Below are 372,783 nucleotides of genomic sequence, written 5' to 3'. Positions count from 1 at the left end.
CGCAGCGCCGCCAGCGCCTGTGGGACAACCAGCGTTATTTCGTCGAGCGCATGGCGCCACTGGGCTACCAGATCCTGTCCACGGCCACCCCCATCGTGCCGGTGCTGATCGGCGACGCGGCCCAGTGCCAGCGCCATGCCCAGGCATTGCGTAAGGAGGGTATCCACGTCGATGCGATCCAGTTCCCGGCCGCGCCGCTGGGCCAGGCCCGCTTGCGCTTCATGATGAATGCCGGCCATACCCGGGAGCAGATCGACCACGCGGTGGCCGTGATGGCGCGCCTGGCCGGACGGGTCTGACACGGCCGTCAGAGCTTAAGTCCATGACATTATTTTTTGAATAAAATACATGACAAAAATCAATGTATTATGGTAATCTTCGTCACGGTGACTTAAGTGCAACTTAAGTTCCATATTATTAATACGGTGGGCGGAGCAGACGCGCCTCACTTTTGAACAGTAGGGAATACATGAAAAAGCAAATTCGCGCTCTGGCGATGACCATGGCCACTGTGGCCGCCGTGACCCTGGCGCCCGTGGCCCAGGCCGCTGTCATTGATATCAGCTCCGCACCGAGCGCCATCGCGCTGGCGCCGAATGGCAGCGCCCACTTCGGTGACAAGTTCAAGAACAACCTGAAGGACGATACCTTCGGCGACAAGTTCACTTTCTCCACCACGGGCAGCACCAAGCTGGACCTGATCCTGACCTCGACCAGCACCAGCGCCCTGAACGGCTTGAATATCACCGGTTTCAGCCTGTACAAGGCCAACGGCACCCTGGCCGCGGCTGGCTCCATGGTGCAGACCGGCGCCACCGACAAGTGGACGCTGAGCGATGCCAACCTGGCCGCCGGTTCCTACTTCGTCAAAGTGAGCGGCAACGTGGTCTCCAACGCCGGTGGCGCGTTCGCCGCCAACGGCACCATCAGCGCCGTACCGGAACCGGAAGGCTACGCCATGCTGTTCGTTGGCCTGGGCCTGATCGGCCTGGTCAAACAGCGCCGTAAATCCGCGACCTTCGCCTGATATCGCCGCACCGCCCGCGTGCCCGCGTCCCCGCGGCGCGGGTGGACAGCATCCGTATTCCACCTCAACTTCTGGTGACATTTATGAAAAACATCACTCAACGCTTGCTGGCGACCGTCGTCCTGGCCACTTCCTGCATCGCCGCGCACGCCGCCACCGACCTGAGCCAGGTACCCGTCGACATCACGCAAGACCTGGTCGATTACTCCAGCTCCGATTTCGGCCACACCTTCGCGCTGGGCCTGGGCCAGCAAGCCGGTTCGCTCAACAACTTCTTCGCCGACAAATACACGTTCGCCATCTCGGGCGTCAACGACGTGGTGGGCCTGATCACGTCGCTCAAAGCGTCGGCCAACGATGGCCTGACCATCACCGGCTTCGACCTGCGCAACAGCGGCGGCATCGTGTTCCACGGCACCCAGGACGTGACCAACTACCTGCCTGGCGACCAGGCATGGAGCTTCGCCTCGGGCCTGCACCCGCTGGCGGCCGGTAACTACACGCTGGAAGTGGACGGCTACGTGGCCTCGGCCAATGGCGGCAGCTACAGCGGCAACATCGCCGTGGCGGCAGCCGTGCCGGAACCAGAAACCTACGGCATGCTGCTGGCCGGCCTGGGCCTGCTGGGTGTGCTCGCGCGCCGCCGTAAGCAAGCGCAGTAATCCACCGCTTTTCCTCATGCCGCCGCGCGCTCCCGTGCGCGGCGCATCCCGTCCGCCCGCGCGCCGTGTCCCGGCCCGCGGGCGGCGGTGTTTTGACGCCCGCCGTGACTTGCCGTTTGCTCAAGAAATTGTAGGGGAATTGCCGAATTGTGCGCGAAAACAGTGTAGACTGCGCGCCATACCGGCCACGGCCACGACCAACGATGGCGTGCGCACGGTGACAAAACAACGTACATCGATAAGTGGAGATATGACTTGAGCCTTTTCCGAACCAAGAATCTGGATCACATGGTGGCGCAAGGACGCGCCGAAGGCGGTCTGAAGAAAGTACTGGGCCCGATCGATCTGGTCCTGATGGGGATCGGTGCCATCGTCGGCACCGGCATTTTTGTGTTGACGGGCACCGGCGCGCTGACGGCCGGTCCGGCGTTGACGCTGTCGTTCGTCATCGCGGCGCTGGCCTGCGGCTTCGCGGCCTTGTGCTACGCAGAATTCGCCTCCACCGTGCCGGTGGCTGGCTCGATCTACACCTACAGCTACGCCACCATGGGCGAGCTGGTGGCGTGGATGATAGGCTGGGATTTGATGCTGGAATACGGTTTGGCCACGTCGGCCGTGTCGGTGGGCTGGTCCGGCTACTTCCAGTCGCTGATCGGCGGCTTCGGCCTGCATCTGCCCGCTGAGCTGACGGCGGCCCCCGGCGCCGTGCCCGGCGTGCACACTGTCATCAACCTGCCCGCGTTCCTGATCATGATGTTCCTGACGGCCATGCTGTCGTGGGGCGCGCGTGAATCGGCGCGCATGAACAGCATCATGGTGGCCATCAAGATCGCCGTGGTGCTGCTGTTCATTGCCGTGGGTGCGCGCCATGTGGAGCCGGCCAACTGGCATCCGTTCATGCCGTTCGGCATGAGTGGCACCATGAGCGCGGCGGCGCTGGTGTTCTTCGCCTTCATCGGCTTTGACGCCGTGACGTCTGCGGCCGAGGAAGTCAAGCGTCCCGAGCGCGATCTGCCGATCGGCATCATCGGTTCGCTGGCCGTGTGCACCGTGCTGTATGTGGTGGTGTCGGCCATCATGACGGGCATCGTGCCGTTCCAGAAGTTCGCCGGCATCGACCATCCCGTGTCGCTGGCGCTGCAGTACGCCAATGAGAACTGGGTGGCCGGTTTCGTCGACCTGGGCGCCATTTTGGGCATGACCACCGTGATCCTGGTGATGAGCTACGGCCAGACCCGGGTGGTGTTCGCCATGTCGCGCGACGGCCTGCTGCCGGCCCGCCTGTCGAAGGTGCATCCGAAATTCGGCACGCCGTTCTTCGCCACCTGGATGGTGGGCATCGTCTTCGGCCTGATCGCCGCCGTGGTGCCGCTGGACGTGCTGGCCGAGCTGATCAACATCGGTACGCTGGCCGCGTTCTGCCTGGTGTCGGTGGCGGTGGTGGTGCTGCGCAAGAAGCGTCCTGACCTGCACCGCGCGTTCCGCTGCCCGGGCGTGCCCGTGGTACCGGCGCTGGCCGTGCTGTTCTGCGTGGCCCTGATGACGTTCCTGAGCCGTACCACGTGGATCGCCTTCACCATCTGGCTGCTGATCGGCCTGGTGGTGTACTTCGGTTATTCGCGCCGCAACGCGGTGCTGCATCCCAAGCAGACGTAAATAACAGCCGGGGCGCTTGCGCAACGGGGTCAGTTCCTGCGCAACGGGGTCAGTTCCGGCATCGCGCCATTTGGCACGATGCCGGAACTGACCCCGCTTTTTTGACGGGTTACGCTTTACTTTACCGCAGGTCTTCGCTGATCTGCGCCAGCACTTGCTTGAGCTTGCTTTCCTGCTCCGGCGCCAGCTTGGTGAACATGCAGCCCAGATGGACTTGTTCTCCCAGCAGGAAGGACCGGAACGGGCGCGTGTAGCGCACTTCCAGTTCCGCCACCTCGACCGTCTCATCGCCAAGTTCCAGCACCACGTCGTGCACCTTGCGGCCCTTGATCAAGCCCTTGGCGTTGAGCTTGCTGCAATGCAGGCTGATGCCGCCCAGCGACAGGTCGAAAATGGGCAACTCGTAGTTGTGGGTGTTGTTGAGCAGGGTGATCACGAACGAGGCCATGCAGGTGGCGCCCAGCGGCACTTCCACGCGCTCCGTGGCGCGCCGGTTCAACACCGCGCAGGTTTCCGGAAACACCATCGGAATGTGCTGCGGCTGGCCAGGCAGCGCCTTCCAGTCCTTGCTGGACAGGCGGAACTGCAGCTTGGCCGAACGCAGGCAAGTGACGAACGTCACCTTGCCCGGCTCCAGGGTCATCCCTTCGTTCAATTCCATCACGAAGTGCGGCTGTTCCGGATCGACGGACAGGATGCGCCCTAGCACCGCTTCGCGCCTGCCGGGCACGTAGATGGTGATCGCGTCGCCACTTTCGGCCAGCTGGGTCAGCGTATCGCCGATCTCGTCCTCGGTCGTCAGTTCGTACGCGTTGGCATTGGCCGGGATCTGGCTGATCGCGTCTTGAGGCCGGGGCGGTCCTTTGCGTATCGGGGCCGGGTGGAGTTCAGTAAGTGACATAATGTGATGAGTGAAATGTTAGACATGGTTTGAGTCTGTACATGAGTTCATCATAGTCCGCATTTTTCTACACGGCAATATATTTCGGATTATGGGAAGAGAATGCTAGTCACTCCTTGATCGAGAGCAATGGTGTGACGATCTGTTCCAGCCGCTGCCTGGTCCAGGCTGGTGCACTGTCCTGCCAGCCATTGTCGGCCAAGCGCCCGTCGCGTCCAATGACGAAGCTGACCGGCACGCGCCAGATGCGGCCATAGTCGCCGGCCCAGGCGCTGCCCAGCAGTCCGACGGGAAAACTGAGCTTGGCCGCCATGGCCCGCACCTCGGCCAGCGCATCGGGACCATCCAGGCTGAAGGCCAGCACCTTCAGGCCTTGCCGCGCATGGGCCGCGGCATATTCCGACAGCAGGGGAAGCTCATCGTGGCAGGGGCCACACCAGGTGGCCCAGAACGTGACGATGACGACGCTGCCCGCCAGCTCGCCGGTGGCGATCTGGCCGCCATCGAGCGTGTGCAGCGTAATCGGTGGCGCCGGCTTGCCCAGCGCCAGGTTGGCCGCGCTGGCTGGCGCGGGCAGGTGGGCGGCCGCCAACGCGGCCAGCAACAGCAGGATGGCGCGTCGCCGTGCCGTCTTCGGCGCGCGGTGGCTAGAAGGCATAGCTGGCCCCGACGGAGGCGGTCCAGCGCGGGAACAACTGATAGCCTGCCAGCTTGCTATACACGGGCAGTTGCACGAAACCGTACAGTTGCATATTCTTCAGCACGCTCATGGTCAGGCCTGGACTCAGGTAGACGGCCGTGCCCGCCGTGTTGCCAGTATCGGCGAGCGCGCCCTGATCGCGGTTCCTGCGGCTCAGGTTCAGTTGCAGTTGGGGCGTGATGTCTGGCCGCGCCTGGTAGCGCAGGCCGACACTGACGGTGGCTTGATTGCCGGGGCGGAAGTCTTCGCCAGGCTGGTTCAGCTTCTGCTGTGCGGCCGCCTGGAATTGGCCATTGACGAAGGCGTCGAAATTCTGGCTGACGGCCTGGTAATAATAGGCCCCGACGATCAGGTCGGTGCTGCCCGTGCCAGCCTGCAAGCTGGTGTCGAGCAGGTTGTCGGGCGAGGCATTGTTCGACAAGGGGCCGCTGGAAAACGCAGCCGGATGGCGGCCAACGATGCCGCTGCCGTCGGCGCTGGCGCCGCCGTAATGTCCGGTGGGCAGCTTGATACCGGCCTGTAAGCCCAGGTTATGGGTGGGCAGCAGGCCCTGGTAGTTGAGCAGCAGCTTGACGTCGCCGATGCCGTGGACCGTCGCCCCGCTGATCTGATCCGGCGTGACGGGATTGGTGGCCGAGGCATAGGTGGTGTGGCCGCGGTCAACGTAGGGCAGCGTCAGCCTGAAGCTCCAGACGGCGTTCGGGGCGTAGGTCAGTCCCAGCGTGGTGATGCGATTGATGGTGCCGCGCTCCACTTCCTGGTCGCCGCCCGCGTCGTTGATCGCCGCCACTTGTGCCGTGGGCACCGAGTGCGTGCCGGTGCGCAGCTGGTTCTGGTGCAGGAAGCTGTAGTCGAGCGAGGCATACCAACCCGCATTGGCCGTATAGCCGGTGGCGGCGTCCGTCGACAAGGTGCAGCCGCAGGTGGCGCAGGCCAGCGCGGACGCGGACGGCAAGGCGATCAGGGTGGCGATGATGAGGCGTTTCATGTTCCATCCAATTCTTTGATATTTTGAAAATGCGCGCCAGCTTGATGTCAGGTGGCATGGGGTCGCTCAAACACCGCCATGGTCGCGCATTTGCCAAGCATCATTCATTGATATAGATCAAATTGAACGGATTCATCAATGCTGGTGGTGGCCGCCTTTCTTCACCTCCAGCGGGGGCGTTTCCGGCGTGGTGGCCATGTGCCCGGTGCCGGGCGCTTGCGGCGCGGTGGGCAGCGTGCCGGCATCGCCCTGGTACTCGTAGGCCAGGGTGCCGGCCGGATGGCGATACCAGCCCGGGTCGCGGTAGTCATGCCGCGCCAGCCCCTTGCGCACCTTGACGGTGGTGAACATGCCGCCCATGCCGATGGCGCCGAACGGGCCGTCGCCCGTCATCATGGGCAGCGTATTCTCGGGCAGGGGCATGGGCATGGCGGCCATGTCGGCCATGCCCTTGTCGCCCATGGCCATGTAGTCCGGCACCAGCCGGTTGATCTTCGCCAGCACCTCGCCCTGGTCCACGCCCGTCATGGTGGGCACGTCGTGGCCCATGGCGTTCATGGTGTGGTGCGATTTGTGGCAGTGGAAGGCCCAGTCGCCGGGATCGGTGGCGTCGAATTCGATGGCGCGCATCTGGCCCACGGCGATATCGGTAGTCACTTCCGGCCAGCGCGCCGTGGGCGGCACCCAGCCGCCGTCGGTGCCGGTGACAGTGAATTCGTGGCCGTGCATGTGGATCGGGTGGTTGGTCATGGTCAGGTTGCCGACCCGGATCCGGACCCGGTCGCCCTGCGCCACCACCATCGGGTCCACGCCCGGGAAGGCGCGGCTGTTGACGGTCCACAGGTTGAAGTCGAGCATGGTATTGACCTTGGGCGTGGCGCTGCCCGGTTCGATGTCGTAGGCGTTGAGCAGCATGCAGAAGTCACGCTCCACGGCCATGAAGCGCGGGTCTTTGGGGTGGGTGATCCACAGGCCCATCATGCCCATCGCCATCTGCATCATTTCGTCCGCGTGGGGGTGGTACATGAAGGTGCCGGCGCGGCGCGCGACGAATTCATACACATAGGTCTTGCCGGGCGGGATGCCGGGCTGGGTCAGGCCCGTCACGCCATCCATGCCGTTGGGCAGGCGCTGGCCGTGCCAGTGCATGCTGGTGTGCTCGGGCAGCTTGTTGGTGACGAAGATGCGCACCCGGTCGCCTTCCACCACTTCGATGGTGGGGCCCGGCGACTGGCCGTTGTAGCCCCACAGGCGGGCCTTCATGCCGGGCGCGATCTCGCGCACCACCGGTTCGGCCACCAGGTGGAATTCCTTGACGCCGGCCTTCATCCGCCATGGCAAGGTCCAGCCGTTGAGGGTGACCACCGGGTTGTAGGGACGGCCGTTGGGCGGTGCCAGTGGCGCCTGGGTGGCGGCGCTGTCCATGCTGGCCGCTTCCGGCAAGGCGGCCGCGCCCACCCGGCTCACCATGGCCGTGCTGACGGCGGCGGCGCCCGCGCCGCGGAAGAAATCTCTGCGTGTAACCATTGCTATTGTCCTTGTTCAGTGTTGTCGTTGGCGCTCAGCGGCTGGCGCGCGGGCTGTCGCCGTCCGCGGCGCCCGTCATGGCCGCCTGCAGGGCCGCATCGGCCAGCCAGAAATTGCGCTGCGCTTCGATCGCCGCATTCACGCTCAGCACCTGCTCGCGCGCGTCGGCCAGCAGTTCGAACACGCTGGTGAGCATGCCGTTGTAGCGCAACAGCTGTTCGTCGGCGATGCGCTTGCGCAGCGGGACGATCTGGTCGCGATAATGGCGGGCCAGCGTGTAGGCGTTGCGATAGGCCGCATGGCTTTCGCGCACTTGCGAGCGGGCCTCGATGGCGCCTTGCGCGGCGCGGTGCAGCGCCTGCGTGTAGACCGCCTCCGCGCGGGCCACGCGCGCGCCGCCCCAGTCGAACAGGGGCAACTGCCATTCGATTTCCACGCCCCGCGTATGGCCGCCGTCGGCGCCTGTGTTGCGCTGGTAGCCCACGTCGAGCACGTTGATGAAGCGGGTGGTGCGGGTCAGGCCCAGCGAGGCGGCCAGGCCGGCCAGCTCTTTTTGCGCCATCAGGATATCGACCCGGTTGGCCAGCGCCCGGGCTTCCGCGTCGCCCAGTTCGCGTGGCGCGGCGGGCAGCTCGGGCAGGCGTTCGGGCAGCTCGAACGTGGCATCCTGGCCGGACAGGCCCAGCAGCCGCACCAGTTGCTCGCGCGCCGCCACTTCCGCCTGGCGCGCCGCCGTCAGCTGGGCCACGGCGTCGGCCAGGAACAGCTGCTCGCGGGCTTGCCGCAACTGGCTCCAGTTGCCGGCCGCCGCCATCCGTTGCGCCAGCTCCGCGCCCGCTTCGGCGGCGCCGTTGACCTGTTCCAGATAGCTGACCGATTGGCGCGCGGCGACGGCGCCGTAGAAGGCGCGCCGGGTCTGGTCGGCGATGCGCAGCACGTCGCCGGCCACCGCCAGTTGGGTTTGTTCGAAGCGGCGCCGTTCGATACCGCTGGCGGTGGGCATGGTGAGCATGCCCATCACCGGCAGCATCAGCTTGCGTTCAAGGTCCAGGCCCCGGCCATCGGTCAGGCGGGAGAAGGTGAGGGTGGGATTGGGCAGGCGGCCAGCCTGCACCAGGTCCGCTTCGGCGATGCCCAGTTCCGCGTAGCTGGCCTGCAGCTTGCGGTTGTTGAGCAGGGCGATGGCGACGGCGTTGTCGGCGCTCAAAGGCGTGGCGAGCAGGGCGGCGACGCGCTGCGCGGCGGCGCCATCCTGGGCGGCGCCCATGCGCGTCAGCGCCTGGCCCGTGGCCGCTTGGGTGATGGCTTGGACGGCATCGAGCCCGCCGTCAGGCGAGAAGGCGGCGCAGCCGGTCAACGCCAGCGCCAGCGCGGCGCACGCGCCGGCGCGCAGGGTGGTGGAACGATACATGGTGACTCCAGATACGTGTGCGCGGACCACCATCGGGTCCGCGTGGCGTGGATGCAGCGGGCATGGCGCAACGTCAGCTGGTGTGCTGGCCGCCGCCCGCCGCGCGCGGATTCAGGCGAGGCGGGTGTGAGGCGGCCGTTCGAGTCCGCCGGGGATATGCGCGGTCACGTGCCGCACGCGATAAGCGATGGCTTCGGAGCCGACCGGCCACACGTCCGCCAGCGCGAGGGCTGGGAGCGCGATGGCGGCGCCCACGCAGCACGCCGCGCAGTTGCCGCACTTGGCCTGGTGCGCACCGGCGCCGCAATGGGCATGGTGCGTCTGCGTCTGCGTCTGCATGGCGCAATGGCCAGGGGGCGTGAGTTGTTGCGATGCGGCGGCGTGATGACAGGGCGCAGCCATCCGGGCTGGCGCCTTCTCGTCTTGCATGGTGTTGGCCATGAACGTGGACGCGGCCGCGTATCCCTGCAACGGGAGCGCGGCCAGCAACAGCCAAAGCAGCAGTGACTTAACGAGGTTCATGGTGCGGCGAGTGTAGCACAGGCGCGCGGCGTGCGTGTGCCACCCCGGCGGCGCCATGCCGCGCGCATTGTGGCGCCAGGCATGGCGACGCGCATGAAAAAACGGCACCGCCATGCTTGCGCACGGGGTGCCGCTTTCCTTTGCCTCAGACGAGCTTTAGAACTTGACCCACAGGCGGCCGAAGTAGGACGCGCCGTTCAGGCCGAACTGCACGCTGTCGTACTTGAAGCCGTTGTCGGTTTCGTTCGGATCCTGGGCGGTTGGTTTGACGTTGAAGATGTTGGTGCCGCCGAAGGTGAACTTGGTGTTCTTGTTGATGGTGTAGGTGAACGCCAGGTCGGCCGAGGTCTTGGCTTCGTAATGCGCATTCGGCACACCGGCGGCGGTGCCGTCGAAGGTACCCAGCGTCTGCGGGCCGAAGTGGATCACTTTCAGGTCCGTCTCCAGCGCGCCGGCCACGTAGTCGAAGCCCAGCGTGAACTTGGAACGGGGACCGCCCTGCTCGATGAACAGGCGCTCGCGCTCGGACAGCAGCACGTCCTCATAGCCTTTGAGCGAGGCGGGGGCGTGGATGCCCGTCACTTCGGTCTTGCTGAAGTTGGCCGCCAGGTAGGTGGTCATCTTGTTGGGGCCGAAGCTGGTCTTGTGGGAAGCCGTCAGATCCAGGCCGCTGGTCTTGGTGTCGACCGAGTTGACGAAGAACTGGGCCTGGCCCACGCCCAGCGTGGACAGCTTGGCTGCCAGCTCAGGGTAGTTGTCAGCGTCGAAGCGGCCCGACAGCACGATGCGGTCCTTGATCTTGATCTGGTACAGGTCGGCCGTCACGGAAGCGTTGTGGCTAGGCGTCCAGGTGGTGCCCAGCGTGAAGCTGGTGGACTTCTCTTCCTTCAGCTTGGGGATGCCGGCCAGGTTGGCCACCGGGCCGCCGTTGGGCGCCAACACCACGTCGGTCGGCACGCCGGCCACGAAGTCGGTGAAGGTGGACGAGAAGTACTTCTGCTGCAGCGATGGGGCGCGGAAGCCGGTCGAGGCCGAACCGCGCAGCAGCACGTTGTCGGCGGCGCGCACGCTGCCGGCCAGCTTGCCGGTGACGGTGGAGCCGAAGTCGCTGTAGTTTTCGTAACGGACGGCGGCCTGGGTCTTGACGATCGGATTCAGGTCCAGTTCGATGTCCACATAACCGGCCGAGCTGTGGCGCTTGGCGTTGGTGCGGTCACCCTGTTGGAAGCCGGGGAAGCCCTGGCTGCCGGCGTTGCCGCCGAAGCCCACGCCGTCGGCGTCGATGTAGGAACCGGGTTCGCCGGCGAAGATTTTATAGGTCTCGCTGCGGTACTCGGCGCCGAAGGCCACGTTCAGGCCGCTCATCACGGTGTCGTAGAAACGGGTGAAGTCGACGTTGCTGGTCAGTTGCTGGAACGAGAAGCCGCCGGCCTGGAAGTTGTCCGGGCTGATGCCTTTGCCGCCGGCCAGCAGATCCTTGTTGGCGATGGATGCGTTCAGCGTGTGGCTGATATCGTACATCATCTTGTTGTAGCCGTAGGTCTGCGAGAAGTCGGCGTTCCATTCGCCGATCTGGCCGCGGTGGCCGATGATGGCGTACTGGTCGTCGATCTTGCCGTTGATGAAGGGCACGAAGCCGTTCGGGTACATGGCCGCCGAGTTGCGCGATGGGATATCGTCCGTGCCCACGCCGCCACGGGCCCAGGCGGCGCTGGAAGCGTCACGGGTCTGGGCGCCGGCCGTGAAGTACAGCTTGCCGGCCGGGGTGGCCAGGTCGCCATTCACGTACAGGGTCTGGTTCTGGGCCTTGGTGTCGCCGATGATGCGCGGATTACCCGGCTCGGCGCGGTTGGAGCGGCCACGGTCCAGGAATTCGCCTGTGATGCCGATTGCGCCTTTTTCGCCCAGGGCCACGCCGCAGTAAGCGGAAGCCAGGTAGTTCTTGCCGTCGCCTACCGAGTACTGGCTGTAGCCGGCCACCGCTTCGCAGCCGAGGCTCTTTTTCAGGCCGATGTCCATCACGCCGGCGATAGCGTCCGAGCCGTACTGGGCGGCGGCGCCGTCGCGCAGCACCTGCACGTCCTTGATGGCCAGCATGGGGATGGAATTCATGTCGGTGCCCGTGTTGCCGCGGTTGCGCGCGCCGAACAGGTTGACCAGGGCCGTCGTGTGGCGGCGCTTGCCATTCACCAGCACCAGGGTCTGGTCCGAACCGAGGCCGCGCAGGGCGGCCGAGTCCACCAGGTCGGCGCCGTCGGCGCCGGTCTGGCGGGTCGAGTTGAACGAGGGGGAGATATTGGTCAGGGTCTGGGCCAGGTCGAACTGGCCGCCCGATTCAGCCGCCTTGTTCATGGGGATCACGTCGACCGGCACGGCGGTGTCGGTGGCGGAACTGGCGGCGCGGCGCGAGCCGACCACGTTCACGGTCTGGATGGCGTCGTCCTTGCTGGCGGCGGGGGCGGTCTGGGCCTGGGCGGCCGGACTGAGGCCGGCCAGGGCCGCACCGCCGTACAGACTGAACAGGACCGCGCGGCGCAAGAGGGTGGGGGTAAGCATGGTGTCTCCGTATTGTTGTCTGCATGAGCCGTGGCATGCGAATCTTGTCGTGTCGGCTGGGCCGGCATCGTTGCGGTGGCGAATTTGCCACGGTTTCCGGTGCTTCGGTCAGTTGATTATTCGGCAGCTATTGCAGGGTATCAATGGAAATGTTTTCTTTCGCGTATTCCGGTTTGGAATGGCGGGGGGCGGCGTACGGGCGAGCGCGGCCCGCCCGCGTTGGCGGACTCACTTGTAGGAAAGTAGCAACACCGCTGGGGGCGGAGGGCGTCAGTCGACGGCGCTGGCCCGTTCGCGCTAGTGCTGGTCCAGCAACCAGCGCTTGAAGGTGATCACGCCGGGCAGGCCGGCCTTGCGCTTGGGGTAGATCAGGTAGTAGGCGCTGTCGGACTGCTGCTCGGGCGGGAACAGTTCGACCAGCGCCTGGCGCTTGATCTCGTCGGCCACGAACATGGCCGGCAGCAGGCCGATCCCCAGGCCCGCCTTGGCCGCTTCCACCGCCATCGAGAACAGTTCGAAGTGCAGGCCCTGTTCCTTGGGCGGCGCGGCGATGCCGTGCGCGTCGAACCAGTTAGGCCAGCTATCCGAGCGCGATGTCTGGTGCAGCAGGGTGTAGGCCGTGAGGCCGGCCATGTCAGCCGGGCGGCCGTGGCGTTCGATGAAGCCGGGGCTGCACACGGGCACCAGGGTTTCACTTGACAACCGGTGGTGCTCGCATTGCGGCCAGCCGGGGCGGCCGAAGACGATGCCGGCGTCGATGCCGGTACCGCCGAAATCGACCCGGCTCAGCTGGATCTTCAGGTTCAGCGTGAGGCCGGGGTGGGCTTCGTACAGCAGGGGAAGGCGCGGCACCAGCCACTTGGTGGCGAAGGTGGGGAACACGGCCAGGTTGAGCACGCCGCCGCCGTCGCGCGAGGCCAGCACTTCCTGCATCACGCCTTCCAGCTCGTCCAGGCACGGTGGCAGCCGGGCCCACAGCAGCTCGGCGGCGGCCGTGGGCACCAGTCCGCTGGCCTGGCGCTCGAACAGCGGCTGCTCGAAATACGCTTCCAGCGCCAGGATCTTCTTGCTCACGGCGCTCTGGGTCAGGGCCAGCGCGTTGGCGGCTGCGCTGATGTTTTGCAGCTTGTACACCATCTCGAAGGCGTGCAGGGCGGACAGGGAGGGCAGGTTGAGGCGCATGATGGTGGGCGTATTCTTGTGGTGAAACAGTCTCTGCCGCCATTGTCCCGCATCCGGGCCGAAAAAGGTATTCTCAAATGGAATGGGCGGTCGAAATCATTTCGCTTGTCGGCTTTCCGGGCCGTACAGAATAATCGGCCCAACTTCACCCTTTGCGGCAGTGCTGCTTTTCACCATGACCACTCTCGACTACCTCCTGACCTCCTGCATCGGCGCCGCCGCCACCGCCCGCATGACCCGTTTGATGCACGTCCCGGCCGAATTCAGCGACGCATCCGGCAACGGCGACGCCACCGTGGCCGTGACCCGCGCCGAAATCGCCTACGCCATGAACGTGCTGCTGTTCCGCGACCTGCTGGAGCGCGTCCCCGAAGGCAAGGCCTACACGGAAGACGCCGTGGCCAGCGGCCGCCGCGTATTCTTCGACCATGGCGCCGTGCGCTCGGTGAAGATCGCCGCCAATGGCCAACTGCCGTGCGGCGAGGCGGCCATCACCCGCTTCCTGGCCCCGCTGGGCTATCGCCTGAACGAGAACTACCCGCTGCCGCGCCTGAAGATGATGGGCCGCGCCTACGTGCACGCCGACTTGCCGGAAGATATACCCCAGTTCTTCGTGAGCGAACTGGAAGTGGACCGCTTCTCGCCCGAATTCCAGGCCGCCGTGGGCCGCGTGGTGGCCAGCTCGGTCGACCCGCTGGACGCGCGCGACCTGGAGCTGCTGAAGGAACTGGAAGCCCAGCGCAGCCTGCCGCTGGCCGACGCCGTCGCGCTGCTGCAATCGCTGGTGCGCTGCTTCGCGCGCCAGCACGAGGTGCCGGCGCTGGACGACTATGAACTGCTGCTCAAGGAATCGCAGGAAATGGCGTGGATCGCCACCGAGGGCAACGCCTTCAACCACGTGACGGACCGCGTGCCCGATTTGTACGCGCTGTCGGCCGAACAACAGCAACTGGGCCGTTCGATCAAGCCCGCCATCGAGGAAGCGGCGCGCGGCACCATGCGCCAGACGGCCTACCGTGCGGCCCAGGTGGAGCGCGTGTTCCGCACCGCGAACGGCTGCGTGGTGCGCCGCGTGCCTGGCTCGTTCTACGAATTCATCTCGCGCGACCGCGTGCGCAACGCCGACGGCGAGGAAGTGCTGGACCTGGGCTTTGACAGCAGCAACGCCACCGCCATCTTCAAGATGACCTCGGCCGACGGCGCCGCGCCAACCATGGCCAAGGCGGCATGAGCGGCCCGCTGCTCGAACAGCTGGACGGCTTGCTGGGACCAACCGGCATGCTGACGGCCAGCGCCGACTGCGCACCCTATGTGCAGGGCGCCCGCTACGGCCAGGGCGTGGCCGTGGCCGTGCTGCGGCCGGCCACGCCGGAGCAGGCCCAGGCCGCGCTGTCGCTGCTGCACGCGCACGGCGCGCCGTTCGTGCTGCAAGGCGCGAACACGGGCCTGGTGGCGGCGGCCACGCCGGACGCCAGCGGGCGGCAATTTGTGTTCAGCCTGGACCGGCTCAAGGACAGCGTCGTCATCGACGCCGACGAACGCACCGCCACCGTGGGTGCCGGCGTGCGCCTGTCGGAGCTGAACGAGGCTGCGGCCGCCATGGGCCTGTGCTTCCCCATCGATCTGTCGGCCGACCCCACCATTGGCGGCATGATCGCCTCCAACACGGGCGGCGCGCGGTTGATCAAGTACGGCGACGTGCGCGCCAATTTGTGTGCGGTGGACGCCTGGCTGCCGGAGCGGGACGGCATACTGCGTTTTGGCAGCGCGCTGCGCAAGAATAATACCGGGGTCGATTTCAAGCAGCTGTTGTGCGGCACGGGCGGCGCGTTCGGCGTGATCCTGGGCGCCACCGTGCGTCTGCATCCGCTGCCGGCGCAGCGCGCCACGGCGCTGGTGGTGCCGTCGTCCAGCGCGGCCGTGATGCCGCTGCTGGCGGCGCTGGAGCGCGATCTGCCGGAATTCATCGCTTCCGTCGAAGGCATGTCGCAGGAGGCCATGCAGGCCGTGTTCCGCAATGTGCCCTCGGTGCGCAATCCCTTCCCGGGCGGGCAGGTGCCGCCGTATGCGCTGCTGGTGGAACTGAGCACGTCGCTGCCGGCCCGCACGCTGGCGCTGGACACGGTGCTGCAGGATGCGCTGGGCGCGTTGATGGAACAGGAACTGCTGGCCGACGCCCTGTTCGGCGACCAGGACATGCTGTGGGCCCTGCGGCACGGCATCAGCGACGCGCTGCGCCATGAAGGCCGCGTGATCGCGTTCGATATCGCGCTGCCGCGCAAGCATTGGGCGCCATTCCGTGCCTGGGGCCAGCAGTGGTTAACCGCGACTTATCCCGGCGTGCGCATCTGCGACTTCGGCCACGTGGCCGACGGCGGCTTGCACTACAACCTGGTGGCGCCGAAGACGGGACCGCAGGCGCTGGGCGACGAGGCCATCGCCGCTTTGCGCACCACGCTGCTGGACGCGGTGGTGCAACGCTATGAAGGCAGCTTCAGCGCCGAACATGGCATCGGCCCGTACAACCGGGCCTACTACCAGCGCTACACACCGGCGCCGGTGCGCCGCCTGGCCGGTGAACTGCAGGCGGCCATGATGCCGGCGCTGCCATGGCGTAACGTGCATTTCGACTGACACGGCAAGTCAGGGCAGCAAGCGCGTGGCCGCCCGGCCGCGCGCGACTACGAGACAGGACGATGGATCATGCAAGCGTTTGCCCGACAACTGTGCCGCACCAAGCCCGTCGCCCCTGAATCCGGCGCCGGCCCTGAACGCTCCGCCCATGGCCTGGGCCGCACGCTGGGCCTGTTCCCGCTGACCATGATCGGCGTGGGCGCCACCATCGGCACCGGCATCTTCTTCACGCTGGTGGAAGCGGTGCCCAAGGCGGGACCGTCCGTGATCCTGGCCTTCCTGCTGGCGGCGTTGACGGCCGGGCTGACGGCCCTGTGCTACGCGGAGCTGTCGTTCCGCATTCCCGCCGCCGGTTCGTCGTATTCGTTCGCCTATGCCACCGTGGGAGAATTCGCCGCCTTCATCATGGCCGCCTGCCTGCTGCTCGAGTACGGGCTGGCCGCCAGCGCCACGGCCATCGGCTGGTCGGACTACCTGAATAACTTCCTCGTCAACGCCGGCGGCTGGCATATCCCGGCTGCGCTGCGCTCGCCCATGTTCGCCTCCGGGCCGCACGGCACGGAATTCCACCCGGGCGCCATCAACCTGCCGCCCATGATCCTGGTGGCCATGTGCGGCTACCTGCTGTTGCGCGGCACGAAGGAATCAGCCAACGCCAACGCCGTGCTGGTGCTGGTCAAGCTGGCCATCATCATCTTCTTCGTGGTGATCGCGTTCTCCGGCTTCGACGCGGCCAATTTCCAGCCCTTCTTCAATAGCGACAACAGCAAGGGTTACGCGGGCATTGCCGGCGTGACGGCCGCCGCCGGCACCGTGTTCTTCTCCTTCATCGGTATCGACACCATCGCCACGGCGGGCGAGGAGGTCAAAAATCCCAAGCGCAACGTCCCGGTCGGCATCCTGGCGGCGCTGGCCATTGTCACCGTGTTCTACCTGCTGGTGGCGGTGGCCGCCGTGGGCGCGCAGCCGGCCCGCATGTTTGACGGCCAGGAGGCGGGGCTGGCCGTGATCGTGCAGAACGTGACGGGCAAGGCGTGGCCGGCGCTGGTGCTGTCGGCCGGCGCCGTGGTGTCCGTGTTTTCCGTCACGCTGGTGACGATCTACGGCCAGACCCGCATTCTGTTCGCCATCTCCTGCGACGGCTTGATCCCGAAGACCTTCCAGCGCGTGCACCCGCGCACGCTGGCGCCGGTCAACAACACGCTGATCGTGTGCACCGTGGTGGGGCTGACTGCCGGGCTGGTGGACGCCACCTTCCTGTGGGACATGGTGAGCATGGGGACGTTGACGGCCTTCATCGTGGTGGCCATCGCCGTGCCCGTGATGCGGCGCAAGGGCATCGGCGCCGACGTCGATGGCTTCCGGGTGCCGTTCGGCCCTTATCTGGTGCCGGCGCTGAGCATCGTGGCCTGTCTGTTCATCATGAAAGACTTGTCGGCCGCTACCTTCCATGTGTTCTTCGTGTGGATGGGCGTGGCGGTGGCCGCCTACTTCGCCTACGGTTTGCGCAACTCGCGCCTGAATTCGCCGCTGGGCTCGGCCGCCTGAGCAGGGGGGAAGGGCGCTAGTCGCGGCTGGTGGCCCGGCGCCGCCATGCCGGTTCGCACAGCACGCGCGCGATCACGGCATCCGGCACGCCCAGCGCCGCCATGAATTTGGCTGCCGCCTGCGTGCCCGACACTTCCTTGAGCGCGATGCCGGCATCGACCACCTTGTCGATGTTGGTCTTGGGAATTTGAGGTTCTTCAGTGGACATGGCCGTCCTCCGCCAAAATCCATTGTAGTGGAACTGAATTTTCTTTGAGTTCGCGCAATCCAAGCGTGCGTGACGTATCTTCTATTGCGATCGCGGCTTGAGAAACGTCAGGTTGTTTCTATCGGCGTCAAAAAATAGCTCTCCGCCGATATATAAATGGCCGCCAGGGCCCAGTGGATCCTTCCTCCAGAAAGACATGGTTTTCGGAATTTTTTGGCTCGCAATTAACTTTCGTGCAGCGTCTTCGTTTGCGGCGGCAATTCGAATTTCCGCTCGAATCTCATAGATCCCGTCATTCATTGTATTTCCCCAGATAAGTGGCAGCGGTGGCGATTAGCGCTTGGAAGTGAGTTACATCAGGCTTGAGACTAAAAGTCGAAATTGCCAATGGGCAGTTGGTTATAAATTTATCACGCCAAGGTCGAACTCCGTAGACTTTTATCAGTTGCGCGCCGCAGCGTAATTGCCTCTGTCGTTAAATAGTCACAAATTCCCACAAAAAATTCTTACAGGAAAATTAACCGATTGCGGCTGTAGATTCGTTGCCTTTGATAAATATCAAAGGTTAGTTCTACTTGCGAATTACTATTTCCTTACAACAATGATCTTGCGCAAATACATTAATTGGGAGACTTGAAATGTATAAGCTCTATCTGTCCATTAACGAAAAAAAGCTTCCATGGTCAATAGAAAGGTGCTGCGACCAAGAAATCGCTGCTGCAGCCTTTTCTGATCTCGTGAATTGCAGGGATCTTGAATGCGCCGACTTTGTGGCTGTCTTGGAGGACAGCCATGGAACGCTGGCGCAGCACCGATTCACTGATGCGATTGGCAGCCCTGACTTTTGGCGCGGAAGGATACAGGACATCCCCTGGAAAAACGCGCAACGCAGGTTGCGGGAAGGTCGGCGCCAATGAAATCGGCCGACAAATTGGATCGTTTCGATCAGCCTGGTCCAGCGAAATTGGACGGCGAAAACTATCACCCGGAACTGCTGCTGGATAGGCTGCTGTCCATCTTGAACATCACGAGCGATGTGGAGCTCTCCCGACAGTTAGGCGTCAGTGCTCAGGCCATCAGCAAAATGCGAACAAGGAGGCGTGGGGTCTCTCGTATGGTGCTGGTTCGCATGCATGATATTTCCGGCCTCAGCATCGACACGCTGCGCATCCTTCTGGGGGAGCCTTCATGCGCCGGGAATGAGAAAACTGTCTGCATGGGAACGCCGATTTGATCGGCGATGCTGGCAACACCGCACTGACAGGTTCACCGGTATGGCCTTTGCAACAGTGCTCAGGCGCGAGGCGAAAACGAAAAAAGCACCGCTTCCGGTGCTTTTGCTAAGCTAATTCTGGTGCCTCGGGCCGGACTCGAACCGGCATGCCTTGCGACGGAAGATTTTAAGTCTTCTGTGTATACCATTTCACCACCGAGGCAGGTGTTCTTACATCATCTTTGACATCAAACAGGACACGCGTGTCACTGCGCTCCCTGCCCAAGCTTTGCCAATTTTCGCACACCAATGCCACTGATTAAAAATAGACATTAATTTAAAATCAATGATTTAAAAGTTTTTCAGCGCCAGGCGCCGGCTCTCTCAGGGCTCCTGCGTCTGGCAGTTTCACCATCCGGGCAGCGAGGCGAGATTCTAGCACAGGCGTAGTCAAAATCTCTAGTTTTCCTGGCCAGGCCAGCGGCGCGCGCCGCGGCCGCCGCCACACGCACGCACCATTCGGCGAGTAGATAGCAAAACAACATCGTTGTTGCAGTTCTTTACTTTTTATTGTTCTTATGGTAATCTGCAAAGATAGCATTAAGAGTTCATAAACTGCGCGGCGCGCCGGCGACCCCGGAGGACTGCGGTGCGGATCATTAGTAGTCAATTACAACGGAAATATTCATGACTGTTTCGATGAAAAAAATCTTGGGCCTGACCGCGCTGCTCGCCGGCGCCACACTCGCAGGTAGTGCCAGCGCCAATCCCCACTCCACCCCTGTCTGGACGGTGGAGACGCCAGCCGTGACGATCAATGCCGGCCTGGGCAGCATTAGCCTGGGTGGCCACACCTACACCTTCACCGACAGCTTGTCGGCACCGGTGCAACTGGCGTACTACAACAGCAATCCTGGCGCAAACAGCCAGGCCGCCATCGCTTCCTTCATCAAGGATAGCGATAAGTTGGGCCTGACCAACAGCACCGTGCTGACGTTTGGCGTGTCCAAGGACAGCATTAGCGGTTCGACCACCATCGGTGCGCAGGCAAAACCTTACGACTATCTGGCTGTGCACGTGGGCGGCGGCGAGCTGCTGTTCCATTGGACCGCGAAAGTGACCGCGCCGTTCACCATCTCCGGCAGCGGCCTGAGCAACTACCGTGCCTACATCTCGCCGGTACCGGAACCAGAAACCTATGCCATGCTGCTGGCTGGCTTCGGTGTGCTCGGTTTCATGGCCCGTCGCCGCAAACAGAAATAATCCAGGCCGGGGTGGCGTCACCACCCGCGCCGGACCCAACGCCCCATGTGCTCGCATGGGGCGTTTTGCATTGGGCCTTCGCCATTCAAACAAAGCCCAGATTGCGGGTCGATGGCAGGTAGTTCTTCAGGTTGGGCAGCACGGTGAGCAAATCACTGGCGGCCACGCCCAGCCAACTGCCCAGCGTGGCCGCGTACTGGTCCACCGATGTGGTGGGCAGCAAGCGGCCCTGGCCTACGTCGTCCGGGCCATCGCTGGCCACGGCCGGCGGCACCCCGTAGTAGCGCTGGCCGTTGACGGCGCCGCCCAGGACAAAGTGCATGCTGCCCCAGCCGTGGTCGGAACCGTCATTGTTGACCGTCAGCGTGCGGCCGAAGTCGGAGGCCGTGAACGCCGTCACGTTGTTGCTCACACCCAGTTCCACCGTGGCGGCATGGAACGCGGCCATGGCCTCGGCCACGTTGGTCAGCAGGCCGGGGTGGACCGTGTTCAGGCCGTCGTGGTTGTCGAAGCCGCCCAGCGACACGAAGAACACCTGGCGCCGTGCACCGATGGCGCCGGCGCTGGCGATCATCCTGGCCACCATGTGCAACTGGCTGGCCAGGTCATTGTTGGCGGGGAAGGGCGTGCTGATGGCGGGGCCGCTGGCCAGCGCGGCGCTGAGGATGCCATTGGCCTCCAGCGCGCGCCGGGTCACGCGCGTGTATTCCTGCTCGAACAGATGGACGCCAGGCTGGGTCACCAGCGCTTGCAAGGCGCTGCTGGCGGCCGCTGAACCATACAGGGGCTTTTGCAGGGCGCTCAAGGGCACCGGACCGTCCGCCGTGATCTGGTACTGGACCGCCGTATTGCCCGACATGAAGACGGCGTTGCCGGACACGTTGACGCAAGTGAACGTGGCGTTGCCATTGCCGGAGACGAACAAGTCCCCCATCCGCCCACCCCAGCCCGACATGGCCCCTTCCGGCGCCGACGCCTGCCAGAACGATTGCTGGTCGTTGTGCGAGAACAGCTTGGGCGGCAGCGGCGCGGATTTGTTGGTGTACTGGAGTTTGGTGGTCGGTTGCACCAGCGTGCCCACGTTAAGCAGCACGCCCAGTTTGCCGGCATTGAACAGCGGCAGCAGCGGCGCCAGCTCCGGCGCCAGCGCGTACTGGCGCTGGAAGCCGCCCGCGTCGACGGGCGCCGTCACAGGCGCCAGCACGGTGCCGCCCAGGTTGCTGCGATTGTAGGCCAGGCCGGGGCGCAGGTTGTAATAGGCGTTGTAGTTGCCGCTGTCGTAGGGCACCAGCGTGTTGCCATAATCGTTGCCGCCATACAGGAAGACGCAGACGATGGCCTTGTAATCGCTGGCCGTGGCGGCGGCGGCCTCGGCCATGGCGGCCAGGTTGAGCAGCCACGGGGTGGCGGCGCCGGCCACGGACAGGGCCGAAGCCCGCTGCAGGAAGGCGCGCCGGGAGGCGTTGAGCGTGTGATCGCGGGTCATGACGGCCTCCTATTTCAGCACCAGGAATTCGGGCGCGGCCAGCACCAGCAGCAGCGCCACCCGCACGCGGTTCAGGCGCCGCGCGTCGCTGCCCGACGGCATGGCGTTGAGCGCACCCAGCATCAATGATTGCGTGGCGCCGCCGATCTGGCCGGCAGCCAGCACCGTGTTCAGTTCGGCCAGCAGGGCGGTGGCGTTGTCGGCCAGCGGCAGCCAGGCGCTGTAGTCGGGCAGCACGTCGGCCACACCGACGGCGACCACGCGCTGCATGAAGTTGAGGTAGCCGATCACGGACGATTCATTGGCGATCTGGAATTCCGGCGCCACCAGGCCGGCGGCGGCGATGCCGCTGTTGGGCGGCACGTAGCCGGGCCGGAAGAAATTGAACACGGAGGGCGAGCGCAGCGGGCTTTGCCCCAACCGGGTGGCCGGGTTGCTGGTGTTGCCGATAGCCCAGCTGTCGGTGGCGGAGCTGGCCTTGGCGGCGCGCGCCCAGCCTGTAAAACGCAGCATCGGTTCGCGCAGCTTGCCCTCGCCGGTGGTGGCGGCGGAGACGCCGGCCCGCGCTTCGGGATCGAGCAGCACGGCCTTGAGCACGGCCCGCAGATTGCCTCTGACGTGCTGGCCATCGTCGTTGAACACGGCGGCCACCCGCGCTACATAAGCCGGGCTGGGATTGCTGGTGACGAGGCGCTGGATCAACTGGCGGCTGATGAAAGGCGCCACGTTCGGATGGGCGTAAATGATGTCGAGCGCGGCCTGCAGCGCGTCGGCGCCGCTCAGGCCGGACGGCACCGTGTGGCCAAGGAAGCTGGAGGGGCCCGTTTCGTGCCGCGCCGGGTATTGGCGCATGGGGCGGCGGATGAAGTCCGGCGTGGCGGTGCTGGTGCCGGTCAGGTCCACATCCCAGCCCGTGAAGATGCGGGCCAGTCCGCTCACGTCATCGGGCCCGTAGGTGGCGACGGGCGTGCCGGCTGCCAGCTTGGGCGTGCCGTCGCCGTTCAGTTGCACCAGGCCGATGGTGAACAACTGCATCAGCTCGCGCGCGTAGTTTTCATCGGGATGGGAGCCGGTGGCGGGATTGGCCTTGCTGTTGCCACGAAAAGTGAGGAACTGGCCCATGGCCACGCTGGTGGACACGGCGCCCAGCAGCGCGCGATAGTTGCCGAACGCATGCGCTTCCAGCAGGTCGAGCCAGGCGGCGGCCGAGAACGCGCGCCAGCCCAGGCCCACCAGGCCATCGATGGCGACCACGATGATTTCGGACAGCGCCAGCGTGACGCGCTGGCGCAGCGTGTCGGGTGCGGTGATCAGCTTGCGCCAGGCGGCGGCGTCGAAACCGGCTTCCGAATTCTTGTTGGTACTGGCGTTGTAGCCTTTGGCCACCAGCCAGTCCCAGCGCGTGCCCGACGGGGGCAGGGCGAACTGGGCATCCAGCCAGCCCGCGTAGCCGAGCTGCTGGACGGCGGCAATCTGCTGGCGCTCGCTGGCCATGGCGGCCTGGGCCAGGAAGCGGGCCGCCTCGGCGTCACTGATGGCGTCGGCCCGGACCACAGTGCCCAGCACGCTGGCGCCGGGGCTGGCGGCGGGGCCGGCACCGGGGCTGGCCCCGCCGCAGGCCGCCAACAGGGCGGCCGCCGTCAGGGCGGTGGCGGCGGTGGCGCCGGACGTGTCCGCAGCCGGCGGCGCGGGAGTGGCAGACGTAGTTGCTTGCATGGCTGGTCCTCTTCAATTGGAAAGCGGGACGGGGCGGCAGCGATCAGGCGGGAATGACGGAAAATTGGGAAAATGCTAGAGAAAAATATATACCAGTTCGGCGCGCTTGCTCAGCGGTTTTACACGCCTGTTACATATGGAAGGCGCGGCGCGGGCGGGGTGCAATTCGACTGTATCTCTCAAGCAACGCCGGAGCGGGGTCGGTAGGCAAGCCGAGCTATACAGAAGTGTCGGCTGGCGTTAATCTGTTTGAAACATTCGACGCCTGACAATCATGGCGAGTGACGCACGGTGAGGGAGACGAGCGGTATGGCATTACACTTGAGCGCGATCGGCTGGCTGCATACGCTGGCTTCCCTGTACGCGCTGGGCGCGGGCGCGCTGGTGCTGTCCCAGCCCAAGGGCGACCGGGAGCACAAGCGGGCCGGGCGCCAGTATCTGGTGGCCGCGGTGGTGGCCAATCTGAGCGCCCTGGGCATTTACAAGCTGGGCGCGTTTCACCTGTTCCACGTATTCGCACTGGTTTCGCTGGGGTGTCTGGCGCTGGCTTTCTTTTGCGCTTATCGGCAGGCGCCGCGCCGTAACTGGCTGCGCATCCACTTGAGCGCCATGTTGTTCAGCTATTACCAGCTGGTGGCGGCGTTGATCCACGAAGTGTTCACGCGCACGCACGTGCTGGAGGCGCGCCATTTTCCGCTGGTCTATACGCAGGGACTGGCCTTGCTGGTGTTCTTGATGACGGTGGCGTATTTCTGGGGCCGCACGGCGCCAAGCGCGCCATCGTCGCGGATCTACGACCAGCAGCCGACGACGGGGCAGTGATGCCGATGTAGTTTAGTTCGCGCGGCTGGCGCTGCGGCGCTGGGCCGGCATGCCCAGCACGCGCTTGACGACGGACAGGGGCACCTGTGCCGTTTCCATGAAGACCCAGGCGTTGGCCGCGCCCATGCGCGCGTCGAGCGCGATGGCCTGGTCCACGATGCTGGCCATTTCAGTGTTGCGGCGGGGTGGGTGTGCGGTGTCCATGATGGCCTCGGTGGCGGATGTGCGGTACGCAAGGCTGTCATTTTACTACTTTATGATTCAATAAGATTCAATAAATCAACGTCCCCTCGGAATTCCTGTCATATTTGCATCAAAAAAGCGACAGTTACTTGCGAAATGCAATGTTCAGGGCTGGGGCTGGCCATGCGGGGCGTGCTCGTGCGGCCGGGCCGGCGTGCCGCACAACTGGCAAAAGTTGAGGAAGGCATTCTTGCGCACCTTGCAGCGGCCGCAATGGTCGAACAGGCCGATGCCGCAGTGGGGGCAATAGTCCAGCGTCGACTCCTTCAAATCCACGCTGCGCTCGCAGCCGGGGCACAGGCTATTGCCGAGCCGCTTGAGGGCCAGCTCGTAATTGAGCGTGGCACGCCGTTCAAGCTCCGGCAACGCTTCCTGCTGTTGTTGGCGGGCCAGGTAGCGTTGCAGCCCGACAATGGCCTGGCGCCCGATCACCACCGTCAGCACTATCCCCACCAGGTAGCGCACATAGCCGCCGTAGCTGGGCAGGTATGGCACCAGCTCGACGAAGAAGGCGAAGCCGGCGAAGAAAATGAAACCCCAGACGAAAGGCCAGTAGGCGCTCTTGCGCTGTTTCGCATACAGCCAGCCGGCCACGGCCAGCAGCGGTGCGGTCAGCATCAGGCGGTACAGGAAGATGTGCAGTTCGCGCCGTTGCATGGCCCGCTCCAGCGCCTCGTGCGCCGGCTTTTCCAGTTCCTGGCGCCGGAGATCGGCGTGCTGGCGTTCCTGTTGCGCGTCCAGCAGCACCTGCTGTTGCCGCTGCACGGCGGACAAGGCTAGCCGTTCCGCCGTCTTGAGCGCATCGAGTTCGCGGGTGCGGGCGATCAGGTCCGGGTCCTGGTCCGGGCGGGCCGTGGCGTGGCGCGTGGCCAGCCAGTTCTGGAACGTCTCGGCCGCCGCATGGGTGTTGGCCTGCGCCACCTGGTGTTGCTGGCGGGCCTGGGCCAGCGCGTCGTTGGCCGCCGCGATCACCTTGTCGGCCCGCTCTTGCGCGGTGCGCACCTGGGCCGCCTGGCCGGCGTCGATGAACTGTTCCAGCGACGGCAGGGGCTCGGCGCTGCCGAGGTTGTCGACCAGCTTGCCACCGAGGCCGATCAGGAACCAGGCGAACGCGAACGCGACCAGCCACAAGGCGCGCTGGAACCAGGACTGTGAACGGCGCAAGGTCTTGCTCATGGGGACTCCGTGGCGGCATGGTGATAAGGCCAATAGTAGCATTTGAGAAACGCGGGCGTGGCGATTTGTGGACGGCCTCCCGGGTCGCTTGCCGCCGCCGGCGCCCGATGGCATGATGAGCCGACGGCGCCGGCGGAATGGCTGTGGCGCCGGGAGGAGGGCGGATGCGGTGGTGGATGGCGATGGTGGCTGGCGCGGTGGCGCTGGCAGGCGTGGGCGTGGCGCCGGCCCAGGCCGGCTCGCCGCTGCGCATTGCGTCGGACGACTGGTGCCCCTACATTTGCGTGGGCGCCGATGGCCGCAGCATCACCTCCGGCTTCATGGTGGATGCCACCGCCCGGGCGCTGGAGCTGGCCGGCCTGTCCGTGGAGCCGCAGCTCATGCCGCTCAACCGCGCGCTGGCCTTCACGCTGGGTGGGCAGATCGCGGGGCTGTACGCGCCCGCCATCGACCGCCGCCTGGTCATGAGCGCGCCGCTGATCCGTTCGCGCGCCTGTTTCTATACCCGTAGTGTCAGCACATGGCGTTACCAGGGCCTGGCCTCGCTGGCCCAGCGGCAACTGGGCGTGATCGCCGACTATGGCTACGACGACGGCCCCATGGATGCCTATCTGGCCCGGGAGCAACGCAACCATAAGCTGGTGGAGTTCAATCACGGTGAAGATGCCGGCATGAAGAATATCCGCAAGCTGCTGTACGGCCGTTACGATGTCGTGCTGGAGCATGAAACCGTGATGCACCGCTTGCTGATACAACTGGGCGAGAAGAATTTCGTGCGCCAGAGCGGTTGCCTGGAGCACTACCTGCCGCTGGTGGTGGGTTTTTCCGCCAAGCTGCCCGAAGCCCGCGAGCTGGTGCGCAAGCTTGACGCGGGCGTGGTGCAGATGAAAGCGTCGGGCGAATACGCTCGCCTGTTGCTGCGCTACGAGATCAGCGATCCCGACCCGGCGCCGGTCGCCGCGCGGCACGCTCCCTCGATGCATTAATGACCATAAAGTGCGCAGCATCAAGGCGCGGCCAGTCTGCTCGCCACGGCGCGCCCGGCGCGCCTAGAATGCTGGCTTTTTTCCGTTTTTGAAAGCCATTATGCTTCGCGCTCCAGAACTCCTCCTGCCCGCCGGTTCGCTGGCCAAGATGCACGCCGCCTTCGATTTCGGCGCCGATGCCGTGTACGCGGGCCAGCCGCGCTATAGCCTGCGGGTGCGCAACAATGAATTCTCGCGCCCGGAAGCGCTGGCATCGGGCATCGAACAGGCCCACGCGCGCGGCAAGCAGTTCTTCGTCGCCAGCAATATCTTCGCCCACAATTCCAAGCTCAAGACCTACCTGCAAGACATGGCGCCGGTGATCGCCATGAAGCCGGACGCGCTGATCATGGCCGATCCGGGCCTGATCATGATGGTGCGCGACCAGTGGCCCGACATGCCGATCCACCTGTCGGTACAGGCCAACGCCGTCAACTGGGCGGACGTGAAGTTCTGGCACCGCATGGGGCTGACGCGGGTGATCCTGTCGCGCGAACTGTCGCTGGACGAGATCGAGGAAATCCGCCAGCGCTGCCCGGAAATGGAGCTGGAAGTGTTCGTGCACGGCGCGCTGTGCATCGCCTATTCGGGCCGCTGCCTGCTGTCGGGTTATTTCAACCACCGCGATCCCAACCAGGGCACGTGCACCAATTCCTGCCGCTGGGATTACAAGGTGATGAACGCGAGCGAAGACGCCAGCGGCGACCTGGCCCGCATTCCCGTCGAAAGCATCAGCCTCAATTACCGCCAGGCGCTCGATGAGGCCAACGCGTCGTTCTCGTCCATGGGCGACATGGAACGCCACCCGCTGGCCGACCGTCCCTACATGATCGAGGAAGCGGAACGTCCGGGCCAGCTGATGCCGATCCTGGAAGATGAACACGGCACCTACATCATGAATTCCAAGGATTTGCGCGCCGTGGAGCACGTGGAACGGCTGGTCAAGATCGGCGTCGATTCGCTCAAGATCGAAGGCCGCACCAAATCGCTGTACTACGCGGCCCGCACGGCCCAGGTCTACCGCACCGCCATCGACGACGCCGTGGCCGGCCGCCCGTTCAATATGGACTTGCTGGGCCAGTTGCAAGGCCTGGCCAACCGCGGCTACACGGACGGCTTCTACCAGCGCCACCACACCCAGGACCACCAGAACTACATGGCCGGCGCCTCCGAGCTGCACCGCAGCCAGTACGTGGGCGACGTGCAGGGCGTGCGCGACGGCTGGGCCGAGGTGGATGTCAAGAACCGCTTCGTTGTGGGCGACCAGCTGGAAGTGCTGCATCCAGGTGGCAATACGCTGGTGCGGGTGGCGCAGATCCAGTCGCTGGACGGCGCGGCCATGGACGCGGCGCCCGGCAGCGGCCACCGGGTGCGCATCGCGCTCGACCAGCGCTACGACAAGGCGCTGCTGGCGCGCATGCTGTAATAGCTTGCTTTTTCCTTGAATTCCGCCGGTCCGCCATCCATATGGACGACCGGCGCCGCTTTGGCAGCCGCCACCCGGATGGTGTAGCATGCTGGACGGCCATGCGGCCGGCGCAGCAGGCGCCGCCGTGCCGGTAATTCAAGGACAGAGTATGCAAATCAAAATCAACGATGTACTGCGCGCTTACATCGACCCGCTGACCGAGGCGGAATACTCGGCGCTGGAACGCAGCATCCTGGTCGAAGGCTGCCGCGACGCGCTGGTGTTGTGGGGCGACGTGCTGGTGGACGGCCATAACCGTTATCAAATCTGCCAGCAACATGGCGTGCCGTTCAAGGTCACGGAAAATACCAGCTTCAAGAGCCTGGACGACGTCAAGCTGTGGATGATCGACAACCACCTGGGCCGGCGCAGCGTGTCGGACTTCCAGCGCGGCGTGCTGGCGCTGCGCAAGAAGGAAATCGTGGCCGCGCGCGCGGCCGAACTGGCGGCGCTGGCCGCCGCCGAGGATGCGGCCATCGCGCCGCCGGACGCGGACGCGGAACAAGCGCCGGCCCGTCCGGCCGCCATGCCGCTGACTTCGCGCGAGGACATCGCCCGCGCCGCGCGCCTGAGCAGCAACACCATCAGCCAGATCGAGAAGATCCAGAAGACGGCCACGCCGGAACTGGTGGAGGCGGTCCGTTCCGGCACCATCTCCATCAACGCCGCCGCCACCGTGGCTTCGCTGCCGGAAGCGGCGCAGGTCGCGGCCGTGGCCGGCGGCAAGAAGCAGTTGCAGCAAGCGGCCAAGGAAGTGCGCGAGCTGCGCGCCGCCATGCGCCCGCCCAAGGAAGCGAAGGAGGGCGAGGAGCCGCTGTCGGAAGTGGATCAACTGCGCGCTGAAATCGCCACCCTCAAGCAACGCAACGCGGCCCTGAAGGCCGAGAACGCGGCGCTGCAGGAACGCATCTCGGCACTGGTCGACGCTTCCTGAGTCTATCCCACCCCCCATCCGCCTGGAGCCTGCCCATGCTGAAGCGTCCTGCCTTGTTCGCCTTGATGTGTGCCATGCCCATGGGCGCCGCGCTGGCCGCGCCACCGGCTGCCAACGCCGCCGCCAACGCCACCGTGTCGGCCGCGGATACGGCGCGCTGGCAGGGCACGGCGCAGCGGGTCGATATCCTGCGCGACAAATGGGGCATCCCGCACGTGTATGGCAAGACGGACGCAGACGCCGTGTTCGGCATGATGTACGCCCAGGCCGAGGATGACTTCAAGCGGGTGGAACTGAACTTCATCAACGCCATGGGACGGCTGGCGGAAGTGCGGGGCGAGGCGGAGCTGTACCGCGACCTGCGCATGAAGCTGTTCATCAACCCCAGGCAGTTGCAGACACAGTACGCGGCCAGTCCCGCGTGGCTGAAGAAGCTGATGAATGCCTGGGCCGATGGCTTGAACTACTACCTGTACACCCATCCCCAGGTGAAGCCGCAATTGCTGACCCGTTTCGAGCCGTGGATGGCGCTCAGCTTCAGCGAAGGCAGCATCGGTGGCGATATCGAGGATGTGGACCTGGCGCAGCTGGAACGCTTCTACGGCAAGCGCGCTGACGTGCCGGTGGCGCTGGCGGGCAGCGACCTCGACGAGGAGCCCAGCGGTTCGAACGGCTTCGCCATCGCGCCGCGCCTGACGCGCGACGGCCACGCGCTGTTGCTGATCAATCCCCACACGTCGTTCTACTTCCGGCCCGAAGTGCATGTGAACAGCGGCGAAGGTTTGAACGCCTATGGCGCCGTGACCTGGGGCCAGTTCTTCATCTACCAGGGCTTCAACGAGCGCCTGGGCTGGATGCATACCTCCGGCGGCGGCGACGTGATCGATGAATACCTGGAGTCGGTGACGGAGCAGAACGGCCATTATTTCTACCAGTACGGCAAGGAGCGGCGCCCACTGAAGGCGGTTGACATCACGCTGCCGTACAAGACTGCCGACGGCATGGCGCACAAGGTCATCACCGTCTACTACAGTCACCACGGCCCCATCGTGCGCGAAGCCAATGGCAAGTGGGTGGCCGTGCGGCTGATGAACGATCCGATGCGCGCGCTGACCCAATCGTTCAGCCGCACCAAGGCCCGCGACTACGCCGCGTTCTACAAGGTGATGGAACTGCGCACCAATTCGTCCAACAACACCGTGTATGCGGACGCGGACGGCAATATCGCCTACTTCCACGGCAATTTCATCCCCGTGCGCGATACCCGTTTCGACTTCACGCATCCAGTGGACGGCAGCGATCCGGCCACCGACTGGAAGGGGCTGCACCAGGTGAAGGACACCATCACCCTGTTCAATCCGAAGAATGGCTGGATCCAGAACACCAACAACTGGCCGTTCACGGCGGCCGGCCCATACAGCCCGCGCCAGCAGGATTATCCGGCCTATATGTCGGTCAATCCCGAAAATCCACGCGGCGTCCATGCGGTGCGGGTGCTCAAGGATGCCAGGGATTTCACCATCGACAGCCTGATCGCCACCGCCTACGACAGCCAGCTGACGGCCTTCGAGCCACTGCTGCCCAAGCTGTTCCAGGACTATGACAGCCTGTCCGGCGACGAACCGCTGAAGGCCATGCTGGCGCCGCAAATCGAAGCGCTGCGCGGCTGGGATATGCGCTCCGGCCTGGATTCCGTTCCCACCTCGCTGGCGATTTATTGGGCGCAGAACCTGGCCGATACTTTCGGCCCGGCCGCGCGCGCCAGGGAAGTGCTGGTGCTCGACTATATCGCCAAGGCCATCACGCCGATGGACCGGCTGGTGGCGCTGGCCCATGCCTCGGATAAGCTGGCCGCCGACTTTGGCCGCTGGCAGACGCCGTGGGGCGAGATCAACCGCTTCCAGCGCCTGACGGGCGATATCGTGCAGCCTTTCGACGACAGCAAACCCAGTCTGCCGGTGGGCTTCGCGTCGGCCAACTGGGGTGCGCTGGCTTCGTTCGGCATGACCTCCAAGGCCAACACCAAGCGCATCTACGGCGAGCGGGGCAACAGCTTCGTGGCGGCGGTGGAGTTCGGCCCCCGTATCAAGGCGCGCAGCATCCTGGCCGGTGGCGAGAGCGGCGACCCGGCCTCGCCGCACTTCAACGACCAGGCGGCCATGTACGCGCGCGGCGAGTTCAAGGACGTGCTGTTCTACAAGGAAGACGTGGAAAAGAACCTGGAACGGCGCTATCATCCGGGCCAATAGTGAGCAATTGATAAGGTAAACCTTATGAGTTTGGAATCCGTACGTGCATTCTTCGCAGCGCGCCAGCTGGACCTGCCCATCATCGAACTGGAAGTGAACACGGCCACCGTGGCGCTGGCCGCCGAGGCCCACGGCGTGGAGCCGGGCCGCATCGCCAAGACGCTGGCATTCCGGCTCGGCGACGGCCGCGCCATCGTGCTGGTGGCGGCTGGCGACGCCCGCATCGACAACAAGAAGTTCAAGGACGCGCTGGGCAAGGGCAAGATGCTGCCGGCCGAGGAGGTGATGGAACTGACCGGCCATCCCGTCGGCGGCGTGTGCCCGTTCGGGCTGGCGCAGCCGCTGCCGGTCTACCTCGATACCTCGCTGCGCGAATACGATGAAGTGATGCCGGCCGCCGGCGGCGTGCACACGGCCGTGCGCATCGCCCCCCAGCACATGGCCGAGATCACGGCCGGCGCGTGGGTCGACGTGTGCCAGGCCAGGTAAAACAATTCGGGACGTAACGCAATTCTTGAAATGGTGTTACGTCCCGAATTAACTCGCATTAACTAATCGACAGGCGCTAGATCGCGTCCAGCGCGGTGCGCAGGTCGCGCCGCAAGTCGTCCACGTCCTCGATGCCCACCGATAGCCGGATCAGGCTGTCGCTGATGCCCAGCGCCGTGCGCTGTGCCAGCGGGATGGTGGCGTGCGTCATCAACGCGGGGTGTTCGATCAGGCTTTCCACCCCGCCCAGGCTTTCGGCCAGCGCAAACAGCTGGCAGCATTCCAGGAAGCGGCGCGCGCCCGCCAGGTCCGTTTTCAGGTCGATCGAAATGATGCCGCCAAAGCCCGCCATCTGGCGCCGCGCCAGTTCGTGCTGGGGATGCGACGCCAGCCCAGGGTAGTACACGCGCCGTACTTCCGGCTGCGCTTCCAGCCAGCGGGCCAGTTCCAGTGCGCTGGCGCAGTGGCGTTCCATGCGCAGCGCCAGCGTCTTCACGCCGCGCAGCGCCAGGAAGCTGTCGAATGGTCCGGCGATGGCGCCCACCGCGTTCTGTAAGAAGGTCAGCTGTTCGCGCCACGCATGCTGGTGCGCTTCGCCCGCCACCACGGCCATGCCGCCGATGATGTCGGAGTGGCCGTTCAGGTACTTGGTGGTGGAATGGACCACGATGTCAAAGCCGAATTCCAGCGGCCGCTGCACCATGGGGCTGGCGAAGGTGTTGTCGGCCACGGCGATGATGCCGCGCACGCGGCAGATTTCCGCCACCGTCTGCAAGTCGGCCAGCTTGAGCATGGGATTGGTGGGCGTTTCCACCCACACCATGCGCGTTTCCGGACGCAGCGCGGCCAGCAGGCTTTCGGGCCGGGTCAGGTCCACGTAGCTGAAACTGTGGCCGGCGCTGCGCCGGCGTACCTTTTCGAACAGGCGGTAGGTGCCGCCGTACATGTCGTCGCCGGCCACGATGTGGGCGCCGGCGTCGGCCAGTTCCAGCACCGTGGAGATGGCGGCCAGGCCAGAGGCGAAGGCGTAGCCCTGCACGCCGCCTTCCAGGTCGGCCACGCAGCGCTCCAGCGCCCAGCGCGTGGGATTGTGCGAGCGGCCGTAGTCCAGCCCCTTGTGCACGCCGGGGCTGTCCTGCACATAGGTGGCGGTGGCGTAAATGGGCGGCATGATGGCGCCGGTCGATGGGTCGGGCGCCTGGCCGGCGTGGATCACGCGGGTGGCCAGTGCCGCTTTCGGATGAGAGGAGTCGGGTTGGCTCACGATAGCTTCCTGCGCAAGTGGTTGAGGAGGTCGAAGCGGGTGATCAGGCCGTAGAAGATGTCGCCGTCGGCCACCACCGCCGTCAGCCCGCGGTCCAGCGTGGCGCGCACGGCGTGCAGGCCGGCCGTGGGCGACAGCGTTTCCACCCGCGCGCTCATGCTGGCGCTGACGGGCGCGGCGAAGTGGGTGGGGTCGTCGTCCACCTTCATCAGCAAGTCCGATTCGTCGATGATGCCGACCAGCCGGCCGTGATCGATGACGGGCAGTTGCGCCAGGTCGGCGCTGCGCATGCGGTTGAAGGCCACCAGCAAGGTGTCGGTGGGCGCCACGCTGACCACTTCATCCTCGTCGTAGGGGCGTCCGATCAGGTCGCGCAGGTCGTGGCTGGGCACGCGCGGCAGCAAGCCCTGGTCGTGCATCCAGCCATCGTTGTACAGCTTGGACAGGTAGCGTGTGCCTGTGTCGCACACGAAGCTGACCACCCGTTTGGGCTGCGTTTGCGCGCGGCAGTAGCGCAGCGCGGCGGCCAGCAGAGTGCCGGTGGAGGAGCCGCCCAATATGCCTTCGGCCCGCAGCAGGGCGCGCGCGCTGGCGAAGCTTTCCTGGTCCTCGATGGTGTAGGCCTGGCGCACGGCGCTCATGTCGGCGATGGCGGGCACGAAGTCCTCGCCGATGCCTTCCACCGCCCACGATCCGCTGGTGTCGCTGGCGTGGCCGGTGCGCACGTACTCGGCCAGGATGGAACCCTTGGGATCGGCCAGCACGAATTCCACTTGCGGCTGGACGCGCCGGAAGTAGCGGGTAAGCCCCGTCAGCGTGCCAGAAGAACCGACGCCGACGACGATGGCGTCCACTGTATGCGCCATCTGCTCCCAGATCTCGGGGCCGGTGGTGGTTTCGTGCGCCAGCGGGTTGGCGGGGTTGTTGAACTGGTCGGCGTACCAGGCGCCGGGCAGTTCGCGCGCCAGCCGGGCCGCGTAGTCCTGGTAGTAGTCGGGGTGGCCCTTGGCCACGTCGGAGCGGGTGGTGCGCACTTCGGCGCCCAGCGCCTTCAGGTGCAGCACTTTTTCCGGCGACATCTTGTCGGGTACCACCAGCAGCACGCGGTAGCCCTTGAGCCGGCCCACCAGCGCCAGGCCCAGGCCAGTGTTGCCGGCGGTGGCTTCGATGATGGTGCCGCCGGGGCGCAGCCGGCCGTCCGTCTCGGCCGCCTGTATCATGGCCAGGCCGATGCGGTCCTTGATGGAGCCGCCGGGGTTTTGCGATTCCAGCTTGAGGAACAGCTGGCATGGGCCGGTGTCAAGCCGGGTGACCCGGACCAGCGGGGTGTTGCCGATCAGTTGGAACAGGGCGGGTGCCTGGGGTGTTTGGGTTCTCTGGGGTGTTAGAGCTGTTAGCATAGGGCCTCCTGGCTGCGCAACAGGCGGGGCCGCTGGTGGCGGTCCGTGCTGTACGTGACAAGGAAGTGAGCGTAGGTCAACCCCGCCACGCTGGGAAGGAATGATTCCGTGTTTGCTTATGCAATCTTGCAACGGCTGACGCAGTGCCTGTGCGACAAGTATGCGCTTATTTGGCGGACGGCGGTTTATAATCCGCCAGCCGGCCAGGCATCGTATTCAAGCACATCAGGGACAGAAGGCAGCGGTGGCAAAACTTTATTTTCGGTATTCCGCGATGAACGCGGGCAAATCCACGGCGATGTTGCAGGTGGCGCATAACTACGAGGAACAGGGCCAGCAGGTGCGGCTCTACACGGCCGCCATCGACGACCGCTACGGCGTGGGCCGGGTGACGTCGCGCCTGGGGCCGCAGCGCGAGGTGGAGGTGTTCCGCGACGACACGAATTTCCTGGCTGAGATCCCCAAGGTGGCCTGCGTGCTGATCGACGAATCGCAATTCCTGTCGCCGCGCCAGGTCCAGCAACTGCACCAGCTGGCCCAGACCCGCGGCGTGCCCGTGATCTGCTATGGCTTGCGCACGGATTTCCGGGGCGAACCGTTCCCCGGTTCGGCCTATTTGCTGGCTTTGGCCGACGATATTGAAGAACTGAAAAACATCTGTACTTGCGGCAAGAAAGCGACCATGAATATACGCGTCGACGCGCACGGCAACCGGATCAAGGACGGCGAACAGATCAGCATCGGCGGCAATGAAAGTTACCGCCAGGCTTGCGGCCGCTGCTTCTACGCCGAATAAGCGATGACATCCATCCGAGGCCGCCATGGCTAGCCTGCTCAGCTGCGCGGCGCTGGCGCCGGCCTGGCTGTGCCGGCATGGCGACATGTTGCTGTATCTGGCGCCGTCGGTGCTGCTGGCGCTGCTGATCCGCTCGCTGTCGGCCCGCCATCCCTTCTTTTTCCTGTTCACGGCGGCCGGCACGGCCTGCCACGAACTGGCCCATTTCAGTGTCGGCCTGCTGACGGGCGCCCGTCCCGGCTCGTTCACCATCATCCCGCGCCGCGTGGGGCAGGGCTGGGAACTCGGTTCCGTGCTGCTCACCCGGGTGCGCTGGTATAACGCCGCCCCGGCCGCGCTGGCGCCGTTCCTGGTGGTATTGCTGCCCGTGCTGGTGGCGGCCTGGCGTACCCACCCCGGCTGGCATTTCCAGTGGCTGGACCTGGCGCTGGCGTTCGCCGTGGCGCCCCAGTTCCTGGCTTGCTGGCCGTCCAAGGTGGACTGGAAGATCGCCGTGCGCTCCTGGCCTTACCTGCTGATCACGGCCGGCTTGTGGCTGGCCTGGCGCCAGTGGGGCCAATGAGGGCGGCGGTGGGGCGCCGTCTTCAGGCCCGCTTAAGCATAGACGGGGAAACTGTGCTGCCACGAGTCGTGCGGCAGATGCTATCCTGTAGAATTGAAGCGCTCTAAACGCAGTCTCGGCCGTAGTGTCGTCCGCAGTCTGGTTGGCAGTTTCGTCGTCCCATGCGCGGTTTGCGCCGCGCGTAGTTTCATGCACACATCAAAGTTCGGAGTAAGCCGATGAAGAAGCACATGTTGTTGGTCGCGCTGGCCATGTCTGTATCGCTGAGCGCCATGTCGGCGCAAACGGAAAAACTGGGCGATACCCAGCTGAAACCCCTGCCGCAGCAGACCCAGGCGGCCCTGTGGGCTTCGCGCGTGCTGTCGCGCTACCACTACAAGGCGATGCCGCTGGACGACGCCATGTCGGAAAAAATCTTCGACCGCTATTTCAAGTCGCTGGACGGGGAAAAACTGTTCTTCGTGCAGGCTGACCTGGACCAGTTCGCCAGCGCGCGCAGCCGGCTCGACGACGCCATCAACGGCGAGAACCTGAGCGTACCGTTCGCCATCTACAACCTGTACCAGCAACGCTTCAACGAGCGCATCGGCTACGCCCGTGAATTGCTCAAGACTAAATTCGACTTCGCCGTGGATGAAAGTTACCAGTACGACCGCGAAAAGGCGGACTGGGTCAAGTCCGACGCCGAGATCAGGGAACTGTGGCGCAAGCGCGTCAAGAACGACTGGCTGCGCCTGAAACTGGCCGGCAAGGACGACAAGGCCATCCGCGACACGCTCGACAAGCGCTATGAGAACTACCTGAGCCGCTCGCGCAAGCTCAACAATGAAGATGTGTTCCAGATCTTCATGAACGCCTACGCCATGTCGATCGAGCCGCACACCAACTATCTGGGGCCGCGCGCGTCGGAGAACTTCGACATCGCCATGCGCCTGTCGCTGGAAGGCATCGGTTGCGTGCTGCAGACCCGTGACGAATACACGGTGGTGCGCGAAGTGGTGCCGGGCAGCCCGGCCGGCCTGTCGGGCAAGATCAAGGTGGGCGACCGTATCCTGGCCGTGGCCAAGGATGACAACTCGCCCATGACGGACGTGCTGGGCTGGCGTATCGACGATGTGGTGGCCCTGATCCGCGGCCCCAAGGATTCCACCGTGCGGCTGGACGTATTGCCGGCCGATGCAGGGCCGGACGGCAAGCATATGACGCTGTCGCTGGTGCGCAAGAAGATCAGCATGGAGGAGCAATCGGCCAAGAAATCCATCCTGGAAGTGCGTGACGGCACGGCCAAGCGCCGCGTGGGCGTGATTTCGCTGCCCACCTTCTACCAGGACTTCGAAGCGCGCCGCAAGGGCGACCCCAACTTCAAGAGCGCCACCCGCGACGTGGCCCGCCTGCTGGGCGAGCTGAAGAAGGAAAAAGTGGACAACGTGCTCATCGACCTGCGCGGCAACGGCGGCGGCTCGCTGAACGAGGCGGTGGAACTGACCGGCCTGTTCATCGACAAGGGCCCGGTGGTGCAGCAGCGTAACGCCGAAGGCCGCATCGAAGTGGAAAGCGATAACAATCCCGGCCTGGCCTGGGACGGCCCGGTGGGCGTGCTGATCAACCGTGGCTCGGCCTCGGCGTCCGAGATCTTCGCGGCCGCGATCCAGGATTACGGCCGGGGCCTCATCATCGGCGAACCGAGCTTCGGCAAGGGGACGGTGCAGCAGCTGATCAACCTGGACCGCTTCGCCCAAGGCGACAAGGCCCGGCTGGGCGAACTGAAGATGACGGTGGCGCAATTTTTCCGCATCAACGGCGGCACCACCCAGTTGCGCGGCGTCACGCCCGACATCAAGCTGCCCGTGATGGCCGATTCCGACAGTTTCGGCGAATCGAGCTACGACAATGCCTTGCCGTGGACGTCGATCCGTCCGGCCGCCTACATTCCGGCCGGTGAGCTGAAGGAGATCGTGCCCCTGCTGGACAAGAAACATGAGGCGCGGGTGGCCAAGGACAAGGACTTCCAGTACTTGCTGGAAGATATCAACCTGGTCAAGAAGCAGCGCAAGGACAACCTGATTTCGCTCAACGAAGCGTCGCGCCGCAAGGAACGCGACGCCCAGGAAGCCCGCGCCAAGCTGCGCGAGTCGCGCCTGGCCGTGGCGGCCGTGCCCGGCGGCGACGATCCGGTGCTGGTGCCCGATCCCAAGGAATTGCTCAAACAGCAAGCGCTGCTCAAGCAGGCCGGCGCCAAGGCCGGTGCCAAGGTGGCGGGCGTGAAGGGCGCGCTGCGCACCGATGACGGCCTGCAGGCGGATGAACGGGCCTTGTCGGCCGAGCTGGACGCGGAAAAAGCCGCCAAATCGGCCAAGGACGTGCTGCTGAACGAAGCGGTGCACATCCTGGCCGACGAGGTGGGATTGCTCAAAACGGATACCCGTATGGCATCGCGCGTGCTGCCTTACGCGGTGGATGCCAGCAAGTAATCGATAACTTAGCTGCTCCGGCCGCCGGAGCCAGCCCATCGGCCTGGATGCGTCACCGCATCCAGGCCGATTTCTTTATTGATCCCGGGACTTTGCCGTACGGCATGAGTTATGCGTTTGGGAAATTTCTCTCATCACAAACTGAAATTGGCTTAAATTAGTGCAATGCGGCATCATTCACCTGTCTCCTCTATTCTCCTCCAAGGAAATAGATTCAGCCCGCTCTTGAAGCGGGCTTTTTTTTGTCCGTGGTGGACATCGCAAACAAGCGGCGCGCAAAGATTGTTCGCGGACCAAGCTTCGGGTAAGCTGCATTCCCTTGCTTGTAATGAAAGGTTGCTGCACGTGTCTCCCAATCAAATCAAACTGGCCCTGGTTGGCGTGGCCGTGTCCGGCGCGCTCGTCGGCGGCGTGGCCGCATACCTTGCGGTCCAGCATGGCCGTCCGGGCGCGGTGGCGGTGGAGCAGCCCGTGGCCACCTTGCCCAACTGGGCGGCGCGGGTCAGTACGCTGGCCGGCGATGGCCTGCCGGGCGCGGCCGACGGCCCCGGGAAAGGCACCCGCTTCGCCGATCCGTTCGGCGTGGCGCGCGACCGGGCCGGCAACCTGTATCTGGCCGATGGCGGCGCCAACAACAGCATCCGCAAGATCGCGCCCGACGGCCGCAGCACCACATTGGCCGGCTCCGTGGAAGGCTATGCCGAAGGCAGCGGCACGGCCGCCGCGTTCAACACGCCATCCGGCGTCGCGCTCGACGCCGGGGGCAATCTGTACGTGGCCGACACGGGCAATAACGCGATCCGCAAGGTGACGCCGCAGGGCCTGGTATCCACGCTGGCCGGTGACGGCATGGCCGGCTACCGCGACGGCAAGGGCGCCGGCGCCCAGTTCAACGGCCCGCTGGCCGTGGCCGTGGCGGCCGATGGCGCCGTCTACGTGGCCGACACCTATAACGACCGCATCCGCCGCATCGCGCCCGACGGCACTGTGACCACCGTGGCCGGCACCGGCGTGCCCGGCCTGGTGGATGGGCCGGCGGCCGCCGCCCGCTTCGATACGCCCGCCGGGCTGGCCTTTACGTCCAGCGGCGAACTGTTGATCGCCGACATGGTGAACAACGCCATCCGGAAGCTGGGCAAGGATGGCCAGGTGACGACCGTCGCGGCCGCGCCCGAAGACGACCGGGACGCGCCGCTGCGCAGGCCGCTGGCGTTGGCCGCCACGGCGGACGGCTACATCTACGTGGCCAGCGCCCGCCACGGCCGGGTGGCCCAGATCACGCCCGCCGGCGCGGTGGCGGCCCTGGTCGATGTCGACCATCCACCCCAGCCCGGTTACGGCGCCGACGGCAGTGTGCGCCTGTACGCGCCGCGCGGGATGGCGCTGGCGCCCGACGGTTCGCTGTTCGTGACGGATGCCGCCACGTTCCGCCTGCACCACATCGCGCCCCCGAAGGCGGGGCAGCCGGCACCATCGGCTACGGGACTGAGCCCGATACCGTCCCATGGCGCCACCATGTTGTGGCCCGTGAAGCCGCAGGAGCAGCCGCACGAGGTGGTGGGGCTGATGGGCGAGGTGCGCGGCAACCGCGACGGCGAAAGCCGCGACCATTTCCACGCCGGGCTGGATGTGCAGGCCGCGCCCGGCACTCCGGTGCTGGCGGTGGCGGCGGCCAAGGTCAGCGATCCCTTGCCCAACTGGGGCTACGGCGAATTGTCGGAAGGTTTCGGCCTGGCCGAGCTGGCCTACATCCACATGCGGGTGGGGCGGGGCGCGAAGGATGGCGTGCTCGATGGCCGCTTTCAGCTGATCAACGATGACAAGGGCAAGCCGCAGCGCATCCGCATCAAGCGCGGCACCCGCTTCGACGCCGGTGAAACGCTGGGCACGGTCAACCCCATGGCCCACGTGCACCTCGATTATGCCCCCAATGGCGGCGCGCTCAACCCGCTGAGCCTGCCGTTCCTGGGCTTGCGCGATACGGTGCCGCCCCAGATCGTCAGCATAGATGTGCTCGATGGTGGCGGCCATCCGCTCAAACAAAAGCAGGGCGGGCGCTTGCTGCTGCCGCGTACGCTGGGGGAGGTGGGCGTCGCCGTCGACGCCTTCGACCAGATGGATGGCAACCAGGCCCGGCGCCGGCTCGGCATCTACAAGCTCGGCTACCAGTTGCTGCATGTGGATGGCACGCCCGTGGCCGGGTATGAGCAGCCCGTTATCACGCAACTGTACGACCGCTTGCCGCGCAACCGGGAAGCCGTCAAGCTGGCTTACGCGGAGGCCAGCGGCATTACTGTCTACGGCAGCGCCAGCACGCGGTTCGTGTATGCGCTGAACAACAAGCTCATCAACGGCAATGCGATGCCGGGCACCTGGCGCGTGGCCGACCTGGCGCCCGGCGACTACACGCTGCGCATCCTGGCGGCCGACTACGCGGGCAATGTGGCCACCAAGGGACGCGACCTGGCGCTGACCGTGCAGTGACGGCCATGCCGCGCCTCAACCCAGGACGATGAGGCCGGCCGCGTTCATTGCGCTGGCCGTGGCGTCCGCGTAGCCCAGCAGGACGATGGCCGCCGTGCCATGGCTGGCATCGGCGTCGGCCCAGGCCAGCAGCGTATCGGCGCCGTTGGCCGCGGCGATGAATTGCGATGTGCTGGCCACGTAGTCACCCCGCACCATCTCGGCCGATGCCGTGCCCTCCGCCACCGCGTGGGTGAACGCGCCGCCCAGGTCATTGGACAGGGCACCGCTGGCCTGGCCCAGCTGGATATGGTCGCCGCCGTGCAGGCCGGTGATGAAATCGACGGCACCCAAATAGCCACTGGCCGTGATGGCCCCCCCTGTGTCGTTATCGCCGCTGAGGCTCGCATACACGAGGCCGTCGACGACGCCGGTCCCGTGCAAGCCGAAGCGGACGACGTCGCCGCCACCGCCACCGGTGACCAGGTTGCTGCCCGTGCCGGTAAAGATGTGATCGGATCCGCCACCGCCCAGGATGACATTGTCGCCATTGCCGACGATGACGCTGGCGCTGTCCGTGCCGCGCATATCGATGGTGTTGCGACCATTGCCCACCTTCGCGTTGTCGCTGCCGCCGCCGCCGATGATGGTGTTGTCGCCATCGAAGGCCAGGAACGAGTCCGCCGCCGCGCCGCCGCGCAGCGTGTTGGCGCCGTTGCCGCCGACCAGGTAATTTCCCTGGGTGGCACTGCCCGTCAGGTGGTTGACGCCGTTGGCGGCGCCGACAATGTGGAGGTAGCTGCCCGTCGCGCCACTGGCGTCGATGGTCACCGCGCCGGAGCACGGGTAGGCGTTGATCTCGGTGGTGCCGGACAGCGCCAGCGCGCCGGTGGTCAGCTTGAGGTCGCCGGTGACGGACGCGTTGATGGTGCCCAGAGCCGTGGCGCCCGCGAACGCGCGCAATTCGACCCCGCCGCTGCCCGTGATGATGACGGTGTGCGCGGCGGCCGCATGCAAGCTGTCCAGCACATTGGCCGTGCCGCCATCGGCCACGAGCCGCACGGTGGCGGCGCCATCGTCGGTATAGTTGCCGCCGGCCACGCCGTTCAGCGTCAGCGCCGTCACATGGCCAGCCTTGCTGTTGACGATGGTGACATCGTCGTTCATGCCGGTCGCGGACACCGACGTGATGGCCTGGCCCGTGAGCGTGACGGCGCCCGCGTTGTTCAGGGTGACTGAGGTCAAGGTGTTGTGCTGGGCCGAGCCGTCCGTGATGGCGTTGCCGCTGGAACCGTAGTTGCCATTGACGGTCGCGCTGGTCAGCGCCGTGTTGCTGGTGGCCGTGACCACCACGTGGGCGGCCGATGCCGCCGCGTCCGCGTCCGCCAGCACGGTGGCGTTGGCGGCACTGAGCGCGGCCGTGGCGGCGGCCAGCGCGGTCGTGTCGCCGCTGGCCTGGGCCGTCGCCACGGCCGCGCTGGCGCTCGCTTGCGCGGCCAGGTGGGCGTGGCGCTCGGCCAGCGCCACGGCCGTGTAGGCGCTGGCGATGAAGCTGGTGGTGCCGGTGATGTTGATCGCGCCATCCTGCGCCACCAGCGTCGCGAAGCCGGCGGCGTTCACGTTGATGGCGCCGCCGGCGGCGCTATTGGAGACGACCACATCGCCGCTGGCGGCCTGGCCGGCACCGATCGTGATGTCGCCGTGCGCGGTGCGGGCCAGCACATGATGGCCGCCGCTGAGCGTGACGGCGCCCTGGCCGGCCGCAAGCGATATATCCGTCGTGGACGCGGCCAGAACGCCGCTGACGGCGCCGGCGGCCGTGATGTTGAGCGTGTCCAGGCCCGTCCAGCCGGACAGGTCGGCCGCCGTGATGGCATGCTCGCTACTCAGGTTGACGGTTTCAACATTCCTGACCGTGGCGCCGCGGGTGACCACCCCTTGTGTGGACAGCAGCATGGTGTCGCGCCCACCCGCGCCGTCGATGCTGTCGCCGGCCTCCAGGGAGTCTCCGCCCTGCGCGTCGCTGGGCGCGTTGATGGTGTCGTTGCCGGGGCCGCCGGCGACGTGGTCGGGGCCGTGCGCCAGCACCACCAGCACGCCCATCGGAATCGGATTGTGGCGGGAGGCGAGGAAGTCGTCGATCACGGCGCGCAGGGTGCTGGCGTCGCCCGTGCCGGCATATACGCGGATCAGGTCGCGCACTTGCTGGGCCGCCTGCGGGCCGACGTAATAGGCGACATCCTGCTGCGTGACCAGTTCGTTCGTAAACAAGTTCGCCATGGCCATGCGGCCGGCGACGGTGGCGGCGTCGGCCGCGTTGGCGCCCGGCTTGACGGCCGCCGCCATGATTTGCACGGCCGCTTCCGCGCGTGTCATGTCATGGTTGCGCAAGGCCCCGGTCCAGAACGCTAGGCCGTTCAACAGCGGCGCGCGGTCCAGCACATTGTTGTAGATGGAGATGATGAACTGGGTGTCATCGCCCGTGTAGAGCGCGCTCGATTCGGGGCTGTTGGCGAAGCTGTCCAGCAAGGTCTTGACGACGCCGCCGGCCGCGTACGCCTGCTTGAAGTCGGCGATGTGGGTGGGCGCGCCACCGGCGAGCAGGTTGGCCGTCATGTTGGCCAGGCCGATCGGGTCGGCCGGACGGCCAAAATAGGCCAGATACAGTTGCTGGGTCACTTCAGTGTAATCGCTTGCCGTGGCCATGGGCGCTCCAGGTAAAGATGATGCGCCCGTACGATGCGGGTACGCAAAATTATCAGTTTAGCATGTTTACTTATTTTCTATTGAGACTTACCTTCCCGCGCATGTGGCGCGAAAAGTGAAAAAAAATGCGGTGGACAGGCAGGCCATCTGCGGTACAATTATTTGAACGGTCGTGCTTTTTTTATCGTTACAACGACGCTACAGGGTTTTTTGAAACGGCCTCTTTAGGAGACAGCATGGATTTGAACTATACCGCCGAGGATCTGGCGTTCCGCGACACGGTGCGCGCCTTCCTCGCCGCGAACTTGCCCAGCGACCTGCAGCAGAAAGTGCGCCAGCACCTGCGCCTGCAAAAGGACGATTATGTGCGCTGGCACCGCATCGCCGCCAAACAAGGCTGGGCCGCGCCGGCCTGGCCGGTGGAATTCGGTGGCGCCGGCTGGAACGCCACCCAGCGCCACATCTGGGAAGAAGAGTGCGCACGGGCCGGCACGCCGCCCATCCTGCCGTTCGGCATCAACATGGTGGCGCCCGTGATCATGGCGTTCGGTAACGCGGAGCAGAAAGCCTACTACCTGCCGCGCATCCTGTCGTGCGAGGATTGGTGGTGCCAGGGCTATTCCGAACCCGGCTCCGGCTCCGACCTGGCGTCGCTGAAGACCACGGCCGAACGGGCGGGCGATCATTACATCGTCAACGGCCAGAAGACCTGGACCACGCTGGGCCAGCACGCCGACATGATCTTTTGCCTGGTGCGCACCGACGCCAACGTACGCAAGCAGGAAGGCATCTCCTTCCTGCTGATCGACATGAAAACGCCGGGCATCACGGTACGTCCCATCATCATGTTGGACGAAGACCATGAAGTGAACGAAGTGTTCTTCGATAACGTCAAGGTGCCGGTGGCCAACCTGATTGGCAAGGAGAACAAAGGCTGGACCTACGCCAAGTACTTGCTGGGCCACGAACGCACCGGTATCGCGGCTGTGGGCCGCTCCAAGCGCGAGCTGCTGTTCCTGAAGAAGGTGGCGACCGAGCACCTCAAGCACGGCAAGCCGCTGCTGCAGGACCCCCTGTTCGCGGCCAAGGTGGCCAACCTGGAGATCGAGCTGATGGCGCTGGAAACGACGGTGCTGCGTGTGATCTCGCAGGAAGCCCATGCGCCGGGGCCGGAGGCGTCCATGCTCAAGGTGCGTGGTTCGGAAATCCAGCAGCTGCTGACGGAACTGATGGTCGAGGCGCTGGGCCCGGACGCGCTGCCGTTCGATACGGACTACCTGGAGGGCAAGGCCGAACACTGCCTCACGGGCGACGACGCGGCCGCGCCACTGGCCGGCTACTACTTCAATTTCCGCAAGACGTCGATCTACGGCGGCTCGAACGAAATTCAGAAAAACATCATCACCCAGATGATCCTGGGACTGTGAGGGGATGGCGATGGACTTTACTTTCAAAGAAGAGCAGCAGCAGTTCGCCGACGCCTTGCGCCGCTGGGTGGACAAGGACTACGGTTTCGACGTGCGCCATCAGATCATTCATTCCCCGGCCGGCGTGTCCGGCGCGGCCTGGGCCACGCTGACGGAACTGGGCATGCTGGCCTTGCCCGTGCCGGAGGCGCAGGGTGGTTTCGACGGCAGCGCCGTCGACCTGCTGGTGGTGATGCAGGAACTGGGCCGCGGCCTGGTGGTGGAACCGTATTTCGCCACCGTGCTGGGCGCCCAGTTCCTCAAGCTGGCCGGCGGCCATGAGGCGTTGCTGGAACAGGTGGCCGGCGGTGAACTGAAACTGGCGTGCGCGCTGGGCGAGCAGGGCGCGCGCCATGATTTGCACGACATCGCCACCACCGCCCGCGCCGCCGGCGACGGCTATGTGATCGACGGCAGCAAGACGGTGGTGATCCACGGCGGCCAGGCTGGCGCCTTCATCGTCTCGGCCCGCAGCGCCGGCGCGCAACGTGATACAGACGGCATCTCGCTGTTCGTGGTGGCGGCCGGCACGCCGGGTGTGAGCGTGCGCGACTACCGCACCATCGACGGCCAGCGCGCCGCTACTGTCACCTTGCGCGACGTGGCCGTGGACGGCGCCGCATTGCTGGGCCAGGCGGGCGGCGGCTGGGACATCCTGGACGCGGCGGCCGACTATGGCGCCACGCTGCTGTGCGCCGAAGCGGTGGGGGCGATGGACGCCATCTTCGCCGCCACGCTGGATTACCTGAAGACCCGTTCCCAGTTCGGCGCGCCGATCGGCAAATTCCAGGCGCTGCAGCACCGCATGGCCGACATGTTCATCCACGTCGAGCAAGCCCGTTCCATGGCCATGTTGGCGGCGGCCAAGGTGGGTTCGGACGATGTAGAGGAGCGGCGCCGGGTGGTGTCGGCCGCCAAGGCCCGCATAGGCCAGGCGGCCAAGTTCGTCGGCCAGCAGGCGGTGCAACTGCACGGCGGCATGGGCGTGACGGATGAGCTGCCGGCGGCCCACCACTTCAAGCGCTTGACCATGATCGATGTGACGCTGGGTGACGCCGACCATCACCTGGAACGCTTCATCGCCCAGCCGGGTTTCCGGCAGCACGCCTGAGCGGCACGGCGGCCGCCACACGGGGCTGAACGCCGGCCCCGGCTCAGGCGATATTGCGGCTCGCCGGCTCGCCGGCGCTGGCCACGCAGTAGCGGTTGCGGCCGTGCTGCTTGGCGCGGTACAGCTGTTCGTCGGCGCCGCGCACCAGCAAGCTGGCGTCGCCCGTCTCGCCTGGCTGGACGGTGGCCACGCCCATGCTGACCGACACCACGGAGCTGGTGGGCGAGGCCATATGGGGCAGGGCCAGCGCGTCCACCTCGTCCAGGATGCGGCGCGCCACGGCGCTGGCGCCGCTCAATCCCTCCTGCGGCAGCAGCAGGATGAATTCTTCGCCGCCGTAGCGCGCCAGCAGATCCTGCGGGCGCGCGGCGCATTTCTTCATGGCCGCCGCCACCTTCTGCAGGCACAAGTCACCGGCCTGGTGGCCGTATTCGTCGTTGTAGTGCTTGAAGTGGTCGATGTCGATCATGATGGCCGACAGCGGCATGCCGCTGCGCGCGCAGCGGCGCCATTCCAGTTCCAGCGTCTCGTTGAAGTGGCGCCGGTTGGCCACCGCCGTCAGGGCGTCGGTGAGCGTCAGTTCGCGCATGGCGTCGGCCTGGCGCTTGACGGTGAGCTGGGTGCGCACCCGGGCCCGCACCACGGCCACGTTGAACGGCTTGCTGATGAAGTCCACGGCACCGGCTTCCAGCGCCCGCGTCTCGTCCTCCGGCTGGCTCAGGGCCGTGACGAAGATGATGGGGATGTCCTGTACTTCCGGGCTGGCGCGCAGCGCCGCGCAGACGGCGTAGCCATCCATGCCGGGCATGACGGCGTCGAGCAGGATCAGGTCCGGCATCTGCTGGCGCGCGATCTCGATCGCGGTCGGGCCATCGAGCGCGAACAGCACCTCCTGCTCGTCGCGCAGGGCCTGGTACAACACCTGCACGTTCTCCATGGCGTCATCCACGATCAGGATGCGGCCATTGGTGGCGAGGTCGGTCCAGCTCATGCGAATTCCTTATGTTGCAACAATTTGTGGACCAATTGTCCGGCGGCCTTGAATTGCAGCGTTTCCACGGCCTCGGCCAGGGCCGCTGCGGCCGTACCGTCCACCGCTTCCAGCCGCGGGCGCAGGGACTGGAACAAGGCCAGTGCTTTCAAGTTGTTATTTTGTAGTAAATCTTGTAGTTGCACCAGAGTCGCAATCAAAGTTGTGGCGCTGTTGTCGTCCAGGTCCGGCGCGGCGCTGCCTTCCCCGGCGGCCGGCAGTCGGCTGGCGCTGGCCGCCACCGTGTCCAACGCCGCCTGCAGGGCCGCCAGCAAGCGCTCCAGTTGTTCCGGATGGCCCTCCAGCAGCGCCGCTTCCGCCTGGGACGTGCGTTGGGCCACTTCGCTGGCGCCCAGGTTGGCGGCCACGCCGCGCAGCCGGTGCAGCGTCTGGCCCGCCTGCTGGCGCTGGCCGGCGGCCAGCAATTGCCGCACTTCCGACACCGACTCGCCTTGCGACTGGACGAAACGGCGCAGCAGCTTGGCCAGCGCGTCGAAATTGCCTCCCATGCGCGGCAGGGCCGTGGCCAGGTCGATGCCGGGCAGCTCGCTTGGGTGGGGCGGGGCGCTGGCCGTGCCGGCCACACTGTCCTGGTTGGCCAGCGCGAGCCCGCCGGCGGCGTGGTTGTGGCGCTGGATCGCGTGCGGCGCCAGCCGGATCAGGGTGCCCAGCAACTGCTCGATGTCGATCGGTTTGGCCACATGGGCGTCCATGCCGGCGTCGGCGGCGCGCCGCAAGTCCTCCTCCATCACGTTGGCCGTCATGGCGATGATGGGCAGACGCAGGCCCAGGCCGCGCGCGGCGGCGCTGGCTTCGTAGCCGTTCATGACGGGCATCTGGATATCCATCAGCACCGCGTCGTAACGTTCGGGCGCCTGTTGCAGCAGTTCCAGCGCCTGTTCGCCATTGCAGGCCAGGGTCACCTGTGCGCCCGCGTGGGTGAGCAGGTATTGAGCCACTTCCTGGTTGATCGGATTGTCTTCCACCAGCAGCAGGCGCATGCCCGCCAGCCGGTCGCGCAGGGCGTGCGACGGGGGGGGCGCCGCCGGCGCGCTGGGCTGGCGCACGGCGCGCACGGCCGCCAGCAGGCGGGCCGGCGTGGCCGGCTTGGCCAGCACGCCGGCTGCGCCCAGCGTCGCGCATTCGTGGGCCAGGCTGGCACTGTCGTGCTCGGGCGCCATCAGCAGCACGGGCGGCAAGGCGATGCCGGTGGCGCCGTCCGCGTGGCGCAGCACGCCGTCGTCGCCCGCGCCCAGTGTATCGTAGTCCAGCAGCAGCAGGTCGAAGCGGGCGTCGGGCCCGTCCGCCGCTGCGCCATCGCCGCCCAGGGCGGCCAGGGTGGCCGCCGCGCTGTCCACGCACACGGCGTCCCAGCCGAAGCTGGCGCAGGCTTGCCGCAGCGCGTCACGTACGCTGGCGTTGTCGTCGGCCACCAGCAGCCGCAGGCCGCGCAGCGCGTCATGGTCGGGCAGCCAGCCCTGGTCTTGCGGGTCGGCGCGCTTGAACGCACAGATGGCGCGGAAGGTGGCGCCCTGGCCCGGGGTGCTGTCCACGGTCAGGGTGCCGCCCTTGAGCTGGACGATGCGGCGGCAAATGGCCAGGCCCAGGCCGGCGCCGCCGTATTTGCGGCTGGTGCTGCTGTCGCCTTGCGAGAAGGCGTCGAAAATGTGTTCCTGCTGTTCCGGTGAGATGCCGATGCCCGTGTCGCGTACTTCGATCGCCAGCGTCACTTCGGCCGCCGTGCTGGCCGCCAGCGCCACCGACAGCCGCACTTCGCCGCGCGGGGTGAACTTGATGGCGTTGCTGATCAGGTTGAGCAGCAATTGCTGCAGGCGCATGGCGTCGCCCAGCAGTTCGCGCGGCACCCGCGCATCGATGTCGAACACCAGTTCCACCTGCTTGTCCCAGGCGCTGGCGGCCACCATCACGCTCACGCTGTTGAGCACATGCTCGAACTGGAAGCGCACGTGTTCCAGCACCAGCTGGCCCGATTCAATGCGCGAGATGTCGAGTACGTCGTTCACCAGCGACAGCAGCGACTGGGTGGCCAGCTGGATCTTGTCCAGGTAGCTGCGCTCGCGCTGGGCCAGCGGCGCGTCCTGCAGCAGGCGCGCCAGGCCGATGATGGCGTTCATGGGCGTGCGGATCTCGTGGCTCATGTTGGCCACGAATTCGCTCTTGGCCCGGCTGGCCGCTTCGGCCTTGTCGCGCGCCTGGCGCAATTCATCGTTCAGGCGCTGCAGGTGCAGTTCCGTTTCCTTCAGTTCCGTCACATCCGATTCCAGCACGAAGAAACCGCGCACGCCATGCTGCTCGTCGAGGTCGGGAATGAAGTTGACCCAGGTGTAGCTGGTGGCGCCCGACGGCCACGCCAGCCGGCTTTCGAAGCCTTGGGCCGCACCGGCCAGCGCGCCGGCCACATGCGGCGCGCACAGCGCGTAGCGGGCACTGTCGAGCACTTCGGTCATGCGTGCGCCGATGATCTGGCCGGCCTGGCGGCTATGCCATTCGAGGAAGTAGCGGTTGGCGAAACGGCATTGCAGGTTGGCGTCCCAGTAGGCCACCATGCCGGGCAGGTTGTCGGTCACGGCGCGCAGGAACTGCTCGCTCTGGGCCAGCCGTTCGGCGGTGGAGTGGAGCACGCTCTCGGCCTGGCGGCGCTCCGTGACGTCGAGCGCGATGCCCAGCAGGTGGGTGACGTGGCCGCTCTCGTCGCGCAGCGCCACCTTGCGCGTGGTCAGGTAGTGGGGCGCGCCGCCGGCGGCCGTCACCAGCTCCTGCTCCACTTCGCTCACCTGGCCCGAGGCCAGCACCCGGCGGTCGTCGGCGCCGAAGGCCTCGGCCTGGGCGGCGGGCATGATGTCGTAGTCGGTCTTGCCCAGCACGTCCGCCCGTTGCAATCCCAGCAGGGCTTCGCCGTAGCGGTTGAACATCTCGTAGCGCAGGTCGGCGGCGCGTTTGAGGAAGATGGTGGCTGGCATGTGTTCCAGCACCGACTGGAACAACTGGCGCGACTGGCGCAGCGCGGCCTCGGTGCGTTTCTGTTCGCTGATGTCGAGCAGCAGGCTGGTGATGCCGGCGATGGCGCCGTCGGCGTCGAACTGCGGGTAGTAGCTGACGATCCAGTAGCTGGTGCGGCCCGGCGCGGCGGCGCTCGGCCCGGTGCGCTCGATGCCCACCAGCGGCTTGCCGGTCTGGAGCACGGTGCCGTAGTCGTGCAGCACGCTGCGCCGCACTTCGGGATCGGTGATCATGGCGATGATGGGCTGGCCCAGGTGGGCCGCCACCGGCCGCGCGTTGTAGGCGGCCAGGTAGTCATTGATGCGCAGCACCCGCAATTCCGGGTCCACGTAACTGAGGCCCACGGGGGCGGTGGCGTACAGGGTTTCGAGCTGGGCCCGCTCGCGTTCGAGCTGCGCCGTGCGCTCGGCCACCAGCGCGGCCAGTTCCGTGCGGTGGCGTTGCAGATCGCCTTCCAGCGAACGCAGCGCATTGCCCACGGCCTGCGCCTCGCTGAAGGTCATGGCCGCCAGCGTGAACGGGGCGCCGCTGGCCAGCGCCTGGGCCGGCGCCAGCAAGGCCCGCACGGAACGGCTGATGCGCCCGCCCACCACCCACGCCAGCGTGAAGCCGAGCATCAGCAGCAGCGCCAGCGCCAGCGACACGGTGCTGACCGTTTGCAGCAGGCGGTCGTCGGCCAGCGCCCGGGGCGCGGCCACGGCCACGGCCAGCCCGCTGGCCGGCGCCCGGTTCAGGCCCAGGTAGATGGGGGTGCCGTCGGCCGCCTTGGTGTCGACCAGCGATTCATGGCCCAGTCCCAGTTGCACCCGCAGCTCGGGCGGCGCCACCTGGCCCACCACGTTGCCGCCGCTGCCGTAATGGGCCACCAGCACTCCGTCGCGGTTGTACAGGGCCACGCTGTGGCGGCTCGTCACATGTTCGTCGAGCAGGGTCCGGGCCAGCCGGTCCGGCTTGAGCAGCACCGTCAGCGCGTAGCGGGTCTTGCCGTTGTAGCGGACCGGCACGTCCACGGCCAGCAAGGCCTGGTCATGGTCGTACACGACGGACACGGTCGGTTGCGGCGGCGCGCTGTCGTTGGCGGGTTCGGCCAGCAGGGCGCGCAGGCGCGCTTCATTGCGGCGCGCGCCGAACGCGCTGGCCACCGTCTCGTCCGGCGCCGGCAGCAGCGCGCCGCCGCTGTCGCTGAGCAGGAAGCGGAAACCGGGAAACTGGGGCACCAGCAAGCTGGCGGCCTGGCCCCGAAAACTGGCCAGGTCGCCGCTTTGCAGGCTGGGCGAGGTGGCCAGGGCCTGTGCCGCGCTGGCGCTCTGGGCCAGGTCGCGGTCGATGGCGGCCGCCACCGTGCGCGCCAGCTGCAGGGTGTCCTCGCGCAGCGCCGCGTGCTCGCGGCCATAGAGCTCGTTCACCAGGCCGGCAAAACCGATCACGGTCGGCAGCGCGCAGGCCAGTACCAGCAGCGCGATCTGCGAGCGTATCGACGGCAGGGATGAGCTGGACTGTTCTGGCAATGCGTGGACCCCAAGTGAGCCGCGCCGGACGGCCCGGGGCGGACGGCGCTAGCGCTGGCAGCACGATAGTAGCCCAGCCGGGCGATTTGAGAAAGCGGCAATTGCAACAGCGCGGGAATGGCGCGAAACAATGGCGCCAGCCCGCCGCGTCAGACGTGCTTGCGGCCGCTGGCGTAATCCCAGGCCAGTTCGGCCATGGGGCGCGCCATCTTGCCCGACTCCAGCGCCTGGGCGCTGGCGGCCGTGCCTTCCACGTGGCGCTTCATGATGCCTTGCATGATGCTCGCCAGCCGGAACATATTGAACGCCAGGTAGAAATTGAAGTCTGCCAGGCGGATGGTCTTGCCGGTGCGCTCGGCGTAGCGGGCGATGTATTGCTGTTGCGAGGGGATGCCCAGCGCCGCCAGGTCCAGGCCGGCGATGCCGCGGAACTGGCCCGGCGCGATGTGCCAGCTCATGCAATGGTAGGAAAAGTCCGCGAATGGGTGGCCCAGGGTCGACAGTTCCCAGTCCAGCACGGCCAGGATGCGCGGCTCCGTGGGGTGGAACAGCAGGTTGTCGAGGCGGAAGTCGCCGTGCACGATGGCCGTGTCCTCGCCCGGCGGGATGTGGTGCGGCAGCCACGCGATCAGCTGGTCCATGGCTTCGATCGGCTCGGTCTGCGAGGCCACATACTGCTTGCTCCAGCGTTCGATCTGGCGCGCGAAGTAGTTGCCCGGCTTGCCGTAGTCGGCCAGGCCGATGGCCGCGTAGTCGATGCTATGCAATTGCGCCATCACGCGGTTCATCTCGTCGTAGATGGCGGCCCGCTCGGCCGGTGTCATGCCTGGCAGGGCCTGGTCCCACAGCACCCGGCCTGCGACGAATTCCATCAGGTAGAAGGCGCGTCCGATCACGTTCTCGTCGGTGCACAGCAGGTACTGGCGGGCGGCCGGGAAACCGGCCTTTTGCAGCGCGTCCATCACCCGGTATTCGCGTTCGATGGCATGCGCCGATGGCAGCAGCTTGGCGGCCGGGGCCGGCTTGGTGCGCAGCACAAAATGCTGGCCGCCGATGCTCAGCTTGAAAGTGGGATTGGACTGGCCGCCCTTGAACTGCTCGACCGTGAGGGTGCCGGCCGGGTAGCCGGCCACGCGCTGGCGCAGATAGGCGTCCAGTGCTGCCACGTCGAACTGGTGGCGCGCCGACACGGCCTTGGTGCCGATGAATTCCTCGAACATGCTGTCTCCCGCTGTAGTAGGTGGACCTATTCTAGCGGAGAAAAGTACGTGCGTGCTTTTGCCTGCGGCTTAGAAGAACAGGGCCGTGCGGGTGACGATGGTGCCGTTGTTGGTGTAGTTGCCGGTGGCGCGCACGGAACCGGTGTTGAACTTGCCGTCGTCGAGCTTGCTGTCTATCTGTTCGGCGAACGAGTCGGGCAGGTTGTCGAAACGGATCCCGTTGCCGCCGCGGCCGGCCACGATGTCGTTGTAGATGTAGACGGCGCCGCCCTGGGCGCTGGTCATGAAGTCGGTGCTGCCGTTGTAGGAACCGGTGATGAAGCCGGCCAGCGCCAAGTGCTGGGGCGCCAGCTGGTACTCGGCGATCTGGCCATCGCCGTTGCCGTTGCCGGTGGCGCCGGGGGCATGGATGGTCGCCTGCACGTCGTCGCCGGGCAGGGCGCGGAACTTGTCCTGGTAGGCGTTGACGGCGGCCGACAGGGAATTCGATTGCTGGATGATGTTCTTGACCTTGGCGCTGTCGATCAGCCCCTGTCCTTTCAGCACGCCGCCTAGCAGCAAGCCAATGATGACCAGGACGATGGCGATTTCAACCAGGGTGAAGCCGCGTTGGGCCGGGCCGCGCAGAGGTGGACGTTGCATGGGATGTTCCTTTCGAGGCATAAGGCTATATTACAATTGCTGGGGGAATTGCGCATCATAAAGAATGCCGCGCCGCAGCGAAAGGGGCGCACGATTCATTGTGTCCGCGGCCTTGGCCCGGGCTGGGCCTCAGTCGGCGGCCCGGCCTTGAGCGCATCGAGCCGGCGCGCCAGGAAACGCAGCTCGTTGGGATCGGTGATGCTGCCGTCCTGCAGCAGGCCGCCGATCAGCGCCCGGGCGCTGGCCAGTTCATTCATGTCCTCCAGCACGAACGCTTCCAGCTCGCGCGCCCACGGCGGCACGCCCGGTCCCGTCGCTTGCAGCCGGATAGCCTGGGCGTAGCGGCGCGCCAGCGGCAAGTCGTGCAGCCGGTGGCGGGCGATGATGGCGGCCTGGGCCAGCCATGGCCAGCGCCGGTTGGGGTCTTCGCCAAAGCGCAGGTAGACGAAGGCCAGCATCTGGCGCACCCGGGCCGGGTCGTCCACGGCCGTGTACAGCGTGCTGGCGGCCAGCAGCGGGTACTGGCTGCGCGGATCGAGGTCGAGCGCACGGCCCAGCCATTGCGCCAGGCGGCCGTAATCGAGGCTGCGCCAGGGCACACTGACGCCGGGCTGGTCGTCCCAGCCCTGCACGTACAGCATCGTCACGCGCGACATGGCGGCCTGCTCGCCCAGGCTGGCCAGCCGCAGCGTGGCCAACGGGGGCGCCGGCGGCAGCGGCTGGGCGCCGGGCGGCGGCGGCCGGTGGCCGGCCTGCCACCCCAGTTGCGCGGCCAGCGCCAGCGCCAGCAGGGCCAGCACGGGACGGGGCACGCGGCGCAGGGGGCGCTGGTCCATCAGAAGTTCTTGCGGTACAGGTCGAACAGGGCCGCTGCCGTCAGCAGCGCCAGGTAGATGGCGCTCTGGATGGCGATGCCCGCCAGTTCGGCCGCCGTGCCGCCGTGGTACAGCAGCCAGTCCGTCCTGGCGTAGGCGTCCAGGTTGGGCAGCAGCAGGGCCAGCCCGTCGACGGCGCGCGTGAGCAGGCCAGCGGGCTGGCCGGGGCCATGGGCCAGCCATTGCAGCGTGGCCGCCGTGCGGGCCAGCAGGTAGAACGCGCAGGCGGCGGCCAGCGCCGGCAGCACCTGGTTCAGGGTCAGCATGCACAGCAGGCTGAAGGCGGCCACGATCCACAGTTCGGCCAGCAGCGACACGCTCCACAACGCGGCCTGGCCAGGCGGCGCCACGCACAGGGCCAACGCGCCGAACAGCGCGGCCGGCAGCACGGCCAGCGCGGCGAAGCCGGCCAGCTTGCCCAGTAAATAGGCGGCGCGCGGCAGCGGCAGCGCCAGCAGCAGTTCCTGGCTCTTGTCGTTCGCTTCGCGCACCATGCTGGTGACGACGAAGGTGGCCACCAGGAACACGGCGGCCAGCCGCAACCCGGCCGCCAGCAGGGCCGTCTGCAACTGGCGGCCCTCCGTCAAGGCCACCTCGTGCAGCAGGCCGCTGGCGCCGATGGCGCCGCAGGCGGCCAGCAGCAGCAGCCACAGCAGCCGGTTGCGCAGCGCCTCGCGCAGCGTGTGGCGGGCGATGGTGAGGATGGGCGCCAGCATGCTCACGGCAGGCGCTGGGCCGCCACCATGCGGTTGAACAGGATGTAGGGCGAAACCCAGGTCACCAGGTCGTCGTATTCGCCGCCCGGCGCGGCCGGGTTGCTGCTGGCGTCGCGCGTGACGAAGGCGGTGGCCGAGCTGGCGTTGAGTTTCTCGTCCTGGTTGCTGGCCGAGGTGTCGGCCACCAGCGTACCCTGGTCGGTGCTGGCGCCAAAGCCGTTCTTGCCGTGCGACAGGATCACGGCCGGTATGTCGTTGGCCAGCGTGGCCGGCACCAGGTTGCCGGCGCCGTCGCGGGTTGCGATGCTGATGTCGCGCGCCGTCTGCAGGTTGAAGCGTACGGCGCTGTCACTGAAGCCGGGCGCGACGCTGTAGCGGAACAGACGGTTCCAGCTGTCGAGCTTGCTCAAGCCCAAGGTGGCCCACGGCAGGTAGCCGACCCGGCGCTCGCCGCGGCAGCGGTTCTCGGCCCGGTCCTCCAGGCCGTTGCTGGCCGACACGGCCGGGCAGGGCAGGTAGCCGTTGCGCAGCGCGAAGCCGATCAGCGCCTCGCGTGCGTCGTCCAGCCCCTTTTGCGTGTCGCCCACGCGGCGCTGCTCCAGCTGTGCGCTCAGCGGCGTGACCAGGCCACCGATCATGAGCCCGACGATGACCAGCACGATGGCGATCTCGACCAGGGTAAAACCATGTTGTGTGCGCTTCATATCGTTATGGCAGCTTGTGCGCCGCCCCCATCTGTTTATACAAGAAACCCAGCGGCACGAAGCTCACCAGATCGTCGAACACGCCACCGGGCACGCTGGCGTCGGTGGTGGCGGCCCGGCTCACGAAATGGGCGCTGCCCTGGTCGTTGAGCTGCTCGTCTACATTGCCGCTGGCCGTGTTGGGTTGCTCGATGCCGAGTACGCTACTGCCGAAATTCTCGCGCCCCTGCGACAGCACCACCAGCGGCGCGCACTGGGCGCCCAGCTCGCAGTTCTCCTGGCCCTGCAGGTAGGCCAGGGCGCCGCTGCCGTAGCGGGTCTGGACGGTCTTGGTGGCGACCGTCGAGATGCGCTGCACGGGGGCCACCGTGTAGGCTGGCGTGACGCTGTAGCGCAGCCGTTTGCCCCAGGCGTCGGCCCCTTCGATGCCCAGCGTGACCCAGGGCAGGAAGCCGGTGCAGCTTTGCTCGGACGGGCACGGGTCCGGCCGTTCCAGTCCATTCGTGGCCGAGATGGCCGGGCGCGGCAGGCGGCCCTGGACGGTGGCGTAACCCACCAGGGCGTCGGTGGCGGCGGCCAGCCGTTCCAGCGTCTGGCGGTTGTGGCCTGCCTCGCGGTCGCCGCGGCTGAAGGCGGTGATCAGCAGGCTGGCCGCGCCCACTCCCATCAGCGCCAACAGCAGCAACAGGGCCGCGCCGCGCTGGCGCGCCGCCCTAGCGCCCGGCCGCTTCTTGTACCGTGCCATCGGCGGGGTTGAAGCGTTGGCCGGGCTTGAGCACCAGCGCGCGCCCGGACGACAGGCGCAGCTTGACGGACTGGTCGGAGCGCAACTGGGCGCCGCTGTCCGCATACGGCACGCCGTTGATCCACACGGTCGATTTGCCGCTGCTGCGGCGCACCACGCCGTTCAGCAATGCCGGTTCCGGCGGCGGGGCGGGCGCGGCCGCCTCCGGCGCCGGGCCGGCGGCCGTTTGCGGCATGGCGCTCGGCAGGCTGGGCGCGGGGGCGCTGCTGCGGCGTATTTCCAGCGCCATGCGCTCGTCGGGTGTGGTGAACAAGCGGCCCAGCCCCAGCGATTGGGCCGCCGCCGGCCCCGCCGCACCGCCCAGCATCGCCAGCGCCAACAGCAGGTGGCGCGGACGGGCGGCGTGGGCCAGCAAGTTGAGTGTGCGTAGCCGTGTGCGTATCATGGCTTGCCCCGGGCCGGCGCGGGCGCCGCAGTCGTGGTGGCCGCCGTCAGCGTGATCCAGTTCAGCGTACAGTCGGCCGACAGCGCCGGCGCGTCCGGCGGGCCGCCCGCGCCCAGCCGCTTGATGGCGCAATCCTGCACCGCGAAATAGCCGCGCGCTCGCAAGTCTTCCAGGAAATTGAACAGTTCCAGTTCGTCGAGCATGTCCATGTGCAGCGTCATGCGGCTGGCATGCAACTGATAGTCGCCGGTGGCCACGCGCGGGTCCGGTGCCACCGTTTGCTGCGGCGTCACTTCGTAGCTGATGGGGAGCAAACGCCGGTCTTCCTGGATGCGGCGGATGGCATCGAGCCAGGCCAGCCGGTTCTCCTCGCCCACCAGGCCCCGTTCGCGCATGGCGAGGAAGGGCGGCTGGAACGCGCGGATCTCGCGCTTTTCATTGTCCGCGTAGGCATAGCGGGCGTAGGCCGCGTCGCGCACCTGTTGCACGTGGGCGCGGGTGGCGCTGGCGTCGCGCAACTGGGCGTTGCTGTACAAGACCGCCGCCACGCCGACGGCCACGCCGCCCGCCAGCGCGGCCACGCCCCAGCGGATCAGCGCGAATTCACGCACCCAGTAGGGCACGGCGATGGCGATGGCCGGCCGTTTCTTCTTGCCGGGGATGGTGGCGGCAGCGTTCATGAGGGATTCCAGACCAGGTTCAGGGCGAATTTCGGCGTCTCCGAGACGGCGCCGCCGGCCACCATGCCGGCCTTGCCGCTCAGTTTGACGTTGGGCCGGGTATCGAGCGGCTGCGATTCGATCTCCACCGTCATGTGGGGCAGGGCCGCCAGGCGCTGGGCAAACTGGCGCATCGCTTCCAGCGCGGCGCGGTAATCATCCTGCGGACCGCCGATTTCCGCTTCCAGGTGCAAGGCTTGGGGCGGCGCCGTCGGCAAGCCCAGCAGCTGGGACGGGATGGGCGTGCTGGCGGCGCTGTCGGCCGGCGCCCCCATGGCCGATGGCGCTGGCGCGGCGCCCGGCAGGTTGACGCGCCAGTCGATCCGGTTCAGCTTGATGAGCGGCGCTTGTTCCAGCGCCTGGCTCAGCATGCGTACCATGGGCAGCGGCACCGGACCCTGCTCGGCCAACATGCGTTCGATCGCCACCGCCGCCTTCATGTTGGCCGTCTTGGCCACGGCTGGCGGCATGTCCGACATCACGGCCTGGTACTGGCTGTCGTAGCGCGCCGTCTCGGCCCGCATGCGCATGGCCGCGTTGTCGGCCTCGCTGGTGCGCCACAGGCTGACGGCGGCCCACATCAGGGTGCAGGTGAGAATGGCGGCGCTGGCGCCGTACATGGCTACCCGCGCCCACCACAGCTGGTAATAGCGGCGCGCCTCGCCCAAGGTGTAGTGGCTGCGCGGCAGCTCGCCGCCCAGCAGCTTGAGCAGCAAGGGGTCGGCCAGCCGCGGCGCGTAAGGCAAGCCGACTTTGGCGGCGGCCGTCTCGATGGCGATGAAGCGGTAGGCCGTCTCCGGCCCGTTGCGGCACAGCGCCGACAGCCGTTCGATCTGGTCGGCCGGGGTGACGATGGCCGTGTGCAGCACATCGCCCCGTTCCATCAGGTGCACGCTGGTGAGAAACTGCAGCGTCTTGCCTGTCTCGGCGGCCACGTTGACGGGCACGCCGTCGCGGTCGATGGCCAGTGTCAGGCGCGAGAACTTGAGCTGGCCGTCGCGGAAATAGGTCTGGCGCAGGCCGCCGGACTGTTCCGTCACCAGCAGCAAGTGTTCCTGGCGCAGGCCCAGCTTGCGGCGCAGGACGTCGCTCATCAGGGTGGTGGTGTACAGGCCCGCCAGCGGCGCCTTCAGTGCTTCCAGCGCCGCGATCCATGGCTGCACGATGGACGGGTTGGTCAGGCCGCTGAGCAGGGCGATGTCGTCGCGCCGGCCTTCCGGCTCGCGGCCCTGGATGCTCACGTGGCGGAACGGCGTTTCCCGGTATTGTTGCGTGAGGCGGCGCTGCAGCATCTGGCGTCCGGCCTTGCCGCTCACGTGGGGCAGGGTGACGCGCTGGTAATCCTCTTCGATCAAATCGGTGAGCAGCCAGCACGGACCCACGGGCGCGTCATCGATGTAGTCCATGAAGGCGTCGATGCCGTCCTCGTCCGGCGCGAAGCAGGGCCCGGCCGTCAGCTTGCCCATGCGCCAGTGGTAGACGCACAGTTGTTCGCTGGTGAGGTAGAGTAAGTGGTTGCGCAGCACGGCGGCCTCAGGTCTTGATCTTGCTGATCGTGTCGTAAATCGGGCCCAGCACCGACAGCATGATCCAGCCCAGCAGCAGGCCCAGGACCACGGTGATGGCCGGTTCTATCATCGCCTGCACCTTCTCGATCATTTCCTTGACTTCACGGTTGTAGAAATAGGCCACGTTGCGCAGCGCGCCATCGAGCGCGCCGGTGGCTTCGCCCACCTTGAGCATGCGGATCACCAGTGGCGGGAAGATGCCCGTGTTCTGGAACGCGGCCGTCACGCCCTGGCCTTCGGAAATCAGGCGCGCCGCCTGGCGCAGCCCGGCTGCCACCACGCGGTTGCCGACGATGCCTTCGGACAGGCGGATGCATTCGAGGATGGTGATGCCGGAAGCATACATGAGCGCGAAGAAGGTGGCAAAGCGGGCCAGGATCACCTTGTGCAGCACCGGCCCCACCATCCAGATCCGCAATTGCAGCGCGTCGAACCGGTAGCGTGCCGTTTCGCTGCGGGCCAGCCAGGTCTTGACGCCGAACCACGCCGCCACGGGCAGGGCCAGCAGCACATACCAGTAGTGGATGAAGATGTTGGACACGAAAATCAGGGCCCGCGTGTGCAGCGGCAGCGTGTTGCCCATGTTTTTGATGAAGGCCGTCAGTTGCGGCACCAGATAAATCATCAGGAAGAAGGTCACACCCGTCACCACCACGCCCACCACGGCCGGGTACATGATCATTTTCTTGGTCTGGGCTGCCAGTTCGTCCTGCCATTTCAAGCTTTCCGACAGGTTCTTGAACACTTCGGCCAGCTTGCCGCTGTGCTCGCCGGCCGAGATCAGGCTGGTGAAGGTGACGTCGAACACGTCCGGGTAGGCGGCCAGCGCGGTCGACAGTTGCAAGCCCCCTTCGATGCTTTCGATCAGGTCGGTGATCACTTCGCGGAAGCGGGGGTGGTCCATGCTTTCGCGCAAATCGTCCAGGCCTTCCAGGATGGGCACGCCGGCCGCCGTCAACTGCTCCATGTGGAAGCAGAAGTTGATCAAGTCCTTGCGCGTGATGACGCGCTTGATGGTCACCACTTTCTGGCGCGTGGCCTTGCAATCGACCAGGTCCAGGCCCATGCGGCTCAAACGCAGTTCCAGGTCCGGCTCGTTGGCGGCGTCCATATTGCCGGGCAACAGCTGGCCGGCGGCATCCATGGCGCGGTAGATGTATTGGGGCATCAGCTCAGCCTGTCAGTCAGGTCCACCACGCGCGCCACTTCCTCCAGCGTGGTCACGCCTTCCAGCACGCGCCGCACGCCGTCGTCCACCAGCGAGTGGAAGCCGCCGGCCGTGGCCGCCGTCTTCAGTTCGCGCGAGGAGGCGCGGCGGGCGATCAGTTCATCGAGCTCGCCCGTCATCTTGAGCAGTTCCATGATGGCGATGCGGCCCTTGTAGCCCTGGTGCGCGCAACGCTCGCAGCCGACGGCGCGGTAGATGGTCTGCGGCGCCAGCGGCGCCTGCTCGCCATCGTCGGCCGCTGGCGTGGGCAGGCCCAGCAGGCGGCGTTCCAGCGGGTCGGCCTCGAACGGTTCGCGGCAATGGGTGCACAGCTTGCGCACCAGGCGCTGGGCCACGATGCCGATGATGTTGCCGGCCATGATGTCGGGCAGGATGCCGATGTCGAGCAGGCGGGTGACGGAACCGATGGCTGAATTGGTGTGCAGCGTGGAATAGACCTGGTGGCCCGTCATGGCGGCGGCGAACGCCATCTCGGCCGTTTCCTGGTCGCGGATCTCGCCCACCAGGATGATGTCGGGGTCTTGCCGCATCATGGAACGGATCCCGTCCGCGAAGCCCATCTTGGCCGATTCGTTGACCGAGGTCTGGCGGATCATGTTCATCGGGTATTCCACCGGGTCTTCCAGCGTCATGATGTTGACGCTTTCCGTGTTGATGTGGTTGAGGATGGAATACAGGGTGGTGGTCTTGCCCGAGCCGGTCGGGCCCGTCACGAGGATCACGCCGTCGGGGCGCGCGATCATCAGCTTGAGCAGGTTCAGTTCCGTCTCGCCCAGGCCCAGGCCGTCCAGCGGCACGATGCCTTTCTGGCGGTCCAGCACGCGCAGCACCACGTTCTCGCCGTGGGTGGTGGGCTGGGCCGAGGCGCGGAAGTCGATCTGGCGGCCCGAGAACTTGATCGAGATGCGGCCGTCCTGGGGGGCGCGCGTCTCGGCGATGTTCATGTTCGAGATCACCTTCAGGCGCACCGCCATGGCCGGCCAGTACGATTTGTGCAGGCTGCGGATCTGGCGCAGGATGCCGTCGATGCGGTAGCGGATGCGCAGGAACGATTGCTCGGGCTCGAAGTGGATGTCGGAGGCGCCGTTCTGCACGGCGTCGGCCAGCAGCGCGTCGATCAGGCGCACCATGGGCTGGCTGTACTCGTCCGAGGTATTGCCGCCCATGCTGGCGTAATTGACTTCGCCCGTCTCGATTTCATGCAGGATGCCGTCGATCGACAGTTCGAAGCCGTAGTACTGGTCGATGGCGCGCTGGATGTCCGATTCGCCCGCCAGCAGGGGCGTGATGGTGATGCCCTTGACCAGCATGGCGCTGATCTGGTCCAGCGCCACGATGTTGCTGGTGTCGGACATGGCCAGGATCAGGTTGTCGCTGTGGCGCTCGTAGACGATGGGGAACACCCGGTAGCGCTTGGCCACGTCCTTGGGGATCAGCTTGAGGGCGATGGCGTCCACCACCAGGCTGTTCAGGTCGGCGCTCTGCTGGTTCAGGTTCTTCGACAGCGCCTCGCGCACCGTGGCCTCGGTGACGAAACCGAGCGTGATGAGCAGCTTGCCCAGCGGCTCCTGGCTGCGCTTTTGCTCGATCAGGGCGATGCGCAGCTGGTCCTCGCTGATCACGCCTTTCTGGATCAGCAGCTTGCCGAGCGGGATTTTAGGTTGTTCTGCCATGGTGTTCCGTGTGTGCCGGCGCCGGTGGGCGCCGCGTGCTGATTGCTGGCCTATTGCTCACTCATTGCTGGCCGGGGTGGGTCAGCTGCTGGATGCGCAGGCGCAGGGCCGCGCGGTCGACGCTGGCCGGCGTATCCTGGGCCAGCGCCAGCGCCTTCTGGTAATAGGTGAGCGCCAGCTTGCCCTGGTTCAGGCGGTCCAGCCCGATGGCCAGGTTGTAGGCGTAGTCGGCGTTGCCGGGCGCGGCCGACCAAGCCCGGAAGTAGGCTTGCTGCGCCTCCGGCCAGCGGCCCTGGCGCGCGTACAGGTTGCCCAGCGCGAACTGGACTGGCGCCGCGTCCGGCGTGCGGCTGAGCACGTTCTTCAGGCGCAGCTCGGACTGGGCCGCATCGCCCTGGCGCAAGCCCATCAGGCCGGCCAGCGCGTCGCCATCGTTCGGATCCAGGTCCAGCAGGCGGCTGTAGATGGCGGCGGCGCGCTGGTCCTGGCGCTGGCGCAGCGCCACGGCGGCCGTGCCCAGCAGCGCGTCGCGGTTGTTGGGGTCGGTGCGCAGGGCCAGCTCGTATTGCTGCTGGGCGCGCGCCAGGTCGCCGCTGTTGAACGCCTGGTAGCCGTTTTGCAGGGCCGGATCGGCCTGCTGCGGCACGTTGCTGCGGGCCACCCTGATGTCGGCGCTGTCGGGTGCGGCCAGGGGCGCCAGGGTGTCCGGGCCGGACGTGCCTGGTGCCGGCATGCCCGGGGCGGGCGTGGCAGGGGGGGCGAAACCGGGGCTGGCACCGGGGCCGGCCTGCGGCAAGGCGCCGCCCCGTTCCTGCAGGGACAGCATCATTTCACGTTGCTGCATGCGGCGCTCGTTTTCCTCACGGGCGGCCAGGGCCGCCGCCGCGCTGGCGCTCAGCGGTTTCGCCGGAACGGCTGGCGCGGCGACAGGCGGCGCTGGCGCGGCCCCCGGCATGGCGGCTGGCGTGACCGCCGCCATGCCGGGGGCGGCGGCCGCGTCCGGCGCACTGGCCGCCGGGGGAGGCGATGCCACCACGAGCTGGGCCGGGGTGGTGCCGGTGGCGCCGGGCGGGGGCATGGGCACCATGGGCAGGCGCGCGCCGGGGCCGGGCGCCGTCGTCGCTTGCCAGTAGATGTAGCCGAATACGGCGGCGATCAGTACGGCGATACCGCTCAGCACGGCCAGCCGGATCTTGGCCGGGTCCAGGCCGGCCGGCTCCTTGCTCATGGCCGCGGCGGCGGCCGCGCGCGCACGCGCCGCGCCGCGGGGGGCATCCGGCTTGGCGGCGCCGGCGCGGCTGTCGCTGGCGCCGTTCTGGCTGGCCTGGGCCGCCTGCGCGGCCGCCTGGGCGGTGGCGGGCGGCGTTGGCCGCGCCTGCTCCTGGTGGCGGGCCTGGGGCGGAACGGGATCGTGGATCGCTTCGTCGGCCACGGACAGCACGGGGATGGGCGGTTGCACATCGAACGACAACGGTTCCAGCGACGCCTCCAGCGCGGCCGGCGGCGCGGCGCTGGCGGCGGGCGCGCGGGCGGGCGCCGAGGCGGTGGCGGGGCCGTCCAGCGGTTCCAGGTCGAGCATGAATTCGTTGTCGCTGGCGGCGGCCGGGGGCGTGGCTTCCTGCGGCGTCAGCGCCAGCAGGTCGTCGAACGCCTCGGACGGTTTTTCCAGTTCCGTCTCCGGAATGCTGTTCTGTTTGGCGCGCTCGGCTTTTTTCAGCGCTTGCATCAGCAGGCTCATGTTCCCTCCGCCTTCAATGGTGCGACCGGGCCGCCGGGCGTGGCCGCCGGCATGGGCGCGGGCGCGGGCGTGTCCTGGTTGGGCAACAGGTAGCGGTAATCCCGGAAGTCGCCGTTGATGCTGGCGTCCTTGACCACTACCGGCCGCATGAAGATCACCAGCTCCGTCTTGACATTGCTCTCGTTACGGTAGGAGAACAGGTTGCCCACCACGGGCAGCGCGCTCAGGCCCGGCACGCCATCCTTGGTGTTGTCGACCGAATCCTGCATCAGGCCGCCCATCACGGCCACCTGGCCGCTGGACACCTTCATGATCGATTCCAGCTCACGGGCCTGGATCACGGGCACCTTGCTCACCACCTGGCCGGCCGCCAGCGCCGGGTTGGGGTCTTGCACGTAGCCGACCACGCGGGTGATGGTGGGGCGTACGTTGAGGGTGACTTCGTCGCTGTCGGAAATCTGGGGCGTGACGCTCATCACGAAACCGACCGGCACCGTCTCCAGCCGCGATTCATAGGTGGCGGGGGTGCTGATGGCGCCGTTGGTGCCCAGCACGGCCGGCGTCACCTTGATGGTGAAGAACACGTTGTTGTCCACCACCTTGAGCAGCGCGGTCTGGTTGTTGAGCACGCTGATCTTGGGGCTCGACAGCACTTTGACCTTGCCGAACGTTTCCAGCAATTGAATGGTGGTGGCGATGTTGCCCAGGCGCGAAGTGGGGTTGGCGTAATTGAGCACGAACACGCCGGGCGAGGTGCCGGGGGTGACGTCGGACGGCAGGGTGGCGTTGCCCACCTGGCCCTGGATGAGCTTGAGGCCGCCTTTGCCCATGCTGCTCCAGTTAATGCCTTGCTGGTACTGGTCGCTCAGCCGCACTTCGATGATGGTGGCCTCGATCAGCACCTGGCGCTTGGCCGCGCCCAGCACGATGTCGAGGAATTCCTGGATCTTCTCGTGCTGGCGGCTGGTGGCGCGCACGGCGATCAGCCCGCCTTCGATATTGGTGATGACGGAGGCCTGGTTCTTGATGGCGGCCTGCTTTTCCTGCATCTGCAACTGTTGCTGCTGCTGGGCGGCCGGATTGGCGTTGAACGCGGCCGCGCCTTGCGGGTTGAAGATGGCCGGCGTCATCTGGTTGCCCTGGTTGTTTTGCTGCTGTTGCTGCTGCATGGCCATGGCCTGGCTTTGCGCGGAGGCGTTGGCGGGCTGCTCGTGGAACGCGGCCAGCGGGTCGATCGGCGTGTCGTACAGGTTGGACGGGCGCAGCATGTCGCGGATGTTCTTTTCCAGGCTGTACCAGAAATTATTGTCCGAACGGTTGTTGACGGAGGTGGTCGAATTGTTGTTGCCCGAGCCGCCACTGCCGGTGCTGTTGAGGGCGCTGGGGCTGTTGGTGGAGCCGGTGTTGACGTTGCTGGACGAACCGCCGCCCGTGGTCGAGATCTGGGTGGCGATGTTGACGCTGCTGCTGGTGCTGCGCGCGATGTTGACGTAATCGATCTTGTAGTTGCGCCACACGGGCGAGTCCGGCTGCACCACCAGGTTGTTGCCGTCGATCTCATACCGCATGTCGACCTGCTTGGCGATGCGGTTCAGCAGCTGGGGCATGGTCTGGTCCAGCGCGTTGAGCGTGACGGTGCCTTCGATACCGGGGTGGATGTCCACGTTCAGGCCGGCGTCGCGCGCCAGCGCGAACAGCAACGACTGCACCGGCACCTTGTGCACGGTGACGCTGTAGGTCTCGACCTTGGCGGCCGCCTTGGGCGGGGGCAGCGCCACGCTTTCCTGCACCGGCTCGGGGATGGCGCCGGCCGCACGGGGCGCTTCCGTGATATGGCTGCGCGCGTCGGGCACGGGCGCACTGGCGCAGCCGGCCAGCAGCACGCCGCACAGGGCCGGGATCAAGGGAGCAACGTGATTTTTCATTGTTCTGTCCGCCCCTTGCGCTGAATGTTGTGCTTTTGGAATTCTAGTCGACATGATCTTACAATTTAACTGGTCCAGCAACTATTACGTTTCATTGCGGCAAATATTTGCCGGACGCGGGCGCCCCCGCGGGCGCCGGCACGGCCTGGCTTACGGCGGGCGCCAGCGCGGCTTGGCTTGCGGCGGCGGGCCGGACCGGGGCCGGCACGGGCGGGCGCCACAGCAGCCAGGCGATGCCGGCCAACAACAGCACGATGATCAGCGACATGGCCGTCGTGGCATGCGAAATGATACTGTTTTTTGATTTGAATGGTGAATCTTGTATCGCATTATTGACGTGGCCGACCTCCACCAAGTCCGCATCGGCCGCGTAGGCCGCCAGCAAAGCCTTGTCGGCCAGGATATTAATGCGCCGTACGATGCCGCCTGAAGCGCGCGCGATGCGCAATGCTGCCTTCTGGCTGAACAGGGCCGGGCCCGTGTGGCCGGCCGCGCGCAACCGGAAGTCGAGGAATTCGGGCACCAGTTCCGGCGCCATGGCCGGCACTTCGAAGCTGTGGGTGATGCGTTCCTTCAACTGGCGCATGCTGGCCAGGTCCAGGTGTTCGTCCAGTTCCGGCTGGCCGAACAGCACGATCTGCAGCAGCTTGTTGCGGGCCGTCTCGAGGTTGGTCAGCAGCCGGATTTCCTCCAGCGTGGCCAACGGCATCGCTTGTGCTTCCTCCACCAGCAGCACGACCTGCTTGCCGGCGCTGTGCTTGGCGATCAGGTCGGCATGCAGTTCGCGCAGCACTTCGTCGCCCCGTTTGCCGGCCGGCTGCAAGCCCAGTTCGCTGGCGATGGCGAACAGCGCTTCCAGCGGCGACAGGCTGGGGTTGACCAGGTAGATCACTTCTATATGGGGCGGCAACTGGCTTTCCAGCATGCGGCACAGCATGGTCTTGCCGCTGCCCACCTCGCCCGTGACCTTGATGATGCCTTCGCCATGGCTGACCACGTACAGCAGCGCCTGCAGGATTTCGCCGCGCGTGTTGCCGGCGTAGAAGAAGGCGGGGTTGGGCGTGATGCCGAATGGCGATTCGTGCAGGCCGAAATGGGAACGGTACATGGTGGCGGCCTCAGGCGATGCAGCGCAGGAAAGCCTGCTCCAGGCTGTCGGCCTGGTAGCGGGCACGGCAGTCGGCCGGGGTGCCGGCGTAGCGGATCTGGCCGTCGTGCAGGATGGCCATGCGGTCGCACAGCTCGTCCACGTCAGCCAGCAGGTGGGAGGTGAGGAACAGGGCGCTGCCGGCCGCGCGCCTGGCCAGCAGCTGGGCCTTGAGCAGGGCGCGGGCTTTCGGGTCCAGGCCGCTGGTCGGTTCGTCCAGCACGTACAGGGCCTTGGGCGCCAGCAAACATGCAGCCAGGCCCAGCTTTTGGGTCATGCCTTTGGAGTAGCTGCGCACGGTGCGTTTCAAGGCCGATACCTCCAGGTCCAGCGCCTGCACCATGCCGTCGATGGCGGCCGGTTCGGCCGCGTGGCCCTGCAAGGTCAGGATGTACTGTATGAATTCCGCCCCCGTCAGGTAGTAGGGCGGGGTGAAGCGTTCCGGCAGAAACCCGAGCGGCGCGCGCGCGGCCGGCTGGCGGTGGTCGCGGCCGAATATTTCTATGGTGCCGCCATCGACCGCGCAAAAATCGAGCAGGCATTTCATCAGGCTGGTCTTGCCGGCGCCGTTCACGCCCACCAGCGCCACACATTCGCCGGCCGCCACCTCCAGATCCACGCCGCGCAGCACGCTGGTGTCGCCATAACGCTTGGCAAGCTGGTGGAATCGCAGTGCGGGGTCGGTCATGAGTAGCGGTCTGAGCGCGCGAGTGGTGAGCGACCCACACTGTAGCGCATTCCCCGGGGATTTTGCTAGTGAAAACGCGAAATTCCCCTATGAAGCGGTTTAATGGCGACGTTCATGATTTTCCGTGGAATAGATTGCTGGCAAGGACAATTTTCTGGACTAGAATGGCCGCAACACGCACTGGGGTGTGATCGATCTGAAGGAGAGTACATGGCAAGGCCGGAAAAAGTCCGTCTGGGAGAAATCCTGGTGCAGCAAAAGCTGCTGTCCGAGGAACAGTTGGGGCTGGCCCTGGCGGAACAGAAACGCAGCGGGCGCAAGCTGGGCCGGCTGTTCATCGAGAGCGGCTATGTGACCGAGGAGCAGATCGCCGGTGCGCTGGCCCGTCAGCTCGACATTCCCTATTTGAACCTGAAGTTCTACAACATCAATCCCGACGTGGTGCGGCTGCTGCCGGAAACCCAGGCCCGCCGCTTCCGCGCGCTGGCGCTGGAGGATCGCGGCACGGCGCTGCTGGTGGGCATGTCGGACCCGACCGACCTGTTCGCCTACGACGAGATTTCCCGCATCCTCAAGAAGACGGTGCAACTGGCCGTGGTCAACGAGACGGAAGTGCTGGGCGCGATCGACCGCATTTACCGCCGGACGGACGACATCACCGACCTGGCGCGCGAGCTGGAACAGGATCTGGGCGACGTGTCGGTCGACTTCGGCGCGCTGGCCGTCAACCCGAACCTGGAAGAAGCGCCCATCGTCAAGCTGCTGCAATCGGTGTTCGACGATGCGGCCCAGGTGGGCGCATCCGACATCCACATCGAACCGCAGGAGGGGCGGCTGCAGATCCGCTTCCGCATCGACGGCGTGCTGCATTTGCAGACGGAAGCCGACATCAAGATCGCCGCCTCGCTGGCGCTGCGGTTGAAACTGATGTCCGACCTGGACATTTCCGAGAAGCGGCTGCCGCAGGATGGCCGTTTCGCCGTGCGCGTCAAGCAGCAGCGCATCGACGTGCGTATCTCCACCATGCCCACCCAGTATGGCGAATCGGTGGTGATGCGTCTGCTGAACCAGGGCAGCACCACCTTGCGGCTGGACGCGATCGGCATGCCCAAGCCCATCCTGGACAAATTCCGCGCCATCATCCAGCGTCCCAACGGGCTGGTGCTGGTGACGGGCCCGACCGGTAGCGGCAAGACCACCACCTTGTACTGCGCGCTGGCCGAGCTCAATTCCGTGGAAAAGAAGCTGATCACGGTGGAAGACCCGATCGAATACCGGCTGCGCGGCATCAACCAGGTGCAGGTCAACGACAAGATCGACCTCGACTTCGCGCGCGTGCTGCGCTCGGCCCTGCGCCAGGACCCGGACATTGTGCTGGTGGGCGAGATGCGCGACCAGGAAACGGCCCAGATCGGCCTGCGGGCCGCCATGACGGGCCACCTGGTGCTGTCCACGCTGCACACCAATGATGCGCTGGGCACGCCGCTGCGCCTGATGGACATGGGTGTGCCGCGCTACATGGTCGGCAGTTCGCTGCAGGCCGTGCTGGCCCAGCGTCTGGTGCGGGTGATCTGCGAAAGCTGCACCACGCCGTATCAGCCCAGCCCCACGGAAACGGAATGGCTGCGGCTGGAGCTGGGCGACCAGACCGGCGCCGGCCACTATTTCCACGGCAAGGGTTGCTCGCACTGCAACGGCATGGGCTACCGGGGGCGGACCGGCGTCTACGAGTTGCTGGAAATGACCAGCGCCGTGGTGGATGCGGCCAATCATCACGACGCCAACGCTTTCATGAAGGCCGCCGCCGCCCAGATGGCCGGCAACACCCTGCGCCGCCATGCCGTGCAGCTGGTGGTGCAGGGCCGCACGACGGTGGCCGAAGCCATGCGTATCAGCAACCAGTTCGAGGATTGACGTGCCGCTCTACGCTTATAAGGGCCGCAACGCGCGCGGCGAGCTGATGCAGGGCGTGCTGGAAGGGGCCGACAGCGGCGCCGTCGCCGACCAGCTCTTCAATACGGGCGTGACGCCGATCGACATCAGCGTCACCAAGCGCGCCGCCACGGCCGCCGGCAACGGCGACGCGTGGTGGGTCAAGCTGCTGGAGAAGAAGGTGACGTCGATGGACGTGCAGTTGTTCAGCCGCCAGTTGTATACCTTGCTCAAGGCCGGCGTGCCCATCATGCGCGGGCTGGCCGGCTTGCAGGAATCGGCCGTCAGCAAGGCGTTCGGGCGGGTGATCAAGGATATGCGCGAATCGCTCGATTCGGGCCGCGAGCTGTCGGCCGCCATGCGCCGCCATCCCACCGTGTTCACGCCGTTTTACCTGTCCATGGTGCGGGTAGGGGAGATGACGGGCCGGCTGGAGGAAGTGTTCCTGCGCTTGTTCGACCACATGGAATTCGACCGCGACATGCGCGAGCGGGTCAAGACGGCCATGCGCTATCCCACCTTTGTGGTGGTGGCCATGGTGGCGGCCATGGTGATCGTGAACATCTTCGTCATCCCCGCCTTCACCAAGGTGTTCGAGTCGTTCCACGCCGAATTGCCGCTGATGACGCGCATTTTGATCGCCAGTTCCAACTTCACCGTCCATTTCTGGCCGCTGCTGGTGGCGCTGGTGGTGGCCGCCGTTTTGGGTTTCCGGGCCTGGATTGCCACGGCCAAGGGGCGCTACCGCTGGGATAAGATCAAGCTGAAGGTGCCGGTGGCGGGCAAGATCATCCTCAAGGGCACCATGGCCCGCTTCGCCCGCAGTTTCGCGCTGTCGGCCCGCAGCGGCGTGCCCATCGTGCAGGGCTTGACGGTGGTCGCGCAGACGGTGGACAACGCTTACCTGGCCGCGCGCGTGGAGCAGATGCGCGACGGCGTGGAGCGGGGCGACAGCATCCTGCGCACGGCGGCGGCGGCCGGTGTGTTCACGCCGGTGGTGCTGCAGATGATCGCGGTGGGCGAGGAAACGGGATCGCTGGACGATCTCATGGACGAGATCGCCCAGATGTACGAGCGCGAAGTCGATTATGAATTGAAGACGCTGTCGGCCCAGATCGAGCCGATACTGATCACCTTCCTGGGCGCGTTGGTGCTGGTGCTGGCACTGGGCATCTTCTTGCCGATCTGGGATCTGGGCAAAGTGGCCTTGCATAAATGAAGACGCGGCCGCCTGTGGGGCGCTGGCAACGGTGGCGGCAGCGCGGCGTCAGCCGTTTCGAGTTCGCCGTGGCGGCGGCTATTTTGGCGATTCTGGCCGGCGTGCTGCTGGAGCGGGTGGCGTTTTATCAGGAACAGGCGGAACTGGTGGCCGTGCAGCAGGTGGCGGCCAATATCCGCACGGCGCTCGATGTGAAGGTGACGCAGGCGCAGTTGCCGGGCCGCAGTGTTGATTTGGCGTTGCTGTCGGAGCAGAATCCGATAGCGTTGTTGGACCGCAAGCCGGCCAATTATCTGGGCGAGTATTACTCTCCTGATAACGCCGAATTGCCGGTTGGCAACTGGTACTTCGACCGGTATGACAAGACCTTGATCTATTTGTTAAATAAGCGCGAAACTTTTGGAAATGCTTCCGCGAAACTGTTGAAATTCAAGGTAAAATTATTTCGCTTGCCCATAAGTGTCGCCAAGCCGCCAGGAACATCTGAAACCGCAGGTGTGACCTTTGAGCAAGTGAATGACTAACGCCGCCCAACCCTTTGCCGCGAACTGTCCCTTGTGAAATTCTGATTTGTAAGGCGATTTGGAGAATTCAATGAACAAGCAAGCAATGCACACCGTCCGTTCGTCCGCGCAGGCCGGTTTCACCCTGATCGAGTTGATCGTCGTGATTGTGATTCTGGGTATTTTGGCGGCGACGGCCTTGCCTAAGTTTGCCAACCTGGGCAGCGATGCCCGTAAGGCGGCGCTGGCTGCGGCCCAAGGTGCGCTGGCGACGGAAGTGGCGATGGTGCATGGCCAGTCCTTGCTCCACCCGTCTAATGGGACGATTACTAACGAAAATATTACGATGAATATCGTCTTCAACTATCCAGAGGGCAAGAACGCGACCACGGCCGCCGCCGCTGGCCTGACGAGCGCCGATTACTTGATGCAGGACAACACCACCGCGAGCGACGTTCCCGCCGCCGGCTTTTTGCCACTTATTCCGGCTAACGGCTTTGTTGTTATTCCTAAGGGTGTTTCCGGTACGACGGCGGCGGTGACTTGCTATGTTTCGTATAGGCAGGCGACGAATGCGACCACACCAGCCGCAATAGTTAAGGACGACTCCGGTTGCCAATAATATCCAGCCAGCATCCTGCTGTTAACTGTGTTGTCCGCTCCCATCCGGTTCTGGACTGGCGCCAGCGCCGGACGGCGCCGGGCTGCGGCCGGGTTCACGATTGTTGAACTGATCACCGTGCTGGTGGTGATGGGCGTGTTGGGCGCCGTCGCCATTACCCGTTTTTTCGATAACGGCCCCATTCAGGCGCGCGAGTATGCGGATCAGACCAAAGCTATCATCCGCTATGGCCAAAAACTGGCCATAGCGCAGAACCGTCCCGTGTATGTCAGCGCCACCGGCAACCTCTTCGCGCTGTGTGTGCAATCGGCTTGCGCGGCCAGCGATGCAGTCACGGCACCAGCGGGTAACAACAGCGGCTCGTCCTACACCAAGGCCCAGTGCCAGATCGGGGGCAGCTACGTGTCCACCTGGATGTGCGAAGGCAAACCGGACAGCCTCACCGTCACCGCCAGCCGCGTCACCGAAGTGGGTGCGGGCGGCATGTTCTTCTTCGACGCCATGGGCCGTCCCTACAACGCGGCCGATATTGCCAATCCGTTGGGCTCCGCTTCCACCTTCACCACGCCGCTGACCATTACCGTCACCGGCAATGGCACCGCCGTCGTCGTCACCGTGGAAGCGGAAACGGGCTATGTTCACTAGCCCGCAAAGACGCCAGCGCGGCCTGAGTCTGATCGAACTGGTGATGTTCATGGTCATCATGGGCGTGGCCGCCGTGACCGTGCTGCAATTACTGAACATCTCCACCAAGGCGAGCGCTGAACCGGTCCGGCGCAAGCAGGCGCTGCTGCTGGCCGAGGCGTTGATGGAGGAAGTGCAGCAAGCCCGGTTCACGTTCTGCGATCCGTCTGATATCAACGCCGCCACCGCCACCAGCGCCGCCACAGGCGCGTCCGGTGACACCACCAAGTGCGATGCCACCGTGGAGAACTTCGGCCCGGAGAATGGCGAGAAGCGCCCCTACAATAACGTGAATGATTACGTGACCACGTACGGCATGGCCCAAGAATCGTTCCTCAACGCCGCCGGCAACCAACTGGTAGACGCGGCTGACCAGCCCATGGGCGGCCAGCCACCGTTGACCGGTTTCACGGCGACGGTGAGCATGGAACCGGCCACGCTGGGCCCGGCTGGCATGACGGTGACGGGCGGTACGACCCCGGTCAACATGGAGGCGCTGCGCATCACCATCAAGGTCGATTACGGCAACGGTAACGACGTCACGCTCGATGGCTACCGTACGCGCTATGCACCCAGGACGGCGGACTGACGATGGCCACCCGCATCCATTCATCGTCCGCGCGCGGCTTCACGCTGATCGAAATGATCGTCGTGATGGTTATCACGAGCATCCTGGCCGGCATCATGGTGCTGTTCATCCGGCGTCCCGTGCAGAATTATGTGGACGCGGCGGGCCGGGCGGAAATGAGCGACGTGGCTGACCTGGCCCTGCGCCGCATCACGCGCGAACTGCACAGCGCCTTGCCCAACAGCGTGCGCGTGCTGATTTCGGGGAGCGTAGTGCTGTTGGAATTCATTCCGACCAAGGCTGCGGGCACTTATCTTTCCGCGGATGATAACGCGGGCGTGCCGGTGCTGGATTTCCAGAATTCGACCAACAAGACATTTACCGTGGTTGGCGAGATGCCTGCCTTCCCGTACAACATCGTGAGCGGCGACTATATCGTGGTCTACAACCTGGGTCCGGACTACATCACGGCCGATGCTTACGCGGGCGGCAACCGGGCAAAGGTGGCGTCCGCGCCGCTGGGGAATGTGGTGACGCTGGAGACTAATCCATTCGCCGTGCCAGTCAACGGCATTCCGAACACCTCGCCCACCCAGCGCTTCAGCGTGGCCATGCAACCGGTCACGTTCCGCTGCGCGCCGGCGGCCACTGGTCGCATGGAACTGACGCGCTACTGGAATTACCAATTTAACGCCAGCCAGACCGACCCTGCGGCGATGGCCAACCCGCCGGGGCAAACCATCCAGCACGCGATCCTGGCCAGCAATGTAGCGGGTTGCAATTTTTCGTACACCGAGTTGCAGAACGTGCACAGCGGCCTGGTGGGTATCACCTTGATCGTAGGCAACGCCAACAACACGGAAACGGTCACGCTGGCGCACCAGGCCGCCGTGGAGAACACGCCATGACTCATCTGCATTTTCAACGTATCCGGGCCATGCGGCGGGCGGCCGGTATCGGCATCGTCACCGCCATTTTCCTGTTGGTGGCGCTGGCCGGGCTGGGAGTGGCCATCGTATCCGTGGTGACCTCGCAGCAAGCCAGCGCGACGCAGGACCAGCAGGGCGCGCGCGCCTACCAGGCGGCGCGGACCGGGCTGGAGTGGGCGCTGTGGCGGGCCTTGCGCAGTGGCGCGGGCGCGGGGCCTTCGGCCAGCCTCGGCTGCCCCAAGGCGGCCGGGTCCGGCCAAACATTCCTCTTGCCCGCCAACACCACCTTGTCGGCCTTCAGCGTCACGATTACCTGCGGCGCGAATGCGGGCCTGGCGGGAGGCACGGAGCACTTCTGGATCCGGGCCACGGCCTGCAACCAGCCGGGCCCCAGCGGTTGCCCCAACGCGAGCAAGGGGCCTGAGTACGCACAACGCGTGGTGGAGGCGCAGCTTTAATGAGCAGGTATATGAAAAAGCTGATGTTTTTGGGGGTGGAATGCAACATTCCCTCATTTTTTGCATGTGACTTGAATATAATCAAACGCAGCGCGGCCTATTGCGGCTTGCCAAACAAATAGATTGCCGGCATGGGTTTCTTTTCTAAAGCAAAAAAAAATGATGGCTGGCTGACGCTCTCTTTCCTCAGCGATGGCATCTGCGCGGGCAGCGTCCAGCGGGCGCGCGAGGGCAAGCCGATGGTGGACATGGCGGCCTTCTTTCCCGTCCAGCCGAGCCGCTCGGCCGAAGCGCTGGAACGGGTGGGCAAGGAATTGCAGGCCGGCCGCAAGCATTGCGGCACCTTGCTGGCCGGTGGCGAATACCAGTTGCTGACGGTGGAGGCGCCCAACGTGCCGCCCGAGGAACTGAAGACAGCCGTGCGCTGGCGCCTCAAGGATATGCTGGACTTCCACATCGACGACGCCACCATCGACGTGCTCGACATTCCCGTCGATAGCGCGGGCGGTTCGCGCAGCCATTCCATGTTCGCCGTGGCCGCGCGCAACAGCCTGATCCAGTCGTGCCAGGAACTGTTCAGCGAAGCGAAGATTCCGCTGACCGTGATCGATATCCCCGAAATGGCGCAGCGGAATATCTCCGCCTTGCTGGAACCGCCGGGCCGGGGCCTGGCCATGCTGTCGTTCCACGAGGACGGCGGCTTGCTGACCATTACTTTCAAGGGTGAACTGTACCTGGCGCGCCGGATCGAGGTGACCTTGCCGCAGTTGCTGGAACCGGATACAGACAAGCAGCACGCCTGTTTCGACAAGATCACGCTGGAATTGCAACGCTCGCTCGATCACTTCGACCGGCAGTTCAACTACGTCAGCGTCTCGAAACTGTTGCTGGCGCCCACCGGCGTGGAAGGGCTGCACGAACATCTGGCCGGCAATATGTACATGCCGGTCGAGGCCATGGAACTCGGCGATGTATTCGACCTGGGCAAGACGCCGGAATTGCAGGACGTGGCGCACCAGCAGCGTTTTTTCCTCACGCTGGGCGCGGCGTTGCGGGTTGAGGAGGTGGCGCTGTGAGCCAGCAGATCAACCTGTTCAATCCTATTTTCCTGAAACAGAAGAAGGTGTTCGGCGCCGTGCCCATGCTCGAATCGCTGGCCCTGATCCTGGTGGGGACGGTCGCACTGACGTGGTACGCCTCCTACAAGGTCGGCCAGTTGGAGCGCAACGCCGGTGCTGGCAAGGTGGCGCTGGCAGGGCGGGAGACGATGCTGACCAAGGCAGTGGCCCAGTTCGCGCCCCGTCCCAAGAGTCCGGTGATCGCCGCCGATATCGCGGAGGCGGAAGCACGTCTCGCATCGCTACATGAGGTGGAAAGCGTGCTGCGCAGCGGCGCGGTGGGCGATCGCACCGGCTACGCTGAGTATTTCCGCGCGTTCGCACGCCAGAACGTCAGCGGTTTATGGCTGACGGGGTTGACCATTGAAGGGGCAGGTAATGGTATCGGCCTGCAAGGCAAGGCCATGCAGCCGACGCTGATCCCCAATTACATCGCCCGTTTGACGAGCGAGAAGGTAATGCATGGCCGAACCTTCGCCAGCCTGCAGATCGCCCGTCCAGCTGACGTGCCGGTGACGGGCGCCGGGCCGCAAGCGGCGCCGGCCGGTGGCGCGGGCACTGCAGCAGGCGCCGCAGCGGGAACCGGCGCCGGAGCAGGATCGGGCTCAGGGATAGGAGCCGGCCCGGCCTTGTCGCCGTACGTGGAATTCAGCCTGCAGTCGGCCATGCCGGAGGCTGCCAAATGAAAGCCCAGTGGATCAAGTTGTGCACCCGGCTCGACGCCATGTCCTTGCGCGAGCGCATGATGGTGTTTGGCGCCATCGCGGCCAGTATCGTGTTCCTGGCCTACACCATGGTGCTGGAACCGCTGCTGGCCAAGCAGAAGGTGTTGCTGGCGCAGATCAACCAGCAGCAGAACCAGATCGGCGGCATCGACCGGGAGATCGCGCAGATGGCGGCCGCCTTCGTGGTCGATCCCGATGCGGAGGGCCGGGCGCGCTTGCAATCGCTGCAAAAGCAGATCGCCGAGGGCAGCGCCGCGCTGCTGAACATGCAAAAGGGACTGGTGGCGCCGGAGAAGGTGGCGCCGCTGCTGGAGCATATCCTGCGCGGTAACGGCAAGCTGCGCCTGATTTCCATGAAGACCTTGCCCGTCAGCGGCTTGAGCGATTCGAAGCTGGAAGTGGCTGGCGCAGTCGCTGCCATGCCGCAAAAGGTCGCCGTGGCCGGCCCGGCCGGCACCGGTGCCACGCCCGGCGCCGCGGCGGGGCAGCCGGCAAACATCGCCACTGGCGCCTTGGCGGCGCAGCCAGCGAACACTGCCGCAGCCACCCCGGCGGCGCCGAAGCCGAGGGAATTGCTGTATCGCCATGGCGTGGAAATTGTGCTGCAAGGGAACTACCTGGACATGATCCAATACATGGATACGCTGCAAGGGCTGCCCAATCAACTGTTCTGGGGCAAGGCGAAGCTGGACGCTGGCCAGTATCCGGCATCGCGCCTGACGTTGACCCTGTACACCTTGAGCCTGGATACGAAATGGATGAAACTGTGAGCCGCCCATCGCACGTGCGCTACCGCTTGCGGACGCTGTCGCCATGGCTGCTGCCGGCGCTGTTTGCGGCATCGTCCGCCTGCGCGCAAGGCTTGGCCGATCCCACCATGCCGCCACCGGAGGCGCGCCAGGTGACGGGCATGGCGGCACCGCCCGTGAGCAAGGGGCCGGAGCTGCAATCAGTGCTGGTGGGCAGCAACGGCCGGCAAGTGGCCGTGATTGACGGCCAGACCGTGCGGCAAGGCGAAAAGTTCAACGGCGCCTTGCTGGTCAAGGTGGACAAGAACCATGCGGTGCTGCGCCGTGGCAGCCAGACCCAGGTGCTGACGCTGTACCAGGATAGCGCCGAAAGCAACGCCAGGGCCGCCAAGCCGCAAGTAACGAAACTGCCCGCGAACCAGCCAACGAACCAAGCAGCGAACCAGCCAGCGAACCAGCCAGCGAAACAGCCCGCGAATGAAGACTGAGATTGACTATGCATAAATTACTGATCGTGCCGACCATGGCGTTGGCCCTGGCCGGCTGCGCCACCCAGTCCACCCGCGACACTTACGACAAGATCGGCGCCGAACTGGCGTCGGCCGCCGCCAAACCTGCTGCGCCGGCGCAGAACGATGCTGTGGCCAGCGCCTTGTTGCCGCCCGCCGCGCAACTGGCGGAGCAGCTGCCCAAGTCGCGCACGGTGCTGGAGGAACGTTTCAACGTCGCCTTCAACAACGTACCGGTGCAGCAGTTCTTCAATTCGCTGGTGGCTGGCACCCGCTACAACATGCTGATCGATCCCAACGTCAGCGGCACCGTCACGGCCAACCTGAAGGACGTGACGTTGTTCGAAGCGCTGGACGCCGTGCGTGAACTGTACGGCTACGATTACCGGGTCGATGGCAGCCGCATCTACATCCGTCCGCTGACCATGCAGACCCGCATGTTCCGCGTCCAGTACCTGAACGCGACGCGCAAGGGCAGTTCCAGCTTGCGCGTGACGTCCACCTCGGTGGCCAACGCGGGCACCAGCAATAGCGGTGGGCAGAATAACCAGAATAACCAGAATAACCAGAACGACAACAATAATTCCAACGATCCGTCCAATCCATCCGGCGGCAACCAGCGCCAGCGCGATGCGAGTAACGTCAGCACCGCGTCCAACAGCGATTTCTGGGGCGAGCTGAAGGCGGCGCTGGAAGCGATCGTCCCGGTCGGCAAGGATGGGCGCAATGTCGTCATCAGCCCGCAATCGGGCGTGCTGCTGATCCGCGCCATGCCGGAGGAGTTGCGCAATGTGGACCTGTACCTGAAGGCCACCCAGCTCTCCGTCGACCGCCAGGTGATCCTGGAGGCTAAGATCCTGGAAGTGGAGCTGAACAGCGGTTACCAGACCGGCATCAACTGGGCCGGCTTCGCCAACTTCCGCGACGGCCATGGCAACAACAAGCTGTCGGGCGGTTTTCTCACGCCGGGCACCTCGCTCAACCCGCTCAACACGCCGCAGACGGCCATCGCCAGCGTAGGCAAGGGGGGCATCACGGCCACCACGGGCGTGTCGCTGGGCAGCGCGGCCGACGCGGCCGGTTCCCTGTTCGGCTTGGCGTTCCAGACCAGTAATTTCGCGGCCCTGATTTCCTTCCTGGAATCGCAGGGCACGGTGCATGTGCTGTCCAGCCCGCGCATCGCCACACTGAACAACCAGAAGGCCGTGCTGAAGATCGGCACCGATGAATTCTTTGTCACCGGCGTGAGCACGACCACCACCACCAGCGGCTCCGGCAGCGGCGTGGTGTCGCCCAGTGTAACGCTGCAACCGTTCTTCTCCGGCGTGGTGCTGGATGTGACGCCGCAGATCGACGACCACGGCAACGTGACGCTGCATGTGCACCCGTCCGTAAGCCAGGTGTCGACCGTCAACAAGGGCATCAACTTGGGCACGGCGGGCAATTTGAGCCTGCCGCTGGCCGCGTCGTCCACGTCGGAAATGGATAGTATGGTGCGCGGCCAGGATGGCCGCGTGGTGGCGATCGGCGGCCTGATGCGTCAGGCCACCACGACCGACCGTTCGCAAGTGCCGGGTGTGGGCAACGTGCCGGTGGTGGGCGCGCTGTTCCGCAACACCAGCGATGTGATGCAGAAGCGCGAACTGGTGGTGCTGATCAAACCCACCATCGTGGCCGAGGGCAGCGACTGGAACGAGGACTTGCTGGAGACGGGCCGCCGGGTCAAGGAGCTCGATCCGCGCATGCTGAAGGAGCGCAACTGATGATCTACTTGCAGCACTTCGGCTTGCAGGAAGCGCCGTTCGGCATCACGCCCGACACCAGCTTCTTCTTCACCAGCCCCCATTCGCAGGAAGCGCTCAACACCTTGCTGGTGGCGGCCAAGGGCGGGGAAGGCTTCATCAAGATCACGGGCGAGGTGGGCACCGGCAAGACACTGTTGTGCCGCAAGTTCATCCGGATGCTGGGCGACGATTTCGTCACGGCCTACATTCCCAATCCCTACCTGGAACCGCGCACGTTGATGCTGGCGCTGGCCGACGAATTGTCGCTCACGCTGGCGCGCGACGTGGACCAGCATCAATTGCTCAAGGCGATCACGATGCGCCTGATGGAACTGGCGGCGCAGGACAAGCGCGTACTGCTGTGCCTGGACGAGGCGCAGGCGATCCCGCTGGAAAGCCTGGAAGCGTTGCGCCTGCTGACCAACCTGGAAACGGAAAAACGCAAGCTGCTGCAGATCGTGCTGTTCGGCCAGCCCGAGCTGAACCAGCACCTGGAGCGCGATTCGATCCGCCAACTGGCGCAGCGCATCACCTTCCACTACCACCTGGGGCCGCTCACCCGCGATGACATGGAATATTACCTGGCGCATCGCTTGCGGGTGGCCGGTTACACGGGCAGCCGTTTGTTCAGCCGTGGGGCCATCCGGGTGCTGTACCGCGCCAGTGGCGGCATTCCCCGCTTGATCAACATCATGGCGCATAAATCGCTGATGCTGGCGTATGGCCAGGGCAAGCAGCAGGTGGCGCGCCGTCATGTGAAACTGGCCGCCGGCGATACCATCGGCGTGCGCCGTTCACGCTGGCCATGGCTGGCCATGCTGGGCGCTTCGGCGCTGGCGGCTGGCTGCGGCTTGGCATGGGCGCTGACCAAATGAGCCTGATTAACAAGATGCTGCAAGACCTGGACGCGCGCGGCGGCAAGCCCGGCGTGGCGCTTGGCCAGCAGGAATTGCGTCCGGTGGCGATGCCGCGCAAGAAGCTGCTTCCCGCATTGCTCGGTGCTGGCGCCGTCGGCGTGGTGGCGCTGGCGGCCGGAAGTTGGTATGGCTGGCACTATTTCACCAAAAATACGGTGAAGCCGCGTCCGGCGCCGGTGATGGTGGTGGTGCCGCAGGCGCAGGTGCAGACGCAGGTGGTGCAGGTCGCGTCCGTAGCGGCGGCGTCCGCGCCGGCATCGGCTCCCACGGCTGGCGATGGCGCAGCGACCGGCGATGGCGCAGCAGCGGCCACGGTGCCTGCGCCAGTGCCAGTGCCGGTGCCGGCGGCCGCATCCGGCGCCATGCCCGCCAACGCAACGCCGCCGGCCCCTGTCATCGCGGCCGCCGCCCCCACCAAAGCGGTGTTGAGCGACGACCCCGGCAGCGATGCGGCGCGACGCACGCGCAAGCACAAGCGCAAGCAGACAAGCGAAGCGATGGCGAGTGCCAAATCAGAGCGTAGCGAGGAAGCCAAGCGCATCCAAACCGCGCTTGCCGATAATACGGCCACTGAGCGTCGCGCCGATAGGGCCAAGGCGCGTGCGAAGCCGACGGCCAAGGAGGAGGGCGCTCAAGCGGCCGGTGGCGTCAGCCGGGACCTTGGTCCGGCCCAGCTGGCGGAAAACCGCTACCGCCGCGCGCTGCAGGATTTGCAGGAAGGGCGCACTTCGGAAGCGTTGGTGGAATTACGGCGCGCCGTGGAGCTCGCACCCCGTCATGACGCCGCGCGCCAGACGCTGGTCACGCTGCTGATCGAAAACCACCGTACGGACGAAGCCGCCCAGCAGTTGCAACAGGCGTTGGCGCTGGATGACCATCAGCCGGACATGGCCATGTTGCTGGCCCGTTTGCAACTGGAGAGTGGTGGTCCGGCACTGGATACCTTGCTGCGCACGCTGCCCTACGCGGGCGACAATGCGGAATACCAGGGTTTCGTGGCCGGCGTGCTGCAACGGGCGCAGCGGCATGGCGAGGCCGTGGAGCACTACCAGGCCGCGTTGAAACTGGCGCCGCAAAAAGGCGTGTGGTGGATGGGGCTGGGCATCTCATTGCAGGCCGGGAAGCGCCTGCCCGAAGCGCGCATCGCCTACACCCGCGCCAGGGCCGCCAGCGGCATGACGCCGGAATTGCTCGCCTTCGTGGACCGCAAGCTGGAAGCGTTGGGACGTTGAAGAGTTGAAGAAGGGACGGGGCGCGATCGCGCCCCGCCGCACAGCCCCATGCGCTACAAGCTCGCTTGCGCTCCCCAGATCTGCTTCATGCTGAAACGCACTTCGGCTTCGTCCTCGCTGAGCACGGCTGCGATGCCGCACTCGGCGTCCTGGGTGCTGCGGGGCGCCGCTGGCGTGAGCACGATGCCGGCTCCGTCGCGCAGGCTGGAAATACCCAGCACGCCATTGCCGTCGCGCTGCCGTACCACGCCGATTTCGCCGTTTTGCAGCCGTACCAGGCAGCCGGGCGGATAGCTGCCCAGTTCTCGCGCGAAATGTGCGGCCAGTTCCGCGTCGACGGGAATGGCAGGGTCGTCCAGCACGCCGCGCAAGGCTTGGTCGGGCAGGATGGAGCAGCGGTAATTGCGGGCCGATACCTGGGCGCAATAGCGGTCGGCCAGGCTGATCAGCTTGGCGTTCTGCGTCACGCCGGGGCGGGCCACACCGGACGGATAGCCGCTGCCATCGTCGTTCTCATGGTGCAGCAGCACGCAGGAGATCCATTCCTCGTCCTTCACTCCGGCGCATTTGAGCAGGTCGGCGCTGTCCTCCGGGTGGCGGTGGACGATGGCCAGTTCCTCGCGCGTGAGCGGCACGCGCTTGTTCTGGAAGGTGTCGTGGTGGCGCAGCATGCCCACGTTCATGGTGAGGGCCGCGGCCGCCACGGTCAGGATCTCGGCCGGCGGTTTGCCCATGGCGCGCGCCACCACCACCACCACCACCGCTGTTTCGATGCAGTGGCGCACGGCGTAGGTGCCGGCGATCTGGGCCAGGAAGATGCAGGCCAGGGCGATGTCGGCGTTCAGTTCCACGGCGGCGATCACTTCGCGCGCGATGTCGCGCAGTTCCGCTTCCGCGTTGTGTTCGTTGCGCAGGTCGCGCAACATGCGCTCCAGCCGGCGGTTGCACTGGTTGAGCTGGTGCAGCACCGAGGGCGGCGGTTCCTCCTCGGCGAACAGGCCGGCGTCGATCAGCGTATGGAGCTGTCTGTCATCGGCGGCGATCTGGCCTTTGTGCAGCAGCGGGCGGCCGCCCGAGTCGGCACCGAACAGATCCCACCGCAGCGGTTCGCCCAGCACCAGATCCTTGAGGGTAATGCGTCGTTGCACCATGATCGTTTCCGTCCTGCTTGCTTGCCTGAGCCCATCGCGGGGCCGGCAGGCTGTTTCTTATAGGCTGGTCAAGCGCTGCAAGGCGAGTGCCAGCGTCTCCTCTTTCTTCGCGAAGCAGAAGCGGACGATGCCCGACTCCTGGCTGCGCTGGTAAAACGCCGAAACCGGTATGGCCGCCACTTTGATTTCACTGGTCAGCCATTCCGCGAACTGCGCCTCGGGCAGCGACGAGATGCGCGCGTAACGCACGCATTGGAAATAGGTGCCGTCGGCCGGCAGCAGCTCGAACCGGCTGCCCCGCAAACCATCGCGGAACAGGTCGCGCTTGCGCTGGTAGAACGCTGGCAATTGTTCGTAGGGCGCGGGGTCGGCCATGTAGCCGGCCAGGCCGTGCTGCATGGGAGTGTTAACGCTGAACACATTGTATTGGTGCACCTTGCGGAATTCCGCGCTCAACGCGGCCGGCGCGGCCACGTAGCCCACCTTCCAGCCCGTGACGTGGTAAGTCTTGCCGAAGCTGGAGACGACGAAGCTGCGCGCCGCCAGTTCCGGGTAGCGGCACATGGATTCGTGGCGCTGGCCATCGTAGACCATGTGTTCGTACACTTCATCCGACAGGATCAGCACGTCCGTGCCGCGCACGATGTCGGCCAGCGCCTGCAGGTCGGCCGCGCGCAACACGCTGCCGGTGGGATTGTGCGGGGTGTTGACGATGATGAGCCGGGTGCGCGGCGTGACGGCGGCGGCCAGCTTGTCCCAGGGCACGCGGTAGCCGTCCGCATCGACCGTCATCTGCACCAGCACGGGCACGCCGCCGGCCAGTTCGATGGCGGGCAGGTAGCTGTCGTAGGCCGGTTCGATGATGATCACTTCGTCGCCCGGATGGACGCAGCACAGGATGGCCGTGGTCAGCGCCTCGGTGGCGCCGGCCGTGACGGTGATTTCCGTGTTGGCGTCGTAGCGGTGGCCATAGATGGCGGCGATCTTGGCGACGATGGCGGCGCGCAGCGCGGGCACACCCGTCATCATGGGGTATTGATTATGGCCGCCACGCATGGCTTCCGTGACCATGTCCACGAGGCCGGGCTCGCAGGCGAAGTCGGGGAAGCCCTGGCCCAGGTTGACCGCGCCGGACTCCGCCGCCAGTTGCGACATGCGGGTGAACACCGTCGTGCCCACATGGGGCAAACGGCTGGTCAGGACGGGCGTGACGGGCGGATGTTGCGGCTGGTTCATGGTGACGTGCAAGTGATGGTCCAGTGTTTATTCTAGCGCACGGCACCGGCTTGCGTGTTGCCAAAAGGTCGTGCCAGACGACCGGGATCAGCCTTCCAGCGCCCATGCCTCCGGCACCATCACGCGGAACATCCCGGCCTTGGCCAGGCGGCGCGCCAGCTTGAGCAGGGCCTTGTCCTTGGTGATGAGAATGTCGGCCTGGGCGTCGCGCGCCAGCTCCAGGAACTTCTGGTCGTCACGGTCGCTGCACACGGGCAGGCGCACGCCGGACACGGGCGGCGCCACCACCTTGATCAGGGCGTCGAAGCGGGCCTCGCTCAAGGGACGGCTGGCTTCGTCCAGCGGCAGGTGAGGGTAGTGCAGCACGACGCGGTATTCGGCGCGGCAATCCTCGCGCGTGATCGCTTCCACGGCGCCGCTCTCGATGGCGGCCAGCAGCGCGGACCAGCGCGGGTCGTTGAACACGAACAGGTCGAGGCAGACATTGGTGTCTAGCACGATGCGTTTCGGTGGAACAGGTATCATGTCGGCAATTCTGTAAAATAGGTTGTTCTGTATTCTTATGTTGATCGTGCTTTCGCCCGCCAAGAGTCTCGACCTGGAGACGCCCCCCACCACCCAGTCGCACACCACGCCCGACTTTCTCGACCACTCAGCCCAGCTGATCGACCGCCTGCGCGAATTCTCGCCGGCCGAAGTGGGCAGCCTGATGGATATCTCCGACGCGCTGTCGCACCTGAACGTGGGCCGCTACGCTTCCTGGACCGCGGACCCGGCAGAAGGGCGGCAAGCCGTGATGGCCTTCAACGGCGACGTCTACGCCGGCCTGCAGGCACGCACGCTGAGCCCGGGCCAGCTCGACTACGCACAGTCGCACATCCGCATCCTGTCCGGGCTGTACGGCATGCTGCGGCCGCTGGACATGATCCAGCCGCACCGGCTGGAAATGGGCACGCGCCTGGTCAATGCGCGCGGCAAGGACTTGTACGCGTTCTGGGGCGACACCATCACCCTGGCCCTGAACCGTACTGCCGAGGAGAAGGGCGCCAGGGCGCTGGTCAACCTGGCGTCGGAAGAATATTTCAAGTCCGTCAAGCCGCGCCAGTTGGCGATGCCGGTCGTCACGCCCCAGTTCGAGGACTGGAAGAACGGCAAATACAAGATCATCTCGTTCTACGCCAAGCGGGCGCGCGGGCTGATGGCCCGTTACGCGGCCGTCAACGGCATCACCGATCCGGAGCGGCTCAAGGACTTCACGGTGGATGGCTACGCCTTCAACGCGCAAGACTCGAACGCGAAAACCTGGATCTTCCGCCGCCGCGTGGCCGACTAAAACAATTGGGGACGTAACACATTTGATGGTGTGTTACGTCCCCAATTCATGGGTGTTACCAGATCTTCCACCAGTGGCGCTCGGCCGCCACGCCTTCGTCCAGGAAGGCGGTCTTGGGGTAGTTGAGCTTGAGCACGCGCAGGGTGTCGTCGCGCAGCACGGTCATGCCCATCTTGTCGTAGCCACGGTACATGATGTACAGCGCTTCCTCGATGGCGGGCGAGTCGCGGTAGTCGTTGACGGCGCCCATGGCGCGGTTGACGGCCGCCAGGTAGGCGCCACGACGGTAGTAGTAACGCGCCACATGCACTTCATACGAGGCCATGGCGTTGATCAAATACTTCATGCGCTCGATGGCGTCGGGCGTGTACTTGCTGTTCGGGAACTTGTCGACCAGCGACTTGAAGGCGGTGAACGCTTCGCGCGTCGCCTTCGGGTCGCGCTCGGTCGGGTCCTGTTCGTAGATGAAGTTCAGGAAGCCGATCTGGTCGTTGAAGTTGATCAGGCCGCGCAGGTAGTACATATAGTCGACGTTGGCGTGATTCGGGTGCAGCTTGATGAAGCGCTCCACGGCCGCCAGTGCCTGGGCCTGGTCCTGCGACTTGTAGTAGGCGTAGGCGATTTCCATCTGCGCTTGTTGCGCATAAGTACCGAATGGGTAGCTCGATTCCAGCTTCTCGAACAATTGCACCGCACGTTCGTAATGTTGACCCTCGAGTTCTTCCATCGCCTCCGAGTATAATTTCGTAGCACTCCAGCCTTTCGTCTCATCGACTTTCTCAGGCAGGAGCCCGCAACCGGACAAACCAAGCAGAACGACAGTTGCTGCGACTACCGATAATTTTTTTTGCATAAAATTGTGCAAGAAGCTGTTTAACCAAAGTTTTACGAAGGCTGATTATAGCCGATGGGAATGCTGTGATATTAACTCCAAAGCCGAATCCGGCCGATTCTACCTCCGATACGGAATTTGACCATGATTTCGACGGCGAACTGCTGGCCGATGACGGCGACGACGGCCTGGCGCCGATCGAACTGCAACTGACGCCGGACGTATGCGGCCAGCGTCTCGACAAGGTTATTTCCCACCTGGTGCCGCAATTTTCGCGCGGCCGTCTGCAACTGTGGATCACGGACGGTTTCGTCAGCGTGGACGGCAAGCCGGCCCGCAGCACCAAGGATACCGTGTACGGCGACGAGCATATCGTCATCTTGCCGCAACCGGCGCCGGAAGACGTGGCGTTCAAGCCGGAGCCGGTGCCGCTCAACATCGTGTACGAGGACGAACACCTGATCGTCGTCAACAAGCCGGCCGGGCTGGTGGTCCATCCGGGAGCCGGCAACTGGTCGGGCACCTTGCTCAATGGCTTGCTGCACCACTGCCCGCAACTGGCGGGTGTGCCGCGCGCCGGTATCGTGCACCGGCTGGACAAGGATACCAGTGGCCTGATGGTGGTCGGCAAGACCCTGCCGGCCCAGACCGACCTGGTGCGCCAACTGGCCGCCCGCACCGTCAAGCGCGAGTATTACGCGCTGGTGTGGGGCACGCCGCGCCAGAGCGGCACCATCGACGCCGCCATGGGCCGCCATCCCAAGGACCGCATCAAGATGGCTGTTTCCACCAGCATGGGTTCCAAGCCCGCCATCACCCACTATGAGGTGCTGGCGTCGGGGGAACTGGACCGCCGCCCCGTGAGCCTGGTGCAGTGCCGCCTGGAAACGGGCCGCACCCACCAGATCCGCGTGCACATGATGTCGATCGGCTTCTCACTGGTGGGCGACGTGACCTACGGCAAGCAGCATCTGGCCAACATCTTCCCCCGTCAGGCGCTGCAGGCGCGGCGACTGGGGCTGGTGCACCCGGCCACGGGCGCCCAATGCGAGTGGACGGTGCCGCTGGCCGACGACTTCGCGGAACTGATCGCCAAGGCCGGCATCGCCGAACCGGAACAGCACTGATGCCGGAGCATCCATCCTGGCTCATCCCCCACTGGCCGGGCTTGCCGGCCGGCGTGGGAGCGCTGTCCACCACCCGCCGTGGCGGCGTGAGCCTGGCGCCCTATGGCGACGGCGCCGGTGGCGGCGGACTCAATCTGGGCGTGCACGTCAACGACACGCCCGCACATGTGCTGCAAAACCGTGCCCGGCTGCGTGCCGCGCTGCCGGCCGAACCGGCCTGGCTGACGCAAGTGCATGGCACGGTGGTGGCCGGCGCGGCGGCCGTGTCGGCCGCGCAGGCCGCCGGTGCCGACAGCTGCGCCGGCGCCCCTGAGGCGGACGCCAGCATCGCCACCGCGCCCGCCGTGGTGTGCGCCGTGATGACGGCCGACTGCCTGCCCGTGCTGTTCTGCGACCGGGCCGGTACGGTGGTGGCGGCGGCCCACGCGGGCTGGCGCGGACTGGCTGGCGGCGTGCTGGGCCGCACGGTGGCGGCCATGCGCGCGGCCGGCGCGGACGACATCCTGGCCTGGCTGGGTCCAGCCATCGGCCCATCCCAGTTCGAAGTGGGCGCCGACGTGCTGGAAGCGTTCCTGGACGGTGCCGCCAGCGAGCAGGGCCGGCGGCTGGTGCGGGCGGCGTTCCAGTCCAGGCCCGGCCCACCCGGCAAATACCTGGCCGACATCTACGCGCTGGCGCGCCACATATTGCGTGGCGATGGGGTGGAGCAGGTGGCGGGCGGTGAATATTGCACCGTGACGGAGGCCAGCCGTTTCTATTCCTACCGGCGCGACGGCGTGACGGGCCGCCAGGCCAGCCTGGTGTGGCTCAAATGACGGCGACGGCCGCTTTACTCTCCAGCGGGACCGCTTTCGGCGGCCTGGCGGGCCGCCATCCGGGCCGCGTGGGCCGCCTGTTCCATGGCCACGCGCCGCGCCTTGCGCTTGCGCGAGCCAGCCAGATAGAACAATATGCCCAAGGGCACGACACAGTAGAACAAAAACGTTACAATCCCGGCAACAACGGTGGGTTCCGTCAGGGCCATCAGCCCCACGACGTAGATCCATGCGATAGCGACAATCAGCATAAGCAGTCTTGGTAAGAAAATTTAACTATTTTTAGGGAATCACACATGAATTTGCCCGATCCTCAAGTCATTGCCAACGCATGGATGTCGCATTTGCGCGACCCCGGCCAATGGCAATCCTGGTTCAAAATGGTGCCGGAGGTGGAAGCCAACCCGGTCGCCGCGCTGCTCAAGGAAGTGGGCGCCGCCATCGAACCTGAAACCATCGAGCAACTCAGGAACGACTACATGGCCAATGTGGGCCAGCTGTGGCAGCAGTTCATGGCCGGCAAACCGCCCGCCATGGCCGACCGCCGCTTCACCACGCCCGCCTGGCAGGGCAGCGCCCTGTCGTCGTTCAATGCCGCATCATACCTGCTGAACGCCCGTTTCCTCACGGCCATGGCCGAGGCGGTTGACGCGACGCCCCAGCAGAAGCAGAAAATCCGCTTCGCCGTGCAGCAGATCGTGGACGCCATGTCGCCCGCCAACTTCCTGGCCACCAATCCGGAAGCCCAGCAGAAGCTGATCGAAACCAAGGGCGAGAGCCTGACCCGCGGCCTGGCCAATATGCTGGCCGACATGAACAAGGGCCATATCTCGCTGTCGGACGAATCGGCGTTCGAAGTGGGCCGCAACCTGGCCACCACGCCGGGCCAGGTGGTGTACGAGAATCCGCTGTTCCAGCTGATCCAGTACACCCCGGTCACGGCCACCGTCCATGAACGCCCGCTGCTGATGGTGCCGCCATGCATCAACAAATACTACATCCTCGACTTGCAGCCGGAAAATTCGCTGGTCAAGTACGCGGTGGAGCAGGGCAACACCGTGTTCCTCGTCTCGTGGAGCAATCCGGACGCCTCGCTGGACAAGACCACCTGGGACCAGTACGTGGACCAGGGCGTGATCGAGGCCATCCACGTGGTGCAGGACATCACGGGCCAGGACCAGATGAACATGCTGGGCTTCTGCGTGGGCGGCACCATCGTCTCCACGGCGCTGGCCGTGCTGGCCGGGCGGGGTGAGAATCCGGCCGCCAGCCTGACCCTGCTGACCACTTTCCTCGACTTCAGCGACACCGGCGTGATCAGTGTGTTCGTCGATGAGAACCAGGTGGCCATGCGTGAGAACTTGCTGCGCGACGGCGGCCTGATGAAAGGCAGCGACCTGGCCAGCACCTTCTCCAGCCTGCGTCCGAACGACCTGGTGTGGAATTACGTGCAGTCCAACTACCTGAAGGGCAACGAGCCGCCACCGTTCGACCTGCTGTACTGGAATTCCGACAGTACCAACCTGCCGGGCCCCATGTTCTGCTGGTATCTGCGCAATACCTACCTGGAAAACAACCTCAAGGAGCCGGGCAAGCTGGCCGTGGCGGGCCAGCAGGTGGACCTGGGCAAGATCGACGCGCCCACCTTCGTCTATGCGTCGCGCGAAGACCATATCGTGCCGTGGGCCTCGGCTTATGGTTCGCTCAGCATCCTCAATCCGGGCAAGGCCAAGGCCAATCGTTTCATCCTGGGCGCGTCGGGCCACATCGCCGGCGTGATCAATCCGGCATCCAAGAAGAAACGCAACTATTGGGTCAACGATATGCCGGCCAAGGGCAAGAGCGCCAAGCCGATGTCGGCCGACGACTGGTTCGCCGGCGCCACCGAGCACGCCGGCAGCTGGTGGCCGGAGTGGGCGCAATTCCTGGCGCAGCACGGCGGCAAGGACGTCAAGGCGCCCGCCCAGGCCGGCAACGCGACCTATCAGGCGATCGAGCCGGCGCCCGGCCGTTATGTGAAGGTGAAAGCGGGCTAAGCAGCGCCAAGTCGCGCGGGGCCTCGCTTTGGCCTCGCGCGCTGTGGCGGATTGTTTCGCCGCAATTCCCGTTGCGTTGCAATAAAAGCTTAAAAGTTATAAGTGGACATGGATATACCAGTTTTTCCACTCTATAATAGGCGCAGTAGGCGGGTGGGAAAGCGGACCGAAGTTCGCTTTTTTTTTCGAATAGTTTAAGTACGCGCTGCGGCGCAATAAGTGGACTTGTGATGAGTAGTACGAAAAAAAATGCAGACCGTTTGATCAAGAAATATCCCAACCGCCGTCTGTATGACACGCAGACCAGTTCCTACATCACCCTCACCGATGTCAAGCAGCTCGTGCTCGACAATGAAGAATTCACCGTGGTCGACGCCAAGACCAATGAAGACCTGACCCGCAGCATCCTGCTGCAGATCATTCTGGAAGAAGAGGCGAGCGGCGTGCCCATGTTCTCGAGCTCCGTGCTGGCCCAGATCATCCGTTACTATGGTCACGCGATGCAGGGTATGATGGGCTCGTATCTGGAAAAGAATGTCCAGGCATTCACCGATATCCAGCGCAAATTCACGGGCAGCACCTTCGAGGGCAAGCCGTTCAGCCCGGAAATGTGGACCCAGTTCATGAATGTGCAGGGACCGATGATGCAGGGCATGATGAACAACTACATCGACCAGAGCAAGAGCCTGTTCGTGCAGATGCAGGAACAGATGCAGAACCAGAGCAAGACGATATTTGGCGCCTTCCCGTTCGTGCCGACCCCGCCCACTGACAAGAAGTAATCTTCGTCCCGCGCGGCCAGACGGCACAGCACGCGAGTGCCTGTGCCGTTTTTGCAGCTGGCCGGCGGCGGCGGCATAACCCATACAAACAGCAGGGACAGGCAGTGCAAACGGACCCAAGAAGAGCACACGTGCGGCGCATGCTGCAGGTGGATGCGTCGATCGCCGACCAGTTCGGCACGCAGCAATGGGCGGTGCAGATCATCGACATCGCGCGCATGGGTGTCGCTTTCGTCAGCAACCATTCGATACCGTGCGACGTGCCGTTCCTGTTCAGCTTCTGCTTCCCCCGCAGCAGCGTGCGCAACGAAGTGCTGCTGACGGTGGTGCACAGTACCCCGCTGGGCACGGAAGGCCGTTACCGCAACGGCGCCCGTTTCCTCACCATTTCCGACGATGCCGTCGAGCGCATCGTCGACTACGTCACGTCCGACGGCATGCACATGGCCTGATCAGTACGGGTTGGCCGGCGACAGCTGGCCGGCCACCGCGTCCACCGTTTTGTAGACGGGCAGGCCGCTCCAGTTACCCAGGTCGAACACCGTGGCTGAATCGGCCAGCTTCCGGATCTCCACCCCATACATGGCCAGCGGCGACCCCGCCACGCAGGTCGAGGGCGCCACGGCCGGGCGCACGAAATACACCGCGCTTTCCGTGGTGGTCGAGACATTCGTCACGCGCCGCGCCGTGGTGGTGCCGGTCGACTGATTGCCTTGCACCAGCAACGCCGTTTCCACCCCGACGCCGATGCCGCGCGCCGTGGCCGTGCCGCTGGAGGATGCCGGCAGCACCCCGCCGGCGCAGCCCACGCTGCCGTTGCGCGCCACCAGCCGGGCCACGAAGGTGACCAGCCGGCCCATGCGGTCGCGCGCGTCCAAATGGGAATCGAGGATGGTGCTGTTCAGGGCCGGCGGCGCCAGGAAGCCGCCCGCCAGCGCCAGCGGGTTCGGGTCCAGCGTGAGATAGCGGTGGTAGGGGTTGGACAGCGCCTGCGCCGTGGTGATGGAGCCGCCGAGGGCCGCGTAGTCGAACTGGCCCAGCACGGCCAGGCCGGCGCTGGTGCCGCCCATGGGCACATTGCGGGCCAGCAGGCCGCGCAAGGTCTGGTCCAGCGCCGTGCCTTTCCAGTAGTTGATGTAGTCGCTCTGGTCGCCGCCGGCGATGAACACGGCGTTGGCGCGCGCCACGATGGCGTTCACGGTGGGATCGTTGGCGGCGGCCACGCTGGGGATGACCAGCGTCTCGGCCGACGTCAGTCCCAGCGAGGCGCCGCCCACCCACTGGTCGGCGACGGTGGTGGAGGTGGTGTGCGCGGCGTCGCTGTAGTACAGGTAGGGATCGTAGGCGTCGGTGCCGGTGGCGCGGATCACCACGAAGCGCCCACCGGTGCCGGGCTGGATGCCGGCCCGTGTGATCATCCAGCGGAACGCCTGGTCCACGTCCGGCCCGCCGCCCATCAGCACCAGCGAAGTGGTGGGATAGGACGTGGGCAGGGTGACGGTCGCTTGCGGATTGCCGGTGGCGTAGTATTCGTAGGGCGGCTTGGCGCCACCTTTGGCGGCGGCCATGGTGGGCGCGGCGGCGGTGGCGGCGCAGGCGGCCAGCGCGATGGCGGCCAGGGTGCGCCAGGCGGCGCGCGGTGTCAGGGTGGACAGCTTGCTCATGGGAGGCCTCTGGTCGTCACTGCTATGATCGAAGTGTCATGCCATTGTTGCACTGTTTGGGGCGGACGCAAGCGTTGTGCGCGTAATCGTGACGGCATATCGTGCCAGTGTGGCTTTCCCGTCATGATGCGGCGCTGGTTGTTGCCGTCCGGTATGGGCCGGAACGATGTATAATCTCCGATTGGCCTGAATTTCCTGAGCAAACACACCATGCATTCCATCTCCCGTATTCCCAAGGACGACAGCACGCCCACCACCCCTGGCGCGGCGCCGAAAGTGGGCTTTGTCTCGCTCGGCTGCCCCAAGGCGCTGGTCGATTCCGAACAGATCCTGACCCAGCTGCGCGCCGAAGGCTACGAAACGGCCAAGTCGTATGACGGCGCCGACCTGGTCATCGTCAACACCTGCGGCTTCATCGACGCCGCCGTGCAGGAGTCGCTGGACGCCATTGGCGAAGCGCTGGCTGAAAACGGCAAGGTGATCGTGACCGGCTGCCTGGGCGCCAAGAAGGATGCGGCCGGCGACGACATCATCACCAAGGTGCACCCGAAAGTGCTGGCCGTGACCGGCCCGCACGCGCTGGCCGAGGTGATGAATTCGGTGCACGTGCACCTGCCCAAGCCGCACGAGCCGTTCATCGACCTGCTGCCGCCGCAGGGCATCAAGCTCACCCCCAAACACTACGCTTACCTGAAGATTTCCGAAGGCTGCAACCACCGCTGCAGCTTCTGCATCATCCCGTCCATGCGCGGCGACCTGGTGTCGCGCCCGATCGCGGAACTGATGCTGGAAGCGGAGAACCTGTTCAAGTCCGGCGTGAAGGAACTGCTGGTCATTTCGCAGGACACCTCGGCCTATGGCGTGGACGTCAAGTTCCGCTCCGGTTTCTGGAACGGCCGCCCCGTCAAGACCCACATGACCCAGCTGACCGAAGCGCTGGGCGAGCTGGCCAAGTCCTACGGCGCGTGGGTGCGCCTGCATTATGTGTACCCGTACCCGCACGTGGACCAGATCATCCCGATGATGAGCGGCGGCCATATCCTGCCTTACCTGGACGTGCCGCTGCAGCACGCCCACCCGGAAGTGCTGAAGCGCATGAAGCGTCCGGCCAGTGGCGAGAAGAACCTGGACCGCATCCAGGCCTGGCGCAAGATGAATCCCGAGCTGACCATCCGCTCCACCTTCATCGCCGGCTTCCCCGGCGAGACGGAAGCGGAATTCGAATACCTGCTGGACTTCCTGAAGGAAGCGGAGATCGACCGCCTTGGTTGCTTCGCCTACTCGCCGGTGCAAGGCGCCACCGCCAATGAACTGGCAAATCCAGTGCCGGAGGAAGTGCGCGAGGAACGCCGCGGCCGCGTCATGCTGCTGCAGGAGGAGATTTCGAAGAAGCGCCTGAAGGCCAAGGTCGGCAAGACCGTGCGCGTGTTGATCGACGAAGTGACCCGCAGCGGCGGGGTGGGCCGCTCGGCCGCCGACGCGCCGGAAATCGATGGCGTGGTCTACGTCAAGCCGCCGTATGAACCGCACAAGAAGCTGGCCGTGGGCCAGTTCGTGGACGTGACCATCACCGCGTCCGACGCGCACGACCTGTGGGGCGAGGCCGAATAAGCCTGTCTATGCTCAGGAACAAGGCGGATCCGCTGTCAGGCGGTCCGCCTTTTTTCATGTCTGCGGCATCACGTTTTCATAGGCCGGCGCAAAGCCGCCGTACGGCGTGCGAAAGTTGGCGCCGCAATCGCGCTTACAGCATAAGCCTGTCGTCATCTTTACAACAGTCAGCCGATGATGGCGGCCCGGATACGCTTAAATATTGCTTGCACCGCACATATTGGCTGGAAGTTAGCACAATTCCTATAAACTGGCTGGCTCTCATGAAAGGACCCCGCAATGAAACGCCTGCTGCTCGCCTCTGCCATTCTGTTCGCCGCCACCCAGGGTGCCCATGCGCTCGATAATACCGCCGCCGTCAAAGTGACGCCGCTGATGAAAACAAGCTCCAGCTGGGACGCCAAGCCGATCGCCTATCCGGCCGGTGCGGCGGAAGTGACGGCGCTGATCGTCGAGATCGCGGCCGGCGGCCAGACCGGCTGGCATGAACACCAGGTGCCATCGTTCGCCTACGTGATGGAAGGCACGCTGGAAGTGACGCGTGCCACCGGCGAAACCAAGGTGCTGCGCGTGGGCGACATGCTGCCGGAAGTGGTGGACACCCTGCACAACGGCCGCTCGCTCGATGGCAAGGCCGTCAAGCTGCTGGTGCTGTACACGGGATCGTCGGAGAAGAAGCTGACCGTGCCCCATCCGGAATTCACGCCGCCGGCGAAATAATTGCGTACTCAAGTAGTTTGAGCGCCAGTCGTGGCGGTGCGCGGACAAATCCGGTGCCGAACCCTATAATCGGTGCTGGGCCGGCGCCAAGGCGGCCCGCTCCCGCAACCGCCACGACATCGCCATGACCGTAAAAAAATCCCAGCAGACTTCCCTGGTGCACACCGACTACCAGGCACCAGCCGGCTTCGCCGCCTTCCCCAGCGCCATTCACCATGCCTCCACCGTCCTGTTCAAGAACGTGGCGGCCATGCGCTCGGGCGACTGGAAAGAGAAGAACGCCTATACCTACGGCCTGCACGGCACGCCCACCACGTTCACGCTGGAGGCGCGACTGGCCGAGATCGAGGATGGCCGCCACTGCCTGCTGGCGCCCAGCGGCTTGGCCGCGATCGCGATGGTGGACTTCGCGCTGCTCAAGAGCGGCGACGATGTGCTGTTGCCCGATAACGTCTACAACCCGAACCGCGAGCTGGGCAAGTGGCTCAGCGCCGACTTCGGCGTCACGGCGCGCTATTACGATCCACTGATCGGCGCCGGCATCGCCGCCCTGATCCAGCCCAACACGAAGTTGATCTGGACCGAGGCGCCCGGTTCCGTGTCGATGGAGGTGCCGGACTTGCCGGCCATCTGCCAGGCGGCGCACGCGCGCGGGGTGCTGGTGGCGCTCGATAACACCTGGTCCGCCGGGCTGGCGCTGCGTGGCTTCGCGCTGGGCGTCGACATCATCATGCAGGCGCTGACCAAGTACCAGTCCGGCGGTTCGGACGTGCTGATGGGGGCCCTGATCACGCGCGATGGCGCGCTGCACGAGCGCCTGAGCATGGCCCATATGCGGCTGGGCATGGGCGTGGGCGCGGATGACGCCTATCTGGTGCTGCGCGGCCTGCCGACCCTCAAGATGCGCTTCGAGGCGCACGACGCCAGCGCACGCACGGTGGCCGCGTGGCTGAAAACGCGGCCCGAGATCAGCAAGGTGCTGCATCCGGCGTTCCAGGATTGCCCCGGCCACGAGATCTGGCAGCGCGATTTCAGCGGCGCCGGCGGCCTGTTTTCCGTACTGTTCGACCCGTCCTATGCGGAAGCGCGCACCGACCGTTTCGTCGACGCGCTCCAACTGTTCAAGATCGGTTACAGCTGGGGCGGCGCCAACAGCCTGGTGATGCCATACCGGATCGCCCACATGCGCCAGGCCTGGCGCGATGCAGGCATCCTGGTGCGCTTCAACGTGGGCCTGGAAGACACGGTCGACCTGATCGCCGACATCGAACAGGCGCTGGCGGCCATGTAGCGGCCGGCGCTTCAGGGCTGGCCGGTATATTTCTTGAGCAGGCGGGCAAATTGCAGCTTGCCGGGGCCGGCCAGCCAGGTCCACATGGTTTCGACCTGGGCCTGGTGGGCCGCGTAATAACGGGCATTGGCGGCCAGCCATATGTGGTCGCTGTAGAGCGGCTGGTTCAGGCGCACGAAGCTCTTGCCGTAGTGGGCCGCCACATAGCCGTCCATGTCGCCAACCGAGATCATGGACACGGCCACGCCGTCGACCCGGTGCAGGCGCAGCTTTTCGAAGTTGCTGGTGACGTTGGTGGCGCCACTGTCCACGCGCAGGCCATCGCCGCGCATGCGCGTCAGATTGGATGAAGCGACCACGCTGGCCAGCGTATGCTCGCGAAAATACCGGACCGGATCGGCATCGCGCCCGGGGCCATCCGCGGCCCGCACGAACACCACCAGCAGTTGTGGCAGCGACCGTTCCAGATCCGGTTGGCCGGCCTTGTCGCGCGGCAGGGTGATGCCGGGCTGGCCGGCGGCCGATGTGCGCTGCGGCGCGAACGCGACCTGGCCATCGATCAGCGCCGCCTGGATACGGGCGATCGGCAAGCGTGTGAGTTCCACGGGGCAGCCGGCGCTGGCGCCGAATTTGCGCAGTAATTCCGCGCTGGCGCCGGGCGGTTCGGGCACCTGCTCGCCGGTGCCCAGCCAGTATGGCGGATAGTGCTGGTCTGGATAGGCCATGCGCAATGGCGCGCAGGCGGCGCTGGCGCAGTTGGTGACCATGGCGAGGTAGAGCAGGGCGATCTTGGGGAGGCGGGACATTCGGCGCGGACGCTCAAGCAACAGATTGCTTGAATTATATGCGCTTTCGCACAAACGGACGGCCCACGGTGGTTACTCGGGCATGGGGCGGTTCTGGTTCAAGGCGCTGAAACCGGCGATCAGGCGGTAAGCCTTCCACAGCCATGCGCCCACCCACATCAGCCAGGCCAGGGGGATGCCGATGATGGTGAGGAACAGCGCCACGCCGGCCGCCATCCACACCAGATACCACCAGAACGAGCGGATCTGCCAGCCGTGGTGGCTGTGCACGAACGTGCCTTCCGTCTCGGGCCGCTTGACGTAATTGATGATCAGCGGGATGAAGGAGAAGGCGCCCAGCGAGAACAGGAAGCTGGCCGCGTGGCCAAGATAGAGCCACCAGGCCAGGTTCTTGGCCGAGTCCAGGCGGTCGTCGAGGATCAGTTGTTGGGACATGATGGCTTCCTTCTTGCAAACGTCGATATGATTGAATTCGGTCCTATTGTCGCACAGGGCCGTGGTGTGCCGCGCCCGGGCTGCCAGCTTACAGGTGGCACATGGTGCTCAGGTTGGCGTCCACCAAGGGCAAAAAGCGTTGTACGTCGGTGCTCGCGTCAACTTGCTGCAACAGCGCGGCCGCCGCGTGCGCCGGACCCTGGCCACTGAAGCAGTCGGTGCGCGCCTGCGTGTTGAGGCTGGCCGAGAAGTAGGCCGCCACGTCACTCTTGTTGCGCAGGGTGGCCGCGTCGGTTTCACCCTGGGGACTGTGGTTGGCATGCGCCGTGGCCAGGATGGCCAGCGGCGCCTGCTGCCTGCTCAAGCCGGCATAATTGATGCGGTCGCTCCAGTAGGCCAGGCCGTTGGCGGCCGGCAGCCGGCCCAAGGCCGTCAGGTAGATGCTGCTGATATACCCCGGCAGGTGCTCGGGCTGATACAGGTGCTGGAATTCGCGGCTGGCGTACAGGGCGCCGATGGCGTCGCGCAGCGCCGCCTGGCTGTCGTAGGCGCGATTGACGGCCATCAGGTCGCGTTCCAGTCGTTGCGATCGGGTGCCCATGTCGCGATCCACGTCGAGCAGCAGGTTGGCGAAGCTGCGCAGCGCGGCCGGATCGGCCGGCCGGCCCGTGTAGGCGAGGAATAGTTGTTGTACCACGGGGTACCATTGCTGGCGCGCCACGGCGCGCGCCGCCGTCTTCAGGCTGCCGTCGGGGGCCAGCAGGGAAATGTCCTGCTGCGCGGGCAGTGGCGACAGGGACAGGTCCCACAGCATGAAGCCGCGGCCGTCGCGGGCCAGGCCGTTCAGATAGCGTTCGTAGTAGTCGGCCTTGTAGCGGTCGGCCGTGCGGTCGTTGGCGCTCACGCCGAACTCGCCGATCACCATAGGCAGCTCGGGATTGACCTTGGCCAGTTCGCTCAGCGTGGCTTGCTGGACAAAATTGATCTGGTCCAGGTCGGTGACGTCGGCGCCCAGCTCCACTTTTTCATCGGTGTCGATATAGAGGTGGGGGCTGGCGTAGGATGAAATATCGGTCCAGTACTTGAGGAAGGGCACTTTGTGTTCGCCGACGGTGGTGGGGTGGACGGCGTCGGCGGCGCGCACCACGTTGTACATGGCGTGGATGGCGTCCACCACCGACTGGTAGTCGTCCTGCGATGCCAGGCAACCGTAGGCGCTGGCGTTCCACAGCGGTTCGTTCATGACATCCCAGGCCAGCAGGGCCGAATGGCTCTTGAAGCGTTGGACGAAGGCGCTGGCGTTGGCGCGCACGTCGAGGAAACTCTGCTTCCAGAAACAGACCTGGTCATATTTGGTATAGCCGTCCAGCACCAGCACCACTTTCAGGCCGTGGCTGGCCGCCGTGTCGAGCACGGTCTTGGTGCTGGCCTCCAGGCGCCGCATGATGACGGCGCTGTCGGCGCTTTCCCATTCGGGCGCGCTGGGCGTGCGGCAGATGTTGCCGCCCAGGCCGGACTTGGCCGGCGTGCCTGGGGTCCTGGGGGGAATCACGACCGGCAGGCGCAGCACGTTCAAGCCCATGGCGACGGCGCGCTCGGCGATCAGCGCCATCTGCGCAGCGTCCGGCAAGCCGTGGGTGTGGTTGCAGCTCCGATCGTCACGGTAGGTGCGCTGCAGGATGTTGGCGCCCTTGAAATTGCTGAAACGAAACGCCTCGTGGTCCACCGCCACGGGCGGCAGCAGCGGCGGAAATTGGGTAGTGATGGGGGGCGCGTAGGCGATCCCGACGACGACATTGACGCCAGGGTGCAGCCAGCCGGCTTTCTCCTGCAGCACGCCCCACTGGAAATTGCGTTCCAGTTGGGCGCCCTCGGTATGCTCGGGGGCGGTGACGGTGAACGTGAACGTTTTCAGCTGCCCGGGCGCAATGCGTTCGCCGGGCGCCAATTCCACCCGGTCCAGGCCCCAGTCCTGGTTGTCAGTGGGGTTGCGGGCGCCGAGCTTGAACGGATGGGGGCCGTCGCCATGCCAGACGGTGGTGCCGGTGTTCTTGTAGGTGACGGAAACGGTATACGGCTGCGCCGCCTCCATCGAGTTGGGCACCTGCTGGCTGATGAATGTGGCCGCGTCGGCGCTGTACGCCGACCCTTGCATGCCTCCCAGGGCCCCGATCAGGAGCATCATCTGGAGCGCGAATTTGCTTGCCATTGGATACTATTTTCAGTTATTGAACTGAAAATAGTATCACATATTCAATATCCAATCGGAAAGTTTGATATTGATTTAACAAAGAAGGGCGCGGCGCCGCCGGTCAGGGCGGGCGCCGCCGCAGGGTCAGGCCAGCAGCGGCAAAATGCCGTCCAGGCCCACGAAGTTGAGCGCCACGCTGGCCTGCTCGCGCACCACCGGCTTGGCGCGGAACGCCACCGACAGGCCGGCGATGCCCATCATCTTCAAGTCGTTGGCGCCGTCGCCCATGACGATGGCCTGGGCCGGGGTGATGCCCAGTTCCGCGCACACGCGCTCCACGGTGCGTTGCTTCTCGTCCGCGTCGACGATGCCGCCGATGACCTTGCCCGTCAGCTTGCCGTCCACGATCTCCAGTTCATTGGCGTGGGTGTAGTCCAGCCCCATGCGCGCCTTGAGGCGGCTGGTGAAGAAGGTGAAGCCGCCCGACACCAGCAGCGTTTTCAGGCCGGCCGCCTGCACCGCCTTGAGCATATCCTCCGCGCCCGGCGACAGCCGCAAGCGCTCCTCGTAGACGCGCTCCAGGGCCGACGCATCGAGCCCTTCCAGCAGTGCCACGCGGCGCGTCAGGCTGGCCGAGAAATCGAGCTCGCCGCGCATGGCCGCTTCCGTGATGGCCGCCACCTGCGGCTTGAGGCCCTGCATGTCGGCGATTTCATCGATGCATTCGATGGTGATGAAGGTGGAATCCATGTCCATCGCCACCAGCTTGAATTCGTTCAGGTGGCGGATGCCGACCATGTAGGTGGCGTCCAGCTGGGCCGCGTGGGCCGCCACTTCGATGGTCTGGCGCAGCGCGGGCGAGAACGTGATGCCTTCGCAGCGTACGGCCCGTTCGCTCAGCCAGGTCATGTTGGTGGGGGCGGTCAGCGCGGCGATGCGCTCCAGGCGGGCCTTGCAGTCGTCCAGGCCTTGCAGGACCAGGTTCATGGAGGTATGGGCGTTGGTCATAATCAGTTGGTTCGCGCTAGGCGGTCAGTTGTTTGATGGTGTTCTTGATGTGGGTGACGCGGGCGGCCAGGTCCGGCATGGCGGCCGTGATCTTGAGCTTGTCCTGGCCATTGAGCTTGATCTGGCGGTTCTTCTGGATCAGCTCAATGATGCGCATCGGGTCGATAGGCGGCTGCGGCATGAATTGCAGCGTGGCCGCCTCGCCGTGGGCGTCGATCTTGACGATGCCCACGGTACGGGCGGCGATGCGCAGGCGGTGGGTTTCCACCAGCGCCTTGACGGCGTCGGGTAATTTGCCGAAGCGGTCTATCATTTCTTCCTGCATGTCGTCGATCTTGCCCTGCGCCTCGCAGTTGGCCAGGCGCTTGTAGATCGACAGCCGTTCGTGCACGTCGCCGCAGAAGTCGGCCGGCAGCAGGGCCGGCACGTGCAGGTTGATCTCGGTGGTGGACGACAGCGGCGCGGCCAGGTCCGGCTCCTTGCCGTTCTTGAGCGCCCGCACGGCTTCGTTGAGCATGTCGGAATAGAGCTGGAAGCCCACTTCCTGCATCTCGCCGGACTGGCTGTCGCCCAGCACTTCGCCGGCGCCGCGGATTTCCAGGTCGTGCATGGCCAGGTAGAAGCCGCTGCCCAGTTCTTCCATCTGCTGGATCGCGTCCAGCCGGCGCTGCGCCTGCTTGGTCAAGCCTTGCACGTCGTTCACCAGCAGGTAGGCGTAAGCCTGGTGGTGCGAGCGGCCGACGCGCCCGCGCAACTGGTGCAGCTGCGCCAGGCCGAACTTGTCGGCGCGGTGCATGATGATGGTGTTGGCGGTGGGGACGTCGATACCGGTTTCGATGATGGTGGTGCACAGCAGGACGTTGTAGCGCTGCGCCACGAAGTCGCGCATGACCTTTTCCAGGTCGCGTTCATGCATCTGGCCGTGGGCCACGGCGATGCGCGCCTCCGGCAGCAGTTCCGTCAGCATGGCCATGCGGTTGGCGATGGTTTCCACCTCGTTGTGCAGGAAGTAGACCTGGCCGCCCCGTTTCAGCTCGCGCAGACAGGCTTCGCGGATGATGGCCTCGCCCTCGCTGCGGACAAAGGTCTTGATGGCCAGGCGCTTCTGCGGCGCGGTGGCGATCACGGAAAAGTCGCGCAAGCCTTCCAGCGCCATGCCCAGCGTGCGGGGAATCGGGGTGGCCGTCAGCGTCAGCACGTCGACCTCGGCCCGCAGCGACTTGAGCGCCTCCTTCTGGCGCACGCCGAAGCGGTGCTCCTCATCGATGATGACCAGGCCCAGACGGGTGAACTTGACGTCGTCCGATAGCAGCTTGTGGGTGCCGATCACGATATCGAGCGTGCCGTCGGCCATGCCCTTGATGGCTTGCCCGATCTCTTTGCCGGTGCGGAAGCGCGACATCTCGGCGATGCGCACGGGCCAGTCGGCGAAGCGGTCGGCGAAGGTCTGGGCATGCTGCTCGGCCAGCAGCGTGGTGGGCGCCAGGATGGCGACCTGCTTGCCGCCCATGACGGCGATGAAGGCGGCCCGCAGCGCCACTTCCGTCTTGCCGAAGCCGACGTCGCCGCATACGAGGCGGTCCATCGGTTTGCCCGAGGTCATATCCTTGATGACGTTGTTGATGGCTTCGGCCTGGTCCGGCGTTTCATCAAAGCCGAAGCTGTCGGCGAAACGCTCGTAATCGTGGGCCGAGTATTCGAAGGCGTGGCCCTGGCGCAGCGCGCGGCGGGCATACAGGTTGAGCAGTTCGGCGGCCGTGTCGCGCACCTGTTCGGCCGCCTTGCGCTTGGCTTTTTCCCACTGGCCGGAACCGAGCGCGTGCAGCGGCGCGTCTTCCGGCGAGGCGCCCGAGTAGCGCGAGATCACGTGCAGTTGCGACACCGGCACGTACAGCTTGGTGTCCTTGGCGTATTCCAGGTGCAGGAATTCCGTCTCGCCTTCGCCCAGATCCATGCTGGTCAGGCCCATGTAGCGCCCGATGCCGTGGTTGATGTGGACCACCGGGTCGCCGATCTTCAGTTCCGACAGGTCGCGCACCATGGATTCGACCTGGGTCACGCCTTCCTGCTTCTTCTTGCCCACGCGCCGGCCGGAGCCCGCGTACAGTTCCGTCTCGGTGATGAATACCAGGTTCTCGTCCGGCGTGGAGAGCTCGAAGCCGGCGTGCAGCGGCGCCACGCCCAGCGCCAGTCTGGCGTCCGAAGCGGCGAAGCCGGCGTAGCCTTCCACCGGCGTGAGCGCCAGGCCGTATTCGGTGAAGTACTGCTGCAGCGTTTCGCGCCGGCCGTTCGATTCGGCGCAGATCATCACGCGCCGGCCCGCTTGCAGCAGGTAGGCGCGCAGGTTGGTGAGCGGGTCTTCCGTGTGGCGGTTGACGGCGATGTTGGGCACCGGCGCCGACAGCTCGGAGGCGGGCGCGCTCGTGTCGCGCGCGATGGCGAGCCGGCCGAAGGGCTTGGCCAGCGTGTAGAACTGTTCGTCCGACAGGAACAGGGCTTCCGGCGCCAAAATGGGGCGTTCGCGGTCGGCCTTCAGGAAGCGGTAGCGCGAACTGGTGTCGGTCCAGAAGCGCTGGATGGCGCTGTCGATGTCGCCCACCGTGGCCAGCGTGGCGCCTTCGGGCAGATAGTCGAACAGGGTGGCCGTCTCTTCGAAGAACAGCGGCAAATAGTATTCGATACCGGCCGAGGCGATGCCGGCGCTGATGTCCTTGTAGACCACGGTACGCGACGGGTCGCCTTCGAACTGTTCGCGCCAGCGGCTGCGGAAGGTGGTGCGGGCAGCGTCGTCCATGGGGAATTCGCGGCCCGGCAGCAGGCGTACCTGCTTGACGGGGTACAGCGAACGCTGGGTGTCGGCGTCGAAGGTGCGGATCGATTCGATGGTGTCGCCAAACAGGTCGAGCCGGTAGGGTAGGGCCGAACCCATGGGGAACAGGTCGAGCAGGCCACCCCGCACCGAGTATTCGCCGGGCGACATCACTTGCGCCACGTGGGCGTAGCCGGCCAGCGTCAGTTGCGACTTGAGGCGCGCCTCGTCCAGCGTTTCGCCCTGCTGGAAGAAGAAGGTGTAGGCGGCCAGGAACGACGGCGGCGCCATGCGCACCAGCGCCGTGGTGGCCGGTACGATCATCACGTCGCACTGGCCGGAACTGATTTCGTGCAGCGTGGCCAGACGCTCGGACACCAGGTCCTGGTGCGGCGAGAAGGCGTCGTAGGGCAGGGTTTCCCAGTCCGGCAGCAAATGGCAGCGCAACTGGCCGGCGGCGAACCAGGGCAGCTCGTCCAGCAGGCGCTGGCCGTCGCTGGCGCTGGCCACCACCACGGCCAGCATGCGGCCTTGCGATTTCAGTTCGAGCGCGCACTGCGCCAGGGCGTACGCATCAGACGAGCCATGCAGGGCGGGCAGTGCGAAACGGGTGCCGGACTTGGGTAGGGATTTTTTTAAGTCGAAGGACATGCAGGCTGCTACACAATAGTACGGTTAGGCGCACCGCCCACAGTGGCAATGCCGCTGGCCACATTATAGACGAAGCCACCCCGGCCCGTCGCCGGGCGTGGCCAGGCCGCGCCACCCCGGCACGCTGGCCTCAGACCGGGCGGCGCAGGTTGGCCACGCCGAACGGCACGTGCACCATGGGGATGGTGCCGCCGGCCGACTTGAGGTGACTGAGCTGGTCGTCGAAGAAGATATGGGGCCGGAATACTTCCAGCACCCGCGCTTTCTCCATCCCGCCCAGGAAAAAGGTCTCGTTGGCCGACACGCCCCAGCTCTTGAGGGTGGTGACCACCCGCTCATGCGAGGGGGCGTTGCGGGCCGTGATGATGGCGATGCGCAGGATTTTCCGGTAGCTCGGGTCGCGCCGCAGCTGCTTTTCCTCCATGCGCTGCATCAGGGCCAGCTTCTGGAACAGGTCCGCCAGCGGGCCAGGGCGGTGTGGGGTGGCCACGTGGCGCCGTTCGTGGGCGTGGAATTCGTCCACGTCGTTGTTGCGCTTGAAGACGGTTTCGGCCTCGTCGTCGGCGATCACGCCGTCGAAATCGAAGGCCACGCGCAGCTCGCCGTCGGCCTCGTCGTCCTCGGTGCGGGACGGCAGCACCAGGCCGGCCGGGTGATTGGCCGCCAGCGCGCTGCGCACGTCGTCCTCGTTCGCGCTCAGGAACAGGGCCGTGTTAAACGCGGGCAGGTAGGCATGGGCCGACTTGCCGGTGACGAAGCAGGCCCGCGTGATGTCCAGGCCATAGTGGGCGATGGAGTGCATCACGCGCAGGCCCGTTTCCGGCGAATTGCGGGAAAACAGCACCACTTCGACCGGCAACTGGCGGGCGAAGTGCTTGTTGATGTCGAGGAAGCGGCGGATGAAGGGGAAGGCGACGCCCTTGCCCAGGATGACGTCGTGATGCTGTTCCTGATACTTGCGGTACGCTTCTTCGCCGTGTTCCAGGTAGACCTGGTGGGAATCGGTCAGGTCGAACAGGGCGCTGGAGGCGATGCCGATGACGAGTTTGTGCTGGATCGGATAAACCATGGAGGGCGGATAAGCTTGTCGAAAATGCCAAGTGTAAAGCAGATTCGGGCTATCATGGCCCGACACTTGCCATCTCCCGCGCATATGGATCCAGCCTCCTTCACACCGCCGGCCACCATCGGCGGCTATCCCGTCACGGCGTTGCTGTCGGCGCGGGCTGGCCGCTGCGCCTGCGCGGGGGTGGATCCGGCCACTGGCGGCGCGCTGCTGCTCAAGCTGGGCAGCCCGGGCGATGCGCTGCTGGCGGGATTGCGCCATTCCCATCTTGCGGCCGTACTGGCCACGGGCGTGGCGCAGGGGCAGAGCTGGTCGGCGCTGCAATGGGTGGCGGGCCGGCCGCTGCGGAAAGTGCTGGCCGGGGGCGTGCCGCCGCTGGCGCGCGCGCTGGCCTGGATGGCCCAGTTGCTGGCTGCCCTCGATTATCTGCACGGGGTGGGCATCGTCCACCGCGACATCACCCCCTCGAATCTGCTGATCACTCCGGACGGCGCGCTGGTGGTGACGGATTTCGGCCTGGCCGCCCGCATCGGGCAGGGCGGCAGCGCGGCCGGCACCCCGGCCTGCATGGCGCCGGAGCAGATGCGCGGTGCGCCGGCCGACCCGCGCGCCGACCTGTACGCGGCCGGCGTGGTGCTGTACCAGTTGTTGACGGGCCGTGCGCCGTTCGAAGGTAGCGCTGGCACAGTGGTGCAACAGGTGCTGGCGGCGGCGCCACCGCCACCGTCGCAGCGGCGCCCGGCACTGGGCTGCGACTTCGACGCCGTGCTGGCGCGGGCGTTGGCGCGGGCGCCGTCACAGCGCTTCCCAAGCGCCGCCGAGTTCACGTCGGCGTTGGCCCAAACGGCACGCTAATGCGGTTTGCTGCACCGCAGCACGCGGTGCCGCCGTTCCCTGGATGGGGGAGTTACGTTTCTACAACGGTGGCACACAAACTGGTTGAATCAACCTAGAATTATTTTTCCGATATGTATTGGGTTTTCGAGTATAGTCGAACACATTGTTGAAAACTTGACAGGCAAACACAGCCACACCAGTTTCAGCGTCATCCCGCCTGCCAGCATCACCCGCCCGGCTGTCCGCCCGGCGGCGTAGTGGTCCCCGCTTCTCTTGTTTGCGTTTCTGTTACGCCAGTTTCTGTCGTCCGGTTTCTGTTTCGCTGCTTCATTCCGCCATTCTGATCGTCGTCAACGCGAGGTTCTGGATAAAGATGGGTATGTTGAATATAGATGCGCTATTGCAGGAAGTGGATCCCACCAATCCGTGTGGACCCAATCTTGAGTATGACCCCGCGTTCCTGGAACTGGAGCAGGCCTTGCTGGGCAAGCCCGAAGTCCAGTACGGCGACACGATCACGCCGGCCGTGCCGCCGGACTGGAAGCACGTGCAGCGGCTGGCCAGCGAGTTGCTGGAGCGCAGCCGCGACTTGCGGTTGGCGGTCGCCATGCTGCGCGCCCAACTGGCGCTGCAGGGCATGGTGGGCTGTGCCGACGGCTTGCGCCTGATCGAATCCCTGCTGGTGCAGCGTTGGGACAGCGTCCATCCCCAGCTTGATCCCGACGACGACAACGACCCCATGTTGCGCATCAATTCGCTGGCCGTGCTGGCCGACGGCGCCACGCTGCTGCGCGAACTGAAAGAGGCGCCGATGATCGCGCTGCCGGTGCTGGGGCCGGTCAGCCTGCGCTCGCTCGATATCGCCAGCGGCGAGGTGCCCCCGGCCGACGGTGAAGCCAAGCTGGAATTGTCCTCCATCGAAGCGGCGCTGCGCGACGCCGACCCGGAACGGGTGCAGGCGCTGAGCGCGGCACTGAACCAGGCCCACGACAGCGCAGTCAATATCGAAACCCTGCTGGTACGCCAGGTGGGCAGCGCGCAGGCGCTGAACCTCGATACGCTGGTCAAATACCTGCGCCGTGCGCGCGACTTCGCCAACGCCGGCGTGCCGGACGCGGAGGCCGCACCGTCGGCCGATGAATCGGGCGGCGCCGCGGCGGCCGCGCCGGGCGAGGGCGCTTTCCGTACGGCGGGGGCGCCGGCCGCCATCAGCGGCGAGATCGCCAGCCGGGCCGACGTGATCCGCATGCTCGACAAGATCATCAAATATTACGCCCAGAACGAGCCGGCCAGCCCGGTGCCGTTGCTGCTGGGCCGCGCCAGGCGGCTGGTGCCCAAGAACTTCTTCGAGGTGCTGGAAGACCTGGCGCCCGACGGCATCGCCCAATTGCTGGTGGTGAGCGGGCCGCGCGACACACCGGAATCGTAGCAGGAGAGCAGGTGGCCGGCGCCCTCCGTGGCGCTGGCTGGGTAGCAATGCGGGGCAGTGTTTATCAACGTGGAGGAGTCTATCGTGGGCAAAGAAAGTAGCCAGAAATTCATCGCGCGCAACCGCGCGCCGCGCGTGCAGATTGAATACGACGTCGAAGTCTACGGCGCCGAAAAAGCCGTGCAACTGCCCTTCGTGATGGGCGTGCTGGCCGACCTGTCGGGCCAGCCGGCTGATCCGCTGGCGCCGGTGGCGGACCGCAAGTTCCTCGAAATCGACGTCGACAACTTCGACGAGCGCCTCAAGTCCATGAAGCCGCGGGTGGCCGTGCAGGTGCCCAACACGCTCACGGGCGAGGGCAACCTGAGCGTGGACATGACGTTCGAGAGCATGGACGACTTCACCCCGGCCGCCATCGCGCGCAAGGTGGGCTCGCTCAACAAGCTGCTGGAGGCGCGCGGCCAGCTCTCCAACCTGCTGACCTATATGGACGGCAAGACGGGGGCCGAGGAGCTGATCGCCAAGCTGCTGGCTGAGCCGACCTTGATGCAGGCCCTGACGGCCGCGCCCAAGCCCCAAGAATAAAGACCACCAGGAGGATAGACATGGCTGAGACTACAGCGGAATTGCAGCAAGGCGCGACCGGCACGCTCGAAATGAGCGATTTCAGCAGCCTGCTGCAGAAGGAATTCAAACCCCAATCGGACAAGGCCAAGGAGGCGGTGGAGAACGCCGTGCGCACCCTGGCCGAACAGGCGCTGGTGGGCGCCAACGTGGTGTCGGGCGATGTGCTGGGCACCATCGAGAGCCTGATCGCGCAACTGGACAAGAAGCTCACGGAACAGGTCAACCTGATCCTGCACGCGCCCGAGTTCCAGCAGCTGGAAGGGGCGTGGCGTGGCTTGCACCACCTCGTCAACAACACGGAAACGGACGAGATGCTCAAGATCCGCGTGATGAACATCTCCAAGAACGACCTGGCCAAGACGCTCAAGAAGTACAAGGGTACGGCCTGGGACCAGAGTCCCATCTTCAAAAAAATGTACGAGGAGGAGTACGGCCAGTTCGGCGGCGAACCGTTCGGCTCCATCGTGGCCGACTACTATTTCGACAATACGGCGCCCGACGTGGAACTGCTGTCGTCCATGGCCAAGGTGGCCGCCGCCGCCCACGCGCCGTTCATCTCGGCGGCCGCGCCATCGGTGATGCTGATGGAATCGTGGCAGGAACTGTCCAACCCGCGCGACCTGACCAAGATCTTCCAGACCCCGGAACACGCGGCCTGGCGCTCGTTCCGCGAGTCCGAGGATGCGCGCTACGTGGGCCTGGCCATGCCCCGCTTCCTGGCCCGCCAGCCGTATGGCGCCAAGACCGATCCGGTCGAGGCGTTCGACTTCGAGGAGGATACCTCGGCGCCCGGCAGCAAGAGCTACACCTGGGCCAACGCGGCCTATGCGATGGCCGTCAACATCAACCGCTCGTTCAAGGAATACGGCTGGTGCTCGCGCATCCGCGGCATCGAGTCCGGCGGCGCCGTCGAGGGCTTGCCGGTGCACAGCTTCCCCACCGACGACGGCGGCGTGGCCATGCAATGCCCGACCGAGATCGCCATCTCGGACCGGCGCGAGGCTGAATTGGCGGCCAACGGCTTCATGCCGCTGGTGCACAAGAAGAACACGGACTTCGCCGCCTTCATCGGCGCCCAGTCGCTGCACAAGCCGGCCGAATACGACGATCCGGACGCCACCGCCAACGCCAACCTGGCCGCGCGCCTGCCGTACCTGTTCGCCACTTGCCGCTTCGCCCACTACCTGAAGTGCATCGTGCGCGACAAGATCGGCTCGTTCAAGGGCCGCGACGAGATGGAGCGCTGGCTGAGCAACTGGATCAACAAGTACGTGGACGGCGACCCGGCCAACTCCAGCGAAGGCACCAAGGCCCGCAAGCCGCTGGCGGCGGCCGAGGTGCAGCTGGAGGAGGTCGAGGGCAATCCGGGCTACTACACCTCCAAGTTCTTCCTGCGGCCCCACTATCAGCTTGAAGGGCTGACGGTGTCGCTGCGGCTGGTGTCCAAGCTGCCGTCAGGTAAAGGCGCCTGACGCCGGTTGATCTTCATCGCAGGCAGTCGCGCCGGGCGGAGCTTCCGCCCGGCATTCTCAGTTCCAACCCATGCCGGCCAGGGGCCGGCCATACAAGGAGAGCAAAATGGCTGTAGACATGTTCCTCAATTTAGGCGCCACCATCAAAGGCGAAACCAAGGATTCGGCCCAGAAGGAAGCCGGTGACATCGACGTGCTGGCCTGGAGCTGGGGCGCCAGCAACTCCGGTTCCTTCCACACGGGCGGCGGCGGGGGCGCCGGCAAAGCCAATTTCCAGGACCTGTCGGTCACCAAGTACCTGGACAAGTCCTCGCCCGCGCTGCTGAGCGCCCTGGCCAAGGGCTCGCACATTCCCACCGCCAAGCTGTTGGTGCGCAAGGCCGGCGAGGGCCAGCAGAAATACCTGGAGATCACCCTCACCAACGTGCTGGTGACGTCGGTCTCGACCGGCGGCAGCGGCGGCGAAGACCGGCTGACGGAAAACATCTCGCTCAACTTCGCGGAAGTGAAGTTCGAATACTTCCTGCAGAACGAGAAGGGCGTGACGGCGTCCGGCGGCGAATTCCACTACGATATCGCCGGTAATATCACCAAGTAAAAGACGGTTGCGCGGGGGCGGCAGCGCCGGCCCCGTTCCCGCGACAGACCGCACCACCACGGGCCGGGGGAGAGCAGGCATATGGATGCGCAACAGCTGATCGCCGAAGGCAAGCTGGACGCCGCGCTGGCGGCCTTGCAGGACCAGGTGCGCAAGGACGCATCGAATGCGAAGTACCGGATTTTCCTGTTCCAGCTGCTGGCCGTGATGGGGCAGTGGAACCGCGCCCTGACGCAGTTGAACGTGGCGGCCGAACTGGATGCGGCCGCGCTGCCCATGGCGCAGACCTACCGCGAGGCGATCCAGTGCGAGGCGCTGCGCGGCGAGATTTTCGCCGGCAAGCGGGCGCCGCTCGTGTTCGGCGAGCCGCAATCGTGGCTGGCGCTGCTGATCGAAGCGCTGCGGCTCGATGGCGAAGGCCATCACCAGCGCGCCGCCGAGGCGCGCGCGCGGGCTTTCGAGGATGCGCCCGCCGGCGGCGGCACCATCAACGGCGAACCGTTCGCCTGGATGGCCGATGCCGACCAGCGCCTGGGGCCCGTGCTGGAGGCGATCGTCAACGGCCGCTATTTCTGGATTCCGTTCCAGCGCATCAGCCGCATCGAATGCGATGCGCCGGCCGATTTGCGCGATGCCGTGTGGACGCCGGCCCGCTTCACCTGGGCCAACGGCGCCACCACCGTGGGCCTGATCCCGACCCGCTATCCCGACACCCGCGCAGGCGTTGACGCAGGAGTTGACGATTCGTTGCTGCTGGCCCGGCGCACGGAATGGGCCGAGCAGGGGCCGTTGTGCGGCTACGGCCTGGGCCAGCGCCTGCTGGCCACCGACGCCGCCGAGTATGCGCTGATGGACGTGCGCACCATCGCCTTCGAAGGCAACGGTGCGGCAGAGGGCGAAGGCGAGGGGCAGGCGGCGGGTGAACATGGCTGAACTGGCGCCCCGTGAACGCTTGCAGCCCTCGCTGCTGGACCGGCTGACGGACGACGAGCCGGATAAATCGGTGGAGTCGCGCGAGCGGCGCGTGCTGTCCGTGCGCACCTTGCGCGAGAGCGTGCTGCGCGACCTGGGCTGGCTGCTCAACGCCACCAACCTGTTTTCCGTCACCGAAGGCGGCGGCCTGCCGCATGTGGCCAGCTCCGTCGTCAATTACGGCATGCCCGACATTTCCGGCCTGTCCGTGGCAGGCATGAACCTGTCCGACCTGGAGAAGGGTATACGCCAGGCCATCTGGGATTTCGAACCGCGCCTGTTGCGGGCCTCCGTGGTGGTGCGCGCCATCGCTTCCCAATCCAGCAGCAACAAGGTGACATTTGAAATCGAGGCCGACATGTGGGCCCAGCCCTATCCGGAACGGTTGTACCTGAAGACGGAACTGGACCTGGACCGCTCGGCCATCCGCCTCAGCGAAATGGGAGCGCCCCGATGAATCCCCGCTTTTTGCGTTATTACAGCCAGGAGCTGCAGCACTTGCGCGAAGTGGGCGGCGAATTCGCGCGCGAGTATCCGAAAGTGGCGGGGCGCCTGGGGCTGGAAGGCTTCGAGTGCGCCGATCCCTACGTGGAACGGCTGCTGGAGGGCTTCAGCTTCCTCACGGCCCGGGTGCAGATGAAGCTGGACGCGGAATTCCCCCGTTTCACCCAGCACTTGTCGGAACTGGTCTATCCCCATTTCCTGGCGCCCACGCCGTCGATGACGGTGGTGCAGTTGCAGCCCGATTTGAGCAATCCCAGCCTCAAGCAAGGCTTCCTGGTGCCGCGTGGCAGCGCCTTGCGCAGCGTGCTGGGCAAGGGCGACACCACGGCCTGCGAATACCGCACCGGGCATGACGTCACCCTGTGGCCGGTGGAACTGGCCGAGGCCAAGTTCTACACCCACAGCGGGGTGCAGGCCGGCAGCGATGTGCAAGTGCCGGCCGCCGTGAAGGCCGGTCTGCGGCTGCGGTTGCGCACCAGCGGCGGCGTGCCCTTGCAGGAACTGGACATGGACAGCCTGGTGCTGCACCTGCGCGGCGGCGACGACATGCCGGTACGGATCTACGAAAAGCTGCTGGCCTGCGTGGAGGGTGTGCTGGTGCAGCCGCCCCAGGGCAAGCGCGGCGCGGGACAGATGCATACGCTGCTGCCCAAGTCCGTCCTGGCGCCCATGGGTTTCGACGAGAGCGAGGCGCTGCTCCCCAGCGGCAAGCGCACCTTCGAGGGTTATCGGCTGCTGCAGGAGTATTTCGCGTTTCCGCAGCGCTTCCAGTTCCTGCGGCTGCATGGCCTGCGCCAGGCCCTGGCCCGTTGCGGCGGCGAGGAATGCGAAGTGGTGATCCTGTTGAACCGGGCCGACCCGCACCTGGAGCAGGTGCTGGACGCCTCCAACTTCGCGCTCAATTGCACCCCGGCCGTCAACCTGTTCCAGCGCCGGGCCGACCGCATCAACGTCTCGGGCGAACAGCTGGAGCACCATGTGCTGGTGGACCGCACCCGCCCCATGGACTACGAGGTGTACCAGATCGAGGAAGTGACGGGCTACGGCACCGGGCCGGACGCGGAGCAGACCTTCCGCGCCTTCTACACGGCGCGCGACATCGGCAGCCTGCACCAGGACCGGGCCTTTTACCAGGTGCGGCGCGAGCAGCGCACCATCTCGCAGCGCCAGCGCCGCGCGGGGCCCCGTTCCAGCTACATCGGCAGCGAAATGTTCATCACCATCGTGGATGCGGCCGAGGCGCCATATCGCAGCGACTTGCGGCAACTGGGGCTGTCCGTGTGGTGCACCAACCGCGACCTGCCGCTGTCCATGCCCATCGGCGTGGGTAAAACGGATTTTATTCTCGATTCCGGCGCGCCGGTGACGGCCGTGCGCTGCGTGGCGGGGCCCAGCGCGCCCCATCCCTCGTTCGCCGAGGGCAGCGTGACGTGGCGCCTGCTCAATCACCTGTCGCTCAACTACCTTTCCCTGGCCGACAGCGATCCGCAGCAGGGCGCCGTGGCCTTGCGCGAGATGCTGGCCCTGTATTGCCACGCGGGCGACCTCAATGCCCAGCGCCAGGTGGAGGGGGTGCGTTCGATCACGGCCACCCCGGTCACGCGGCGCATGCCGTCGCCCGGCCCGATCACCTTCGGGCGCGGCCTGCAGGTGACGGTGACGCTGGACGACGCGGCCTTTGAAGGGACGGGCGCCTTCCTGCTGGGCGCGGTGCTGAGCCACTTCTTCGCCCAATATGTGTCCATCAATTCGTTCACGGAGACGGTGGTGAGGACGCTGGCGCGCGGCGACATCATGCGCTGGCCGGCTGCGGGAGGCGTATGCGCGATCCTGTAGCAGTGGCGTTGCAGCTGGAGGCCGATTCGGCCCGCATGGATTTCTTCCAGGTGCTGCGGCTGATCGAGGCTTCCCATCCCGGGCAACCGCGCATCGGCACCTCGCTGCGCCCGCGCGATGACGCCGTGCGCCTGGGGCAGGACCCGTCGCTGTGCTTTCATCCCACCGCGTTGGGCCGCTACACGCGCGCCAGCGGGGAAGCGCGCGCGCGGCTGGCCGTCAACTTCTTTGGCCTGCTGGGCGCCAATGGCCCGTTGCCGCTGCACTTGACCGAATACACGCGCGACCGGCTGCGCAACGGCGGCGACGGCACCTTGCTGGCCTTCCTGGACGTGTTCCACCACCGCCTGCTGTCGCTGTTCTACCGGGCCCGGGCCCAGGCGGAACCGGCTTTGAACCTGGACCGGCCCGACACTGACCGTTATGCCGAGTTCGTGGGCAGCCTGTTCGGCATCGGCGCGCCGGGCTTGCGCGAGCGTGATGCCGTGGGCGACTTCGCCAAGCTGCATTTCGCAGGCCTGCTGGCCAATAACGCGCGGCCGGCGTCGGGGCTGGTGTCCATCCTGCGCGAATACTTCAAGTTGCCGGTGCGGGTCGAGCAGTTCGTGGGCCACTGGATGCGGCTGCCGCCGGAGGTGCAGTCGCGCCTGGGCGGGCCGGGCGGGCTGGGCGAGGGTAACCGGCTGGGCGTGTCCACGGTCCTGGGCAGCAAGGTGTGGGATAGCCAGAACAAGTTCCGCATCGTGATCGGGCCGTTGAACTACGCCGATTACCGGCGCATGCTGCCCGGCGGCGACAGCATGAAGCGGCTGCTGGCATGGGTACGCAATTACGTGGGCGGCGCATTGGACTGGGACGTGCGCCTGATCCTGGACAAGGGCGAGATACCGCCCCTGCGGCTGGGTGGTGGCGAGGCGGGCGCGCGGCTGGGCTGGAGTTCCTGGCCCATGAGCGCACCGGCCGCGCGCGATCCGGACGATCTGCTCATCAACCCCAGTGCCTACCTATAGGACATCATCATGGCGGAAATCAGTCGCGTTGCCTTGTTCGGCAAACTCAATCCCCTGTGCTACCGGGCCATTGAAAGCAGCACCGTGTTCTGCAAGCTGCGTGGTAATCCCTATGTGGAACTGGCGCATTGGGTGCATCAGATATTGCAGTTGCAGGATTCGGACCTGGCCCGCATCATCCGCCAGTATGAGCTCGACCCGGCCGGGCTGGCGCGCGACCTGACGGCGGCGCTGGACCGGCTGCCGCGCGGCTCGACCTCCGTCACCGACCTGTCGTCCCAGCTGGAGGAGGCGGTGGAACGGGCCTGGGTCTACGGCACGCTGATGTTCGGTGAATCGCAGGTGCGCTCCGGCCACCTGGTGGTGGGCATGCTCAAGACGGCCAGCCTGCGCAACGCGCTGTATGGCTTGTCGCGCCAGTTCGAGCGGGTCAAGGTGGAGGATTTGTGCGAGCGTTTCGGCACCCTGCTCAGGGAGTCGCCCGAAGCCATCATGGCCGCCACCGACGGCTTCCAGGCGGCCGGTGCGGCCGGCGCTGCGCCCGGCGAGGCGTCTGGCGCCATCGCCCCGGCGGCCATGGGCAAGCAGGAGGCGCTGAAGAAATTCACGGTGGACCTGACGGCGCAGGCGCGCGGCGGCAAGATGGACCCCATTGTCGGGCGCGACGACGAAATCCGCCAGGTGGTCGATATCCTGATGCGGCGCCGGCAGAACAACCCCATTCTTGTCGGCGAGGCGGGTGTCGGCAAGACGGCCGTGGTGGAAGGGTTCGCCCAACGCATCGCGCGCGGCGACGTGCCGCCCAGCCTGAAGGACGTGCAATTGCTGGCGCTGGACGTCGGTCTGTTGCAGGCCGGGGCCAGCATGAAGGGCGAATTCGAACAGCGCCTGCGTTCCGTGATCGATGAAGTGCAGGGCAGTCCCAAGCCCATCATCCTGTTCATCGATGAGACGCATACGCTGGTGGGCGCGGGCGGCGCGGCCGGCACGGGCGACGCGGCCAACCTGCTCAAGCCGGCGCTGGCGCGCGGCACGCTGCGTACCATCGGCGCCACCACCTTCGCCGAATACAAGAAGCATATCGAGAAAGACCCGGCCCTGACGCGGCGTTTCCAGACCGTGCAGGTGGACGAGCCGGGCGAGGAACGGGCCATCCTCATGATGCGCGGCGTGGCCTCCACCATGGAAGCCCACCACAAGGTGCAGATCCTGGATGAGGCGCTGGAGGCGGCTGTCAAGCTGTCGCACCGCTATATTCCGGCGCGCCAGTTGCCCGATAAATCCGTCAGCCTGCTTGATACGGCCTGCGCCCGCGTGGCCGTGAGCCTGCACGCCACGCCGGCCGAGGTGGATGATTGCCGCAAGCGTATCGAGGCCTTGCAGACGGAGCTGGGCATCATCGCCCGCGAAAAGGCGATCGGGATCGATATCGGCAAGCGCGAGGCGGAGGCCCATGTACTGCTCGACAGCGAACAGGGACGGCTGACAGTGCTGGAGGAGCGCTGGAACGCGGAGCGGCAATTGGTGGACCAGCTGCTGGCGCTGCGTGCGCGCCTGCGCGACGGCGTGCATCCGGTGGAAGGCACGGGCAGCCAGCTGGAAGTGGCGGCCGAGGCGGTGGCGCCGGTGCTCGACCCGGCCGAGCGGGCCGCGCTGATGGAGCAACTGCACGCGGTGCAGAACCAGTTGACGGAGCTGCAGGGCGAAACCCCGCTGATCCTGCCTACGGTGGACTATCAGGCCGTGGCGGCCGTGGTGGGCGACTGGACCGGCATCCCCGTCGGCCGCATGGCGCGCAACGAGATGGAGACGGTGCTCAAGGTGGCCGATCTGCTGGGCCAGCGCGTGATCGGCCAGGATCATGCGATGGAAATGATCGCCAAGCGCATCCAGACCTCGCGCGCGGGACTGGACAACCCCAGCAAACCGATCGGCGTGTTCATGCTGGCCGGGACTTCCGGGGTGGGCAAGACGGAAACGGCGCTGGCCCTGGCCGAAGCCTTGTACGGCGGCGAGCAGAATCTGATTACCATCAACATGAGTGAGTTCCAGGAGGCGCATACGGTGTCCACGCTGAAGGGGGCGCCACCGGGCTATGTGGGCTACGGCGAGGGTGGTGTGCTGACCGAGGCCGTGCGGCGCAAACCGTATTCCGTGGTGCTGCTCGATGAAGTGGAAAAAGCCCACCCGGACGTGCATGAGATGTTCTTCCAGGTGTTCGACAAGGGCTTCATGGAGGATGGCGAGGGCCGCTTCATCGACTTCAAGAACACGCTGATCATCCTGACCACCAACGCCGGCACGGATTTGATCGCGGGCCTGTGCAAGGACCCGGACCTGATGCCGGACCCGGAAGGCATGGCCAAGGCCCTGCGTGAACCGATGCTCAAGGTATTCCCGCCGGCACTGCTGGGGCGTTTGGTGACGATTCCATACTACCCGCTGTCGGACCAGATGCTGGGGCAGATCGTGCGCCTGCAGCTGGATCGCATCAAGAAGCGGGTCGAGGCGCGCTACAAGATCCCGTTCGAGTACAGCGACGATGTGGTCAAGCTGGTGGTGTCGCGCTGCACCGAGGGTGAGTCGGGCGGGCGCATGATCGACGCGATCCTGACCAACACCATGCTGCCCGATATCAGCCGCGCTTTCCTGACGCGCATGATGGAGGGCGGCCAGATCGAACGGGTGCAGGTGACGGCGCCCGAAGGCGAATTCGCCTACGCATTCGAATAACGCGGCGCGCCGGCTTTACGGGAACGGGCTCCTGCGGGGGCCTGTTCTTTTTCAGCGTGGCGATTGCCACTGCGGCGCCGCTGCGTTACATTGGTGCGTAGCGCCCATGGGATACGACGTGCTCAATTACGACACGCTTTTACTGGTCCAGATCTGCATCACCGTGCTGACGACGGTGCTGTTGTCCTTGGCCGCGCTGTATTCGGAAGGGGCGGGCGAGCAGCGCTGGTGGGCCTTGGGGAATGTCGTTTCCTCGGTGGGCCTGGCCTTGTCCAGCCTCGATAGCGGGCCGGTACTGCTGCATGGGGTGCTGGCCTATGGCGTGCTGGCGCTGGGGCTGGCCCTGGTGTTGCGCGGCTTGCGCCAGTTCTGCGACGAGACACTCGGTTGGCGGTGGGTGGTGGCCATCGTCGCCTGCGCGTTGCTGGTGGCGGGCTTTTTTACTTACGCGGTGCCCAGCCTGAACGGGCGCCTGAGCGCGACGGGCTTCTATTTTGGCTTGCTTAACGGCTGGTGCGCTGTCACGCTGCTGCGCCATGCGGACTGGCGCAGCGTGGGCGCCAGCGTGGTGGGCTTCACCATGCTGGGCCTGGCCCTGTCCTTGCGGGGCGCGTACATGCTGCGTCACGGGCCGGGCGATGAACGGGCGCTGCTGGTGATAGGCGTGGTGATGCTGACGGTGCCGCTGGCCCAGGTTAGCATCGCTTTTGGCTTGATACTGATGATGATGCGGCGCTACGCCGAACGGCTGCGCAACCTGTCGTTCGTGGATGGCCTGACGGGGGCGCTCAACCGCGCGGGGCTGGAAACGCAAGGGCGGCGGGTGGCCCAGCGCACCTTGCGGGCCGGCCGCAGCCTGGCCGTGATCATGCTCGATGCCGACCACTTCAAGAACATCAACGATACCTGGGGCCATCCGGTGGGCGACGCCGTGCTGCGTCACCTGACGGGCCAGATCAAGGCGGAACTGCGGCCGCTCGATCTGCTGGCCCGCTACGGTGGCGAGGAATTCGTGATGCTGCTGGACGGGATCGCACTGGACGACGCCGTGCGCGTGGCCGAGCGCTTGCGCGCCAGGATCGAAGCGGAGCTGGTGGAAGTGGCGGGCAACACGGTGCGCTACACGGCCAGCATGGGCGTGGTGTGTTCGGACCAGCATGGCTACGATCCGCTGGAACTGATCGTGGCCGCCGACGCGGCCATGTATGCGGCCAAGCGGGCTGGCCGCAACCGGGTGGTGGCCGGGTGACGGTGGCGGGCCTGCTGGCGGCGCCAGCGCCGGGGGACAGATCCTAGGGCGCTATCCGGCGCGCCGCCACCAGCAGGCCCGCCACCGGCTTGCCCGCCTCCAGGCGCAAGGTCACCGGATCGAGTGCCGCCAACGCCAGGCCGGCCGTGGCCAGCGCCGCGCGCACATACTGTTGCGTGTGGCTGTAGCGGCCGTGTCCATGCAAGTGGAAGCCCGGATGCGCGCCATCGTCCGTTCCCTGTTCGACGGTGAACACCAGCAGCCCGCTGTCGCGCAAGGCTTGCCGCGCGGCGGCCAGCACTTCCTGCAAGGCGCCGAAATAGCACAGCGTGTCGGCCGACACGATCAGGTCATAGGCCGCCGGGTGTTGTGTGAGCCAGGCCGTCAGCTCGGCCTCGTCCAGCGCATCGTAATCACCGCGCTGGGCCGCCTTCTTCAACATGGCGCCGGCCAGGTCCACGCCGTGCAGCACGCACGCGTAGGGGCGCAGCAGCGGACCGCACAGGCCGGTGCCGCAGCCTGCGTCGAGCACGTCCAACTGGCGGGCCGGCGTTTCCACCAGCGTGGCGACCTGCTGCGCGCACAGGGCGGGCGCGCGGTATTCCAGCCGCGCCAGCACCTGGTCGAAGCTTTCCGCGAAACGGTTGAAGGTGGTCTGCACGAAGGCGTCGGATGCGCGCGCGGGCGCGCTGGCGCCCTGGCAGGCGGCGATCAGGTGGGCCACCACGGGGTTGTCCGGCTCGCGCTCCTGCCAGCGGCGGTAGACTTCCAGCGCATCGGCATCGCGGCCGTAGGCCACCAGGGCGCGGCCCAGGCTGTGCAGCATGGTGGGGTCGTCCGGCTTGAGCAGGATCGCTTCCCGGTAGGCGCTCAGGGCTTCCTCCTGCGCGCCCGTCTTTTTCAGCACATGGCCCAGATTGGTCCACGCCTCCACGAAGCCAGGCGCCAGCGCCACCGCCTGCCGGTAGGCGACGATGGCTTCCGCATGGCGGCCCTGTTCCTTGAGCACCACGCCCAGGTTGTTGTGGGCCAGGACGAAGTCGGGCCGGGCCGCCAGCACCTTGCGGTAGGACTGCTCGGCGGCGGCGTATTGGCAGCGTTCCTTTTGCATGTTGCCCAGGTTGTTGCGCGCATCCACGTAATCGGGCGCCAGTTCCAGCGCGCGGGTGATCAGGCGCAGCGCGTCGTCATGCTGTCCCAACTGGTGCTGGGCCACGCCCAGGTAGTGCAGCGCGTCCGCATGGCCGGGCGCCACTTGCAGGATGGCGCGGTAATGGCGCGCGGCGAGGCCGGGCTGGCCGCGCCGGTGTACCGTCATGGCCAGCTGGAAGGCGTCGGCCAGGCTGATCTTCTGCGACGGGCGGCGGGAGGGCCGTGGCGATGGGCGGGACGACTTCGGCATGCGGACTCCGGGACGTGGGTGGCTAGGACAGCAGGGCGATCAGGCCGTTGGGGTGGATGGACCAGCCGGCCAATCCGGCCAGGCCCATCAGCACGCCGAACCCCGTGGGTACCAGCGCGGCGAAATACAGGCCGCGTTGCTGGGTGAGGGCGGTGACGGCCAGCAGCGAAATGGCGATGGCCAGCAGGGTGTCGGACAAGTCGAACTGGTCGTCGCGGAAGTTGAGGGCGTCGTAATCCTTCTGGTCCTGTTCGGCCGTGGCCTTGGCTTCGGCCTTTTTCTTGAACTGGTCGGCCGCCAGCGCCTGGTATTCGCTGATGGCGGCCTGGTAGCCTGCCTGTTCGCCGGCGGGGCGGCCGGCGGCGGACAGCTTGAGCTGGGTGACGGTGGCACGCGCCACCTCCTCGCGCAGGTTGCGGGCCTGGTAGAAGTTCCAGTGGTCGACCCGGTTGGCCTGGGCTTGTTGCATGGCCTGGTTGATGTTGTCGTCCTTGACCTTGCAGATGCCCATGAAGGTGGCCAGCAGGGCCACCGTGATGGCGACGGCGGCATTGAGCTTGCCGCCCGTTGGCGTGTCATTCTGGGTGTCGATGATATCCATAGCTTCCATGTGTTTTCCGGTTGCGCAAAAAGCGGCTACGGTAGCATGTCCCTTGGCGGCCGGCGGCGCGGATTTGTAACGGATCTTTGCTGCTTAGCTTTGCCAGCGGCCGGACAGCGCCTTTGGCGGCTGCGCCAGCGACTGGCAGCGCTGGAAACGGGCCGCGTTGCGGTCGCGCAGGCTGCGCAGCGGCATCAGGCCCTGGCGCAGCATGGCTTCGGCGGCGCGGTCGGACAGCCACGTTTCGGCGCAGGCTTGCATGCGCGCTTCGCCGTCGCGGCGGAAGGTGTGGGCCGGCAGGTCGCCCAGCTCCAGTTGGCCGCCCGGTTCCATGTCCCAGCCTTCGGCGTTGAACGATTGCCCCAGCAGCAGGGCCAGGCCGAACGCGGCGTTCCCCCACAGGTAGTGTTCATGATCGAGCTGGCCGTCCGCTTCTTCAAAATTGAAGTGTTCGATGCGGTCCGTCTGTTTGCCATAGGGCAGGCGCAGCAGCATGCGCGGCAGGGCCAGTCCCAGCCAGCTGGCGTGCGGGCTGGCGCGCAGTGCTTGCCAGCGCTCGCTGGCCGCGGGCGCGGGCGCGGGCCAGTCATCGGGATCGGGCGTGGCGGCCAGCTGTGCGCATCCGAGCACGCTGTCGCAGGCGCCGGCCAGCAAGGGCGCGCCGGCCTGGCTGGCCAGCGCGGCCAGCGCCGACAGCGATTGCACATCGTCTTCGCTGTCGTTGAAATGGTAGTCGCCCACCAGGATGGACCAGGGCGCGCTATCCGGCCACTGGCGCGGCTGCTCCACCAGCAGTTGGTACAGCGCGCTTTGCCGCAGCTCAGGGCCGGCGGCCCGCAGGTCGGCCGCCAGTTCATCCTTGCCGATATCGACCAGGTGCAGTTGCAAGCCGCTGTCGAGCTCCAGCCCCGTCACCAGCGTGTGGACGCCACGCCACGCCGCCTCCAGCCGCTGGAACGCGGGCGCGTGCAGCAGTTCGCGCATGCGCTGGCCGATCACGCTGTCGGCCGCCGCCAGATAGCTGGACTGGCGGGCATCGGTGGCCGGCACCGCGCCCACCAGCACCTTGACCAGGGCGTCGAAATCGTTCGGGCTGGCGGCGGAACGCACGGTGCCGCCCAGCAGGCTGGCGAAATCACTGCCGCCGCCGGTGCTGGGTGTGGGGGCAGGCGTGGCCGAAGGGACGGGCGGTGGCTGCATCTGGGCGGCGGCGGCCGCGAAAGTGGCAGGACAGTTGAGGCGCTGGCGCTGGTTGCGCAGCGGCTGGAAGACGTCGGCCTGCTGGTATAACTGGTCGGGATGGAAGTCGTCCAGGCACTGGAAGCGCAAGGTGGCCGGGGCGCCGTCCAGTGTCAGCGCCAGCGCGGGTGCGCAGCGGGCCATGACCTGGTCGAAGTTATCGAGGTCGATACGGTGGATGGGACGGCGGGCCAGCGGGCTGTCCGGCACCCGGCCCGAGAAATCGCCCAGCACCAGCATGCGCATGGGCTGTCCCGGCGCCGCCGGTTCCGCGTCATGGCCGGGCAATGCAAGCTGGAATTCGAAGATCAGCGATCCTGCCATGTCAGCCTCCTGAGGTACGTCGTCCGTGCTTCGTCCTGGCGTCGTGCCGGCGTGGTCGATGCGCCACGCACGGCCGGGTTTTGGTATGCCAGCTTACCCTAAAACCTTTCCTTTCTTACAGTTTTATCGGTCATAATAGGCCACACTAGCTAATCACCAGCAACAAGCGACTACCAACAGCAACGCTCAGCAACCAGCGGAGGATGCGATGCCGAACCAAGTGTCGATGGGAGCGATGATGACCTGTACCTTCGGGGCGGCGCCGTCGTCATTGGTCGTATTGCCGAAAAACAAGGTGCTGGCCGAAGGGCCGCCGGCGGCCAACATCATGGATCATATCCCGCTGGTCAACATCCTGCCGTTCGGGGTGTGCAGTTCGCCGGCCAATCCCACCGTGGCCGCCGCCACCGCCGCCGCACTGGGCGTGCTGACGCCCATGCCCTGTATTCCCGCCACCTCGGCGCCGTGGGTGCCAGGCGCGCCGACGGTGTTGATCGCCAATATGCCGGCGCTTGACAACGTCTCCAAGTGCATGTGCAACTGGGGCGGCGTGATCGCATTCAGCACCCCCGGCACCACCAAGACCATGATACCCTGAGCCGACGCTGAGTCCGCACCTGGTCCGCACCTAATCCGCACCTAATCCGCACCCTAGCCTGAGACGCCGCCATGCCGATCACCCAAGTCAACCGCGAAGTGGATGTGAGTACTGAACTGGGCGCCGACGTGCTGCTGTTCGACCGCATGAGCGGCACGGAGCAGTTGGGCCGCCTGTCCGAATACCGCGTGCAGCTGGTGAGCACCCGGCCCGACATCAAGATCGCCGATGTGCTGGGCAAGCCGATGGGGGTGCACCTGGATCTGCCCAACGGCGGCAAGCGCCACTTTGGCGGCGTCGTCACGCGCTTCGCCAGTTGCGGCTGGAAGGACTCTTTGTGCCGCTACGAAGCCGTGGTCCATCCCTGGCTGTGGTTGTTGACCCGCTCGTCGAACTGCCGCATCTTCCAGGACAAGTCGGTGGTCGATATCGTCAAGGCCGTATGCGGCGACGCGGCCTACGGCGGGCTGGTGGAACTGGATGCCGGTTCGCTCAGTGGCACCTACAATGCGCTCCCTTACTGTGTGCAGTACCGCGAGACGGACTTCCAGTTCGTGTGCCGGCTGCTGGAAACGGCGGGCATCTACTTCTACTTCTCGCACGAGGAGAGCAAGCACACCATGGTGCTGGCCGATTCCTACGGCGCCCATACCACGATCTCCGGTTACGCGACGGTGGAGTATTCGGGCGAGGTGGGACGGCGCATCGTGGACCAGGAAGCCGTGTATGGCTGGGAGGCGGCCGGCGCCATCCAGGCCAGCAGCTATGTGCTCAACGATTTCGACTTCGAGAAGGCCGCCTCCAGCAACAGCGGCGGCTTGCGGGTGAAGTCCACCATCGCCGCCGCGTTCTCGCAGCAGGCTTACGAGATGTATGACTACCCGGGCGGCTACGTGGTGGCCGGCGACGGCACGGCATTGGCGCGCGGGCGCATGGAAGCGCTGCACGGGCAGTGCGAGGAAATTGTGGCCGACACCAATGCGCGCGGCCTGTATCCGGGCGGCCTGTTCGCGCTCAAGGAGCACCCGCGCAGCGACCAGAATCGCGATTACCTGGTCACCTCGGCCCATTATGAGCTGGTTGGTGACGACTACAGCACGGGCGGCGGCACACCGGCCGACATGCAGTGCCGGTTCACGGCCATCGGCAAGGAGCACAGCTACCGCGCGCCGGCCCATTACGACAAGCCAGTGGTGCGGGGGCCGCAGACGGCCATGGTGGTGGGCAAGGCGGGCGAGGAGATCTGGACGGACAAGTATGGCCGCGTCAAGCTGCAGTTCCATTGGGACCGCGACGGCAAGGAGGACGAGAACAGTTCATGCTGGGTGCGGGTGGCGCAGGGCTGGGCCGGCAAGGGTTGGGGCGCCATGTTCCTGCCGCGCATAGGCATGGAGGTGATCGTCAGCTTCCTGGAGGGCGATCCGGACCGGCCGCTGGTGACGGGTTGCGTCTACAACAGCGACGCCATGCCGCCTTACGACCTGCCCGCCGAGCAGACCAAGTCCACCATCAAGAGTAATACCTCGAAGGGCGGCGGCGGTTTCAACGAGATCCGCTTCGAGGACAAGAAGGACGCGGAGGAGATTTTCGTCCAGGCCGAGAAAGACTTCAACCGGGTGGTGAAGAACAACGACACGCTCAAGGTGGGCTTCGAGAAGGCCGACAAGGGCGACCAGACCATCTCCATCAAGAACGACCAGAACATCGACGTGGGCGGCAACCAGGGCGTGAAGATCACGGGCGACCAAAGCCTGGACGTGACCGGCAACCAGACTGTGAAAATCACGGGCGACCAGAAGGTGACGGTGTCCAAGACCATCGTGATCGAAGCCACCACGTCGATCGAGCTGAAGGTGGGCGGTAGCAGCATCAAGATCGAGCCGGCCAAGATCACCGTCAAGTCGCCCGAGATCATGGTGGAGTCGGATGCCAACACCACCATCAAGGCGGGCGCCATGATGCAGATAAAATCGGGCGCCATCATGACCATCGAAGGCGCGCTGGTCAAGATTAACTGAGCGATCCTATCCAACCGATGCCACTGACCCTGCGTATCCAGTCCTATCAAAAGCAAGCGCCGGCGCTGGCCGTGGCGCGGCGCTTCGACCAGTTGGGCGGCACCATCGGCCGCGCCGCCGGCAACGACCTGGAGCTGCCCGATCCGGGCAAGTACATCTCCCGCAATCATAGCAAGGTCGATTACGTGGACGGCCATTTCGTGCTGACGGATATGGGCAGCAATCCCACCTGGGTCAACGAAGCGCCGCTCGGCTTGGGCAAGAGCGTGCGGCTGCGTCATGGCGACGTGCTGCTGATCGGCGACTACGTGCTGCTGGCCGAAGTGGACGAGAGCGCACCGCCCGCCATCCCCGTTTTCCAGCCCGAGACGTCGGATGCCTTGCCGTTCCAGGCGCAGCCGGCGGCGGCCGACGCGTCCGCGCCCGGATTTGGCAACGAGGAATGGCATGACACGCTGGCCGGCGCGCAAATACTGGATGCGACGGGGAGCTTCAATGCCAGCGTGGCGCCGTCGCCGGATGATCCGCTGGGACTGAACATCCAGCATGGCGGCCGTGGGCGGGGTGCCACGGTCCCCGCGTCGGTGTTTCGTGGTTCGGAACCGGACCATGTGGCGCCGCAATTCGTGCCCATGCCGGGCGTGCTGATACCGGCGCCTGGTCCGGCGGCCGCTGTGCCCGCGCCCATACCCGTGGCGCCGCCTGCCGCACTGATCCCTGACGATTTCGATCCACTGGCGTCCTTCGTCCCGCCCCGTGTGGTGCGGGAGGCGGAAACGGTCTACGCGCCGGCGCCCGTGGTGGTCGCGTCGGCTGTGCCAATGCCCATACCAGCGCCCGTGACAGTGCAAGTGCAGGTCCCGCCGCAGGAAGCGGTGGCGGTGCATGTCCACGTTCAGACCCCCGCAGCGCCTGCGACGCCAGGCGTGCCTGTGATGGCTGCGGCCGCGCCACCGGCGGCCCCGGAACAGGTACTGCCTGTCGCCGCACCCGCACCACTGGCATCGCCTGTCGCCGCAGCGGCGGCCGTGCCGCCCGGTAGCGCGGACCAGCAGGTGCTGCAAGCCTTGCTGCGCGGCCTCGGCCTGCCCGACATCACGCCATCGCGCCCGCCCGCCGAAACGGCGGAACTGGTGGGCGCCATGCTGCGCGAAGCCATGTCGGGCACCATGGCCGTACTATTGGCGCGCGCCATGACCAAGCGCGAATCGCGGCTGGAAGTGACGGTGCTGGGCGCGCAGGCCAACAATCCGCTCAAGTTCTTCCCCGATGCCGAGATGGCGCTGAGCCAGATGCTGGCCGGCTCCGTGGGCGGCTACATGCCCCCCGTGAAGGCCGTCGCCAGCGCCTTCGACGATCTCAAATCGCACGAGCTGGCCGTGATCGCCGGCATGCGGGCCGCGCTGGCGGGCGTGCTGGGGCGCTTCGACCCGGCCCGGATCGAAGCGGCCATGGAACCGGGCGGGGTGATGGACAAGATGATGAGCGCCAGCCGCAAGGCCAGGATGTGGGACCGCATGGTGGAGCAGTACGCCACCATCGCGCGCGAGGCGGACGACGACTTCCAGCGCCTGTTCGGCGACAAGTTCGCCGCCGCGTATGAGGAACAGATAGCAAGGCTGCAGCACAAGCACTGAACCAACCGAACACTTTGCCGAAGCGAGAAACCATGTCATGGAATCGTAAAGTCATCTGGTCCGAAGGGATGCTGTTGCAGCCGCAGCACCTGCAGCAGCACGACCGTTACCTGCAAACCCAGCTCGAAGCGCGCGTGGCGAGGATGCGGCCCTACGCCTGGGGCTTCTCCTCGCTGCGGATCGACGAACAGCAACTGGCGCTGGGCAAGCTGGCGCTGTTGTCCTGCCACGCCGTGCTGCCGGACGGTACGCCGTTCACGCTGCCGGCCGACGACGACCTGCCGCTGCCGCTCGATATTCCCGAGGATGCGCGCAACGTGCTGGTGGTGCTGGCGCTGCCGGTGCGCCGGCCCGGTATCGCGGAGACGGGCAACAGTCCGGCGCCCGACAACTACGCCCGCTACGGCACGGTGGACCACGAGGCGTGGGACAGCAACGGCATCGACAACAGCGCGTTGATGCAAGTGGGCCGGCTGCGCCTGCGGCTGGCGCTGGAGCCGGAAGTGGCCAACGCCTACGCCTGCCTGGGCGTGGCGCGCGTAATTGAGCGGCGGCCGGACAACCGTCTGGTACTGGACCCTGAATACTGCCCGCCATGCCTGGACTTGCGGGTGGCGGCCCGCTTGGGCGCGTTCGCCGATGAACTGGTGGGCCTGTTGCATCAGCGGGGCGATGCGCTGGGCAACCGGCTGTCGCAGCCCGGTGCGGCCGGCGCGGCGGAGATCGCGGACTTCCTGCTGCTGCAACTGATCAACCGCAGCGAACCGCTGTTCGGCCACCTGGCCACGATGACGGGGCTGCACCCGGAGGATTTCTTCCGCGAGGCGGTGCAACTGGCCGGCGAACTGGCCACCTTCAGCCCCGTCAACAAACGCGCGCAGCAGTATCCGGTGTACCGCCACGAGCAGTTGCGCGAGAGCTTCCAGCCGGTGATCGATGATTTGCGCGAGGCGCTGTCCATGGTGCTCGATACCCACGCCGTCCCCATCCCGCTGGAGGAACGCCAGTTCGGCATCCGGGTGGCGGTGCTGCGCGATCCGGAGCTGGTCAAGTCGTCCACTTTCGTGCTGGTGGTGAATGCCCAGGTGCCGCCGGAAACCATCCGTTCCACCTTCCCGCGCCAGGTGAAGATCGGTTCGGTGGAAAAGATCCGCGACCTGGTCAACCTGCAACTGCCCGGCATCGCGCTGCGGCCGCTGCCGGTGGCGCCGCGCCAGTTGCCGTTCCATGCCGGCTTCACCTACTTTGAGCTGGACCGCAACAGCGAATACTGGCAGCAGCTTACCACCTCGGCCGGATTCGCCATGCACGTGGCGGGTGAATTCCCGGGATTGCAGATGGAGTTCTGGGCCATCCGCAAGTGACGCGACATGGGGACCAAGGCCATGGATGACGCACTCTCCGCCACCGCCGCCGCCGCGCCCGCGGCATTCGGGATGACGGCCGGCTTTTTCGGCAAGGTGGTGACGCACGGCGATTTCGTGACGCGCCGGCTGCCGCCCGCGCTGGTGGGCTTGTGGGATGCGTGGCTGCAGGCCGGGCTGCAAGCGAGCCGCGCGCTCCTGGGCGCGCGCTGGCTGGACGTCTACCTGACCAGTCCCGTGTGGCGTTTCGCGCTGGCGCCCGGCGCCTGCGACGAGCATGCGTGGGCCGGCGTGCTGATGCCCAGCGTGGACCGGGTGGGCCGCCACTTCCCGTTGACCATCGCCGCCGGTGCGCCGGGCGGGGCGGCGCTGCTGGACTGGCTCGCGAACGGGCAGGATTGGTATGCGCAGGCCGAGGCGCTGGCTTTGTCGACGCTGCAGGAGGGCTTCGCGCTGGACCGTTTCGACAGTGCCGTGCAGGCGCTGGCGCCATTGCCCGATGCGGCGTTGCCGGGTCAGTTGGGTGGTGCGGACTGGCGGGTGGAGCTGCCGTCGTTCGATGCGCTGGCAGCACTGGCGCCCCGGATTTCAGCGGCCGCCTTGCGCGGCCATAGCCTGTGGTGGACGGAAGGATCGGCCGAAGTGGCGCCATCGCTGCTGATGTGCCGGGGTTTGCCTGGACCCGAACTGTTTGGCGGTATGCTGGCCGGCGTCTGGCCACAGGCCGTCAGCCCGTGCACTTGACCAGCAGGGCCGTGATGTTGTCCCGGCTGCCGTCGCGCTTGGCCATCTCCACCAGCGCCGCGCAGCAGGCATCCAGATTATGCTCGGTGGCGCTGGCCAGGATGGTTTCGATCCGGCCCGGCGCCGATTCGCCGTACAGGCCATCGCTGCACAGCAGGTAGACGTCGCCCGGCATCATCACCTGCGATTGTAGCTCCGGCACCAGGTCCGGCCCCGGCCCCAAGGCTTGCAGCAGCAGGTTGCGCGGCGGGAGCGGGGTGTGGGCACCGGCGTCCAGCGCCTGCTGGTACAGCGTCTGGTCGCGGGTCAGTTGCACCATGCGACCCTGGCGATAGCGGTACAAGCGGCTGTCGCCTACATGGAACACGAACATGGGGCCATCCGGCGGTAATTGCCACAGGCCCGTCAAGGTGGTGCCCATGCCGCTGCCGTCGGCGCGGTCATGGGCCAGGTTGGTCTGGTACATGCGGTCGTTGGCGTATTCCACCGCGTCGTGCAGGGTGATCATGGCCTTCATGGCGGCGTCGGACCAGGTGGCGTCAGGGTCGGCCAGGGCCGGGTCGAACGGCGTGGCGCGGAACATGGGGACCGTGGTTTCGCTGCCGGGCGGAGTGGCGTGCGCGGCCTGTGCGGCGCGCACGAAGTTGTAGACCAGGTTGAGCGCGTCGGCGCTGGCGATCTCGCCGCCATTGTGGCCGCCCATGCCGTCCGCCACCATCACCAGCCCCAGGTCGGGCGCGATGAAGAAATTGTCCTGGTTCGATTCACGCACGGTGCCGATGTCCGTGAGGCCGAACGCCACGCCGAAATCGAGGTGGTGCGGCACGGATGGCGATAGTTGTTTCCAGTTATCCAAGGTGTCTCCTGGCCAGAAAAAGCGCAACCGCGAAGATGACTTTTCGCCAGTGGCGAAGTATCCCATGCTAGCATGAGCCATGCATTAGTTCGACGTAAATTCCCGAAAAAAGTGGAGACGCATGGACCGTAGTGCCGACCGTTCCCAATCTGATGAGGCCAGCCAGGCCGCTGGCGCCGCACCGCGCGAGGCTGAGCTGGTGCGCCGGGTGGCCGCGCTGGAGACGGTGGTGGCGCTCGAACGCCAGCTGCGCGAGGTGCACGCGGCGGCGGCCCGCGATGCCGTTAGCCAGTTGGCGGCGCTGCAGGCACAGGTAGGTGGCGCGGCTGCGACGCTGCCGCCGGCACCAGCACCCGATGACGATATCACCCGCCTGGTGCCCGCCGGACCGCAGGACGACGACGCGACCCGCATGGCTCCCGCAGCGCCCGCGCTGACCGACGACGCGACCCGCGTCGCGCCCACTGCACCCGCGACTCCTTTCGATGACGTCACCCGTATCGCCACCAGCGCAATGGGAGCGATCCCAAGCGTATCGCTGGCGGCGCAGCGCATCGACGCCAGCGCCGCCGGCGGCCCGACTGTCGCGCCTTCCGCGCCGCCGCGCAGCGTGCTGCCCGCGGCACCGCCGCCGGTGCGCGCCGCCCCGGGCGAGGAACTGCCGCTGGCGCTGCGTCCCGGGTTCCAGTTATTCGAGTACCGCATCGACGCCGTGCTGGGACAGGGCGGATTCGGTATCACCTATCTGGCCACGGACGTCAACCTGAACACGAAGGTGGCGATCAAGGAGTACCTGCCCGGCGACTATGCCACGCGCGCTTCGGACCATTCCGTGTCGCCGCGCTGGGCCGAGGATAACGATTTCTACCTGAGCGGGCTGGAGAGCTTCCTGGTCGAGGCCCGCACGCTGGCGACTTTCCGCCATCCGAATATCGTGCGGGTGGCGCGCTTCTTCGAGGCCCACCGCACCGCCTACATGGTGCTCGAATATGAGCGCGGCAAGCCGCTCAAGCAGTGGTGGGAAAAGCGCAAATCGATGCCGGAGCAGCAGTTGCTGTCGCTGCTGCATCCATTGCTCGATGGCCTGGCGCTGGTGCACGAATCGGGTTATCTGCACCGAGACATCAAGCCGGACAACATCTACGTGCGCAAGGAAGACGGCAGCCTGGTGCTGCTTGACTTTGGCGCCGCGCGGCAGACGGCCGGCGGCGCGCAGGCCATGGCCGACGTGGTCACGCCCGGTTATGCGCCGCCGGAACAGTACGAAGGTGGTCCGCAGGGGCCGTGGACCGACATTTACGCGTTGGGCGCCACGCTGTATTGGATGGTCACGGGCGCCAAGCCGGCGCCGGCGCCCGAGCGCCAGCAGGGTGTGGTGCAATACGTGCCGGCGCGGCAGGCCGCGGCGGGGCGCTACAGCGAGGCCTTCCTGCTGGCGATCGACCAGGCGCTGATGCTCGATCCAGCGCTGCGGCCGCAATCGATCGCCGATTTCGCCCACGCGCTGTTCGCGGCCCATGCCGGCAGCCTGGGGCTGCAGGATGCGCTGCGGGTGGGGGAAGTGGAGGCGCAACGGCGTTTGTCGAGCGGCATACGGCGGCTGGGCCGGGCCGTGTGGCGGCCTGCTTCCTGGCCGCTGGCGCTGAAGCTGACGCTGGCGCTGGTGCTGGCCGCGCTGCTGCCGATGACCATCACGGCGTATTACAACCTGCGGGCCAGCGTGGCCACCGTGTCGGCCAGCGAATTGCGCAACCTGGAGAGCCTGGCCAAGAGCACGGCCGGCCGTGTGGCGCAACTGCTGGGTGACAGCCGGCACCTGGCCGCCTACCTGGCCGCCGATCCCGTGTTCATCAACTATTTGCGGGCGCCCGGCACGGCGGGGCGCGAGGCCGTCCACGCGCGGCTGGTGAGCGTGGTCAAATCCAACCCCGACGTGCACCTGATGTTCCTCATGAACGCGGCCGGCGATGCGCTGGTGTCCAGCGAACCTGGGGTGGCCGGGCTCAATTTCAAGTTCCGCGAGTACTTCCAGCAAGCCTTGCGGGGCCGTCCCTTCATGACGGGGGTGATCGTCGGGTCCACGGAAGGCAAACCCGGCGTGTACTACGCCTATCCCGTATTCGATACGCGCCACGCCGTGATCGGGGTGGTGGTGCTGCGCATCAAGGGGTCAACCATATCGACCATCCTGGACCAGGTGCGTGCCAAGAGTTCGCGCCTGCCGCTGATGATCGACGGCGACGGGGTGCTGGTGCAGTACGCCGACGAGCGTATGTTGTACCGCAGCCTGATGCCGCTGCCGCCCGAGACGCTGGCGCGCATTGTGGCGGACCAGCGGTTCCGGCGGGAGCGCATCGACAGCCTTGGCATGCCGACGCTGGCGCGCGCCATGGTCGGGGCCCGCGCGACGGGCAGTATCCGTTATCACTCCACACTGACGGACGTGGACGAATACGCCGGTTTCGCACCCGTGGGCGGGCATGACTGGGTGGTGGCGGTGACGGAATCGCGCCAGCGCTTCGAGGCGCCGCTGCGGCACCTGTTCGACCTTGTGCTCTACAGCGTGGGCGCGGTGGGACTGGTATGCCTGCTGCTGGCGTGGTGGTTCGCGCGCGGCATCGTGCGGCCCGTGAAGCGCTTGACGGATGCGGCGAACGCGCTCAAGGAGGGCGATTATGAACGTGCCAACATCCAGGTCAAGGTGACGACAGGCGACGAGATCGGCCAGTTGGCCCGCACTTTCAACGTGATGATCGACGTGCTGCGCCAGCGCGATCGCGAGCAGCGGCGGGGTGGACTAGGACGCAAACGCGGTGGCGCCGGCCAGGGCCAGGGATAGCATTGCAGCGCGACGGACTAGTGCTCCGCGGGCGTCGCGCGGCCGTACTGGATATGCCATGCCTTCGCGGCATCCTGCTGGCAGCCATAACCGAGCAGGCCTTCGGCCAGCGCCATCTGGTGTCCCGCGTGGCTCGCCGTGGGCACGCAATGGGCCAAGCGCCAGTTCGGCTGCGGCCGCAGCAGGTCGCGCGCCATCAGCAACCGGGGCAGGCCGCCATAGACGGTCGCGTAGCCGTGGACGGCAAACCCTTGCAGCAGCAGGCCGCGCAGGCTGCGCATGTTTTCCGGTGCTACCGTGGCCAGCACCAGTGTGCGGCCGAGTGACTGCGCCAGCGCACCGCGCGCGTCGATGGCCACCTGATGCAGGTTGTGGCCGCGCCACGGCGGCAGCGAGGCGGCGCCGTCCAACACGCAGGCCCGCAGCCGGTCGGCCGGCGCCAGCGCCAGCAGGTCGGCCAGGTGCGTCACCGTCTCCGAACGGATACCCAGTACGCCGTAGGCCACCAGTTGGTCACCCATGAAGCAGCCCAGGATACGCCCCAGTTCCTGCACATGCTGTTCGAAATGGGGCAGTTGGTCCGGCCGCACCATGCCGGCCGGCGTGGCCGCGAATACCTGCGCGTGCAGCGCCCAGGCGGCGGACGCTTCCCCGGGCCGCAACGTGCGCCAGTGGAATGGGCTGTCCCCGGTCATCGCATCAGCTCCGCGTAGTTGATCACCTTGAGTGGCGGGTAAAGTTGGAGCTGGTCCGCCACCGACATGTTGACCAGGTAGGAAAAGCGGGCCAGCGTTTCGATCGGGATCGCGGCCGGCGCCATGCGGTGCACGAGAATTTGCGCCGCCTTGTGGGCCGTCAGCCGGCCCACGCTTTCATAGCCCGACACCAGCCCGAACAAGGCTTTGCCGTCGCGCAGGTAGACTTCCGTGGCGGCGAAGGTGGGCAGGCGTTGCGCCAGCGCGGCCATGGTCAGCGCCTTGCGGTTGGCGGCCAGGAAGCTGTCGGGGCCGATGTACAGCAACTGCGTGGCGGCGCTGGACAGGTTCGCCACCAGGCGTGGCAGGGCGCCGGCGTCGGGCTGGCCCTTGGCGTCCGGCGGGACCGGCTTTTCCACCAGCCGCAGGTGGTTTTCACTTGCCAGGGCGCGCCATTCGGCCACGTTCTGTACCGAGTTCGGCTCGGCCGGATTGTAGATCACGGCGATCCGTTCGACGCGGCGGTAGGCGCGGATGGCGCTCAGTTGCTGCGCCAGCGGCACCACGTGGCAGGCGCCCGTGACGTTGCGCCCCGACGAGGACAGCGACGTGACCAGCCCGGAGCCGAGCGGTGACGCCACCATGGTGAACACCACCGGGATGTCCGTCACATGGATGGCGGGATCGATGGCGCCCGCGCGCCCGGCCACGGCCAGCGTGACGGGCGTGCCCCAGGTGTAGATCAGGTCCGCGCGCCGCGCGCGCGCTTCGGCCACCAGTTGCGGTACCTTGCCGATATCCTGCGCCACGTCGCGCACGATCAGCTCGACAGGGATGCCGTTGACGGCGAAGTAGTCGCGGAAGCCTTGTTCCACGGCGCTCTGGCCCCGGTACAGCATCATGTAGATGCGGTAAGGCCGTTGACTGGCGCGCAGTGCCGGCGTGGCCAGCCAGGCGCAGCCCGCGGCGGCGACGCGCAGCACGGCGCGCCGGCGCGGCCCGCGCGGTGTGCCGGACGTGGCGGACATGGCGGACGTCGCGGTGGTCATGACAATTCCTCACGGCGGCGGGGGCGCCGCAGCCGGGATGGCCGCAGCGTGGCCGTGAACAGCAGCGATGACAACAGTCCCACCGCGCCCAGTATCAGCATGGCCTTGGCCGCGCCGTAGCGTGCCAGCAGCACGCCCGTCACAATGGGGCCGGCGGCGCCGCCCAATCGTTCGACCAGGCGGAACACGCCCATCACGGGACCGCGGCCCGCATCCAGCGTCGCGTTGCGCGTGGTGCGCGTGACCAGCACCAGTTGGGCCGAGATGCTCATGGCCTGGCCCACGCCCAGGCCGGCGATGCCCAGCATGACCAGGTCCGCGCTGGCGCCGCGCATGATGGGCAGCATGGCCAGCGCCGTCAGCAGGCCGCCGCCGGCCACCATGGCGGCGTAGGCGTTGTAGCGGTCGGCCAGGTGCGCGAACAGTGGCGCCAGCAGCAGGCAGGAAAGGCCATACAGCATGGTGTAGCGTCCGATGTCGGACTTGGAAAGGCCCAGTTCATTGAGCAGCACCGGCACCAGGAAGATCAGGAAGCCGGAATAGAGGAATTTGGCCGGGATGCCGGACAACACGGTCAGCGCGACGAAGCGCCGGTTATGCAGCAGTTCGCGCAGCGGCGCGCGCTGGCCGGCCAGGGTGACGGCGCCGCGGTTGTCCAGCACCGCGCCAGCGATGAAGGCGGCCACCAGCGCGATGCCGGCGCCCAGCGCGAACACGGGCCGGTAGCCCAGCCGGTCGGCCAGGATGCCGCCCACGGCCGGCGCGCAGATCTCTGCCACCATGATGGCGCCCACGAACAGCGCCATGCCCCGGCCCCGGTTGGCGTTGTCGGTGCTGTCGAACACATAGCCTTGGCAGGCCATGAACATGAGCGCATAGCCGATGCCGGTGACGCCGCGCGCTGCCAACAGCACCCAGTATTGGGGCAACAGGGCGGTGGCGGCCAGTCCGGCGATCACCAGCGAGGCGCCCGCCACATAACTGGTGCGCCGCCCCACGCGGTCGGACCAGTGCCCTGCGGCGGGCATGCTGAGGGCGACGGCCAGCAGGAAGGCGGTCACGGGCAGGCTGGCGCGCAGCCCGTCCGGTAGGGCCATGCCGGGCATGGGCAGCGTGGCCGCATACACGGGCAGGAAGGGCCGCGACAGCATTTCAGCGAACATGAACAGGAAGCTGAGCACCCGCACCAGCACGATTCGTTGCTGCGTCAGTTCACCATCGCCGGCGGCATCGCCAAATTCATATTCGCGCTGCAGTTGCCCCAGCAAGGCGGCACCGGTGTGCGTCTGGCGCGCGCTGGTGGCGAGCCCCGCCAACTTCTCGTAACCCTGGTTGACGGCGGCCGCGATCGCGCCCAGGCGCACGGCCAGCGGCTCGCTGCCTTCGCGCAGGTGGGCGCGGCGGAAGTCACCGGCGGCCAGCCGCGTCATCATGGCGGCGATCTGGCGCATGGGGGCGGTGAAATTGAGGGTGACGACGAACCACAGCACTTCGAATGCGATCAGCAGGCTGGCCAGCAGCACGATGCCGATGTCGTAGCGCAGCTCATGCACGCGCGCGGCCAGGTAGTTGCGGTGCACGCCCACATGCAGTTGGCCGACGATGGCGCCGTGCAGCCGCAGGGGCAGCGGCTGGTCCAGGTAGCCGCCCGGCGGGCCGCCGTCGTCGCCGCCGCCGAACAGCGGCTCGCCGTCGGTGCCGGTCACGCGCACGTAGGCCAAGTCGGGATTCAGGCGCAGCACGTCGGCGAAGTACTCGGGCACACCCACCAGCCGGGGCAACGGTATGCCGTAGCCCAGCGCCCGTTCCAGCTTGGCCGCCAGCGACAGGGCGGCCGTGTGGGCCTTGCTGCCCAGTGCCGGCAGCAGCCGTTCTTCCGCCCGCGTCCACGCGTAATACGACAGGGCCAGCTGGCTGGCCAGCAGCAGCGCCAGCGCGAATGCGAACAGCAGGCGCACCGGCCGCGTGGTCAGGGGCTGGCCGGGCGTCACTGCCGTTCCCCAGACTGCGGGGCCGCGCTGATGGCGTGGGTGGCCTGTTCCAGTTCCCGCAACGCGTCGTCGGCGCGTGCGCGCGCGCGGCTGGCCAGCGCCGCCGCTTCCGGGTCGGGGTGCGGCGGTGGTGGCTGATGGTCGAGGGTGGAGGCGATGCTGTCCACGGTACGGGCGATGCGGCGCATCCAGAGCCGGATCGCGGCCATCGCCAGCAGCGCGCCGGCGGCGGCGATCCAGGCGGCGGCCCGCGTCAGCTGGTCCGCGTAGGCGGCGATCGACAATTCCTCGGCCTGGCGCGTGTAGCGCAATTCGATGGCGCCCATGGCCAGGCCCAGGTTGTTGGACAGGGGCGCGCGCAGGGCCGCGCCGTGGCTGGTGTCGCCGGTGCTGAACACGGGCGCGCCGTGCGTGTCGAGTACGCGGATGCCGACGATGGCGCTGTCCTGGCGCGCCTCCCGCTCGATGGCCGCTTGCGCATTGCCCAAGCCTTTGATGGGCAGGCCCAGGTCCAGCCCCGTTTCCAGGTTGTCGCGCAGGTCGTCGAGGATCAGGTGCAGGCGCGATTGCTCCAGTTCACTAAGCGTGCGATCGAGTTTGCCGACACTGAGGTAGGCGTTCAGACCGATCGCCAGCGCGCCGATCAGGATGAGGGGCGCGCTGATGGTGACGCTAAGCCGGGACATCGCCATGCCGCACCCGTATGATGTAGGATAGGCAACAATTGTAGCACCGAATTTCCGCCGCGCAGCTATCCGTGGGCGCCATTTTGCGGGCCGGACGCAGGGCGTTTGACCCGTCGCAAGGAATGTCGCGGCTGTTGCGCTTATTCGTAGGCCGGCAGCCGCTTTTGCTCCAGCGGGGTGAAGCCGGCGTCGCGCAACTGCTGTAATTCGGCCGCGCTGGGAGGCGTGGCGCGCGCCTGCAGTTGCTGGCGTTGCTGCTGGTAGGCCGCGATGCGGCGCTGCCAGTCGGCCTGGTCGCGGTCCAGCTCCGCCAGCCGGTCGGCGGCACCAGGCGACAGCGTGGCGGCGCGCAACTGGTAGATTTCATTGTCGCCCGCTCCCTGCGCGCGGCGCCGCTGCACTTCGTCCTCCAGCCGCAGCACGCGGGTGGGCGCTTCCCGTTCCTCGCGCAGCGCGGCGGGCAGCTTGGCGTCGAGCGCGGCCAGCTTCTGTTGGCGCTGGGCCGGCGTGAGCGTGGTGTCGGCGTTGATCTCCATGCGGGCGATGGCGTCCGTGTCGTAGGCATCGCTGGCGCCGAACAGGCCGTCGATCTCGTCCTGGCTGAAATAGCGATGGCGCAGCTGCTGCATGGCCTCGAGCCGGGCGCGCGCGCCATCGGTCAGGCTGGCCGGCTTGGGCAGGCTCTTTTCCATATCCACCAGCGCGCGTTTGTATTCCAGGTATTGCGCCAGCAGGCGGCGCGCTTCGGCGGCGGCGGCCGGTTTCAGGCGCCGATCGAGTTCGCGCCCGATCTCGACGCGGATCGCATCGAGCGAGCGCTCGCCCAGTCCGGCCAGGTAGTAGTCGAACAGGTGCGCCAGTTCGGCGTCGACCACCAGCTTCTCGGCGCTGTTCTGGCGCACCTCGCCGTCGGGCGTGGTGCCATCCATCGAACGCACGAACGCGAAGTAGTTGGGGGCGGAGCGGGCTGGCTGGGCCGGCGCCTCCGGCTGGTGCAAGGTGAGGTACAGGGTGCCGGCGGCCAGCGCCAGTCCGCCGGCCCGCAACAGCTTTGTGCGTGCGTTCATGGTCACTCCTTTACAGGCCCAGGCCCTGCAGGCGGTTGGCCTGCTGACGGAACACGGTGACCGGGCTGGTTTCGAACAGGTTGGTGATGCCGATCATCTGGTTCACTTCGTCCAGGTGGTTCATGGCGTAGTCGTCGCGGATCACGCGGCCCAGGTGGCTGGAGCAGCTGCTGACCAGACCATCGTTCTTGGCGCCGTTGAAGGCCAGCGCGGTGAGCGCCAGCACAGGGTCGCTGATGTCGAAAACGTTGGTGTAGGGCTGGGCGCCGCTCCACGAGAAGTAGTACACGCCGTTGACCTGGTAGGCGCCTTCACCGCAGGCGCTGGTGGGCACGCCTTCCGGATGGCGGCTGTTGAAGGCCAGCGTGCCGGCCGTACTGAGCGACTGGGCGGCGGCCACGGAATCCTGCGGCAGGGTGGGGCTGCCGGACAGGAAGCTGATCAGGCCGGCGACGGCGTTGGCCACCGAGTAGGTGACGTCGGGCACGGCGCCGATCAGCACGTCGGCCACGCGCGAACCTTTGTTCACGCCACCGACGCTGCTGACCGAGGCCACCAGGTCGGGCCGCACGGACGCCACGTAACGGGAAGTGGGGCCGCCATGGCTATGGCCGATCAGGTTGACCTTGGTGGCGCCGGTGGCGGCCAGGATTTGCCGGACCTGGGTCAGCAACTGTTCGCCCCGCACTTCCGTGCTGTTGGCGGCCGACACGGTGGTGACGTAGACCTTGGCGCCGCCGCTTTGCAGGCCGGAGGCGATGCCATAGAAGTAGTCCACCGGGCCCAGGCTGTCGAAGCCGAACAGGCCGTGCACCAGCACGATCGGGTATTTGGTCTGGGTGTAGCCGGTGGCCCACGAGGGTGCCGGCAGGGCGGTGAGGGCGATGAATAGCAGTGATACGGTCTTCCAGAAGCGTTTTGTCATGTTGTCTCCGTCAGGTTATAAAGGTTGGAACGGCTGGGGCGCCGCGCACGATGCGCCATGGCGGCGGCAGTCGCACCCCGGCGGCTTCAGTTCCTCCCCGCTCTGTGGCGGGAATAAAACGAGCGCTCGCTCGGTTTTTAGAATGTAACATTGTTGTTGTTTTAATCTTTTCGCGCTGGTCGAATTCAGGCGCCGGAATTGGAAAATCGGTCGGGACAGTTGTTTTCCTGCGTTATAATCGTTCCCGAAATCAATCTCCGGGGTGACCTTGCCTGTCCACTTCACTTTCCAGCAGTTCCAGCGCATGACGCCGCTCGATGGCGCCAATATCTGGGCTTTCCTGCTCGAGCGCTATGGTGAGCGCATCGGCGTCAAGCGCCGCAAGCCGGCGTTGCAAAACCTGGAAATCATCTTCAACGCCACCTTCCGCCTGGCCAACGAGGTGGGCTTCCGGGCCATGAATTTGCGCGACCTGTGCCGCGAGACGGGCTTGTCGATGGGCGGCCTGTATGGCTATATCAGCGGCAAGGACCAGCTGGCCGAAATGATCGAGGAGGTGGTGCGTCACGCCACCAAGGAAGTGCCGCGCATGTTCGCCCACGTGGAAGATCCGCTGGACCGGCTGGAAGCGCTGATCCGCGCCTCGATCTTCCTGTCCGAGATCCTGCAGCCGTGGTTCTATTTCGTCTTCATGGATACCCGCGCGCTGCCGCCGCAGCAACGGGCCATGGCCAAGGAGTCGGAGCTGTATGTGCAGACTTTGATCACGGGCCTGCTCGACACCGTGGAACCGCATCCGAACGGCGCGGCGCCGCTGCTGGCGGCCCATTGCATGGCCATGTTCCAGGACTGGTATGTAAAACGTTGGAAGTACCGTGCCGCCAAGGTCACGCCCGACCAGTTCGCGGAAAGCACGGTGCGCTTCGTGCGCAGCCACCTGGCGGCGGCGCGCACGAGTTGAACTGATCTGACTTAGTTGGTGGCAGGCTTCTCGGCCGGCGCATCCAGTTCCGGCGCCGCGTCGCCCATGTCGAGCGAGTGGACGGCGGCGTCCCCCATGAATTCATCGTACAGCCATTCCCCATTGAGCTGGGTCAGGCCGGCCGGGACGGCGCGTTCCAGCGGCGGGCGCTTTTGCAGGGCCACGCGCATGTAATCCATCCAGATCGGCATCGCCACCGTGGCGCCGAATTCGCGTCCACCCAGCGACTTGGGATCGTCGAAGCCCATCCACGACACGGCCACGATGCCGCCGCCGTAGCCGGAGAACCAGCCGTCCATGGCGTCACTGGTGGTGCCGGTCTTACCGGCGATATCGGGGCGGCCCAGCTTGGCCGCGGCGGCGCCGGTGCCGCTGCGCGTCACTTCGCGCAGCATGGTGTCGGTGACGAAGGCGTTGCGGGCGTCGATCACGCGCGCCGATTCCTGCAGGGCGGGCGGTGGTGGGGTTTCCGAGATCACGGCGCCGTTGCCGTCGACGATGCGCGAGATCAGGTAGGGCTCGATCTGGTAGCCGCCGTTGGCGAAGATGGCGTAGGCGCCGGCCAGTTGCAGGGGGGTGACGGCGCCCGTGCCCAACGCCAGCGTCAAATTCTTGGGCTGGCGGCCAAGCTCGAAGCCGAATTTGCCCAGGTAGCCGTGCCCGTAGCCGACCGTGATGTTGCGCAGGATGCGCACCGAGGCCACGTTCTTGGACTTGGCCAGCGCCGTGCGCATGGTGATCGGGCCGTCGTACACGCCGTCGTCATTGCCGGGGCGCCAGGACTCGTTGCCCGTTTCGGCGCCCGTCAACTCAAGCGGCACGTCGTTGATGATGGTGGCCGGCGAAAAGCCTTTTTCCAGCGCGGCCGAATAGATGAAGGGCTTGATCGAGGAGCCGGGCTGGCGCCATGCCTGCGTGACGTGATTGAACTTTTGCAGATTGTAGTCGAAGCCGCCCACCAGCGCGTGGTAAGCGCCCGTGGCGGCGTCGATGGAGACGAAAGCGGCCGCCACTTGCGGCACCTGGGTGATGGACCAGGTGTTCTTTTCGCCGCGCAGGATGCGCACGATGGCGCCGGGGCGCAGCTTGAAGCCGTCCTTGGCGCCGGCCGCCAGCGCCGGTGCGGCCAGCCGCAGGCCGTCGCCGCTGATGGTGATTTCCTGGCCAAACGGGTCCTGCACCTTGACGCTTTTGGCGCCCGCATCCAGCACCACGGCCGGGATCAAACGGTCACTGCCTGGGCGCTTCTGCAGCGCTTCCTCGATCGCCTCGTCCCGTTCCTCGTCGCCGGCCGGCAGTTCGATGAACGCTTCCGGGCCACGGTAGCCGTGGCGCTGGTCGTAGGCCAGCACGTTGCGGCGCACCGATTCGTAGGCCGCGTCCTGGTCTGCCTTGAGGATGGTGGTGTAGACGCTGATGCCCTTGTTGTACGAGTCGTCCTTGAATTTGGCGTACACCACCTGGCGCGCCAGTTCGGCCACGTATTCGGCGTGGGTTTCGAATTCCTGGCCGCGGTTGTTTACCCGCAGCGGTTCGTGCAGGGCTTTCTGGTACTGGGCTTCGGTGATGTAATCGAGTTCGCGCATGCGCTTGAGCACCACGTGCTGGCGCTCTTTGGCACGCTTGGGATTGACGGCCGGGTTGTGGTGGGCCGGGTTCTTGGGCAGGCCGGCCAGCATGGCCATTTCCGCGATGCTCAGGTCTTTCAGCTGCTTGCCGTAGTAGACCTGGGCCGCGCTGCCGAAGCCGTACGAGCGCTGGCCCAGGTAGATCTGGTTCATGTACAGCTCCAGGATCTGGTCCTTGCTGAGCGCCGCTTCGATCTTATAGGCCAGCATGACTTCATTGAGCTTGCGGCCGATGACCTTGTCGCGCGTGAGGAAGAAGTTGCGCGCCACCTGCATGGTGATGGTGGAACCACCCTGGTGGAAGCCGCCGGTCAGGTTCGACTTCACGGCCCGCAGCGCACCCACCCAGTCGATGCCGCTGTGTTCATAAAAGCGCGTGTCTTCAATGGCCAGGATGGACTTCTTCATCATCTCCGGCATGTCCTTGATGGGGATGAAGTTGCGGTGTTCCTCGCCGAATTCGCCGATCAGCACTTTGTCCGCCGTGTAGATGCGCAGCGGGATCTTGGGCCGGTAGTCCGTGATCACGTCCAGCGACGGCAGGTTGGGCGCGATGGACAACAGCAGATAGGCCACCAGCAGGCCGGCGGCGATCAGGCCCGCGAGGAAGATGGCGATCAGGCCGCGCATGAGCTTGCGACGCTTGAACAGGGACGATGCGGCGGGCAGGGAAGCACTCAAGACAGAATTCTCGTGGTTGCGAAGTGGGGGGAATTATAGACCAATCGACCCGCCACGCTTCGATATGGCCGGGGTGCCGTCCGGCGGCCTGTTCGGCATCGCGCCGCGGCACTACGCGATGGTTCGGTGCCCACGCGCTGCGCAGGCGCTGGAGCGGTCGCCCTGACGACAACGGCGGCCCGCGGGCCGCCGTTGTCAGCTTCAAGCGATGGTGCGGCTTATTTGACGCCGTGCATCAGCTTGCTGATCAGCGGTGCGATCAGGAACAGCAGGATGCCACCGGCCATCAGCGAGTAGAAGCCCAGCGTGTAGCCTTCCAGTGCGGACGTCACGGACATGCCTTTTTCGCCGCTCACGAAGCTGGCGAAGATACCCGACAGGTTGTTGCCGATGCCGGTCGAGAGGAACCAGCCGCCCATGCCCAGGCCCACCAGGCGGGTAGGGGCCAGCTTGGTCACCATCGACAGGCCGATCGGCGACAGGCACAGTTCACCGACGGACTGGATCACGTACACCATGAACAGGGTCCAGAACGGGATCTTGTTGTGCACGTCGACCAGCGACGACAGGGCGAACATCAGCAGGCCGAACGCCAGGCCGTTGAAGATCAGGCCCAGGCCGAACTTGCGGGCGATCGAGGGGTTGACGTTCTTGCGGCCCATGGCCACCCAGATGAAGGCGATCACCGGTGCCAGCGTGATGATGGCGATCGAATTCACGGTCTGGAAGTAGGCGTTCGGGAACTCCCAGCCGAACATGATGCGGTCGACGATCTTATCGGCCAGGAAGGTGAACGAGCTGCCCGCCTGCTCAAAGAACATCCAGAACATGATATTGAAGAAGAAGATCACCAGCATGGCGATCACCTTGTCGCGCGCCACCTTGCCGTTGCGGATACCTTCGATCATCAGCATGACGGCCAGCAGGATGAACAGCACCGACAGCACGCCCTGCAGGTTGTTGGCGCCGGCGGCCAGCAGCATGTAGACGATCGGGATCACGCACAGCGCGCCCAGTGCCACCCACAGCATGCGCTTGGGGTCCTGCATCTGCGGTTCGGGCGCGCCGATGCCTTTCAGGCCGCGGCGGCCGATACTGAACCAGAACAGGCTGATCAGCATACCCACGCCGGCGGCGATGAACACCACCTTATAGGCGGGCATGCCGCCGGTGCCGAAGATTTTGGTGGCCAGGTATTCGGTCAGCACGGGGGCGATCAGCGCGCCCGAGTTGATGCCCATGTAGAAAATGGTGAAGCCGGAATCGCGGCGCGTATCGGCCAGCGTGTACAGCTTGCCGACCATGGTCGAGATGTTAGGCTTGAACATGCCGTTACCGACGATGATGGTGGCCAGACCCATTTTGAAGATATTCGGATCGGGTAGCGCGATCATGAACAGGCCCGCGGACATGAAGATGGCGCCGACGATGATGGAGCGCTGGTAGCCCAGCACGCGGTCGGCTACGTAGCCACCGAACAGGGCACCGGCATACACCAGCGCCAGGTAGGAACCGTAGGTCAGGTTGGCGAACTGCTCGCCGGCCGAGTCGCCGTGGTAGAACTGGGCGACGATGTAGAGCACCAGGGCCCAGCGGATGCCGTAGAAGGCGAAACGCTCCCAGAACTCCGTCATGAACAACATCCAAAGCGGAGCTGGGTGTCCCATGATCTGTTTGAACTCGGGGACAGCGACTTCCTGGTTAGCTTGGGTAGCACCGCTCATGCGGTTTCTCCTAAAGTTTATTATGATCGATAAAAATGGGTGGCAAGCCGCGCCCTGGCTGGATAAGCTTGGGGGCACAACGAACCACGCCGGTCTTCCGGGTGCGGCATTTTAATCTACAAATCCATCCTGGGGCATCTTTTGCGGCCTGGCCTGCGGATTTGTGGCGTTTGTGCTAATAATGGGCGCGCGCCCTGGCATTGGCCGGGCACTGCAATCTCTGGCCCCAAAAAGGCCCAGTTGTCGTATATTGGCATTGCAAGCAATCACGTTGCAGCGAATCTGAATAAGGATTTTTGTACCATGGAACATGACGTTGTCGATACCCTGATCGCGCCCGAAGGACAGCTGGAAGTCCTGTCCAAGGCCGAAGTAAACAAGCTGCTCGACACCAGCCAGGGCGGCCTCTATAACATCTTCCGCAACTGCGCGCTGGCCGTGCTCAATTGCGGCAGTACGATCGACGATGGAAAGGAACTGCTGGAACGCTACAAGTCGTTCGACATCAGCATCATTCAACGCGAGCGCGGCATCAAGCTCGATATCAAGGGCGCGCCGGCGATCGCCTTCGTCGACGGCAAAATGGTCAAGGGCATCCACGAGCACCTGTTCGCCGTGCTGCGCGATATTATCTTCGTCAGCAACGAGGTGACGGATAACCCCGAATTCAACCTGGACAGCACGGAAGGCATCACCGACGCCGTGTTCCACATCCTGCGCAACGCCGGCATCCTGAAGCCGCAGATCAATCCCAACCTGGTGGTGTGCTGGGGCGGCCACTCGATCAACCGCGCTGAATATAACTACTCGAAAGAAGTGGGATACCAGATGGGCTTGCGCGGCCTCGATATCTGCACCGGCTGCGGACCGGGCGCGATGAAGGGCCCGATGAAGGGCGCCACCATCGGCCACGCCAAGCAGCGCCTGGATACGGGCCGTTACCTGGGTATCTCGGAGCCGGGCATTATCGCGGCCGAGTCGCCCAACCCCATCGTCAACGCGCTGGTGATCATGCCCGACATCGAGAAGCGGCTGGAAGCGTTCGTGCGCACGGGCCATGGCATCGTCGTGTTCCCGGGCGGCGCCGGCACGGCCGAGGAGATCCTCTACATCCTGGGCATTCTGCTTCATCCGGACAATGTGGACATCCCGTTCCCGCTGGTGTTCACGGGGCCGGAAACGTCGCGCGAGTACTTCGTGCAGATCAACCAGTTCATCCACGACACGCTGGGACCGGAGGCGCAGCAGCGCTACAAGATCATCATCGACGATCCGGAGCTGGTGGCGCGCGAGATGCAGGCCGGGATCAAGCAGGTGCGCGAGTTCCGCAAGGCGCGCAGCGATGCTTACTATTACAACTGGCTGCTGAAGATCGATCATGAGTTCCAGAAGCCGTTCGCACCCACGCACGAGAATATGCGCAACCTGAGCCTGCACAAGAACCAGGAAGTGCACCTGCTGGCGGCCAACCTGCGCCGCGCCTTCTCCGGTGTGGTGGCGGGTAACGTGAAGGACGAAGGCATCCGCGCGATCGAAAAGCACGGCCACTTCGAAATCCACGGCGACGCCTCCATCATGGGGCCGATGGACGCGCTGCTGGCATCGTTCGTGGCGCAGCACCGCATGAAGCTGGCGGGCAAGCACTACACGCCTTGCTACCGCGTGATCCAGTAAAAGAGATGGGGACGTAACACAATTCGAATTGTGTTACGTCCCGAATTGAAAAAAAGCCGCCCGGTTTTGCCACCGGGCGGCTTTTTTATATGGCGACGACGTTGCGCTTATTCTTCGCGGCGCAGGTGCGGGAACAGCAGCACGTCGCGGATGTTGGGCGAGTCGGTGATGATCATCATCAGGCGGTCGATGCCGATGCCGCAACCGCCGGCTGGCGGCATGCCGTATTCCAGCGCGCGGATGTAGTCGGCGTCGTAGAACATGGCTTCCTCGTCGCCGGCGTCCTTGGCCGCCACCTGGGCCAGGAAGCGGGCCGACTGGTCTTCCGCGTCATTCAACTCCGAGAAGCCGTTGGCGATTTCGCGGCCCACCATGAACAGCTCGAAGCGCTCGGTGATGCCGGGCACCGTGTCCGAGGCGCGCGCCAGCGGCGACACTTCGACCGGGTAGTCGATGATGTAGGTCGGCTCCCACAGTTGCGCTTCAGCCGTTTCCTCGAACAGCGCCAGTTGCAGCGCGCCCAGGCCCGAGTGGGCGTGCGGCTTGACGCCGAACTTGGCCAGTTCGGCCGTGATGAAGGCTGCGTCGGTCAGCTGTTCGTTGGTGTAGTGCGGGGCGTACTTGTTGATGGCGCCGACGATGGTCAGGCGGTGGAACGGCTTGGCCAGGTCCAGCTCGCGGCCGCCGTAGGTCAGGCTGGCGGTGCCGTGCGCGTCGATGGCGGCCTGGCGGATCACGGCTTCCGTGAAGTCCATCAGCCACTTGTAGTCGGTGTAGGCCGCGTAGAACTCCATCATCGTGAATTCCGGGTTGTGACGGATCGACACGCCTTCGTTACGGAAGTTGCGGTTGATCTCGAACACGCGGTCGAAGCCGCCCACCACCAAACGCTTCAGGTACAGCTCGGGCGCGATACGCAGGTACATTTCCATGTCCAGCGCATTGTGGTGGGTGACGAAAGGCTTGGCCGCCGCGCCGCCGGGAATGGTGTGCAGCATCGGCGTTTCCACTTCCATGAAGCCGTTCTTGTCCATGAAGCGGCGGATCGACGAGATGGCGGCGGTACGGGCCTTGAAGGTGCGGCGCGTTTCCTCGTTCATGATCAGGTCCACGTAACGCTGGCGGTACTTGGTTTCCTGGTCGGCCAGGCCGTGGAACTTGTCGGGCAGCGGACGCAGCGACTTGGTGATCAGGCGCAGCTCGGAAACCTTGATGGTCAGTTCATCGGTCTTGGTCTTGAACAGGGTGCCGACCACGCCCAGGATGTCGCCCAGGTCGTAGTGGTGCAGGGCGGCCATGGCCGCTTCGCCCGTCAGGTCCAGCGTGGCGTAGATCTGGATGCGGCCGTCGGCGCGCGGGCCCGACGCGTCCTGCAGCGTGGCGAAGGCGGCTTTCTTGCCCGCTTCGCGCTTGAGCATCATGCGGCCGGCCAGCACCACGGTGACGGGATTCTCTTCCAGTTCCTCGCGCGACTTCTGGCCATACTGCTCGTGCAGTTCGGCGGCCTTGTGCTCAGGCTTGAAGTCGTTGGGGAAGGCAACGCCCTGTTCGCGCAGCGCGGCCAGCTTGGCACGGCGCTCGGCGATGATCTTGTTGTCGTCCGGGGCGGCTGCTTGTTCTTGAAGATCGGTAGTCATGTTGTTCTCGTAGAGGGATGTTTTTATTTAGATTGCGGTGGCTGCCGGGACGGCGGCGAACAGCTGTTCGATATCGAGCTCGCTGAAGTCGCGCGCGATGCAGATCACGTTGTCGAATTGGGCAAAGGCTTCGGCGGGCAGCGTGGTGGTCAGCACCACGGCGCGCATGCCGGCGCGGCGTGCCGCCTCCACGCCCAGCGGCGCGTCCTCGAACACGATGCTGTGCGCGGGCAGGGCGCCGCTGCGCTCGGCCGCCAGCAGGAACACGTCCGGATTGGGTTTGCCGCGCGCCACGTCGGCCGCGCCCACCACGGTGTGGAAGTGGCCGCGCAGGTCCAGGCCGTCGAGCGTGAAGGTGATGTTGTCGTTGGGTGCGGCCGTGGCCACGGCCAGCGCCACGCCACCGCTTTTGGCGGCGGCGATGAACTGGTCGAAGCCTGGCACGGTGGCCCGGTGCGGCCCATACAGCTCGCGGTACAGCGACTCTTTTTCAAAGTCCAGCAGCGCGCTTTCTTCCTTGGTCAGGTGCTCGCCCAGGTAGTGGCGCATGATCTCGTGGCCCTGGCGGCCGGCCGTGGCGCGGAAGAACTCGTCCGGATCGATCTGGTGGCCGCGGCGTTCGAAAAAGGCGATCCACGACTGGGTGTGGAAGGCCATGTTGTCGACGATCGTGCCATCCATGTCGAAGATGAATGCGCGCTGCGGATTGCCCATGCTTTATACGCCTTGCTTGAGGGAGGCCGAGATGAACTCGTCCAGGTCGCCGTCCAGCACACCCTTGGTGTTGCCGGTCTCGAAGTTGGTGCGCAAGTCCTTGATGCGGGACTGGTCCAGCACGTAGGAACGGATCTGGTGGCCCCAGCCCACGTCGGTCTTGGAGTCTTCCAGCTTCTGCTGCTCGCTCATGCGCTTGCGCAGTTCCTGTTCGTACAGCTTGGCCTTCAGCATTTCCATCGCTTCGGCGCGGTTGCGGTGCTGCGAACGGTCGTTCTGGCACTGCACCACGATCCCGGTCGGCATGTGGGTCAGACGGACGGCGGAGTCGGTCTTGTTGATGTGTTGACCACCGGCGCCGGACGCGCGGTAGGTATCGACGCGCAGGTCGGCCGGATTGACTTCGATGTCGATCGAGTCATCCACTTCCGGATACACGAACAGCGACGTGAACGAAGTGTGGCGGCCGTTGGCCGAGTCGAATGGCGACTTGCGCACCAGGCGGTGCACGCCCGTTTCCGTGCGCAGGTGGCCATAGGCGTATTCGCCTTCCACCTTCAGGGTGGCGGTCTTGATGCCGGCCACCTCGCCGTCGGATTGTTCCATGATCTCGACCTTGAAGCCCTTGCGTTCGCAATAGCGCAGGTACTGGCGCAGCAGCATCGAGGCCCAGTCCTGGGCTTCCGTGCCGCCGGCGCCGGCCTGGATGTCGATGAAGCAGTTGTTGGGGTCCATCGGATTGTTGAACATCCGGCGGAATTCCATGCCTTCGATGACCTTGCGGATCTCTTCCGTGTCGCCGATCACCGCTTCCAGCGTGTCGTCGTCGTTTTCTTCCTTGGCCATGGCGAACAGGTCGTTCATGTCGGCCAGGTCGGCGTGGGCCTTGGTGAGGGCGAACACCACGGTTTCCAGCGATTTTTTCTCTTTACCGAGGTCCTGGGCGCGCTTGGGCTCATTCCAGACCGTGGGGTCTTCCAGTTCCTCGTTGACTTGCTCTAGTTTCTCCGACTTTTTATCGAAGTCAAAGATACCTCCGAAGTTCGGCTTCGCGCGTCGTGAGATCGGCGAGCAGGGCGGAGAGGGCGTTGATGCGTTCGGCTTCCATATTGGATCTTCTCTAGGCTGAAATCAAACCTTGGATTATACCCGACGCAGGGGTGTTCCGGGCCGTTCACGTGGCACGGCGGCTGGACCGGCGCCCCGGGCGGGCGTATCATGCGGCCGATATTGCGAAAATAATACGAACGAGCCGCCCATGCATGCCAGTTTCCCGCTATCCGTCTTGTCCTTGCCGCTGCTGTTTTCCACGCCAGCGGTACTGGCGGCGCCCCCGGCCGGCAGCGCCGCCACCCTGGCCGTGCTGGAGACGACGGACCTGCATGCCACCGTGCTCAGTTATGACTACTACAAGCTCAAGGCGGAACCGGCCATCGGCCTGGAACGCACGGCGACCCTGATCCGGCAGGCGCGGGCCGAATTCCCCAACACGCTGCTGCTCGATAACGGCGACGCGATCCAGGGAACGGCGCTGGCCGACTATCAGGCGCTGGTGGCGCCGCCGCCGTGCGAGCGGGCGCTGGCCGTCTACCGCGCGCTCGACGCACTGGGCGTGGAGGGCGCTGGGATCGGCAATCACGAGTTCAATTACGGCCTGGCTTACCTGAGCCGGGTCACGGGCAGCGCCTTCCAGGTCGACGGCGTGGACCCGGCCGCGCCCCGCTGCGCCGGCCCCCATTTCCCGCTGGTGCTGGCCAATGTGTACAGCACCCGCACGCATCAGCCGCTGTTCGCCCCTTACCGCATCCTCGACAAGGAAGTCAGTGCCACGGGGCCGGACGGCCAGCCCCTGCGCGCCACGATCCGGATCGGCATCATCGGTTTCACGCCGCCGGCCATCCTCGATTGGGATAAACGCGCGCTGGAGGGCAAGGTCTACACGCAAGGCGTACGCGAAGCGGCGCAAAAGTACATTCCCATGATGCGGGCCGAAGGCGCCGACCTGGTGGTGGCGATCGCCCACGGCGGCATCGACGGCGCGCCCTACACACCGGCCATGGAGAACGCAGGCCTGTATCTGGCCCAGGTGCCAGGCGTGGACGCGATGCTGATCGGCCATGCGCACCAGACCTTCCCCGACGCCTCCAGCACCGCGCCGGCCTTCAACCTGCCGGGCGTGGACAAGGTGCGCGGCACCGTGCATGGCGTGCCGACCGTGATGGCCAGCCTGTGGGGCAAGTACCTGGGCGTGATCGGCCTGCACCTGCGCTACGATGGCCAGCGCTGGCTGGTGGACAAGGAACGCACCACGGTGGAAGCGCGCGCCATCCAGAACCCCGACCGCAGCTTTGTCGCGCCAGATCCTGCCATCGCCGCGCTGGTGACGGACGAGCATGCGGCCACCATCGCCTACGTGCAGGCGCCACTGGGCCGCAGCGACTTTCGCATGGCCAGCTATTTCGCCGACGTGGGCGACCCGAGCGCCATCGAGTTGGTCAACCTGGCCCAGGCCGACTACGTGCGCCGCTATGTCAACGCCAACCTGCCGCAATATGCCGCGCTACCAGTGCTGTCCATGGCGTCGCCGTTCAAGGCCGGCGCGGCCGGGGTGGGCGATTACACGGATGTCAAAGCCGGCCCGGTGGCGCTCAATAACGCGGCCGATTTGTACCTGTATCCGAACGCTTTATACGCCGTCAAGGTGACGGGCGCCGAACTGCGCGCGTGGCTGGAAAAGGCGGCCGGCCGCTTCCGCCGCATCGATCCAGCCGTGAGCGGACCGCAGGAACTGGTCGATACGGGCTTCGCTGGCTTCAATTTCGACATGCTCACCGATCCCGAAGTGCGCTACGAGATCGATCTCACCCGCCCGCCGGGCCAGCGTATTGTGGACTTGCGTTACCGGGGTGTGCCAGTGTCGGCCGGCCAGTCGTTCATCGTCGCGACCAACAGCTTCCGTGCCAATGGTGGCGGTGGTTTCCCCGGCCTGGACGGCTCCAGGACCGTGCTGGCCGCGCCGGACGCCAGCCGCGATGTGCTGATCGCCTACATCCGTGCCGCACAAACGCTGACCCGCGCACAGCATGGCGCGGCCCGCAGCTGGCGGTTCGCCAGGGTGGCCCATGCCGGGCCGGTGGTGTTCCACGCGCCGCCCGGCCTGGAAGGGCTGGCGCACGACGCGGGCTTGATCACGGTGCGCCAGTTGAAGGCCGACGATGGCGGCGGCAAAGGTTTTGCCCTCTACGGCATCGACCTGTCCCACTGACCGTTGGCGCGCACCGCGCGCCGGTTCAGCATCTTCTTGCACGCTTCAAACCATACGGTGCTGGCCAAGGCGGACGCCATCGCCAGTGCCGCCAACGGCGCCGGGGGCAGGGCGAAACCAAACAGGGTGCGCACGCTGGGCACGCCCACCGCCAGTGCCAGCAGTGCCAGCGTGGCCACGCTGCTCCAGCGATAGGCATGGTTGACGGCGCCGGCGCGGGTCCAGCTCATACCGCTCCAGGTACGGTTGGCGAAGATCAGGCCCAGATTGGAACAGACCAGGGCAATAAAGGTGAGCGCGCGTTCCTGCGCGCTGTCCGTGCCGGCGGCGCGCAGGGCCAGCGACAGCGCCAGCAGGATGGCCAGCAGGCCGCCGCCTTGCACCAGCCCCCGCAGCAGTACATCGCGGTCGAACAGGCGCGCATCGGCCGCGCGGGGCGGCGCCGCCATGGCGTGCGGCTCGATCGCCTCGGCTTCGAATACGACCGAACAGGCCGGGTCGATGATCAGCTGCAGGAACAGGATATGCACCGGCATCAGCAGCACCGGCCAGCCGAACAGCACGGGGAAGAACGACAGCCCGACGATGGGCACGTGGACGGCCACGATGAAGGCGATGGCCTTGCGCAGGTTGGCGAACACGCGCCGGCCGTGGCGCACCGCCGTGACCAGCGAGGCGAAATCGTCGTTCAGCAGTACCAGCGCCGCCGCTTCGCGCGCCACGTCGGTGCCGCGCACGCCCATGGCCACGCCGATATCGGCCGCTTTCAGTGCCGGCGCGTCGTTGACGCCGTCGCCCGTCATGGCCACCACCTCGCCGCGTGCGCGGAAGGCCTGCACCAGCCGCAGCTTCTGCGCCGGCTGCACGCGGCAGAAAATGTGGGTGAGGGGCAGGCGGGCGGCCAGGGCCGCGTCATCCATGGTTTCCAGCTCGGCGCCGGTGATGGGGGTGCCGTCCGTCGTCAGGCCGGCCTGGCGGGCGATGGAGCGGGCCGTGGACGGATGGTCGCCCGTGATCATCACCACCTTCATGCCGGCGCGGCGGCATTGCGCGATCGCTTCGGGCACGTCGGCCCGCACCGGGTCTTCCAGCGCCACCAGGCCAAGAAATTCAAAATCGAAGTCGTGCTGCTTGTCCGGCAGGCCAGAGGCGGCGACCGCTGAAACGGCTGTGGTAACGGCTTGGGCAACGGGGGAGCCAACGGGGGAGCCAACGGGGGCGCTGACAGGGGAATCAACGGGGGGGCTGACGGGGGTGCTGAATTCAGCGCGCGCCACGCCCAGCACGCGCAAGCCTTCATTCGCCATCGCCGTCACCTGGCGCGCAATGGCGGCGCAACGCTCCGGTGGCAGATGGCACAGGTCCATGATGGCCTCCGGCGCCCCCTTGGCCGCGATCAGCAGCGCGCTGTGATCGGGCGACTGCCACACGCGCGACATGGCCAGCATCTCGGGCGAGAGCGGGTAGTCGTCCACCAGCGTCCAGTCATGGTGCAAGTGTTCGGTGTTGGCCAGCAAACGCTTGCCGCCGGCCGCGATGGCCGTTTCCATCGGATCGAAGGCGCGCCGGTGGCTGGCCAGCACGGCGTATTCCAGCACGCCGTGCAGTTCCTCCTGCAGCGCCATAGCGGCATCGCTAGCCGTGTCGTAGCGTGCGTCGTCGCACCATAAGGCGCGTAGCTGCATGCGGTTCATGGTCAGGGTGCCGGTCTTGTCGACGCACAGGACGGTGGTCGCCCCCAGCAGTTCAATGGCAGGGATGCTACGCGCCAGCACCTTTTCACGGGCCAGCCGCCATGCGCCCAGGCCCAGGAAGATGGTCAGCACCACCGGCAGTTCCTCCGGCAGGATCGCCATCGCCAAGGTCAGCCCGGCCAGCAGACCATGCAGCCAGTCGCCCAGCCGCAGCCAGTAGAACAGCGCCAGACACACGGCCAGCGCCAGGCCGGCCACGGCGACCTGCTTGACCACGCGCGCCGTCTCCGCCTGCACCGGCGTGGGCTGGGCGCCGATGGCGGCCAGCGACTGGCCGATGCGCCCCAGCGTGCTGCGCGGGCCGGTGGCGATCACGCGCCCGCGCGCGGTGCCTTGTGTGACGAGCGTGCCGGAATAGGCCTGGTGGATGGCTTGTGGCGTGTCGGGCGCGGTCACGTCGGGTGGCGTGTCCGGCGCGGCGGCGAATTTTGCCACCGGTACGGATTCGCCCGTCAACATGGATTCGTCCACGGTCAGGTTGGTGGCCGCCAGCAGCAACAGGTCGGCCGGGATGCGGTCGCCCTCCGCGATGAGAACAATGTCGCCGCACACGACGGTGGCCGCCGGCACTTTGCTGACCAGGCCATCGCGCACCACTACCGCCACGGGGCTGGACAACACCCGCAGCGCTTCCAGCGAGCGTTCCGTGCGCCGTTGCTGGACGAAGGAAATGGCCATCACGACGAACACAAAGCCCAGCAGCATCAGCGCTTCGTTCTGGTCGCCCAGCAGCAGGTAGATGGCGCCGCAGGCCACCAGCAGCAGGAACATGGGCTCGAACACGACACCGCGCAGCAGATTCAGGGCGTTACGAGGACGGGAAACGGGCAAGGCGTTCGGGCCATCCTGTTCCAGACGCCGCGCCGCTTCTGTACTGCTCAAATCGTCCTGCATGAGGTGTTCGGACATATTCCTGGCTGGCCGCATGGCCGGGTGGGGGCGAACTTAGTCTAGCACGCCGGGCGGGCCATTTGCCCACGTAAGAATTGCTTAATCTGCGCGCGCCATCATCGCTGCCATGAGAGGTCGGGCACGGCCGGACCTGAATTGACCAAGGAGAGCGACATGGCTGAATTGAATGGAAGCGCTGCGCAGGCGGCCGATGGCAAGGTGCTGGTATGGGATGCGCCGGTGCGGGTGTTTCACTGGTTGATGGTGCTGTGCTTCGCCGGCGCCTATCTGACCGCGGAGGAAGATGGCCTGCGCCTGCTGCACGTCACCCTGGGCTACAGCATGGTGGGGCTGGTGGTGTTCCGGCTGTTGTGGGGCGTGATTGGCACACGCCACGCGCGGTTCTCCGATTTCGTGCGCGGACCGGGCAAGGTGCTGGACTACTTGCGCAGCCTGGCCCAGCGCAAGCCCGCCCATTACGTCGGCCACAACCCGGCCGGTGCGCTGGCTATCGTCGGCATGCTGGGTCTGACCCTGGCTATCGGCTTCACTGGCTGGATGCTGTTCCAGGACCTGGGCGGCGACGCGCTGGAGGAGACGCATGAATTGCTGGCCAACCTGATGCTGGCGTTGGTGGCGCTGCACGTGGCGGCGGTGGTGGTGAGCAGCCGCCTGCATGGCGAGAACCTGGCGGCGGCCATGGTCACCGGCCGCAAGCGCGGCACGGCGGCCGAGGCGATCCGCAGTGCGTGGCGCCCGCTGGCGGTGGTGTTGCTGGCGGCCGTGCTGGGCTTCGGCGCGCTGCAATGGTATTACGCCCCGGTTGGCATTCCGGCCCTGAGCGGCAAAGGCGAGCATGTGGCCGGTCAGGTGAGGAATTCCGGGCACGACGAGGACTGAATCAGGCGCCATGCGCTTGACCTTCCAACGGTGGTAAGGTACACAATGTGAATAAGTACCGCCACCGGAGTGAGGAATGACTGCAGTCAGTAGCAAGGAATTGAGCCTGCCCATCGCGGGCATGACGTGCGCCTCGTGCGCGGGGCGCGTCGAAAAGGCGCTGGCCGCTGCGCCTGGCGTGAGCGGGGTGTCCGTCAACCTGGCCAACGAAACGGCCCGCGTGACGGGCGACGCCAGCCTGTCCGCCGCCGCCCTGGCCGCCGTGGTGCGCAAAGCAGGTTACGACGTTCCCACCCATGAATACACGCTGGCCATCGGCGGCATGACTTGCGCTTCATGCGCCGGACGGGTGGAAAAGGCCCTGGCGAAGGTGCCGGGCGTGTTGTCCGCCACCGTCAACCTGGCCACGGAACGGGCCAGTGTGACCGTCGCCGGTGACGATGCCGACATGGCGCGGCTGACGGCGGCCGTCAGCAAGGCTGGATACGAAGCCAGTCCCGCCGACGTGGCTGCCGCGCCGGTGGCGTCGGCAGCCGCCTCCCGCCAGTTGTCAGAGCCGGCGCAGATCGCCATCTCGGCCGCCCTCACTTTACCGTTGCTGGCGCCCATGGTCGCTGGTCTGGTTGGCGTCGAGCTGATGCTGCCGGCCTGGCTGCAATGGGCGCTCGCCACGCCGGTCCAGTTCTGGATAGGCGCGCGCTTCTATCGGGCCGCGTGGAAAGCGCTGTTGGCGCACACCGGCAATATGGACCTACTGGTGGCGCTGGGCACTTCGGCGGCCTATGGACTGAGCCTGTACCTGTGGTTGACGCAGCCGGATGGCATGATGAACCTGTATTTCGAGGCCGCGTCCGTCGTCATCACGCTGGTCCGGTTGGGCAAATGGCTGGAGGCGCGCGCCAAGCGCCAGACCACGGAGGCCATCCGCGCGCTGCAGTCGCTGCGGCCGGAGACGGCCCGCGTGCGCAGCGGTTCCACGTGGCGCGAGGTTCCCGCCGCCGCGCTCAAGGTGGGCGACGAGGTACAGGTGCGGCCCGGCGAGCGCATACCGATGGATGGCGTGATCCTCGAAGGCGGCACCCATGTCGACGAATCCATGCTGACTGGCGAGAGCCTGCCCGTCAGTAAAGGGCCCGGCGAGAAGGTGATAGGCGGCGCCGTCAACGGCGAAGGGCTGTTCGTGGCCCGTACCAGCGCGGTGGGAACGGAATCGACGCTGGCGCGCATCATCCGCGCCGTGGAAGATGCGCAAGCGGCCAAGGCCCCGATCCAGCGGCTGGTAGATCAGGTCAGCGCCGTGTTCGTGCCGGCCATCATCGCCATTGCGGCCGTCACCTGTATCGGCTGGTGGCTGGCGGGCGCCGGCTGGAGCACGGCCATCATCAACGCGGTGGCCGTGCTGGTGATCGCATGCCCGTGCGCGCTGGGCTTGGCCACGCCCACCGCCATCATGGCCGGCACCGGCGTGGCGGCCCGCCACGGCATCCTGATCAAGGACGCGGAAGCGCTGGAACTGCTGCACGGCGTGCAGGTGGTGGCGTTCGATAAGACCGGCACGTTGACGGTGGGCCATCCCCGTCTGGCGGCCCATGTGGCGGCCGATGGCGACCACCAGCGCTTGCTGGCGCTGGCGGCGGCCGTACAGCAGGGCAGCGAGCACCCGCTGGCACGGGCCATGCGCGATGCCGCTTCGGCCGACAGCATTGCGTCGCTCACCGCACAGGACATGAAGGCCGTACCAGGTTACGGTGTGACGGCGGTGGTGGACGGCCAGCCGCTGGCACTGGGCAATGAACGGATGCTGGTCCAGCATGGCGTGAGTGTCGAACCGTTGCGCGAACAGGCGAGTGCGCAGGAGCTGGCCGGGTGTACGGTCTCGTGGCTGGCCCGGTTGGGCGAGTCGCCAGCGCTGATCGGCATGCTGGCTTTCGGTGATGCCGTCAAGCCGGAAAGCCGGCAGGCCGTCGAGCGGCTGCATGCGCTCGGGGTGCGCACCGTCATGCTCACTGGCGACAACCAGGGTGCCGCCGACCATGTCGGACGTGAACTGGGCATCGACGAAGTGCATGTCCAGGTACTGCCGCAGGCCAAGGGCGCCGTGATCGCGGAACTGCGCAAGGCCGGCAAGCGGGTGGCGATGGTAGGCGACGGCATCAACGACGCGCCGGCGCTGGCGTCGGCCGACGTAGGCGTGGCCATGGGCAGCGGCACGGACGTGGCCATGCAGACGGCGGGCGTGACCCTGATGCGGGGCGATCCGCGCCTGCTGGTGGATGCCATCGACATCTCGCGCCGCACCTACAGCAACATCCGGCAGAACCTGTTCTGGGCCTTCATCTTCAACCTGGTGGGCGTACCGCTGGCAGCCTTCGGCCTGCTCAACCCCATGATCGCCGGCGCCGCGATGGCGTTTTCCAGCGTCTCCGTCGTGACGAATGCCTTGCGGCTCAAGCGCTGGCGGCCAGCACAGCAGGATTGACCATCGCACCCGGTCTCATCATTCGGTGTCAGGTCTGTCATTCGGACACCGATGACGCACCTTTGATCAACTTCAATATGTTTAATCAAGCTTGAACCCAGCAACCACCCGACTCACGGTTTTAATCGAGACCCGGGCGTGCTGGGCAATTTCCCGCATTGAGTAGCCAAGCGAATAGTAAGCACGCGCCATTGCTTCTTTGGGATCCCGATAGGCCGCAAAGTATTTTGCCAAAGGTAGTGCGATCGCACGCCTTTGGGTCCGCTTTATCTCCCGTAAATCGCCGGGAGGCTGGATGCCAATCACGCTTGCACGGAAGTCGCCATCGCCAAGCAGCATTTGATTGGACACCTTTGACAGCGGGTTGATGCCGCCTATGCCCGCAAGAACAAATTCTTTATACGATAGCCTGGCCTCCAGTTGCTTACCGCCGAATTGCATGAGCAGGAGGGCGGAGCGAAGCCAAGGCGGTGAATCGACCAGACCGATCGTCGCCTGATAGCTGCTCCATGGCCATTCGTTGGGAAGCGCGACCATGCGGGCACGCACCGGATTGAGTTCAATGTAGCGCGAAAGTTCCAGCAAATACGTCTCGTGCTGGCAAAGGATGGCTTTATACCGCCCTTGAAATACGTGCCCAATCAGGCCATGGGTGCGATTAAAGTAGCGCGAATAAGTTCCATTGAGGTGTCGCATGCCACGCGCGAGTTCGCCACTTACTGTTTCAAGCAGGAGGTGGAAGTGGTTCGTCATCTGACAATACGCGCGAACCTCGAAGTTGAAGCGCTCGCAGGTCTCGCCAAGGAGCGTTAGCCATACCAGGCGGTCGCTGTCGGAGCGAAAGATGCTGTCCTGCCGATCACCTCGCGCGGTGACGTGGTAAAGCGCATGCTCGAATTCGATTCGCAATGGACGGTTCATGGTAGCACCGTACCTTGACTACTCTTCGGCATAATTGCGATACCGCATGCAAGAATGTAAATATCGATAAAGCTAATGACGCCTTGATTAGACTCAAAGGATCATCGTCGGTGTCCGATTGACAGACCTGACACCGAATCGGATACCGAATCGTTGATCAGGATGGCGCGGAAGTCGTTCACGTTGGTGAGCGTGGGCCCGCAAATGACCGAGTCTCCCAGCGCCTGGAAGAAGCCGTGGCCGTCGTTGTTGGCCAGCGCGTCGCGCGGCTTGATGCCTTGCGCCCAGGCCCGTTCCAGCGTGTCCGGCCCGAGCAGGGCGCCGGCGATTTCCTCCTGGCCGTCCACGCCGTCCGTGTCGCAGGCGATGGCGTGGATGTCGGGGTGGCCATTGAGCGCGATGCCCAGCGATAGCAGGAATTCCACATTGCGCCCACCGCGCCCTTGTCCACGCACGGTGACGGTGGTTTCGCCGCCTGACAGCAGTACGCAGGGCGCGGCGAACGGCTGGCCCCGGGCCGCCACCTGGCGCGCCATGCCTGCCATGACGATGCCGACGTCGCGCGCTTCGCCCTCGATGCTGTCGCCAAGGATGTATGGCGTGATGCCGGCGGCGCGGGCCACGGCGGCTGCCGCTTCCAGCGCCATTTGCGGCGTGGCGATCATGCGGATTTCGCTACCCGCCAGACGCGGATCGCCTGGTTTGATGGTTTCGGCGGCCCCGCTTTCCAGTAACGCGATGATGTGGGGCGCCGCGGCGATCCCGTAGCGGCGCAGGATGGCCAGCGCGTCGGCACAGGTGCTGCGGTCTGCGCAGGTGGGGCCGCTGGCGATATCGGCCGGGTCGTCGCCCGGTACGTCCGAAATGAGCAGCGAAACGACCCGGGCGGGATGGCAGGCCGCCGCCAGCCGTCCGCCCTTGATGGCCGACAGGTGGCGCCGCACGCAGTTCATTTCGCTGATGGTGGCGCCGCTCTTGAGCAGGGTTGTGTTGATGGCCTGCTTGTCGGCCAGCGTGAGCGCGTCGTCGGGCAGCACCAGCAGCGACGAGCCGCCGCCGGAAATCAGGCAGATCACCAGGTCGTCCGCCGTCAGCCCGGCGACCATGGCGCGGATCCGGCGTGCCGCCTGGAGGCCAGCTTCGTCCGGTACCGGATGGGCCGCCTCCACGATTTCGATGCGCTGGCACGGCACGCTGTAGCCGTAGCGCGTGACCACTAGTCCCTGTAACGGACCGGGCCAGTGCTGTTCCAGCGCGCGCGCCATTTCGGCGGAAGCTTTTCCGGCGCCGATCACCAATGTGCGGCCCTTGGGCGGTGGCGGTAAATGAGGCGCAATACATAGCGATGGCTGGGCGGCGGCGACGGCCGCGTCGAACATGTGGCGCAGCAGTTGGCGGGGATCGTTCATGGCGCTTCCTTGGCAGGACCGCGTGGCGCGGCTGGAAAAACGCTAGTGTGCCATGGGCGCCGGACCAAGCACACAAAAAGACGGGGTCAGGTCACAAAATCGGGCAATTCGCGCGATTTCATGGCCTGACCCTGCCGTGTGCCGTACTTTTGGAGGACTATGCGGCCTGCGCGCACAGCTCCGGCACTGGCCTCGCCAATATGGCTGGTATCACCACCGGTGCGCTATGGACATGGCGCTGCGCGCCTGCCTGCGTGTAGCGGCGCAGGTCGCGGTACAAGTCGTAGGCGGCGCGGGCGGGCCAGTCTTCGGGCAGGAATTCCAGCGGCAGCATGGGGTCGTTGTGGCGGCACTGGTGCCAGGCCAGCCCCACCAGCACGCGGATCACGAAGGCCTGCTCCGCCGTTGGCGCGGGGCTGCTTTGCAGCGTGTCGCGCAAGGGACCGCACTGTTGCATGAAGCGTTCGTAGTCGGCGCGGGCGGCGCTCAAATCCCAGGCTTCGCGTCCGAATTCGGCCGGCGGACGTCCACCCGTCACCTGGCGGCCGCTGACCTTGAAGATTTCCATGTGGGCGTCCTCGCCCAGTTCCGACAGGTCGTCCTGGCCACGGGTCTCATGGTCCGTGGGACGGGCCAGCACGTTGGGCGCCAGCGCGCAGTAGCCATGGTTGGCCAGGGCTTTGCGCAAGGTGGCGTAAGTGGCGGCGCCGATGCGGCCGCCGGCGTTGATCAGCAGTGTCCAGTCGCCATCCCAATGGCGCTCGGGGGCGGCGTTCAGGCGGCGCCAGGCGGCGCGCAGTCCGTCGGCGGCGGCCGGCGCCACTTCGTAGCTGGCGCGCCGGCCATGGCGGCGCGATTGCAAACAGCCTTGCTCGGTCAGGCGGAATACGCTGGTGCGGGTGGCCCGCTCGTCCAGGCCGAACGGCGCCATCAGCCGTATCAGCTCGTGCAGCCAGACTGGTTCGTCGCCGGCCAGGTCGGGGTCGCTGAAGATCAGCTTGAGCAGCGCCGTCGAGCGGGGCGCCATCTGCCGCGTGCTTACGCGTATCCAGTGTTCTAAGGTCATGATGTTCTCGTTATGGGAGAGGAGGTTCAGGCCGGCGCCAGGCGCTTGCCGGTTTGTGCTTGGCGTTGCAGGCGGCGGTACATGCGCATCACCTGCAGCAGGTTAAACCACAGCATCAGGCACGAGGCCAACATGGCCGCGCCGGCCGGCCGCGCCAGTTGTTGCGGCCAGTAGCAGGCGGCCAGTAACAACAGCAGGGCTGCCAGATGCATGGCGAATTGCAGGCGCGCGTGACGCTCGGGGATGATCTTGTTGACGTTGGGTGCGCCACGACCGATCGCTTCCTGCAGGTGGTACCAGGTCAGGAAGGGTACGATCTTGTACAGCATGCCGTTGACGGTGGTGAGCGCGAAGCCGGCGATGAACAACACGCCCAGGGCCAGCGGCTGGGTACCGTCACCGGCGTGCACGGGCAGCAGCCACAGGACCAGCGCGGCCAGCAGGCTGGCCATGGCGGTGCGCCAGAACAGCGTGGTGGGATCGGCCTTGGGCCGCTTGCGGCGTGCCAGCAGGGCCAGGGTGATAGCCGCGAACAGGCCGTAGGCTCCTACGATGGCCGACTCGGTGGCGGTATGGAACCAGCGGTCTTGCGGCTGTTGCAGGCTGGCGGATATCGAGCAGGCCAGCAGCAACAGGAACAGGACGGTGGTGAAGAAGCGCGTGAGCCATTGTGGATACGGTTCCGTCACCTGGAACATGGGCACCACCTGGAACGCCACGCCCACCACCAGCAGCCCCACCCAGCCGAACAGGCCCCACATGGCGTGGACATCCGTCAGCAGGGGCAGCGGCAGCGCCAGCAGCTCGGGCCAGGCGAGGGCGCCGGCCAGCAGGCCGCCCAGTACGATGGTGATGGCCAGCGCAGCCAGCGCCAGGCGGATGGCGGCCACGGTGGCGGTGGCGCCGCTGGCGTGCTGCTGCCATAGTCCGATGGTGCAGGCCACCAGCAGCAGGCATAAGGCGGTCAGCAGCGCCGCCAGCGCCAGTTGGAACAAGGCCGGGGCCTCGAACCAGAACGCGCTGGCCAGCAGCAGCGTCCCCGCGCACAGGGCGATGTGGACGATGATGGCTACGGGGCGGGCATGGGGCAGGCCCACCCCTGCCACCACGGGCAGCATTTGCAGCAGGGCGCCCACCATGGTCATGCTGAGGCAACCGAGCGTGAGCAGGTGGGTGAGCGCCAGCGTGGCCGGCGTCCAGCGCGAGGCCAGCGCGGCGTCGCCTTGCCACAGCAGCAGCGCGGCGGCCAGCGCCGCGAACAGCGGTGCGCTCAGGAAGTAGCGCATGGGTAGCGCCAGGGGCGGATTTTGATCGAACGACAGGGCGCGTTGCATGGTGTCGGTGGAGCGAAATATCTGGACGTCAGGCGGATAATCCGGCTTGTTGCGGGTCCCAGATCAGCAGTTCGAAGCGGTAATCGGGCCGGGTCGAGATGCTGTGGGCGTAGCCGTTACGCTCCAGTACCCGGTACAGCGGGTGTGGTTCGCGGTCGATCAGCACGCGCAGGCGCTGGCCTGGTTGTAGCAGGTCCAGCGCTTCCATAATCAATACCATCGGTTCCGGCGGTTCCAGGCCACCCACATCCAGATCCTGATATTGCCATTGCACGTTGTCGTCGCTCATGGTGTCGCTCCTTGTTCGGCCGCCGCTTCGAAGGCGCGCATCTGTTCCAGCAATTGGGGCAATTGTCCGCCCAGGAAGCGGTCGGCCATGGGGTAGAGAATGCCTTCCTCTTTGAGATTATGCTGTCGCATCAACATGCGCAGCGTGTCGGCGTGGTTGAAGAATTCGTCGCCATCCTGGGCGGCGATGGCGTCGGCCATGCCCTGCACCAGGTCGCGCATGTGGGTATGCTCGCCGCGCATGACGGCAGTGGGACCGCCGCTGTGGCCCATGGCCTGCTCCAGCGCGGGGAACATCAGCTGCTCTTCCATGCCCAGATGGTGTTCCAGCATGGTGCGGAAGGCACCGAAGTCGCCGCTGGCCAGCGCCCATTGTTTGCCTACCACGCGTGCCTCGGCCAGGGCGTACTGGTCGTCGCATTGCTGGTGGTCGCGTCCTAAAAATGTGCCGATGCTGCTCATGTCTGTTCCTTGGCGAAGTATTGGTTTGTATTGTCACATTCTGGCAAGCCGCAAATCTTTGATACACATCAAGGATTCGAACGATGCAGGAGCGTTACAGTTCGGGCTTGCAATCATGAAGGCCTTCTATGTTGTTGACTGTACTGAATCGGTTCCAACTCCGGGACAAGCTGCTGCTCCCCATCGTGCAGGGGGGCATGGGGGTAGGCGTGTCCGCGCACCGGCTGGCCGGCAGCGTCGCGCGCGAGGGCGCGATGGGCACCATCGCCAGCGTGGACCTGCGCCGCCACCATCCGGACCTGATGGACCAGACGGGCCACAGCAAGGACCAACGCCTGATCGAAGCGGCCAACCTGACGGCGCTGGACCGCGAAATCGGCCTGGCGCGCGCCATCGCCGGCGGCAAGGGCATGATCGCCGTGAACGTGATGCGGGCCGTGAGCCAATACGCCGACCTGATACGCCAGTCCTGCGCCAGCGGCGCCGACGCGTTGGTGGTCGGCGCCGGCCTGCCGCTCGATCTGCCGGAACTGACGTCCGAACACCCGAACGTGGCCCTGATCCCCGTGCTGTCGGACGCGCGCGGCATCGGCCTGCTGATCAAGAAATGGATGCGCCGTAACCGCCTGCCGGACGCCATCGTCATCGAAAATCCCCGCTTCGCGGCCGGCCACCTGGGCGCGCCCACGACGGAAGCCGTCAAGGATCCGCGCTTCGGCTTCGCTACCGTGCTGGAAGGCGCCCATGCGCTGCTGCGCGAACTGGGCCTGGAACGCGAGCGCATTCCCCTGATCGCGGCCGGCGGCGTGCATACACACGAACAGGTCAAGGAGCTGATCGGCATGGGGGCCAGCGCGGTCCAACTGGGCACGCCGTTCGCCGTCAGCACCGAGGGCGACGCCCACCAGGTGTTCAAGGACGTGCTGCTGGAGGCAGGCGAGGAAGACACCGTCACTTTCATGAGTGCAGCCGGCCTGCCGGCGCGCGCCGTGCGCACGCCCTGGCTGATGCGCTACCTGGACAAGGAAACCAAGTTGCAATCGAAAGCCCGTCCCAAGCCTTGCACGGTGGGTATCGAATGCCTGCAGCAGTGCGGCTGGCGCGATGGCGACGCCAGGGCGGGCCAGTTCTGCATCGACACCCAACTGGCTTTCGCGCTGGAGGGCGACCGCAAGCGCGGCCTGTTCTTCCGGGGCAGCGAAGCTTTGCCGTTCGGCGCTGCCATGCGTCCCGTGCGTGAGCTGATCGACTACATGTTGAACGGCACGCAGCCACCGCCGCTGGCCGCGTGAACGCGCCCGGCACCGCCACTTTTTCCGCCGGCCGCCGCGGGTGCGGCCGGTTCACCCTAGCCTTGATCTCGCACACATGAGTAATTTATCCGTAGCTTCCAGTCCGGCCCAAAGCGATGCCGGCATAGAACTGGTCTGCCCCGCCGGCAGCCTGCCGGCGCTCAAGGCCGCCATCGATAACGGCGCCGACTGCGTCTATCTCGGCTTCCGCGACGCCACCAACGCCCGTAATTTCGCGGGCCTCAATTTCGACGACGTGGCCATCGCCCAGGGCATCGAGTATGCCCATAGCCGTGGGCGCAAGGTGCTGCTGGCCTTGAACACCTATCCGCAGCCGTCCACCAGCGGCTTGTGGCGCACCGCCATCGACCGCGCCGCCGGCGCCGGCGTGGATGCCGTGATCCTGGCCGATCCGGGCCTGATGCAATACGCCTCGGAGAACTTCCCCGACCTGCGTCTGCATTTGTCCGTGCAGGGCTCGGCCACCAACTACGAAGCCATCAACTTCTACCAGAAGCACTTCAACGTCGCGCGCGCGGTGCTGCCGCGCGTGCTGTCGATGGCGCAGGTGGAGTCGGTGGCCGCCAACACCACGGTTGAAATCGAAGTGTTCGGCTTCGGCAGCCTGTGCGTGATGGTGGAAGGGCGCTGCGCGCTGTCCTCCTACGCCACCGGCGAATCGCCCAATACCCACGGCGTATGCTCGCCGGCCAAGGCGGTACGCTGGCAGCAAAGCCCGAAAGGTCTGGAATCGCGCCTGAACGGGGTGCTGATCGACCGCTACGACGAACAGGAAAACGCCAGCTACCCCACGCTGTGCAAGGGCCGCTTCAAGGTGGAAGGCGAAACCTATTACGCGGTCGAGGAACCCACCAGCCTGAACACGCTGGAACTGCTGCCGCAGCTGATCAACATGGGCGTGCGCGCCGTGAAGATCGAAGGCCGCCAGCGCAGCCCCGCCTACGTGGCCCAGGTCACGCGCGTGTGGCGCGACGCCATCGATCAAGCCAAGAACAACGCGGCGCGCTATTCCGTCAAACCGGACTGGATGACGGAACTGAACCGGGTGGCGGAAGGCCAGCAGCACACGCTGGGCGCCTATCACCGTTCGTGGAAATAATCTCTTAGGGAGCAAGTATGTTGAAACTCGCACTGGGGCCCATTCTGTACTACTGGCCCCGCGATACGGTAATGAAATTCTACGAAGAGGTCGCGAATTCGCCGGTCGATATCGTCTACCTTGGCGAGGCTGTGTGCTCGCGCCGCCATGAACTGCGCCTGGCCGATTGGCTGGAGATCGCGGAAAAACTGCAGGCGGCCGGCAAGGAAGCGGTGCTGTCCACGCTGGCCCTGCTCGAATCGGGCTCGGACGTGACGACCTTGCGCCGCCTGACGGGCAATGGCCGCTTCGCCGTGGAAGCGAACGACATGGGCGCCGTGCACCTGATGGACGGTGGCCTGCCGTTCGTGGCCGGTCCGCACGTCAACGTCTACAACCCGCCCACGCTGCAGTTGATGGGCAAATTGGGCGCACGCCGCTGGGTGATGCCGCTGGAGATGGGCCGCGAAGGCCTGGAGCAGATGCAGGCTGGCCGTCCGCAAGGCATGGAGACGGAAGTATTCGCCTACGGCCGCATGCCGCTGGCGTTCTCCGCGCGCTGCTTCACGGCGCGTAACCGCAATCTGCCCAAGGATGATTGCCGCTTCAGCTGCCTGGACTATCCGGATGGCCTGGTGATGGAGACCCGCGAGGATGCAGCGTTCCTGGTGCTGAACGGTACCCAGACCCAATCGGCGCTGGTCTACAACCTGATCGAGGAACTGGACCAGATGACCAAGCTGGGCGTGGACGTGGTGCGAATCAGCCCGCAGTCGCAGCACACCCGGCGCGTGATCGAGTGCTACGACGCCGTGCGTCGTGGCGACATGTCCGGCGCGGCCGCCAACGCGATCCTGGCCGACTGTATGCCGGCCGAAGCGTGCAACGGCTACTGGTACGGCAAACCGGGACTGGAACAACAAGCAGGGAGGGCAGCATGATGCAAACCGCGAATCCTACGATCAAACGTACCGGCCAGACGCTGCCGGCTCCCGTGGCCGCCTTCTTCGGCCGGCTGCCGCCGTTCCCCGGCTCGCTGCTGTTCGTCACGGGCCTGAACCTGACCTTGCGCCAGCACCTGCCGGCCGACGTGCGCGCCAGCCTGCAAGGACGCAGCCTGCGCATCAGCGTGCGTGACGCGGCCGTGTCGTTCGACTTCGAATGGCAGGGCGAGCGCTTCGCCGCCCGCCGCCGCGCGCCGCAGGTGGACCTGGAAATCGCCGCCAGCGCGCGCGACTTCCTGGCCCTGGCGCGCCGCGAGGAAGACCCGGACACGCTGTTCTTCTGCCGCCGCCTGTCCATGGAAGGCGACACGGAACTGGGTCTGCTGGTCAAGAACACGCTGGACGCGATCGAAGCGCCCATGCTGGACCTGGCGCGCCAGGCGCTGCAACGCTGGCTGCAAGGGCTGCGGCCAGGCGCGCCGCGGCGCGGCTAAGGTCACACCACCAGGAGGTGCTCGCGATGGCTGGAAAACACAAGGATCTGCCGCTGGTCTATTCGTGTTCCGGCTGTTCCAGCGCCGCGCAGACGGCCAATCAGGTCGCGCTGCAACTGGACCGGCGCGGCGTGGCCGAGATGTCCTGCATCGCCGGCGTCGGTGGCGACGTGCCGTCGCTGGTCAAGCTGGCCAGGTCCGGCCGCACCATCGTCGCCATTGACGGCTGCGCGCTGGCGTGTACCCGCAACTGCCTGGAACGGCACGCCATCGTACCCACCCACCATGTGCTGCTGCAGCACATGGGCATCAAAAAACGGTTCCATACCGATTTCGATCCCGCGCAGGCCGACCAGGCCGTCGCGGAGGTCGTGGCCATGCTGGGGGGCGCCCGATCGGCCCCTCCAGCGCCCCTATCAAATCTACCCGAGGAGACAACACCATGAACCTATCCCTGTCACTGCTGCACGCGCTCAAGGCGCACGGCGCACGCGAACTGTTTGGCCTGCCCGGCGACTTCGTGCTGCCGTTCTTCCAGCAGGTCGAACAATCGCAAGTGCTGCCGCTGTATACCCTGAGCCATGAACCGGGCGTGGGCTTCGCTGCCGACGCGGCGGCCCGCTTCCAGGGCGGCGGCCTCGGTGTGGCCGTGGTCACCTACGGCGCAGGTGCGCTCAACATGGTCAACGCGGTCGCCTCGTCCTATGCGGAGAAGGTGCCGATGGTGATCATCTCCGGCGCGCCCGCCGCGCACGAGCGCCGCAATGGCTTCCTGCTGCACCACCAGACCCGCACGCTGGACTCCCAGCTGGCCATCTTCCGCGAGATCACTTGCGACCAGGTGGTGCTCAACAACGCCGAGACGGCGCCGGCCGACATCGCCCGCGTGCTGCGCAACTGCCAGACGCAGTCGCGCCCCGTCTACATCGAACTGCCGCGCGACATGGTGGCCGTCCCGTGCGAGCCCGTGCCGCGCCTGCCCGCGCCCGCGCGTGACGTGGAGGCGCTGCAAGCCTGCGTGCAGGAACTGCTGGCGCGGCTGGCACAGGCCCGCAATCCCGTGCTGCTGGTGGGGATCGAGATCCGCCGCTTCGGCGTCGAGGAGAAGGTGGCGCGGCTGGCCAAGCTGCTGCGCGTGCCGGTGGCCACCACCATCATGGGACGGGGCCTGCTGGCCGACACGGACGCACCGCTAATGGGCACCTATCTCGGCGTCGCGGGCGATCCGGCCATCACCCAGGCGGTGGAGGAGTCGGACGCGCTGCTGATGCTGGGCGTGCTCGTCTCGGATACCAATTTCGGCGTCTCCGAACGCAAGATCGACATGCGGCGCGGTATCCTGGCGCTGGACGGCCAGGTGTCGATGGGTTACCACGTCTATCCCGATATTTCGCTGGAAGCGCTGCTGGACGGCTTGCTGGCGAGCGCGCAATCGCTGGCGCCGCAAGCGCCCGAGCACAAGATGGCGCGCTATCCCCACGAGCTGCAGGCGGACGGCGAACGCATCGAGCCGATGGATATCGCCCGCGCAGTGAACGATCTGATGGCCAGCCATGGCCGCATGCCCATCGTCTCCGATATCGGCGACTGCTTCTTTACGGCGCTCGACATCGAGAACACGGCCCTTCTGGCGCCCGGCTACTACGCCACCATGGGTTACGGCGTGCCGGCTGGCCTGGGCTTGCAGGCATCGAGCGGTGAACGCCCCATCATCCTGGTGGGCGACGGCGCGTTCCAGATGACGGGCTGGGAACTGGGCAACTGCCAGCGCTATGGCTGGGACCCCATCGTCATTGTGTTCAACAACTGCGGTTGGGAGATGCTGCGCACCTTCCAGCCCACCGCCCGCTACAACGACTTGAGCGACTGGCACTTCGCGGACGCGGTGCCAGCCCTGGGCGGCGATGGCTACCGTGCCGAAACGCGGGAACAACTGCAACAGGCGCTGCAAAAGGCATTGGCCACGCGCGGCAAGTTCCAGTTGATCGAAGCGATGCTGCCGCGCGGCGCCTTGTCGGCCACGCTGGCGCGTTTTGTGGACGGCGTGCGCCGCCTGCAGAGCGCAACACCGGCAGCTTAAGAAGAGAAGAGGGAAGTTCACGCGCCGCGCATGATGATGCGGCGCGAGTAGCTGGGGTCAGTTCCGGCAATGCGCCATGGCGCGTTGCCGGAACTGACCCCCGCCTTTTTTGGGAACTGACCCCCGCCTTTTTGGCGCGTTGCCGGAACTGACCCCCGCCTTTTTCACTCTTTAATGGCTACGCCGCATCGTAAAGTGCGGGAACATGTCCGACACGGCGCTGACGATGGCCGGGCCGGGATAGCCGGCCACCGCACCGGCGCTCAGCGCCCCATCACCGCAGCCTTGCGAACGAAACTCCTGCAGCACATAGTTCTTCACCCCCATGTCCGCCAGCGTGTGCGCCAGCGCGATGATGCCGTCGGGCTTGAGCAGGGTGGGATGCACGGTGGTGCGGCATTCATACGGAATCCCGCTTTCCAGAATGGCGCGTGCGCACGCTTCGGCGTCCACGCCGCTGCCCGGCGCGCCCGTGACGGCCGCATAATGCTCGAATGGGGCTTTGACGTCGAAACCCACCCAGTCCAGCTTCGGCAACAGCTCGCGCAGCCGGTCCGGGTAGATGCAGGCCGTGTGCAGGCCCACCTTGAATCCCAGTGCGCGCACTTCGTCCACCGCCGCAGGCAGGGCCGGGTCGGTGGTCGGTTCGCCGCCGCTGAAGACCACGCCGTCGATCAGGCCGGCCCGCTTTTGCAGCACCTTCAGCACGCTGGACCAGGCCAGCGGGCTGCGCTTGGGACGCGATTGCAGGTGCGGGTTGTGGCAATAACCGCAACGCCACGCGCATCCCTGCACGAACACTACCGCCGCCAGGTGGCCGGGGTAGTCGGTGGCGGTGAACGGCGTGAAGCCGCCCACCTTGAGCTGGCCGGCGTCCATGCTAGCAGGCCGCAGTGCTCTGCGGCTCCTGGAAGTATTTACGCTCGTAGAATTCGCCCTTCTTGCCCGTGTTGAAGGACGACACTGGACGGTGGTAGCCCATCACGCGGGTCCAGATTTCGCACGGCTGGCGGTCGGCGTCGTTCAGTACCACGGTACGTGGCATCATGTGCAGGGTGGTCTGGCTCATATCGTTCATGGTGTTCCTTTCGTTTAGTTGGTTGCAACGTCGCGTTGCTGGCGTGCGATCAGGTCGGCATCGCATTTTGGACAGAACTTGTGGCTGCCGCTCAGATAGCCGTGTTTCGGGCAGATCGAGAAGGTCGGCGTGATGGTGATGTACGGCAGGCCGAAGCGGCCCAGCGCGCGGCGCACCAGCGTGCGGCAGGCGTCGGGACTGGACAGCGCTTCCGTCATGTACAAGTGCAGCACGGTGCCGCCGGTGTACTTGCGTTGCAGCGCGTCCTGCTGTTCCAGCGCCTCGAACGGGTCGTCCGTGAAGCCGACCGGCAGTTGCGAGGAGTTGGTGTAGTAAGGCATGTCCTTGGTGCCGGCCTGCAGGATCTCGGGATAGCGCTTGCGGTCTTCCTTGGCGAAGCGGTAGGTCGTGCCTTCAGCCGGGGTGGCTTCCAGGTTGTACATATGGCCCGTCTCGTCCTGGAACTCCAGCATGCGCGCACGTACGTGGTCCAGCAGGCGCAGGGCGAAATCGCGGCCCAGCGGGGTGGTGATGTCGTCGGCGTCGTCGCTGAAGTTGCGGATCATCTCGTTGATGCCGTTCACACCCAGCGTGGAGAAGTGGTTGCGCAGCGTGCCCAGGTAGCGTTTGGTGTACGGGAACAGGCCGTTGTCCATATGGCGCTGGATGACCTTGCGCTTGATCTCCAGGCTTTGCTTGCCCAGTACCAGCAGGCGGTCCAGCGCGGCCAGCAGGCCCGCTTCATCGCCACGGTGCAGGTGGCCCAGGCGCGCGCAGTTGACGGTGACCACGCCCAGCGAACCGGTTTGCTCGGCCGAGCCGAACAGGCCGTTGCCGCGCTTGAGCAGCTCGCGCAGGTCCAGCTGCAGGCGGCAGCACATGGAGCGGATCATGTTCGGCTTCAGTTCCGAATTGATGAAGTTCTGGAAGTAGGGCAGGCCGTAGCGCGCCGTCATCTCGAACAGCAGTTCCGCGTTCGGGCTGTCCCAGGCGAAATCCTCGGTGATGTTGTAGGTCGGGATCGGGAAGGTGAACGCGCGGCCCTTGGCGTCGCCCGTCATCATGATCTCGATGTAGGCGCGGTTGATCATGTCCATCTCGTCCTGCAGGTCGCCGTAGGTGAACGGCATTTCCTGGCCGGCGATCACGGGCACCTGTTCACGCAAGTCTTCCGGGCAGACCCAGTCGAAGGTGAGGTTGGTGAACGGGGTCTGGGTGCCCCAGCGCGACGGCACGTTGAGGTTGTAGATCAGTTCCTGCACATACTGCTTCACTTCGTCGTATGACAGGCTGTCCTTGCGGATGTAGGGCGCCATGTAGGTGTCGAAGGAACTGAACGCCTGCGCGCCGGCCCATTCGTTCTGCAGCGTGCCCAGGAAATTGACGATCTGGCCGATGGCGCTCGACATGTGCTTGGGCGGGCTCGATTCCACCTTGCCTGGCACGCCGTTCAAGCCCTCGTTGAGCAGGGTGCGCAGCGACCAGCCGGCGCAGTAACCGGCCAGCATGTCCAGATCGTGGATATGGATGTCGGCGTCGCGGTGGGCCTGGCCCACTTCCGGCGGATACACGTGATTGAGCCAGTAGTTGGCGATCACCTTGCCCGACACGTTCAGAATCAGGCCACCGAGCGAGTAGCCCTGGTTGGCGTTGGCGTTCACGCGCCAGTCCTGCTGGTTCAGGTATTCGTTGATCGACGATTCCACGTCCACCAGCGATTTGCGGTCCTGGCGCAGGCTGCGGTGCTGCTCGCGGTAGACCACGTAGGCGCGCAGCGTCTTGCGGTGGCCGGCGTCGTACAGTACGGATTCCACCGTGTCCTGCACGCGTTCCACGGTCAGTTGCGCCAGGTCCGTCATGTCGCTCAGGCGCAGCACGGTGACCTGGGCCAGGCGGCTGGCGCCGTCGGCGTCGAATTCGCCGGTGGCCAGGCCGGCGCTTTGCAGGGCGGCGACGATCTTGGCGGCGTCGAAATGTTGCCGCGAACCGTCGCGCTTGATGATGTTTGTTTGTTGCATGGCTTCGCCCACAATCCCTCCGGATACTATCTGTAGTTTGGAACTACAGATTAATCACTAGATATGGTGTGGTCAATCAATCCCGGAACATCTTTTCCGATTCTTGATTCAGGTTAAGAAAGACGCGGCTGGCGGCGTCTTGGGCCCGCCCATCGTCATGAGCCATGATCGATCTGTCATGTTCGAATTTTTCGAATATGACAGTGCAATTTTTCCGTTTTTCATTTATTGGCCTGATGATCATACTGTCTCCATCGCATAGCTAGGCGGGCGGGCATGCAGGGAAACAGTCCAAGATTCAGGAAATCCTGCCTGGCGTTCGTTCGAATTATTCGACTATTTTATTTCGGCAATCACCATTTATTACCTGCAAGGAGCCCATCATGCCCATCGCCACCGCCCAACCCGGCAAGACCCTGCTGAACCCAGGCAACCATACCCTGATCATGATCGACCACCAGTCGCAGATGTCGTTCGCCACCAAGTCCATCGACGCCACGCTGCTGCGCAACAACGCCGCCCTGGTCGCCAAGGCAGCCAAGGAATTCAACGCGTCGACCATCCTCACCACGGTGGCGGAAAAGTCGTTCTCCGGCCCCATCTTCGACGAGATCAAGTCGGTCTTCCCCGACGAGCAAGTGATCGACCGCACCACCATGAACACCTGGGAAGACGGCCGCATCGCCGAGCGCGTCAACGCCATCGGCAAGGACAAGATCGTGCTGGCCGGGCTGTGGACCTCGGTCTGCATCGTCGGCCCCGCGCTGTCGGCGCTGGACCAGGGCTTCGAGGTGTACGTCATCGCCGACGCCTGCGGCGACGTGTCCGATGAAGCCCACCAGCGCGCCATGGAACGCATGATCCAGGCCGGCGCCCGTCCCATGACGTCGCTGCAGTACCTGCTGGAATTGCAGCGCGACTGGGCCCGCGGCGAGACGTACAATCAGACCGTGGCCACCTCGATCGCGCATGGCGGCGGCTATGGCCTGGGCCTGATCTACGCCAAGACCATGTTCAACGCGTCCGAAGGTCATTAAGCGCCTGAGCCCATCCGCTGGCTGAACACGCTGGCTTGCCCGCCCGGAACACGGGTTGGCAAGCCAGCTTCAGTCATCTTCACCGCCGACACAAAGGAAGCAATATGCACGCCGACCTGATCCTGCACAATGGCCGTATCCACACCGTCGACCGCGCCCAGCCCGTGGCCAGCGCCGTCGCCATCAAGGATGGCAAGCTGCTGGCCGTGGGCGACGACGCCGACATCATGCGCCACCAGGGCGGCACCACCCGGCTGGTCGACCTGCGGCGCCGTACCGTCATCCCCGGCCTGAACGACTCCCACCTGCACCTGATCCGCGGTGGCCTGAACTACAACCTGGAGCTGCGCTGGGAAGGCGTGCCATCGCTGGCCGACGCCTTGCGCATGCTGAAGGAGCAGGCGGCCCGCACCCCGTCGCCCCAGTGGGTGCGCGTGGTGGGCGGCTGGACCGAGTTCCAGTTCGCCGAGCGGCGCATGCCGACCCTGGACGAAATCAACGCGGCCGCACCCGATACCCCCGTGTTTATCCTGCACCTGTACGACCGCGCGCTGCTGAACCGCGCCGCGCTGCGGGCGGTCGGCTACACCAGGGACACCCCGAACCCGCCCGGCGGCGAGATCCAGCGCGACGCCGCCGGCAACCCGACCGGCATGCTGATCGCCCGTCCCAACGCGATGATCCTGTACGCGACCCTGGCCAAGGGCCCCAAGCTGCCGCTGGAGCAGCAGGTCAATTCGACCCGCCAGTTCATGCGCGAACTGAACCGCCTGGGCCTGACCAGCGCCATCGACGCCGGCGGCGGCTTCCAGAACTATCCGGAGGACTATGCCATCATCGACCAGTTGGCCAGGGAAGAACAGCTGACGATACGCATCGCCTACAACCTGTTCACCCAGAACAAGGGCCAGGAACTGCAGGACTTCGAGAAGTGGACCCAATTGGTCAAGCCCGGCGACGGCAGCGACTTCTATCGTCATAACGGCGCCGGCGAGATGCTGGTGTTTTCCGCCGCCGACTTCGAAGATTTCCTGGAACCCCGGCCCGAGCTGGCCGACGGCATGGAAGCGGAACTGGAGAAGGTGGTGCGCCACCTGGTGAGCCAGCGCTGGCCGTTCCGCCTGCACGCCACCTACGACGAATCGATTTCGCGCATGCTCGACGTGTTCGAGAAGGTCAACAACGAGATTCCCTTCGATGGCCTGCACTGGATGTTCGACCATGCCGAAACCATCACCGAACGCAATATCGAGCGGGTCAGGAAGCTGGGCGGCGGTATCGCCATCCAGCACAGGATGGCGTTCCAGGGCGAGTACTTCGTCGAACGCTACGGCGCCGATGCCGCCCGCGCCACGCCACCGGTCGCCAAGATGCTGGAGATGGGTGTCCCTGTCGGCGCCGGCACCGATGCCACGCGGGTGGCCAGCTACAACCCCTGGACCGCCTTGTACTGGCTGGTGTCGGGCCGCACCGTGGGCGGCCTGCGCCTGGCCGACGCCGCCGGCCGGCTGTCGCGGGACACCGCGCTGGAACTGTGGACCCGGGGCAGCAGCTGGTTCTCCAATGAGCAGGGCAAGAAGGGGCAGATCAAGGCGGGCCAGCTGGCTGACCTGGCCGTGCTGTCGGCGGACTTCTTCGCCGTGCCCGAGGACGACATCAAGGCCATCGAATCCGTGCTGACCATCGTGGGCGGCAAGATCGTGTACGGCGCGGCCGAGTTCACACCCCTGGCGCCGCCGCCGTTGCCGGTCTTGCCGGAATGGTCGCCCGTGGCCAAGGTGGGCGGGCACTACCGGCCTGTGGCCAAGCAGCCCGCCAAGCCGGCTGCCATGGCCCACCAGTGCCGGGGCGCCTGCTCCGTCCACGCCCATGCGCACGACGTGGCCCGCAAGTCGACCGTGCCGGTATCGGAATTTGCCGGATTCTGGGGCGCGCTCGGTTGCAGCTGCTTTGCGTTTTAATCGAAAGGAGAGAGCAATATGTCCTACTTCAAGATCGTGATGGGATTGCTGCTGTCCTTCGTGGTCGGCATCGGCTGCCGCCTGACCCACATCCCCGTGCCGTCGCCGCCGGTCCTGAGCGGCGCCTTGCTGGTGCTGATGATGAGCTGCGGCTATTGGCTGGTGGACCGTTACGCCAGCCTGCGTGCGGCCCGCAACAAGGGCTTGTGCGCCGGCCATGGCCTGGAAAGGAAATAACATGGAATTGGCAATTGGTTCCCTGCTGGGATTGGCGATCGGCGCCTTCTGCCGCTGGCAGGATATACCGTCCCCGGCGCCGCCGACACCCGTCGGCGCGCTGCTGGTGGTGGCGATGAGCGCCGGCTTTGTGCTGGCCGGCCTGTTTTCGTGAACCGGCCATGAATTTGGCAAACTGGAGTGTCAATGATGATCAAGACTGAAACCGGCTGGCCAGCCTTGCCGGCCGCGCCCGACGCCGGCTTGCTGCTGCTCAGGCTGGCCGGCGCCTTCCTGCTGCTGTATGTGCATGGCGTGCCCAAGCTGCTCCATTACGGCAGCGAGTTGCACCATATCGAGGACCCTTTGCACCTGGGCGCCGGCATCACCTTGTCGCTGGCGATCTTCGCCGAAGTGCTTTGTCCGCTGCTGGTGGCGGCCGGCGTGTACACGCGCCTGGCCTGCCTGCCCATCCTGTTCCTGCTGCTGGTGTCCATGGTGTTCGTGCATCCGGACTGGAGCATCGCGGACGGGCAGTTCGGCTGGCTGCTGATGACCATTTTCGCCAGCGTGGCGGTGGCCGGGCCGGGGCGCTATCGCCTGGGGTCCCTGCCTCGGCGCGGCGCTTGAGGCGGGATCGGAGCGCGACATGGAGCAGAATAAATACGTGGGGATCGGCCTGGGCTACGTGGCCGGTTATGTCGATACCGTGGGCTTCATGTCGCTGTTCGGGCTGTTCACTGCCCACGTGACGGGCAACTTCGTGCTGATCGGCAGCGAGCTGGCCCGGCCCAGCCATGGGGTGCTGATCAAGTTCCTGGCGTTCCCGGCCTTCATCGCGGCGGTCGCACTGACGCGCCTGGTCGTCAACCGGCTGCGGGCGCGCAACAGGGCCGCATGGGACGTGGCGCTGGCCATGCAGGTCGTCTTCCTGCTGGCTTTCATGCTGCTCGGCTGGCAGGCCGAGCCGATACGGGCGCCCGATACCTTGCTGGCGCTGTGTGCCGGCATGGCCGGGGCGGCGGCCATGGGGGTGCAAAACGCGGCCAGCCGCCTGGTCTGGAGCGACATCGCGCCCACCACCGTCATGACAGGCAATGTCACCCAGCTGGTGATCGACTTGCTCGATTGCCTCGGCGGTGACGAGGACGGCGCGGTGGGGCGGCGCATCAACAAATTCCTGTGGCCGGTGCTGGCCTTTGCCCTGGGCGCGGTCAGCGGCGCCTATGCCTGCGTGGCCTGGCAATTCTGGAGCCTGCTGGTGCCGATCCTGATCTTGACAGCGGCCGCGCTGCGGGTGCGGCGCCAGGCGCGGTTGTCCGGTGAGGACGCGGCGCTTACCCGGCCTTCAACGCCGCCGCGATCTGCTTGACGAACTCCGGCTCCGGCGTGGTATCGAGCTTGCTGCTGGCGCCCAGCACGTTGCCGCCGGCGTCGATCAGCACGATGCGGGTGGTGTGGTTGATCTCGCCGCTGCCCATCACGCGGAACTTGATGTTGAGGGCGGCCGCCAGCATGCGGGTCTGGGCCTCGTCCTTGGCCACGGCCAGCTTGAACTGGCTGGTGTCGAGGTGGTGCACGCCGGCCAGTTGCGCCAGCGAGGCGGGCGAATCGTGGAACGGATCCAGGCTCACCATCAGCACCTTCACCTTGCGGCCCTGCGGCCCCAGCGCGGCCACCGTGCGCTTGAGGGTTTCGATCACCACCGGGCAGGCCGTATTGCAGTCGCCGTAGAACATGGTGACGATGGCCACCTGTCCGGCCATGTCACGCAGGCTGCTGCGCTGGCCCTGGCTGTCGGTGAGCGCCGTGTCGAGTTGATACAGGGAGCCGCCGGAGAAAGCGGCGCGGGCGGCCGGCGCGGCCGGCGCGGGCGCCGCGAAAGGCGCGGTGGCGGGCAGGGCGCACGCCAGCAGCAGCGCGCTGGCGAGCGCGCCGCGAATGAAGTTTGCACGAATTGTCATGATGAATTCCTAGAGTTCAGGGGGCGGCGTCGCGGGCGCAGCGGAAGCCCAGGTTGGCGCCATCCTGCTGGCTATCCATGGCCGCCAGCAGGGCCAGGCGCATCAGCACCGCGTAGTTGCGGCGGTCGGCCAGGGAGACGGCGGCGCCGCCGCAGTAGTCGATGGATTTCTGTTCGCCGTTCGAGCGGCTGTCGGCGTTCACGAACAGGCCGCTGTAATCGTCCACCCATTCCCAGATCAGGCCGTGCATATCGTGCAGGCCATAGTAATTGGGCGCGTTGGCGGCCACGGAATGCGGTGCCCGGGTGCCGGGCGAGGCGTACCAGTCGAGGATGTGGGCCAGCCAGGCCGGATCGTCGCGGGCATCGGGCCGGCGCTCGTCGGCGGCCGCCGCGAATTCCCATTCATACCAGCGCGGCAGGCGGGCCTGCTCGCTGGCGCAAAAAGCGGAGGCCGCGTACCAGCTCACGCGGGTCACGGGCGCGTCCAGCGCCAGCGGCGCCGGATTGTCCGCGCTGCCCCAACCTTGCAAATAGGTGGGGGACGTGAATAAAGCCGGCGCCTGGCCGCGTTCCCATTCCGGATGCTGGCGCAAAAATGCGCGGAACTCGCCGTTGGTGACAGGGCGGGTACGCATCTGGAACGGGGCCACGGTGGCGTCGGACGCCACGCCATCGGCTGGCAGCACGCTGCGCAGCTGGCCGCCGGGTAGCGGCTGGTATTCGCCGCCGCTGGCGCTGGTGGCGCACAAGAGCGCAGCCAGGCCGGCGGCCACCAGATGGCGTGACGGGGCGGCCATGATTACTTGGCCTTGCGCATATCGCGCACTTGCGCCGGGGTGATCACCGGCTTGCCCTTGTTGAGCTCCACGTTGACGTAGTTGATCACGGCTGCCACGTCGTCGTCGTTCAAGTCCTGGGCCGGCATCACACCGTTGTAGTGATCGCCGTTGACCACCAGTTCGCCGCTACGGCCATTGATGACGATGTGCGCCATCTCATACGGACGTTGTTGGAAGAAGTCCGAATTGGCCAGTGGCGGGAACACGCCAGCCACACCCTTGCCGTCAGCCTGGTGGCAGGCGGCGCAAGTGCTTTCATACACTTGCTTGCCGCGTACCTGCTGGGCAGCGTGGGCGGAACCGGTCAGCACCGGCACAGGCGCCGCGGCAGGCGTGGCCTTGGCCACTACGCCTGGCAGTGGCGTCTTGATGCCCTTGCTGTAGATGCCTGGCTGTTCAGGGCCGGTGATGGCCATCAGGCCGATGGCGCCCTTGTTGAAGGCGCGCGACAGCGAGTGGTCCACCAGCGTCAGGTTGCCCGGTACGCGCGGCACGAATTCCACGATGGCCGAACCGCCGGCAGGCACCATGGTGGTCTGCACGTTTTCCTGGTAGCGGGTGCCGCCTTCGGTATAGACCTTGTCGAAGATGGTGCCGATGATGTGGAAGCTGGAGGTGATGTTCGGGCCGCCGACGCCGAAGTACATACGCACTTTCTCGTTGGCGTTGGCTTTCAGCGAGTTGGCGCCGGTCAGCGCGCCGTCGGCGCCGTTGAACAGCACGTAGGTTGGCTTCTCGTCGATGGTTTTCTGCATGTCGAACGGTTGCAGGCCAGGGGCGCGGTAAGCGCCGGTGGTGTAGAACTCACCCTGCATCACGTAGAACTCTTTATCGACGGGCGCCATGCCTTCTTTCGGCTCGACCAGGATCATGCCGTACATGCCGTTACCGATGTGCATGTCGACCGGCGCCGTGGCGCAGTGGTACACATACAGGCCCGGATTCAAGGTCTTGAAGGTGAAGGTGGCTTCGTTACCCGGAGCGATCAGGGTTTGCGCGGCACCGCCGCCTGGGCCGGTCACGGCGTGCAGGTCGATATTGTGGGGCAGTTTGTTACCGGGCAGGTTCTTCAGGTGCAGTTCCACCGTGTCGCCTTCGCGCACGCGGATCATTTTGCCCGGCACGGTGCCGCCGAAGGTCCAGAAGGTGTAGCGCGTGCCGGGGGCGATCTCGCGCTCGATCTCTTCCACCGTCAGGTTGACGACCACGCGTGCGGCCGTGGTGCGGGTGATGCGCGGTGGCAGCGCGGGTGGCGCTACCAGTTCCTGCACTACAACGGGCAGGGCGGCTTCAGCAGCCGGGGCCGCAGGCGCGGCAGCGTTGACGGGAACCATGCTGAGTGCGGCGGTAACGCTGGCCAGCCAGGTTGCGGCAAGTTTGTATTTCTTCTTCATCTTCTTCACCTTGTTGGTTGATGGTGTCATCCCTGAAGTGGATGACAACTCCATGCTACGGTCAGGGTGGAAGACTTTCCTTGATGTAAGTTACCGATTTTCCGGGGATGGGGGACAAACCTTGATCCAGGTTGTCGAATTGCGCGAACCGCGCATGGGGAGCTTCAGAACGGCCAGACTTGCTTGGTGAAGGCGACGCCGCCGATGTAGAGGAAGGCGGTGACGGCACCGGCGAAGGCGGTGGCGCGCACGGCGCGGGTCTTGCCGCGCTTGAGGGCGATGGTGCCCAGTACGATGTAGAGCAGCAGGGCCAGCACCTTGGCGGTGAGCCAGCCTTGCACGAACGGATATTGGGCGGACAGGACTACCATGGTCAGCGCGCTGGCCAGCAGCGCCGTATCGATCATGTGGGGCGCCGTGCGCACCCAGCGCTGCTGCAGGCGGGCCGGATTGGACAGCATCCAGTAACCGCGCAGCAGGAACAGGCTGCCGCTCATGGCGGCGCAGCCCATGTGAAAGTGCTTGATCGCGTAGTAGTCCATTACGGGCGGTCAGGCCGAAACCAGGAAGTCGATGATGACCTGGCCAGGCTGGCGCGACACGTAGGCGACCTTGACGCGCGGGCCGAAGAACTGGGCGATCTGGTTCAGCAGCGGCAGGGGATCGTGGTCGTTACAAAAACGCATGACTTCTCCGGGGTTCAGGGCATCCAGCGCGCCGAAGATGGCGGCGTGGCGGAATCGTTTGGCAACGCCGCGGGCATCGAATGGGTAAATGCCTTCGGGGCCGGTCGGTTGCGAGCAATCGTGGGACATGTTAACACTCCAGGTCAATATAATCAAAGAGGGGGAGGCGGCGCGCGCCTCCCGGGGATGGGCCGCGAGCGCGGCCCAGGATTACTTCAGATCAGGCGCGGTCGGCGCCCGTTACTGCACCTTGCGATGCGGTGGCTTTGCCGCCGCTGGTCATCAGGCGCCATGCGAACAGCGCCAGGAACAGCGTGCCCAGGGCGAACACGATGTCGCCAGGAACGCGCAGCCACACCAGTGTTTCCATCACTTTCGAGTGCACCACTTCAGGCGAGCGGGCGAACCACATGCCTTCGGTGACACTGGCCCAGGCCTGGTAGATACCAGCCGGTACCAGCGAGATGAACACCATCATGGCCAGGCCGATGTTGAGCAGCCAGAACATCGGCTTCAGCAGGCTGTCGGCCCAGGCGGTGCGGGCGACCAGGCCACGCAGGCAGAACAGCATCAGACCGATACCGAGCATGCCGTACACGCCGAACAGGGCGGCGTGGCCGTGGGCGGCCGTCAGGTTCAGGCCTTGCATGTAGTACAGGGCGATCGGGGTGTTGATCGAGAAGCCCAGCAGGCCGGCGCCGACCGTGTTCCAGAAGCCCACGGCGATGAAGCACAGGATCGACCACTTGTAGCTCTGGACCCATGGTGCGGCCTTCGAGCGTTGGTAGTTGCGGTACGCTTCCACACCGATCATCGACAGTGGGACCACTTCCAGTGCCGAGAACATGGCGCCGATGGCGATCACGAAGGTCGGGGTACCGGTGAAGTACAGGTGGTGCAGGGTGCCCAGGATGCCGCCGAACAGGAACACGATGGTTTCCAGCACGATGGCGCTGTTGGCGGTCGCGGCGCGGATCAGGCCCAGACGGGTGAACAGCAGAGCGATAACGGCCGTGGCGAACACTTCGAAGAAGCCTTCCACCCACAGGTGGACCAACCACCAGCGCCAGTATTCGATCATCGAGTAGTGGGTGCTACGACCCCAGGTCAGCGAGGTGGCGTAGAAGCCGCCGATGCACAGGGCCGACAGGAACACCATGGCGATCAGGCCGCGGCTTTCCGATGGCTTTTTCAGCGCAGGCCACAGACCACGGCCCAGCAGGGTGACCCAGAACAGCAGGCCGACGAACAGCAGGATTTGCCACACACGGCCCATGCTGGTGAATTCCAGGCCCTGGTTACCGATCCAGAACTGGAAGGCGCTGCCTTTGTGGGCGACGGAACCGATCCAGCCCATGGCGGTCGAACCGACCACGATGAACAGCAGTGCGTAGAACAACACGTTCACGCCCAGTTTCTGGAACTTCGGTTCGTGACCGGAGATGGCCGGCGCGATGTACAGGCCGGTGGCCAGCCAGGCGGTGGCGATCCACAGCACGGCGAACTGGGTGTGGATGGTGCGGCTGACGGTGAACGGCAGGATGTCGGCCAGAGGGAAGCCGAAGAAGCTATGGCCTTCAACAGCGTAGTGGGCCGTGATGGCGCCCATGGCGACTTGGGCCAGGATCAGGCCGATGACGACGAAGAAGTACTTCTTGGTAGCCAGCATGGAAGGAGTGGCCTTCAGGCTGAACAGTGGGTCGTTCTTCGGTGGAACAGGGTCTGCCTCTTCCTTGGCGGTCGAGTGGAACATGACCATGGCGGCGATGGCGCCGATCATCAGGATGATGGAGGCGACCGACCAGATACCGGCGGTGGCCGTTGGGCGGTTGTTGATCAGCGGTTCGCTAGGCCAGTTGCTGGTGTAGCTGAGCAGGGTGGCGCCTGGACGGTCGGTGCCGGCGGCCCACGACGACCAGAAGATAAACGCAGGCAGCGCTTGCAGATCGTCTTGATCCGGCAGCGAGTTGGCGTTCATGGCGTACTGGATGCGCAGCGCTTCCAGTTTCGGATCAGTGCCGAACAAGCCCATATAGTGGGAAGCGACTTCGCGCACGGCGGCGGCGCGGTCGGCCGACAGGGTGATGGTGTCGCTCGCCTTGTCGTAGGTGTTGCGACGCATCTCTTCCTGCAGGCGGGCAGTCAGCGCGGCCTGGGTGGATTTGTTCAGCTGGTCGAACGGCACCTTGAATTCGCGCTGAGCCCAGATTTCGCGCAGGGCCAGCGATTCGCGGTGCAGCCAGTCGGCCGACCAGTCCGGCGCCACGTAGCTGCCGTGGCCCCAGACGGTACCGAGTTGCTGGCCGCCGGCGGACAGCCAGGCTTCCTGGCCGCGCTGGACCTGCTCGCCCGAATAGAGCTGCTGGCCATCGGTGGTGACGATGTGTTTGGGGATAGGCGGGGCTGTCAGATAAATTTCCGCGCCTACCCAACCGAGAACGGTAAAGGATAGTACGCAGATGACGGCCAGCCAGGTCCAGAGTTTGCGCGTAGCGTGCATGGCTAAGTTCCTCATGGTGGGTGATGTGAATCGGTGCGAGCCACAGTGTTGGCGCTCGTCTGATACGAATAATAGGCCGGTGTTTTAAAGAAGCATAACAAATGTATGTTTTTCTTGATCCAAGTTATGAACAAATATTTTGGATGCATCAATAATCCAACAACGCCTTCTCGCAGGGCGATTTCATGTTCAGAATTGCAATATATACAACGAGGGCGCCATGAGGCTGACCGCATATACCGATTACACGCTACGCACGCTGATTCACCTGGCCGGCCAGCGCGACCGGCTGGTGACGATCCAGGAGATCGCCAGCCAGCATGGCATTTCGAAGAACCACCTCATGAAGGTGGTGTATCAATTAGGCTTGACGGGGCTGGTGCAGACCGTCAGGGGCCGCAATGGCGGGCTGCGGCTGGCCAAGGCGCCCGAGGACATCAGCGTGGGCGCCGTGGTGCGCCACACGGAAAACGACTTCTTCATGGCGGCGTGTTTCGACACGGCGCGCGAAGTATGCCCCTACGCGAGCTGCTGCGGCTTGAAAGGCTTGCTGGGCCAGGCCACGGCCGCCTACCTGGGGGTGCTGGACCGGGCCACCCTGGCCGACCTGGTGGAGGCGCCCGGTGGCGGGAGCGGCATCGGTCTGGGGCGGGGCGGGGCGATACCCATGCAATTGTTGCAACAGCGGGATGTAACAACTAGTTCTTTTGGCTGATGCGGCTAGCCTGATTGCCGTCTTGATTTAGCCCTACGGGTAATAGTGTCTCTGTGTGCGGGCGCGTAACCTGACGTCATCCCATAGTGTGTCAGGAGAAGCAAAGTGGAAAACAAGAGAAAGGCGATACAGGTGCTGGTCAGCAGTACGACGGCCTTCACCATCTGTTTCGCGATTTGGATGATGTTCGCGGTGCTGGGTATTCCCATCAAAAAGAGTCTGGGCTTGAACGAGACGGAATTCGGCCTGCTGGCCGCCATGCCCGTGCTGAGCGGTTCGCTGGTGCGCGTACCGCTGGGTATCTGGTGCGACCGCTTCGGTGGCCGTATCGTGTTCTTCGCGCTGATGCTGGCCACCGTGATTCCCATCTACATGATCGGCCTCGCCACCCAATATTGGCAATTCCTCGTCCTGGGCCTGTTCGTCGGCCTGGCCGGCGGTTCGTTCTCGGTCGGCACGCCCTATGTGGCGCGCTGGTTCCCGAAAGAGCGCCGCGGCCTGGCGATGGGTATTTTCGGCGCCGGTAACTCCGGCTCGGCCCTGACCAAGTTCGTCGCCCCGGCCATCATCACCGCGTTCGGCTGGCAGATGCTGCCCACCGTGTACGCGGCCGCCATGCTGGTGACGGCGCTGGCGTTCTGGGTGTTTACTTATAGCGACCCGTCGCACCTGGTGTCGGGCAGCGTGACTTTCAGTCAGCAGCTCAAGGTGCTGAAAGACCGCCGCGTATGGCGTTATTGCCAGTACTACTCCGTGGTGTTCGGCGGTTATGTGGGCCTGGCCCTGTGGATGACCAAATATTACGTGGCCGAATACGGCTTCGACCTGAAGCTGGCCGCCTTGCTGGCCGCCTGCTTCTCGTTGCCGGGCGGCGTGCTGCGCGCCGTGGGCGGCTGGATCTCGGACCGTTACGGTGCCCACAAGGTCACCTGGGCCGTGATGTGGGTGTGCTGGATCTGCTTCTTCCTGCTGTCGTATCCACCGACCGACATGGTGGTCAAGACCGTCAAGGGCGACATGGTGCTGCACCTGTCCGTCACGCCGTGGATGTTTACGGCCCTGCTGTTCATCGTCGGTACCGCCATGGCGGTGGGTAAGGCTTCCGTCTTCAAATTCATCGCCGACGACTTCAGCGACAACATCGGCGCCGTATCCGGCGTGGTGGGCCTGGCCGGCGGCCTGGGTGGCTTCATCCTGCCGATCATGTTCGGCGCCCTGGTCGACCTGACGGGTGTACGTTCCAGCGCCTTCATGCTGCTGTACGGCACTGTCTGCGTCTCGCTGGTGTGGATGCACTTCTCGTTCCGTCCGGCCGCCACGGCGCCGGCGGTCGGTGGCGCGCGCCAGGCAGTTGCGGCTTGAACTGATCCGACCCGAAAAATATTAGTGAAATCAGGAGAATAATATGAGCAAATACATGATCAATACCTGGGAGCCGGAAACGCCGGCCTTCTGGCAGAACACGGGCCGAAGTACGGCCAACCGCAACCTGTGGATCTCCATCCCCGCGCTGGCGCTGGCCTTCGCCGTGTGGATGGTGTGGAGCGTGGTGGTGGTCAAGCTGCCGGCCATCGGCTTTAAATACAGCACCAACCAGCTGTTCTGGCTGACGGCCTTGCCCGGCCTGTCGGGCGCCACGCTGCGCATCTTCTACTCGTTCATGGTGCCCATCTTCGGCGGCCGCAAGTGGACCACGATTTCCACCGCCTCGCTGCTGATCCCGGCCATCGGCATCGGTTTCGCCGTGCAGGACACCAGCACCGGCTATCCCACCATGCTGATCCTGGCCCTGCTGTGCGGCTTCGGCGGCGGTAACTTCGCTTCGTCGATGGCCAATATCAGCTTCTTCTTCCCCAAAGCGCAGAAAGGCTACGCACTGGGCATGAACGCCGGCCTCGGTAACCTGGGCGTGTCGGCGGTGCAGTTCGTGGTGCCACTGGTGATCACCATGGGCGTGTTCGGCACCATCGGTGGCGACGGCCAGACCATCGGCAAGCTGGGTCAGACCAGCACCCTGTGGCTGCAGAACGCCGGTTTCATCTGGGTGCCGTTCATCGCCATCAGCAGCCTGCTGGCCTGGTTCGGCATGAACGACCTGGCGTCGGCCAAAGCCTCGTTCGCTGAACAAGCGGTGATCTTCAAGCGCAAACACAACTGGCTCATGTGCTGGCTGTACACGGGCACCTTCGGCTCGTTCATCGGTTACTCGGCCGCCTTCCCGCTGCTGATGAAAACCCAGTTCCCCGACGTCAATCCGCTGCAATACGCCTTCCTCGGCCCTCTGGTGGGCGCGCTGGCCCGCGTGGTGGGGGGCATCATCTCCGACAAACTGGGCGGCGCCCGCGTCACCTTCTGGACCTTCATCTTCATGATCGCCGCCGTGCTGGGCGTGCTGCACTTCGCTCCCCATGATGGCGTGGCCGGCAACTTCACCGGTTTCTTCTGGATGTTCATGGCCCTGTTCGCCGGTACCGGCGTCGGTAATGCTTCGACCTTCCGCATGATCCCCGTGATCTTCCTGACCGAACATCAGCGCGCCGCCGCCGGCAAACCACAAGCCGTGCAGGAACAAGCGGTGGTGGATGCCAACAAGGAAGGCGCCGCCGTACTGGGCTTCACCTCGGCCATGGCCGCCTACGGCGCCTTCTTCATTCCGAAGAGCTACGGCACCTCGATCGCCATGACGGGCAGCCCCGACACGGCCCTGTGGTGCTTCATCGGTTTCTACATGAGCTGTATCGCCATCACCTGGTGGTGCTATGCTCGCAAGGGTGCCGCCATGCCTTGCTAAAGGATTGTTCAAATCAACCGCGGCGTTGGTAGAGTTGCGCGCTGCGGTTGTTTTGGAATAGTCTTCGTGGCGGTCAACGCCTAACCTGGAGTTACAATATGTCTACCCCCAAAGTCATCCCGCTCACGCCGTCGGTGGAGTTCGATGCTGCGCTCGTGCGCAAGCTCAACCAGATGGGACCGCGCTACACGTCCTATCCCACGGCTGACCGTTTCATCAAAGGCTACGCTCAGCAACAATATGAGGAGGCCGTGGAGCGGGTGCGGGCCCGGGGTACGCCAAGCGGGTTGTCGCTGTACATCCACATCCCGTTCTGCGAATCGCTGTGCTACTACTGCGCCTGCAACAAGATCATCACGCAGGACCACAGCAAGGCTGTCACTTACCTGGACTACCTGCGGCGCGAAATCGCCATGCAGGCCAAGCTGTTCACCGGCATCAACCAGGTCGACCAGCTGCACTTCGGGGGCGGCACCCCCACCTACCTGACGGACGAACAGATGGAAGACTTGCTGGCCTACCTGCGCCAGCATTTCGCTTTTGTGTCGGACCAAGAGGGCGAGTTCTCCGTGGAAGTGGACCCGCGCACCGTCACCCCGGAGCGCATCCACACGCTGCGCCGCCAGGGCTTCAACCGCATCAGCCTGGGTATCCAGGACTTCGATCCAGAAGTGCAGCAAGCCGTCAACCGCATCCAGCCCTACGAGCAGACCATCGCCGTGCTGGAGGCGGCGCGCGCGGCCGATTTCCGTTCCATCAGCGTGGACCTGATCTACGGCCTGCCCAAGCAGACCGTGGCCAGCATGGGCCCCACGCTGGACAAGGTGATCGGCGCCCGTCCCGACCGCATCGCCATCTACAACTACGCCCACATGCCGCACCTGTTCAAGGCCCAGCGCCTGATCGACGCGGATCTGCTGCCGGACGGCGAAACCAAGCTGGAGATGCTGGGCCTGTGCATCGCGCGCCTGACGGCCGCCGGCTACGTCTACATCGGCATGGACCACTTCGCGCTGCCCGAGGACGATCTGGCCCGCAGCCAGGTGGACGGTGAGTTGCACCGCAATTTCCAGGGCTATTCCACCCATGCCGACGCCGACATGGTGGCGCTGGGCGTGTCGGCTATCAGCGACGTGGGCGGCAGCTACGCCCAGAACGAGAAGGTGCTGTCGGCCTACTACGAACGGCTGGACGCGGGCGAGCTGCCGATCGTGCGCGGCATCGACCTGACCGAGGACGACCTGCTGCGCCGCAGCGTGATCGGCAAACTGATGTGCGACTTCGAACTCCATTACGCCGACCTCACCATTCCGGGCGGCCAGGCCGCGGCCGACTATTTCGCGGCCGACCTGGCCCGTCTGAAGCCGCTGGAAGAGCAGGGCTTGCTGACGGCGGATGGCGACGGCGTGAAAGTCAAGATGCGCGGCCGCCTGCTGATCCGTAACGTCTGCATGGCGTTCGACAGCTACCTGCACGCGCCGCGCGAAGAGGGCCCGAGCCCGATCCGTTATTCCAGGACCATTTGAGGACATGATGGACAAGACAAAAATCAAAGTACAAACCTTCCTGTCGCGCGTACCGCTGTTTAACTCGATGCGCCCGGAGGAACTGGATCGCATCGCCCTGGGCACCACCGAAGTGCGGGCCGAACGGGGGGAAATCATCTTCCAGCGTGGCGATCCGTGCGTGGGTTTCCACGTGGTGCTGTATGGGCAGATCAAGCTGTCGTTCACTTCCGCCCAGGGCGCCGAGAAGGTGATCGAACTGATCGGCCCCGGCCACAGCTTCGGTGAAGCGCTGATGTTCATGGGCAGTCCCTACATCGTATCGTCGCAGGCCATGGCCGATTCGCTGCTGCTGCACGTGTCCAAGCAAGCCATCTTCCGCGAGATCGAGAACGATTCCGCGTTCGCCGTCAAGATGCTGGCCGGCCTGAGCCAGCGCATGCACAGCCTGATGTGCGACATGGAGTCCTACTCGCTGCGTTCGGGCACCCAGCGCGTGGTGTCCTACCTGCTCAAGGACCGCAGCGCCGATACCGGCGCCGAACTGACGCTGCCCGTGGCCAAGGCCGTGCTGGCGTCCCGCCTCAACCTCACGCCGGAACACTTCTCGCGCATCATGGCCGACCTGAGCACCCAACAACTGATCGCGTTCAAAGGCCGCAAGGTCACCATCCTCGACGAAGAAAAGCTGCGTGCCTGCGCCGGTTGATCCGGTGCGGTGAGCAGCTGGAACCCTCCATGCTTAACAACCTTACTATCCGGTCGCGACTTGTGTTCGTGATCGGTTTTTTGTCCGTCCTGCTGGTCATGGGCGGTGTGATCGGCCTGGTCAGCCTGGCCGCCGCCAACGATACGTTGCGCAACAACTATGAGCAGCGCATGTTGCCCATGTCGCAGCTCGACCAGATCGTGCGGCTGATCGACGCCAACCAACTGTCGGTGGCGCAATCCCTCAACGAGGCGCCCGAGGTGGTGTTGCCCGAGATGGCGCGGGTCGAAGAACGCATGGCCAAGATCGTCCAGATGTGGGATGCCTACGTCCGGAGTGGATTGCGTCCCGAGGAAGTGACGCTGGCGCGCGATTATGCGGCCAGCCGCCAGGCCTTCGTCGCGCAGGGCTTGCGGCCCGCCATCGAAGCGCTGCGGAGCAACAATCACGCCGCCGCGCGGGAACAGATACATGGTCCGCTGGCCCAGTTGCTGGTCCCCTTGCGCAAGAACGTCGATGCGCTGATGGCGCTGCACCTGACCAGCGCGCACGCTGAATTCGAGCACAGCCAGTTGATCTACCAGCGCGTGCGCCTGGCTTGCCTGACGGGTATCGTCTTTGGCCTGATGCTGTCGGCGTTGATCGGCGTGCTGCTGCAACGGGCCATCGTGCGGCCGCTGCGGCAAGCCGTGCGCGTGGCCGGCAGCGTGGCCGCCGGCGACCTGACCCAGCATATCGTCGTCGGGAGCCGCGACGAGACGGGCCAGCTGCTGCAATCGCTGGCGGACATGAATACCAGCCTGACCCGGATCGTGGGCGACGTGCGCGGCGGCACGGCCGCCATCAACGGCGCCGCCCACAGCATCGCGGCCGGCAACGTGGAGCTGGCCGAGCGCACCGAACTGCAAGCGAGCGCCTTGCAGCAGACGGCGGCCTCGATGGAACAATTGACGGTGGCCGTGCGCGAGAACGGCGCCAGCGCCCAGCAGGCCAACCGGCTGGCCCAGTCGGCCGCGCAGGTGGCCAACGAGGGCGAAGCCGTGGTGGCCAAGGTGGTGCGCACCATGGGCGCCATCAATACCTCGGCCGGCCGGATCGGCGACATCATCGGCGTGATCGACCGCCTGGCGTTCCAGACCAATTTGCTGGCACTGAACGCGGCGGTGGAAGCGGCGCGGGCCGGCAATCACGGCAAGGGCTTCGCCGTGGTGGCGACCGAGGTGCACCAGTTGGCGCAGCAATCGGCCGCCGCCGCGCGCCAGATCAAGCAACTGGTGCAGGAATCGCAGGAACAAGTGGCGGAGGGCGCGCAACTGGTCGACCAGGCCGGCGCCACCATGCACGAGATCCTGACCAGCATCGGCCAGGTCACGACAGTGATCGCCGACATCAGCCGCGCCGGCGCCGAGCAGAGCGCGGGGATCGAACAGATCAACCAGGCCGTCTGCCAGATGGATGAAGGTACGCGCAGCAATGCCGTGCGGGTGGAGCAGGTGGCCGCGGCCGCCCAGGCGCTGCAGCAGCAGGCGGACGGTCTGTCCGAACTGGTGGCCGTGTTCAAGGTCGAGGCGCCGCTGGCCGCCGTGCTGCCGTTCGAGCGGCCTGCGTCGATGCGCAAGGCGCTGGCGGCGCCGGGAACGCAGGCCGTGGCCGCGCCGCGCGGACGGCGTAGCGGTTCGCAGTAACTTCGGAGCAGAGATGGAAGCGATTGAAAAATTCTTGAGTGGTTTCACCCGTTTTCAGCAGCAGTATTTCAGCGATTCGCAATCCTTGTACGACAGTTTGCGGGCCGGCCAGAAGCCCGCCACCTTGCTGATCGGCTGCTGCGACTCGCGGGTCGACCCCATGCTGCTGACGGGCAGCGAGCCGGGTGACCTGTTCGTGGTGCGTAATATCGCCAACCTGGTGCCGCCGTGCACGCCGGACGCGCCGCCGGGCGTCAGCTCGGCCATCGAGTTCGCCATCTGCAACCTGGAAGTGGCGCGGGTGATCGTGCTGGGCCACGCCCGCTGCGGCGGCATCCGCGCGTTGATGGGGCCGCGCCAGAAACTGGCCGACACCGACTTCGTGGGGCGCTGGATGAAGATCGCCGAACCGGTGGCCAACCAGGTCAAGCGCGACCTGGCCCACCGCAGCGAGGAGCACCAGCACAAGGCGTGCGAACTGGCCAGCATCCTGCATTCGCTGGACAATCTGCTGACCTACCCGTGGATCAAGGAGCGGGTGGAGCAGGGCTTGCTCAAGCTGCACGGCTGGTATTTTGACATTGAGAGTGGCGCGCTGATGGCCTATTCGGCCCGCCAGCAGCAATTCCTGCCGCTGGTCTGCCCGCTGGAGCGGCGCGGATAAGCGGCCATCAGGAGTCAGGCATGGCAAAGATCTTCCCCATCAATCCCAGGCACCCCGAGCGTATCTGCTGGGGCTGCGACAAATACTGCCCGGTCGACTCGCTCGCCTGCGGCAACGGTTCGGACCGCACCCAGCACCCGGTCGAACTGTGGGGCGAGGGCTGGGAGAAGTTCGGCCTGAACGCCAAGTCCGAACCGGAACAGGCGCCGCAAGAGATGGCCGACCCGTCGGCCGACGCGCCACCGGAAAAGTCCGGGAAATCCGGGACGTAACACCTTATTCCACCAAAAGGCCCCGTATTCCGGGGCATGACACCCTATTTTACGGGGTCTTGATGCCGTTGCTATCGCCTGCCGCGCGCCGGTGATACAACGTTGGCCTCGCCTATTCTCTACACTTCGAACACGCATGCATACCTTACACCTGCCCGGCTTCACGCTTGAACATTTTCTTGAACATTACTGGCAACGGCAACCGCTGCTGATACGCCGGGGCTTCCGCCACTTCGAAGACCCGATCAGCCCTGACGAACTGGCTGGCCTGGCCTGCGAGGAGCAGGTTGAATCGCGCCTCGTCTATCGCCGTGATGGCCGCTGGCAGGCCGAAGTCGGGCCGTTCGACAGCTACGAACGCCTGGGTGAGCGTGAATGGTGCCTGATCGTGCAGGCGGCCAACCACTGGGCGCCCGAAGTGCAAGCCCTGGTCGAGCCGTTTTCCTTCCTGCCCAAGTGGCGGCTGGATGACGTGATGATCAGCTATTCTACGCCCGATGGCGGCGTCGGTCCCCACATCGACCGCTACGACGTGTTCATCTGCCAGGGTTCGGGCCGGCGCCGCTGGCGCGTGGGCGCGCGCGGCAACCACCGCGAGTTCGCGGCCCATGAAGCCTTGCTGCATACGGACCCGTTCGAGCCCATCATCGACGAGGTACTGGAGGCGGGCGATATCCTCTACATCCCGCCGGGCTTCCCGCACGATGGCGTGACGCTGGAAAATGCGATGAGTTTCTCGGTCGGCTTCCGCGCCAAGTCGGCGTGCGACATGTTCAGCGCCCTGGCCGATCACCTGATCGACAAGGAACTGGGCAATGAGTTGCTGGAGGATGCGGGCCGTCCGCTGCACACGCAGCAGGGCCGCATCGACGGCGCCGACTTCGCCCGCATCCGGGCCCAGCTGCAATCGGTGCTGGATAATGAGAAGTTACTGGCCGATATGGCCGGCGGCTACCTGTCGCGCACCAAGTGCCAGCTGGACCTGCAGGCGCTGGAGTCGCCGTACGAAGAGCATGAGTTGGCCGAGGCCCTGGCCGGCGGTGCGCTGGTACGCACGGGCGGCTTGCGCTGTTTCTATGTGGATGGCACGGTGGAGCAGGGCGTGTGCTACGTGGATGGCGAACGGATAGCCTTTGGTCCGCAGGGCAGCAGCTTCGTGCCCGTGCTGTGCGATCACGAACGGCTCGATGGCGCGCTGCTGGCGCCCTGGCTGTCGCAGCCCGCCATCCTGGCCGCGCTGACGCGCTGGGTCAACGCGGGCTACTGGTACTTGGCCGACTAGCGATAATTGACACCGTTGTTGACGTCGAACACTTCGCCGTTGATGCATGCCGGTGCATCGGTGGCGAGCCAGCATACGGTGGTCGCCACTTCCTGCGCCGTGCAAAAGCGCTGGTTGATGGTGGCCGCGCGCAGGCGTTGCTTGCGGTCTTCGGGGATGGCCCGCATCAAGTCCGTTTCGATCGGGCCGGGCGCCACGGTATTGGCGACCACGCCACGCGGTCCGTGGCTGCGGGCCAGCGAGCGCATGGCGTTGGCCAGGCCGGCCTTGGAGATGCCATACCAGATGTCGGGATGGCCGATCTCGCCGGCGATCGAGCCCAGGCTGACAATCCGGCCGCCGCCCTTGGCCGCCATGCGCTCGGCCACCGTGACGCTCAACCGGACGGCCGAAATCAGGTTCACTTGCAGCATGTTGCCGATGGCCGCGTCATCGTAATCGAGCGCCGTCATGGGATTCATCTGGCCCGCGTTGTTGATCAGTACGTCTGGCGTACCGATGGCGTCCACCGTTTTGCACAGCGCAGCATAATCAGCCATATCGGCGGACCACCAGGTGGCCCCCGTCAATGGCGCGGATGGCGCCGTACGCGACAGCACGTGCATGGCGTAACCGCGCGCCAGTAAGAGTTTGGTGATTTCCAGTCCGATTCCACGGCTACCGCCGGTGACGATGGCTTGCATTGCGTGTGGTCCTTATCATTTTATAAACGATAAGTTTATCAAATTTATACCGCCAGCGTGCGGACTGGCGCTTGCCATCAAAGACGTGGTGTTGTGATCGGGGCCGGCCCGGCCCCGCGCGCTCAGGAAAACCGCAGCAGCTCGCCTTCCGGATCGAAGGCGAGGAAGCGTTCCATCTGGCCCTGCTGGATGGCCTGCACCATGTCCTTCAACGCGCCCTCGGTCTTGCGCGCGTCCGGCAACTGGCCGGCGCTGCCCGACAGGCTGGTCACCAGCACCACATCCCACGGCGCGCCCATGGCGCGCGACTCCGCCACCAGGTTGGCGAAGGTATCCAGTTCCCCCACTTGCTTATCGACGCACATGACGGGCGTGAGCGTGCCGCGGCGCGGCGCACCGGCGTTGGCCGGGTCGATGGCCTCGTATTCGGCGCGGGTGAAGGTAAACAGCAGGCGCTGGGGTTCGGCTTGCATGGCGGCGGCCGACAGCAGGTCGGTAAAACTGGCGATATTCACGGGTGATTCCTTTCGTTGTGCTGGTGCGATGCGACACAGGGATCGTGCGCGCGCGCCAGCCGTATGTATAACCCGGCGCGGCGGCCGTCGCCATTGGCGCGAGTGGCTAGCGAGCCTAGTCCTTTTGGCTGAGGGCTGTCACGAAAATCCTTGAGCCACATCATATTATTTGCGAGTGGTCGTCGGGACAATGGTGGCTTGGACGGAGCTGCCGTCGTGCGAGTAAAGGTTATGTCATGTTGTCGAGTAAGCGCCATTATCTGAGCGTGGCCACCCAGGCGGTGGCGTTGGCCGGTTTGCTGCGGGTGCTGTTCCTGGCCCCGTCGCTGCAGCCGGCCGATGCGGACGCGCAGCCGGCGCCAGCGCCCACCGCGCAGGCCGCGTCCTGCGCCACCGCGCCCACCGGCCAGATTCAGTATGACCAGGGCCGCCCCGTGTTCTATTGCTCGCTGTCGGCCATGTTCGCCATGCTCGCCTCGGTGGAGCAGCCCGGCTTCGTGCGGGCCAGCTTCGTGCAGGCTGCGGGCGCGCCCGCGGCCGATGCCGCCGGCTGGGTGGCGGCGAGCCAGGCTACCTACGTGCTGCGCGGCCCGCAGGGTCAAGGTCAGGGCCAGGGTAGGGAGGCCGGCAGCGTGGCCGCCTTCGCGTCGGCGCACCACGCGCAAGCCTACGTGCGCGCCGGCGGCGGGCGCCTGCTGTCGTATCAACAGTTGCTGACGGTCGCCAGCAATGTCGCTGTCACGGAATCCACGGCCGGCCTAGTCACAAAGACCTAAACGGTCTAGTCCTTCTCGCCCCATCCGCCCGACTTCTTGCCGATTCACACTAAACACCCCCCTGCGTAGACTGTTTGCTATCGACGGCCTCACGCATGTTGCGTGAGGAGGTGTTTATTTCCTGGTACCGGACAGGGTGCAAGTGAGGAGGCAGCATGAGTCATTTTCTGGATCGCCTGAAATTCTTCAGCAAAACAAAATCAACGTTTTCCGACGGCCACGGGGCAGTTGTCCACGAGGATCGTACGTGGGAAAACGCCTACCGCCAGCGCTGGCAGCACGACAAGATCGTGCGTTCCACGCACGGTGTGAACTGCACCGGCTCCTGCAGCTGGAAGGTGTATGTGAAGAACGGGCTGATCACCTGGGAAACCCAGCAGACCGATTATCCGCGTACGCGGCCGGACCTGCCCAACCACGAACCGCGCGGATGCCCGCGCGGCGCCAGCTATTCCTGGTACGTGTATTCGGCCCAGCGCGTCAAGTACCCGATGGTACGCGGCCGCCTGATGGACATGTGGCGCGAAGCGCGCAAGACCATGGACCCGGTCACGGCCTGGGACTACATCAGCCAGGATCCAGAACGCTCCAAGCAGTACAAATCGATTCGCGGCCTGGGCGGCTTCGTGCGCGCCGACTGGGATACCTGCAACGAGATGATCGCCGCCGCCAACGCGCTGACCATCAAGAAATACGGCCCTGACCGTATCGTCGGCTTCTCGCCGATTCCCGCCATGTCCATGGTCAGCTACGCGGCCGGTACCCGTTACCTGTCGCTGATCGGCGGCGTGGCACTGAGCTTCTACGACTGGTATTGCGACTTGCCACCAAGCAGCCCGCAAGTGTGGGGCGAACAGACCGACGTGCCGGAATCGGCCGACTGGTACAACTCCACCTACCTGATGGTGTGGGGCTCGAACGTGCCGATGACCCGTACCCCGGACGCCCACTTCTACACCGAAGTGCGCTACAAGGGCACCAAGACGGTGGCCGTGTCCTCCGACTTCGGCGAGATGGCCAAGTTCGGCGACATCTGGCTGGCACCGAAACAAGGTACCGACGCGGCACTGGCGATGGCCATGGGCCACGTGATCCTGAAGGAATTCCACACCGAAGGCCAATCGCAGTATTTCAAGGACTACGCGAAACAGTACACCGACTTCCCGATGCTGGTGCTGCTCAAGGAGCAGAACGGCACGCTGGCGCCCGAGTACTTCCTGCGCGCCTCGCACCTGGCCAACAACCTGGACGAAACCAACAATCCCGACTGGAAAACCCTCGTCATCGACGACGCCAGCGGCGAGATCGTGGCGCCGGCCGGTTCCATCGGCTTCCGTTGGGGCGAGTCGGGCAAGTGGAACCTGGAGATGAAACAGGGCGGCAACAAGAAGCCGGTCGATCCGCGCCTGTCGCTGATCGGTTGCGCCGATGAAGTGGTGCCGGTGGGCTTCGCCTACTTCGGCGGCAAGGACGCCAGCGATCTGCTGATGCGCAACGTGCCCGTCAAGCGCCTCACGCTGGCCGACGGCAGCAGCGCGCTGGTCGCCACCGTGTTCGACCTGAGCATGGCCAACTACGGTATCGACCGTGGCCTGGGCGGCGGCAACGTGGCCACCAGCTACGAGGACGACGTCCCTTACACCCCGCAATGGCAAGTCAAGCACACCGGCGTGAAAGCGGCCGACGTGATCACCGTGGCCCGCCAGTTCGCACAGAACGCGGACCAGACCCGTGGCAAGAGCATGGTGATCGTGGGCGCGGCCCTGAATCACTGGTACCACATGGACATGACCTATCGCGGCATCATCAACATGCTGATGATGTGCGGTTGCGTGGGCCAATCGGGCGGCGGCTGGGCACACTACGTGGGCCAGGAAAAACTGCGTCCGCAAACGGGCTGGACGCCGCTGGCATTCGCCCAGGACTGGAACCGTCCGATGCGCCAGATGAACGGCACCTCGTTCTTCTACAACCACACCAGCCAGTGGCGCCACGAGAAGCTGCACACCGAGGAAATCGCGTCGCCAACGGCCGGTCCCGATGTCGCGCCGATGACGCTGCTGGACTACAACGCCAAGGCCGAGCGCCTCGGCTGGCTGCCATCGGCGCCGCAACTGGAAACCAACCCGCTGGAAGTGGTGCGGGCCGCCGCCGCCGCCGGCCAGGATCCAGCCGCCTACGCCGTGCAGCAGATCAAGGACGGCAAGCTGAACTTCTCGTGCGATGACCCGGACAATCCGGCCAACTTCCCACGCAATATGTTCGTCTGGCGTTCCAACATCCTGGGCAGCTCGGGCAAGGGCCACGAGTACTTCCTGAAGTACCTGCTGGGTACCCAGAACGCGCTGATGAGCGACGAAGCGAACTGCATCAAGCCACGCGACGTGAAAGTGCGTCCGGCCGTGGAAGGCAAGCTCGATCTGCTGGTGGTGCTGGACTTCCGTATGTCGACCACCTGCCTGTACGGCGACATCGTGCTGCCGACGGCCACCTGGTACGAGAAGGACGACATGAACACGTCCGACATGCACCCCTTCATCCACCCGCTGTCGGAAGCCGTGCAGCCGCTGTGGCAATCGAAGTCGGACTGGGAAATCTACAAGGGCCTGGCCAAGAAGTTCTCGGAAATCGGCGGCGCCGCACTGGGCACCCAGAAGGATCTGGTCCTGACCCCGCTGATGCACGATACCCCGGGCGAACTGGGTCAACCGTTCGATCCGAAAGACTGGCGCGCCGGCGAGTGCGACCCGATTCCGGGCAAGACCATGCCGAGCATGTCCGTCATCGAACGCGACTACACCCAGATCTACAAGAAGTTCACTTCCATCGGCCCGCTGCTGGAAACCATCGGCAACGGCGGTAAGGGGATCAGCTGGAAGACCGGCCACGAAATCGACGTGCTGCGTGGCGTCAACCGCACCGTGCTGGAAGAGGGTATCTCGCAAGGCCAGCCACGCCTGGAAACGGCGATCGACGCGGCCGAGATGATCCTGTCGCTGGCGCCGGAAACCAACGGCCACGTGGCTGTCAAGGCATGGGATGCGCTGTCCAAGATCACGGGCCGCGACCACACCCACCTGGCGCTGCCACGCGAGCACGATTCGATCCGCTTCCGCGACGTGCAAGCCCAGCCGCGCAAGATTATCTCCTCGCCCACCTGGTCGGGCCTGGAGTCGGAAGAAGTCAGCTACAACGCCTGCTATACCAACGTGCATGAACTGATCCCATGGCGCACGCTGACGGGCCGCCAGCAGTTCTACCAGGATCACCTGTGGATGCGTGATTTTGGCGAAGGTCTGTGCGTGTACAAGCCGGCCATCAACACCAAGACCACCGCCTCCATGCTGGGCGCCAAACCGAACGGCAACAAGGAGATCGCGCTCAACTGGATCACGCCGCACCAGAAGTGGGGTATCCACTCCACCTACTCGGACAACCTGCGCATGCTGACGCTGTCGCGCGGTGGCCCGCACGTGTGGCTGTCGGAGATCGACGCGAAAGCGGCCGGCATCGTGGACAACGACTGGATCGAAGTGTTCAACGTGAACGGTACGTTGACGGCACGCGCCATCGTCAGCCAACGGGTACCGGAAGGCATGACGCTGATGTACCACGCCCAGGAGAAGATCATCAACGTGCCAGGCGCGGAAACGTCGGGTAAGCGCGGCGGTATCCACAACTCGGTCACGCGGGCCGTCACCAAGCCGACCCACATGATCGGCGGCTACGCCCAGCTGTCGTATGGCTTCAACTATTACGGCACGGTCGGTTCGAACCGCGATGAGTTTGTGTTGGTCCGCAAGATGGATAAAGTCGATTGGCTGGAAGGCCCATTGTCCACCAAGGCCTGAACCCGTCAACGATAGCGAGGAAAAATATGAAAATCAGAGCACAAATCGGCATGGTGCTGAACCTGGACAAGTGCATCGGTTGCCACACCTGTTCCGTCACTTGCAAAAACGTGTGGACCAGCCGTGACGGCGTGGAATACGCATGGTTCAACAACGTGGAAACCAAACCCGGCATCGGTTATCCGAAGCAGTGGGAAAACCAGGACAAGTGGAACGGCGGCTGGCGCCGCACCGCGGCCGGCAAGATCGAGCCGCGCCAGGGTAGCCGTCTGAAGATCCTGGCCAACATCTTCGCCAACCCGAACCTGCCCAATATCGACGAGTACTACGAGCCGTTCACCTACGACTACGAGCACCTGCAGAACGCGCCGCTGTCGGAAACGCCACCGACCGCCCGTCCGATCTCCGTCATCACCGGCAAGAAGATGGACAAGATCGAATGGGGCCCGAACTGGGAGGACGACCTGGGTGGCGAGTTCGCCCAGCGTAGCCAGGACAAGCTGTTCGACAACATGCAGAAGGAGATGTACGGCACCTTCGAGAACACCTTCATGATGTACTTGCCGCGCCTGTGCGAACACTGCCTGAACCCGACCTGCGTGGCATCGTGCCCGTCCGGTTCCGTGTACAAGCGCGAGGACGACGGCATCGTGCTGATCGACCAGGACAAGTGCCGCGGCTGGCGTATGTGCATCTCCGGCTGCCCTTACAAGAAGATCTATTACAACTGGTCTTCGGGCAAGGCCGAGAAGTGCACCTTCTGCTACCCGCGTATCGAAGCGGGCCAGCCGACCGTGTGCTCGGAAACCTGCGTGGGCCGGATCCGCTACCTGGGCGTGCTGCTGTACGACGCCGACAAGATCGAGTCGGCGGCCTCGGTGGCCGACGAGCGCGACCTGTATCCGTCGCAACTGGGCCTGTTCCTGAACCCGCACGATCCGGAAGTGATCGCCGAGGCACGCCGCCAGGGCATCCCTGATTCGTGGCTGGAGTCGGCCAAGCGTTCGCCCGTCTACAAGATGGCGGTGGAGTGGAAAGTGGCGTTCCCGCTGCATCCGGAATACCGTACGCTGCCGATGGTGTGGTACATCCCGCCACTGTCGCCGATCCAGGCCGCGGCCGAATCGGGCGTACTGGGCAAGAACGGCATCCTGCCGGACACCAAGAGCCTGCGCATCCCGGTGCAGTATCTGGCCAACCTGCTGACGGCGGGCGACCAGGTGCCGGTGCTCAAGGCGCTGGACCGCATGCTGGCCATGCGTGCCTACATGCGTGGCAAGAGCGTGGAAGGGGTGGAAAACCTGGAGCCGCTCAAGCAGGTCGGCCTGGACAAGAACATGGTGGAGGACATGTACCACATCATGGCGATCGCCAACTACGAGGACCGCTTCGTGATCCCCAGCAGCCACAAGGAAATGGCCGAGGACAGCTTCAACGAGAAGGGCAGCTGCGGCTTCAGCTTCGGCAACGGTTGCTCGGACGGCGTGTCCGACCACAGCCTGTTCGGCAAGAAGAAGCAGGGTTCGGCCATCTTCATGTCGATGCCGAAATCGCGCAAGAAGAAGGAAGTGCTGGACGTCTGATGACGCGGCCCGCTTAGCCCACCAAGGAATGAAGATGAAAAGCTATCAAGTCTTATCCGCGCTGCTGCTCTACCCGGAGCAGGAATTGTGCGACGCCCTGCCGGAACTGCGGCAGGCGCTGGCCGAACGGCCCGAATGGGAGGCCAGCCTGGCTGGCCTGTTCGAGCATATCGCCAGCACGCCGCTGATCGATCTGCAACAGCAGTATGTGGCCACGTTCGACCGCAATCCGTCGCACTCGCTGCACCTGTTCGAGCATATCCACGGCGAGTCGCGCGATCGCGGCCAGGCCATGGTCGACCTGCTTGCCGAGTACCGCAAGCATGGCCTGGACATGGTCGGCAACGACCTGCCGGACTATGTGCCGCTGTTCCTCGAATTCCTGTCGCAGCAGGAGCGCGACGAAGGTCTGCGCCTGCTGGGCGACGCGGTCCACGTGCTGGCCTACATCGGCCGCAAGTTGAAGGCCAACGCCAGTCCGTACGCCGTGCTGTTCGATCTGCTGGAAGCGGACAGCCCGGTGCCGGCCGAGGAATTGGCCGAGCCGCCGATCCGCGACATGGATGAAGCGCTGGAAACCTTCGGCCCCGGCGCCGATGGCGTCGAGCCGCTGCTCCAGACGTCGCTGGCCAGCGGCCCGCAACCGATTAACTTTTATCCCAAGGCTGCGGCTGCCGCGCCGCAGCGTGCCTGAAGGAGACTGCAGTGAACTATTTACATCAATTCCTGTTCGGGATCTATCCCTACATCGCCCTCGCGATCTTCCTGCTCGGTAGCCTGGTTCGCTTCGACCGCGAACAGTACACCTGGAAGTCCGAGTCCAGCCAGACCTTGCACACGGGCGCGCTGCGCCTGGGCAGCCCGCTGTTCCACGTGGGCGTGCTGGGCCTGTTCTTCGGCCACGCGGCCGGTCTGCTCACGCCCGTCGCGGTGTGGGATGCGCTCGGTGTCGAACACGGCACCAAGCAGCTGATCGCGATGACGGCTGGCGGCATCATGGGCTCGTGCGCCATGATCGGCCTGCTGCTGTTGCTGGCGCGCCGCTTCTCCAACGACCGTGTCCGTGCCGTGACCACCTTCAAGGACAAGATCGTCCTGCTGTGGATCCTGGTCACGCTGTCGCTGGGCCTGATCTCGATCGGCGCCTCGGCTTCGCACATGGACGGCCACATGATGGTGCTGTTGATGTCCTGGGCCCAGCACGTGGTGACCTTCCGCGGCGACGCCGCCAGCTTCATCGAAACGGCGCCGCTGATCTTCAAGCTGCACCTGTTCATGGGCATGTCGCTGTTCGTGATCTTCCCGTTCACCCGTCTGGTGCACGTATGGAGCGGTTTCGGCGCCGTCGGTTATCTGGGCCGCGCCTTCCAGCTGGTTCGCACTCGTTAATTTTGCAGGAGTCATAACATGGGTATCGCCGTCAACGGAATCGAGGTCAGCGACCTCGCCATCGAGCAGGAATTGCCGCACCATCAGGACGCGGCCAATCCCCTGAAACAGGCCGTGCATGAAGTGGTGCTGCGCCAGGTGCTGCTGCAGGAGGCGGACCGCCTGGGCATCACCGGCGAGACGGACGACGCCCGTGTGGAAGCGCTGTTCGAGCGTGAAGTAAAGGTGCCGGTGGTGGACGAGGCCGCGTGCCGCCGCTACTACCAGAGCCAGATCGAACGCTTCTCCAGCGGCGCGCTGGTGGAAGCGCGCCACATCCTGTTCCAGGTCACCCCGACCGTGCAACTGGATCTGGTGCGCAGCACGGCCGAGTCCATCCTGGCCGAGCTGCAAGCGAACCCCGAGCGCTTCGATGAACTGGCGCGCCAGTACTCGAACTGCCCGTCGGGCGCCGTGGGCGGCAACCTGGGCCAGCTGGCCCGGGGCCAGTGCGTGCCGGAATTCGAACAGCTGCTGTTCCGCATGGCGCCCGGTGAACTGGCCGGCCGCCTGCTGGAAACGCGCTTTGGCCTGCACATCGTGCAAGCGATGCGCCGCATCGAAGGCGAAGCGCTGCCGTTCGACGCCGTGCAGGCGCAGATCGCCGACGAGCTGCAACGCCAGTCGTGGCAGCGCGCGCTGCACCAGTACCTGCACATCCTGGTGGGCCAGGCCGACATCGAAGGGGTGCAGCTGGAAGGTGCGGACTCGCCGCTGGTGCAATAAGCGGACCGGATAAATAGAGTGGGGAGACGCTACGGCGTCCGCATTTTGCGCGGACGCCGTTTCTTTTTGAGCGGAACTGGCCCCGCTGCTGTTTCGGTTTGTTAGGCCAGGTCGGCCAGGGTGAGTTGGGCGCTGGGAACACCGACCAGCGTGGCCAGGTGCAGCAGTTCTCCGGCATCGGCCAGGTGGTTGCCGTTATGGTCGGCCGCGCCACTGCCTGTACCAAACAGCCACGCTTGCGTGTTGCCGCCCGCGTCCTGGCCGATGAAGGTCGCATGTTCGGCCAGCGTGTCCGCGACGGCGTAGGCGCGGTTGATGGCGGTGGCCACGGCGGCGGCCGAGCCATCCCCCAGGCTGCCCACCTTGATCACATAGCCATGGCTCGCGTCGAAGGTGAGCGCCGTACCTGCGACACGCGAGGCGCTGGCGTCGAGCAGCGCGGGGACGCCCGTGGCCAGGTGCAGCGTGGCGCCGCTGCCGGCCACGAAACCGGTGACCGTGGTGTCGCTGCCACCCAGCAGGTCGAGCTGGTCGCCGGCGGCCGCGTGCACGCCGGCGCCGGCGCCATGGATTTCGATCGTGGCGTGGCCGGCGCTGTAGATCTGCTGGCCGCCGCCGTTGACAACGGCGTGCTTGACGGCGTCCGACAGTACGATGCTTTGCGGCGCCAGCGTGGCGGCCAGCGTGAGCGTGTCGCCCTTGAGCGTTTCGCCGCCCAGGGTCACGCCAGCGCCGATGGTGCTGGCGTCGATCAAGCCCGTATTGAGGTAGCCATTGGCCAGTCCCTGGCGCAGCACGGTGGCCGCGTCCAGCAGCAGGGCCGGGTCGGCGTAGCCGCCCTTGGCGCTGTCGATCAGCCAGCCGCCGCTGTGGCCAGGTGCGGCATGGGTGTTGGTTTCATCCTCCGGGCTGACGGCGAACGCCACCAGCACGTTGGCGCGGCTGTCGCCCTGGGCCAGGTCGTGGACCCAGAACGCCAGGCCGGCCGCCTTGGGCGTGCGGTGCAGCACGTTCTGGTACAGCGCGTTGACGAAGGCCAGGTCGCCCGCGCCGCCGTGGTCGGATGGGGTGGCGGCGGCCGGATAGCGGCTGGTGAATTCGGCCGAGCCGATGAAACCGGCCGCGATGTCGGCCAGCGAGGCGCCGGCGGCCAACTGGCTTTCCCAGAATTCCAGGCCCGTCAGGCGCGGCAGGCGGCCCAGCGCCGCCATGTAGAGCTCGGCCACGGCCGCGTTGTGGCCGTTGACGACAAAATACATGTCAGGATAGAAGCCCGCGTCGGTGGCGGCCGCGCCGTTGAAGATCACATAGTCGGCGCCGGTGATGGTGACGTGCTTGCCGTAGTCGGCGTCGCTGGCGGCCACGTTGGCGATCTCCAGCTTGCCGGAGGCGTCGCTGCGGATCGCGTAGTGGTCGCGCGCGCCTTCCAGCACGACGGCGTGGTTGCCTTCGCCCAGGGTGGCATTCTGGAAACCCACCACGACGTTGCCCGTATGTGGCGCGGCGGCGCCGTCGGCCACCGGCCGCATCAGCGTCTCGGCGCTGCGGGCGGCGCCATCTTGCTGGATCACGAAGCGGGCCACGCCGTCGCTCAAGCCAGGCACGCTCACGGTGTAGGGACTGGTGATGGCGCGCAGCACGGATGCGTTGGTCACCAGGTCGGCCGCGCTCAGGTGGAGCGCGGGCGTGTCGGCGTCCGTCAACACCACGCTGGCCAACTTGCCCTGCGCCGCCTGGAGTCGCAGGACGCTCAGGTGGGCTGACAGCTGGTCCGCGCTGTCGCTGACGGCGAAGCGGGCATTTGGATGACTCGCTGCCAGCGTGGCCACGTCGGCCACGCTGGCGCCGGTGACGGCCAGCGTGCAGCCGCCGCTCAGCTTGGACAAGGCGAGGGCGTCGTCGTGCAACTGGGCGGCGCTGACGGTGACGACGGCGCCGGCGCCATCGGTCAGCGTCACCGATCCCAGCTTGCCGGCCGCGGCCAGCATCTGCAGCGCATCGAGGCCGGCGCCAATGTTGGCGGCGCTGTCGGCCACGTCGTAGGACGCGGGCTTGGCGCTGCTGGCGTCGGCGTCGATGGCCAGCACGGTGGCCAGGTCGGCGCCCTTGGTGAGGTGGTAGCCGCCGGCGACCAGGCGCAAGGCGTCGCCATCGGCCGCCATCTGGGTGCGGGTGACGGCGAACGGGTGCGTGGTGCCGTCGGTCACGGTGATGGCGGTCAGTTTGCCGGCCGCCGCCAGGGTCTGCAAGGCATCCAGGTTGGCCGACACGTCGGCGCCGCTGGCGGTGACGGTGAGCGAGGCCACATGGGTGAGCTGGGCGGTGGCCAGCAGGGCGGCGTCGCCGGCCGCCGCGCCCGCCAGGTTGACACGCCAGTTGCCGTCCATGACCGCCAACAAACCCTTGTACTGGCTGTACTGGAGGCCCGTCATGGCCTGCACCTGGGGCGTGCCGTCGGTGACATGGATGGCGCCCAGCCAGCCGTCACGCAGCAGCGGCCGCAGGCTGTCGAGCTGGCCGAAGATGTTGGCCGCGCAGTCGCTCACGCCAGTGATGGCAGCGAATTGGCCGTTGGCGTAGTTTTGCAGCGCGTGGGCCACGTCCGGCAACCCGACGCCGATGGTGACGTCCTGGGTCGTGCCCCAGCCTCCGCCCTGGTAGGCGTTCACCTGCAGCTTGATGGTGGTGGCGGTGTATGGCGCACGATAGCTGACACGCGCCATATCGGCCGCGTTGAATTCATATTCCCCGGGCCGAGCCGTGGTCCACAAGTTGCGGGCGCCATTGAGTTCGATGAAGCCGGCGCTGCCGGTCGGTACGATCACTTCGTAGTAGGTGCTGGCGGCGCTGGTGCCGTCCAGCTGGAACAGGCTGGCGAGGGCGATGCTGGCGCCCGTGGCCACGGTGTTGTGGGCATGGGGCAGCACGATGGCGCTGGCGTTGCTGGCGTCGAAGCTCCAGTCGATCGCGGCGCTCGCACTCCATTGCTGGCCCAGCAGGGCCTGGATGGACAGGCTGCCTGTGCCAGCCGCCGTTGGCGCCGCAAACTGCAGCTTGGCCAGGTCGGCGGCGCCGATCACCACGTCGCCGGCCGCCTGCTGTTCGGCCGTCGCCAGGTTGGTGGCGCCGTTCAGGTTCAGCCGGCCGCTGCCGGCCGCGTGGAACAGGTAGCGGCTGACCGTCAGCGCGTCGGGGTTGAACACGGAGAACAGCGGCGCCACCGCCACCGTCGCTGACAGGCCCAGCTCGTGGCTGGTGGCGGCTGGTTGGATGGTGGGGGCGCCCAAGGCGGCGGCCACCGCGACGCCGCCCCCTTCGGCCGCCATCTCTTCCATCGATAATTCGAACTGGGCCTTCCAGTCCTGGCGCGGATAGCTGTCGCCCCAGGGGTTGCGCACGATGAACTTGCCGGTGGCGTCGTCGTAGCCGAGCACGGCGAACGCGTGCGAGGCCACCAATTCCGTCATCCCGTCGCTGTCGTGGGTGACAGCGCCGGTGCTGGCCGTCTCCAGCATCACGTCCCGGTGCTCGGCCAGCGCCTGGATCAGCATCGCTTTGCGGCCTAACCAATCGCTGTCGCTGGTGTGGTAGTAGCTGGCACGGGTGTTGGTCAGGGCGGGCAGTACGATGGTGCCCATGTTGCCATCGATGTTGGCATAGCCGTTCACGGACGGGTGGCCAACTTTACCGGTTTCACTCAGTTGTACGTAGGCCTTTTCCAGCAGCGGCGCCCACAGCGCCTTGTCCTGCAGCGTGCCATTGTGGGCGTAGAGCAGATCGCCATAGCGGTTGACGGGCAATTCCCTGTCGACGGTGACCCACACTTCGTTGCCGTCCAGGTAGAAGCGCACGCCATACGTACCGTTGCCATTGTCGACGAACATGGACTTGAGCAGGTCGGGGTGGTTGTTGACCATCTCGATCATGCCGGCGCACACCACACAGTCGCCGACGGCCCCCTGGGCCACGTCGACTATGGCGGCCGCGCCCGTGTGGCCGTACAGGGCATCGCTGGCGGTCGTGTACTTGGGGGTGCTCCCGCCACTCGTCAGATTGGACAGCAGCACCGGGTCGGGCAAGTCGGTGCCGAGGAACCACTTCCCGATCAGTTCGTTGAGCTGGGTGACGCTGCTGAAGCCGGACAGGTTACCCAGCGGGTAGCTGTAGCCTTCGCCGCCATGCCAGCCGATGTTGGCAGGATTGCCCAGCACCAATTGCGTGAAGATGTCGGCCACATAGCTGGAGGCCGCCACGCCATTGTTCAGGTGGCGGGCCACCGTCTGCAAAGTCTGGAATTCAGTGAGCGTGAAGGCATGGTCGCTGCCGGTGTCGGTCAGGATCTGCAGCGCGTCGTTGTAGCTGAGTACGCCATCCGCCGCAAGCCTGGCCAAGTCGGCGCGTATGCCATTGTCATTGAGGTCGGAAATCCAGGCGGTGTTGGCGGACGTGGTCAAGCATAGCTCCTTGGGAAATGGGCGGGTGGTCGCCGCGCGCAAGGCAGGCATATTATTGCCGTGCATCAATATTATATTAGCAAATAACTATTTTCAAAAGGAAATGAATAAAAATGTACATTTCAGGCCAGACTAGTGCTTTAGGACTAGGGTGGCTAAGTCGTCATGGCCATCGGCAAACGCAGGGCGGGCCGTTACAATTTCCCCATTGAATATGAACTGGAGGCTGCGATGTTAAGCGACCGCTTTGGTCGGTCCATCGATTACCTGCGCGTCTCGGTGACGGACCGTTGCGATCTGCGCTGCACCTATTGCATGCCCAAGGACTTCAAGGATTTCGAGGACCCGCCCGACTGGCTCAGTTTCGATGAAATGGAGCGCGTGATCGCCGCCTTCGCCCGGATGGGCACGCGCCGCGTGCGCCTGACGGGGGGCGAGCCGCTGATGCGGCGCCATCTGCCGCAGTTGGCCAGCCGCTTGTCGGCGCTGCCGGGCTTGCAGGACTTGTCGCTGTCGACCAATGCCACCCAGCTGGCGCGCCACGCGGGCGCCCTGAAGGCGGCCGGCATCAGCCGCATCAACGTCAGCCTCGATTCGCTGGACCGCGACTGCATGGCCCGCATCACGGGCCGCGACAGCCTGCCGCAGATCCTGGCCGGGCTGCAGGCGGCCAAGGAAGTGGGCTTCGCGCCCATCAAGATCAACATGGTGGCCATGCGCGGCGTAAACGACCAGGAAATCGACGCCATGGTGGAGTTCTGCATCGAACACGCGTTCGTACTGCGCCTGATCGAAGTGATGCCCATGGGCGCCACTGGCCAGGATACCTCGTACCTGGGGCTGGACACGGTGCAGCGCCATTTGCGCGACAAGTTCGGGCTGGTGCCGCAGGCGCTGGAGCTGGGCGGTGGCCCGGCCCGTTACCTGGCCACGCCGGACGGCCGCAGCAGCATCGGCTTCATCACGCCCATGTCGCAGCATTTCTGCGCCACCTGCAACCGGGTGCGGCTGGCCGTCGATGGCACGCTGTACCTGTGCCTGGGCCAGGAAGAGAAGTTTGAGCTGCGCCCGCTGCTGCGGGGCGGCGCCAGCGACGCCGAGCTGGAACAGGCGATCCGCGCGGCCATCGAACTGAAGCCGCAGCAACATGATTTTGGCCGCCAGCCGGAGAAAATCATCCGCTTCATGTCGCAGACGGGCGGATGATGAGCACGGCACAGGCCCACGGAGGCGCGTGTATACTGGATAGTTGAGCAGCGCCGCCATCAGAGGAGACAGGATGAAACAAACAGTGGACCAGGGCCGGGCCCGGGCGCAACGCGCTCCGGGCGCTTGGCCGTGCGCGCGCGAAGGACAACGATAATGGCGACACCGCACCTGTTCGCCGCCTGGCAAAAACTGTCGACCAAGATCGTGGGCGTGCTGCTCAGTTTCCTGGCCGTGGCCCTGATGGTGATCGGCTCGACGCTGTTCCTGTCCTGGCAGCTGGAAGGCAGCGCCGCCGCCATCAACGTGACGGGCAGCTTGCGCATGAACAGCTACCGCCTCAGCTTCGTGGTGGGGGAACTGGCCGACCCCGATGGGCGCGCCGCCGCCCGCGACGAGGCCCGCTACCAGGTGGCTGCCATCGAACAGACCTTGCAGCAGCTGCGCCAGGGCGATCCGCAACGGCCGCTGTTCCTGCCCCCGTCGTCCACCATCCGCGACGCCTTCGCCACCGTCAACCAGCGCTGGCACGACACGCTGCAACCGGCCGCGCAAGCGCTGCTGGCGCGCGACGACGTGCGCGCGGCCGACGCGCACAACTTCCACACCCAGGCGGAACGCTTCGTGGTGCAGGTCAACGGCCTGGTGCAGCTGATCGAGCAGGACAGCGAGCAGCGCACCTTCTGGCTGCGCGCCTCGCAGTTGCTGCTGCTGGCGCTGGCCATGGTGGGCACGGTCAGCATCATCTACCTGATGTTCAACCTGATCGTCAATCCCGTCACCAGCCTGCAGGAGGGCATGGAGCGCATGCGCGAGCAGGATTTCGAAGTGCGCCTGCCGGTCGATACCCAGGATGAATTCGGCCAGCTGGCGCAGGGTTTCAACCTGATGGCCGACAATCTGCAAGGTTTGTACGGCAACCTGGAACAACTGGTCAAGACCAAGACGGCGGCGCTGGAGGACCAGAACCGCGAGCTGGCCCTGTTGTACGACAGCGCCGCCTTCCTGCAGCAGCCGCAGCCGGCCGAATCGCTGTGCGACGGCTTCATGAAGCGCATCAGCGCCTACTTCCACGCCGACGGCGGCTCCGTGCGCGTGCTCGATCCCATCCGCGGCAACCTGCACATGCTGGTCCACCATGGCATCTCCGACCAGCTGGTGAAGACCGAACATTGCCTGAAAGTGGGCGATTGCCTGTGCGGCGAAGCGGTGGCCAAGAAGATCGCCGTGGTGCACGATTTGCGCCGCATCGACGACAACCACACCTTGCAGTGCCACCGCGACGGTTTCGTCACCGTCTCCGTGTTCCACATCTATGCGCAGCGCCAGCACCTGGGCTTCTTCAATCTGCACTTCCGCAAGCCGGTGTCGTTCAACCAGCGCGAGACGGCTTTGCTGGAAACGCTGGGCCAGTTGCTGGGCACGGCCATCGAGAACCAGCGCCTGGCCGCGCGCGAACGCGAGATGGCCATTTCCGAGGAACGCAACCTGGTGGCCCAGGGGCTGCACGACAGCATCGCCCAGGGCTTGAACTTCCTTAACCTGCAAGTGCAGATGCTGGACCAGTCGGTGCAGGCCAGGCAGTTCGAGGACGTGGCCGAGATCGTGCCGCTGCTGCGCACCGGGGTGGAGGAAAGCTACCAGGACGTGCGCGAACTGCTGCACAATTTCCGCACCCGCCTGGAGCAGGGCAACCTGGTGGCGTCGCTGGAGACCACCATCGACAAGTTCCAGCGCCAGAGCGGCATCGAGGCCGTGCTGGAGGCCGACAGCGACGGCGCGCCTTTCCCCCGCGAGCAGCAGTTGCAATTGCTGTTCATCGTGCAGGAAGCGCTGTCGAACGTGCGCAAGCACGCCATGGCCAGCCGGGTCGAAGTGCGGCTGCAGGACCAGTACGATTTCGTGCTCACCATCAGCGACAACGGCGCCGGCTTCGACACCGAATCGCTGCCGGGCAAGGGCGAGAGCCACGTGGGCATCCACATCATGCGCGAGCGCGCGCAGCGCATCCATGCCCAGCTGGCAGTCAGCTCGGTGGTGGGCGGCGGCACCACCGTCACCCTGCGCCTGCCGCGCCAGCAGCGGCGCGCCGCTTAGAAGTTGTTTCAAAATGACCATGGCTAGGCGTGACGCCGAAGACAGTGCACTTGCACGGCAAGGCGCCACAACGACGCCATGGGCTTTTTGAAATGACTTCTTAGAGCGCGCCCCTTATCATTCAACACTGAGAGGCATCACCACAATGGAAGCAAGCAGCAATCCGATCACCGTCCTGCTGGTCGACGACCATACCCTGTTCCGCAGCGGCATACGGCTGCTGTTGCAGCGTAACCCGGAATTTTCCGTGGTGGGCGAGGCGGCGGACGGGGTGGAGGGCATCAAACGCGCCCAGCAGCTCAAGCCGCAGGTGATCCTGCTGGACTTGAACATGCCCGGCATGTCCGGCGTGGAGACGCTGCAACTGCTGTTACAGGATTGCCCGGAAAGCGCGGTCGTCATGCTGACCGTGTCGGAGGACGCGCACGACCTGTCGGTGGCGCTGAAAGCGGGCGCCTCGGGCTATTTGTTGAAGAATATCGACGCCGAGTACCTGACCCGGGCCATCCGGCGCGCGGCGGCCGGCGAGACGGTGGTGGCGGAAGCCATGACGGCCAAGCTGGTGGCGCAACTGCATGGTGGCGGCGATGCGCCGGTGGCGTCCGAGATCGACAAGCTGACCCCGCGCGAAAAGGAAATCCTGGCCTGCCTGGCGCGCGGCGAAAGCAACAAGCTGATCGCCCGCTCGCTGGACCTGGCGGAAAGCACGGTCAAGATCCACGTGCAGAATGTATTGAAGAAATTGAAATTGAGCAGCCGCGTGCAGGCGGCCGTGTTCGCCGTCGAGCACCGCCTGTTGGGTGCCGGCGACCGCTGACGGGGCAGGGCGCCCATCAGCGGTGGGCGGGGGCTTAGCCGCCGCAGCAACCGCCGCAGCAACCGCCGGCTTTTTCAGCCTGGCCGGCGCGGGCCGTGTAGCCGGCGCGCGCCAGGCTGGTGATCAGGTACGGTTGCGAGGTGTGGTTCTCGTCGAACTTGAGGCTGGCCTGGCTGTTGAGCAGCGAGACGCGCACGTCGCTGACGCCGGTGATGTTGTTGAGTACCAGCGTGACCAGGTCGGCGCAAGCTTCACCGTTCATGCCGTCGATTGTCAAAGTAGCGTTTTGCATAGCGAACTTCCTTCTGAATAAATCAAGGGACGTCGCGGACGGTGCGGTTGCCCGTGGCGGCGTCGGGAAGTTGTAGCGTAAGGGAACTGGCGCGCCGAGTCGATACGCAAACGGCAGTTGCGGCCGGTAAATTTGTTTTCCTTGATGCATATCATCCGCCTGCGCCCGCCTTCTTCACAAGGCTTGTGCGCGCACACACAATGGGCGTGCCAGCCTGATGAAACCGGGGCTGGACGCGCGATCGGGTATTCAGGGCCGGTGGCCCGCAACCCTAGCTTGAGCGAGTAATCATCATGAGCCTGTTACACATAGACGAACCCCTGCCGGCCAGCACGCCGGCGCCGTGGCAGATGGCCCATCCGCTGTGGCGGCTGGGTTTCCGGCCGTTCTACCTGCTGGCGGCGCTGTTCGCCGCGCTCAGCATCCCGCTGTGGATCGCCCAGTATTACGGCTGGCTGCACGCGGCCCATATCGACGCCGGCTGGCATATGCACGAGATGGCGTTCGGCATGGTGACGGCGGTCGTGATCGGCTTCCTGTTCACGGCCGCGCGCAACTGGACCGGCCTGTGGACGCCCGTGCGCGGCCACCTGGCGGCGCTGGTGGCACTGTGGCTGGCGGGCCGGCTGGCCATGTTGTGGGCGCCGGCGCCCGTGGCCGCCGCGGTCGACTGGCTGTTCCTGCCGCTGGCCACCTGGCCGCTGGGGCGCGTGATGGCCCAGTCCAACAATAAACGCAATTATTTCCTGGTCGGCCTGCTGGCACTGCTGGCGGTGGCCAACGGCCTGTACCACCTGTCCACGCTGGGCCTGCTGGCAATGGCGCAGGCGGTGCCGGTGCGTGCCGCCATCCTGGTGATCGTCGTGATGGAATCGGCCATCGCCACCCGCGTGCTGCCCATGTTCACCCGCAACGGCGCGCCCGGCACCGACCCGGTGGTGCGGCCCATGCGCGACCGCGTGTCGCTGGGCTTGCTGGCCGCCACCGCGCTGGCCTGGGTGGCAGGCGCGCCGGGCTGGCTGACGGCGCCGCTGGCGCTGGCGGCCGGCGCCCTGGTGCTGGTGCGGCTGGCCGGCTGGCAACCGCACAAGGTCTGGCATGTGCCGCTGCTGTGGGTGCTGCACCTGTCGTATGCCTGGATCGGTGTCGGCTGCTTCCTGCTGGCCGGCGCCGCGCTGGGCTGGCTGCCCACCAGCGCCGCCTTCCATGCGCTGACGGTCGGTTCCATGACTGGCTTGATCATCGGCATGATCACCCGCACCACGCTGGGCCACACGGGCCGTCCGCTCAAGGTGGGCCGCGCCGAGTTCGCCATGTTCGCGCTGATCCAGGCCGGTGCGCTGGCCCGCGTGGCCGCCGCGCTGGCCACCGATGGACTGCGCGACGGCGCGCTGCTGCTGAGCGCCGCCTGCTGGACCGTGGCCTTCGTGGCCTACGTGATCGTGTACCTGCCTTACCTGAGCCGCGCCCGGATCGACGGTAACGCCGGCTGACGGACCCGCTTCAAGGCGGCGGCAGCGTGCGCTGCACCGCCTGGGCCGTCATGCCCGGGCGGTAGAATTGGTAGGCGCCGCGGCCGCCGGCCTTGGCCACATACATGGCCGCATCCGCATGTTTCATCAGGATGGCCGCGCTGTCGCCGTCGCCCGGATAGCAGGCGATGCCGATCGACGCCCCCACCTCCAGCGTATGCGCACCCAGCACCATGGGGCGGCTCAGGCTGGAGAGCAGCTTGTCGGCCAGGTTGACATAGGTGATGCCATCGTCCACCTGCTCCAGCAGGATCACGAATTCATCGCCGCCGATGCGGGCCACCGTGTCGGAATGGCGCACCGCATGGCTCAGGCGCTGGGCCACCTGCTGCAACAACTGGTCGCCCACATCGTGGCCCAGGGTATCGTTGATGGACTTGAAACGATCCAGGTCGATGAACATCACGCCGAGGCCGCGGCCGTCCCGTTCCGCCACGTTGATGCCCTGGGTCATGCGGTCGAGCAGCAGGGCGCGGTTGGGCAGGCCCGTGAGCGGATCGTGGAAGGCCAGGTGGCGCATGCGTTCGTCGCCGGCCCGCAATTCCGTCACATCGTTGGACACCCCCACATAGCGCAGCGGCTTGCCCAGTTCATCGCGCACCAGCGAAATGCTGATCCATTCCAGGTAGGACTCGCCATTCTTGCGGCGGTTCCAGATCTCGCCGCGCCAGTGGCCGGTGCGCTCAAGCTGCTCGAACATGGCGCGGTAGAAGGCGGGCTCGTGACGGCCCGATTGCAGCAGCCGCGGTGTGCGGCCGACCACTTCGGCGGCCGTGTAACCGGTGACGGCCGTGAAAGCGGGGTTGACGGAGACGATGGTGCCGTCGATCTCGGTCACGATCACGGCGTCCATGGTATGGCGGAACACGCTGGCGGCCAGCGACAGTTCGCGGTTGGCGTCGCGCAAGGCCAGTTCGGCCCGGTCGCGGGCCCGTACGCTGCGCAGGATCAGCCAGCCCATCGCCACCAGTGCCAGCGACACGGCCGTCATGGTGGTGATGGCGGCCTGCCGTTGGCGCGCCGTGCCGGCCAGGATTTCATCGAGCGGCAGGGCGGCCACGAAATTGAGCTGGTACTCGGGCAGCTTGCGGTAGCCATACAGCCGGGGCACGGCGTCGAGCACGGCCACCCGCTTGAAATTGCCCTGCGCCGGCGCACCCGGCGCCAGGTAAGGGGCGGTGGGCAGGCTGCGGCCCATGTAGGGGCGCCATTCGGGCGCGCGGGCCATGATTTCGCCGCTGTCGCGCACCATCAGCGTCACGCCCTGGCGGCCCATGGCCAGCGTGTCGTGGAAGCGGCTGAACAGCTCCGGCGCCACCGAGATCAGGATCACGCCATCGAAGTGGCCGTCGCGCAGCAGGGGGCGGGTAAATTGCAGCGACCATAGCCCCGACACGCGCCCCAGCACGGGCTTGCTGATGAACAGGCGGTTGCTGCTGGCCTGTTGTTGGACGATGAAATATTCGCGGTCGCTGAGGTCGACGGCGGCGGCCGGCAGCGGCAGGGTCGAGTACACCATCCGCCCGCCGCGGTCGATGGTGGCCACCTGGATCGCCACGTCGTCCAGGTTCTGGCGCAGGCGCGCGATTTCGGCGCCGAAGGCCTCCGGGTGGGTGGTCCAGGTACGGCTGAGTTCCAGCAGGATCAGGTCGATGCGCTTGATGGTCGACAGCGCGTTTTCCGCATAGGCCTGGGCCAGCGCCCGCATTTCCACCTCGGCGCTGGCCAGGTCCAGCTGTTCACGCCGGTCCAGCGCGAACAGGGTGAAGCCCCACAGGGCGGCCAGGGCGGCGAGCACGAACAGGGCGAATTGCAGGCGCAGCGCGCCCGAACCCGAGTCCGTGCCGAAGTGGGCGGACTGGCCTGGCGGGACCGTTGACGACGGCGGAGAAGCGCGCATCTCGCCCCTTTCAGCGGCGGCTTTACTGAAGGATAACTACGATTGCTTCCAGATCATACATCGTACTGACGAATTGTCCACTACACAACCGGTTTCCGTGTGGCGCTAACGCTATCCCGGCCATCCGCGACAGGGCGGCCGTGGCGCGGCGCCTTCATGCGAAAGGTCAGCAAAGGGACGAATAGGTGGGGGACAGGCTTGCTGTTCGTCGCCATGGCGGCGCGCGCCGGGGCGCATGATGGGCTGGTACGGCAGGTTTCGTACAATATTTCTCAGCGATCCACAGCCAGAGAGAGGCGATCATGGACCAGCGACCTACACAGACCACGCACCCGAGCAAGCAGGCCGTTCGGGACATGCTGGAACGGCGCCGCCGCGAGCAGACCCCGCCGCCACCGCCGGAGCGGGTGCGGCAGGAGCTGGGGTGGTGGCTGATCCCTGAAAACCGCTCCTGACCCCGGTCCCATCACAGCTTGTAGACGGCTTGCAGCGACAGCGCGCGCGGCGCCATCGGCAAGTCGTGCGGCAGCGCGACGCCGGGCGCCAGGCTCGGTTCGCGCACGTCGGCGTTGAACAGGTTGCGCACAGTGGCCGTGAAATTCCACTGCTCGCGGCCATGGCGGGTGGACAGGCTCAAGTCCACCGTCTTGTAGTCGGCGATGGGGGCGCGCGCGTCGCCGGGCGCGCGGTGGCGGTCGGCCACCCAGTTCACTTGCGTGCTGAGCAGGTAGGCGCCCGCCAGTTGCCAGTCGGCACGGCCGAACAGGTGGTGGTGGGGCGCGTAGCCGGCGTCACGGCCGGTGGCCACGTCGGTCGACTTTTGCCACGCATAGTTGCCCAGCAGGCGCAAGTCGCGGTTCACCGTCCAGCTCGACTCCAGTTCCACACCATGGCCGGTCTGGTCGCCCGTGTTGGCATAGGTGGCGCCGGTGCCGGCCGCCGCGTTGGGCACGGTGCGGATGATCTCGCGCATGTCGTAGCGGTAGAAGGTGGCGTTCACCTGGGCGTCGGCGCGCGCCTGCCAGGCCAGCGACGCCTCGGCCGTGCCGTTGGTTTCCGGCCGCAGGTTGGGATTGCCGATCGCGACCGGGTTGGTGATGCTGTAGCTTTCATTGAACGACGGCGCCCGGAACGCGCGGCCGTACAGCAGCTTGGCGGTCAGGTCGAACGTGGCGTCCCATACCAGCGCCAGGCGCGGATTGGTGGTGCCGCCGGCGTCCGAATAACGGTCGTGGCGCACCCCGGCCGTCAGGTTCCAGTCCTTGGCCAGGTTCCACTCATCCTGCAGATACAGGTAGTCGAGCCGGCGGTGCTGCGGGAAGATGAAGGGGTTGGTGTCGGAGAAATCGACCACGGCCGGCAGCGGGATCGGCGCGCCATTGGGCGCGTAGGTGAAATTGCGCGTCTCGTGGGTGTGGTACATGTTCAGGTCGTCGTGCCCGGCGCCAACCCGCATGCGGTGGCTCTCGATGCCGCTGTAGTCGGCATACACGGCCAGGCGCACCTGGCGCTCGGTGGTGTCCGGACCGCCCAGCATGCCGTTGGGGAAGGCGCCGCTGGGCAGCACCGTGCCCGGCGGCAGCAGCTGGAAATCGACGGGGATCTGCTGCATGTATTGCAGCGTGTTGATGCTGGCCCCCACGCCCCAGTCGGGAAGGAACTGGGGATCGGTCCAGCTCAGGCCGGTGGTCACGCGTTCGCTCTTTTGCTTGCCCACGGGGTCGAGCGCGGAGGCGATGCCGGCGCCCGTGCCCAGGTCGTCGCGCAGCTTGTAGCCGAAGCGGGCCTTCCATTTGTCCAGGCTCAATTCCAGGTTGGCGTCGACCGCCTTGTTGCCCACGTTGACCGGGCCCGGCGCGAGGCTGGCATGGGTGCCGAACAGGCGGTCATTGCGGCTCTGGGCGTCGGCGTCGATGATGCTCTTGAAGCCATCCGTCTGGCCCAGGCGCACATAGGCCGCCACGTCCACCGGACCGGCCTTGCCGCCATGCTGGACCCAGCCATCGTACGTATGGAAGGCGCCCACGCGGGCGCCCAGTTCCGTGCCCTGGGTTTCGGCCGGCCCCTTGGTGATGATGTTGATCACGCCCGAGAAGGCGTCCGAGCCGTACAGGGCCGAGCCGGGACCGCGGATGATTTCGATACGGGCGATGTGTTCGACCGGATAACCGCCCCACAGATTACCCTTGTTGCCCTGGTAAATGGTGGTGATGGGGACGCCGTTCTGCATCACCAGCAACTGGGGCAGGTAGGCGCTGAAGATGCCGCGCACCACATACAGCGGCGAATAATTGTTGGCGCTGCGGGCCACGTGGATGCCGGGTACCGTTTCCAGTACCTGGTCCAGGTCGGTCGCGCCCATGGCGGCGATGTCGGCCGCCGTGATCACGGACGCCACGGCCGGCGCCCGGCGCAATGCCTGGACGTTGCCGGTGGCGATACTGACGCTGTCGTTGTCGCCATACACCAGCGTCAATTCCTCTTCTTCGCTGGATGGTTGCGCGTGGGCCAGGGCAACGGGGACGGTGAGGGCTGCTGCCAGGCAGAAACGGTACGCATGCGACGACTTCAAAATCGTGTCTCCTGTGGTGATGATTTTTTGCATTGTAGCCTGCCCCCAACAGCAAATGTTCAAAAAAAACACCTTCAGTTGACCGCGCCCGGCCATGGGCGGGGCGGCAGTCCGGCATAAGCGACGCCGTCGCACGGGGTGGCGAACAACACACCCTCGGGCTTTTCGGCCGCTTCCACCAAGCAAGGAGGCATGCCTGCTAGGAATGTGGGGATGCGCAACAGCTGGTATTCGCGCGCCGACAAGCCCATGTCGGCGATCAGCGCCGCATGCAGCGCGGCGTAGTTCATACGCAACTGAGGGTAGTGTGGAAGCAACACTTTCTCCACGTCGAACGCCAATGTCACGTGCGGGCCGTCGTCCAGTCCGTGTTCGCGGGCCAGTTCCATGATCCACGGCAACCTTTCATCGGTGGCATGGATGGGGCGGCCGTAGCCGTACACGCGGCGCGCGCGCGCCTCGGCCAGCACCAGCGGCGCCAGCGCGGCGCCGCCGTCCACGGCCACGCGCGTTGCCTGTAGGAATGCGATGGCGCGCATGCCGGCCTGGCCGCCATACACGGTCGCCTCCGACAGGGCCAGCGCGGCCACGATGCCCAGGTTGGCGCTGCTGCGGGCGCTGCCGGCCAGCGCCGCCACCCGGTTGTTCCACAGGCGCGCGTCCGGATAGCTGGTGCAGACCCAGATCGCGTGCAGCATGGCCACTTGCGCCGGGCTCAGGCGCTTGCCCGTGATGCCGAATACATACAGGTCGACCCAGTCCAGCGCGCGCAAGTCGCGGTGCAGGTCGTGGCCACGGAAGATGGCGTGGCTGCCGGGATAGCAGGCCCCCACCTCGGTGGCCAGGCGGCCGGCGTGTTGGCGCAGCAGTTCCGGGCCGGTCATGGGGCCACCCCGGCATGCACGCCGGAATTCACCCCGGATTCCGCGCCCGGTTCCATCCCGGATGTCACCCCGGCCACCCCGGCCACCCCGGCCGCCTGCGCCGGCGGCTCGCCGGGCGTGGACAACGCCACCGGGTAGAAGGGAAAGCGCTTGAAGCCGCCATTTTTCTGTTCCAGCGCGTGGGCCGCCGCGCCGGGCAGGCGCAACAGCAGGTACAGCATCTCGCCTTCGTCCGGGGTCAGGCCCAGGTCGCACAGGGCGGCCGCCGCCACGCCGCTGATGGCCAGCGGCAGGCCGGCCAGCGCCGGCAATTGGTCCAGCTGTTGCAGCAGCCAGCCCGTGTAGCCGTGGCCGTTGTCGCCGCCCACCGTGACCAGCGTGGCCAGCAACTGGCGCACCACGGTCGGAGTGGAGGCGCCGTGCGGATCGAAACCGGGCAGGCGCGCGCTGCGCGGCCAGGGATCGATGGGCGCGTCAGCCTGCGCTTCCAGGTGGCGGCGCCAGGCGGGCAGGTCAGGGCCGCACGCTTGCCACAGCACCATGGCGTCGTGCACGTCGCGCGCGCCGCCGTGGCGGCCGGCGCCCACCGACAGCGCCGCGATCAAACTGGCCGCCGCCGTGGAGCCGCCGACGGCGCCGCACATGGCCGCGTGCACGGAAGCGTCGCGCGGGCCGGGGTTGGCCAGCGCCACGGCCAGCGCTTCCAGCATGTCCAGCGCCGAGGGTGCCGCCGCTTCGTCGCGCAGCAGCAGGTACAGCATCTCGACCCAGCGCGCGCGGCCCACCAGTTGGCCGTACACGTCGTAGCCACGGCACAGGGCGTGGCGGGTGGCGAAGGGATTGTCCGGTTCCGGCGTCTCGTGCCAGATGCGGGTGTGGATCAGGTCGGCCGCGTCGGGCCGGGGCGCGCTTGCGCCCCCATTGGCGGTCGCGCTCATAACAGACTCATGCCGCCGTCGATGACGATTTCCTCGCCCACCATATAAGACGCGTCGGCGCTGGCCAGGAACAGGGCGGCCTTGGCCACCTCGTCCGCGCTGCCGAAGCGGCCGCTGGGCGACTTGGCCGCGATAGCGCGCTTCTTGGCGGCCGCGACGGCGTCGGGCAGGCCCAGCCGGTCGAACATGGGCGTATCGATGGGGCCGGGGCTGATGGCATTGACGCGGATGCCGCGTCCGATCAATTCCAGGCCCAGCGACTTGACCAGCGAGCGCAGGGCGGCCTTGGCCGCGCCGTACACGCTGAAGTTGGGCGAGCCCAGCTGGTTGGTGATGGAGGTGGTGACGATCACGCTGGCCGGGCCGTCGAACAGGGGCAGGGCCTTCTGGATGGTGAAGAACACGCCTTTCAGGTTGATGCCGATCTGGGCGTCGAAACTGGCCTCGCTGACCTGCTCGATGGGCGCGGGGCTGGCCACGCCGGCGTTGATGAACAACACGTCGAGCCGGCCGTAGCGTTGCTTGACGGCGGCCATCACGGCGTCGATCTCTGCCAGGCTGCCCGCGTCGCTGCGCAACACCAGGGCCTGGCCGTCGAGCGCGGCGCTGGCCTGCTCCAGGCCGTCCGGGCTGCGGCCGGTGACGGCCACTTGCGCACCGTGGGCCTGGAACAGCCGGGCGCTCGCCAGGCCGATGCCGCTGGTGCCGCCCGTGATCAGGGCCACCTTGCCGGCCAGTTTGCCGTGCGCCGCAGCTTGCACGCCGTCGGCCAAAAACAGTTCCGCCTTGCCCATCGCTTATACCCCTTCCTGCAGCACGCGCAGGCGGCTGTTCATGGGCGGCACTTCCTCCGGATCGATATGGACGTCCAGCAGGGTGGGGCCGGGATAATTGCAGATGGCCTTGATGTCGAGCGCCGCCATGTCTTCCGGCGAATGGATGGTGTGGGCGCGCCCGCCCAGCGCGCGGGCCAGCATGGCGAAGTCGGTCGGCGGCAACGCGTAGCCGATCTGCTCGGCGCCGCCCAGGCGCTGGCCGTGCTTGACCATGCCCAGCGCACGGTCGTTCAGCACCACGAACACCACGCACAATTGTTCGGCCACGGCCACGGAGATCTCCTGGCCGCTCATCAACATGCTGCCGTCCCCCGTGATGCAGACCACAGGCGCGTTCTGGTTGCCGGCCGCCGTGCCCACGGCCGCGCCGATGGCCCAGGCCATGGGGGCGAAGTGGGTGGTCAGGCGCAGCCAGCCGCCGGCGCTGGCGCGCTGGTCCTGGCCAGGCTGCTGCGCACGGTCGCCGCCGGCCATGCGGCGGTCGCGCGGCTGCAGGTAGTGGGTGGCCCAGGCCACGCTATTGCCGGCGTCGGCCAGATAGCGGGTGGTGGGCGGGAACAGCCGGCCCAGGTCGTACATCAGGCGTTGCGGCTTGATCGGCGTGGCGTCGCTGTGGAAGGCGGCCGGCGCGTCGAGCAGCGATTCCGGCTCCCAGGTCAGCGCGGCCTGTTCGCGCGCCGCACGGCGCCGTTCCACCGTCACGTCGGCCTGCTGGCGGTGGGCGTGGATGCGCTCGACCAGGCAATCGAAGATGGTGCGCAGGTTGCCGCGCATGTGGAAGCGCGCCATGGGGGTGCGGGCCAGGTGTTCTTCCGATTCGTCGATATGGACCAGGCGTTCGTTGAGCAGGCTGTCGTTCCAGCCCCCCGTGTTCCATTCGCCCATGCTGGCGCCCACGGCCAGGATCAGGTCCACGGACGGATCGCGCAACGCCGCCTCGGCCGACGCATGGCCGGCGAAGCCGAACACGCCGCGGTACAGCGGATGCTGGGGGCTGACCAACCCCTTGCCGTCGGGCGTGGTGACGAAGGTGGCGCCCTTCAGGGCCGCGAACTGCAGGATGGGGTGGATGGCGTCGCCGCAGTCGCCGCCGATCAGCAGCACCACGTTGCGGCACGATGCCATCATGGTGCGCAGCGTTTCCACGGCCTGGCTGTCGACCAGCGCGGACGGGCGCAGCAGCGACGGCAGGTCGTAGGCCGGCGCGCTTTGCATGCTGGGTGCCCGGAACACGTCCACCGGCACGCTCAGGTGCACCGGACCGCGTGGCGCACGGGTCGCATGTTGCAGTGCGGTAAGCAGTTTCCACTCCAGTTGGAGCGGATGCGAGACCAGCGAATTGTAACGTGTGCAGGGACGCAGCATGCCCATCACATCGATGCCGGTGCAGGTCGATTCCTGCAGGGTGTGCTTGCCGAACGAGGGCAGGGCCGGCTGGCCAGTGATCACCAGCATCGGCACGCCGTTGGCGTAGGACGTGGCGACGGCGGTGATCAAATTGGTGGCGCCGGGGCCGGAGGTGGACACGCACACGCCGATCTTGCCCGTCTCGCGCGCATAGCCGTCGGCCATGAAGGCGGCGCCGGCTTCGTGGCGCGCCACGATGTGGCTCAAACGGCCGCCGCGCCTTTGGTTGCGGGCGATGGCGTTGTACAGCGGCTCGATGGCGCCGCCGGGAATGCCGAACACATAATCGATTTCCAGCTGTTCCAGATAGGCCACCAGCAGGTCGGCCATGTCCATGGTGTCGGCGGCGCGTAGTGGCGCCGCGGGGAGGGTACGGGGGGCGGGGGTGATTGCTTGTTGCTCAAACTCAACTGCGTCAAACATGTAAGGCTCCTCAGAATAGGCGACATCGGCTATCCGGATAAGCCGACATGAAATAGCGATACAGCAACTACATTTGTTTCGAAGTAACGAATAATTCCGAGGCGCAATGATAGCGTAAAAACAAAGGATTTGTGACATTTCGTGAGAATTTAGGCAAATTATTCTAGGTGATGTTTTCCCAAATCCGGTATTTTCATAGTGCGGTGCAGCATGCGGGCCGCTGTGGTGCGCCAGCAACTGGCGCGGCAGGTCGCGGGATGGCCGCCGCAGGTTCGCGCGGGGCGTAGCCGTGATGACTGACTTGTAACGTGCAGCAACTTCCCTGCATAATCTCCAAGCGATGATGTTTTAGGTAAATCTTATTCTCACAAGTAATGAGCGCCGGACATCGTCGCGGCTGGCCGTCCCGCCGGCAACAAGGGCAGATCTCTACACCAACCAGGGGAGCATGCAATATGGTCGAGTTGTTCAGGATAGCGCTGTCGTATCTGCCCAATTCGCACGGGGGCAGTACCGTCATCACCACCGATGCGCTGTCGTCGTTGTATTCGATGCCCAATATTCCCGGTGCCGCCGATACCCTGGCGCAGACCATCGCCTACTGGTTCGGCCAGACCTTGCGCCATGACGGCTTCGCCGCGCGCCACGGCCTGGCGCACGAGCGCCTGTCCTGCGTCGCCGTCGCGGGCAGCCCATGGCAGCTCGTGGTGCATTACGACGGCGCTTGCAGCGCCACGTGCGAAGCCTACCGCCAGCATTGCCAGTCTGGCCTGAGCAGCCTGCTCACGCACGGCGCCGACGCGTTCTTCAACACCATCCCCAGCCTCCAGGCGGCCGGCACCTGGGATCCATACAGCCGCCAGCCGGATTGCCCGCCCACTTACCGCCCGTGGCGTCCGTTCTTGGGATTGGGGCTGCCGCTGGTGAACCAGAAATCCGTGCAGTTCTTCCACTATCCGCCCGTCCGCCTGCTGGAAGGGACGCGCGATTACCTGGTTGACCCCGTTCCCAGCCGTTGGGAACACCTGTTGTGGGTCAATGGCGTGGAACGCGATACCCTGGCCCTGTATGAATCCGTACTCGATTGCGCGCCCATCGCCGCCGAGGACGATCAGGGCAGCGGTCCCCATGCGGGCATCCCGGCCGTGCTGGACAACTTCTCCCGCTACCAGCGCGACCAGTTGCGGGCGCTGCTGGCGGCCACGGACGGCGCCGTGACCTTGCCCGTGGTGGCGTATGGCGGCAAGGCCGTGCCGCAATTTAACAAGGTGTTCAACACGGCTTTGCCCACCAATGGGCAGGGCGCCATCGTCACCGACAAGGTCATCGCAGGCCGCAAGACGGCCGTGCTGGCGACCGGCCACCCCTACAATTTTTACTATCAGGCGCAGGAAAAGGACAGCAACGATCCCGCCCATTTCTATGTCGGTTGCGGCCGCCTGCGGCCGGCCGTCAGCGTTCCCAACTCGGCGGCCCGTGAAGCCGTGCTGTTTATCGCGGCCCAGGACCTGGCTGCGGCGCGCTGGCAAATCAAGATGGCGGCCAACCCGGCCGGGGACGCAGCCGCCGTGTTCGACGCCTGCCGCCATGCGTGCGGTATCAGCAAGGCCGGCGCCACCTGGAGCGTGCCGGCCGACAGCCCGCTGCGGCCGTTGCTCGAGTATCTGGTCGATTACCACGGTTCGCTGTGCTATCCCCATTACCAGGACCCCGACCAACAACAGGCGCTGCTGTACCAGTTCCGTACCCCGTGGCCGGAGATGCGCCACCCGCTGCCAGCCGTCTGAGCCCTTATCCCTTGGAACAGTAAAAAAATAGCAGCAATAAAGGAGACCAAGCCGTGGCAGTAGGAAATATCAATCTTGAAGCCCTGATGAGTCGGGCGAACATCTTTTTCACCAGCGGCTATCGCCTGTATGGCGACGTCGATGTGGCGGCCTTGCAGGAAAGCTATGCCGTGATCGTGGGCGCGGTGGAGAAATTCCAGCACGGCCTGCGGTTCCAGGCGCAGAACGATTACGCCTGGTGCGAGGCCGAAGGCGAGGGGCTGACCTTGGGCCTGCGCGAGTGCGACGACGTCGATACCGCGTTCGGTGAACTGTGCCGCGAAAGCCTGTCCTTCCACGGCGAGCAGCGCCATTGCCCCATGTCGCTGACCTTGCTGCGCAACCGGCACGACGCGCGCGACGTGATCCTGGCCCAGACCTGCGAGCACACCTATGTGGACGCGCGCGGCGCCGAATCCGTGCTGAACCTGATCGTCGACCACTACAATGCCACCTTGCGTGGCGATGGCGCGGCCGCCAGCGCCGCGCTGGCCGCGGCGCGCAATATGTCCACCCTGTCGGGGCACGACATGGCCGGGCTGCTGGCCGGCGCCGGCCACGACCGCGACGCCAACCTGGCCCATCTGCAAGCCTACCCGGTGGCCGACGCGGGCCAGTTCGCGATCCAGCCGGGCCAGGTGCCGGACCTGCTGGAACAATACCAGCGCCAGCGTTTCGCCCCGCTGGTGCGTTACCACGACATCGCCAGCCTGCTGCAAGCGTGCCGCGCACAGTATCCGGAAGTGACGCAAAACAGCGTCGTGTGCGCGGCCCTGGCCAAGGGCGTGCACGACATCAACGTGGCCCAGCGCGGCGTGGCCAGCGGCCACACGGTCAGCTTCAAGATGCTGTCGGACTTGCTGGCGCCGTCGATGCGGGCCCAATACTGCGGCAATTACATCGCCTTCGTCCCCGTTTCCGTCGACGGCAGCCTGCCCATGGCCGAGCTGGCCAAGGCCATCCATGACCGCATCCGCCATTTCAAGGAAAGCCAGCTCGACCTGACCATCTTCAAGCTGACCGAAGAGGCCGTCGACGCGGCGCTGGTGGGGCAGGAGGCGGTGACTGACCCGCTGGCCTTCGTCGTCACCAACTGGAATAACTACCGCTTCCTGGGCGACGAAGAATACCTGCACGGCTGCCGTTCCGTGCGCCACCAGAGCGGCGTCAACATCGCGCCCAAGGATGCGCTGGGCGCCGGCCTCGTCAACCGCCCGGTGATGGTGATCAATATGTCGGCCAAGCTGGAACTGTGCCTGTCGTTCTTCCCGTCGCTGCGCGCGCAGGAGGAAAACCTGGCCGTGGCCGATGCCATCGGCGCCGTCTTCGCGCAGCACGACGCCACCGCCTGAGCGGGCGTTACGCGCCCGGCCGGCCGGACGGACGTGCCGGGCGGCCCCGACTTGATACGTGACTGTACAATCTATTGCCTAAATGCATAACGGATGTTGATTTCATGCAAATATTCACTGCCTTTGTGTGATAATTCACGACCGGCGCTGTCTTGCCTGGCCCGTTTCCCGATCCAGACTCCGTCATGCACATAAACTCGAACTTCCGTCTGTCTGAAGAACTGTACAGTTCCGAACACACGCGCATCTGGCGCGCCACCGGCGTGGCCGACGGCAGCCCGGCGATCCTCAAGTTCCTGTGCGGCGGCGAGCAGGTGGACGCCGACAGTTACGCCCAATTCCAGCGCGAATACCAGCTCACGCGTGAGCTGGGCGACATCGACGGCGTGATCGCCATCGGCGCGCTCGAGCATGTGCAGGATTCGCTGATGATGGTCGAGGAGGATATCGGCGGCACCTCGCTGGCGCAACTGCTGGAACGCGGGCGCATCGGTTGGCGCGACGGACTGGACCTGGCCATCCGGGTGGCCCGCATCCTGGACCAGGTGCACCGGCGCGGCGTGATCCACAAGGATTTGACGCCCTCCAACATCATCTGGAACCCGGCCACGGGGGCGCTGCGCATCATCGACTTCGGCATCGCCTCGCAACTGAGCCAGGAGCGGCGCGAGTTCCAGAGCGTGCGGGCGCTGGAAGGCACGTTGCACTATGTGTCGCCGGAGCAGACCGGGCGCGTCAACCGCCACCTCGACAGCCGCAGCGACATCTATACGCTGGGCGCCACCCTGTATCACCTGTTGACGGGCGTGCGCCCGTTCGCCAACCGCGCCGGCATCGAACTGGTGCACGCCCATATCGCGCTGGAACCGCCGCCGCCGCACGAGATCGATCCGGCCCTGCCGCCCGTGCTGTCGGCCATCATCCTGAAATCGCTGGCCAAGACGGCTGAAGCGCGCTACCAGAGCGCGGCCGGGCTGGCCCATGACTTGACGCGCTGCCGCGACGCCTTGCTGGCCACCGGCGCGGCGCCCCTGTTCGCGCTGGGGCGCGAGGACGCGCAAGGCATCTTCAAATTGCCGCAGATCCTGTACGGCCGGGCGCGCGAGATCGGCGCCATCGTGGCCGCCTTCGAACGGGTCGCCACCGGCCCGGCCGAGGTGCTGCTGGTGCGCGGTTTCTCCGGCAGCGGCAAGACGGCGCTGGTGCAGGAGGTGCACAAGCCCGTCACCCAGCGCCACGGCGGCTACATCGCCGGCAAGTTCGACCAGTACCAGCGCGATGTGCCGTTTTATGCGTGGCGCATGGCGTTCGAGCAGTTCTGCCACCATCTGCTGACCGAGGACGAAACCACGCTGGCCCGCTGGCGCGCGCGGGTGGGCGCGGCCGTCGGCCCGCTGGGCAAGGTGCTGGCCGACGTGGTGCCGTCGATCGAACTGATTTTGGGGCCGCAGCCGGAGGTGCCGCCGCTGGCCGGCGCCCAGGCCTTGAACCGGCTGCACTATGTGTTCGCTAACTTCCTGGAAGCCGTGTGCCTGCCCGAACATCCGCTGGTGGTGTTCATCGACGATTGGCAGTGGGCCGACGCCGGTTCGCTGTCGCTGCTGCAGGCCGTGATGGCGCCGGGCCGGCTGCGTTCGCTGCTGCTGATCTGCGCCTACCGCGACAACGAGACGCCGCCGTCGCATCCGTGGATGCTGGCGCTGGCAGAATTGCGCCAGGGCGCCGTGGTGGTGGAGGCGATCGATGTGCAACCGTTGCAACCGGACGACGTGGGCGCGCTGGTGCAAGGCGCGCTGGGTGGCGCCGACTGCGCACCGCTGGCCCGACTGCTGTTCGAGAAAACCCATGGCAACGCCTTTTTCCTGCGCCAGTTACTGACCGAGCTGCACCACAAGGCGCTGCTGCGCTTCGATGGCCCCACGCGCCGCTGGTGCTGGAACCAGGAGGACATCGGCGCGCTGGCCATCGCCGACAACGTGGTCGACCTGATGAGCGTCAGGATAGGCCGCTTGCCGGAGGCTGCGCAACAAGCGTTGTTGTATGCGTCCTGCATCGGTGACCGCTTCGAACTGGCGACGCTGGCCGTGCTGTTGAACCAGCCCGCCTACCAGGTGGCCGACGCGCTGGAACAGGCGCTACGCGCAGGCATCCTGACCCCGATCGGCAGCAACTACCGCATCGCCCGCCAGCAGAGCAACACGGCCAACGTCCACTATCAGTTCATCCACGACCGCGTGCGCCAGGCCGCCTACGGCATGCTGGGCCAGCAAACGCGCGACCGGCTGCATCACGACATCGCCTTGCGATGGCTGGCCGAACTGGGGCCGGAGGAACAGCAGCGCCACATCTTCGATATCGCCAACCAGTTCAACGCCGGCCGCGCCCTGATTTCGGACCCGCGCCAACGCGAGCAACTGATCGCCGTCAACCTGCAGGCGGGCAAGCGGGCCAAGGCGGCCACCGCGTACTCGTCGTCGCTGGCGTATTTTCGCGTGGCGCTCGAAGCGCGGGCGCCGGACCACTGGCAACGCCAGCCGGAGCAGGCGCTGGAACTGTGCCTGGGCGCGGCCGAAGTGGCGTTCCTGACCCAGCAATACGACAGCATGGAGCGGTGGCTGGACGAGTTGCTGGCCCAGCGCGATGGCGTGCTGGACCAGGTGGGCGCGCTGAAAGTGCGGGTGCAAGCTTATGTGGCGCAAAATCGGCTGGCCGACGCCGTCGACGCGGCGCTGCACGCCTTGCGCCTGCTGGGTGTGCCGCTGTCGAAGGCACCGGGCCAGCTGGCCGTGCTGGCCAGGCTGATGCGCACCAAGTTGGCGTTGCGCGGCAAGAGCCTGGACGATCTGCGGGCGCTGCCGGCCATGACGGACCCGCTGCGCCTGGCCGCGATGGACATGCTGGGCCTGTTGTTGCCGCCCGCTTACTGGACTTCGGAAGGCTTGCTGGCCATGGTCGTGTGCCGGATGGTCGGGCTGTCGCTGGCGCATGGCCACTCGCCCAACGCCGGCTATGGCTTCGCCTGGTGGGGCATCACGGAGAGTGCGTTGTTGGGCAATATCGAGGCCGGCGTCGCGTTCGGCGATTTCGCCACCGACCTGGCGCGGCGCCACGGCTTGAACCTGCAGCAGCCCTTGTTCTTCGGCGCCTGGATCATCCGCAAATTCAAGCATCCCTTGCGCTCGACCCTGCCGTTGTACCAGGATTGTTACGCCTTGTCGCTGGAGAAGGGCGATGTGGAATACGCCTCCTATGCCCGCAACAATTACATGCAGACGCTGTTCCACTGCGGTAGTCCGCTGCCGGAACTGCTGGACGAGATGGCCGTCGCGCACGCCGACCTGCAACGCTTCCAGGTGGGCTCGTCGCTGTACTGGCACAACATCTGGTGGCAGACGGCGCGCAATTTCGCCACCGCCACGGCGCAGCCGGCCCTGCTGGACGGCGACGCCTACCGCGAGGCGGACATGCTGCCGCTGCACCGCAAGGCCAATGACGCCAGCACCCTGTTCCTGCTCTATTGCGCCAAGCTGATGCTGGCCGTGTACTTCCACGACCATGGCGCCGCCCTGGCCCATGCGCGTACGGCGCGCCCCTACCTGAAGGCGGGCGTGGGCATGCACGCCTTCGTGCTGTTTCACTTCTACGAATCGCTGGCCATGTTGGCCAACTTGCCGGCCGCTGGCGGCCGGCGCCGGCGCACGCTGCGCCAGGTGGCCGCCAACCAGGGCAAGCTGGCCAAATGGGCGGCGCACGCGCCCGCCAACTACCGCCACCACTGGCTGCTGGTGGAGGCGGAGCGCTTGCGCCTGACGGGCCAGGCTGATCGGGGCTGGCACTGCGGCGAACAAGCGATCGACGCGGCCCGCGCCAGCGGCGCCTTGCACGAGGAAGCGCTGGCCTACGAACTGGCGGCGCGCGCCTTGCGTGCCGCTGGCCGCGCGCGGCTGGCCAGCCACTATCTGCGGCAAGCCTTGCAAGCGTATGAACGGTGGGGCGCGGGCGCCAAGACGGCGCAATTGTCGGCCGCGTTCGCAGGCTGGCTGGCCACGGCCTCGGCCAGCCAGCCCGACCAGCCGCCGGGCACGGCCAGCCGCACCCGCCCGGCCACGCACGGCCATGCGGCGGCGGCCACCGGCGCGCTCAGCGAGCAGGCGCTCGACATGCTGGCCGTTACGGAGGCGTCGCAAGCCATTTCCAAGGAAATCGTCAGCACCGAGCTGCTGCGCACACTGCTGACCATCGTGGTCGAGCATTCCGGCGCCCAGCGCGCGCTGTTGCTGCTGAAGCAGGGCGACAGCTTGCGGATCGCGGCCCAGGCCTGGGCCCGCCAGCGGATCGAAGTCGACCTGCGCGACCTGCCGCTGGATGGCGAAGGCGAACCGCTGCTGCCGGTCTCGATGGTGCAATACGTGAGCCGTACCCTGGCCACCCAGGTGATCCAGGATGCGCGCCAGGACCCCTTGTTCGCCGAGGACCGCTACTGGCGCAGCGTGCCGGCCGTGTCGGTGCTGTGCGAGCCTATCCTGCTGCAGGGCGCGCTGGTCGGCATGCTGTACCTGGAGAACGCCCTGACCGTGGGCGCGTTTTCCACGGGGCGGCTGGAACTGCTGCGGGTGCTGGCCGGGCAGGCCGCCATCTCGATCGAGAACGCGCGCCTGTACGGCGACATGGAGGCCCGGGTGCGCGCGCGCACCCGCGAGCTGGCCGATTCGCTGGAAACGGTGCGCGTGACGAGCCGCCAGGTGTCGGTGCTGCTGGACCATTCGGCCCAGGGCTTCCTGTCGTTCGGCGCCGACCTGGTGGTCGACGCCCAGTACAGCCGCGCTTGCGAAGCGATGCTGGCCGGGGTGCCGGCGGGGCGCAACGTGGCCGATTTGCTGTTCCCCGACGACAGCGCCATGGCCGACCTGATGGCCCTGGCCGTGCCCAAGGTGTTGCGCACCCAGGACGTGGACCGGCGCGACCTCATGCTCAGTCTGTTGCCGGCTGAATTCGAACGGGCCGGCCTGCGTCTGGCGGCCGCCTACACGGTGCTGGACGACGGCCGCCTGATGGCGACCCTGACCGACGTCACGGAGCAGCGCCGGCTGGCCGAGCAGGCCGCCGCCGAACATGCGCGGCTCAAGATGGTGCATGCGGCCGTGGCCGACAGCGATGACTTCCTCGACAGCGTGGCCGCGTTCCGCCACTTCGTGCGGGTGGATTTGCCGCAGTGGCTGGCGGCGCCGGCGGTGTCGGCCGGGCTGTTGCAGCAGTTGTACCGTGAAGTGCACACGTACAAGGGCGTGCTGAACCAGTTCAGCCTGCAGCACACGCCGCAGCGCCTGCACCAGTTGGAACACCAGCTCGACGCGCTCAAGGCCGGCGCCGCGGTGGACACCGCGACGCTGGCCGGGCTGCTGGAGCAGGCCGCGCTGGACGAGGCGCTGACGGCCGACCTGGCGGCGCTGGAAGCGGTGCTGGGGGCCGCTTTCCTGGCCGGGGGCGCGCGCCTGACCTTGAGCGCCCAGCAGGCCCGCCAGCTGGAACAATTGGTAGGCCGGCTGCTGCGCGGCGAGACAGTGGACGTGGCGGCGCCGGCGCGCCGCGCCGAGCTGCTGCGGATCGGCAATCTGCACCGCATCGCGCTGCGCGACGCGCTGGCGGGGCTGGAACGGGCCTACGCGCCGGTGGCCGCGCGCCAGCACAAGCTGGTGGCGCCGCTGGCGCTGTCGGGCGGGCACGACATCTGGCTCGATCCGGCCGTGTGCCGGCCGTTCCTGCGTTCGCTGGTGCACGTGTTCCGCAATGCCGTCGCGCACGGCATCGAGGAACCGGCGCGCCGGCTGGCCGCCGGCAAGCCCGAGGCGGGGCAGATCAGCTGCACGGTGACCCAGGCTGATGGCCAGTTGACGCTGGTGATTGCCGACGATGGCGCCGGCCTGGACCTGGCGGCCTTGCGCGCCCGCGCCGTGGCGCTGGGCCTGTGCCCGGCCGATCAGGCCCAGCAATGGGACCCGGCGCAATTGAGCGACCTGGTGTTCCGCGACGGCCTGTCGACCAGCGAGCATGCCGACCTCCTCGCCGGCCGCGGCGTGGGACTGGCCGCCGTGCGGGCCGAAGTGCACAAGCTGGGCGGCACGGTGACGGCGCACAGCGTGGCCGGCGGCGGCGCCGAATTCCGGTTCCACTTGCCAATGCATGGACTTGCGGCAATATCTATTGACGAAAATGCATTGACAATGCGATCATAGCGCCGGCGCCGGCGTCGGCCGTGCCGGGCGACGCGTCGGATCATGAAAGGGGATCGTGTGAGTGGTAATGGGGAAGTGATGTCCAGTATCATGGCATCGGCCTACAAACGGACGCGCCATTTCCTGGAGCAGGAAATGGGCGTAGCGCTCCACGGCCATTTGCAGTCGCGCGGCAATGTCGACGTGCTGCCCTTGTATGACACCACGGTGATCGTGGGCGTGGGCGGGACCGTCAACGTGTTCATCGCATTCACGTTCCAGCGCGCACTGCTCGACGAACTGACCCGGCGCTTCACGGCCGATATCGTGGTGCCGGCGGCGCGGCACGAGCAGTACCGGCGCGCCTCGGCCGAGGAAATCGTCAACATCATCGTCGGCCACTGCACCGGCGACTTGCCGCAGGCCGGGGGCGCCCTGTCGCTGTCGGCGCCGGCCGTGATCGAGCAGGAACGCACCGTGTGGCGGCCCAGCGATGCCGTCTTTACCTGCATGTCCTTGCGCACCGCGTTCGGCTGCATCGACATCAGCTTTGTCGGCCCCTGCGAACTGTTCGACCAGCAACTGAATTACCTCAATTGAGCGCGATAAGGAATCCTGCAATGACAGCTTTGAATGTGTTGATCGTCGACGATTCGATCATTGCGATCGATAAACTCACTTCCATGTTGAGCGAGCTGGGGCATAACGTGGTGCGCATCGCCGCCACCGGCGAGCAGGCGCTGGCGGCCTACCGCGAATGCCGGCCCGACGTGGTGACGATGGATATCACGATGCCGGACATGGATGGGGTGCAGGCCACGCGCCTGATTATCGAGGAGTTCCCCGACGCCTATATCATCATGGCCACCTCGCATGGCCAGGAAAAAATGGTGCTGTCGGCCATCGACGCGGGCGCCCGCGGCTACATCCTGAAACCGATCCGCCCGGAAAAACTGGCCGAGTCCATGGCCAAGGCGGCGCGCCTGCGCCACGTCAGCCATTAGGTTTCCGGTTATTCCCTCCCATCCTGACCAGCAAGCGCCACGCCATGTCCGATCATCACTTCATCATCAATCCCGCCATGCCCGAGTACTGGACCAGTGTGTTTGACGTGGTCCCGTTCCCGATCTACGTGGTGGATGTGGCGACTCACGAGCTGATCAATGTGAACCGCACCATGCTCAAGCGCACCGGCGACACCGTAGGCAAGAAGTGCTACCAGGCCATCTATGGCCGCGACACGCCGTGCTCGTTTTGTGCCATCAACAGCATGCGCGCGCAGCCTGAGCCGATCGGCAAGACCGTCATCTTCGAGCATTTCAACGAATCGGACGACCGCTGGTATCAATTGCAGGAAACCTTGATTGCCTGGTTCGACGGGCGGCTGGCCAAGTATTCGATCGCGGTCGACGTCAGCAAGCTCAAGGAGGCGCAGAACGCGCTGGCCGAAGCCCATGCCGACCTGTCGCTCAAGAACCGCGAGCTGGAACGGCTGACCGTCACCGACAGCCTGACGGGCATCAGCAACCGCCGCCTGCTGACCGAGCAGCTGGACCAGGAAGTGGCGCGCGCGCGCCGTTACGGCGAACCGTTGTCGGCGCTGCTGATCGACGTGGACCGCTTCAAGCTGGTCAACGACAGCCATGGCCACCAGATGGGCGACCTGGTGCTGACCCGCATCGCCGACCTGTTCCGGCGCCGGGTGCGCAAAACCGATTGCGTGGGGCGTTGGGGCGGCGAGGAATTCATGGTGATCTGTCCCAACACGCCGTCGGCCGAGGCCGTCGTGCTGGCCGAGGAAATCCGGCAAGCGGTGGCGGCACTCGAATTTCCGCTGGTCGGCCGCATCACGTGCTCGATCGGGGTGGCTGAATATTGCGCCGGCGAAGCGCCTGAGAAAATGGTGGCGCGCGCCGACCAGGCCCTGTACGGCGCCAAGACGCTGGGCCGCGACTACGTCCAGTTCGCCGAGTTCGGTTGATTGTGGCTGAGCTCAGCTGAATCTAGCTGAGCTCCACCATCAAGCCCGCACCGTGCCCGGCTCGTGCTGGCGCACCAGGGCCGCGAACTGGGCCGCGGGAATCGCCGGGCTCAGGTGATAACCTTGCAGCAGGTCGCAATGGCGGGCCTGCAGGAAGTGCAACTGGGCCGCCGTCTCCACCCCTTCCGCCACCACTTCCAGCCGCAGGCTGTGGGCCAGCGCGATGATGGCCGTGACGATGGCCGCGTCGTCCGCGTCCTGCGGCACGTCGCGCACAAAGGAGCGGTCGATCTTGATGATGTCGACCGGGAAGCGCTTCAGGTAGGACAGCGAAGAATAGCCCGTGCCGAAATCGTCGATCGACAGCCGCACCCCCAGCGAGCGCAAGCGGTGCAGCGCCGTCAGCGTATCCTGGGCGTTCTCCATCAGCGTGCTTTCCGTGATCTCCAGTTCCAGCAGGTGTGGCGCCAGGCCCGTGTCGGCCAACACGGCTTCCACCGTGCGCGAGAAATCCTTTTGCAGCAGCTGGCGCACCGACAGGTTGACGGCCACCCGCAGCGGCGGCAAGCCTTCGGTGTGCCAGGCCTTGAGCTGGGCACAGGCGGTGCGCAGCACCCAGTCGCCCAGCGGCTTGATGATGCCCGTTTCCTCGGCCAATGGAATGAACTCGGCTGGCGATACCATGCCGCGGGTGGGGTGGTGCCAGCGCACTAGCGCCTCCATGGCCACGATCTGGCCGGTGGCGAAGCTGGACTGGGGCTGGTAATACACTTCCAGCTGGTCCAGTTCCAGCGCGCGCCGCAAGTCGCTTTCCAGCCGCACGTGCTCGGAGATCGACTGCTCCATCGACGCTTCGTAGAACTGGAAGCCGGTGTTGGTGCGCTTGGCGCGGTACATGGCGCTGTCGGCGTGCTTGACGAGGGTGGCCACGTCGGCGCCGTCGTGCGGATACATGGCGATGCCCACGCTGCTGGTGACGAAGATGTCGTGGCCATCGATCTGGAACGGGGTGGCCAGCATGCGGCAGATGTTGTGGGCGGCGGCGGCGGCCGCGCCCGGGCCATCGAGGTCGCTCAGCACCACGGTGAATTCGTCGCCGCCCAGGCGCGCCACGGTGTCCACGTTGCGCACGCTGTGGCGCACGCGTTGCGCCACGGCTTGCAGCAGGCGGTCGCCGACGTCGTGGCCCAGGTTGTCGTTGACGTACTTGAAGCGGTCCAGGTCCATGAACAGCACGGCCACCTGGCCGCCGGCCGCGCCGGCCGTCTCGATGCTCTGCCCCAGCAGATCGAAGAACAGGGTGCGGTTGGGCAGGCCCGTCAACAGGTCGTTGAAGGCCAGGTGGCGGATGCGCTTCTCGGCCCGGTTGCCTTCGATGATGCGGCGCACCCGCTGCGACAGCACGGCGTAGTGGATGGGCTTGGGAATGTAGTCGCTGGCGCCGGCCGCGAACGCGCGCTCGACCGAGGAATTGTCCTGCAAGGCGGTGATCATCAGCACCGGAATGGCGCTGCCGCCGGGCAGTTCCTGCATGCGGGCGCAGGCCGTGAAGCCGTCCATCACCGGCATCACGGCGTCCATCAGGATCACGTCGGGCTGGAAGCGCTTGAGCATGGCCAGCGCCTGGGCGCCGTCGGCCGCTTCCTCGACCCGGAAGCCGTCGCGCTGCAAGGTGTAGCGCAAGGTGCTGCGGGTGCTGCGGTCGTCGTCCACCACCAGCACTTGCGGCATGTCTTCGTCGCTCAGGGTGCCGTCGGCCGTGGCGCCGCCCAGCTGGGCGTGCAGGAATTCGGCCACCGCTTGGTAGCTGGCGCGCAGTTGCGGCAGCAGCGGTTCGATCTCGGCCAGCTTGTGGGCGATCGCCAGTTGTTCGGCCTGGCCCGCCAGTTGCGCCAGTTCGGTCGCCCCCAAGTTGCCGGACGAGCCTTTGAGCGCGTGGGCGCGGGCCCGGGCCGTTTCGATGTCGCCGCCCTGGACCGCCTGTTCCAGCTCGTCGAGGCTGGTGGGGGCGTCTTCCAGGAAGGGGCTGATGGCGTGCGGCAGGGTGGCGCCGAGGATGTCGCGCAGCTTGTCGAACACGTCGCGGTCGACCGGGCTGGCGGTGGCGGTGGCGGGGAGGGCGGCCGGCTGGCGCTCGCACTCGGCTTCGGTGGCGGCGGCGGCGGGCGCTTGCGGCTGCGGCTCGGCCCCATGGGGCAGCCATTTTTCCAGCTTGTGGCGCAGTTCGATCAGGGTGATGGGTTTGGCCAGGTAGTCGTCCATGCCGGCCGCCAGGCATTTTTCCGCGTCGCCGCGCTGGGTGTTGGCCGTCATCGCCACCAGCGGGGTGCGGCGGCCCTGGGCTTCCTCGGCCAGGCGGATGTGGGCCGTGGCCTCGTAGCCATCCATCTCCGGCATGCTGCAATCCATCAGGATCAGGTCGTACTGGTTGCGCTGGGCCGCCAGCACGGCTTCGCGGCCGTTGGCGGCGAATTCGCACACGCAGCCATTCATGGCCAGCATGCCGGCCGCCACCATCTGGTTGGTGCGGTTGTCCTCGGCCACCAGCACCCGGAACTGGCGTGCCGGCGGCGCGCCGGCGTGGCTCAGTTGCTGCGGTTCGGGGGCGGGGCGTCCGGCCAGCAGCGTGCGCAGCGCGGCCAGCAGCCGTTCCTGGCGCAGCGGCTTGCCCAGCGTGGCGTGGCCGCCGATGGTGGTGCCGCCGGCGGCCGGGCCGAAGCGGTCCAGCACCAGCAATTGCGCGCCCAGGCCGGTGGCGTCGATGCGCCCGGCCAGGTCGCCGCCTTCGTCGTCGGTGACGGCCATGTCGAGGATCACGGCGCGGTAATGCTGGCCGGCGGCGGCCGCCGCCTTCAGTTCGCACAGCGCGGCGCCGCCGGAGCCGGTGGCCTGGCAGCGCACGCCGTGGCGTTCCAGCGCCTGGCGCAGGAAGCTGCGCACCAGTTCACTGCCATCGACCACCAGCACCGGCACGCCGGCCAGCGTGGTGTCGGCCGGCGTGGCCGGCTGGCTGGCGGCTGGCTGGCAGCGCACGGTGAACACGAAGGTGGTGCCGGCGCCGGGCACGCTGGTGACGCCGATCTGGCCGCCCAGCAGGCCCACCAGTTGTTTGCAGATGGCCAGCCCCAGGCCCGTGCCGCCGTAGCGGCGGGTGGTCGAGGGGTCGGGCTGCACATACGATTCGAACAGGTGGCGCTGCACTTCCAGGCTCATGCCGATGCCGCTGTCGCGCACTTCGAAGCGCAAGCCATCGCCATCGCCGACCACGGTGCGGGTGACGCTGAGCGCGACTTCGCCCTGTTCCGTGAACTTGACGGCGTTGCCCAGCAGGTTGATGAGGATCTGGCGCAGCCGCAGGGCGTCGCCCGTGATGCGGGCCGGCACGGCCGCGTCCAGCAGGTAGGCAATCTCCACCCCTTTCTGCTGGGCCGGGCGGGCCACCAGTTCCACCACTTCCTCCAGCAGCGTGCGCAGGTCGAAGTCGACTTCCTCCAGCGCCAGCTTGCCGGCCTCCATCTTTGAGTAGTCAAGTATATTGTTGATCAGGTCGATCAGCGTGCGCGAGGAATTCCAGGCCACGTCCACGCATTCCTGCTGGCGCTGATTGAGCCGCATTTCCTTGAGCATGTCGAGCATGCCGACCACGCCATTGAGCGGGGTACGCACTTCGTGGCTGACGGTGGCCGCGAACTGGGCCTTCATCTGCGCCATGTTGACGGCCGCGTCGCGCGATTCCATCAGTTCGGCCTCGCGCTGTTCCAGCACGTTCATCATCTTGTTGAAGGCCTGGCCCATCTCGATCAGGTCGCGCGGGCCGGCCGGCTTGGCGCGCATGCCCGATTCGCCCGCTTCGGCGCGCCGCATCAGGGTCGACAGCGCGTTGAGCGGGTTGATCATGTGGCGCGTGAGCAGGCGCACCAGCAGCAGCAGGATCACGGCGAACGACAGGCTGATGGCCAGGTTGCCCAGCAACAGCGACAAGGTCAGGTGCTGCAGCGTGTCCTTGCCGAACTGGACATGGACATAACCGAGCAACTGGGGCTGGCGCTCCTGCAGTTCGAACGGCGAGGCTTCGGACTGGCCGCCGAACACGGGCGCGGCGAACAGCCAGGCGTCCTGGTTTTCACCCACCAGGCCGGCGTGGGCCAGGCTGGTGTGCCGTTGGGCGGCCGCGTCCAGCGTGGCGCCGCCTTGCACCTTGGACAGCAGTACCTTGTGTTTGGCGTCGCTGATCTGCACCCCCACCACGTCGGGGAAGGCGAGCGTGGAACTGACCACGTCGCGCGCGTTCTCCGGCGAGTGGAACAGCAGCGCCAGGGTACTCTGGCGCGCCAGGTTTTCGGCCACCCGCTGGCCCTGGCCGATGAAATGGTCGCGCATGCGCGAGCGCGCTTCCCACGAGTTCATGAACGACGAGAACAACGCCAGCACCAGGATGGCGGCCGAGACGATGACGGTCAGTTGATGCTGGAATCCGGTGCGGCGTAAGTAATGACGGAACATGTTAACCGTGGTTTGGGGTTAAATGGAGTGCTGATGTTTCACGGCTGGGGATAGACGAAGTCGAAACTGCGCTGCTGGCGCTCCCCCAGGTTCAGGCCGATGTGACTGGCCGTGCGCACGTTGATGGCCGTTTGCAGTTCGCGCAACGGCGTCAGGCTGCGGCGTTTGTTGTCGCCGGCGATCACGCCGAGCGCGGAACTGGCCAGGGTGCGGCCCAGTTCCACGTTGTTGGGCACCATGCCGAACAGCGCGCCTTTTTTCACATGCAGCGCGTTGCTTGAGAACAGGGGCACGCCGCTGTTCCACGATTCGCGCAGCACCAGCGGCAGGATGGTGCCTTCCTCCACGGTGGTGGTGTCGTGCGGCAGCCAGACGGCGTCGTGGCGGCTGTCGGCGGCGGCGATCAGTTGCGGATAGAGCTGGGCCGCGCGGGCCAGGTCGCCGGCCACATGGGTGGACAATTCCAGGCCCTGGGCGCGGGCCGCCTCGCGCGCCAGCTTGATCAGCCATTCCGTCTTTTGGGGGTTGTAGACGACGATCACCCGCTTCAGTTCCGGCAGCAGCACGCGCAGGCGGGCGAACAGCAGGGCTGGATCGGGCGTCATGCTGATGCCGGCCACGTTGTCCGCTTCCGACAGCAGCAGCACGCCGCCGGCCAGCACGGTGATTTCCTTGTCCAGTCCCGTGGTCGCGTTCAGGCCCTGGCGGCCCAGCGCGATCACGACCCGGGTGCCGTTGCGCTTGAGCGTGGCGTTCAGTTCACTGGTATCGACGCGCGGATCGACCGGATAGCTGCGCACATGCAGCTTGGTGCGCTCCTCGATGCCCTGGATCATGCTGACGAAGGCCGAGCGGAACGGCTCTTCCACGTTCGGGTACAGCACGGCGATGGTGCCGCCCTTGCCGATCGACGCTTGCAGTTCGGGCCGGCGCAATTGGTCTTCCAGCTGGGCCAGGGTGACGGCACGGTAGGGCGCCGGCACGTTGCCGGACTCGATGCGGTCCATCAGGGCGCCAACGTCGGAACGAACGTGGGTACCGGGCAGGTCGACGATGGAGGGCTGGTCGCTGCGCTGGGCGCTGGCCGGGGTCATCACGCCGGTGCCGGCCAGGGCCAGCAACAAGGCGAAGCAGGCGCGCACGCGGCGGCCGGCGTTGAGGTTCATGTTATTCATTCAGCTGTCAGTTGCCGTCCCTTGCGACTTGGGACCTAGTACACCGTAGTATATATGCTGAAGCTAGTTAAACTAAAGGAAATTTGTTGCCAAAAATCATGTACGGCTTGACTCGGCTACGGTTCCGGGAAAATCGCATCAAAACTACGTTGTTGACTGGTGGAAATAATCAAGCCCATGTGGCTGGCGCTGCGGGTGTTCAGGGCCGTGCGCACGGCCCGTAACGGGGCCACCCCGCGCCGCGCCAGGTCGCCGTTGAGGCGGGCCAGGGCCAGCGTGGCCAGGTCGCGGCCCAGCTCGAAATTGTTGGGGTAGAGGGCGAACAGCGCCCCTTTGCGCACATGCACGATGCTGCTGGAAAAAATCGCGATGTTGCGATTCCACGACTCCCGCAACACCATGGGCACGATCACGCCGTCATCCACGGTGAGCGGGTCGGGCGGCAGCCATAGCGCGTCGCGCCGGCCATCGGCGCCCGCCAGCGCCGTCTCGTAGCGGCGCACGGCACCGGCCAGGTCGCTGGCCTCCAGCGTTAGCAGCTCCAGGCCCTGGGCCCGGGCCGCCTCGCGCGCCAGCTTGATCAGCGGTTCATTGGTTTGCGGGTTGTAGACCACGATCACCCGCCGCACGCCCGGCAGCAAGCCTTTTAGTTGGGAAAACAGCAAAGCTGGATCGGGAGTAAGGCTAATGCCGTTCAGTTTCTCGGCATCCGGCACGGAACTGACGCCGCCCACCACCATGCCCAGTGGCAGATCGAGGCCGGAGGCCGTCTTCAGGCCTTGCCGGCCCAGCGCGATGACGACCCGGCAGCCGCTGTTTTTCAGCGTGGCCTGCAACTCAACCGGATCGGCGCTGGCCGCCACCGGATAGCCGTGCACGTGCGACTGGGCCTGGTCTTCGATGCCTTCCAGGATTTCCGTGAAGACTTTGCGGTACGGTTCGCCTATGTCGGGGTAGAGCACGGCCAGGGTGCCGGCCGCCACGCGGGGACGGCGGGCCGGGTCGGCCGCTTGCGCCAACTGCTCGCCATGGGCGCCGCGCGCGGCCGTGTTGTCGGGCACGGTGAACGCGCCGGCTGCGGGCAAGACCAGCGCCAACATGCCGGCCAGCAGCCAGCCGGCCATGGACGCGCGTGGCAGAAGCACGCCCGGCAGGCGGTGCGGAGAGACTGGGCTGGCCGCTGGTGTCAGGTTTTTCAACGCGGCCTGGCGGGATGGAAATGGAACTGGAAAGGGCGCATCGTGGTCTGGAATGGCGGCCCGCTGCGCGAACCTGTTAATCACAGTCAACCAATTGCTATTGGAGCAAGTGTATCCCGTCCCGGGGGGTTTGCGTAGGAACTTGAGCGGCGTGTAGGGATTACAGTGTTTATTATGCCACTCGGCAAGAATCGCCCGGCGATTTTCGCCGCACCCAGGGCCAGTCTCAGACGCCAGGGCGGTCCATGAGCGCGTCCGTGGCGGCGGCCGCGCCCCAGATGGCGAACAGGGTGAGCCAGGCCGTCAGCGCGAACACGGCCGCGCCGGATACGCCCGCGCCCACGGCGCAGCCGCCGGCCAGCATGCCGCCCAGGCCCATGCAGGCCGCGCCGATCAGGTAACGGCGCATGCTGAGGCCATCCTTGAAGCCTTCCAGCTTCAGTTCGCGTCCGCGCAGGCCGCCCAGGAAGGCGCCCAGCGCCACGCCGGGCACCAGGCCCACATCGAAATTCCACGGCTTGCCCGGCGGCGACAGCACCAGCATCAGCATGTCGGCCGCCGGCCCCGTGAAACTGAGACTCTTGACGGGCACCAGTTCGAAGGCCTGGGCCGACACCTGGTAGTTGAACAGCCAGGCGCAGGCGACCATGGCGCCGCAGGCCAGCCCGGCCAGCACCGGCCAGGGGCCGAGCCGGGCGCGCCAGGCGAACGCCAGCCCGCCGATCAGCCAAGCCAGGCCGAACGCGAGGCCGGCGCCATGGCTGGCGTGGAACCACAGCAGCAGGTCGCGCGCATTGCCGCCGTCGATGGTCCACCAGTCGCTGATGGCCAGCCGCAACGGCGCCAGCATGCCGCCCAGCGACGCTTGCGCCACCACCGCGAACACCAGGCCCGACAGCAAGGCGCGCAAGTTGCCCGTGCCGGCCAGGATCAGCAGCCGGCTGGCGCAGCCGCGCGCCAGGATCATGCCGCAGCCGAACAGGGCGCCACCGACCAGTGCGCCGGACACGGTGCCGCGGGTGGCCAGCTGGCGGGCGCTGCCCACGTCGAGCACGCCGGCCAGGATGAACAATTGGGTCAGGCTGACGGCCGCGCCGAAGGCCAGCAGCCACACGGCCAGCTTGCCGCCCAGTTGGCCGTGGCAGGTTTCGATCACGGCCGAGCGCAGGCAGAAGCGCGAGCGCTGGGCCAGGTAGCCGAAGCACAGGCCGATGAGCAGGCCGCCCAGGGCCAGGGTCTGGTTTTCGCCCACCGTTTCCATCAGCGTCAGCAAGTTCATGGCATTTTCGGATTCTGTTGTCACCGGTAATTAAACCATATATGCTTCTATAGGCATATACGCAAATGGTACTGGTTGGACGAGAGTGTTGTATATTGGTAAGTTTTTGCGCGCCGCGTATGGCGGTGCGAACGACGGGGAGACGGTATGCATAGGTGGAGCAAGGGACTGGCCGGCGTGCTGGCGCTGACGATGATGTGGTTGCTGCCGCTGGCTGCAGCGGCGGCCGCGCCGGTGCCGCCCAGCCTGCGTCTGGAGGCCATTCCCGTGTCGCCGCATGTCTATTATTTCCACGGCCAGGCCGGGGTGGCGGGCGCGGACAACCAGGGCTTCATGTCCAACGCCGGCTTCGTCGTCACCAAGGCCGGGGTGGTCGTGTTCGACACGCTGGGCAGTTCGGCACTGGGCGAGGCCATGTTGCAAGCGATTAGCCGCGTGACGCGCCAGCCCGTGCGGCGGGTGATCGTCAGCCACTATCACGCCGACCATTTCTACGGCCTGCAAGCGTTCAAGGCGCGCGGGGCGGAAGTGTGGGCGCACGAGAACGGCAAGCAATACCTGGCCTCGGACCTGGCGCGCGAACGGCTGGAACAGCGCCGGGTGGCGCTGGCGCCCTGGGTCAACGCGCAAACCCGGCTGGTGCCGGCCGACCACTGGCTCAGCTTCTCCCAGGGCGGCGAGATCGCGTTCGAGATGGGCGGCCTGCACCTGCGCCTGATCGACAGCAGCGGCGCCCATTCGGAAGGCGACATCATGCTGGCCGTGGAAGAGGATCACATGCTGTTCGCGGGCGACTTGTTCTTTACAGGCCGGATCCCGTTCGTGGGTGACGCCGACAGCAAGGTGTGGCTGACGGCGCTGCAGCGCATGCTGGCGCTGCGGCCGCAAGTGGTGGTGCCCGGCCACGGTGAGATGTCGCGCGCGCCGCTGGACGACATCGCCCTCACGCGCGATTATTTGTTGTTCCTCCGCGACAAGATGGGCGCCGCCGTGGCGGACATGGTGCCGTTCGAGCAGGCTTACGCCGAAACGGACTGGGGCCGCTTCAGCGCTTACCCCGCGTTCGCCGGCGCCAACCGCCTGAACGCCTACGGCACCTACATCCTGATGGAGCGCGAAAGCCTGCAGGCGAAATAGCGGTGCGTTTGCGTCGCTCTTGCAATTACCCAACAAATCTGGTTATATGCGCATATACGCATATTGTGATCGAGAAATGAAAGAGAATCTAGGCCGGGAAGCCATGGGTGAAGTGTTTGAGGAAGTGTCGAACTACTTCTTCCTGCTGTCGGAACCGACGCGGCTCAAGATACTGCACGCGCTGTGCGGCGGCGAACGCCCGGTGGGGGAGATCGTGACCGAGATCGAATCGACCCAGGCCAACGTGTCGCGCCAGCTGAACATGCTGTACCGGGCCCGGATACTGGGCCGGCGCAAGGAAGGGACGCAAGTCTATTACCGGATCGATGACCAGGCGACGGTCGACCTGTGCCGCACTGTCTGCGGGCAAATGGCCAGCCGGATCGAAAGTCGCGCGTCCGCCGGCAAAGTGGCGGGCACGTTCATGGTGGGTGACGAGTAAGGGGAGGCCGCGCAGGCGGCGGCTTTCTTGCAAGTAACATATGCCTAAATGATCATATAACTATATTGTCGTATCGAGGGGAGACACACTTCATGCCAAATGAACCCACGCAGCGGGGCCGCATCCTGCGCGCGCCTGAGCATTTCATCGACGGCACACTGGCCGCCGACATCACGGCCGGTGGCCTGAGCGAGGAACGCCGCGGTTTCCTGCGGCGCAGCTTCCTGGCGGCCGGCGCGGCCCTGGCCGGCGGCCACGCGCTGGCCCAGCCGGCCGGCGACCCCAACATCCTGAACCTGCCCGAGCATGCGCGCACGCTGGGCAAACCGGTGGCCAGCAATCCGTATGGCATGCCGTCCAAATTCGAAACCAATCTGCTGCGGCGCGAATCGCCCGGCCTGACGCGGGTGGGCGCAGCGTCCGTCGCCTTCACGCCGCTGCAAGGCTTGTTCGGCATCATCACGCCCAGCGGCCTGCATTTCGAGCGCCACCACCAGGGCTGGTATGACATCGACCCGTCCACCCATCGCCTGATGATCAACGGCATGGTCAAGACGCCCAAGGTGTACACCATGGACGACTTGATGCGCATGCCGTCCGTGTCGCGCATGCACTTCATCGAGTGCGGCGCCAACACGGCCATGGAGTGGGGTAATGTGGCCGTGCCCACGGTGCAGTATTCGCACGGCATGCTCAGCTGCAGCGAGTTCACCGGCGTGCCCTTGTCCGTGCTGCTGGAGGAATGCGGCTACGACAAGAAGAACGCGCGCGTGATCCTGGCCGAAGGCGGCGATGGCTCGGCCATGACGCGCACCATTTCGCTGGACCGCGCGCTGGACGACGTGATCGTGGCCTGGGCCATGAACGGCGAAATGCTGCGGCCCGAGAATGGCTATCCGCTGCGGCTGGTGGTGCCGGGCGTGCAGGGTGTGTCGTGGGTCAAGTGGCTGCGCCGCATCGAAGTGGGCGACCAGCCCTACGCCAGCAAGGACGAGGCGGTGCACTACATCGACGCCATGCCGGACGGGAACTTCCGCCAGTACACGTCCATCCAGGAGTGCAAGTCCGTGATCACCACGCCCTCGGCCGGGCAGACCTTGCTCGATAAGGGCTTCTACAACGTCACGGGCCTGGCGTGGTCGGGCCGGGGCCGGATCAAGCGGGTCGATGTGTCGGTGGACGGCGGGCGCAACTGGCGCACGGCGCGGCTGGAGTCGCCCGTGCTGCCCAAGTGCCTGACCCGCTTTAACATCGACTGGGTGTGGGACGGCTCGCCCACCGTGCTGCAGTCGCGCGCGATCGACGAGACGGGCTATGTGCAGCCCAAGATCAACGAACTGCGCGCCGTGCGCGGCACCAAATCCATTTATCACAACAACGCGATCCAGTCCTGGCAAGTCGCACAATCCGGCGAGGTGTCCAATGTCCAGGTTTATTAAATCCGCTTTCAGGCACGTTCTCGTGCTGGCTTTGGCCGGCGCGGCTTGGCAGGCGCAGGCCGCACCCGCCGCCGCAGTCACGTCCACGCCCACGGGCCTGGGGCGTCCCGCCACGGCGGCGGAAGTGGCGGCCTGGGATATCGATGTGCGGCCCGATTTCAAGGGCTTGCCCAAGGGCGCGGGTACGGTGGCCGCCGGCCAGGTGATCTGGGAAGGGCGTTGCGCCAGCTGCCACGGCACCTTCGGCGAATCGAATGAAGTGTTCACCCCGATCGTGGGCGGCACCACGGCCGACGATATCAAGACCGGCCATGTGGCCGCGCTGAAGACGGGCCGCCAGCCGCAGAAGACCACCCTGATGAAGGTGGCCACCGTCTCCACGCTGTGGGACTACATCAACCGCGCCATGCCGTGGACGGCGCCCAAGTCGCTCAAGACGGACGAGGTGTACGCCGTGCTGGCCTACATCCTGAACATGGGCGAGATCGTGCCGGACGATTTCACACTGTCGGACCAGAACATCGCGCAGGTGCAGCAACGCATGCCGAACCGGAATGGCATGGACACGAAACACGGCATGTGGGACCTCAAGGGCAAGCCCGATGTGCATAGCGTGGTGTGCATGAAGAACTGCCCGGTCGAACCAGGTGTGCGTTCGACCTTGCCGGAACCATCGCGCAACGCGCACGGCAATATCGCGCTGCAGAACCGGACCTTCGGCCCCGTGCGCGGTGCGGACACCACCAAACCCGCGCCGGCCGCGCCGATAGGTGCCGCCAGTCCTGTCGCCTCCGTCGCCGCAGGTGCAGCCGCTAATGTGAACGCTTCTGCCGCCGCCCAGGTGGGCGCCGAGAGCGCGGGCCTGAAGCTGGCGAAGCAGAATGCCTGCGTGGCCTGCCACGGCATCACCAACAAGATCGTCGGTCCCGCGTTCAGCGATGTGGCGGCCCGCTACCGGGGTGACGCGGGCGCGCCCGCCGCGCTGGCCGCCAAGGTCCGCGCCGGCACCAGCGGCACCTGGGGCACCATCCCCATGCCGGCCCAGGCCAGTTTGAAGGACGATGAGCTCCAGACCCTGGTGACCTGGGTGCTGGCCGGCGCGAAGTAACAACGAAGCGTTACACTGGGTGGGCCGGCATGGCCCGCCCGTCCGAATGCAGCAACCATGAAGGCAGCAGCAAGACTGCGGCAACCGTGGGCCGGCCACCAGCCAGCCCTGTATTTTTCGATAGGAGAGAGAGTGATGAATCAAAGTCGACGCGACATGCTGCGGATTTCGTCCGTGCTGGGCATGGCATTTACGGCGGGCCTGCTCAAGCCGTCCGACGTCTTCGCGGCTGAATGGAGCCAGAAGGTGTTCGATGCCAAGAGCCTGGAAGATGTGCTCAAGGCGCTCGGTGGCGACAAGTTCGCCGTCAGCCCCGACGTGATCGTGAGCGGCCCGGATATCGCTGAAAACGGCGCCGTGGTGCCGGTGTCGGTCGCGTCCAAGGCGCCCAACACGGAATACATGGCCATTTTGGTGGACAAGAACCCGAGCGCCATGTCGGCCGCTTTCGCGATCCCGGCCGGCACCGAGCCCGCCATCAGCACCCGCGTCAAGATGGGCGCCACCTCGAACGTGCACGCGCTGGTCAAGGCGGACGGCAAGTGGCTGGTGGCCAGCAAGGAAATCAAGGTCACGCTGGGCGGTTGCGGCGGTTGAGCCACACGCTTGCGAGTCTCTAAAACATCACAGTAAAGGAAAGATCATGGGTGATCCGATGCGTATTCGCGCCGCTGCCGCGGGCGACACGGTGGAAGTGAAGATTTTGATGCGTCACGATATGGAGACGGGCCAGCGCAAGGACGCGGCGGGCAAGGTGATACCGGCCCACCACATCAAGACGCTGGTGGTCAAGTGCAAGGACAAGGTGGTGCTGGACGCGCAGTTCGGCCCCTCGGTGTCGAAAGACCCGTTCCTGTCGTTCAAATTCAAGGGCGGCGCCAAGGGTGACAAGGTCAGCGTGACCTGGACCGACAATACGGGCGACAGCCGCACCGACGAAGGCGTCGTCAGCTGATGTGGCGCCACGCCAGGCAAGCAATCGGAGGAGACACGATGAAAAGAAGTGCTGGTTTGATCCTGTCGGCGCTGGCGGTCTTGCCGGCGTGGGCGCAGACGTCGGCCACCGACGAAATCGCCAAATACCGGCAGATGCTGGCCGACGGTAATCCCGCCGAGTTGTGGGAAATGCGCGGCGAGGAACTGTGGAAGAAGAAGGCCGGTCCGAAGCAGGCGACGCTGGAGACGTGCGACATGGGCCAGGGTCCGGGCGTGCTGAAAGGCGCCTACGTGGCGCTGCCGCGCTTTTTCAAGGACACCGGCAAGGTGATGGACGCGGAACAGCGGCTCGCATACTGCCGCGTGACGATCCAGGGCCTGACCCAGGCGGAGGCGCTCAAGAATCCCTTCGCCTCGCCCGGCAACCCATCCGACATCGAAGCCATCATGAGCTACGTGGCGGCCGAGTCGCGCGGCATGATGATGGCCGTTTCCACCGCGCATCCGCTGGAGAAGCAGGCTTACGAGGTGGGCAAGAAGCTGTTCTTCTACCGTGGCGGCGCGCACGATTTCGCGTGCGCCACCTGCCATGGCGCCAACGGCCAGCGTATCCGCCTGCAGGAGCTGCCCAATATGCTCAACAAGGCCAACGCGCAGGCGGCTTACACCACCTGGCCGGCGTACCGCGTGTCGCAGGGCGAGGTGCGCACCATGCAGCACCGGCTGATGGACTGCTTCCGCCAGCAGCGCTTCCCCGAACCGGTGTACGCATCGGACGCGGTGACGGCGCTCACCATGTATCTGGCCAAGAGCGCCGAGGGCGGCAAGTTCGACGCCCCCGCGCTGAAACGTTAAGGAGAAGCGGATGCGACATATCGACAAGGCAGCGGCGTTGCTGATCGCGGGCGCCTGCACGATGGGCGTGGCGGCGGCAGCGGGACCGGATTACGGCAAGATGGCGCACGACATGCTGTCCAGCGACTTCCGCTCCAAGGGCCCGGCCACGGTGGAACGGGTGAGCCAGCAGGATGACGTGCAGAAGATCTGCAGCGAGCAGCCCGCCGCGCGCGCCAGGAAGGTGGACGCGAAGATCGAAGCGAGCCAGCTCAAGACCATCGTCTATCCGGCCGACGGCGTCTGGCTGGGCAAGTGGGAGGAGGGCGAGAAGATCGCCCAGAACGGGCGCGGCATGCAATCGTCGGACGCGGTGGGCAGCGTCAACGGCGGCAATTGCTATGCGTGCCACCAGTTGCGCAAGGACGAAATCTCGTTCGGCAATATCGGCCCGTCGCTGTACCAGTACGGCAAGCTGCGCGGCCAGAGTGCCGAGATCGTGCGCTACACCTGGGGCAAGATCTTCAACTCGCAGGCCTTCCGCGCCTGCTCCAGCATGCCGCGCTTCGGCCATAACGGCATCCTGACCGAGGCCCAGATCCGCGACGTGATGGCGTTGCTGCTGGATCCCGCTTCGCCCGTCAATCAGTGATGGCGGCCGAATCCGTGTAAATGATAAGGAAAACGATATGAGTCTGAGTCGGCGGGAATTCATACAGGTGATGGGCATCGCGGCGGCTGGCGGCATGCTGCTCGACGCCAAAGGCGCTTTGGCGGCGCCATCGGCCGGCGCGCTGTACGACGTGCCGCGCTACGGCAATGTGCACCTGCTGCACTTCACGGACTGCCACGCGCAACTGACGCCGGTGTACTTCCGCGAGCCGAACGTCAACCTGGGCGTGGGCCAGGCTGTGGGCCGCATGCCGCACCTGGTGGGCGAACAGCTGCTGCGCCACACGGGCATGAAACCCGGCTCGCCGGAGGCGCACGCCTTCACTTACCTCAATTTTGAACAGGCGGCCGCCACTTACGGTAAGGTGGGCGGCTTCGCGCACCTGTCCACGCTGGTCAAGCGCATGCGCGCCAGCCGGCCGGGCGCCGTGCTGCTGGATGGCGGCGATACCTGGCAAGGCTCGGCCACGGCGTTGTGGACCAACGGCCAGGACATGGTGGACGCCTGCCTCGAACTGGGCGTGGACGTGATGACCGCGCACTGGGAGATGACGCTGGGCGATAAGCGGGTCAAGGAAATCGTCGAGCGCGACTTCAAGGGCAAGGTCGATTTCGTGGCCCAGAATATCCAGACCACGGACTTCGGCGACCCCGTGTTCAAGCCATACGTGATGAAGGAGATGAACGGCGTGCAGGTGGCCATCATCGGCCAGGCCTTCCCCTACACGCCAATCGCCAATCCGCGCTATATGGTGCCGGAATGGAGCTTCGGCATCCAGGAGGAGAACATGCAGAAGATGGTGGACGAGTGCCGCGCCAAGGGCGCCAAGGTGGTCGTCGTACTGTCCCACAACGGCATGGACGTGGACCTGAAGATGGCCTCGCGCGTGCGCGGCATCGACGCCATCATGGGCGGCCACACGCACGACGGCATGCCGGCGCCCGTGATCGTATCCAACGGCGGCGGCAAGACGCTGGTCACCAACGCCGGCAGCAACAGCAAATTCCTCGGCGTGCTCGATTTCGACGTGCGCGACGGCGCCATCCAGGGCTTCCGCTACAAGCTGCTGCCCGTGTTCTCCAACTTCCTGCCGGCCGACCGCGACATGACGGCGCTGGTGAAAAAGATCCGCGCGCCCTATGAGGCCAGGTTGAACGAAAAGCTGGCCATGACCCAGGGCACGCTGTACCGGCGCGGCAATTTCAACGGCACCTTCGACCAGCTGATCGTCGACGCGCTGATGGACGTGAAGGGGGCCGACCTGGCGTTCTCGCCCGGCTTCCGCTGGGGCACCTCGCTGCTGCCGGACAGCCCGATCCTGATGGAACACCTGATGGACCAGACGGCGACCACCTATTCCTACAGCACGCTGACGGAAATGACGGGCGCCACCATCAAGAACATCATGGAGGACGTGGCTGATAACCTGTTCAATCCCGATCCATACTACCAGCAGGGCGGCGACATGGTACGGGTGGGCGGTATGAGCTACGCCATCGAACCGAACGCCCGCATGGGCGCGCGCATCCAGGACATGCGCCTGAACGGCAAGTTGATCGACGCCGACAAGACTTACAAGGTGGCCGGTTGGGCGCCCGTGGCCGAAGGTGCAACCGGGGAACCGGTGTGGGAAGTGGTGGGCAAATGGCTGCGCGACAAAAAGACCGTCGCGCCGCGCAAGCTCAACACGCCGCGCTTGATCGGCATGGATGGCAATCCTGGCATCGCGCTGTCCTGATGCCATGGTCATGCGGGCAGGGGAAAGCATGTCATTGAAGGGCGGCGTGGTACGCGCTGCGATCCTGTCCACCGAGCCGATGGCGCCCGCAGCGACCCGGTCCGCCGAGGCGCTCGTGCGTGCAGCGGGCCGCTTGGCCGGGTTGGCGGCGGCGCTGCTGGCAGTGGCGCTGGCGGCGTCCCCATGCCGGGCGGATGACGCGTTGCTGGCGCCAGCCCAGGACTTGCGCGCCGACGGTGCCGCAGCGGCGGCGCGCGGCATGCCCGTGGTGCTGTTGTTCTCGCTGCCCGACTGCGCTTATTGCCTGGTCGTGCGGCGCAATTACCTGCTGCCACTGGAGCGCGACTTGCCGCTGGCGCGGCGGCCCGTGGTGCGGGAAGCAGGGCTGGATGACACGGCGCCGCTGCGAGGCTTCGACGGCGCCATCACTAGCGGCAAAGCGCTGGCGGCGCGCTATCACGCGCGCTTCGCGCCAACCGTGGTGCTGCTGGACGCCAGCGGCGCTTTGCTGGCGCCACCCATCGTGGGCGGGGACACCACCGGCCTGTATGGCGGCTATCTGGATAACGCGCTGGCCGAGGCGGTACGCAGGCTGGCCTCTAGCGCAGGCGGCAAAGCTCAGTGAGCTGGCACGATCTGGATTGTGAAGGACCGTTTCCGCCCCGTTGCGAACAAAAACGCAGCGACGCGGTTTCCTTAGTATGCTTAAGTTCGACTCACCGAGCAAGACCAGAAAACTGACCGACCAGGGTTCGCAGTTCATCGACCGCTCCACCACTAAGACTCACAACCCAGCGCTTGGCAATACTTCAAGAATGCCGGCACCGATTTAGCCATCGAGCGCCACCTAGCGCCGCCACGACGTCTATAAAATAACGGCGGGGCGGACTGTAGTATTAAAACTTCAAGCTATTTTCTTCCTCATCTAGTTTTTCACGTTCAATGTCAGCTTTAAGCGAAGCTATATATTTTTTCGCCCACGCAGACACGTTCGGTGAAGTTGTCGATTCAAGTGGTTCGATAGCCCGAATCTCATCCATAAGATAAGGTAGCCTTGATCCGGTCCAGCCGCGCGAAAAAGTATTCGCAATTAATTCATTTCCAACATGCTCGTTCGCTCCAAATTTGTCCAGAAGTGTTATTACCATTGGATTTAGAAAGGGAGTTTCGTCCTCGCCAGCTTGAAAAACATCGATTACTCGCGCCACGAACTCTGGACCGATATCGAGATGGTTGTGACACCATTCAAAAATTTCATCCTTAGGAATATGTGCTATAAGACTCCCGTTTTTAATTCGGCCGAACGTGTTTTCTGACTCAAAGAGCCATTGAAAATACATTCGAGAAATCCCCTCGGCTTTTAATATGCAGTCTGCCAACACTTCCCATGTCTCCATAGCGTAATTCCCGATCGCACGCGCTAAAACTGGTTTTGCGATTCTGATTAGGTCGTGATTAAAATCAGTGCTGCCAAGCAATTTTTTGCATATTTTTGATGTAAATCCCACAGAGAATTCTGATCCGCGCTGGTCTGCTAGCCATTTGCAGGTTTCCCCCCATTCATGATAGTCCCTGAATGCCTGATTGGTATCAAGGTTGCATTTTAGTACTATTTCTTCGAACAAAAGAGCGCACTGATCTCTCTTGAGCTTGTTGCCGTGGCAATACATAAATAAAATATCTAACGTTAGCCAATAGATGTCGTCTCTATCTGCACCTTTAATTAATATCTCGACAAATCTAATGCATGACTCAACTGGAACGTGGTCTAATGAGCCTCCATACGAAAGACCGCGTAGGTCATCGACACTAACAAGCGATTTCTTTCTCAGGTCCAAAATGAATTGGAGTTGTTCGTCATCTATCTCACCTGTCTTCAGGAAATTGATAGAATATTTCTGCAGGCTCTCACGTAAAGCAAGATCAGTTACGATCTTCTTCCAAGTCGAACGAGACTTCTTAAATACGCCAGACAACAATCCCAGAGCAAATTTTATATTTTCGGGCGACTTCTCGATAATAAAAGAGATAGTTGAATCTATGATCTCAGTAGATTCAGACAGAGAACCTAACTTAGAAGCGAACACATACGTTTGATTATGTTTTCCAGGCCCTAGAAGAATAGGCATAAGATCGAATAAAATTTCTGGCGTTTTTGATATTTGAGTCGCCAAATCCTCTGCGCGAAGGGCCGCAATATCTAAAAATTTACCGTCTGCAGATTGAGAATGTTCGTAGGGGGCATCAATCACCTGAATTATTATTTTGTCCGCAATATTAGAATCCGTACCATCTAAAGTTCGCTTCCAACTCATTAATGCAGCACGCGCATCACTTGATAAATTTTCCATGTCAAACTCAAGTGTATTGTTAATACTCTCGAGAGCTTCAATCCAAAAAATTCCATCAATCTGTATTATTTTAGAAATGAACTGATCCAACAGGCTAATTCGTCCGTAAGAAACCAAGTTTCTGATCGATAAACCAAAAATCTTTTTGATCTCGCGACGCATGCCAATATCTTCAATGAAGATACTCAGAAGAATCGCAACGGATTTATCTAAGTAATCATAGACTTCCTGCCAAATTTTTGGTTCCCATTCTAAAATCGGCGCGCTTGAACCTTGATATTCTGCACCAACCGTGCGCGATCCTCCGTGAACTTCAATAGCACATCTCAAAGCTTCAGTGATAACCTTGCTTCCGTTTGTCAGGCGTCTTGCTAAAAGATTTTGAATAACTGAAAATTTAAGAGACGGCGGGGCGGCGGTACCTGACAGCCTCAATCTGAAGAGTTGAGAGAATATTCCACTTGCGTTGTTGCTCCAAGTCTCTGACTCCTGATCAGCTAGTAAGAATAAACAACTGGCTGCACGAGCAAAAGTATTCTCGCGGAACGCAAGCTTTTCCAATGCCCAAACAAGGTTCCTACGTACAGGGCCCTTTATTGAAAAAATACTTTCTGACGAAATTTTAGATAAAACCCTATCGATTGCATCAGCGGTTGCGTCTGGGTTCACCTCAACCAAGGAGCGAAAGAGACGCGAACCCTTTTCCGACAGGATCACTTCCGCTTGCCCAAAAGGGCCCTGAGGACCGCAAAGTCGCTCAGTGAGCACTTTAACTTCTGGCAGGAAATCTAACCGAGCGATCTGATCACAGAAGCTCTGCTCCATCTCGGCTGGTAGCGAATTGATTACCTTTAGTTGCTTCTCGCGAGACGAGCGCTGCCACCATTTCGCGGCCAGTCGAATAGCCAGTGGCTTGGGAACGACTTGCCCATATCTCCCGCGCTTATCGATAATTCCTCTCTCCACAAAATCTTGTACGTATCCATAAAATTTTTCACGTTCGATGCCAACGGCATGCGCTGCGATAAATTCAAATTCGGGACTAACTTCCGCTTCAATTCCGAAATGCTCAAATAATGCGCAACCTTGGAGTATTTGTTCCTGCTCTTCACTTGGTTGGCCGGATCCCCATAACAGCCTATTGGCAATCAGATCATCATTGAGTGCTCCCATATTTCCTTCCGCGTTCAATCGAGCATCCGCTAGCATCACAGCGAGACGAGGAAATCCCTGGGCAAACCGTACAATCTTTCGAAGTTCAAAATCGTCAATACGAGATTTGTAGATCGGTGCCAACATTCGTTCAATTATGACATCATCAAAACGCTCAAGCTTAAGGATCGGGGTTTCACTAATTTTCTCATAACTATAATCGGCGGTAATCAGACAAACCGCGCTATCGGACCGATAGATTTCACGAGCTAATTCCACGTGAAGTGCGGGAGAGCAATTATCTACGACTAATGTTCCGACCTCTTTTTTAGGAATACAATCTTGCAACCAACGAAGCACGGCCCGTCCATCTCCGGCTGCATCGTAATAAACCACTTCGTCCTCTAATTCAGGTTGGCTTGTGACCGCCTCCAAGATGAGTCTTGTCTTACCCAGACCAGACAAACCCACCACTCTAATTGCCTGCTGTTGTCGACCAATGTGAGAGGATAAATCCTTGAGTTGCGCGGTTCGTTTTTCATCAAGTTCGAACGGTACTGAGGAATTTTCTTTGTAATTCCTCCACTCTTGAACATTCAAGGAGCCTTTCAGTTGGCTTCGATTGAGTTTATTCTTTTTTTTTAAAACATTCTTTAATATAACAAATGCTAAATCATCGGTTGATTTAGGCTTCACTATGTTTTTGTGATTTGCTTCAGCGATTACCTTAGGCTCACGAGTCCGATTGCGGAACATTCCTACAGCGCTATCCAAACTAACGATATGATCATTCGCACCAACTACCACTGTTATATCAAGACCATCTTCAACTGCGGAGCGTGCCCAGTTTACTTTAAGTAGGTCTAAAAAGTCGCTGTTCTTACATAGCTGCCCAACATGCGCGTTTGCGCCTATGGACAACTCTCGGCTTATGAGAGCGAGAGAACTGCCGAGATTCGGGACTGCATACAATACCAGCTTACGAATTTTGGTCAAACGATTTGCAATGCTTTCAGAAAGCAAATACTGTCGTGCAATTAAACCTCCCAAACTATGTGCGACAAGAACGATCTCCTCATATTGGCTAAATTTTTCATCAATTTCAGTTTTTAGGGAATCTGCTAATATTTGAATTGGACTATATTTATGTTGAATAAAAGGGAATAATCTAATTCCCCAAGTCGGGGTAGGGTACGTGAACTCAATTAAGTCCCAGTTAAATCCTTCTTCCTTCTCCAATAGCGCTGGCATTTCCCCCCAAGTCGTGAGGTCTCCTCCGAGACCATGAATGAAAAGAACCGCCTTGCTGTTCGATGGGGAATTCATATCTGCTTTTGATGTGGTTTTCGTAAGAAAATTGTAACAGACAGTCTGAACATAAGAAAGACTCATCGTTTGCTTCAGGCAACTGGCGCTTGGGGGAAGGTTACGTTGTTGGGTATTCCGGCCTTTCGCGAATGGAAATTTCGGTTCATCGTGACTACAGATTCGGGCCGAATGTATCAATTTTCGCATCTGACCAAGATCTCCGGCCATGCTGCCAGGTCAGCGGCGTACCGTGCCGGCTGACTTACCGAGTGGGCCGGGCGAGGCCGCCAGACGGAAATTGTTGCATTAATACGCTGGGCTGGCAGCCGTAGCTGGACTGGATGAGCGTGCACTAGCTCTAGATAGCGGCTTGCGCAAGTCTGAGTTGACCCACCGCCGTGCTCCCCCGGAAACTCGTGAGGCCGTCGAACTGGCCTCGCTCGAACGGGTTGGGTGGTTTAGCCAACACCCGCTCCCGTAGCACTCGGCTATATACGACCAACTAGAATATAACTGTGCTGGAGAAATGCGGGCGCAGATCGCCGCTAGATGTATTCATCTGATTGACAGGCGGGTTTCGCAGGCGTCAACGGTCCCAGACACATCCGAGTACTCACGCATGGAGAACGGCCACGATACAACCAAGCCCGGCCATGGCCGGGATGGGCGCTATCCGGTACGAGCCGGCTTTTCAGGCCGCCATCGGCATGGCGCTAGCGGCTTCGATGGCCGGGTAGAACTCGCGGTCTTCCCGCTTCATCCGTTCGTATAGTGTCTTGAGCACCTGGTTGGCTTCGGCGCGGAACACTTCCGGCTGCTGCTCCAGCAGGCGCGGCGTGTTCCACTTGGCCGCGAAAGCCAGGTAGCTGGCTGCGATGCCTTCCATCTCGCCCTGGAACTGGCGGCTCAGGCGCGCCAGTTCGGCGTCGCCGCTCGCTTCCAGCGCCGGATACAGCACCCGGTCCTCCACGGCCAGGTGCAACTTGATCACGCCGCTCATCGAGACGATGCGGGCGGCGATGGCGCTGGCGGCGGGCGCGATGCCTGTCTGCACCAGCTTGCGCAAGGTGGCGATGTCGCTCAGGATGTCGATGTGCTGGTGCTTGAATTTGTCGATGTTCATGGTGTTCCTTCGTGGTGAGAGCTATTGAATATGTATTTAATATGCATGTTTAAGGCCGCCATGGGCCGGCGCAAGGTGCCGGCCCCTCTAGCGGTGGAAGTCTACCTGGAACTTCACGGGGCCGATCACTTCCACTTCATGTTCGATCTGTGGTTCGACGACGCCGTGGCGCTCGGGCGTCAGGATGTGTTCTTCCGCCTGCACTGAAGGGGCCGTGATGCGGTAGCGCAGGCTGCCTTCCAGTACGGTGATGCGACCCCACACGCCGGCGGCCGTGGTGTGGCCCTGTTGCAGCGCTTGCGGCACGGTGCTGTCCGTGAACACGGGAGAACTTTTATAGTGCACGACATGATCGGGTATGGTTTTCATGCTGATCTCCTTTGAATGCCGCTGGGATGGCCCATTATGGCAGGTTTTTCTAAAACAGGTATATGTGATACTGCTTAAAACCCGAAACGGCACTTAGCGGGTCCATCACGGCTTATTCGGCCACGACTTTGCCGTAGTAACCGTACTGCAGGCTGGAGGCGATACGGCGCGCGACGATCAGGAATTCCTCGGCCACTTCGGGCGCGAACAGGCGCTGCACGGTGGCCATGAACAGGTCCAGCCAGCGGCGGAAGTGGCGCGGTTCCACGCCGGACAGCTGCATGTGGGTGCCGAACACATTGCCCTGGAAGCTCTTGTGGCCCAGCATGACGGTGCACCAGAATTCCACCATGCGCGCCAGGTGCGGTTCCCACTGGTCGCCGATGGCGTTGTTGAAGATGGGCGCCAGTTCCGGGTCGGCACGCACGTCGTCGTAGAAGGTGTGGACCAGGGTGGCGATGGCGGCGGGGGTCAGTTCCAGGGTGCTCATGATGATAGGGTCAAGATGGTTAGCGGTTAAAGCTATATCTTGCATACTACATTAATTGGCCCGCTGCCACAACCGCGCCGTTCAACCGGCCAGCGCCTTGCGGCGTAGCGCCGGCAAGTTGCGCACAATGGCGCGCAGCATCTGCTCCACATCCACCGGTTTGGCGATGAAGTCGTTCATGCCGCAGGCGATGCATTGCTCACGCTCGGAGAGCAGCACGCCGGCCGTCATCGCCAGCACCGGCAGGTTCAGGTCCAGCTCTTCGCGGATGCGGCGGGTCGCCTCGAAACCGTCCATGACGGGCATCTGCACGTCCATCAGCACCAGGTCGTAGCGGCCGCTGTCGGCGCGCAGCGCTTCCAGCGCCAGGAGGCCGTTTTCCACCGTGTGCACTTGCGCGCCCGCATGTTCCAGCATGCTGCGCGCGACGATCTGGTTGAGCGGATTGTCCTCCACCAGCAGCAGGCTGATGCCGTCCAGCCGTTGCTGGACCTTCTCGGCCGGGGCGCTGGCCATGGCGGCGTGCACCTGCCGCAGCGCACTGGCCAGCCGTTCCGGCGTGACGGGCTTGAGCAGCACGGCGTCGCCCGCGTACGATACGTCCGTCTGCAGCAGCTTGCCCTGGCTGAAGGCGCTCACCATCAGCAGCACCGGCGTACCGGGCGAGGCCGCGCGCAGGCGCGCGATGGCCGTCTGGGTGTTTGGTCCCGGCATCTGCCAGTCCAGCAGCACGGCGCCGTAGCGGGTATCGGCTCGGGCCAGGTGGATGGCGGCCGCCTCCACGCTGGCCACGCCATCGGCGCCCCCGTGCCAGGCGCGGATGGTCTGGCACAGGTAGTCGCGGCTGGCGGCATGGTCGTCCACCACCAGCAAGGGCGCGGTGGCCGTGGGCCGCTCGGTGCCTTGATCGGCCACGGCCAGCGGCACCGTCAGCACGAATTCGCTGCCATGGCCCGGTTCCGTGTGGGCCGTGATGGCGCCACCCATCAGCGTGGCGAGGCGGCGCGAGATGGCCAGCCCCAGGCCGGTGCCGCCGAAACGGCGCGTCATCGAGGCGTCAGCCTGCGAGAACGGCGCGAACATGCGCTGCAACAGGGCCGGTTCCATGCCGATGCCGGTGTCGCGCACCACGAAGCGCAACTGGACCTGGCTGCCGTCGCGGCCGGCCAGTTCCACCAGTACCGACACGGTGCCCGTTTCCGTGAACTTGATGGCGTTGCCCACCAGGTTGACGAGGATCTGCTGCAGCCGCTGCGCGTCACCCATCAGGTGCAGCGGCACCTGGGGTGTGACGCCGATCGCCAGTTCCAGGTCCTTGTCGCTGGCGTTGACGGTCATGATGGTGGCTATCGCCTCCAGCAGCGTGGCCAGCTGGAACCGGGCCGGCGCCAGTTCCAGCCGGCCCGCCTCGATCTTGGAAAAGTCCAGCACATCGTTCAGGATGCTGAGCAGCGATTTGCCGGACTGGGTGATCATGTCCAGGTATTTGCGCTGGTCCGGCGACAGTTCCGTGTTGTGCAGCAGGTGGGTCATGCCCAGCACGGCGTTGAGCGGGGTGCGGATCTCGTGGCTCATATTGGCCACGAACTCGCTCTTGGCGCGGCTGGCCGCCTCGGCCTGCTCCTTAGCCGCCAGCAGCGAACTCTCCGAGCGGCGCAGGGCCGCCGTCATGTCCTCGGCCAGCGCCATGGCGTATTCGCGGCGCGCCGTCAGGGCCCGCACTACGCCGAAGAACAGCAGGCTGATGACGGTGCCGGCCAGCAGCACGATGTGGCTTTTCTGGCGGTCGATGGCATCCTCGAAGGCGGGCAGGGAGGTGAAGCGCAACGTCCACTGGTGGTCGGCCACGGTCAGCGCGGCCGTGCGCTGGAAGGGATTGGGATATAGGCGGACCTGTTCGGGTGTGCGGCTGCCGCTGCTGTAGAGCCGCGCGCCGGTATCGGTCGTGTCGCCGTCGTAGATATCGAGCTGCACCGCCGTGCTAGCGGTGCCCAGCACGTCCCGCATCAGGTCGAGCGTGCGGAACGGGCTGTAGGCAAAGCCCTGCAGGGCCGCCATGCGCTGCTCCGGCGTCGCCTGCGGCGCGTCCGGCAAGTAGACGGGCAGGAACATGAGGAAGCCGGCCTGCACCTGCTCCTCCGACTCCTGCACCAGCGTCAGCTTGGCCGTCAGCGTGGGCCGGCCGCTGCGGGCCGCCGTCAGCATGGCCTTGCGCCGGGTGGGGTCCGACATCATGTCGTAGCCGAAGGCGCGCAGGTTGCGCCCAGTGAACGGCTCCAGGTAAAGCACGGGTGCGTAGCGATCGGCGTCGGCCGGGGGCCATACGCGGAATTGGGGATAGCCCGACGCCTGCACTTCCCGTTCCAGCGCCGATGGCTGGCCCGGTTTCAAATAGCGCGCATAGCCCATGCCCTGCACGCCGGGGAAGTTGCGGTCGATGGCGATGCCTTGCACATAGTCGTGCCACTGCTGGCGCGACACGTTGGGGGACACCTTGAACAGGGCCTGGGCGCTGCGCAAGCCCGTTTCGTACAGTGTCATGCGCTTCTGGATGCTCTGCTGGATATTCTGGCAGCTGACCTCGAAGTGCTCGCGCGCGCGGCGCTCCGTGCTGGCCCCCACCAGCTGCCAGACGGTGACGGTGAGCGCCGCGCCCCCCAGCAGCGTGAGCCACTGGGTGGAGATGCGGTCATGGAGCGGCTTGGCCAGGCGCTGGCGTTCGCGCGCATCGGCGCACAGCACCATGCCCAGCAGGCTGCACACCACGACATAGCTTTCCAGGGAAATCAGGGCATCGTTCAGGGTACCGGAGGCGAACGGCCCCAGGCCATTGGTGGTGCCCAGCACGGCCGCGCCGGCCGTGGCCAGGCACACCAGGCTGGTGCCGCGCAGGCCGTGGCGCCAGGCCGACCAGGCGATACAGGGCAGCACCAGGTAGGCCAGCCATTGGGTTTCGCTGTCGGCCGGGTAGTGGCGGCCGAACACCAGCAACAGCACCGTCGCCAGAACCACGAACGACAGCCCCAGCTCCCGCAGCAGCGTGCCGCCCCAGCGCTGGTTGCGCGCATGGCGCCAGGCCAGCAGGGTGGGCGTGACCAGCAGCACGCCGGCCGTGTCGCCCACCCACCAGGTGCTCACCACGGTCCACTGGGCGTTGGCCGGCACCAGGTGCGACAGCACCAACGCGCTGCTGCCGATGCCGGCGCTGACCAGGCACATGACCACGGCGACGACGGCGAATTTATACACGTTATGGAGCTGGTTGAGCGGCCGTGCTCCGTCCGTGTAGCGCTGCATCAGGGCTGTGCCGACCAGCGTTTCGAGCGAGTTGCCGATGGCGATGGCCAGCGACACCGTGATCACCTTGCCGTCGATGGGCAGGCCGTTGGCATGGAACGCGACCAGGTTGGCGGCCAGGGCGCCGATCAGGATGCCGGGCCACAGCCGGTAGCCGAATAGCAGCGTGGCGGCGAACGCGATGCCGGAGGGTGGCCAGACGGGCGTGGCGTTGCTGTGGGCGAAGGCCAGCAGCAGCCCAAGGCGGGCCGCCCCATAATAAATCAGCGCCAACAGCACCACGGGCAGCAACGCCGCCAGCGCCCGGGAGCGGGGCGGTGCCGCGTTAGCCTGCTGTGTCGTGTCCACGCCGTCGGCCATGAAAGGGGGGCTCCAATGTTGCAACCGGGGAAATAACTATAGCGCAAATTGCTGGCGCTGGCGTCATAAATCCGGTGCCGCGCGGCCTCCGCTTCCCCGATGGGGCGAACTCCGTATCCCTCACGCCACAGGCGTCGCTATGGCCTTTCGGGGCGCGCCGTGTGATACTTGGATTTCATTGTTGTTGTGACGACCACATCGCCCATGCCGTTTAACCGTTTTTTACCTTCCAGCTTGAAATCCCGCCTCAGCACCCTGGTGGTGGTGCTGGTGCTGGCCGCCACCGTGACGGTGACGGTGGTGGCGCTGGCGCTGGCGGAACGGGACATGAAGGCCGTGATCGGTAACCAGCAGTATGCGCTGCTGTCCGGCGCCGCCGCCCACATCGACGAACACCTGGCCGGCAAGCTGGCCATGCTGGCCGCGCTGGCCGAATCGGTGCCGGAGGCGGCCCACCGCGACCGGCGTCTGTTGCACCAATTCCTGGCCGAGCGCCCCACCAGCCGCGAAGCGTTCAACAGCATGGAAGTCTATGCCAGCGACGGCGCGCTGCTCGACACCTTCGACACCGACATGCCGCTGCAACCGTTCAACGCCAGCGGCCAGCCGTATTTCGACCGCACCCTGGCCGGCCGGCACGGCGTGATCTCGGCGCCGTTCTTCAGCCATATCGTGGGCGCGCCCACGGTGCTGCTCACGGCCCCCGTGTACGACCGCAACGGCAAGCTGGCGCTGGTGCTGGCCGGTGGTATCAACCTGCTGCGTTACGCCCCGTTCCAGTCGCTCAGCGCGCTCAAGCCGGGCAGTACCGGCTTCACCTTCATCATGACGGCCCAGGGCGTGTTGCTGAGCCACCCGAGCAAGGCGCGCATCCTGCGCAACATCAATGACCGGCCGGGCCGCAACGTGGCCACGGAAATGGCGCTGGACGGCTTCGAAGGCTGGACCGAGGCCGAGAACAAGGAAGGCGTGAAAGGCATCTACTCCTACAAGCGCCTGCGCCAGACCGATTGGATCGCGGCGGCCCGTTTCCCCAGCGACGAGGCGCTGGCGCCGCTGCGCCAGATGCGCTACGAGGCGGCCGGCGCGGCCGCCGTGTTCGCGGTGCTGGCGGGCTTGCTGTCGTGGCTGGGCATGGCGCGCTTGCTGCGGCCGCTGGAGCAGTTGCGGCGCAATCTGACCCGCATCACCCATAGCCGCGCCGGCATCCAGGTATTGCAACTGAACCGCAAGGATGAAATTGGAGAACTGAGCGGCGCCTTTTACCGCGTGATGGCCGAGCGTGAAGTGGCCCAGCAGCGCACGCGCGACAGCGAAACGCTGATCCGTAACATCCTGGAGCGCGCGCCCGACGCCTTTGTCAGCTGTAACGGCCAGGGCGCCATCACGGAATGGAACGCCAAGGCGGAAAGCACCTTCGGCTGGACCCGCGATGAGGCCATCGGCGCCGATATCGCCCATCTGCTGGTGCCGGAGCGGCTGCGCCAGCACCATGTGGCCGGCATGCGCGCCTTCGCCACCAGCGGCACCGGCCCCATCGTCAACAACCGGGTGCGGGTGCCGGCCATGCGGCGCGACGGCAGCGAAGTGCCGGTGGAACTGTCGGTGGGCGTGCTGCGCGACGGCGACAGCTATATGGCCACCGCCTTCCTGCACGACGTGTCGGCCCGCATCGCCTACGAAGAGCAGATCGCGGCCAGCGAGAAGCGGGCCCGCATCATCGCCGATAACTTGCCTGTGTTGATCGCCTACCTGGACCGGGAAGGCCGCTATCAGTTCACCAACAGCCATTACCAGCGCCAGTGGGGTATAGAACCACAATCCATGCTCGGTAAGCGGGTGGAGGAAATAGGCATAGGGACGGCCGAACCGTGGCGCGCGGAACTGGCGCGGGCGCTTAATGGCGAGCGGGTTTACTACGAGCGCGAGATCGCCCATGGCGGGCGGATCCAGCACTTCATGGTGGACCTGGTGCCCGACGTGGCGCCGGATGGCACGGTCGCCGGCACCTACCTGATGGCGACCGACATCACGGCCCGCAAGACGTCCGAACTGCAGCAGGCCGCCAGCGAAAAACGGGCCGCGGCGGCCAGCCGGGCCAAGAGCGAATTCGTTGCCAACATGAGCCACGAGATCCGTACGCCGATGAACGCGGTGCTGGGCGTGGCCTACCTGCTGGGCAATACGGAACTGAGCTCGGTGCAGAAGAAATACCTGGACATGATCCTCGCCTCGGGCAAGGCGCTGCTGGGCATCCTGAACGACGTGCTCGATTTCTCCAAGATCGAGGCGGGGCGCATGGAACTGGCGCCCATGGCGTTCCAGCTCAACGACGTGCTGAACGCCATCGCCACCGTGATGACGCTGAATGCGGGCGAGAAGAACATCGAACTGGCCATCGGCGTCGATCCCGACGTGCCGCCGTCGCTGGTGGGCGACGCCATGCGGCTGCAGCAGATCCTGATCAACCTGGTGGCCAACGCCGTCAAGTTCACGGAGCAGGGCGAAGTGTCGCTGCTGGTGGAGCTGGCCGCGCGCGACGGCGACAGCGCCAGCCTGCGCTTCGTCGTCTGCGACACGGGCATCGGCATGGACGCGGACCAGCAAAGCCGCTTGTTCTCGGCCTTCAGCCAGGCCGACGCCTCTACCACGCGCCGCTTCGGCGGCACCGGACTTGGGCTGGCCATTTGCCGGCGCCTGGTCGACCTGATGGGCGGCACCATCGTCGTCGACAGCACGGTGGGCAGTGGCAGCCGCTTCGCCGTGACGGTGCCGTTGCAGGTGGCGGCGGAACAGGGCGCGTCAGCTGCGAATGTCGGCCCGCTGCGCTTGCTGGTGGTGGACGATAACGACACCAGCCGCGATTACCTGTGCAAGACCATCCATGCCTGGAAGTGGGATGCCGACAGCGCCCGTTCCGGCCCGGAGGCGGTGGCCCTGCTGCGGCAAGGCCTGGCCGATGGCGCGCGCTACGACGCCGTGCTGACCGACTGGCAGATGCCCGACATGGACGGCCTGGCCACCATGCAGGCGCTGCGGGCGGCGCTGCCGGACGGCGAACTGCCGGTGGTGATCATGGTCAGCGCGTATGGCCGCGACAAGTTGATGGCGGCCCAGCAGGCGCACGACGCCAGCGCGGTGCTGATCAAACCGGTGACGGCGTCCAGCCTGTTCGACACCTTGCACGAAGCGTTGGCCCACCGCGGCGTGGACGCGCCGCGCGCGCCCGTGCCCGATGCGGCCGCCCAACGCCTGGCAGGCCTGCGGCTGCTGCTGGTGGAGGATCATCCACTGAATCAGATCGTCGCGCGCGGCATGCTCGAATTCGCGGGCGCCCAGGTGAGCGTGGCCGACAACGGCCAGATCGCGCTCGACATGCTACGCGCCCAGCCGGAGGGTTACGACGCCGTGCTGATGGACGTGCAGATGCCGGTGATGGATGGCTTTGAAGCGACCCGCGCGATCCGCGCCGAACTGCGGCTGGACGTGCCGGTGCTGGCCATGACGGCTGGCGTGATGCAGTTGGAGCAGGAGGAATGCATCATGGCCGGCATGAACGATTTCATCGCCAAGCCAATCGACGTGGAGCAGATGTTCAGTGTCATCCTGCGCCAGTTGCCGGCCGGGCGGGCGGGCCTGGTCGGCGCTGCCATCGCGGCCGGGCAGGGCGGGTGAGGCCGTCCTCCACGCTCAGCGACCAGGCATGCGAGAAGCCGTGTGTGCGGTGTGGCGGGATTGCGCGATTTGGGCGGTAGTTATTTTACCAACCTTGCGGGATGATCCCGGCCGCCGGTGGTCCCGCATTTCGCGCCGCCCGAGTGCATTCGGCGCCGCCTCCCTGCATTTCGTCGCATCGGTGGCAGCGCTCCAGGCGAAACCGCTACAGTGCACTCCAGTCAACCACCCACTGGAGAAGCGATATGAAACCACTGTTCAAGACCCTGGCCTGCGTGGCGGCCTTGATGTGCGCCGCCCGCGCCGGCGCCGCTGACCTGACGGTCGTGATCGATGACGTCAAAAGTGCCGAAGGCCAGCTGATGATCGCCGTGTTCGATTCCGCCGCCACTTTCCTGCAACAGCCCACCAAGGCCGTCCAGGCCCCGGCCGTGGCCGGCAGCGCCACCGTGGTGCTCAAGAATATGCCGGAGGGCGACTACGCCATCTCGCTGTATCACGATGCCAATGGCAACGGCAAGATGGACCGCAACGCGGTGGGCATGCCCATCGAGGACTACGCATTCAGTAACAACGCCATGGGCCGGCGCGGCGCGCCCAGCTTCGAACAAGCCCGTGTCGTCTTGCCCGCCGCCGGCGCCGTCATCCACATCAGCCTGAATTGAGAGTGCACACCATGACCGATCGCCGCCACTTCCTGTCCCGTACCTTGAGCCTGGGCGCCCTGGGTCTGGCTTCCGGCACCGCGCTGGCCGACAGCGCCACCTTCGCCAGCTTCCACGGCGCGCTGGATGCGCATCCTGAATTGACCGTGTTTGCCGACACCACCGGGGAGCAGGCGGGGGACGGGGCCATCATCGGCCACCTGCCTGCGGACCTGGAGGGGGTGTTCTTCCGCAACGGGCCGGGACGCTTTGAACTGGGCGGCGAACGCTATCACCACTGGTTCGATGGCGACGGCTACGCCCAGCGCTGGCAAATCGGCAATGGCAAGGTCAGCCACCGGGGCCGCTTCGTGCAGACGCAGAAATTTCGCGAGGAGAGCACCGCCGGCCGCTTCCTGTATTCCGCCTTCGGCACTCCCGTGGCGCGCAAGGCCTACAAGAACAACGATACGGTCAACGTGGCCAATACCAATCTGCTGCCTTTCAACGGCAAGGTCTATGCGTTGTGGGAAGGTGGCTCGGCCACCGAACTCGATCCCCAGACGCTCGAAACGCGCGGCATCCACGCCTGGCGCGACGACCTGAAAGCGATGCCGTTCTCAGCCCACCCCAAGGCCGATCCGGATGGCGGCTTGTGGAACTTCGGGAACCTGCCGGGCAGCGACCGGTTGGCTATCTACCGCTTGCAGGCCGACGGCACGCTGGGCCGCATGGCGCTGCTCAAGGTGCCAAACCTGAACATGGTGCACGACTTCGCTGTGAGCGCCCGCCACCTGATCTTCCTGATTCCACCCTATGACCTGTCGCCCGATACTTCGCTTTGCCTGGCCGCGCGCCACCTGTGGGCCGGCGGCGGTAAGGCCGCGCGGCCGCTGCGGGCGGTGGTCGTGTCCAAGGAGACGCTGGAGGTGCGTGCTACGTTCGAGTTGCCCCCGCGCTCCGTATTCCATCTCGGGAACGCCTACGACGATGGCGGCACGATCCGGCTCGACGCCGTGCTGTACGAGGGCGATGCCTTGCCCGAGCCGATGCTGCCCATGCGCGGGGAATTGCGGCCGAACCGGCCCGGCCGCAACGCCACCGTGCAGCTCGCGCTTGATCTGGCCAGCGGCCAGGCGCGCGAGGCGCGCTTGTTCGGCGTCAGCGAGTTTCCCCGTGTGGCGCCGCAGGTGGTGTCGGCCCGCCACCGCAAGCTGGCCGTGCTGGGCGCTAGCGCCGACAGCCCTGAGTTCATCCTCAACACCGTGAACCTGATCGACACCGACAGCGGCAAGGCAGACAGTTACCGCTTCGACGCCGGTTGGCAGGTGGAGGAACACGTGCTGGTGCCACGCCGCCATGCGCGCTCGGAGACGGATGGTTATCTGGTGGGCGTGGCGCAGGACACGCGCCGTGGCCAGACGGTGCTGACCGTGTTCGACGCGGCCCGCGTGAGCGCCGGCCCGGTGGCGTTGGCGCGCCTTTCCTATCGCGCGCCCCATTGTTTTCATGGTAACTTCCTGCCTGCATGAATACTTTAGGAATTCCAGGCATGACGCAAACAAGCAGCCAGACGGAGATCAGGCCGGGCCTCCATCCGCTGGACATGATCCCGCTGTTCCGGCGCCGGCCTTCATCGCCGCTGCGCGATGTCGTCTACACGGGCATCTGGAACATGGGGCTGGCGCTGTGCCTGACCGGCGCGTACCTGATGTTCGGGAGCGGCCGGGTGACACTTTCCGATTACTGGTGGCCCATGGTGCTGATCTCCAATCTGATCGGCTACCTGATCCATCTGTGCACACTGGCCGGGGACCGCCTGCTGGGAGGCTGGCCACGCCGCGCGCGCGGGCTGCCGCAGCTGGCGTACCGGATCGGGATGACGGGCGCATGCGCCTTGCTCGGATATACGCTTGGGCAAGCGCTGCTGGGCGCCGGCGATCCGCTGCACCTGTTGATTAGCCGCCAGGCGGTGACCCAAGTGCTCCCCCTGGCCGTCTTCGTCGCGCTGTTCATGGTGGTGGTGCACCTGTCCGGCGAACGCCGCATCGCGGCAGAAACGCAGGCGGCGCGGCATCGCGAACAACTGGAGGCGGGCGCGCGCCAATTGGCCGAAGCCCGTCTGCGCGCCTTGCAGGCCCAGATCGAACCGCACTTCCTGTACAACACGCTGGCCAACGTGGTGAGCCTGATCGCGCCCCAGCCGGCGCAGGCGCAGCACATGCTGGAACGTTTCATCGACTACCTGCGCGCCAGCCTGGCCGCCAGCCGCGAGGAGGCTGTCACGCTGGGCGCGGACGCCGACCTGATCGCGGCCTACCTCGACGTGCTCGGTGTGCGCATGGGGGACCGGCTGCGCTACCGCATCGAGGTGCCTGCCGAATTGCGCGCGGCCGTCATCGCGCCCATGCTGCTGCAGCCGCTGGTGGAAAACGCCATCGCGCATGGCCTTGAACCGAAGGTCGAGGGTGGCGAGATCGTGCTCGCGGCACGGGTGCACGATGGCCGCCTGTGCCTGGAAGTTCGCGACACAGGTGTTGGGCTGGCCGAGACGGGGCCGGTGTCCAGCAAGCGCGGTGGTGGCGTGGGTCTGGGCAATCTGCGCGAGCGGCTGGGCACTTTGTATGGCGGCGCGGCTCAAGTACAATTGTTGGAAAATCAACCTTGCGGCATGACCGTGCGTCTGCTGCTGCCATTGAATGGGAGCTTGCCATCAACTACCCCCGCGCCATAATCGCCGACGACGAAGCGCACCTGCGCGACCATTTGCAAATCCAGTTGGCCAGCGCATGGCCGGAACTGCGCATCGTGGCCAAGGCCGCCAATGGGCTGGACGCGCTGCGACTGATCGATGAGGAAGCGCCCGACGTGGTGTTCCTCGATATCCGCATGCCGGGCATGACGGGGCTGGATGTGGCGGCCAGGCTGATGTCGGGCGAGCGGCCCCCGCGCGTCGTGTTCGTGACGGCGTATGACCAGTACGCGGTGGAGGCGTTCGACCATTCGGCGGTCGACTACCTGCTCAAGCCGGCCAGCCAGGAACGGCTGAACAAGACGGTGGCCAAGCTGAAGGCGGCGCTGCACGCCCAGCAGACAGGGGAGCGCGCCGGCACCATGGCGCCCGTGCCCGTGTCCGGCGATGCTTCCGCTGTGGCCTTGCAGGCGCTGTTGCAGCAATTGGCGGGACAGCTGGGCGTGCAAGGCGCCATCCAGGGTGCCCCCACGCCAGCGCCGGCACCGACGTCGACGGTGGCCCAGCCTGCCGCCAGCCTGCAATGGATACGGGCGGCGCATGGCGATGAAACGCGTTTGATTCCCGTCGAAGACGTGATCTATTTCCAGAGCAACGACAAATACACGAGCGTGTTTCTGGCCGACGGCGAAAGCCTGATCCGCACGCCGCTCAGCAAGTTGCGCGAGCAGCTCGATGAACACCAGTTCTGGCAAATCCACCGCAGTGTGATCGTGGCGGCGCGCCATGTGGCCGGCACCCGGCAGGATTTTCGCGGCCGCCTCATGGTGCAGCTGAAGGGACGGCCGGAACAACTGGTGGTGAGCCGCAATTACGTGGACCTGTTCCGGCAGATGTGATGGCGATGCGGTCGATGGCGATGCGGCGTTAGTCGAGCAGGCTGTCGTAAGGAGGCAGGTTGTCGCTCTGTACCTGCACGATGGCATAGTGGCGCTTCAGGTCCATCTGGGCCTTGGAGTACGCCAGCAATTCCTCCTCCAGATAGGACACGTCGTCATCGTCGCCTGCGTTGATCTGCGTTTCCAGTTCCCTGGTCTTGGCGGCGATGGCGCGGATGGCCATGATCACGGTTTGGTCGCTGATACTCATTGCGCTCTCCTGGCTGGCGAATAGTCGGGCATTATTTGCGTGCATTCTCGACGGATTTTAGGATGGCGGCCCGCGCCAGATTGTCCAGTGCACCCTTGAACGTGGCGACGAACATCGGTTTCTCCACCTCGATCTGGTAATGCTCGGCCTTGAAGAAATCATTGTAGCCGGTTGAGACGATCTTCAGATTGGGATCGACGACGGTGTCCTTCGGGATGTTGAAGTAGCGCCAGCTCTTGCCCTTGAAGCAGTGGCTGCGGTCGAACAGCGAGGTGCCGCCGCCCGTTTGCACCATGCCACCGCGCACCGTCACGTCGGGATCCCGGGTGCGGGTGCCGCCGCCCGGCTTGGGCAGGGTTTTCTGTTCAAACAGGGGATACAGGATGCCGGTGCGGGCGCTGCCGTCGGGGAGGGTGGCCCCTTCGGGAAAATCGTCGCTGTGCAGCGCGCGCCAGAGATCAACGGGACAATCGGGCATGACCAGCCTCCTTTGCGATTTCAGGGAAAATAGCAAAACTGCAGTCTTGTTTAGTATGCAAGTCCTAGCAGTATTGGCTGATTTTCCGCAAATGGCAAGTTCCAAGGTGGAAGCCATCGCAGCGAGGGGGGAAGTCCACCCTCGCAGTCCCGGTCCGTGCTTACTTCGGCAGCACCGGTTTGACGCGCGACGCCGCTTCCTTGGCGCGCGCGCGCGCCGTTTCCACGTCGTCCGCCGTGGCCAGCGCCACGCCCATGCGGCGCCGTGCGAACGACTCCGGCTTGCCGAACAGGCGGATGTCGCTACCCGGCACGCGCAGCGCCTCGGCCACGCCTTCGAAGGCGATGGCCTTGGCTTCGTGCTGGCCGTAGATCACGGCCGACGCGCCCGGCGCGCGCAGCGCCACGTTGACGGGCAGGCCCAGGATGGCTTTGGCGTGCAGTTCGAATTCACTTTGGATCTGGCTGGCCATGGTCACCATGCCGGTGTCGTGCGGACGGGGGCTCACTTCCGAGAACCACACCATGTCGTCCTTGACGAACAGCTCCACGCCGAACACGCCCATGCCGCCCAGGTCGGCCGTGACCTTGTGGGCGATGTCGCGCGCGCGTTCCAGCGCCACCGGGTCCATGCGGCATGGCTGCCACGATTCCACGTAGTCGCCTTGCACCTGGACGTGGCCGATCGGTTCGCAGAAGCTGGTTTCGATCTGGCCGTTGGCACCCAGCGAGCGCACCGTCAGCAGCGTGATTTCGTAGTCGAAGTCGATGAAGCCTTCCACAATCACGCGGCCGGCGTCGACCCGGCTGCCGGCGGCGGCGTAATCCCACGCCGCCTTCACTTCGGCCGCGCTGTCGATCTTGGACTGGCCCTTGCCCGACGAAGACATGACGGGCTTGATCACGCACGGGAAACCGATCTGCGCACACGCCGCCTCCAGCTCGGCCAGGCTGCTGGCGAAGCGGTAGGGCGAAGTGGCCAGCCCCAGCGTTTCCGCCGCCAGGCAGCGGATGCCTTCGCGGTTCATGGTCAACTGCGCGGCGCGGGCGGTGGGGATGCAGGTGATCTTGCCCGCCTGTTCCAGCGCGGCCAGCGTGTCGGTGGCGATGGCTTCGATTTCAGGCACGATCAGGTCCGGCTTTTCCAGTTCGATCAGGGCCGTCAGCGCGGCGCCGTCGGCCATGTTGATGACGTGGGCGCGGTGCGCCACCTGGTGGCCAGGGGCGTTCGGGTAACGGTCGACGGCGATCACTTCCACGCCCAGGCGTTGCAGCGCGATGATCACTTCCTTGCCCAACTCGCCGGAGCCGAGCAGCATGACCTTGGTGGCCGATGGGGAGAGGGGAGTGCCGAAAGTGCGTGGAGTGGTCATGGGGTGGTCCGGAATGATTGGGTGCGGAATGATAGCAAATTATGCAGCGATCAGCGGGGATGTGTATCGTCAGAACGAATAGACCAGTGTGACGGAAGTCTGGGTGTCGGTGTTCTTCTTGTCGGCCGGGACGTCGGTGTCGTTGCGCACGCTGAAGGCTGCCTTCATCTGCATGGTGCTGTTGATCTTGGTGCGCAGCGCCGATTCGGCCATGGAGTGCACATTGGACGTGCCCCGTTCCACGCTCAGATTCTGGGTGAACACGGCCGCGTCGCTGAGCTGCCATTTGAGCGCCGCCGCGCCACGGATGGTAAGGCCTCTTTCCACCTCGCCGCCCGCGCGACGGCCGCTGAAGTAGCCGGGACCGATTTCCATGTCCAGCGACTTGTCCTGGTCCGTGTACCAGCGTGACCCGTGACCCACGCCGAGCGTGGTGTAGCTGGTGTAGGCGCCAAAGCGGTCGCCCACATGGGAGCCCAGCACGAACATTTTTTCTCCTTCTTCCAGCAGCTTGTAGGCGGCTTTGGCCGACAGCAGATAGCGTTCGCCCGAGCGTTCGCGCACGCTCTGGCCGGCGGCGTTGTGGGTTTCATCTTCCTTGAAGTAGGCGCTGGCGATGTACTCGTTGCTCCAGTCTTCCAGTTCCTGCTTGGCGTCGATCTTGCCGGTGATGGACGCGCCGACCGTGTTGCCGGAGGTGGCGATGGCGCCCAGTTCGGCGGAGGTGTTCCAGGTGCGTTCGGGGGCGGTACGGGCAATGGCGCCGCCATGGGCGATGGCCAGTGCCAGCGCCAGCGTGGCGAGGGAGAGTGATTTCATGGTCGATTCGGGCGGCCCGCAGGCGCGGCATGGCGCACGCTGCACACTGGCGGACCTGTTGTTGATGCGGAGAAGGCGGCATTGTACCCGCACACCGGCGCGTGTGGCGCGCAGCAGGGACCTCGCCGCCACCAATTAAGGCTCCACTAAGTCTTCAGGTAGGGTTCAAGCCTTGTTCAAGTCGTGTTCAAGTGTTCCCACAATGCCCTCGCGACCGGGCCGTGCGCTGCGTCGCGCCTGCGGGTGGCGTAGTGTGACAGCGATGTGGCGGGCAGGTGTTCGTTTTCCAGCGACAGCAGGCGCCCGGTGGCCAGGTCCTCGGCCACCAGATGCAAGGGCATATGGCCCCAGGCCATGCCCTGCACAAGCAGTTCCCGTTTCATTGCCTGATCCGGCACGCTGCAGGTGCGCGCACCATCGAGCAGATGATAGTTCGCGTCCTCTGGGCTTGAACTGGAATCGCGGATCACACATTGCATATGGCCGCGTAGCTGTTGCGGGCCGGGTGCTTCGCTTCCAATGGCGCGGATGAAGCCCGGCGCCGCCACCGGCACCAGTTCGACCACATAGAGCGGCAGCGATTCGTAGCGCGGGGAGGGTTGGTCGCGGTGATGCAGTATCAGGTCGCATTCTGCGCGTGCGAGCCGCTCCCAAGGGCCGCTGATGGCGTCCGACAGCAAGGTCAGACGGGTTCCGGGACGGGCGGAGAAGAATGGCGCCAGCAGCGCCATGGTCGCCGGCAGCGGGCATAAGTCGCCGACCACGATGCGCAGTTCCGGCTCCTCACCATGGGCCAGCTGGAGCGCGCCGCGCCGCAGTTCAGCATACTCGCGCAGGAACAGTTGTGCGCGGGTGAGAAAAGTGGCGCCTTCCGGCGTGAGCGTGACGCGATAGCCGCCACGATCCAGCAGCACCAGTCCCAGTTGCTGTTCCAGTGCCTTGATCGCAGCGTGGACGGTGGGATGGGTGCGGTGCAGGCGCTCGGCGGCGGCGGCGAAGCTGCCTTGTTCGGCCAGTGCGACAAAGCATTGCAGTTGCAGGATGGTGGGTTCGGGCATGGTCGGGGCCTGGGCACGCGGGTAGATATGTAGAGACAGTCTACAATGGGTGTCAAATTTTCGTGATATTTATTTCAACGTTTCAACCTTAAGCTGATGACTTGTTCAACAACTCAAGGAGAAAAGTCCATGAAAGCGGTCGTGCGAAAAGAGTACGGTGGACCGGAAGTGCTGGTGCTGCGCGAGGTTGACCGGCCCGTTCCGGGCGCCGGCGAGGTGCTGATCGAAGTCCGGGCCTTTGGACTGAATCGGGCGGAACTCTATATGCGGCGGGGTGAATGGGGAGACGCGGCCGCGATCAGCGGGATCGAGTGCGTGGGCGTGGTGGCGGTGGACCCCAGCGGCCGGCTGGCGCCGGGCCAGACCGTCATGGCCTGCATGGGCGGCATGGGGCGGACCGTGAACGGCAGTTATGCCGACTATGTCGTGGTTCGGCACGAGAATGTCATTTCTATTGACAGTAATCTGGATTGGGCGGCCCTGGCCGTGTTGCCCGAGTCCTATGCTGTGGCGTGGACCTGCCTGCACGGGAATCTGGCGCTGCGGCCGGGGCAGCGGCTGCTGGTGCGTGGCGGCACGTCCAGCCTGGGTCTGGCCGCCATCGACCTGGCGCTGCAATTGGGGGCGCAAGTGTATGCGACCACCCGTCAGACGGCGCACAAGGCGGGCCTGCTCGAAGCTGGTGTGGAACAGGCGATCGTGGCGGAAGGCGCGCTTGCCGGTGCCGGTTGGGATGACGAGCTATTCGACGCGGTGCTCGACCTGGTTGGTAACAGCACCGTGTTCGACTCCATGCGGGCCACGCGGCCGGGGGGCAGGGTGTGTCTGGCAGGATTCCTGGGCGGGATGGCGCCGATCGAAGGATTCAACCCATTGAGCCAGATGCCCAGTGGTGTGCACTTGAGCTTTTTCGGCAGTTTCGAATTCGGCGGCGCGAACTTCCCGTTAAGCGCGGTGCCTATGCAGCGCATCGTGCGGATGGTGGAGGCTGGGCGCTTGCGTCCCCGTGCTGGCAAGGCATTCGGGCTGGATCAGCTGCCGGCCGCGCACGCGCTCATGGAGCGCAATGCGGCCTGCGGCAAGCTGGTTGTGGTGAGGTGATCAGGAGCGGATGTAGGCGTAGCCTTCGGCCTGGCGGCGGACGATTTCGCCCACGCCGGCCACCACATAGCCGATCCGGCTCAACATGTCGTCCGGCGTCAGATGGGCGCCGCGCATGGTGTTCTGGCAGACCAGCACCGACACCTTGGCATCGATCGCTTCCTGGACGCGGTTGCCCACTTCCGACTCCATCATCACCATGCCGATACCGGGTCCGAAGATGACGATCTCGATCGTCACATTGGCCGCGCCCAGATCCTGTTGCAGGTTCTTGATATTGTTGAGGGTCTGGTTCCATTTCTTTGGATCGTCGTCGCTGACCTGGAACAATGCCTTGTAGGCGGTCGGCTTGGCCGCGGCCGGCGCGGCCACCGCAGCGCTGGCGGCCAGTGCGCCAGCGGCGGCAGCCAGCGAGCCCGCCAGCATCGTGCGGCGCGAGCCGGTTATCTTTTTCATATACGTCTCCGTGATTCCTGAATGGTGGTTAGCCGCTATACATCGGTGTCATACATCGGTGTCAGGTCTGTCATTTCTACAGTCGTGGCGCATTTTTGAGTTTTCTCAAGATGCGCCTTTTTGGATTGCCAATGCAGCGATAATGAGCCGCCGTTTACTATATCCGATCTCGGCACCGGTTGATTAGGCTCAATGGTATTCTTCTTGTGTCCAAATGACAGACCTGACACCGACTTTTACTTTAGCCAGTAGTCCGGCCGCGCGTAGACTTCCTTCAGCATGTCGATGAAAAAGCGCACCTTGGCCGGCAGGTGCCGCTGCTGGGGGTAGACTGCCATGATGTCGTATTGGGGCAGGGCGTAATCGTCCAGCACCGTGATCAGTTCACCCGAGGCCAGTTGCGCCTGGATTTCCCACGATGAGCGCCAGGCCAGACCCAGTCCCTCGGTGGCCCAGCGGTGCAGCAGTTCGCCGTCGTTGCAGTTGAGGTTACCGTCCGCGCGCACGGTGACCTGCTTGCCCTGATCCTGGAAGTACCAGCCCCGTTGCTGGCCGCCCTGCAGATTGAAGGCCAGACAGTTGTGGTTGGCCAGGTCCTCCAGCGTGCGGGGAATGCCGTGGCGCTCGAAGTATTCCGGTGTGCCGCACACCACGCGCCGGTTGCTGGCCAGCTTGACGGCCACAAAACTGGGGTCGATCACGCCGCCGATGCGAATACCCACGTCATACCCATCACGCACCAGGTCCACCACGCGGTCGGTCAGGTTGAACGAAATCTGCACGTCCGGATGGGCGCGCACAAAGCCCGCCGCATGGGGGGCCACATGCTTGCGCCCGAACGCGGCGGGCGCCGACACGGTCAGGTGGCCAGTGGCGCGGTGCCGGCCTTCGGAGACCATGCGGTCCGCATGCCCCAGGTCGGCCAGCAGCTTGCGGCAATGATCGAGATACAGCGTGCCTTGTTCGGTCAGTGTCAGGTGCCGCGTGGTGCGGTGCATCAGCTTCACGCCCAAACGCTTTTCCAGGGCGTCGATGCGGCGGCCCAGCATCACGGGCGTGATGTGCTGGCCCAGCGCGGCGCGCACCAGGCTGCCCTTTTCGGCCACTTCCACGAAGGCTTCGATTTGGGTGAGTTTGTCCATATCCCCATTATTCCACACTTATTCGATATCTCCAGTATCGAATAAAGCGAGAGTTTGTCTTCTTATCAGCGCCGCGTTTTGCCGGTAGCATCCATTCATCAGTCAATCGTCACACATACAAGGGAGTACAGCATGGCACGCATGACGGCAGCGCAGGCAGCAGCGATGGTTCTGGAAAAGGAGGGCGTGAACCAGGTATTCGGCGTACCGGGCGCCGCGATCAACCCATTCTACGCGGCGTTAAAGAAACAGGGCAGCGCCAAGCATATCCTGGCGCGCCACGTGGAAGGCGCCTCACACATGGCCGAGGGTTACACCCGCGCCAAGGCCGGTAACGTCGGCGTGTGCATCGGCACCTCCGGCCCGGCCGGCACGGACATGATCACGGGCCTGTATTCGGCCCAAGCCGATTCCATACCCATCCTCTGCATTACGGGCCAGGCCCCCCGTGCCCGCCTGTACAAGGAGGACTTCCAGGCGGTCGATATCGAATCCATCGCCAAGCCCGTGACCAAGTGGGCCGTGACGGTGCGCGAGCCGGCGCTGGTGCCGATGGTGTTCCAGCAGGCGTTCCACATCATGCGCTCCGGCCGGCCCGGCCCCGTGCTGATCGACCTGCCGTTCGATGTGCAGATGGCGGAGATCGAATTCGATCCGGATACCTACCAGTCGCTGGAAGCCTACAAGCCCAAGGCCACCCGCGCCCAGATCGAAAAAGCGCTGGCCATGCTGAATGAGGCGGACTGCCCGCTGATCACGGCTGGCGGCGGTGTGATCAACGCCAATGCCTCCGAGCTGCTGGTGCAATTCGCCGAGCTGACGGGCATTCCCGTGATTCCGACCCTGATGGCCTGGGGCGCGATTCCCGACGACCACCGGCTGATGGTGGGCATGGTCGGCCTGCAGACCAGCCACCGCTACGGTAACGCGACCTTGCTGGCGTCCGACTTCGTGTTTGGCATCGGCAATCGCTGGGCCAACCGCCACACCGGCTCGATCGAGGTCTACACCAAGGACCGCAAATTCGTCCACATCGATATCGAACCGACCCAGATCGGCCGCGTGTTCGGCCCGGATTTCGGCATCGTGTCCGACGCCGGCGCGGCGCTCAAGCTGATGATCGAGGTGGCCACCGAGTGGAAGGCGGCCGGCAAGCTGAAGGACCGTTCGGCCTGGGTGGCCCAGTGCCAGGACCGCAAGCGCACCATGCAGCGCAAGACCCACTTCGAACAGGTGCCGGTCAAGCCGCAGCGGGTGTACGAGGAGATGAACAAAGCCTTTGGCCGCGATACCTGCTACGTCAGCACCATCGGCCTGTCGCAGATCGCCGCCGCCCAGTTCCTGCACGTATACAACGAGCGCCACTGGATCAACTGCGGCCAGGCCGGCCCGCTGGGCTGGACCATCCCGGCAGCGCTGGGTGTGGCCGCGGCCGACCCGCAGCGCAAGGTGGTAGCCATTTCGGGTGACTACGATTTCCAGTTCATGATCGAAGAACTGGCCGTGGGCGCGCAATTCAAGCTGCCTTATCTGCACGTGGTGGTGAATAACTCCTACCTGGGCCTGATCCGCCAGTCGCAGCGCGGTTTCGACATGGATTACTGCGTGCAGCTTGCGTTTGAAAACATCAATTCGCCGGAATTGAACGGCTACGGCGTCGATCATGTGGCCGTGGTGGAAGGACTGGGCTGCAAGGCGATCCGCGTCACCAACGCCGACGACCTGCCGGCCGCGTTCACCCAGGCCCACGCCTGGATGGAGGAGTTCAAGGTGCCGGTGGTGGTGGAAGTGATCCTGGAGCGCGTGACCAATATCGCCATGGGCGTGGACATCAACAACATCAACGAATTTGAAGAGCTGGCACTGAAGGCCTCTGACGCGCCCACTGCCATCGCGCTGCTCGATTGAACCGCCTCTTACCAGCTACGAAAGGAAGTGAAATGACCAAACTGGCCGCCAATCTGACCATGTTGTTTAACGAAATCCCGTTCCTGGACCGCTTTGAAGCAGCCGCCAAAGTCGGCTTCCAGGGCGTGGAGTTCCTGTTCCCTTATGCCTTCGAGGCCAAGGACCTGGCCCAGCGTCTGGCCGACAACAAGCTGGAACTGGTGCTGCACAACCTCCCGGCCGGTAACTGGGAAGCCGGTGAGCGTGGCATCGCCTGCCACCCGGACCGGGTCGAGGAATTCCGGGCCGGCGTGCATACCGCCATCAGCTACGCCAGGCAGCTGGGCGTAAAGCAGCTTAACTGCCTGGTCGGCATCGTGCCGCCCGGCGTGAGCCTGGAGTCGGCGCACCGCACGGTGGTGGCTAATCTCACCTTCGCCGCCGAAGCGTTGAAGGAGGAGGGCATCCGTTTGCTGATCGAGCCGATCAACACTTTCGATATTCCCGGCTTCTTCCTGTCGCGCACCAGCCAGGCCGCGCGCCTCATTGCGGAAACGGGGTCGGACAACCTGTTCATCCAGTACGACATCTACCACATGCAGCGCATGGAGGGCGAACTGGCCAACACCATCAAGGCCAACCTGCCGCTGATCCGCCACGTGCAACTGGCCGACAACCCCGGCCGCAACGAACCGGGTACGGGCGAGATCAACTACCGCTTCCTGTTCGAGCAGCTGACCGCGTTCGGCTACGACGGCTGGATCGGCTGCGAGTACAAGCCACGCACCAACACGGTCGATGGCCTGGCCTGGCGCGCCGCGCATGGCCTGTAATTGGACGCACCACACATCACACTAGCAAAGGAAAACATCATGTCTCGAGTTGGATTTATTGGCCTGGGTATCATGGGCGCACCAATGGCGCAGCACCTGCAGAACGGCGGCCACAAGCTGTTCCTGCACGATATCAAGAACCCGCCGTTCGCCCTGATCGAAGGCGGCGCCACGGTCTGCACCTCGGCCGCGGAAGTGGCCATGCGGTCGGACATCATCATCATTATGGTTCCGGATACGCCGCACGTGGAAGCGGCCCTGTTTGGCGAAAAAGGCGTGGCCGAAGGGCTGCGTCCGCGCACCATCGTGGTCGACATGAGCTCGATCTCGCCTATCGAAACCAAGAAATTCGCCAAGAAGATCAATGCGCTGGACTGCGAATACCTCGATGCGCCCGTGTCCGGCGGCGAAGTGGGCGCCAAGGCGGCCACGTTGACCATCATGGTGGGCGGCTCGGAGGCGGCCTTCGACATCGTCAAGCCCCTGTTTGAACTGATGGGCAAGAACATCACGCTGGTGGGCGGCAATGGCGACGGCCAGACCACCAAGGTGGCCAACCAGATCATCGTGGCGCTCAACATCCAGGCCGTGGCCGAGGCGCTGCTGTTCGCCTCCAAGGCCGGCGCCGATCCAGCCAAGGTGCGCCAGGCGCTGATGGGCGGCTTCGCCAACTCGCGCATCCTGGAAGTGCACGGCGAGCGCATGGTCAAGCGCACCTTCAACCCCGGCTTCCGCATCGAACTGCACCAGAAGGACTTGAACCTGGCGCTGCAGGGGGCGAAGACGATGGGCGTGTCGCTGCCCAATACGGCCATGGCCCAGGAACTGATGAACGCCTGCGCCGCCAATGGCCTGGGCGGGATGGACCACTCGGCCCTGTGCCGCGCCATCGAGATCATGTCCAACCACCAGATCGCGGAAGCCTGATCGCGTTTCCGACCCTGTCACCTTGCATGCGGCGGCCCGCTTCTCCCTGTGCCTGAGGGCCGCCGCACTTTTTAGAAAGCACACCGGATGAGTACCTTGAATCCACGTCAATTCCTTCTGGACCTGTATGGCAGCGCGGTGGACGCTGTGAGCGCGGCCAAGTGCCTGCCGGCCTATTTGCCGGAACCGCCAGTCAACGGCCGCACGCTGGTGATCGGCGCCGGCAAGGGCGCGGCCGCCATGGCGCGCACCGTCGAACAGCACTGGAAGGGCGAGATCTCCGGCCTGGTCGTCACGCGCTACGAACATGGCGTCGATTGCCAGCGTATTGAAGTGATCGAAGCGGCCCATCCGGTGCCGGACGAAGCGGGCCGGCGCGCGGCCGGCCGCATGATGGAGATGGTGCAGGGCTTGAGCGAGAATGATCTGGTGCTGTGCCTGATTTCGGGCGGCGGCTCCTCGTTGCTGGCCTTGCCCGCGCCCGGCATCACGCTGGAGCAGAAGCAGGCGGTCAACCGCGCGCTGCTCAAGAGCGGCGCCACCATCTCGGAAATGAATTGCGTGCGCAAGCACCTGTCGGCCATCAAAGGCGGCCAGCTGGCGCTGGCCTGCGCGCCAGCGCGCGTGGTCACGTTGCTGATCTCCGACGTGCCGGGCGACGATCCCGGTGTGATTGCCAGCGGCCCCACCTTGCCCGACCCGACCACCTGCGCTGACGCGCTGGCCGTGCTGCGCAAATACGGCATCGAGATTCCCGGCAGCGTGCGCGAGCACCTGGAAACGGGTGCCGGCGAGACGCCCAAGCCGGATGATCCCCGCTTCGCCCGCAACGAGCACCATGTGATCGCCATCGCCCAGGATGCGCTGGAAGCGGCCGCCGTCCATGCGCGGGCAGCCGGCATCACGCCATACATCCTGTCGGATGGCATTGAAGGCGAGGCGCGCGACGTGGCGATCGTCCACGCGGCCATGGCCAGGCAGGTGGCCACGCGCGGCCAGCCGTTCCAGCGGCCATGCGTGATCATCTCCGGCGGTGAAACGACGGTGACGGTGCGCGGTTCCGGGCGCGGCGGACGCAACGCAGAATTCCTGCTCAGCCTCGCGGTGGCGCTGGAGGGCCATCCCGGCATCCACGCCGTCGCCTGCGACACGGACGGCATCGACGGCTCGGAAGACAACGCCGGCGCGCTGTATGCACCGGATTCGCTGGCACGGGCCACGGAACGGAACCTGCGCGCCCGTACGCTGCTGGAAAACAACGACGGCTACGGCTTCTTCAGCGCGCTGGACGACCTGGTGGTAAGCGGACCGACCCGCACCAACGTCAACGACTTCCGCGCCGTGCTGGTGCTGTAAATCCCGCGACGCCACAACAAAATACACAACGGAGACACTATGCGACGTCAACGCCAGGCCAAGATCGTGGCCACGCTCGGCCCAGCCACCAGTACCAAAGAGGCGATCAAGGCCCTGTTCGACGCGGGAGCGGACGTTTTCCGCTTCAATTTCAGCCACGGCAGCCATGCCGACCACCAGGCCCGCTGCGACATCGTACGCGAGATCGAACGCGAAGCAGGGCGGCCGATCGCCATCCTGGCCGACCTGCAAGGCCCCAAGCTGCGCGTAGGCCAGTTCGCGGCCGGTAAGGTGACGTTGGCCGAAGGAGCCGAATTCACGCTGGACCGCGATCCGACTCCCGGTGACAGCCAGCGCGTATGCCTGCCGCACCCGGAGCTGTTCGAGGTGATCGACGCCGGCCAATCGCTGCTGCTGGACGACGGCAAGCTGCGGCTGGCGGTAGTGGGCCGCAGCGCCGACAAGCGTTCTATCCTGACCCGCGTGGTGACGGGCGGCGTGCTGTCGGACCGCAAGGGCGTCAATGTGCCCGACGTGGTGCTGCCGATTCCTGCGCTGACGGAGAAGGACTTGCGTGATCTGGACTTCGCGCTTGACATGGGCGCGGACTGGGTGGCGCTGTCGTTCGTGCAGCGGCCGGAAGACCTGCATCAGGCGCGCGCCATCATCGGCGAGCGGGCCGCTTTGCTGGCCAAGCTGGAAAAGCCGGCCGCGCTGGACGGGCTCGATGCCATCGTGGCTGCTTCCGACGCGGTGATGGTAGCACGCGGCGACCTGGGCGTGGAACTGCCGCCCGAGCGCGTGCCGGGCGTGCAGAAGCGTATCCTGCGCACCTGCCGCCAGCACGGCAAGCCGATCGTGATCGCGACCCAGATGCTGGAATCGATGATTACGTCTCCGGTGCCCACCCGCGCCGAGGCGTCCGACGTGGCCAGCGCCATCTACGACGGCGCGGATGCCGTGATGCTGTCGGCCGAATCGGCCAGCGGCGCTTATCCCACGGCGGCTGTCAGCATCATGGACCGCATCATTCGCGAAGTGGAGAAAGATCCGCTGTACCGGCAGATGATCGAAGCGCAGAACCAGGCGCCACTGCCCAACAGCGGCGACGCGATTTGCTCGGCCCTGCGCGACGTGACCGGCATCCTGGGCGCCGTGGCCACGGTGACCTACACCAGCTCCGGCCACACCAGCCTGCGCGCGGCGCGCGAGCGGCCCATGGCGCCCATCCTGAGCATCACGCCCAACCTGTCCACGGCGCGCATGCTGGCGCTGGCGTGGGGTGTGCATACCACCGTCAGTCCCGACGTGCGCAATGAAGACCGCATGGTGGCGGCGGCTTGCCAGGCCGCGCTGGCGGAAGGTTTCGCCAAGCCGGGCGACCAGATCGCCATCACGGCGGGGGTGCCGTTCGGCCAGCCGGGTAGCACCAATCTGCTGCGCATCGCCCGGATCTGGCCCAACCAGGACGCGGCCGCTGCCTGATGCGGTCCCCGCTGGCCGGCATAGGTCAAATCTACTTCCAGTCGTCGCCCCTGTTTGGCTTGCTGCTGCTCGGGTGCCTGTACCTGAGCGCGCCCGCGCTGGCCGCCGGCTGCTTGCTGGGTGTGTGCGCGGCCAGCGGCACTGCCTGGACCCTGGACTATCCGCAGGCGGAGCGGGAGGCGGGCCAGTACGGCTTCAACGGCGCCTTGAGCGGCGTGGGCCTGTGCGCCGCATGGCAATTCAACGTCGCGCTGCTATGCTGGATCGCGCTGGCCGGCATGGCGACCGCCCTGCTGACCCGCGCCATGACGCGCTGGGGCTGGCCGCCGCTGACCTTCCTGTTCGTGCTGGTCATGTGGTTATCCACCGCCGCCGGGCCGGCGCTGGGTTTGACGTCGAGGATGTCTGAAGTTGGCGCGGGCTGCGGCATGGCGTCGCCCGGTTATGCGTTCTGTGTCATCGGGCAGGCCAGCTTTGTGGGCGCGGCGGCGCCCGGGTTGCTGTTATGGCTGGCGCTGGCCCGCGGGCGCAAACATCTTGGTGCGTGGGGCCTGGCCGGCGGGGGCCTGGCGTGGGCCGTGCTTTCGTTGGCGTCACTGGCGCTGCCCGCCGCGCCGGTGGCCGCTGTCGCCACGGCGGCCGGCGCCAACAGTGCCCTGACGGCACTGGGCTTGTCCGTGCACGAGCGCCACTGGCGCTGGCGATGCCTGGGCGCTGTCACCAGCATCGGCCTGTGCGCGTGCTTCGCGGCGTTGGGCCTGGATTTCTACACTCTCCCGTTTGTGCTGAGCGTCTGGCTGGTGCTGGCCGTGACGGCGCAAAATGATGTTGCTTAATTAATGTTGGCATGACAATATTGTCGAGCCCGCCAGGGCGTGACTAACCTGATCGAAAGGATTGTTATGTGGACGCATGAAGAGAGCATGGAGACGACAGCCACGCCGGCCCAGGTGTGGCGCTTGTTCGCTGACGTCGCAGGCTGGAAGCAGTGGAACGCCGGCATCGAGCGCATCGCCATTCACGGCCCGTTCGCGCGCGGCACCACCTTCGACATGCAACCACCCGGTTCCGAACCCTTCACCAGCACCTTGCTGGATGTGGAGGAGAACATCGGCTTCACCGATGAAACGGTGATCGATGGAACGCGGGTGGTGGTCCATCACGGCATCGCCGTCGTCGCGCCCGGCCGCACGCGGGTGGTGTACCGCACCGAAATCACGGGTCCGGCGGCGGCCGAATTCGGTCCCATGGTGACGGGCGACTTCCCTGACGTGCTGCAAGCACTGAAGCGCCGGCTGGAACAGGGGGCCTGAGCAGCGGCGCTTGATCTGATGCTGTTGCTATGGCAATTTTTTCGTGGCAGCATGACTGCATAGTGCCGCGTTCCAGCGGCCGCCACGCCGACCCAGGCCGGAGGAGCGAACAACCATGAACGCCACGCGCACCAAGACGCTGCTCGACTATGTCTACGGCCACGAGCAGGCCACCCCGGATCAGGTTTACCTGACCCAGCCCACCGGCGGCGGCCAGGTGATCGACTACACCTGGGCGCAATGCATGGATCAGGCGCGCCGCTTGGCCGCCCACTTGCTGTCGCTCGGGCTGCCGCCGGCCAGCCATATCGCCATCCTGTCGAAGAACTGCGCGCACTGCTTCATGGCGGAACTGGCGATCTGGATGGCCGGTTACGCGACGGTGGAGATCTTTCCCACCGAGGAGCCGGAGACGATACAGTTCGTGCTGGAACACAGCGAGAGCAAGCTGCTGTTCGTGGGCAAGCTCGATAACTGGGCGCACCAGGCCAGCGGCGTGCCGGCGGCCATGCCGCGCATCGCCTTTCCGCTGGCGCCGCCCAACGCGGGCGCGCAGTGGGACGCGCTGGCGGCGGCCCAGTCGCCATTGCCTGGCCAGCCGGCGCGCGCCGGGGACGACCTGGCCATGCTGGTGTACACCTCCGGCTCCACCGGCCAGCCCAAGGGCGTGATGCACTGCTTCGCCAACGTGACGCGGGCGGCCGAGATCATGGCCGAGACCATCGCCTGTGGCCCCGACGACCGCTACCTGTCCTACCTGCCGCTGGCCCACGTCGTCGAACGTTCATACATCGAATGCTGCAGCATGGTGGCGGGCTGCCATGTGTACTTCGCCGAAAGCCTGAACACCTTCGTCGAGGATATCAAGCGTGCCCGGCCCACCTTGTTCCTGTCCGTGCCCCGCTTGTGGCTCAAGTTCCAGCTCGGGGTGTTCGAGAAGATCCCGCCCAAGGTGCTGAACACGCTACTGGCGATTCCGCTGGTAGGCAAGGTGCTGGGACGCAAAGTATTGTCCGGGCTGGGACTGGAGCATGTGCGGCTGGCCGGTAGCGGTTCCGCACCCACGCCGCCGGAACTGATCGCCTGGTATCGCAGCCTGGGCCTGAACTTGATGGAAGGTTATGGCATGAGCGAGGACTTCGCGCTGTCGCACATTTCCACGACCGAGCACCATGCGCCAGGCTACGTTGGCATCCCGTTCGATGGGGTGGAAGTGCGCATCAGCGACGACCATGAAGTGCTGATCAAATCGCCGGGCCGCATGGTGGGTTACTACAAGCGCCCGGAGTTGGACGCGGAGAGCTTCACGGCGGATGGTTTTTTCCGTACCGGCGACCAGGGCGAACGGCGTGAGGACGGCTTGCTCAAGCTGACCGGGCGGCTGAAGGAGGTATTCAAGACGGCCAAGGGCAAATACGTGGCACCGGCGCCGATCGAAAACCTGATCAACGCGCATCCATTGGTCGAGCAATCGATGGTGACCGGCGTGGGCCAGCCGGCCGCCTACGCGCTGGTGGTGCTGAGCGAGCACTTGCGGGGCCAGTTGGGCGATCCGGCCGAACGCATGCGGGTGGAACAGGAACTGGTGTTGATGCTCAAGGACGTCAACGCCCAGTTGCCCAGCTACGAGCGCCTGCAGATGCTGGTGGTGGCCCACGATCCCTGGTCGATCGAAAACGGCTGCCTGACCCCCACCATGAAGATCAAGCGCCGCCAGATCGAAGCGCAGGCATCCGAGCGCATGGCCGGCTGGTATGGCGAGCAGCGCGCCGTGGTGTGGGCATAAGCGCGCCGCCCTCAGTCTGACCATGCGGCGCGCGCCGCTCTGGCCACGGGCGGCCAGTCGCGGTAGCCACTCGCTCTTCGCTCAGTCCTGGCGCTGGTGCACGGCCTTGCCGGCGGCGTAGGTGGCGGCCACGGTGCGGTCGTCGCCCAGCAGTGCGATGGCGAACAGCAGTTCCTCCAGGCTGTCGGTGCGCTCGGTGCGGCGCGCCAGCAGCGGCGTCGCTTTTGGATCGAGCACGACGAAATCTGCTTCCGTGCCGGGAGCGAAATTGCCGATCGTTCCTTCCAGTTGCATGCTGCGTGCGCCTCCCAGCGTGGCCAGGTAGAACATGCGCATGGCTTGCAGGTAGGTGCCGCCCATGCGGGCCACCTTGTAGGCTTCGTTCATCGTCTGCAGCATGGAGAACGAGGTGCCGCCGCCCACGTCGGTGGCCAGCGACAGCGGCACTTGCGCTGCGTCGGCACGCTCGAAGTCGAACAGGCCGCTGCCCAGGAACAGGTTGGAGGTGGGGCAGATCGAGATGGCGGACTGGGTGGCGGCCATGCGGGTGCGGTCGGCGTCGTCCAGCCAGATGCAGTGCGCGTACATGGAGCGCGGCCGCAGCATGCCGTAATGGTCATACACGTCCATGTAGCTGCGGGCGTTGGGGAACAGTGATTTGACCCAGGCCACTTCGTCCGTGTTCTCGGCCACATGGGTTTGCAGGAAGGTGTCCGGGTAAGCCTTGGCCAGTGCGCCGGCCAGCTCAAGCTGGGCCTCCGTGGACGTGGGGGCGAAGCGTGGCGTGATGGCGTACAACTGGCGGCCCCGCTTGTGCCATCGCTTGATCAGTTCCTCACTTTCCCGCACGCCCGATTCGGCCGTGTCGCGCAGGAAGTCGGGGCAATTGCGGTCCATCAGGACTTTGCCGGCCACCATGCGCAGGTTGCGCTTTTCGCTCTCGCCGAAGAAGGCGTCCACCGATTGCGGGTGCACGGTGCAGTAGACCATGGCGGTGGTGGTGCCGCACCGGGTCAGCTCGTCGAGGAAGAAGCTGGCGACGTTGGTGGCGTGGGCCGGGTTGGCGAACTTGCGCTCGGTGGGGAAGGTGTATTTCTCCAGCCATGGCAGCAGGCCGGGCGCGGGCGAGGCGATCATGTCTGTCTGCGGATAATGCACATGGGTGTCGATGAAACCAGGCGTGATCAACTTGCCGCGGTAGTCATGCACGGGTGTGCCCTCGGGCAGCAGGTGCACCAGTTGGGCGTAGTCGCCGGCCAGGTGGACCTTGCCGTCGTTGACGATCAGCAGGCCATCCTCGTGCCAGTGATGGGCGTTGGCGTGGTAGGCCGGGTCGTCGTTAAAGTGCAGCAGGCTGGCGCGGTAAGCCTGAAAGGTGGAGGTGTTTGCCATGATGTTTCCAAAATTTCGATAGTGCGTGACGCAGGTGGTCGCTGAAGGCCGGCGCGAAGGCGCGCGGGGCCATCTGTCCTTGATGGTGTTGAAGCTAGCGCGGGGGCTAGTGGGATGTACAGCGATGCGGCGCTCCCGCCCCGGCGCTGCCGGAGAGTGAGTGCGCCTGCCTGGTGGGCGAATTGGAAGAAATCAGGCGATGCATATGGTGTCCTGTGCTGGCGTGTCGGCCGGTGCCGCTTTCGTTTGCGCTGGCGAGGCAAGGGCGGCGGCTTCCCACACTTGCATCAGCTGGGCCGCCACCGATACGGCGATGACGGCGGGCGCCTTGTCGCGAATGCCGGGCAGGCCGATCGGGCAGGTCATGTCCGCCAGGCGTTCGGCTGGGATGCCCCGCTCGCGCAGGCGGCGTTCGAATTGTACACGCTTGGTGGCCGATCCGATCAGGCCGAACCACGTAAAGTCGCTGCGGCGCAGGATATGCTCGGACAGGTGCTGGTCCAGCACGTGGCTGTGGGTGAGCACCAGGAAGGTGGCGCCAGCGGGCGCTTCCGCCACCACGGCTTCCGGCGTGTCGGTCGCTTCAATGCGCACATTGGCGGGCAGGGCGGACGGGAACATGTCCTCCCGTTCGTCGATCCACACCACCTGGCACGGCAATTCGGCCAGCGCGCGCACGATGGCCGCGCCCACGTGCCCGGCGCCGAACAGGTACAGGCGGGGGCGATAAGGCAGACAGGAATCGACCAGCCATTGGCGGCCCGCGTCGTCCGGTCGCAGTGTGCAGGCCACGCCGGGGGCGGGCGGGGGCAGCAGCGCCGGGCCGTTGCCGGACAGGCGCAGGCCGGCCGCGTCATAGATACTGGCCGCGTCCGTGGACCCCAGCGGCAGCAGGCGCCAGCTGTCCAGTCCTTCGTTTTTGCGTTGGACCAGCACGGCGAAATGGGCATCGGCTTCCGGCAGGATCCGTTCGAACGCCAGATGCACCACGCCGCCGCAGCACTGGCCCAGGCTGGGGCCGAGCGGGAAGCGTTCCAGCCGCCGTTCCGCCGCCAGCACACCGGCCGGCATGGCCAGCATTTCGCGGGCGATGTCGGTGGCGCGCATCTCCAGGTGGCCGCCGCCGATGGTGTCGTAGGCGCCATCATGGGTGATGAGCATCTTGGCGCCCGGTTCGCGCGGCGCCGAACCGGCCACCTGCGCCACCGTCACCAGCACGCTTGGTTCGGCCAGCGCGGCGGAGGCCACCAGGGCGTCAGTCGGAGGAGACATTGCGTTGGCCATGTCGGTCAGCCTTGCGCCAGTTCCTGCACGGCGCTGATGGCGTTCAGGATCGCTTCGCTGGTGGCGGGCGCGCGCAGCGGCGGGTTGAACTTGTGGTTCGCCACGCTGGAGCAGGCATCGCGGATCGCCAGGAACACGGAGAACGGCAGCAGCAGCGGCGGTTCGCCAACCGCCTTGGAACGGTGGATGCTGTCGGTCACGTTGCGGTTCTTGAACAGGCGGATATCGAAGTCCTCCGGGCAGTCGGACACGCCGGGGATCTTGTAAGTCGATGGCGCGTGCGTCATCAGCTTGCCGCCCGCATTCCACCACAGTTCCTCGGTGGTGAGCCAGCCCATGCCCTGGATGAAAGCACCTTCCACCTGGCCTATGTCGATCGCCGGGTTGAGCGACTGGCCCGCGTCGTACAGGGCGTTCACTTTCAGCAGCTTCCATTCGCCGGTCAGTGTATCGACCACCACTTCCGACACGGAAGCGCCGTAGGCATAGTACGAGAATGGATTGCCGCTCATGGTTTTCGGGTCCCAGTGCAGGCCGGGTGTGGCGTAGAAGCCGTCCGACCACAGCTGCACGCGGGCCATGTAGGCCTTTTGCACCAGCTCGGGGAAGGGTACGGCGGCGCCGTTCACCATGATCTGGCCAGCCTCGAAGCGCACGTCTTCCACGCTGCCGCCATGCAGTTTGACGGCGAATTCGGCCAACCGCTGGCGGATCGTGTGGGCCGCATCCTGCGCGGCCTTGCCGTTCAGGTCCGCGCCCGTCGAAGCGGCCGTGGCCGACGTGTTGGCGACCTTGCTGGTGTTGGTGGCGCTGGCGCGCACCAGGTCCATGCCTATGCCCAGTTCATGCGCCACCACCTGGCACACCTTGGTGTTGATGCCCTGGCCCATCTCGGTGCCGCCGTGATTGACCAGCACCGAGCCGTCCGTGTACACGTGCACCAGCGCGCCGGCCTGGTTGAAGTGGGTAACGTTGAAAGCGATGCCGAACTTGACCGGCGTGAGCGCCAGGCCGCGCTTCAGCACCGGGCTGGTGGCGTTGAAAGCGTTGATCTCGTCGCGGCGCTTGCGGTAGTCGCTCTCGCTGACCAGTTGTTCCACCAGTTCGTGGATCACGTTGTCGACGATCTTCTGGCCGTATTGGGTGACGTTGCGGCCTTCCTCATCGTTGCGGCCGTAGAAGTTCACCTTGCGCACGTCCAGTGCATCCATGCCCAGGTTGCGTGCGATCTCGTCCACGATGTACTCAATGGCGATGGCGCCCTGCGGGCCGCCGAAACCACGGAAGGCCGTGTTGGACTGCGTGTTGGTCTTGCCGCACATGGCGCGGATATCGACGTCGCCCAGGTAGTAGGTGTTATCGAAGTGGCATACGGCGCGGGTGGCCACCGGGGCCGACAGGTCGGCCGAGTAGCCGGCGCGCGACACCATCTGCACCTTGGCGGCGCTGATGCGGCCATCGTCGCCGTAGCCGATCTCGTACTCGTAATAGAAACAGTGGCGTTTGCCGGTCACCATCATGTCGTCGTCGCGGTCGGCGCGCAGCTTGACGGGGCGCTTCAGGCGCGCGGCCGAGATGGCGGCGCAGGCGGCCCACAGCGCCGACTGCGATTCCTTGCCGCCGAACGCGCCACCCATGCGGCGGCATTCCACCACGATGTCGTGCGAATGGCGGTGCAGGGCGTGGGCCACCACGTGCTGCATTTCGGTCGGGTGCTGGGTCGAGCAGTAGACGTGCATGCCGTCGCCTTCCTTCGGCACGGCGTAGGCGATCTGGCCTTCCAGGTAAAACTGCTCCTGGCCGCCCACGTGCAGTTCGCCCTTGAGGCGGTGCGTTGAGCGCTCGAACGCCGCCTGCGCATCGCCGCGCGCCAGGTGCATGGGCGGTACCACGAACGATTGCGCGTCACGGGCCGCTTGCGGGGTCAGGATGGCAGGCAGTTCCTCGTATTCGATCACGGCCTTGCGGGCGGCGCGGCGCGCCTGCTCGTGGCTCTTGGCGACCACGATGAAGATCGGCTGGCCGATATACTGCACCAGTCCCGGCGACAGGATAGGGTCGTCGTGGATGATGGGGCCGCAGTCGTTGGTGCCGGGGATGTCCTTGTGGGTGTACACGGCCACCACGCCCGGCATGCGGCGAACCGGTTCCAGGTCCATGGACAGGATGTTGGCGTGCGCCTTGGACGACAGGCCCAGCGCGGCGTGCAGCGTGCCTTGCGCTTCGGCGATGTCGTCGGTGTAAGTGGCTTCGCCCAGCACATGCAGCACCGCCGATTCATGCTTGTGGGGCTTGCCCACTTCGGCCCAGGCCATAGGCACTTCCTGGGTCAGGAAAGCTTCCGTTTTGCTGTTCATGCTGCGGCGCCTCCTTCAGCGTAGTTGAATGCATTGATGGACTGGATGGGCATGGCGCCGTCCGGGCGCGTCTCCAGCCAGAAGCGGCGCAACAGGTTCTGTGCCGTTTTCATGCGGTAGTCGGCGCTGGCGCGCATGTCCGTCAATGGTGTGTAGTCCTTGCCCAGGGCGGCCATCGCCAGTCGCAGGTTCTCTTCGTTCCAGGGCTTGCCGTTCAGGGCCGCTTCCGCCAAAGGTGCGCGGCGCGAAGTGGCGGCCATGCCGCCGTAGGCGATGTGGGCATCGCTCACGTTGCCGGCATCGTCCAGCGTGATGGCGTAGGCGCCGCACACGGCGGAAATGTCCTGGTCGTAGCGCTTGGCCAGCTTATAGGTGCGGAACTGGACGCCGGCGCGGGGCAGTGGAATGCGCACGGCTTCCACGAACTCGCCCGGTTGCCAGTCCTTCTTCATGTAATCGAGGTAGAACTTCTCCAGCGGCAGTATGCGCTGGCCTTGTGCGCCGCGCAGTACGATCTGCGCGCCCAGCGCGATCATCCATGGCGCCGAGTCGCCGATGGGCGAGCCGTTGGCGACGCTGCCGCCCAGCGTACCCGTGTTGCGAATCGGCTGGGAGGCGAAGCGCTGCCACATTTCCGTCAGCTCGTCCTTGTAGTGTTCGCACACGGCGCCATAAGCATCATTCAGGTTGACGGCGGCGCCGATGTGCAGCATGCCGTCGCGTACGTCCAGCTCGTGAAGTTCCTTGACCATGCGGACGTAGATCATGTTGCCCAGGTCGCGCATCTGCTTGGTGACCCACAGGCCCACGTCGGTGGAGCCGGCCACGATGGTGGCGCTGGGTTTTTCGGCACGCAGGGTAGCCAGTTCGGCCAGCGTCCGGGGCGCGTAGAAAGTCTGGCCGTCGTGGCTGTAGCTGAACATGGCGTCACGCTGGAGCGCTTGCAGCGCCGTCTTGAGCGAGGCGCGGTCGAATTGGACGGCGGGCAGCTCGCCCATGCGGCGTGCGGCGTCGATGATGGGGCGGTAGCCGGTGCAGCGGCACAGGTTACCGGACAGCGTTTCGTCGATGGTCTTGCGGCAGGGCGCGCCCGATTGGCCTTCCTGCTTCAGGTACAAGCTCCACAGGGACATGGCGAAGCCGGGGGTGCAGAAGCCGCATTGCGAGCCGTGGCATTCGACCAGCGCTTCCTGCACGGGATGCAGGGCGCCATCGGCCTGTTGCAGGTCTTCCACGGTGAACACGGCCTTGCCGTCCAGCGTGGGGACGAACTGGATGCAGGAATTCACCGACTGCATGGCCACTTCGCCGTTGGGCTGAAGTTCGGCCACCACCACGGTGCAGGCGCCGCAATCGCCTTCGGCGCAGCCCTCCTTGGTGCCGGTGCAGTGCAGGTCTTCCCGCAGGTGCTGGAGCAGGGTACGGGTCGGTGCGCCTTGCGCGACGGTGTGGACTTCGCCCCGGTAGAAAAATCGAATAGGTTCTGACATGGATGCTCCGCGCTGTTGAACTGATGCTGTTTACACAGGTTAGCAGCCAGCGGCCCACACACCAATATCGGGGCCGCCATGGCTACTATGTTCAATTGATTATAGAAATCTGTTTATGTATCGCTGAATGCTGATAAAACGGTACCGCGATGTCAGGATTTCGCTTTGAAGTTGCGCAGGAAGTCCAGGAATACCTGGGCCGACACCTCGGCATCGTCGGCCGTCATGGTTTCCAGCGGATTGTGGCTGATGCCGCCGTTGCCGCAGCGCGTGAACAGCATGGCCACATCCGTCATGCGGGCCAGCGCCATGGCGTCGTGGCCGGCGCCGGACGGCAGCTCGAATACTTCCACGCCGGCCCGTTCGGTGGCGGCGGCGAATTGGCGCACCAGCCATGGCGCGCATGGCGCGGCCGGCGCGGACATGATCTTGGTGACCTTGATTTCCACCTGGCGGCGGGCGCAGATGGCTTCGGCCTGGTTCAGGATGTCCGTCACGGCCGCGTCGCGGGTGGCGTCGTCGGCGGCGCGGATATCGAGCGACAGCTTGCAGGCGCCCGGAATCACGTTGACGGAACCATCTGGCACCTGCAACTGGCCCACGGTACCCACCAGCGACGGCGCCTGGCCGGCGCGCTGCTCGACGAACAGCACGATTTCGGCGGCAGCGGCGGCGGCGTCCTTGCGCATAGTCATGGGCGTGGTGCCCGCATGGCTGGCCAGGCCGGTCAGCTCAACCTGGTAGCGGCAACTGCCGGCGATGGAACTGACCACGCCCACGGGCAGGTCACGGTTCAGCAGCACGGGGCCTTGTTCGATGTGGACTTCCACAAAGGCCAGCACGTCTTCCGGCTTGCGGCCGATGGTGGGGATCTTCGTCACGTCGTGACCCGCCTCCGTCAGGGCCTGGCGCATGGTGATGCCTTGCGCGTCGGTCTTGTCCAGCAGCGCCATGTCGAACTGGCCGATGACGGCGTTACTGCCCAGGAAAGTACTCTGGTAACGCACCCCTTCCTCTTCGCAGAAACCGATGATCTCCAGGTGGAAGGGCAGCCGTTCACCCCGTTCGTGCAGGTATTTGACGACGGCGATGGGCAGCAGGATGCCTTCGCGGCCATCGTACTTGCCGCCGTTACGCACCGTGTCGTAGTGGGAGCCGGTCAGCAGGGACTTGGCGCCGGGCCGGTCCGACAGGTAGCGTCCCACCACGTTGCCGACCGGGTCGATGTGGACTTCCATGCCCGCTTTCGTCATCCACTCGGCCAGTTGGGCCGCCGTTTTCCGGTGGGCGGGGGTCATGTAGGCGCAAGTCAGGTTGTCGGGATCGTCGCTCCATGCGCCGATGACTTCCGACCACGCCATGATGGTGGGGCCAAAATGGAATGGCTGGTCCATCAGCAGGTTCAGGCGCATGGCGGCGATGCGGCCGATCTGGCGCAGGCATTCGGCCAGTTCGTCGTCGCGCTGGGCGCGCAGCCGGCGCGAGAAGTGGGCGATGATCTCCTGGCGCGTCAGGCCGTTGCCGGTCGGCCCTTTCACCGCGAGGATGAAGGGGAAACCGAAGCGCGCGTTGTATTCCGCGTTGAGGCGATGCAGGGTCGCCAGTTCCTCCGGGCTGCACTGGGTCAGGCCGGCCTTGGCCTGTTCGCCCGTCGATTCAGCCGTCAGCGTGCCGGCCAGCGCGGCCTTGCCGGCCAGTTCCGGGTGGGCGCGCACCAGGCCCAGTTGTTCTTCGACGGTGGCGCGGCGCACCACCCGTTCCAGCGCCTGTTTGAGGGCGGTCACGGTGGCGTAGGGACGGCCGGCGGCGGCGCGTTCGGGTATCCAGGGCGAATGTTCGTACAGACCGTGCAGCAGGCGGGTGAATTCCTCGGCGGCGCACTGGTTCAGGTGTTCGAGAGTGATCGTCATTTTGTTGTGCAGGCGGCCCCACCAGCCTGTCTCCTCAGCTATGGTGACCGGCGCATGGGACCTGGCGCCGGCCTTGGTATATGAAGAATAGTATAGGCACGGCGGGGCTGATATATAAGCAACTGAACATAGGGAGGTTCAGCATGCGGATATGGCAAGTGTTGCCCGCTCGCCACGGCCATAGCCAATTCGGGACGTAACGCAAATTCAATTCGGGACGTAACACCAATTGACACCAATTAAGGCAGATGCCCCAGCTCTTAAATGTGTTACGTCCCGAATTAGTTTATTTGCCGCTCAGGGCGGCGGCGGCCTGCGTGATCTGGTCGCGCAGCCATTTGTGCTCGGGCGCCTGATGCACGCGCTCGTGCCACAGCTGGTAGAAACGCATCGGCGGGAAGCGCAGCGGCACCGTGAAAACCTTGATCGGCAGGTTGCGCTCGTAGAAGCGGAGATATTGGCGGCCCGTGGTCAGCACCAGGTCCGTTTGCGTGAGCATGTGCGGAATCAGGCTGAAATAGGCCGATTCCACCATCACATTGCGTTCCAGCCCATGCTCGGCCAGGAAGCTGTCGATCACGCCGTGGAAACCGGGCAGCGTGGGTGAGGGCGCCACGTGCGGCAGGTTCAGGTAGTCGTCCACCGTCATCTCGTTGGCGTCGGTGCGCTTGGCGTACGGCGAATCGGCGCGCATGGCGCACACGATAGGGTCTTCGAACAGGCGTGACAGGTGCAGATGCTCGGGTGGCTCCTGCCAGTTGCCGATGATGAGGTCCAGATCGCCGTCCGACAGCATGCGGATCGAGTCCACTTCCGCCCCCAGGCTCTGGATGACGATGCGGCTTTTGGGCGACTCGCGTCGCAAACGCGCCACAACCGTCGGCAAAAACTGGATATCGAGGTAGTCCGGCGCACCGATGCGGAAGGTGCGGCTTTCCTCCATCGAGGCGAACGGCGTTTTCTGTAAAAACAGCTGCCCCACTTCATCGAGGATGCGCTTGGCGGGCAGCTTCAAGCTCTCGCCGTGCTGGGTCGGGACCATGCCCCGGCCACCCCGCACCAGCAGCGGATCGCCCGTCAATTCACGCAGTTTGCGCAGCGAGGCGGAGATGGAGGGCTGCGGCTGATCCAGCTTGAGCGCCACGCGCGACACGTTCTTCTCGCACAGCAGCAGGTACAGGATGCGGATCAGGTGCAGGTCTAAATGATCGGGTAATTGGGCCATGACTTTATCTGTGTATAACTTTTTTCCTATTTTTAATATACGTCCATTCCAATGTGAAAGGCCAGAATTAGTTTTATCGTTCATGCCATACCACGCACCGCAGTGCGTGGTCTTCACATCGGTCGCAGCGGAGCTCTCAACAGTTCGCGGCCAACAGGGACCAAGTCCCAATCGTCTGGAGCGCCCGCGGTGGCAGACGAGCTTAAATCCAATCAAGAGGAAGACATGGAACTGCTCGCATACGGCGTGGACTGGCTCAATCTAATGGTGCGTTGGCTGCACCTGATCACGGGGATCGCCTGGATAGGCGCGTCCTTCTACTTTGTCTGGCTCGACAACAGCATCCGTCCGCCCAAACCCGGTTCCGACCTGGCCAAAAAAGGCGTGTCGGGCGAATTGTGGGCCGTGCACGGCGGCGGCTTCTACAACCCGCAGAAATACCTGGTGTCGCCGGCCGAGCTGCCGTCGGACCTGCACTGGTTCAAATGGGAAGCGTATGCCACCTGGCTGTCCGGCTTCTCGCTGCTGTTCATTGTCTATTACTTCAATGCCTCGGCCATGATGATCGACAAGTCCGTGGCCGATCTAAGCCAGGGCCAGGCCATCGCCGTTGGCCTGGGCAGCCTGCTGTTCGGCTGGATCGTGTACGACGGCTTGTGCCGCTCGCCGCTGGGCAAGCGCGAAGGCTTGCTGGCCATCGTCATGTATGTGTTCATCGTCGCCATGGCCTACATCCTCACGCACTTCCTCAGTGGCCGCGCCGCCTACATCCACGTGGGCGCCATGATCGGCACCATGATGGTCGGGAATGTGCTGATGCTGATCATCCCCGGCCAGCGCAAGCTGGTGCAGGCGATGGAACGGGGCGAATCGCCCGATCCTATCCATGGCAAGAAGGCCAAGCAACGCTCGGTGCACAACAACTACTTCACGCTGCCCGTGCTGCTCATCATGATCAGCAACCACTACGCCATGACCTACAGCCACGCCTATAGCTGGGCGCTGCTGGGCGCCATCATCGCCGCCGGCGTGTTGATCCGCCACTTCTTCAACCTGCGCCACCATGGCCGCACGGCTTGGGGCTTCCCGGCCGCCGGCTGCGCCATCCTGCTGGCCGTGGCCATCGTGATCGCCCCGCATCCCGTGGCACGTGCAGCGCAAGTGGCCCAGGGGGGCGTGAGCGGCGACGAACATGCCGGCGCCGTGGCCGCGCCGGAGTTCGGCCGGGTGCAAGCCATCATCAACCAGCGTTGCGTGAGCTGCCACTCGGCCACCCCGACCCAGCCCGGCTTCGCCACGGCGCCGGCCGGCATCATGCTCAACACCCCTGAGCAGATCCACCAGAACGCGGCCAAGGTCAACCAGCAAGCCGTGGTGCTGAAAGCTATGCCGATCGGGAACATGACCAACATCACGCCGGAAGAACGCGCCGAAATCGGTGCCTGGTTCGCGGCCGGCGCCAACTGAGCGCCTCACAACTAATCAAGAGATCAATCATGACAACGACAACCATCAACGGATTTAACCTGACGGCGGCCCAAGTGGTGGCCGTGGCGCGCGACCACAGCATCGAAGTGAACCTGGCCGCGTCCTCGCGCGCGGCCCTGAAGGAAAGCCGCGACTACATCGAATCGACCTGGATGCACGATGAAGCGCCCATGATGTACAGCTTTAACACGGGCGTGGGCATGCTCAAGGACACCCGCGTCAAGGTACAGGACATCAACTTGTTCCAGACCCAGTTGATCAAGGCCCACGCGGCCGGCATGGGCGAGCCGTTCCCGGAGGAGGTGAGCCGCGCCACCATGCTGCTGCGCGCTAACGCCTTCGCCAGCAACTACTCGGCGCCGCGCGTCGAGGTGGTGGACCGGCTGCTGGCCTTCGTCAACGCCGGCATCCACCCCATCATGCCGCAAAAGGGTTCCGTGGGCGCGTCCGGTGACCTGGCGCCGCTGTCCTACCTGGCCGCCGCTATCTGCGGCTTCGAACAGGCCGAGGTGATGTACCGGGGCGAGCGCATGTCGGCGCCGGCGGCCATTCGCGCCTCGAACGTGGGGCCGGTGGAATTCGAACTGAAGGCCAAGGACGCGTCGGCCCTGATCAACGGCTGCACCGTGTCGCTGGCCGTGGCCCTGCTGGCGGCCGACGATGCGCGCAATCTGCTGTCGGACGCCTGTCTGTCGCTGGGCCTGACGCTGGAAGCCATGCGGGCCGAGATGTCGGCCTTTGATCCGCGCATCCACACGGCGCGCCCGCACGCGGGGCAGATCAAGACGGCGGCCATCGTGCGCAACCTGCTGGAAGGTTCCACCCGCACCACCCATGAGGCGCGCGCCGTGCAGTTCCCCGAGGAGCTGCGCCGCACCGATATCCCGTACACGGCCCGCATCCAGGACGTCTACTCGCTGCGCTGCGCGCCGCAGGTGTACGGCCCCGTGTTCGATGCACTGGACTACATCGACACCATTATCGACAAGGAAGTCAATTCGGCCACCGACAATCCGCTCATCTTCAGCAAGGACGAAGGCGGTTTCGAGATCATCTCCGGCGGTAATTTCCATGGCCAGTACCTGGCGCAGGCCATGGACTTGCTGGCCATGGCCGTGGCGGACCTGGGCAGCATCGTCGAACGGCGCGTGGCACGGCTGATCGATCCCACGCTGTCGTGGGGCTTGCCGCGCAACCTGATGTCGGGCGTGCGCGGCGTGAACACGGGCTATCCGGTGGTGCAATGCTCGCTCAGTTCCCTCGTGATGGAAAACCGCACCCTGTGCATGCCCGGCAGCGTGGATTCGATTCCGGCCAAGGGCAACAGCGAAGACCACGTGTCCAACTCCACCTGGTGCGCCCGCAAGGCCGCCGTTGTGGTATCGAACACACAATACATCGTCGGCGTGGAGATGTTATTGGCGGCCCAGGCGCTGACCATGACGGAACACCTGCTGCCCGGTTTCGTGCTGGGCAAGGGCACGGCCGCCGCCTACGCTTCGGTGCGCAGCCAGATCCCGGCCTGCCTCGATGGCGACCGCTGGTTCCACGACGACATCGACATGGCGCGCTCCTTCGTCACCACGGGCTCGGTGCGCAAGGCCGTCGAAGCACAGATTGGACAATTCGTATAAACCAGCTGGTCACAAGATAAGAGGAGGGCTGGGAGGGGCGGGCGCCGTACACCATGCGGCGTGCCCCGGCTGTTATGGGATATAGCAGATAGCAAGTATGTCGTCACCCGTACATGGCGTGGCGGCTGCTGGGATAAGGTCATACCAGATCATCGCCGGTTGTTCCCTTGTTTAATCGGCGCATGGCTAAAGCAGTACTAAAACAGAACATGGAGACAAAAATGTTGTTACTCGAGAAATTCTTCAAACTGAAGGAAAACGGGACGGACGTGCGCACCGAACTGGTCGCCGGCCTCACCACTTTCCTGACCATGGCGTATATCATCTTCGTCAATCCCTCCATCCTTGGCGACGCCGGCATGCCCAAAGGCGCCGTGTTTGTCGCCACCTGTGTGGCGGCCGCATTGGGCTGCCTGGTCATGGGCCTGTATGCGAACTATCCGATCGCACTGGCGCCGGGGATGGGGCTGAACGCCTACTTTGCCTATGTGGTCGTCAAAGGCATGGGCATGCCGTGGCAGATGGCGCTGGGCGCCGTGTTCATTTCGGGCTGTCTGTTCCTGTTCGTCAGCGTGTTCAAGCTGCGCGAAATGATCGTGAACGGCATACCGCATTCCATCCGCACCGCCATCACGGTCGGCATCGGTCTGTTCCTGGGGCTGATCTCGCTCAAGAGCGCCGGCATCGTGGTGGCCAATCCTGCCACTCTGGTGGGCGTGGGCAACTTGCATTCGGCGCCCGTGATCCTGGCCATCGTCGGCTTCTTCCTGATCGTGGCGCTGGACAAGCTGAAAGTAAAAGGCGCCATCCTGATCGGCATCCTGGCCGTGACGGTGCTGAGCTTCTTCTTTGGCGGTAACCAGTTCAACGGCATCGTCTCGACGCCGCCCACGCTGGAACCAACCATCTTCAAGCTGGACGTGATGGGCGCAGTGTCGGTGGGGCTGCTGAACGTGGTGCTGGTGTTCTTCCTGGTGGAGCTGTTCGACGCCACCGGCACCCTGATGGGCGTGGCCAACCGGGCCGGCCTGCTGGTCAACGGCAAAATGGAACGCCTGAACAAGGCGCTTCTGGCTGACAGCTGCGCCATCGTCGCCGGTTCCATGCTGGGCACCTCCAGCACCACGGCTTACATCGAAAGTGCGGCCGGCGTGCAAGCGGGCGGGCGCACCGGTTTGACTGCCGTCGCTGTCGCCGTGCTGTTTCTGGCGGCCCTGTTCATCTCGCCGCTGGCGGGCGTGGTGCCAGCCTACGCCACCGCACCGGCCCTGCTGTATGTGGCTTGCCTGATGCTGCGCGAACTGGTCGACATCGACTGGAGCGACACCACCGAAAGCGTGCCAGCGGCCATCGCGGCGCTGACCATGCCGTTCACGTACTCGATCGCCCTGGGCGTGGCCTTTGGCTTCATCTCCTATGCGGTGTTGAAGCTGCTGACCGGCCGTGTGCGCGAAGTGCGCCCCGTGATCTGGGCGATCGCCTGCGTGTTCACCTTCAAGTTCGTCTACCTCGGCGCAGGCTGAGGCGGCGAAGCACTTTCCCCCTAGCGGTATGGCCGTGCCGGCGCCAGCGATGGCGCCGGCGGGGCAAGCCGCGTCCATCGCAACCGTAGCAAAAACGAAAAAAACGACAATGAGACAGCTGCCAAAATTGATTTCCATCGCCTGCCTGTGCCTGGCCGGCACCGCCGCCCACGCCGCCAACTGGAGCGACACCGCCATCAGCTGGCGCACCGGTAACGACTACCGCGAACCGTTCAATCCACAGGACATCAAGAAGAACATCTTCGCCCTGACCAGTGTGAGCGGCTACAACTACGGCACCAACTTCTTCAACGTGGACGTGCTGCTGTCGGACAAGAACGACCCGGCCTCGCTGACCCAGACCTCGGGCGCACAGGAAGTGTACGTGTTGTACCGCCACACACTGGACCTGGCCAAGGTGAGCGGCACCAGCATGAAGTTCGGCCCCGTCAACAGCGTCGGCCTGACGGCAGGTTTCGACATCAACACCAAGAACGACGTCGGCTATAACTCGCGCAAGCGCATGCTGGTGCTGGGCCCCACGCTGATGTGGGACGTGCCGGGCCACCTGAACACCAGCCTGTTGCTGCTCAACGAGAGCAACGCCCCCAGCGGCGCCTTCCCACCGATTTCCACCGTCACCGGCCGTTACACCTACAAGACGCACGCCATGCTGGCGGCCGACTGGGGAATTCCAGTCACCTCGCTGCTATCGTTCGAAGGTTTCGCCAACTTCATCGCGTCCAAGGGCAAGGATGAAGTGGGTAATGACACGGGTGCGGAAACCAACATCGACATGCAGTTGATGCTGGACGCGGGCGCCGCCATGGGCCATGCCAAGAACGTGTTCAAGGTCGGTATCGAGTACCAATACTGGCGCAACAAGTTCGGTAATACCTCGGCCACCACCGGCGGACAAGGCTACGTGGCCAAGACGCCGATGCTGCGCGCCGAGTACCATTTCTAAGGCCGCGAATGAAAACCGGGGCCAGGCATGAAGTTGCGTGAGACGCGCAATTTCATGACCTGACCCCGGTTTATTCGGGCGGTGTTTTGTTCAGCTCATCAAGCTCAGTTTGACGAACACGCACAGCAGCGTCCACACCAGCGCCCCCACGGCGTAGGCTTGCGAGCACACTTCCTGCGCTTCGATTTCATTGGAAATCTTGAGGATAGTGGTACTGCCCTGGAACAGCAGCATCAGCGCCGCCAGCAGACCGAGTACCAGCAGCGATACCGTCAACAGCAGGCTGGGAATCGCCAGCGCCAGCGCGGACAGCCACATGGGTACGGCCGAAATGGCGGCCAGCATGAAAGTGTCGCGGAATTCGACGCGCACCTGATGCGCTTCGGCGATGGACTTGATGGCCAGCGCCATCAGCGGTACGGTGCACAGTTCGGCCACCAGGAACAGGGTGGCAATCATTTGGAAACGCTGCGGCGAGGCAGACATCCAGTACACCTCTGGATGGTGGCCGCCGGCGTAGATCAGCATGGCGGGTGGGATCAGCGACAGCGGCAACACCAGCGACAGCAGGGTTTTCCAGATGGCCGGGTGTACCTTGCTTAACTTGTCCCAGGCACCGTGCGCAGAAAACGGCATTTTCAAATAGTCCAACGTGCTCATATCGCATCTCCTCGAGTTGATTTGGCTTGTGACCGGCAGGGGACTAAGGCCGCACCCCTGTTGAGGAAAACTATATCACTTTATGAGGTATTTGAAAGCTCCTTTTTGGCGCCACCCGCCACCCACCCTCCGCGCTCAGTGGCGCAGACGGTCCGCGAACGCGAGCTGGAAGTGCGCCAGCGCCTCCTCGCTCGCGCCCATGGCGCTGTGGAACGCCAACGGGCGGCTATATTCCATGCCGACATAGAGGGCGCTGGCCTTCATCGGCGTCAACACTTCCTCCACCGTGCTCTGGATCAGGCCCTCGGCCGTGTACAGATGCTCGGTCGCGCCCGTGGTGGTGACCACCAGCATTTGCTTCCCTTTGAGCGCGGTGCCGTCCGGACCAAAAGCCCAGCCATGGGTCCACACCTGGTTCAAATAGGCTTTGAGCATGGGCGTCAGGTTGAACCAGTGGACCGGGAACAGCAGGACGATGCGATCGGCCGCCTCGCTCGCCTGCTGTTCGGCGGCGACGTCGAAGCCTTGTGGGTTATGACCGTAGAGCGATTCCAGGTTGCGCACCGTGACATTGGACTGCTGCGATGCCGTATGCTGCAACGCCTTGATGGCGTGCGACTGTTCCGGATAGGGATGGGAAACAATAACCAGGGTTTTCATAAACGTCCTTATAAAACAATGGGAAGGGAAGCAGGTGGCTGGCCGCTTATACGGCGACGGCGCAGCCTTCGATCAGGAGGCCATCGCCGGCGGCGGAGGCCAGCCGGTGGCCGAGAATGGCCTGGTATTGCGGCGAGTCATACCAGGCACGGGCTTGTTCCACCGTGGGGAACTGGAGAATGATGATTTTGCCTCGCGGCGCCTGGCCCTCGATCGCCTGCAGCGCACCGCCGGCCACGATCAGTTTGCCGCCATAGGGAGGAAAGGTTTGCGCGACCTGCGCTTGATACGGTTGCATGCCGTCCGGGTCGTGGACGTCGACGGTGAAGACGAAATAGGCTGCCTGGCTCATGATTGCTCTCGAAAAAGGATGAACGAAGCGTATTGTGAGGCGGATGACTCTTAACTAAAATACGTGAATGGGTTGATGCATTCGTAGCCTCAGGTTGATAATCGTATTGGGGAGCATGGTATGGAGGTATCGCAGCGGGTCCGGGCCATCCTGTCGTTTGTGCAGGTGGCCGATGCCGGCAGTTTTGCGGCGGCTGGTCGCGCGTTGGGGATCAGTTCGGCGGCGGTGAGCAAGAACGTGGCGGCGCTGGAACGCGGCCTGGGCGTACGGCTGATGAACCGCACCACGCGCACCCTGAGCCTGACCGAGGAGGGCGCCGTATTCCTGCGCCAGGCACGGATAGGACTGGAAGCCTTGGACGCCGCCGTGGACGTATTGGCCGAGCATCGGGTGCAGGTGGCCGGCCGGGTGCGGATTTCGACCAGCGCGGCGTTGGGCCGCGACCAGTTGATGCGCGCCTTGCCCGGTTTGATGGCTCGTTATCCCGAGTTGTCGGTGGAGGTGGATTTCGATGACCGCGTGGTCGATCTGGTGGGCGATGGTTATGATCTGGCCATACGCGGCGGCCAGATCGCGGATTCGGCGCTGATCTCGCGCCCCATCTGCAAGTTCAAACTGGTGCTGGTGGCCGCGCCGTCTTACCTGGGGCGGGCCGGCGTGCCGCTGGCGCCGAGCGAACTGGCCGGCCACAAGCTGCTGGTGCGCCGCTTCCTGGGGGGCAAAGTGCCGCCCTGGAGCTTCAAGGGGGCTGACGGCAGTATCTCATCGCTGGCGCTGGACGGCGCCGCGCTGGTGTTGTCGGCGCCCGAATCGCTGGCGCAGGCGGCCGCCGATGGGTTGGGCATCGCGCAAGTGGGCCTGCATTCCGCATGGCCTTATTTGAAAAGCGGGCAACTGCGGCTGGTGATGCCGGAGCAGCATGACACCGGCAGCTATGAGATGGTGATGGTGTATCCGCACCGGGCGCTGGTGGCGTCCCGGGTGCGGGCCACCATCGATTACCTGCTGGAGGCGTTCGCGCGCGATGAGGCGCTGCATGTGCCGCTGTCCGCGCTGGCGTCATATGCGGCCAGGCCGGCGACGGGGGCAAGGTCCCGTTCGCGCTCCGCGACGCCTCAGTGAAGTTCCCGCTTCGCCAGACCTTGCTGAGTAATGCGCTCCGCCAGGCCTCGCTGAGGCGCGCGCTCCGCGTCCTGGCGCACCATGGGCGGCTGCGGCACGTCACGCCGCGCGATCGGCGCCCGGTGGCGCACTGCAGTGATTTCGGCGATGATGGCCACCGCGATTTCCGGCGGGGTGTGGCTGCCGATCGGCAGGCCGATGGGGCCATGCAGGCGCGCCAGTTCGGCCGGTGAAAAGTCGAAATGCTGCGCCAGCCGTTCGCGCCGCCGGCTGTCGTTGAGGCGCGAGCCGACCGCGCCCACGTAGAAGGCGGGTGAGCGCAAGGCTTCCAGCAGTACCAGGTCGTCCAGCTTGGGATCATGCGTGAGCGCGACCACCGCACAACGGGCGTCCGCCCGCATCGCCAGCAGCGCGTCGTCGGGCATGGCCGTCACCAGGCGGGTACCGGGCACCTCCCACGCCGCGCCATATTCCACCCGTGGTTCGCAGATGGTGACTTCGTAATCGAGCGCCCGCGCCATGGGCGCCAGGTAGTGCGAGATCTGCCCGGCGCCCACGATCAGCAAGCGCCATTGCGGACCGTGGACGGTGCGCAGGCGTTCGCCATCCCAACGCAGGCTGTCGCCCGCCTGGGCCGCCGCCAGCACCACGCCGCCTTGCGCCAGGTCGATGGTTTTCATGGCCAGTTCGCCCCGTCCCAGGCGGGCGGCCAGATCGTCCAGCTGGGCCGCGTCGGGCGCCGGTTCGACGATCAGTTCCAGCGTACCGCCGCAGGGCAGGCCGTAGCGTGTCGCCTCATCCTTGGTGACGCCGTAGGTCAGCGGGAACGGCCGTTGGCCCGCGAGCCGGCCGTCGCGCATGCGGGCGATCAGATCGTCCTCCACGCAGCCGCCGGAGACGGAACCGACCGTCAGCCCATCGTCGCGCAACACCAGCCACGAACCGGCCGGACGCGGCGCCGAGCCCCAGGTGTGGGCCACCGTCACCAGCGCCAGGCGCCGGCCTTCGGCGGCCCAGCGCCGGGCCGCGTCCAGCACCTGCATGTCGACGCTTTCCATCAGGCTTGCAGCTCGCCGGTGCGGATCGGCAGGCTGCGTATCCGTTTGCCGGTGGCGGCGGCCAGTGCGTTGGCCAATGCCGGCGCCAAAGGCGGCACGCCCGGCTCACCGATCCCGGTCGGCTTGTCGGCCGACGGCACGATATGCACTTCCACCTTCGGCATCTCATTGATGCGGATCGGCGCGTAGTCGTGGAAATTGGACTGCTCCACCGCGCCATTCTTGAGCGTGATGGCGCCATGCAGCGCCGCCGATAATGCGAAGCCGACCCCGCCTTCGACCTGTGCGCGCACCACGTCCGGGTTGACGACCATGCCGCAATCGACGGCGCATACCACCCGGTCAACAGTGAAGCTGCCATCGGCGGCGACGGTCACTTCCGCCACTTCCGCCACGAAGGTGCCGAACGCCTCATGCACCGCCACGCCGCGCCCGCGCCGGGTGCCGGCCGGGCCTTGGGCAAGCGGCTGGCCCCAGCCGGCCTTCTCGGCGGCCAGCTTCAGCACGCCCGCATGGCGCGGGTGCTTGCCCAGCAACGCCAGGCGGTAGGCTACGGCGTCCTGTCCCGCCGCCGCCGCCAGTTCGTCCATGAACGTCTCGGTGGAATAGGCGGTGTGGGTCGAGCCCACGGAACGCCACCAGTGCGCCGCCACCGGGATATCGGCCGGGGAGTGCAATTCCACCTGCAGCGCCGGAATCCCATACGGTAGATTGGCCGCGCCTTCCACGGACACCGTGTCGATGCCGTTCTTGACCATGCCGCCAAACGCGGTGCCGGTCAGGATGGATTGGCCCACCAGGCGGTGGCGCCAGGCGATCGGGCGTCCGTCGGCGTCCAGTGCCGCCTCCAGCGCGTGGTGGAACGCCGGGCGGTAGTAAGCGCCTTTCATGTCGTCCTCACGCAGCCACACCATCTTGATCGGGGCCTTGGTTTTGCTGGCCTTGGCGATCCGCACCGCCTCCAGCACGTAGTCGGCGTCCTTGCTGGCGCGCCGGCCGAAACTGCCGCCGGCGTACAGCATGTTGATCTTCACCTGTTCCGGTTTCACTCCGAGCAGCGCGGCGACCGAGCCCTGGTCGATGGACTGGAACTGCGCGCCGTACCAGAGTTCGCATTGGCCAGCGCCCAGCTGCACCACGCAATTGAGCGGTTCCATCGCCGCGTGGGCCAGGTAGGGGAAGTCGTACGCCGCGCGCAGGGTGCGCGCGGCGCGGGCGAAGGCGGCGTCGGTATCGCCTTCGCTACGGGCCACGGCGCCCGGCTGTTGGGCCAGCGCGCGGTAACGGGTGAACAGCTCCTCGCTGCTCAACTTTGAGGCCTTGGATTCATCCCACACGACGCGCAGGGCTTCGCGGCCCTTGATGGCGCTCCAGGTATCCTTGGCCAGCACCGCCACCCCGTTCTGGATCTGGACCACTTCCACCACACCTTTGACGGCCTTGGCCTTGCTGGCGTCGAACGATTGCACGGTGGCGCCGAAACGGGGCGGGTGCGCCACCACGGCGGTCAGCATGCCCGGCAACTGCACGTCCTGGGTGAAACGCGCGCGGCCGTTGATCTTGTCGGCGCTGTCCTTGCGCGGCACGTGCTTGCCGATCAACTTGAAGTCGGTGGGCGATTTTAACGTCACGTCGGCTGGCACGGGCAGGTGCGCCGCGGCTGGCGCCAGCTCGCCGAACGTGGCGTGGCGGCCGCTGGCGCCATGCGTGACCACACCATCGCTGACGCTGATGCTGGCGGCCGGCACCTGCCATTGCGCGGCGGCGGCCGATACCAGCATGGCGCGCGCGCTGGCACCGGCCTTGCGCATCTGCTCCCACGAATTGGCGATAGCGGTGCTGCCGCCCGTGCCCTGGAATGGGCCGAACGCGAGATTGTTATAGCGGCTGGCGTCCGCCGGCGCGCCTTCGATGCGTACCTGGGACCAGGCCGCATCCAGTTCCTCGGCCACCAGCGTGGCCAGGCCGGTGTAGGCGCCTTGGCCCATTTCCACGTGCTTGGAGATCACCGTCACCATGCCGTCGGTGCCGATGCGGATAAAGGCGTTCGGCTCGAACGCGGGCGCAAGGTTGGCCGCGCCGGCCGCTGCGGGGGCGGCGGCACCGGCCGCATGCGCGCCAGGCAGATAGATGGCCAGCGTGAGGCCGGCCGCGCCTTGCAGGGCGCCGCGCAGGAAGGCGCGGCGGCTGTCGTTTTCGATACGGGGCGTGTGCATGTTCATATTCCCTTTCAAGCCAGCGCCTGGGCCGCTTCGTGGATGGCGGCGCGGATGCGCACGTAGGTGGCGCAGCGGCAGATATTGCCGGCCATGGCGCTATCGATGTCGGCGTCGGTCGGCTTGCGATTGGATTCGAGCAGCGCGACGGCGCTCATGATCTGGCCGGACTGGCAGTAGCCGCACTGGACGACATCGAGCTTTTGCCACGCGGCCTGCACGGCCTGGCCGACGCGCGCCTGGTCCACGGCTTCGATGGTGACGATCTTCTTGCCGACGGCGGCGGAGACGGGCGTGCTGCAGGAGCGCACGGGATGGCCGTCGAGGTGTGCGGTGCAGGCGCCGCACAGGCCCATGCCGCAGCCGTATTTGGTGCCGGTCAGGTGCAGGCGGTCGCGCAGCACCCACAGCAGGGGCGTGTCGCCAGCCACGTCGACGCGGGTCGTGTTGCCGTTGATGTTAAGGGTGATCATTCCGGTAGCTCCGCTTAGTAGAATTGCGAGCTTACATTCTACTGAGCCGATTTTCCGGGCCGATAGCACGATCAGCGTGATTTCTTGCCTAATACTCTTTGAGACCGCTTCAAAATGCGCGCAGCTTCGTTTCGGCTCCTTGCCGTGCAGGCGCACTGTCTTCGTCGCCGCGCCTCGCTGCGCCCATTTTGAAACAGTCTCCTGGGCGCTTCAGGCCGGCGCCGCGTGCCGCCGCAAGCTGTCGATATCGCGTTTGGGTGGCGCGCCGAATAAACGGCTGTACTCGCGGCTGAATTGCGAAGGACTTTCGTAACCGACCTGGAAGGCGGCGCTGGCCGCATCCAATTGTTCGCTCAGCATCAGCCGCCGGGCTTCGTTCAGGCGCAGCCACTTCTGGTATTGCAGCGGACTCATGGTGGTGAGCTGGCGGAAATGCAGGTGCAGGCTGGAGCTGCTCATTTTCACCAGCGCGGCCAGATCATCGATCCGCAGCGGCTGGGCGAAGTTCACCCTGAGCCAGTCGATCACGCGCGCCATGCGCAGGCTCTGGCTGCCCGCCGAGGCGATTTGCCGCAACCGCGCCGACTGGTCGCTCAGCAGCAGGCGGTAGTGGATTTCACGCTCGATGAGGGGCGCCAGCACGGCGCACGACTCGGGTTCATGCAGCAAGGCCAGCAGGCGGTTGAACGGTTCCGCCAGCGCTGGCGTCAGCAGGCCGGGGGTGGCCGCACCCTGGCTGGCCAGTTCGGCGTGCGATGGCAGGGGGATGTGCGCGGCCAGTTCCGCGATCATGCGCAGGTCGAGCCGGAACACGAGGCCCAGGCAGGGCCGTTCCGGCGACGCCTCCAGCACCTGCGAATTACCGGGCAGGTTGGCTGAGGTCACGAGGAAGCGCTGCGCGTCATAGCGGTAGGCCTGTTCGCCGATCACCAACTGTTTCGCACCTTGGGCGACCAGCACGATGCCAGGTTCGACCAGGCACGGGGCGGGCGGTGTCGGCACACTGCGGCGGTACAGGATCAGGCTGGAAATGGGCGTCGGAAAGTCATCCGTCTCCCGGGTCCAGTGCGCGATCGACGTGGCCAATGTTTGCATAATAGTCCCAACAAGATAGCAACCTTGCAGCTTACCTTGCAACAATGCCGCAGAGTTAGCCTGTTTAATTGTATGCCCTTATGAATCTGATTCATCAATAGACGCCCCATAAATTAGATCGAAATTTCATTTGTTGGCGGCGTTATTGATGTATCTTATTCATAAGCCCATGCAAATTCCAGCCCGTTTCAGGGCTGCTTTAGTCGTTACCATGCCGCCTTCGCTATTTTGAAAATAAACGAAAGGAAGCATCCCATGACGATTAAAGCCTACGGCGCACACGCCGCCGACCAAGCACTGGTATCCCTGGATATTACCCGCCGCGCCCCCGGCGCCAAGGATGTGCGCATCGATATCGCCTTTTGCGGCGTTTGCCATTCGGACCTGCACACGGTGCGCGGCGAATGGGCGGGCACGCTGTATCCGTGCGTACCGGGCCACGAGATCGTTGGCCGGGTGTCGGCCATCGGTGAGCAGGTGGCCGGATTCAAGGTGGGCGACCTGGTGGGCGTTGGCTGCATGGTCGACAGTTGCAAGCATTGCGCGGAGTGCGACGACGGCCTGGAAAACTACTGCGACCACATGACCGGCACCTACAATTTCCCGACCGCCGACGCGCCCGGCCACACGCTGGGCGGCTATGCGGAGCAGATCGTGGTGCATGAGCGTTACGTGCTGAAGGTGCGTCATCCGGAGCAGCAACTGGCCGCCGTTGCGCCACTGCTGTGCGCCGGCATCACCACCTATTCGCCGCTGCGCCACTGGAAGGCGGGGCCGGGCAAGACGGTGGGCATCGTCGGCATCGGTGGCCTGGGCCACATGGGTATCAAGTTGGCCCATGCCATGGGCGCACGCGTGGTGGCGTTCACCACCTCGGCATCGAAGCGGGAAGCCGCGAAGGCGCTGGGCGCGGATGAAGTGGTGGTGTCGAGCGATGCGGCCGACATGGCGCGCCATGCTGCCAGCCTGGACCTGATCATCAACACGGTGGCGGCGCCCCATGACCTGGACCGCTTCCTCACGCTGCTCAAGCGCGACGGCACCATGACCCTGGTTGGTGTGCCGGCCGAACCGCATCCCGCGCCGGCCGTCTTCAATCTGGTCGGCAAGCGCCGCAGCCTCGCCGGTTCCATGATAGGCGGCATCCCGGAAACCCAGGAAATGCTGGACTTCTGCGCTGAACACGGCATCGTGGCCGATATCGAGATGATCCGCGCCGACGAGATCAACCAGGCCTACGAGCGCATGCTCAAGGGCGACGTCAAATACCGCTTCGTGATCGACAGCAGCACCCTGGCCGGGAAGTAAAGCGTGTAAAACATGACTCCTGAACCGGCTGGTCGCCGCGCTGTTCGCGGCGTTGGCCGCACGCGCAGGAGCGACGGGGAGGGCGGGCGTGCTGGCCAACGGCCAACGGCTAGCGGCCTGCGGTTATCGGCTGGCGGCGCCGTCCTTGAATCGGATCGCATCGATCACCAGCGCCAGTGCGCGCGAGCTGTTGCGGCGGCTGGGATAGTAGGCATGCAGTGCCTCAAACGCCGGGCACCAGTCCCGCATCACGCTGACCAGCCGGCCGGCGCGCAGGTGGTCGGCCACCATGCTCTCGGGCAGGAATGCCAGGCCGTTGCCGTCCAGCGCGGCGTCGCGCATCGGGTAGACGCTGGTGAACATGGCCTGGCCGCGTACCCGCGCCTCGACCGGCCGCCCCTGGTCCAGCAGCTCCCAGGCGTAGACGGCGCCGCTGGTGGGCATGCGCAGCACGATGCAGTTGTGGCGCATGAGGTCCTGCAGCGAAGCGGGCGTGGGGCGGTGCGCGAAATAGGCCGGCGCGCCCACGATCACCATCGGCACTTCTGGCGTCAGGCGCACGGCGATCATGTCCTTGTCCACCTGGTCGCCATAGCGCACGCCGATGTCATACCGTTCGGCCGCGATATCGACCAGCCGGTAATCGGAACTGATCTCCACATGCAGGTCCGGATAGGCGCGCAGCAGCGGTGCGATGCGCGGCCACAGTACGGTATCGGCCACATAATCAATGGCAGTGATACGTACCGTGCCGGCCGGCTTGTCACCCAGGTCGCTGACGGCGGCGATCTCCGCTTCGATCTCCTCGATGCGCGGAGCGACGTTCTGCAGCAACCGTTCGCCCGCCTCGGTGGGCGACACACTGCGCGTGGTGCGCGTGAGCAGGCGCACGCCGAGCCGGGTTTCCAGCGAGCGGATGATGTGGCTGAGGGCGGACTGGGTCAGCCCCAGTTTGGCGGCGGCGCGGGTGAAGCTGCGTTCCCGGGCCACGGCCAGGAACACCAGAATGTCATTGATATTGTCGCGCGCCATGTAACCGTATCCTCCTGGGGGGCTGGCGGGCGCGCGTGGCCGCACCGTGCACCACGCCGTCCCCGCCTTTGTTCAGGGCATCGATGATACAGGTTCTGGCCGCTCACGCCAGCCGGCGTTGACTCCGTGTGCGCAACGGGGCGATGGTGGCCGAGGTGCGCACAGTCTCGCGCACTGTCTGGCGTCCCATCGCGTGCCCCGTCGCGTGGCCCGTCGCATGCCCCATCGCGCGCGCTCTCTCGCCGGGCAGCTTGAAGATGCTCACCAGTTCCGCCAACTGGCCGGCCTGGTCCTGCATGGATGCCGCCGCTGCCGCAGCCTGTTCCACCAGCGCCGCGTTCTGCTGGGTCACGCCGTCGATGTCCATGATGGCCGAGTTGACCTGTTCGATACCGGAGCTCTGCTCCTCGCTGGCCGCCATGATGTCGCCCATGATGTCCGTCACGCGCTTGACGCTGGCGACGATGGCCGTCATGGTCACGCCGGCGTCGGCCACCAGCGTGCTGCCCAGCTGGACCTGGGCCACGGAATCGTTGATCAGCGCCTTGATCTCATGGGCGGCTGAAGCGCTGCGCTGGGCCAGGCTGCGCACTTCCGTCGCCACCACGGCGAAACCGCGTCCCTGTTCGCCGGCGCGGGCCGCTTCCACGGCCGCGTTCAAGGCCAGGATATTGGTCTGGAAGGCGATCCCGTCGATCACGCCGATGATGTCGCTGATCCTGGACGAGGCGGCATTAATCGCCGACATGGTCTGCACCACGCGGCCCACCACATTGCCGCCCTCGGTGGCCACGCTCGACGCCTTGATGGCCAGGTCGTTGGCGAGGTGGGCATGGTCGGCGTTCTGCTTGACGGTGCCCGTCAGTTCCTCGATCGAGGCGGCCGTCTCCTCCAGCGAACCGGCCTGCTGTTCCGTGCGGTGCGACAGTTCCTGGTTGCCGCCGGCGATTTCGGCCGAACTGGTGGCGATCTGGTCGGTGGCGCCGCGCACCTGGCTGACCAGGTCGGCCAGCTTGTCGCGCATGGTTTCCAGCGCGGCCAGCAGGCTGTCGTCGCTGCGGCGGCGGTGGGCGATCTGCACCGTCAGGTCGCCGTCCGCGATGCGGCTGGCGATGCGGCTCGCTTCGCGCGGTTCGCAGCCCAGTTCGCGCAGCAAGCCGCGCACCAGCAGCCAGGCGCCGATACTGCCCAGGCCCAGCGCGGCCGCTCCCATCAGCAGCAACTGCAGGCGGGCGCTGGCGTAGGCCGCGTTGGACAGGGCCGATTCCTGCGCCATGTGCTCGGACTGCAGCTTGACCAGCGTCTGCAGCGCTTGCACGAATTCCTGTTCCGATAACCGCATCGTCGCGTTGAGCATGCTCTTCGCTTCCGTCAGGCTGCCCGCGGTCAGCAGCTGGAACAGTTCCGTCTGGTTAGCCTGGTCGGCCTGGCTGGCTTTGAGGATGTCGTCCAGCGCCCGCTTGTCGGCCGGGGCGTGCAGGGTGGACTGGAAGGCCTTCAACCGCGCCGCGTTGCGCTCGCGGATGGGGCGGATCTGCCCCAGCACCGCTTTTTCGCCCTGGTATTCGGCGGCGATGATGGCGCTGCGCAGCAATTGGTGGATCACGGCCACGTCGTATTTCACTTCGTTGGCCTGGGTCACGTTGCGATATTGATCCTGCAGGATATTGTCGATCCGCTGCTGCATGCCGGCCATCGCCAGCAGGGCGACGCCGATCATGGCCACCAGCAGCACCATGGTCAGGCCGAAGCCCATCGTCAGTCGTAATCCTATGTTGAGCTTACCTACCGCCGCTGCGCAGCGCAGGTAGAAATCCTTGACCATGCGTGTGTCTCCTGAGTGGAACGTTATGTATCGTGATGGAACCTATACTTGATTCCTTGAGATTCATTCTGTTCCGGCAAGGAGGATTGCCGCTTATCATTTACCGCCAATCAATTATCATTTGACGACTCAGCCCCGGCACGGGCGCACGGGTGTTGTATGGCCGCCCCACCAGCTCATGGCACCACGGAATAGCTGCGCTTCAGGCAACGCAGCACAAAGGTGGAGCGGCTGTGGCGCAGTCCCGGCAGCTTGTACAGCTTGCGGCGCAGGAATTCCTCGTAGCCCGCCGTGCCCGCCACGGCCACCTTGATCAGGTAGTCATATTCCCCGGTCAGCAGATAGGCTTCCATCACTTCCGGCAGATCGGCCAGGGCCTGGCCGAACTTTTCGAAAATGTCGTCATCGTGGCGATCCAGCGTCACTTCGATAATGACGGTGTCGGGATAGCCGAGTGACTGCTGGCTGAGCAGTGCGGTGTAGCCTTCGATCACGCCCTGTTCCTCCAGCGCCCGCACCCGGTTCCAGCATGGCGTGGTGGACAGGCCCACTTTCTCCGCCAGTTTGGTGTTGCTCAGGCGCCCGTCCAGGCGCAGTTCGCGCAGGATGCGGCGGTCGATTTCGTCGAGTTGGTGGTGCTCTTCCATGGATTCCGGTCAAAGAGGATGATTATTCCCAGGAATTATATCCAAAGGGAAGATTCTTCTGTTAGCATGGGGAATGGCGGCAAAGTATGGGAGCCTATTCCTCACCTTGGCGGGTATAGTTCTCGCATGACTACCTCCGCAACATTGCACCAAAAGACATTCCGCTTCCGCATCGAGGCCGATGGCGCCATCGGCACGTTGGAAGGCGCGCTGGCCATTGTTCGGCGGTTGGGACTGGATTTGCGCAGCTTGCGCACGACGGGCGGGCTGGGTGGACTGGAGGTGTCGATGCGGATCGCATCGGAAGAGGAAGGCGCGCTGCTGTTATGCCGCCAGCGGCTGCACAACGTGATCGGTATCCTGGCGATCCGGGAAACGCCGGCGCTGGTGGCCGGCGAGGCGAGCACCGGTTCAGGCGAGCGGCCTGAACCGGATCGGCAGTGCGAGACTGCTGCGCTTTATGCCTTCAAGTAAGCGTACTTGAACAGGAAGACTGCGGCGATCAGCCAGACAATCGGTTTGACCTTGCGTGCCTGGCCGGTGGCCAGCTTGAGCGCGGCGTAGGTGATGAAGCCGAACGCGATGCCGTGGGCGATCGAGTAGGTGAACGGGATCAGCAGGGCCGTGATGGCGGCTGGCACGCTCTCCGTGCTGTCGCTCCAGTCCACTTCCGTCAGGTCGCGCAGCATCAAGCAGGCCACATACAGCAGGGCAGGCGCCGTCGCGTAGGCCGGCACCACGCCGGCGATCGGGGCGATGAACAGGCTGGCCAGGAACAATGCCGCCACCACCAGCGCCGTGAGGCCGGTGCGCCCGCCCGCCTGCACCCCGGCCGCGCTTTCGATGTAGGCCGTGGTGCTCGACGTGCCCAGCATGGAACCGGCCACGATGGCGCAGCTGTCGGCCAGCAAGGCCTTGTTCAGGCGTTCCATCTTGCCGCCCACCAGCAGGCCGGCGCGGCTGGCCACGCCCATCAGGGTGCCGGTGGCGTCGAACAGCTCGACCAGGAAGAACACCAGCACCACGTTGAGCAGGCCGACCGAGAACGCGCCTTGCAGGTCCAGCTTGAGCAGCGTGGGCTCGATGGCCGGCGGCATCGACACCAGGCCGTGGAAGGTATTGCCGCCAAAGAAGAAGCTCATCACCGTCACGGCGACGATGCCGATCAGGATGGCGCCCGTCACTTTCAACCGGTCAAGCGTGACGATCAGCATGAAGCCGCAAATCGCCATGATGGTGGACGGCTGGTGCAGGTCGCCCACGCCCACCAGGGTGGCGGGATTGGCCACCACGATACCGGCGCTCTTCAACGCGATCAGCGCCAGGAACAGGCCCAGGCCCACCGTGATGGCGGTGCGCAGCGAGTGCGGAATGCCGTTGACGATCTGCTCCCGTACCCCCAGCAGGCTGACCAGCACGAACAGGCAGCCGGAAATGAACACGGCGCCCAGCGCGGCCTGCCACGAGATACCCATGCCCAACACGACGGCATAGGCGAAATAGGCGTTCAAGCCCATGCCCGGCGCCATGGCGATCGGGTAGTTGGCGTACAGGCCCATGATGATGGTGCCCAGCGCCGCCGCGAAGCAGGTGGCCACGAACACGGCTTCCTTGGGCACGCCCGCGTCGCCCAGGATGCTGGGGTTGACGAAGATGATGTAGGCCATGGTGAGGAAGGTCGTCACGCCGGCCACCACTTCGGTGCGCACGCTGGTGCCGTTCTCTTTCAGCCTGAAGAAGCTCTGCAGGAAGTTCAAAATATACTCCGGGTCTTGATCGGTCGGACCCGCGCCGGCGCGGGGAGGCGAGAGCATAGCACGATGCGCCTTCCTCAAAAATGGCTTATTGACAAGCAGCGGGCCGCCTTGGCGCCGCCACCGCACCGAATCGCTGGCGGCGCGGGGCTCGCATTTGCTACACTTTCTCCTACGCGGATGAGACATGTACACCTGCATGTGGCCGCAACCAGCAGGCGATGCGACGATGAAGCGAGAGCGGCACGGGCAGGCGGATAGAACAGGGAGAGCGCCATGAAGGCGAGGATCTGGGGCGCGCGTGGTTCGCTGCCCGTGGCGTTGAACCAGGCCCAGGTACGCGCCAAGCTGGTGGCCGCGCTGGAAGGCGCCATCGGCCGCGGGCTGGACACGCCGGACAAGGTCGCCGCCTATGTGGACCGGGAATTGCCGTTCGACGTGCGCGGCACTTATGGCGGCAATTCGAGCTGCGTGGAAGTGGAGGTGTGGGATCCTGCCAGCAGCCGCCAGCATGTGATACTGGACCTGGGCTCGGGCGCGCGGGCGCTGGCCGGTGCCAAGCTGGCCCGTTACGGCCGCGACCACCCACAGACCTACCACGTGTTCATGTCCCATCTGCACTGGGACCACATCATGGGCTTCCCGTTCTTCACCCCGGCCTACATTCCCGGCAACCGTATCATCATCTACGGCTGCCATGCGGAGCTGGAGCAGGCGTTCCGGCGCCAGCAGGAACCGATCAGCTTTCCGGTCCGCTTTGAACAGATGGCCGCCCATATCGAATTTCGCATGATGACGCCGGGCATCCCCGTCGAGATCGACGGCCTGCGGGTGACGGCCATGCGCCAGTTGCATGGCGGCGATTCCTACGGCTACCGGCTGGAGCATGGCCGCCACGCGCTGGTCTACAGTACGGATTCGGAACACCGGCTGGACGACATGGCCCAGCGCCTGGCGTTCGTGGAATTCTTCCGCGACGCCGACCTGGTGATCTTCGACGCCATGTATTCATTGGCCGACGCCATTTCCGTCAAGGCCGACTGGGGTCATTCGAGCAATGTGGTGGGAGTGGAGCTGTGCCAGCTGGCCGGGGTGCACAAACTCTGCCTGTTCCATCACGAGCCGGTGCAGGGCGACACCCAGATCGAGCGGGTGCTGGAAGAAACGCGGCGCTACGCCGAGGTGACGGGCGAAGCGCCGCTGGAGGTTTTGTCGGCTTACGACGGCATGGAAATCGACTTGTAGCCGGCGCGGCCTACATATTGCTGCGCTCAGTGCCATCGGCGTAGTCGCCAGCTCGTCGCTTGGTCCTTAAGGCAGTGCGCGGCCCACCAGCGTGCCGCCCCGGCGCGCATCCAGACTGAGGCTGCCGGCACCGTAGGCGGCGATCTGCAGCAGGCCACCGGCCATGGCGATGTTTTTCAGCAGGTGGATCAGTTGGTTCTGGTCACCGATGGCGTGGTGGAAGATCAAGCCCGTCACCAGCGAGAACCCGGCCAGCACCAGCGCCGTGGCACGCGTTTGCAGGCCGGCCACCAACAGCAGCCCGCCACCGACTTCGATCACGATGGCGCCGAGCAGTCCCAACGTTGGGAAAGGCAGGCCCATGGCGCCGATGTAGCCGATGGTGGCCGCCGGCGCGGCGATCTTGCCCAGGCCACTGAAGACGAAGATGGTGGCCATCAGCAGGCGGCTGATCAGGGGCAGGGTAGTGGTGTTGGCGTTGTTCATGGCGATCTCCTTGGTGGTTTCCGTTGTGGAGCGCGTTGTGCGATCCGATGACTGCATGGTAGGCGCTGGACGTGTATCGCGGAAGCCTATATATTTAGATGGAATCCATCTATCGGAGCGATACATGCTGGACGCCATGTCCCTCGACCAACTGCGCACCTTCATCGCCGCCGCCGATGAAGGCAGCTTTTCCGCCGCCGGCCGCAAGCTGCGCCGCGCCCAATCCGTCGTCAGCCAGACGCTGGCCAACCTGGAGCAGCAAATCGGTTTCGCCCTGTTCGACCGCAGCGGACGCTACCCGCGCCTGACGGAGGCCGGCCGCGCGCTGCTGGACGATGCGCGCGCCACGGCCAGCAGCATGGACAGCTTCAAGGCCCGTGCCCGCACGCTGGCCGAAGGACTGGAGCCGGAACTGGCGGTGGCGGTGGACGTGATGTTCCCCATCGCCGCGCTGACGGCGGCGGTGGGCGCCTTCCACCAGCAGTTCCCGCGCACGCCGCTGCGGTTGTACGTGGAGGCGCTGGGCGCCGTGGTGCAGCCGGTGCTGGATGGCCGCTGCCGGCTCGGCATCGTCGGCTCGTTCCCGTATCTGCCGCCCGAATGCGGTACGGAATACCTGCTTGAGGTGCCGGCCCTGCTGGTGGTCGCGCCTTGTCATCCGCTGGCCGGGGAGGTCGGGCCGGTGCCGGTGCAGGAGGCGGCGCGCCACGTGCAACTGGTGCTGACCGACCGTTCCAGCCTCACGCAGGGGCGCGACTTCAACGTGATGTCGCCCCAGGTATGGCGACTGGCGGACCTGGGCGCCAAACTGGCCTTCCTGCGCGCGGGACTGGGCTGGGGCAGCATGCCACGCCATATGGTGGAGGATGATCTGGCGCGCGGCACCTTGCAGCCGCTGGCGATCGAAGGCGGTCCGGCTTTCGGTTCGGCGTTTTCCATGCGCGCCCTGTACCGCAAGGACGCGCCGCCCGGACCGGCGGGGCGCTGGTTTCTGGAACGGCTGCGGCAATGACGCCACGCTTGCTCTACAATAGCTCGCACCATCGAGCCCAACAAGGAAAGGCAGCAGGCATGAGCGAATTTTCGCAGGATATCTACACCGAACCATCCAACATCGACATCCACACTCTGGACAACCTGGGGCCGCTGTGCCCGATGGCCGGCGTGTGGGAAGGCCAGCGGGGACTGGACATCAAACCCAAGGCCGATGGGCCGCGCAAGCAGGCGTTTGTGGAACGCATCGAGCTGCAGCCGATCGACCCCGTCACCAATGGCCCCCAGCTGTTCTACGGCCTGCGCTACCTGATCCTGATCAGCAAGCCGGAACAGGTCAAGACTTACCACGAACAGGTGGGGTACTGGCTGTGGGAACCGGCCACCGGCACCGTGATCCAGACCCTGGCCATCCCGCGCGGCCAGATCGCCATGGCCTCGGGCCAGGCGGCGGCCGATGCCAAGAGCTTCGAGCTGGTGGCGCGCCGCGAACAGGATACCTACGGCATCTGCTCCAATCCCTTCCTCGAATACGGCTTCAAGACGACGGAATACCGCATCAAGGTCACCATCCACGATGACGGCACCTGGGGCTATGAGGAGGACACGGTGATGGAGATCCGTGGCAAGGACGAACCGTTCCACCACATGGACAAGAACCTGCTGGTCAAGGTGGCGGAGCCGACTCCCAATCCACTGGCGCGCTGATCCCGCCGGCGCTCACTGGGCCACCACGTAGCCGTCGCGCCCGCGCCGCTTGGCCGCGTACAGCGCGCCATCGGCGCGCGCCACCAGTTCGGCCGCCGTCTGTTCACCGCCCAGGTGCAAGGCCACGCCCACGCTGGTGGTGACGGCCAGCGGCTGGCCCGCCACCGTGAAGCTGGGCCGGATCGCCTCGACGATCTTGGCCGCCAGCCGGCTTGCTTCGTCGGGGTCATTGACCTGTTCGAAAATGATGACGAATTCGTCGCCGGCCAGCCGCGCCACGGTGTCGGTGGCGCGCACGTTGCCCGCCAGGCGCAGCGCGAATTCCTTGAGCACCGCATCACCACCGCCGTGCCCCATGCTGTCATTGACGTTCTTGAACTTGTCCACGTCCAGGTAGGCCAGCGCCATGGGCTGGCGGTTGCGGCGCGCGCGGCCAATGGCCAGTTGCAGCAATTCCTCGAACATGAGCCGGTTGGGGATGCCGGTCAGGGGGTCGACGCGGGCCAGATGAATCAGCCTTTCCTCGATCTCCTTCATGCGGGTAGTGTCATGGGTGAGCGTATAGACCCCGGCCACCTCGCCATCGCCCCGCACTTCCGGCACGAAAGTGGTTTCCAGCGTGTGGATGCTGCCCTTGATGCGCGCTTTCTGTTCATAAGTGACGATCTGGCCCTGATAGGCCCGCTCCAGGTGTTCCTCGGCGTCGCGATACTGTTCCCGGCCTATGCCATCGGCCAGCGGGCGGCCTATCATGCTGTCCGGGTCGATGCCGAACCAGTCGCGGTAGGTGGCGTTGAGAAACTGGATGCGGCGCTCGCGGTCGGTGTACGAAATCAGCACCGGCAGGTTATCGGTCAACAGCTTGAGGCGCTGCTCGCTGGCGGCCTGGGTCAGTTCGGCGGTCTTGCGCTCCGTGATATCGAGCGCCATCAGGTAGAAGCCGGCCACGCTGCCATCGCCGCGCTGGTCGGGAATCAAGTCCACCATGAGCTGGAGCGGGCGGCCCGTCTCGTTGCCTTCGCGCTCGTAGTGCACCCGCTCGCCCCGCAACGCCGCCTCGTAGTGCGGGCGCAGGCGCTCGCGGAACGCTTCGCCGAAGGTGTCGCCGAAAGTGCGGCCCAGCAGGGCGTTGGGTTCGATGCCCAGCAACTGGCGGCAATGCTCGTTGGTGAAACGGTAACGCAGCCGGTCGTCCACGTAGGCGATCATGGCCGGCATGTTATCGGCGATCATGCGTGCCCGTTTTTCGCTGGCGGCGATCTGCTGCTCATATACCAGCCGTTCCGTGATGTCGTGCAGGAAGGCGGTGGCGTAGTAGGCGTTGCCATGGCGCAGCGAGCGCACCGACAGTTCGACCGGCACCTCGTGGCCGCCGCGGTGGCGGGCCGTGACGCGCACCCGCGAATTGAGCACCGGCCCGTTGCCGCCTGCAGCGAAGCGCGCCATGCCGGCCCGGTGTTCCGGGCGCATGGCGGGTGGGATGATCAGCTCCGCCACATCCTGGCCCACGGCCTCGGCGCGGCTCCAGCCGAAGCTTTTCTCGGCCTGGGCGTTCCATTCCGTGATGATGCCGTTGGGGTCGCAGCTGATGAAGGCGTCCGGCGCCTGCTCCAGGATATTGCGGATCAGCGATTCGCTCTCGCGCGTGTTTTGTTCGGCCGCTTCGCGCTCGGCCATCAGCACGTGGAAGGCGGCACTGAGTTCGCCGATCTCGTCGCGGCGGCGCCGCTGCAGCACGTCGATGCCGGCCTTGCCGGCACGGATGTCGGCGATGTGGCGGCGCAGCCGGCCCAGCGGGCGCAGTAAGACGTGGATCGCGGCCCAGCCGACGGCGCCGGCCAGCGCGGCGAACAGGGTCGATACCAGCACCGCGTGGCGCCGCATCACGATCATGGGCGCGAACGCTTCCTCGGTGGGGTAGCGGGCGCCCAGGATCCAGTCGGCCGCGGGGATCCGTTTGTAGGCGTAGATGCCTTCGCGGCCGTCCTTGTTGGTGGCGTTGGTCCAGCCTTCGAAGCCTTGCAGCGCCATTTCCGTGGCGCGGTTGACGCCGGGACGAGCGTTGATGTGTTGCAGCAGGCGGGCGCGGGTGGGGTGGTTGACCAGGATACCCTTGCTGGTCATGATGTACATGAAGCCCGTCTTGCCCGGGCGCTGCGCGCTGACGGGCGTCAGGAACGAGGCGTTGGCCAGGTCGATACTGCCGGCCAGCACCATCGCCACCGCGCCCGTCTGGTCCAGCACGGGTTGGGTGATCAGCACCACGGGCAAGTCCGTCAACGTGCTTTTGAACGGGTCGGAAATGAGGCTGCCGCGCGACGCCAGGGCTTGCTCGAAAAATTGTTTGGATGCCGCCGTCAGCGGCCAGGTGCCGATGCCGGCGCGCGCCGTGTGCCGCAGCACGCCCTGGCGGTCGTAGGTGACCAGGTTGAGGAACGCGGCCCGCACCGTAGGATGCTGCTCGATGAACTGCTGCATGCGCTCGGGATGGTCGTTCAGGTCGGGCGGCACGGCGTCGGCCAGGCTGGCCAGCAGCGTGCGTTTGGCTTCCAGCTGGGAATCGATGTTGGCGGCGGCGGCCGACAACAGCGCGAATTGCTGGTCGCCGATTACCGCTTCCATGTCGCGTTCGGCCAGCAACAGCGCCACCGAGGTGACGATCACCGTGGCCGCCAGCACAAGCGCCACCACCACAGCCGTCATACGGAATTTCAGGCTGCGGAAGAGTGGCACGTTGGCGAGCATAGGGCGGCGGCGGAAGATTTTAGTGCCAGTATTGCACACCCGGGTGGACTAGGCCAAGCGGCTTGCCCGCGCCGTCGCCGCTTAGAACTCCAGCCACTGATCCTCGTCGGCGCCATTGGCCACCTTGCGGGCGGCGTACGCGTGCGGGCCGGCCGCCACCGGCACCGGCGCAGGTATGCGCTTGGGGCGCTGGCGGGGCATGGCGCTGATGCTGGCCGAGTCCACGCCCGTGCCCGCGCCGGACACTGCGCCGTCCAGGCGGAACTGGTCGACCGCGTGCGACAGGTGGCGTGCCCGCTCGCGCATGGTGCTGGCTGCCGCCGACGCTTGCTCCACCAGCGCCGCGTTCTGCTGGGTGCCCTGGTCCATCTGGCTCACGGCCGCGTTGATGTGTTCGATGCCGGCCAGTTGCTCCTGGCTGCCGCCGGCGATGTCGCGCATGATGTCGGTCACGCGGCGCACGCTGGCCACGATCTCGCCCATGGTGTGGCCGGCCGCATCGACCAGGCGCGCGCCGGCGTCCACCTGGTCCACCGAGTCGCCGATCAGGGTCTTGATCTCGCGTGCCGCCGCCGCCGAACGCTGCGCCAGGTTGCGCACTTCGTTGGCCACCACGGCGAAGCCGCGGCCCTGTTCGCCGGCGCGGGCCGCTTCCACGGCCGCGTTCAGGGCCAGGATATTGGTCTGGAAGGCGATGCTGTCGATGACGGCGATGATGTCGACGATCTTGCGCGCCGAGGCGTTGATGGAGGCCATGGTGTCGACCACCTGGGCCACCACGGCGCCGCCCTGGCCGGCCACGTCCGAGGCCGACTGCGCCAGCGTGTTGGCCTGGTGCGCATGCTCGGCGTTGCGCTTGACGGTGGCGGTCAGTTCCTCCATCGAGGAGGCGGTTTCCTCCAGCGCGCCGGCCTGGCGCTCGGTGCGTTCCGACAGGTCCAGGTTGCCGGCCGCGATCTCGGCCGAAGCGGTGGCGATGGCATCCGTGCTGCCCCGGACTTCGCGCACAATGCCGATCAGGCTGTGGTTCATGTCCTTGAGGGCGGCCGACAACTGGCCGATTTCGTCCGTGCTGCGGACCTCGATCCGGGAGCTGAGGTCGCCCCCGGCCACCGTGCGCGCCACTTTGACGGCATGGTTGATGGGGCCGACGATGCCGCGCGTGATGAACCACGCCGTCAACAGGCTCAAAATGCCGCCGGCCAGGCCCAGCACGATCATGACGTTACTGTCCAGGCGCGCGCGGCTTGCGGCGTCGGCGGCCCTGGTGTCGTTCAGTTGTTCGGCCAGGCGCGCCAGGGCCTCGTTGGCGCCGGCCCCGCCCGTGGCCGGTTCCGCCGGCCGTGCCTGGTCTTGCGCGCCGGCCTGGCGGGCCAGTTCATCCTTGATCTGGCGCAGCTGGCCGATCTGCTGCGCGCGCTGGCTGGCGCCGCGGTCGAGTTCCGTGGCCGTCATGCGCAGGGCCGAAGCGCCCAAGGCGACCACCACGGCCAGCATGACAGTGGTGAGGGCAAAAGCGATCGTCAGCCGGTGGCCGATCTTGATGTTGCCGATATGGTGAGTGAAATTCATGGGCCGTCTTTTTCTCTTATCAGTCCCTGGCGCGCCGTGCGATGGCCGCGTCCGCGGTACGGTTGATCAAGCCCGGCGTCTCCTCCGGGTGCGGGCAGTGTAGCAGCGACCGCTTTGCGAATCGAGTAATATTTCTTATTAGAATCGCAGCACTAAAGAGAGAAAAACAACATATCTGGCGGGAATGGAATGTTGCCGATTACTTCACTGGGATGTACACTCGACGCGCATTGCACCGCAGCGCGTGTGAAGGATGCGGGACAGAAAAGAGCGGCGGGTGGCCGGTGGCGTTGCCGGTGCCAGCCTGGCTTTAACCCTGCCGGTATGCCGTTGCGGCCCGCCGGCCATTTGAAGACGCCGAACCGTGTATTCACAATCGCAAATCGATCCTTTGGTCAGTTTCCGCAATGCGCAGGGCCAGTCCGTACGGGGTACGCTGGTGAATGTGCAGCGCATGGCGCTGGTGATGGAAATCTATAATCCAGATTTCATCCTGCAAGTGAGCGAGGTGTTGTCCGAGCTCACCGTGCGCATCGGCACCCGGGTCGCCTATTGCGGCCGGGCGCTGGTGGTCAGCATGGTCAACACGGGCCTGACGGCCATGGTGTCGCTGACGCTGGTGGATGAATGGTGCGAGCTCGGTGACCTGACGCTGGTGCCGGGCGCCGTGGGCGCCGAGGCGGCCGGTTTCGTGCGCGAATGGAGCGACCGCTACCGCATCGGCCGCGATTACCAGGCCGTCGTCAATGAGATGCGCACCTTCCTGTCCGATGTGTCGCGCTGGGTCGACCAGGTGGACCTGGCCGGCAACCTGCCCAAGGTCGACGGCGTGCTGCGCGAGGACCTGTTCTACGAGCTGGCCAGCCCGTTCATGGACAAGACCCTGTCCTATCTGGAGCGGCTGGAACACGAGGCGGCCATCATCGAACCGGAACTGGCGCCGGCGCACCGCGCATTCTGCCAGTCGGCGCTGCATCCCTTGACCCTGCGCGCGCCGTTCGTATTCCGCACCTATACCAAGCCGCTCGGTTATGCGGGCGACTACCAGATGGTGAACCAGATCCTGGACGATCCGCGCCAGGGGCCGAACACTTATTTTCAGATCGTCAATACGGCCTTCCTGCAGACGGCCGTGGCGGCGGCGCACCGCAACCGCATCGATATCCTGGTCGAATTCCTCAAGGGCGTGGCCGACGGGGCGCGCCAGCTGGGCCGCCCCATGCGTATCCTCAACATCGGTTGCGGCCCGGCGGTGGAAGTGCAGCGTTTCCTCGATACCTATCCGGACCCGCAGCTGCTGCAATTCGAGCTGCTCGACTTCAGTGCCGAGACGCTGGACTGGACGCGCGGCCAGCTGAGCAAGCGGGCCGCCCGCAGCGCGTATCCAGTGGAGATCACCTATGTGCAGGATTCCGTCCACCAGTTGTTGAAACGCCGCGCCGGCCCGGCCGCTGAACGCACGGCCGAATTCGACGCCGTCTATTGCGCCGGCCTGTTCGACTACCTGTCCGACAAGGTGTGTGCGCGCCTGATGGCCCATTTCGCCAGCCGCATCCGGCCCGGCGGCAAGCTGCTGGTGACCAATGTGCACTCCGACAATCCGGGCAAGTTCGGCATGGAGCACTTATTGGAGTGGCATCTGATCTACCGTAACGAGGCGGGGCTGGAAAAGCTGCTGCCGCCGCAGTCGCGCGAGCGCAGGATTTTTGTGGACGCGACCGGCGTCAACCTGTTCGCCGAAATGCGCATCGCATGACGGCCCGATTGCCGGACGGTGTGGTGCTGATACCTGAGGAAAGCTACGAGACGGCCTTGCGCCACTTCCGGCTGGAATTCAGCCGCGCCGGCCTGCGCACGGGCATCGTGCTGGTGTTGCTGGGCGTGGGGCTGGACCACGCCATGTATCCGGAGTGGCAAGCCAGCTTCGCGGGCTGGCGTTTGCTGGCCTCGGCGCTGATGGCCGCCGTCCTGTTCCTCATGGGGACCGACTGGGGCAAGCGCAATATTCAATGGCTGACCTTTGGCTGGCTGCTGGTGCCGCAATTGATGATCGCCGCCATGATCGCCGCCACCGAGGGCGCTGCCTCCATCTATTACGCGGGCTTGACGCTGGCGATCTACTCGTCGGGCATCGTGCTGGCGTTCGGCCTGTGGCAGAACATCGTGTTCGGCGGCGTCAGCTACCTGTTATACGCGGCCGCCTGCGCCCGCCATCCCGTCAGTTTCGAACTGCACGGGCCGTTTGTCGTCAATTCCATGTTCCTGCTGATGTCGGCCGCTATCAGCGCCGTGTTCACCGTCTACAATGAGCGCGCCCGCTACCTGCTGTTCAACCTCAAGGCCGAGGTGGCGCAGAAGAACCGTGAACTGGAACTGACCAACAAGAGCCTGGCCGACATCAAGGGCCAGATGCTGCAGCAGGAAAAAATGGCGGCCTTGGGCACGCTGTCGGCCGGCTTGATGCACGAGGTGAACAACCCGGTGAACTTCTGCCTGATGGCCATCGATCTGGCCGCCGAGGATCCGGTGTCGCGCACCAGCCCGCTGTTGACGGAATGCCTGGCCGATGCCAGGCAGGGCATGCTGCGGGTGCAGCACATCGTGTCGGACTTGAAAACCTTCGCTTACCGCAAGCACGGCGACCAGCTGCTGAGCGCCCATTTCCTGTTCGAACGCGCGCTCGGTGCGGCCATCCGCTTGATCGGCCATGAGCTCAAGGACATCAAGGTGGAGCGCGAATTGCCGCCCGATACGCTGGTGCGGGGCGACGAGGCGGCTATCATCGGCGTGCTGATCAACCTGTTCAGCAATGCCGTGATGGCCATGCGCAAGGCCGGCAAGCGCCCGCACGAACTGGTCATCACGGCCGCCTGGGAAGGCCAGCGGCTGCGCGTGACCGTGCGCGACAACGGGCCCGGCATTCCGGATGAACAACTGGCGCGCGTGTTCGAACCCTTCTTCACCACCCGTGAAGTGGGGCAGGGCCTGGGGCTGGGCCTCAGCATCAGCTACCGCGTGATCGAACGCCACGGCGGCGTCCTGCTGGCCGAGAGCGTCGTCGGCGAGTGGACCAAGATGATCTTTGACCTGCCACGCGCCGAAACGGAACAACGATGATGCACACAGCGACCCATCCCGCCACCGTCCTGTACGTGGACGACGAGGAACTGGCCTGCAAGTATTTCGAGCGCGCCATGGCCGACGACTACCAGGTGGTGACGGCCGGCGGCGTGGACCATGCCATGGCCATCCTGGCCACGCCCGGCCACAGTATCAGCGTGCTGGTGACGGATTACCGCATGCCGGGCCGGGTCGGCAGCATCCTGCTGCGCTATGTGAACCAGCACTTCCCGCACATGGTGTGCATGATGGTGACGGCCTATGCGGACAAGGACGTGCTGCTCGACAGTATCAATGGCGCTGAAGTGTTCCGCGTGCTGGAAAAGCCGCTCGACCTGTACCAGTTGCGGCTGGCGCTGCGCCAGGCCAGCGAACGGGCGCGCGAACGGCAGTCGCGGCGCGACAACCTGCTGGCCATCGAGGAAACGCTGGCTTTCCTGGCGCATGAACTGAACACGCCGCTGGCCACGATCGGCAACTTCGCGCGCGGCATCGCCCGCCGCACGGCCGGCGCCGACCCGGCCCAGCCACTGGAGCAGATCGGCCACGCCGCCACCCTGATTCACGATAACGCGCGCTATTGCTTGTCGGTGTTGAGCAGCTTCGTCGAATCCGTCAAGCTGGCCAACGGTTCGCTGCCGCCGGAGGCGCCGCGCAGCGGCCAAAGTGCCGGGCAGTTGCTGGCGGCCTTGCTGAACGCCTATCCGTTCACGGCCGACCAGCGCCAGATGATACAGACCGATGTGCAGCAGGACTTCCTGGTCATGGCGCTGCCCAATTGCGTGGCGCTGGTGCTGTCGTCCATCATGAGCAATGCGCTGCGCGCGCTCGAAGGCCGAGCCGATGCGGCGCTACGCTTCAGCGTGCTGGTCGACGGCACGCCGCACATCAGCATCAGCGATAACGGTCCCGGCATCCCGCCCGACATCCTGGCCCGGCTACTGGTTGACCCCGTCACCACCCATGCCCACAATGGCGGCAATGGCTGGGGGTTGATCTTCTGCCAGCGCATCATGCAATCGTTTGGCGGCAATATCGTGGTGCAATCCAGACCCGGACGCTACACCACCGTTACTTTGAATTTCCCAGCAATCGAAAAGGAACTTGTATGAGCGATTTCGCAACGCAGGCACCGACCATCCTGTATGTCGACGATGAAGCGACCGCGCTCAAATATTTCCAGCGTGCCCTGGGCGCGTTGGCCAACGTCATCACGGCCGAATCGGTCGAGGAGGGCAAGCGCATGCTCGACGCCCATGCCGACACGCTGGCCGTGCTGGTGTCGGACCAGCGCATGCCTGGCGCCAACGGCAATGAACTGCTGTTCTACGCATGGGATCGCCATCCGCACATCGTCCGCATCCTGACCACCGCCTATTCCGAGCTGGAGCAGACGGTGGAAGCCGTCAACCAGGGCCAGATCCACCGCTACATCCAGAAACCGTGGGACATTTCCGCGCTGCGCATGGAACTCAAGCAGGCGCTGGACATGGCCCAGCTGCGCAAGGACCACAACCAGTTACTGCGCGAGAAACTGCTGGTGCGGCAACGGCAAACGCTGGCCAACCGGGTCGCCATGCTGTACACCCTGTGCGCCGGCCTGAGCGACCGGGGGGGCCACGTGGCTGTCGAAGCGAGCCTGGCCGCCGCCATGTGCGCCGGACTGGAAGGGATGGAGCCGGACTGGCTGATGTACGACTTTTCCGACCTGACCGGTTCGGAAGTGATGCGCTGCGCCGCGCTGGGCGACGCCGTGCGCAGCCAGCTGGCCCGTATCGAACAACGCTGCCCCAGCAACGAGCCGGAACAGGTGCTGTTGCTGCTGGCCGAGTATTTCGGCCCCACCTTCGAAGCGACGGGGCCATCGCGCGGCATGTTCGTGCAGCCGGCCACGCTGATGGAATTCCTCGCCCTGCCGACCCAGGCTGCGCCATCGGCCACCCATGCGAGCTGGCTGGCCTGCCTGCTGTGGCTGGGCCGCCGCGGCCACGGCATGCAATTGATGGCCGATGGCGCCGTGCTGCATTGCCAGATCACCGTGGCCGATCCCGAGTTCGGCGCGGCCCAACTGGCGGTCTGGATCGACCAGCTGTAATGCCGGCGCCGGCGCGCCCACCGGTGCGCCGGCCGGCGTGGCGATGGCATAGCATGGGGGCTTCCTGGCACATTGCGAGGGAGGTGCGTCATGCCGAAAGGTGCGAATGCCAAGCGGGAACGCGAATTCAAGGAGCTGGAGCGCAAGTTCCGGCAGCAAGGCCGGTATGCGGGGCGGGAGGAGGAAGTCGCCGCCCGCATCGTCAACAAGCAGCGCGCCGCGTCCGGCGAAACGGTAGCGGAACAGGCCCACCATGCGACGGCGCCTGAACGGGCGCTGCCCATCGCCAATTACGAGGAACTGACGGCCGAGCAGGTGCAGCGCCAGCTGGACGGGCTGTCGCTGTCCGAGCTCAGGCGCGTGCGCACGCACGAAGCCCGGCACAAGAAGCGCAAAGGGCTGCTGGAAGCGCTCGACGCCAGGCTGGGCTGACGGCGAGGGGAGGGCGAGCGCGCTTGCGACGGCGACGGGGCCGTCGCAGGCGCACCCCCGTCACACGCCGCAGTAAGTGGTCTTGACGGTCGTGAAGAACTCGGCCGCGTACGTGCCCTGTTCGCGCGAACCGTAGCTGGAACCCTTGGTACCGCCAAACGGCACGTGGTAGTCCACGCCGGCCGTCGGCACGTTCAACATCACCATGCCAGCCTGGGCGTGGCGCTTGAAGTGGGTGGCGTGCTTGAGCGAGGTGGTGCAGATGCCGCTCGACAGGCCGAACTCCGTGTCGTTGGCGAGGGCCAGCGCGTGCTCATAGTTATCGGCCGGAATCACGCTGGCCACGGGGCCGAAGATTTCCTCGCGGCTGATGCGCATGTCGTTGCTGCAGTCGGTGAACAGGGCAGGACGCAGGAAGAACCCTGGCGTGGCGCACGATACCCGCTCGCCGCCGAAGGTCAGCGTGGCGCCTTCATCGAGGCCGATGCGGATGTATTCCAAGTCCTGCTCCAGTTGGCTGGCGTCCACCACGGGGCCGATGTCGGTGCCGGCGGCCAACGCGTCGCCGATGGTCAGGGCGGCCATCTTCTCCTTCACGGCAGCCACGAAGGCCGGGTAGATGCCTTTTTCCACGATCAGGCGGCTGGACGCGGTGCAACGCTGGCCGGTCGAGAAGAACGAGCCCTGCACGGCGCAGTTGACGGCCGTGGCCAGGTCGGCGTCGTTCAACACCACCAGCGGATTCTTGCCGCCCATTTCGATCTGCACCTTGGCCATGCGCGTCATGGCCGCTTGCGCGACTTTGCCGCCGGTGGCGACGGAACCGGTGAAGCTGATCGCGTTCACGCGGCGGTCGTTCAGGAAGGCCTGGCCGACCACGCTGCCGCGTCCCATCACGAGGTTGAACACGCCCGGCGGCAGGCCGGCACGGCTGATGATCTCGGCCAGCGCCCAGGCGCTGCCCGGCACCAGTTCGGCCGGCTTGATCAGCACGCAGTTGCCGTAGGCCAGGGCCGGGGCGATTTTCCAGGCCGGAATGGCGATCGGGAAGTTCCATGGGGCGATGATGCCCACCACGCCGACCGGCTCGCGGGTAATTTCCACGTCCAGGTTGGGACGCACGGACGGCAGTTTGTCGCCGCGCAGGCGCAGGCATTCCTGGGCGAAGAACTTGAAGATGGCACCGGCGCGGGCCGCTTCGCCTATGCCTTCGGGCTTGGTCTTGCCTTCCTCGCGCGACAGCAGGGTGCCCAGCTCTTCCTTGCGGGCCAGGATCTCGCTGCCGATCTTGTCGAGCGCGTCGGCCCGCATCTGGACGTTGGACAAGGCCCAGCCCGGCGCAGCTGCGGCGGCGGCGGCGATGGCCAGTTGCGCCTGCTGCGCGTCCGCCTGGGCATAGTGGCCGATCACGTCGTCCGTATTGGAGGGATTGATGTTGGCGGCAGAGCTTGCTCCTTCGACCCATGCGCCGTTGATATAGTTGTGTTTCATGGTACTCCGCTTGTGGTGAATGAAGTGGGGGTGCCCGCATTATCCTCTTTTCTTGCCGTTACGCCACAGGCAAGATTGCTCATTGTTTTAGCGGTCGGGCCGGGGGCGCGCATGACCGACTGTTGTTGTTTGGAACAAACCGAGAGAATTCGTTACAGTTCAGCCCGAAAGCGCGCTACACTAAATACTATTCTTGCCATCCAGCCAAGATGACTTGCTTAACTGCAAGTTTGGCAGCAAGACAAGGGACAACAAGAAAAACAAAGGCTGACCCGGTTCCCGTGGCCGGAGTCGCCTGCACTGCCAATAATAAAAAAAGTATGGGCCGGCCGCGAATCTTCGCGTTCGGCCCTTTTTTATGGCGCCATCGCTCGGCCCCCGTTGGCGCGATGAACTGGCCGCGCACGCTTGGCGTTTGTTGCATATGGTCACAGTCTGATAGAGTGCGGCATAGAATTTTTTGTCCATTCCTGAAGGAACCATGCAACACCCTAGCCTGATCCAGAAATCCCTGGCCGCCGCTGTTTTCGCGTGCGGCACCCTCGTCTCCAGCCTGGCCCTGGCCGGTGCCTGTCCCGCCCATTATGTCGATGGCCGCTCGCCGGAAATCCGCAATGAGAAGATGAATACCGCCACGCGCGAGCTGTGCTTCGGCGTGTTTGGCGTCATGCATTCGGGCCTCACGCGTACGCCGCTGTGGTCGGCTGAGCACTTGACGGCCGATAACATCGTGGCTGCCCAGAATCTGTCGCGCGAAGATTCCTTCCATGCGGAACCGCAATTGCCCTCCAGCCAGCGGGCCGAGTTGGCCGATTACGCGCGCAGCGGTTTCGACCGTGGCCACATGTCGCCCAACGGCGATATGCCGGACCGCGAGTCCCAGCACGAGAGCTTCACGCTGGCCAATATGGTGCCGCAAAACGGCGACAATAACCGTCACGTGTGGGCCGGCATTGAAGGGGCGGTACGCAAGATGGCGAAAAAGGAGGGCGATCTGTACGTGATCACCGGACCGGCTTTCATTGGTGGTAATCTGCAGAAGATCGGCAACGTGCTGGTCCCCAGCCATTTGTATAAACTGGTCTACAGTCCGCGGCAGAGGGCTGGCGCCGCTTACTTCATCGCCAACGCCGCCACCAGCGAATATGAAACGCTGTCCATCGCTGAACTGGAGAGCCGGGTCGGGATCAACCTGATGCCATCCTTGTCGGCCGACGATAAGGAACGGATGCTGCGCTTGCCGGTCGTGAAGCCGCGCAAACAAAAACGTGATCCATGGAGTCTGTGATGCCGAAATTCGTCCCCTATGCAAACGAGGCCGACGTGCTGCACATCGGCCAGCTGTGCATCGAGAACCGGCTAGACCGCGTCACCGTCAGCGGTGAGGTGGACTTGACGGCCGACCAGCAAGGTCTGCGCGACGCGCGGGCCTTGCTGCAAGTGCTGGGCGACGTGGTGGCCCGGCTGGAGGCGCAGGACTTGCCCGCCACCTTGCCGCCGCCGGATGTGAAAACGGTCGCCAATCCCTTCAACTGATCAGGCCCGATTGGCGGCCGGATCCGGTTCCTGCAGCGGCAGGCTGATGCGGTTGCGGCCCATGTGCTTGGCCCGGTACAGGGCCGAGTCGGCCGTCGCCACCAGTTGGCAGGGGTCGGTGTCCACGGAAGGCAGGCCGGTGGCCGCGCCGATGCTGACGGTGACCACATGGGCGTCGCTGCCCAGGTTGGGCAAGTGCAACTGTTCGACCCGGCAGCGGATGCGTTCGGCCACAATGGCCGCCCCCTTCAGGGCCTGGTTCGGCAGGATCACGGCGAACTCCTCGCCGCCGTAGCGGGCCACCAGGTCGTTGGCCCGCATTTCGCTGGCCACCGCGTTGGCGATCCGTTGCAGGCATTCGTCGCCGCCCAGGTGGCCGTAGGCGTCGTTGTATTGCTTGAAGTTGTCGACGTCGACCATCAGCAGTGACAGCGGCTGCTGCTGGCGCAGCGCTCGTTGCCATTCTGCCGCCAGGGTATCGTCGAAGCAGCGCCGGTTGGCCAGGCCGGTCAGGCCGTCGCGCGTGGCCAGTTGTTCCAGCGCCACCTGGGCCCGTTTCTCATCCGTCATATCGCGCAGCGTTTCCACCACCGCCACCAGATGGCCTTCGGCGTCGTAGATGGGGCTGGCATCGACGGCCAGGTAGCGCCGCTTGCCCACGCGAGGCATTTCGCACCAGTTCTCCGCGCACAGGTTTTCGCCGCTCTCGCTGCGGTGGGCGTGCTGGTCGTACAGCGTGTGCAATTCGCCCGTGCGGCCCTGGATCACCAAGTCGGCCAGGGTGGGGCGCCGTTCGCCGTAGAAGCTGCGCCAGTGCTCGGCAGTGCCCAGCACCTCGTAGGCCGGCACCCCGGTCAGGCGTTCGCAGGCCCGGTTCCAGATCAATACCTTGCCGCCGGCATCGATCACGAAGGTGGGGACGACCAGCAATTCCATCAGCTTGAGCGCGAAACCGTGCTGCTGCTCGGCTGGCGGAAATTCCATGACCTGCTGGATTTTTTGGACGTTGTTCATGGTCGATCCTTGTGCGGGTACTGCCTGTAGTGTGGTCATGGCGCCGGCTCTTGGAGAAAGGTGGTCATTTTGCTTCGGGTAACACATCTTCTGTTTGATGTTGCTCTAGCGAAAGGGGGAAGGACATGGACAGGGCCGTGCCCTGGCCGGGCCGGCTGGCGACGTGGAATTGCCCGCCGGCGCGCGCCACGCGGTCGGCGATGCCGCTCAGGCCATTGCCGCCCCGTGGCGATCGGGCAGGCAGGCCAACGCCGTTGTCGCTGACGGTCAGCATCAAGCTGCCGGGATGACGGCGCAGCGCGATGTCGACCTGGGTGGCATTGGCGTGGCGGGCGATGTTGCTCGGCGATTCCTGCAGCACGCGGAACAAGGCCGCGTCCACCTTGGCGCCGGGTGCGGCGTTGTACACCTGCTGGTCGGCGTCCAGCCGGCAGGCGATGCCGCTCAGGCGGGAGAACTGGGTGACCTGGCTTTCAACGGCGCTGCGCAGGCCGTGATTGAGGGGTTCGGGCCGCAGGTCGTGGATGATGACGCGCAGCGAGCGGATGCTGGCCGTGATGTGGGCTTCAATCTGGTGCAACTGCGCCTGCAACCGAGGTTGGCCACGGCTGAGGACGGCGAGATCCATTTTCAGCGCCAGCAGGTTCTGGCCCAGGTCGTCGTGGATGTCACGCGCGATGCGCTGGCGTTCCAGTTCCAGCACGTTGTCCTGTTGCGCCAGCAATTGGCATACGTGGGTGCGTTGTTCGAGCGCGCGCAGTTCGGCCTCGGCGCGCGCACCCTGTTCGGTCGCCAGCGCCTGTTGCAGCCGTTCCACGGCGCAGCGCAGGCGGCGTTGGCGCCACAGCAAGGCCAGCGCGATGAGGGTCAGCATGAGCGCGCCGGCGGTGATCAGGTCCACATGCAAGGACTGGGCAGCGTATTTCATAAGGTGCAAAGCTCCAAACGGATGTCACAGCGGGATTTTGGCTGGTGCACTGTGACAACATATCGCGGCGCCGGTCGGTAGGCGTTGTGAAAAGTCAAATCTTTACAGCGAGCAAAGCAAATTGTGATTGGGCGCGCCGGTAAATTCCTGCGCGGCGTCCGGCTCGCTTATAATGGAGGGTTGTCAACCGGAGTTTGCGCGCCGTACGCAGCCGGTCAGTCGAGGAAACGTTGTGACTTACAGCATCAAAGAAATGTTTTACACCCTGCAGGGCGAAGGCGCCCATGCGGGGCGGCCCGCCGTATTCTGCCGCTTTTCGGGCTGCAACCTGTGGACCGGCCGCGAAAGCGACCGCGCCAGCGCCATCTGCCAGTTCTGCGACACCGACTTCGTGGGCACGGACGGCGAGGGCGGCGGCAAGTTCGCCACCCCGGCCGAGCTGGCCGCGGCCATCGGCGCACTGTGGCCGGCCGACTATCCTTCCCACAAGTATGTCGTGTTCACGGGCGGCGAACCGCTGCTGCAACTGGACGGACCGCTGATCGACGCCATGCACGGCGCCGGTTTTGAAATCGCGATCGAAACCAACGGCACCCTGTCAGTGCCGCCGGGCGTGGACTGGGTCTGCGTCAGCCCCAAGATGGGCTCGCAACTGGCCGTGCAACGGGGCAACGAGATCAAGGTAGTGATTCCGCAGACGGACCAGGACCTGGCCGCCTACGAAGGACTGGCGTTCGAGCACTTCTTCGTGCAGCCCATGGATGGCCCGCTGGCCGAGTTCAACACCAAGCTGGCGATCGACACCTGCAAGCGCCGCCCCAAGTGGAAACTGAGCCTGCAAACCCATAAACTTTTACAAATACCATAACAATGCTGACTATTACCCGCAAGCTCGAATTCGACGCCGGCCACCGTATTCCCGATCACAAGAGCCAGTGCCGCAACCTGCACGGCCACCGCTACACGCTGGAAATCACGTTGACGGGCCAGGTCATTTCCGTCGAAGGCAATTCCGACAACGGCATGATCATGGACTTCTCCGACATCAAGGCGCTGGCCAAGGAACATCTGGTCGACGTGTGGGACCACGCCTTCATCGTGTACGAGAAGGACGCGGCCGTGCGCGATTTCCTGGCCACGCTGCCCAACCACAAGACGGTGGTGATCGACCGTATCCCGACGGTGGAGAACCTGGCCCAGGTGGCGTTCGACATCCTGAAGGCGGCCTACAAGGACCGTTTCGGCACCGGCCTGCACCTGCACAAGCTGGTGCTGCATGAAACCCCGAACTGCTGGGCAGAGATCACCGATGCCTGATACGCTGGCCCCCGTGGCGCATCAAGCCACGCCCGAGGAACTGGACTTCATGCGCCAGGCCCTGGCCCAGGCCCAGTTCGCGTGGGACGAGGGCGAGGTGCCGGTGGGCGCCGTGGTGGTCAAGGATGGCGTGGTGATCGCGCGCGGCTATAACCGCCCGATCGGCCAGCACGACCCGACCGCGCATGCGGAAATCGTGGCCTTGCGGGCCGCCGCCGAAGCGCTGGGCAATTACCGTCTGCCCGGTTGTGAGCTGTACGTCACGCTGGAACCGTGCGTGATGTGCTCGGGCGCCATGATGCATGCGCGGCTGGCGCGCGTGGTGTACGGCGCAGCGGACCCCAAGACGGGCGCCGGCGGCTCCGTCGTCAACCTGTACGACCAGGTCCAGCTCAACCATCACACGGCCATCGCCGGCGGCGTGCTGGCCGATGAGTGCGGCACCATGCTCAGGCAATTCTTCGCGGCCCGCCGGGCCGCCGCGGCCGAGGCCCGCAAAGCGGCCAACGCCAACGCCGGCTGACCTCCGCCAAACGGGCGCGCGCCATCCAACGGTGCGCCGTTTCGTGCTCCCAGTAAAAATGGTATGCTAAAACCATATCGCCGGGAGCTTTGATGGGACAGCGTAAGACCGAAACGCAAGCTTTGGAAAACGACAACGCACCAGGTATCTTGCGGTTGGCGCTGGAGATGCGCGCGCCATGGGAACTGGGCGCCGCACTGGCCGCCTATCCCTTCATGCGTATTGCCCCGGAGGGCGACGGCCATCCTGTGATGGTCTTGCCCGGCCTGGGGGCGGGCGATTTCACCACGCTGGTGATCCGCCACTTCCTGACCGACCGCGGCTTTGCCGTCCACGCCTGGGAACAGGGCTTGAATTTCGGACCCAGGCCCGGCGTGCTGGAAGCGTGCCTGGAGAAAATCCGTCAACTGCGGGCCGGCTCGGGCCGTACCGTGAGCCTGGTGGGCTGGAGCCTGGGTGGCGTGTACGCACGCGAACTGGCCAAGATGCTGCCGGACGACGTACGCAGCGTCGTCACGCTCGGTTCACCGTTCACCGGCAGCCACAAGGCCACCAACGCGTGGCGCGTGTATCAACTGGTGTCGGGCGAAAAGGAGATCGACGCCGAGCGCTTCGCCGCCTTGCGCGAGCGCCCGCCCATGCCCACCACGTCCATCTTCAGCCGCACCGACGGCGTGGTGGCGTGGCACTGCAGCATGGAGGAGGAAACGGCCACCTCCGAGAACATCGAAGTGCATGCCAGCCATGTGGGCATGGGCGCCAATCCCTCGGCGCTGTACGCCATCGCCGACCGCCTGGCGCAGCCGGAAGGGCAGTGGAAGCGCTTCGATCATGAGGCCCACACGGGCCTGAAGAAACTGCTGTACCTGGACCCGCAGCGCATCCCGCTGTTCCAGTCCCTGTTCGGCCTATATTGAAGGAGTCGCCGTGGCTACCGCGCTCGCAAACGGCATCACGATCGCCTACGAAACGCACGGCGACCCGCACGATCCCCCGGTGCTGCTGGTGATGGGGCTGGGCATGCAGCTCACCAGTTGGCCGCAGGATTTTGTCGACGGACTGGTGGAGCAGGGCTACTACGTGATCCGTTTCGATAACCGCGACAGTGGCCTGTCGAGCAAGATGCGCCAGCATGGCGCGCCCAGCATGGTCCTGACCTGGCTGAAAACCCTCGTGCGCTGGCCCGTCAAGTCCGGCTACACCTTGTACGACATGGCCGACGACGCGCGCGGCCTGCTGGACTTCCTGGGGGTGCCCAAGGCGCATGTGATCGGCGCCTCGATGGGCGGCATGATCGGGCAGATCTTCGCCGCGCGCCATGCCGAGCGGACGCTGAGCCTCACGTCCATCATGTCGAGCAGCGGCCGGCGCGGCCTGCCGGGTCCCACGCCCGTGGCGCGCAAGGCCATGATGCGCATGCCGGCCAATCCGCGCGACCGTGCGCTGGTCATTGAACGCATGGTGCAGACACTGCGCGCCATCGGCAGCCCGTCCTATCCCACACCAGAAAAGCTGCTGCGCACCCGGATCGAGGCGGCGCTGGCCCGTAACACCTGCCCGGATGGCATCGCGCGGCAAATCGTGGCCGTCATCGCCTGCGGCGACCGTACGCCGTTGCTTGAGAAGATCAGCTGCCCCACCATGGTGATCCACGGCGCGGCAGATCCGCTGGTGCCACTGGCCTGCGGCGAGGACACGGCGCGGGCCATCCCCAACGCCGCGCTGTATGTGATCGAAGGCATGGGACACGACCTGCCGCCGCCATTGATCGAACGCCTGATCGCCTTGATCGACGCCCACCTGCACGGTAAGATGGAGCCGAACGACAAGGCCCCGTCGATCCGGCGGGCCGACAGCGACACCCACTACTGATCGAGACGAATTTTTGAGCACAACGAACATCGGCATCGCCATCGCGGCACCGGGCGGCTACGCGCCCGACGACGCCGCGCTGGAGCTGGGCATCGCGCGCCTGCGCGCCCAAGGCATCATGGTCCACAACTACTACGATCCGTCCCGCAAGCACCTGCGCTTCGCCGATACGGACGCAGGCCGGCTGGCGCAACTGAACGCCGCCGCCGCCGATCCCGAGGCGCAGATCGTGGTGGCCTTGCGCGGCCAGTACGGCATCAGCCGCATCCTGCCGGAGATTGATTTCCAGGCCATGGCCGACAGCGGCAAGCTGTTCGTCGGCTACAGCGATTTCACGGCCTTCCATATGGGCCTGTGGAAGCACACGGGCCGCGCCAGTTTCGCCGGCCCGATGATGTGCGATGATTTCATCCGCGCCGAACCGGTCGAGTACACGCTCAATCAGTTCTGGGACTGCGTGCGCGGCCCATCGCACCGGGTGCGCGGCACGGCGCGCAATAACCCGCAAGTGGATGTGCGTGGACGGCTGTGGGGCGGCAACCTGGCCATGCTGGTGCATCTGCTAGGGACACCGATGTTCGCGCCGATCGAAGGCGGCATCGTGTTCCTGGAAGACGTCAACGAGCACCCGTACCGGGTCGAGCGCATGGTGCTGCAATTGCTGTACGCCGGCGCGCTGGATGGCCAGCAGGCTTTGGTACTGGGGGATTTCTCCGGCTATAAGCTGAACCCCGCCGATAACGGCTACGACTTCGACACCATGCTCGCCTTCCTGCGCGAGCGCTTGCCGATACCGGTGCTGACCGGGCTGCCGTTCGGCCACATCAAGGAGCGCTGCACGCTGCCGTACGGCGGCATGGGCCATGTGGTGTCGGACGCGGAAGGATTCGATTTGACGGTCGTCGATTATCCGACGCTGTCCCGTGGCTGACCAGCGTATCGGAGAGAACTTCTACCGCGCCAGCGCGGACACACCCGTTTGGCCCGCACTGGCGACCAGCACTTCGGCCGCCGTATGCGTGATCGGCGGCGGTTTCGCCGGCTTGTCCACGGCACTGTCCCTGCTGGAGCGGGGCGAAAAGCATGTGGTCGTGCTGGAAGCGGAAACCGTGGGCCATGGCGCGTCGGGCCGCAATGGCGGTTTTGTATTCGGCGGCTACTCGCTCGGTGAGCGCGGCCTGCTGGACGCGGCTGGCGATGGCCGCGGCGCGCAACTGTACCAATTGACGCTGGACGCGGTCGACCATATCCGCCGCCGCATGACGCGTTACGGCATCGATTGCAACGCCACGCATGGCGGCATCTACCTGGCCAACTGGTTCGACGACGAACGCGTCCTGGACGACCAGCAGCGCTTCATGGCCGACAAACTGGGTGTGCAATGGCAGCGTGTGAGCCGCGCCGAATTCGCGCAGCGCGCCCGCAGCGAACGTTATTTCGGCGCCCTGTACGAAGCCAATGCCTTCCATTTCCACCCGCTCAAATACGCGCAAGGCCTGGCCCGGGCGTTGACCGACGGCGGCGCGCACGTGTACGAGCAAAGCCGCGTGACGCGCATCGTGCGCGAAGGCGAAGGCTGGTCGGTGCGCACGGGGCAGGGCGCGGTGCATGCGCGCGAGGTGGTGGTGTGCTGCGGCGGCTACATCGAACGACTGTATCCGAAGCTGGCCAGCGCCATCCTGCCGATCGCCACCTACGTGATGGTGACGGAGCCGCTGGGCGACCGCTTGAAAACGGCGCTGAACACCAACGCCGCCATCTACGACACGCGTTTCGCGTTCGACTATTACCGGCCGCTGGCAGACAGCCGCCTGCTGTGGGGCGGGCGCATCTCGATCCGCGAGCGCGGCGCGCCGGACGTGGCGCGCTTGCTGTACCAGGACATGCTCAAGGTGTACCCGCAACTGGCGGGTACGCGGGTCGAGTACGCGTGGAGCGGGATGATGAGTTACGGCCGCCACAAGATGCCGCAACTGGGCCGTCTGCCGGAAGGACTGTGGTACGGCATGGGTTTCGGCGGCCACGGCGTGGCGCCCACCACCCTGTCGGGCGAAGTGCTGGCCCGCGCCATCCTGGGCGAGCGTGCCGACCTTGACCGCTTCAGCCAGTGGGGCTTGCCCACCACGGGTGGCCATGCCGGCCTGCTGGCCGCGCAGCTCACCTATTGGTACTACGAGCTGCGCGACTGGATGCGGCAATAATGCGGCAATAGAAACGCCACCGCGCCAGGACGACGCGGCGGCAGGAAGGCCTTAGAACCAGGCTTCCACTTGCAGGCCGGCGGAGGTGCCGCTGGTGTTACTGCCAAACACAGGACCGGAGTTGTTGTTGGCGTTGACGGCGCCACGGGCGGCGTCGTTCCACTTGCCGTAGGTGATGTAGGCGCGCAGTTCCGGACGATCCCAATAACCCTTGCCGGCCGTGATGGTGGGCGCGAACGTCAGCTTGGTCAGGCGCAGCGTGTCGGCGCCCGGCTGGGTGACGCGGTGCGTGCCCAGTTCAAATTGCAGCTTGAAGTGGTTGTTGAGCGCATACGCTGGGCGCGCGCCCAGCGTGGTCCAGGTGGTCGAGCCGGTGGCGTCGGAGCGGTCGTGCTGCGCCAGCGCGACGAATTCCATGCTGAATTCCGGCGTGGGCTGCACCACCAGGTCGTCGAAGATGCGGCTGCGTTTAACGTCGGAGTTGAGCAGGGTGCTGCCGGCCGCGCCCATGCGGTCGTTGCCCACGCCAATGCCGGTGCCGGCGCCCACGCCGTACTGCACGCCGAAGGTATTGCCGCCGCCGAGGACCTTGTCCTGCTTGTGCAGTACCGTCAACTGCCAGCCGCCGTGGCGGCCGTCGCCCTGCGCCGTGATCAGCGACGTGGCCACGTCGATGCTGCCGCCCGGGTTGACGGGCAGGCCTTCGTAGATGAAGTTCTGGCGAATGGCGGCGTTGGTGTTGGTCACCAGGCCGGTCTGGGGATTGATGATATTGCTGTCGTTATCCTTGAACACGGCGTAGCTGAATTTGCCGGGGCCGGCCTTGACGCCGTCGATACCGCCGCCGGTGCCGTTCAGGTTGATGTACTGCAGGTCCAGCATGTGGATGTCGGGACGGTAGTAGTAGCGCTTACCGATCCAGGCCACGCCGCCGCTCAGGAAGTCCAGCCCTTTCGCTTCCACGTAGGCCTTGGCCAGGCCCAGCTTGGCGTCACCGAAATCGGAACCGGAGTTGTACTCGGTGCCCCACAGCGTGGCGACGAAGCTCACGCCGTCGGCCGATTTGGCCACTTCCTTGGTGTAGCCGCCTTCGAAGTAGGCGTCGCACTCGTTACCGAGGCGGTACTTCATGGTGTTGCCACCGAGGCCGTAGCAAGCTTGCGGGCCGTGGCCCGAGCTGGTGCCGGAGCCGGCGCGCAGGTAGCCGTGGAAGCCTTCCTCGTCGTGGCCAGCATCGGCGCAGGCCGCGCCGCTCGCCAGCGCGGCCGCGATGGCCAGTGGCAGCAGTTTCAACATCCGTTGTGTCATGCCTTATCTCCCTCTTTTAATGTTGTGGTGTGCAGCACCACGCTCTGTGAACCTAGTGAACTGTAATGTTCGAATCGATCGTGCCTGCCGTGCCGGCAACGCCCATGGCTGCGTTGCAAATGCTCGCGATAGCCCGCTATCGCTGCGCTTTGCGCCTTGCCCTGTGCGCCGCCGGCGCGTCCTTCACGACCGATTCTCCCTTACAGTCCACTAGCGGTTCGAATTCGGGTTCTTGCGATGAAGCGGTTAAACAGGGCGCACCTGGCTGATGGCGCGCTCCCAGCTGTGCATGCGTTCTTGCGCCTGGGCCCGGTCCATGGCCGGTTCAAACACGCGCTCGACCCGCCATTGCGCGGCCAGTTGCTCGCGGTCGCGATAGACGCCGCTGGACAGGCCAGCCAGATATGCGGCGCCCAAGGCCGTGGTTTCCGTCACTTGCGGACGCAGGACGGGAATGCCCAGCAGGTCGGCCTGGAATTGCAGCAGCAGGGAATTGGCGCAGGCCCCGCCGTCCACGCGCAGTTCGGTGATCGGCGTGGCCGCATCGCGCATCATGGCTTGTAGCAGGGCTGCGCTTTGGAAGGCGATACCTTCCAGCGCGGCACGCGCGATGTGAGCCTGGGTGGTACCGCGGCTCAATCCCAGTATGGCACCTTTGGCCGACGGCACCCAGTACGGCGCGCCCAATCCCGTGAAAGATGGCACAAATACAACACCGCCGGAATCGGGGACGGAGCCGGCCAGTGCTTCCACTTCGGCCGTGCTGTTGATGGCCTTGAGGCCATCGCGCAGCCACTGCACGACGGCGCCGCCGACAAATACGCTGCCTTCCAGCGCGTACTGGCGGGTGGCGCCGGCCTGGCAGGCCGCGGTGCTGATCAAACCATTTTTCGAATCGGCACATTGCTCGCCCGTGTTGAGCAGCATGAAGCATCCGGTGCCGTACGTGTTCTTGGCCATGCCGGGCTCAAAGCAGGCCTGGCCGAACAGGGCCGACTGCTGGTCGCCCGCGAGGCCGGCGATGGGCACGGAGCCGCCCAGCCATTGCGCGTCGGTGGCGCCATACTGGTGGCTGGACGGACGCACTTCGGGCAGGACTTCCGGTGGAATGTCCAGCCAGGCCAGCAGCTCCTGGTCCCAGCAGCCTTCATGGATATTCCACAGCATGGTGCGGGCGGCGTTGCTCACGTCCGTCACATGCAGGCGGCCGCCGGTGAGGTTCCAGGCCAGCCAGCTGTCCACCGTACCGAAGGCCAGTTCGCCACGCGCGGCACGCGCGCGGGCGCCGTCCACGTGGTTCAGGATCCAGTTCAGTTTGGTGGCGGAAAAATAGGGGTCGAGGATCAGGCCCGTCTTGTGGCGGATCGTTTCGGCCAGGCCATCGGCGCGCAGGCGGTCGCACAGCGCCTCGGTGCGGCGGTCCTGCCAGACGATGGCGTTGAAGATGGGACGGCCCGTGGCCCGTTCCCAGACGACGGTGGTTTCGCGCTGGTTGGTGATGCCCAGCGCGGCGATGTCGGCCGCCTTGATGCCCGCCTTGGCCAGCGCGGCGCGGGCGGTGGCGAGCTGGCTGCTCCACAATTCCTGCGCGTCGTGTTCGACCCAGCCGGGCTGCGGAAAGTGTTGGGTGAATTCCTGCTGCGCCGAGGCGACGATTTCGCCGCTGTCGCGGAAGACGATGGTGCGCGAGCTTGAGGTGCCCTGGTCCAGTGCCAGCAAATAGGCCATAACGTTGTCTGTCCTGCTTAATGGGTTGTTGCGAAGGTTGTTGCATGGGTGGTCTCGACAAGGCCGGACTTGCGCGCCGGGGCGCCCAAGTCCGGCCTTGCGGACCCGCGCGGGATTAACGCACGCGGCCTTCCTTCCACGCCTTCAGCAGCGTGTCATAGGCGATGGTTTCGCCCTTCGGCTTCTCGTTGGGCAGCTTGGCCCAAGGTGCGCCGTTGTTGGACAGCCAGCTGGCCGGATCCTTCTTGTCGTTCAGCTTGGGCGTGCAGTTCTTCATGCCGGCGCGCTGCAGACGGGACATGATCTGGTCCATCTCCTCGGCCAGGTTGTCCATCGCGCCTTGTGGGGTCTTCTCGGCCGAGATGGCGGTGGAGACGTTCTTCCACCACAGCTGCGCCATCTTCGGATAGTCCGACACGTTGTTGCCGGTCGGGGTCCACGCCACGCGGGCCGGGCTGCGGTAGAACTCGATCAGGCCGCCCAATTTCGGCGCCATGTCCGTCATCGCCTTGGAGCGGATGTCCGAATCGCGGATGAAGGTCAGGCCCACCAGCGATTTTTTCAGCGACACGGTCTTCGAGGTGACGAACTGGCCATACAGCCAGGCGGCGGACATCTGGTCAGGCGGAGTGCTCTTCAGGTAGGTCCAGGAACCCACGTCCTGGTAGCCATTCTGCATGCCTTCCTTCCAGTACGGGCCGTGCGGGCCGGGCGCCATGCGCCATTTTGGCGAGCCGTCCGCGTTCACCACGGGCAGGCCAGGCTTGGTCATGCCGGCCGTGAAGGCGGTGTACCAGAAGATCTGTTGCGCGATCTGGCCCTGGGCCGGCACCGGGCCGGCTTCGGAGAAGGTCATGCCCAGCGCTTCTGGCGGTGCGTAGTGCTTCATCCAGTCCAGGTATTTGGTGAGCGCGTAGACGGCGGCCGGCGAGTTGGTCGCACCACCGCGTGCCACGGACGCGCCCACAGGCGTGCACTTGTCGGCGGCCACGCGGATGCCCCATTCGTCCACCGGCAGGCCGTTCGGGATGCCCTTGTCGGCGGTACCGGCCATCGACAGCCAGGCATCGGTGAAGCGCCAGCCCAGCGATGGGTCTTTTTTGCCGTAGTCCATGTGGCCGAACACCTTCTTGCCGTCCAGGTCTTTCACGTCATTGGTGAAGAAGGCGGCGATGTCCTCATAGGCCGACCAGTTTTGCGGCACGCCCAGGTCGTAGCCATACTTGGCCTTGAACTTGGCCTGCAGGTCCTTGCGCGCGAACCAGTCGGCGCGGAACCAGTACAGGTTGGCGAACTGCTGGTCGGGCAGCTGGTACATCTTGCCGTCCGGCGCGGTGGTGAAGCTGGTGCCGATGAAGTCCTTCAGGTCCAGGCCCGGATTGGTGTATTCCTTACCGGGGCCGGCCATGTAGTCGGACAGCACCACGGTCTGGCCGTAGCGGTAGTGGGTGCCGATCAGGTCCGAGTCGTTGACCCAGCCGTCGTAGATCGATTTACCGGACTGCATGGAGGTCTGCATCTTTTCCACCAGGTCGCCTTCCTGGATCACGTCGTGGATCACCTTGATGCCGGTGATTTCCTCGAACGCCTTGGCCAGGGTCTTCGATTCGTATACGTGGGTGTCGAGCGTCTCGGAGACGACGTGGATTTCCTTCACGCCCTTGGCCTTCAGTTTGGCGGCGGCGCTGATGAACCAGTTCATTTCGTCGAGCTGCTGGGCGCGCGACAGGGTGCTGGGTTTGAATTCGGTGTCGATCCACTTTTCAGCCGACTTGCTGTCGGCCCAGGCGTTGCTGGACAGTGCCAGCACGGCAGCTGCCACGAGACTGAGCTTGAACGCCGCTTGAGTGCTTCTCTTCATGTCTTCTCCACTTGTAGTATTGCCTTCCCAGGGACTGCCGCAATGGAGACGGAAGGGTGTCTCTTCTTGCTTTATTGTCCAGCTAGCGCTGCCAGGCGGCCGGTATATCAACACTGGCGACTTGGCAACGCGTCCAACAAAAAAAATTCACGCCTTGGCCATGATCACGACCAGGGCCAGGAAACCCAGGCCGGCCGCCACCCACTGGCTCATCTCGGTCAGCGCGACCCAGGCCAGGTTGATGTAGGCGGCCGTGAGCAGGCCGATGAACAGGCGGTCGCCACGGGTGGTGCGCATGGGCAGGAAGCCCTTGCGTTCCACGGTGGGCGAGCGCAGCTCCCATACCGTCATCCCGGCCAGCATCAGGAAGATGCCGATGAAGAAAATAGCGATGGGCGCGGTCCACGCCATCCAGGCAAATGTCATTTCCATCTCAAACCCTCCCCATGGCGAAACCTTTGGCGATGTGATTGCGCACGAACCAGATCACCAGCATGCCGGGGATCAGGGTCAGTACGCCGGCGGCGGCCAGCACGCCCCAGTCCATGCCGGCGGCCGACACGGTGCGCGTCATGATGGCGCTGATCGGCTTGGCGTTGACGGAAGTGAGCGTACGGGCCAGCAGCAGCTCCACCCAGCTGAACATGAAGCAGAAGAAGGCTGTCACGCCTACCCCGGCTTTGATCAGCGGCAGGAAGATGCGCAGGAAGAAGCGCGGGAACGAGAAACCGTCGATATAGGCCGTCTCGTCGATCTCGCGCGAGATGCCGGACATGAAGCCTTCCAGGATCCACACGGCCAGCGGCACGTTGAACAGCATGTGCGCCAGCGCCACGGCGATGTGGGTGTCCATCAGCCCCACGGTGGAGTAGAGCTGGAAGAACGGCAGCAGGAACACGGCCGGCGGCGTCATGCGGTTGGTCAGCAGCCAGAAGAACATGTGCTTGTCGCCCAGGAAGCGGTAGCGCGAGAAGCCGTAAGCGGCCGGCAGCGCCACCAGCAACGACAGGACGGTGTTCAACGCCACGTAGATGATGGAGTTGATGTAGCCGTTGTACCAGGACGGATCGGTGAAGATGGTCTTGTAGTTGTCCCAGGTAAGCTGGTGCGGCCACAGGCTGAACACCGACAGGGTTTCCTCGTTGGTCTTGAGCGAGGTGTTGAGCATCCAGTACAGCGGGATCAGTGTGAAGCCCACGTACAGCATCAGCGTCAATGCGCGTGGCAAGCGGTTGGCCTTATCCATGGGCGGTCTCCGAGGTGGTGGCGCTGTTGCCCGCGCCTTGCATCCAGTTGTAGAGCACGAAACTGAACAGCAGGATGATGAGGAAGTAAATCAGCGAGAACGCGGCCGCCGGTCCCAGGTCGAACTGGCCCACGGCTTTCTGGGTCAGGTACTGGCTCAGGAAAGTGGTCGAGTTGCCAGGCCCGCCGCCGGTCAGTACGAACGGTTCCGTATAGATCATGAAGCTGTCCATGAAGCGCAGCAGCACGGCGATCATCAGCACGCCGCGCATCTTGGGCAGCTGGATGTGGCGGAACACGGCCCAGCGGCTGGCGCCGTCGATCTGGGCCGCCTGGTAATAGGCGTCCGGGATCGAGCGCAGGCCGGCGAAGCCCAGCAATGCGACCAGCGGGGTCCAGTGCCACACGTCCATCAGCAGTACGGTCAGCCAGGCATCGCTGGTGTGGGAGGCGTAGTTGTAGTCCACGCCCAGCAGGTTGAGCGCGTGGCCACCGAGGCCGATGTCGGCGCGGCCGAAAATCTGCCAGATGGTACCCACCACGTTCCATGGGATCAGCAGCGGCATGGACAACACCACCAGCGCAGCCGACGATTTCCAGCCCTTGGACGGCATGGACAGGGCCAGGCCCACGCCCAGCGGAATCTGCACCAGCAGCACGCACAGCGAGAAGATCAACTGGCGCAGCAGGGCGCCGTGCAGGTCGGGATCACGCATGATGGAGCGGAACCATTCCAGCCCCACGAACACGCTCTGGGTCGGGCTGATGATGTCCTGCACCGAGTAGTTCACCACCGTCATCAAGGGCAGGATGGCGGAGAAGGCTACGCACAGGAATACGGGCAGGATGAAGAACCACGCCTTGTTGTGATAGGGTTTGTTCATCCCGCTATCCTTTCGTCGTTGCAGAAGAAGATGGTTTCCGGGCGGGCCAGGCGCAGCCAGTGGCGTCCCGCCTGCACGTTGACCGCGCTATCGAGTTTGGCCTTGAGCGGATGGCCGGCCACCGTGCCGGTCACCAGTTGGCAGGTGCCCAGCTGCTGCACTTGCCAGATGTCCGCCTCCAGCGCACCGGCCGTGCCGGGGGCGGCCAGTTGCACGAACTCGGGACGGATGCCCAGGCTGACCTTGCCGTTGGCGCCTTTCAGGGCGGCCACCGTGGCCGGGTCCACGGCCAGCCGGTGCTGGCCGATCTGGACCGCGTCCGTCTCGCCATTCAGGCTGACAGGGTAGAAGTTCATGCCGGGGCTGCCGATGAAGTAGCCCACGAACGTGTGGTCGGGACGTTCGAACAGCGCGTCCGGCGTGCCTTTCTGGACGATCTTCCCGTTCGTCATCACCACCACCTCGTCAGCGAAGGTGAGCGCCTCCACCTGGTCGTGGGTGACGTAGATCAGCGTCAGCTTGAGCTGCTGGTGGATTTGCTTGAGCTGGCGGCGCAACTGCCATTTCAGGTGCGGATCGATCACCGTCAGCGGTTCATCGAACAGGATGGCGGCGACGTCCTTGCGCACCAGGCCACGGCCCAGCGAGATTTTCTGCTTGGCGTCGGCCGACATGCCGGCCGCGCGCACTTTCAGCTCGTGCGTCATGCCGAGGATTTCGGCCACTTCATGCACGCGCTGGTGCACTTCTTTTTCCGGCATCTTGCGGTTACGCAATGGGAACGCCAGGTTGTCGTACACGCTCATGGTGTCGTACAACACGGGGAACTGGAACACCTGCGCGATATTGCGGCCGCGCGTGGGCACCTGCGTCATGTCTTTGCCGTCGAACAGCACTTGGCCGTGCGAGGGCACCAGCAGGCCGGAGATGATGTTGAGCAGGGTCGACTTGCCGCAGCCCGATGGGCCCAGCAGCGCGTAGGCGCCGCCGTCTTCCCACACCATGTTCATCGGTTGCAGCGCATAGTCCTGCGGATTGGTGGGATTGGGGCCGTAGGCGTGGCCCAGGTTGCGGAATTCAATGCGCGCCATGGGCGTTCTCCTTGGGTGCGCGCAGCAGGGCGCCGTCCGCGTCGAAAATGAACAGATGATCGGGGCTGACGCTGGCCTGCACCGCCGCGTCCATGCCGGCCGCGTACACGCCCGGCACTTGCGCCACCAGGCTGTTGGCGCCGTGGTGCAGGTGGACGTAGGTTTCCGAGCCGCTCAACTCAGCCAGGTCCACGGTGCAGTCGATGCGGTTGGCGTGGCTGGCGTCGTCGGCCAGGCGTACGTGGTGGCAGCGCACGCCGATCTTGCATGGCATGGTGGTGGGCAGTTCCAGCGCGGGCGCCGCCACGGACAGGGTGGGGCCGTTGTCCAGGCGTACGCTGTTGCCGTTCTCGACATGGCCCTCGAAGATATTCATGGGCGGATCGTTGAAGATGGCGGCGGCGCGGATCGTGGCCGGGCGCTGGTAGACGGCCAGCGTGGGGCCTGTTTGCAGGATGCGGCCGGCGTCCATCAGTACCGTATGGCCGCCCAGCAGCAAGGCTTCCTGCGGTTCCGTGGTGGCATAGACCACCGTGGTCTGGCCGTCGGCGAACAGCGACGACAGTTCCATGCGCAGTTCTTCGCGCAGCTTGTAATCGAGGTTGACGAGCGGTTCGTCCAGCAGCACCAGCGGGGCGCGCTTGACCAAGGCCCGCGCCAGCGCGCAGCGTTGCTGCTGGCCGCCGGACAGGGCGCCGGGCAGCCGTTGCAGCAGGTGATCGATGTGCAGCTTGGTGGCGATGGCGCGCACGCGCTGGTCGATTTCCGCCGCCGGGCAGCGCTGCAGGCGCAGCGGCGCGGCGATGTTCTCGTACACCGTCATGGCCGGGTAGTTGACGAACTGCTGGTACACCATGGCCAGGTTGCGCTCGCGCACGCTGACGCCGGTGACGTCCTTGCCATCGACCAGCACGCGGCCGGCCGTGGGACGATCCAGGCCCGCGATCACCCGCATCAGCGAGGTCTTGCCGGCCTGGGTAGGCCCCAGCAGTACATTGATGGTGCCAGGGACCAGTTTCAGGTCCATCGGGTACAGATAGGTCTCTGCTCCAACTCTCAGGCTTATATCTTTAAGCTCTAATATCACTGCACGTCTCCTTGCGTTGTTCGTTTATGCCGCCTGGCCCGCTCGCTCATGGTTGAGCCACTGGGTCAGGCGGGCATGGTGTTGCGGTTGTGCGTACAGGCCGCATTTGGTGCGGCGCCACAGGATGTCGTCGGCGCTGCGGGCCCATTCCACGGTGACCAGATAGCGCGCTTCCCGTTCGTACAGGCCCGGCGCCAGTTCCTCGCCCAGGTCGGCCATCTTGTTGGCGTCGCCCAGCATGCGCTGCAGGCGGGTGCCGTAGCAGCGCGCATAGCGTTTTGCCAGCGGCGCCGGCAACCAGGGGTGCGACTGGCCCAGGCGCGTCAGGAACTGGTCGAACGCGCCCTTGCGCACCAGGGCGCCTGGCTGTTGCAGGTCGCCGCCTGGCAACGGTTCCTCGGCCGTCCAATCGGGCGCGCTCGTGCCCAGGCGCTGTTGCAGCATGTCGAGCGCTTCCTCGGCCAGCTTGCGGTAGGTGGTGATCTTGCCGCCCCAGACATTGAGGAAGGGCGGCGCATGTGGGTCGCATTCGAGCAGGTAATCGCGGGTGACGGCGGACGCGGATTGCGAGGCGTCGTCCAGCAGCGGGCGGACGCCGGAATAGGTGCCCACTACGTCGGCCGCGCTGATCTGCTTGCTGAAGTAGCGGTTGGCCATCTGGCACAGGTAGGCGACTTCGCTGTCGTCGATCCGCACGGCGCCCGGTTCGCCCGTGTATTCCAGGTCGGTGGTGCCGATCAGCGTGAATTCATCCTGGTAGGGGATGGCGAAGATGATGCGCTTGTCCGGGTTCTGGAAAATGTAGGCGTATGGGTGGCTGAACAGGCGCGGCACGATGATATGGCTGCCTTTGATCAGGCGCAGGCCGTGGCCCTTGCCGCCGCCGGCCGCGTTGGCCATCTGGCCGGCCCAAGGCCCGGCCGCGTTCACGATGGCGCGCGCCTGCACGTCGATGCGGCCCTGGTCTTCGCTGTCCAGGGTGGCCTGCCAGCCTTCGCCTTGCTGGTGTATGGCCACGCACTTGGTGCGGGTGAGGATGGTGGCGCCGCGTTCCTTGGCGTCGAGCGCGTTCAGCACCACCAGCCTGGCGTCGTCGACCCAACCGTCGGAATAGACGAACCCTTTGCGGTAGTCTCCCTTGAGCGGCGCGCCGGCTTCGTGGCGGCGCAGCGAGATGCCGTTCGACGCGGGCAGGAACTTGCGGTGGGCCAGGTGATCGTACAGGAACAGGCCGGCCCGTATCATCCACGCGGGACGCTGGCTGGCGTCGTGCGGCATCACAAAACGCAGCGGATGCATGATGTGCGGCGCGGCGCGCAGCAGCACTTCACGTTCCAGCAGGGCTTTGCGCACCAGCTTGAATTCATAATATTCCAGATAGCGCAGGCCGCCGTGAATCAGCTTGGTGCTGGCGGACGAGGTGTGCTGGGCCAGGTCGTGCTGTTCGCACAGGATCACGCTCAGGCCACGGCCGATGGCGTCACGGGCAATGCCGGCGCCGTTGATACCGCCGCCGATGATCAGCAGATCGCAGCTGCGTTTGGCTGCCGGGAGGTTGTTGGTCATCATCATGGACGGCTTGCCGGACGGTGGCCGGTGCGTACGGGGCAGGGTGGCAGCTGTTGGTATATGTTCATTTGCTCATTCCTTATGTTGGACGCGTTGGTCTGCGGCCGTCGTCTCCATATTTGCGCTATCTTCGCGACAAGTTTTTGTTGGTTTTATTAGCAAGGCTGCATTGCTGGAATGGCCATTGTACGCAAACTCGAAAAAACTACAACAATTATTTGTTCATTTTTTTGTTCGTTATGGTTCATGTGAACATTAATTCTTTGGCGCTGGCATGTGCCGCGCAACTGGGGCATGTAGCAGGCGTTTTGGATGCGCAAGGGGCGTGCGCGTGCTCGTATGGTCATTTCGATGGCGATAAAAACAACTACAACGAACAAGAATGAAAAAAATTTCAACCACATGCGCGCAAGGCGCGTATCATTGCGATCGAGTGAAAAACCGTTCATTTTTGTTCATTAGAAAACCATGACGCCACGCCACCGCCGATTGCTGGACCATATCCGGGCTCACGGAGACACCTCCGTCGAAGAGCTTGCGAGATTGTTGGAAGTCACCACCCAGACCATCCGCCGCGACATCCGCGAGCTGGAGGACGCCCGCCTGCTGGCGCGCTACCACGGCGGTGTCGGCATTCCGTCGACGGTGGAGAACATCGATTACGACCGCCGCCGCGTGATGGATACGGACGCCAAGCGCCGCATCGGCCAGATGGCGGCCGCGCAGGTGGAGCCGGGGCGTTCGCTGATCATCAACATCGGCACCACCACCGAGGAAGTGGCCAAGGCCCTGCAGCAGCACAAGGGGATACGGGTGGTGACCAACAACCTGAACGTGGCGTCCCTGCTGTCGAGCAGCGGCGAGGTGGAGGTGATCGTGGCCGGTGGCCTGGTGCGCAAGCGCGATTGCGGCATCGTGGGCGAGGCCACCATCGACTTCATGCGTCAGTTCAAGGTCGATATCGGCATCATCGGCGTGTCCGGCATCGAAAACGACGGCACGCTGCTCGATTACGACTACCGTGAGGTGCGCGTGACCCAGGCCATCATCGAACAGTCGCGCGAAGTGTGGCTGGTGGCAGACCACACCAAATTCGGCCGCCACGCGTTGGTTCGGCTTGGGAATATCGCGCAGATCGATAAATTCATCACCGATCTGCCGGTGCCGCCGGAAGCGCTGGCCGCATTCGATGCCTCCGGCGTCGAAGTCCTGGTGGCGCCCGCCGAGTAAGGCGCGGCGCGGGCGGCTTACCGCCTGCCGTCCACCGCCCGCCTACCGCCTGCTGCATATCGTCGACCGCGCGCCCTCCAGCGCTTAGTCGCTTACTGTTCGCCGTCGGACTTCTTGCGCTGTTGACGCAGGTAGTTCGGCAAATCCCCCAGCCGCATCCCTTCCGGAATGTGGCGTTGATGCTTGGCCTGGCCCACGCGTTGCGCGCGGTAGATGCCCGTGTGGCCGGAGAACAGGTAGCTGACGGCGCAAGCGAGGCCCGCATAAGGCGCGATATCCGAACCGAACAGCTCAATCGCCATCACGGTGGACGCGATGGGCGTGTTGGCCGCGCCGGCGAACACGGCGACGAAGCCAATCGCGGCCAGCAGGGCGAACGGCATGTGCAGCAATGGCGCCAGCGCGTTCCCCAGGGTGGCGCCGATGTAGAACAGGGGCGTCACTTCACCGCCCTTGAAGCCAGTGCCTAACGAGAGCACTGTAAATGCGGTCTTGCCCAGGAAGTCCCAGGCCGGCAGGGGGTGTGCAAACGATTCCACAATCGTGGGGATACCCAGGCCGATATAGCGCTGGGTGCCGAGCAGCCAGACGGCCGTGGCGACAACCACCCCGCCAAGCAGAGGGCGCAGCGGCGCGTAACTGATCCGCTTTTTCATGAAGTCGCCCAGGCCGTGGGTCGCGTTCGCGAACAACATTCCCGCCAAACCGAACATGGCGCCGGCCGCCAGCGTCGCCGCCAGGGTCCAAAGCGTGATGTGGGGGATAGCGCCCGCCAGGTAGTGGGTGTGATGGACACCCCATGCCAGCCCGACTTGATCGGCCACGATGGCGGCCAGCATGCAGGGCATGATCGCGTCGTAGCGCATACGGCCGATGGCCAGCACTTCCAGGCCGAAAATGGCGCCGGCCAGCGGCGTGCCGAACACGGAGGCGAAGCCCGCGCTAATGCCGGCCATGATCAGCAGCCGGCGGTGCGACAGGTCCATGCGGAACACGTGGGTCAGTTGGTCGGCCAGCGCGCCGCCCATCTGCACGGCCGTGCCTTCGCGGCCGACGGAGGCGCCAAACAGGTGGGAGATGATGGTGCCGCCCAGGACCAGGGGCGCCATCCGCAGTGGAATCACGCTTTTCGGGTCATGGATCTCGTCGATCAGCAGGTTGTTGCCCGCCTCGACGGACTTGCCCAGCCGGAGATAGATCCAGCCCACGGCGAAACCGGCCAGTGGCAGCAGCCAGATGATCCAGCCGTGGGCTTCGCGCCACGCGGTGACCATATCGAGCGAGAACAGGAATGCGGCGGAGGCGCTGCCGGCCAGGATGGCGACGACGATCGCGAGAGCGGACCATTTGCCCATGTAGGGCAGCAAATCGATGGGTTCGGGGTGTTTTGCGTTTTTCATAAGACCCTGGAAAGGCCGCCCGATGATAGCAAGTTTTACTACACGGCACAATTATTCGGCCCTGCGGCCAGCGCAACATCGGCGCCGGGACAGGTTTGCCCCAGCATTCGCGCCCGGCGAGAGGCGACTGATGGTAAAATGCCCGGTTATCCAAATTCACTGCGTTAAGGGCATTCCTCGTGTTATCGACAGCAAACATTACCATGCAGTTCGGCGCCAAGCCGTTGTTTGAAAACATCTCCGTCAAGTTCGGCGATGGCAACCGCTACGGCCTGATCGGTGCCAACGGCTGCGGCAAGTCCACCTTCATGAAAATCCTGGGCGGCGACCTGGAGCCGTCGGCCGGCAACGTGATGCTGGACGTGAACGAGCGCCTCGGCAAACTGCGTCAGGACCAGTTCGCGTACGAGGAAATGCGCGTGCTGGACGTGGTCATGATGGGCCACACGGAAATGTGGGCCGCCATGCAGCAGCGCGACGCCATCTACGCCAATCCCGAAGCGACCGACGACGACTACATGCACGCGGCCGAACTGGAAGGCAAAGTGGCCGAGTACGACGGCTACACGGCTGAAGCGCGCGCCGGCGAACTGCTGCTGGGCGCGGGCGTGGAAATCGACCTGCACCAGGGCCCGATGAGCAATGTGTCGCCCGGCTGGAAGCTGCGCGTGCTGCTGGCCCAGGCCCTGTTCTCGAATCCTGACATTCTGCTGTTGGACGAACCGACCAACAACCTGGACATCAACACCATCCGTTGGCTGGAAGACGTGCTCAACGAGCGCAACTCCACCATGATCATCATTTCCCACGATCGCCACTTCCTGAACCAGGTCTGCACCCACGTGGCCGACATGGACTACGGTACGCTGAAGATCTACCCCGGCAATTACGACGATTACATGATGGCCTCGACCCAGGCCCGCAACCAGCAACTGGCCAACAACGCCAAGGCGAAAGAGAAAGTCGCCGAGCTGCAGGACTTCGTGCGCCGCTTCGCCGCCAACAAGTCCAAGGCCCGCCAGGCGACTTCGCGCGCCAAGCAGATCGAGAAGATCAAGGTCGACGACATCAAGCCGTCCTCGCGCGCCTACCCGTTCGTGCGTTTCGAAGGCGAGAAGAAGCTGCACCGTCTGGCCGTGGAAGTGGAAGGCATCTCGAAAAAGTACGACCGCCAGCTGTTCAAGAACTTCAGCATCATGGTCGAAGCGGGTGAACGCATCGCCATCATCGGTGCCAACGGCGCCGGTAAGACCACCATGCTGCGCTGCATCGCGGGCGAGATCGCGCACCTGGCGCCGGACACGGGCCGCGTCAAGTGGGCCGAAAACGCCAACGTGGGCTACATGCCGCAGGATCCGACCGAGGACTTCGCCAGCGACACCGTGTTGACCGACTGGATGGGTAAGTGGACCCAGGAAGGCGACGACGACCAGGCCGTGCGCTCCATCCTGGGCCGGTTGCTGTTCGGCGGCGACGAGGTCAAGAAATCCGTGCGCGTGCTGTCGGGTGGTGAAAAGGGCCGCATGATGTACGGTAAGCTGATGCTGGGCCGTCACAACGTGCTGCTGCTGGACGAACCGACCAACCACATGGACATGGAATCGATCGAGTCGCTCAACGTGGCGCTTGATAAATACGCCGGCACCCTGATCTTCGTCTCGCACGACCGTGAATTCGTGTCGTCGCTGGCCAACCGCATTATCGAGATCAAGGAAAACGAAGTGGTCGATTTCCACGGCAACTACGAAGACTACCTGACCAGCCAGGGCATCGCTTAATACCGGGGGCGCCTTTGCCGCCCTATGGCGGGGAGGGCGCCCTGCACGACGCGCCGCGATATGCGATAGTGTCGTTTCACGTTTTTCGTCACTGAACATCATGCAAACATTACCGATCAAGTCAGTCGAGTATGAACATCCCCAGGATGGCGGCAGCTGCACGGCGCGCGCCTGGGCCCGCACCCCGGCCACGCCTACCCCGGCCGAGCGCACCGAACTGCGCGAGCGCATCAAGCGCCTGCTGAAGGAACGCGAAGCCGTGCTGGTGGCCCACTATTATGTGGACGCCGACCTGCAGGACCTGGCCGAGGAAACGGGCGGCTGCGTGTCCGACTCGCTGGAAATGGCCCGCTTCGGCCGCGACCACGCCGCCAAGACGCTGGTGGTGGCCGGCGTGCGCTTCATGGGCGAGACGGCCAAGATCCTGAGTCCGGAAAAGCGTATCTTGATGCCGGACCTGGACGCCACCTGCTCGCTGGACCTGGGCTGCCCGGCCGACGAGTTCACGGCGTTCTGCGACGCCCATCCGGACCGCACGGTGGTGGTGTACGCCAACACCAGCGCGGCCGTGAAAGCGCGCGCCGACTGGATGGTGACGTCTTCCATCGGCCTCGATATCGTGGCCCACCTGCACGCGCAGGGTAAAAAAATCCTGTGGGCGCCGGACAAGCACCTGGGTTCCTACATCCAGAAGCAGACCGGGGCCGACATGTTGCTGTGGCAGGGTTCCTGCCTGGTGCACGACGAATTCAAGGGCATCGAACTGGACCTGCTGAAGGCCGAGTACCCGAACGCCAAGGTGCTGGTGCACCCGGAATCGCCCGCCAACGTGGTGGCGCTGGCCGACGTGGTGGGTTCCACTTCGCAGATGATCCAGGCTGCCGTCGAATCGGAGGCCGACACCTTCATCGTCGCCACCGACAACGGCATCCTGCACAAGATGCGCGCCGCCGCACCGGGCAAGACCTTCATCGAGGCGCCCACGGCCGGCAACAGCGCCACCTGCAAGAGCTGCGCCCACTGCCCGTGGATGGCCATGAACGGCCTGCAGAACCTGGCCGACGTGCTGGAAAATATGGGCAATGAAATTCACGTCGACCCGGCCGTGGGCCAGGCCGCCGTCAAGTCGATCAACCGCATGCTCGATTTCGCCGCCGCGAAAAAAGCCAAGGTCCAGCCGAGTGCGGACCTGGCCAAGGAAGCTGCACTGTTTTCCGGAGTCGGTCCAGCATGAGTACCCTGGTCAATCGTTTTGCCCCGTTCGACGCACCGCTCAAGGCGGCGTTTGAAGCCAACCTGCTGGCGGCATTGCTGGAAGATGTAGGCAGCGGCGACCTCACGGGCGAGCTGGTGCCCGCCGGCGGCCGCGCCACCGCGCGCGTGATCGTGCGCGAGGACGCCGTGCTGTGCGGCGCGCCCTGGTTCGAAGGCATCATGAACTGCCTCGACGCCAGCATCGAGATCGACTGGCAATATGCCGAAGGCGATTTGATGACGGCCGGCAGCCTGGTATGCACGATTCAAGGGCCAGCCCGCGCCTTGCTGACGGCCGAGCGCAGCGCGCTCAACTTCCTGCAATTGCTGTCGGGCGTGGCCACGGTCACGCGCCGTTACGTGGACGTGGTGGAAGGCACTTCGGCCGCCATCCTCGACACCCGCAAGACCTTGCCCGGCATGCGCCTGGCGCAGAAGTACGCGGTGCGCGTGGGCGGTGGCCAGAACCAGCGCCTGGCGCTGTACGACGGCATCCTGATCAAGGAAAACCACATCGCGGCTGCGGGCGGCATCACGGCCGCCGTTGCCGCCGCCATGCGGCTGGAGAAGGGCGTGTCGATCCAGGTGGAAGTGGAAACGCTGGACGAGCTGGACGAGGCCCTGGTGGCCGGCGCCACCTCCATCCTGCTCGATAACTTCAGCCTGGAGATGATGCGCGAAGGCGTGAAACGCAACGCGGGCCGCGCGCTGCTGGAAGCGTCCGGCGGCATCAACTTCGACACCGTGCGCGCCATCGCTGAAACGGGCGTGGACCGCATCTCCATCGGCAGCCTGACCAAGGACGTGCGCGCCACCGACTATTCGATGCGCATCGTCGGCTGATTTATCCCCCATCGCCGCCGTTCCAGGCGGCGATGGGCTTGCCGGCGCCACCGGAAATGTTGATATTCCGTTATAATTGCGCTATGAATCACATGGCGAAACGACAAACGCTGCGCATCTGGATCGCCATGCTGGCCATTCTGTTCAGCGCACTTGCGCCATCCATCTCGCATGCACTGGCCGCGGCCAACGGCGCCATCGACAAGATGGAAGTCTGTACTTCCAATGGCTACAAGCTGGTCAAGGTTCCCGATTCGGATAACAGCAAAGCGCCGGCTTCGGCAAAAAATTCGATGGAGCACTGCGCGTTTTGCACCACTCACGGTGGTTCCTATGCGCTGACAGGCTCGCCATCCGTACCCCTGGCCTTGGGCGCCGGCCGCGATATCTATCCGCCGCTGTTCTACACGGCTCCACACTCCCTGCATGCCTGGTCCGCGGCCCATCCGCGCGCGCCTCCTTTCCTCGCCTGACCCGTTTTTCGCCGCACTCCCGTGCACTGACGCGGTCCCCCATCCAGCTTCAGTTTAAGCCCGGCTTGCCGGCGCTCGCTGCCGCCATTTGCCTGGCGCTGACCTGAACTTGCTTAACGAAGCTGGCCATGGACCTATCGGGTATCGCCACACCGGACGCCCGTGATCGCGACAGCCCGCTGCCGTTCTGTCTCAATGCAATCCATGTAAAGAAGATCCCATGCAATCTATGACCATTCCCCGTGTGCTGCTGCTTTCCACGATGTCGCTGGCGGTGCACGCCGCCTGGGCCGAGGATGACCAGGTCACGCCGCCGCAGGTCGTCCAGTCCGAAACCGCTGAGGGCAGCAAGGTCTACGTGACGGCCGCGCGCCAGAACTATCGTGCGCTGTCGGCGACCGGCGCCACCAAGACGGACACGCTACTGAAAGACCTGCCGCAAAGCGTGCGTGTGCTGACCGCTGACTTGCTGAAGGACGCAGGCGTGACGACCTTGGCCAGCGCCCTTGATCTGGCCAGCGGCATTACGCGCCAGAGTAACCTCGGCGGCCTGTGGGACAGCTACGCGATGCGCGGCTTCACTGGCGATCCGAACTTCGGTTCCGACTATCTGGTGAACGGCTTCAGCTCCAGCCGCGGTTACAACGGCTTGCGCGATACGGCCAGCACGGCCAGTGTGGAAGTACTGAAAGGTCCGGCTTCCGCCCTGTATGGCCGTGGCGAGCCAGGCGGCACGGTCAATCTCACGACCAAGAAGCCGCGCTTCGAACCGGTCTACGCCGTTGACCTCTCGATGGGCAGTTTCCACAACCATCGCACCGCTGTGGACCTGACTGGCCCGATCAGCGAAAACATCGCCTATCGCCTGAATGGTGCCTATGAGAAGGGCGCCAGCTTCCGCGATACGGTGGGCACCAAACGTAGCTTCATTTCGCCGTCCTTCATCTGGTTGATCGGCGATACGACGAAGCTGTCTTATGAGCTGGAGCGTAGCGTGCAGCGCGTGTCGTTCGATCGCGGCGTGCTTGCGGTGAACGGCGTGTTGGGGCTGATCCCGCATTCCCGCTTCCTTGGCGAGCCCGATGATGGCCCGACCGAAGTCAAGTCGCTAGGTCACCAGGTCTTCGTTGAACATGAATTCGACGAAAAATGGAAACTGCAATCTGGCCTGTCCTACCGCGACAGTTCGATGGTCGGTTACTCCACCGAGGCCAGCAACCTGCTGGCAGATGGCCGCACGTTGAGCCGCCAGCGCCGCCATCGCGATTCCGCGGCGACCGACATGTCCGGCCGGGTCGAGCTGCTCGGCAGGTTCGATACTGGCCCGGTCACCCACAATGTTCTGTTGGGTGCGGATGCCTACCATTTCGAAGATCGCCGGATTCATACGCGCCGTACCCCTTCCGCGACCAATGCGTACGCGATCGACATTTACCAACCCGTCTATGGCGGCAAGGCCGACCCGATGCTATTGTCGATCGACACCCGGGAAAACCAGCGGTCGCATGCCTTTTACACGCAGGACCAGATCGACCTGACTGACCGGTGGAAGGCGCTGCTTGGTGTGCGCTGGGATCGATACAGCCAGACAGTGCAGAACTTCCGTACCAAGGCAGTGAACGACCAGTCGCTGAGCGCTTCCAGCCCGCGCGGCGGCCTGGTATATCAGCCGCTGTCTACGGTCTCGCTGTACGCCACCGCAGCCAGAGGCTTCCGCCCCAACAGCGGCATCGGCATCGATAACAGGGGGTTCCCGGCCGAACAGAGCAAGTCCTATGAAGCGGGCATCAAGCTGGAAACGGCGGACGGCAAGCTGACCGGCACCTTGGCCTGCTATCGCATCTCCAAAGAGAACGTGCTGACGGCCAATCCGGCCAATTTCAACTACGCGATTCCGGTCGGCGCTGTGGCCAGCAAGGGCGTGGAGCTCGATGTCTCCGGTGATATCTACAAAGACCTGCGCCTGGCGTTGGCCTATGCCTACACGGACGCCAGGGTCTCCCGGGGCGATGCGGCCATCATTACCGGCAGCCGATTCCCGAACGTGCCGCGCCAGAGCGGCAACCTGTTGCTGACCAAGGTCTACACCGTCAACGGCCGGCAGGCAACCCTGGGCGGCGGCCTGACCTATGTCGGCGACCGCCTTGGCGATGTCGCCTTCACCAGCAACTTCAAGCTGCCAGCCTACACCACGGTCAAGCTGATTTCTTCGTGGTCGCCGACCAGGAAGCTGCGTCTGGCGCTGAACGTCGATAACCTGTTCAACAAGCGCTACTACGCCAGCTCGTACAGCCAGCTCTGGGTCGCCCCTGGCCAGGAGCGAACCGCCACCGTTAACCTGAACTACAAGTTCTGACAGGAGCACGTATGACGAAGACAGGGATAGCGGTCCGGTCGCGTATCGCCATTATTGACGTGCTGCGCGGAATGGTCATGCTCATTATGCTGTTCGACCATGTGCGGGAAACAATCTACCTGCACAAGCAAGTCAGCGACCCAATGATGATCGATGCGACCGAACCCGCGCTGTTCTTTACCCGCATGGCAGCGCACTTCTGCGCGCCGACGTTTGTATTCCTGACCGGCCTCTCGGCCTGGCTGTACGCCAACCCGGAGGCAGGTCCGCGTGACGCCACCGGATTTCTTGTGAAGCGCGGCCTGCTGCTGGTGGTACTGGAGATTTTCGTTGTGAACTTTGCCTGGGCCGGTGTATTCCCGCCTGCCACCTTATACCTGCAGGTGATCTGGGTGATAGGCCTGGCCATGGTTTTCCTCGGCGTGGTGCACAAGCTGCCGCTCAAGTTGCTGGGTGCTGCCGGCTTACTGATCGTATTCGGGCACAATGCGTTGACCTCGATAAGCTTCGAGCCGGGCACCTTGGCCTATTCCCTCTGGACTGTGCTGCTGCACCGCGGATACCTGATCGCCGACAGTGCTGTCAAACTGAAGGTGAGCTATCCGTTGCTGCCTTGGATAGGGGTGATCCTGCTCGGCTATGCAGCAGGCCCCCTCTATGCGCGCGGCGTGGCCCCGGAACGCCGCCGCACGCTGCTGCGCCGCTTCGGCGTGGCCGCCTTGCTGTTGCTGGCGATGCTGCGATGCTTCAATATCTACGGCGAGGAACTGCCATGGGCGCAGGGGCCGGATGCCGTGCACACCGTGATGTCCTTCTTTAACTTCACCAAGTACCCGCCGTCGCTGGATTTTCTCCTGCTGACGATCGGCGTAGGCGCGCTGGCCGCCGCCGGGATGGAAGGGGTGGACAACTGGTACACCCGCGCCTGCGCAACCTTCGGTGGGGTGCCGATGTTTTATTATCTGCTGCACCTGTATGTGCTGCTGATCCTTCAAACCGCACTGGTCGCGGTCTTCGGCGCCAATCATGGCGCGCGCTGGGGCGTTGATACTGTCTGGCCGGTCTGGGTCGTCGCGCCGCTGCTTATGCCTGTGCTGTACCTGCCGTGCAAAGCCTTTGCCAACTTCAAACGGACGTCGAAGCAGGCATGGGTTCGATACTTTTGATGGCCACGCGCCATCCCATAGGAATGGCGCGTGCGCAGATGCAGCAGGCCATATCCCGCCGTCTTCAGCCCGTTGCGCACGGCCGATTCCAGCCGGTAGCGCCGCCATTCGACGCCCAGGCGCACGGTGTCGCACACTTCCGCGCGCACGCTGGCAATATTGCTTAACTTGATGTTCGGCAATCCCCCCCATTTCAGGCGGCGATTTCCTTGCGCATGCGCGCCAGCGGCACTTGCACGCCGCCTGGCAGCGCCAGTTCTATGCTTTCCACTATCCTGAAACCGGCAGCCTCGTACAGCGGCACGCCCGGCATGGTGGCGGCCAGTTCCAGCGCGCGGAAGCCGCCCGCCGCTGCCTGTTCGGTGCAATGTTGCAGCAGCATGCGGCCCAACCCCTGGCGCGCTGCGTCCGGAGAAACGAAAAAGGCGCGGATACGGGCCGCTTCACTGGCCGGATCGAGCAGGGGATCGGGACCGGTCTTGGCGCGGTCGGCGCCGAACAGCGTGCTGCGCTTGCTCCAGCCGCCACAGGCCAGCGCCACGCCCTCCCGTTCGATCAGGAAGTAAGTCTGATCCACCACCAGTTGCGTATCGACGCCGAACACATGACGCGTGACGGCTTGCGCCTGCTCGGGCGTGTAGAAGCCAGCGCTCAGTGCAATGCCGGAACGAGCGATCAGCGCTTCCATGGCAGGGATGTCGGAAGGTTGCGCGATGCGCAGACGCAGGTGGCTTGCAGTGTCGCTGGCTGAGTCCATGTGGTCTTGGGGGAAAGGTTGAGCGGTGACGCAGGGCGATACGCGCCGCCGGAATATTGTATATTGTACAGTTTTGGTATCGTTCACCCGGATCGGCGACGATGCTATCATCGAACAGGAGACATGCGATGTCGATTGCGAGTACTGGCGCCACACCCTATTACGCGGTGATCTTCACGTCCATCCGCACCAGCGGCGATGATGGCTATGGGGACATGGCCGACGCGATGCTGGAAGCGGCCGCGAAGCAGCGGGGCTTTCTCGGTGTTGAATCGGCGCGTGACGGGCTGGGCATCACCGTCTCCTACTGGGACAGTCTGGAATCGATCGCGGCCTGGAAGCGCGATGCGTCCCATCTGGTGGCGCAGAAGCTTGGCAGGGAGCAGTGGTATGAGCGTTACAAGACCCGTATCTGCAAGGTCGAGCGCGACTACGATTTTTCGCGGATGTGAGTAGCGCGTTTCTGCGTTTTTCTGGGGCGAGGTAGGAAGATGCTGGCTGCATGGCCGAACTGGAAGTTGCGGCGGTTCGCGTTACTGGCGCTGGCGCCGTGGTTGCTGGGGGCGGCCGGACCGGCGATCGCACGCGAATGGCTGGTGGCCGGTGCCCATTTCGAGGGCGTGTACGAACGGGCGCCCGATGGCGAATTCACCGGGCTTGGACCTGCCATCGTGCGGCGCGTGGCGCAGCAGATGAACGATACCGTGCGTTTCGAACTCTATCCCTGGCCACGCGCGCAGGCGCTGGTCGCGCAGGGCAAGGTGGATCTGCTGGTCGGCCCTTACAAATCGCCGGCCCGCCTGGGACAGATGGCCTTTTCCCAATTGCCGTTCTACCGCGACCAGATGGTATTCTACGCCCGGCCGGCATCCCACATCGTGTGGACCGGCGATTACGCCAGGTTGGCGCAACGGCGTATCGTGATCCTCAACGGTTGGGTGTATGGCGCGGCGTTCACCCAGGCCAGCGCGGGGCTGCATACGAGCGTGGCCAACACGGTGGAAAGCGGGTTGCTGATGGTGGCCCACCAGCACGTGGACCTGTTCGCGACCAATGTGCGCAACACGGAGCCAGTGCTGGCCCGGCTCCATCTGGCAGGCGCGGTGGCGGCCCTGCCGCAGGCGTTAGACCAGCAGGATGGCTATTTCGCCTTCCCCCATGACCCGCAACACGACGAGTTCCGCGCCCGTTTCGACGCGGCCTTCAGGACGCTGGTCGAGCGCGGTGAACTGAAACGGCTCGGCCAGCAGTACGGGGTGGCGGTGCCTTAGCTGTCTGGCGTCACCGCCCAGCCCTCAGCCCTTGCGGCGCGACGGCGTCAGCACGCTGGGCAGCGCCTTCGGCAGCGTTTCCGGATAATCGCGGCTGAAGTGCAGGCCGCGGCTCTCGTGGCGCTGCAGGGCGCTGTTGACGATCAGCGAGGCCACATCGACCAGGTTACGCAGCTCCAGCAAGTCGTGGGTGATGCGGAAATTGCGGTAGTACTCGTCGATCTCCTCCTTCAGTAGCGCGATGCGGTGCTGGGCCCGTTCCAGGCGCTTGGTGGTGCGCACGATGCCCACATAATTCCACATGAAGCGGCGCAGCTCGTCCCAGTTGTGGGAAATCACCACTTCCTCGTCCGCATCCGTCACCCGGCTTTCGTCCCAGTCCGGCAGGTAGGGGATTTCATCCTTTTCCTTGTCGGCGATGTCGGTGGCGCAGGCGCGGCCGATCACCAGGCATTCCAGCAGCGAATTGCTGGCCAGCCGGTTGGCGCCGTGCAGGCCGGTGCAAGCCGTCTCGCCCACGGCGTACAGGCCTGGCAGGTCGGTGCGGCCAGCCAGGTCGGTCACCACGCCGCCGCAGGTATAGTGGGCGGCCGGCACGATGGGAATCGGCTGCTTGGTGATGTCGATGCCCAGTTCCAGGCAGCGCGCGTAAATGGTGGGGAAGTGCTCGATCAGGAATTCAGCCGGCTTGTGGCTGATGTCCAGGTGCACATAGTCCAGGCCGCGCTTCTTGATTTCGAAGTCGATGGCGCGCGCCACCACGTCGCGCGGCGCCAGTTCCGCCCGCTCGTCATGCGCCAGCATGAAGCGGGTGCCGGCCGCCGCGCCCGCTTCGGGCGGCAGCTTGAGCAGGCCGCCTTCGCCCCGGATCGCTTCCGTGATCAGGAAGGACTTGGCGTACGGGTGGTACAAGCAGGTGGGGTGGAACTGGATGAATTCCATGTTCGACACCCGGCAACCGGCGCGCCACGCCATGGCGATGCCGTCGCCGCTGGCCGTGTCCGGGTTGGTGGTGTACAGGTAGACCTTGCCGGCGCCGCCAGTGGCCAGCACCGTGTGCTCGGCCGCGAAGGTATGCACCTGGCCGGTCTGCTCGTCCTGCACGTACAGGCCGTGGCACTTGGGCTGGGCAGGGCCTTTCTTGGCTGGATGTAGTTTATCCGACGTGATCAGGTCGATGGCGCAATGGTGTTCGAACAGCGTGATGTTCGGATGGGCCCGCACTTTCTCTTCCAGCGTGACTTGCACGGCATGGCCGGTGGCGTCGGCCGCGTGAATGATGCGGCGCTGGCTGTGGCCGCCTTCGCGGGTCAGGTGGAAGCCCAGTTCGGCCGATTCGTCACGGGTGAATGGCACGCCTTGCTCGATCAGCCATTCGATGGCTTCCCGCCCGTGCTCGACGATGAAGCGGGTGGCGCTTTCGTCGCACAGGCCGCCGCCGGCGACCAAGGTATCGTTGATATGTTCCGCGTGGCTGTCGCCCGAATCGAGCACGGCGGCGATGCCGCCCTGGGCCCAGTTACTGGCACCGTCCTGCAGCGCACGTTTGGAAATGATCGCGACCGTGCGCGTTTCGGCCAAATGCAGGGCGACCGACAAGCCGGCCAATCCGCTGCCGACAATAGCAACATCAAATTTCATGGTGAGGTCTGTATCCGGTGAAGGCCTCTACTATAGACCATTTGGCGCCGTGGCGTCATCCTGGCGGGTGGCGAGGGGAAATTTGCCGCCGCGCTAACCCTGCCTTGTGGTGCCTCAACATGTGACTTGCAACTGTGCGCCATGATGAAAGCTCCCCCGCCAAGCCGGGTGGGCAGGAGGGTGTCGTGATCAGGATATTTCACCATTACGTGTCGAAAATGGGCTTCATGTTGCTGCTGATGGAGTTGCTGATCCTGCTGACCGTGGCAGCGGCCCCATCCGTCACCTGGCTGGGACGGCGCCAGCACGACTCGCCCTATCTGTCCGCACTGGCGTTCGCCCTGGTGCTGGTATTTAGCATGAGTACGCTGGGCATGTACCAAAATAATTCTCGGGAAGACATCAAACACACGCTGTTGCGTATACTGCCTTCGTTTGCGCTGGGATTCGGCCTGCTGAGCATGCTGATCGGGGTGGCGCCGGCCATCCAGTTCGGGCCGTCGGCCCTGGTGGTCTTCATGCTGGGCGCGCTGGGCGTGCTGCTGATCCGGCTGGCCGTGCTGGCGTCGTCCCGGTCGAGCATGCTGATGGAGCGCGTGATCCTGGTCGGTGACGGGGCCACGGCCAGCGATTGCCTGGCGCTGGCCGCCGACCGCGCCGGTCTGCACCAGTTTGAAGTGGTGGGCTGCGTGCCGGTGGCCGGGGAACCGTCGCGCGTGGCGGCCCAGGCGCTGCTGCCGGCCGACCAGTCCTTGCTGGCCCTGGCGCGCAGCCATGGGGCGACGGAGATCGTCATCACGGTGGGCGACCGCCGCAATGGCGCCTTCCCCGTGCGCCAATTGCTCGAATGCGCGCTGGGCGGCTTGCGCATCACGGACGCGGCCACCTTCTTCGAGCGCGAAGCGTGCCAGATCCGCATCGACTCGTTGCAGCCGAGTTTCCTGATCTTCGGCGGAGGCTTCGACCAGAGTTTCCTGCGCGCCGCCGTTAAGCGCGGCTTTGACCTGACGGCCAGCGCCGCCATCTGCCTGGTCACCTTGCCGCTGATGCTGCTGACGGCCGCGCTGATCGTGGCGGAGGACGGCGGCCCCGTGTTCTACCAGCAGCAGCGGGTAGGCAAGAATGGGCGCAACTTCAATGTGCTCAAGTTCCGTAGCATGGGCCAGGACGCGGAGCGCGATGGCCAGCCCCGCTGGGCCAGCACCGACGACCCGCGCGTGACGCGCGTGGGCTACTGGATACGCAAGCTGCGGATCGACGAACTGCCGCAGATGCTCAATGTATTCAAGGGCGAGATGAGCTTCGTCGGGCCGCGTCCCGAGCGCGGTTACTTCGTGGAACAGTTGTGCGGTGAGGTGGCCTATTACAACGTGCGCCACACCATCAAGCCCGGCATCACGGGGCTGGCCCAGGTACGGTATCGCTATGGCGCGTCGGTGAATGACGCCGTGCAAAAACTGCAATACGACCTGTATTACGTCAAGAACAACAGCCTGTTCCTGGATTTGCTGATCCTGATCGACACGGTACAGGTGGTGTTGTTTGGCAAAGGCAGCCGCTGATGCTGGCCCAATGGACGGCGCATGACATCGCCGCCTTCAGCTACGGCAGCGCCGGTGTCGCATTCACGCTGTTGTGCCTGTTGCTGCTGAAAAATTGGCGGTCCCGGCCCCACAGTGCCGGGCTGGCTTGTGCTTGCCTGATGACAGCCGCCTGGGCCTCCAGCATCGCCCTCGGAGAGCGCCTGCCCATGGCGGCGGCCGAACTGTGGCTGGAACTGGCACGCACTTGCGCGTGGCTGGTCCTGCTCCAGCGATTGCATACACAACAACGGCGCCCATCGGCCGGACTGCTGGCGGTACTGGCCGCCCTGGTCGCGCCGTCCGTCGCCGGCGGCGCCGGCTACGCGTGGCTGGGGCCGGCCGTCGACGGCGCCACACTGACCATCGCCACCCGTTTGATGCTGGCCGTACTGGGCATGCTGTTGGTGGAGCACCTGTACCGCAACACGCCAGCCTTTGGGCGGTGGGGCATCAAGTTCGCCTGCCTGGGCATAGGCGGGCTGTTCGCCTACGATTTCTACCTGTACAGCGACGCCTTGCTGTTCCGTCAGGTAAACCATGACATTTGGGCCGCGCGCGGCATCGTCAATGCTTTGTGCGCGCCGCTGATCGGCATCGCGGCCGCGCGCAATCCGGCCTGGGCGCCGGGGCTGTCGCTGTCGCGCCAGATCCTGTTCCGTTCCGCCGCGCTGCTGGGATCGGCCACCTATCTGCTGGCGATGGCGTCGAGTGCCTACTACCTGCGCTATGTCGGCGGCGCCTGGGGGCCGTTGATGCAACTGGCCTGCCTGTTCGGCGCCGCCTTGCTGCTGGCGGGGGTGCTGTTTTCAGGCGCCATGCGGGCCAGCCTGAAAGTCCTGATCAACAAGCATTTTTATCAGGGCAGCTACGACTACCGCCAGGAATGGCTGCGCTTTACCCGTGCGCTGGCCGACGATGGCCCGGCGCTGGGCGAGCGCACCATCCAGGCCGTGGCGGCGCTGGTGGAAAGTCCCGCCGGCACCTTGTGGATACGGCGTGAACGGCAGCGCTTCGAGCCGGCGGCGGGCTGGAACCTGGCCTTGCCGCAAGCGGCCGAGCCGGCCGACAGCGCTTTCTGTTTGTTCCTGGAACAGCGCCAGTGGGTGATCGACGTCGCGCAATGGCGCCAGCAGGCGCACCCCTACGAACAATTGCAAACGCCATCGTGGCTGGCGGCGCTGGGCCAGGCGTGGCTGGTGGTGCCCCTGATGCTGCATGGACACCTGTTCGGCTTTGTCACGCTGGACCAGCCCCGCGTGCGCATGGCGCTCAACTGGGAAGTGACGGACTTGCTCAAGATCGCGGGCAGCCAGGCGGCCGGCTGCCTGGCCCACCGCGATTCGGCCGATTCGCTGGCGGTGGCGCGCCAGTTCGAATCGTTCAACCGCATGTCCGCGTTTATCGTGCACGACCTGAAGAATCTCGTGTCGCAGCTCTCGTTGCTGCTGTCGAACGCGGAACGCCACCAGAACAATCCCGCCTTCCAGCAGGATATGCTGGCCACGCTGGCCCATTCGGTCGACAAGATGACACTGTTGCTGCGCAAGCTGCACCGCAGCCCGGACAAGGAACAGGTGAGGGAGCAGGACAGTCCGCTGGCACTGGACCACCTGCTGACCCGCGCGGTGCAAGCCTACGCGGCGCGGGACCCGGCGCCGCAGCTGGTCAGCTGCGCGCCTGGCCTGATGGTGCGGGCCGACGGTGGCCGCCTGGAACGGGTGCTGGGGCACTTGCTGCAGAACGCGCTTGAGGCCACGCCGCCGGGCGGCAGCATCACCGTGCGCCTGCTCCATGTGGGACAGGCCGCCGTGGTCGAACTGTGCGACACAGGGCATGGCATGAGCGCGCAATTCATCCGCGAGCATTTGTTCCAGCCGTTTGACAGCACCAAGCCGGCCGGCATGGGCATCGGTGTGTTCGAGAGCCGCGAGTACATCCGCGACCTGGGCGGCGAACTGGAGGTGGCCAGCACACCGGGAAAGGGCTCGACCTTCCGGCTGGTGCTGCCGCTGTACCAACAAGCCGCGGCGGCGGCATAGGACCGGGGGCCGCGATGAGCAAGAAGAAATTGCTGGTCATCGAAGACGACGCGGGTCTGCAAACCCAGTTGCGCTGGAGCCTGGACCAATACGAGGTGGTGCTGGCGGCGGACCGGGAAACGGCGCTGGCCCAGTTGCGCCGCCACCAGCCGGCCGTGGTGACGATGGACCTGGGCTTGCCGCCCGATCCCGATGGCGCCAGCGAGGGACTGGCGCTGTTGTCGCTGATCCTGGCGGCGGCGCCCGATACCAAAGTGATCATCCTGTCGGGCAACCAGGACCGCGGCAATGCCTTGAAGGCCATCAGTGCCGGCGCCTACGACTTTCATCAGAAGCCGCTGGACGCCGACCTGCTCGCGCTGGTGATCGGTCGCGCCTATTATCTGCACGAGATCCAGCAAGAGAACCGCCGCATGCTGCAAACCCAGGCGGATACCCCGCTGGCGGGCATCGTCAGCCGTGACCCGGGCATGCTCAAGGTTTGCCGCAGCGTGGAAAAGGTGGCGCCTTCATCGGCCACGGTCATGCTGCTGGGCGACTCGGGCTGCGGTAAAGAGCTGCTGGCGCGCGGCCTGCATGCGCTCAGCGCACGGCACGACAAGCGCTTTGTGGCCATCAACTGCGCCGCCATCCCTGAACATCTGCTGGAGAGCGAACTATTCGGCTACGAAAAGGGGGCGTTTACGGGCGCCATGCGCCAGACCCTGGGCAAGATCGAACTGGCCCACGGCGGCACGCTGTTCCTGGACGAGATCGGCGACATGGCGATGGCCTTGCAGGCCAAGCTGCTGCGCTTCCTGCAGGAGCGCGTGATCGAACGGGTGGGCGGGCGCGCCGAGATCGGGGTGGACGTGCGCATCGTGTGCGCCACCCATCAGAACCTGCGGGCGCTGGCCCAGGCCGGCCGCTTCCGCGACGACCTGTTCTACCGTCTCAGCGAAATCGTGCTGATGATACCGGCGCTGCGCGAGCGGGTGGGCGATGGCGCCTTGCTGGCCCACCACTTCAAGCACAAATACAGCGCCGCCGAGGGCCGGCCGGCGATGGCCTTCAGCCCGGAGGCGCTGGCGGCGATCGAAGCCTACACCTGGCCGGGCAATGTGCGCGAGATGGAGAACTGCATCAAGCGCGCCGTGATCATGGCCGAAGGCCCGCGGATCACGGCCGCGGACCTGGGCCTGCCGGAGGCGGAACTGGCCGAGGAGGCGATCAACCTGCGCCAGGCCAGGGAGGCCGCCGAGTATCGCGTCATGGTCAGGGCGCTGGCCCGGGTGGACGGCAATATCGTCAAGGCGGCTGAACTGCTGGGCGTGAGCCGCCCCACGCTGTACGACCTGATGGCCCACCATGGGCTGCGCAGCGCTGGCTGACATGCCGTCCGGGGGCCTGTGTCCCCGGGCCTATGGCGCGAAGTGGCTTATATGTAGGTCCGGGGCTAGGGCTTGGGCGCGTCACGCCATTGGCCGGCGGCGGCCAGCTTGTTCTTCAGACCCGGTAACGGATAGCCCTTGGCGTAGGCGGCGTGGGCGCAAGCAAGCGCCTCGGCGTAGTTTTGCTTGCGCAGATAGAGCAGGCCCAGGTTGTACTGGTTGGTGGCGTTCTCCGGGGCCAGCCGCGCCGCCTCGCGCAGTTGATCGAGCGCCGCGTCCAGGTTACCGAGAGCCAGCAGATAGCCGCCGAACAGCGAATGCACTTGGGGATCGTCGGCGCGCGTGCGCAGGGCGCGGTCGAAATAGCACTCCACCGTGTAGCGCGCCCCCAGCGGCTTGCTGGTCTTGTCGCGCAACGCCAGCCTGGCCATGGCGGCCAACGCCCGGTGATGGTTGGGGAAGTGGTCGAGCGTGTAGCCGATATCGTCACCGAGCTTGCCGCTCGCGCCCCGGATCAGGTGTTCGACATCGGGCGTGAAGTGGAATTGTTCCACCACGCCCAGCGTCTTTCTATCGTTGGCGTTGGTGTAGTCGCCGCCGATCTCATTGTGGATCAGCGGCCCGCAGTCGGCAACGCCGGCGTGGACGGCGCCCGGCAGCAGCAGGATGCACAGTGCTTGGTACGGTTTCATTTGTTCCCCCTCGTCGCAATTTCATCAAACAGGGCCGCCAGTTCCAGCGTGCGGGCGGCACGCGAATGGCTCGCGATGGTGTCGGGATGGGCCAGCGGGGCGACACCGTGGCGCGCCAGCCGCAAGAAGCGCGACAGCGCCATCGCGATGTCCGCTTCCGAATCGAGCCTGGCGATGGTGTCGATGCCGGCGCCGCGCAGGGTGGCGGCGGTGTCGCCGGCCGGGTCGGTCAATGCCAGCAGCGGCCGGCCCGCGCGCAGGTATTCGTACAGTTTGGCTGGAATCTGGTGGTTGCAATTGGCGGCCTGGAGCAGCAGTAATCCGTCGGCCGCCAGCATTTCCGCCAATGCGTGCTGGTACGGCAGCGGCGGCGCCAGTTCAACCAGCGCCTCGATCTGGTCGCGCGCGATCAACGGACGCAGGAAGTCTTCGTGGCCGTGGGCCCGCAGCACCAGCCTGAAATTGTCGGCCTCGATCTCGCCGCTGGCTCGCAGGCGGCGCAGCGCGGCGAACAATGGCCGCGGGTCGCGTTCGGAAGGGTAGACCAGGCCGCTATGGAGCAGGCGAAACTGGCCGCCGCCTTCCCGCTGGGGCCGGACGCTGGCCGTCGCGTCCCGGAAGTTGTCTTCGTCGTAGCCGTTCTCGATCAGGCGCAACCGGCCGTCGGCCAAAGTGGAATGGCGCTCCTGGCAGGCGCGCATGGCGCCAGGCGTGGTGCAGACGATGGCCGCGCCGCGACTCGCCGCCTGGGCTTCTATCCATTGGTGGATGCGGTGCGTGCGCGGGTCGGCCGGGTAGCCCGGTTCCGTGAGGGGATCGCGCTGGTCGGCCACCCACGGCAATCCGGTCAGCCGATGCAAGGTCAAGGCCACCAGGTGCGCGGTGGCGATCGGATAACTGGACCAGATGATACTTGGCCGGTGCCGGCGGATCAGCCGCAGTCCGGCCGGCACAGCGCTGAGCCACCAGGAGATCCAGCGGTCGGGCTGCGCCAGCAATGCGGGATAGCGGCCCCGGATGGCCAGGTGGCGCGCCGCGTCCCAGGCCGCGCTGCGCCAGACGGGCGGGCCGGCGCAAGTATCCGTCAATTGGTCAGTGCTGGTGTCCGGATAGGCGCGCGGATGGGCCGACAGCACCACCGGTTGCCAGTCTGAACGTGGCAGGTATTGAGCGAACTTCAGGGTGCGCTGGATGCCGCTGCTGCCGCGCATGGGCGGATAGTGGAACGCGACCATCAGCACTCCCTTCACCACGATGCGATCCAGTCCGCGCACAGGGCCGCCACTTCGTCGCGCCACGCGGCGCGCGCGAAAGTGTGGTTGGCCAGCGGCAGTGTCACCTGGCGTATCCGCGGCCCGGCCAACAGGGTGCGCCAATGGGCATGGTCCCTGGGCAGGCCGGCGAATTCGTGCCCGGTCAGGTCGGCGCCGCTCAGGATGATCAATACCTGGCCCCGGAACGCCTGCAAGGCGCGATACAGCCGCTGTGGCAGGTCGCCCGGTCCGCCGGCACCGGTACCGCGCGCAAGCCGGACCACCTGCCGCAGCGAGCGCATGACCTGGACCAGGCCCAGGGTGCCGGCCGCCAGCTTGCGCCAGAATTCCGCCTCCCGTAGCCGGGCCAGATAGTAGTAGCGCAAGGTGGCGCGGGCTTCGCCGCGCGCACTGCGCACCCAGGGGTTGAGCATCACCAGGCCGCGCACGCGCTGGTCGTCGCAGGCATGGAAGGCGGCGGCGGTGGCGCCGTCGCACAATCCCCACAGCACCAGTTCGCGCAGCGCAGGCACCGTCTGGAAGAAATGCGCGATGGCGGCCGCCACGTCCTCGTCCACCTGTTCGAAGGTGCGCGGGTCGCCTTCGCTGTCGCCCATGCCACGGAAGTCGAAGCGCAGCACGGGGATGTTGTGGGCACACAGGCTGCGCGCCAGCAGCACGAACTGGCGATGGCTGCCGACGCGGTATTGGGGGCCGCCCGTTACGATCAACACCCCGCGCGGCCGTGGCGTGGGCGGCAGATGGAGCACGCCGATCAGCCAGTCGCCGCCGCAAGGAATGCGCACCACTTGCGGCCCTGCGTTCACGGCAGCTCCAGTGTGGTGGTGGCATCCAGCAGGGCGGGACAGAGCACGATTTCCGTGCTGGCCCAGAACGCCTGGCCAGCCACGGCCTGGACAGTGACCGGCACGCCGGCCGTACGCCACTGTTCGATCTGGCGGGCGGAGGACGGGGAGACAGCGGCGGTGGTGGCCACCTGATCCGGCGTGTCGCTGGTTGCGGCTGGCCCGGTACTGTCCACTTCCAGCCAGTGCACGGGACAGGGAGGCGTACGCTGCGCGGCATCGCGCTCGCCGATGGCCTGGATCAGCGCCGGCGCCAGGGTATAGCCGGCCACCTCCAGCGGTTTCGCCGATGGAACGATGCCGGCCGCGCGCGCCGCGCCGTCGGGCGCCAGCATCTGCGCTGCCGTCTCGACGCGCAGGAATTGTTTTATATAGCGGCTGCCACTGAGAGCCGCTTGCCATAGGATCAATGCGGGAGGCGGGTCCGGGGAGGTGCACGCGAAATCGAGCGCCAGCAGGGCGCCCAGGCGCGCGCCCCACAGCGCCGGCCGGGGATAGCCAAACTCGCGCAGCCAGCGGCAGGCATACTCGATATCGTTCAGCCAGACATGCCAGCGCGCGTCGCCGAAGTCGCCGTCGCTGTCGCCGCAACCGTACAGGTCCAGCTGCAGTACGGCATAACCGGCCTGGGCGAAGCAGCGGCTTTGCATGGCGGCCATACGCCGGCATTTGTTGAGTTCTTCAGCGAATGGCGGGACGTAGAGGATGGCGCCGCGCGGGTGCTCGGTGAGCGGCGCGTGAAACAGGCAGAAGCGTGTGCCTGGATCGGCATCCAGGAAGAAGGGAAACGCGGCCGCCACCGTGTCGTCCATCATGCCAGCTTGCTCTGCACAAAATCGCTGAGCGTGCCCAGGGTGGCGAAATGGCGCGCATTGATTTCATCGTCCAGCACTTCGATGTCGAAGCGTTGTTCCAGCGCCGTGATGACGCCGGCCACTGCCATGGAATCGAGTTCGGGCACGCTGCCCAGTAGCGGCGTGTCGCGTTCGCGGCCCAACTGGGTCACTCCCAGCGTTTCGCTCAGGATGGTTCTCACTTGCTCAAGTGGTGGCATGGCGGCTCCAGGTGGGGGTTGGTGTCGAGCGCGCTCGTATCGAAACGCAGCTGGGGACAGGAAGCGGGGTGGCGCGAAACGTGAAAATGGGGCGCCAGCGTGGCCACCATCCATTGCCACTTGCCGCAGCGCAGGAAAGTGGCGCTGCCCAATGGCACGGTGCCGATGCGCGCATGCGCGGCCAGCGAGGCCGCATTGAAGGCGGAAATGCGGCTGCACGACCAGCGCACGGCGCGCGCGCGCAGCAGGCAGCGCGCTTCCTCCCACAGCCGGCGAAAGGCCCAGCCCAGGCGGTCCTGGGGTCGCACATAGACGTCGAAATCCCAGCACGATAAGGGCGAAACGAGCCGGTAGCGGGCCCGCACCTCGTCTTCCTGGCAGGCGTCGAACAACAGCCACAGAAAGCCGATCAAGTCCTGGTTCCGGTACGCGGCCAGGCTGATGGCGCCTTGGGCGTAGCGCTGGTCCAGCACGTGCGCCGGGCGCGGGTAGTCGGGTGGAATGGCCTGTCGATTGGGCAGCACGCGGATCTCGATATCCTTGCCGCGCTGGCCGCACAGGGGCAGGTCGCCCAGGCGCTGGGCGACGAACTGGTATTTATGGATGCCGCAATGGCCGCCCGTGCAGCGGGTCAGCGCCTGGTCGCACAGGTACAGCATGGCGTTGAGCCATCCCAATTCGTGGATTGCGCGGGTCAGACGGTTGCTCATGGCGGGCACGGGTGCGTGGCTACTGGTCCGATTAGACACTGGCCTGCCCTGTGGACCTTTGCGGTCGCGCAAACGGTCGTGTTAATTGATTGACATCAATGTGTGCTATGCCGTTTGTCCCAATCATAAGCGATACCAAACATACAGAGGTGGCCTATGGCCCAGTTAATTCACGAGTTTATCTTCCAGTCGGCCCAGCGCGCGCCGCTGGCACCGGCGCTGTCGTACCAGGGCGCCGAATTATCCTATGAGGCGCTGGCCAGCATGGTGGCCACGGCTGCTGGCGCCTGGCTGCGCTGCGATCTGGCCCCGGGTGACCGGCTGGCCGTCTATCTGGAAAAGCGCGAGGAGACGGTGGTGGCCATGTTCGGCGCGGCCGCCGCCGGCGGCGTGTTCGTGCCCGTCAATCCCTTGCTGAAGGCCGCGCAAGTGGCCCATATCCTGGCCGACTGTAACGTGCGCATCCTGGTCACTTCGCGGGAACGCCTGACCCGGTTGCTGCCGGTGCTCGCTGCCTGCCCGGACCTGCGCACCATCGTGTTGACGGACAGCGGCGAAGCTGGCGTGCCGGCCGTCGAAGGTGTCGCGGTGGCGGACTGGGGCGCCTGCATGGCGGTGCCCGGCGCGCCCGCCGGGCACCGCCGTATCGACACCGACGTGGCCGCGATTTTGTACACCTCCGGCAGCACCGGCAAGCCCAAGGGGGTAGTGCTGTCGCATCGCAACCTGGTGGCGGGCGCCGTCAGTGTCGCCAGCTACCTGGAAAACCGGGCCGACGACCGCATCCTGTGCGTGCTGCCCTTGAGCTTCGATTATGGCCTGAGCCAGCTGACGACGGCCTTCCACAGCGGCGCCTGCGCCGTGCTGATGAACTATCTGCTGCTGCGTGACATCATCGACACGGTGGAGCAGGAGCGCATCACGGGCCTGGCCGCCGTGCCGCCGTTGTGGATCCAGCTGGCCGAGCTGAGCTGGCACAGCGCCACGCGGCTGCGCTACATCACCAATTCCGGCGGCGTCATGCAGCGCCGCACGCTCGACGCCTTGCGCCGCGCGCTGCCCAACACCCGGGTCTACCTGATGTACGGCTTGACGGAAGCGTTCCGCTCCACTTATCTGGCGCCCGAGCAGCTGGACCGGCGGCCCGATTCCATCGGCAAGGCGATCCCGAACGCGGAAGTGCTGGTGCTGCGCAGCGACGGCACGCCCTGCGGGCCGAACGAACCGGGCGAGCTGGTGCACCGTGGCCCGCTGGTCGCGCTGGGCTACTGGAACGACGCGGCCCGCACGGCGCAGCGCTTCCGGCCGCTGCCGCCGCGCCTGTCCGGCCTGCCGCTGCCGGAGCCGGCCGTGTGGTCGGGCGACACGGTGCGGGCCGATGAGGAAGGCTACCTGTATTTCATCGGCCGTGGCGATGACATGATCAAGACCTCCGGCTACCGGGTCAGTCCGGCCGAGGTGGAAGAGGTCGTGTACGCGTCGGGGCTGGTGCGCGAAGCGGCCGCCATCGGTGTGCCGCACACCCAACTGGGACAGGCCATCGTGCTGGTGGTGGTGGCGCGCGAAGCGGCGCCGGCCAGCGCCGAGCAGATCACGGCCGCCTGCCGCGCCGCCTTGCCCACTTACATGGTGCCGGCCTGGGTCGTGCTGCGCACCACGCCATTACCCCGCAATCCGAACGGCAAGATCGACCGCCCGCTGCTGGCCACCGAGCTGGCATCGGCCTGTGCGGAGGAACGGAGATGAGCGCGCCCAGCCATGTTCTGCCGCAGCAGCTTTCGGTCGCTGACGGTTGTTTGCAACTGGGCGGCATCGGGTTGCCGCGCCTGGCCGAGCGGGTAGGGCGCACGCCGTTCTAT

The 372,783-nt window shown here is 65.3% G+C and carries 312 protein-coding genes and 1 tRNA gene (1 of these 313 cut by a window edge); 167 read left to right on the top strand and 146 right to left on the bottom strand.

Annotated features, from left to right (window positions below):
* From H3H39_RS11115 to bcaP, 4 genes are all read left to right on the top strand, one after another.
* Positions 1–299, top strand: a 299-nt coding sequence (locus H3H39_RS11115) for an aminotransferase class I/II-fold pyridoxal phosphate-dependent enzyme (protein ID WP_182153422.1), incomplete at its 5' end; no start/stop codon positions are given.
* A 170-nt stretch (positions 300–469) separates the two neighbouring features.
* Positions 470–1,027 carry an FxDxF family PEP-CTERM protein gene (locus tag H3H39_RS11110; RefSeq protein ID WP_229217974.1) on the top strand — a complete coding sequence of 186 codons (558 nt, stop codon included), beginning with the start codon at positions 470–472 and terminating at the stop codon, positions 1,025–1,027.
* A gap of 83 nt (positions 1,028–1,110) precedes the next feature.
* Positions 1,111–1,689, top strand: a complete 579-nt coding sequence (locus H3H39_RS11105) for an FxDxF family PEP-CTERM protein (protein WP_182153421.1) — start codon at positions 1,111–1,113, stop codon at positions 1,687–1,689.
* 255 nt (positions 1,690–1,944) lie between these two features.
* The gene (gene bcaP / locus H3H39_RS11100) at positions 1,945–3,345 is read left to right on the top strand and encodes a branched-chain amino acid transporter BcaP (RefSeq protein ID WP_311196894.1); all 1,401 of its coding nucleotides are present in this window, start codon (positions 1,945–1,947) and stop codon (positions 3,343–3,345) included.
* A 121-nt stretch (positions 3,346–3,466) separates the two neighbouring features.
* Here the strand turns inward: bcaP and H3H39_RS11095 are convergent, their stop codons facing one another.
* The 8 genes from H3H39_RS11095 to H3H39_RS11060 all read right to left on the bottom strand — a co-directional run bounded on the left by H3H39_RS11095 (position 3,467) and on the right by H3H39_RS11060 (position 13,132).
* A complete protein-coding gene (locus tag H3H39_RS11095; protein ID WP_229217973.1) occupies positions 3,467–4,246 on the bottom strand; it encodes a flagellar brake protein in 780 nt (259 codons plus the stop codon).
* A gap of 109 nt (positions 4,247–4,355) precedes the next feature.
* Positions 4,356–4,904 (bottom strand): TlpA disulfide reductase family protein, encoded by a 549-nt coding sequence (locus H3H39_RS11090; protein WP_182153420.1) that lies wholly within the window; start codon positions 4,902–4,904, stop codon positions 4,356–4,358.
* Positions 4,894–5,934, bottom strand: a complete 1,041-nt coding sequence (locus H3H39_RS11085; protein ID WP_182153419.1) for a transporter — start codon at positions 5,932–5,934, stop codon at positions 4,894–4,896. The genes H3H39_RS11090 and H3H39_RS11085 overlap by 11 nt, the downstream gene beginning before the upstream one ends.
* Positions 5,935–6,069: 135 nt before the next feature.
* Positions 6,070–7,461, bottom strand: coding sequence for a multicopper oxidase family protein (locus tag H3H39_RS11080; protein WP_182153418.1), 1,392 nt, complete (start codon positions 7,459–7,461; stop codon positions 6,070–6,072).
* A gap of 34 nt (positions 7,462–7,495) precedes the next feature.
* Positions 7,496–8,872, bottom strand: a complete 1,377-nt coding sequence (locus H3H39_RS11075; RefSeq protein ID WP_182153417.1) for a TolC family protein — start codon at positions 8,870–8,872, stop codon at positions 7,496–7,498.
* Positions 8,873–8,983: 111 nt separating this feature from the next.
* Complete coding sequence (locus tag H3H39_RS11070) at positions 8,984–9,508, bottom strand: hypothetical protein (protein ID WP_182153416.1); 525 nt, start codon at positions 9,506–9,508, stop codon at positions 8,984–8,986.
* Between the two features lie 42 nt (positions 9,509–9,550).
* A complete protein-coding gene (locus H3H39_RS11065; RefSeq protein WP_182153415.1) occupies positions 9,551–11,950 on the bottom strand; it encodes a TonB-dependent receptor plug domain-containing protein in 2,400 nt (799 codons plus the stop codon).
* A 297-nt stretch (positions 11,951–12,247) separates the two neighbouring features.
* Complete coding sequence (locus H3H39_RS11060) at positions 12,248–13,132, bottom strand: LysR family transcriptional regulator (protein ID WP_182153414.1); 885 nt, start codon at positions 13,130–13,132, stop codon at positions 12,248–12,250.
* 175 nt (positions 13,133–13,307) lie between these two features.
* Here H3H39_RS11060 and H3H39_RS11055 point away from each other — a divergent pair, with 175 nt between their 5' ends.
* The 3 genes from H3H39_RS11055 (at position 13,308) to H3H39_RS11045 (ending at position 17,314) form a co-directional block, all read left to right on the top strand.
* Positions 13,308–14,363, top strand: coding sequence for a DUF1338 domain-containing protein (locus H3H39_RS11055; protein ID WP_229217972.1), 1,056 nt, complete (start codon positions 13,308–13,310; stop codon positions 14,361–14,363).
* Positions 14,360–15,766 (top strand): FAD-binding oxidoreductase, encoded by a 1,407-nt coding sequence (locus H3H39_RS11050; RefSeq protein WP_182153412.1) that lies wholly within the window; start codon positions 14,360–14,362, stop codon positions 15,764–15,766. Before H3H39_RS11055 ends, H3H39_RS11050 begins: the two co-directional genes overlap by 4 nt.
* A 69-nt stretch (positions 15,767–15,835) precedes the next feature.
* The gene (locus H3H39_RS11045) at positions 15,836–17,314 is read left to right on the top strand and encodes an APC family permease (protein ID WP_182153411.1); all 1,479 of its coding nucleotides are present in this window, start codon (positions 15,836–15,838) and stop codon (positions 17,312–17,314) included.
* 16 nt (positions 17,315–17,330) lie between these two features.
* Here H3H39_RS11045 and H3H39_RS11040 read toward each other — a convergent pair whose 3' ends face one another.
* Together H3H39_RS11040 and H3H39_RS11035 are read right to left on the bottom strand one after the other, a co-directional pair.
* Complete coding sequence (locus H3H39_RS11040; RefSeq protein WP_182153410.1) at positions 17,331–17,522, bottom strand: hypothetical protein; 192 nt, start codon at positions 17,520–17,522, stop codon at positions 17,331–17,333.
* A gap of 81 nt (positions 17,523–17,603) precedes the next feature.
* Entirely contained in the window at positions 17,604–17,822 is a 219-nt protein-coding gene (locus H3H39_RS11035; protein ID WP_182153409.1) for a hypothetical protein, read from the bottom strand.
* Positions 17,823–18,160: 338 nt separating this feature from the next.
* Between H3H39_RS11035 and H3H39_RS11030 the strand changes: the two genes are divergently transcribed.
* Positions 18,161–18,439 (top strand): hypothetical protein, encoded by a 279-nt coding sequence (locus H3H39_RS11030; protein WP_182153408.1) that lies wholly within the window; start codon positions 18,161–18,163, stop codon positions 18,437–18,439.
* Complete coding sequence (locus H3H39_RS11025) at positions 18,436–18,756, top strand: helix-turn-helix domain-containing protein (RefSeq protein ID WP_229217971.1); 321 nt, start codon at positions 18,436–18,438, stop codon at positions 18,754–18,756. Before H3H39_RS11030 ends, H3H39_RS11025 begins: the two co-directional genes overlap by 4 nt.
* A 118-nt stretch (positions 18,757–18,874) precedes the next feature.
* On the opposite strand, the gene H3H39_RS11020 is transcribed toward H3H39_RS11025, so the two are convergent.
* A tRNA-Leu gene (locus tag H3H39_RS11020) sits at positions 18,875–18,958 on the bottom strand.
* 476 nt (positions 18,959–19,434) lie between these two features.
* Here H3H39_RS11020 and H3H39_RS11015 point away from each other — a divergent pair.
* Positions 19,435–19,998 (top strand): FxDxF family PEP-CTERM protein, encoded by a 564-nt coding sequence (locus tag H3H39_RS11015; protein WP_182153407.1) that lies wholly within the window; start codon positions 19,435–19,437, stop codon positions 19,996–19,998.
* An 85-nt stretch (positions 19,999–20,083) separates the two neighbouring features.
* Here the strand turns inward: H3H39_RS11015 and H3H39_RS11010 are convergent, their stop codons facing one another.
* A complete protein-coding gene (locus H3H39_RS11010) occupies positions 20,084–21,484 on the bottom strand; it encodes a DUF1501 domain-containing protein (protein WP_182153406.1) in 1,401 nt (466 codons plus the stop codon).
* 9 nt (positions 21,485–21,493) lie between these two features.
* Complete coding sequence (locus H3H39_RS11005; protein WP_182153405.1) at positions 21,494–23,200, bottom strand: DUF1800 domain-containing protein; 1,707 nt, start codon at positions 23,198–23,200, stop codon at positions 21,494–21,496.
* A gap of 309 nt (positions 23,201–23,509) precedes the next feature.
* Between H3H39_RS11005 and H3H39_RS11000 the strand changes: the two genes are divergently transcribed.
* Positions 23,510–24,022: a DUF2306 domain-containing protein gene (locus tag H3H39_RS11000; protein WP_182153404.1), complete on the top strand. Its 513-nt coding sequence runs from the start codon at positions 23,510–23,512 to the stop codon at positions 24,020–24,022.
* 12 nt (positions 24,023–24,034) lie between these two features.
* On the opposite strand, the gene H3H39_RS10995 is transcribed toward H3H39_RS11000, so the two are convergent.
* Together H3H39_RS10995 and H3H39_RS10990 are read right to left on the bottom strand one after the other, a co-directional pair.
* Entirely contained in the window at positions 24,035–24,226 is a 192-nt protein-coding gene (locus H3H39_RS10995) for a hypothetical protein (RefSeq protein WP_182153403.1), read from the bottom strand.
* 144 nt (positions 24,227–24,370) lie between these two features.
* Positions 24,371–25,441: a serine endopeptidase gene (locus H3H39_RS10990; RefSeq protein WP_182153402.1), complete on the bottom strand. Its 1,071-nt coding sequence runs from the start codon at positions 25,439–25,441 to the stop codon at positions 24,371–24,373.
* Between the two features lie 164 nt (positions 25,442–25,605).
* On the opposite strand from H3H39_RS10990, the gene H3H39_RS10985 reads away from it, so the two are divergent.
* From H3H39_RS10985 to H3H39_RS10965, 5 genes are all read left to right on the top strand, one after another.
* Positions 25,606–26,427: a substrate-binding periplasmic protein gene (locus H3H39_RS10985; protein WP_182153401.1), complete on the top strand. Its 822-nt coding sequence runs from the start codon at positions 25,606–25,608 to the stop codon at positions 26,425–26,427.
* A gap of 100 nt (positions 26,428–26,527) precedes the next feature.
* Positions 26,528–27,892: a prephenate-dependent tRNA uridine(34) hydroxylase TrhP gene (gene trhP, locus H3H39_RS10980; RefSeq protein ID WP_182153400.1), complete on the top strand. Its 1,365-nt coding sequence runs from the start codon at positions 26,528–26,530 to the stop codon at positions 27,890–27,892.
* Between the two features lie 151 nt (positions 27,893–28,043).
* A complete protein-coding gene (locus H3H39_RS10975) occupies positions 28,044–28,868 on the top strand; it encodes a hypothetical protein (RefSeq protein ID WP_182153399.1) in 825 nt (274 codons plus the stop codon).
* 35 nt (positions 28,869–28,903) lie between these two features.
* Complete coding sequence (locus H3H39_RS10970) at positions 28,904–31,117, top strand: penicillin acylase family protein (protein WP_182153398.1); 2,214 nt, start codon at positions 28,904–28,906, stop codon at positions 31,115–31,117.
* A 24-nt stretch (positions 31,118–31,141) separates the two neighbouring features.
* The gene (locus H3H39_RS10965; RefSeq protein WP_182153397.1) at positions 31,142–31,606 is read left to right on the top strand and encodes a YbaK/EbsC family protein; all 465 of its coding nucleotides are present in this window, start codon (positions 31,142–31,144) and stop codon (positions 31,604–31,606) included.
* Positions 31,607–31,682: 76 nt separating this feature from the next.
* Here the strand turns inward: H3H39_RS10965 and H3H39_RS10960 are convergent, their stop codons facing one another.
* Entirely contained in the window at positions 31,683–32,870 is a 1,188-nt protein-coding gene (locus tag H3H39_RS10960) for a trans-sulfuration enzyme family protein (RefSeq protein ID WP_375540419.1), read from the bottom strand.
* Positions 32,867–34,270 carry a pyridoxal-phosphate dependent enzyme gene (locus H3H39_RS10955; RefSeq protein ID WP_182153396.1) on the bottom strand — a complete coding sequence of 468 codons (1,404 nt, stop codon included), beginning with the start codon at positions 34,268–34,270 and terminating at the stop codon, positions 32,867–32,869. The genes H3H39_RS10960 and H3H39_RS10955 overlap by 4 nt, the downstream gene beginning before the upstream one ends.
* Positions 34,271–34,514: 244 nt before the next feature.
* Here H3H39_RS10955 and H3H39_RS10950 point away from each other — a divergent pair, with 244 nt between their 5' ends.
* The 4 genes from H3H39_RS10950 (at position 34,515) to H3H39_RS10935 (ending at position 40,583) form a co-directional block, all read left to right on the top strand.
* Positions 34,515–35,066, top strand: coding sequence for a thymidine kinase (locus H3H39_RS10950; RefSeq protein ID WP_182153395.1), 552 nt, complete (start codon positions 34,515–34,517; stop codon positions 35,064–35,066).
* 25 nt (positions 35,067–35,091) lie between these two features.
* Positions 35,092–35,628 carry a hypothetical protein gene (locus tag H3H39_RS10945; protein ID WP_182153394.1) on the top strand — a complete coding sequence of 179 codons (537 nt, stop codon included), beginning with the start codon at positions 35,092–35,094 and terminating at the stop codon, positions 35,626–35,628.
* A gap of 218 nt (positions 35,629–35,846) precedes the next feature.
* Positions 35,847–38,099: a carboxy terminal-processing peptidase gene (locus tag H3H39_RS10940; RefSeq protein WP_182153393.1), complete on the top strand. Its 2,253-nt coding sequence runs from the start codon at positions 35,847–35,849 to the stop codon at positions 38,097–38,099.
* 345 nt (positions 38,100–38,444) lie between these two features.
* Positions 38,445–40,583, top strand: coding sequence for a gluconolaconase (locus tag H3H39_RS10935; protein ID WP_311196893.1), 2,139 nt, complete (start codon positions 38,445–38,447; stop codon positions 40,581–40,583).
* Between the two features lie 15 nt (positions 40,584–40,598).
* On the opposite strand, the gene H3H39_RS10930 is transcribed toward H3H39_RS10935, so the two are convergent.
* The gene (locus H3H39_RS10930) at positions 40,599–43,268 is read right to left on the bottom strand and encodes a DUF4214 domain-containing protein (RefSeq protein WP_182153391.1); all 2,670 of its coding nucleotides are present in this window, start codon (positions 43,266–43,268) and stop codon (positions 40,599–40,601) included.
* A 236-nt stretch (positions 43,269–43,504) separates the two neighbouring features.
* Here H3H39_RS10930 and H3H39_RS10925 point away from each other — a divergent pair, with 236 nt between their 5' ends.
* Positions 43,505–44,695: an acyl-CoA dehydrogenase family protein gene (locus H3H39_RS10925; protein ID WP_182153390.1), complete on the top strand. Its 1,191-nt coding sequence runs from the start codon at positions 43,505–43,507 to the stop codon at positions 44,693–44,695.
* A gap of 10 nt (positions 44,696–44,705) precedes the next feature.
* Positions 44,706–45,845, top strand: a complete 1,140-nt coding sequence (locus tag H3H39_RS10920) for an acyl-CoA dehydrogenase family protein (RefSeq protein ID WP_182153389.1) — start codon at positions 44,706–44,708, stop codon at positions 45,843–45,845.
* A gap of 43 nt (positions 45,846–45,888) precedes the next feature.
* Here the strand turns inward: H3H39_RS10920 and H3H39_RS10915 are convergent, their stop codons facing one another.
* The 17 genes from H3H39_RS10915 to H3H39_RS10835 all read right to left on the bottom strand — a co-directional run bounded on the left by H3H39_RS10915 (position 45,889) and on the right by H3H39_RS10835 (position 67,437).
* The gene (locus H3H39_RS10915) at positions 45,889–46,836 is read right to left on the bottom strand and encodes a diguanylate cyclase domain-containing protein (protein WP_182153388.1); all 948 of its coding nucleotides are present in this window, start codon (positions 46,834–46,836) and stop codon (positions 45,889–45,891) included.
* Complete coding sequence (locus tag H3H39_RS10910; RefSeq protein ID WP_182153387.1) at positions 46,833–51,404, bottom strand: PAS domain-containing protein; 4,572 nt, start codon at positions 51,402–51,404, stop codon at positions 46,833–46,835. Before H3H39_RS10910 ends, H3H39_RS10915 begins: the two co-directional genes overlap by 4 nt.
* 149 nt (positions 51,405–51,553) lie before the next feature.
* Positions 51,554–52,624 (bottom strand): phosphotransferase, encoded by a 1,071-nt coding sequence (locus H3H39_RS10905; protein ID WP_182153386.1) that lies wholly within the window; start codon positions 52,622–52,624, stop codon positions 51,554–51,556.
* A gap of 69 nt (positions 52,625–52,693) precedes the next feature.
* Positions 52,694–53,266: a prepilin-type N-terminal cleavage/methylation domain-containing protein gene (locus tag H3H39_RS10900; protein WP_182153385.1), complete on the bottom strand. Its 573-nt coding sequence runs from the start codon at positions 53,264–53,266 to the stop codon at positions 52,694–52,696.
* A gap of 95 nt (positions 53,267–53,361) precedes the next feature.
* Complete coding sequence (locus H3H39_RS10895; RefSeq protein ID WP_182153384.1) at positions 53,362–54,102, bottom strand: hypothetical protein; 741 nt, start codon at positions 54,100–54,102, stop codon at positions 53,362–53,364.
* Positions 54,102–54,857, bottom strand: coding sequence for an ABC transporter permease subunit (locus H3H39_RS10890; RefSeq protein WP_182153383.1), 756 nt, complete (start codon positions 54,855–54,857; stop codon positions 54,102–54,104). The genes H3H39_RS10895 and H3H39_RS10890 overlap by 1 nt, the downstream gene beginning before the upstream one ends.
* 2 nt (positions 54,858–54,859) lie before the next feature.
* On the bottom strand, positions 54,860–55,561 hold the full coding sequence (locus tag H3H39_RS10885) for a type II secretion system protein (protein WP_182153382.1): 702 nt from the start codon (positions 55,559–55,561) through the stop codon (positions 54,860–54,862).
* Between the two features lie 4 nt (positions 55,562–55,565).
* Complete coding sequence (locus tag H3H39_RS10880) at positions 55,566–56,306, bottom strand: hypothetical protein (RefSeq protein WP_182153381.1); 741 nt, start codon at positions 56,304–56,306, stop codon at positions 55,566–55,568.
* Positions 56,275–56,751: a hypothetical protein gene (locus H3H39_RS10875; RefSeq protein WP_182153380.1), complete on the bottom strand. Its 477-nt coding sequence runs from the start codon at positions 56,749–56,751 to the stop codon at positions 56,275–56,277. Before H3H39_RS10875 ends, H3H39_RS10880 begins: the two co-directional genes overlap by 32 nt.
* Positions 56,748–57,431, bottom strand: a complete 684-nt coding sequence (locus tag H3H39_RS10870; RefSeq protein ID WP_182153379.1) for a hypothetical protein — start codon at positions 57,429–57,431, stop codon at positions 56,748–56,750. The genes H3H39_RS10875 and H3H39_RS10870 overlap by 4 nt, the downstream gene beginning before the upstream one ends.
* Positions 57,428–58,996 carry a hypothetical protein gene (locus tag H3H39_RS10865; RefSeq protein ID WP_182153378.1) on the bottom strand — a complete coding sequence of 523 codons (1,569 nt, stop codon included), beginning with the start codon at positions 58,994–58,996 and terminating at the stop codon, positions 57,428–57,430. Before H3H39_RS10865 ends, H3H39_RS10870 begins: the two co-directional genes overlap by 4 nt.
* Positions 58,997–59,003: 7 nt before the next feature.
* Positions 59,004–60,206 carry a type II secretion system F family protein gene (locus tag H3H39_RS10860; RefSeq protein WP_182153377.1) on the bottom strand — a complete coding sequence of 401 codons (1,203 nt, stop codon included), beginning with the start codon at positions 60,204–60,206 and terminating at the stop codon, positions 59,004–59,006.
* Positions 60,206–61,939 carry a GspE/PulE family protein gene (locus tag H3H39_RS10855; RefSeq protein ID WP_182153376.1) on the bottom strand — a complete coding sequence of 578 codons (1,734 nt, stop codon included), beginning with the start codon at positions 61,937–61,939 and terminating at the stop codon, positions 60,206–60,208. The genes H3H39_RS10860 and H3H39_RS10855 overlap by 1 nt, the downstream gene beginning before the upstream one ends.
* Positions 61,940–62,000: 61 nt before the next feature.
* Complete coding sequence (locus H3H39_RS10850; protein WP_229217969.1) at positions 62,001–63,677, bottom strand: tetratricopeptide repeat protein; 1,677 nt, start codon at positions 63,675–63,677, stop codon at positions 62,001–62,003.
* The gene (gene mshL, locus H3H39_RS10845; RefSeq protein WP_182153375.1) at positions 63,674–65,602 is read right to left on the bottom strand and encodes a pilus (MSHA type) biogenesis protein MshL; all 1,929 of its coding nucleotides are present in this window, start codon (positions 65,600–65,602) and stop codon (positions 63,674–63,676) included. Before mshL (H3H39_RS10845) ends, H3H39_RS10850 begins: the two co-directional genes overlap by 4 nt.
* 91 nt (positions 65,603–65,693) lie before the next feature.
* Positions 65,694–66,710 (bottom strand): ExeA family protein, encoded by a 1,017-nt coding sequence (locus H3H39_RS10840; RefSeq protein WP_182153374.1) that lies wholly within the window; start codon positions 66,708–66,710, stop codon positions 65,694–65,696.
* A 10-nt stretch (positions 66,711–66,720) separates the two neighbouring features.
* Positions 66,721–67,437 (bottom strand): ABC transporter ATP-binding protein, encoded by a 717-nt coding sequence (locus tag H3H39_RS10835; protein ID WP_182153373.1) that lies wholly within the window; start codon positions 67,435–67,437, stop codon positions 66,721–66,723.
* 210 nt (positions 67,438–67,647) lie between these two features.
* Here H3H39_RS10835 and H3H39_RS10830 point away from each other — a divergent pair, with 210 nt between their 5' ends.
* The 15 genes from H3H39_RS10830 (at position 67,648) to H3H39_RS10760 (ending at position 81,386) form a co-directional block, all read left to right on the top strand.
* Positions 67,648–69,351 carry a GspE/PulE family protein gene (locus H3H39_RS10830; protein WP_182153372.1) on the top strand — a complete coding sequence of 568 codons (1,704 nt, stop codon included), beginning with the start codon at positions 67,648–67,650 and terminating at the stop codon, positions 69,349–69,351.
* Between the two features lies 1 nt (position 69,352).
* Positions 69,353–70,588 carry a type II secretion system F family protein gene (locus H3H39_RS10825; protein ID WP_182153371.1) on the top strand — a complete coding sequence of 412 codons (1,236 nt, stop codon included), beginning with the start codon at positions 69,353–69,355 and terminating at the stop codon, positions 70,586–70,588.
* Positions 70,585–71,112, top strand: a complete 528-nt coding sequence (locus H3H39_RS10820; protein WP_182153370.1) for a hypothetical protein — start codon at positions 70,585–70,587, stop codon at positions 71,110–71,112. Before H3H39_RS10825 ends, H3H39_RS10820 begins: the two co-directional genes overlap by 4 nt.
* Before the next feature lie 70 nt (positions 71,113–71,182).
* Positions 71,183–71,713 carry a type II secretion system protein gene (locus H3H39_RS28345; protein WP_311196892.1) on the top strand — a complete coding sequence of 177 codons (531 nt, stop codon included), beginning with the start codon at positions 71,183–71,185 and terminating at the stop codon, positions 71,711–71,713.
* A gap of 27 nt (positions 71,714–71,740) precedes the next feature.
* A complete protein-coding gene (locus H3H39_RS10810) occupies positions 71,741–72,358 on the top strand; it encodes a pilus assembly FimT family protein (RefSeq protein ID WP_311196891.1) in 618 nt (205 codons plus the stop codon).
* Positions 72,348–72,986 (top strand): type IV pilus modification PilV family protein, encoded by a 639-nt coding sequence (locus H3H39_RS10805; protein WP_182153369.1) that lies wholly within the window; start codon positions 72,348–72,350, stop codon positions 72,984–72,986. Before H3H39_RS10810 ends, H3H39_RS10805 begins: the two co-directional genes overlap by 11 nt.
* A 2-nt stretch (positions 72,987–72,988) precedes the next feature.
* Positions 72,989–73,873 (top strand): type II secretion system protein, encoded by an 885-nt coding sequence (locus tag H3H39_RS10800; RefSeq protein ID WP_182153368.1) that lies wholly within the window; start codon positions 72,989–72,991, stop codon positions 73,871–73,873.
* Positions 73,870–74,352: a pilus assembly PilX family protein gene (locus tag H3H39_RS10795; RefSeq protein WP_182153367.1), complete on the top strand. Its 483-nt coding sequence runs from the start codon at positions 73,870–73,872 to the stop codon at positions 74,350–74,352. Before H3H39_RS10800 ends, H3H39_RS10795 begins: the two co-directional genes overlap by 4 nt.
* Positions 74,353–74,483: 131 nt before the next feature.
* Positions 74,484–75,428, top strand: coding sequence for an agglutinin biogenesis protein MshI (locus tag H3H39_RS10790; RefSeq protein ID WP_182153366.1), 945 nt, complete (start codon positions 74,484–74,486; stop codon positions 75,426–75,428).
* Positions 75,425–76,156 (top strand): MSHA biogenesis protein MshA, encoded by a 732-nt coding sequence (locus H3H39_RS10785; protein ID WP_182153365.1) that lies wholly within the window; start codon positions 75,425–75,427, stop codon positions 76,154–76,156. The genes H3H39_RS10790 and H3H39_RS10785 overlap by 4 nt, the downstream gene beginning before the upstream one ends.
* The gene (locus H3H39_RS10780) at positions 76,153–76,965 is read left to right on the top strand and encodes a hypothetical protein (protein WP_182153364.1); all 813 of its coding nucleotides are present in this window, start codon (positions 76,153–76,155) and stop codon (positions 76,963–76,965) included. The genes H3H39_RS10785 and H3H39_RS10780 overlap by 4 nt, the downstream gene beginning before the upstream one ends.
* Entirely contained in the window at positions 76,950–77,432 is a 483-nt protein-coding gene (locus H3H39_RS10775; RefSeq protein ID WP_182153363.1) for a hypothetical protein, read from the top strand. Before H3H39_RS10780 ends, H3H39_RS10775 begins: the two co-directional genes overlap by 16 nt.
* Positions 77,433–77,440: 8 nt before the next feature.
* Positions 77,441–79,216 (top strand): pilus (MSHA type) biogenesis protein MshL, encoded by a 1,776-nt coding sequence (mshL, locus tag H3H39_RS10770; RefSeq protein ID WP_182153362.1) that lies wholly within the window; start codon positions 77,441–77,443, stop codon positions 79,214–79,216.
* A 2-nt stretch (positions 79,217–79,218) separates the two neighbouring features.
* Complete coding sequence (locus H3H39_RS10765) at positions 79,219–80,112, top strand: ExeA family protein (RefSeq protein WP_182153452.1); 894 nt, start codon at positions 79,219–79,221, stop codon at positions 80,110–80,112.
* Positions 80,109–81,386 carry a tetratricopeptide repeat protein gene (locus H3H39_RS10760; protein WP_182153361.1) on the top strand — a complete coding sequence of 426 codons (1,278 nt, stop codon included), beginning with the start codon at positions 80,109–80,111 and terminating at the stop codon, positions 81,384–81,386. Before H3H39_RS10765 ends, H3H39_RS10760 begins: the two co-directional genes overlap by 4 nt.
* A gap of 53 nt (positions 81,387–81,439) precedes the next feature.
* Here the strand turns inward: H3H39_RS10760 and H3H39_RS10755 are convergent, their stop codons facing one another.
* From H3H39_RS10755 to H3H39_RS10745, 3 genes are all read right to left on the bottom strand, one after another.
* A complete protein-coding gene (locus H3H39_RS10755; protein ID WP_182153360.1) occupies positions 81,440–82,537 on the bottom strand; it encodes an HD-GYP domain-containing protein in 1,098 nt (365 codons plus the stop codon).
* Between the two features lie 57 nt (positions 82,538–82,594).
* Entirely contained in the window at positions 82,595–83,773 is a 1,179-nt protein-coding gene (locus tag H3H39_RS10750; RefSeq protein ID WP_182153359.1) for a pyridoxal phosphate-dependent aminotransferase, read from the bottom strand.
* Positions 83,774–83,860: 87 nt separating this feature from the next.
* Complete coding sequence (locus tag H3H39_RS10745; protein ID WP_182153358.1) at positions 83,861–84,298, bottom strand: putative toxin-antitoxin system toxin component, PIN family; 438 nt, start codon at positions 84,296–84,298, stop codon at positions 83,861–83,863.
* Between the two features lie 37 nt (positions 84,299–84,335).
* On the opposite strand from H3H39_RS10745, the gene yaaA reads away from it, so the two are divergent.
* Positions 84,336–85,106 (top strand): peroxide stress protein YaaA, encoded by a 771-nt coding sequence (gene yaaA, locus H3H39_RS10740; RefSeq protein ID WP_182153357.1) that lies wholly within the window; start codon positions 84,336–84,338, stop codon positions 85,104–85,106.
* Positions 85,107–85,161: 55 nt separating this feature from the next.
* Here the strand turns inward: yaaA and H3H39_RS10735 are convergent, their stop codons facing one another.
* Complete coding sequence (locus tag H3H39_RS10735) at positions 85,162–85,959, bottom strand: outer membrane protein assembly factor BamD (protein WP_182153356.1); 798 nt, start codon at positions 85,957–85,959, stop codon at positions 85,162–85,164.
* A 65-nt stretch (positions 85,960–86,024) separates the two neighbouring features.
* On the opposite strand from H3H39_RS10735, the gene H3H39_RS10730 reads away from it, so the two are divergent.
* Both H3H39_RS10730 and pgeF read left to right on the top strand, forming a co-directional pair.
* The gene (locus tag H3H39_RS10730) at positions 86,025–87,065 is read left to right on the top strand and encodes an RluA family pseudouridine synthase (protein WP_182153355.1); all 1,041 of its coding nucleotides are present in this window, start codon (positions 86,025–86,027) and stop codon (positions 87,063–87,065) included.
* The gene (pgeF, locus tag H3H39_RS10725) at positions 87,065–87,880 is read left to right on the top strand and encodes a peptidoglycan editing factor PgeF (protein ID WP_182153354.1); all 816 of its coding nucleotides are present in this window, start codon (positions 87,065–87,067) and stop codon (positions 87,878–87,880) included. Before H3H39_RS10730 ends, pgeF begins: the two co-directional genes overlap by 1 nt.
* A gap of 14 nt (positions 87,881–87,894) precedes the next feature.
* On the opposite strand, the gene H3H39_RS10720 is transcribed toward pgeF, so the two are convergent.
* Entirely contained in the window at positions 87,895–88,131 is a 237-nt protein-coding gene (locus H3H39_RS10720; protein WP_182153353.1) for a hypothetical protein, read from the bottom strand.
* A 45-nt stretch (positions 88,132–88,176) separates the two neighbouring features.
* Between H3H39_RS10720 and phaC the strand changes: the two genes are divergently transcribed.
* The 3 genes from phaC (at position 88,177) to H3H39_RS10705 (ending at position 91,150) form a co-directional block, all read left to right on the top strand.
* A complete protein-coding gene (gene phaC / locus H3H39_RS10715; protein WP_182153352.1) occupies positions 88,177–89,916 on the top strand; it encodes a class I poly(R)-hydroxyalkanoic acid synthase in 1,740 nt (579 codons plus the stop codon).
* 230 nt (positions 89,917–90,146) lie between these two features.
* On the top strand, positions 90,147–90,698 hold the full coding sequence (gene phaR / locus H3H39_RS10710) for a polyhydroxyalkanoate synthesis repressor PhaR (RefSeq protein WP_182153351.1): 552 nt from the start codon (positions 90,147–90,149) through the stop codon (positions 90,696–90,698).
* 131 nt (positions 90,699–90,829) lie between these two features.
* On the top strand, positions 90,830–91,150 hold the full coding sequence (locus H3H39_RS10705) for a PilZ domain-containing protein (RefSeq protein ID WP_182153350.1): 321 nt from the start codon (positions 90,830–90,832) through the stop codon (positions 91,148–91,150).
* On the opposite strand, the gene H3H39_RS10700 is transcribed toward H3H39_RS10705, so the two are convergent.
* A complete protein-coding gene (locus tag H3H39_RS10700; RefSeq protein WP_182153349.1) occupies positions 91,151–92,362 on the bottom strand; it encodes a cyanophycinase in 1,212 nt (403 codons plus the stop codon).
* 210 nt (positions 92,363–92,572) lie between these two features.
* On the opposite strand from H3H39_RS10700, the gene rimO reads away from it, so the two are divergent.
* The 3 genes from rimO to H3H39_RS10685 all read left to right on the top strand — a co-directional run bounded on the left by rimO (position 92,573) and on the right by H3H39_RS10685 (position 95,984).
* Positions 92,573–93,973: a 30S ribosomal protein S12 methylthiotransferase RimO gene (rimO, locus tag H3H39_RS10695; RefSeq protein WP_182153348.1), complete on the top strand. Its 1,401-nt coding sequence runs from the start codon at positions 92,573–92,575 to the stop codon at positions 93,971–93,973.
* Positions 93,974–94,252: 279 nt separating this feature from the next.
* Positions 94,253–94,693: a cupin domain-containing protein gene (locus H3H39_RS10690; protein WP_182153347.1), complete on the top strand. Its 441-nt coding sequence runs from the start codon at positions 94,253–94,255 to the stop codon at positions 94,691–94,693.
* A 124-nt stretch (positions 94,694–94,817) separates the two neighbouring features.
* Positions 94,818–95,984, top strand: coding sequence for a cystathionine beta-lyase (locus H3H39_RS10685; RefSeq protein ID WP_182153346.1), 1,167 nt, complete (start codon positions 94,818–94,820; stop codon positions 95,982–95,984).
* Between the two features lie 11 nt (positions 95,985–95,995).
* Here H3H39_RS10685 and H3H39_RS10680 read toward each other — a convergent pair whose 3' ends face one another.
* The 6 genes from H3H39_RS10680 to H3H39_RS10655 all read right to left on the bottom strand — a co-directional run bounded on the left by H3H39_RS10680 (position 95,996) and on the right by H3H39_RS10655 (position 104,953).
* Positions 95,996–96,790, bottom strand: a complete 795-nt coding sequence (locus tag H3H39_RS10680) for a transporter substrate-binding domain-containing protein (protein WP_229217968.1) — start codon at positions 96,788–96,790, stop codon at positions 95,996–95,998.
* Positions 96,791–96,862: 72 nt separating this feature from the next.
* Positions 96,863–97,225 carry a DUF4870 family protein gene (locus tag H3H39_RS10675; protein ID WP_182153345.1) on the bottom strand — a complete coding sequence of 121 codons (363 nt, stop codon included), beginning with the start codon at positions 97,223–97,225 and terminating at the stop codon, positions 96,863–96,865.
* Between the two features lie 88 nt (positions 97,226–97,313).
* Entirely contained in the window at positions 97,314–99,434 is a 2,121-nt protein-coding gene (locus H3H39_RS10670; RefSeq protein ID WP_182153344.1) for a cellulase family glycosylhydrolase, read from the bottom strand.
* 126 nt (positions 99,435–99,560) lie between these two features.
* On the bottom strand, positions 99,561–100,403 hold the full coding sequence (gene serB / locus H3H39_RS10665) for a phosphoserine phosphatase SerB (protein WP_182153450.1): 843 nt from the start codon (positions 100,401–100,403) through the stop codon (positions 99,561–99,563).
* A gap of 37 nt (positions 100,404–100,440) precedes the next feature.
* Complete coding sequence (gene mfd / locus H3H39_RS10660) at positions 100,441–103,884, bottom strand: transcription-repair coupling factor (protein ID WP_182153343.1); 3,444 nt, start codon at positions 103,882–103,884, stop codon at positions 100,441–100,443.
* Between the two features lie 130 nt (positions 103,885–104,014).
* On the bottom strand, positions 104,015–104,953 hold the full coding sequence (locus tag H3H39_RS10655) for a 5'-nucleotidase (protein WP_182153342.1): 939 nt from the start codon (positions 104,951–104,953) through the stop codon (positions 104,015–104,017).
* Between the two features lie 84 nt (positions 104,954–105,037).
* Between H3H39_RS10655 and H3H39_RS10650 the strand changes: the two genes are divergently transcribed.
* From H3H39_RS10650 to H3H39_RS10600, 11 genes are all read left to right on the top strand, one after another.
* Positions 105,038–105,805, top strand: a complete 768-nt coding sequence (locus H3H39_RS10650; RefSeq protein ID WP_182153341.1) for a serine/threonine-protein kinase — start codon at positions 105,038–105,040, stop codon at positions 105,803–105,805.
* 361 nt (positions 105,806–106,166) lie between these two features.
* Positions 106,167–107,216, top strand: coding sequence for a type VI secretion system protein TssA (gene tssA, locus H3H39_RS10645; RefSeq protein WP_229217967.1), 1,050 nt, complete (start codon positions 106,167–106,169; stop codon positions 107,214–107,216).
* An 84-nt stretch (positions 107,217–107,300) separates the two neighbouring features.
* A complete protein-coding gene (gene tssB, locus H3H39_RS10640; RefSeq protein WP_182153339.1) occupies positions 107,301–107,801 on the top strand; it encodes a type VI secretion system contractile sheath small subunit in 501 nt (166 codons plus the stop codon).
* Between the two features lie 20 nt (positions 107,802–107,821).
* Positions 107,822–109,315 carry a type VI secretion system contractile sheath large subunit gene (gene tssC / locus H3H39_RS10635; protein ID WP_182153338.1) on the top strand — a complete coding sequence of 498 codons (1,494 nt, stop codon included), beginning with the start codon at positions 107,822–107,824 and terminating at the stop codon, positions 109,313–109,315.
* 106 nt (positions 109,316–109,421) lie between these two features.
* Complete coding sequence (locus tag H3H39_RS10630; protein ID WP_182153337.1) at positions 109,422–109,913, top strand: Hcp family type VI secretion system effector; 492 nt, start codon at positions 109,422–109,424, stop codon at positions 109,911–109,913.
* Positions 109,914–109,994: 81 nt separating this feature from the next.
* Positions 109,995–110,846: a type VI secretion system accessory protein TagJ gene (locus tag H3H39_RS10625; protein WP_182153336.1), complete on the top strand. Its 852-nt coding sequence runs from the start codon at positions 109,995–109,997 to the stop codon at positions 110,844–110,846.
* Complete coding sequence (tssE, locus tag H3H39_RS10620) at positions 110,839–111,342, top strand: type VI secretion system baseplate subunit TssE (protein ID WP_182153335.1); 504 nt, start codon at positions 110,839–110,841, stop codon at positions 111,340–111,342. Before H3H39_RS10625 ends, tssE begins: the two co-directional genes overlap by 8 nt.
* Positions 111,339–113,225, top strand: coding sequence for a type VI secretion system baseplate subunit TssF (gene tssF, locus H3H39_RS10615; protein WP_182153334.1), 1,887 nt, complete (start codon positions 111,339–111,341; stop codon positions 113,223–113,225). The genes tssE and tssF overlap by 4 nt, the downstream gene beginning before the upstream one ends.
* The gene (gene tssG / locus H3H39_RS10610) at positions 113,210–114,235 is read left to right on the top strand and encodes a type VI secretion system baseplate subunit TssG (protein WP_182153333.1); all 1,026 of its coding nucleotides are present in this window, start codon (positions 113,210–113,212) and stop codon (positions 114,233–114,235) included. Before tssF ends, tssG begins: the two co-directional genes overlap by 16 nt.
* A gap of 9 nt (positions 114,236–114,244) precedes the next feature.
* Positions 114,245–116,968 carry a type VI secretion system ATPase TssH gene (tssH, locus tag H3H39_RS10605; protein WP_182153332.1) on the top strand — a complete coding sequence of 908 codons (2,724 nt, stop codon included), beginning with the start codon at positions 114,245–114,247 and terminating at the stop codon, positions 116,966–116,968.
* Positions 116,969–117,074: 106 nt separating this feature from the next.
* Positions 117,075–118,217, top strand: a complete 1,143-nt coding sequence (locus H3H39_RS10600; protein ID WP_182153331.1) for a GGDEF domain-containing protein — start codon at positions 117,075–117,077, stop codon at positions 118,215–118,217.
* A 43-nt stretch (positions 118,218–118,260) separates the two neighbouring features.
* On the opposite strand, the gene H3H39_RS10595 is transcribed toward H3H39_RS10600, so the two are convergent.
* The 3 genes from H3H39_RS10595 to H3H39_RS10585 form a co-directional block, all read right to left on the bottom strand.
* Complete coding sequence (locus H3H39_RS10595) at positions 118,261–119,619, bottom strand: tetratricopeptide repeat protein (RefSeq protein WP_182153330.1); 1,359 nt, start codon at positions 119,617–119,619, stop codon at positions 118,261–118,263.
* A gap of 22 nt (positions 119,620–119,641) precedes the next feature.
* Positions 119,642–120,229 (bottom strand): DUF4337 domain-containing protein, encoded by a 588-nt coding sequence (locus tag H3H39_RS10590; protein ID WP_182153329.1) that lies wholly within the window; start codon positions 120,227–120,229, stop codon positions 119,642–119,644.
* 84 nt (positions 120,230–120,313) lie between these two features.
* Positions 120,314–121,783, bottom strand: coding sequence for a type VI secretion system contractile sheath domain-containing protein (locus H3H39_RS10585; RefSeq protein WP_182153328.1), 1,470 nt, complete (start codon positions 121,781–121,783; stop codon positions 120,314–120,316).
* A 208-nt stretch (positions 121,784–121,991) separates the two neighbouring features.
* Here H3H39_RS10585 and H3H39_RS10580 point away from each other — a divergent pair, with 208 nt between their 5' ends.
* From H3H39_RS10580 to tagF, 5 genes are all read left to right on the top strand, one after another.
* Entirely contained in the window at positions 121,992–122,381 is a 390-nt protein-coding gene (locus tag H3H39_RS10580; protein WP_182153327.1) for a DUF4280 domain-containing protein, read from the top strand.
* 71 nt (positions 122,382–122,452) lie between these two features.
* Positions 122,453–124,399, top strand: a complete 1,947-nt coding sequence (locus H3H39_RS10575; RefSeq protein WP_182153326.1) for a type VI secretion system Vgr family protein — start codon at positions 122,453–122,455, stop codon at positions 124,397–124,399.
* Positions 124,400–124,416: 17 nt separating this feature from the next.
* Complete coding sequence (gene tagH / locus H3H39_RS10570; protein ID WP_182153325.1) at positions 124,417–126,036, top strand: type VI secretion system-associated FHA domain protein TagH; 1,620 nt, start codon at positions 124,417–124,419, stop codon at positions 126,034–126,036.
* Positions 126,037–126,068: 32 nt separating this feature from the next.
* Positions 126,069–127,400, top strand: a complete 1,332-nt coding sequence (gene tssK, locus H3H39_RS10565) for a type VI secretion system baseplate subunit TssK (RefSeq protein WP_182153324.1) — start codon at positions 126,069–126,071, stop codon at positions 127,398–127,400.
* A 21-nt stretch (positions 127,401–127,421) separates the two neighbouring features.
* The gene (gene tagF / locus H3H39_RS10560; protein WP_229217966.1) at positions 127,422–128,144 is read left to right on the top strand and encodes a type VI secretion system-associated protein TagF; all 723 of its coding nucleotides are present in this window, start codon (positions 127,422–127,424) and stop codon (positions 128,142–128,144) included.
* On the opposite strand, the gene H3H39_RS10555 is transcribed toward tagF, so the two are convergent.
* Entirely contained in the window at positions 128,128–129,000 is an 873-nt protein-coding gene (locus tag H3H39_RS10555; RefSeq protein ID WP_220461499.1) for a PP2C family protein-serine/threonine phosphatase, read from the bottom strand. The two genes, tagF and H3H39_RS10555, sit on opposite strands and share 17 nt — an antisense overlap.
* A 121-nt stretch (positions 129,001–129,121) precedes the next feature.
* Here H3H39_RS10555 and H3H39_RS10550 point away from each other — a divergent pair, with 121 nt between their 5' ends.
* The gene (locus H3H39_RS10550) at positions 129,122–131,839 is read left to right on the top strand and encodes a serine/threonine protein kinase (RefSeq protein WP_182153323.1); all 2,718 of its coding nucleotides are present in this window, start codon (positions 129,122–129,124) and stop codon (positions 131,837–131,839) included.
* 17 nt (positions 131,840–131,856) lie between these two features.
* Here H3H39_RS10550 and H3H39_RS10545 read toward each other — a convergent pair whose 3' ends face one another.
* The 6 genes from H3H39_RS10545 to H3H39_RS10520 form a co-directional block, all read right to left on the bottom strand.
* Positions 131,857–132,534: a hypothetical protein gene (locus H3H39_RS10545; protein ID WP_182153322.1), complete on the bottom strand. Its 678-nt coding sequence runs from the start codon at positions 132,532–132,534 to the stop codon at positions 131,857–131,859.
* Entirely contained in the window at positions 132,531–133,583 is a 1,053-nt protein-coding gene (locus H3H39_RS10540; RefSeq protein WP_182153321.1) for an ABC transporter substrate-binding protein, read from the bottom strand. Before H3H39_RS10540 ends, H3H39_RS10545 begins: the two co-directional genes overlap by 4 nt.
* Entirely contained in the window at positions 133,580–135,574 is a 1,995-nt protein-coding gene (locus H3H39_RS28340) for an MFS transporter (protein WP_182153320.1), read from the bottom strand. Before H3H39_RS28340 ends, H3H39_RS10540 begins: the two co-directional genes overlap by 4 nt.
* Positions 135,571–136,260, bottom strand: a complete 690-nt coding sequence (locus H3H39_RS10530) for a hypothetical protein (RefSeq protein ID WP_182153319.1) — start codon at positions 136,258–136,260, stop codon at positions 135,571–135,573. Before H3H39_RS10530 ends, H3H39_RS28340 begins: the two co-directional genes overlap by 4 nt.
* 140 nt (positions 136,261–136,400) lie before the next feature.
* Positions 136,401–137,327, bottom strand: a complete 927-nt coding sequence (locus tag H3H39_RS10525) for a lipase secretion chaperone (RefSeq protein WP_182153318.1) — start codon at positions 137,325–137,327, stop codon at positions 136,401–136,403.
* Positions 137,328–137,337: 10 nt separating this feature from the next.
* Positions 137,338–138,252, bottom strand: a complete 915-nt coding sequence (locus H3H39_RS10520) for a lipase family alpha/beta hydrolase (RefSeq protein WP_182153317.1) — start codon at positions 138,250–138,252, stop codon at positions 137,338–137,340.
* 262 nt (positions 138,253–138,514) lie between these two features.
* Here H3H39_RS10520 and H3H39_RS10515 point away from each other — a divergent pair, with 262 nt between their 5' ends.
* Positions 138,515–139,213 carry a TetR/AcrR family transcriptional regulator gene (locus H3H39_RS10515; RefSeq protein ID WP_311196890.1) on the top strand — a complete coding sequence of 233 codons (699 nt, stop codon included), beginning with the start codon at positions 138,515–138,517 and terminating at the stop codon, positions 139,211–139,213.
* Positions 139,214–139,224: 11 nt separating this feature from the next.
* On the opposite strand, the gene H3H39_RS10510 is transcribed toward H3H39_RS10515, so the two are convergent.
* Together H3H39_RS10510 and H3H39_RS10505 are read right to left on the bottom strand one after the other, a co-directional pair.
* The gene (locus H3H39_RS10510; RefSeq protein ID WP_182153446.1) at positions 139,225–141,492 is read right to left on the bottom strand and encodes a penicillin-binding protein 1A; all 2,268 of its coding nucleotides are present in this window, start codon (positions 141,490–141,492) and stop codon (positions 139,225–139,227) included.
* Positions 141,493–141,761: 269 nt separating this feature from the next.
* Positions 141,762–143,267 (bottom strand): peptide MFS transporter, encoded by a 1,506-nt coding sequence (locus H3H39_RS10505; protein WP_182153316.1) that lies wholly within the window; start codon positions 143,265–143,267, stop codon positions 141,762–141,764.
* A 303-nt stretch (positions 143,268–143,570) separates the two neighbouring features.
* Between H3H39_RS10505 and ppnN the strand changes: the two genes are divergently transcribed.
* Complete coding sequence (ppnN, locus tag H3H39_RS10500; RefSeq protein WP_182153315.1) at positions 143,571–144,941, top strand: nucleotide 5'-monophosphate nucleosidase PpnN; 1,371 nt, start codon at positions 143,571–143,573, stop codon at positions 144,939–144,941.
* Between the two features lie 107 nt (positions 144,942–145,048).
* Here the strand turns inward: ppnN and lysS are convergent, their stop codons facing one another.
* From lysS to prfB, 3 genes are all read right to left on the bottom strand, one after another.
* Positions 145,049–146,578, bottom strand: a complete 1,530-nt coding sequence (gene lysS, locus H3H39_RS10495; RefSeq protein ID WP_182153314.1) for a lysine--tRNA ligase — start codon at positions 146,576–146,578, stop codon at positions 145,049–145,051.
* A gap of 27 nt (positions 146,579–146,605) precedes the next feature.
* Entirely contained in the window at positions 146,606–147,292 is a 687-nt protein-coding gene (locus tag H3H39_RS10490) for an HAD family hydrolase (RefSeq protein ID WP_182153313.1), read from the bottom strand.
* Positions 147,293–147,295: 3 nt separating this feature from the next.
* A protein-coding gene (gene prfB, locus H3H39_RS10485; RefSeq protein WP_182153312.1) for a peptide chain release factor 2 occupies positions 147,296–148,400 on the bottom strand; the annotation gives its coding sequence in 2 pieces (ribosomal slippage) (positions 147,296–148,318 and positions 148,320–148,400; 1,104 coding nt in all).
* A gap of 150 nt (positions 148,401–148,550) precedes the next feature.
* On the opposite strand from prfB, the gene H3H39_RS10480 reads away from it, so the two are divergent.
* Positions 148,551–150,557 carry a bifunctional 2',3'-cyclic-nucleotide 2'-phosphodiesterase/3'-nucleotidase gene (locus H3H39_RS10480; RefSeq protein WP_182153311.1) on the top strand — a complete coding sequence of 669 codons (2,007 nt, stop codon included), beginning with the start codon at positions 148,551–148,553 and terminating at the stop codon, positions 150,555–150,557.
* Here the strand turns inward: H3H39_RS10480 and H3H39_RS10475 are convergent.
* On the bottom strand, positions 150,533–153,220 hold the full coding sequence (locus tag H3H39_RS10475; protein ID WP_182153310.1) for a cation-translocating P-type ATPase: 2,688 nt from the start codon (positions 153,218–153,220) through the stop codon (positions 150,533–150,535). The two genes, H3H39_RS10480 and H3H39_RS10475, sit on opposite strands and share 25 nt — an antisense overlap.
* A gap of 156 nt (positions 153,221–153,376) precedes the next feature.
* Here H3H39_RS10475 and H3H39_RS10470 point away from each other — a divergent pair, with 156 nt between their 5' ends.
* Both H3H39_RS10470 and H3H39_RS10465 read left to right on the top strand, forming a co-directional pair.
* On the top strand, positions 153,377–154,102 hold the full coding sequence (locus H3H39_RS10470) for a cytochrome b/b6 domain-containing protein (RefSeq protein ID WP_182153309.1): 726 nt from the start codon (positions 153,377–153,379) through the stop codon (positions 154,100–154,102).
* A gap of 76 nt (positions 154,103–154,178) precedes the next feature.
* A complete protein-coding gene (locus H3H39_RS10465) occupies positions 154,179–156,581 on the top strand; it encodes a heavy metal translocating P-type ATPase (protein WP_182153308.1) in 2,403 nt (800 codons plus the stop codon).
* Between the two features lie 81 nt (positions 156,582–156,662).
* On the opposite strand, the gene H3H39_RS10460 is transcribed toward H3H39_RS10465, so the two are convergent.
* The 6 genes from H3H39_RS10460 to H3H39_RS10435 all read right to left on the bottom strand — a co-directional run bounded on the left by H3H39_RS10460 (position 156,663) and on the right by H3H39_RS10435 (position 162,061).
* On the bottom strand, positions 156,663–157,502 hold the full coding sequence (locus H3H39_RS10460; protein WP_182153307.1) for a transposase: 840 nt from the start codon (positions 157,500–157,502) through the stop codon (positions 156,663–156,665).
* A gap of 101 nt (positions 157,503–157,603) precedes the next feature.
* Positions 157,604–158,911, bottom strand: coding sequence for a glycerate kinase type-2 family protein (locus tag H3H39_RS10455; RefSeq protein WP_182153306.1), 1,308 nt, complete (start codon positions 158,909–158,911; stop codon positions 157,604–157,606).
* A 157-nt stretch (positions 158,912–159,068) separates the two neighbouring features.
* A complete protein-coding gene (locus H3H39_RS10450; RefSeq protein ID WP_182153305.1) occupies positions 159,069–159,977 on the bottom strand; it encodes a PaaX family transcriptional regulator in 909 nt (302 codons plus the stop codon).
* A gap of 26 nt (positions 159,978–160,003) precedes the next feature.
* A complete protein-coding gene (locus H3H39_RS10445; protein WP_182153304.1) occupies positions 160,004–161,311 on the bottom strand; it encodes a permease in 1,308 nt (435 codons plus the stop codon).
* Positions 161,312–161,339: 28 nt separating this feature from the next.
* A complete protein-coding gene (locus H3H39_RS10440) occupies positions 161,340–161,600 on the bottom strand; it encodes a DUF2249 domain-containing protein (RefSeq protein ID WP_182153303.1) in 261 nt (86 codons plus the stop codon).
* Positions 161,597–162,061 carry a hemerythrin domain-containing protein gene (locus H3H39_RS10435; RefSeq protein WP_182153302.1) on the bottom strand — a complete coding sequence of 155 codons (465 nt, stop codon included), beginning with the start codon at positions 162,059–162,061 and terminating at the stop codon, positions 161,597–161,599. The genes H3H39_RS10440 and H3H39_RS10435 overlap by 4 nt, the downstream gene beginning before the upstream one ends.
* 128 nt (positions 162,062–162,189) lie before the next feature.
* Here H3H39_RS10435 and H3H39_RS10430 point away from each other — a divergent pair, with 128 nt between their 5' ends.
* From H3H39_RS10430 to ipdC, 6 genes are all read left to right on the top strand, one after another.
* Complete coding sequence (locus H3H39_RS10430) at positions 162,190–163,353, top strand: NAD(P)H-dependent flavin oxidoreductase (protein WP_182153301.1); 1,164 nt, start codon at positions 162,190–162,192, stop codon at positions 163,351–163,353.
* A gap of 76 nt (positions 163,354–163,429) precedes the next feature.
* The gene (gene ubiU, locus H3H39_RS10425; RefSeq protein WP_182153300.1) at positions 163,430–164,473 is read left to right on the top strand and encodes a ubiquinone anaerobic biosynthesis protein UbiU; all 1,044 of its coding nucleotides are present in this window, start codon (positions 163,430–163,432) and stop codon (positions 164,471–164,473) included.
* Between the two features lie 17 nt (positions 164,474–164,490).
* Entirely contained in the window at positions 164,491–165,393 is a 903-nt protein-coding gene (gene ubiV / locus H3H39_RS10420; RefSeq protein ID WP_182153299.1) for a ubiquinone anaerobic biosynthesis protein UbiV, read from the top strand.
* The gene (ubiT, locus tag H3H39_RS10415; protein ID WP_229217965.1) at positions 165,390–165,890 is read left to right on the top strand and encodes a ubiquinone anaerobic biosynthesis accessory factor UbiT; all 501 of its coding nucleotides are present in this window, start codon (positions 165,390–165,392) and stop codon (positions 165,888–165,890) included. Before ubiV ends, ubiT begins: the two co-directional genes overlap by 4 nt.
* A gap of 26 nt (positions 165,891–165,916) precedes the next feature.
* Positions 165,917–166,336, top strand: a complete 420-nt coding sequence (locus H3H39_RS10410) for a putative zinc-binding protein (RefSeq protein ID WP_182153298.1) — start codon at positions 165,917–165,919, stop codon at positions 166,334–166,336.
* The gene (ipdC, locus tag H3H39_RS10405; protein WP_182153297.1) at positions 166,333–167,970 is read left to right on the top strand and encodes an indolepyruvate/phenylpyruvate decarboxylase; all 1,638 of its coding nucleotides are present in this window, start codon (positions 166,333–166,335) and stop codon (positions 167,968–167,970) included. The genes H3H39_RS10410 and ipdC overlap by 4 nt, the downstream gene beginning before the upstream one ends.
* A gap of 171 nt (positions 167,971–168,141) precedes the next feature.
* On the opposite strand, the gene H3H39_RS10400 is transcribed toward ipdC, so the two are convergent.
* From H3H39_RS10400 to H3H39_RS10390, 3 genes are read right to left on the bottom strand one after another with little or no spacing between them, the layout of a single operon-like run.
* The gene (locus H3H39_RS10400; protein ID WP_182153296.1) at positions 168,142–168,849 is read right to left on the bottom strand and encodes an anaerobic ribonucleoside-triphosphate reductase activating protein; all 708 of its coding nucleotides are present in this window, start codon (positions 168,847–168,849) and stop codon (positions 168,142–168,144) included.
* A gap of 1 nt (position 168,850) precedes the next feature.
* Complete coding sequence (gene nrdD, locus H3H39_RS28185; protein ID WP_375540420.1) at positions 168,851–169,039, bottom strand: anaerobic ribonucleoside-triphosphate reductase; 189 nt, start codon at positions 169,037–169,039, stop codon at positions 168,851–168,853.
* Positions 169,040–169,062: 23 nt separating this feature from the next.
* Positions 169,063–171,066 (bottom strand): ribonucleoside triphosphate reductase, encoded by a 2,004-nt coding sequence (locus H3H39_RS10390; protein ID WP_182153294.1) that lies wholly within the window; start codon positions 171,064–171,066, stop codon positions 169,063–169,065.
* Positions 171,067–171,449: 383 nt separating this feature from the next.
* Here H3H39_RS10390 and H3H39_RS10385 point away from each other — a divergent pair, with 383 nt between their 5' ends.
* From H3H39_RS10385 to H3H39_RS10360, 6 genes are all read left to right on the top strand, one after another.
* Positions 171,450–172,103, top strand: a complete 654-nt coding sequence (locus H3H39_RS10385; RefSeq protein WP_182153293.1) for a hydrolase — start codon at positions 171,450–171,452, stop codon at positions 172,101–172,103.
* 104 nt (positions 172,104–172,207) lie between these two features.
* On the top strand, positions 172,208–174,064 hold the full coding sequence (locus H3H39_RS10380) for an amidohydrolase (RefSeq protein WP_182153292.1): 1,857 nt from the start codon (positions 172,208–172,210) through the stop codon (positions 174,062–174,064).
* An 18-nt stretch (positions 174,065–174,082) separates the two neighbouring features.
* Positions 174,083–174,301: a DUF1427 family protein gene (locus H3H39_RS10375; RefSeq protein WP_182153291.1), complete on the top strand. Its 219-nt coding sequence runs from the start codon at positions 174,083–174,085 to the stop codon at positions 174,299–174,301.
* Position 174,302: 1 nt separating this feature from the next.
* Positions 174,303–174,455, top strand: coding sequence for a DUF1427 family protein (locus tag H3H39_RS10370; protein ID WP_182153290.1), 153 nt, complete (start codon positions 174,303–174,305; stop codon positions 174,453–174,455).
* Positions 174,456–174,487: 32 nt separating this feature from the next.
* Positions 174,488–174,910 (top strand): DoxX family protein, encoded by a 423-nt coding sequence (locus H3H39_RS10365; protein WP_375540418.1) that lies wholly within the window; start codon positions 174,488–174,490, stop codon positions 174,908–174,910.
* A gap of 19 nt (positions 174,911–174,929) precedes the next feature.
* A complete protein-coding gene (locus tag H3H39_RS10360; protein WP_182153289.1) occupies positions 174,930–175,652 on the top strand; it encodes a YoaK family protein in 723 nt (240 codons plus the stop codon).
* Here H3H39_RS10360 and H3H39_RS10355 read toward each other — a convergent pair.
* The 6 genes from H3H39_RS10355 to H3H39_RS10330 form a co-directional block, all read right to left on the bottom strand.
* A complete protein-coding gene (locus H3H39_RS10355) occupies positions 175,618–176,244 on the bottom strand; it encodes an SCO family protein (RefSeq protein ID WP_182153288.1) in 627 nt (208 codons plus the stop codon). The two genes, H3H39_RS10360 and H3H39_RS10355, sit on opposite strands and share 35 nt — an antisense overlap.
* Before the next feature lie 16 nt (positions 176,245–176,260).
* A complete protein-coding gene (locus H3H39_RS10350) occupies positions 176,261–177,043 on the bottom strand; it encodes a formylglycine-generating enzyme family protein (protein ID WP_182153287.1) in 783 nt (260 codons plus the stop codon).
* A gap of 2 nt (positions 177,044–177,045) precedes the next feature.
* Positions 177,046–178,479, bottom strand: a complete 1,434-nt coding sequence (nirK, locus tag H3H39_RS10345; protein WP_182153286.1) for a copper-containing nitrite reductase — start codon at positions 178,477–178,479, stop codon at positions 177,046–177,048.
* Between the two features lie 164 nt (positions 178,480–178,643).
* Positions 178,644–179,021: a SirB2 family protein gene (locus tag H3H39_RS10340; RefSeq protein ID WP_182153285.1), complete on the bottom strand. Its 378-nt coding sequence runs from the start codon at positions 179,019–179,021 to the stop codon at positions 178,644–178,646.
* A 9-nt stretch (positions 179,022–179,030) separates the two neighbouring features.
* Positions 179,031–179,294, bottom strand: a complete 264-nt coding sequence (locus H3H39_RS10335) for a DUF2249 domain-containing protein (RefSeq protein WP_182153284.1) — start codon at positions 179,292–179,294, stop codon at positions 179,031–179,033.
* Positions 179,295–179,385: 91 nt separating this feature from the next.
* Positions 179,386–181,665, bottom strand: a complete 2,280-nt coding sequence (locus H3H39_RS10330) for a nitric-oxide reductase large subunit (protein ID WP_182153283.1) — start codon at positions 181,663–181,665, stop codon at positions 179,386–179,388.
* 220 nt (positions 181,666–181,885) lie between these two features.
* Between H3H39_RS10330 and H3H39_RS10325 the strand changes: the two genes are divergently transcribed.
* The 9 genes from H3H39_RS10325 to H3H39_RS10285 all read left to right on the top strand — a co-directional run bounded on the left by H3H39_RS10325 (position 181,886) and on the right by H3H39_RS10285 (position 191,288).
* Positions 181,886–182,380 carry an RrF2 family transcriptional regulator gene (locus tag H3H39_RS10325; protein WP_182153282.1) on the top strand — a complete coding sequence of 165 codons (495 nt, stop codon included), beginning with the start codon at positions 181,886–181,888 and terminating at the stop codon, positions 182,378–182,380.
* Between the two features lie 105 nt (positions 182,381–182,485).
* On the top strand, positions 182,486–183,742 hold the full coding sequence (locus H3H39_RS10320; RefSeq protein WP_311196889.1) for an MFS transporter: 1,257 nt from the start codon (positions 182,486–182,488) through the stop codon (positions 183,740–183,742).
* 43 nt (positions 183,743–183,785) lie between these two features.
* Entirely contained in the window at positions 183,786–185,171 is a 1,386-nt protein-coding gene (locus H3H39_RS10315) for a NarK family nitrate/nitrite MFS transporter (RefSeq protein ID WP_182153281.1), read from the top strand.
* A 98-nt stretch (positions 185,172–185,269) separates the two neighbouring features.
* The gene (gene hemN, locus H3H39_RS10310) at positions 185,270–186,697 is read left to right on the top strand and encodes an oxygen-independent coproporphyrinogen III oxidase (protein WP_182153280.1); all 1,428 of its coding nucleotides are present in this window, start codon (positions 185,270–185,272) and stop codon (positions 186,695–186,697) included.
* Between the two features lie 7 nt (positions 186,698–186,704).
* Entirely contained in the window at positions 186,705–187,385 is a 681-nt protein-coding gene (locus H3H39_RS10305) for a Crp/Fnr family transcriptional regulator (protein ID WP_182153279.1), read from the top strand.
* A gap of 29 nt (positions 187,386–187,414) precedes the next feature.
* The gene (locus tag H3H39_RS10300; protein ID WP_182153278.1) at positions 187,415–189,070 is read left to right on the top strand and encodes a methyl-accepting chemotaxis protein; all 1,656 of its coding nucleotides are present in this window, start codon (positions 187,415–187,417) and stop codon (positions 189,068–189,070) included.
* 13 nt (positions 189,071–189,083) lie between these two features.
* Entirely contained in the window at positions 189,084–189,734 is a 651-nt protein-coding gene (locus tag H3H39_RS10295) for a carbonic anhydrase (protein WP_182153277.1), read from the top strand.
* A 20-nt stretch (positions 189,735–189,754) separates the two neighbouring features.
* Entirely contained in the window at positions 189,755–190,006 is a 252-nt protein-coding gene (locus H3H39_RS10290) for a DUF3079 domain-containing protein (RefSeq protein ID WP_182153276.1), read from the top strand.
* 136 nt (positions 190,007–190,142) lie between these two features.
* On the top strand, positions 190,143–191,288 hold the full coding sequence (locus tag H3H39_RS10285) for a cupin domain-containing protein (protein WP_182153275.1): 1,146 nt from the start codon (positions 190,143–190,145) through the stop codon (positions 191,286–191,288).
* Here H3H39_RS10285 and H3H39_RS10280 read toward each other — a convergent pair.
* A complete protein-coding gene (locus H3H39_RS10280; protein ID WP_182153274.1) occupies positions 191,285–191,971 on the bottom strand; it encodes an SDR family NAD(P)-dependent oxidoreductase in 687 nt (228 codons plus the stop codon). The two genes, H3H39_RS10285 and H3H39_RS10280, sit on opposite strands and share 4 nt — an antisense overlap.
* 122 nt (positions 191,972–192,093) lie before the next feature.
* Positions 192,094–192,486, bottom strand: a complete 393-nt coding sequence (locus H3H39_RS10275) for a hypothetical protein (protein ID WP_182153273.1) — start codon at positions 192,484–192,486, stop codon at positions 192,094–192,096.
* A gap of 236 nt (positions 192,487–192,722) precedes the next feature.
* Between H3H39_RS10275 and H3H39_RS10270 the strand changes: the two genes are divergently transcribed.
* From H3H39_RS10270 to H3H39_RS10245, 6 genes are all read left to right on the top strand, one after another.
* Positions 192,723–193,262 (top strand): nitrous oxide reductase accessory protein NosL, encoded by a 540-nt coding sequence (locus tag H3H39_RS10270; RefSeq protein WP_182153272.1) that lies wholly within the window; start codon positions 192,723–192,725, stop codon positions 193,260–193,262.
* 155 nt (positions 193,263–193,417) lie between these two features.
* The gene (locus H3H39_RS10265) at positions 193,418–197,113 is read left to right on the top strand and encodes a nitrate reductase subunit alpha (protein WP_182153271.1); all 3,696 of its coding nucleotides are present in this window, start codon (positions 193,418–193,420) and stop codon (positions 197,111–197,113) included.
* A 26-nt stretch (positions 197,114–197,139) separates the two neighbouring features.
* Entirely contained in the window at positions 197,140–198,696 is a 1,557-nt protein-coding gene (gene narH / locus H3H39_RS10260; protein WP_182153270.1) for a nitrate reductase subunit beta, read from the top strand.
* A 34-nt stretch (positions 198,697–198,730) separates the two neighbouring features.
* The gene (narJ, locus tag H3H39_RS10255) at positions 198,731–199,390 is read left to right on the top strand and encodes a nitrate reductase molybdenum cofactor assembly chaperone (RefSeq protein ID WP_182153269.1); all 660 of its coding nucleotides are present in this window, start codon (positions 198,731–198,733) and stop codon (positions 199,388–199,390) included.
* 11 nt (positions 199,391–199,401) lie between these two features.
* On the top strand, positions 199,402–200,085 hold the full coding sequence (gene narI / locus H3H39_RS10250; protein WP_182153268.1) for a respiratory nitrate reductase subunit gamma: 684 nt from the start codon (positions 199,402–199,404) through the stop codon (positions 200,083–200,085).
* An 18-nt stretch (positions 200,086–200,103) separates the two neighbouring features.
* Entirely contained in the window at positions 200,104–200,850 is a 747-nt protein-coding gene (locus H3H39_RS10245; protein ID WP_182153267.1) for a peptidylprolyl isomerase, read from the top strand.
* 101 nt (positions 200,851–200,951) lie between these two features.
* Here the strand turns inward: H3H39_RS10245 and H3H39_RS10240 are convergent, their stop codons facing one another.
* Positions 200,952–205,304 (bottom strand): DUF4214 domain-containing protein, encoded by a 4,353-nt coding sequence (locus H3H39_RS10240; RefSeq protein WP_182153266.1) that lies wholly within the window; start codon positions 205,302–205,304, stop codon positions 200,952–200,954.
* Between the two features lie 231 nt (positions 205,305–205,535).
* Between H3H39_RS10240 and moaA the strand changes: the two genes are divergently transcribed.
* From moaA to H3H39_RS10225, 3 genes are all read left to right on the top strand, one after another.
* Positions 205,536–206,510 carry a GTP 3',8-cyclase MoaA gene (moaA, locus tag H3H39_RS10235; RefSeq protein ID WP_182153265.1) on the top strand — a complete coding sequence of 325 codons (975 nt, stop codon included), beginning with the start codon at positions 205,536–205,538 and terminating at the stop codon, positions 206,508–206,510.
* Positions 206,511–206,666: 156 nt separating this feature from the next.
* Complete coding sequence (locus tag H3H39_RS10230) at positions 206,667–208,607, top strand: type IV pili methyl-accepting chemotaxis transducer N-terminal domain-containing protein (protein WP_182153264.1); 1,941 nt, start codon at positions 206,667–206,669, stop codon at positions 208,605–208,607.
* Positions 208,608–208,752: 145 nt separating this feature from the next.
* The gene (locus tag H3H39_RS10225; protein ID WP_182153263.1) at positions 208,753–209,424 is read left to right on the top strand and encodes a response regulator; all 672 of its coding nucleotides are present in this window, start codon (positions 208,753–208,755) and stop codon (positions 209,422–209,424) included.
* Positions 209,425–209,458: 34 nt separating this feature from the next.
* Here the strand turns inward: H3H39_RS10225 and H3H39_RS10220 are convergent, their stop codons facing one another.
* Positions 209,459–209,716, bottom strand: coding sequence for a heavy-metal-associated domain-containing protein (locus tag H3H39_RS10220; RefSeq protein WP_182153262.1), 258 nt, complete (start codon positions 209,714–209,716; stop codon positions 209,459–209,461).
* Between the two features lie 293 nt (positions 209,717–210,009).
* Between H3H39_RS10220 and H3H39_RS10215 the strand changes: the two genes are divergently transcribed.
* Positions 210,010–211,209 (top strand): NnrS family protein, encoded by a 1,200-nt coding sequence (locus tag H3H39_RS10215; protein ID WP_182153261.1) that lies wholly within the window; start codon positions 210,010–210,012, stop codon positions 211,207–211,209.
* Between the two features lie 10 nt (positions 211,210–211,219).
* Here the strand turns inward: H3H39_RS10215 and H3H39_RS10210 are convergent, their stop codons facing one another.
* The 6 genes from H3H39_RS10210 to H3H39_RS10185 form a co-directional block, all read right to left on the bottom strand.
* Positions 211,220–213,148: a bifunctional diguanylate cyclase/phosphodiesterase gene (locus tag H3H39_RS10210; RefSeq protein ID WP_220461498.1), complete on the bottom strand. Its 1,929-nt coding sequence runs from the start codon at positions 213,146–213,148 to the stop codon at positions 211,220–211,222.
* 466 nt (positions 213,149–213,614) lie between these two features.
* A complete protein-coding gene (locus H3H39_RS10205; RefSeq protein ID WP_229217964.1) occupies positions 213,615–215,753 on the bottom strand; it encodes a TonB-dependent receptor plug domain-containing protein in 2,139 nt (712 codons plus the stop codon).
* A 41-nt stretch (positions 215,754–215,794) separates the two neighbouring features.
* Positions 215,795–216,604, bottom strand: coding sequence for a citrate synthase family protein (locus H3H39_RS10200; protein ID WP_182153260.1), 810 nt, complete (start codon positions 216,602–216,604; stop codon positions 215,795–215,797).
* Complete coding sequence (locus H3H39_RS10195) at positions 216,601–217,542, bottom strand: citrate synthase family protein (RefSeq protein ID WP_220461497.1); 942 nt, start codon at positions 217,540–217,542, stop codon at positions 216,601–216,603. The genes H3H39_RS10200 and H3H39_RS10195 overlap by 4 nt, the downstream gene beginning before the upstream one ends.
* Positions 217,539–218,336, bottom strand: a complete 798-nt coding sequence (locus tag H3H39_RS10190) for an SDR family oxidoreductase (RefSeq protein WP_182153259.1) — start codon at positions 218,334–218,336, stop codon at positions 217,539–217,541. The genes H3H39_RS10195 and H3H39_RS10190 overlap by 4 nt, the downstream gene beginning before the upstream one ends.
* A gap of 3 nt (positions 218,337–218,339) precedes the next feature.
* On the bottom strand, positions 218,340–220,208 hold the full coding sequence (locus H3H39_RS10185) for a thiamine pyrophosphate-binding protein (protein WP_229217963.1): 1,869 nt from the start codon (positions 220,206–220,208) through the stop codon (positions 218,340–218,342).
* Between the two features lie 455 nt (positions 220,209–220,663).
* Here H3H39_RS10185 and H3H39_RS10180 point away from each other — a divergent pair, with 455 nt between their 5' ends.
* From H3H39_RS10180 to H3H39_RS10155, 6 genes are all read left to right on the top strand, one after another.
* Entirely contained in the window at positions 220,664–221,995 is a 1,332-nt protein-coding gene (locus tag H3H39_RS10180) for a hypothetical protein (RefSeq protein WP_182153258.1), read from the top strand.
* A gap of 86 nt (positions 221,996–222,081) precedes the next feature.
* The gene (locus H3H39_RS10175; RefSeq protein WP_182153257.1) at positions 222,082–223,386 is read left to right on the top strand and encodes a hypothetical protein; all 1,305 of its coding nucleotides are present in this window, start codon (positions 222,082–222,084) and stop codon (positions 223,384–223,386) included.
* A 185-nt stretch (positions 223,387–223,571) separates the two neighbouring features.
* The gene (locus H3H39_RS10170; protein ID WP_182153256.1) at positions 223,572–229,619 is read left to right on the top strand and encodes an AAA family ATPase; all 6,048 of its coding nucleotides are present in this window, start codon (positions 223,572–223,574) and stop codon (positions 229,617–229,619) included.
* A gap of 78 nt (positions 229,620–229,697) precedes the next feature.
* The gene (locus H3H39_RS10165) at positions 229,698–230,198 is read left to right on the top strand and encodes a chemotaxis protein CheX (protein WP_182153255.1); all 501 of its coding nucleotides are present in this window, start codon (positions 229,698–229,700) and stop codon (positions 230,196–230,198) included.
* Positions 230,199–230,218: 20 nt separating this feature from the next.
* Positions 230,219–230,602, top strand: a complete 384-nt coding sequence (locus tag H3H39_RS10160; protein WP_182153254.1) for a response regulator — start codon at positions 230,219–230,221, stop codon at positions 230,600–230,602.
* Positions 230,603–230,646: 44 nt separating this feature from the next.
* Positions 230,647–231,579, top strand: a complete 933-nt coding sequence (locus tag H3H39_RS10155; protein ID WP_220461496.1) for a GGDEF domain-containing protein — start codon at positions 230,647–230,649, stop codon at positions 231,577–231,579.
* 39 nt (positions 231,580–231,618) lie between these two features.
* On the opposite strand, the gene H3H39_RS10150 is transcribed toward H3H39_RS10155, so the two are convergent.
* From H3H39_RS10150 to H3H39_RS10135, 4 genes are all read right to left on the bottom strand, one after another.
* Positions 231,619–236,082, bottom strand: a complete 4,464-nt coding sequence (locus H3H39_RS10150) for an EAL domain-containing protein (protein WP_182153253.1) — start codon at positions 236,080–236,082, stop codon at positions 231,619–231,621.
* Between the two features lie 38 nt (positions 236,083–236,120).
* Positions 236,121–237,257 (bottom strand): ABC transporter substrate-binding protein, encoded by a 1,137-nt coding sequence (locus tag H3H39_RS10145; protein ID WP_182153252.1) that lies wholly within the window; start codon positions 237,255–237,257, stop codon positions 236,121–236,123.
* A gap of 116 nt (positions 237,258–237,373) precedes the next feature.
* Positions 237,374–238,381 (bottom strand): ABC transporter substrate-binding protein, encoded by a 1,008-nt coding sequence (locus tag H3H39_RS10140; RefSeq protein WP_229217962.1) that lies wholly within the window; start codon positions 238,379–238,381, stop codon positions 237,374–237,376.
* A gap of 301 nt (positions 238,382–238,682) precedes the next feature.
* Entirely contained in the window at positions 238,683–239,735 is a 1,053-nt protein-coding gene (locus H3H39_RS10135; RefSeq protein WP_182153251.1) for a YeeE/YedE family protein, read from the bottom strand.
* A gap of 147 nt (positions 239,736–239,882) precedes the next feature.
* Here H3H39_RS10135 and H3H39_RS10130 point away from each other — a divergent pair, with 147 nt between their 5' ends.
* The 10 genes from H3H39_RS10130 to H3H39_RS10085 all read left to right on the top strand — a co-directional run bounded on the left by H3H39_RS10130 (position 239,883) and on the right by H3H39_RS10085 (position 248,667).
* Complete coding sequence (locus tag H3H39_RS10130) at positions 239,883–240,872, top strand: MBL fold metallo-hydrolase (protein WP_182153250.1); 990 nt, start codon at positions 239,883–239,885, stop codon at positions 240,870–240,872.
* 76 nt (positions 240,873–240,948) lie between these two features.
* On the top strand, positions 240,949–241,314 hold the full coding sequence (locus tag H3H39_RS10125; RefSeq protein WP_229217961.1) for an ArsR/SmtB family transcription factor: 366 nt from the start codon (positions 240,949–240,951) through the stop codon (positions 241,312–241,314).
* Between the two features lie 92 nt (positions 241,315–241,406).
* The gene (soxC, locus tag H3H39_RS10120) at positions 241,407–242,753 is read left to right on the top strand and encodes a sulfite dehydrogenase (protein ID WP_182153249.1); all 1,347 of its coding nucleotides are present in this window, start codon (positions 241,407–241,409) and stop codon (positions 242,751–242,753) included.
* Positions 242,737–243,861: a c-type cytochrome gene (locus tag H3H39_RS10115; RefSeq protein ID WP_182153248.1), complete on the top strand. Its 1,125-nt coding sequence runs from the start codon at positions 242,737–242,739 to the stop codon at positions 243,859–243,861. Before soxC ends, H3H39_RS10115 begins: the two co-directional genes overlap by 17 nt.
* Before the next feature lie 135 nt (positions 243,862–243,996).
* The gene (gene soxY / locus H3H39_RS10110) at positions 243,997–244,458 is read left to right on the top strand and encodes a thiosulfate oxidation carrier protein SoxY (RefSeq protein ID WP_182153247.1); all 462 of its coding nucleotides are present in this window, start codon (positions 243,997–243,999) and stop codon (positions 244,456–244,458) included.
* Between the two features lie 46 nt (positions 244,459–244,504).
* Positions 244,505–244,816 (top strand): thiosulfate oxidation carrier complex protein SoxZ, encoded by a 312-nt coding sequence (soxZ, locus tag H3H39_RS10105; protein ID WP_182153246.1) that lies wholly within the window; start codon positions 244,505–244,507, stop codon positions 244,814–244,816.
* A gap of 38 nt (positions 244,817–244,854) precedes the next feature.
* Entirely contained in the window at positions 244,855–245,652 is a 798-nt protein-coding gene (gene soxA, locus H3H39_RS10100; RefSeq protein ID WP_182153245.1) for a sulfur oxidation c-type cytochrome SoxA, read from the top strand.
* A 10-nt stretch (positions 245,653–245,662) separates the two neighbouring features.
* Positions 245,663–246,283 carry a sulfur oxidation c-type cytochrome SoxX gene (soxX, locus tag H3H39_RS10095; RefSeq protein WP_182153244.1) on the top strand — a complete coding sequence of 207 codons (621 nt, stop codon included), beginning with the start codon at positions 245,663–245,665 and terminating at the stop codon, positions 246,281–246,283.
* A gap of 37 nt (positions 246,284–246,320) precedes the next feature.
* Positions 246,321–248,042 (top strand): thiosulfohydrolase SoxB, encoded by a 1,722-nt coding sequence (gene soxB, locus H3H39_RS10090; RefSeq protein ID WP_182153243.1) that lies wholly within the window; start codon positions 246,321–246,323, stop codon positions 248,040–248,042.
* 28 nt (positions 248,043–248,070) lie between these two features.
* Entirely contained in the window at positions 248,071–248,667 is a 597-nt protein-coding gene (locus tag H3H39_RS10085; protein WP_182153242.1) for a thioredoxin fold domain-containing protein, read from the top strand.
* 271 nt (positions 248,668–248,938) lie between these two features.
* Here H3H39_RS10085 and H3H39_RS10080 read toward each other — a convergent pair whose 3' ends face one another.
* The 5 genes from H3H39_RS10080 to H3H39_RS10060 all read right to left on the bottom strand — a co-directional run bounded on the left by H3H39_RS10080 (position 248,939) and on the right by H3H39_RS10060 (position 258,492).
* On the bottom strand, positions 248,939–252,871 hold the full coding sequence (locus H3H39_RS10080) for a hypothetical protein (RefSeq protein ID WP_182153241.1): 3,933 nt from the start codon (positions 252,869–252,871) through the stop codon (positions 248,939–248,941).
* A 673-nt stretch (positions 252,872–253,544) separates the two neighbouring features.
* Positions 253,545–253,976, bottom strand: coding sequence for a hemerythrin domain-containing protein (locus H3H39_RS10075; RefSeq protein WP_182153240.1), 432 nt, complete (start codon positions 253,974–253,976; stop codon positions 253,545–253,547).
* Positions 253,977–254,063: 87 nt separating this feature from the next.
* Entirely contained in the window at positions 254,064–254,345 is a 282-nt protein-coding gene (locus tag H3H39_RS10070; RefSeq protein WP_182153239.1) for a TehB family protein, read from the bottom strand.
* A 112-nt stretch (positions 254,346–254,457) separates the two neighbouring features.
* Complete coding sequence (locus H3H39_RS10065) at positions 254,458–254,835, bottom strand: group III truncated hemoglobin (protein WP_182153238.1); 378 nt, start codon at positions 254,833–254,835, stop codon at positions 254,458–254,460.
* A gap of 81 nt (positions 254,836–254,916) precedes the next feature.
* The gene (locus H3H39_RS10060) at positions 254,917–258,492 is read right to left on the bottom strand and encodes a CHASE domain-containing protein (protein WP_182153237.1); all 3,576 of its coding nucleotides are present in this window, start codon (positions 258,490–258,492) and stop codon (positions 254,917–254,919) included.
* A gap of 234 nt (positions 258,493–258,726) precedes the next feature.
* Between H3H39_RS10060 and H3H39_RS27830 the strand changes: the two genes are divergently transcribed.
* From H3H39_RS27830 to H3H39_RS10035, 5 genes are all read left to right on the top strand, one after another.
* Positions 258,727–262,167: a response regulator gene (locus H3H39_RS27830; RefSeq protein ID WP_229217960.1), complete on the top strand. Its 3,441-nt coding sequence runs from the start codon at positions 258,727–258,729 to the stop codon at positions 262,165–262,167.
* 245 nt (positions 262,168–262,412) lie between these two features.
* Positions 262,413–262,832: a DUF2141 domain-containing protein gene (locus H3H39_RS10050; protein WP_182153236.1), complete on the top strand. Its 420-nt coding sequence runs from the start codon at positions 262,413–262,415 to the stop codon at positions 262,830–262,832.
* An 11-nt stretch (positions 262,833–262,843) separates the two neighbouring features.
* On the top strand, positions 262,844–264,343 hold the full coding sequence (locus H3H39_RS10045) for a carotenoid oxygenase family protein (RefSeq protein WP_182153235.1): 1,500 nt from the start codon (positions 262,844–262,846) through the stop codon (positions 264,341–264,343).
* 20 nt (positions 264,344–264,363) lie between these two features.
* Positions 264,364–265,545 (top strand): sensor histidine kinase, encoded by a 1,182-nt coding sequence (locus H3H39_RS10040; RefSeq protein ID WP_182153234.1) that lies wholly within the window; start codon positions 264,364–264,366, stop codon positions 265,543–265,545.
* Positions 265,546–265,565: 20 nt separating this feature from the next.
* Positions 265,566–266,402 carry a LytR/AlgR family response regulator transcription factor gene (locus H3H39_RS10035; protein WP_229217984.1) on the top strand — a complete coding sequence of 279 codons (837 nt, stop codon included), beginning with the start codon at positions 265,566–265,568 and terminating at the stop codon, positions 266,400–266,402.
* Between the two features lie 28 nt (positions 266,403–266,430).
* Here the strand turns inward: H3H39_RS10035 and H3H39_RS10030 are convergent, their stop codons facing one another.
* The 5 genes from H3H39_RS10030 to H3H39_RS10010 form a co-directional block, all read right to left on the bottom strand.
* Positions 266,431–266,652 carry a Tsi2 family anti-toxin gene (locus H3H39_RS10030; RefSeq protein WP_182153233.1) on the bottom strand — a complete coding sequence of 74 codons (222 nt, stop codon included), beginning with the start codon at positions 266,650–266,652 and terminating at the stop codon, positions 266,431–266,433.
* A 31-nt stretch (positions 266,653–266,683) separates the two neighbouring features.
* A complete protein-coding gene (locus tag H3H39_RS10025; protein WP_182153232.1) occupies positions 266,684–267,130 on the bottom strand; it encodes a Tse2 family ADP-ribosyltransferase toxin in 447 nt (148 codons plus the stop codon).
* A gap of 160 nt (positions 267,131–267,290) precedes the next feature.
* A complete protein-coding gene (gene purT, locus H3H39_RS10020; RefSeq protein ID WP_182153231.1) occupies positions 267,291–268,502 on the bottom strand; it encodes a formate-dependent phosphoribosylglycinamide formyltransferase in 1,212 nt (403 codons plus the stop codon).
* Between the two features lie 69 nt (positions 268,503–268,571).
* On the bottom strand, positions 268,572–269,321 hold the full coding sequence (locus H3H39_RS10015; RefSeq protein ID WP_182153230.1) for a DUF481 domain-containing protein: 750 nt from the start codon (positions 269,319–269,321) through the stop codon (positions 268,572–268,574).
* Positions 269,322–269,497: 176 nt separating this feature from the next.
* Positions 269,498–270,379 carry a LysR family transcriptional regulator gene (locus H3H39_RS10010; RefSeq protein ID WP_182153229.1) on the bottom strand — a complete coding sequence of 294 codons (882 nt, stop codon included), beginning with the start codon at positions 270,377–270,379 and terminating at the stop codon, positions 269,498–269,500.
* A 129-nt stretch (positions 270,380–270,508) separates the two neighbouring features.
* On the opposite strand from H3H39_RS10010, the gene H3H39_RS10005 reads away from it, so the two are divergent.
* Complete coding sequence (locus H3H39_RS10005) at positions 270,509–271,480, top strand: zinc-binding dehydrogenase (protein WP_182153228.1); 972 nt, start codon at positions 270,509–270,511, stop codon at positions 271,478–271,480.
* Here H3H39_RS10005 and H3H39_RS10000 read toward each other — a convergent pair whose 3' ends face one another.
* Together H3H39_RS10000 and H3H39_RS09995 are read right to left on the bottom strand one after the other, a co-directional pair.
* Positions 271,481–271,936 carry a DsrE family protein gene (locus H3H39_RS10000; RefSeq protein WP_229217959.1) on the bottom strand — a complete coding sequence of 152 codons (456 nt, stop codon included), beginning with the start codon at positions 271,934–271,936 and terminating at the stop codon, positions 271,481–271,483. It lies immediately after the preceding gene.
* A 236-nt stretch (positions 271,937–272,172) separates the two neighbouring features.
* A complete protein-coding gene (locus H3H39_RS09995; protein WP_182153227.1) occupies positions 272,173–273,078 on the bottom strand; it encodes a LysR family transcriptional regulator in 906 nt (301 codons plus the stop codon).
* A gap of 132 nt (positions 273,079–273,210) precedes the next feature.
* On the opposite strand from H3H39_RS09995, the gene gcl reads away from it, so the two are divergent.
* The 8 genes from gcl (at position 273,211) to H3H39_RS09955 (ending at position 282,665) form a co-directional block, all read left to right on the top strand.
* A complete protein-coding gene (gene gcl / locus H3H39_RS09990) occupies positions 273,211–274,986 on the top strand; it encodes a glyoxylate carboligase (RefSeq protein ID WP_182153226.1) in 1,776 nt (591 codons plus the stop codon).
* A gap of 32 nt (positions 274,987–275,018) precedes the next feature.
* Complete coding sequence (hyi, locus tag H3H39_RS09985; RefSeq protein WP_182153225.1) at positions 275,019–275,798, top strand: hydroxypyruvate isomerase; 780 nt, start codon at positions 275,019–275,021, stop codon at positions 275,796–275,798.
* A gap of 39 nt (positions 275,799–275,837) precedes the next feature.
* On the top strand, positions 275,838–276,725 hold the full coding sequence (locus H3H39_RS09980; protein WP_182153224.1) for a 2-hydroxy-3-oxopropionate reductase: 888 nt from the start codon (positions 275,838–275,840) through the stop codon (positions 276,723–276,725).
* An 87-nt stretch (positions 276,726–276,812) separates the two neighbouring features.
* On the top strand, positions 276,813–278,081 hold the full coding sequence (locus H3H39_RS09975; protein WP_182153223.1) for a glycerate kinase type-2 family protein: 1,269 nt from the start codon (positions 276,813–276,815) through the stop codon (positions 278,079–278,081).
* Between the two features lie 39 nt (positions 278,082–278,120).
* The gene (gene pyk, locus H3H39_RS09970) at positions 278,121–279,566 is read left to right on the top strand and encodes a pyruvate kinase (protein WP_182153222.1); all 1,446 of its coding nucleotides are present in this window, start codon (positions 278,121–278,123) and stop codon (positions 279,564–279,566) included.
* Entirely contained in the window at positions 279,566–280,402 is an 837-nt protein-coding gene (locus H3H39_RS09965) for an urea transporter (protein ID WP_182153221.1), read from the top strand. Before pyk ends, H3H39_RS09965 begins: the two co-directional genes overlap by 1 nt.
* Before the next feature lie 66 nt (positions 280,403–280,468).
* The gene (locus tag H3H39_RS09960) at positions 280,469–280,879 is read left to right on the top strand and encodes an SRPBCC family protein (protein ID WP_182153220.1); all 411 of its coding nucleotides are present in this window, start codon (positions 280,469–280,471) and stop codon (positions 280,877–280,879) included.
* 115 nt (positions 280,880–280,994) lie between these two features.
* The gene (locus tag H3H39_RS09955) at positions 280,995–282,665 is read left to right on the top strand and encodes an AMP-binding protein (protein WP_182153219.1); all 1,671 of its coding nucleotides are present in this window, start codon (positions 280,995–280,997) and stop codon (positions 282,663–282,665) included.
* An 81-nt stretch (positions 282,666–282,746) separates the two neighbouring features.
* Here H3H39_RS09955 and guaD read toward each other — a convergent pair whose 3' ends face one another.
* From guaD to H3H39_RS09925, 6 genes are all read right to left on the bottom strand, one after another.
* Positions 282,747–284,057 carry a guanine deaminase gene (guaD, locus tag H3H39_RS09950; RefSeq protein ID WP_182153218.1) on the bottom strand — a complete coding sequence of 437 codons (1,311 nt, stop codon included), beginning with the start codon at positions 284,055–284,057 and terminating at the stop codon, positions 282,747–282,749.
* 192 nt (positions 284,058–284,249) lie between these two features.
* Positions 284,250–285,329, bottom strand: a complete 1,080-nt coding sequence (gene xdhC, locus H3H39_RS09945) for a xanthine dehydrogenase accessory protein XdhC (RefSeq protein WP_182153217.1) — start codon at positions 285,327–285,329, stop codon at positions 284,250–284,252.
* Between the two features lie 17 nt (positions 285,330–285,346).
* Positions 285,347–287,698, bottom strand: a complete 2,352-nt coding sequence (xdhB, locus tag H3H39_RS09940; protein WP_182153216.1) for a xanthine dehydrogenase molybdopterin binding subunit — start codon at positions 287,696–287,698, stop codon at positions 285,347–285,349.
* Complete coding sequence (gene xdhA, locus H3H39_RS09935) at positions 287,695–289,188, bottom strand: xanthine dehydrogenase small subunit (RefSeq protein ID WP_182153215.1); 1,494 nt, start codon at positions 289,186–289,188, stop codon at positions 287,695–287,697. The genes xdhB and xdhA overlap by 4 nt, the downstream gene beginning before the upstream one ends.
* A 152-nt stretch (positions 289,189–289,340) precedes the next feature.
* Complete coding sequence (locus H3H39_RS09930; RefSeq protein WP_182153214.1) at positions 289,341–291,098, bottom strand: allantoate amidohydrolase; 1,758 nt, start codon at positions 291,096–291,098, stop codon at positions 289,341–289,343.
* Positions 291,099–291,384: 286 nt separating this feature from the next.
* On the bottom strand, positions 291,385–292,323 hold the full coding sequence (locus H3H39_RS09925; RefSeq protein ID WP_182153213.1) for a LysR family transcriptional regulator: 939 nt from the start codon (positions 292,321–292,323) through the stop codon (positions 291,385–291,387).
* Between the two features lie 225 nt (positions 292,324–292,548).
* Here H3H39_RS09925 and H3H39_RS09920 point away from each other — a divergent pair, with 225 nt between their 5' ends.
* The 4 genes from H3H39_RS09920 to H3H39_RS09905 all read left to right on the top strand — a co-directional run bounded on the left by H3H39_RS09920 (position 292,549) and on the right by H3H39_RS09905 (position 297,935).
* The gene (locus tag H3H39_RS09920; protein WP_182153212.1) at positions 292,549–293,790 is read left to right on the top strand and encodes a urate hydroxylase PuuD; all 1,242 of its coding nucleotides are present in this window, start codon (positions 292,549–292,551) and stop codon (positions 293,788–293,790) included.
* A gap of 29 nt (positions 293,791–293,819) precedes the next feature.
* The gene (locus tag H3H39_RS09915; protein WP_182153211.1) at positions 293,820–295,445 is read left to right on the top strand and encodes an HAL/PAL/TAL family ammonia-lyase; all 1,626 of its coding nucleotides are present in this window, start codon (positions 293,820–293,822) and stop codon (positions 295,443–295,445) included.
* A gap of 221 nt (positions 295,446–295,666) precedes the next feature.
* Complete coding sequence (locus H3H39_RS09910) at positions 295,667–296,968, top strand: NCS2 family permease (RefSeq protein WP_182153210.1); 1,302 nt, start codon at positions 295,667–295,669, stop codon at positions 296,966–296,968.
* A 109-nt stretch (positions 296,969–297,077) separates the two neighbouring features.
* Positions 297,078–297,935 carry an outer envelope protein gene (locus H3H39_RS09905; RefSeq protein ID WP_182153209.1) on the top strand — a complete coding sequence of 286 codons (858 nt, stop codon included), beginning with the start codon at positions 297,078–297,080 and terminating at the stop codon, positions 297,933–297,935.
* A gap of 90 nt (positions 297,936–298,025) precedes the next feature.
* Here H3H39_RS09905 and H3H39_RS09900 read toward each other — a convergent pair whose 3' ends face one another.
* The 3 genes from H3H39_RS09900 to H3H39_RS09890 all read right to left on the bottom strand — a co-directional run bounded on the left by H3H39_RS09900 (position 298,026) and on the right by H3H39_RS09890 (position 299,607).
* Positions 298,026–298,595 carry a YIP1 family protein gene (locus H3H39_RS09900; RefSeq protein ID WP_182153208.1) on the bottom strand — a complete coding sequence of 190 codons (570 nt, stop codon included), beginning with the start codon at positions 298,593–298,595 and terminating at the stop codon, positions 298,026–298,028.
* Positions 298,596–298,730: 135 nt separating this feature from the next.
* Positions 298,731–299,255, bottom strand: a complete 525-nt coding sequence (locus H3H39_RS09895; protein WP_182153207.1) for an NAD(P)H-dependent oxidoreductase — start codon at positions 299,253–299,255, stop codon at positions 298,731–298,733.
* 46 nt (positions 299,256–299,301) lie between these two features.
* A complete protein-coding gene (locus H3H39_RS09890; RefSeq protein WP_182153206.1) occupies positions 299,302–299,607 on the bottom strand; it encodes a DUF1330 domain-containing protein in 306 nt (101 codons plus the stop codon).
* Between the two features lie 120 nt (positions 299,608–299,727).
* On the opposite strand from H3H39_RS09890, the gene H3H39_RS09885 reads away from it, so the two are divergent.
* Positions 299,728–300,729 (top strand): LysR family transcriptional regulator, encoded by a 1,002-nt coding sequence (locus tag H3H39_RS09885; protein WP_182153205.1) that lies wholly within the window; start codon positions 299,728–299,730, stop codon positions 300,727–300,729.
* On the opposite strand, the gene H3H39_RS09880 is transcribed toward H3H39_RS09885, so the two are convergent.
* The 4 genes from H3H39_RS09880 to H3H39_RS09865 all read right to left on the bottom strand — a co-directional run bounded on the left by H3H39_RS09880 (position 300,723) and on the right by H3H39_RS09865 (position 305,571).
* Entirely contained in the window at positions 300,723–301,787 is a 1,065-nt protein-coding gene (locus tag H3H39_RS09880) for an XdhC family protein (protein ID WP_182153204.1), read from the bottom strand. The two genes, H3H39_RS09885 and H3H39_RS09880, sit on opposite strands and share 7 nt — an antisense overlap.
* On the bottom strand, positions 301,787–304,003 hold the full coding sequence (locus H3H39_RS09875; RefSeq protein ID WP_182153203.1) for a xanthine dehydrogenase family protein molybdopterin-binding subunit: 2,217 nt from the start codon (positions 304,001–304,003) through the stop codon (positions 301,787–301,789). The genes H3H39_RS09880 and H3H39_RS09875 overlap by 1 nt, the downstream gene beginning before the upstream one ends.
* Before the next feature lie 14 nt (positions 304,004–304,017).
* Positions 304,018–304,476, bottom strand: a complete 459-nt coding sequence (locus H3H39_RS09870; RefSeq protein WP_182153202.1) for a (2Fe-2S)-binding protein — start codon at positions 304,474–304,476, stop codon at positions 304,018–304,020.
* Between the two features lie 210 nt (positions 304,477–304,686).
* Entirely contained in the window at positions 304,687–305,571 is an 885-nt protein-coding gene (locus H3H39_RS09865; RefSeq protein WP_182153201.1) for an AraC family transcriptional regulator, read from the bottom strand.
* Between the two features lie 255 nt (positions 305,572–305,826).
* Between H3H39_RS09865 and H3H39_RS09860 the strand changes: the two genes are divergently transcribed.
* Positions 305,827–306,879, top strand: coding sequence for an NAD(P)-dependent alcohol dehydrogenase (locus H3H39_RS09860; protein ID WP_182153200.1), 1,053 nt, complete (start codon positions 305,827–305,829; stop codon positions 306,877–306,879).
* 123 nt (positions 306,880–307,002) lie between these two features.
* Here the strand turns inward: H3H39_RS09860 and H3H39_RS09855 are convergent, their stop codons facing one another.
* The 3 genes from H3H39_RS09855 to H3H39_RS09845 form a co-directional block, all read right to left on the bottom strand.
* Positions 307,003–307,911 carry a LysR family transcriptional regulator gene (locus tag H3H39_RS09855; RefSeq protein ID WP_182153199.1) on the bottom strand — a complete coding sequence of 303 codons (909 nt, stop codon included), beginning with the start codon at positions 307,909–307,911 and terminating at the stop codon, positions 307,003–307,005.
* 103 nt (positions 307,912–308,014) lie between these two features.
* On the bottom strand, positions 308,015–309,736 hold the full coding sequence (locus tag H3H39_RS09850; protein WP_220461493.1) for a methyl-accepting chemotaxis protein: 1,722 nt from the start codon (positions 309,734–309,736) through the stop codon (positions 308,015–308,017).
* Between the two features lie 176 nt (positions 309,737–309,912).
* Positions 309,913–310,383, bottom strand: coding sequence for an Lrp/AsnC family transcriptional regulator (locus tag H3H39_RS09845; RefSeq protein ID WP_182153198.1), 471 nt, complete (start codon positions 310,381–310,383; stop codon positions 309,913–309,915).
* A gap of 126 nt (positions 310,384–310,509) precedes the next feature.
* On the opposite strand from H3H39_RS09845, the gene H3H39_RS09840 reads away from it, so the two are divergent.
* Complete coding sequence (locus H3H39_RS09840) at positions 310,510–310,857, top strand: hypothetical protein (RefSeq protein ID WP_182153197.1); 348 nt, start codon at positions 310,510–310,512, stop codon at positions 310,855–310,857.
* Here the strand turns inward: H3H39_RS09840 and H3H39_RS09835 are convergent.
* Positions 310,842–312,140: an NCS2 family permease gene (locus H3H39_RS09835; protein ID WP_182153196.1), complete on the bottom strand. Its 1,299-nt coding sequence runs from the start codon at positions 312,138–312,140 to the stop codon at positions 310,842–310,844. The genes H3H39_RS09840 and H3H39_RS09835 overlap by 16 nt on opposite strands.
* 273 nt (positions 312,141–312,413) lie before the next feature.
* Between H3H39_RS09835 and H3H39_RS09830 the strand changes: the two genes are divergently transcribed.
* On the top strand, positions 312,414–313,382 hold the full coding sequence (locus H3H39_RS09830) for an MBL fold metallo-hydrolase (RefSeq protein ID WP_182153195.1): 969 nt from the start codon (positions 312,414–312,416) through the stop codon (positions 313,380–313,382).
* A gap of 66 nt (positions 313,383–313,448) precedes the next feature.
* Here the strand turns inward: H3H39_RS09830 and H3H39_RS09825 are convergent, their stop codons facing one another.
* Positions 313,449–313,868 (bottom strand): DoxX family protein, encoded by a 420-nt coding sequence (locus H3H39_RS09825; protein WP_182153194.1) that lies wholly within the window; start codon positions 313,866–313,868, stop codon positions 313,449–313,451.
* A gap of 124 nt (positions 313,869–313,992) precedes the next feature.
* On the opposite strand from H3H39_RS09825, the gene H3H39_RS09820 reads away from it, so the two are divergent.
* Both H3H39_RS09820 and H3H39_RS09815 read left to right on the top strand, forming a co-directional pair.
* Positions 313,993–314,880, top strand: coding sequence for a LysR family transcriptional regulator (locus tag H3H39_RS09820; protein WP_182153193.1), 888 nt, complete (start codon positions 313,993–313,995; stop codon positions 314,878–314,880).
* Positions 314,881–314,939: 59 nt separating this feature from the next.
* Positions 314,940–315,569, top strand: a complete 630-nt coding sequence (locus H3H39_RS09815; protein ID WP_182153192.1) for an FABP family protein — start codon at positions 314,940–314,942, stop codon at positions 315,567–315,569.
* A 12-nt stretch (positions 315,570–315,581) separates the two neighbouring features.
* Here the strand turns inward: H3H39_RS09815 and H3H39_RS09810 are convergent, their stop codons facing one another.
* Together H3H39_RS09810 and H3H39_RS09805 are read right to left on the bottom strand one after the other, a co-directional pair.
* Entirely contained in the window at positions 315,582–318,272 is a 2,691-nt protein-coding gene (locus H3H39_RS09810; protein ID WP_182153191.1) for a sensor domain-containing diguanylate cyclase, read from the bottom strand.
* A 123-nt stretch (positions 318,273–318,395) separates the two neighbouring features.
* Positions 318,396–319,886 carry a methyl-accepting chemotaxis protein gene (locus H3H39_RS09805; RefSeq protein ID WP_182153190.1) on the bottom strand — a complete coding sequence of 497 codons (1,491 nt, stop codon included), beginning with the start codon at positions 319,884–319,886 and terminating at the stop codon, positions 318,396–318,398.
* A gap of 364 nt (positions 319,887–320,250) precedes the next feature.
* Between H3H39_RS09805 and H3H39_RS09800 the strand changes: the two genes are divergently transcribed.
* The 5 genes from H3H39_RS09800 (at position 320,251) to H3H39_RS09780 (ending at position 325,533) form a co-directional block, all read left to right on the top strand.
* Complete coding sequence (locus tag H3H39_RS09800; protein ID WP_182153189.1) at positions 320,251–321,642, top strand: class I SAM-dependent methyltransferase; 1,392 nt, start codon at positions 320,251–320,253, stop codon at positions 321,640–321,642.
* On the top strand, positions 321,639–323,003 hold the full coding sequence (locus tag H3H39_RS09795; RefSeq protein WP_182153188.1) for a sensor histidine kinase: 1,365 nt from the start codon (positions 321,639–321,641) through the stop codon (positions 323,001–323,003). Before H3H39_RS09800 ends, H3H39_RS09795 begins: the two co-directional genes overlap by 4 nt.
* On the top strand, positions 323,000–324,118 hold the full coding sequence (locus H3H39_RS09790) for a hybrid sensor histidine kinase/response regulator (RefSeq protein WP_182153187.1): 1,119 nt from the start codon (positions 323,000–323,002) through the stop codon (positions 324,116–324,118). The genes H3H39_RS09795 and H3H39_RS09790 overlap by 4 nt, the downstream gene beginning before the upstream one ends.
* Positions 324,115–325,101 carry a response regulator gene (locus H3H39_RS09785; protein ID WP_182153186.1) on the top strand — a complete coding sequence of 329 codons (987 nt, stop codon included), beginning with the start codon at positions 324,115–324,117 and terminating at the stop codon, positions 325,099–325,101. Before H3H39_RS09790 ends, H3H39_RS09785 begins: the two co-directional genes overlap by 4 nt.
* A 90-nt stretch (positions 325,102–325,191) precedes the next feature.
* Positions 325,192–325,533 carry a hypothetical protein gene (locus H3H39_RS09780; RefSeq protein WP_182153185.1) on the top strand — a complete coding sequence of 114 codons (342 nt, stop codon included), beginning with the start codon at positions 325,192–325,194 and terminating at the stop codon, positions 325,531–325,533.
* A 60-nt stretch (positions 325,534–325,593) separates the two neighbouring features.
* Here the strand turns inward: H3H39_RS09780 and H3H39_RS09775 are convergent, their stop codons facing one another.
* Positions 325,594–327,024, bottom strand: a complete 1,431-nt coding sequence (locus tag H3H39_RS09775) for an aldehyde dehydrogenase family protein (RefSeq protein ID WP_182153184.1) — start codon at positions 327,022–327,024, stop codon at positions 325,594–325,596.
* 481 nt (positions 327,025–327,505) lie between these two features.
* Between H3H39_RS09775 and H3H39_RS09770 the strand changes: the two genes are divergently transcribed.
* Together H3H39_RS09770 and H3H39_RS09765 are read left to right on the top strand one after the other, a co-directional pair.
* Entirely contained in the window at positions 327,506–328,312 is an 807-nt protein-coding gene (locus H3H39_RS09770) for a DNA/RNA non-specific endonuclease (protein ID WP_182153183.1), read from the top strand.
* The gene (locus H3H39_RS09765) at positions 328,312–328,560 is read left to right on the top strand and encodes a hypothetical protein (protein ID WP_182153182.1); all 249 of its coding nucleotides are present in this window, start codon (positions 328,312–328,314) and stop codon (positions 328,558–328,560) included. The genes H3H39_RS09770 and H3H39_RS09765 overlap by 1 nt, the downstream gene beginning before the upstream one ends.
* Here the strand turns inward: H3H39_RS09765 and H3H39_RS09760 are convergent, their stop codons facing one another.
* Both H3H39_RS09760 and H3H39_RS09755 read right to left on the bottom strand, forming a co-directional pair.
* A complete protein-coding gene (locus H3H39_RS09760) occupies positions 328,561–329,574 on the bottom strand; it encodes a sensor domain-containing diguanylate cyclase (RefSeq protein ID WP_182153181.1) in 1,014 nt (337 codons plus the stop codon).
* Between the two features lie 64 nt (positions 329,575–329,638).
* On the bottom strand, positions 329,639–330,502 hold the full coding sequence (locus H3H39_RS09755) for a sensor histidine kinase (RefSeq protein ID WP_182153180.1): 864 nt from the start codon (positions 330,500–330,502) through the stop codon (positions 329,639–329,641).
* A 232-nt stretch (positions 330,503–330,734) separates the two neighbouring features.
* Here H3H39_RS09755 and queE point away from each other — a divergent pair, with 232 nt between their 5' ends.
* From queE to H3H39_RS09720, 7 genes are all read left to right on the top strand, one after another.
* Positions 330,735–331,370, top strand: a complete 636-nt coding sequence (gene queE, locus H3H39_RS09750) for a 7-carboxy-7-deazaguanine synthase (protein WP_182153179.1) — start codon at positions 330,735–330,737, stop codon at positions 331,368–331,370.
* A 2-nt stretch (positions 331,371–331,372) separates the two neighbouring features.
* Complete coding sequence (gene queD, locus H3H39_RS09745; RefSeq protein ID WP_182153178.1) at positions 331,373–331,819, top strand: 6-carboxytetrahydropterin synthase QueD; 447 nt, start codon at positions 331,373–331,375, stop codon at positions 331,817–331,819.
* Complete coding sequence (tadA, locus tag H3H39_RS09740; protein ID WP_229217957.1) at positions 331,812–332,342, top strand: tRNA adenosine(34) deaminase TadA; 531 nt, start codon at positions 331,812–331,814, stop codon at positions 332,340–332,342. Before queD ends, tadA begins: the two co-directional genes overlap by 8 nt.
* A gap of 92 nt (positions 332,343–332,434) precedes the next feature.
* Positions 332,435–333,259, top strand: a complete 825-nt coding sequence (locus tag H3H39_RS09735) for an esterase/lipase family protein (RefSeq protein ID WP_182153177.1) — start codon at positions 332,435–332,437, stop codon at positions 333,257–333,259.
* A 10-nt stretch (positions 333,260–333,269) separates the two neighbouring features.
* A complete protein-coding gene (locus H3H39_RS09730) occupies positions 333,270–334,214 on the top strand; it encodes an alpha/beta fold hydrolase (RefSeq protein ID WP_182153176.1) in 945 nt (314 codons plus the stop codon).
* A 13-nt stretch (positions 334,215–334,227) separates the two neighbouring features.
* Complete coding sequence (ldcA, locus tag H3H39_RS09725; RefSeq protein ID WP_182153175.1) at positions 334,228–335,145, top strand: muramoyltetrapeptide carboxypeptidase; 918 nt, start codon at positions 334,228–334,230, stop codon at positions 335,143–335,145.
* On the top strand, positions 335,138–336,415 hold the full coding sequence (locus H3H39_RS09720) for an NAD(P)/FAD-dependent oxidoreductase (protein WP_311196887.1): 1,278 nt from the start codon (positions 335,138–335,140) through the stop codon (positions 336,413–336,415). The genes ldcA and H3H39_RS09720 overlap by 8 nt, the downstream gene beginning before the upstream one ends.
* A gap of 51 nt (positions 336,416–336,466) precedes the next feature.
* On the opposite strand, the gene H3H39_RS09715 is transcribed toward H3H39_RS09720, so the two are convergent.
* From H3H39_RS09715 to H3H39_RS09670, 10 genes are all read right to left on the bottom strand, one after another.
* A complete protein-coding gene (locus tag H3H39_RS09715) occupies positions 336,467–337,723 on the bottom strand; it encodes a maltoporin (RefSeq protein WP_182153174.1) in 1,257 nt (418 codons plus the stop codon).
* Positions 337,724–337,969: 246 nt separating this feature from the next.
* Positions 337,970–339,451, bottom strand: coding sequence for a glycerol kinase GlpK (glpK, locus tag H3H39_RS09710; RefSeq protein ID WP_182153173.1), 1,482 nt, complete (start codon positions 339,449–339,451; stop codon positions 337,970–337,972).
* Positions 339,452–339,566: 115 nt separating this feature from the next.
* Positions 339,567–341,312, bottom strand: coding sequence for an ABC transporter substrate-binding protein (locus H3H39_RS09705; protein WP_182153172.1), 1,746 nt, complete (start codon positions 341,310–341,312; stop codon positions 339,567–339,569).
* 147 nt (positions 341,313–341,459) lie between these two features.
* The gene (locus tag H3H39_RS09700; protein ID WP_220461491.1) at positions 341,460–341,744 is read right to left on the bottom strand and encodes a DUF2160 domain-containing protein; all 285 of its coding nucleotides are present in this window, start codon (positions 341,742–341,744) and stop codon (positions 341,460–341,462) included.
* Position 341,745: 1 nt separating this feature from the next.
* Positions 341,746–342,558, bottom strand: coding sequence for a carbohydrate ABC transporter permease (locus H3H39_RS09695; protein WP_182153171.1), 813 nt, complete (start codon positions 342,556–342,558; stop codon positions 341,746–341,748).
* The gene (locus H3H39_RS09690; RefSeq protein ID WP_182153170.1) at positions 342,551–343,441 is read right to left on the bottom strand and encodes a carbohydrate ABC transporter permease; all 891 of its coding nucleotides are present in this window, start codon (positions 343,439–343,441) and stop codon (positions 342,551–342,553) included. The genes H3H39_RS09695 and H3H39_RS09690 overlap by 8 nt, the downstream gene beginning before the upstream one ends.
* Entirely contained in the window at positions 343,438–344,532 is a 1,095-nt protein-coding gene (locus tag H3H39_RS09685; protein ID WP_182153169.1) for an ABC transporter ATP-binding protein, read from the bottom strand. The genes H3H39_RS09690 and H3H39_RS09685 overlap by 4 nt, the downstream gene beginning before the upstream one ends.
* Positions 344,519–345,619 (bottom strand): ABC transporter ATP-binding protein, encoded by a 1,101-nt coding sequence (locus H3H39_RS09680; protein ID WP_182153168.1) that lies wholly within the window; start codon positions 345,617–345,619, stop codon positions 344,519–344,521. The genes H3H39_RS09685 and H3H39_RS09680 overlap by 14 nt, the downstream gene beginning before the upstream one ends.
* Before the next feature lie 24 nt (positions 345,620–345,643).
* Positions 345,644–347,191 carry a glycerol-3-phosphate dehydrogenase gene (gene glpD / locus H3H39_RS09675; RefSeq protein ID WP_229217956.1) on the bottom strand — a complete coding sequence of 516 codons (1,548 nt, stop codon included), beginning with the start codon at positions 347,189–347,191 and terminating at the stop codon, positions 345,644–345,646.
* A gap of 152 nt (positions 347,192–347,343) precedes the next feature.
* Positions 347,344–347,637, bottom strand: coding sequence for a hypothetical protein (locus tag H3H39_RS09670; RefSeq protein WP_182153167.1), 294 nt, complete (start codon positions 347,635–347,637; stop codon positions 347,344–347,346).
* 19 nt (positions 347,638–347,656) lie between these two features.
* Here H3H39_RS09670 and H3H39_RS09665 point away from each other — a divergent pair, with 19 nt between their 5' ends.
* A complete protein-coding gene (locus H3H39_RS09665) occupies positions 347,657–348,418 on the top strand; it encodes a DeoR/GlpR family DNA-binding transcription regulator (RefSeq protein ID WP_182153166.1) in 762 nt (253 codons plus the stop codon).
* A gap of 92 nt (positions 348,419–348,510) precedes the next feature.
* Here the strand turns inward: H3H39_RS09665 and H3H39_RS09660 are convergent, their stop codons facing one another.
* The gene (locus H3H39_RS09660) at positions 348,511–349,818 is read right to left on the bottom strand and encodes a voltage-gated chloride channel family protein (RefSeq protein ID WP_182153165.1); all 1,308 of its coding nucleotides are present in this window, start codon (positions 349,816–349,818) and stop codon (positions 348,511–348,513) included.
* Between the two features lie 179 nt (positions 349,819–349,997).
* Here H3H39_RS09660 and H3H39_RS09655 point away from each other — a divergent pair, with 179 nt between their 5' ends.
* The 6 genes from H3H39_RS09655 to H3H39_RS09630 all read left to right on the top strand — a co-directional run bounded on the left by H3H39_RS09655 (position 349,998) and on the right by H3H39_RS09630 (position 357,688).
* On the top strand, positions 349,998–351,596 hold the full coding sequence (locus tag H3H39_RS09655) for an ABC-F family ATPase (protein WP_182153164.1): 1,599 nt from the start codon (positions 349,998–350,000) through the stop codon (positions 351,594–351,596).
* A gap of 100 nt (positions 351,597–351,696) precedes the next feature.
* Positions 351,697–352,830, top strand: coding sequence for a quinolinate synthase NadA (gene nadA / locus H3H39_RS09650; RefSeq protein ID WP_182153163.1), 1,134 nt, complete (start codon positions 351,697–351,699; stop codon positions 352,828–352,830).
* Positions 352,827–353,693: a carboxylating nicotinate-nucleotide diphosphorylase gene (nadC, locus tag H3H39_RS09645; protein ID WP_182153162.1), complete on the top strand. Its 867-nt coding sequence runs from the start codon at positions 352,827–352,829 to the stop codon at positions 353,691–353,693. Before nadA ends, nadC begins: the two co-directional genes overlap by 4 nt.
* A gap of 83 nt (positions 353,694–353,776) precedes the next feature.
* Positions 353,777–354,166, top strand: coding sequence for a DUF2946 domain-containing protein (locus H3H39_RS09640; protein ID WP_182153161.1), 390 nt, complete (start codon positions 353,777–353,779; stop codon positions 354,164–354,166).
* A 220-nt stretch (positions 354,167–354,386) separates the two neighbouring features.
* A complete protein-coding gene (locus H3H39_RS09635; protein WP_182153160.1) occupies positions 354,387–356,522 on the top strand; it encodes a TonB-dependent siderophore receptor in 2,136 nt (711 codons plus the stop codon).
* Between the two features lie 11 nt (positions 356,523–356,533).
* Entirely contained in the window at positions 356,534–357,688 is a 1,155-nt protein-coding gene (locus H3H39_RS09630) for an acetyltransferase domain-containing protein (RefSeq protein WP_182153159.1), read from the top strand.
* A gap of 193 nt (positions 357,689–357,881) precedes the next feature.
* Here H3H39_RS09630 and H3H39_RS09625 read toward each other — a convergent pair whose 3' ends face one another.
* Complete coding sequence (locus H3H39_RS09625; protein ID WP_182153158.1) at positions 357,882–358,445, bottom strand: GNAT family N-acetyltransferase; 564 nt, start codon at positions 358,443–358,445, stop codon at positions 357,882–357,884.
* Between the two features lie 128 nt (positions 358,446–358,573).
* On the opposite strand from H3H39_RS09625, the gene H3H39_RS09620 reads away from it, so the two are divergent.
* Together H3H39_RS09620 and H3H39_RS09615 are read left to right on the top strand one after the other, a co-directional pair.
* Entirely contained in the window at positions 358,574–358,897 is a 324-nt protein-coding gene (locus H3H39_RS09620; protein WP_182153157.1) for an antibiotic biosynthesis monooxygenase family protein, read from the top strand.
* A 39-nt stretch (positions 358,898–358,936) separates the two neighbouring features.
* Positions 358,937–359,716 (top strand): substrate-binding periplasmic protein, encoded by a 780-nt coding sequence (locus H3H39_RS09615; protein ID WP_182153156.1) that lies wholly within the window; start codon positions 358,937–358,939, stop codon positions 359,714–359,716.
* Positions 359,717–359,740: 24 nt separating this feature from the next.
* Here H3H39_RS09615 and nadB read toward each other — a convergent pair whose 3' ends face one another.
* Positions 359,741–361,357, bottom strand: coding sequence for an L-aspartate oxidase (gene nadB, locus H3H39_RS09610; protein ID WP_182153155.1), 1,617 nt, complete (start codon positions 361,355–361,357; stop codon positions 359,741–359,743).
* Between the two features lie 185 nt (positions 361,358–361,542).
* Here nadB and H3H39_RS09605 point away from each other — a divergent pair, with 185 nt between their 5' ends.
* The 3 genes from H3H39_RS09605 to prsR are packed head-to-tail and all read left to right on the top strand — an operon-like array spanning position 361,543 to position 366,349.
* Positions 361,543–362,919 carry a TIGR03013 family XrtA/PEP-CTERM system glycosyltransferase gene (locus H3H39_RS09605; RefSeq protein WP_182153154.1) on the top strand — a complete coding sequence of 459 codons (1,377 nt, stop codon included), beginning with the start codon at positions 361,543–361,545 and terminating at the stop codon, positions 362,917–362,919.
* Entirely contained in the window at positions 362,919–364,979 is a 2,061-nt protein-coding gene (prsK, locus tag H3H39_RS09600) for an XrtA/PEP-CTERM system histidine kinase PrsK (protein ID WP_182153153.1), read from the top strand. Before H3H39_RS09605 ends, prsK begins: the two co-directional genes overlap by 1 nt.
* Before the next feature lie 14 nt (positions 364,980–364,993).
* Positions 364,994–366,349, top strand: a complete 1,356-nt coding sequence (gene prsR / locus H3H39_RS09595; protein WP_182153152.1) for a PEP-CTERM-box response regulator transcription factor — start codon at positions 364,994–364,996, stop codon at positions 366,347–366,349.
* Between the two features lie 65 nt (positions 366,350–366,414).
* Here prsR and H3H39_RS09590 read toward each other — a convergent pair whose 3' ends face one another.
* Genes H3H39_RS09590 through H3H39_RS09565 form a run of 6 tightly spaced genes read right to left on the bottom strand, consistent with a single transcriptional unit; the run spans position 366,415 to position 370,924 of the window.
* The gene (locus H3H39_RS09590; RefSeq protein WP_182153151.1) at positions 366,415–367,041 is read right to left on the bottom strand and encodes a tetratricopeptide repeat protein; all 627 of its coding nucleotides are present in this window, start codon (positions 367,039–367,041) and stop codon (positions 366,415–366,417) included.
* Positions 367,038–368,315 carry a glycosyltransferase gene (locus H3H39_RS09585; RefSeq protein ID WP_311196886.1) on the bottom strand — a complete coding sequence of 426 codons (1,278 nt, stop codon included), beginning with the start codon at positions 368,313–368,315 and terminating at the stop codon, positions 367,038–367,040. Before H3H39_RS09585 ends, H3H39_RS09590 begins: the two co-directional genes overlap by 4 nt.
* On the bottom strand, positions 368,288–369,121 hold the full coding sequence (locus tag H3H39_RS09580) for a hydrolase 1, exosortase A system-associated (protein WP_182153150.1): 834 nt from the start codon (positions 369,119–369,121) through the stop codon (positions 368,288–368,290). Before H3H39_RS09580 ends, H3H39_RS09585 begins: the two co-directional genes overlap by 28 nt.
* The gene (locus tag H3H39_RS09575) at positions 369,118–369,975 is read right to left on the bottom strand and encodes a hydrolase 2, exosortase A system-associated (RefSeq protein ID WP_229217955.1); all 858 of its coding nucleotides are present in this window, start codon (positions 369,973–369,975) and stop codon (positions 369,118–369,120) included. Before H3H39_RS09575 ends, H3H39_RS09580 begins: the two co-directional genes overlap by 4 nt.
* On the bottom strand, positions 369,972–370,214 hold the full coding sequence (locus tag H3H39_RS09570; RefSeq protein WP_182153149.1) for an acyl carrier protein: 243 nt from the start codon (positions 370,212–370,214) through the stop codon (positions 369,972–369,974). The genes H3H39_RS09575 and H3H39_RS09570 overlap by 4 nt, the downstream gene beginning before the upstream one ends.
* On the bottom strand, positions 370,193–370,924 hold the full coding sequence (locus tag H3H39_RS09565; protein WP_182153148.1) for a GNAT family N-acetyltransferase: 732 nt from the start codon (positions 370,922–370,924) through the stop codon (positions 370,193–370,195). Before H3H39_RS09565 ends, H3H39_RS09570 begins: the two co-directional genes overlap by 22 nt.
* Before the next feature lie 156 nt (positions 370,925–371,080).
* Between H3H39_RS09565 and H3H39_RS09560 the strand changes: the two genes are divergently transcribed.
* Entirely contained in the window at positions 371,081–372,670 is a 1,590-nt protein-coding gene (locus tag H3H39_RS09560; RefSeq protein ID WP_182153147.1) for an acyl-CoA ligase (AMP-forming), exosortase A system-associated, read from the top strand.
* Positions 372,667–372,783 carry the 5' end (the start) of a pyridoxal-dependent decarboxylase, exosortase A system-associated gene (locus H3H39_RS09555; RefSeq protein ID WP_182153146.1) on the top strand. It continues 1,113 nt past the right edge of the window, so 117 of the gene's 1,230 nt are visible here — the first part of the coding sequence; its start codon is at positions 372,667–372,669; the stop codon falls past the right edge of the window. Before H3H39_RS09560 ends, H3H39_RS09555 begins: the two co-directional genes overlap by 4 nt.

It is taken from the genome of Rugamonas apoptosis, assembly GCF_014042355.1.
Taxonomy (GTDB): domain Bacteria; phylum Pseudomonadota; class Gammaproteobacteria; order Burkholderiales; family Burkholderiaceae_D; genus Rugamonas; species Rugamonas apoptosis.
Note: the sequence above shows the minus strand (reverse complement) of the source record. Positions and strands in the feature narration are given on the sequence as shown.

Coding starts and splice junctions, on each gene's coding strand:
- H3H39_RS09885 (WP_182153205.1), top strand. CDS start 299,728: ATGGAGGTATCGCAGCGGGTCCGGGCCATCCTGTCGTTTGTGCAGGTG.
- H3H39_RS10530 (WP_182153319.1), bottom strand. CDS start 136,260: ATGTCCCGGCTTAGCGTCACCATCAGCGCGCCCCTCATCCTGATCGGC.
- H3H39_RS10985 (WP_182153401.1), top strand. CDS start 25,606: ATGCGGTGGTGGATGGCGATGGTGGCTGGCGCGGTGGCGCTGGCAGGC.
- H3H39_RS09700 (WP_220461491.1), bottom strand. CDS start 341,744: ATGGAAATGACATTTGCCTGGATGGCGTGGACCGCGCCCATCGCTATT.
- ubiU (WP_182153300.1), top strand. CDS start 163,430: ATGAGTAATTTATCCGTAGCTTCCAGTCCGGCCCAAAGCGATGCCGGC.
- H3H39_RS10135 (WP_182153251.1), bottom strand. CDS start 239,735: ATGAACTTGCTGACGCTGATGGAAACGGTGGGCGAAAACCAGACCCTG.
- H3H39_RS09705 (WP_182153172.1), bottom strand. CDS start 341,312: ATGAAGAGAAGCACTCAAGCGGCGTTCAAGCTCAGTCTCGTGGCAGCT.
- H3H39_RS10885 (WP_182153382.1), bottom strand. CDS start 55,561: ATGAAGCGCACACAACATGGTTTTACCCTGGTCGAGATCGCCATCGTG.
- tssC (WP_182153338.1), top strand. CDS start 107,822: ATGGCTGAGACTACAGCGGAATTGCAGCAAGGCGCGACCGGCACGCTC.
- H3H39_RS10375 (WP_182153291.1), top strand. CDS start 174,083: ATGTCCTACTTCAAGATCGTGATGGGATTGCTGCTGTCCTTCGTGGTC.
- H3H39_RS09820 (WP_182153193.1), top strand. CDS start 313,993: ATGCTGGACGCCATGTCCCTCGACCAACTGCGCACCTTCATCGCCGCC.
- H3H39_RS10670 (WP_182153344.1), bottom strand. CDS start 99,434: ATGGCAAGCAAATTCGCGCTCCAGATGATGCTCCTGATCGGGGCCCTG.
- H3H39_RS10225 (WP_182153263.1), top strand. CDS start 208,753: ATGGAAGCAAGCAGCAATCCGATCACCGTCCTGCTGGTCGACGACCAT.
- H3H39_RS09915 (WP_182153211.1), top strand. CDS start 293,820: ATGACAACGACAACCATCAACGGATTTAACCTGACGGCGGCCCAAGTG.
- H3H39_RS09690 (WP_182153170.1), bottom strand. CDS start 343,441: ATGAACAAACCCTATCACAACAAGGCGTGGTTCTTCATCCTGCCCGTA.
- H3H39_RS10930 (WP_182153391.1), bottom strand. CDS start 43,268: ATGGCCACGGCAAGCGATTACACTGAAGTGACCCAGCAACTGTATCTG.
- H3H39_RS10480 (WP_182153311.1), top strand. CDS start 148,551: ATGCATGCCAGTTTCCCGCTATCCGTCTTGTCCTTGCCGCTGCTGTTT.
- H3H39_RS10080 (WP_182153241.1), bottom strand. CDS start 252,871: ATGAATTCCCCATCGAACAGCAAGGCGGTTCTTTTCATTCATGGTCTC.
- H3H39_RS10355 (WP_182153288.1), bottom strand. CDS start 176,244: ATGACAATTCGTGCAAACTTCATTCGCGGCGCGCTCGCCAGCGCGCTG.
- H3H39_RS11040 (WP_182153410.1), bottom strand. CDS start 17,522: ATGTCCACTGAAGAACCTCAAATTCCCAAGACCAACATCGACAAGGTG.
- H3H39_RS10545 (WP_182153322.1), bottom strand. CDS start 132,534: ATGACCGGGGACAGCCCATTCCACTGGCGCACGTTGCGGCCCGGGGAA.
- H3H39_RS10585 (WP_182153328.1), bottom strand. CDS start 121,783: ATGGCAGGATCGCTGATCTTCGAATTCCAGCTTGCATTGCCCGGCCAT.
- H3H39_RS10655 (WP_182153342.1), bottom strand. CDS start 104,953: ATGGTTTATCCGATCCAGCACAAACTCGTCATCGGCATCGCCTCCAGC.
- H3H39_RS10350 (WP_182153287.1), bottom strand. CDS start 177,043: ATGGCCGCCCCGTCACGCCATCTGGTGGCCGCCGGCCTGGCTGCGCTC.
- H3H39_RS10625 (WP_182153336.1), top strand. CDS start 109,995: ATGGATGCGCAACAGCTGATCGCCGAAGGCAAGCTGGACGCCGCGCTG.
- H3H39_RS09905 (WP_182153209.1), top strand. CDS start 297,078: ATGAGACAGCTGCCAAAATTGATTTCCATCGCCTGCCTGTGCCTGGCC.
- H3H39_RS09660 (WP_182153165.1), bottom strand. CDS start 349,818: ATGAAAAACGCAAAACACCCCGAACCCATCGATTTGCTGCCCTACATG.
- nirK (WP_182153286.1), bottom strand. CDS start 178,479: ATGAAGAAGAAATACAAACTTGCCGCAACCTGGCTGGCCAGCGTTACC.
- prsR (WP_182153152.1), top strand. CDS start 364,994: ATGAGCAAGAAGAAATTGCTGGTCATCGAAGACGACGCGGGTCTGCAA.
- soxB (WP_182153243.1), top strand. CDS start 246,321: ATGAGTCTGAGTCGGCGGGAATTCATACAGGTGATGGGCATCGCGGCG.
- xdhB (WP_182153216.1), bottom strand. CDS start 287,698: ATGAACAGCAAAACGGAAGCTTTCCTGACCCAGGAAGTGCCTATGGCC.
- H3H39_RS10300 (WP_182153278.1), top strand. CDS start 187,415: ATGCTTAACAACCTTACTATCCGGTCGCGACTTGTGTTCGTGATCGGT.
- H3H39_RS10790 (WP_182153366.1), top strand. CDS start 74,484: ATGGGTTTCTTTTCTAAAGCAAAAAAAAATGATGGCTGGCTGACGCTC.
- prsK (WP_182153153.1), top strand. CDS start 362,919: ATGCTGGCCCAATGGACGGCGCATGACATCGCCGCCTTCAGCTACGGC.
- H3H39_RS10440 (WP_182153303.1), bottom strand. CDS start 161,600: ATGAGCGACGACAACGTGCAATGGCAATATCAGGATCTGGATGTGGGT.
- H3H39_RS10550 (WP_182153323.1), top strand. CDS start 129,122: ATGGACCGTAGTGCCGACCGTTCCCAATCTGATGAGGCCAGCCAGGCC.
- H3H39_RS10030 (WP_182153233.1), bottom strand. CDS start 266,652: ATGAGTATCAGCGACCAAACCGTGATCATGGCCATCCGCGCCATCGCC.
- H3H39_RS10800 (WP_182153368.1), top strand. CDS start 72,989: ATGGCCACCCGCATCCATTCATCGTCCGCGCGCGGCTTCACGCTGATC.
- H3H39_RS10290 (WP_182153276.1), top strand. CDS start 189,755: ATGGCAAAGATCTTCCCCATCAATCCCAGGCACCCCGAGCGTATCTGC.
- H3H39_RS10505 (WP_182153316.1), bottom strand. CDS start 143,267: ATGAGCGGTGCTACCCAAGCTAACCAGGAAGTCGCTGTCCCCGAGTTC.
- H3H39_RS11045 (WP_182153411.1), top strand. CDS start 15,836: ATGCAAGCGTTTGCCCGACAACTGTGCCGCACCAAGCCCGTCGCCCCT.
- H3H39_RS10470 (WP_182153309.1), top strand. CDS start 153,377: ATGGCTGAATTGAATGGAAGCGCTGCGCAGGCGGCCGATGGCAAGGTG.
- H3H39_RS09875 (WP_182153203.1), bottom strand. CDS start 304,003: ATGCACACGCCCCGTATCGAAAACGACAGCCGCCGCGCCTTCCTGCGC.
- H3H39_RS09895 (WP_182153207.1), bottom strand. CDS start 299,255: ATGAAAACCCTGGTTATTGTTTCCCATCCCTATCCGGAACAGTCGCAC.
- H3H39_RS09640 (WP_182153161.1), top strand. CDS start 353,777: ATGAATCACATGGCGAAACGACAAACGCTGCGCATCTGGATCGCCATG.
- H3H39_RS09965 (WP_182153221.1), top strand. CDS start 279,566: ATGCGGTCCCCGCTGGCCGGCATAGGTCAAATCTACTTCCAGTCGTCG.
- H3H39_RS09960 (WP_182153220.1), top strand. CDS start 280,469: ATGTGGACGCATGAAGAGAGCATGGAGACGACAGCCACGCCGGCCCAG.
- nadA (WP_182153163.1), top strand. CDS start 351,697: ATGCAAACATTACCGATCAAGTCAGTCGAGTATGAACATCCCCAGGAT.
- pgeF (WP_182153354.1), top strand. CDS start 87,065: ATGCCGGAGCATCCATCCTGGCTCATCCCCCACTGGCCGGGCTTGCCG.
- H3H39_RS09620 (WP_182153157.1), top strand. CDS start 358,574: ATGTCGATTGCGAGTACTGGCGCCACACCCTATTACGCGGTGATCTTC.
- nadC (WP_182153162.1), top strand. CDS start 352,827: ATGAGTACCCTGGTCAATCGTTTTGCCCCGTTCGACGCACCGCTCAAG.
- xdhC (WP_182153217.1), bottom strand. CDS start 285,329: ATGTCTCCTCCGACTGACGCCCTGGTGGCCTCCGCCGCGCTGGCCGAA.
- H3H39_RS10525 (WP_182153318.1), bottom strand. CDS start 137,327: ATGAACGCACGCACAAAGCTGTTGCGGGCCGGCGGACTGGCGCTGGCC.
- H3H39_RS09855 (WP_182153199.1), bottom strand. CDS start 307,911: ATGGCGCGCGACAATATCAATGACATTCTGGTGTTCCTGGCCGTGGCC.
- H3H39_RS10735 (WP_182153356.1), bottom strand. CDS start 85,959: ATGCAAAAAAAATTATCGGTAGTCGCAGCAACTGTCGTTCTGCTTGGT.
- moaA (WP_182153265.1), top strand. CDS start 205,536: ATGTTAAGCGACCGCTTTGGTCGGTCCATCGATTACCTGCGCGTCTCG.
- H3H39_RS10010 (WP_182153229.1), bottom strand. CDS start 270,379: ATGCCCGAACCCACCATCCTGCAACTGCAATGCTTTGTCGCACTGGCC.
- H3H39_RS10490 (WP_182153313.1), bottom strand. CDS start 147,292: ATGGGCAATCCGCAGCGCGCATTCATCTTCGACATGGATGGCACGATC.
- H3H39_RS11000 (WP_182153404.1), top strand. CDS start 23,510: ATGGCATTACACTTGAGCGCGATCGGCTGGCTGCATACGCTGGCTTCC.
- H3H39_RS10160 (WP_182153254.1), top strand. CDS start 230,219: ATGACAGCTTTGAATGTGTTGATCGTCGACGATTCGATCATTGCGATC.
- purT (WP_182153231.1), bottom strand. CDS start 268,502: ATGACCACTCCACGCACTTTCGGCACTCCCCTCTCCCCATCGGCCACC.
- H3H39_RS10070 (WP_182153239.1), bottom strand. CDS start 254,345: ATGAAAACCATACCCGATCATGTCGTGCACTATAAAAGTTCTCCCGTG.
- H3H39_RS09765 (WP_182153182.1), top strand. CDS start 328,312: ATGCCGAAATTCGTCCCCTATGCAAACGAGGCCGACGTGCTGCACATC.
- H3H39_RS11035 (WP_182153409.1), bottom strand. CDS start 17,822: ATGAATGACGGGATCTATGAGATTCGAGCGGAAATTCGAATTGCCGCC.
- H3H39_RS10430 (WP_182153301.1), top strand. CDS start 162,190: ATGTTGTTGACTGTACTGAATCGGTTCCAACTCCGGGACAAGCTGCTG.
- H3H39_RS10220 (WP_182153262.1), bottom strand. CDS start 209,716: ATGCAAAACGCTACTTTGACAATCGACGGCATGAACGGTGAAGCTTGC.
- H3H39_RS10600 (WP_182153331.1), top strand. CDS start 117,075: ATGGGATACGACGTGCTCAATTACGACACGCTTTTACTGGTCCAGATC.
- mshL (WP_182153375.1), bottom strand. CDS start 65,602: ATGAAAAATCACGTTGCTCCCTTGATCCCGGCCCTGTGCGGCGTGCTG.
- H3H39_RS10360 (WP_182153289.1), top strand. CDS start 174,930: ATGGAGCAGAATAAATACGTGGGGATCGGCCTGGGCTACGTGGCCGGT.
- H3H39_RS10795 (WP_182153367.1), top strand. CDS start 73,870: ATGACTCATCTGCATTTTCAACGTATCCGGGCCATGCGGCGGGCGGCC.
- H3H39_RS10915 (WP_182153388.1), bottom strand. CDS start 46,836: ATGAGCTGGACCGACCTCGCCACCAATGGCCGCATCCTGATCGTGGAT.
- H3H39_RS10720 (WP_182153353.1), bottom strand. CDS start 88,131: ATGCTGATTGTCGCTATCGCATGGATCTACGTCGTGGGGCTGATGGCC.
- soxY (WP_182153247.1), top strand. CDS start 243,997: ATGAATCAAAGTCGACGCGACATGCTGCGGATTTCGTCCGTGCTGGGC.
- H3H39_RS09685 (WP_182153169.1), bottom strand. CDS start 344,532: ATGGCGCGCATTGAATTCCGCAACCTGGGCCACGCCTACGGCCCCAAT.
- H3H39_RS10940 (WP_182153393.1), top strand. CDS start 35,847: ATGAAGAAGCACATGTTGTTGGTCGCGCTGGCCATGTCTGTATCGCTG.
- H3H39_RS09815 (WP_182153192.1), top strand. CDS start 314,940: ATGAGCGAATTTTCGCAGGATATCTACACCGAACCATCCAACATCGAC.
- H3H39_RS10075 (WP_182153240.1), bottom strand. CDS start 253,976: ATGAACATCGACAAATTCAAGCACCAGCACATCGACATCCTGAGCGAC.
- H3H39_RS10920 (WP_182153389.1), top strand. CDS start 44,706: ATGGACTTTACTTTCAAAGAAGAGCAGCAGCAGTTCGCCGACGCCTTG.
- H3H39_RS10330 (WP_182153283.1), bottom strand. CDS start 181,665: ATGCACGCTACGCGCAAACTCTGGACCTGGCTGGCCGTCATCTGCGTA.
- H3H39_RS10245 (WP_182153267.1), top strand. CDS start 200,104: ATGGGTATCGCCGTCAACGGAATCGAGGTCAGCGACCTCGCCATCGAG.
- soxA (WP_182153245.1), top strand. CDS start 244,855: ATGAAAAGAAGTGCTGGTTTGATCCTGTCGGCGCTGGCGGTCTTGCCG.
- H3H39_RS09860 (WP_182153200.1), top strand. CDS start 305,827: ATGACGATTAAAGCCTACGGCGCACACGCCGCCGACCAAGCACTGGTA.
- tssA (WP_229217967.1), top strand. CDS start 106,167: ATGTTGAATATAGATGCGCTATTGCAGGAAGTGGATCCCACCAATCCG.
- H3H39_RS10465 (WP_182153308.1), top strand. CDS start 154,179: ATGACTGCAGTCAGTAGCAAGGAATTGAGCCTGCCCATCGCGGGCATG.
- H3H39_RS10750 (WP_182153359.1), bottom strand. CDS start 83,773: ATGAACCAGCCGCAACATCCGCCCGTCACGCCCGTCCTGACCAGCCGT.
- H3H39_RS10145 (WP_182153252.1), bottom strand. CDS start 237,257: ATGAATAACATGAACCTCAACGCCGGCCGCCGCGTGCGCGCCTGCTTC.
- xdhA (WP_182153215.1), bottom strand. CDS start 289,188: ATGTCAGAACCTATTCGATTTTTCTACCGGGGCGAAGTCCACACCGTC.
- H3H39_RS09995 (WP_182153227.1), bottom strand. CDS start 273,078: ATGGACAAACTCACCCAAATCGAAGCCTTCGTGGAAGTGGCCGAAAAG.
- H3H39_RS10540 (WP_182153321.1), bottom strand. CDS start 133,583: ATGACCACCGCGACGTCCGCCATGTCCGCCACGTCCGGCACACCGCGC.
- H3H39_RS10995 (WP_182153403.1), bottom strand. CDS start 24,226: ATGGACACCGCACACCCACCCCGCCGCAACACTGAAATGGCCAGCATC.
- H3H39_RS10400 (WP_182153296.1), bottom strand. CDS start 168,849: ATGGACGCCGGCCAGCTCAAGGTGGGCGGCTTCACGCCGTTCACCGCC.
- H3H39_RS11070 (WP_182153416.1), bottom strand. CDS start 9,508: ATGGCGGTGCCGTTTTTTCATGCGCGTCGCCATGCCTGGCGCCACAAT.
- H3H39_RS10905 (WP_182153386.1), bottom strand. CDS start 52,624: ATGTTCGAGGAATTCATCGGCACCAAGGCCGTGTCGGCGCGCCACCAG.
- H3H39_RS10855 (WP_182153376.1), bottom strand. CDS start 61,939: ATGGCAGAACAACCTAAAATCCCGCTCGGCAAGCTGCTGATCCAGAAA.
- H3H39_RS28345 (WP_311196892.1), top strand. CDS start 71,183: ATGAACAAGCAAGCAATGCACACCGTCCGTTCGTCCGCGCAGGCCGGT.
- H3H39_RS10755 (WP_182153360.1), bottom strand. CDS start 82,537: ATGGTGCAACGACGCATTACCCTCAAGGATCTGGTGCTGGGCGAACCG.
- narH (WP_182153270.1), top strand. CDS start 197,140: ATGAAAATCAGAGCACAAATCGGCATGGTGCTGAACCTGGACAAGTGC.
- H3H39_RS10510 (WP_182153446.1), bottom strand. CDS start 141,492: ATGCGCGGCCTGATCGCCATCTTCCTCGCGGGCCTGATCGCCGCCGGC.
- H3H39_RS09880 (WP_182153204.1), bottom strand. CDS start 301,787: ATGGAAAGCGTCGACATGCAGGTGCTGGACGCGGCCCGGCGCTGGGCC.
- H3H39_RS10210 (WP_220461498.1), bottom strand. CDS start 213,148: ATGCGCGCTTCTCCGCCGTCGTCAACGGTCCCGCCAGGCCAGTCCGCC.
- H3H39_RS10690 (WP_182153347.1), top strand. CDS start 94,253: ATGAAACGCCTGCTGCTCGCCTCTGCCATTCTGTTCGCCGCCACCCAG.
- H3H39_RS10895 (WP_182153384.1), bottom strand. CDS start 54,102: ATGGACCAGCGCCCCCTGCGCCGCGTGCCCCGTCCCGTGCTGGCCCTG.
- H3H39_RS10970 (WP_182153398.1), top strand. CDS start 28,904: ATGCTGAAGCGTCCTGCCTTGTTCGCCTTGATGTGTGCCATGCCCATG.
- H3H39_RS11105 (WP_182153421.1), top strand. CDS start 1,111: ATGAAAAACATCACTCAACGCTTGCTGGCGACCGTCGTCCTGGCCACT.
- tssE (WP_182153335.1), top strand. CDS start 110,839: ATGGCTGAACTGGCGCCCCGTGAACGCTTGCAGCCCTCGCTGCTGGAC.
- H3H39_RS10285 (WP_182153275.1), top strand. CDS start 190,143: ATGCATACCTTACACCTGCCCGGCTTCACGCTTGAACATTTTCTTGAA.
- H3H39_RS10745 (WP_182153358.1), bottom strand. CDS start 84,298: ATGATACCTGTTCCACCGAAACGCATCGTGCTAGACACCAATGTCTGC.
- soxC (WP_182153249.1), top strand. CDS start 241,407: ATGCCAAATGAACCCACGCAGCGGGGCCGCATCCTGCGCGCGCCTGAG.
- nadB (WP_182153155.1), bottom strand. CDS start 361,357: ATGAAATTTGATGTTGCTATTGTCGGCAGCGGATTGGCCGGCTTGTCG.
- H3H39_RS11080 (WP_182153418.1), bottom strand. CDS start 7,461: ATGGTTACACGCAGAGATTTCTTCCGCGGCGCGGGCGCCGCCGCCGTC.
- H3H39_RS10045 (WP_182153235.1), top strand. CDS start 262,844: ATGACCGATCGCCGCCACTTCCTGTCCCGTACCTTGAGCCTGGGCGCC.
- H3H39_RS10195 (WP_220461497.1), bottom strand. CDS start 217,542: ATGAGCGCGACCGCCAATGGGGGCGCAAGCGCGCCCCGGCCCGACGCG.
- H3H39_RS10520 (WP_182153317.1), bottom strand. CDS start 138,252: ATGACAAAACGCTTCTGGAAGACCGTATCACTGCTATTCATCGCCCTC.
- H3H39_RS09930 (WP_182153214.1), bottom strand. CDS start 291,098: ATGACGATCACTCTCGAACACCTGAACCAGTGCGCCGCCGAGGAATTC.
- H3H39_RS10860 (WP_182153377.1), bottom strand. CDS start 60,206: ATGCCCCAATACATCTACCGCGCCATGGATGCCGCCGGCCAGCTGTTG.
- H3H39_RS09780 (WP_182153185.1), top strand. CDS start 325,192: ATGCCGAAAGGTGCGAATGCCAAGCGGGAACGCGAATTCAAGGAGCTG.
- H3H39_RS10875 (WP_182153380.1), bottom strand. CDS start 56,751: ATGATACGCACACGGCTACGCACACTCAACTTGCTGGCCCACGCCGCC.
- H3H39_RS09615 (WP_182153156.1), top strand. CDS start 358,937: ATGCTGGCTGCATGGCCGAACTGGAAGTTGCGGCGGTTCGCGTTACTG.
- trhP (WP_182153400.1), top strand. CDS start 26,528: ATGCTTCGCGCTCCAGAACTCCTCCTGCCCGCCGGTTCGCTGGCCAAG.
- H3H39_RS10580 (WP_182153327.1), top strand. CDS start 121,992: ATGCCGAACCAAGTGTCGATGGGAGCGATGATGACCTGTACCTTCGGG.
- H3H39_RS10890 (WP_182153383.1), bottom strand. CDS start 54,857: ATGCTGGCGCCCATCCTCACCATCGCCCGCCACACGCTGCGCGAGGCG.
- H3H39_RS09920 (WP_182153212.1), top strand. CDS start 292,549: ATGGAACTGCTCGCATACGGCGTGGACTGGCTCAATCTAATGGTGCGT.
- H3H39_RS09825 (WP_182153194.1), bottom strand. CDS start 313,868: ATGAACAACGCCAACACCACTACCCTGCCCCTGATCAGCCGCCTGCTG.
- H3H39_RS09890 (WP_182153206.1), bottom strand. CDS start 299,607: ATGAGCCAGGCAGCCTATTTCGTCTTCACCGTCGACGTCCACGACCCG.
- ppnN (WP_182153315.1), top strand. CDS start 143,571: ATGGAACATGACGTTGTCGATACCCTGATCGCGCCCGAAGGACAGCTG.
- H3H39_RS09810 (WP_182153191.1), bottom strand. CDS start 318,272: ATGACGGCTGTGGTGGTGGCGCTTGTGCTGGCGGCCACGGTGATCGTC.
- H3H39_RS10365 (WP_375540418.1), top strand. CDS start 174,488: ATGATGATCAAGACTGAAACCGGCTGGCCAGCCTTGCCGGCCGCGCCC.
- H3H39_RS10085 (WP_182153242.1), top strand. CDS start 248,071: ATGTCATTGAAGGGCGGCGTGGTACGCGCTGCGATCCTGTCCACCGAG.
- H3H39_RS11090 (WP_182153420.1), bottom strand. CDS start 4,904: ATGCCTTCTAGCCACCGCGCGCCGAAGACGGCACGGCGACGCGCCATC.
- H3H39_RS09760 (WP_182153181.1), bottom strand. CDS start 329,574: ATGAACAACGTCCAAAAAATCCAGCAGGTCATGGAATTTCCGCCAGCC.
- H3H39_RS10590 (WP_182153329.1), bottom strand. CDS start 120,229: ATGGAAGCTATGGATATCATCGACACCCAGAATGACACGCCAACGGGC.
- H3H39_RS10455 (WP_182153306.1), bottom strand. CDS start 158,911: ATGAACGATCCCCGCCAACTGCTGCGCCACATGTTCGACGCGGCCGTC.
- lysS (WP_182153314.1), bottom strand. CDS start 146,578: ATGACTACCGATCTTCAAGAACAAGCAGCCGCCCCGGACGACAACAAG.
- H3H39_RS10065 (WP_182153238.1), bottom strand. CDS start 254,835: ATGAGCACCCTGGAACTGACCCCCGCCGCCATCGCCACCCTGGTCCAC.
- H3H39_RS10830 (WP_182153372.1), top strand. CDS start 67,648: ATGGCAAGGCCGGAAAAAGTCCGTCTGGGAGAAATCCTGGTGCAGCAA.
- tssG (WP_182153333.1), top strand. CDS start 113,210: ATGCGCGATCCTGTAGCAGTGGCGTTGCAGCTGGAGGCCGATTCGGCC.
- H3H39_RS10680 (WP_229217968.1), bottom strand. CDS start 96,790: ATGTCCCGCCTCCCCAAGATCGCCCTGCTCTACCTCGCCATGGTCACC.
- H3H39_RS10340 (WP_182153285.1), bottom strand. CDS start 179,021: ATGGACTACTACGCGATCAAGCACTTTCACATGGGCTGCGCCGCCATG.
- glpD (WP_229217956.1), bottom strand. CDS start 347,191: ATGATGATGACCAACAACCTCCCGGCAGCCAAACGCAGCTGCGATCTG.
- H3H39_RS11060 (WP_182153414.1), bottom strand. CDS start 13,132: ATGCGCCTCAACCTGCCCTCCCTGTCCGCCCTGCACGCCTTCGAGATG.
- H3H39_RS10595 (WP_182153330.1), bottom strand. CDS start 119,619: ATGCCGAAGTCGTCCCGCCCATCGCCACGGCCCTCCCGCCGCCCGTCG.
- H3H39_RS10180 (WP_182153258.1), top strand. CDS start 220,664: ATGGTCGAGTTGTTCAGGATAGCGCTGTCGTATCTGCCCAATTCGCAC.
- H3H39_RS10805 (WP_182153369.1), top strand. CDS start 72,348: ATGTTCACTAGCCCGCAAAGACGCCAGCGCGGCCTGAGTCTGATCGAA.
- H3H39_RS10015 (WP_182153230.1), bottom strand. CDS start 269,321: ATGAAATCACTCTCCCTCGCCACGCTGGCGCTGGCACTGGCCATCGCC.
- H3H39_RS09790 (WP_182153187.1), top strand. CDS start 323,000: ATGATGCACACAGCGACCCATCCCGCCACCGTCCTGTACGTGGACGAC.
- H3H39_RS11085 (WP_182153419.1), bottom strand. CDS start 5,934: ATGAAACGCCTCATCATCGCCACCCTGATCGCCTTGCCGTCCGCGTCC.
- H3H39_RS10325 (WP_182153282.1), top strand. CDS start 181,886: ATGAGGCTGACCGCATATACCGATTACACGCTACGCACGCTGATTCAC.
- H3H39_RS10140 (WP_229217962.1), bottom strand. CDS start 238,381: ATGGCCGGCTGGCTGCTGGCCGGCATGTTGGCGCTGGTCTTGCCCGCA.
- narJ (WP_182153269.1), top strand. CDS start 198,731: ATGAAAAGCTATCAAGTCTTATCCGCGCTGCTGCTCTACCCGGAGCAG.
- tagH (WP_182153325.1), top strand. CDS start 124,417: ATGCCACTGACCCTGCGTATCCAGTCCTATCAAAAGCAAGCGCCGGCG.
- H3H39_RS10700 (WP_182153349.1), bottom strand. CDS start 92,362: ATGAGCAAGCTGTCCACCCTGACACCGCGCGCCGCCTGGCGCACCCTG.
- H3H39_RS09795 (WP_182153188.1), top strand. CDS start 321,639: ATGACGGCCCGATTGCCGGACGGTGTGGTGCTGATACCTGAGGAAAGC.
- H3H39_RS10385 (WP_182153293.1), top strand. CDS start 171,450: ATGCCCATCGCCACCGCCCAACCCGGCAAGACCCTGCTGAACCCAGGC.
- H3H39_RS10840 (WP_182153374.1), bottom strand. CDS start 66,710: ATGTACCGTTCCCATTTCGGCCTGCACGAATCGCCATTCGGCATCACG.
- H3H39_RS09980 (WP_182153224.1), top strand. CDS start 275,838: ATGTCTCGAGTTGGATTTATTGGCCTGGGTATCATGGGCGCACCAATG.
- H3H39_RS10435 (WP_182153302.1), bottom strand. CDS start 162,061: ATGAGCAGCATCGGCACATTTTTAGGACGCGACCACCAGCAATGCGAC.
- H3H39_RS10925 (WP_182153390.1), top strand. CDS start 43,505: ATGGATTTGAACTATACCGCCGAGGATCTGGCGTTCCGCGACACGGTG.
- H3H39_RS11065 (WP_182153415.1), bottom strand. CDS start 11,950: ATGCTTACCCCCACCCTCTTGCGCCGCGCGGTCCTGTTCAGTCTGTAC.
- H3H39_RS09635 (WP_182153160.1), top strand. CDS start 354,387: ATGCAATCTATGACCATTCCCCGTGTGCTGCTGCTTTCCACGATGTCG.
- H3H39_RS10775 (WP_182153363.1), top strand. CDS start 76,950: ATGGATGAAACTGTGAGCCGCCCATCGCACGTGCGCTACCGCTTGCGG.
- H3H39_RS10295 (WP_182153277.1), top strand. CDS start 189,084: ATGGAAGCGATTGAAAAATTCTTGAGTGGTTTCACCCGTTTTCAGCAG.
- H3H39_RS10185 (WP_229217963.1), bottom strand. CDS start 220,208: ATGTTTGACGCAGTTGAGTTTGAGCAACAAGCAATCACCCCCGCCCCC.
- tssH (WP_182153332.1), top strand. CDS start 114,245: ATGGCGGAAATCAGTCGCGTTGCCTTGTTCGGCAAACTCAATCCCCTG.
- H3H39_RS10945 (WP_182153394.1), top strand. CDS start 35,092: ATGGCTAGCCTGCTCAGCTGCGCGGCGCTGGCGCCGGCCTGGCTGTGC.
- H3H39_RS11005 (WP_182153405.1), bottom strand. CDS start 23,200: ATGCAAGCAACTACGTCTGCCACTCCCGCGCCGCCGGCTGCGGACACG.
- H3H39_RS10025 (WP_182153232.1), bottom strand. CDS start 267,130: ATGCCCGATTGTCCCGTTGATCTCTGGCGCGCGCTGCACAGCGACGAT.
- nrdD (WP_375540420.1), bottom strand. CDS start 169,039: ATGAGCCAGACCACCCTGCACATGATGCCACGTACCGTGGTACTGAAC.
- H3H39_RS11095 (WP_229217973.1), bottom strand. CDS start 4,246: ATGTCACTTACTGAACTCCACCCGGCCCCGATACGCAAAGGACCGCCC.
- ubiT (WP_229217965.1), top strand. CDS start 165,390: ATGATGCAAACCGCGAATCCTACGATCAAACGTACCGGCCAGACGCTG.
- H3H39_RS09830 (WP_182153195.1), top strand. CDS start 312,414: ATGAAGGCGAGGATCTGGGGCGCGCGTGGTTCGCTGCCCGTGGCGTTG.
- H3H39_RS10005 (WP_182153228.1), top strand. CDS start 270,509: ATGAAAGCGGTCGTGCGAAAAGAGTACGGTGGACCGGAAGTGCTGGTG.
- mfd (WP_182153343.1), bottom strand. CDS start 103,884: ATGTCCTTCGACTTAAAAAAATCCCTACCCAAGTCCGGCACCCGTTTC.
- hyi (WP_182153225.1), top strand. CDS start 275,019: ATGACCAAACTGGCCGCCAATCTGACCATGTTGTTTAACGAAATCCCG.
- H3H39_RS10685 (WP_182153346.1), top strand. CDS start 94,818: ATGACCGTAAAAAAATCCCAGCAGACTTCCCTGGTGCACACCGACTAC.
- H3H39_RS10955 (WP_182153396.1), bottom strand. CDS start 34,270: ATGCTAACAGCTCTAACACCCCAGAGAACCCAAACACCCCAGGCACCC.
- glpK (WP_182153173.1), bottom strand. CDS start 339,451: ATGGCCTATTTGCTGGCACTGGACCAGGGCACCTCAAGCTCGCGCACC.
- pyk (WP_182153222.1), top strand. CDS start 278,121: ATGCGACGTCAACGCCAGGCCAAGATCGTGGCCACGCTCGGCCCAGCC.
- H3H39_RS09590 (WP_182153151.1), bottom strand. CDS start 367,041: ATGAAACCGTACCAAGCACTGTGCATCCTGCTGCTGCCGGGCGCCGTC.
- H3H39_RS10475 (WP_182153310.1), bottom strand. CDS start 153,220: ATGTCCGAACACCTCATGCAGGACGATTTGAGCAGTACAGAAGCGGCG.
- H3H39_RS10965 (WP_182153397.1), top strand. CDS start 31,142: ATGAGTTTGGAATCCGTACGTGCATTCTTCGCAGCGCGCCAGCTGGAC.
- H3H39_RS11110 (WP_229217974.1), top strand. CDS start 470: ATGAAAAAGCAAATTCGCGCTCTGGCGATGACCATGGCCACTGTGGCC.
- H3H39_RS11050 (WP_182153412.1), top strand. CDS start 14,360: ATGAGCGGCCCGCTGCTCGAACAGCTGGACGGCTTGCTGGGACCAACC.
- mshL (WP_182153362.1), top strand. CDS start 77,441: ATGCATAAATTACTGATCGTGCCGACCATGGCGTTGGCCCTGGCCGGC.
- H3H39_RS10900 (WP_182153385.1), bottom strand. CDS start 53,266: ATGCAACGTCCACCTCTGCGCGGCCCGGCCCAACGCGGCTTCACCCTG.
- H3H39_RS10820 (WP_182153370.1), top strand. CDS start 70,585: ATGAAGACGCGGCCGCCTGTGGGGCGCTGGCAACGGTGGCGGCAGCGC.
- H3H39_RS09845 (WP_182153198.1), bottom strand. CDS start 310,383: ATGGAAGAGCACCACCAACTCGACGAAATCGACCGCCGCATCCTGCGC.
- H3H39_RS10675 (WP_182153345.1), bottom strand. CDS start 97,225: ATGTCCCAACAACTGATCCTCGACGACCGCCTGGACTCGGCCAAGAAC.
- H3H39_RS09560 (WP_182153147.1), top strand. CDS start 371,081: ATGGCCCAGTTAATTCACGAGTTTATCTTCCAGTCGGCCCAGCGCGCG.
- H3H39_RS10115 (WP_182153248.1), top strand. CDS start 242,737: ATGTCCAGGTTTATTAAATCCGCTTTCAGGCACGTTCTCGTGCTGGCT.
- H3H39_RS09665 (WP_182153166.1), top strand. CDS start 347,657: ATGACGCCACGCCACCGCCGATTGCTGGACCATATCCGGGCTCACGGA.
- H3H39_RS10850 (WP_229217969.1), bottom strand. CDS start 63,677: ATGAGCCTGCTGATGCAAGCGCTGAAAAAAGCCGAGCGCGCCAAACAG.
- H3H39_RS09565 (WP_182153148.1), bottom strand. CDS start 370,924: ATGAGCAACCGTCTGACCCGCGCAATCCACGAATTGGGATGGCTCAAC.
- H3H39_RS09955 (WP_182153219.1), top strand. CDS start 280,995: ATGAACGCCACGCGCACCAAGACGCTGCTCGACTATGTCTACGGCCAC.
- H3H39_RS09575 (WP_229217955.1), bottom strand. CDS start 369,975: ATGATGGACGACACGGTGGCGGCCGCGTTTCCCTTCTTCCTGGATGCC.
- H3H39_RS09570 (WP_182153149.1), bottom strand. CDS start 370,214: ATGCCACCACTTGAGCAAGTGAGAACCATCCTGAGCGAAACGCTGGGA.
- H3H39_RS10650 (WP_182153341.1), top strand. CDS start 105,038: ATGGATCCAGCCTCCTTCACACCGCCGGCCACCATCGGCGGCTATCCC.
- H3H39_RS09840 (WP_182153197.1), top strand. CDS start 310,510: ATGACTACCTCCGCAACATTGCACCAAAAGACATTCCGCTTCCGCATC.
- H3H39_RS10200 (WP_182153260.1), bottom strand. CDS start 216,604: ATGACCGGCCCGGAACTGCTGCGCCAACACGCCGGCCGCCTGGCCACC.
- H3H39_RS10445 (WP_182153304.1), bottom strand. CDS start 161,311: ATGCAACGCGCCCTGTCGTTCGATCAAAATCCGCCCCTGGCGCTACCC.
- soxX (WP_182153244.1), top strand. CDS start 245,663: ATGCGACATATCGACAAGGCAGCGGCGTTGCTGATCGCGGGCGCCTGC.
- H3H39_RS10630 (WP_182153337.1), top strand. CDS start 109,422: ATGGCTGTAGACATGTTCCTCAATTTAGGCGCCACCATCAAAGGCGAA.
- H3H39_RS10125 (WP_229217961.1), top strand. CDS start 240,949: ATGAAAGAGAATCTAGGCCGGGAAGCCATGGGTGAAGTGTTTGAGGAA.
- H3H39_RS11015 (WP_182153407.1), top strand. CDS start 19,435: ATGAAAAAAATCTTGGGCCTGACCGCGCTGCTCGCCGGCGCCACACTC.
- H3H39_RS10175 (WP_182153257.1), top strand. CDS start 222,082: ATGAGTCGGGCGAACATCTTTTTCACCAGCGGCTATCGCCTGTATGGC.
- H3H39_RS09735 (WP_182153177.1), top strand. CDS start 332,435: ATGGGACAGCGTAAGACCGAAACGCAAGCTTTGGAAAACGACAACGCA.
- H3H39_RS09770 (WP_182153183.1), top strand. CDS start 327,506: ATGCAACACCCTAGCCTGATCCAGAAATCCCTGGCCGCCGCTGTTTTC.
- H3H39_RS09785 (WP_182153186.1), top strand. CDS start 324,115: ATGAGCGATTTCGCAACGCAGGCACCGACCATCCTGTATGTCGACGAT.
- H3H39_RS10305 (WP_182153279.1), top strand. CDS start 186,705: ATGGACAAGACAAAAATCAAAGTACAAACCTTCCTGTCGCGCGTACCG.
- phaR (WP_182153351.1), top strand. CDS start 90,147: ATGAGTAGTACGAAAAAAAATGCAGACCGTTTGATCAAGAAATATCCC.
- H3H39_RS10000 (WP_229217959.1), bottom strand. CDS start 271,936: ATGAAAAAGATAACCGGCTCGCGCCGCACGATGCTGGCGGGCTCGCTG.
- tssF (WP_182153334.1), top strand. CDS start 111,339: ATGAATCCCCGCTTTTTGCGTTATTACAGCCAGGAGCTGCAGCACTTG.
- H3H39_RS10215 (WP_182153261.1), top strand. CDS start 210,010: ATGAGCCTGTTACACATAGACGAACCCCTGCCGGCCAGCACGCCGGCG.
- H3H39_RS10270 (WP_182153272.1), top strand. CDS start 192,723: ATGTTGTCGAGTAAGCGCCATTATCTGAGCGTGGCCACCCAGGCGGTG.
- ipdC (WP_182153297.1), top strand. CDS start 166,333: ATGAACCTATCCCTGTCACTGCTGCACGCGCTCAAGGCGCACGGCGCA.
- H3H39_RS11030 (WP_182153408.1), top strand. CDS start 18,161: ATGTATAAGCTCTATCTGTCCATTAACGAAAAAAAGCTTCCATGGTCA.
- H3H39_RS10150 (WP_182153253.1), bottom strand. CDS start 236,082: ATGTTCCGTCATTACTTACGCCGCACCGGATTCCAGCATCAACTGACC.
- H3H39_RS09975 (WP_182153223.1), top strand. CDS start 276,813: ATGAGTACCTTGAATCCACGTCAATTCCTTCTGGACCTGTATGGCAGC.
- H3H39_RS10265 (WP_182153271.1), top strand. CDS start 193,418: ATGAGTCATTTTCTGGATCGCCTGAAATTCTTCAGCAAAACAAAATCA.
- H3H39_RS10760 (WP_182153361.1), top strand. CDS start 80,109: ATGAGCCTGATTAACAAGATGCTGCAAGACCTGGACGCGCGCGGCGGC.
- hemN (WP_182153280.1), top strand. CDS start 185,270: ATGTCTACCCCCAAAGTCATCCCGCTCACGCCGTCGGTGGAGTTCGAT.
- H3H39_RS09805 (WP_182153190.1), bottom strand. CDS start 319,886: ATGAATTTCACTCACCATATCGGCAACATCAAGATCGGCCACCGGCTG.
- serB (WP_182153450.1), bottom strand. CDS start 100,403: ATGAACCTGGTCCTGCAAGGCCTGGACGACTGCAAGGCCCGCCTGGAG.
- H3H39_RS10335 (WP_182153284.1), bottom strand. CDS start 179,294: ATGTCCCACGATTGCTCGCAACCGACCGGCCCCGAAGGCATTTACCCA.
- H3H39_RS10165 (WP_182153255.1), top strand. CDS start 229,698: ATGTCCAGTATCATGGCATCGGCCTACAAACGGACGCGCCATTTCCTG.
- H3H39_RS09755 (WP_182153180.1), bottom strand. CDS start 330,502: ATGAAATACGCTGCCCAGTCCTTGCATGTGGACCTGATCACCGCCGGC.
- H3H39_RS10870 (WP_182153379.1), bottom strand. CDS start 57,431: ATGAACGCTGCCGCCACCATCCCCGGCAAGAAGAAACGGCCGGCCATC.
- H3H39_RS10575 (WP_182153326.1), top strand. CDS start 122,453: ATGCCGATCACCCAAGTCAACCGCGAAGTGGATGTGAGTACTGAACTG.
- tadA (WP_229217957.1), top strand. CDS start 331,812: ATGCCTGATACGCTGGCCCCCGTGGCGCATCAAGCCACGCCCGAGGAA.
- H3H39_RS10280 (WP_182153274.1), bottom strand. CDS start 191,971: ATGCAAGCCATCGTCACCGGCGGTAGCCGTGGAATCGGACTGGAAATC.
- H3H39_RS11055 (WP_229217972.1), top strand. CDS start 13,308: ATGACCACTCTCGACTACCTCCTGACCTCCTGCATCGGCGCCGCCGCC.
- H3H39_RS09775 (WP_182153184.1), bottom strand. CDS start 327,024: ATGAAACACAACTATATCAACGGCGCATGGGTCGAAGGAGCAAGCTCT.
- H3H39_RS10170 (WP_182153256.1), top strand. CDS start 223,572: ATGCACATAAACTCGAACTTCCGTCTGTCTGAAGAACTGTACAGTTCC.
- H3H39_RS09625 (WP_182153158.1), bottom strand. CDS start 358,445: ATGGACTCAGCCAGCGACACTGCAAGCCACCTGCGTCTGCGCATCGCG.
- tagF (WP_229217966.1), top strand. CDS start 127,422: ATGGATGACGCACTCTCCGCCACCGCCGCCGCCGCGCCCGCGGCATTC.
- H3H39_RS10060 (WP_182153237.1), bottom strand. CDS start 258,492: ATGGCCGACGGCGTGGACACGACACAGCAGGCTAACGCGGCACCGCCC.
- guaD (WP_182153218.1), bottom strand. CDS start 284,057: ATGGCAAACACCTCCACCTTTCAGGCTTACCGCGCCAGCCTGCTGCAC.
- H3H39_RS09850 (WP_220461493.1), bottom strand. CDS start 309,736: ATGGTCAAGGATTTCTACCTGCGCTGCGCAGCGGCGGTAGGTAAGCTC.
- H3H39_RS10410 (WP_182153298.1), top strand. CDS start 165,917: ATGGCTGGAAAACACAAGGATCTGCCGCTGGTCTATTCGTGTTCCGGC.
- yaaA (WP_182153357.1), top strand. CDS start 84,336: ATGTTGATCGTGCTTTCGCCCGCCAAGAGTCTCGACCTGGAGACGCCC.
- H3H39_RS10990 (WP_182153402.1), bottom strand. CDS start 25,441: ATGAGCAAGACCTTGCGCCGTTCACAGTCCTGGTTCCAGCGCGCCTTG.
- H3H39_RS09630 (WP_182153159.1), top strand. CDS start 356,534: ATGACGAAGACAGGGATAGCGGTCCGGTCGCGTATCGCCATTATTGAC.
- H3H39_RS09670 (WP_182153167.1), bottom strand. CDS start 347,637: ATGAACGGTTTTTCACTCGATCGCAATGATACGCGCCTTGCGCGCATG.
- H3H39_RS09910 (WP_182153210.1), top strand. CDS start 295,667: ATGTTGTTACTCGAGAAATTCTTCAAACTGAAGGAAAACGGGACGGAC.
- H3H39_RS10315 (WP_182153281.1), top strand. CDS start 183,786: ATGAGCAAATACATGATCAATACCTGGGAGCCGGAAACGCCGGCCTTC.
- tssK (WP_182153324.1), top strand. CDS start 126,069: ATGTCATGGAATCGTAAAGTCATCTGGTCCGAAGGGATGCTGTTGCAG.
- H3H39_RS10460 (WP_182153307.1), bottom strand. CDS start 157,502: ATGAACCGTCCATTGCGAATCGAATTCGAGCATGCGCTTTACCACGTC.
- H3H39_RS10040 (WP_182153234.1), top strand. CDS start 264,364: ATGACGCAAACAAGCAGCCAGACGGAGATCAGGCCGGGCCTCCATCCG.
- H3H39_RS09925 (WP_182153213.1), bottom strand. CDS start 292,323: ATGGCCCAATTACCCGATCATTTAGACCTGCACCTGATCCGCATCCTG.
- phaC (WP_182153352.1), top strand. CDS start 88,177: ATGAATTTGCCCGATCCTCAAGTCATTGCCAACGCATGGATGTCGCAT.
- H3H39_RS10390 (WP_182153294.1), bottom strand. CDS start 171,066: ATGCAACAAACAAACATCATCAAGCGCGACGGTTCGCGGCAACATTTC.
- H3H39_RS10975 (WP_182153399.1), top strand. CDS start 28,044: ATGCAAATCAAAATCAACGATGTACTGCGCGCTTACATCGACCCGCTG.
- H3H39_RS10190 (WP_182153259.1), bottom strand. CDS start 218,336: ATGGGCAAGGCGGAACTGTTTTTGGCCGACGGCGTGCAAGCTGCGGCG.
- H3H39_RS10050 (WP_182153236.1), top strand. CDS start 262,413: ATGAAACCACTGTTCAAGACCCTGGCCTGCGTGGCGGCCTTGATGTGC.
- H3H39_RS10370 (WP_182153290.1), top strand. CDS start 174,303: ATGGAATTGGCAATTGGTTCCCTGCTGGGATTGGCGATCGGCGCCTTC.
- gcl (WP_182153226.1), top strand. CDS start 273,211: ATGGCACGCATGACGGCAGCGCAGGCAGCAGCGATGGTTCTGGAAAAG.
- H3H39_RS10450 (WP_182153305.1), bottom strand. CDS start 159,977: ATGACCTTAGAACACTGGATACGCGTAAGCACGCGGCAGATGGCGCCC.
- H3H39_RS09715 (WP_182153174.1), bottom strand. CDS start 337,723: ATGACACAACGGATGTTGAAACTGCTGCCACTGGCCATCGCGGCCGCG.
- H3H39_RS09870 (WP_182153202.1), bottom strand. CDS start 304,476: ATGATCACCCTTAACATCAACGGCAACACGACCCGCGTCGACGTGGCT.
- H3H39_RS10130 (WP_182153250.1), top strand. CDS start 239,883: ATGCATAGGTGGAGCAAGGGACTGGCCGGCGTGCTGGCGCTGACGATG.
- queD (WP_182153178.1), top strand. CDS start 331,373: ATGCTGACTATTACCCGCAAGCTCGAATTCGACGCCGGCCACCGTATT.
- H3H39_RS10835 (WP_182153373.1), bottom strand. CDS start 67,437: ATGACCGACCCCGCACTGCGATTCCACCAGCTTGCCAAGCGTTATGGC.
- H3H39_RS10205 (WP_229217964.1), bottom strand. CDS start 215,753: ATGCAAAAAATCATCACCACAGGAGACACGATTTTGAAGTCGTCGCAT.
- H3H39_RS11075 (WP_182153417.1), bottom strand. CDS start 8,872: ATGTATCGTTCCACCACCCTGCGCGCCGGCGCGTGCGCCGCGCTGGCG.
- ubiV (WP_182153299.1), top strand. CDS start 164,491: ATGTTGAAACTCGCACTGGGGCCCATTCTGTACTACTGGCCCCGCGAT.
- H3H39_RS09695 (WP_182153171.1), bottom strand. CDS start 342,558: ATGGATAAGGCCAACCGCTTGCCACGCGCATTGACGCTGATGCTGTAC.
- rimO (WP_182153348.1), top strand. CDS start 92,573: ATGCATTCCATCTCCCGTATTCCCAAGGACGACAGCACGCCCACCACC.
- H3H39_RS11025 (WP_229217971.1), top strand. CDS start 18,436: ATGAAATCGGCCGACAAATTGGATCGTTTCGATCAGCCTGGTCCAGCG.
- H3H39_RS10380 (WP_182153292.1), top strand. CDS start 172,208: ATGCACGCCGACCTGATCCTGCACAATGGCCGTATCCACACCGTCGAC.
- H3H39_RS10230 (WP_182153264.1), top strand. CDS start 206,667: ATGGCGACACCGCACCTGTTCGCCGCCTGGCAAAAACTGTCGACCAAG.
- H3H39_RS10880 (WP_182153381.1), bottom strand. CDS start 56,306: ATGGCACGGTACAAGAAGCGGCCGGGCGCTAGGGCGGCGCGCCAGCGC.
- soxZ (WP_182153246.1), top strand. CDS start 244,505: ATGGGTGATCCGATGCGTATTCGCGCCGCTGCCGCGGGCGACACGGTG.
- H3H39_RS11010 (WP_182153406.1), bottom strand. CDS start 21,484: ATGACCCGCGATCACACGCTCAACGCCTCCCGGCGCGCCTTCCTGCAG.
- H3H39_RS09900 (WP_182153208.1), bottom strand. CDS start 298,595: ATGAGCACGTTGGACTATTTGAAAATGCCGTTTTCTGCGCACGGTGCC.
- H3H39_RS09865 (WP_182153201.1), bottom strand. CDS start 305,571: ATGCAAACATTGGCCACGTCGATCGCGCACTGGACCCGGGAGACGGAT.
- H3H39_RS10780 (WP_182153364.1), top strand. CDS start 76,153: ATGAAAGCCCAGTGGATCAAGTTGTGCACCCGGCTCGACGCCATGTCC.
- H3H39_RS10155 (WP_220461496.1), top strand. CDS start 230,647: ATGTCCGATCATCACTTCATCATCAATCCCGCCATGCCCGAGTACTGG.